The 461,373-nt window shown below is 43.2% G+C and carries 408 protein-coding genes, 8 tRNA genes, 1 pseudogene and 1 riboswitch (2 of these 418 only partly in view); of the genes and pseudogenes, 215 read left to right on the top strand and 202 right to left on the bottom strand.

What is annotated here, in order from left to right; genetic code table 11:
* The 4 genes from ACEN82_RS26905 to ACEN82_RS26890 form a co-directional block, all read right to left on the bottom strand.
* Window positions 1-1,511 carry the 5' portion of a TonB-dependent receptor domain-containing protein gene (locus ACEN82_RS26905; protein WP_413321474.1) on the bottom strand. Its footprint begins 937 nt before the window's first position, so the window shows 1,511 of its 2,448 coding nt (coding positions 1-1,511); its start codon is at window positions 1,509-1,511; the stop codon falls past the left edge of the window.
* Window positions 1,512-1,754: 243 nt separating this feature from the next.
* Window positions 1,755-2,633 carry a sulfotransferase gene (locus ACEN82_RS26900; RefSeq protein ID WP_413321475.1) on the bottom strand — a complete coding sequence of 293 codons (879 nt, stop codon included), beginning with the start codon at window positions 2,631-2,633 and terminating at the stop codon, window positions 1,755-1,757.
* Between the two features lie 7 nt (window positions 2,634-2,640).
* Window positions 2,641-3,204 (bottom strand): adenylyl-sulfate kinase, encoded by a 564-nt coding sequence (locus tag ACEN82_RS26895; protein WP_413321476.1) that lies wholly within the window; start codon window positions 3,202-3,204, stop codon window positions 2,641-2,643.
* 175 nt (window positions 3,205-3,379) lie between these two features.
* Window positions 3,380-3,994 (bottom strand): class I SAM-dependent methyltransferase, encoded by a 615-nt coding sequence (locus ACEN82_RS26890; RefSeq protein WP_090534575.1) that lies wholly within the window; start codon window positions 3,992-3,994, stop codon window positions 3,380-3,382.
* 104 nt (window positions 3,995-4,098) lie between these two features.
* On the opposite strand from ACEN82_RS26890, the gene ACEN82_RS26885 reads away from it, so the two are divergent.
* Window positions 4,099-4,425, top strand: a complete 327-nt coding sequence (locus tag ACEN82_RS26885) for an MmcQ/YjbR family DNA-binding protein (RefSeq protein WP_413321477.1) — start codon at window positions 4,099-4,101, stop codon at window positions 4,423-4,425.
* Between the two features lie 30 nt (window positions 4,426-4,455).
* Here ACEN82_RS26885 and ACEN82_RS26880 read toward each other — a convergent pair whose 3' ends face one another.
* Both ACEN82_RS26880 and tsaD read right to left on the bottom strand, forming a co-directional pair.
* A complete protein-coding gene (locus ACEN82_RS26880; protein ID WP_090534570.1) occupies window positions 4,456-4,641 on the bottom strand; it encodes a hypothetical protein in 186 nt (61 codons plus the stop codon).
* A gap of 81 nt (window positions 4,642-4,722) precedes the next feature.
* On the bottom strand, window positions 4,723-5,760 hold the full coding sequence (tsaD, locus tag ACEN82_RS26875; protein ID WP_413321478.1) for a tRNA (adenosine(37)-N6)-threonylcarbamoyltransferase complex transferase subunit TsaD: 1,038 nt from the start codon (window positions 5,758-5,760) through the stop codon (window positions 4,723-4,725).
* A 213-nt stretch (window positions 5,761-5,973) separates the two neighbouring features.
* Here tsaD and ACEN82_RS26870 point away from each other — a divergent pair, with 213 nt between their 5' ends.
* Entirely contained in the window at window positions 5,974-10,392 is a 4,419-nt protein-coding gene (locus ACEN82_RS26870; protein WP_495644051.1) for a translocation/assembly module TamB domain-containing protein, read from the top strand.
* 148 nt (window positions 10,393-10,540) lie between these two features.
* Here ACEN82_RS26870 and ACEN82_RS26865 read toward each other — a convergent pair whose 3' ends face one another.
* From ACEN82_RS26865 to ACEN82_RS26855, 3 genes are all read right to left on the bottom strand, one after another.
* Complete coding sequence (locus tag ACEN82_RS26865; protein WP_188834047.1) at window positions 10,541-11,746, bottom strand: bifunctional 3,4-dihydroxy-2-butanone-4-phosphate synthase/GTP cyclohydrolase II; 1,206 nt, start codon at window positions 11,744-11,746, stop codon at window positions 10,541-10,543.
* A 133-nt stretch (window positions 11,747-11,879) separates the two neighbouring features.
* Window positions 11,880-13,334, bottom strand: coding sequence for an LptF/LptG family permease (locus ACEN82_RS26860; protein WP_091175945.1), 1,455 nt, complete (start codon window positions 13,332-13,334; stop codon window positions 11,880-11,882).
* Window positions 13,335-13,441: 107 nt separating this feature from the next.
* Window positions 13,442-13,822: an START-like domain-containing protein gene (locus ACEN82_RS26855; RefSeq protein ID WP_090534561.1), complete on the bottom strand. Its 381-nt coding sequence runs from the start codon at window positions 13,820-13,822 to the stop codon at window positions 13,442-13,444.
* 163 nt (window positions 13,823-13,985) lie between these two features.
* Between ACEN82_RS26855 and ACEN82_RS26850 the strand changes: the two genes are divergently transcribed.
* Window positions 13,986-14,059: transfer RNA gene (locus tag ACEN82_RS26850), tRNA-Met, on the top strand.
* Window positions 14,060-14,251: 192 nt separating this feature from the next.
* Here the strand turns inward: ACEN82_RS26850 and ACEN82_RS26845 are convergent.
* The 3 genes from ACEN82_RS26845 to ACEN82_RS26835 all read right to left on the bottom strand — a co-directional run bounded on the left by ACEN82_RS26845 (window position 14,252) and on the right by ACEN82_RS26835 (window position 20,025).
* Complete coding sequence (locus ACEN82_RS26845) at window positions 14,252-15,883, bottom strand: serine hydrolase domain-containing protein (RefSeq protein WP_413321480.1); 1,632 nt, start codon at window positions 15,881-15,883, stop codon at window positions 14,252-14,254.
* A gap of 634 nt (window positions 15,884-16,517) precedes the next feature.
* Window positions 16,518-19,439 carry a hybrid sensor histidine kinase/response regulator transcription factor gene (locus ACEN82_RS26840; protein WP_413321481.1) on the bottom strand — a complete coding sequence of 974 codons (2,922 nt, stop codon included), beginning with the start codon at window positions 19,437-19,439 and terminating at the stop codon, window positions 16,518-16,520.
* A 112-nt stretch (window positions 19,440-19,551) separates the two neighbouring features.
* Entirely contained in the window at window positions 19,552-20,025 is a 474-nt protein-coding gene (locus ACEN82_RS26835) for an SgcJ/EcaC family oxidoreductase (protein WP_413321482.1), read from the bottom strand.
* A 272-nt stretch (window positions 20,026-20,297) separates the two neighbouring features.
* On the opposite strand from ACEN82_RS26835, the gene ACEN82_RS26830 reads away from it, so the two are divergent.
* Genes ACEN82_RS26830 through ACEN82_RS26815 form a run of 4 tightly spaced genes read left to right on the top strand, consistent with a single transcriptional unit; the run spans window position 20,298 to window position 22,755 of the window.
* Window positions 20,298-21,182, top strand: coding sequence for a hypothetical protein (locus tag ACEN82_RS26830; protein WP_413321483.1), 885 nt, complete (start codon window positions 20,298-20,300; stop codon window positions 21,180-21,182).
* A 26-nt stretch (window positions 21,183-21,208) separates the two neighbouring features.
* The gene (locus tag ACEN82_RS26825) at window positions 21,209-22,009 is read left to right on the top strand and encodes a hypothetical protein (protein WP_413321484.1); all 801 of its coding nucleotides are present in this window, start codon (window positions 21,209-21,211) and stop codon (window positions 22,007-22,009) included.
* Between the two features lie 16 nt (window positions 22,010-22,025).
* Complete coding sequence (locus ACEN82_RS26820; protein WP_413321485.1) at window positions 22,026-22,511, top strand: hypothetical protein; 486 nt, start codon at window positions 22,026-22,028, stop codon at window positions 22,509-22,511.
* 43 nt (window positions 22,512-22,554) lie between these two features.
* Window positions 22,555-22,755 (top strand): hypothetical protein, encoded by a 201-nt coding sequence (locus ACEN82_RS26815; protein WP_413321486.1) that lies wholly within the window; start codon window positions 22,555-22,557, stop codon window positions 22,753-22,755.
* A 134-nt stretch (window positions 22,756-22,889) separates the two neighbouring features.
* Here the strand turns inward: ACEN82_RS26815 and ACEN82_RS26810 are convergent, their stop codons facing one another.
* Window positions 22,890-24,155, bottom strand: coding sequence for an amidohydrolase family protein (locus ACEN82_RS26810; RefSeq protein WP_413321487.1), 1,266 nt, complete (start codon window positions 24,153-24,155; stop codon window positions 22,890-22,892).
* A gap of 189 nt (window positions 24,156-24,344) precedes the next feature.
* On the opposite strand from ACEN82_RS26810, the gene ACEN82_RS26805 reads away from it, so the two are divergent.
* Window positions 24,345-25,211: an NmrA family NAD(P)-binding protein gene (locus tag ACEN82_RS26805; RefSeq protein ID WP_413321488.1), complete on the top strand. Its 867-nt coding sequence runs from the start codon at window positions 24,345-24,347 to the stop codon at window positions 25,209-25,211.
* Here ACEN82_RS26805 and ACEN82_RS26800 read toward each other — a convergent pair.
* From ACEN82_RS26800 to ACEN82_RS26770, 7 genes are all read right to left on the bottom strand, one after another.
* Window positions 25,198-25,347, bottom strand: coding sequence for a hypothetical protein (locus ACEN82_RS26800; protein ID WP_090534531.1), 150 nt, complete (start codon window positions 25,345-25,347; stop codon window positions 25,198-25,200). The two genes, ACEN82_RS26805 and ACEN82_RS26800, sit on opposite strands and share 14 nt — an antisense overlap.
* A gap of 158 nt (window positions 25,348-25,505) precedes the next feature.
* Entirely contained in the window at window positions 25,506-26,654 is a 1,149-nt protein-coding gene (locus ACEN82_RS26795) for an FAD-dependent oxidoreductase (protein WP_413321489.1), read from the bottom strand.
* A 30-nt stretch (window positions 26,655-26,684) separates the two neighbouring features.
* Window positions 26,685-27,440 carry a DUF6597 domain-containing transcriptional factor gene (locus ACEN82_RS26790; RefSeq protein WP_495644050.1) on the bottom strand — a complete coding sequence of 252 codons (756 nt, stop codon included), beginning with the start codon at window positions 27,438-27,440 and terminating at the stop codon, window positions 26,685-26,687.
* Between the two features lie 70 nt (window positions 27,441-27,510).
* Window positions 27,511-31,245 carry an ATP-binding protein gene (locus tag ACEN82_RS26785; RefSeq protein ID WP_413321491.1) on the bottom strand — a complete coding sequence of 1,245 codons (3,735 nt, stop codon included), beginning with the start codon at window positions 31,243-31,245 and terminating at the stop codon, window positions 27,511-27,513.
* Between the two features lie 83 nt (window positions 31,246-31,328).
* The gene (fabD, locus tag ACEN82_RS26780; RefSeq protein ID WP_413321492.1) at window positions 31,329-32,216 is read right to left on the bottom strand and encodes an ACP S-malonyltransferase; all 888 of its coding nucleotides are present in this window, start codon (window positions 32,214-32,216) and stop codon (window positions 31,329-31,331) included.
* Between the two features lie 96 nt (window positions 32,217-32,312).
* A complete protein-coding gene (gene folE / locus ACEN82_RS26775) occupies window positions 32,313-32,954 on the bottom strand; it encodes a GTP cyclohydrolase I FolE (protein WP_090534521.1) in 642 nt (213 codons plus the stop codon).
* A gap of 9 nt (window positions 32,955-32,963) precedes the next feature.
* On the bottom strand, window positions 32,964-33,380 hold the full coding sequence (locus tag ACEN82_RS26770) for a 6-pyruvoyl trahydropterin synthase family protein (protein WP_090534603.1): 417 nt from the start codon (window positions 33,378-33,380) through the stop codon (window positions 32,964-32,966).
* A gap of 76 nt (window positions 33,381-33,456) precedes the next feature.
* On the opposite strand from ACEN82_RS26770, the gene mqnB reads away from it, so the two are divergent.
* Together mqnB and ACEN82_RS26760 are read left to right on the top strand one after the other, a co-directional pair.
* Entirely contained in the window at window positions 33,457-34,077 is a 621-nt protein-coding gene (gene mqnB, locus ACEN82_RS26765; RefSeq protein ID WP_413321493.1) for a futalosine hydrolase, read from the top strand.
* A gap of 10 nt (window positions 34,078-34,087) precedes the next feature.
* Entirely contained in the window at window positions 34,088-34,990 is a 903-nt protein-coding gene (locus tag ACEN82_RS26760; protein ID WP_413321494.1) for a menaquinone biosynthesis family protein, read from the top strand.
* A gap of 81 nt (window positions 34,991-35,071) precedes the next feature.
* Here the strand turns inward: ACEN82_RS26760 and hflX are convergent, their stop codons facing one another.
* A complete protein-coding gene (hflX, locus tag ACEN82_RS26755) occupies window positions 35,072-36,256 on the bottom strand; it encodes a GTPase HflX (RefSeq protein ID WP_413321495.1) in 1,185 nt (394 codons plus the stop codon).
* Between the two features lie 207 nt (window positions 36,257-36,463).
* On the opposite strand from hflX, the gene ACEN82_RS26750 reads away from it, so the two are divergent.
* From ACEN82_RS26750 to ruvC, 4 genes are read left to right on the top strand one after another with little or no spacing between them, the layout of a single operon-like run.
* Window positions 36,464-38,446 (top strand): DUF3857 domain-containing protein, encoded by a 1,983-nt coding sequence (locus ACEN82_RS26750; RefSeq protein WP_413321496.1) that lies wholly within the window; start codon window positions 36,464-36,466, stop codon window positions 38,444-38,446.
* An 8-nt stretch (window positions 38,447-38,454) separates the two neighbouring features.
* Window positions 38,455-40,389 (top strand): DUF3857 domain-containing transglutaminase family protein, encoded by a 1,935-nt coding sequence (locus tag ACEN82_RS26745; protein WP_413321497.1) that lies wholly within the window; start codon window positions 38,455-38,457, stop codon window positions 40,387-40,389.
* 11 nt (window positions 40,390-40,400) lie between these two features.
* Window positions 40,401-41,039 carry a leucyl/phenylalanyl-tRNA--protein transferase gene (aat, locus tag ACEN82_RS26740; RefSeq protein ID WP_413321498.1) on the top strand — a complete coding sequence of 213 codons (639 nt, stop codon included), beginning with the start codon at window positions 40,401-40,403 and terminating at the stop codon, window positions 41,037-41,039.
* Between the two features lie 19 nt (window positions 41,040-41,058).
* A complete protein-coding gene (ruvC, locus tag ACEN82_RS26735; protein ID WP_413321499.1) occupies window positions 41,059-41,649 on the top strand; it encodes a crossover junction endodeoxyribonuclease RuvC in 591 nt (196 codons plus the stop codon).
* 124 nt (window positions 41,650-41,773) lie between these two features.
* Here ruvC and ACEN82_RS26730 read toward each other — a convergent pair whose 3' ends face one another.
* From ACEN82_RS26730 to ACEN82_RS26695, 8 genes are all read right to left on the bottom strand, one after another.
* On the bottom strand, window positions 41,774-44,113 hold the full coding sequence (locus ACEN82_RS26730) for a glycoside hydrolase family 3 protein (RefSeq protein ID WP_413321500.1): 2,340 nt from the start codon (window positions 44,111-44,113) through the stop codon (window positions 41,774-41,776).
* Window positions 44,114-44,180: 67 nt separating this feature from the next.
* Window positions 44,181-46,565 carry a glycoside hydrolase family 3 C-terminal domain-containing protein gene (locus ACEN82_RS26725; RefSeq protein WP_413321501.1) on the bottom strand — a complete coding sequence of 795 codons (2,385 nt, stop codon included), beginning with the start codon at window positions 46,563-46,565 and terminating at the stop codon, window positions 44,181-44,183.
* A gap of 491 nt (window positions 46,566-47,056) precedes the next feature.
* Window positions 47,057-47,599 (bottom strand): endonuclease V, encoded by a 543-nt coding sequence (locus ACEN82_RS26720; protein WP_495644150.1) that lies wholly within the window; start codon window positions 47,597-47,599, stop codon window positions 47,057-47,059.
* A gap of 84 nt (window positions 47,600-47,683) precedes the next feature.
* Window positions 47,684-47,989, bottom strand: coding sequence for a toxin-antitoxin system YwqK family antitoxin (locus ACEN82_RS26715; protein ID WP_413321503.1), 306 nt, complete (start codon window positions 47,987-47,989; stop codon window positions 47,684-47,686).
* Window positions 47,990-48,082: 93 nt separating this feature from the next.
* The gene (locus ACEN82_RS26710) at window positions 48,083-48,388 is read right to left on the bottom strand and encodes a toxin-antitoxin system YwqK family antitoxin (RefSeq protein ID WP_413321504.1); all 306 of its coding nucleotides are present in this window, start codon (window positions 48,386-48,388) and stop codon (window positions 48,083-48,085) included.
* Complete coding sequence (locus ACEN82_RS26705) at window positions 48,366-48,884, bottom strand: hypothetical protein (RefSeq protein WP_413321505.1); 519 nt, start codon at window positions 48,882-48,884, stop codon at window positions 48,366-48,368. The genes ACEN82_RS26710 and ACEN82_RS26705 overlap by 23 nt, the downstream gene beginning before the upstream one ends.
* A gap of 351 nt (window positions 48,885-49,235) precedes the next feature.
* The gene (gene recO, locus ACEN82_RS26700) at window positions 49,236-49,961 is read right to left on the bottom strand and encodes a DNA repair protein RecO (protein ID WP_413321506.1); all 726 of its coding nucleotides are present in this window, start codon (window positions 49,959-49,961) and stop codon (window positions 49,236-49,238) included.
* Complete coding sequence (locus tag ACEN82_RS26695; RefSeq protein WP_413321507.1) at window positions 49,951-50,319, bottom strand: diacylglycerol kinase family protein; 369 nt, start codon at window positions 50,317-50,319, stop codon at window positions 49,951-49,953. Before ACEN82_RS26695 ends, recO begins: the two co-directional genes overlap by 11 nt.
* 414 nt (window positions 50,320-50,733) lie before the next feature.
* Here ACEN82_RS26695 and ACEN82_RS26690 point away from each other — a divergent pair, with 414 nt between their 5' ends.
* The 5 genes from ACEN82_RS26690 to ACEN82_RS26670 all read left to right on the top strand — a co-directional run bounded on the left by ACEN82_RS26690 (window position 50,734) and on the right by ACEN82_RS26670 (window position 57,284).
* Window positions 50,734-53,070: an efflux RND transporter permease subunit gene (locus ACEN82_RS26690; RefSeq protein ID WP_413321508.1), complete on the top strand. Its 2,337-nt coding sequence runs from the start codon at window positions 50,734-50,736 to the stop codon at window positions 53,068-53,070.
* A gap of 63 nt (window positions 53,071-53,133) precedes the next feature.
* Window positions 53,134-53,619: a hypothetical protein gene (locus ACEN82_RS26685; RefSeq protein ID WP_413321509.1), complete on the top strand. Its 486-nt coding sequence runs from the start codon at window positions 53,134-53,136 to the stop codon at window positions 53,617-53,619.
* A gap of 177 nt (window positions 53,620-53,796) precedes the next feature.
* A complete protein-coding gene (locus ACEN82_RS26680; RefSeq protein ID WP_413321510.1) occupies window positions 53,797-54,855 on the top strand; it encodes a sensor histidine kinase in 1,059 nt (352 codons plus the stop codon).
* Complete coding sequence (locus tag ACEN82_RS26675) at window positions 54,852-55,550, top strand: LytR/AlgR family response regulator transcription factor (protein WP_413321511.1); 699 nt, start codon at window positions 54,852-54,854, stop codon at window positions 55,548-55,550. Before ACEN82_RS26680 ends, ACEN82_RS26675 begins: the two co-directional genes overlap by 4 nt.
* 30 nt (window positions 55,551-55,580) lie before the next feature.
* Window positions 55,581-57,284 carry a CocE/NonD family hydrolase gene (locus ACEN82_RS26670; RefSeq protein WP_413321512.1) on the top strand — a complete coding sequence of 568 codons (1,704 nt, stop codon included), beginning with the start codon at window positions 55,581-55,583 and terminating at the stop codon, window positions 57,282-57,284.
* A gap of 155 nt (window positions 57,285-57,439) precedes the next feature.
* Here the strand turns inward: ACEN82_RS26670 and ACEN82_RS26665 are convergent, their stop codons facing one another.
* From ACEN82_RS26665 to ACEN82_RS26630, 8 genes are all read right to left on the bottom strand, one after another.
* Entirely contained in the window at window positions 57,440-58,198 is a 759-nt protein-coding gene (locus ACEN82_RS26665; RefSeq protein ID WP_413321513.1) for a 3-keto-disaccharide hydrolase, read from the bottom strand.
* 25 nt (window positions 58,199-58,223) lie between these two features.
* Window positions 58,224-59,939, bottom strand: a complete 1,716-nt coding sequence (locus ACEN82_RS26660; protein ID WP_413321514.1) for a GMC oxidoreductase — start codon at window positions 59,937-59,939, stop codon at window positions 58,224-58,226.
* A 112-nt stretch (window positions 59,940-60,051) separates the two neighbouring features.
* A complete protein-coding gene (locus ACEN82_RS26655) occupies window positions 60,052-60,780 on the bottom strand; it encodes a 6-phosphogluconolactonase (RefSeq protein ID WP_413321515.1) in 729 nt (242 codons plus the stop codon).
* A 3-nt stretch (window positions 60,781-60,783) separates the two neighbouring features.
* Window positions 60,784-61,869: a Gfo/Idh/MocA family protein gene (locus tag ACEN82_RS26650; protein WP_413321516.1), complete on the bottom strand. Its 1,086-nt coding sequence runs from the start codon at window positions 61,867-61,869 to the stop codon at window positions 60,784-60,786.
* Between the two features lie 314 nt (window positions 61,870-62,183).
* Window positions 62,184-63,167: an ISAon1 family transposase gene (locus ACEN82_RS26645; RefSeq protein WP_495644010.1), complete on the bottom strand. Its 984-nt coding sequence runs from the start codon at window positions 63,165-63,167 to the stop codon at window positions 62,184-62,186.
* Complete coding sequence (locus tag ACEN82_RS26640; RefSeq protein ID WP_090533812.1) at window positions 63,160-63,516, bottom strand: ISAon1 family transposase N-terminal region protein; 357 nt, start codon at window positions 63,514-63,516, stop codon at window positions 63,160-63,162. Before ACEN82_RS26640 ends, ACEN82_RS26645 begins: the two co-directional genes overlap by 8 nt.
* A 336-nt stretch (window positions 63,517-63,852) precedes the next feature.
* Window positions 63,853-64,098 carry a hypothetical protein gene (locus ACEN82_RS26635; protein ID WP_495644049.1) on the bottom strand — a complete coding sequence of 82 codons (246 nt, stop codon included), beginning with the start codon at window positions 64,096-64,098 and terminating at the stop codon, window positions 63,853-63,855.
* Between the two features lie 271 nt (window positions 64,099-64,369).
* Window positions 64,370-66,895 (bottom strand): OstA-like protein, encoded by a 2,526-nt coding sequence (locus ACEN82_RS26630; RefSeq protein ID WP_495644048.1) that lies wholly within the window; start codon window positions 66,893-66,895, stop codon window positions 64,370-64,372.
* A gap of 102 nt (window positions 66,896-66,997) precedes the next feature.
* Between ACEN82_RS26630 and tilS the strand changes: the two genes are divergently transcribed.
* From tilS to ACEN82_RS26610, 4 genes are all read left to right on the top strand, one after another.
* On the top strand, window positions 66,998-68,335 hold the full coding sequence (gene tilS, locus ACEN82_RS26625; protein ID WP_413323116.1) for a tRNA lysidine(34) synthetase TilS: 1,338 nt from the start codon (window positions 66,998-67,000) through the stop codon (window positions 68,333-68,335).
* The gene (locus tag ACEN82_RS26620; RefSeq protein ID WP_413323115.1) at window positions 68,332-68,814 is read left to right on the top strand and encodes a hypothetical protein; all 483 of its coding nucleotides are present in this window, start codon (window positions 68,332-68,334) and stop codon (window positions 68,812-68,814) included. The genes tilS and ACEN82_RS26620 overlap by 4 nt, the downstream gene beginning before the upstream one ends.
* A 216-nt stretch (window positions 68,815-69,030) precedes the next feature.
* Window positions 69,031-69,972, top strand: a complete 942-nt coding sequence (locus tag ACEN82_RS26615; RefSeq protein WP_413323114.1) for a hypothetical protein — start codon at window positions 69,031-69,033, stop codon at window positions 69,970-69,972.
* Window positions 69,973-69,974: 2 nt separating this feature from the next.
* Complete coding sequence (locus ACEN82_RS26610; protein WP_090534471.1) at window positions 69,975-70,412, top strand: hypothetical protein; 438 nt, start codon at window positions 69,975-69,977, stop codon at window positions 70,410-70,412.
* Between the two features lie 11 nt (window positions 70,413-70,423).
* On the opposite strand, the gene ACEN82_RS26605 is transcribed toward ACEN82_RS26610, so the two are convergent.
* Window positions 70,424-71,305: a LysR substrate-binding domain-containing protein gene (locus ACEN82_RS26605; RefSeq protein ID WP_413323113.1), complete on the bottom strand. Its 882-nt coding sequence runs from the start codon at window positions 71,303-71,305 to the stop codon at window positions 70,424-70,426.
* Between the two features lie 143 nt (window positions 71,306-71,448).
* On the opposite strand from ACEN82_RS26605, the gene ACEN82_RS26600 reads away from it, so the two are divergent.
* Together ACEN82_RS26600 and ACEN82_RS26595 are read left to right on the top strand one after the other, a co-directional pair.
* Window positions 71,449-72,687 carry an MFS transporter gene (locus ACEN82_RS26600; RefSeq protein ID WP_175490116.1) on the top strand — a complete coding sequence of 413 codons (1,239 nt, stop codon included), beginning with the start codon at window positions 71,449-71,451 and terminating at the stop codon, window positions 72,685-72,687.
* Between the two features lie 153 nt (window positions 72,688-72,840).
* The gene (locus ACEN82_RS26595; RefSeq protein ID WP_495643978.1) at window positions 72,841-74,361 is read left to right on the top strand and encodes an IS1182 family transposase; all 1,521 of its coding nucleotides are present in this window, start codon (window positions 72,841-72,843) and stop codon (window positions 74,359-74,361) included.
* A 95-nt stretch (window positions 74,362-74,456) separates the two neighbouring features.
* Here the strand turns inward: ACEN82_RS26595 and ACEN82_RS26590 are convergent, their stop codons facing one another.
* Together ACEN82_RS26590 and ACEN82_RS26585 are read right to left on the bottom strand one after the other, a co-directional pair.
* Entirely contained in the window at window positions 74,457-74,831 is a 375-nt protein-coding gene (locus tag ACEN82_RS26590) for a hypothetical protein (RefSeq protein WP_413322983.1), read from the bottom strand.
* 70 nt (window positions 74,832-74,901) lie between these two features.
* Window positions 74,902-75,864 carry an isopenicillin N synthase family dioxygenase gene (locus ACEN82_RS26585; RefSeq protein WP_090534465.1) on the bottom strand — a complete coding sequence of 321 codons (963 nt, stop codon included), beginning with the start codon at window positions 75,862-75,864 and terminating at the stop codon, window positions 74,902-74,904.
* A gap of 204 nt (window positions 75,865-76,068) precedes the next feature.
* Between ACEN82_RS26585 and ACEN82_RS26580 the strand changes: the two genes are divergently transcribed.
* Together ACEN82_RS26580 and ACEN82_RS26575 are read left to right on the top strand one after the other, a co-directional pair.
* A complete protein-coding gene (locus tag ACEN82_RS26580) occupies window positions 76,069-77,901 on the top strand; it encodes a DUF6600 domain-containing protein (RefSeq protein ID WP_495644047.1) in 1,833 nt (610 codons plus the stop codon).
* An 84-nt stretch (window positions 77,902-77,985) separates the two neighbouring features.
* Window positions 77,986-78,432, top strand: a complete 447-nt coding sequence (locus ACEN82_RS26575) for a thioredoxin family protein (RefSeq protein WP_413322985.1) — start codon at window positions 77,986-77,988, stop codon at window positions 78,430-78,432.
* A gap of 141 nt (window positions 78,433-78,573) precedes the next feature.
* Here the strand turns inward: ACEN82_RS26575 and ACEN82_RS26570 are convergent, their stop codons facing one another.
* Together ACEN82_RS26570 and ACEN82_RS26565 are read right to left on the bottom strand one after the other, a co-directional pair.
* Window positions 78,574-79,419, bottom strand: coding sequence for a ferritin-like domain-containing protein (locus ACEN82_RS26570; protein ID WP_413322986.1), 846 nt, complete (start codon window positions 79,417-79,419; stop codon window positions 78,574-78,576).
* A gap of 12 nt (window positions 79,420-79,431) precedes the next feature.
* Window positions 79,432-80,124, bottom strand: a complete 693-nt coding sequence (locus tag ACEN82_RS26565; protein WP_176626662.1) for a ferritin-like domain-containing protein — start codon at window positions 80,122-80,124, stop codon at window positions 79,432-79,434.
* Between the two features lie 1,288 nt (window positions 80,125-81,412).
* On the opposite strand from ACEN82_RS26565, the gene ACEN82_RS26560 reads away from it, so the two are divergent.
* From ACEN82_RS26560 to ACEN82_RS26550, 3 genes are all read left to right on the top strand, one after another.
* On the top strand, window positions 81,413-81,730 hold the full coding sequence (locus tag ACEN82_RS26560) for a hypothetical protein (RefSeq protein ID WP_090535036.1): 318 nt from the start codon (window positions 81,413-81,415) through the stop codon (window positions 81,728-81,730).
* A 102-nt stretch (window positions 81,731-81,832) separates the two neighbouring features.
* Window positions 81,833-81,910: transfer RNA gene (locus ACEN82_RS26555), tRNA-Val, on the top strand.
* Between the two features lie 138 nt (window positions 81,911-82,048).
* Window positions 82,049-82,123 (top strand) — tRNA-Val (locus tag ACEN82_RS26550).
* An 88-nt stretch (window positions 82,124-82,211) separates the two neighbouring features.
* Here ACEN82_RS26550 and ACEN82_RS26545 read toward each other — a convergent pair.
* The gene (locus ACEN82_RS26545) at window positions 82,212-82,985 is read right to left on the bottom strand and encodes a M17 family peptidase N-terminal domain-containing protein (RefSeq protein WP_413322987.1); all 774 of its coding nucleotides are present in this window, start codon (window positions 82,983-82,985) and stop codon (window positions 82,212-82,214) included.
* Window positions 82,986-83,186: 201 nt separating this feature from the next.
* On the opposite strand from ACEN82_RS26545, the gene ACEN82_RS26540 reads away from it, so the two are divergent.
* Window positions 83,187-84,488 (top strand): leucine-rich repeat-containing protein kinase family protein, encoded by a 1,302-nt coding sequence (locus ACEN82_RS26540; RefSeq protein WP_413322988.1) that lies wholly within the window; start codon window positions 83,187-83,189, stop codon window positions 84,486-84,488.
* Between the two features lie 522 nt (window positions 84,489-85,010).
* Here ACEN82_RS26540 and ACEN82_RS26535 read toward each other — a convergent pair.
* Window positions 85,011-85,205 carry a hypothetical protein gene (locus ACEN82_RS26535; protein WP_090533806.1) on the bottom strand — a complete coding sequence of 65 codons (195 nt, stop codon included), beginning with the start codon at window positions 85,203-85,205 and terminating at the stop codon, window positions 85,011-85,013.
* A gap of 72 nt (window positions 85,206-85,277) precedes the next feature.
* On the opposite strand from ACEN82_RS26535, the gene ileS reads away from it, so the two are divergent.
* From ileS to ACEN82_RS26520, 3 genes are read left to right on the top strand one after another with little or no spacing between them, the layout of a single operon-like run.
* A complete protein-coding gene (ileS, locus tag ACEN82_RS26530) occupies window positions 85,278-88,661 on the top strand; it encodes an isoleucine--tRNA ligase (protein ID WP_413322989.1) in 3,384 nt (1,127 codons plus the stop codon).
* Complete coding sequence (locus ACEN82_RS26525) at window positions 88,661-89,044, top strand: TraR/DksA family transcriptional regulator (protein ID WP_090533802.1); 384 nt, start codon at window positions 88,661-88,663, stop codon at window positions 89,042-89,044. Before ileS ends, ACEN82_RS26525 begins: the two co-directional genes overlap by 1 nt.
* The gene (locus ACEN82_RS26520) at window positions 89,045-89,650 is read left to right on the top strand and encodes a lipoprotein signal peptidase (RefSeq protein WP_495644046.1); all 606 of its coding nucleotides are present in this window, start codon (window positions 89,045-89,047) and stop codon (window positions 89,648-89,650) included.
* Window positions 89,651-89,829: 179 nt separating this feature from the next.
* Here the strand turns inward: ACEN82_RS26520 and ACEN82_RS26515 are convergent, their stop codons facing one another.
* Entirely contained in the window at window positions 89,830-90,861 is a 1,032-nt protein-coding gene (locus ACEN82_RS26515) for a hypothetical protein (protein ID WP_413322991.1), read from the bottom strand.
* Between the two features lie 294 nt (window positions 90,862-91,155).
* Here ACEN82_RS26515 and ACEN82_RS26510 point away from each other — a divergent pair, with 294 nt between their 5' ends.
* The 8 genes from ACEN82_RS26510 to ACEN82_RS26475 all read left to right on the top strand — a co-directional run bounded on the left by ACEN82_RS26510 (window position 91,156) and on the right by ACEN82_RS26475 (window position 99,570).
* Window positions 91,156-92,211, top strand: a complete 1,056-nt coding sequence (locus tag ACEN82_RS26510; protein ID WP_090533796.1) for an AAA family ATPase — start codon at window positions 91,156-91,158, stop codon at window positions 92,209-92,211.
* Between the two features lie 106 nt (window positions 92,212-92,317).
* Window positions 92,318-93,193 carry a DUF58 domain-containing protein gene (locus ACEN82_RS26505; protein ID WP_176626649.1) on the top strand — a complete coding sequence of 292 codons (876 nt, stop codon included), beginning with the start codon at window positions 92,318-92,320 and terminating at the stop codon, window positions 93,191-93,193.
* Window positions 93,194-93,198: 5 nt separating this feature from the next.
* On the top strand, window positions 93,199-94,167 hold the full coding sequence (locus ACEN82_RS26500; RefSeq protein ID WP_354485517.1) for a hypothetical protein: 969 nt from the start codon (window positions 93,199-93,201) through the stop codon (window positions 94,165-94,167).
* Window positions 94,164-95,168: a vWA domain-containing protein gene (locus ACEN82_RS26495; protein ID WP_217633220.1), complete on the top strand. Its 1,005-nt coding sequence runs from the start codon at window positions 94,164-94,166 to the stop codon at window positions 95,166-95,168. Before ACEN82_RS26500 ends, ACEN82_RS26495 begins: the two co-directional genes overlap by 4 nt.
* A 4-nt stretch (window positions 95,169-95,172) precedes the next feature.
* Window positions 95,173-96,213, top strand: coding sequence for a vWA domain-containing protein (locus tag ACEN82_RS26490; protein WP_413322276.1), 1,041 nt, complete (start codon window positions 95,173-95,175; stop codon window positions 96,211-96,213).
* Window positions 96,210-96,965 (top strand): tetratricopeptide repeat protein, encoded by a 756-nt coding sequence (locus ACEN82_RS26485; protein ID WP_413322278.1) that lies wholly within the window; start codon window positions 96,210-96,212, stop codon window positions 96,963-96,965. Before ACEN82_RS26490 ends, ACEN82_RS26485 begins: the two co-directional genes overlap by 4 nt.
* Window positions 96,966-96,989: 24 nt before the next feature.
* Window positions 96,990-98,807 carry a BatD family protein gene (locus ACEN82_RS26480; RefSeq protein WP_413322279.1) on the top strand — a complete coding sequence of 606 codons (1,818 nt, stop codon included), beginning with the start codon at window positions 96,990-96,992 and terminating at the stop codon, window positions 98,805-98,807.
* A 1-nt stretch (window position 98,808) separates the two neighbouring features.
* Window positions 98,809-99,570 carry a tetratricopeptide repeat protein gene (locus tag ACEN82_RS26475; RefSeq protein ID WP_495644045.1) on the top strand — a complete coding sequence of 254 codons (762 nt, stop codon included), beginning with the start codon at window positions 98,809-98,811 and terminating at the stop codon, window positions 99,568-99,570.
* A 228-nt stretch (window positions 99,571-99,798) separates the two neighbouring features.
* Here the strand turns inward: ACEN82_RS26475 and ACEN82_RS26470 are convergent, their stop codons facing one another.
* The 6 genes from ACEN82_RS26470 to ACEN82_RS26445 form a co-directional block, all read right to left on the bottom strand.
* Window positions 99,799-100,686 (bottom strand): PfkB family carbohydrate kinase, encoded by an 888-nt coding sequence (locus tag ACEN82_RS26470; RefSeq protein WP_413322281.1) that lies wholly within the window; start codon window positions 100,684-100,686, stop codon window positions 99,799-99,801.
* A gap of 115 nt (window positions 100,687-100,801) precedes the next feature.
* On the bottom strand, window positions 100,802-101,407 hold the full coding sequence (locus tag ACEN82_RS26465) for a peptidoglycan-binding domain-containing protein (protein ID WP_413322282.1): 606 nt from the start codon (window positions 101,405-101,407) through the stop codon (window positions 100,802-100,804).
* A 90-nt stretch (window positions 101,408-101,497) separates the two neighbouring features.
* Window positions 101,498-102,664, bottom strand: coding sequence for a glycosyltransferase family 4 protein (locus tag ACEN82_RS26460; RefSeq protein WP_413322283.1), 1,167 nt, complete (start codon window positions 102,662-102,664; stop codon window positions 101,498-101,500).
* Window positions 102,665-102,676: 12 nt separating this feature from the next.
* On the bottom strand, window positions 102,677-103,534 hold the full coding sequence (locus ACEN82_RS26455; RefSeq protein ID WP_413322284.1) for a phosphatidylinositol-specific phospholipase C/glycerophosphodiester phosphodiesterase family protein: 858 nt from the start codon (window positions 103,532-103,534) through the stop codon (window positions 102,677-102,679).
* Between the two features lie 199 nt (window positions 103,535-103,733).
* Window positions 103,734-104,621, bottom strand: a complete 888-nt coding sequence (locus tag ACEN82_RS26450) for a glutamate--tRNA ligase family protein (RefSeq protein WP_413322285.1) — start codon at window positions 104,619-104,621, stop codon at window positions 103,734-103,736.
* A 238-nt stretch (window positions 104,622-104,859) separates the two neighbouring features.
* A complete protein-coding gene (locus ACEN82_RS26445; protein ID WP_413322286.1) occupies window positions 104,860-105,603 on the bottom strand; it encodes an SDR family oxidoreductase in 744 nt (247 codons plus the stop codon).
* 112 nt (window positions 105,604-105,715) lie between these two features.
* Here ACEN82_RS26445 and ACEN82_RS26440 point away from each other — a divergent pair, with 112 nt between their 5' ends.
* The 3 genes from ACEN82_RS26440 (at window position 105,716) to ACEN82_RS26430 (ending at window position 109,219) form a co-directional block, all read left to right on the top strand.
* Window positions 105,716-106,414 carry an SMUG2 DNA glycosylase family protein gene (locus ACEN82_RS26440; RefSeq protein WP_413322287.1) on the top strand — a complete coding sequence of 233 codons (699 nt, stop codon included), beginning with the start codon at window positions 105,716-105,718 and terminating at the stop codon, window positions 106,412-106,414.
* Window positions 106,415-106,477: 63 nt separating this feature from the next.
* Window positions 106,478-107,497, top strand: a complete 1,020-nt coding sequence (locus tag ACEN82_RS26435; protein WP_413322288.1) for a nucleoside hydrolase — start codon at window positions 106,478-106,480, stop codon at window positions 107,495-107,497.
* A 99-nt stretch (window positions 107,498-107,596) separates the two neighbouring features.
* Window positions 107,597-109,219, top strand: a complete 1,623-nt coding sequence (locus ACEN82_RS26430; protein ID WP_413322289.1) for a GH35 family beta-galactosidase — start codon at window positions 107,597-107,599, stop codon at window positions 109,217-109,219.
* A 123-nt stretch (window positions 109,220-109,342) separates the two neighbouring features.
* Here ACEN82_RS26430 and ACEN82_RS26425 read toward each other — a convergent pair whose 3' ends face one another.
* A complete protein-coding gene (locus ACEN82_RS26425) occupies window positions 109,343-111,076 on the bottom strand; it encodes a glycoside hydrolase family 13 protein (RefSeq protein ID WP_413322290.1) in 1,734 nt (577 codons plus the stop codon).
* 239 nt (window positions 111,077-111,315) lie between these two features.
* On the opposite strand from ACEN82_RS26425, the gene ACEN82_RS26420 reads away from it, so the two are divergent.
* The gene (locus tag ACEN82_RS26420) at window positions 111,316-112,662 is read left to right on the top strand and encodes a BamA/TamA family outer membrane protein (protein ID WP_413322291.1); all 1,347 of its coding nucleotides are present in this window, start codon (window positions 111,316-111,318) and stop codon (window positions 112,660-112,662) included.
* Between the two features lie 63 nt (window positions 112,663-112,725).
* Here the strand turns inward: ACEN82_RS26420 and ACEN82_RS26415 are convergent, their stop codons facing one another.
* The gene (locus ACEN82_RS26415; protein WP_413322292.1) at window positions 112,726-113,349 is read right to left on the bottom strand and encodes a hypothetical protein; all 624 of its coding nucleotides are present in this window, start codon (window positions 113,347-113,349) and stop codon (window positions 112,726-112,728) included.
* A 259-nt stretch (window positions 113,350-113,608) separates the two neighbouring features.
* Here ACEN82_RS26415 and ACEN82_RS26410 point away from each other — a divergent pair, with 259 nt between their 5' ends.
* On the top strand, window positions 113,609-114,355 hold the full coding sequence (locus tag ACEN82_RS26410; protein ID WP_413322293.1) for a hypothetical protein: 747 nt from the start codon (window positions 113,609-113,611) through the stop codon (window positions 114,353-114,355).
* A 27-nt stretch (window positions 114,356-114,382) separates the two neighbouring features.
* Complete coding sequence (locus tag ACEN82_RS26405) at window positions 114,383-115,189, top strand: hypothetical protein (RefSeq protein ID WP_413322294.1); 807 nt, start codon at window positions 114,383-114,385, stop codon at window positions 115,187-115,189.
* 122 nt (window positions 115,190-115,311) lie between these two features.
* Here ACEN82_RS26405 and ACEN82_RS26400 read toward each other — a convergent pair whose 3' ends face one another.
* The 6 genes from ACEN82_RS26400 to ACEN82_RS26375 form a co-directional block, all read right to left on the bottom strand.
* Window positions 115,312-115,692: a hypothetical protein gene (locus tag ACEN82_RS26400; RefSeq protein ID WP_413322295.1), complete on the bottom strand. Its 381-nt coding sequence runs from the start codon at window positions 115,690-115,692 to the stop codon at window positions 115,312-115,314.
* Between the two features lie 83 nt (window positions 115,693-115,775).
* Entirely contained in the window at window positions 115,776-118,019 is a 2,244-nt protein-coding gene (locus tag ACEN82_RS26395) for an FG-GAP-like repeat-containing protein (RefSeq protein WP_413322296.1), read from the bottom strand.
* A 140-nt stretch (window positions 118,020-118,159) separates the two neighbouring features.
* Window positions 118,160-118,708 (bottom strand): hypothetical protein, encoded by a 549-nt coding sequence (locus tag ACEN82_RS26390; protein WP_413322297.1) that lies wholly within the window; start codon window positions 118,706-118,708, stop codon window positions 118,160-118,162.
* Window positions 118,709-119,239: 531 nt separating this feature from the next.
* Entirely contained in the window at window positions 119,240-120,367 is a 1,128-nt protein-coding gene (locus ACEN82_RS26385; RefSeq protein ID WP_413322298.1) for an acyltransferase family protein, read from the bottom strand.
* Between the two features lie 170 nt (window positions 120,368-120,537).
* Complete coding sequence (locus ACEN82_RS26380) at window positions 120,538-120,996, bottom strand: putative quinol monooxygenase (RefSeq protein ID WP_413322299.1); 459 nt, start codon at window positions 120,994-120,996, stop codon at window positions 120,538-120,540.
* Window positions 120,997-121,006: 10 nt separating this feature from the next.
* Window positions 121,007-122,191 carry an acetyltransferase domain-containing protein gene (locus ACEN82_RS26375; protein WP_413322300.1) on the bottom strand — a complete coding sequence of 395 codons (1,185 nt, stop codon included), beginning with the start codon at window positions 122,189-122,191 and terminating at the stop codon, window positions 121,007-121,009.
* A gap of 163 nt (window positions 122,192-122,354) precedes the next feature.
* On the opposite strand from ACEN82_RS26375, the gene ACEN82_RS26370 reads away from it, so the two are divergent.
* The 15 genes from ACEN82_RS26370 to ACEN82_RS26300 all read left to right on the top strand — a co-directional run bounded on the left by ACEN82_RS26370 (window position 122,355) and on the right by ACEN82_RS26300 (window position 135,756).
* Window positions 122,355-124,805, top strand: a complete 2,451-nt coding sequence (locus tag ACEN82_RS26370) for an outer membrane beta-barrel protein (RefSeq protein WP_413322301.1) — start codon at window positions 122,355-122,357, stop codon at window positions 124,803-124,805.
* 433 nt (window positions 124,806-125,238) lie between these two features.
* Window positions 125,239-125,814 carry a Crp/Fnr family transcriptional regulator gene (locus ACEN82_RS26365; RefSeq protein ID WP_413322302.1) on the top strand — a complete coding sequence of 192 codons (576 nt, stop codon included), beginning with the start codon at window positions 125,239-125,241 and terminating at the stop codon, window positions 125,812-125,814.
* Between the two features lie 65 nt (window positions 125,815-125,879).
* The gene (locus ACEN82_RS26360; protein WP_413322303.1) at window positions 125,880-126,284 is read left to right on the top strand and encodes a DUF4267 domain-containing protein; all 405 of its coding nucleotides are present in this window, start codon (window positions 125,880-125,882) and stop codon (window positions 126,282-126,284) included.
* 8 nt (window positions 126,285-126,292) lie between these two features.
* Window positions 126,293-126,769, top strand: a complete 477-nt coding sequence (locus ACEN82_RS26355) for a hypothetical protein (protein ID WP_413322304.1) — start codon at window positions 126,293-126,295, stop codon at window positions 126,767-126,769.
* 238 nt (window positions 126,770-127,007) lie between these two features.
* A complete protein-coding gene (locus ACEN82_RS26350; RefSeq protein WP_413322305.1) occupies window positions 127,008-128,315 on the top strand; it encodes a site-specific integrase in 1,308 nt (435 codons plus the stop codon).
* Window positions 128,316-128,330: 15 nt separating this feature from the next.
* Window positions 128,331-128,774, top strand: coding sequence for a DUF6934 family protein (locus ACEN82_RS26345; protein ID WP_413322306.1), 444 nt, complete (start codon window positions 128,331-128,333; stop codon window positions 128,772-128,774).
* Window positions 128,775-128,808: 34 nt separating this feature from the next.
* The gene (locus ACEN82_RS26340; protein WP_413322307.1) at window positions 128,809-128,970 is read left to right on the top strand and encodes a hypothetical protein; all 162 of its coding nucleotides are present in this window, start codon (window positions 128,809-128,811) and stop codon (window positions 128,968-128,970) included.
* 231 nt (window positions 128,971-129,201) lie between these two features.
* A complete protein-coding gene (locus ACEN82_RS26335; RefSeq protein ID WP_413322308.1) occupies window positions 129,202-130,275 on the top strand; it encodes a hypothetical protein in 1,074 nt (357 codons plus the stop codon).
* Between the two features lie 111 nt (window positions 130,276-130,386).
* Window positions 130,387-130,689 (top strand): helix-turn-helix transcriptional regulator, encoded by a 303-nt coding sequence (locus tag ACEN82_RS26330; protein ID WP_413322309.1) that lies wholly within the window; start codon window positions 130,387-130,389, stop codon window positions 130,687-130,689.
* A gap of 54 nt (window positions 130,690-130,743) precedes the next feature.
* Entirely contained in the window at window positions 130,744-131,682 is a 939-nt protein-coding gene (locus ACEN82_RS26325; RefSeq protein ID WP_413322310.1) for a DUF8464 domain-containing protein, read from the top strand.
* A 184-nt stretch (window positions 131,683-131,866) separates the two neighbouring features.
* Window positions 131,867-132,244 carry a plasmid mobilization protein gene (locus ACEN82_RS26320; RefSeq protein WP_413322311.1) on the top strand — a complete coding sequence of 126 codons (378 nt, stop codon included), beginning with the start codon at window positions 131,867-131,869 and terminating at the stop codon, window positions 132,242-132,244.
* A gap of 38 nt (window positions 132,245-132,282) precedes the next feature.
* Entirely contained in the window at window positions 132,283-133,305 is a 1,023-nt protein-coding gene (locus ACEN82_RS26315) for a relaxase/mobilization nuclease domain-containing protein (RefSeq protein ID WP_413322312.1), read from the top strand.
* Window positions 133,306-133,347: 42 nt separating this feature from the next.
* Window positions 133,348-133,833 carry a hypothetical protein gene (locus tag ACEN82_RS26310; protein WP_413322313.1) on the top strand — a complete coding sequence of 162 codons (486 nt, stop codon included), beginning with the start codon at window positions 133,348-133,350 and terminating at the stop codon, window positions 133,831-133,833.
* 97 nt (window positions 133,834-133,930) lie between these two features.
* Window positions 133,931-134,323 carry a hypothetical protein gene (locus ACEN82_RS26305; RefSeq protein WP_413322314.1) on the top strand — a complete coding sequence of 131 codons (393 nt, stop codon included), beginning with the start codon at window positions 133,931-133,933 and terminating at the stop codon, window positions 134,321-134,323.
* A gap of 32 nt (window positions 134,324-134,355) precedes the next feature.
* Window positions 134,356-135,756, top strand: a complete 1,401-nt coding sequence (locus ACEN82_RS26300) for a zeta toxin family protein (RefSeq protein WP_413322315.1) — start codon at window positions 134,356-134,358, stop codon at window positions 135,754-135,756.
* A gap of 386 nt (window positions 135,757-136,142) precedes the next feature.
* On the opposite strand, the gene ACEN82_RS26295 is transcribed toward ACEN82_RS26300, so the two are convergent.
* Window positions 136,143-136,736, bottom strand: coding sequence for a master DNA invertase Mpi family serine-type recombinase (locus tag ACEN82_RS26295; protein ID WP_413322316.1), 594 nt, complete (start codon window positions 136,734-136,736; stop codon window positions 136,143-136,145).
* Window positions 136,737-136,886: 150 nt separating this feature from the next.
* Here ACEN82_RS26295 and ACEN82_RS26290 point away from each other — a divergent pair, with 150 nt between their 5' ends.
* Window positions 136,887-137,708: a TaqI-like C-terminal specificity domain-containing protein gene (locus tag ACEN82_RS26290; protein ID WP_495644044.1), complete on the top strand. Its 822-nt coding sequence runs from the start codon at window positions 136,887-136,889 to the stop codon at window positions 137,706-137,708.
* Here the strand turns inward: ACEN82_RS26290 and ACEN82_RS26285 are convergent.
* From ACEN82_RS26285 to ACEN82_RS26260, 6 genes and pseudogenes are all read right to left on the bottom strand, one after another.
* Window positions 137,686-141,543: a DUF7149 domain-containing protein gene (locus ACEN82_RS26285; RefSeq protein ID WP_495644043.1), complete on the bottom strand. Its 3,858-nt coding sequence runs from the start codon at window positions 141,541-141,543 to the stop codon at window positions 137,686-137,688. The two genes, ACEN82_RS26290 and ACEN82_RS26285, sit on opposite strands and share 23 nt — an antisense overlap.
* 298 nt (window positions 141,544-141,841) lie before the next feature.
* Window positions 141,842-142,590 (bottom strand): annotated as a pseudogene (istB, locus tag ACEN82_RS26280) (IS21-like element helper ATPase IstB).
* Between the two features lie 20 nt (window positions 142,591-142,610).
* On the bottom strand, window positions 142,611-142,739 hold the full coding sequence (locus tag ACEN82_RS26275) for a hypothetical protein (RefSeq protein ID WP_495644042.1): 129 nt from the start codon (window positions 142,737-142,739) through the stop codon (window positions 142,611-142,613).
* Between the two features lie 32 nt (window positions 142,740-142,771).
* Window positions 142,772-143,149 carry a Mu transposase domain-containing protein gene (locus ACEN82_RS26270; protein WP_495644041.1) on the bottom strand — a complete coding sequence of 126 codons (378 nt, stop codon included), beginning with the start codon at window positions 143,147-143,149 and terminating at the stop codon, window positions 142,772-142,774.
* A complete protein-coding gene (istA, locus tag ACEN82_RS26265; protein WP_495644040.1) occupies window positions 143,146-144,138 on the bottom strand; it encodes an IS21 family transposase in 993 nt (330 codons plus the stop codon). The genes ACEN82_RS26270 and istA (ACEN82_RS26265) overlap by 4 nt, the downstream gene beginning before the upstream one ends.
* 768 nt (window positions 144,139-144,906) lie before the next feature.
* Window positions 144,907-144,983, bottom strand: a tRNA-Met gene (locus ACEN82_RS26260).
* A gap of 149 nt (window positions 144,984-145,132) precedes the next feature.
* On the opposite strand from ACEN82_RS26260, the gene era reads away from it, so the two are divergent.
* The 4 genes from era to ACEN82_RS26240 all read left to right on the top strand — a co-directional run bounded on the left by era (window position 145,133) and on the right by ACEN82_RS26240 (window position 149,462).
* Window positions 145,133-146,011, top strand: a complete 879-nt coding sequence (era, locus tag ACEN82_RS26255) for a GTPase Era (RefSeq protein ID WP_112656184.1) — start codon at window positions 145,133-145,135, stop codon at window positions 146,009-146,011.
* A 200-nt stretch (window positions 146,012-146,211) separates the two neighbouring features.
* A complete protein-coding gene (der, locus tag ACEN82_RS26250) occupies window positions 146,212-147,513 on the top strand; it encodes a ribosome biogenesis GTPase Der (protein WP_091173447.1) in 1,302 nt (433 codons plus the stop codon).
* Between the two features lie 230 nt (window positions 147,514-147,743).
* The gene (locus ACEN82_RS26245; protein WP_413322556.1) at window positions 147,744-148,415 is read left to right on the top strand and encodes a hypothetical protein; all 672 of its coding nucleotides are present in this window, start codon (window positions 147,744-147,746) and stop codon (window positions 148,413-148,415) included.
* A 132-nt stretch (window positions 148,416-148,547) separates the two neighbouring features.
* Entirely contained in the window at window positions 148,548-149,462 is a 915-nt protein-coding gene (locus tag ACEN82_RS26240; RefSeq protein ID WP_413322557.1) for an NAD(P)/FAD-dependent oxidoreductase, read from the top strand.
* Window positions 149,463-149,566: 104 nt separating this feature from the next.
* Here ACEN82_RS26240 and ACEN82_RS26235 read toward each other — a convergent pair whose 3' ends face one another.
* Window positions 149,567-149,803, bottom strand: coding sequence for a DUF7660 family protein (locus ACEN82_RS26235; RefSeq protein WP_188834108.1), 237 nt, complete (start codon window positions 149,801-149,803; stop codon window positions 149,567-149,569).
* A 114-nt stretch (window positions 149,804-149,917) separates the two neighbouring features.
* Complete coding sequence (locus tag ACEN82_RS26230; protein ID WP_413322558.1) at window positions 149,918-151,504, bottom strand: S41 family peptidase; 1,587 nt, start codon at window positions 151,502-151,504, stop codon at window positions 149,918-149,920.
* 108 nt (window positions 151,505-151,612) lie between these two features.
* Between ACEN82_RS26230 and murQ the strand changes: the two genes are divergently transcribed.
* The 6 genes from murQ (at window position 151,613) to ACEN82_RS26200 (ending at window position 160,163) form a co-directional block, all read left to right on the top strand.
* The gene (gene murQ, locus ACEN82_RS26225) at window positions 151,613-152,422 is read left to right on the top strand and encodes an N-acetylmuramic acid 6-phosphate etherase (RefSeq protein ID WP_413322559.1); all 810 of its coding nucleotides are present in this window, start codon (window positions 151,613-151,615) and stop codon (window positions 152,420-152,422) included.
* 102 nt (window positions 152,423-152,524) lie between these two features.
* A complete protein-coding gene (locus tag ACEN82_RS26220) occupies window positions 152,525-153,091 on the top strand; it encodes a hypothetical protein (protein ID WP_274985676.1) in 567 nt (188 codons plus the stop codon).
* Window positions 153,092-153,234: 143 nt separating this feature from the next.
* Window positions 153,235-153,966, top strand: a complete 732-nt coding sequence (locus ACEN82_RS26215) for a Bax inhibitor-1/YccA family protein (protein WP_413322560.1) — start codon at window positions 153,235-153,237, stop codon at window positions 153,964-153,966.
* A 133-nt stretch (window positions 153,967-154,099) separates the two neighbouring features.
* Window positions 154,100-154,209: riboswitch (SAM riboswitch) on the top strand.
* Window positions 154,210-154,395: 186 nt separating this feature from the next.
* Entirely contained in the window at window positions 154,396-158,100 is a 3,705-nt protein-coding gene (metH, locus tag ACEN82_RS26210; RefSeq protein WP_413322561.1) for a methionine synthase, read from the top strand.
* A 234-nt stretch (window positions 158,101-158,334) separates the two neighbouring features.
* The gene (locus ACEN82_RS26205) at window positions 158,335-159,291 is read left to right on the top strand and encodes a methylenetetrahydrofolate reductase (protein WP_413322562.1); all 957 of its coding nucleotides are present in this window, start codon (window positions 158,335-158,337) and stop codon (window positions 159,289-159,291) included.
* 314 nt (window positions 159,292-159,605) lie between these two features.
* Window positions 159,606-160,163 (top strand): hypothetical protein, encoded by a 558-nt coding sequence (locus ACEN82_RS26200; protein ID WP_413322563.1) that lies wholly within the window; start codon window positions 159,606-159,608, stop codon window positions 160,161-160,163.
* 60 nt (window positions 160,164-160,223) lie between these two features.
* On the opposite strand, the gene ACEN82_RS26195 is transcribed toward ACEN82_RS26200, so the two are convergent.
* Both ACEN82_RS26195 and ACEN82_RS26190 read right to left on the bottom strand, forming a co-directional pair.
* A complete protein-coding gene (locus tag ACEN82_RS26195) occupies window positions 160,224-162,062 on the bottom strand; it encodes a hypothetical protein (protein ID WP_413322564.1) in 1,839 nt (612 codons plus the stop codon).
* A 284-nt stretch (window positions 162,063-162,346) separates the two neighbouring features.
* On the bottom strand, window positions 162,347-163,288 hold the full coding sequence (locus ACEN82_RS26190; protein ID WP_413322565.1) for a hypothetical protein: 942 nt from the start codon (window positions 163,286-163,288) through the stop codon (window positions 162,347-162,349).
* Window positions 163,289-163,646: 358 nt separating this feature from the next.
* Here ACEN82_RS26190 and ACEN82_RS26185 point away from each other — a divergent pair, with 358 nt between their 5' ends.
* The 4 genes from ACEN82_RS26185 to ACEN82_RS26170 are packed head-to-tail and all read left to right on the top strand — an operon-like array spanning window position 163,647 to window position 166,331.
* Complete coding sequence (locus ACEN82_RS26185) at window positions 163,647-164,135, top strand: hypothetical protein (RefSeq protein WP_413322566.1); 489 nt, start codon at window positions 163,647-163,649, stop codon at window positions 164,133-164,135.
* A gap of 19 nt (window positions 164,136-164,154) precedes the next feature.
* Window positions 164,155-164,802: a hypothetical protein gene (locus ACEN82_RS26180; RefSeq protein WP_090533683.1), complete on the top strand. Its 648-nt coding sequence runs from the start codon at window positions 164,155-164,157 to the stop codon at window positions 164,800-164,802.
* Entirely contained in the window at window positions 164,778-165,623 is an 846-nt protein-coding gene (locus ACEN82_RS26175) for a sensor histidine kinase (RefSeq protein WP_413322567.1), read from the top strand. The genes ACEN82_RS26180 and ACEN82_RS26175 overlap by 25 nt, the downstream gene beginning before the upstream one ends.
* 51 nt (window positions 165,624-165,674) lie before the next feature.
* A complete protein-coding gene (locus tag ACEN82_RS26170) occupies window positions 165,675-166,331 on the top strand; it encodes a response regulator transcription factor (RefSeq protein ID WP_413322568.1) in 657 nt (218 codons plus the stop codon).
* A 62-nt stretch (window positions 166,332-166,393) separates the two neighbouring features.
* Here the strand turns inward: ACEN82_RS26170 and ACEN82_RS26165 are convergent, their stop codons facing one another.
* Complete coding sequence (locus ACEN82_RS26165) at window positions 166,394-167,287, bottom strand: AraC family transcriptional regulator (RefSeq protein WP_090533677.1); 894 nt, start codon at window positions 167,285-167,287, stop codon at window positions 166,394-166,396.
* A 124-nt stretch (window positions 167,288-167,411) separates the two neighbouring features.
* Between ACEN82_RS26165 and ACEN82_RS26160 the strand changes: the two genes are divergently transcribed.
* Complete coding sequence (locus ACEN82_RS26160; protein ID WP_413322570.1) at window positions 167,412-168,233, top strand: phytanoyl-CoA dioxygenase family protein; 822 nt, start codon at window positions 167,412-167,414, stop codon at window positions 168,231-168,233.
* A 93-nt stretch (window positions 168,234-168,326) separates the two neighbouring features.
* On the opposite strand, the gene ACEN82_RS26155 is transcribed toward ACEN82_RS26160, so the two are convergent.
* Genes ACEN82_RS26155 through ACEN82_RS26130 form a run of 6 tightly spaced genes read right to left on the bottom strand, consistent with a single transcriptional unit; the run spans window position 168,327 to window position 174,707 of the window.
* Entirely contained in the window at window positions 168,327-169,316 is a 990-nt protein-coding gene (locus ACEN82_RS26155; protein ID WP_413322571.1) for an L-histidine N(alpha)-methyltransferase, read from the bottom strand.
* A gap of 25 nt (window positions 169,317-169,341) precedes the next feature.
* On the bottom strand, window positions 169,342-170,493 hold the full coding sequence (gene egtB / locus ACEN82_RS26150) for an ergothioneine biosynthesis protein EgtB (protein WP_413322572.1): 1,152 nt from the start codon (window positions 170,491-170,493) through the stop codon (window positions 169,342-169,344).
* Between the two features lie 5 nt (window positions 170,494-170,498).
* Complete coding sequence (locus ACEN82_RS26145) at window positions 170,499-172,070, bottom strand: ABC transporter permease/substrate-binding protein (RefSeq protein ID WP_413322573.1); 1,572 nt, start codon at window positions 172,068-172,070, stop codon at window positions 170,499-170,501.
* Window positions 172,063-173,025, bottom strand: coding sequence for an ABC transporter ATP-binding protein (locus tag ACEN82_RS26140; protein WP_413322574.1), 963 nt, complete (start codon window positions 173,023-173,025; stop codon window positions 172,063-172,065). The genes ACEN82_RS26145 and ACEN82_RS26140 overlap by 8 nt, the downstream gene beginning before the upstream one ends.
* Window positions 173,026-173,035: 10 nt before the next feature.
* Window positions 173,036-174,421 (bottom strand): mercuric reductase, encoded by a 1,386-nt coding sequence (locus tag ACEN82_RS26135; RefSeq protein ID WP_413322575.1) that lies wholly within the window; start codon window positions 174,419-174,421, stop codon window positions 173,036-173,038.
* Window positions 174,422-174,425: 4 nt separating this feature from the next.
* On the bottom strand, window positions 174,426-174,707 hold the full coding sequence (locus ACEN82_RS26130; RefSeq protein ID WP_090533667.1) for a DUF427 domain-containing protein: 282 nt from the start codon (window positions 174,705-174,707) through the stop codon (window positions 174,426-174,428).
* A 195-nt stretch (window positions 174,708-174,902) separates the two neighbouring features.
* On the opposite strand from ACEN82_RS26130, the gene ACEN82_RS26125 reads away from it, so the two are divergent.
* Both ACEN82_RS26125 and ACEN82_RS26120 read left to right on the top strand, forming a co-directional pair.
* A tRNA-Glu gene (locus tag ACEN82_RS26125) sits at window positions 174,903-174,977 on the top strand.
* Window positions 174,978-175,083: 106 nt separating this feature from the next.
* Window positions 175,084-175,155: transfer RNA gene (locus ACEN82_RS26120), tRNA-Glu, on the top strand.
* Window positions 175,156-175,358: 203 nt separating this feature from the next.
* Here the strand turns inward: ACEN82_RS26120 and ACEN82_RS26115 are convergent.
* The 6 genes from ACEN82_RS26115 to ACEN82_RS26090 all read right to left on the bottom strand — a co-directional run bounded on the left by ACEN82_RS26115 (window position 175,359) and on the right by ACEN82_RS26090 (window position 180,439).
* Window positions 175,359-176,876: a Kelch repeat-containing protein gene (locus ACEN82_RS26115; protein ID WP_495644039.1), complete on the bottom strand. Its 1,518-nt coding sequence runs from the start codon at window positions 176,874-176,876 to the stop codon at window positions 175,359-175,361.
* A 224-nt stretch (window positions 176,877-177,100) separates the two neighbouring features.
* Window positions 177,101-178,093: a hypothetical protein gene (locus ACEN82_RS26110; protein WP_413322780.1), complete on the bottom strand. Its 993-nt coding sequence runs from the start codon at window positions 178,091-178,093 to the stop codon at window positions 177,101-177,103.
* 427 nt (window positions 178,094-178,520) lie between these two features.
* Window positions 178,521-178,955: a VOC family protein gene (locus tag ACEN82_RS26105; protein ID WP_274985695.1), complete on the bottom strand. Its 435-nt coding sequence runs from the start codon at window positions 178,953-178,955 to the stop codon at window positions 178,521-178,523.
* A gap of 65 nt (window positions 178,956-179,020) precedes the next feature.
* A complete protein-coding gene (locus tag ACEN82_RS26100) occupies window positions 179,021-179,521 on the bottom strand; it encodes an SRPBCC family protein (RefSeq protein WP_413322781.1) in 501 nt (166 codons plus the stop codon).
* A complete protein-coding gene (locus ACEN82_RS26095) occupies window positions 179,518-179,838 on the bottom strand; it encodes an ArsR/SmtB family transcription factor (RefSeq protein ID WP_413322782.1) in 321 nt (106 codons plus the stop codon). Before ACEN82_RS26095 ends, ACEN82_RS26100 begins: the two co-directional genes overlap by 4 nt.
* A 352-nt stretch (window positions 179,839-180,190) precedes the next feature.
* Window positions 180,191-180,439, bottom strand: a complete 249-nt coding sequence (locus ACEN82_RS26090; RefSeq protein WP_413322783.1) for a hypothetical protein — start codon at window positions 180,437-180,439, stop codon at window positions 180,191-180,193.
* Window positions 180,440-180,833: 394 nt separating this feature from the next.
* Here ACEN82_RS26090 and ACEN82_RS26085 point away from each other — a divergent pair, with 394 nt between their 5' ends.
* From ACEN82_RS26085 to ACEN82_RS26065, 5 genes are all read left to right on the top strand, one after another.
* Entirely contained in the window at window positions 180,834-181,709 is an 876-nt protein-coding gene (locus ACEN82_RS26085; RefSeq protein ID WP_413322784.1) for an alpha/beta fold hydrolase, read from the top strand.
* Between the two features lie 79 nt (window positions 181,710-181,788).
* On the top strand, window positions 181,789-182,358 hold the full coding sequence (locus tag ACEN82_RS26080; protein WP_413322785.1) for a dihydrofolate reductase family protein: 570 nt from the start codon (window positions 181,789-181,791) through the stop codon (window positions 182,356-182,358).
* A 173-nt stretch (window positions 182,359-182,531) separates the two neighbouring features.
* Entirely contained in the window at window positions 182,532-183,296 is a 765-nt protein-coding gene (gene map, locus ACEN82_RS26075) for a type I methionyl aminopeptidase (RefSeq protein ID WP_413322786.1), read from the top strand.
* A gap of 231 nt (window positions 183,297-183,527) precedes the next feature.
* Window positions 183,528-187,199, top strand: a complete 3,672-nt coding sequence (locus ACEN82_RS26070) for an ABC transporter permease (protein ID WP_413322787.1) — start codon at window positions 183,528-183,530, stop codon at window positions 187,197-187,199.
* A 40-nt stretch (window positions 187,200-187,239) separates the two neighbouring features.
* Window positions 187,240-187,641, top strand: coding sequence for a (R)-mandelonitrile lyase (locus ACEN82_RS26065; protein WP_413322788.1), 402 nt, complete (start codon window positions 187,240-187,242; stop codon window positions 187,639-187,641).
* Between the two features lie 17 nt (window positions 187,642-187,658).
* On the opposite strand, the gene ACEN82_RS26060 is transcribed toward ACEN82_RS26065, so the two are convergent.
* Both ACEN82_RS26060 and ACEN82_RS26055 read right to left on the bottom strand, forming a co-directional pair.
* Window positions 187,659-188,351, bottom strand: coding sequence for a LytR/AlgR family response regulator transcription factor (locus tag ACEN82_RS26060; RefSeq protein ID WP_090533640.1), 693 nt, complete (start codon window positions 188,349-188,351; stop codon window positions 187,659-187,661).
* Complete coding sequence (locus tag ACEN82_RS26055; protein ID WP_413322789.1) at window positions 188,348-189,496, bottom strand: sensor histidine kinase; 1,149 nt, start codon at window positions 189,494-189,496, stop codon at window positions 188,348-188,350. The genes ACEN82_RS26060 and ACEN82_RS26055 overlap by 4 nt, the downstream gene beginning before the upstream one ends.
* A gap of 232 nt (window positions 189,497-189,728) precedes the next feature.
* Here ACEN82_RS26055 and ACEN82_RS26050 point away from each other — a divergent pair, with 232 nt between their 5' ends.
* Window positions 189,729-190,655, top strand: coding sequence for a GLPGLI family protein (locus ACEN82_RS26050; RefSeq protein ID WP_413322790.1), 927 nt, complete (start codon window positions 189,729-189,731; stop codon window positions 190,653-190,655).
* Window positions 190,652-193,327 carry a TonB-dependent receptor gene (locus tag ACEN82_RS26045; protein WP_413322791.1) on the top strand — a complete coding sequence of 892 codons (2,676 nt, stop codon included), beginning with the start codon at window positions 190,652-190,654 and terminating at the stop codon, window positions 193,325-193,327. The genes ACEN82_RS26050 and ACEN82_RS26045 overlap by 4 nt, the downstream gene beginning before the upstream one ends.
* Before the next feature lie 25 nt (window positions 193,328-193,352).
* Here the strand turns inward: ACEN82_RS26045 and ACEN82_RS26040 are convergent, their stop codons facing one another.
* Window positions 193,353-194,054, bottom strand: a complete 702-nt coding sequence (locus tag ACEN82_RS26040) for a Crp/Fnr family transcriptional regulator (RefSeq protein ID WP_413322792.1) — start codon at window positions 194,052-194,054, stop codon at window positions 193,353-193,355.
* Between the two features lie 49 nt (window positions 194,055-194,103).
* The gene (locus tag ACEN82_RS26035) at window positions 194,104-194,337 is read right to left on the bottom strand and encodes a hypothetical protein (protein ID WP_090533632.1); all 234 of its coding nucleotides are present in this window, start codon (window positions 194,335-194,337) and stop codon (window positions 194,104-194,106) included.
* A 167-nt stretch (window positions 194,338-194,504) separates the two neighbouring features.
* Between ACEN82_RS26035 and ACEN82_RS26030 the strand changes: the two genes are divergently transcribed.
* Entirely contained in the window at window positions 194,505-196,361 is a 1,857-nt protein-coding gene (locus ACEN82_RS26030) for a chloride channel protein (RefSeq protein WP_413322793.1), read from the top strand.
* Window positions 196,362-196,616: 255 nt separating this feature from the next.
* The gene (locus ACEN82_RS26025) at window positions 196,617-196,898 is read left to right on the top strand and encodes a DUF4242 domain-containing protein (RefSeq protein ID WP_413322794.1); all 282 of its coding nucleotides are present in this window, start codon (window positions 196,617-196,619) and stop codon (window positions 196,896-196,898) included.
* Window positions 196,899-196,969: 71 nt separating this feature from the next.
* Here ACEN82_RS26025 and ACEN82_RS26020 read toward each other — a convergent pair whose 3' ends face one another.
* From ACEN82_RS26020 to ACEN82_RS26005, 4 genes are all read right to left on the bottom strand, one after another.
* Window positions 196,970-198,064, bottom strand: a complete 1,095-nt coding sequence (locus ACEN82_RS26020; protein ID WP_413322795.1) for a phosphatidylinositol-specific phospholipase C1-like protein — start codon at window positions 198,062-198,064, stop codon at window positions 196,970-196,972.
* A gap of 78 nt (window positions 198,065-198,142) precedes the next feature.
* Window positions 198,143-199,759 carry a RagB/SusD family nutrient uptake outer membrane protein gene (locus tag ACEN82_RS26015; protein WP_413322796.1) on the bottom strand — a complete coding sequence of 539 codons (1,617 nt, stop codon included), beginning with the start codon at window positions 199,757-199,759 and terminating at the stop codon, window positions 198,143-198,145.
* 21 nt (window positions 199,760-199,780) lie between these two features.
* Entirely contained in the window at window positions 199,781-202,774 is a 2,994-nt protein-coding gene (locus ACEN82_RS26010) for a SusC/RagA family TonB-linked outer membrane protein (RefSeq protein WP_495644038.1), read from the bottom strand.
* A gap of 332 nt (window positions 202,775-203,106) precedes the next feature.
* Entirely contained in the window at window positions 203,107-203,721 is a 615-nt protein-coding gene (locus tag ACEN82_RS26005; protein ID WP_188834135.1) for a hypothetical protein, read from the bottom strand.
* A 186-nt stretch (window positions 203,722-203,907) separates the two neighbouring features.
* Between ACEN82_RS26005 and ACEN82_RS26000 the strand changes: the two genes are divergently transcribed.
* Entirely contained in the window at window positions 203,908-205,080 is a 1,173-nt protein-coding gene (locus ACEN82_RS26000) for an MFS transporter (RefSeq protein ID WP_413322747.1), read from the top strand.
* A 64-nt stretch (window positions 205,081-205,144) separates the two neighbouring features.
* Here the strand turns inward: ACEN82_RS26000 and ACEN82_RS25995 are convergent, their stop codons facing one another.
* The 3 genes from ACEN82_RS25995 to ACEN82_RS25985 all read right to left on the bottom strand — a co-directional run bounded on the left by ACEN82_RS25995 (window position 205,145) and on the right by ACEN82_RS25985 (window position 207,190).
* Window positions 205,145-206,185, bottom strand: a complete 1,041-nt coding sequence (locus ACEN82_RS25995) for a DUF4097 family beta strand repeat-containing protein (RefSeq protein ID WP_090533615.1) — start codon at window positions 206,183-206,185, stop codon at window positions 205,145-205,147.
* Window positions 206,186-206,312: 127 nt separating this feature from the next.
* Complete coding sequence (locus tag ACEN82_RS25990; protein WP_413322748.1) at window positions 206,313-206,696, bottom strand: VOC family protein; 384 nt, start codon at window positions 206,694-206,696, stop codon at window positions 206,313-206,315.
* 8 nt (window positions 206,697-206,704) lie between these two features.
* Window positions 206,705-207,190, bottom strand: a complete 486-nt coding sequence (locus ACEN82_RS25985) for a peptide deformylase (RefSeq protein ID WP_176626513.1) — start codon at window positions 207,188-207,190, stop codon at window positions 206,705-206,707.
* A gap of 156 nt (window positions 207,191-207,346) precedes the next feature.
* Between ACEN82_RS25985 and ACEN82_RS25980 the strand changes: the two genes are divergently transcribed.
* The 7 genes from ACEN82_RS25980 to ACEN82_RS25950 all read left to right on the top strand — a co-directional run bounded on the left by ACEN82_RS25980 (window position 207,347) and on the right by ACEN82_RS25950 (window position 211,941).
* Window positions 207,347-207,919 (top strand): Crp/Fnr family transcriptional regulator, encoded by a 573-nt coding sequence (locus tag ACEN82_RS25980; protein ID WP_413322749.1) that lies wholly within the window; start codon window positions 207,347-207,349, stop codon window positions 207,917-207,919.
* Between the two features lie 109 nt (window positions 207,920-208,028).
* A complete protein-coding gene (locus ACEN82_RS25975) occupies window positions 208,029-208,562 on the top strand; it encodes a YceI family protein (protein ID WP_413322750.1) in 534 nt (177 codons plus the stop codon).
* 27 nt (window positions 208,563-208,589) lie between these two features.
* Window positions 208,590-208,808, top strand: coding sequence for a tautomerase family protein (locus ACEN82_RS25970; RefSeq protein WP_090533605.1), 219 nt, complete (start codon window positions 208,590-208,592; stop codon window positions 208,806-208,808).
* 4 nt (window positions 208,809-208,812) lie between these two features.
* A complete protein-coding gene (locus ACEN82_RS25965; RefSeq protein WP_413322751.1) occupies window positions 208,813-209,547 on the top strand; it encodes an SDR family NAD(P)-dependent oxidoreductase in 735 nt (244 codons plus the stop codon).
* 72 nt (window positions 209,548-209,619) lie between these two features.
* On the top strand, window positions 209,620-209,997 hold the full coding sequence (locus ACEN82_RS25960) for a nuclear transport factor 2 family protein (protein ID WP_218117203.1): 378 nt from the start codon (window positions 209,620-209,622) through the stop codon (window positions 209,995-209,997).
* A 121-nt stretch (window positions 209,998-210,118) separates the two neighbouring features.
* Window positions 210,119-211,195 (top strand): NAD(P)H-dependent flavin oxidoreductase, encoded by a 1,077-nt coding sequence (locus ACEN82_RS25955; RefSeq protein WP_413322752.1) that lies wholly within the window; start codon window positions 210,119-210,121, stop codon window positions 211,193-211,195.
* Window positions 211,192-211,941, top strand: a complete 750-nt coding sequence (locus ACEN82_RS25950) for an MBL fold metallo-hydrolase (RefSeq protein WP_176626498.1) — start codon at window positions 211,192-211,194, stop codon at window positions 211,939-211,941. The genes ACEN82_RS25955 and ACEN82_RS25950 overlap by 4 nt, the downstream gene beginning before the upstream one ends.
* Window positions 211,942-211,954: 13 nt before the next feature.
* Here ACEN82_RS25950 and ACEN82_RS25945 read toward each other — a convergent pair whose 3' ends face one another.
* The 8 genes from ACEN82_RS25945 to ACEN82_RS25910 all read right to left on the bottom strand — a co-directional run bounded on the left by ACEN82_RS25945 (window position 211,955) and on the right by ACEN82_RS25910 (window position 223,894).
* Complete coding sequence (locus ACEN82_RS25945; protein WP_413322753.1) at window positions 211,955-213,217, bottom strand: cation:proton antiporter; 1,263 nt, start codon at window positions 213,215-213,217, stop codon at window positions 211,955-211,957.
* A 24-nt stretch (window positions 213,218-213,241) separates the two neighbouring features.
* Window positions 213,242-214,543: a flexirubin biosynthesis putative acyl-CoA ligase FlxY gene (gene flxY, locus ACEN82_RS25940; RefSeq protein WP_413322754.1), complete on the bottom strand. Its 1,302-nt coding sequence runs from the start codon at window positions 214,541-214,543 to the stop codon at window positions 213,242-213,244.
* Window positions 214,540-214,917, bottom strand: a complete 378-nt coding sequence (gene acpS, locus ACEN82_RS25935) for a holo-ACP synthase (RefSeq protein ID WP_413322755.1) — start codon at window positions 214,915-214,917, stop codon at window positions 214,540-214,542. Before acpS ends, flxY begins: the two co-directional genes overlap by 4 nt.
* Entirely contained in the window at window positions 214,914-216,596 is a 1,683-nt protein-coding gene (locus ACEN82_RS25930) for a C45 family autoproteolytic acyltransferase/hydrolase (protein ID WP_413322756.1), read from the bottom strand. The genes acpS and ACEN82_RS25930 overlap by 4 nt, the downstream gene beginning before the upstream one ends.
* Window positions 216,589-218,103 carry a phytoene desaturase family protein gene (locus ACEN82_RS25925; RefSeq protein WP_413322757.1) on the bottom strand — a complete coding sequence of 505 codons (1,515 nt, stop codon included), beginning with the start codon at window positions 218,101-218,103 and terminating at the stop codon, window positions 216,589-216,591. Before ACEN82_RS25925 ends, ACEN82_RS25930 begins: the two co-directional genes overlap by 8 nt.
* The gene (locus ACEN82_RS25920) at window positions 218,104-221,958 is read right to left on the bottom strand and encodes a 1-acyl-sn-glycerol-3-phosphate acyltransferase (protein WP_413322758.1); all 3,855 of its coding nucleotides are present in this window, start codon (window positions 221,956-221,958) and stop codon (window positions 218,104-218,106) included. It abuts the gene before it with no gap.
* 3 nt (window positions 221,959-221,961) lie between these two features.
* Window positions 221,962-223,158: a DUF2062 domain-containing protein gene (locus ACEN82_RS25915; RefSeq protein WP_413322759.1), complete on the bottom strand. Its 1,197-nt coding sequence runs from the start codon at window positions 223,156-223,158 to the stop codon at window positions 221,962-221,964.
* A gap of 208 nt (window positions 223,159-223,366) precedes the next feature.
* The gene (locus tag ACEN82_RS25910) at window positions 223,367-223,894 is read right to left on the bottom strand and encodes a hypothetical protein (RefSeq protein ID WP_188834144.1); all 528 of its coding nucleotides are present in this window, start codon (window positions 223,892-223,894) and stop codon (window positions 223,367-223,369) included.
* 241 nt (window positions 223,895-224,135) lie between these two features.
* On the opposite strand from ACEN82_RS25910, the gene flxA reads away from it, so the two are divergent.
* From flxA to ACEN82_RS25820, 18 genes are all read left to right on the top strand, one after another.
* Window positions 224,136-225,755, top strand: a complete 1,620-nt coding sequence (gene flxA, locus ACEN82_RS25905) for a flexirubin biosynthesis tyrosine ammonia-lyase FlxA (protein WP_413322760.1) — start codon at window positions 224,136-224,138, stop codon at window positions 225,753-225,755.
* Entirely contained in the window at window positions 225,752-226,480 is a 729-nt protein-coding gene (flxB, locus tag ACEN82_RS25900) for a flexirubin biosynthesis SDR family reductase FlxB (RefSeq protein ID WP_413322761.1), read from the top strand. The genes flxA and flxB overlap by 4 nt, the downstream gene beginning before the upstream one ends.
* Before the next feature lie 307 nt (window positions 226,481-226,787).
* Window positions 226,788-228,008, top strand: coding sequence for a beta-ketoacyl-[acyl-carrier-protein] synthase family protein (locus ACEN82_RS25895; protein ID WP_413323097.1), 1,221 nt, complete (start codon window positions 226,788-226,790; stop codon window positions 228,006-228,008).
* Window positions 228,009-228,019: 11 nt separating this feature from the next.
* A complete protein-coding gene (locus tag ACEN82_RS25890) occupies window positions 228,020-228,277 on the top strand; it encodes an acyl carrier protein (RefSeq protein WP_091222634.1) in 258 nt (85 codons plus the stop codon).
* On the top strand, window positions 228,277-229,155 hold the full coding sequence (locus ACEN82_RS25885; protein WP_413323098.1) for a lysophospholipid acyltransferase family protein: 879 nt from the start codon (window positions 228,277-228,279) through the stop codon (window positions 229,153-229,155). The genes ACEN82_RS25890 and ACEN82_RS25885 overlap by 1 nt, the downstream gene beginning before the upstream one ends.
* Entirely contained in the window at window positions 229,152-229,574 is a 423-nt protein-coding gene (locus ACEN82_RS25880; RefSeq protein ID WP_413323099.1) for an ApeP family dehydratase, read from the top strand. Before ACEN82_RS25885 ends, ACEN82_RS25880 begins: the two co-directional genes overlap by 4 nt.
* Before the next feature lie 8 nt (window positions 229,575-229,582).
* Window positions 229,583-230,263 (top strand): hypothetical protein, encoded by a 681-nt coding sequence (locus tag ACEN82_RS25875; protein WP_413323100.1) that lies wholly within the window; start codon window positions 229,583-229,585, stop codon window positions 230,261-230,263.
* Between the two features lie 12 nt (window positions 230,264-230,275).
* Window positions 230,276-230,701, top strand: a complete 426-nt coding sequence (locus ACEN82_RS25870) for an acyl-CoA thioesterase (RefSeq protein ID WP_413323101.1) — start codon at window positions 230,276-230,278, stop codon at window positions 230,699-230,701.
* A 12-nt stretch (window positions 230,702-230,713) separates the two neighbouring features.
* Window positions 230,714-231,853, top strand: a complete 1,140-nt coding sequence (locus tag ACEN82_RS25865; protein ID WP_413323102.1) for a beta-ketoacyl synthase N-terminal-like domain-containing protein — start codon at window positions 230,714-230,716, stop codon at window positions 231,851-231,853.
* Window position 231,854: 1 nt separating this feature from the next.
* A complete protein-coding gene (locus ACEN82_RS25860; protein WP_413323103.1) occupies window positions 231,855-233,105 on the top strand; it encodes an NAD(P)/FAD-dependent oxidoreductase in 1,251 nt (416 codons plus the stop codon).
* Between the two features lie 187 nt (window positions 233,106-233,292).
* On the top strand, window positions 233,293-233,928 hold the full coding sequence (locus ACEN82_RS25855; protein WP_413323104.1) for a hypothetical protein: 636 nt from the start codon (window positions 233,293-233,295) through the stop codon (window positions 233,926-233,928).
* 66 nt (window positions 233,929-233,994) lie between these two features.
* On the top strand, window positions 233,995-234,258 hold the full coding sequence (locus ACEN82_RS25850) for a phosphopantetheine-binding protein (RefSeq protein WP_413323105.1): 264 nt from the start codon (window positions 233,995-233,997) through the stop codon (window positions 234,256-234,258).
* Window positions 234,259-234,261: 3 nt separating this feature from the next.
* A complete protein-coding gene (locus ACEN82_RS25845) occupies window positions 234,262-235,461 on the top strand; it encodes a beta-ketoacyl-[acyl-carrier-protein] synthase family protein (protein ID WP_495644037.1) in 1,200 nt (399 codons plus the stop codon).
* Between the two features lie 3 nt (window positions 235,462-235,464).
* Window positions 235,465-236,514 carry a beta-ketoacyl synthase chain length factor gene (locus tag ACEN82_RS25840; RefSeq protein WP_413321286.1) on the top strand — a complete coding sequence of 350 codons (1,050 nt, stop codon included), beginning with the start codon at window positions 235,465-235,467 and terminating at the stop codon, window positions 236,512-236,514.
* Window positions 236,508-237,281 carry a polysaccharide deacetylase family protein gene (locus tag ACEN82_RS25835; RefSeq protein WP_413321287.1) on the top strand — a complete coding sequence of 258 codons (774 nt, stop codon included), beginning with the start codon at window positions 236,508-236,510 and terminating at the stop codon, window positions 237,279-237,281. Before ACEN82_RS25840 ends, ACEN82_RS25835 begins: the two co-directional genes overlap by 7 nt.
* Before the next feature lie 172 nt (window positions 237,282-237,453).
* A complete protein-coding gene (gene lolA2, locus ACEN82_RS25830) occupies window positions 237,454-238,068 on the top strand; it encodes a flexirubin biosynthesis/transport protein LolA2 (protein WP_413321288.1) in 615 nt (204 codons plus the stop codon).
* Window positions 238,046-238,666 (top strand): flexirubin biosynthesis protein LolB2, encoded by a 621-nt coding sequence (gene lolB2 / locus ACEN82_RS25825; protein ID WP_413321289.1) that lies wholly within the window; start codon window positions 238,046-238,048, stop codon window positions 238,664-238,666. The genes lolA2 and lolB2 overlap by 23 nt, the downstream gene beginning before the upstream one ends.
* Window positions 238,667-239,026 (top strand): ApeI family dehydratase, encoded by a 360-nt coding sequence (locus ACEN82_RS25820; protein ID WP_090533549.1) that lies wholly within the window; start codon window positions 238,667-238,669, stop codon window positions 239,024-239,026.
* A gap of 160 nt (window positions 239,027-239,186) precedes the next feature.
* Here ACEN82_RS25820 and ACEN82_RS25815 read toward each other — a convergent pair whose 3' ends face one another.
* Entirely contained in the window at window positions 239,187-239,774 is a 588-nt protein-coding gene (locus ACEN82_RS25815; protein WP_413321290.1) for a DUF308 domain-containing protein, read from the bottom strand.
* 114 nt (window positions 239,775-239,888) lie between these two features.
* Window positions 239,889-240,485, bottom strand: coding sequence for a Crp/Fnr family transcriptional regulator (locus tag ACEN82_RS25810; RefSeq protein ID WP_090533545.1), 597 nt, complete (start codon window positions 240,483-240,485; stop codon window positions 239,889-239,891).
* Window positions 240,486-240,937: 452 nt separating this feature from the next.
* On the opposite strand from ACEN82_RS25810, the gene ACEN82_RS25805 reads away from it, so the two are divergent.
* Window positions 240,938-243,361: a TonB-dependent receptor domain-containing protein gene (locus ACEN82_RS25805; RefSeq protein ID WP_413321291.1), complete on the top strand. Its 2,424-nt coding sequence runs from the start codon at window positions 240,938-240,940 to the stop codon at window positions 243,359-243,361.
* Window positions 243,362-243,417: 56 nt separating this feature from the next.
* Here ACEN82_RS25805 and ACEN82_RS25800 read toward each other — a convergent pair whose 3' ends face one another.
* Window positions 243,418-243,756: a pentapeptide MXKDX repeat protein gene (locus ACEN82_RS25800; protein WP_188834154.1), complete on the bottom strand. Its 339-nt coding sequence runs from the start codon at window positions 243,754-243,756 to the stop codon at window positions 243,418-243,420.
* Between the two features lie 157 nt (window positions 243,757-243,913).
* On the opposite strand from ACEN82_RS25800, the gene ACEN82_RS25795 reads away from it, so the two are divergent.
* The 3 genes from ACEN82_RS25795 to ACEN82_RS25785 all read left to right on the top strand — a co-directional run bounded on the left by ACEN82_RS25795 (window position 243,914) and on the right by ACEN82_RS25785 (window position 245,816).
* Window positions 243,914-244,240 (top strand): nucleotide pyrophosphohydrolase, encoded by a 327-nt coding sequence (locus ACEN82_RS25795; protein ID WP_176626457.1) that lies wholly within the window; start codon window positions 243,914-243,916, stop codon window positions 244,238-244,240.
* A 115-nt stretch (window positions 244,241-244,355) separates the two neighbouring features.
* The gene (locus tag ACEN82_RS25790; protein ID WP_413321292.1) at window positions 244,356-245,234 is read left to right on the top strand and encodes a DUF4349 domain-containing protein; all 879 of its coding nucleotides are present in this window, start codon (window positions 244,356-244,358) and stop codon (window positions 245,232-245,234) included.
* Window positions 245,235-245,402: 168 nt separating this feature from the next.
* On the top strand, window positions 245,403-245,816 hold the full coding sequence (locus ACEN82_RS25785; protein WP_176626453.1) for a hypothetical protein: 414 nt from the start codon (window positions 245,403-245,405) through the stop codon (window positions 245,814-245,816).
* Window positions 245,817-245,947: 131 nt separating this feature from the next.
* Here ACEN82_RS25785 and dapF read toward each other — a convergent pair whose 3' ends face one another.
* The gene (gene dapF, locus ACEN82_RS25780) at window positions 245,948-246,733 is read right to left on the bottom strand and encodes a diaminopimelate epimerase (RefSeq protein ID WP_413321293.1); all 786 of its coding nucleotides are present in this window, start codon (window positions 246,731-246,733) and stop codon (window positions 245,948-245,950) included.
* Between the two features lie 191 nt (window positions 246,734-246,924).
* On the opposite strand from dapF, the gene ACEN82_RS25775 reads away from it, so the two are divergent.
* On the top strand, window positions 246,925-248,454 hold the full coding sequence (locus tag ACEN82_RS25775; RefSeq protein WP_413321294.1) for a Do family serine endopeptidase: 1,530 nt from the start codon (window positions 246,925-246,927) through the stop codon (window positions 248,452-248,454).
* Between the two features lie 391 nt (window positions 248,455-248,845).
* Here the strand turns inward: ACEN82_RS25775 and ACEN82_RS25770 are convergent, their stop codons facing one another.
* The 8 genes from ACEN82_RS25770 to ACEN82_RS25735 all read right to left on the bottom strand — a co-directional run bounded on the left by ACEN82_RS25770 (window position 248,846) and on the right by ACEN82_RS25735 (window position 257,221).
* A complete protein-coding gene (locus tag ACEN82_RS25770; protein ID WP_413321295.1) occupies window positions 248,846-250,600 on the bottom strand; it encodes a carboxypeptidase-like regulatory domain-containing protein in 1,755 nt (584 codons plus the stop codon).
* Between the two features lie 171 nt (window positions 250,601-250,771).
* The gene (locus ACEN82_RS25765) at window positions 250,772-251,764 is read right to left on the bottom strand and encodes a FecR domain-containing protein (protein WP_413321296.1); all 993 of its coding nucleotides are present in this window, start codon (window positions 251,762-251,764) and stop codon (window positions 250,772-250,774) included.
* A complete protein-coding gene (locus ACEN82_RS25760) occupies window positions 251,761-252,399 on the bottom strand; it encodes an RNA polymerase sigma-70 factor (protein ID WP_413321297.1) in 639 nt (212 codons plus the stop codon). Before ACEN82_RS25760 ends, ACEN82_RS25765 begins: the two co-directional genes overlap by 4 nt.
* A gap of 23 nt (window positions 252,400-252,422) precedes the next feature.
* Window positions 252,423-253,106, bottom strand: a complete 684-nt coding sequence (locus ACEN82_RS25755; protein ID WP_413321298.1) for a DUF6134 family protein — start codon at window positions 253,104-253,106, stop codon at window positions 252,423-252,425.
* A gap of 626 nt (window positions 253,107-253,732) precedes the next feature.
* Window positions 253,733-254,809, bottom strand: a complete 1,077-nt coding sequence (locus ACEN82_RS25750) for an RES family NAD+ phosphorylase (RefSeq protein ID WP_413321299.1) — start codon at window positions 254,807-254,809, stop codon at window positions 253,733-253,735.
* 3 nt (window positions 254,810-254,812) lie between these two features.
* Entirely contained in the window at window positions 254,813-255,745 is a 933-nt protein-coding gene (locus ACEN82_RS25745; protein WP_413321300.1) for a sce7725 family protein, read from the bottom strand.
* An 11-nt stretch (window positions 255,746-255,756) separates the two neighbouring features.
* Window positions 255,757-256,638 (bottom strand): sce7726 family protein, encoded by an 882-nt coding sequence (locus tag ACEN82_RS25740; protein WP_413321301.1) that lies wholly within the window; start codon window positions 256,636-256,638, stop codon window positions 255,757-255,759.
* A gap of 199 nt (window positions 256,639-256,837) precedes the next feature.
* Entirely contained in the window at window positions 256,838-257,221 is a 384-nt protein-coding gene (locus ACEN82_RS25735) for a (deoxy)nucleoside triphosphate pyrophosphohydrolase (protein WP_413321302.1), read from the bottom strand.
* Between the two features lie 700 nt (window positions 257,222-257,921).
* On the opposite strand from ACEN82_RS25735, the gene ACEN82_RS25730 reads away from it, so the two are divergent.
* Window positions 257,922-258,863, top strand: a complete 942-nt coding sequence (locus ACEN82_RS25730; protein WP_413321303.1) for an NADP-dependent oxidoreductase — start codon at window positions 257,922-257,924, stop codon at window positions 258,861-258,863.
* A gap of 766 nt (window positions 258,864-259,629) precedes the next feature.
* On the opposite strand, the gene ypfJ is transcribed toward ACEN82_RS25730, so the two are convergent.
* Both ypfJ and ACEN82_RS25720 read right to left on the bottom strand, forming a co-directional pair.
* A complete protein-coding gene (gene ypfJ / locus ACEN82_RS25725; protein WP_413321304.1) occupies window positions 259,630-260,484 on the bottom strand; it encodes a KPN_02809 family neutral zinc metallopeptidase in 855 nt (284 codons plus the stop codon).
* 111 nt (window positions 260,485-260,595) lie between these two features.
* Window positions 260,596-261,294, bottom strand: a complete 699-nt coding sequence (locus ACEN82_RS25720) for an SIMPL domain-containing protein (RefSeq protein WP_354485348.1) — start codon at window positions 261,292-261,294, stop codon at window positions 260,596-260,598.
* A 539-nt stretch (window positions 261,295-261,833) separates the two neighbouring features.
* Between ACEN82_RS25720 and ku the strand changes: the two genes are divergently transcribed.
* From ku to ACEN82_RS25705, 3 genes are all read left to right on the top strand, one after another.
* Complete coding sequence (gene ku, locus ACEN82_RS25715) at window positions 261,834-262,604, top strand: non-homologous end joining protein Ku (protein ID WP_112656457.1); 771 nt, start codon at window positions 261,834-261,836, stop codon at window positions 262,602-262,604.
* Window positions 262,605-262,847: 243 nt separating this feature from the next.
* On the top strand, window positions 262,848-263,393 hold the full coding sequence (locus ACEN82_RS25710; RefSeq protein WP_090533509.1) for a YciE/YciF ferroxidase family protein: 546 nt from the start codon (window positions 262,848-262,850) through the stop codon (window positions 263,391-263,393).
* Window positions 263,394-263,626: 233 nt separating this feature from the next.
* On the top strand, window positions 263,627-265,021 hold the full coding sequence (locus tag ACEN82_RS25705) for a hypothetical protein (RefSeq protein WP_413321305.1): 1,395 nt from the start codon (window positions 263,627-263,629) through the stop codon (window positions 265,019-265,021).
* Window positions 265,022-265,028: 7 nt separating this feature from the next.
* On the opposite strand, the gene ACEN82_RS25700 is transcribed toward ACEN82_RS25705, so the two are convergent.
* A complete protein-coding gene (locus ACEN82_RS25700; RefSeq protein WP_413321306.1) occupies window positions 265,029-266,195 on the bottom strand; it encodes a hypothetical protein in 1,167 nt (388 codons plus the stop codon).
* Between the two features lie 167 nt (window positions 266,196-266,362).
* On the opposite strand from ACEN82_RS25700, the gene ACEN82_RS25695 reads away from it, so the two are divergent.
* From ACEN82_RS25695 to ACEN82_RS25670, 6 genes are all read left to right on the top strand, one after another.
* On the top strand, window positions 266,363-266,518 hold the full coding sequence (locus tag ACEN82_RS25695; RefSeq protein ID WP_139160049.1) for a lmo0937 family membrane protein: 156 nt from the start codon (window positions 266,363-266,365) through the stop codon (window positions 266,516-266,518).
* Between the two features lie 207 nt (window positions 266,519-266,725).
* Entirely contained in the window at window positions 266,726-267,526 is an 801-nt protein-coding gene (locus ACEN82_RS25690; protein ID WP_413321307.1) for an N-acetylmuramoyl-L-alanine amidase, read from the top strand.
* Between the two features lie 63 nt (window positions 267,527-267,589).
* Complete coding sequence (locus ACEN82_RS25685) at window positions 267,590-267,982, top strand: hypothetical protein (RefSeq protein ID WP_090533501.1); 393 nt, start codon at window positions 267,590-267,592, stop codon at window positions 267,980-267,982.
* Between the two features lie 16 nt (window positions 267,983-267,998).
* Window positions 267,999-268,472, top strand: coding sequence for an HAD domain-containing protein (locus ACEN82_RS25680; RefSeq protein ID WP_373615659.1), 474 nt, complete (start codon window positions 267,999-268,001; stop codon window positions 268,470-268,472).
* Window positions 268,473-268,533: 61 nt separating this feature from the next.
* Window positions 268,534-269,415: an AraC family transcriptional regulator gene (locus ACEN82_RS25675; protein ID WP_413321308.1), complete on the top strand. Its 882-nt coding sequence runs from the start codon at window positions 268,534-268,536 to the stop codon at window positions 269,413-269,415.
* Between the two features lie 72 nt (window positions 269,416-269,487).
* Entirely contained in the window at window positions 269,488-270,429 is a 942-nt protein-coding gene (locus ACEN82_RS25670; RefSeq protein ID WP_413321309.1) for a nitrilase family protein, read from the top strand.
* A gap of 176 nt (window positions 270,430-270,605) precedes the next feature.
* Here ACEN82_RS25670 and serS read toward each other — a convergent pair whose 3' ends face one another.
* Window positions 270,606-271,877: a serine--tRNA ligase gene (serS, locus tag ACEN82_RS25665; protein WP_413321310.1), complete on the bottom strand. Its 1,272-nt coding sequence runs from the start codon at window positions 271,875-271,877 to the stop codon at window positions 270,606-270,608.
* A gap of 137 nt (window positions 271,878-272,014) precedes the next feature.
* Between serS and rsmI the strand changes: the two genes are divergently transcribed.
* The 3 genes from rsmI to lnt all read left to right on the top strand — a co-directional run bounded on the left by rsmI (window position 272,015) and on the right by lnt (window position 274,852).
* Window positions 272,015-272,746 (top strand): 16S rRNA (cytidine(1402)-2'-O)-methyltransferase, encoded by a 732-nt coding sequence (rsmI, locus tag ACEN82_RS25660; protein ID WP_413321311.1) that lies wholly within the window; start codon window positions 272,015-272,017, stop codon window positions 272,744-272,746.
* 31 nt (window positions 272,747-272,777) lie between these two features.
* The gene (locus ACEN82_RS25655) at window positions 272,778-272,993 is read left to right on the top strand and encodes a hypothetical protein (RefSeq protein ID WP_413321312.1); all 216 of its coding nucleotides are present in this window, start codon (window positions 272,778-272,780) and stop codon (window positions 272,991-272,993) included.
* Window positions 272,994-273,217: 224 nt separating this feature from the next.
* Complete coding sequence (lnt, locus tag ACEN82_RS25650; RefSeq protein WP_413321313.1) at window positions 273,218-274,852, top strand: apolipoprotein N-acyltransferase; 1,635 nt, start codon at window positions 273,218-273,220, stop codon at window positions 274,850-274,852.
* A 19-nt stretch (window positions 274,853-274,871) separates the two neighbouring features.
* Here the strand turns inward: lnt and ACEN82_RS25645 are convergent, their stop codons facing one another.
* From ACEN82_RS25645 to ACEN82_RS25610, 8 genes are all read right to left on the bottom strand, one after another.
* Window positions 274,872-275,453: a TetR/AcrR family transcriptional regulator gene (locus tag ACEN82_RS25645; RefSeq protein ID WP_413321314.1), complete on the bottom strand. Its 582-nt coding sequence runs from the start codon at window positions 275,451-275,453 to the stop codon at window positions 274,872-274,874.
* A 100-nt stretch (window positions 275,454-275,553) separates the two neighbouring features.
* Window positions 275,554-276,303, bottom strand: a complete 750-nt coding sequence (locus ACEN82_RS25640) for a glucose 1-dehydrogenase (RefSeq protein WP_413321315.1) — start codon at window positions 276,301-276,303, stop codon at window positions 275,554-275,556.
* 365 nt (window positions 276,304-276,668) lie between these two features.
* Window positions 276,669-277,535 (bottom strand): N-acetylglucosamine kinase, encoded by an 867-nt coding sequence (locus ACEN82_RS25635; protein ID WP_413321316.1) that lies wholly within the window; start codon window positions 277,533-277,535, stop codon window positions 276,669-276,671.
* Window positions 277,532-277,912, bottom strand: coding sequence for a response regulator (locus ACEN82_RS25630; RefSeq protein WP_091176071.1), 381 nt, complete (start codon window positions 277,910-277,912; stop codon window positions 277,532-277,534). Before ACEN82_RS25630 ends, ACEN82_RS25635 begins: the two co-directional genes overlap by 4 nt.
* A 41-nt stretch (window positions 277,913-277,953) precedes the next feature.
* Window positions 277,954-279,270: a TolC family protein gene (locus ACEN82_RS25625; RefSeq protein WP_413321317.1), complete on the bottom strand. Its 1,317-nt coding sequence runs from the start codon at window positions 279,268-279,270 to the stop codon at window positions 277,954-277,956.
* Window positions 279,271-279,279: 9 nt separating this feature from the next.
* Window positions 279,280-282,438: an efflux RND transporter permease subunit gene (locus tag ACEN82_RS25620; protein ID WP_413321318.1), complete on the bottom strand. Its 3,159-nt coding sequence runs from the start codon at window positions 282,436-282,438 to the stop codon at window positions 279,280-279,282.
* A gap of 6 nt (window positions 282,439-282,444) precedes the next feature.
* Window positions 282,445-283,527 (bottom strand): efflux RND transporter periplasmic adaptor subunit, encoded by a 1,083-nt coding sequence (locus tag ACEN82_RS25615; protein ID WP_413321319.1) that lies wholly within the window; start codon window positions 283,525-283,527, stop codon window positions 282,445-282,447.
* A 7-nt stretch (window positions 283,528-283,534) separates the two neighbouring features.
* Entirely contained in the window at window positions 283,535-284,002 is a 468-nt protein-coding gene (locus tag ACEN82_RS25610; protein ID WP_413321320.1) for a MarR family winged helix-turn-helix transcriptional regulator, read from the bottom strand.
* 183 nt (window positions 284,003-284,185) lie between these two features.
* On the opposite strand from ACEN82_RS25610, the gene ACEN82_RS25605 reads away from it, so the two are divergent.
* From ACEN82_RS25605 to ACEN82_RS25595, 3 genes are all read left to right on the top strand, one after another.
* Window positions 284,186-285,940 (top strand): M61 family metallopeptidase, encoded by a 1,755-nt coding sequence (locus tag ACEN82_RS25605; RefSeq protein ID WP_413321321.1) that lies wholly within the window; start codon window positions 284,186-284,188, stop codon window positions 285,938-285,940.
* Between the two features lie 247 nt (window positions 285,941-286,187).
* On the top strand, window positions 286,188-287,510 hold the full coding sequence (locus ACEN82_RS25600) for an APC family permease (protein ID WP_413321322.1): 1,323 nt from the start codon (window positions 286,188-286,190) through the stop codon (window positions 287,508-287,510).
* Window positions 287,511-287,631: 121 nt separating this feature from the next.
* On the top strand, window positions 287,632-289,278 hold the full coding sequence (locus ACEN82_RS25595; RefSeq protein ID WP_413321323.1) for a M28 family metallopeptidase: 1,647 nt from the start codon (window positions 287,632-287,634) through the stop codon (window positions 289,276-289,278).
* A 141-nt stretch (window positions 289,279-289,419) separates the two neighbouring features.
* On the opposite strand, the gene ACEN82_RS25590 is transcribed toward ACEN82_RS25595, so the two are convergent.
* From ACEN82_RS25590 to ACEN82_RS25580, 3 genes are all read right to left on the bottom strand, one after another.
* On the bottom strand, window positions 289,420-289,782 hold the full coding sequence (locus ACEN82_RS25590; protein ID WP_090533469.1) for a TM2 domain-containing protein: 363 nt from the start codon (window positions 289,780-289,782) through the stop codon (window positions 289,420-289,422).
* Between the two features lie 511 nt (window positions 289,783-290,293).
* A complete protein-coding gene (locus tag ACEN82_RS25585) occupies window positions 290,294-290,602 on the bottom strand; it encodes a DUF2752 domain-containing protein (protein WP_254780226.1) in 309 nt (102 codons plus the stop codon).
* Window positions 290,595-291,005, bottom strand: coding sequence for a DUF4199 domain-containing protein (locus ACEN82_RS25580; protein WP_413321324.1), 411 nt, complete (start codon window positions 291,003-291,005; stop codon window positions 290,595-290,597). The genes ACEN82_RS25585 and ACEN82_RS25580 overlap by 8 nt, the downstream gene beginning before the upstream one ends.
* Window positions 291,006-291,161: 156 nt before the next feature.
* Here ACEN82_RS25580 and mfd point away from each other — a divergent pair, with 156 nt between their 5' ends.
* The gene (gene mfd, locus ACEN82_RS25575; RefSeq protein WP_413321325.1) at window positions 291,162-294,509 is read left to right on the top strand and encodes a transcription-repair coupling factor; all 3,348 of its coding nucleotides are present in this window, start codon (window positions 291,162-291,164) and stop codon (window positions 294,507-294,509) included.
* 168 nt (window positions 294,510-294,677) lie between these two features.
* Here the strand turns inward: mfd and ACEN82_RS25570 are convergent, their stop codons facing one another.
* The 3 genes from ACEN82_RS25570 to hpt all read right to left on the bottom strand — a co-directional run bounded on the left by ACEN82_RS25570 (window position 294,678) and on the right by hpt (window position 296,558).
* Window positions 294,678-295,238, bottom strand: a complete 561-nt coding sequence (locus tag ACEN82_RS25570) for a transposase (RefSeq protein ID WP_413321326.1) — start codon at window positions 295,236-295,238, stop codon at window positions 294,678-294,680.
* A 164-nt stretch (window positions 295,239-295,402) separates the two neighbouring features.
* Window positions 295,403-295,903 carry a hypothetical protein gene (locus ACEN82_RS25565; RefSeq protein WP_090533461.1) on the bottom strand — a complete coding sequence of 167 codons (501 nt, stop codon included), beginning with the start codon at window positions 295,901-295,903 and terminating at the stop codon, window positions 295,403-295,405.
* 115 nt (window positions 295,904-296,018) lie between these two features.
* Window positions 296,019-296,558 (bottom strand): hypoxanthine phosphoribosyltransferase, encoded by a 540-nt coding sequence (gene hpt, locus ACEN82_RS25560; protein WP_129569514.1) that lies wholly within the window; start codon window positions 296,556-296,558, stop codon window positions 296,019-296,021.
* Window positions 296,559-296,708: 150 nt separating this feature from the next.
* Here hpt and ACEN82_RS25555 point away from each other — a divergent pair, with 150 nt between their 5' ends.
* From ACEN82_RS25555 to ACEN82_RS25540, 4 genes are all read left to right on the top strand, one after another.
* On the top strand, window positions 296,709-297,938 hold the full coding sequence (locus ACEN82_RS25555) for a M16 family metallopeptidase (RefSeq protein ID WP_413321337.1): 1,230 nt from the start codon (window positions 296,709-296,711) through the stop codon (window positions 297,936-297,938).
* Window positions 297,939-297,955: 17 nt separating this feature from the next.
* Window positions 297,956-298,528 (top strand): peptide deformylase, encoded by a 573-nt coding sequence (def, locus tag ACEN82_RS25550; protein ID WP_090533454.1) that lies wholly within the window; start codon window positions 297,956-297,958, stop codon window positions 298,526-298,528.
* A gap of 195 nt (window positions 298,529-298,723) precedes the next feature.
* Window positions 298,724-299,608 carry a sugar phosphate isomerase/epimerase family protein gene (locus ACEN82_RS25545; RefSeq protein ID WP_090533817.1) on the top strand — a complete coding sequence of 295 codons (885 nt, stop codon included), beginning with the start codon at window positions 298,724-298,726 and terminating at the stop codon, window positions 299,606-299,608.
* Window positions 299,609-299,716: 108 nt separating this feature from the next.
* Window positions 299,717-299,845: a hypothetical protein gene (locus ACEN82_RS25540; protein ID WP_413321327.1), complete on the top strand. Its 129-nt coding sequence runs from the start codon at window positions 299,717-299,719 to the stop codon at window positions 299,843-299,845.
* Window positions 299,846-299,865: 20 nt separating this feature from the next.
* Here ACEN82_RS25540 and ACEN82_RS25535 read toward each other — a convergent pair whose 3' ends face one another.
* The 4 genes from ACEN82_RS25535 to ACEN82_RS25520 all read right to left on the bottom strand — a co-directional run bounded on the left by ACEN82_RS25535 (window position 299,866) and on the right by ACEN82_RS25520 (window position 303,836).
* Window positions 299,866-301,233 carry an MFS transporter gene (locus ACEN82_RS25535; RefSeq protein ID WP_413321328.1) on the bottom strand — a complete coding sequence of 456 codons (1,368 nt, stop codon included), beginning with the start codon at window positions 301,231-301,233 and terminating at the stop codon, window positions 299,866-299,868.
* Window positions 301,234-301,482: 249 nt separating this feature from the next.
* A complete protein-coding gene (locus ACEN82_RS25530) occupies window positions 301,483-302,292 on the bottom strand; it encodes a molybdopterin-dependent oxidoreductase (RefSeq protein WP_413321329.1) in 810 nt (269 codons plus the stop codon).
* Window positions 302,267-302,974 carry a cytochrome b/b6 domain-containing protein gene (locus ACEN82_RS25525; RefSeq protein ID WP_413321330.1) on the bottom strand — a complete coding sequence of 236 codons (708 nt, stop codon included), beginning with the start codon at window positions 302,972-302,974 and terminating at the stop codon, window positions 302,267-302,269. The genes ACEN82_RS25530 and ACEN82_RS25525 overlap by 26 nt, the downstream gene beginning before the upstream one ends.
* 31 nt (window positions 302,975-303,005) lie before the next feature.
* Window positions 303,006-303,836 carry a DUF1223 domain-containing protein gene (locus ACEN82_RS25520; protein WP_413321331.1) on the bottom strand — a complete coding sequence of 277 codons (831 nt, stop codon included), beginning with the start codon at window positions 303,834-303,836 and terminating at the stop codon, window positions 303,006-303,008.
* Window positions 303,837-304,084: 248 nt separating this feature from the next.
* On the opposite strand from ACEN82_RS25520, the gene ACEN82_RS25515 reads away from it, so the two are divergent.
* Together ACEN82_RS25515 and ACEN82_RS25510 are read left to right on the top strand one after the other, a co-directional pair.
* Complete coding sequence (locus ACEN82_RS25515; RefSeq protein WP_413321332.1) at window positions 304,085-304,660, top strand: sigma-70 family RNA polymerase sigma factor; 576 nt, start codon at window positions 304,085-304,087, stop codon at window positions 304,658-304,660.
* A gap of 6 nt (window positions 304,661-304,666) precedes the next feature.
* Complete coding sequence (locus ACEN82_RS25510) at window positions 304,667-304,942, top strand: hypothetical protein (protein WP_413321333.1); 276 nt, start codon at window positions 304,667-304,669, stop codon at window positions 304,940-304,942.
* Between the two features lie 99 nt (window positions 304,943-305,041).
* Here ACEN82_RS25510 and ACEN82_RS25505 read toward each other — a convergent pair whose 3' ends face one another.
* A complete protein-coding gene (locus tag ACEN82_RS25505; protein ID WP_110584233.1) occupies window positions 305,042-305,413 on the bottom strand; it encodes a GxxExxY protein in 372 nt (123 codons plus the stop codon).
* Between the two features lie 134 nt (window positions 305,414-305,547).
* A complete protein-coding gene (gene dtd / locus ACEN82_RS25500; RefSeq protein WP_413321334.1) occupies window positions 305,548-306,006 on the bottom strand; it encodes a D-aminoacyl-tRNA deacylase in 459 nt (152 codons plus the stop codon).
* Between the two features lie 224 nt (window positions 306,007-306,230).
* On the opposite strand from dtd, the gene ACEN82_RS25495 reads away from it, so the two are divergent.
* Both ACEN82_RS25495 and ACEN82_RS25490 read left to right on the top strand, forming a co-directional pair.
* Window positions 306,231-307,469: a cystathionine gamma-synthase family protein gene (locus tag ACEN82_RS25495; protein WP_413321335.1), complete on the top strand. Its 1,239-nt coding sequence runs from the start codon at window positions 306,231-306,233 to the stop codon at window positions 307,467-307,469.
* A 133-nt stretch (window positions 307,470-307,602) separates the two neighbouring features.
* The gene (locus ACEN82_RS25490) at window positions 307,603-308,796 is read left to right on the top strand and encodes a serine hydrolase domain-containing protein (protein WP_413321336.1); all 1,194 of its coding nucleotides are present in this window, start codon (window positions 307,603-307,605) and stop codon (window positions 308,794-308,796) included.
* A gap of 281 nt (window positions 308,797-309,077) precedes the next feature.
* Here the strand turns inward: ACEN82_RS25490 and rsgA are convergent, their stop codons facing one another.
* Window positions 309,078-309,998 carry a ribosome small subunit-dependent GTPase A gene (gene rsgA, locus ACEN82_RS25485; protein WP_413321338.1) on the bottom strand — a complete coding sequence of 307 codons (921 nt, stop codon included), beginning with the start codon at window positions 309,996-309,998 and terminating at the stop codon, window positions 309,078-309,080.
* Between the two features lie 676 nt (window positions 309,999-310,674).
* Here rsgA and thrA point away from each other — a divergent pair.
* The 5 genes from thrA (at window position 310,675) to ACEN82_RS25460 (ending at window position 316,881) form a co-directional block, all read left to right on the top strand.
* Window positions 310,675-313,125, top strand: coding sequence for a bifunctional aspartate kinase/homoserine dehydrogenase I (gene thrA, locus ACEN82_RS25480; RefSeq protein ID WP_112656387.1), 2,451 nt, complete (start codon window positions 310,675-310,677; stop codon window positions 313,123-313,125).
* Between the two features lie 82 nt (window positions 313,126-313,207).
* Entirely contained in the window at window positions 313,208-314,203 is a 996-nt protein-coding gene (locus tag ACEN82_RS25475) for a homoserine kinase (RefSeq protein ID WP_413323089.1), read from the top strand.
* A gap of 197 nt (window positions 314,204-314,400) precedes the next feature.
* Window positions 314,401-315,711: a threonine synthase gene (gene thrC / locus ACEN82_RS25470; protein ID WP_413323088.1), complete on the top strand. Its 1,311-nt coding sequence runs from the start codon at window positions 314,401-314,403 to the stop codon at window positions 315,709-315,711.
* A 211-nt stretch (window positions 315,712-315,922) separates the two neighbouring features.
* Window positions 315,923-316,279, top strand: coding sequence for a hypothetical protein (locus tag ACEN82_RS25465; RefSeq protein WP_413323087.1), 357 nt, complete (start codon window positions 315,923-315,925; stop codon window positions 316,277-316,279).
* The gene (locus tag ACEN82_RS25460) at window positions 316,276-316,881 is read left to right on the top strand and encodes an HAD family hydrolase (RefSeq protein ID WP_413323086.1); all 606 of its coding nucleotides are present in this window, start codon (window positions 316,276-316,278) and stop codon (window positions 316,879-316,881) included. Before ACEN82_RS25465 ends, ACEN82_RS25460 begins: the two co-directional genes overlap by 4 nt.
* Window positions 316,882-317,030: 149 nt before the next feature.
* Here ACEN82_RS25460 and ACEN82_RS25455 read toward each other — a convergent pair whose 3' ends face one another.
* From ACEN82_RS25455 to epsC, 3 genes are read right to left on the bottom strand one after another with little or no spacing between them, the layout of a single operon-like run.
* Window positions 317,031-317,228, bottom strand: a complete 198-nt coding sequence (locus ACEN82_RS25455) for a DUF5808 domain-containing protein (RefSeq protein WP_413323085.1) — start codon at window positions 317,226-317,228, stop codon at window positions 317,031-317,033.
* 7 nt (window positions 317,229-317,235) lie between these two features.
* A complete protein-coding gene (cysM, locus tag ACEN82_RS25450; protein WP_090533424.1) occupies window positions 317,236-318,108 on the bottom strand; it encodes a cysteine synthase CysM in 873 nt (290 codons plus the stop codon).
* A 24-nt stretch (window positions 318,109-318,132) separates the two neighbouring features.
* Entirely contained in the window at window positions 318,133-318,963 is an 831-nt protein-coding gene (gene epsC / locus ACEN82_RS25445) for a serine O-acetyltransferase EpsC (protein ID WP_413323084.1), read from the bottom strand.
* A 125-nt stretch (window positions 318,964-319,088) separates the two neighbouring features.
* On the opposite strand from epsC, the gene ACEN82_RS25440 reads away from it, so the two are divergent.
* On the top strand, window positions 319,089-319,529 hold the full coding sequence (locus ACEN82_RS25440) for a nuclear transport factor 2 family protein (protein WP_188834194.1): 441 nt from the start codon (window positions 319,089-319,091) through the stop codon (window positions 319,527-319,529).
* Between the two features lie 62 nt (window positions 319,530-319,591).
* Here ACEN82_RS25440 and ACEN82_RS25435 read toward each other — a convergent pair whose 3' ends face one another.
* Window positions 319,592-320,473, bottom strand: coding sequence for a DMT family transporter (locus ACEN82_RS25435; protein WP_413323083.1), 882 nt, complete (start codon window positions 320,471-320,473; stop codon window positions 319,592-319,594).
* Between the two features lie 572 nt (window positions 320,474-321,045).
* Between ACEN82_RS25435 and ACEN82_RS25430 the strand changes: the two genes are divergently transcribed.
* Window positions 321,046-323,925 carry a sensor histidine kinase gene (locus tag ACEN82_RS25430; RefSeq protein WP_495644036.1) on the top strand — a complete coding sequence of 960 codons (2,880 nt, stop codon included), beginning with the start codon at window positions 321,046-321,048 and terminating at the stop codon, window positions 323,923-323,925.
* Window positions 323,926-324,322: 397 nt separating this feature from the next.
* Here ACEN82_RS25430 and ACEN82_RS25425 read toward each other — a convergent pair whose 3' ends face one another.
* From ACEN82_RS25425 to ACEN82_RS25405, 5 genes are all read right to left on the bottom strand, one after another.
* The gene (locus tag ACEN82_RS25425; RefSeq protein ID WP_091174940.1) at window positions 324,323-324,838 is read right to left on the bottom strand and encodes a glutathione peroxidase; all 516 of its coding nucleotides are present in this window, start codon (window positions 324,836-324,838) and stop codon (window positions 324,323-324,325) included.
* 42 nt (window positions 324,839-324,880) lie between these two features.
* On the bottom strand, window positions 324,881-325,306 hold the full coding sequence (gene ybeY / locus ACEN82_RS25420; protein WP_176626352.1) for an rRNA maturation RNase YbeY: 426 nt from the start codon (window positions 325,304-325,306) through the stop codon (window positions 324,881-324,883).
* Window positions 325,306-325,728: an ATP-binding protein gene (locus ACEN82_RS25415; protein ID WP_090532819.1), complete on the bottom strand. Its 423-nt coding sequence runs from the start codon at window positions 325,726-325,728 to the stop codon at window positions 325,306-325,308. The genes ybeY and ACEN82_RS25415 overlap by 1 nt, the downstream gene beginning before the upstream one ends.
* A 1-nt stretch (window position 325,729) precedes the next feature.
* Window positions 325,730-329,059, bottom strand: coding sequence for a DUF4175 family protein (locus ACEN82_RS25410; RefSeq protein ID WP_413320928.1), 3,330 nt, complete (start codon window positions 329,057-329,059; stop codon window positions 325,730-325,732).
* 201 nt (window positions 329,060-329,260) lie between these two features.
* Complete coding sequence (locus ACEN82_RS25405; protein ID WP_090532817.1) at window positions 329,261-329,698, bottom strand: hypothetical protein; 438 nt, start codon at window positions 329,696-329,698, stop codon at window positions 329,261-329,263.
* Window positions 329,699-330,186: 488 nt separating this feature from the next.
* On the opposite strand from ACEN82_RS25405, the gene ACEN82_RS25400 reads away from it, so the two are divergent.
* Window positions 330,187-330,900 carry a hypothetical protein gene (locus ACEN82_RS25400; RefSeq protein ID WP_413320929.1) on the top strand — a complete coding sequence of 238 codons (714 nt, stop codon included), beginning with the start codon at window positions 330,187-330,189 and terminating at the stop codon, window positions 330,898-330,900.
* Window positions 330,901-331,414: 514 nt separating this feature from the next.
* On the opposite strand, the gene ACEN82_RS25395 is transcribed toward ACEN82_RS25400, so the two are convergent.
* Window positions 331,415-331,786, bottom strand: a complete 372-nt coding sequence (locus ACEN82_RS25395; RefSeq protein WP_413320930.1) for a hypothetical protein — start codon at window positions 331,784-331,786, stop codon at window positions 331,415-331,417.
* A 387-nt stretch (window positions 331,787-332,173) separates the two neighbouring features.
* Here ACEN82_RS25395 and ACEN82_RS25390 point away from each other — a divergent pair, with 387 nt between their 5' ends.
* Window positions 332,174-332,443 (top strand): hypothetical protein, encoded by a 270-nt coding sequence (locus ACEN82_RS25390; RefSeq protein WP_413320932.1) that lies wholly within the window; start codon window positions 332,174-332,176, stop codon window positions 332,441-332,443.
* A 28-nt stretch (window positions 332,444-332,471) separates the two neighbouring features.
* A complete protein-coding gene (locus ACEN82_RS25385) occupies window positions 332,472-332,813 on the top strand; it encodes an EF-Tu C-terminal domain-related protein (protein WP_413320933.1) in 342 nt (113 codons plus the stop codon).
* 64 nt (window positions 332,814-332,877) lie between these two features.
* On the opposite strand, the gene istB (ACEN82_RS25380) is transcribed toward ACEN82_RS25385, so the two are convergent.
* From istB (ACEN82_RS25380) to ACEN82_RS25370, 3 genes are all read right to left on the bottom strand, one after another.
* The gene (gene istB, locus ACEN82_RS25380; protein ID WP_067191677.1) at window positions 332,878-333,624 is read right to left on the bottom strand and encodes an IS21-like element helper ATPase IstB; all 747 of its coding nucleotides are present in this window, start codon (window positions 333,622-333,624) and stop codon (window positions 332,878-332,880) included.
* A 19-nt stretch (window positions 333,625-333,643) separates the two neighbouring features.
* Complete coding sequence (istA, locus tag ACEN82_RS25375; protein ID WP_413320934.1) at window positions 333,644-335,176, bottom strand: IS21 family transposase; 1,533 nt, start codon at window positions 335,174-335,176, stop codon at window positions 333,644-333,646.
* A gap of 161 nt (window positions 335,177-335,337) precedes the next feature.
* Entirely contained in the window at window positions 335,338-336,036 is a 699-nt protein-coding gene (locus tag ACEN82_RS25370; protein ID WP_413320935.1) for a toll/interleukin-1 receptor domain-containing protein, read from the bottom strand.
* A 980-nt stretch (window positions 336,037-337,016) separates the two neighbouring features.
* On the opposite strand from ACEN82_RS25370, the gene ACEN82_RS25365 reads away from it, so the two are divergent.
* Window positions 337,017-337,090: transfer RNA gene (locus ACEN82_RS25365), tRNA-Pro, on the top strand.
* A gap of 251 nt (window positions 337,091-337,341) precedes the next feature.
* Here the strand turns inward: ACEN82_RS25365 and ACEN82_RS25360 are convergent.
* Complete coding sequence (locus ACEN82_RS25360; RefSeq protein WP_413320936.1) at window positions 337,342-338,034, bottom strand: FISUMP domain-containing protein; 693 nt, start codon at window positions 338,032-338,034, stop codon at window positions 337,342-337,344.
* Window positions 338,035-338,531: 497 nt separating this feature from the next.
* Between ACEN82_RS25360 and ACEN82_RS25355 the strand changes: the two genes are divergently transcribed.
* The 3 genes from ACEN82_RS25355 (at window position 338,532) to ACEN82_RS25345 (ending at window position 343,020) form a co-directional block, all read left to right on the top strand.
* Window positions 338,532-340,955 carry a TonB-dependent receptor domain-containing protein gene (locus tag ACEN82_RS25355; RefSeq protein WP_413320937.1) on the top strand — a complete coding sequence of 808 codons (2,424 nt, stop codon included), beginning with the start codon at window positions 338,532-338,534 and terminating at the stop codon, window positions 340,953-340,955.
* Between the two features lie 817 nt (window positions 340,956-341,772).
* Window positions 341,773-342,216 (top strand): hypothetical protein, encoded by a 444-nt coding sequence (locus ACEN82_RS25350; protein ID WP_413320938.1) that lies wholly within the window; start codon window positions 341,773-341,775, stop codon window positions 342,214-342,216.
* Window positions 342,217-342,510: 294 nt separating this feature from the next.
* Window positions 342,511-343,020, top strand: a complete 510-nt coding sequence (locus ACEN82_RS25345) for a DUF695 domain-containing protein (protein ID WP_091174909.1) — start codon at window positions 342,511-342,513, stop codon at window positions 343,018-343,020.
* A gap of 56 nt (window positions 343,021-343,076) precedes the next feature.
* Here the strand turns inward: ACEN82_RS25345 and ACEN82_RS25340 are convergent, their stop codons facing one another.
* The 5 genes from ACEN82_RS25340 to ACEN82_RS25320 form a co-directional block, all read right to left on the bottom strand.
* On the bottom strand, window positions 343,077-343,628 hold the full coding sequence (locus ACEN82_RS25340) for a DUF4256 domain-containing protein (RefSeq protein WP_413320939.1): 552 nt from the start codon (window positions 343,626-343,628) through the stop codon (window positions 343,077-343,079).
* 200 nt (window positions 343,629-343,828) lie between these two features.
* Window positions 343,829-344,410, bottom strand: a complete 582-nt coding sequence (locus ACEN82_RS25335; protein ID WP_189549080.1) for a YdeI/OmpD-associated family protein — start codon at window positions 344,408-344,410, stop codon at window positions 343,829-343,831.
* Between the two features lie 9 nt (window positions 344,411-344,419).
* Window positions 344,420-344,809, bottom strand: coding sequence for a DoxX family protein (locus ACEN82_RS25330; protein ID WP_218117198.1), 390 nt, complete (start codon window positions 344,807-344,809; stop codon window positions 344,420-344,422).
* 8 nt (window positions 344,810-344,817) lie between these two features.
* The gene (locus ACEN82_RS25325) at window positions 344,818-345,285 is read right to left on the bottom strand and encodes an SRPBCC family protein (protein ID WP_413320940.1); all 468 of its coding nucleotides are present in this window, start codon (window positions 345,283-345,285) and stop codon (window positions 344,818-344,820) included.
* Between the two features lies 1 nt (window position 345,286).
* Window positions 345,287-345,607, bottom strand: coding sequence for an ArsR/SmtB family transcription factor (locus ACEN82_RS25320; RefSeq protein ID WP_090532792.1), 321 nt, complete (start codon window positions 345,605-345,607; stop codon window positions 345,287-345,289).
* A 275-nt stretch (window positions 345,608-345,882) separates the two neighbouring features.
* Here ACEN82_RS25320 and ACEN82_RS25315 point away from each other — a divergent pair, with 275 nt between their 5' ends.
* Window positions 345,883-347,376, top strand: coding sequence for a TonB-dependent receptor (locus ACEN82_RS25315; RefSeq protein ID WP_413320941.1), 1,494 nt, complete (start codon window positions 345,883-345,885; stop codon window positions 347,374-347,376).
* 163 nt (window positions 347,377-347,539) lie between these two features.
* Here ACEN82_RS25315 and ACEN82_RS25310 read toward each other — a convergent pair whose 3' ends face one another.
* Together ACEN82_RS25310 and ACEN82_RS25305 are read right to left on the bottom strand one after the other, a co-directional pair.
* Window positions 347,540-348,016, bottom strand: coding sequence for a hypothetical protein (locus ACEN82_RS25310; RefSeq protein ID WP_413320942.1), 477 nt, complete (start codon window positions 348,014-348,016; stop codon window positions 347,540-347,542).
* A 4-nt stretch (window positions 348,017-348,020) separates the two neighbouring features.
* Entirely contained in the window at window positions 348,021-348,983 is a 963-nt protein-coding gene (locus ACEN82_RS25305; RefSeq protein ID WP_413320943.1) for a heme-binding domain-containing protein, read from the bottom strand.
* 220 nt (window positions 348,984-349,203) lie between these two features.
* On the opposite strand from ACEN82_RS25305, the gene ACEN82_RS25300 reads away from it, so the two are divergent.
* From ACEN82_RS25300 to ACEN82_RS25285, 4 genes are all read left to right on the top strand, one after another.
* Window positions 349,204-350,274, top strand: a complete 1,071-nt coding sequence (locus ACEN82_RS25300; protein WP_413320944.1) for a serine hydrolase domain-containing protein — start codon at window positions 349,204-349,206, stop codon at window positions 350,272-350,274.
* Window positions 350,275-350,287: 13 nt separating this feature from the next.
* A complete protein-coding gene (locus tag ACEN82_RS25295; RefSeq protein WP_413320945.1) occupies window positions 350,288-350,848 on the top strand; it encodes a helix-turn-helix domain-containing protein in 561 nt (186 codons plus the stop codon).
* Between the two features lie 190 nt (window positions 350,849-351,038).
* Window positions 351,039-351,773: a heavy metal translocating P-type ATPase gene (locus ACEN82_RS25290; RefSeq protein ID WP_413320946.1), complete on the top strand. Its 735-nt coding sequence runs from the start codon at window positions 351,039-351,041 to the stop codon at window positions 351,771-351,773.
* Between the two features lie 88 nt (window positions 351,774-351,861).
* On the top strand, window positions 351,862-352,146 hold the full coding sequence (locus tag ACEN82_RS25285) for a hypothetical protein (protein ID WP_413320947.1): 285 nt from the start codon (window positions 351,862-351,864) through the stop codon (window positions 352,144-352,146).
* 4 nt (window positions 352,147-352,150) lie between these two features.
* Here the strand turns inward: ACEN82_RS25285 and ACEN82_RS25280 are convergent, their stop codons facing one another.
* Both ACEN82_RS25280 and ACEN82_RS25275 read right to left on the bottom strand, forming a co-directional pair.
* Window positions 352,151-352,405: a hypothetical protein gene (locus ACEN82_RS25280; RefSeq protein WP_223266306.1), complete on the bottom strand. Its 255-nt coding sequence runs from the start codon at window positions 352,403-352,405 to the stop codon at window positions 352,151-352,153.
* 96 nt (window positions 352,406-352,501) lie between these two features.
* Window positions 352,502-352,867 (bottom strand): response regulator, encoded by a 366-nt coding sequence (locus tag ACEN82_RS25275; protein WP_413320948.1) that lies wholly within the window; start codon window positions 352,865-352,867, stop codon window positions 352,502-352,504.
* A 208-nt stretch (window positions 352,868-353,075) separates the two neighbouring features.
* On the opposite strand from ACEN82_RS25275, the gene ACEN82_RS25270 reads away from it, so the two are divergent.
* Window positions 353,076-354,086 (top strand): LacI family DNA-binding transcriptional regulator, encoded by a 1,011-nt coding sequence (locus ACEN82_RS25270; protein WP_413320949.1) that lies wholly within the window; start codon window positions 353,076-353,078, stop codon window positions 354,084-354,086.
* 129 nt (window positions 354,087-354,215) lie between these two features.
* Here the strand turns inward: ACEN82_RS25270 and ACEN82_RS25265 are convergent, their stop codons facing one another.
* Both ACEN82_RS25265 and ACEN82_RS25260 read right to left on the bottom strand, forming a co-directional pair.
* Window positions 354,216-354,845, bottom strand: a complete 630-nt coding sequence (locus ACEN82_RS25265) for an NAD(P)H-dependent oxidoreductase (RefSeq protein WP_413320950.1) — start codon at window positions 354,843-354,845, stop codon at window positions 354,216-354,218.
* A gap of 167 nt (window positions 354,846-355,012) precedes the next feature.
* Window positions 355,013-356,914 carry a 7TM diverse intracellular signaling domain-containing protein gene (locus ACEN82_RS25260; protein ID WP_413320951.1) on the bottom strand — a complete coding sequence of 634 codons (1,902 nt, stop codon included), beginning with the start codon at window positions 356,912-356,914 and terminating at the stop codon, window positions 355,013-355,015.
* Window positions 356,915-357,436: 522 nt separating this feature from the next.
* Here ACEN82_RS25260 and modA point away from each other — a divergent pair.
* Genes modA through ACEN82_RS25245 form a run of 3 tightly spaced genes read left to right on the top strand, consistent with a single transcriptional unit; the run spans window position 357,437 to window position 359,523 of the window.
* Window positions 357,437-358,213 carry a molybdate ABC transporter substrate-binding protein gene (gene modA, locus ACEN82_RS25255; protein WP_413320952.1) on the top strand — a complete coding sequence of 259 codons (777 nt, stop codon included), beginning with the start codon at window positions 357,437-357,439 and terminating at the stop codon, window positions 358,211-358,213.
* Between the two features lie 15 nt (window positions 358,214-358,228).
* Window positions 358,229-358,900 carry a molybdate ABC transporter permease subunit gene (gene modB, locus ACEN82_RS25250; RefSeq protein WP_413320953.1) on the top strand — a complete coding sequence of 224 codons (672 nt, stop codon included), beginning with the start codon at window positions 358,229-358,231 and terminating at the stop codon, window positions 358,898-358,900.
* Window positions 358,897-359,523: an ATP-binding cassette domain-containing protein gene (locus tag ACEN82_RS25245; RefSeq protein WP_413320954.1), complete on the top strand. Its 627-nt coding sequence runs from the start codon at window positions 358,897-358,899 to the stop codon at window positions 359,521-359,523. Before modB ends, ACEN82_RS25245 begins: the two co-directional genes overlap by 4 nt.
* A 200-nt stretch (window positions 359,524-359,723) precedes the next feature.
* On the opposite strand, the gene ACEN82_RS25240 is transcribed toward ACEN82_RS25245, so the two are convergent.
* The 3 genes from ACEN82_RS25240 to ACEN82_RS25230 form a co-directional block, all read right to left on the bottom strand.
* Complete coding sequence (locus ACEN82_RS25240; protein ID WP_413320955.1) at window positions 359,724-360,356, bottom strand: hypothetical protein; 633 nt, start codon at window positions 360,354-360,356, stop codon at window positions 359,724-359,726.
* A gap of 120 nt (window positions 360,357-360,476) precedes the next feature.
* Entirely contained in the window at window positions 360,477-360,755 is a 279-nt protein-coding gene (locus tag ACEN82_RS25235; RefSeq protein WP_090532767.1) for a NifU family protein, read from the bottom strand.
* A gap of 31 nt (window positions 360,756-360,786) precedes the next feature.
* On the bottom strand, window positions 360,787-361,875 hold the full coding sequence (locus tag ACEN82_RS25230) for an Mrp/NBP35 family ATP-binding protein (protein WP_090532765.1): 1,089 nt from the start codon (window positions 361,873-361,875) through the stop codon (window positions 360,787-360,789).
* A 115-nt stretch (window positions 361,876-361,990) separates the two neighbouring features.
* Between ACEN82_RS25230 and ACEN82_RS25225 the strand changes: the two genes are divergently transcribed.
* From ACEN82_RS25225 to ACEN82_RS25205, 5 genes are all read left to right on the top strand, one after another.
* Entirely contained in the window at window positions 361,991-364,243 is a 2,253-nt protein-coding gene (locus ACEN82_RS25225; protein ID WP_413320956.1) for a transglycosylase domain-containing protein, read from the top strand.
* A 627-nt stretch (window positions 364,244-364,870) separates the two neighbouring features.
* Window positions 364,871-366,748 (top strand): glycoside hydrolase family 30 beta sandwich domain-containing protein, encoded by a 1,878-nt coding sequence (locus ACEN82_RS25220; protein ID WP_413320957.1) that lies wholly within the window; start codon window positions 364,871-364,873, stop codon window positions 366,746-366,748.
* A 41-nt stretch (window positions 366,749-366,789) separates the two neighbouring features.
* Window positions 366,790-368,022 carry a family 16 glycosylhydrolase gene (locus tag ACEN82_RS25215; protein ID WP_495644035.1) on the top strand — a complete coding sequence of 411 codons (1,233 nt, stop codon included), beginning with the start codon at window positions 366,790-366,792 and terminating at the stop codon, window positions 368,020-368,022.
* A gap of 65 nt (window positions 368,023-368,087) precedes the next feature.
* A complete protein-coding gene (locus ACEN82_RS25210) occupies window positions 368,088-368,981 on the top strand; it encodes a hypothetical protein (protein ID WP_413320959.1) in 894 nt (297 codons plus the stop codon).
* A 368-nt stretch (window positions 368,982-369,349) separates the two neighbouring features.
* Window positions 369,350-370,843 (top strand): MAC/perforin domain-containing protein, encoded by a 1,494-nt coding sequence (locus ACEN82_RS25205; protein ID WP_188833763.1) that lies wholly within the window; start codon window positions 369,350-369,352, stop codon window positions 370,841-370,843.
* A gap of 107 nt (window positions 370,844-370,950) precedes the next feature.
* Here ACEN82_RS25205 and ACEN82_RS25200 read toward each other — a convergent pair whose 3' ends face one another.
* The 4 genes from ACEN82_RS25200 to ACEN82_RS25185 form a co-directional block, all read right to left on the bottom strand.
* Window positions 370,951-371,781, bottom strand: coding sequence for an MlaD family protein (locus tag ACEN82_RS25200; RefSeq protein WP_413320960.1), 831 nt, complete (start codon window positions 371,779-371,781; stop codon window positions 370,951-370,953).
* Window positions 371,778-372,569, bottom strand: a complete 792-nt coding sequence (locus ACEN82_RS25195) for an ABC transporter ATP-binding protein (protein WP_413320961.1) — start codon at window positions 372,567-372,569, stop codon at window positions 371,778-371,780. The genes ACEN82_RS25200 and ACEN82_RS25195 overlap by 4 nt, the downstream gene beginning before the upstream one ends.
* Before the next feature lies 1 nt (window position 372,570).
* Window positions 372,571-373,350, bottom strand: coding sequence for an MlaE family ABC transporter permease (locus ACEN82_RS25190; RefSeq protein ID WP_090532750.1), 780 nt, complete (start codon window positions 373,348-373,350; stop codon window positions 372,571-372,573).
* A 98-nt stretch (window positions 373,351-373,448) separates the two neighbouring features.
* On the bottom strand, window positions 373,449-374,159 hold the full coding sequence (locus ACEN82_RS25185; protein WP_413320962.1) for a pirin family protein: 711 nt from the start codon (window positions 374,157-374,159) through the stop codon (window positions 373,449-373,451).
* Window positions 374,160-374,242: 83 nt separating this feature from the next.
* On the opposite strand from ACEN82_RS25185, the gene ACEN82_RS25180 reads away from it, so the two are divergent.
* The 5 genes from ACEN82_RS25180 (at window position 374,243) to ACEN82_RS25160 (ending at window position 380,827) form a co-directional block, all read left to right on the top strand.
* Window positions 374,243-374,896, top strand: a complete 654-nt coding sequence (locus ACEN82_RS25180; RefSeq protein WP_413320963.1) for an oxidoreductase — start codon at window positions 374,243-374,245, stop codon at window positions 374,894-374,896.
* Entirely contained in the window at window positions 374,896-376,761 is a 1,866-nt protein-coding gene (locus tag ACEN82_RS25175; protein ID WP_413320964.1) for an ABC-F family ATP-binding cassette domain-containing protein, read from the top strand. Before ACEN82_RS25180 ends, ACEN82_RS25175 begins: the two co-directional genes overlap by 1 nt.
* Window positions 376,761-377,006 carry a CBU_0592 family membrane protein gene (locus tag ACEN82_RS25170; RefSeq protein ID WP_413320965.1) on the top strand — a complete coding sequence of 82 codons (246 nt, stop codon included), beginning with the start codon at window positions 376,761-376,763 and terminating at the stop codon, window positions 377,004-377,006. Before ACEN82_RS25175 ends, ACEN82_RS25170 begins: the two co-directional genes overlap by 1 nt.
* Window positions 377,007-377,208: 202 nt before the next feature.
* Window positions 377,209-379,071, top strand: a complete 1,863-nt coding sequence (gene mnmG, locus ACEN82_RS25165; RefSeq protein ID WP_413320966.1) for a tRNA uridine-5-carboxymethylaminomethyl(34) synthesis enzyme MnmG — start codon at window positions 377,209-377,211, stop codon at window positions 379,069-379,071.
* A 115-nt stretch (window positions 379,072-379,186) separates the two neighbouring features.
* Complete coding sequence (locus ACEN82_RS25160) at window positions 379,187-380,827, top strand: Ig-like domain-containing domain (protein ID WP_413320967.1); 1,641 nt, start codon at window positions 379,187-379,189, stop codon at window positions 380,825-380,827.
* On the opposite strand, the gene ACEN82_RS25155 is transcribed toward ACEN82_RS25160, so the two are convergent.
* On the bottom strand, window positions 380,817-381,329 hold the full coding sequence (locus ACEN82_RS25155; RefSeq protein WP_413320968.1) for a gamma carbonic anhydrase family protein: 513 nt from the start codon (window positions 381,327-381,329) through the stop codon (window positions 380,817-380,819). The two genes, ACEN82_RS25160 and ACEN82_RS25155, sit on opposite strands and share 11 nt — an antisense overlap.
* Before the next feature lie 84 nt (window positions 381,330-381,413).
* Here ACEN82_RS25155 and ACEN82_RS25150 point away from each other — a divergent pair.
* Window positions 381,414-381,486: transfer RNA gene (locus ACEN82_RS25150), tRNA-Gly, on the top strand.
* Window positions 381,487-381,557: 71 nt separating this feature from the next.
* On the opposite strand, the gene nadB is transcribed toward ACEN82_RS25150, so the two are convergent.
* Window positions 381,558-383,150, bottom strand: a complete 1,593-nt coding sequence (gene nadB, locus ACEN82_RS25145; RefSeq protein ID WP_413320969.1) for an L-aspartate oxidase — start codon at window positions 383,148-383,150, stop codon at window positions 381,558-381,560.
* Between the two features lie 407 nt (window positions 383,151-383,557).
* Between nadB and nadA the strand changes: the two genes are divergently transcribed.
* The 3 genes from nadA (at window position 383,558) to ACEN82_RS25130 (ending at window position 386,479) form a co-directional block, all read left to right on the top strand.
* Complete coding sequence (nadA, locus tag ACEN82_RS25140; protein ID WP_413320970.1) at window positions 383,558-384,550, top strand: quinolinate synthase NadA; 993 nt, start codon at window positions 383,558-383,560, stop codon at window positions 384,548-384,550.
* 442 nt (window positions 384,551-384,992) lie between these two features.
* The gene (gene thiL, locus ACEN82_RS25135; protein ID WP_188833756.1) at window positions 384,993-386,039 is read left to right on the top strand and encodes a thiamine-phosphate kinase; all 1,047 of its coding nucleotides are present in this window, start codon (window positions 384,993-384,995) and stop codon (window positions 386,037-386,039) included.
* Window positions 386,039-386,479, top strand: coding sequence for a hypothetical protein (locus ACEN82_RS25130; RefSeq protein ID WP_413320971.1), 441 nt, complete (start codon window positions 386,039-386,041; stop codon window positions 386,477-386,479). Before thiL ends, ACEN82_RS25130 begins: the two co-directional genes overlap by 1 nt.
* Before the next feature lie 297 nt (window positions 386,480-386,776).
* Here the strand turns inward: ACEN82_RS25130 and ACEN82_RS25125 are convergent, their stop codons facing one another.
* The 3 genes from ACEN82_RS25125 to ACEN82_RS25115 all read right to left on the bottom strand — a co-directional run bounded on the left by ACEN82_RS25125 (window position 386,777) and on the right by ACEN82_RS25115 (window position 389,990).
* Entirely contained in the window at window positions 386,777-388,147 is a 1,371-nt protein-coding gene (locus ACEN82_RS25125) for a DNA recombination protein RmuC (RefSeq protein ID WP_413320972.1), read from the bottom strand.
* A gap of 78 nt (window positions 388,148-388,225) precedes the next feature.
* Complete coding sequence (locus ACEN82_RS25120; protein ID WP_413320973.1) at window positions 388,226-389,653, bottom strand: DUF4932 domain-containing protein; 1,428 nt, start codon at window positions 389,651-389,653, stop codon at window positions 388,226-388,228.
* A gap of 103 nt (window positions 389,654-389,756) precedes the next feature.
* On the bottom strand, window positions 389,757-389,990 hold the full coding sequence (locus ACEN82_RS25115; RefSeq protein WP_413320974.1) for a hypothetical protein: 234 nt from the start codon (window positions 389,988-389,990) through the stop codon (window positions 389,757-389,759).
* 96 nt (window positions 389,991-390,086) lie between these two features.
* On the opposite strand from ACEN82_RS25115, the gene ACEN82_RS25110 reads away from it, so the two are divergent.
* Window positions 390,087-390,467: a hypothetical protein gene (locus tag ACEN82_RS25110; protein ID WP_413320975.1), complete on the top strand. Its 381-nt coding sequence runs from the start codon at window positions 390,087-390,089 to the stop codon at window positions 390,465-390,467.
* A 6-nt stretch (window positions 390,468-390,473) separates the two neighbouring features.
* On the opposite strand, the gene ACEN82_RS25105 is transcribed toward ACEN82_RS25110, so the two are convergent.
* The 3 genes from ACEN82_RS25105 to ACEN82_RS25095 are packed head-to-tail and all read right to left on the bottom strand — an operon-like array spanning window position 390,474 to window position 393,597.
* Window positions 390,474-390,956, bottom strand: coding sequence for a gliding motility lipoprotein GldH (locus tag ACEN82_RS25105; RefSeq protein ID WP_413320976.1), 483 nt, complete (start codon window positions 390,954-390,956; stop codon window positions 390,474-390,476).
* Complete coding sequence (gene ricT / locus ACEN82_RS25100; RefSeq protein WP_413320977.1) at window positions 390,953-392,449, bottom strand: regulatory iron-sulfur-containing complex subunit RicT; 1,497 nt, start codon at window positions 392,447-392,449, stop codon at window positions 390,953-390,955. The genes ACEN82_RS25105 and ricT overlap by 4 nt, the downstream gene beginning before the upstream one ends.
* 2 nt (window positions 392,450-392,451) lie before the next feature.
* Complete coding sequence (locus tag ACEN82_RS25095) at window positions 392,452-393,597, bottom strand: DNA polymerase III subunit (RefSeq protein WP_413320978.1); 1,146 nt, start codon at window positions 393,595-393,597, stop codon at window positions 392,452-392,454.
* Between the two features lie 164 nt (window positions 393,598-393,761).
* Here ACEN82_RS25095 and ruvX point away from each other — a divergent pair, with 164 nt between their 5' ends.
* On the top strand, window positions 393,762-394,175 hold the full coding sequence (gene ruvX, locus ACEN82_RS25090; RefSeq protein ID WP_413320979.1) for a Holliday junction resolvase RuvX: 414 nt from the start codon (window positions 393,762-393,764) through the stop codon (window positions 394,173-394,175).
* Between the two features lie 65 nt (window positions 394,176-394,240).
* On the opposite strand, the gene ACEN82_RS25085 is transcribed toward ruvX, so the two are convergent.
* Window positions 394,241-394,660, bottom strand: a complete 420-nt coding sequence (locus ACEN82_RS25085; RefSeq protein WP_413320980.1) for a GxxExxY protein — start codon at window positions 394,658-394,660, stop codon at window positions 394,241-394,243.
* A 210-nt stretch (window positions 394,661-394,870) separates the two neighbouring features.
* Here ACEN82_RS25085 and ACEN82_RS25080 point away from each other — a divergent pair, with 210 nt between their 5' ends.
* The 10 genes from ACEN82_RS25080 (at window position 394,871) to ACEN82_RS25035 (ending at window position 405,173) form a co-directional block, all read left to right on the top strand.
* A complete protein-coding gene (locus tag ACEN82_RS25080) occupies window positions 394,871-395,509 on the top strand; it encodes an O-methyltransferase (protein WP_091174796.1) in 639 nt (212 codons plus the stop codon).
* A 3-nt stretch (window positions 395,510-395,512) separates the two neighbouring features.
* Window positions 395,513-396,055 carry a glycoside hydrolase family 73 protein gene (locus ACEN82_RS25075; RefSeq protein ID WP_090532703.1) on the top strand — a complete coding sequence of 181 codons (543 nt, stop codon included), beginning with the start codon at window positions 395,513-395,515 and terminating at the stop codon, window positions 396,053-396,055.
* Between the two features lie 62 nt (window positions 396,056-396,117).
* A complete protein-coding gene (locus tag ACEN82_RS25070; protein ID WP_413320981.1) occupies window positions 396,118-396,954 on the top strand; it encodes a glucosaminidase domain-containing protein in 837 nt (278 codons plus the stop codon).
* Window positions 396,955-397,079: 125 nt separating this feature from the next.
* The gene (locus tag ACEN82_RS25065) at window positions 397,080-397,889 is read left to right on the top strand and encodes a peptidase associated/transthyretin-like domain-containing protein (RefSeq protein WP_413320982.1); all 810 of its coding nucleotides are present in this window, start codon (window positions 397,080-397,082) and stop codon (window positions 397,887-397,889) included.
* 145 nt (window positions 397,890-398,034) lie between these two features.
* Window positions 398,035-399,057: a DUF3078 domain-containing protein gene (locus ACEN82_RS25060; protein ID WP_413320983.1), complete on the top strand. Its 1,023-nt coding sequence runs from the start codon at window positions 398,035-398,037 to the stop codon at window positions 399,055-399,057.
* A gap of 150 nt (window positions 399,058-399,207) precedes the next feature.
* Window positions 399,208-400,536 (top strand): signal recognition particle protein, encoded by a 1,329-nt coding sequence (gene ffh, locus ACEN82_RS25055; RefSeq protein WP_090532696.1) that lies wholly within the window; start codon window positions 399,208-399,210, stop codon window positions 400,534-400,536.
* A gap of 96 nt (window positions 400,537-400,632) precedes the next feature.
* Entirely contained in the window at window positions 400,633-401,379 is a 747-nt protein-coding gene (locus ACEN82_RS25050) for a TonB family protein (RefSeq protein WP_413320984.1), read from the top strand.
* A 369-nt stretch (window positions 401,380-401,748) separates the two neighbouring features.
* On the top strand, window positions 401,749-402,492 hold the full coding sequence (locus ACEN82_RS25045; protein ID WP_413320985.1) for a hypothetical protein: 744 nt from the start codon (window positions 401,749-401,751) through the stop codon (window positions 402,490-402,492).
* Window positions 402,493-402,571: 79 nt separating this feature from the next.
* Window positions 402,572-403,495 (top strand): hypothetical protein, encoded by a 924-nt coding sequence (locus ACEN82_RS25040; protein WP_413320986.1) that lies wholly within the window; start codon window positions 402,572-402,574, stop codon window positions 403,493-403,495.
* Between the two features lie 97 nt (window positions 403,496-403,592).
* Window positions 403,593-405,173 (top strand): M1 family metallopeptidase, encoded by a 1,581-nt coding sequence (locus tag ACEN82_RS25035; RefSeq protein ID WP_413320987.1) that lies wholly within the window; start codon window positions 403,593-403,595, stop codon window positions 405,171-405,173.
* Window positions 405,174-405,403: 230 nt separating this feature from the next.
* On the opposite strand, the gene ACEN82_RS25030 is transcribed toward ACEN82_RS25035, so the two are convergent.
* Window positions 405,404-405,775 carry a response regulator gene (locus tag ACEN82_RS25030; RefSeq protein WP_090532688.1) on the bottom strand — a complete coding sequence of 124 codons (372 nt, stop codon included), beginning with the start codon at window positions 405,773-405,775 and terminating at the stop codon, window positions 405,404-405,406.
* A 275-nt stretch (window positions 405,776-406,050) separates the two neighbouring features.
* Between ACEN82_RS25030 and ACEN82_RS25025 the strand changes: the two genes are divergently transcribed.
* Both ACEN82_RS25025 and ACEN82_RS25020 read left to right on the top strand, forming a co-directional pair.
* Window positions 406,051-407,454, top strand: coding sequence for a glycoside hydrolase family 30 protein (locus ACEN82_RS25025; protein WP_413320988.1), 1,404 nt, complete (start codon window positions 406,051-406,053; stop codon window positions 407,452-407,454).
* 38 nt (window positions 407,455-407,492) lie between these two features.
* Complete coding sequence (locus ACEN82_RS25020; protein ID WP_413320989.1) at window positions 407,493-409,283, top strand: cellulase family glycosylhydrolase; 1,791 nt, start codon at window positions 407,493-407,495, stop codon at window positions 409,281-409,283.
* Window positions 409,284-409,964: 681 nt separating this feature from the next.
* On the opposite strand, the gene ACEN82_RS25015 is transcribed toward ACEN82_RS25020, so the two are convergent.
* The 5 genes from ACEN82_RS25015 to ACEN82_RS24995 all read right to left on the bottom strand — a co-directional run bounded on the left by ACEN82_RS25015 (window position 409,965) and on the right by ACEN82_RS24995 (window position 415,419).
* Window positions 409,965-411,533: an FKBP-type peptidyl-prolyl cis-trans isomerase N-terminal domain-containing protein gene (locus ACEN82_RS25015; RefSeq protein WP_413320990.1), complete on the bottom strand. Its 1,569-nt coding sequence runs from the start codon at window positions 411,531-411,533 to the stop codon at window positions 409,965-409,967.
* 142 nt (window positions 411,534-411,675) lie between these two features.
* Complete coding sequence (locus tag ACEN82_RS25010) at window positions 411,676-412,113, bottom strand: hypothetical protein (protein WP_413320991.1); 438 nt, start codon at window positions 412,111-412,113, stop codon at window positions 411,676-411,678.
* Between the two features lie 142 nt (window positions 412,114-412,255).
* Window positions 412,256-412,816, bottom strand: coding sequence for an REP-associated tyrosine transposase (locus tag ACEN82_RS25005; RefSeq protein WP_413320992.1), 561 nt, complete (start codon window positions 412,814-412,816; stop codon window positions 412,256-412,258).
* 535 nt (window positions 412,817-413,351) lie between these two features.
* A complete protein-coding gene (locus ACEN82_RS25000) occupies window positions 413,352-414,890 on the bottom strand; it encodes a YifB family Mg chelatase-like AAA ATPase (protein ID WP_413320993.1) in 1,539 nt (512 codons plus the stop codon).
* Window positions 414,891-415,011: 121 nt separating this feature from the next.
* Complete coding sequence (locus ACEN82_RS24995; RefSeq protein WP_413320994.1) at window positions 415,012-415,419, bottom strand: hypothetical protein; 408 nt, start codon at window positions 415,417-415,419, stop codon at window positions 415,012-415,014.
* A gap of 540 nt (window positions 415,420-415,959) precedes the next feature.
* Here ACEN82_RS24995 and ACEN82_RS24990 point away from each other — a divergent pair.
* Both ACEN82_RS24990 and ACEN82_RS24985 read left to right on the top strand, forming a co-directional pair.
* Window positions 415,960-418,656 carry an outer membrane beta-barrel protein gene (locus tag ACEN82_RS24990; protein WP_413320995.1) on the top strand — a complete coding sequence of 899 codons (2,697 nt, stop codon included), beginning with the start codon at window positions 415,960-415,962 and terminating at the stop codon, window positions 418,654-418,656.
* A 211-nt stretch (window positions 418,657-418,867) separates the two neighbouring features.
* Window positions 418,868-420,382 (top strand): PA14 domain-containing protein, encoded by a 1,515-nt coding sequence (locus ACEN82_RS24985; protein ID WP_413320996.1) that lies wholly within the window; start codon window positions 418,868-418,870, stop codon window positions 420,380-420,382.
* A 155-nt stretch (window positions 420,383-420,537) separates the two neighbouring features.
* Here ACEN82_RS24985 and ACEN82_RS24980 read toward each other — a convergent pair whose 3' ends face one another.
* Window positions 420,538-423,498 (bottom strand): outer membrane beta-barrel protein, encoded by a 2,961-nt coding sequence (locus ACEN82_RS24980; protein WP_495644034.1) that lies wholly within the window; start codon window positions 423,496-423,498, stop codon window positions 420,538-420,540.
* A gap of 437 nt (window positions 423,499-423,935) precedes the next feature.
* Here ACEN82_RS24980 and ACEN82_RS24975 point away from each other — a divergent pair, with 437 nt between their 5' ends.
* Window positions 423,936-424,208 carry a hypothetical protein gene (locus tag ACEN82_RS24975; protein ID WP_090532667.1) on the top strand — a complete coding sequence of 91 codons (273 nt, stop codon included), beginning with the start codon at window positions 423,936-423,938 and terminating at the stop codon, window positions 424,206-424,208.
* Between the two features lie 136 nt (window positions 424,209-424,344).
* Here ACEN82_RS24975 and ACEN82_RS24970 read toward each other — a convergent pair whose 3' ends face one another.
* Both ACEN82_RS24970 and ACEN82_RS24965 read right to left on the bottom strand, forming a co-directional pair.
* Window positions 424,345-426,987: a zinc-dependent metalloprotease gene (locus tag ACEN82_RS24970; RefSeq protein ID WP_413322973.1), complete on the bottom strand. Its 2,643-nt coding sequence runs from the start codon at window positions 426,985-426,987 to the stop codon at window positions 424,345-424,347.
* Between the two features lie 96 nt (window positions 426,988-427,083).
* Complete coding sequence (locus tag ACEN82_RS24965; RefSeq protein ID WP_413322974.1) at window positions 427,084-428,334, bottom strand: aspartyl protease family protein; 1,251 nt, start codon at window positions 428,332-428,334, stop codon at window positions 427,084-427,086.
* 59 nt (window positions 428,335-428,393) lie between these two features.
* On the opposite strand from ACEN82_RS24965, the gene ACEN82_RS24960 reads away from it, so the two are divergent.
* Window positions 428,394-429,719 carry a D-alanyl-D-alanine carboxypeptidase gene (locus ACEN82_RS24960; RefSeq protein WP_413322975.1) on the top strand — a complete coding sequence of 442 codons (1,326 nt, stop codon included), beginning with the start codon at window positions 428,394-428,396 and terminating at the stop codon, window positions 429,717-429,719.
* Window positions 429,720-429,838: 119 nt separating this feature from the next.
* Here the strand turns inward: ACEN82_RS24960 and efp are convergent, their stop codons facing one another.
* The 6 genes from efp to ACEN82_RS24930 form a co-directional block, all read right to left on the bottom strand.
* Window positions 429,839-430,402, bottom strand: coding sequence for an elongation factor P (efp, locus tag ACEN82_RS24955; protein ID WP_090532660.1), 564 nt, complete (start codon window positions 430,400-430,402; stop codon window positions 429,839-429,841).
* Window positions 430,403-430,623: 221 nt separating this feature from the next.
* A complete protein-coding gene (locus ACEN82_RS24950; protein WP_413322976.1) occupies window positions 430,624-431,244 on the bottom strand; it encodes an ABC transporter ATP-binding protein in 621 nt (206 codons plus the stop codon).
* A 173-nt stretch (window positions 431,245-431,417) separates the two neighbouring features.
* Window positions 431,418-432,203: an acyl-ACP--UDP-N-acetylglucosamine O-acyltransferase gene (gene lpxA / locus ACEN82_RS24945; RefSeq protein ID WP_090532656.1), complete on the bottom strand. Its 786-nt coding sequence runs from the start codon at window positions 432,201-432,203 to the stop codon at window positions 431,418-431,420.
* On the bottom strand, window positions 432,200-433,606 hold the full coding sequence (locus ACEN82_RS24940; RefSeq protein WP_413322977.1) for a bifunctional UDP-3-O-[3-hydroxymyristoyl] N-acetylglucosamine deacetylase/3-hydroxyacyl-ACP dehydratase: 1,407 nt from the start codon (window positions 433,604-433,606) through the stop codon (window positions 432,200-432,202). Before ACEN82_RS24940 ends, lpxA begins: the two co-directional genes overlap by 4 nt.
* Window positions 433,607-433,627: 21 nt before the next feature.
* Entirely contained in the window at window positions 433,628-434,677 is a 1,050-nt protein-coding gene (lpxD, locus tag ACEN82_RS24935; protein ID WP_413322978.1) for a UDP-3-O-(3-hydroxymyristoyl)glucosamine N-acyltransferase, read from the bottom strand.
* Window positions 434,678-435,067: 390 nt separating this feature from the next.
* A complete protein-coding gene (locus ACEN82_RS24930; RefSeq protein ID WP_413322979.1) occupies window positions 435,068-436,300 on the bottom strand; it encodes an HD domain-containing protein in 1,233 nt (410 codons plus the stop codon).
* A 297-nt stretch (window positions 436,301-436,597) separates the two neighbouring features.
* Here ACEN82_RS24930 and porX point away from each other — a divergent pair, with 297 nt between their 5' ends.
* Window positions 436,598-438,151, top strand: a complete 1,554-nt coding sequence (gene porX / locus ACEN82_RS24925) for a T9SS response regulator signal transducer PorX (protein ID WP_090532650.1) — start codon at window positions 436,598-436,600, stop codon at window positions 438,149-438,151.
* 135 nt (window positions 438,152-438,286) lie between these two features.
* Here porX and ACEN82_RS24920 read toward each other — a convergent pair whose 3' ends face one another.
* The 3 genes from ACEN82_RS24920 to ACEN82_RS24910 all read right to left on the bottom strand — a co-directional run bounded on the left by ACEN82_RS24920 (window position 438,287) and on the right by ACEN82_RS24910 (window position 440,556).
* The gene (locus ACEN82_RS24920; RefSeq protein ID WP_413322980.1) at window positions 438,287-439,054 is read right to left on the bottom strand and encodes an exodeoxyribonuclease III; all 768 of its coding nucleotides are present in this window, start codon (window positions 439,052-439,054) and stop codon (window positions 438,287-438,289) included.
* A gap of 186 nt (window positions 439,055-439,240) precedes the next feature.
* Complete coding sequence (locus ACEN82_RS24915; RefSeq protein ID WP_495644033.1) at window positions 439,241-439,951, bottom strand: peptidylprolyl isomerase; 711 nt, start codon at window positions 439,949-439,951, stop codon at window positions 439,241-439,243.
* A gap of 254 nt (window positions 439,952-440,205) precedes the next feature.
* Window positions 440,206-440,556: a hypothetical protein gene (locus ACEN82_RS24910; protein ID WP_274985886.1), complete on the bottom strand. Its 351-nt coding sequence runs from the start codon at window positions 440,554-440,556 to the stop codon at window positions 440,206-440,208.
* A 291-nt stretch (window positions 440,557-440,847) separates the two neighbouring features.
* Here ACEN82_RS24910 and ACEN82_RS24905 point away from each other — a divergent pair, with 291 nt between their 5' ends.
* From ACEN82_RS24905 to ACEN82_RS24880, 6 genes are all read left to right on the top strand, one after another.
* Window positions 440,848-441,171, top strand: a complete 324-nt coding sequence (locus ACEN82_RS24905; RefSeq protein ID WP_413321069.1) for a hypothetical protein — start codon at window positions 440,848-440,850, stop codon at window positions 441,169-441,171.
* A gap of 73 nt (window positions 441,172-441,244) precedes the next feature.
* The gene (locus ACEN82_RS24900) at window positions 441,245-443,566 is read left to right on the top strand and encodes a TonB-dependent receptor (protein ID WP_413321070.1); all 2,322 of its coding nucleotides are present in this window, start codon (window positions 441,245-441,247) and stop codon (window positions 443,564-443,566) included.
* A 474-nt stretch (window positions 443,567-444,040) separates the two neighbouring features.
* Window positions 444,041-444,457 (top strand): tRNA (adenosine(37)-N6)-threonylcarbamoyltransferase complex ATPase subunit type 1 TsaE, encoded by a 417-nt coding sequence (tsaE, locus tag ACEN82_RS24895; RefSeq protein ID WP_413321071.1) that lies wholly within the window; start codon window positions 444,041-444,043, stop codon window positions 444,455-444,457.
* A gap of 53 nt (window positions 444,458-444,510) precedes the next feature.
* Window positions 444,511-445,737 carry an alanine dehydrogenase gene (locus ACEN82_RS24890; protein WP_090532635.1) on the top strand — a complete coding sequence of 409 codons (1,227 nt, stop codon included), beginning with the start codon at window positions 444,511-444,513 and terminating at the stop codon, window positions 445,735-445,737.
* 9 nt (window positions 445,738-445,746) lie between these two features.
* On the top strand, window positions 445,747-446,430 hold the full coding sequence (locus tag ACEN82_RS24885) for a M15 family metallopeptidase (protein WP_413321072.1): 684 nt from the start codon (window positions 445,747-445,749) through the stop codon (window positions 446,428-446,430).
* Window positions 446,431-446,538: 108 nt separating this feature from the next.
* Window positions 446,539-447,537 carry a YihY/virulence factor BrkB family protein gene (locus ACEN82_RS24880; RefSeq protein ID WP_091176607.1) on the top strand — a complete coding sequence of 333 codons (999 nt, stop codon included), beginning with the start codon at window positions 446,539-446,541 and terminating at the stop codon, window positions 447,535-447,537.
* A 337-nt stretch (window positions 447,538-447,874) separates the two neighbouring features.
* Here ACEN82_RS24880 and hisS read toward each other — a convergent pair whose 3' ends face one another.
* Window positions 447,875-449,653, bottom strand: a complete 1,779-nt coding sequence (gene hisS, locus ACEN82_RS24875) for a histidine--tRNA ligase (protein WP_413321073.1) — start codon at window positions 449,651-449,653, stop codon at window positions 447,875-447,877.
* A 280-nt stretch (window positions 449,654-449,933) separates the two neighbouring features.
* Window positions 449,934-450,965, bottom strand: coding sequence for a hypothetical protein (locus tag ACEN82_RS24870; protein ID WP_413321074.1), 1,032 nt, complete (start codon window positions 450,963-450,965; stop codon window positions 449,934-449,936).
* A 1,233-nt stretch (window positions 450,966-452,198) separates the two neighbouring features.
* On the opposite strand from ACEN82_RS24870, the gene ACEN82_RS24865 reads away from it, so the two are divergent.
* The 3 genes from ACEN82_RS24865 to ACEN82_RS24855 all read left to right on the top strand — a co-directional run bounded on the left by ACEN82_RS24865 (window position 452,199) and on the right by ACEN82_RS24855 (window position 455,396).
* Complete coding sequence (locus ACEN82_RS24865; RefSeq protein ID WP_373615556.1) at window positions 452,199-452,861, top strand: 3-keto-disaccharide hydrolase; 663 nt, start codon at window positions 452,199-452,201, stop codon at window positions 452,859-452,861.
* A gap of 130 nt (window positions 452,862-452,991) precedes the next feature.
* Window positions 452,992-454,728 carry a GMC oxidoreductase gene (locus tag ACEN82_RS24860; RefSeq protein WP_090532624.1) on the top strand — a complete coding sequence of 579 codons (1,737 nt, stop codon included), beginning with the start codon at window positions 452,992-452,994 and terminating at the stop codon, window positions 454,726-454,728.
* A 20-nt stretch (window positions 454,729-454,748) separates the two neighbouring features.
* The gene (locus tag ACEN82_RS24855) at window positions 454,749-455,396 is read left to right on the top strand and encodes a gluconate 2-dehydrogenase subunit 3 family protein (protein WP_090532622.1); all 648 of its coding nucleotides are present in this window, start codon (window positions 454,749-454,751) and stop codon (window positions 455,394-455,396) included.
* Window positions 455,397-455,563: 167 nt separating this feature from the next.
* Here the strand turns inward: ACEN82_RS24855 and ACEN82_RS24850 are convergent, their stop codons facing one another.
* Window positions 455,564-457,129: an alpha-amylase family glycosyl hydrolase gene (locus ACEN82_RS24850; RefSeq protein ID WP_413321075.1), complete on the bottom strand. Its 1,566-nt coding sequence runs from the start codon at window positions 457,127-457,129 to the stop codon at window positions 455,564-455,566.
* Between the two features lie 297 nt (window positions 457,130-457,426).
* Between ACEN82_RS24850 and ACEN82_RS24845 the strand changes: the two genes are divergently transcribed.
* From ACEN82_RS24845 to rbp, 4 genes are all read left to right on the top strand, one after another.
* A complete protein-coding gene (locus tag ACEN82_RS24845; protein WP_413321076.1) occupies window positions 457,427-458,545 on the top strand; it encodes a Zn-dependent alcohol dehydrogenase in 1,119 nt (372 codons plus the stop codon).
* 8 nt (window positions 458,546-458,553) lie between these two features.
* Window positions 458,554-459,351, top strand: a complete 798-nt coding sequence (locus ACEN82_RS24840; RefSeq protein ID WP_413321077.1) for an alpha/beta hydrolase — start codon at window positions 458,554-458,556, stop codon at window positions 459,349-459,351.
* Between the two features lie 260 nt (window positions 459,352-459,611).
* Window positions 459,612-460,064 (top strand): 3-oxoacyl-ACP synthase, encoded by a 453-nt coding sequence (locus ACEN82_RS24835; protein WP_413321078.1) that lies wholly within the window; start codon window positions 459,612-459,614, stop codon window positions 460,062-460,064.
* A 309-nt stretch (window positions 460,065-460,373) separates the two neighbouring features.
* Window positions 460,374-460,751 (top strand): RNA-binding regulator, encoded by a 378-nt coding sequence (gene rbp, locus ACEN82_RS24830; protein WP_091169120.1) that lies wholly within the window; start codon window positions 460,374-460,376, stop codon window positions 460,749-460,751.
* A gap of 152 nt (window positions 460,752-460,903) precedes the next feature.
* Here rbp and ACEN82_RS24825 read toward each other — a convergent pair whose 3' ends face one another.
* Window positions 460,904-461,373: the 3' portion of a sensor histidine kinase gene (locus tag ACEN82_RS24825; protein WP_413321079.1), read on the bottom strand. 712 nt of this gene lie beyond the right edge of the window; 470 of the gene's 1,182 nt are visible here — the last part of the coding sequence; the start codon falls outside the window, past its right edge; the stop codon is at window positions 460,904-460,906.

Genomic DNA, 461,373 nt, shown 5'->3' with positions numbered 1-461,373 from the left:
GTAAAACTATTATAAGCTGCTCCCGGGTTAAGGTAATTGATTGCCGCTGTGCTTACGGTAACGTTGGTATTATTGCTTTTTTGATTATAATACTCTAAACCTGCAACAATGCGGTTACGGAACTGACCGATTTTAAAATCGCCTATAAAATTTTGCTGTACGTTGGTGATATAATAAGGATAATCTTCCTGGGTAACCTGCCGTTTTATCTGCTTGCTACTATCGACAAGGGTAAACGCGGTAACCATGCCCTTGGTAGTTGAAAAGGTTTTATTGAACATGGTTTGCGATTTCCAGTGATCCGAGATCTTGTAATTGATCAATGAATAAAGATCAATTTGCCTGCTCAGGTAATCAACGCTATTGTTACCGAAAGAACGTTTATAGTCGATGCCGAGATCTTTAACATTATAGGTCTTTCCTTTGATATCCGGGGCAAGCCTGTAGGCCGAAGTAGCGTTCGAGTTACCTATTTCGGCGTCAACATCAACCGATAAACGATCATTAACGATGTAGGTTATGCTGGGGGCTACAAAAAAACCACGATTAAAGCCCGCGTCCTGGAAACTATGCTCATTGTGCAATGCCGCGTTCACGCGGAACAGCACCGTTTTATCCTTATTTAAAGGCATGTTAACATCGGCCGTAAGGCGGTTGAGATCAAAGCTGCCTGTTTGGTAAGCAATTTCGGTACGCGGCGTTTCATTAGGTTGTTTGGTAACGCGGTTAAATAAACCACCAAACGAAGCCAGGCTGCTATTGAACAGTGTACCGGTAGGGCCTTTTATAGCTTCTATCTTTTCAATATCGGCAGGGTCGATGCTGTTAAAGTTATAACCTGCTACACTGTTACGGATAAAGTTGCCGGTAACAAAACCTCTTGATAACAAGGTAGTACGCCCGTTATTATATACTAATGGCACACCCGTACCCGGGATATTTTTAAAACCGTCTGCATAGCTGATTACGATCTGCTCTTTCATCAGTTCGCTGGTAACTACACTGTATACCTGCGGGTTTTCAAGGTTTTTCAGCGGCAGGCGGGCAACATCTTCAGTTTCTTTCTTCAGGAATTTGTTGTGCCTGGCGCTTTTAACGTACACCTCTTGCAGGTCTTTTGCCCCTTCGGTTAAAACAAAACCTACTGTGGTGGTTTCACCTGCACTAACAGTAATCTCTTTGGTTTGAGATACCAGGCCAATAAAGCTTGCAACAACGGTATATGTACCTGCGGGAACGTTTTTTATAGTAAAGTGGCCGCTTTGCCCGGCAGTAGCACCAAACTTAGTATTGGTTAAAACTATGTTGACATACTCAGCAGCCTTACCATCAGCGGTTTTCACGGTACCCTTTACAGTTCCTGTGCCGGTTTGCGCAGTTGCATTATAGTTAAAAAACAGCATCGCCAGTATAAAGCTAAAAGCTATTTTGATCACTATTTTAATAGTTGAAGATACATTTGATATGGCCGGCTTGCCGGAAGCAAGATTAGGGGTAAGTGTAAAATGCATATTTTACTTAATAATGAATTGATTGAAGGATCAGCAGTATTAATCGAGCCACAAAATTTAATAACCTGCAACCCGGATTTGGCGCAAAGTTATATTTATTTAGATTAATTACAAATAAGGTTTTAAAAAGGGAATCCTTAACTATGCAAGGTAATGGCTCTGAATTAATTGGGAATATGAGAATATTTAGAAGAGGTTTTTAAGAAGATCTCCAGCAACTACAATATCAGGCAAGCTAAAAAACTACCCCTCCCTCCCCGGAAAACTTTCACTGCCCCGCATATAGCTGCCCAAACGTTTCAGCAGGTAGGTTGCTTTTATCAGCAATGTTTTATCGGTAACAAACTCGCTGATATCATCTGCTTTGTTCATCAACTCCTGCTTGTACACATCCTTGAAATCAAAATAATTGAGTGCAAACTTCCATTTGCCGGTTAAAAACGAAAAAACTTCGCTGTCGTTTTCAAGCAATTGCGAATAGTTAATTACCAGGTAATCATCGGGCTGCAGCTTTTTAAGCATGTTCAATATTGCTTCATTGTAATTAATCCATACTTTTAAATAGCTTTCGGCATGGTCGTGGTAAAATGCTTTCAACCTGCGTGGCCGTCTGAAATGAGTCCACACTTGGCGCTGAATATAATTACGGGCCATATACTTTTGATCAACGGATACAAAATCGCGCCTGAGTAATGAACTAACCACCGATTGGTAATTACGCAAAACTACCAGGTACCTGGCGCCTGGCAACAGCTTGGCATAAGTATCCAAAAAAAGGCAGGTGCGCGGGTCTTTCCAGGCCCATTGCTCATAAAGCTGCTGTTTAATGCCAATTACCGCCTTCATCTTTTCAAGTTGATAAAGCGGCACCTCAATATCCCGGGTATCGGTTAGCCCCGATACTTCTAAACTGTTACGATCAAGGATCTCTTCATGCAGCTTCAAAAACTCCAGATCTTCAAAGTGGCCATCAACATTGCCTGTACCGCTACCGCATAAGCGTTCGCCAATTTGCAGGCCGCAGCGGCTTAACCAGTTGGTTATAAGCGATGTACCCGAACGGTGCATCCCCGCAATAATTAACGTTTGCCGGGGCGTGAATTTAACTGTTGTATTGATCATGCCTTGGTTAATAACGGCCACCCGGCTGTAGTTGCTTAATTTGCTCCTGCTGATAGTTGTCAAGAATAAAACCTGCCAACATTTCGGTTGCCTCGGTCTGCCTGGTAATATGGGTGTTGATATACAAATCAGGCGACGACGGGATTTGGAAAGGGTCATTAACACCGCTTAGGTTAGTTACCTTGTCCGGATGGCCTTCGGGCAATAACGTGCGCTTGTAAAGTCCTTTGGTATCCCTTTGCAACAGTGTTTTTAAGGGACAATCGATATGGATCAGCTTTACATCAGGATAAGTAGCCATCAGCTCGCGGCGGACCACATCATATGGGTTTATAGCGCTGATGATGGTTACAACGCCATGTCCGGATAATTTACCGGCTATAAAACCAAGCCTCCGGATATTTTCAAAACGTTCTTCCTTAGTGTAACCCAGGTTAGGAAACAGCTTTTGACGGTATACATCAGCATCAATAATTTCAACAGGGATATCGGTATCAGATAACCTCATTTTAACATGTTGAGCGAGGGTGGTTTTACCTGATCCGGATAACCCGCAAAGCAGAATAATCATAAGGTGGTGTGTTAAGCGTTAATAATAATTGTTGTGTAAACCATTATTGAAAGCTTAACGCAAATATTTCGGACGAAATTGTTGTTAACACTTACTGTGTCGATACATGGCAATATTGTATCGATGAACAGCAAAATGATGTAGACGGAGAGAAAACTTCAGCAATTAATTATGGTTACTGCTTCTGCATGCACCAGGTTGTCATACAGCGCAGGTTTTGCACGTTGGTGGTTTTTATAGGTTCATAAAGCTGTGCGCCCAGCTCGCGGGTATATTCAAGCAGGATCTCTTCATTTACCAAAAACCGTTCGGAGCCATCGGGCAGCAGGTAGCGGTAATTACCCAAAGGCTGTACCAATGTTTCAATGCCGATATCAGATGCAAGCCTTGCAAAGAAATAACCTCCTGGTTTCAGTACGCGCCATAGTGAGCGTACCATATTGTCAAAATGTTCGGCATCATTAGCAAAATGCAGCACGGCACTGCAAATTACCAGGTCAAACTGCCCGTCATCAAAAGGCAGGCCCTCAACAGGAGCAAGCTTAAAATTATCGGGCGAATGATCTGGGCACAGATCGGCAGATAGCCGTTTGGCCAGTTCAACAGCATGCTCACTTTGATCAATGCCATAAACCTTGAAGCCGTTTTGCAAAAAATAAGTTATGTTTCGCCCGTTGCCGCAGCCTGCGTCAAGTATAGTGCGGCAATCGTCAAAACGTCCTTTTAATAACTGGTCGAATAAATAGATATCGATATTGCCGTATAATTTCCGGAGGTTATTGCTGTTCATGGCCAGTCCTGTTTTACATCCGAAATTACTGTTTTATTGGATGCCATGGAGAAAACTTATTAACTTTAAGTATGGCTACCGATATGCAAATATTTCTGCAGTTTATGAAAAGCACATTGCTTCCGCTCCCGGGCGTTACCACCAAAATGCACTTTGAGCATCCTGCGTTTTATGTTAATGATAAGATCTTCGCCAACATACATGAAAAGGATGAGCAACTGGCTATTTACACCACCGAGCGCGAAAAATGGATAGCGCTTGATCCGCATACCTTTTTCATCACTCCGCATTATCAAAATTACAAATACATGCTGGTGAGCCTCGAAACTGTATCACCCGGCGATCTGAAGCACCTGTTAATAACAGCGTACCTTGCAAGGGCCACCAAAAAGCTGATCAGGGAATATGAAGAGATGATAAAGAGTGGCTAAGCCGATTATCAACAAACAGGCTTATCCTCCTTAGGGCCTTACGCCGTTCAGCGCTTCCCGGTTAAGATAAACATAAATCAAAACTCCTACTACTAAAACCGCCAGCACTACAAGCCCGATCTTCCCTTTTTTCTTGTCCTGGCGCATAAGCCAAACCATAGCAGCTATTAATGGAATAACAAAAACAATGTAAAAAATATATCCTGATGCGTTCATATGCCCCCCAGCCCCCTAAAGGGGGAGTTTTAATGTGTTATTTATTTGAAATGCCAATCTGCCTGTAATCTGTACGTTAAATTACTCCACCATAGCTCCCCCTTTAGGGGGCTGGGGGGCAAACGCCATCCTCGCCATCGGAGCAACGTCCTGTCCTACAAATTCGCCTTTAAGGAATTTATGATAGCCTGCTATGGCAATCATGGCGGCATTATCAGTACAGTATTCCATTTTAGGGATAAAGCTGTTCCACCCATTTTGTTCGGCCATGGCCTGCAGTCCTAACCTCAAGCCTGTATTGGCCGATACGCCACCCGCCAAAGCTATATCTTTAATGCCATATGCCTGTGCCGCTTTTTGCAGTTTGTTAAGCAAGATGGTAGCAATCCGTTTTTCTACAGATGCGCAAATATCGGCCATGTTCTGGCTAACAAAATCAGGGTTTTGAGCTACGTTATCGCGGATAAAATACAGAATGGAAGTTTTCAGGCCGCTAAAGCTAAAATCATATCCCGGGATCTGCGGCTCGGGGAACTTATAAGCATCAGGGTTTCCCCGGCGTGCATATTTATCAATGAGAGGTCCGCCGGGATAAGGCAAGCCTAAAATTTTACTGGTTTTATCCATGGCTTCGCCGGCGGCATCGTCAAGGGTTTGCCCTATGATCTCCATATCAAAATAATCCTTCACCAGTACAATTTGCGTATGGCCGCCAGATACGGTAAGGCAAAGGAAAGGGAACGACGGGTTTTTATCGCCTATAAAATGCGCCAGGATATGCGCTTGCATATGGTTGATATCAATAAGCGGGATGCCTTTTGCCAGTGCGAAAGCTTTGGCAAATGATACGCCCACTAAAAGAGAACCTAAAAGTCCGGGGCCGCGTGTAAAAGCTACCGCATCAATATCATTTTTGCTTACTTTTGCGTTTAATAACGCCTGCTGAACAGCCGGAACAATATTTTGCTGATGAACCCTTGAGGCTAACTCGGGGACCACGCCTCCATAGGCCTCGTGTATGGTTTGATTGGCAATAACATTGCTCATGATCACGCCATCAACACAAATCGAAGCTGAGGTTTCATCACATGATGATTCGATTCCTAAAATTACGGGCACGTGTTTATTAATTATTGATTTACTGATTTAGTGAATTAGTGATTTATTAATGAGAAGCAAACCAATCCCCCTTACTAATTGTATAGGGATAGAGGAAAATTCACCAACTCATTATTTCGCTAACTCACTAATTAAAGGTGCAAAGTTATTAAAAAAGTACTCAAAATATTCCTGGGCCTGGTATTGTTCATTTTATTGACATTGAGCATACTTTTGCTCACATTTCAGTTTAAGCCGGTACAAACCTGGGCCGCCAAAAAAGCGGCAGCCTACATTGCCGGCGAATTGAAAACCAAGGTTGGGATTAAAAGCCTTTACCTCAGGCCATTTCGCTCGGTGGTAATTGAGGGGCTTTATATTTTGGATAAGAAGCGGGACACTTTACTAAGCACACCCCGATTAGCCGTTGATATTGAGGGTTTTTATCTTTTCAGAAGTATTAAACGCCGTACCATCAACTTTTCCAATATCGAACTGGATAATGGCTCCTTCTATCTCAAAAAACAAAAAGACAGTACTACCAACCTGCAATTTGTTATAGATTATTTTAATTCGGCGGATACCACCAAAAAAACCCAAAACAAACCCTGGACGCTAAATTTTGGCACCATCGCTATTAATAACTTTCATTTCAGGTACAAGAACAGCCTGCGCGATACAGTAATAGCCGGGGTTAACTTTAACGACCTGGATGTGCAGCATTTCAGCACGCTGATAGAGGGTATGGATTTAAAGAACCACCTGTTTAAAGCTAATATAAAAAGCTTAAGCCTGCATGAAAAAAGCGGCTTTACGGTAAAACACTTCGCATCGGATGCTACGATCGATACGAATCAAATTTTACTAAGGCACCTCGCCATTCAAACACCCCGATCAGATCTGAAGGATTATTTCAGGATGAAGTTTAAATCATTTGATGATTTTGATGATTTTGAAAACAAGGTACACATGGATGCCAGCTTTAAATCGTCACGAATTTCGTCATCAGATATTTCCTACTTTACCAGTTCATTAGAAAAAGTGAGTTTTGATTTGGGTATTGACGGGCAAGCCAAAGGTTATGTGAACAACCTCAAAGCCAAAAAAGTGACCATTACCGGCGGGCAGGCCACTTTTGTTAAAGGCGATTTTAACCTGCACAACCTTACCGATTGGGATAACGCATTCCTTGAGCTAAAATTTGACCAGGTTGCCTCCAACAAAAAAGACCTTGATTACCTGATCAGCCATTTTTCGGGAACGCCTACAGAAAAGGCTCCGGCCATACTTTCCAAATTTGGCAACTTTAATTTTACCGGCAGGTTTACCGGCTCGCAGAATGATTTTGTTGCCTATGGTATTTTTAAAACTGCACTCGGTCGTTTTGATTCAGACATAAACCTTAAAATTGATAAAAATGACCGTCCAAGCTACAGCGGCAGAGTTAACGCCTATGCTTTTGACCTGGGCACCCTGCTTGATCAAAGCGATTTGGGCAGGGCCACCTTTACTTCAAACATACAGGGCAGCGGCGACGCGCTGAAAAGCCTTACTGAAAAAGTGGATGCAAAAATCGCATCCATCACTTATAATAACTACACCTATAACAGGCTTACGCTTAACGGCAGTTTTATAAACAGGCTGGCCAACGCTCATATTACCATAAACGATAGGAACATAAAGCTTGACCTTAAAGGTAAGGTTAACCTTAACCCTGCTTTGCCAACTTATGATTTAACTGCCGATATCAAAGACGCTAACCTGAACAAGCTTGGTTTTACCAAAGATACTTTAACTGTAAGCACACTGCTTAAAACCCAGTTTAAAGGTGATGACCTGGCCAATTTGCAGGGGAACATCCTGTTTTCGCCGGCAAGGGTGGTCAATCCGCGAAATAATTATGCCGTTGATTCTCTGTTTCTATCAGCCGAAGGCATGGGTAATAACCGCACCATTGCTTTAAAATCTGACTTTGCCGATGGCAGCATCAAGGGCAAATATGACCTTGCAACCCTGCCTTCGTATTTTAAAACCATCGTTAAAAAGTATATCCCTTCCATAAAAACAACTATAGTGCCGCCTAAGCCGGAGGAGTTTGATTTTAATCTCAACCTTAAAAACCTCGATCCGCTTACAGCCATCTTCCTGCCCGATCTGAAAATCCCTGAGCAAGGAACTTTTGTTGGGCAGTTTAACTCGGAAAAGAAAACAGCTACGCTATCGGGCTATATCAAAACGCTTAAATACGGCAAAACTGTTTTCCATGATTTTATTATTGACGAAAACACCACCGATAGCTTGCTGGGCCTCAACGTATCCCTGAGGCGGGTTGACCTAACCGACAGTCTTTTTATAAAGGATATCAACATTACCAACTTCCTGAAAAACGACAGCCTTAACTTTAACGTTAAGCTCTCGGATAAAAACGCTGTTAACCAGCTGGACCTTTATGGCCTGGTTGAATTTGGACGGGATACCACGGCCAAATTGAAGCTACTACCATCAGACGTGATACTGGAAAAAGAGAAATGGAAGATCCAGGAGCAGGTGCGCATCCGTTTACTGGACGGCAAAACGCAGGTATCGGGCTTTGAGCTTTCAAACGGGCCGCAAAAAGTATTTATCGATGGTTTTATATCCGATAATCCCGCCGATCAGTTAAAGCTCTCGTTCCAGAAGTTTAACATGCGTACGTTTAACCAGCTCACGCGCACTTCGGGGGTAAACTTAAAGGGCTACCTGGATGGTGATGTAAAACTAACCTCGGTGCTCAAATCCCCGGGGGTTGATTCGCATTTAACCATTGATTCACTTACCATGAACAAAACGCTGATAGGTAATGTGAAACTGGCCACCACACTTGGTAACGACCGTAAACAGGCGGATGTTAATATGAATATCATTAACCGCGGGCTGGAAACCATGAACATTGGCGGAACCTACTCGTTTGGCAAAGAGACTGATGATAACCTTGATTTTGATATCAAGATGAACCAAACCGAAGCTATTATATTTGAGCCTTTTGTTAAAGACCTTGTTTCGGATATAAAAGGCCATGTTTCAACCGACCTGAAGCTTACCGGCAAGCCCTCAAACCCGCAACTTAATGGCACCGTTACCCTTGTTAATACCGGCCTTACCGTTAATTATTTAAAAACAGCTTACACGGTTAATAATAAGCTGGATGTCAACAATAGCATTATCAGCATTAAGGATATGGTTTTGAAAGACATTCACAAAGGTACCGGAACCGCCAATGGTACCGTAAACCTCAATAACCTATCCAACCCGGATATTAATGTAAGCCTTAAAGCCGATAACCTGATGGCCCTGAATACCACGTTTAAAGATAACCACCTTTATTATGGTACGGCTTATGGCACAGGCACATTTAACTTCAACGGCCCGGTTGATAACATGAAAATTGATATTACGGCCAGCACCAATGCAGGTACTGTTTTCAATATACCGCTCAACACCTCGTCAACCGCCAACGATTATGATTTCATTAAATTTGTAAGCCATAGTGACACCGCTAAAGTTGTTGCCAAAGAGCGTGCTTTTAATGGTGTTACCCTAAACTTTGATTTAAGCGCCGATGAAAAAACTATTGTAAAAATAGCTACCGATTACGGCCAGCTGGAAGGCAGCGGCGTAGCCCGTAATTTAAAGCTGAATATCAACAGCCTGGGCGATTTTGAGATGTACGGTGACTTTTTGATATCGTCGGGTAAGTTTGAGTTTACTGCCAAAAACTTTATCAGTAAAAACTTTACGGTAAGCCAGGGTGGTACCATCCGGTGGACGGGCAACCCTTCTAACGCGGAAATAAACCTTAAAGCTTTGTATGAGGTGCGTACCAGCAAAGCGCCGCTGTATACTGCCGCGGGTTTACAAACCCCTACCTCGGGGCAACAAACGCTGGTACAAGCCGAACTGATCCTGACCAAATCTCTGTTGCAGCCTAATATTGATTTTGACTTTAACTTCCCTACCGACCCTTCGGTTAAAGATGATCTGTCAACTTACCTTGCCGATGCCAATAACCGGAGCCAGCAGGCTATCAGCATTATCGTTCGCCGTAACTTTACCTCAAACAGTAATAACTTAACCAACCAGGTGCTGGGTACAGCCGGCGAGGCGGTGAGCGAATTTGCATTTAACAAGCTTAACAGCCTGATATCGCAATCAAACATTAAAAACTTCGACTTAAATATACGCTCCTTCAATGAGGCAAGTGCTTCGCTGCGCTTTTTTGATAGCAGGCTGTCATTTAACGGAAGCTTGTTCAGCAACAACGGCTCAAATGATATTTTTAATAACAGCAACAGCAACCTGTTTAACCAACGGTTTAACAGCCTCACCAAAGACTTTGAGGCCTTATACAAGATACGCCGTGACGGCAACTTAACGGCAAGATACTCATACAGGGCGTTAAACAACGTAACACTAAGCAGCCTTACAGACGTGCTGGCACCACAGTATGTAAACGGATTAGGTTTGGTTTACCAGCGTGACTTTGATACCTTCGGCGAGTTTATCCGGAACATATTCAGACAGGGCCGCCGCAAAAATGCGCCGGTTAACCCCGCTCCTATCCCATCGTCAATTACCACACCGGCAACCAGGCCCGATGAAGATGAGGATCAGTAGAGCCGAAGGCTTAAAGCTAAAAGCCAAAAGCTTTCCTGTACAAATACATTAAAAAGTAAAAGGCTTAAAGCAGATCGCTTTAAGCCTTTTACTATAAATTATTTATTTCGCTTTGGGCTTCAGCCTTTCGCTTTTAGCTTATTAACGATCAATGATCACGCATAATGGCATGGTCCATCTTGTCGCGTTTGGTGCGAAGGTACGCTTCGTTATGAGGGTTTGAGGCTATTTCGATAGGCACATTCTCAACAACTTCCAAACCGTAGCCGATAAGGCCTGCACGTTTTTTGGGGTTGTTGCTCATTAAACGCATTTTGGTGATACCCAAACTGCGCAGGATCTGCGCACCGATACCATAATCGCGCTGATCCATCTTAAAGCCCAGCTTCAGGTTAGCGTCAACAGTATCGTAACCGTTTTCCTGCAAGTGATAAGCCCTTAATTTATTGATGAGGCCAATGCCGCGGCCTTCCTGATTCATATAAACAATAGCGCCCTTACCTTCCTTGCTGATCATCTCCATTGCTTTATGCAACTGCGGACCGCAGTCGCAACGGCATGAACCAAATATGTCGCCGGTAACGCATGAGCTATGCACGCGAACCAAAATAGGCTCACCAGGCTCCCAGGTTCCTTTTACCAGGGCGAGGTGATTTTCGCCGGTATCAACCTGCGTATAAGCTATCATATCAAAATCGCCCCATTCGGTAGGCATTTTAACAGCTACTTCACGTCTTACCATCGACTCATGCTCCAGGCGATAAGCAATGAGATCTTTGATAGATACTATTTTAAGATTAAATTCTTTGGCTATCTCCAGCAGATCAGGCAGGCGGGCCATTTCGCCGTCTTCCTTCATAATTTCGCAAATAACGCCGGCAGGTTCCATACCGGCTAAAACGGCCAGGTCAATAGCAGCCTCGGTATGCCCTGTACGGCGCAGTACACCGCCATCCTTGGCTATCAGCGGGAAAATATGCCCCGGGCGACCAAGGTCTTCGGGTTTAGTAGCCGGGTCGATAAGCGCAAGTGTGGTTTTTGACCTATCACTTGCAGAAATACCTGTAGTACAGCCATGACCAAGCAAATCGACAGAAACCGTGAAGTTAGTTTCGTGCGATGTAGTGTTATGGCTCACCATAGGCATCAAGTCAAGCTCGCGCGCCCTTTGCGCTGTAATTGGGGCACAAACCAAACCGCGGCCATGGCGTACCATAAAATTAATTGTTTCGGGAGTGGCATTGCGGGCAGCCGTCAAAAAGTCGCCCTCGTTTTCACGATCTTCGTCATCAACTACGATAATTGTTTTACCTGCTTTGATTTCTTCAATCGCTTCCTGTATGGTGTTTAACATTCTATAATTACTTGTTGGGTAGCGCCTAAACGCTTGTTAATCTAAACCAAATTTAACGCATATTACCATGACTTGGGTCGGCCTTGTGTAAAATGATAATGCTTTTATAATATGGCGTTTATTAAATATACCGTTAATGACCGTGGCGGGTTGCCTTGGGCTTAAACTTTGCTGCCACGCGATTTACAAAACGTTTATAAATCTCCATATCAAACAGGGCGGAGTCTGTAGCCGCTTTATAAGAAAGGAACAAACCGATAGGCAGCAGCGTGATAATAGAAATCCACATGCCCAGGTACTTGTTAATATCGCCGCCCTTAACCGATTTTTCGCCAATAGTGGTAATGATATAGTAGATGAGGAAAAATACCACCGAAACTACTACCGGCAAGCCCAAACCACCTTTGCGGATAATGGAGCCCAGCGGCGCACCGATTAAAAACAATACCAAACAAGCTACCGAAAGGTTATATTTTTTTTGATACTCTACAAAATACCTGCGGATACCTTCCGAATCGCCTTTATACCTGTCGCTCCGGTTTTTGATCACATCCTTTATTGACCGTATTTCGGAAGCCGCACTGTTGAGGCTCATTTGCTGTTCGGATAAGGTAAGGCCCTGAAAAACATCTTTTTTAGGATCAAACTCTTTATATTTTTTAATAACCTTTGATTGCGCAGGTATTGAATAGTATTTAATGTATGGGGTAACCAGTTTATAATTCACCATCACATTGCTATCTACTGAACGCTGCGATGAATCGAGATAATGCCTCAGCTGTTTAATGTTCATCATTTGAGATGCGGACTTAAACTCGCTTTCACTGGTACGGGTAAGCTTAAATGCCGACAGATCAAACTTGGTTTCGGTTTCCTTAAAACGCTCCCGCAGCAGGCGCTGCCTCGTATTATATGTAGCATTTTCGGAAGCGGTTTCTTCATATGTCACCCCATCCTTTAAACGTAATACCAGGTATTTATCGCCCATGGTGCGGAACATGGTGCCCTCGCGGGCCAGGATCACCGAATTGTTATTATCACCTTTCTCACTTTTTTTATAGATCATGATATCATACAACCGCTGTCCGTCCGGGTCCTTACGCTTTACACGGATTGTGTAGCCGGGAAAACTGGTACTGAACACCCCCTCGGGCAGCAAATCGGCCGATTTTTGTTTGCGGGCATCATACAGCAGCGAATAATATTTAAGGTTGGCCACCGGCAGCATATAATCAGAAAAAAAGAACGCCGCGATACTAAGTATGGAAATGATCACGATCATTGGGTACATGGCCCGGCGTAACGAAATGCCTGCCGCTTTGATGGCAACAAGCTCGTAATTTTCGCCAAGGGAGCCATAGGTCATGATGGTAGAGAGCAGGATGGATAACGGGAGGGCCATTTGAACATTGGTGGCCGAATTATACATCATGAGCTCCAGGATGGTATACCAGGCAAAGCCCTTTCCAATAAGGTCGTCAATGTATTTAAACAAAAACAACATTAGCAACACAAACATCACGATGAAAAGCGTAACCAAAAAAGGCCTTATAAATGATTTAAGGAGTAAAAGGTGGATCTTCTTCATTAGTGCTATTTGCAATTAACAGGGGCAAAACCAGTTAGCCGCACAGTTAAAACCCTTTAACGTGCAAAACCAGTTCAGCGTACAAAATTAGCTAAAATAAAGTTTTATCAGGCGCCCAATACACTTATGAGGTAATCGATAGAGTTATCCCAGATCTGCTTTCGTTCTGTAATGGCATCTTCGGTGGCAAAATCAGTAATGGCCAGGGCTACATCATTGGTAAGCTCATCCTGCATTATTTCCATTTCAAAATAATACTGGGCATCATCATCGAGCCATTTAAAACGTACGGATCTGTTTTCCTTAACTGAACAAAGTTTGGCTTTTTGCGATTCGTCATCCCATGTAAAAGTATAAACATGGTCACGAATATTAACCTCATCGGCAAACCATTGAGACAAGCCATTAGGCTCGCTTAAGAAGCTGAACAGGATACGCGGAGATGACTTAATCTCGTACTCAATGGTAAATTTTTTCTTTTCGGACATTCGGTTTACACTTAAAAAAACAGGAACAAAAGTAAATGTGAAACATTTTTTCTAAAGAAAACGAATTTCTACTATATTTGCAAACCTTTTTAGGGACGGCCACTTGTTTTAACGCAGGGCCACTCTTTTTATTAACCACAAAAAGAGCCATAAAAATAAAAACGGCGGGGTAGCTCAGATGGTTAGAGCGTAGGATTCATAACCCTAAGGTCGGCAGTTCGATCCTGCTCCCCGCTACTTGATAGAAAATGGCCTTGAAATGCGTATTTCAAGGCCTCTGTTTTTTCTACAACTTTATATTCGTCTCAAAGTCAATATAATCCGGTTCGACCCTGCTTCAGTATTTGATTCTGATTTATTCTGAAAGGATGAGTATGGTATTACCTTTTCACCGTGGTTAACCAACCTGTTAATTGAAATATTGAATCCTTAAATTTTTTTGAAAAATAACCCGGATGTTTCACCGCTGTTGAGTTCAAAGCCGGTGATTTTACTCCTGGCATCCCGTTGAATTCTTATATGGCTCAAAAAATCATAACCCGTAAAAAGATCATCGGGGCCAAGTAACCTGATTTTTACCGGATCATGGTTTTTATTACTGATCCATAGTTCATTTTCCTTTAGCTCAATCTTAAAAGAGCACTCCAGCTCATCAGAAAAGTATGCACCTGTATAATTAGTCAAAAGTGATTTGGATACCTGAACCTCCCTTACACGTGTCATTTCAATCGGTTTCGTCAAAACGGGGCTTGAGAGATGGGCTTGGGCCGTTTTAGTTTTCAAATTAAAAGTGAACTGGTATTTCACAGATGACCTGACGGCCATATGAAATAAACTGGGTGATTCGGGAGCTAATTCTGCATTGCCGTTAATATAGAGTTTTCCGGATCTGTAAGAAACTGCGACCTTGTAGCCGTTAGGTGCAACATAATTGCCGATCCATTTCTTTAATGTCAACGAATCTTTGATCACTATTACAGGAGCGTTTTCAGAGGTAATAGTTTTGTTGTTTTTTACCGAGCCATCCCGGACCAAGATTTCAGATAGCTGGTTGGCCTTGTTATACACATCTGCATCCCCATCGTTACCAAAGATCAGGAAACCTATTTTTAGTTCGGGATATACAGCAATGATGGTACGGTAGCCTGCCAGTCCGCCATTGTGAATGAAACGCAGATGTCCTCGGTCTTGCCCGGAATTAATGCCCATTGCATAGGTAATCGCTTTTCCGTCATTGAGTTTACCCGGTGTGGTCATCAAGGCGATGTCCTTAAATGTTCCGGCTTTAGGCTGGTAGAAGTTAGCGACCCATTTGGCCATATCTTCAATATTGGTGAACAGACCACCATCGCCCAGGGTATAAACATTTTGAACGGCATTGTGATAAATATCATTGTCTTTGCCATAAGACGAAGCGCGATTTTTAATAACCGTACTATAGTCATCTATAAAAGTGCTTGAACTCATGCCCAACGGTTTGAAGATAGCGGAATCGGTGTAGGCTTTAAAGCTTTTACCGCTTACATTTTTGATAATCTCTGCCAACAGAATGTAGTTAGAGTTGGAATAAGAAAATTTCTCGCCTGGTGTAAAGTTAAGGGTATGCTGCTTTTTGAGCAGGTAAACTGCCTGTTGCTGTGTGAGTATGCCGTCAGCATTCAAGCCGAAGAATTCAGCCAGCCCAATGTCATCCCGTATACCGCTGGTGTGATTTAAAAGATTCCTGACAGTGATCTTTCTTCCGCCGAAATTAGCCATCCAGGGAAGATACACATGTATATCGTTGTCGATGTTTATTTTTCCTTCACCCGCCAGCAGCGAAATTGCGTAACCTGCGAATTGCTTCGATACAGAACACATGTAAAAAATGCTCTGGGGTGTATTAGGCACGCCGTTTTCCAGGCTTGCCAAACCGAATCCTTTGGCATACACCAGTTTATCCCCCTGTACGATCCCCGCTACACATCCGGGGGCGTAATTATTGTTCCATTTTGCAAAAAGTTGATCGATTTTTACAGTTATGCTATCCGGTAAGAATTGCGCCATTACCGTTTTTTGCATAGTTAGTAATGCGATAAACAAAATTATTGAAAGTACGGGCTTAGTGTTTTTGAGGTTCATGATTATCAAAAAACAATGTCAACTTACGACTAAATCTTGGCTAAAAATTTATTTTATCTAATGAAATTAGTTGTAAATACTTTTAATAGGGGTTATATTTAAAAGACACTGCTCACTGCGAAATAGTTACAACAATTTGTGTATTGTGGTTAATTAATGGAAACATTCACGTGGTAAATAGCTCAATAATTTTGCATAACCTCCTATTTCGATTGATTTTTCAATAAAACGGTGTGGTTTTGTATCTGTATCCACCCTTTAATTTTTTAGCCCTGGCTAATTGATAGTTATTTTTTAAGAAATAGCTTTAAGGTATTCTTTGTCAGTATTAACTAAAAATCAACAACACGATATGGCTTATATTTCCGTCGTGTGTTGACTTAAATATAACTGCACCGAAAGATTTTCAAAATCATTCAAAACTTATCAATTCGGCTTAAATGTTCCAAATCTTCAACAAATTGGTTTGGAAATCTTTTAGCTTCGGCTACTTGAAGATGAAGCAACTACAGTAAAACGTAGCTGCTTTCGTTTTTTCTGGTCATACAGTGTTCATACCACTTAATAAATGGAGTTAACGCACTGAATTTACCTGCTTGGGTGAAAACCCGAAATGCCGTGAAAAACTTGCTGAAAAGCTTGCCGGACTGCTGAAGCCCACCTGGTAGGCTACTTCCGCAATGGTGGCTGTGCGGCGCGCCAGGAGATCGTGTGCATGCTGTAACCGTATTTCGCGTACCAGTTCGCCAGGGGCCCGGCCAGTTATTGCCTTTAATTTTCGATGCAGCTGAATTCTGCTCATACCAATATCCCCAGCCATTTGATCGGTCCCATAGCTGTTGTCATCCAGGTTATTTTCAACCGCGGCTTTTATCTTATTTAAAAAAGCCTGCTCTATCGTCGGCATATTGGGCAACTCTATCAGCCATCTCTTGTGCATTGCAATATGCTGTTTCAAAATATTGCGCGTCCCGATCAGGTTCCCGATCAGCGCCAGCAGTTCGCGCTTCTCAAAGGGTTTGGCAAGATAAGCATCAGCTCCTGTTTGAATACCTTTTACACGGCTATCTACGTCGGCCTTTGCTGTCAGCATGATGACCGGGATATGGCTTGTCCGTTCGTCTTTCTTCAACATCCCGCACAACTCGTAACCATCTGTATCGGGCATCATCACATCGGTAATAATGAGTGCAGGAATTTGTTCTATACCCATTGTGATTCCCGCCTTGCCGTCCGAAGCGGTAATTACCCGGTACTGCTCCGCAAGCTGGCGTTCAATAAAGTCACGGAGCTCCCGGTGATCCTCTACCAGCAAAATCAAGTCCATATCGGCCTCGGTTTTATCAGGTTTTGCTTCTTCGCTTTCGGCGGCTGCTTTCATAGCCTTAAACTCCACTATACCCTCATGAGCGCCCGCCGCTTCGTCCAAAGGCAACTGGATCACCACTTCGGTAAATGCCCCTTCCCAGCTATTTGCCGCAATACTGCCGCCCATTAGCTCAATCAGTTCTTTACAAAGCGCCAAACCGATACCGCTTCCTTCTGCAGCCTGGCTGCCCGGCGAATTGACCTGGTAAAAACGACTGAAAATATAGGGAAGCTTTGATCTGGGTATCCCTTTACCTGTATCGCGAACGCGAACTACATATTGATTCCCGGGCACCCCATCATCGTGATAGAGAAAAATCTCCACTCTGCCGACCTCCGTGAATTTTACCGCATTCCCGATAACGTTCAGCATGACCTTATCCAATTTATCCCGGTCTGCCATTACCCAAAGTTCGCGATAGTTTGACCGGAAATGCAGTGTGATGCCCTTTTGCAATGCAAGCGGCTCAAAACTTTGGACATGGCCTAATAACAATGCGTTTAAATCGAGCGGTTCGTACAACAATTCCATTAATCCCTGCTCCAGTTTACTCAGATCAAGCAACTGGTTGATGAGCCTCAGCAAGCGCTCAGCGTTATTCAGGATCATCCGGTAATCCCGCAGCAATGATGGATCGGAGGTCTTGCCGGCAAGTTCCGTAACCGGATTGAGGATGAGCGTTAACGGCGTCCGGAATTCGTGCGCGATATTGCCGAAAAACCTTGATTTAACAGCGTCCAGTTCACGCAGCTTATCCGCCTTTTCTTTTAGTTCTGCTGTGCGTTGCTGTACAATAGCTTCTAACTTCCGGGCTTCAGCCGCAACCTGTTCGGTTCTTTCAGCTTCTTTTGACAGTGCAGAAGCCGACAATGCTTCAACCTCGGCCAGTTGTGCGGCCAATTGCTGGTTTGTGCCGGCATAATCGAGCGCGAGATAAAGGGACAGGCAAACCGGTAAAACAAGTTCGCCCGCACTCATCACAAATACCCGCATTGAATTATAACCGTAAGGCCATACGCTAAACGTATCATCCCAGCAAAAAATATAAACCAGGAAAACTGCCATTACACCCGTTGTAACCAACCACGCCTTACGCCTGCCTTTACGTATAAGGTGATATACACAGATAAAGCCATCCACATTACAAACCAGGAAAACTGATGAAAAAAAATCAGGAAAATCAGTTTCCTTTAATATATAAAATTTATAAAAGTAAAAAAGTAAATAGGCCGAGCATACGCACGCCAGGGTAACCTGGCGCCAGCGATGTACCTGGCCATAATCTAACTTATACAACAAAATGAGCCCCCACCACAAAAGCAACACCTTCAGGTTATAGATCATGTAATGAGCAATATATTGCAGCTGCGGATGGGCAGTTAAATAAAAAAGGTATACACACCCGCTGGTGATGCCGGTTAGCATAACAAACAATGCGTAATAAAAATTCAGCTTCTGTTTCGGATAAAACAGAAAAAGCAAAAAGTGCAGCAGGCCAAGAATGAAGGCGGCAGCGGCACACATTGGCACAAAATTATATAGCGTCCGGGCACGCATTATACGCTTGCTATACAAATCGTAATTGGTAAGTAACACTTCAAAGCCTACAAAATTACGGTACACACCAAAAGGGTTGGCGTAATGAATAGTTACCAGATGCGGCGTATTGCCCTTTAACCAAAAGGGTATCATCTCCAATGGTGCCCGGTTGGCTTCCGTTGCTTCAACCAGGTGGCCGATTTTGCCATAGCCGCCTATTGGCTCGCCATCAATAAATATTTCTGACGCGCCGTCATGATTAATGCGCAGGCCAAATTTTTGGCCTGCCACATCCTTACCTGCTTTTACCCAAATATTAAACCAGCCAATACCTTTCCACCCGGCGGGTAGCTTGTCTGTGCCAAACGCCGTATACTGTACAGTTTCCCAGCCGCCGGAACGGACATCAGGCGGTGTATTTGCGTTATTTATTTCAGGATGAAAGAACCAGTGTTTATCACGCAGTGATATTTCATTGTAGGCGCCGAAATCTTTGTGATGCAGAATTACCGTGTCTTGCGCATTGGCCGTACCGTACAAAGCCAAAAGCAAAAGCAACAAGACGAAGGTACATTTAGCTGGATGCATGTTGAGATTAAGTTTGCGTAAAACTGCCGGGATTTTATAATCAAAGATATATTATATTTATTATAATATACAGATACTACGGGGCTTTATTCATAACAGAGCGGCCTTAATATTAGTTAATGCCTTTTTCCATCCTGGCGTTTTGACCCGCAAATATCTTCCATTCACCGTCCCGTTTTACCACGACGATCATCCGGCGAAACTCAAACGTTTGACCCGGATATCGTTCGTCGCCGGCAAGACCCGTTCGTACGTGTACAACCGCAAAGTCCTGATTCAGATAGGTAATATCTTCAACAGCCCGGGTATAGTACCGGGTGTTTTTAAAATAAGTATTATGAACCTGCTTATAGTGCCTAAAAATATCATCCCGACCTTTATAGTAGGCGCCAAACCAGTTTACCCAGGTAGCATCAGAGGTGTAGTTGGCCGCCAGTTTTTCCGGGTTATGGCTATTCCATGCATCTTCATAATTCTTGATCATCTGCCGTATCGCAGCGTTGTTCGATGCAGTGTCGGGCTGCTGGGCCAGTACACCGGTACTGCATAGCCATATCAGAAGTATCAGGCTTGTTATCTTTTTCATAGGTATTATATACAGGTGGACAAACATCCATAGCGGATACTACAAATAAAGGTGATACTTCATGATGTTACTTATGTTTATGTTACAAATCCTTTACCTTTTGTTACATACAGCTAAACCTGCCCTATTCATGAAACGATTTCGAACTGATTTGTAACACCCGCGAAACTAACTTTCCCAACAGTCTCTTTTTTTTGTAATAACAATTTTGCCTCCGGGGCATTACGGCGCTTCCTGTTGAAAGCGCTGATTACAAATAACAAAACTTACCTATGAAAAAATTATTAAAACTAACGGCGGTATGCTGCTGCCTGTGGCTGGTATTATCATGCGGCAATAAGCCAAACAATCCTGCACCAAATGATGGCAACAACAATGGCAATAATAACGGTAATACAACTACCACCTGCAGGCTCACAACCCAGTACACAAACTATAACAACAGGCCGGAGACCTTTCAATTTGAATATGATGCCAATGGTAATCCCTCAAGGCTATCTTACACCAACAATGGCACATTATCTATTATTCAAACTATACAACCTACGCAAATAAATATAAACGAAGCAGCATCAAACGCGCTTGACCGCGGGATTACGTATAACGTCAGCTATCTCGACAAGCGCCCATCATCGTATGTGGTGCATTCTGATGTATCAGCGCAATTGCTGGCCGGCGTTTTTACATATGATGGCAAAGGCCGCCTGGCAACGGTAACCGGAGGGTTTGCAGATAAAAATGGCGTACTGGAAACTGAAACAGCCACTACTGTAACGATAAATTACGATGACAATGGTAATGCAATCAAATTAACCTATCAAAATAAAGACGGTATTACGCACACCTATACCGCAACAGGATTTGATAAAAATCCAACACCTTATGCCGGCATAAAAAACAGCTCTTTTATTCAATATGATTTTTATTGGATAGGTACCGATCTTGATTATCCGCGCTATGTGTTTGATCACCTCAGTGCCCATAACGTGTTAGGCTATACTGCCACAAGCCTGGGTACCAGCTTCATATACGCCGAAAATTTCAAATACAAATATAACGACAAAGGCCAGCCAACTGAACGCAACGCTACCGGCGGCGAGTACGGCCAAACACCTACCAAGGGCTATCTTGATAGCTGGACTTATAACTGCCAATAATAGCAAAGCTTAAAATTATTTACACTATGAAAACTTCAAAATCATTGTTTGCAATAATATTTGTTGCAACGGCAGCTATATCTTGCTCAAAAGATGCCAAAACCCCACCCGCACAGGCAGCCACACCATTGGTAAAGCAAATGGTGATCACTTATCCTTATATAAGGAGCGTATATAATAACACTTACGATGACCAGAAACGATTAGCCACCGTAGGAAATGCCAATAACATCATCACTTATAATGCCGGCGGTTTTGAGATATCACAGCCTTATAACGCCGATAAATTAATTACGGATGTTACTTTAGATAACAGCGGACGTATTGGAACGGTTCTTAGTTATCCGAACACTAACGAAAGATACAACTCAATCTTTAGCTATGACACGAAAGGCCGCCTGGCCAAAATAGTCCAAACAGGTACATATTACGGAAGGGTGGTCCGTCATTTGACATTTATTTACACATGGGATGATAACGACAATTTGTTAAGCAGCAGGATCATCAGCGATAATGACGATAGTACGGTAACCTATTCAGGATTCTCGGCCGAAAACGTAAACACATTAAAAGGCAGCAATTTTGGATTCGATTATTTTGGTACCGCAGACTATCCGAGCGACTTTGTACCTAACGATAACGGCGGGAGCGGCGTAACTTTCCCATCGATATACGCAGGTAAAATTTTGCCAACACAGGTAAAAGGTCCGGGCTACACCCGCAATCTCACTTATCACAAAAATGCCCTGGGATATATCGACAGAATAGAAACGAACAACCCGGCTTCTGCTGTCGATCATACAATAACTGATATCGCTTATCAATAAAAAACAGCCCGACACCATGAAAACACTGTCAATCATTACGCTGATATATTGCTGCACGGCACTTACCGCATGCAATTTTAGCAAGGGCGCCAAAAAAGACCTCAGTACAGGATTGTCCTACAATTACAATGGCTTTAGCGTGCGGAATGTTTTGCTGATCGACGCATCAGGCACGCCATTGAGCAGCAACAAGGTATCATTAAACACGCGTGTGTCCGTCGCAGCCCTGGGCATCATCAATTACGGATTAAAGGACGGAAAAGTTTATCCGGGTATGATGCTGGCCGTTACCGATCAGCAAGGTAACCCGGTGATCAAGTCTGCCGACCTTTTTGCCGGCGGCAAAGGTTATCCGCCGGCAGGAGCAACCGAGCTACGGGGTGATATCACAATTGCACAGCCAATGGCATCCGGGCAGGCTTATCATGTCAACGTGCGCATATGGGATAAAGTAAAAGCAGGCAACGAGATCAATGCCGAAGCTGACCTTGTCGTACAGTGATTGATCGCGATGTACATTATTGATAATCTTTAAATTTCTTATTATGGTTATTTTCATGCGCAGAAAGCCTGCGCTTATTTATGGCACCATCCTCGGCGCGATATGCCTGCTGGGCGGTGTTGTGCAAAGTAAAGCCGAGACAGCTTTGGTCGGGTTCCTGATGCTTATTTACACCGTTGGCGGTCTGATTATGGACAAAAGAAAAAAAGAAGCTGCGAAAAAACAGGGTTCTAAAGCTCAATAAGGGAGCCGTATAATCCGTAAAGCCGCTTTGTAATCCATGACGAAAATGTGAGAGCTAAACGAACCTGTCTCCTTATGCTTACCCAGGGAATTGGGCCACGCCGAAGTTATATTGACAAAAAGCTATCATAGTTGTTACCTGTTGTAGATCCTGCCGCCTTTGATCACTAATTTTACTTTGGTGATGTTATCGATAGATGCCAAAGGATCAGCGTCCAATACGATCAGATCGGCATCCATCCCTGCTTTAACGAGTCCTTTTCGCCCTTGTAGCCCGATGGCTGCGGCGCTGTTTTGGGTGGCGGCTATGATGGCATCTATAGGGCTGAAACCAGCATCCGTTACGAGCAGGCGCATTTCTTCCTGAACAAATTTTTCCTGATCATCATCGGTGCCGGCGCAAATGGCTATCCCTGCGCGATAAGCCTGAGCAACGATCCGTTTACCTATCTCATAGTCCCATATAGCAGCCGAATCCTGGCTTGCCCAAACTTTGTAGGTAAGCAAAGTGGCGTCCAGAATGGTGTGATGCGCTCGCATCAGGTCAAAAAGTCCGTGCAGATCAGGCGTCACCTGATCCCAATACGCGGCGTTATGCCCGGCTTTTTTCCAGGCTTCCGGTATTTGTGCCTTTTCACGGACCAGCAACGGCACGTGCGAAATGGATATTAGTCCTGCCCGGACAAGGTCAGATGGCCCTGCGCCCTGCAGCCAGGCATGCCCCCAAACGGGCACCTGCTGTTCCTGTGCTTCCGTCATTATCCGGTTAACCTGCCCGGTGGTCAGGTTAGCATAGAGCTTGACGCCGCTCGCGCCACTGCCCCTGGCTTCGGCTATTACCAGTGTCAGGTTTGTAGAGTCGCTGATGGCCTGCATATAGGGCATTTTCCCGTTAATACCGCCTCTTGTTGACGTCGCTGTGCGCGGGTCACTGAAGAACACAGTACCGGCGAGAAGGGCAGAATAATAGATATCAGGTGAGGTAATTTCTCCGAGCCGTGCATCGCGGGCCAAACCGGCAAGTACGCGTCCGTCTCCGGCCATATCTCTCACAGAGGTCACACCACTACACAGCATACGCTTCAGCACATCAAGTGTATGCGCGCGGTTGTCCACCCCGCTCGGATCGGTTGCCATATGCACATGACTATCGACCAGGCCCGGCAAGAGTGATTTCCCTTCGAGGTTGATTACCATGGCAGAATCAGGAATGGTGTGCTCACCGGCCGTAAAGGTAAGGCTGATCTTACCATCACGGATAAACACTGTCTGACGGGGAAGCGGCACCCGGTGTTCTGCATCAATGATGGTCGCATTTGTCAGTACAAGCAATCCGGGTTTGTACTGGGCACAAACGGCGGTTGGCGCCAACAACAGGAATGAAATTATATACTTGACCATAGGCTTTGCAACTTTTTGACTGTTTGCCCAATTTAAGCAATTTCGCGGAAAGCTTCATCCGGCGATACCTTGACAATTCCTTGCGGATGCATGTAGAAATGGCCGGCGGTTGGGACGAAGGAAAAACAAAAAAATTGTTGCGGACTTCTGGCAAGTTTTTACGGCATGAATATTGAAATTAATAGTGTTATGAAATACACACACGCTATTTTAGGAGGAACCGGCCATATCGGTGCCGCGCTTTCGACCGCTTTGCTGCAAAAACAACAAAAGGTCATGATCATTGGCCACGATCCGGCTAAAGCTGCCGAATGGACTGTTAAGGGGGCAGCCTACGAGGTTGCAGACATCCGGGACACAGCCCGTTTAAAAGAACTGTTCGGACAGGCGGAGCGCCTGTTTGTGCTGAACCCGAATGCGGCTCCCGATAAAGATATCGATGCGGTGGAAAGGGAACAGATAGGCAGTATCCTAAACGCGCTTGAAGGATCGGAACTGAAAAAGATCGTCGCCGCTTCTACCTATGGCGCACAGCCCGGAGATCATATTTTTGACCTCGGCGCACTGTATGAATTAGAGCAGGGCTTAGCCAAATTCGACATCCCGCTGGCAGTGATCCGCAGCGCTTATTACATGAGCAATTTTGACCAGGCAATACCAGCCGTCCGGGAAAAGGGAGAATTGACCACTTTGTTTCCGGCGGACTTTAAGCTACCCATGGTCGCGCCGGCAGATATTGGTGCATTTGCAGCCAAATTAATGCTGGATGACCAGACCGGGCTGTTCTTCCTGGAAGGGCCTGAAACCTATTCTAATCAGGATGTGGCTGAAACATTCGGTAAGCTATTGCACAAAACGGTAAACGTGGTGACTATCCCGGAAGCTGGTTGGAAAGACTTTATGATAAAAGGCGGCTTTTCCGAAAAAGCGGCGGCATCTTTCGCTAATATGACGAGACTTACCATTAGCCAGCAATCGGAAATACCAACCGCCCAACACGGGCCTACTACCCTGTTTCACTACCTGGAAAAGCAATTGCAGGTTAATGATGCTTAAAATACTGTATCTCTTTTTCGTGTTTCATCGCGGCTTCTTTTGAATCGAAAGTGCCGAGATTTTTACGCTTGTGGGTTTCAGGATCGACTTTTTTGGAGTAGATCCTGTATTGCCCTGATTTTAATTTCCTGATCATTATTTATTAACATACCGCGAGCAGCAATGTTTACGCCAACCAACAATAGAACGTCTTCCCCGTGATGCCCCGGCAATATTGACAAATGGCCATAAGGTAAAAACCGTGACATGGCAACAGAATACCGCAGTCTTTTTATTCTAATCGACTTAATATATTCAGTGCCGTTTAAAAAATTCAGCCATTTGCGCCAAACCGGTTTTTGAAAACATTCTCTCCGAATTTTCCAGCGTGTCTTTTGTGGCTTTAGCTCCTCTTGCAACCATTTCTTTTTCAAAATGGGCAATCGCCGTTTTGATATCCGTAAATTGATTCCCGGTTAAACATTCGGCCAGTTCAAACGAATCCTGCAATGCAACGTTAGCACCTTCGCCCGCATATGGTGGCATCCGGTGCGCGGCATCCCCAATCATTGTAAGGCTCTCATCCGTTTCCCAGCTTTGATTTAATGGGAAATAATATTGCGGACGGGGAATGAAACAAACCACCTCATTTGTAAAAAACTCATGCCATTCATCGCTCCAGCTGGCAAAATCTTTCTTAAACCATTCAAAAACTTCCTCTCTGTTATTGAAATTAATGCCGCTTTGTTCCAGCCAGTTTTCGGGTGTTTTAAAATTCACCACAAACATAATTGAGCCATCGGCTTTTGTGCCATAACCTACAAATCGCCCGTCATCAAAAGCCATTACTTTTCCTCCTTTTGCAAAGGAAAAAAGTTTTGGGGTGTATTTTTCAGCGTTGTAAATATTGCCTTCAATCAGCGTGATACCTGAGTAAACCGGTTCAACATCACTTAAATAAGGCCGCACTTTTGAATTGGCTCCGTCAGCCGCAATTACCAGATCGGCATAGGCGTTCGATCCGTTTTTAAAAAACAAACGCCAGCCTTTTCTTTCTCTTTCCATTGAAATGAAATGGCTGTCCCATACCAAGGTATCGTGCTGCAAGGAGTTCAATAAAATATCCCGCAAAGGCGCACGGTCTATTTCGGGGCGGGTTTCCGCGGTAATAGTCGCGAAATTGTGGTCATCAAATGTAATATTGAGCATCCTGTCCACAAGCAGCATCTTACTTGCTACAGGACGGTGGTATTTATAAAATTCATCCAGCAAACCGCTCCGTTTCAGCGCTTCCAGTCCTGTGCCTTCGTGCAGGTCGAGCGTGGCACCCTGCACCCGTACATTTCTGTCTATATCCCGTTCATATACTTTTACATTTGCACCTTTAAGTTGTAAAAGCCTTGCTAAGGCCAACCCCGCCGGCCCACCGCCTACTATAGCAACCTGTTTATTATCTAATAACATAATTTTTCATCGTTTAATTACGATGCAAAATTATTTCTGCCTGATAGCCGATAATAGTATAAATCGGTCGTTTTTGTTTTTGGATAATTCTTTGGGTACAACGCCCGAAAACTTTTTCACTTCTTTGATAAAGTGGTTCTGGTCAAAAAAGTTCTCCTCCGGAAACAGCCGGCCGTCTGCAATATGCTCCAACGAGGCGCGGAAACGAAGAATATTGCAATAGGCTTTAAGTGAAATCCCGAATTGCTGATTAAAGTAGCGATTTATCTGCCTGCTGCTCCAAAACACTTTTTCGGAAAGCTCTTTAACCGTGATCCTCCCTTTCGTTAGATAAATCAGTTCAAACAACTTTCGTTTACGTTCATCTATTTCTTCCGGTATGAGCGATTTGATCTTTTGCGTCGCTTTTTCTACAAAGCAGTCAAAATCCAGCAGATCGTTTTCGGTAAACCCCCAATAGCCTTCCGGTAAAAATCTGCCACCGTTTACTATATCGGCAATGGCCTCTCCAAAAATATACTCAACGGCAAGCAATTTGAAGCTAACGCAGAATATTACGCTATTGGCCGAAACTTTGGCCTGTTCAAACTGGGCTAGCCCTCCAAGCTGTGCAATACTAAAAGGCTGTGCAGCGGATTTAAAAAGCAATATATCAATAAGTCCGTCGGGTAACCCTGTTGTATCTTTATCGGCGTCCGATAAGTTACGTAAAAACCAAAAACTATCAACAAAATCCGAAAGTGGTTTACCGGGCCTAACAATTCTGTATTCCAGGTTATTACTCATAGCTTTTGTTAATTTACTCTATTGCACTTCAAATCAGCTGGTTACCATTGATTTACCGGCGGTTTAATTATTAAGCAGCAGGTAAACTTAAATAAAATGTGGTTCCTGTGCCCATAGTTGTTTCAAACCAAATTTTACCGTTGGCATTTTCAATGGAGTTTTTGATGAATGCAAGGCCTAAACCCGTTCCGGAGCTTTTGGTGGTAAAGTTTGGCTCAAAGATCTTTTCACGCATCTCTTCCGGAATCCCGTTACCGTTATCTTTGATGGTAAGCAGGATATTTTTGCTGGTTACCAGGTAATTGATATCTATGATGCACTTCCTATCCTGAGGGGTGGCTTCAATAGCATTTTTCAACAGGTTATTAAAACAGCGCAATAGCTGGTCACGGTCGGCATTGATAATGAACGCATTTTCTGGTTGCAGATAGGTGATCTGCACATTATCCATCTGTTTAAAAATGGTAACTGCCTGGTTTAACATATCAAAAATATTGATCTGCTCAATGCGGGTATCCGGCATCTTGGCAAATGCCGAAAACTCCGACGCTATCGACGACAGGCTTTCGATCTGCTCCACAAATGACTTGCTGAAACGTTCAAATTTTTGATCAAACCTGGGATCTTTGTCCTTCCATGATTTATCAAGCAGTTGTAAGCCCAGTTTTAGCGGCGTTAGCGGGTTTTTAATTTCATGCGCCACCTGTTTGGCCATTTCGCGCCAGGCGCTTTCGCGTTCGGATTGTGCCAGCCGCTGGGCACTGTTTTCAAGGGCCGATATCATTTTGTTATACTCCTTAACCAATGCGCCGATCTCGTCATCGCGCGACCATTTGATGTGTTCGTTCTTTTTACCGTAGATGGTTTTGCTGAGGCTTTGTTGTATAAAGTTTAAGGGCGCGGTTATCTGCCTTGCTATAATGATGGCAAACAAGCCAATTGCTATAAAAACAATGGCGTAAACGTTTATCATCACATTAAGCAATGAGCTTATGCGCTCGCGGTAATCGGCTTCATTACTAAAATAAGGAAGTTGGATATAGGCAACCGTTTTGTTTGATGCAGTAAGGGTTACCGGGGCATAGGCCGCTTTATAGCTCAGTTCGCCAATTTTCTCGTCGTTTACGAACTCGGTTTTTTGCAATTTGCTTAAAAAGATGAATGCACGGGCGTTCATCCGTTTTGCCACGAGGCCGTTTTCATAAATTTTAGGCTGAGTGGTTAGTAAGGGAACACCGTTGGTATCAAACAAAGTAAGATCGGTTGCGTAAGTATTGGCCAATTCATTAAAATGAACCTGGCTCTCCTCATTGAGATGCTCAACATACTGGGTAAAAAGGCCGTTTTCAAATGCCGATGCTATACGGGTTATTTTATCCCTGATCATTTTTTCCTGCTGGGTATAGTACTGGTTACTGATGGATAAAAAAGTAATAAAACCAACAAGCACCAGGGTAACCACTACGGCCAGTATCATCGAGATCTGGATGCGGGTTTTATACAATACCTTATCAAAATTTATCCTGAAGTTTATCTTCAGCCCGTCTTCGGCTATGTTAAAGATCTTGATGCGGGCCCATGACCATTTTAAAGTGATGATAACCGCGCTGAATATCAGTATAACCACCAAAAAGAAGGTGAGCGAAGTAACCGCATAGTAAAGTGAGTTTTCCTCCCTGCTAACAACAATCAGGTTTCTTTCACTGGGCCTGTATATCAGGTGATTGTATGTTGTAAAGCTTTCGTACCAGGCGGTGCTGTGGTTTTGCGTGGTTTTTTCGGTGTATTTTTTCAGGTCGCCTTTAAACTCCCTGTTATCAAGCGAGTAAACATAGGTGCCGCGCTGGCTCAGCAATTTGTTATCGCTATAAAAGGCGTATGAATAATCTTTAAAGTCATTTTCCGGGCTGATGTTGCCGTCAATCAATAACTCAGGGAAAGCGCCCGATAATTGCAGCGGTTTTGATTTAAGCTCAATTACAATAGTGCCCAATTGCTTATTACTGGTATTTACAGGCAGTATGGCAAAGTAATTCTGATATCCGAATGATTCATTTTCGCGGTAAAAATAATCGGATACCTTAAATGAGCTGTATAGTACGAGGTCTTTAAATACACTCAGCGAGTAGTTTTTATCTGCCGATGTAGGTTCATCATTGGCATCAAATTCATGAACTTTAAACTCGTACTTTGACAGGTAGCCATCAAAATAAAGTTTTTGGAAACGGGTTTTTAGATAATCGCCGTTGTGCAGGCCATTGATAAAATAGCGTACTATGGCCGTATCCGTTATAATTTGATTTTCTATCCTTTTAAAAATATAATCGGCTGTGGCATCATCCGGGATCTCCAGTTTTTGTACCAGGGCCTTTCGGGTTTCGTGCTCTTTCAGATCTTCAAAATGATTAAGCTTAATGGCCGCTATCAGGGCACAAATAAACACGATACCTAAAAACGATGTGGCAAAAAGCTGCCCTTTATAGTAAATAAAACTATAGCCCCTTATCAGTACCAACAGTGCCCACAATATGTAAAACAGCGTAAATTCATGAAAATAGGCAAATACGACGGTAGCCATGATAATTCCGGACAAAAACAGGAATAACTGGTGCGTTCGGGGTACGTTAAGCTTCAGACATATGGTTAAAATGATTTCATTGAGCAGGTAAAATATCAAAAAGCTAAAACACAGCATTAATACCCCCAATATGCTGAACCCCGTTAAGCTGAGTACATTGTTTACATCAAAATTGATTTTTGAGTTGATAACCAGGCCATGAAACAAACGCAATAACGATGTTGACACCCCTATAAGCGTTAAAATAGCAACAACCACAATAACATAGCCGGCAGTTTTGCTCTGTACATTGGTTAAAAACCTGCGGCGCTGCCTGTACACAAAGGCTACAAACCAAAAAATGACCAGGATATTGATACAAAAATCGCCCAGCGAAGGATAAACCAGGCTTGAGCCATAAAATGCCGGATTGAAAATGCTAAGCTTATACGTAAAATCGGGCAGGTTATAATGCAGGTTAACAAACCTGAACAGCGCAATATATAAAGCAAGGAATATGATAGATAATACCACATACCCTTTTGATGCCACGTAATTGCAAATATTATGCATCAGTACACAAAGCGTAATGGCGGTGAGGATCCAAAATGAAAGTTCATAATAAACAAAATCATTATTGGCGTCATTATTTTTAAGCTTTACCGAAAACAGGTAATCATTATCGCTGCTATGAACTTCATAAACGTTGACATCTGTAAAATCGGCTATGTCAATGTTATCATCATCGAGCAGATCCCTGGCAAATTTGTTTTGAAGGTATTTGTTCTGGAACGCGTAATTGATCTTAACCGGAATAAAAAAGATAACGGAAAAATTTCCCTCCGTTTTCCGGAACGTTTCATAATACCCGTTGGGCTGCTTAATAAAGGAATAACCATCTTTAATGGTATTGGTACTATCGGGCAATACTTTTATGCCACTCCAAAAGCTTAATTTATTATTGGTTAAGGTTATAAACCAAATGTTGTTTTGGGTGGTAAAATTTTCAATAGCATTAATAGCGTCCTGCTCATTATTGCGCAGGTTCATCATCTTTTTAAAACGTTCGGTGCCGTTAAGTTGTTTATTTATAAACGCTTCTTTGTTATGGAGGTTATCTTCCAGTATCCGGGCAGACTGCACAAGGCTGTTTACGGGCGTATATGTTTTTTGAACAATAACGGCCGTAAGCAGCAAACTAAGCCCTAAAAGGGCAAGCAATAGACGTATTTTTCCGGAAGTAGTCAAGATGTTACTATACTATGGATTTTTTGTTTAATACAAGCCTATAACAAAAATAAAAGCCACATGTTGTATGTGGCTTTTAAAAATTATTGCGGTAACGCGGCGCTTGCAGTTTCGACGGTTTTATCAACCTTTTTAACAAGGCCCTGCAGTACGTTGCCCGGCCCTACTTCGGTAAATGAGGTGGCACCATCTTCAAGCATATGCATTACGGTTTGTGTCCACCTAACGGCACCGGTAAGCTGGGCTATCAGGTTATGTTTAATCAGTTCAGGATCGGTATAGGGCTTGGCATCTATGTTTTGATAGATGGGGCAAACCGGGGCTTTGATCTCGGTAGCCACAATCGCGGCTTCCAGTTCAACCCTCGCGGCTTCCATTAACGGCGAATGGAAAGCTCCGCCTACTTTAAGCTTTAGCGCACGTTTTGCACCGGCTTCGGTCATTTTAATACAAGCCTCGTCAATACCGGCAATGGAGCCCGATATCACCAGCTGGCCGGGGCAGTTGTAATTTGCAGGCACAACAACCTCGCTAATGCGCTGGCAAATGTCTTCTACCGTAAAATCATCCAGGCCTAAAATAGCGGCCATGGTTGATGGTTGTATTTCACAAGCTTTTTGCATAGCGTTGGCACGTGCTGCTACCAAACGCAAGCCATCTTCAAATGACAAAGCACCCGCGGCTACCAGGGCCGAAAATTCACCCAGGGAGTGGCCCGCAACCATTTCGGGCTTAAAATCATCGCCCAAAACTGTGGCCAAAATGGTTGAATGTAAGTAAATAGCAGGTTGGGTAACGCTGGTTTGCACCAGGTCATCGGCTGTGCCTTCAAACATTACATCAGTAATGCGGAAACCCAGGATTTCGTTGGCTTTTTCAAACAGCTCACGTGCTTTTTCTGATTGATTGTACAGGTCTTTGCCCATACCCGGAAACTGGGCGCCCTGGCCCGGGAAAATATATGCTTTCATTTTGCCCCCTAACCCCCTAAAGGGGGAATATTGTTTTAGTGGTTTATAAATATAATTATTAGCTCCTTACTCCCCCTTTAGGGGGCCGGGGGGCTCTTAACTCAATTTCGAACTTATCAAATTCAAAAACTCAGTCCTGGTTTTTTCTTTCAGGAACTCGCCGGTAAAGGCCGACGTGGTGGTTACCGAGTTTTGTTTTTGTACGCCGCGCATGCTCATGCACAGGTGGCGACATTCAATTACCACACCAACGCCTACAGGGTTCAGTGTTTGCTGAATACAATCGCGGATCTCGTTGGTTAAACGTTCCTGCACCTGCAAACGGCGGGCAAATACATCAACCACACGTGGAATTTTGCTCAAACCAACCACATGCCCGTTAGGGATATAAGCCACGTGCGCCTTGCCAAAAAATGGCAGCATATGGTGCTCGCACATCGAATAAACTTCAATGTCTTTTACTACAACCATCTGGCTGTAATCTTCCCTGAATTTGGCCGAGTTCAGGATCTCTTCGGCATTAAGCTCGTAACCGTGGGTTAAATAAAGCATGGCTTTGGCAACGCGCTCGGGGGTTTTTAACAAGCCCTCGCGTGCGGCATCTTCGCCTATTTGCTTTAATACGTTATGGTAGTTATCTTTCAAACTATCAATCCGGTCCTGGTTATAACGATCTATTTTAATGTATCCGCCGAAATCGTCATCGTCGGTATCCTGGCTAAATTGTGAGTCGCTCATTTTATAAAATTAACCGCCAAAATACTCGGCAGAATTATTTTCAGTTTCGTAAAGCTTAACCGAATGTAAAAACACACCCTCATAAGCTTCTATAGGTCCTTTTAACTGGTTAAAGATCTCAATGCACAGCAACTCGGTCGATGCCATTTTGCCCGCCATAAAATCAACATCCTTGTTGATGTTTTTATGGTCGAGCTTTTCAATAACATACTCGTTGATTATAATTTTAAGCTCTTTTAAATCGATAAGATAACCGGTAGCGTGCGTGACTTCGCCCTTTACAGTTACAAACAGGTTGTAATTGTGACCATGCCAGTTGGGGTTGGCGCATTTGCCAAACACCTCAAAGTTTTTTTCAGCGCTCCATTCCTCACGGTACATCCGGTGAGCGGCATTAAAATGTTCCTTGCGCGTTATATGTATCATCATAACAAAAGTGGGTGCAAATATACAAAACAAAAACAGGGTAGTTGTTTTATATTAGCCGTCAAAATAATGCAATATGCTTATACTCATTGTTGCAGCTACCAAATTTGAGATTGAACCCCTGGTAAACCAACTGGGCAATAAGGTTGATGTATTAATAACCGGTGCAGGCATGGTACCAACAGCCTTTGGCATGGCCCGGCAATTAGCCAACCATACTTACGACCTCGTGCTTAATTTGGGCATAGCAGGCAGCTTCGACCGTAATTTCCATTTAGGCGATGTACTGGAAATAACCGAAGACACCTTTGCCGAACTTGGCGCGCAGGATGACGAAGCTTTTATCCCTATCGATACCCTTGGTTTTGGAGAAAGTGTTTTTACGCCCACAACATCGCTTGAGGAGATTTATCCAAACTTTTTTCTGAAAAAGGCAAAGGCTATAACCGTTAATACGGTGCACGGCCACGAGCCATCCATCCAAAAAGTACGGCAACGGTTACACCCGCAATTGGAAAGCATGGAAGGCGCGGCTTTTTTTTACGCCTGCCAGCAAATGAACGTACCGGGCCTACAGATCAGGGCAGTGTCAAATTATGTTGAGAAACGTAATCGTGAGGCCTGGAACATTGGGCTGGCCATTAAAAATCTGAATACATTTGCCATCGACCTGGTGAGCCAGATCATTAACAGTTAATACTACCCTCATGAAACTAACGCTCGGGTTTTCGCCCTGCCCTAACGATACATTTATTTTTGATGCCCTCATCCATCATAAAATTGATACCGAGGGCCTGGAGTTTGAAGTATTTTATGATGATGTAGAAACGCTTAACCAAAAAGCTTTTCGCGGCGAATTGGACATTACCAAGTTAAGTTACCATGCTTTTGCTTATGTAACTGACAAGTATGTACTGCTTGACTCGGGCAGTGCGCTTGGTTTTGGGGGTGGGCCTATGCTTATTTTCAACCCACCGATAACGCGCTTTGTAAATGATGAGGATAAAGAAATATTTAAGGGAGAATCGGGCACAAGTGAAAAAGTTGATTTAGTGCCTATTGTTTCTAAATCCAAAATTGGGATCCCTGGAAAATATACAACTGCCAATTTCTTACTAAGCCTCGCGTTTCCGGAAGCAAATAACAAAACAGAAATTGTTTTTTCTGAAATAGAAAATTCTGTACTAAACGGAACCATTGATTTTGGATTGATCATCCACGAAAACAGGTTTACTTATCAGGACAGGGGACTGGCTAAATTAATCGACCTTGGCGATTACTGGGAAAAACGTACGGGTTGCGCCATCCCGCTTGGCGGCATTGTAGCTAACCGTAATTTACCGCTGGATGTTCAGCATAAAATTAACCGGGTGCTGCGTAAATCGGTTGAGTTTGCTTTTGCCAATCCAAAATCAGGCCTGGAGTTCATTAAACAACACGCCCAGGAAATGAGCGAAGAAGTGATGTATAAACACATCGAGCTTTATGTAAACCAATACTCAATTGAACTTGGCGAGGAAGGACGTAAAGCTATTAACCTGATGTTTGATACTGCATTGGAGAAAGGGGTTATACCGGAGGTGAAGCAGGGTATATTTTTGACTGATTAGTCTAACCGCATTGCTTCCAAAAACAAAAGAGGGACTCACCAAAATGCGTCCCTCTTTTGTTTATATCTATCCAATCAGCTATCAATACAACAAAGCATCATAAGGATACCTTTCAGTATGTATAGCCTTCACTTCCTTATAAAGTAAGGCCCTGAACTCTTCCACATTTTCCTTTTTAGTTGCCGAAATAAATATGGCTGGTGCATTGTTCTTCGCCATCCAGCTTTGTTTAAAGTCTTCCAGCGTTAATGGTTCTTCCTGTTGCGGCACCTGGTGATCTTCGGGTTTAAAGGCATCTATTTTGTTAAATACAGTAATAATGCGTTTATCAATAGCGCCGATATCTTTGAGGGTTTCATTAACCGTACGGATCTGATCTTCAAAATTTGGGTGCGAAATATCCACTACATGGATTAGGATATCGGCTTCGCGGGTTTCATCAAGGGTTGATTTAAAACATTCAACTAAATGGTGAGGTAGTTTACGGATAAACCCTACCGTATCCGACATCAGGAAAGGCAGGTTTTCAATCACAACTTTCCTCACCGTGGTATCTAAGGTAGCGAACAGCTTATTCTCGGCAAAAACTTCCGATTTGGCTATCATATTCATGATGGTTGATTTACCTACGTTGGTGTATCCCACCAGTGCGGTACGCACCAGCTGATGGCGGTTTTTGCGTTGTGTTTCGTTCTGTTTATCTATCTGCCTTAGCTTATCCTTTAGTAAAGAGATTTTATTCAGGATCAAACGACGGTCGGTTTCAATTTGCGACTCGCCCGGGCCGCGCATACCAATACCACCTTTCTGGCGCTCAAGGTGGGTCCAGAGGCGGGTAAGGCGGGGCAGCAGGTATTGCAATTGCGCCAGTTCAACCTGGGTTTTGGCCTGCGCCGTTTGGGCACGGCTTGCAAAAATATCCAGGATCAGGTTATTCCGGTCCAGGATCTTTACCTGCAGCTCGTTCTCAATATTACGCAATTGCGATGGCGAAAGGCCATCATCAAAAATAACTATATCAATTTCTTCTTCTTTAACGTAGGCTTTAATATCTTCCAGTTTACCTGAGCCAACAAAAGTTGCCCTGTCCGGGCGCTGTAGTTTTTGAGTGAAATGGCCCACCGTTAACGCTCCCGCGGTGCTGGCCAAAAACTCGAGCTCTTCCAGGTGTTCCTTCTCAATCTCATCGGTTTCATTGGGCGTTATTACACCTACAAGTACCGCTTTTTCCTGCTTCACAGCAGTATCATAAAATTTTTGTTTCATTAATTACAGTATATCAATCCAAATGCCAGTTAAATAAATGTACGTAAACGGGGCTATGAAATAAAATTTTAATGTCAAAATAACATACGCGGGAATAAATTCATGACAGGAACTTTCATTATGAAAAATTAAATTAAAATGACTAAAAAAATTTGCTTTTAAATATTCCGGTAATTGTTATTTTTGATTTGATTAAACCTCATCACGATGAACAGGCTCTTACTGCTGCTTGGAGCAGCCCTATTTGCGTTACCGGTAAACGCTCAAAAAAAAACCGAGACCCCTTCTAAAGTTTTACCCTTTGGCAAAATTGAAATTGCCGACCTTGAAATGGCCAAATGCGATTTTGAGCCCGATGCCAATGCCGAAGTTCTTTTTAACAAAGGCGATGTTTATTACGATAGTTCATTTGACATTAGCGGCGAGTACCACAAACGGATCAAGATTTTTAACGATAATGGTAAAGATGAAGCCAACATCCGTATTGAATATTACGGCGGTAACCGGCTGGAATATATTACCGATGTGCAAGCCGAAACCATTAACCTGGTTAACGGAAAGCCCGAAATAACCAAACTGGATAAAAAACTTATCTATACCCAAACCATTGATAAGGTACGCAATGCCATTGTATTTTCAATGCCCAATGTTAAAGCGGGCTCGGTAATTGAATACAAGTATAAATATCATACCGCTTCGATAAGCAATTTCCCGTCGTGGGATTTTCAGCAGAAAATACCGGTGCGGTACAGCGAGTTGGATACGTCTATTCCCGATCTGTTGTATTTCCGCACGGTGAACCACGTTTGGATGCCTTATTCAAAAGCAACCCATGATTCAGAAGCCCGCACCATGCCCGGCACAAATCCTTTATCATATAATGATGAAAAAGATTTTAGGGTTATGGAAAACATCCCTTCGCTGCATGATGAGCCTTACATGCGCTCATATACCGACAATATCATGTCGTTACAGTTTAACCTTACTTCTGTAAAATCAAGCTATGGCTTTTACAAGTCATATTCAGATACCTGGGCTAAAGTGGGCGGCATTATTGCCGATGATGAAGATTTTGGCGGCCAGTTAAAACGTAAATTAAAAGACGAAGAGCCCATTATCACCAAAGCTAAAACCTTTAAAACTGATGATGAAAAAATAGCTTACGTTTTTAACCAGGTAAAAACCCTCATGAAATGGGATGGCGTTGACCGCTGGTATACCAACGACGGTACTTACCGGGCATGGGAAAAGAAAACGGGCAATTCGGCCGAGGTAAATATTATTTTATACCACCTGCTTAAGCAATCGGGCATTAAGGAAATCTACCCAATGATTGTGAGCACCCGCGAACACGGAAAAGTGAACCGCTTCAACACCTCGCTTTCGCAGTTTAACCGTGCAGTGGTTTACATTCCTGTTGATAGCACAAAAGAGTATATACTTGATGCTACAAACAAATACAATTTATATAATGAAACACCCGATATGCTACTGAATTCATCGGGTTTGTATATTGATAAGCAGGCCAACACTTATGATATGCTTTATATTACAAAAGAAAGCCCGGCCAGGCAGGTGGTCATGATCAATGCCGACATTAAGGCGGATAGCAAAATGACCGGAACTGCAGATATCAGCAGCTTCAGCTATCACAAAATAAGCAGTGTTGAACGTTATAAAACCGATGGTGAAAAAAAATATATCGACTACATAAAGGCTAACGACAATAACCTTAAAATATCATCATTAAAAATGAAGGATATGGAGTCAGATACCCTGCCACTGGTACAAAATATAGCTTTTGACCTGGAGCTCACCGGTTCCGACGGAACATATATTTATTTTAACCCCAACCTTTTTACCCCTATACGAACCAACCCTTTCCTGAGTGAAAAGCGCGCTACTGATATTGACTTTGGGCACCGTAACAGGTATGAGATAAACGGCACCTACAAAATTCCGGCAGGTTATAAAATTGATGCGCTGCCAAAAAGCATACGCATGGTTATGCCCGATCAAAGTATAAGCCTTAAACGTTTTATTGCCGAACAAGATGGAATGATTGTAGTGCGATATGTTATATCATACGAAAAGGCTTTTTACGAAAAAGAAAATTATCCTGAGCTGAGAGAGTTTTACAAACAAATGCAGGATATGCTTACTGAGCAGATAGTACTTAAAAAAGCCTGATCGATAACATGAGCACTACATACCTTTACCGGCTGCTAACTATTGCAGGCATTGTCATTTTATCAATCAAGAGCTATGGACAGGATAAAAACCTTCCAAAAGAATTTTATATAGCATCAACCATCCCCGATTCATTAAAGGGAGAAGCAAATTCAGTTGTGCGGTATTCTTCAGACGAGGTTACCGTAAAAGCAGCTGGTAAAATGACGCTAAAGCATCACGCCATCATTACTGTTTTAAATGAAAAAGGTGATGCCGCCGCACAACTTGGCCTGGGTTACGATAAAAAATTCAGCAGTGTTGATAACGTGCAAATGCTGGTTTACAACGCTGATGGAACGATGATAAAAAAATATCACAAGAGCGATTTTTATGATTATGCCGCTACCGATGGGATCTCGATTGTAACGGACGACCGGATGCTGGCCATGAAACATCCGATATCTGCATATCCAACTACTATTGAGGTAATTTTTGAGGAGGACATGAACAGCTATCTCGATTTGGGCGAATGGGAAATTCAACGGCCCGAGCGGGCAGTCCAAAACGCGGAGTATACTGTCCTGGTCAATCCCTCGGTAGGCTTCAGGTACATGAATAAGAATACTACCATCAAGCCCGAAAAAACACCTGCCGGAGAGTTTGAAAAGTACACCTGGCATGTAAAAAATTTAAAAGCTATAAAGCCCGAAGACGATGCTGAATCATGGCAGGTTATGCCGCGGATCATGTTTGCAGCAAACTCATTCCAGTTTGGTGGTATTCCCGGCGATATCAGCACCTGGCAAAATTTTGGCAAATGGCTGCAGGCCCTCAATGCAGACGTATGCTCGCTTAGTCCGGAGCGGATAGCCGAGGTTAAAAAAATGACGGCCGACTTTAAAACAGACAAAGAGAAAGCCCGGTTTTTATACCAATACATGCAGCAAAACATGCGCTATGTAAGTATCCAGCTCGGCATTGGGGGTTTAAAGCCATTCCCGGCTACATTTGTCGACCAGAAAAAGTATGGCGATTGCAAGGCCTTATCAAACTACATGTATGCCTTATTAAAGGCAGCTGATATTCCATCGTATTATGCCATAATAAACGCAGGTTCAAACGAAGAGCCCGCTGATCCTGCATTTCCAAGCGATCCCTTTAATCACATTATTTTATGTGTCCCTTTTAAAGGCGATACTACCTGGCTTGAGTGTACCAATATGCAAAAGCCATTCGGTAAGCTTGGCCCATTTACCGAAAACAGGTATGCATTGCTGGTTACCGAAGATGGGGGCAAACTGGTTAAAACGCCACGCAGTACAGATATTGACAACCAATTTAATAGCGAGGCGCATGTGGTACTTGACGCGGATGGCGGCGCAAAGGCAACACTTAAAATTTTAAGCACAGGCGAATACCGCGATGATTACCTGGGTATAGCCGCCTTAAAAACCGACGAACAAAAACAGGTACTGATTAAGATGCTGAACATGAAGCAGCCATCAGTTTTTGAGTTCAAGCCATCAACAGATAAAGACGGCATAAAAGAACTGGACATTGAGCTGGAGTACGATAAATTTTGCGATGTATCGGCGGGCAACAAGCAGTTTTACAAACCCCGTGTTTTTGATCTGTGGAAAACAACCGTACCCATACTTGAAAAACGAAAAAGCGATTTCTTCTTTGAAATTCCCATGTTAAAAACATGCGTTACCACCATTGATTTGCCTGCCGGCTTTGAAATTGATGCTTTGCCTGCCGATCAAAGCCTTAAATTTACTTACGGCACTTATGATGTTAAGTATGTTTATGACGCAACTAAAAACCAGGTGGTAAGCACTACCAAATTCAATTTAAAAAACCATGTGATCCCTGCCGCCAAATACACCGAATTGCAGGTTTATCTGGATGCGATAGCCAAAGCCCAAAATAAAAAGCTGGTGATCCGCCGTAAAGCATAAATTTGCGCCTGATGATATTCAGGCTCGACGAACGTTTAATATTTCCGAAGCCCGATCTGGCCGAACCAGACGGGCTTTTGGCTGTTGGCGGCGATTTGAGTACCGAACGGTTATTGCTGGCCTATCAAAACGGCATTTTTCCCTGGTATAGTGATGATACGCCTATCCTGTGGTATTCGCCGCACGAGCGGTTTGTTTTATTTCCTGATGAGTTGAAAGTATCCAAATCCATGCGGCAGGTATTACGCTCCGGCAAACTGAACGTTACTGTTGACACCTGCTTTACCGACGTTATAACAGCCTGTTCAACCGCTCCGCGCGAAGGGCAGGACGGCACCTGGATTGTGCACGATATGATAGCTGCATACAATCGCCTGCATTTGGAAGGCTATGCCCACTCTGTTGAGGTATGGCAGGATGACAAGCTGGTCGGCGGCCTTTACGGTGTACACGTAGGTGATGTTTTTTGTGGTGAGAGTATGTTTAGCCGCGTCAGCAACGCTTCAAAAACAGCGCTCATCTATCTGTGCAATACAGGGCTTTACAAGCTTATCGATTGCCAGGTACACACCGGTCATCTCGAATCGCTTGGAGCAAGGATGATAAGCCGGGAGCAATATATGGATGTATTGCTAAATAATTTAGTTTGATTAGTTACCTTTGAGCCATATGCAGCAGGTGGTAAATTTAAAGGAAAGGATCATTTTAGGTATCGACCCCGGCACAGCCGTTATGGGTTACGGACTGCTAAAGGAAACCGGCCCTAAAATTGAGCTACTTGCTATGGGCGTAGTAAAAATGCCCGTTACCGACGATCATATGCTTAAGCTGCAGCGCATCTTCGAAAAAACCGTTGCCCTCATTGATAACTACCACCCCGATTGCCTGGCCATTGAAGCTCCGTTTTATGGCAAAAACATACAGGTAATGCTGAAACTCGGCCGTGCGCAGGGCATGGCCATAGCCGCTGCATTATCGCGCAATGTAGACATCACCGAATACGCTCCCCGTAAAATAAAACAATCGATAACCGGCAATGGGAACGCTACCAAAGAACAGGTAGCCGCCATGCTGCAAAGCCTGCTAAAATTTAAAGAAACCCCCGATTTTCTGGATGCTACCGATGGTTTGGCTGTAGCTGTTTGTCATTCATTTCAACGGATCCCCACAGGTTCGGGTTCCGGAAAATCGGGCTCTAAAAAATCATATTCAGGTTGGGATACTTTTGTGAAAGACAATGCCAAGCGGATTGTGAAATAAGATTATCCATCAAATGTAGAGACGCATAATTGCGTCTCCCACATGCAAATTACAATAGACCATCATACGGCATGTCCTATGGACGCAATTATGCGTCTCTACATTAACGTTATATTTTAATATCTTACGGCTTCACCACACTTTTCACATACTTATCCACACGCCCGTCTTTAATCACCCCTTTCCAGTTTAAGCCAAAACCGAAATCATATTTATTGCCCTGCTCGTCAACATAGCATTTCATATCGTGCGGCACATCCTCAAACTGGGCTTCAACGGTTTTCATATCTGCCGGCATTTGCAACGGCAGCAATGCTGATGGCTCTGCTTTACCGGTCATGATATCAAGTGAAGCCTGGCCTTGCACGCCGAAATCCACAATGATAGCATTGGCATCCTTTTCAAATTCAGCAAATACCATCGGATTGTTCATATTAACAGATACAATAACCGGCTTCCCTTTCATTTTGGCATAAGTATCGGTAACCATAGCCAAATCGGTAACATTAATAGCAGTGCTTGATTTACCCTTGTAAGTACGGTTGGTAAATTTCTCCAGCGGGTCGCCACCTGCTATACTGGTAGCGCGGGCATCGGTGGCCGTGTATGCTCCGTATTGCAGGTTAACCGGTACATATCCTGTTCCTCCGTTTTTAGCGTCGGCACTGTTATACCCCCCTCCACTATTGGGGCTGGCAATAAACACTAATGCATAATCGGCTTCATCAGGGTTATCGGTTACTTTAAAATATTTTTTAACAGTTTCCATATTTACAGGATATTCCAATTTTTCAGGTGTCTCCATTCCCAAAAAGTTCCTGCCAGCCGGAGTAAATTTTTTAGGTACATATACCGTTTTGCCGCTTTGTAAAGGCAATATATTAGCCTTGTTTTTCAACATCACTATGGATTTAAGCTGCGCCTGGTAACCTGCATCCATAAACTCGGGTTTGCCAACAGTTTGTTTGGAAACCTCAGGCTCCAGGTAAGGGTTTTCAAACAAGCCAGTCCTGAAAATATTGCGCAATAACCTCACTGCCGATTGCTCAAACCTTGCCCGCATAAACGCTTCGCCATGTTCTTTTATGCCTATCTGGTACGCTTCAACAACCGGGGCAACCTCATTATTGCCGCCAAACTGATCAACACCCGCCATCAGCACCTTGTAATGGCGCTGCGCTATAGAAAGGCCTTCTACGCCCCATGATTTGCCCGAAAGGAATGAATCAACCGTAGTTTCATCGCCGGTAACCAGCCAGTCGGTACAAACTACGCCATCGTATCTGTATTTTTTACGGAGGAGGTCGTTAATAATATAGGAGTTATAATTATTGGCGACGTTTTCGTGGTTTTTGATATCCTGGTTATAGGAGATGGTATAATAAGGCATCACGGCCGCAGCCATGCCGGTTTTACCCTGCAGCTTAAATGCGCCCTCGGTAAAAGGGATCAAATGTTGCTTAAAATTATTGCCCGGATAAACCGCATACTTGCCATAAGCATAATGCGCATCCCTGCCACCCTCTCCTGCACCGCCGCCTGGCCAGTGTTTAACCATAGCGTTTACGCTGTTATAACCCCAGCCATTTTTAATTTCCTTTTCGGCAGCCGAGGTTTGGAAGCCATCAATATAAGCACGGGCCATATCGGCAGCTAACTGCGGATCTTCGCCAAAAGTGCCGCTAACACGTGCCCAGCGTGGATCTGTAGCGATATCAACCTGCGGCGAAAGTGCTGTTGAGATACCTAAAGCCCGGTATTCCTGCGCAGCTATATGCCCAAAGTTTTTCACCACTTCAGGATCAAAGGTTGCAGCCAATCCAAGCGAGCCCGGCCACATGGAAATAGCCCCTCCTGCCCCGGCATTGTATTCGGCTGTTGCCACGGTGCCATGGCGGGGATCGGAACTGTTATTGTTGGGAATACCCAAACCCAGACCTTCTACAAAAGCCTGCGCGTTATTATTCCATTGCGCGGCTATTTCAGGACTTTGTACCGATGTTACCAGCACATGCCTTACATTATCCTTAGCTAAAAATTGTTTTTGCTGATCAGACAGGTCTGATGGCTTGGCACCGCTTTCAACAAAAATTTTATTGTTATAAGTACCGGCGAATGGCCCGCCCGCCGCCGCGGGGATGGGTTGATGACGGCTGTACAACATCAACCCGGCAATTTGCTCCACGCTCATTTTTGAGGCGAGGTCTTTAGCACGTTCATCAACAGGTAAGCGCCAGTCTTCGTACTTATCCAGCTTGCCGTTCTTGTTCAGATCTTTAAAAGCAAAGCCATCAACGGTTAATATTTTCACACCCGATGTAGTAGCGTAGCCCAGGTTTTGCCCGCCTGTATTAGTAACAAAAGCAATATCGCCCGCTTTTCTTTCTGTCCACTTAGTTTGTGCTATAGCAGCGGTTGCCGGCAGCAGGGCCAGCAGGGTTATCAGTTTAATTGGTTTGGCCATAATCATTCATGATTCAGGTTAAAGAAAAAAGCCCCTGCAAAAAATATTGCAGAGGCAGGGGTTGGTTTTACTTTAGTTTTAGTTCTTTTATGGTTTGTTCGGGCAGCAGCGCCTTGTTTACTTTTTCAACAGTGATATCTTTGGCGAGGCTGAAAGATGCCGTCTCCTCAATTTTGCGCGATGATGAACCTATTTTCACTTTATAGTCTCCTTCATCAGCTATCCAGGCCTGCCTGTTGGTATAAAACGAAGCCAAATCTGCTGCTTTGATAGTAAACGTTAGTGTTTGAGATTGGCCCGGTGCGAGCAGCTTTGTTTTACCAAAAGCCTTCAGTTCATCTTCCGGTTTGTCCAGGTCCTTTTTAGGAGCAGCGAGATATAGTTGCACCACCTCTTTGCCGGCAACATCACCGGTATTTTTAACAGTCACAGTAGCGGTGATCGCGTTTTTGAAAACCTTTGAGCTCAGTTTCAAATCGCTGAATTTAAAGTTGGTGTATGACAAGCCATAGCCAAACTCATAGGCCGGGGTAACTTTAGCGGCATCGTAGTAACGATAACCTACATAAATACCTTCCTCATAGATAACCTGGGTTGGTTTACCTTCGGGCGTACCGGGGAAATTATTGGCCGATGGCACATCTTTATAGTCGGCCGGGAAAGTGGTCGCCAGTTTGCCCGATGGGTTTACTTTACCGCTTAACACATCGGCAATGGCGTTACCGGCTTCCAGGCCTGGCTGCCAGGCTAATAAAATCCCGTCAACCTTATCGCGCCAGGCGGTAACATCAACCACACCACCAATATTAAGCACAACAATTACCTTTTTGCCTTTTGCATGAAAAGCGTTGGCAACACCGCTGATCAGCCCTTTCTCCGCATCGTTTAAATAATAATCGCTTTCCAGTTTACGGTCGGCACCTTCTCCGGCATTACGGCCTATCGTGATCAGCGCTTCATCAGCACCGTTAGCTTCCTCGCCTACGATAGCGTTCACATCCATTTCGGGTATTGGGGCTGGATGGTCAAAAAAGTTTTTAGGCTTTGGCTGTTTGGCCTTCATATCGGTAAGATATGCTTTGTAATTATTCGAAAGCGTTTCCTGTAGCTTAAAGTTAGCATTGGCCAGACCCTGCATTAACGAAATGGTATAGGCTTTGTTCACATCGCCGCTGCCGGTACCACCTGCAATAATATCATACGAGGTATTGCCAAACACTGCAATCCTTTTACCGGCACCAAATGGCAGTGCATGGTCATCATTTTTTAAAAGTACCATACCCTGCGCGGCTGCCTCGCGGGCTACAGCAGCGTGACCGGCCAGATCAGGAGCATCAGAGTATTTATATTTTTTAAACGTAGGTGATTGTATAATTACATTCAGGATACGCTCGACATTGGCATCAAGTTGCTGAGCGCTAAGTTTCCCGCTTTTTACAGCAGCCACTATGTCATCAGATTGGGTTGGGTTACCGGGCATCAACAGATCGTTGCCTGCTTTCATCTGCGCTACGGCATCTTTACCGCCAAACCAATCAGTCATGACAAAACCTTTAAAACCCCACTCCCTTTTAAGAATGGTAGTGAGCAGATCGCGCCTTTCAGACGTAAAAGTGCCGTTCAGTTTGTTATATGACGACATCACTGTCCAGGGTTGTGCTTTTTTTACCGCAATCTCAAAACCGCGCAGGTAAAGCTCGCGCATAGCACGTTCGCTTACTATGGTGTTGATGGAGTTACGGTTGGTTTCCTGGTTGTTAGCCGCATAATGTTTAATAGAAGTACCTACCCCGTTTGATTCGATACCATTGACAATGGCCGCGGTCATACTGCCGGCCACTAAAGGATCTTCAGAATAATATTCAAAATTCCGGCCGCCGAGCGGGTTGCGGTGAATGTTGAGGCCTGGTGCAAGCAAAATATCCACACCATATTCGCGCACTTCGTTACCAAAGGCAACGCCAACTTTATTTACAAGCTGTGTATCCCAGGTTGAGGCCAGCAAGGTGGCAACCGGGAACGCCGTAGCATAATAGGTTTTTGATTTATCGCCATTGCGGATAGGCTCGATCCTCAACCCTGCCGGACCATCAGATACCGTGATAGACGGGATGCCTAAACGTGGAATAGCATGCGTGCGACCGGCAGCTCCGGGTACTTTTTCGGGGATATTATAAGCATCCGGATCAGAGGGTGGTAATTTAAAACCGCCTATATCAATTGCCTCAGGTTTTTTGCCCTTTACCGGCGGCGGTACGCCCGGCATCTTAAAACCCATTCCCACAACAAGCTTCGATTTTTCTTCGAGTGTCATGGCAGCAACAATCTGCTTTACGTTTGTTGCGCTTAATTGTGGGGCAGGGCTTTTGCTTTGGGCTTGTATTGCCTGGTGGATGCCACCGGCAAATAAAACGCATGCTAAAGCAACGTGTAGTTTGTAGCTCGTTCTCATTTTTTAAAATTAAATAGGTTAAAGGGGCTAATTGGCGATAACGACAGCAATGAAAATATACTCTTTGTGTCATTATTACACAATAGTAAAAATTAAGTTTTACAATAGCAAGTTTTATCGATGAATAGATGAAGAATACGGATGGGAAGGTAGGAATTAGACGATAAAATGGGATAATGATAAATTTTAAACTACCTGTTATTCTGAACGATAACAAAGAATCTTTTCAAGATACAGAGCCGCTATACAGGGTGAAGAAGATACTTCGTTCCTACCCATGACATGTTAAAAAAGGCGTTCTTCGTCAGCAGGTAAGCTTCGGGCGAAAACGGGCGGAACATGCAGGGAATGTGCAACTGCAGGGGCATAACAAGTTTCATAGAGTGCTCGTCATATTAAGGTAACTAAATGTGCAATGTAGTAATCGGCATCAGTCATTAAGTGATACCGCATTGTTAATAGGGGTTTACGTTTTTTAAATTATAAAGCTGTTAGGCTTCCTTGGTTAGGCGGTCAACTTCCTTTAAAATTGAGGGCAGCCTATATTCTCCATGCATATTATGGATTAAGGACGCTGCTGCCGCGAGATCAATGCCGATTGACGAAACAAACAAATGCTTTTCACTCTTACCCCGTTGGATCTCAATGACCTTATCTTCGGTATTTTTAAACAATGATTTTGCGACACCTATCACAGCTACCTTATGATCGATGCTTTCCCACAATCTGCCTCCTAAGCCAAAATCGCCATTATTATTAATGAAAACATTTCCGTCAATGATAATGGCATTAAGCTTTCCTAATTCAACTTTCTCTAAAAGTTTAAGAATACAAGGCAATTCACGCTTATAAAATTCGCCAGGAACATACTCGTCAACACCATTAATGTAGGTTGTAATATATTGGACCGCCTTGGCCGCTTTAGGTTCGAAAAAAGCACCAACCACCTTTGCTAATGCACCTTTATAGTGAACATCTATGGCCAAAATCATGGGTTGAATAATTTCTGTGTTAAAGTTTCTGGTTACTATCAATAAATGGTGCAATAACCATTTGATAAAATCCGGTATCAGCTGCCTCCGCGGATAAATAAAAAAGGCCGAAAACCGTGTATCTTCTTATGGTTCTGCATCCCAGTTATGTTGATAGACAAGGTCTCCACTTGTATCCCATTCGCGTTGCATTCCGTAAAGTTTATTAAATCTTTGAAAGTATTCCCTTTCTTTCTGGCCATTTGCAAAATAGGTCCGCCTTACACCGTCTCTGTGTCCGTTTTTAAATTCCTCTTCATAAATGAGCACTGCATCGTTATTATATTCCACAATTGTCCCTGTGAAAGGGAGCCCCAGATAATACAAAATCTCTCCGCCGCCGCTATCAAAACCTTCATTTTGTAAATCGTCATATTCTACTCTTAATTCCATAGTTTTTAACTTAAAAAAATCAGCCAGGAGATTTGATCGTATTTTCGCCGACGGTTCAATAAAATACCAGTCAGAACTAAGGCTTGGATGATCTCACGGTTCCGGGCCCCAGTCATATTGATCAATTAGATTTCCGTTTATATCCCATTCCCGATAAAGACCATAAGGGTTATTAAATCGAATAAAACCTTCCAGTTGTTTCTGACCATTGGGAAAGAATGAGCGTTCGATGCCATCCCTGTGACCATTCTTGAATTCCTCTTCGTGGATCAACGTTCCATCGCTGGCGAGTTCCAGCACCATTCCAGTAAAAGCTTTTCCCTTATAGTGCAAGATTTCACCACCGCCGCTGTCAAAACCAGCTGTTTGCAAATCGTCATATGCTACTCTTAATTCCATTATCAAAAGGGTTATCGCTACTTAAAAATCTCTTTATGCGGCTGTTTATCAAAGCAGTCAATGGTGATGTAACAACATTAATCCAGTTATCTCTATTATAAAGATCTCCGTCAAGGAATGCTTCGTAAACAGTAGGATCATCTTTTCCTTCGTCCAAGTATACAAAAAGGAATTGATCACCGGCGTTGTATACATCAATTACGTAAAATGGTCTCGAAATAGTCCTATTGCGCCCGAGAAATGTCAAATATTCCCTCGAAGTTAGTTGCATTTCAGCCTGACTATCGTTTAATCCATAATCAAGAACGTAACAATATCCGCCTGCTAAAAGCAAAAGCTCACGAAGCGCTGCGGGAAACTGATTTCCTCCGTTATATAAATTTTCCAACGCGATAATTTCTTCTATCGAAATAGCACGCGCAATCTTTTTTATACCAGAATTCATTGCTGTCGCCGACCGATTATCGTTCAACAATGTCATATATTTTATTTCCATAACCTATTTAGCTTTTTACATTAACCATGGCTGTCACACCGGGAGCTCAGTAAATTTTATTGAAATCTGCTTCTCATCTTTGCTGGCAAAATCCATCAATGCGAGTAAATATCTTTGACAATTGGTACAACACTATAAAATTGCTGTTATTTAAATAGCAAATTTATCTCCGAATCTACACTATGCAACAGAGTAGGTAAATCAAATACTCTCAGACCGAAACATTCCACTCTCATTTCTGACGCGAGTATGCAGGGTAAGACTGAGTGCTTTGGGGTACTCGTGACTTTTCTAATATTAGATTCTTCGTTCCTCAATGACGCTTGTTTAATACGAAGCGAAGTCGGCATTCTACGCCAACACCTCTTCCAATACATCGGCCGATTTGATATTGCCGAAGCCTTCGATATGCATAGCGTAATATTCCAGCAGCTTTTGTACCAGGTAGCGGCGTTCATCGTTGCTTAGTTTAAGCAGGTGCATGTCTTCAAAGCCGGTTTGTAATACCAATCCAAAATTTGGGGTGTGGGGCGGCGAAAGATAGGAAATGCTCTCGGGCTTGTAACGGGTAAATTGACCATTTTTAATATCGAAATAATCAGCTTCACCCGCCATGTAGCGGTCGGGGTAAAAGCCGAGGTAACGGGTAAGCCGGGTTAAAAATACCAGGTGAAAGTTAGCAACACTTTCTGTTTGATGATCGAGCCATTCAATAGCGCTGAAAATAAAGTCGAACAGGTTCTCATCCGGCGATTGCTGCTTGATGGCTTTATATAGCACCTCGTTCAAAAATATGGCTATACAGCTCTTAATCACATCGTAAGGGATACTGAGCAATACCGGCGCATTCTTTAATTCGGAAATGCGCTGCACGCTGCCTGTATTTTTGTGATAAACCACCAGATCTAACAAATGCAGGGGTTGCAGCATGTTCCTGCCTATCTTAGCCTTGGGCTTTTTAGCACCATTAATGATGTACGATTGCAGACCAAATTTCTCGGTAAAGATCTGTACGATCACACTGCTTTCACCGTAATCGGTAGCCCTGAATATGATACCCCGGGTTTTATGCAGCATGCCTTATCAATAAAATGATCTTCGGTAAAAAAATAACTATCCCGGTTATCAACGCGAATAATGCAGCCACAACAACGGCTCCGGCAGCTATATCTTTTACATGCCCCGCTTTTTCGTTATAAGTAGGCGAAACCAGGTCGGTCAGTGTTTCGAGCGAAGTATTGAGTAATTCGGTGATAAGCACTACGGTAATGCAGGCCGTAAGCCAAAGCCACTCGGCAGTTGAGATCTGAAAAAGTAAGCCCAGGATTACTGCAATCGTTCCGGCCACCAAATGAAACCTGAAGTTAGGCTGGGTTTTAGCAGCATACCCCAAACCCTTAAACGCAAAACCAAAACTGCGTACCAACCTTTTCATGTTCAAAAATACAAAGTTTAGGCACAAATGCGGATAGCGCATTTACAGCGCTCCTGCCATAGGTAACGGCACCAATAGCAAAGGGCATAATACAAGTGTTCAACTTTTAAAAAACTGGTGTTCAACTTTTTCTTTTACCAAAACACAAAACCCTGATTATCAATATAAAATCGTTCAAATATCCAAAAACAGCCAATTCAACAAAACATAACTCACTGATTATCAAGGTCAATATTTTATAAAAAAACAACAAGTGTTCAGCCCTAAAAAAGTTGAACACTAAACGCCGCAAGTAGATCAAGCGATAACGTACAATCCTTTACCCGTTAACTCATTGTCACATTATCACTATCATTAATAGGCAGATAACGCATTTTTTGTAGTTTTGCGCCTCTCTCTTATATATTGTTAATAATGTTCTGGAAACATATAGCTTCTGCAATTCTTAAAAACAGGCTGATAATTTTTATTTGCGTTTTGGCGCTAAGCGCTTTTATGGGTTATGAAGCTTCGAAAGTAAAAATAACCTTCAATGGCGGTAAGGTACTTCCGGTTACCGATTCGGCATTTATCCGCTATGCCGAGTTTAAGAAAACCTTTGGGCAGGATGCCTCATCAATGGTTATCGGTATTAAGTCGCCCAATATTTTTGATAAAGATGTTTTTAACGACTGGTACCAGATTGGCGAACAGTTAAAGAAAATAAAAGGGATCAAGGCTGTGATCTCGGCGGCTAATATCTATAACCTGCAAAAGGACACCTTGCAACATAAGTTTGTGCTCAAGCCTTTGGTTAGCGGTCCGCTGCAAACCGGCGCAGCAGTTGACAGCATAAAACAACAACTTACATCCATGCCTTTTTATAAGGGGTTGATTGTAAGTAACGATGGCCAGAGTACCCTGATGGCCATCACTTTTGATGACAAGATCATTAATACGCCATTCCGCGTACCTATTATTAAAAAGATTGATCAACTCGGGCAGGCATTTGAAAACAAGCATAATATCAAAGTACATTATTCGGGTTTACCGCTTATCCGCACGGTGGTTGGTGACCTGGTAGCCCATGAGTTTTCGTTGTTCCTGAGCCTTTCGGTAGTTATTACCGCTCTTATCCTGCTGCTATTTTTCCGTTCGGTATTCCCGGTTATTTTCCCGGTGCTGATCGTGATATTGGGTGTAATATTCAGCCTTGGTATACTGCAAATGATGCATTATGAGATGACATTATTAACCGGTATCATCCCGCCGCTTATTGTGGTTATCGGGATCCCTAACTGTGTATTTATCCTCAATAAGTATTTTCACGAGTATGGTATCAGTGGTAATAAAATGGCTGCTTTGGAGGTTGCCGTTGAGCGAGCAGGTATCACCACCTTTATAGCCAACGTTACTACGGCTATTGGCTTTGGTGTGTTATGCTTTACCAATAGCGAATTGCTTACCCAATTTGGTTTAATAGCATCAATTGGTATCATGGGAACCTTTGCCTTGAGCCTTATTTTGGTTCCTATTATATTCAGTTTTCTGCCTGCACCAAAGGCAAGCCAAACCGGTATTAAAGACAGTAAACTGATGGACGGCTTATTAGCCACTTTAGATAAGCTGGTGCATACCAAACGTAAAACTATTTATTTAACCACCGTCCTATTGGTTGTCATCGCCATTGTTGGTATGATCAGGATCAATATCAATGGCTATGTGGTTGACGACCTGCCCCAAAGCAACAACACCCTGCACGACCTTAAATTTTTTGAATCGAATTTTAACGGGGTGCTTCCTTTAGAGGTTAGTATCGATACCAAACGCAAAAACGGGGTAATGAATCTGGCTACTATCCGCAAGGTAGAGAAACTGGAAAAACTGATCTCTTCCTACCCGGAGTTTAGCCGTTCGGTATCATTGATCCAGGTGTTGAAATTCAGCACACAGGCATTTTACGGCGGCAGTCCTGAATATTACCGCCTGCCCGACGCATTGGAGCAAAACTTTATCCTCAACTATGCCGGCAACTCAGGCAAAGGTACAAGCGGCCTGCTAAAAACCTATCTGGACAGTACTCACCGCGTTACCCGTGTTACCTTTGAAATGGTTGATGCCGGTTCAAAAAAAATGAATACCGTACTGGCCGAATTGCAACCACGCATCGATTCGATCTTTAACCCGAAGAAGTTTCATGTTGAGCTGACTGGGTCGAGTATCATATTTATAAAGGGCACCAACTACCTGTTGAAAAACCTATATGAAAGCCTGGCGTGGGCTATTGTACTTATCGCGGGCGTAATGTGGATCCTTTTCCGGGGTATAAGAATGATTGCCATATCACTGGTGCCAAACCTTATTCCTCTTGTTATCACAGCGGGCATCATGGGCTTTTTCGGTATCCCGCTTAAACCATCAACCATATTGATTTTCAGTATTGCCATGGGTATCTCGTCCGACCAGACCATTTACTTCATTACCCGTTACCGTCATGAATTACGCCACAGCAAAAAGAGCATCTCGCAAATAGTTTCAGATACCATTCGCGAAACCGGGGTGAGCATGATCTTCATTGCTACGGTACTGTTTTTTGGGTTCGGTATTTTCGCGATATCAAATTTTGGCGGCACCGTTGCCCTGGGCGTACTATTATCTATAACCTTGCTGGTGGCTATGATCAGTAACCTTACGTTGCTGCCTGCGTTTTTGTTATCACTTGAAGGTGGTGTTGATCGTAACAAGATCAAGGGGCCGGATATTGATGAATAGAATTAGAAATTAATTTTCCTGTCTGCCACCCTGGTTCAGGCGAGTTCTTTGTACATTTATATTATGCCGAAAGAAGAGGTTACCGATCTGCTTTTCTTTATGAGAACCTTCCCATCCGAAGTGCGGGAACGTGCCTTATGGCTGCGCGATTTTATATGGGATCTGTACCCTCAGGCCAACGAACTTATTTATGACAATTATAATGCTTTGGCCGTGGGCTGGTCGCCTACCGAAAAAATGAGCCATATCTTTTGCTCGTTTGCCCTGTACCGTGGGGGCAATTACAATACTCATTTCGGCTTTTACTGGGGCTCCGAACTTTCCGATCCGCAAAAAATACTTATCGGCGAAGGCAAGCAGTACCGCTATTTGCTGGTGAACGATATTGAAGCTTTTCCGCAGCAGGAAATAAAAAAACTGGTTGATGAGGCCTGGCAAAATTCGCTGGCAAAAGTTAAAGATGCCAAACAGCTAACCCAGGGTAAAACCATTGTAAAAATGGTATCTGATAATAAGAGAGAGAAGAAACTTAAAGTCCCTAAGAAGTAACCCACTTAAAGTTACAAATCTGTGAAGGCTTTACAGGTCATAACATTCCTGGCTCTTATGTCTAAAAGTCTCGATTCTCTTCCCGCGCTCATCCCCTAAATATCTGCACTCATGTACTTTATCTTTTAACTATATAATAGTTTTTGTTGCTTTGATAATAATTCGGCAGCAAGCAAATTGAAACAACAGGTAACTATATCGCTTTATTGGAAATGTCAACTCATTGGCTGGTCGGTTGCGGCGCTTTACTGGGGATATACCGGCTACAATCAGCCGGGCTTTAACTGGTGGTTAAGCATTCTTCAATTTACTACCGATGTTGCCGTTTATATTACCATAACCCACCTTTACCATCGCTTTGCCGTAAAATTGGGCTGGCAAAACCTCGGATTAAACAAATTATTACCCCGGTTGATACCCGCAGTCGTCGTATTGGGGTTGGTTTACCTGTTTGTAACTGTTTCAAAGGTTTACCTTTTCAGAGTGTGGTTTAAACCGGGCTTCTCGGAAGCGTTCGGTGATTTTTTTGATTTCTACCGGGATAGCATTTTCGTGGCCGGGGTACGGTTAATGTCCATCTGGCTACTGGCTTACCACATGTACCATTACTCAAAACGCGAGATCAGCATTGCCAGAGAAAATGCCCGGCTGGCGGTTATTACGCGCGATGCGCAGCTTAACAACCTTTCGGCACAACTTAACCCACATTTCTTATTCAACTCTTTAAATAACATTAAAGCTTTGGTTATTGATGATCCCAAATCGGCAAGACGGGCAATCGACCTGCTGGCCGATCTGCTGCGGAACTCCCTTTACAGCGGCGACAAACAAATGATCTCCATAAAAGAAGAGCTGGAACTTGTTAAAGATTACCTCGAACTGGAAAAACTCCGGCTTGAAGAGCGTTTGCAGTATCACATTGAAGCGGGCGATGAGTATCATAGTATACTTATTCCCCGCTTGTGTATTCAAACGCTTGTTGAAAATGCGATAAAGCATGGCATCAGTCAGCAAAAACAAGGTGGGCTCATTCGGGTACAACTTATTAATGATCGTGACAATTTGATAATATCCGTAAGTAATCCCGGCCGGTTAAATCCGACGCACGATAGCAGCGGGCTTGGCCTTAAAAACCTAACTGAGCGTTTGCGATTACAATACAAAGACTTTGCCCATTTTACCATCAGCGAAACAAATGATATAGTAACAGCAACCATTAAAATTCCTGTTTTATGACAAAGATAAGGGCCTTGATTGTTGATGATGAACGCGCTGCCAGAAATGAAATACGGCGACTGTTGGCCAATTACCCTGACTTTGAAATTACGGGAGAAGCCGCCAACGCCGACGATGCCCTGAAAATAATAAATGACCAAGTACCCGACCTCCTTTTCTTAGACATCCAGATGCCCGAAAAATCAGGCTTTGACTTACTGGAATCGTTAGAGAAGGTACCACCGGTGATATTTACAACGGCTTATGACCAATATGCGGTTAAAGCTTTCGAAGTAAGTGCGCTTGATTACCTTGTAAAACCTATCCGCGATGAAAGATTTGAAAAAGCCATAGTACAGGCAAGGCAGCGGTTAAGCAAAGCAGATCCTGCCGGGCAGATCTTTGTGAAAGACCGTCAACAATACCATTTTATCCAATGGAGCTCGGTACATCTTATCGAATCGATGGATAACTATGCCCGGATTTTGTTTGGCAATAAAAATGTGTTCCTGAAAAGCTCTCTTAACCAGTTGGAAGATAAATTGACCAGCAATATCTTTTTCAGGATCAATCGTGCGCAAATTGTTAACAGGCAATACATCCAAACCATAACAACGGTGGATGGCCGTTTAAAAATAACGCTTAGTACAGGTGCTCAACTGGAAGTATCCGAACGGCAATCGGCAAAATTCAGGCACTGGGCAGCAAATAAGTAGATCAACCATTACATATTACAATAATTAAAAATGATGAGAAAATTATTCTCCCTGCTATTGCTATGCTTTGTTTTTGGCAGCATGGCATTGGCACAAAGCAAAAAAGCTACGGGATCTTACCTTCAGGATAGCGTATTGCTAAAAACACGTGACGGCGCATTTGTTACCGTGATGGTGGCCCGCAAAAAAGGCGTAACCGAAAAGCTGCCAGCTATTTTCCAGTTTACCATTTATGCCCGACGAACAGATTCATTAAAAATCCAGGAAGCTGCAGACAGAGGTTATGTTGGTATATTTGCCTATGCCCGCGGCAAATGGAACAGCCCTGGCCAGCCGCTGGCTTATGAAACCGACGGCCGCGATGCATACGATGTGATCGACTGGATCAGCAAACAACCCTGGAGCGATGGCCGGGTTGGCATGTACGGCGGAAGCTATAACGGCTTTACACAATGGGCTGCTACCAAAAAGCTTCACCCTGCTCTTAAAACCATTGTGCCATCGGCCGCGGTAGCACCCGGACTTGATGTACCCATGACCAATAACGTGCAAATGAGCTTTGTTTTTTCGTGGACCTACTACACCAGCAACAATAAATTTCTGGATGAAAAAGATTACAACAGTCCGAAGTGGAACCAGTTGTACTGGAAATGGTATAATGCAGGCTTAGCTTATCATACCCTTGATAGCCTTACCGGCCGCGGAGTTAACCACATGTTCAAGCACTGGGTAGCACACCCCACTTATGATCAATACTGGCAGGATATGATCTCTTATAAAAAAGAATTTGCAGATATCAACATACCCGTGTTAACAACTACCGGCTACTACGATGGCGGGCAAATTGGCGGCATGTATTACTATCGCGAACATCTTAAATATAATCATAATGCCAACCACTATGTCATCATCGGCCCCTACGGGCATTTCGGTTCACAAGGGCATCCCGATTCGGTTTTTAATGGTTACCGCATTGATGACGTGGCGCAGATCAACATCCACGAAATTATTTACCAGTGGTTTGATTATATCTTCAAAAACAAACCCAAACCTGCTATCCTGAAGAATAAATTCAACTTTGAAGTTATGGGTAGCAACGAGTGGAAACATGTGCCATTGTTAAAGCAAATGAGTAACGATACCCTGAAGTTTTACCTGGATAACTCCCGGTTAAATCCGGTTAAACCAGTCAAAACAACTTTCGCGTCGCAACGCGTAGATTTTGCCAACCGCGATAGTATCAGCAGCTATTATTTTTTAAACCAGCTTATTTATGACACGCTGAATACGGGTAGCAGCATTGTTTTTAAAAGTGCTCCGCTCGCAAAACCTTTAATTATAAGCGGAGCTTTTTCGGGGGTTTTAAAAACCATCATCAATAAAAAAGATATGGACTACCACGTAGTGATGTTTGAAGAAATGCCCGACGGAAAATACTTTTACCTCACCTACGTTATGGGCAGGGCGAGTTATGCTACAAACCCGGAGAAAAGGCATTTGTTAAAACCGGGACAAATGGAAAGCATCCCTTTTACTAACAGCTATATCACCAGCAGGCAATTCAGCAAAGGCAGCCGTATTGTGATCCTGCTCAATATCAACAAAAGCCCTTTTGAGCAGATTAACTACGGAACAGGAAAAAATGTAAGTGACGAAACTATCAGCGATGCTAAAGAACCACTGCAAATAAAATGGTTTAATGATAGCTACATTAATGTTCCGGTATTGAAGTGAGGAAAGACACGAGATGCCCAGGAAACAAGAGGCAGGGATATGAAATATATCGTCAAGTTGTAGAATCCAGACTTACGAAGTTTCAGAAACTTCGTAAGTCTTCACACGTCAAATTTTCCAACTCACAATAATGACGATTTAGTCATGAACAAGCCTTATAACTTCTTAATCTCAATATTCCTGTACCACACATCAGCGCCATGATCCTGCAATACGATGTGGCCGGTTTTAAAGGTGCCGAAATCGGGCCATTCTTTAAACTTACTACCTGCTACCAGTTTTTTCCAGTTATCATCCCATAGCGTAGTTGACAATACATGCTCGCCATTGATAGTAAAATCAAGCTTGCTGTTATTGCAAACTATCTCCACCTGGTTCCATTCGCCGGCAGGTTTAACTACTTCTTTTGATATGGAGATCAGATCGTACAGATCACCTGCACGGTGTTTGATGAGTTTGCCGTCTTCGTTCTCCTTGTTATCAACAACCTGGCATTCGGGGCCGGTAAAGTAGCTGTATTTGTATTTAGTAGTATCTTCCTTAACATGAAACAGGATCCCGCTGTTACCGCCTTTGGAAATTTTCCACTCCAGCTTCAGGTCGAAATTTTCATATTCACCATTGCTAACCATGTCGCCGCCGTTTTTGCTTTGCCAGTCGCCTTTTTGCGATGCGTCAAGATGCAGTACGCCATCTTCTGCTTTCCAGGCCAAACCCGGTGCCGGTTTACCGTATGCATGCCAGCCGTCGGTAGTTTTACCATCAAATAATGGCTCAAATCCAGTAGTTGTGACCGCCGTTTTTTTGTTGGTATCGGCAACAACGGTGCTGTCGTTATTATAGTTTTTTGGGGTGGATGAATGGCAGCCGCTTATGGCGATGGCTGTTAATGCTATTAAAAATACCTTGTTCATTGGTGTTATGTTTAATTAGTAAGTGTTAAAGATTTCCCTTTTTAAATTCACCCACCGCATAAGTAGCAGCACGGGCCGTTAAAGCCATATACAAAATTGAAGGGCTTTGGTTTCCGGTAGTCGCCATACAAGCGCCATCGGTCACAAACACGTTTTTGCACAAGTGGAGCTGGTTCCATTGGTTAAGCAGCGATGTTTTTGGATCTTTCCCCATGCGCACCCCTCCCATTTCATGGATATCGAGGCCCGGCGCCTGTTTGTTTTCGTGCTTTTGAATATTGGTACAGCCGGCTTTCTCAAACATATCAGCAGTCTGGGTTAAAAAGTCCTGTATCATCCGTTCATCATTATCATCATACTCAACAGATGTGATCAGCAACGGAATGCCCCACTGATCTTTTTTATCCGGACTTAAGCGCACATGATTACTGGCCTTGGGTATGGTTTCGCCTTGGATGTACATATATACACTCCATCCGCCAGGTTCGGTAAGCGAATCTTTGTAAGCGCCTCCTATTTCACCCTCTGCCGTTTCTTTTGGCCCCCGGTTACGATATGCTCCCATAAAAGTAGTAAAACCGCCCTTATAGTCAGTTTCCTGTTTATGGAGGTTACGATAGTTGGCGAGGATTAGCTCGGTTGGGTTTCGACCGAAATAATAACGGTCTAAAAAACCATTCATATCTGCCGTTACCGATGCCCGGTAATTTTGAAAAGCGATGTATTTACCCAGCAGGCCATTATCATTGCCAAGCCCGTTCGGGAACCTTTCTGATTTTGAATTGAGCAGGATGAGGTTAGTATTCAATGCCGAAGCATTCATGAAAATGATCCGGGCATTATACATGAACTCCGCTTTGGTATTGGTATCGATAACTTTTACCCCAGTAGCTTTGCCAAGCTTTTCGTCATAAATAATTGAATGCACTACCGAAAAGGGACGTATAGTGAGGTTACCCGTTTTTTTGGCCCAGGGCAGCGTTGAACTCACTGAGCTAAAATAACCACCGAACGGACAACCGCGCATACACAGGTTGCGCGCCATACATTTAACCCGGCCCTGATCTATATGAATTTGCTCCGGTTTTGTAATATGCGCCCAGCGGGCATGTACCAGGTGCCTGTCGGGATAGTTTTCTTTTATCTTTTTGCTGATATGTTCCTGCACTGCGTTCATATCAAAAGGAGGCAAAAACTCCCCGTCGGGCATAGCCTCAATGCCGTCTTTATTACCGCAAACGCCTATGAATTTTTCTACATGTGAGTACCATGGCGCCACATCATCGTAACTAATAGGCCATTCAATGCCGTAACCAAAACGGGCCGGGTTTTCAAACTCAAACTTGCTCCATCGCTGGCAAGCCCTCCCCCAGGTAAGCGACTTACCACCAACCTGATAACCTCGGATCCAGTCGAACGGTTTTTCCTGTATGTAAGGATGATCTTTATCTTTTACGAAGAAATGGGCATCGTCCTCGCCATAACCGGCAGCTCTGCTGATCAGTGGGTTGTCTTTCAGAAAATCCTTCGTCATTTCGCCCCGGTGCTTAAACTCCCAGGGATCCATAGTTGCTGTTGGATAATCCTTAATATGCTGCACATCCCGGCCCCGTTCAAGTACAAGCGTTTTTAAACCTTGTTCGCAAAGCTCCTTCGCTGCCCATCCGCCGCTAATACCAGAGCCTATCACTATAGCATCATAGGTAAACTGATCTTTAGCATTTTGGGGATCTTGAGGCATAGTTACAATTGGTTATGGTTAATAAACTGTTTAATTGTCAATAGGTTTTATAAAGCTGAAAGCAGAAGACCGAAAGCTGAAAGCTTTAAATTTTTGCCTTCAGTCTTTAGCTTTAAGCCTCCAGTTGTGCGGCCGCGGCATCATCCATAAATATCTGCGCATTTTGCAGCGTTTTAAATATTGATGCCGGTACATCGTTGGTAACACATCCTTGCAATGCCTCAGCAATAATTGGTGCTTTTTTACTTCCGCTGGCTATCAGCACCGGTACAGCAGCTTCGGCTAAATGCCGTAAGCCAAGGGTAATGCCCTCGGTTAAAACTGTATCAGTAGTAAAGTATTTTTGAGCAACTTCTACAGTAATAGCTGCTAAAGGCGAATGATGTGCATAAGAATGAAAATCAGCACCAGGCTCGTTAAGGCCAATGTGACCGTTAAGCCCTACTCCAACCACCATCATATCCAATCCGCCATGGTTATCAATATGTTTATTCATGGCCTGGCATTCGGCATCCAGGTCATCAGCAACAGCGTTAAAGAACTTTACTTTTCCGGGCGAAATATTAAGCGGCGTAAAAAAGTGCTTTTCGAGGAAATAAGTGCAGCTGCCATCATTAGTACGGTCGAGGCCAACCCATTCATCCAGGCCCACAAAATTGGTTTGGCTAAAATCAACCCGGCCAAGGTTTGCATATTGAACCAGGTAGCTGAACATGCCGGTTGGCGAATCTCCGGATGGGAAGCAGATCAGTGCATCGGGCTTTTGGTTAACCAGGGTAACTACCAAATCGGCGGCAGCTTTCGACATGGTATTATAATCAGGATATATATGTAGTTTCATTTTCTATTTATTATCGAGCCAAAGATTTACAGGTTTATCAATCTTTGCCGAAAATGGCAGCTCAATTTTTTTTCCGGCTCCAGCAGATGCATAGGCAGCATAGATGAGTTCGAGCACAGCCCGGCCGTCCTCACCGGTTACCAGCGGGGTTTTATTATTTTGTACACAATCAATAAAGTGCTTTAGCTCATGCGGATAGCCCTGATTAAAAGCCTCTTCAAAAATGGTGAAACTCCAGCCCTGTGTGGTGTCTGATTTTTCCATGGCATAGCCATATCCATCCCTACTGTAGGTTACCGCCGCATTGCCCATAAATAAATCGGCATAAATAACTCCGCCAAGCCCGTGAATCTCACACCTATCATCCATGCCACCGTGTTTGGCCCAACTGTTTTCGGCAACAGCGGTTACCCCGTTTTCAAACTCAACAATAATTACCGAATTATCCTCGCCCCTGGTGCGGCCTTTATGCAATACGGTGCTCATGCTGGCGTAAACACTTTTGGGTTTAGCGTTGTCCAGCATCCACCTAAACCAGCCTAATGCATGGCAACCCATATCCATGATCGCCCCACCGCCCGAAAAATTGATATCATAAAACCAATCCGAATGTGGACCGGAATGTTTTTCGCCCTGCTTCAGCATATAGATCTCGCCAACGGCGCCCTCTTTTACCAAATGCCTTGCCCGCTCATATTTGGGTGCAAAGCACAGCTCTTCGGCGTACATCAGTTTTACATTGTTGGCCTTGCATACGGCAATCATTTCGTCGGCCTCCTCAAGCGTAACGGCAAGTGGTTTTTCGATAATAACATGCTTGCCTGCTTTCGCGGCTTTGATGGTGGCTTCGGCATGCAGATAATTTGGCAGGCAGATATCCACCACTTCGCAGCCCGATTCGGCGATGAGTTTATCAACATCATCGAACCATTGGGCTATGTGATATTTTTCGGCGAAGGCCTTGGCTTTTTCCGGGTTGCGGGCATAGCAGGCCACCACATCAGCTTCGGGAATGAAACGATGGTATGATTCCATGTGAATATCGGTGATAAAACCGGCACCCAGTATGGCTACTTTAGTTTTGTTCATAAAATGTATATATAATAAAGCGCCGATAATTGGAACAGCGCACAGGATTTACCTGGTTAAGAATACCGTTCAAGATTAACGAATAATATTTTAAAACCGAAAATTTTTAGAAGATGCTTGTTGGGGGCATGTAAGGGCTGCTACGGTATCCAAGTTACATTGGCCCGCTCAATCGCCGCGGATTGGCTTTGTGCTTTTTCTTGATAAAAAGAACCAAAACCGAGCCGAGCGAGCTCATGAGCACCTATAAAGCAAAATAACTTCGCGAATAAATCAAGTCAGGGGTCATGAGGAAAAGTTGTGGGATTAAAAGGTTAAGCATAGATTTTAGCTAATCTGAATAAGAAGAAAGTAGTATCCCTAACACCTCTTGAAGTAGCTCTGAAAGCTTTTATTTTCGCATTAAAAGATTCGGCAGAGGCATTTGTGCTCCTGTTATCAAAGAAATTCAGGATAGATTCATAATGTTGATGAACAGATCTTGCGACGGTCTTAAATGCATCAATTGCGGCATCCTCCACATGATTATACCATAGCGCTAATCTTTTAAAGGCGATTTGCTTGCTTTTGCAGATGGTGAATATATTACCCAATCCTATAGCCAGTTTATAAGCTTTGAGCAGTTCCGGGTATCGTGGAAAAAGCAGATCGGCTCTTTCTTTTTGTGCGGCAGTCCACCTGGACTGATGCTTAAACAACAGGTAGCGGCTTCTGGCAAGCAATTGTTTTAGTGTATCGCCATTGCTGAATAGCTCAGGCTGATAAGATTGCTTGTTTTGCCTGGCTTGTTCAATTGCCCTGCTTTCTGCATCCAGCGCTTCCCACCGATATTTTATACGAGCTTCCTGTAGTGCATCATATGCTAATTTTTGCACATGGAACCTGTCGATCACACGGCTCGCATTGCTAAAACACCTGCGGATAGCTTTGATCATGTTTGCCGCCATATCCATCGTCACTTCTTTTACCTTATTCCTTTTACGCAGCGGTATGCGTTCGATAACTTTTATGATCTGCTCCGTTTGTGTGCCCCTTAGCATAGCTACAATTGCCTTCTTGCCACCTTTAGCTTCCTTATTGGTGATAATGGTATAGAGTTCACCATTGCTCAATGCTGTTTCGTCTATGCTTAGCGATGGCCCTATGTTTTGTTCAAACAGCATCCATTCATCTGCATGTTCTTTTTGATCCCAGCTATGAAAATCGCTCAGAAAGTCTTTGTATTGCTGCTGTAGCTGTTTGCCATCAACTGTATAAAGCCGCCCTAACAAATGACAGCTGATCGGGTTATTATCCAAATATACCTTTTAAAAAAGTGCCGAATTCCGTTGTCATTCGCGCTCCTTTTCTAACTAAGTTCCAGTCCCTTGTGATGATCTCACCACTTGCTTTAACTTCCCATCTGCGCCTTTTAATGCAAAGAGCTACTTTGTGGCCCCGGATAGGAAAATCCTGAATAGCCGTCTCCGGTAAGAAGCCTTTTGACTCAAGTTGTTGCTTGCCATAACCTGCTGGCGGAAGATTCTTTTCCTCAAGGTAAATGTTCAATTGGCCGTTCTCTGAGGAAAGGACATCAGTAAGTTCAAAGTATTCCAAAAGCCCTTCGGGCAAGATAAGACGGACAAGGGTTTCGTATGCAGCTGACAAGTGTGGACGTTTTTATTTCTGCCTGCAAAGCAAACACTTTTTTTATTCCCCCACAATTTTTCTGCTTGATCCCAAGTCAGCAGATAGGCTTCTTTGCGCGCAAGGCCTTGCCCTGCAAACCGGGCAGAACCACGGGCTGCAATTATTTTGCCCTGACTTCACCGGCCCCGCTTCTGCAAAAACTTGCTATGCCCTTTCCTGCGCTCTTGGCCACCATTGTTCTGCCCGCTTTCGCCCGAAGCTTACCTGCTGACAGAAGCGGTTTCAAGTATGTTACGGGAATTTAACGAGAGCCTTTAAATACCATCCCCAAGTTTAAAGCAACAGTTTTATCTCCTACCTTTCCATGATGTGCTTTTTTATAAACTCAATTGTTGATTCGGGCAGGGCGTTACCGCTGGCCTGGGTAAGGCTGCCGTCGGGTTGCAATTCCAGCTCGGCATTGATGTTGTTATCAATAAAAACATGCAGCTTATTTTGCTCCTTTTCAACACGGCAGGTAAGCTCACGTTCTGAGTAGTTAATCAGGAACTCATATTTCCCGTCTTTCGCGGCCGGAGTGGTGTCTTTTTGATCGATCATGGCAGTTTGTTTATTGAGATAACATACCACGATTGATGATGTTTACTTTATTGACAAATAAAACAGCTGTTTAAACATGTTTTAAAAAGAGGCAGAAAAAAAGAGATAGCCCGCCGGCTGTCTCTTTTTTAAATTTAAGTTGACTGACCTCATTATTTATCATAAAGAACTAATTGGTTAGAACGATAATAACAATTAGTCAAATATAAGCACTATAGAATTAGTAGACTAATTTTTTTGATAAAAAATGTTACTTTTTTTTCATTTTGGGTCAGTTTTTCTTAACAGATGGCGTTTTGTTAACAATACTGTCCTTTTTCTGCCCATTTCCGGGCAGTTTTGGCGCAAAATTTCTGATTATCGTATCCTTTTTAAATTTTATCGCATTATTCTTCCCAGTATCAACTTTTAGGGTACTATCCGGGATGTTTTTTATTCCGGGGCTCTTCAGGCTATCCGTTTTGAGGCTCACTCCCGGCTTAGCAGTTCCGGGTTTAGCAGGAGCATTTTTCCCTGGAGATTTAGTCGCCGGTGCTTTTTTACTACGCTTTTTAATAATGTCTTCTTTTGATGCCGGACGCTCTTTAGGTTTCCACAAAAAACCTTTCAATATCTTATCATCCTCTTTAACTTTTTCGATAGGGATATAACGATTTTCGGGCTTGGTTAAAAAGTAAATATCTGTAGCCTGGTTCTTTTTAAAAACGGTACGGATCCGGCTGCTTAATGACCGCTGCATACCCGAAACCCTGCCGCTGTCGCGTTGGAAATAAATGGTTTCGGCATTGCCAAACGTATACATCTGGTCAAGCTTATCGTCTTTAAAATACCCCCGCATTTTTTTACCAGATACCTGGTTAAAATGCGTTGAGTCATCCTTTTCAATATTTACGATAAATGCCGAGGGGAAAAGTTCAATATTATCCAGCTTTTTATGGCGCATTTGCATATATACGGTATCGCCACTCAACTGCGAACCCTGTGTCCAGATAATCGGGTTTACATACATGCGCATGGTAGAATCGCTGTTGCTGTAAAATACCGAATCGGATTTAGCCTGCAGATCTGATTTAAAAATCTTAACGTGATGATGGCCAATAAGCATCCGCACGCGTGCCGTATCTTTCAAATTAACCGGGTATTGTTTAAAAACCGGGTCGCGTTGCATTTGTTCACGGTATATACTATCCTGTTTTGCTTTTTTAGCGGCAGCGAGTGCGTCCTTTTTCCGTTGTAATGAATCATTTACCGGTTTAGGCTTTCCAAAAAAATCGCGGTGAAAATAACTTGTATCTTTAGGCACCCTTATATAATAAGCAGTGAGGAACTTTGACGATTTTTTATCTGCTGCCAGTTTACGCTGTTTTAGTGTAGTATCACGTAAGGTCCGCTGGCGTTCCTGGTAAATTTTTTGGTTTTTATAGGTCATGATCTGCGTTTCAATGGTATCGGCAGTCATGTATATCGAATCGCGTTTGATGTGGCTGGTATCTTTTGGCGCCACAATTGTTTTTATTGGGACAAGCTTTCCTGCTACTTTAGCAACCCCAGGCTTAATAGCATCGGCCACCCCGGCCAGGGTGCCTATGTTTTTTATATTCGCTTTATCTTTATTGTTTTTTAACGCCGGGGCCGCCGCCTTCAGTGCCGAATCGATCAGCTTTTCGTTCCCTTTTTTAGCCTGCGTTGTAGCTTTAATCAAAGCATCGGCATTGGCATCTTTATTATTTTTTAAAGCACTCTGTACCAGCGTAGCCGCCATATCAACATTGGCACTATCCTTTTTGCCTATGGCAAATGGCTGCTTAATGGGCATGGTATTGGCCGGGGCCCTATGGCTGCTATCAGGCTTTATAGCATTTGCAATTTTAGTAAGATCAGTTACTTTTTTGGCCGCCGCTTTGGCATTCTTATTTGCGGCGGGTAATTGCTTAGCTGTGGTATCGGTTTTACTGGTGTCCTTTTGCTCGGAGATCAGTACCACATAGGCATTTTCGGTAACAACAGTTTTTTCTTCGGCCCTGTAATAAGTACCCAGGTCGCCTTTAATGGTTACTTTTTGTTCCTTGTCTTCGAAGGTGATGTTCTTTACCGCGCGGCCATATCCTTTTAGCTTATCGTAAAAAAGGCTGTCCCCTTTTAATGATTTGGTACCCTGTCTGTATGAGTTTTTTTTACCAAAATACGCTTGCTCAGTAACGGTATTATACAACCCGTTTTCGGTATACAGGGTATCCTTGTCCTTAGTACCGTAAATATTGGTTGGGCCGAAAAAATAGGCAATACGCGTACCCGTGTTATACTTAAGGGTATCGTTTTTTATCAAAGCATCGGGTGTGGTGAGCACAACATCGTACCTGAAATATGAGTCGCGGCTAAAAGCAAAATAGTAACCGTTTTTACTGGTAAGCACATTGTCCTTATTCACCAACTTTCCGCCGCCTGTATAAGTACCTATACGGCTGGCCGTATTATAGGTAAGATAATTAGTGGTTAGTGTGGCATCACGGTCAACCATTTTAACATTATCGGTAAGGATGGCCGTTTTGGTATTGCCGTTATAGTTCAGCTTATCCGAAAATATGTTCAGCGTATCGCCCTGGTTTATGTTTACATTACCAAAGGCGTCAAAAGCATTATCGCTGGGATAAAAGTAAGCACTATCCGACCGGAGGATAGAGTAATCCTGCTTAAACACACCTTTATATACCTTAATCAGCTGTTTACCGCTGGCCGTTTTTCCGCCGGTGCTTCGTTCAGATTGTATCAGGTTTACAATTGATTTTTTTTGAGCCATAGCTGCAGTTGCCATCGCCAAAAACAAAAAGCATAAAACGTATTTCCTCACAATGGCAAAATTAGTTTTTTGTTGGGGTTATTAAATTAATAATTTTGATGAATGCTGCCAGTTAATCAGTTTGTTAATTTTATTGAGCAAAACAGCTTATTTACGCCTGCTGCCAAAATACTGGCAGCTGTAAGCGGCGGCATCGATTCGGTTTTAATGGTACACCTGCTTAAAGCCGCGGGTTATGATTTTGGCATTGCCCATTGTAACTTTCAACTGCGTGGTAATGAAGCCCTGCGCGATCAGGCCTTTTGCCGTGACCTCGCCACAACCCTCGGCATACCTTTCCATACCATCAATTTTGATACAAAACAATACGCTGCCGAAAACAAGATCTCGATCCAAATGGCAGCCCGCGATTTACGTTATCAGTGGTTTGATACCATCGGTCAGCAATCAGGTTATGAGGTTGTTGCGCTTGCTCACCACCAAAACGATACTATCGAAACAATATTGTTAAACCTTACACGTGGCACAGGAATTGCCGGTTTGCACGGGATTTTACCTAAAAACGGCAAGTTGGTGCGCCCGTTGCTGTTCCTCAGCCGTACAGAAATACAGACCATTGTTACAACCGAAGGTTTAACTTTTGTGGAGGACAGCTCTAACGCATCAGCAAAATATGCCCGTAATAAGATCAGACTTGAAGTAGTACCTAAGCTGAAGGAACTGAACCCATCGCTGGAAAAAACATTTGAAAACAACCTGCTCCATTTCCGTGACCTGGAACTATTGCTTGAACTTAAGCTTGATGAATTAAGGCAAACGTTGCCGCAGATACATAATGACCTCACATACCTGCCCATTACCAAAGTAAAAAACCTAAACCCCAAACGGCTGCTTCTTTTTAAGCTGTTGGATGAATACGGTTTTAATGAAACTACCATCGACGATCTCATTGCCTCACTTGATAAACATCCGGGCCGGGTATTTGAGTCCGGAACACATACCTTATTGCTCGACAGGGAAAACATCATTCTCAAACAAAAAACAGCGACCCACCTAACCGAAGTTATTATCAATGCTACAGACCACGAGGCAAATTTTGGCGTTTATAAGCTTAACCTGTTGCATGATGATAGTCCGCTGATTATAAAAGATAATCCGTTGGCAGTATCCATTGATGCTGATAAGTTAGTTTATCCGTTAAAAATGCGTACCTGGCACGAGGGCGATCATTTTTTTCCTTTGGGGATGAAGGGCCAAAAAAAGCTGAGCGACTTTTTTATTAATCAAAAAGTGCCGTTGCACCAAAAGAAAGAAATCCCAATCCTTGTAAACGGCAATGGCGAAATTATGTGGGTTGGCGGCTATCGCCCCGACGAAAGGTATAAAGTGAGTGATAACACTAAAAAAGTTACTATCTTCGAACTGTTTAAACTAACATGAGCGATAAATCCGTTTTTACCGAAAAACAATACCTTGGCCGGGAATTTATACCGCTAACCATACGCCTGGTTTTAGCCATGTTTTGTTTTGCAGCCTATTTTTTTACTGACGAACGTGAACGCAACGGCGATTTACTGGTTGTTGTGGGTTTTGCCATTATCATTATTTCCATTATTATGGGGTTCCTGCTGCATTTTCGTACCCGTGTAGAAAACAAAAGCGTTATGCTCGATGGCTTATGGACAACCAAACTGGTAAAAATAGATTTGAACAGCATTGTCAAGGCTGAAAAAGGTACCTATAGCCGTTATCTTTTTAACAATCCTGTTTATAACCTGCATACCAAAGGTACCATCCGTTTTTTTACTTCAGGCAACGAAGCTATTCATCTTACAGATCGTGACGGACTGCTTTATATCATCGGCTCCAAACACCCTAATGAGTTTTTGAGGGCGGTAAGAGAAGAGATGAAAAAGTAATCAGCCACCTAACATACTGATCATCAACCACCTGATTCAGGTAAAATTACGCACTCACATTTATCATATTGAGTAAAACTACTCACGTTGTTTAAAATACCATCGTTTATATTTGGAACGTACGCTACAGGCAGCCTTTTGAATAAAGCTTTTGCCTTATATGTTACAACGGCACCGTTAGTTTCTATCAAATAGTTTAACCTTAAAGTAATTGGTATGAACCACTTTAAAAGTGCATTGCTTTGGTATTTATGTATCATGAGCGACCTGGCCTTTGCACAAATAACCAGCCACCCCAGGCCACAGTCTACCCCTCAGGTTATTATGCGCCGTATACCCACCCGTTATGCGTTTTCAACAGAACAGCAAAGGAGGTTTGATTCATTATTAAGAGCTTATAAAATAAAAGCAAACGACCTTAGACGGATGTCGCCTGTTGTATCTGAACATAGTTTAATGATATTACAGACTGAAACTCGTCAAAAAGCCAGTCAATTGCTCACTACCGATCAGAAACAAAATTTCCAGGCGTTATCGCAGGATACCCTGATAATGGCTTTTGACAAAGCAGTTGCCCCTATTAAGTCTTTCCCTTTTCCTCCGCCGATAGGTTACACTTACGCGGTACTTGACGATGCGATTTTTAGCAGCTGCCAGTTGTTAGGCGATGCAAGCAATATCATCTATAGGGCCATTACTTCATCAAATTGCAATTATGGTGACGTTGGGTACTACGCTATTCCTGATGGCTTTGTAGTAGTTACCAAAGTAGAAGAAATTAATGACGATGCTACTTCCGTTAGCGGCAGTGACCGTTTTTCTGAAGGGCGGTACCAAAGCATGAGCCTGTTAGACTTTTTTGCTCCCCGTAAAGGATATTTCAGGGTTTTCGCTTTTTTAGTAACGGATGTGCCATTTAATGCAACTAACACCCCTGTAACCGCAGGCAATGCACTGGAATGGATCCGTATGGCGGCCAATGTTTTACCTGATGCCATTAAAAAGAAACCTTTTAAGCCGGGATATAATTGCACCGTAATTGTTTATGAATTTAAATCGGAGGAGGCCAACACACATTTGTCACCTTTGTTATCACCCCGGTTCAATGCTCAAACCCATCTCCAAAAATCACACATAGCCGAAAGCTTACAACCCTGATTATGGCCTCGATCATTAAATATAAAGCCCAGAAAAAGCTAACAACAGTTTGGTTTTGTTCATCCGCATTGCTTTTGATTTACGTAATTTTATGGCAGATGACCGGTAAAGAGACCATTACAGATATTGCATCATGGTTATTACAGCATCTTGTCCCCTACCTCACTCTCATTACAACAGGTTTTATAGTGGCTTATAGTCAGGAAAACAAATACGACAATGCACAAATAGATATTTTCTTTTACAGGCTATCATTGTTGGTAAGCATTTTTTATATAGGTTTCCTGCTGGTGGTTCTGGTTATGATCCCTAAAGATCAATTTCAGCACGGTCAGCAATATGCCAAAGATTCCTTTGAACAAACCAGCAAGATATTGCCTTATTTTGAGGCGATACTGGGCGGGGTACTTGGCGTATTTTTTACCAAGAAAAGTGATTAGAGATAAAAGTTTTATTCACTCTCCATCACCCGCATCAATTCCTCAATAAATAAAATAGCCGCACGTTTGCGGTAAACGCCTTTTTGCCAAAGGATATATGATTGCCGTTTGATATCCTTTGATTCGATGGGGATGGCGGTTACTTTATTCCAGCCTATTATAGCTTTTTCATTCAGGATAGTTGCCCAATGGCCGTTCTCAACCAGGGCCAGTAATGAATGCACATCATTGAGCTCAATTTTAATATTGGGCACTATCTTTTTACGGTTAAACAAATCATTAATAAAATCGCGTGAGCTGAAGCCTTTTCCCGGCAAGATGAGATCGAGTTTGGCAAGCTCTTCCGGGCTTACTTTCTTGAGTTGGGCCAGCGGATTATTTTTAGATACCACCATTACCACGCTCGAACTAAACAATTCCTGCATTTCCAGGTCTTCGTCATCACTTTCATTGTGGAAAGCGAGGATCATATCCAGCTCGGCAAGGCGCAGTTTCTTTTCCAATTCTTCGGGGCTGCCATAAGTGATAAAGATCTTGATACCGGGATATTTAGTACTGAAGGGTGCCAATGCAGGTAACAGCAAAGAAGTAAAAGCGTACGAAACGCCAAGGTTAAGCTCGCCGATGGTAGCATTTTGCAATTCACTGATGGCCTGCTTGCTTCGCTGCACATCGTTAAGAATCTTGCGGGCATGAGTTAAAAATATATGACCAGCCTCAGTGATCCGTACATGCTTGCCTATCCTGTCGAACAAAAGCATGCCCAGCTCCTCTTCAAGCTGCTTTATTTGTTGCGATAGCGTGCTTTGTGTAATGAATACCGCAGCGGCAGCCTCGGTAAAGTTCATGGTTTCGGCAGCCTTAACAAAGTATTGCAGTTGACGCAATTCCATAATCAATCGTTTTTATCTATCAATCCTATTAAAACAATCTATTTTACAAATGTATTGATATGGGCGATATTTGCAGCATAAAACAATTCAATAGTCTTGCATTAAGTACTCCCCTGAATTTGCTTTTGTTATGAATTGAACAAATGAATGTGTTTCGCTCTTTAAAGTACCGTAATTTTAAGCTGTTTTTTTACGGTCAGTCAATATCCCTCATTGGCACATGGATGCAAAAAACAGCAGTGAGCTGGCTGGTTTATCGCCTCACCGGTTCGGCCCTTTTATTAGGGATTGTGAGTTTTGTCAGCCTGATCCCGTCATTAATATTGGCACCCTATGCGGGCAGTATTGTTGATAGGCATAACCGTTACCGCATTTTAGTTATTACCCAGGTAGTATCCATGCTTCAAGCCGGTGCTTTTGCGTTCATGATCTTTTTCAAAATCTATAATATTCCCGCTATTATTGGCCTCAGCCTGTTGCAGGGCATTGTAAACGCCTTTGACGTTACCTGCCGTCAATCACTAATGGTTGATATGGTTGATGACAAGGCCGATTTGCCTAATGCCATCGCCTTAAACTCAACCATGACCAACCTGGCACGTATTGCAGGCCCGGCAATTGCAGGTATCGTATTAAGTGCTTTTGGTGAGGATGTTTGTTTCTTCGGCAACTTTTTGAGCTATATCCCTGTGCTCACCTGTTTATTTATGATGAAGCTAAACACCATAGTGCCTGTCCGTTCAGAAAAAAGCATCTGGACAGAATTACAGGAAGGTTTCAGATACGTATCCGGTGACAGCGACCTGAGCAGCATGATCCTGATGCTTACTGCAAGCAGCCTGTTTGTGATACCATTTAATACACTGATGCCAATCTTCGCCAAAGATCTTTTTAATGGCGATGCAAAAACCTTCAGCTGGTTTGAGAGCGCAGCTGGTTTAGGCTCAGTAATTAGTGCTGTATATCTGGCTAACCTGAAGAGTAATAAAAACCTGGTAAAGATCATGTCGATAGCAAGTCTTATTTTTGGTACAAGCGTGCTGATGGTGGCCTATGCAGGCAAACTCCCTTTTGCTTTAATATTTATGGTATTTACCGGGGTTGGTATGATGGCGCAAACATCGGCCATCAACACCTATATCCAAACCCATGCTATCCCGGCTATGCGGGCAAGGGCTATCAGCTATTATGTAATGGCTTACCAGGGCATGATCCCGGTGGGAAGTTTGATGGCCGGTTGGTTAGCCAATGAGCTTGGGCCACGCAGGGCTGTTTGTATTGAGGGAATTATCGGGGTATTAGCAACCGCACTCTTTGTATTATATAAAAGAAGACAAGCTGCCGGGGAAAGTGTTGAAGGAAAAGCAGTATTTGTTAAGTAAATTTATATCATCTACCTATATAAAATGTGAAAGCCCTTTCTGTTTGTGGCCGTTGCGCAACTGAGAAAAGACTCGATCGAATAAAGTTTTGATCGGGTCTTTTTCTTTGATTAACTATTTGGTAGTCAGAGATTTATTTTGTATATTAAGGACATGCAAGGCAAAAAAGATTATCAGGAAAAGCTCTTCATCAGGTTTCAGCTTTCAGACTATGTTCCGGCTGATAACTTCTACAGGCGTTTGAAAGACATACTTGATCTCCACTTTGTTTATGATACAACGGCCAAATATTATGGTACAGAGGGTCAAAAGAGCATTGACCCGGTTGTGTTTTTCAAACTAATGCTTGTTGGTTATTTAGAGAACCTGAATAGCGATAGGCGCATTATTGCTACCTCACGTATGCGCATGGATATCCTCTATTTTATAGGATATGATCTGGATGAAGAACTTCCCTGGCATTCGACATTAAGCCGCACACGCCAGCTTTATGGAGAAGATGAGTTTACAGCTGTGTTTAAACAGGTTCTGAAAAAGTGTATTGATGCAGGTTTGGTAGCAGGTAAAAGACAGGCTATCGATAGCGCATTTGTCAAAGCCAATGCAGCTATGTCAAGTTTGGTCGAACGCGAGATCATGAATGATGCATCAACTTATGGCAAGCAATTGGACGATCATAATGATGAAGCCCCGGCTGGGGACATACCGGATGAAAACACCAAGCCTAAGCCGAGAAAGAACGCTAAAGTTGATAAGAAAGCGAACAGCAAGCGTTACAGCCCATCAGACCCTGATGCCCGGTTATCGGTGAAACCCGGAAAAACAACGCGGCTGAACTATTCGGCTCATGTAAGCGTAGATACACAAAACCACGTTATTACACACATCCAGGCCTTTCATGCAGATAGAGGAGATGCACCATGTCTGCCTGATATCCTTACCCATGTCGCCGGAAACCTTAAAGATAATGGCATGGAAATAGAAGATGTGCTTGCCGATACAGGTTATAGCGGTGAAGCGGCGCTTCTGTTTTTAGCTGATAATCATATTAAAGGCTTCATACCTAACAGGTCAGGATGTCAAAGCAGGGAAAGCCGGCAGGGCTTCAGTTATGACGGGGAGCAAGACCGGTATGTTTGTCCTGAAGGCAAATACCTTACTTTTCACAACTTCAAAAAAGCAGAGAACGATAATACCCATAAGATATATCGTACCAGTGTTAAAGATTGCAGGGACTGTCCGCTTAAAAGCACCTGCGCTAATCTGCAAGGCTTTAAAGTGTTTAAGGATTCCGTAGCTAAAGACCTTTATATAGAAATGCATGAACGCATGCAAACCCGACAAGGGAGCAAGGCCAGGAAAGTAAGACAAAGTACGGTAGAACCGGTACTGGGCACCCTGATCAATTTTACAGGCATGAAACAGGTAAACACAAAAGGGCTCGAATTGGCCAATAAATGTATGATCATGGCCGCCGTTGCCTATAACCTTAAAAAACTTGTCAATGGCGTTTCAACAAAGGTCAGAAGAAGAATAAGAAAAATACCCGGGAACCATTCTGATGCTTTTATTAATACTTTTTCGGCCTGTATCTCAATAACAGAGCACTCATTAAACGCTTTAGGGATGGCGATAAAAGCAAATGGCCGAATAACCATTTGCTCTGCAAATTAATTATTCAGCCATTTTAAGCCCTGTTGCGCAACGGCCACGTTTGGAGAGGGCTTTGTTGTTATGAAGATGCCATGCGCTTCCGTATCATGATAAAGTTATAGAATCCGCAACTCAATTTTCTTTTCATCTCTTGCAAACGTAATCCAATCCAAAGATTCTTCAGACGGAACACATTCTTTCAGATCCAATCCCCGTGCATACCAGCTAAGCGCTTTCGGGCCGAAATTTATCGTCATTTCATACTCCCCTTGCCCGTCTGCACCAATCCAAGCCTTTGTTATAATTTTGCGGATGTCATTAACGCTTTTAGCCATTAATTGCTCATCAACAAATGGCATTGCCACCCCATCGCACCAAAAACGTCTTATTTCATTATCTTCAAAATTTCTGAATGTCTTTGATAAATGATATTCAAGGTAAGTGCAAAAATCTTCGTTAAATGGATGGTGAGGTTTCTCTTCGGGTATCATTGGGAAAAATATTATAGAAAAGCCCTCTCAAAATTGAAAGGGCTTTTGTTGTTATAAACGTGTCTTTGCATTACATCTTCAAACCAATTTCCCTCAAGCGCTCATCCAGGTATTCGCCTGCGGTAATATCAGAATACAGCTTAGGATGTTGCTCATCAATGCATGAATCAAGACTTGTCAAATCCATGTTCGATTTTGGGTGCAGGAAAAACGGCACGGAAAAACGGGAGAACTTCATCAGCTCACGCGGTGGGTTTACTACGCGGTGGGTTGTTGATTTTAACTTGTTATTGGTTAAACGCTGCAGCATGTCGCCAACGTTAACTACCAGGTCTTCACCATAAGCTTTAACCGGGAACCAGGTATTATCGCGGGTTAACAGTTCAAGACCGTCAGCGCTGGCTCCTATTAACAGGGTGATCAGGTTAATATCTTCGTGGGCTCCGGCACGTACAGCATCATCGGGCACCGAATCAGGATCGGTTATAGGGAAATAATGCAGGGTGCGAAGTATTGAATTACCGTTATGAACTTTATCATCAAAATAGTTTTCGGGCAATTCGAGGTAAACGGCAATTGCGCGGAGCAAATGTTTACCTGCTGCTTCCAGTTTTTTGTAAACTTCGATGGTGGTTGGGTTAAATTCGGGCAGCTCATTAACGGTTACATTATCCGGGTACTGTGCTTTCAGCACCTCGTCATCAGTTACGGTTTGGCCAATTTGCCAAAATTCTTTCAGGTCGGGGGTTTTAAAACCTTTTGCCGTTTCCTTGCCTTTACCGGTGTACCCGCGCTGGCCTGCTAAGCCCGGGATTTCATATTGCTGTTTTACTGCATCGGGCAGGGCAAACAGCGTTTTAACCTGGTCGTAAAGCCTATCTATCAATTCTTTACTGAGACCGTGATTAGTAATGGTAACAAATCCTGTTTCGTTAAAAGCCTTGCCGATATCGTTCGAAAATTGCTCGCGTTCATCGGCATTGCCGTTTATATAGGTATTCAGATCCAGGCGTGGAATAGTTATTGTGCTCATAGTTATAGTTTATAAAACAGGAAGCAAAATTATTTAATTTTTAAGCGCGGTACACAAGATAGCAATAAAATTTTATCCCCATAATTACACTGGCTCTGTTCGCATTAACTCGTTAAAACAATTTTTGCTTTAAACGTTTTATACTTCTGCTTGTCATACATTCAGCAACACCAATGTGACAGGCCATCTTAAACATACATTATTATGAAATTTATTAATAAAATATGCGGTATTAGCTTAATAGCATTTTTAATAATGCTTGCCGCACCAAACATGAGTAAAGCCCAGGAAGGAGGCTATGTATCCGATCAGGAGTTTTACGACGAACTTGACCCTTACGGTACCTGGGTTAACGACCCGCAATACGGTAACGTTTGGATCCCGGACGCCGGCGACAATTTCAGGCCATACGCTACCCGGGGCCACTGGGTAGTAACCGACTATGGCAATACCTGGGTATCCGATTATGAATGGGGCTGGGCCCCGTTCCACTATGGGCGCTGGCGCTATGATGATTATTATGGCTGGGAATGGATCCCGGGCCATGAATGGGCACCGGCATGGGTAAGCTGGAGGCACGGCGGCGGTTATTACGGCTGGGCGCCTTTACAGCCAGGTATAAGTATCAATATCTCTTTTGGCAATAGTTACAATGTGCCCGACAATTACTGGGTTTGCGCACCACAGGCATACATCACCAGGCCAAATATCTATAATTATTATGTGCCGCAAACACGGGTAGTTAACATTATTCATCAAACAACAATTATTAACAACACCTATGTTAATAATAACCGTACCTATATAGCCGGCCCAAGAATTAACGAGATCAGGCAGGTTACCAACAACCGTAACGTACGTGTTTACAACATTAACAACGCTAACCGGCCAAACGGCGGCGGCAGGGTAGTTAATAATACAGTAAATATTTACCGTCCGGAAGTAAGAAAAGCACCCGATGCACGACCTGCAAGGGTAGTAAACGCTGCCGCTTACAGGCAGCAAAACCCTAATGATGGCATCGCCAACAGACGCGGCGGTAACGCAACTATCAACCCCAATAATGCGGCCCGTCTGCGTCAAATTGCCCGTAACGAAAGACCTGATAACAAAATAGTACAGGTTAACCATCCAGGCCCGGCAGCCCGGCCTAACCGGGAAAATGGAGCACGCCCAAATCAGCCAAATGCAAGGCCGGGAGACAATCAAGCTCAGCAACGCCTGCAACAGCAACAAGCACAAAGGCAACAACAGCTTGATCAAAGACAAAATAATCAAACCCAACGCCAGCAGCAACAACAAGCCCAGCGTCAGCAACAATTACAGCAAAGGCAGCAAGATCAACGGGTAAAAAGCGAGCAGCAGAACCGTCCGCAGTCCCAACAGCAACAGCAAGCCCAAAGGCAGCAACAAGTACAGCAGAGACAGAAGCAACAGCAGGCCCAAAGAGAGCAGCAGTTACAACAGCGCCAGCAACAACAGCAGGCCAGAGGTGAACAACAGCGCCCACAAAGCCAACCTGACCAGCAGGCACAAAGGCAGCAACAGGAACAACAACGTCAGCAAGCTCAAAGAGAGCAGCAGTTGCAGCAGCGCCAGCAACAACAGCAAGCTCAACGTCAACAACAGGAGCAACAGCGCCAGCAACAACAGCAGGCTCAACGTCAACAACAGGAGCAACAGCGCCAGCAACAAATGCAGGCCCAACGTCAGCAGCAGGAACAACAGCGCCAGCAACAAATGCAGGCCCAACGTCAGCAGCAGGAACAACAGCGCCAGCAACAAATGCAGGCTCAACGTCAGCAGCAGGAACAACAGCGCCAGCAACAAATGCAGGCTCAACGTCAGCAGCAGGAACAACAGCGCCAGCAACAAATGCAGGCTCAACGTCAGGAACAGGAACAACAGCGCCAGCAACAAATGCAGGCTCAACGTCAGCAGCAGGAGCAGCAACGCCAGCAACAACAACAGCGTCAGCAACAGCAGCAACAACAACAACAACGCCAGCAGCAGGAAAGGCGACCTGCAAACCGGTAGAATAAATTTATAACCGCTACAATAAACAGCACGTATAAAGCATTATATACGTGCTGTTTTTATTTATAATCGCTATTATTAACAATGAAGAAATTCCTGCATATTAATTATTTTATCATCGCACTTGTTATCATACTCAGTTCCACCGTCAGGGCACAGGAAAACGTAAGCAAGTCATCAACCCAAATCAACTTTATTGAAAACTCCTGGACCGAAGCTCTAAAACAGGCTGCCCGTCAAAACAAATATATTTTTGTTGATGCTTATGCCACTTGGTGTGGTCCCTGCAAAATGCTCAAGGCTACCACATTTAAAAACAACAAAGTAGCCGATTTTTACAACGATAATTTTGTAAATGTAGCTATCGACATGGAAAAAGGACAAGGCCCGGCCCTGGCTGCCGAATGGGGACTGCAGGCCTACCCTACCATGATTATATTTACCAGCAAAGGCAAACCCGTATCAGGAACCGTAGGCTATATCAGGGCAAATGACCTCATCAAATTTGGCAGGCAGGCCTTGAATAAATAGCTTTTTATATGAAAGCAGAAAGCCAAAAGCTGACAAGCTGACTTTCAATGCAAACTAAACACCTTATGTATTAATAGCCTCTATATAAAACAAAAAACGACAGCAAATTGCTATCGTTTTTTGTGTTTTATAGTAGCTTTATTAGCTATATATAAAAGTACCTACTAATAAAGCCAATACCTGGTCCATAGATAATGGCTCATCAAAAGCTGCGGTAGCCACCTCAACAGAAGTTGAAGAGCTTGATAAACCAGGTAATGTGGTAACGTTAACACCACCCTGGGTAACGTTTTGTTCGCCATCGTAATTTCCGTTAACCTGCGGCACACCGGTATCGTTGCCTAAAGTAGCGGTACTGGTGATCCACGGGGAAACGCCCAGCAACTGTCGGATAGCCGATGCGTGGCGGGCTTCAACCGCATGGATTGATAAAGCCGCGGTCAAAATATCTTTATTGCCCAGCAAGTTAGGCGCCTGGCCTTTATAAGCACGTACACCCGTATCTTCAAAAGCCAGCGCCACCTTCAAAAACAAGTTGTAATTTCCGAACAAACCTTTAAAGGGCCCGTTACCTGTGCCGCCGCCTGCTGTAAAATCAAACTTGGGCGAAGTAACCGGCGTACCGCCCGAAGCTGTAATGGCTGATTTCAGGAAGGCCACATGTTGATTTTCGTCGTCTTTTACTGTGTTTATATAAGAGGCACCCGCAGCAGGAATCAAACCCGCTGAGGCAGTACCTGTATTATAAAATGACGACTCAAGATATTCAAGCGTTAAGGCATAGTTTAAAACCTCAATCACTGTTGGAGCAGCAGCAGCCCCGTACGCCTTTTTGAGCATGGTACCCATGGCAAACGGCACAGCGGCCATAGCCACTTTTGAACCGAAGCTGGTTATATTTTTGATAGCTGCACGACGCGGATTAAGCCTGTCGTTTAGTTCGGGATCAAATTTTTCTATCTCGTCTATTATATTAAATAAATTCATGGCGATGTGGGTTTAAGCTGTGTAACTGTAATTGGATGCACTCACTTTAGTTTTGAGGTAGGTGTTTGCGATAGGCAATACCTCGGCAATGGTAGCTGATTTGTTCAAACCGTTGCTGTCTACCTGGTCATCGGCAGCAAATGACCCTGCCATCAGCATATTGCTGATCAATGCTGCGTGCCTGGCCTCAACCGATACAATTTTACCGGCAATGGTTAAATAACCGGCATCCTTAATCAGGTAACCTGCACCATCATAAGCTTTAACACCGGTATCTTCAAATGCTTTAGCAGCACCAAGTACGGCTGCTTTTTTTGTAAAATCGATAGTGCTGAAATCGGTGGTAAGAGCAGGGATTGCATTACCTCCTAAAGCAGCTTTGAAAAATTCACGGTGGAGTATCTCATGATCACGAATACTTGTTAAAAGCGCTCTTTCATCGGAGGTCATCCCCGAATATGGAGTGGTAATTACCTGGATATAAAACGCAGCTTCCAGTTGCTCAAGCGCGTAAGCGTAGTTAAGGATCGCAAGATCGCCTTTGGCACCGATATCAATGCCCCCGCCAACAATTACCTTATGGTCTTTGTGACAAGCTGCTGTAGCTAAGAGTCCGGCTGATGCCACGCCTAACCCTGCATAGCGTAAAAATGACCTCCTGGCCATATTTGCTCCGCCTATGCTTTCCTGTTCAGATGTTTTCATAGAATTCGATTTTTAATGCTATAATTAGTTATCTTGTAGATGGATATACGCCCGTTATAATCCAACAGATTTCAATTTACGATAATTAATCTACTCTTAATTGGAGTGTTCAACTGCGGGTAAAACCCATGGCTCTATTTACAGCTAAAAAAACTTCAGAAAAAATTGGGAATAATAAAAAAGGCCGAAACACTCTCGCAGTTTTTCGGCCCTACATCTACCTATGAAAACAACCCTTTGAGAAGGGTATTAATACTTATCCAAACCTGGTGCCAAATCATAAAACCGCTTTTAAACTTCTATAAATAAGCTTTTTGAAGCTAACAGTTGTCACCGTGTGGAAAGCAATCCCAAAATCGGGGAGTATAAGGTACTATCATTAAATATTCTTAATTAAAAAGCAATCAGATCAGAGAGAGATTGAAATTTCCGCTAAATAAAAAAGGCCGGACAACTCTCGCAGTTATTCCGGCCCTACATCTACCTATGAAAAACAACCCTTTGAGAAGGGTATTAAACTATATTCAAACCTGATGCCAATGTTTAAAAATGGCTTTAAATGCCTAATTGGCAGCTTTTTAAAACACAACCGCACCTCAATGTGTAGAAATGACACCCAAAACCGGGAATTAATTTCCCAATGGTTAATTTCGGCAGGCTACATTTTAATTATCAGGCAACATAACGCCGTAATAAAAAAGGCCGGACAACTCTCGCAGTTGATCCGGCCCTACATCTACCTATGAAAAACAACCCTTTTTAGTAAGGGTATTAACTTTAATTCAAACCGGGTGCCAAATGCCAAAATGCCTTTCCAACATTCAAAACGCATTTTCAAAGGCATAATAAATATAAAGTGTGAAAATACTTTCCGGGGATAGTGGTATAATTTTCCCAGAAGTTAAAACTTGACCGGCCAAACTACCTTGCCCGTCATCACATGCCTGGATGACATATCCAGTTATATAAACCTGCTTTGGAGAGGAAACCGGCACCCAATAAAAAAGGTCGAAATACTCTCGCAGTATTTCGACCCTACATCTACCTATGAAAAACAACCCTTTGAGAAGGGTAATAACATTTATTCAAACGAAATGCCAATTGATAAAAATGCACCTATATGCCTTAAAAACAGGTTTTTAATATTACTTAAATATTAAACTGTAGATTTTTTCCCCAAACGAGGGTGCAATTTCCACACCCCGGGGAAACGATTAATAAGTCAAACAATTTTTAACATAAATGCTTAATCAGTAAACCATCCCATATAAACTTTGTTAAACCGATTATGGACTATAATGTATATTTACTGGCAACCGATCCTCAAAACCCCTGCAGGGATGTGATCCACTCCAGGGATACACGCCTCAAAGTAAAAGTTTACTGCCTTGATGAAGAACAATTTAGTCCGGATGACAACGAGATTCAGCTTTACGGCTACGCCGACCAGAAGCTTTACGCTTTTGAAACGGTTAGCGTGGCTGCCGAAGACGCGCTGGATTTGGTAGGCGCCATACAATGGTATGCCCATTATATCGAATTTCCGGAAATGGAAATCCTCCCGGAAGACCCCCGCCCGCGTGCCCAGTACAGGGATGTGAAGTAAATTACTAAAATACATCTCATTAAAAATCAATATATTACAAAAAATGCAAAATATTTTTTGAAGAATAAACATCAAGCCCTATATTTGCAGTCCCAAAAGCAAGGGAGCTTAGCTCAGCTGGTTCAGAGCATCTGCCTTACAAGCAGAGGGTCACTGGTTCGAACCCAGTAGCTCCCACCAAAAGCCTGACAGTAATGTTGGGCTTTTTTATACTTGCGCTCTTCGCTAAATACTTCACGAAAGTATTTGCATTATATGGCAAAGTGATTTAACTTCGCCGCTCGGTTTTGCCAAAACGATGGTAAAATTAAAAACAAAGGGAGCTTAGCTCAGCTGGTTCAGAGCATCTGCCTTACAAGCAGAGGGTCACTGGTTCGAACCCAGTAGTTCCCACAAAAAGGCCTTGCAATTGCAGGGCCTTTTTATTTAAAATCAGCCTTTAAAGTCTTTCAAACTCATTTTTATCGCAATACGTTTTGAGTTAATCCCCCTTGAAACTATCCACAAAAGCTTTAACCGCATCTGCCGTGGTTTGAAAGAACGCCGGCCCTGCAAGTAATGTTATTTGAGTTACAGGCTTAGCGGAACTCAGCGAATGATTTTTCAAAAAAGCCTCGGTTTCATAGGCGTTTATAGCGCCTTTAATAACATTGACAGCAACAACGCCCGTAGGTGAATCAATACCAGCATCCTTTAAATCGCTGGCATGCGAGTAACTGCTTACCCCCAACCTTAAAGCTTCGCGCATTTCCACACGGCCAACGCTGATCATTAGTTCGGGATTAAAGGACTTTCGGTCGCCAAGCCCTATGATCATTAACTTTCCGGCTGGCAAGCTGCCAGCTGACGGTGTAATGAGCATTGTTTCCAGGGCCCGGCCTTCAAATCTGCCGCTTTTACGCAATTCGGTGAGTATCCCTTTTAAGGCCTCATCTACATGTACAAGGCCGTTAAGATTACGTGGCAATGCGGGCGGCGAATTAAAAATATCGCCCTCTGTGTATTCAAAAACACAAATTACCTGAAGTGGTGTTTGCTGATTAGAGGGTGATTGAACGGCAGTTGATATTGTTATACCGTCTATTTGGCCAATTGTTGCCGATGTACCGGGAGCGGGTAAAGTTGACGCTTGTGTTTGTGCCCAACCTTTTGTAAAACTTACTAAGCTGATGATTGCCATTGCAAACATGAGCTTTAACGAGCCCGTATGCGATTTTATAGCTACTTTCTTGATTATTGTAATATTGCGTTCCATGGATGGCGATGTTTAAATTGATATTATTTATCTCTCTTACTAATACATCAAAAGTGGAGGAAATTGAAAAACAAAAAGATGACGTAGATTAAGAAATAAAAAATCATCTTAAAAGCTAAATAAATCTAAACGCGATTCCACCATATCATATATGAGGCACAACCAAAATGTTAAGCATTTTTTGTTCTTTTGCTTTAGCCTATGCAAACGTTACAACAGTTACAAAACGGAGAATTAAAAGGAGCAGTATCGCTTAAACTATCAGAAAATCTTTCCCACTTTCCTATTGAAATTTTTGAACTGGCAGATACGCTGGAATATCTTGATCTTTCATTCAATAAACTGAACGCATTACCGTCAGATTTTGGTCGCCTCCAAAAGCTGAAAACCTTTTTCTGTTCAGAAAACCAATTCACTGTTTTGCCGGAGGCATTGTCCGATTGCCTATTTTTGGACATCGCAGGGTTTAAATCAAACCGAATAGAAAAGGTGCCGCCAGCATCACTTAATCCTAATCTTCGCTGGCTCATCCTTACCAACAACAGGATTACCGAGCTACCTGCTCATATAGGCAACTGCAGCAGGATGCAGAAACTAATGCTTGCGGGTAACAGACTAACAAAACTACCGGCTACACTTGCAGGCTGTCGTAACCTGGAGTTGCTCCGGATTTCCGCCAATCAGCTAAATGAATTTCCCGAATGGCTCTTATCTATGCCCAAACTATCATGGCTGGCGTTTTCGGGCAATCCTTTCAGCTATAAACCAACCGTACATTCACTTACAGCGATTGATAGCAGCGAATTGGAAATTAACCAATTGCTTGGCGAAGGCGCATCCGGTGTTATCTCCAAAGCTACCTGGCGGCACGCCGGTGAAACCACTGAGGTTGCGGTTAAAATATTCAAAGGAGCAATTACCAGCGATGGCCTTCCCGAAGATGAGATGAACGCCTGTATTACCGCCGGCAACCATGAGGGATTGGTAAAATTAATAGGCCAAATCGCCAATCATCCCGAAAATAAAAAAGGACTGGTGATGAAACTCATACCAGGGAGTTTTTACAATCTCGGCCTGCCTCCCAGCCTTGTTAGCTGCACGCGTGATGTTTTTAAGCCTGACCTGACTCTGACACCCGAACAGGTACTAAAAATTGCAGGTACCATTGCATCCGTGGCGGAGCACCTGCACTACAAGGGGATTATGCACAGCGACCTGTATGCACACAATATTTTGATTGATGATGAAGCCAACACACTGTTCAGCGATTTTGGGGCAGCCTGCTTTTATGATAAAGCCAATACAACAATAGCCAACAAACTTGAACGGCTTGAAGTAAGGGCTTTTGGTTATTTATTAGACGACCTGGCAAGGCTATGCAATGATACAGAACATCCTGATCTTAAAAAGTTATTAGTTTTGAAAGAAAGCTGCCTTAGCGAACAATTAACGAACAGACCCACATTTCAATATTTAAACGCAAAATTTTTCGGATTAAAATAGCCAGCCAAACATGCCCCTATTCATCCGAAACGCTACAGCGAATTTCATTTCCCTGACGACCTGTTTTATTTTGGAAAAACAAGCTACACACTCGCAATATTTTTAATTTTTTAGAAATATTTAAACGGGAAACGGCAGTTTTTAATAATCCGTCGATTCATTTAATCTATTCGTCGGTTTTTTTTTGATTTTAGCAATCCATGTATTAGATTTGTAGCTATTTCAATACAAGGTTACCACCTTGATTTGTGATAAGGTTTAGGTTTAAAGCCTCCAAGCAGCGAGTGCAAGGAGGCTTTTATTGTTTAGTCTTATCCATAACGTATCAACTAAAGTTTTAGTATATGAAAAAGTCTAAGTCGAAAGTATTTAGTAAGAAGTAATATTATTGACTTTTAACTTCGAGATCAGTGATTTATGATTTAAAATACTGTGGTGGCTCCGGCTGAGCAATGTTGCAATACCTATCCGGGTTTGAACTTACGACTAACAACTTGAGACTAACAACTCAGGACTTAAGGCTTACTTATTTTCCTTCACCACATCAATGAGCCAGGTCACCAGACCAATAAAGCCGGCAATAAATAACCCTGCTCCTGCACCGCGTGCGTAGTCGTCCCATTTTTCGCCGGGGCCGCTGGGAATGGCCATCCCTGCCGAAAACAGGATAATACCTATTAACAAAAGATAAACAGAGCGTTTTGCTTTATTTTTCATCGGCGTAAATTAAAAAAATCATTTTTAAATTCTGTATTTTTGCAACCTCTTAAAAACGAGGTGAAATAATAGATGTACAAGGAATATAAGCAGTTAAACTTATCGCAAACCGGCAAAGAGATACTGGACTTCTGGAAACAGAAAAATATTTTCGAGAAAAGCATTATCAGCCGTCCGGCAGGTAACCCTTATACTTTTTATGAAGGGCCGCCGAGCGCTAACGGTATGCCCGGTATTCACCACGTAATGGCGCGCTCAATTAAAGATATTTTTTGTCGCTACAAAACCCTTAAAGGCTACCAGGTAAAACGTAAAGGTGGCTGGGATACCCACGGTTTACCTATTGAGCTTGCCGTTGAAAAAGCTTTGGGCATCACTAAAGATGATATCGGCAAAAAAATTAGCGTTAAAGATTATAACGATGCCTGCCGCAAGGAAGTTATGCGTTATACCGATGTTTGGAACGACCTGACCGAGAAAATGGGCTACTGGGTTGACCTGAACGATCCGTACATCACTTACAAAAACGAATACATTGAAAGCCTTTGGTGGATCCTTAAACAGCTGCACAATAAAGATCTGCTGTATAAAGGTTACACCGTACAGCCATACTCTCCAAAATCAGGTACCGGCCTTAGCTCACATGAGCTTAACCAGCCGGGCACCTACAAAATGGTAAAGGATACCACCATCACCGCCCAGTTTAAAGTTAAACGCGACGGCGATTCGGAGTTTTTGTTTAACGGCATAGATACCGAGGTATTTATTCTGGCCTGGACAACTACACCGTGGACATTGCCTTCAAACTGTGCACTTGCTGTTGGCGAAGAAATCACTTATGCTAAGATCAGCACCTTCAACCCGTACACTTACCTGCCGGTTTGTGTAGTTTTGGCGAAAGACCTGATTAAGAAATACTTTAAAGCCGAAGGCGAGAATGCTTCGTTCGCTGATTACAAAGGTGGTGATAAGATCATCCCATGGAAAATTGAGGCAGAAGTAAAAGGCAGTCAACTGGTGGGCATCCACTACGAGCAGTTGATGCCTTATGTAACCAACGAGGATCTGGAGAAAAATGCGTTCCGCGTTATTCCTGCCGACTTTGTTACCACGGAAGACGGTACCGGTATAGTACATACCGCATCTGTTTTTGGTGCTGATGACTTCAGGGCATGTAAGGAAAACAATGTACCATCGGTAATGGTGAAAGACGAAACCGGCAAAGATGTTCCGTTGGTGAACAAACAAGGCCGTTTTGTTGATGAGGTTACCGATTACGCGGGCCGTTACGTTAAAGAAGAATATTACACCGATGCCGAGCGTGCCGAAGAAGGTTTTAAACCAATCGACGTACTCATCTCTATCAAATTAAAAACAGAGAACCGCGCGTTCGACGTTAAGAAATACGAGCACAGCTACCCGCACTCATGGCGCAGCGACGAGCCAATATTATATTATCCACTCGATAGCTGGTTTATCCGTACCACTGCTGTGAAGGATAAAATGGTGGAGCTGAACAAAACCATCAACTGGAAACCGGAATCAACCGGTACAGGCCGTTTTGGTAACTGGCTGGAAAACCTGGTTGACTGGAACCTTTCACGTTCACGCTACTGGGGCACCCCGCTGCCTATCTGGCGCGAGGAAAACGGTACAGAAGAGATCTGCATTGGTTCAATTGCTGAACTGAATGGAGAGATCGCAAAATCAATCAAAGCAGGTTTCATGCCTGAGGGTTTTAAGTTGGAAGACATGCACCGTCCTTATGTTGATGATGTTGTTTTAGTATCATCAACCGGCAATAAAATGCTGCGCGAGCCCGACCTGATCGACGTTTGGTTTGATTCGGGTGCTATGCCTTATGCGCAATGGCACTTTCCGTTTGAAGGCCAGGACGAATTTAAGAATGCTTACCCGGCAGATTTCATTGCCGAGGGCGTTGACCAAACCCGCGGCTGGTTCTTCACCCTGCATGCCATAGCTGTAATGCTAAGCGAAGCAAGTGATGAGGTGAAAGCTATCAATGAACAGGTTGGCAATAAAGGTATCGCGTTCAAAAACGTAGTATCAAACGGCCTGGTGCTTGATAAAAACGGCAATAAAATGTCTAAACGATTAGGCAATGCCGTTGATCCGTTCGAGACCATCGAAAAATATGGCGCTGATGCTGCCCGCTGGTACATGATCAGCAATGCATCACCATGGGATAACCTTAAATTTAACGAAGAGGGTATAGATGAAGTTAGGCGTAAGTTTTTCGGTACGCTGTACAACACCTATTCATTCTTCACCCTGTACGCTAACATTGATAAGTTCACTTACAGCGAAGCCGAAATTGAAATCAGCAAACGCCCTGAAATTGACCGCTGGATCATATCACTGTTAAACACCCTGAGCAAAGAGGTTGACGATTACTATGCCGATTTTGAGCCAACCAAGGCGGCCCGTGCTATCCAGGAATTTGTTGATGTGCATTTCAGCAACTGGTTTATCCGTTTAAGCCGCCGCCGTTTCTGGAAATCTGATAACACAGAAGATAAACTTTCGGCTTATCAAACTTTATATACCTGTTTAATTGCTATCAGCAAACTAATGTCGCCAATTGCACCATTCTTTGCCGATAGGTTATATTGTGACCTGAATGCTGTTACCCGCAAGGAAGAGTTTGAATCGGTACACCTTGCTTACTTCCCCGAGTATAACAGCGCACTGGTTGATGCCGAGCTTGAAGAGCGCATGCAGCTTGCGCAGGATGTTTCGTCATTAACCTTGTCACTTCGTAAAAAGGTGAATATCAACGTGCGCCAGCCATTGAGCAAAATTTTATTGCCAATACTGGATAAAAGCTTTAAATTACACGTTGAGCAGGTTAAAGACCTGATTTTGTCTGAAACCAATATTAAGGATATCGAGTATATTACCGATACCGCAGGTTTCATTAAAAAGAAAATAAAGCCAAACTTCAAGGCCTTAGGCCAAAAAGTGGGTAAGGATATGAAAGTTGTAGCCGAAGCCATCACAAATTTCTCCCAGGATGATATAGCCGCTTTAGAAGCCAATGGCAACATCCCGGTTCTTGATGGCAAATACGAAGTATTGGCTACCGACGTTGAGATCATAGCCGAAGATGTTCCCGGATGGCAGGTGGCAAATTTGGGAAAACTAACCGTGGCTTTAGATGTTACCATAACCAACGAATTAAAACAGGAAGGTATCTCGCGCGAGTTTATCAACCGTGTGCAGAATATACGTAAGACCAAAGGATTTGAAGTAACTGACAGGATAAACGTGCAGGTAAGCAGCACCCCGGCGATCAGAGAGGCCGTGGAAAACAATCTATCCTACATTTGCGCCGAAATTTTGGCCGACAGCATTACGTTTGTGGATAACCTTACCGGGGGCGAACCTGTTACAATTGACGAACAAGAAATATTGATTGCTATTAGTAAAGTATAATGAAACAAGAACAAGAAAAAACCAGATATTCTGAAGCTGACCTGCAGGAATTTAAAGGGATTATCCTGGATAAAATGCGCATAGCCCGCGAGGAATTAAACTCATTGGCTACCTCATTGAGTTCGCCTAATGCCAACGGCACCGATGATACCGCCGGTACTTACAAAACATTAGAAGATGGTTCGGCCACGCTTGAAAAAGAGCAGATAAACCAGTTGGCAGCCCGTCAGAAAAAATTTATTGAGCAGCTTGAAGCCGCGCTTGTACGTATTGAAAATAAAACTTACGGTGTTTGCCGCGAAACAGGCAAGCTGATCCCGAAAGAGCGTTTACGTGCCGTTCCGCACACAACCCTCTCTATGGAAGCTAAATTAAAGCAATAAATGAAGGCTGCTTATACCAAACCTTTTTTAACTGCTGCCTTCATCATCCTTGCCGACCAGATCATCAAGACCTGGGTACGTGCACACATGCAGCTCCAGGACGAAATTCGTTTCCTGGGAAGCAGGGGGATGCTGCACTATACCGAAAATAACGGTATGGCATTTGGTATGGAATGGGGCGGCGATGCGGGCAAACTGGCGTTAACGCTGTTTCGCATAGTTGCGGTTTGCGGTATAATTTACACCCTTATTTATTTAATTAAACACAAATACCACCGCGGGCTCATCATGAACGTAGCGCTCATTTTAGCCGGTGCCATGGGCAATATTATCGACTCAACCTTTTATGGTGTAATGTATAAATATGCCCCTTTATTTCATGGCCGTGTGGTTGATATGTTTTACTTTCCGCTATTGCGTGGCACCTATCCGTCTTGGTTCCCGTTTTGGGCAGGCGAGTCGTTCGAGTTTTTCAGGCCGGTTTTTAACCTGGCCGATGCCTCTATCTGTGTAGGCGTAATTATGATTCTCCTGTACCAGAAGCGCTATTTTAAACACGAAAAACCAGAAGTAGCCAGCCCCAACAGCGAAATGGTTGAAGAATAAAATTATTAAATACTTAATATATTAAAGCCGCGATAAGCGGCTTTTTTGCTTTAACCCCATAATCAGAAGTCATGCTGGACTTGTTTCAGCACCCCACTCGCTAAGCACCAGCATGCTTAACGTCGACTAATTACATGGGGTCCCGAAACAAGTTCGGGATGACGGTAGGTGTTCGTTCCTCAAAAATCCACATAAACCAGCCTGCAAACCTGCTTACTACTCCTGTTGGCATCGGTAACAATCAATGCCCCCTTTTTAAACAGGGCTATGCCTTCCCAGTTATTTTTTACACCATCAAATGAGCGCACATATCTCCACTGCTTACTTTTACGGGTATCAAGCATCACAATTGATGCGTAAGGGTTATTATGCAAGTAGTTAGGATCAGTACTCAGTTTATTCCCAAGTTCAGGAATCAGTTTACCCATAGCTGCCTCGGGCTTCTTAACCCAACTGTTATTTAAATAGGCATCATAATCACCATTCCAAAAATAGTTGATACCATAGATCTTCCCATCATTGGCTGCTGCTATGTCCGTGATCCTGAAATACAGGAATGGTGTTGTAATTTGCTGAGGCGCCTTACTAAACGAAGTATCTATTAAATAGCCGCAGCCGCCTTTAGGCATGGCATTAAACTCATAATAAGCCAGCAATTTGTTTTCTTTAGGAAGATAAGTAACACTTTCAAACCCGGCATTGCTGATGGATGGATATCTTCGCAGGGAAATAAAATGCTCCGCATCAACTATCACTTCTCCTTTAACGGTATCTAATTTGCCCTTCAGCACAAAACAGTACGGGTATTTATCGTCCGTTTCGATAGAAAGGAATACCGTATGATTAGCGATGCTGATAGCTTCAAAGCCTTCATAGTTTGCTTTTACAGAATCAGGCAGCAAATTCAGCCCTTTTACGCTGACGGTTTTATAGGCTGATAATGCTGTGTCCTGCCCGTCAATAACCCTGTTAATACTATCTGCAAGGATACTATACAGGTTAAATGTACCATCCAATTTTGTTTCTTTATGATCGCCGTATTGCGGTTCGAGGTAAAGACGGCCGCCATAAATGGTCATACCCGAAAATTCTTCGTTCACACTGTTAATGGCTTTTGGCAGAGGGATGTTTTTATACACATGTTGTGCCCTTGCAGCCATTGCCGAAAGGACGGTTATAACCAGCATAAATAACAATCTTCTCTTTTTCATATCGCCCGGATAATGTTGATTAAAAATAGATAATAAAGTCCGGAAAACTTTAACCTATGCCAATTCAATAAAACCCGTTTTAACACGTTATATATCACCACAAGCAACTAAATAGTGTATATTGGGACTTAACACGGCCGGATTTAACAATTATTACCAAACATTGTGAGTGTTAAACAGATATATCCGCCGCGATATATAACGATTTAACACTTTTTAACATTTATGCATGGATTTTAGTTGGCGAAAAATTGAGCGGGTGTTTAAGTTTGCCTACCGAAACAAAAAAAATTAATGGAAGAACAAAATAGTTACACAGGAAATGTTTCATCAGCAGCTCCGGCAGCTCCAACATCGTATTCAACCGATATCAGGGCACTGAATGAAATGATACAAAGGGAAAGCGCGTTTATCGACCTGCTGCTTATGGAGATGGATAAAGTGATCGTAGGTCAGCGCTATATGGTTGAGCGCTTGCTCATCGGTTTACTGGCTAATGGGCACATTCTATTGGAAGGTGTACCGGGACTGGCAAAAACCCTGGCCATCAATACCCTGTCAAGAGCTATTCAGGCCGATTTCAGCAGAATCCAGTTTACACCTGATCTACTCCCTGCCGACGTATTGGGTACCATGATTTACAACCAAAAGAAAGAAGAGTTCATTGTGCGCAAAGGCCCAATCTTCTCCAACTTTGTTTTGGCCGATGAGATCAACCGTGCACCAGCCAAAGTGCAAAGCGCGTTGCTTGAAGCCATGCAGGAGCGCCAGGTAACTATTGGCGATACTACCTATAAACTGCCCGACCCGTTCCTGGTATTGGCAACACAAAACCCTATTGAGCAGGAAGGTACCTATCCCCTGCCCGAGGCACAGGTTGACCGTTTTATGCTAAAAGTAGTGATCAAATATCCTAACAAAGAGGATGAGAAAAAGATCATGCGCGCCAATATCTCGCCTTCAGGCATGAATAAGCCAAACGCCATCATTAAGCCAGATGAAATCATCAAGGCCCGCAAAATTGTGCGCGAGGTTTATATGGACGAAAAGATAGAGCAATACATCATCGATATTGTTTTCGCTACCCGTTTCCCCGATCAGTTTAAGCTTGCCAAATACAAAACACTGATCACCTTTGGTGCATCGCCAAGGGCAAGTATCAGTTTGGCGCTGGCAGCAAAAGCATATGCCTTTATTAAACGTCGCGGTTATGTGATCCCCGAGGATGTACGCGCAGTTTGTCATGATGTGTTAAGGCACCGTGTTGGCTTAAGCTACGAGGCCGAGGCCGAAAACATCACCAGTGAGGATATCATTACCGGCATCCTGAACGTGGTTGAGGTACCGTAACCCCACCCAAACCCTCCCCGGAAGGGAGGGCTTTAGAAACAAGGTATTATTAATTAACTAAAACATTCAAAAGTCTCCCCTACCGGGGGAGATTTAGAGGGGGCCTATGGAAACCAAGGATCTGCTAAAAAAGGTAAGGAAGATAGAGATCAAGACCCGTGGCTTAAGTAACCACTTATTTTCGGGCGAGTATCACTCGGCTTTTAAGGGGCGTGGTATGGCCTTTAGCGAGGTGCGCGAATACCAGATCGGCGACGAGATCCGTACTATCGACTGGAACGTAACCGCCCGCTTCAATGCGCCATACGTAAAAGTATTTGAAGAGGAGCGCGAGCTTACCGTGATGTTATTGATGGATGTGAGCGGTTCTGAAAACTTCGGCACACAAAACCAGCAAAAGCAGGACCTGGCAACTGAACTCTGCGCGGTACTGGCATTTTCGGCCATACAGAACAATGATAAGGTGGGCGTGATATTTTTCAGCGATAAGATCGAGAAGTTTATCCCACCCAAAAAAGGCCGCAGCCATATCCTGATGATCATCCGTGAGCTGATAGCTTTTCAGCCCGAAAATAAAGGTACCAATGTAGCCGAGGCTTTAAAATACTTCACAAGCGTTATCAAAAAGAAATGTACTGCTTTCGTGATATCTGATTTTATTACGCCCGAATTTGAAAGTGAGCTCAAGATCGCCAATAAAAAACACGATATCATCGCTTTAAAACTGTACGATAAACACGAGGAAGAGTTCCCGAACCTGGGACTGATCCCGGTTAAGGACGAAGAAAGCGGCCATATCATGTGGGTAAACACCGGCGACAAAGCTGTTCGCGACGCTTTTAAATGGGATGCAGTGAAACGCAACGCCGCCCTGCAGGATGCTTTTCGTCGCTCGGGGGTTGATTACACTACCATTGGCACACATGAATCATACGTTAAACCATTAATGACATTATTTAAAAAGAGGGAAGGCCGGCGGTAAAATATATGAACAGGTACATTAAATACACCCTGGCTATGTTGGTATTGCTTGCAGGCTTTTATCAAACAGGCAGGGCGCAAAACTTTGGGGCTAAAGCTACACTGGATAAAAAATCTATCCTGATAGGCGAGCAAACACAGCTCAACTTAAGCATCCGTTTTCACGCTAAAGACAGCATCGGCTTTCCTAAACTGGCCGACAGTATAGGCAAAATCCAGGTGGTAAAATTTAAAGCTGATACTGCTTTTGACCCGGGCGATAAATCCATCAAAACTGTAACCCGGCATTATACTATTACTGCTTTTGACAGCGGTACTTATGTTATACCGTCATACGTGTTCAAATCGCCGGTAGGTGATTTACCAACGGATACATTAAACCTTGATGTTAAAACAGTTGCGGTTGATACAACTAAAGCATTTTATGATATTAAACAGCCGCTTATCATTAAATATACTTTTTGGGATTGGCTGCGTGATAACTGGAAGCTGATTGCAGGTATACTGGCAGGTTTGATTGTTGGCGGAGGTTCGATATTTTATCTGCTCAAAAAGCCTAAAAAAGAAGTTGTTGTTGAAGAGGTTAAACCCGACATTCCGCTGCATATCCAGGCACTTCAAAAGCTTGAGGAGATCAAAAGCAAGCAGCTCTGGCAGCACGATCAGGTTAAGCAATATTATATTGAACTGAGCGACGTGGTGCGCGAGTACCTCGAAAAAAGGTACACGATACAGGCCCTCGAGCAAACATCCGAAGAAATTTTTGCCAGCTTAAGGCATATGGACATCGCCAGCGAAGACAGGAACCTGCTAAGGCAATTGCTTGTGCTATCGGACATGGTGAAATTTGCCAAAGAGAAACCTGCGGCCCATGAAAATGAAAAGAGCATGGAAAACGCTGTCACCTTTATTAAGGACACACAGCCCCATGCCCGGCCAACCGATGTAAATGTGAAGGGAGATGAGGCAAAATGATTTGGTTTAAAGGAATAGAATTCGCTCATCCAAGCTTTTTCTGGCTGTTCATCAGCATTCCGCTTATGGTGGGCTGGTACATCTGGAAACAAAAGCAGCTGCAGGGTAACCTGGCTATGCCAACTATCAGGGGCTTTGCCATGATCACCAAAAGCATGCTGCCCCGTTTCAGGCATTTGAGCATCATATTACGTTCGCTGGCTATGGCGGCGCTTATTGTTGCGCTGGCAAGGCCGCAATCGTCGTTAAGCTGGCAGGATACTACGACCGAAGGTATTGATATCGTTATTGCATCAGATATCTCGGGCAGTATGCTTGCCGAAGATTTTAAGCCCAACAGGCTTGAGGCCGGCAAAAACATCGCCATCGATTTTATCCAGAACCGCCCTAATGACAGGATCGGCCTGGTAGTTTTCAGTGGTGAAAGCTTTACGCAATGTCCGCTCACCATCGATCACTCGGTATTGGTAAATCTTTATGCCGACATCAAAAACGGGATGATTGAAGATGGAACCGCCATTGGCATGGGTTTGGCAACAGCTGTAAACCGTTTAAAGGATAGCGAAGCCAAAAGTAAAGTAGTGATCCTGCTTACGGATGGTTCAAACAATTCGGGCTCTATCCCTCCGGTTACCGCAGCCGAAATTGCCAAACAGTTTGGTGTAAGGGTTTATACAGTTGGTATAGGTACCAACGGCTATGCCCCCTACCCGGTCCAAACTCCAATGGGTGTACAATATCAGCGTATGAAGGTTGATATTGACGAAGGTACGCTGAACAAAATTGCTACCATTACCGGCGGCAAATACTTCAGGGCTACCAACAACAGCGCCTTGAAGGATATTTACGAACAGATTGACAAACTGGAAAAAGCCAAGATTGATGTTACCCAGTACCGCAAAAAAACAGAGCGCTTTTTACCGTTCGCAATTATCGCGCTGGCGCTTTTATCGTTGGAATTTTTAACAAGACACACCCTGCTTAAGGGAGCTATAACATAACAGCATGCTACGTTTTGCAAATACAGAATTTTTATGGGGATTGCTTGCTATTCCGCTGCTGCTCTTTATTTTTTTGAGGGTAAACTGGTGGAAACGTAAAGCAATTGCCTCATTGGGTAACAAGGAAGTGGTGATGCAGCTGATGCCACAGGTATCCTTTTCACGCCCCTGGATCAAGTTCATCTTTTTTATTTTAGCCTATGCGCTTGTTGTTATCGGCATAGCTGACCCTCAGCTTGGTTCAAAAACCGAAGAGGTAAAACGTAAAGGCGCTGACCTGATGATCCTGCTCGACGTTTCAAACAGTATGCTGGCGCAGGATTTGGCCCCTAACCGGCTGGAAAATGCCAAACGTGCGCTATCTCAACTGATTGATAAACTGCACGACGACCGTATCGGCATCGTTGTATTTGCGGGCCAGGCCTATGTACAACTCCCGGTAACTACCGATTACGCAGCGGCCAAACTGTTCCTCAATACCATTAACACCGAAATGGTGCCAACGCAGGGTACTGCCATTGGTGCGGCAATTAACCTGGGGATGCAGTCGTTTGATTTTAAGAACGGTACCGGCAAATCCATGATTATTATTACTGATGGCGAAAACCACGAGGACGATGCCGTATCAGCAGCCAAATCCGCTTTGGCCAGGAATGTTACTGTGAATGTGGTTGGAGTAGGTTCTGAAGAAGGTGCTCCGGTTCCAATTTACCAGGGCGGCAAGCAAGTTGGGTTTCACAATGACAGCACCGGACACCCTGTAGTTAGTAAACTTGATGAGGCTATGGGCAAGGAGATTGCCGAAGCCGGTAACGGCGTTTATGTACGCGCCAACAATGCCAACAGCGGGCTTAACATTGTGATGGACCAGATAGCCAAAGTGCAGCGCAAGATGACGGATACCAAACAGTTTAAAGATTTTGAAGATAGGTTCCAGTTTTTCCTGGGCATTGCCTTTGTGCTGTTACTGGTTGAGTTCTTCATCTCCATTCGCAAAAACATGCGCTTGAGCAAGATCAAATTATTTGAAGTAAAAAACACATGAAGCAATATATCATAGCCATTTTATTAGTGCTGCAGGCTTCATTTCTTTTTGCCCAGCAGGAAAGAAAATACCTGAGGCAGGGTGACCAACTCTATCAGCAAAAAAAGTATAAAGAAGCCGAAGCCGCGTACCGTCAGGCCATGAGCAAAAAGGCCAAAACCCTGGAGGGTAATTTTAACCTTGGCGACGCCATGTTTAAGCAAAAAAAATATGATGATGCCGCCGCACAGTTCAATAAACTGGCAACTGCATCTATTGATAAAAATGTAAAAGCAGGCGCCTATCACAACATTGGCAACTCCTTTTTAACACAAAAAAAATACCAGGAAAGTATCGACGCCTATAAAAAAGCGCTGGTTAATAACCCTAAAGATGAGGAAACCCGGTATAACCTTGCCTATGCCCAAAAAATGCTGAAAAACCAGCAGAATAAAAATAAAGGCGGCGGGGGCAACAATAATAATAAGGACAAGGACAAAAACAAGGATAAGAATAAAGATAACAAAGACAATAAGGACAAGGATAAAGACAAAAAAGACCAGGATAAAAATAAGCAGCACCAGGACAAGAAAGATCAGGATAAGCAAAACCAGGATCAGAAAGATCAACAGGGACAGCAACCTAACCAGTTGTCAAAAGATGACGCCCAGCGAATGCTTGATGCCCTTAACAATGATGAAAAGCAAACCCAGGATAAGCTGAAGAATAAAAAATTAAAAGGCGCTAAGGTGCCTATTTCAAAAGATTGGTAAATCTTTGTTGTTTTGTAGATACTAATGAAAATTAAACTTTCCATATTAACGCTGCTGCTGTGTTGCTCAAGCCTGGTTTTTGCACAGGTAAAATTCACTGCGTCGGTAAATAAAACCACTATAGGCACAGGCGAGGTCCTCGAGGTCACCTTCTCCATCAACGCCAATGGCGAGCGTTTTGCGCCGCCTGCTTTTGGCGGCTTCCAGGTAGTTGGCGGCCCCAATGTATCCAACAGTATATCCATGATCAATGGGGTTACTTCGGCAAGCATAGCATATGGGTATGATCTTGTACCAACAAAAGAAGGTGAAATAACCATTGGCCCCGCTACTATTGTAGCAGGCGGAAGGCCTTACAGCACTGCCCCGATTAAAATTAAAGTAGTAAAAGGCCAGGGCGGGCAGGCCAATCAGCAAGCCCAGCAGCAAAGCAGCAACGGGCCCGATAGCCGCAACATTCAAAAAGGGCGTGTAAGCGATATATCCAAATCATTGTTTTTACGTGCCGAGGTTGATAAAACAACCGCCTACATGGGTCAGCAGATCATGATGAACCTGCGCCTATACACCCGGGTTAACATCGCCAACGGCGAACCGGAAAAAATCCCCGATCTTAATGGTTTTTACAGCCAGGAGATCAAAAACACCAATCCTAACGCCCAATGGCGCACCGAAATTTTAAATGGTGTACGGTACAACGTAACCGATATTAAACAAACCGTTCTGTTTCCCGAGCATGAGGGCAATATCACTATTGAGCCTTCTGTCATGAACTTTATAGTACGGCAGCAGGCCGCTTCATCATCAGGCGACCCCTTCGATGCATTCTTTGGCGGATATGAGGATGTGAAGTACAAGATTAAAAGTGCGCCCGTTGTCATTCACGTGAAACCACTGCCATTAGCAGGCAAGCCTGCCGAATTTACAGGCGCTGTGGGCAAGTTTAATATTGAGGCTTCGCTTGATAAAAATGATGTTAAAGCTAATGATGCCATTAATTACACCATAAAGGTAAGCGGCGCAGGCAACCTGAAGTTGTTGAAACCGATAACGCCAACTTTCCCAGCCGACTTTGAGAAGTATGAGCCCAAGATCACCGATACTATTACCATAAATGCCAGCGGGGCATCAGGTAGCAGAAAATACACTTATCTGCTGATCCCGAGGCACCAGGGCGATTTTACTATCGACCCGGTTAAGTTTGCATACTTTAACCCGGCTACAGGCAGGTACGTTTCATTAAGCACCCCGGCATTTCATGTAAAGGTTGCCAAAGGCAGCAGCGATGGCAGTAACGTTACCGCCTTTTCAAACGCGGGCAAACAGGATGTTAAGGTGCTGAGCAATGATATCCGTTACATAAAAACCGGCAGCGAGCTAAATGAAGTAGGCAGCGATTTTTATGGCTCTGGATTATATTATTTCCTGCTGATCTTGGGTCCGGCAGGTTTCTTAGGCGCTTTAGTTTACGGTAAATGGCGAGATAAAAATAATGCCGACGTGGTTGGTTTAAAAAGTCGCAAAGCAGGTAAAGTGGCAGCCAAACACCTGGCCAGCGCCAAACAGCAACTAAACGATAAAAAGGCTTTTTATGAAAACCTCTTCCGCGGTTTATATGGCTATTTGAGTGATAAACTTAATATTCCTTACGCAGATCTTAACCGTGAAAAGATTGCATCAGAGTTAAAAGCCCGTTCGCTTGATGAAAGCCTCATTAACGAGATGCTTGACACGCTCGACCTTTGCGAAATGGCGCGCTATGCCCCGGTATCGGGCATCACCGAGCAGCAGGTGTTTGATAAGGCTCAGAACATGATCAATAACATTGAAAATAAAATATAACATGATGAAGCGCATTATATACTTACTGCTTATCATCGTTATGCCTGTGTACGCATTAGCTAACGATGATGCCAACATCCTGTTAAAAAAAGGAAACGACCAATACGCCAAAGGCCAGTATAAGGAAGCCATAACCACCTACCAGAAAATTGTAGACGACGGGCACCAGTCGGCATTGGTTTATTATAATTTGGGCAATGCTTACTTTAAAAATGAAGATGTGCCTTCTGCTCTGTTGTACTATGAAAAAGCGCATAAGCTTTCGCCGGGCGATGAGGATATCAACTTCAACATCCAGTTTGCCAATCAAAAAACAACAGATAAGGTAGAGGCAGGGACTGAATTTTTCATTACCAAATGGTGGCACTCGTTTATTCTCCGCTTTTCATTAACAACTTTGGCGGTGATGACAATCCTGTTCATTATTGCAGGATGCGCATTGCTGACAGTGTACAGGTTCACTAATTCGGTAAGCATTAAAAAATGGTCGTTTTATTCGGCTTTAGTGATCCTGCTTTTCGGTTTTGCAAGCATGTTTGTTGCAAGTCGCCAGGATCAGTATTTTGATGCCCATCACGGCGCTATCATCTTCAGCACATCTGTCAATGTAAAAAGCGCGCCAACGCCCAGCGCTAAAAATCTTTTCCTGATCCATGACGGCACCAAGGTTGAGATACTGGAAAATAATAACGACTGGATGAAGATCAGACTGGCCAGCGGCAACGAAGGCTGGATCAATGCTTCGGACGCTAAGGAAATATAGCTTTTTTGGGGAGGTGAAAGGATAAAGGTTAAAGGCGAAAGGTTGCTTTTTAATTCCTTTCTTTTCACTGGACGAAGTTTAGCGATTGTGTAACTTCGTTCTAAAACCGTGGAAGCATTCTGCTTCCGGTGATCTCTATTGTTGCTGTATGGTTAAGCTGAAAGCTTAAATTATTTTAGGTCTAAGTTACGCTATCGCTAAACTTGAACCAGTATTTGTGTATTTGCCTTAAGCTTTCGGCTTTATGCTGTGTTTCGCTAACAGCTCCAGTACATCTTCTTCGGTACCGGTAAAAGGGCCTGATGATTCTATTTTAAAACTGGCCATAGCAGCAGCAAACTCGCCGGCCTCCTGGAAACCCTTCCCTTTGGCGCGTTGGTATAAATAGCCTGCCATGTAAGTATCACCGCAACCTGTGGCATCAACTACTTCAACCGGTTTATACGCCGGGATCTGATAATAAACACCGTCTGTATAAATAACCGAGCCCATACTGCCTAATGTAACCACTACCTCTTTAACGCCCCAGTCATTCAAAACTTTGGCACCTTCATGAATGTCAGTTATACCAGTAAGTACTTCCATTTCATGTTCGTTCACTTTCAGGATGTGGATGTGCTGCAGGGCTTCACGCTTTTCGGGCCAGTCGATGGCTATTACGTTTTTATCTTCTACCTTACGCAGGTAGCCCTGTGCGTCAAGAGAAAGTTTGCCGCGTTGTGCCAAGTTCTTTATAAATTCTACGGAGATATCATCGGCCAGTAAAGGGCCTAAATGATAAACGTCGGCCTGGATCTCGTCAAGCTGTTCAATAGTGAAGGGATCCGCTTTTTGTAACACGCGCTGGGTACGGTGATCCTGGTTAACAGAGTAAATATTTTCAAAGTAAACGGTTTCGCCGCCTGTAGTGGCATGCACTTCGATCCCCTTATTGCGAAGTTTGTCAACCACCGGCATTTCGCTTAAAGCAAGCGAGGTAACCAGGGTATAATTCACATCCATGTTACAGATGGCGTTTGAAAAGTAAAAAGAAGTACCGCCAGCCATGTGTTTAACCGCTTGCGGTGTTACCACTTTATCTAATGTAATATGCCCTACACAACAAATATCGTACATGAAATTTCCCTATTATGATTTGATACTCAACCCCTATTATTAAAACAAACGGCAAATGTAAGAAATAGGAAAGGGAGTACAAGAATTGTAGCATATTATAACATCCCCGTTATAATCATTTACTCGCTGTTGAAAGTTGTTGAAGTGTTTTAGCACCCAGCATACCATCCGGAATAAGCTTACAATGTGCCTGAAAAGCCATCACCGCTTTTCTGAATATATCAGATTCTTGCCCGTCTATCGGTCCGGCATAATATCCAAGTGATTTTAACTGCTTTTGCGTTTCGGTTAATAAATCAATCTTTCGATCAGCAGACAGATCGCCCAGCGAGGGTACTTCTCCCGGGTGTTTAATTATTTTGGAAAGCTTAACTCTTAAGCTATCATCATTAACGAGGCCGGTTTGCACTAAAAAGTTCAGGTTTTGCGCAGCTGCCTGTTGATCGCCGTTGGTTTCTATCATTTTTAAAACCAGGTCTGCTTCAAATTTTTGTTTTTCCAGGTTTCGATTTGCAACACCCTGTATCCATGCGCCTATTCCGGTACCGAGTAAGGCAAATATCGCTGAGAGTATTATCGGTGCATACTGTGATTTGAGCCACTTATTTTCACTCCTTTTCGACTGCTCTTCCTGGTAGTACTTAAAAACTTCAAAGTCAAGCTCTGTTTTTATCTGTGATTTAAACTTGTTAAAACTTTCATCCGGTTGTGTGTCGGCCATAGGTTATTTATTAGCTGTATGATTATAAAATTAGATAATAAAATCTATTCTTTAAACAATCAACTCAGTCGCGAATATAATAACAAGCTTTTATACTACCCTGCTAAACACATCTACACCTGCCATTTCGGCCAGGTCATCAAAATATACCGATGCGAGATGCTCCCAGCTTAAGCGGCTGCTGTATTGGAGGGCCCCTTCAATAAACTGTTCCCGCAGGCTTTTATTCTTCAGCAATAATTCAATCCGCTCAACATAGCAGCCGGCATTGTATGGCTCACATTTAAAACCATTAATGCCTTGCTCAATAAAATCTTTTGAGCCGCCGCCGTCGGCAATAACGCACGGTACGCCCGATGCCATAGCCTCAAGTACTACGTTACCATAAGCTTCAGATACCGATGGAAACAGGAACAGGGTTGATGACGCGTATAAAACCGAGAGCGTTTTATGATCTACCTTACCGGTAAATACGGCCTTGGGCATCTTCGCTTCACAGGCTTTGCGCGCAATGCCATCGCCTGCAATGATGAAGTTAACTTCAGGATGGCGGTCCTGCATTATGGTATAGATCTCAAACAGGGTCTCCAGGTTTTTCTCCCAAACCAGGCGGCTCGCAAATAAAATAGTAGGATTATCATTTCCTGTTATCGAGTGCAAACTTTTTTTATGCCTTGGCGAAAACAGCCGGGTATCTATTCCCCTTTGCCATAGTTTCATGCGATAGGTATCAACTCCCATATCAATCAACTCATCTTTCATAGTAATTGAAGGCACATATACCTGGTCGCATTGATTATAGAAAACCTTATGACTCTCGGCCATCATTTGCTTAACCTTATTGATGAGGAAAGGGGTATGTTTCAGGTAATAATCGATGTAGGAAATAAAATGAGTATGGTATATGCTCATAACAGGCAAGCCTTGCTGGGTAGCATATTTTAACGCAAAATTGCCCAAAAGCGATGGCGTGGCGATGTGTACAACATCTGGCGAAAAGTTATCTATCTCTTCTTTTAGCTCGCTCATCACCAGGGCAGGTATTGCCATGGTGTAACCGGTGTTAATTGGTAATGTTAAAGCCGGAACTTTTAATGATTCAAATCCGGCTATACTGTCGGGACCGGCACCATAAACAAACAAAAATTCAAAAATATTACGGTCAATCCGTTTAATGAGCTGATACATGGTGCGTACTGCACCGTCAAAATCTTCAATAAGTATCTCGGCAAAAAATGCTACTCTAATCTTTTTCATCTTATTGACTGATTAGCGGTTATTACTTTGTGTCACCTTCGCATATCTTACAGGTTCCGGCCCCATCATCAGGAACTCTCTTAATTCGGCTAATTTATCGGTGTTGATCAGGTCAACCTCACACTCAAGCAAGGCTTTCCATACTTCCTTGTTTTCCGGGGAAGCCCACAGGCGTACCCGTTTTTTATGGTGATGCGCGGCGGCTACGTAATCACGAAGTAATTGTTTCTGATCTTCGGGCATCGGGCCTTTACCTGTCCAGCTGATTAGGCGCGAATATTTGCAGCTGGCAGTTTTATAAACAGCGTTTGAAAGGGTATCGGTATGCACCTGCATCAGGTCTTCATCAATAAAAGCATAGCGCTGCTTCTGCGCCTGAAGCATTTTATAAGGCTTATTGCCGGTTATAACAATGGTTACGCTACCTTCTGTTATCTCGCCGTTATTATAGCTCGACAGCATTGGCGCGTAGCGCTTTAATACTTCCGACAGCTTTGCATAGGTTTTTTCAGCGTCGGATTTGATATCTATCATCAGGGTAACAGGAGAAATCGGATACACCACCTCCCTGTTTTTCCCTTCATAACAGTTAAACAATGGCTTTAAATAAAGCTGCTCCAGGGTGCGTTTTTTTTGAAAAGCGGGCAACATATGTGCAACCAGCAATTCGTCATCACGCAGGTAAATATCAGCTTCTATGTTTTGAAAACCGTTATCCAGGGCATCGTACAGGGGCCGGTTGTGCCAGTAATCATTATGGGCGAAACCTTTGGAGAGGGGGCTGTTTTGAGCCTGGCAGGTAATGGCTCTGAAAGTAAGGATAACAAAAAACAGAAATTTCAGGTGCTTGTGGCAAAATGCTGCTTGCATCGTAATTTGTATTTGTTGCTACAAATTTATCCTTCAGATATGTACAGGCAGTTATGTCATGGTAAAGTAAAAGCACCAAATGCTTTAATTTATTGTAAATGACTTAACATTTTCATCACATTAAAATATACAAATTGACACCGTTAGATTAAGCTGGAGTCACATTAAACAGATATTTTATAAAGAAGTGTTGATAAACCTATGAAAGCTTGCGAAGAATTGATGCCGAAAGCTGGTGCCAGTTATTTGCTTTTTCGGGAAGTGAACAAAGATCTGAGATAAGCATAAATATATCTTCCGCACTTTTGTCTTCCTGCCTTAGATATCTAATCGACGTTGAGCCGGCCGATTTGGATAGCTTTTTACCGTCTTTTTCAAGCAACAGCGGATGATGATAAAATACGATATCATTAAAATCCTGCTTATCCAACACAGCCGCCAACTGGGTCTGAGCCAATGTTGACGCCCACAGATCTTCACCCCTCACAATCAGGTCAACGCCATAAAACAGATCGTCAATAACTGAGGTAAGCTGATAAGCCGGGAAACCGTCTTTTTTCCTGACCACAAAATTTTCCATTTCGGCAGGTAGTTGAGTTCGGATAATTTTATCGTTATAACTTTTCACCTGCAATGTAGTGGCGTTATCTGTACGTAAGCGCCAACTCGCTTCGGGGGTATTTAAAGGGATCTGCTTATCTGAGCAGGTACAGCTTCCAATTTCACTCATTTGTTTGCGCGAGCAGGTACAGGCAAATACAAAACCACTTGCGGCTAATTGCTCGAGGGCTTCGTTATACAGATGCATCCGGTGAATTTGTGAAAACCTAGCTTCAAAATCGTCGGCATCCTGCGGCCCTTCATCCCAGGGGATCTCCAAAAATCGTAGCGTATCGAAAATATCAGTCAGGTATTCCCGATTAACCCTTGCCCGGTCGAGGTCATCAATCCTCAATAAAACTTTAGCGCCATGCTTACGCGCCAATGTCGCGGTGATAGAAAAAGACAGCACATTGCCCACATGCAAGAACCCGCTTGGTGTTGGAGCAATGCGGGTTTTATTAAAATGTATCGGGGCACTTGTCAATAGCTTTTAGGATTGATGAATGCTAAGATACAAAAGCTGAAGATTACAGCGATAGTGTGATGAAGATACTTTTTGAGCGACGGCCTGTCCGATTCCCTCCCTTGGAAGAGTGTAGGGAGGGGTTTCGTCGACATGCTTATACGCTTTAATGACGAACAAACCCCTCCCTGCCACTACGCACTCCAACTACCCCCCTCCCAGGGGAGGGAATTGAAAATGGAGCTCCTCCTATAACCCGTTACGCCAGTAACGTGCCTCCATCAACCACTAAATTCAATCCGGTTCCAAAACTCTGTTTCATAAGATAAACAAAGGCAAGGGCAACATCCTCTGCATGCCCAACACGACCAAGCAATAACGTATCTTTTGCCCAATTGTAAAGGCCTTCTTTGTCTTCGGCAGGCATACTATCCCAGAGGTTAGTGTCAATTACGCCCGGCACCACGGCGTTTACACGTATTGGAGCAAGTTCAACGGCAAGCGCCCTTACCAAACCTTCCATGGCACCGCAAATACTGCTTGCTATCGACCAACCGGCTGCCGGTCTTGCCCCGGCCGTGCCGCCGGTTAAATTTACCGAGCCGCCTTTGTTAATGAACGGCACGCCATATTTAACAGCAGCATAAGCTCCCCAGTAACGCAGATTAAAAAACTTACGCGCAGCCTCGATCTCTGTTTGGTCGATATTATTCAAATTAAGATTTTCGGCAGCGGTATAAACCAGGTGATCGAACTTACCGGCCTGCTCAAAAAATGATTTTATATTTTCCTCGTGCGATAGATCCACGGCGTAGCCTTCGGCATCTTCAGGCAACTGACTTAGTGCGTTATTGATCTTGCTTTGATTACCCGAAACTATAACAACTTTAGCACCTTCTTCAGCGGCAGCTTTTGCTGTCGCGAAGCCTATACCAGTACTACCTCCCAATATAATTACCCTTTTGCCATTCAATGACAATCTGCTTTTAATTTGACTATTCATGATGTTTATTCTTTTTTGGACACCACAAAGTTCCCCCCTAAAAAACCGATTCCACTTACCATTTGGTAAAAAGCGATTAGCCTTAAGAATTTATAAATACTACATTTGAGTTATGACATTTGCAGACAGGGTTATCCAATTCAATGAGCAGCTAACCTATACCGGCGATCCTTTACCCCAAGGCATACGTATCATGAACCCGTTTAAGGAGCATCCGCAAACTATGCGTATTGTTGATGAGTTTTATCATAAATATTACAACGATAATCAGCAGCGCCACATCATTTTGGGCATCAATCCCGGCAGGTTTGGCGGCGGCTTAACAGGCATCCCTTTTACGGATCCTAAGCGGTTGATAGCTGAATGCCATATCAACTACGAAGGCAAAATGTCGCACGAGCCATCATCTGTATTTGTTTACGAGGCGATCAACGCCTTTGGCGGCCCGGAAGCTTTTTATAAGCAGATCTATATCAATTCTCCCTGTCCGCTTGGCTTTACGAGTATCGATACCAACGGCAAGGAAAAGAACTACAATTACTACGACAGCAAGGAGTTAACCAAAGCCGTTTATCAGTTCATGATCGAAAATATCCGCAAGCAGATTGATCTGGGCATAAATACCGAAAAATGCTTTTGTTTTGGCACAGGCAAGAATGAGACATTCCTGCGCAAGTTGAACGATGAATACCATTTCTTTGGCGAAATCATTGCACTGGAACATCCGCGTTTCATCATGCAGTATAAAACGGCAAGCAAGCAATTTTATATTGATAAATACCTTGCTGCTTTTGAAAGTATTGCGGGGTAAACGGATACTTATTTCATGGTAAAACACTTATATTGTGTGCACCAATCAATTAGCCTGTAAGCCATGACCCAAAGCAAGTTTTTATCATTCCTGCTCCTGTTGTTTATTTTCCCGATCATTTCAAAAGGACAATCAACGGCTGCCAATAAACTCATTTCGCCCCGCATCAGGGTAATTATGGATAACGATTTTGGCGGTGATCCGGATGGTTTATTTGCGCTTACCCATCTGGTGCTATCCCCATCGGTAGAAATAAGGGGTATTATAGGCTCGCACCTGAATGCCAATGATGGGTTCGACAGATCTAAAACCCAGGCAGAGAATGCAGCAAAAAAAGCTGCCGATCTGTTAGCTGTTTTAAAGATTAAAGATCAATTCCCGGTAATAGCAGGCTCTAACACCGCGATGGTAAACGACAGTACCCCGGTAAAAAGTAAAGCTGTCGATCTGATCATTAAAGAAGCATCCCGTACAGACACCTCCTTACCTCTTTACATCCTTTGTGGCGCCGGACTTACCGAAATTGCATCAGCTGTATTAACCGATCCAAAAATTGCCGACAAACTCACACTGGTGTGGATTGGCGGCCCGGAGTACAGCGATCTTGCACTACCCCCACCCAATTACAGCAGCCCCGAGTATAACCTCAATATCGATATCAATGCAGCAAGGGCAGTGTTTAACCACTCGCAATTAAAGCTTTGGCAAATCCCCCGGGATGGGTACCGCCAGGCCATATTGCCCTACTCTGAATTACAACTCAAAATAAAACCACAAGGCGAAACAGGGAAATACCTGGCCGGCGCACTTGAAAACGTCATGAAGCTCATCCAGCAATATCATCTTAATTTGGGTGAAACCTATATCATAGGTGATAGTCCGCTGGTGTTGCTTACCGCGCTGCAATCATCCTTTGAAGCCGATCCATCATCAAGTGAATATGTGTTAAAACCCTGCCCGCTTATTAACGCGCAGGGCGGATATGATTACAATGCCCATGGCCGCAATATCCGTGTTTATCGCAGGTTAGATATCAACCTCATGTTCAATGATTTTTTTGCCAAGCTGGAGTTGGCTAAATAAATGCTGCATTTGGCATATTTTTAACCATAAACGGTTTATTTAGTATTACCAAAAGTGCTGTTTTGTAATTATTTTGCGTGGTCATAAACCTTTGTTATCATGCTTAAAATAATTGGCAAAAAAACTCAAAATGCGCTTCTGCTTACATCACTGTTATTTGCAGGGGGTAAAACCCTTGCTCAAACCAATGATACATCGTTACCTAAGCTTATCGAAAAAAATGGCAGGTACGCGTTTTTAGTTGACGGCAAACCATTTTTAATGCTGGGCGGACAGGCGCACAACTCAAGTGCATGGCCCGCTTTAATGCCAGGCGTATGGAAATCGGCCGGGGCAATGCACCTTAACACGCTCGAAGTACCTATTTACTGGGAGCAGGTAGAGCCACAGCCTGGGAGGTTTAACTTTTCATTAGTGGATACCCTGCTTACCCAAGCCCGGCAGCATAACGTGCATTTGGTATTATTATGGTTTGGCACCTGGAAAAACGGCAGCAACCATTACATGCCCGAATGGATGAAACGAGATGCGGAGAAATATCCAAACATTACTGGTAAAACAGGCAAGCCCATTGACTCACCTTCACCTCATTCAAAAGCCACTTTAGATGCTGATATCAAGGCGTTTTCGGCAGTTATGCGTTACTTAAAGCAGGCAGATCAGCAGCATACAGTTATCATGGTACAGGTTGAAAACGAACCCGGCTCATGGGATACCGTCCGCGACTATTCAGCTAAGGCGCAAAAACTGTTTGAAGGCGATGTCCCCGCCCAACTGTTAAAACCAGCTGTACTAAAAGCTCTGAATGTACCGGAAAACTCAAAAGGCTCATGGACCAAAATTTTTGGCGACAGGGCTGACGAATATTTCCAGGCCTGGTCAATAGCCCGGTTTATTGAACAGGTGGCCGCAGCCGGCAAAGCTGAGTATCAGCTGCCATTGTATGTAAACGTAGCGCTTCGTGATCCGCTTACTAATCCACCGGCAACCCATTACGAAAGCGGGGGCGCGACAGATAACGTAATCCCAATCTGGAAAGTAGCCGCACCATCAATTAACCTGCTTGCTCCTGATATTTACCTGTCGGGCAGCGAAAGGGTGTTGAAAGTAATTGACCTGTATACCCGCGCCGATAATCCCCTGTTTGTACCCGAAGCTGGTTTAGTGGCTGATAATGCCAAATATTTTTATGATGTGCTGGCCCACGGTGGTATTGGTTTTTCGCCTTTTGGAATAGATAATAATGGCGAAAGCTCAAACGATGAACACCTCGCCGAACTCCTTGCCCATTTTGCGGATGAATATGCCATGGCAGCTCCTATGATGAGGGAGATGGCGCAATGGGCATTTGACGACAAGATAAAAGCAGTTGTTGAACATGAAGATGGCGCAGAGCAAAGCATTAAACTTGGAGCATGGGAAGCCGTTATAAAATTTGGCAGCGGCCGGGGAGGCGAACTTAAGCCCAATAAAGATCATAACGGCAAAGCCATGATTGTTAGCCTTGATGAAAATAAATTCATCGTGACCGGAACAAATTGTCGCCTCACCTTCCATCCGTTGGGCAGCAAGGCATGGCAATACCTTAAGGTTGAGGAAGGCTGGTATGAAAACGGTGTATTTAAATCGCTCCGGATCTTAAATGGCGATGAAACAGACTGGGGAGGCCCGGCAATTGGTGATAAGCCGAGGGTATTGCAGATCTCGTTGGTGGTGAGGTAAAATTAATTAATGTAGAGACGCATAATTGCGTCTCTCGCAGGCAGGTCACGCATGCAATTTTCAATTAAATGAGGCTCTGTACATTAGAGACGCAATTATGCGTCTCTACACGTTAAACCGCTCCTATTTCACCTCATAAACCACCGCCTCATACGGCATAAGTGTACCGCTTTTTGATGGCTTTTGATAATTGCCGATTAAAACTGTGGCATTACCCAAATCCATACCCGTTTGAGCCGGAGCCGTTTTATTTGTAAAATTCAGAAGCACCAACAGCGTCCTGCCGTTCAACTCCCTGGTGTAGGCATAAGTATCGGGGTTTTGTGCATCGAGCAATGTATATTTTCCGTATACCAGTACCGGATTATCCTTCCTTAATTTTACTATCCGTCTGAAATAATTCAAAGTACTATTGGCATCTTTTTCCTGAACAGCAGCATTGATGCTTTTATAATTGGAATTTACCTTTATCCAGGGGGTACCGGTTGTAAAACCGGCATTGGCCGCGCTGTTCCATTGAAATGGGGTACGTCCGTTATCACGGCTTTCAAAGGCTATTCGTTTTAAATATGCAGGTAAATCGGCTCCTATATTTTTCTGCCGCTGATATTCATTTAGCGTTTGCACGTCACGATAGTCATCAATTGTGCTAAAGCCAGCATTGGTCATGCCCAGTTCGTCGCCATTATAATAGTATGGCGTACCGCGCATAGTCATCAAAAATGTAGTGAGCATTTTTGATGATACAGCCCTGAACTCCGGACTATCATTGCCGAACCTGCTTACCAGCCGGGCCTGGTCATGATTGGCTAAGAATATTGATAACCACCCCTTTGATGCAAAGGCACTATCCCATTTGGTAAATACCTGTTTTAAGTGAACTACGCTATAGCCTTCGGGTTTGGCAATATCCACACCTTCAAATGCGTAAGCCATGTTCAATTCATTTCTGTCGGCATCAACTAAATTATGGCCGTCTTCAAAAGTATTGCCTGCACCTTCGGCCACACTCATTACGTTATATTTACTGAGCACTTCTCTGTTCATTTCCTGCAGGTATCCGTGCAAATTGCCCTGTACGCCGTAATATTGGGTAAAGTTTTTTTCAAACCCTTTTGGGAACGCCGGGAAGGTAGTGTCCTTTGCAGCAAACTGGAAAGCATCCAGCCTGAAGCCGTCAATCCCCTTATCAGCCCAAAACTTCATTATGCCGTATACTTCATTCCTCAGTTTTGGATTTTCCCAGTTAAGGTCGGGCTGCTTGCGCGAAAAATAATGCAGGTAATAGGCATTGGTAAGCGAATCATAGCGCCAGGCATCGTGGTTTACGTCAAATAAACTGTAGCGATAAGCGGGTTTGCCCTTTTCGGCGTTCCACCAGTGATAATACTCCCGGTATGGATTGTTACGAGAGCTCCGGCTTTGTTTAAACCATTCGTGCTCATCGCTGCTGTGATTTACAACCAGGTCCATCACCAGTTTTATCCCGCGCGAATGCATGCCTTTCAGCAAAACATCAAAATCATCCATGGTTCCAAAATCCTTCATGATGTTGCGGTAATCGCTTACATCATAGCCATTATCGTCATTAGGCGAGCTGTAAATTGGGTTAAGCCAAACAACATCAACACCGAGGCTTTTGATATAATCAAGTTTGGAGATAATGCCTTTCAGGTCACCAATACCATCTCCATCGTTGTCCTTAAAGCTTCGGGGATAAACCTGGTAAACTACGGCTTCCTTCCACCATTTGCGATCAATAGTGTCTGCTCTGCCTTGATTGCTTTGCGCGGCCCCTGAAAAGGCGACAAGCATAAAAACAATGAAGGCCACAAAACGAATGTAAGGTACGTTCATGATTATAATTGGTTAAGTTTTAGCAGGACGAAACAGACTTTCTGTGGTTTATAACAAGAGAACATTAAGGTAGCAATATTTAAGCGAAACAAAAAATAATGCAACTAAATCCGTCGGCTTAGCGCCCGTATAAATTTGAAGTTCAAACATTATGCACATTTCGGGGTTTAGAAATGAGCTAACACCAATCACAATTAAACAGGCAGTAAATTGAATTTTTAATATTTATATCCGTTAGCGTGCATCACAAACCACCACATAAAATTTCATCCCTGTTTTTAAAGACGTTTTTATTTATACTATTTACGGGTATCGCAGCACACTCCTTTGGCCAGGTACTGGTACCTGCCGATTCGGTAAAGGCCGATTCATTGCGCATTAAAGAAAGAATAGTACAACCAGCCAAACCGACCGATACTTTATACAAACAATATGACTTTGGCGATCTGGTGCGTAACATACTTCATCCCGGCCGACCGGCTGCACCTCCTAATAAAAAGTCATCGGGAATTACCATCATACCTAATGTGGCATCTAATCCAACCATCGGGTCGCAAATTGGTATCAAGGCTGTAGCGGGTAAAAAATTAGGAAACGATCCTAATACCCTGTTATCGGTTGCTGCCACATCTGCTTCTATTACCACCAAGGGTATCATCTATTTTTATATCAACCATAACATATACACACCGGGTAATAAATGGAATTTTCAGGGCAGTTTGGTTGCAGCCAAAACGGTATCGCCCGATTATGGTTTGGGAATTGGCCAGGCATCAAGCGGCAGCGAAGCCGACCAGGTGTTGGCCAATCCCGGGCGTAAAGGCAGAGCGCTGCATTCGCAATTTTATAATATCCGCGAGAAGGTATACAAAGAGATAGATAAGGGATTATTTTTAGGTGCGGGCGCTTCTTTTGATATCAGGCGAAAAATTGAGGATACCAAGTCAACAACCGACCTCACCCCATACAATATCTATAGCGACCGTCATGGGTTTGCCCGCGACCATTATGCTGCTAACGGCTTGCTTTTTAACTTACAATACACTACCCGAGACAATCAAAACCGGGCCTACAGAGGGATTTACGTTGATGCCGGCTTCCGCGTTAATCAAAGCTGGATGGGAAGCTCCAAAAACGCGGTGCAGTTCACTACAGATTTCAGGAAGTACTTCAGCCTGTCAGAAACTAACCCCGAACATGTTGTTGCCTTCTGGAACTGGGGATCTTACCTGATCAGCGGTGACATCCCCTACCTTGAGCTGCCCGGCACCGGCAAAGATCCGGGCTTCCGGAGCGGCAGGGGGTATGTGGTACAATATTTTAAGGGTACGCAATACAACTACTCAGAAGTGGAATACCGATTCCCGATACTGCGGAATAAATTTTTAAGCGGCGTGGTATTTGCCAACCTGCAAACAACCAATGATGAATCGGGCACCAAAATATTCCAGGTATGGCAACCGGGTTATGGCGGCGGTTTGCGGGTACTATTTAATAAAGCAACCCGTACCAATCTTTGTCTTGACTATGCCTTTGGCCGGTATGGTTCAAAGGGGTTCTTTTTGGGCTTGAATGAAGCATTTTAAAACGGCCTCTATGTTAATCACGAAGGCCGTTTCGTTAAATCGACTACGATAGTTCTATATAGCTTACTTAGTATAAACAGCGAACTTTGTATTTTTAGCATTGAGCGGTGTCATCCATTTAATATCTTTTCTTTTGATCGTGCCGTTTAGTTGATCTGCAATTACCAATTGTTTTTTATTTATCAATATCGAGTCCTTATCGGAGGATATCGCGATCCATCCTGTTTCATCCACCATATAAAACTTATCATCAACCTTAACCAACACATCCTGATTGCCAGCTTTTGCTGCAGATAGTTTGTTATCAAACGTCCGGGCGATTTTTACCTCATCAAAATGTTCCAGCGTATTATGATAATCCAGATCGCCAATCGCCTTGTTTACCAGTTTTGAAAAAGAGTTTGACCCTGATCCTTTATCTAACCCAAAATACATTAGCGCTTTTGTATTGCCCGGCAAACTGCCCCAATGCTCGCTTTGCATAATGTTATTATAGCCTTTTTTAATGATCTTTAACTTAAACCTCATCTCCCCATCGGCCATAAAACTAAGTGAGATCTTAAAATAGCCCCGCACATCCGTTTTTCCAAGCAGTTTTTCATCAGCCCCGAAAATACCAGCCCCTTCAATTGGCAATAAGGTTTTTGAATCAACAACGAGACCGGCGATGTCTATATTTCTTGTCATTCTGTTATGTGTGTTGGCCAATAGCACAGTCGGGGTGAAAAACAGAAGTATCGCAACAAAAGACAACTTTGTTATTAAAAATTTATTCATGACAGTATTTAAGTTTAGGTGAAGATAGGAGTTTAACTAAAGAAAAAAAATACAACATAAAATATCTGTGCTGTTAATTATTATTCTTAATTTTATACTGCAAGCACCTGTAAAACAATCATGTAATACAACTACATGATATTCCTAACCATATCAATAACCGGGAAGCATGGCCAAAAAGAAAGCAGCCGATAAAGACAGCATATGGAAAAGCCTGCAATTGAAGCTGGGCGTAATTACTGTTATTTTAGGTTTAATAACTACCGGGTATAATCTAATTAAGAAAGATCTACCACCGCCGGTTAACCCTGATCTGAAGGCCAGCCTGGAAATTTCGTATATTAGCATGGTCAATGATATTTATGCCCTGGCAGGGGGTGACAGTGTCGTCCGGAAAAAGGACGCCTTTTATCTTGATTATCCCATACTCACTAATGAAATTTCAGATAAAAACCTTCAGAAAACCGACCAGCTTTTTAACGACACCACGGCTGTTGATTATGACCTGTTTATCACCTGCCTCATGATCCAGAACAAAGGCAAAGGCGATGCATCAGACATTGAGCTTGACGTGAGCAAGCTCAATATTAGCCAGCCGCTTACTGTAACTGAAGACCCTCAAAGCAAAAATGACTATGACAGCCAGATCAGGGCTAAGGGTACCGCTGTGAAACAAATTATAAAACTACCTTCAAGGCTTTCAACCGGGCAGGGAATTTTAATCCCCTTATTCGTGACTTATGATAAACCAAACCCTGTTAATAAAAACAGACAATGGAAAATTGAATCGAAAACAATTTTTCTGCCGGATAATATCCGCTATACGGAACCGGCGGATACCACTCGCAAGTCATTAATAATACGAAAAATGCTGAGCCCGGTGAGGCTGGCCGAAGGTGTACAGGGGCGCGGATAGTTCGACAATGATCAGATATTCATAAGAATGGAAAATAACGAAAACCCAGTACCGGCCAAACAACCTAAAAACAGCCTCGCCCCTATCCTGATAGTGGCTGGCTGTATTTTGATCATTGGCAACCTGTATTTTTATGTTGCCCGGCAAAAGCGAAATACTATAAAAAGACAACAATTGGACAGCCTTACTAAACAGTTGGACACCGCTAATGCGAAATTTGAAATTGGTTATGGCGAAATGAGCATAGCCTCATACAATAAGATGAAAATAGCTGCCGGCCAAAAAGATCACAGCCCTTTGGTTTACCCGGTAATGAAGAACGAAATAGATGATCTCATTACTGCAGGAAGCTATCACCCCGACTATGGAATTTCTTCCACCTACCTGGAGGAGTTTACAACTTTATACAGGCAAAAAAAGCTGAAGCCAATGGGTACGGCAGTAGCCTGCTTAATTATTAAACAAGTTGGAAAAGGCAAAGCAGAATCTGTAAAGCTCGACATCAACCGTTTAAAGCTTGATGAAGTAAGTGAAATGTTTGACCCTACCGATATCAATAAATTTACAGATCCGGAACGTACAGCTAAATCTTTCCATTCTAATTCCCTGCAAATAGATTTTGGCGCAATGGATACCGGAGACGCATGGCTTATGCCCCTTTACATCAGCAACGGTTTTTTAAGACTAACAGAAGGCGGCGATCCGCCGGGATGGTCGGTTACCGCCGGGCCAATACTTCTCCCGGTTAGTTTAAATTATATCAAAAAAGATAAGCGTATTCAAAAGATCACGCTGCAAGAAGTACTTAACCGGCCGATAGAGATCCTGGATTAAGAAACAGTTGAAGTACGATATGAACTATATGCCGTGGCACTGTATGCCGGTTAAACAAATTTTATAAATAAACAGGCCGCTCTAATCACAAGAAAAGCGGCCTGTTATTTTGTTACTACTGGTTATTGTCCGCTTGTGGCGCTCCAGCCATCACCCCAGCCACTGCCGCCTGCTGCTTTGCTGCCTTTCAAAAGCTTATCATATTTTACTGTTTGTTCTTTAGTTAAAACAGCTTTGATCTTTGAGATGGTAGCTTCCCGTAATGGCTTAATATCAACCATCATTTTCGTGTTATCACCTTTATCAGCAGCTTTGATCTTTTCAAACTTATCGGATGATTCCTGGTATATCACCGCAATTTTTTCGGTTTGTTTATCAGTGAGCTTTAATTGCTTTTGCAGGTCTTTTGATTTTTCAACAGGTTTGGCACCTGGCTTGGTCTGCGCGTTGCCTGCTGCAGCCAATCCAATGAACATGCAGCATAGTAATAAGAACTTTCTCATGGTTTAAGATTAAATTTTAATTGATATAAATGTAACCATTTTGATATAAATGAAGCCAATATTTTCTATTACAAATACTTAAGTTAATTTGTTTTAGCCGCCATCTGCATAGGCATACAAACGGGCATACTTTTACCCCTGAAAATCAGTTTTGTTAACTGGGTAGTTTTGTATTGTGCATTACCCTCGGTGATATTTAAGAACTGGTTAGGCGCCACATTTTTAAAGTATTGCACAGCCCCGCTGCCTGCCCATTTTATCTCAATTTCATCAATTATCTTTGCCTGGCCAATTCCTATCTCCTGCCGCAAAGGCGAAGATCCAAAACTCCCGCCCGAATTAACGTCCTTATAAACAGAACGTTTAACCCCATTTTCGGTAAAAGTGAGTTTAATATGGCTCCCGATGGCTGCATTATTGGCTTTTGTGCCATTCAATTTCAGACTGATCCAATTGTTATTGCTTATACCGGGGTTCATGTATAATGAACTGGTATACGAGTCGCCAATGTAAGCCCCTCCCATTTCGGCAAAAATATCCTGATGGCCGTTATTCCTCAAATCGGCAAATGCGATGCCGTGCCCCTTTTGCAAATTACCCGTACGCGATGAAGAAGTGATATCAGCAAAACGTTTACCCCCTATATTTCTGAAAAATTTGTTAGGCACAAGCGATTTAAAATCGGGGTTACCTGTACCAAAATACATATCAGGATAGCCATCGTTATCAATATCGCCAAAATTGGCCCCCATACTGTAAACTACTTTATCCAGTCCCGCCTCTTTGGTAACATTGGTAAATGTACCATTATGGTTGTTTTTATACAGGTAGATATTACCTGCTTCCGGAACGGTTTTGCCCAGGGCAGCAGCGGCACTGTAATACCCCAAAGTACGCTCAAAATGGTAATTGGCCACCATCAAATCGGGCCAGCCATCGTTATTATAATCATAAAACCAGGTAGTAAAGGTTCGTTGTTTGATCTGGTCAAGGCCCGATTGTACGGTCACATCTTCAAAATCAACCCCGGCCTGGGTTTTGCCTTTATTTCTAAGCAGGTATTTGCGCCCGTCCATGGTTGAAATAAATATGTCGGCAAAGCCGTCGTTATCATAATCGGCAGACGTTACCCCTTTTACAAAAGCTTTGATGCCGCAATGGGCAGCTGTGGTTATGTTGCTGAATGTGCCATTACGGTTATTCATATATAACTGGCAGGTTGATTCATCGGCGTAGTACATCGACTCCGAATTTTCGTTACCAACAAACACGTCCAGCCAGCCATCGTTATTAAAATCGGCCCAGGTTGCGGTTTGAGTAGGGTGAAGCATAAACAAACCACTTATGGCGGTTACATCAGTAAAAGTCCCATCGCCATTGTTGCGCAATAAGGAACTTGGTTGGTTGCCGAAGCCCTTGGTGAGCCATGCGCCACGCAAAACAAAAACATCCAGTTTACCATCATTGTTATAATCCGTTTGCTGGATATTAAGCCCCCCGGTAATCCCTTTTAAACCGGCGGCTTCGGTTCGGTCACTAAACGTGCCGTCCTGGTTATTTTGAAAGTAATGCATCGGATCGCTCAGGTCCCAGCCCGATGTCATGATATCAAGATAGCCGTCGTTATTAAAATCATCAACAATGACCCCGCCTGCCCGGCCGTTGATGTTAAGGCCAAGGCTACCGGCCACATCAACAAAGGGTTTAACCTGTGCTGCTGTATCCGGATCGGCATTAAGGCCGGGGATTAAGGCATTCTTAGGCACTTTTTGCGGATACTCGCCAAGCGTCATATAGGCTATGTTGATCAACCAGCGCGACTCATAATCATCGGGACGAAGCTTTAACAATGCTTTATACACTTCAATTGCTTTTCTTGAGCCGGTTTGGATCTTGTGTACCCCATCATCTTTAATTGGGAAGATGCACGACGAGCCGGTATGGTTAAGCATACAATTGCTCCGTTCACCCAAACGCATGTAAGCTATGGCCTGTTCAGGCAACGTTTCATCAGTCGACATGAAATCGATGTTATCCATCAGGTACTTATAAATATCAACTGATTGCTGCTCTTGTCCTGCTTTTAATAGCAGTGAGGCCTTTGAAAATAACACCTCGGGGCTTTTGCCAAGCTTTTTGGTTTTAAGCAGCGAATCGCAATAAGCCAGCTTCATTTCGGGGTTAAACGGGTTTGAAATGGTGTTATTCTTTTTATTTATCTGCTTCAGCACCTGGGCCATCTCCTCATTAGATGAGTTTTGGCATGATGCTATTATGGTAAAGCCGCACAGCAGCACAAGCGCGGCGGTAATTTTTTTCTTTATCATAGGATTTTTATATACCCTCGCGGATAAAATGCCAGGGCTTTTACCCGCGAAATGTGATATTAATTTGTTAATAGAAATTTCGGACAACACGACCAGGGGCATTACAAATGCCGGTCGGTAAATGAGCTAAATGAAGAAAATCAGCAGGTTGCCTTGGGTGGTTGTTCAGGAATATCCTGATGAGAACTTACTAACGATTGCACAGGCTGTACAACGTTTTTCGGCAAAGGCATCACCGGGCAATTAAATTCAAATTGCACAAATGAAAGGTTTACATTATCCTTTAAAACCATTTTGCCAAAGGGCACATGTTCTTTGGGAGAAACAGGAGCACCCTTTATTCCTTTTGCATCAAGCACATTGCTATCGGCAAAGCGGGTAGTTTTATAATTAGGAATGCACATCAGGTGAAGGGCATTCCTCGTCAATCGCATTTTTACGTAATTGTAGGTGGCGTTTCCAAATGTAATATGCCCCGATATATTTTCAAAAGTTCGCCAATCATGAATAGCAGGTAAGTTAACCGGGATAGAGACTTCGGTAAGGTCATTTACATTATACAAGCCTTTCCCAACCTGTTCATTAAAAAACCGGTCCGATTTATAAACCAGGTATTGATGCAAGGCCAGCTGCCCGCCAATGTTAAGCAGGTAAATATTGAGCAATATTAAAGCGATGGTCTTTTTCAAAGGTTTACAATTATCTAAAGATGAGATTTATAAACGATATTTTCAAGCTTTATCTATATTATTATGCACTTAGATATTATTTAACGGGATTTAAAACATATAATACCAGGCGCATAATTGACTCCCCTGGTCTGCGCTCAACCGGCCCCTCCTCTATGACTTCGCTGCATAGCGAGTAGGGAAAATAAAAAAACAGACATGGGCTGTATCATAAATCATGATCAGCTTTTCTTTAATTTATTCAGATACTTAAGCGATATATAGTTTGGGATTGGATTGCCCCGATTAACAAAAAGAGGGGTTAACAGGGTTAACACAATTCAGGGTTAACATTCTCTTAAATAATTAACAATCAACCAATTGAATATTATTTTTCAAAAATATGTTAACCCCCTTTTGTATAAATATTATCGGCTAAATTTCAACTCACAGGTAACACCACACCAGGGGTGGTCAATTTGATTTATGATACAACCCTACCAGCACAGCGATGTTCGGATGGGTCGATGCGTTTAATGTATACAATCAATATTATGCCTTTTTCAGCAGGAAACGTTTCTTTAACCAATCTCTGACAGGCTCATCATACAATTTGAGGCAGCCGTAGGCAATAGCTATACTGACTATAAAAATCCCCAGCCCGACAAGCAGGCCCTGCGCCATGGGGATCTTATTATTTGTTACCCAGGCTACATGGAAATATATTAAAGGATAATGCGTAATGTAAAGCGGGTACGAAATATCCCCCATAAATTTGCAAATCCTGACCGAGCTTTTACTTTTTAAACTCCCGCCAGCGCCGATAGCTACAATCAGCGGGAAAAGAATGATAATGCAGAACGATTCGTACAAACCGTTCATCCATAAATGCTCGCTGCCCCCTATCCTCGGCACACACAATATAGCGATGATCAGGAGGCTGCATACAGCAAATGCGCCTTTAATATGGATGAGCTTACCCATGCGGCAAAGCAGCATCCCGGCAAAAAATGGATAAAGCAACCGTGTGAAGCCAATATAGAGTTGTGTTTTATCAACCGACCAGCCGCCGATGACATCGCCCTGCGGGCCCATTACTGTATAATGGATCAGTAAACAGGCCGATAAAAATACCAATATAGCAAGCAAAGTTTTGGAGAATTTACGGATCACCAGCGCATACAGGATATTTGCGACATATTCAAAAAACAGCGACCAGGCCGGCCCATTTAAGGGGTGCATTTCCTGCCAGCCGCGGATATCCATAGAAGGCAGTATGGGTATCAGCGTACAACCAACCAACATTACCAATAGCATTTTCCAAACCGGCGTATCATGAATAAGCGGAAAGGCTGTGCCGCTTTGCGAATAGAAGAACAGCGCACCAATAATTGATCCGACAATAACCATTGGCTGCAGACGAATAAGACGGCGTTTATAAAAATCCCATTGGGTCATTTTACCCCAGCGATCGTCATAGGCGTAGGCAACTACGAAACCCGAGAGCACAAAAAAGAAATCGACTGCCAGGTATCCGTGATTTATTATTTGATTAAAACGATTGCCGGAATAGGTTTCAAAAACATGAAAAGCCACTACAAAAAGGGATGCCACACCGCGCAATCCGTCAAGAATTTGATAATGGCCTTTTGATTCCAGGTACGTAGGGTTTTTACTCATCAGCAGGAAAAAACAAGTATGATAAATTGGTTAACTCAGCTTCAATAATGCGCGATGCGAACCGGGCGCAATACAATGGCTAAATATGCTTTAATTTATCGGCAAGTCAAAACCCGAAGCTGGGAAAAAAGAAAAGCACCCCGGCAGCTGAAGGTTTAGGGTGTACGGTGCTATAAGCGCGGTTTAGCGGCAAGCACTATGGGAACAGTTTCCACAAGCTCAAGCGATTTAACCATATCTTTTGTGGTGCTTTTGTATTTTTTAAAATGAGTTGTTTGCAAATGGGCCTGGTAAGCGGCGGCATCGGCATAGATTTCAAAAACTGTTATGTGGGTGGGGTTATTCTTTTCGGCTACTGCGTATAGGGTTAAAACGCCGGGTTCAACGCGCACAGCGGTTCCGGCATGCTCTTTAAGCGCAGCCATATAATTCTGCAATTGAGCAGAATCAATTACAAGTTTGGCTATGCGTACCACATTGTTTTTATCCTGGGCGGCGGCACTATGTGGCGAAGATATCGATAACATAAAAATTATTAAAACTGATAACAACCCGCTGCCAAAAGCTGGTATCCATGCTGTGCGGGTGTATTTTCCTGGGGTTCCTGAAATTACGTTCATAGCTTCCATTTTTTAAATTTTATAAATAACTCAACCACCATTTTCCTTTGTTGGCCTGTTTGTAATCATCATAGCGCTTGCATAAAGGATATAAGGCCATTACTATTCCAATCCAAACAAGATACGCAACCGGCAATGAAAACCCGTAGCCCTTCAGGTTTGTTGTAAACCAGATAGGTTGTTTCAGGAACCAGATCGTCCAGTCCTGCCCGGGCGTAAGCGCTGATGCGATAATTGCTATCAGGTGGATTATATAAATATGAATAAGGTAATAAAACATGGGCACCCTACCATATACCGAAACTACTTTTACAACAGCTCCTTTTGATTTTTCGGTGAATGACAGGAACAGAAAGGCCGCACCCAGCGTCAACAGGAGGTACAACAACGATGGCGGATATTTATTTACCTTAATAAATGACAGGATGGTAAATAATGTATTTTTCTGTACGCTCCATTTCACCGGATCTCCATATAGATTGGTATAACGTAATACAATAAACAAAGCAATACAAGTGGCACCGGCTATCCATAAGTTTCGTTGCCTTTTGCCAACCTCATAGCCCGCCGTATACCATCCGCCTAAACAATAACCTAATGACATAACCGCCATAAGGGGTACAATGGGATACCCTATCAATAAAATTTCCTTATGCCAGGTAAAAAACTGCTGGTCATGAAGCAGCGACCAGCCAAAAGCCGGCAAGGTGCTGCCCGGCATATGAATGCCGTCTAAAAGATTATGCCCCAATATGATTATAACGCTAATGCCCAGGATCAATTTTTTAGGCAGATGGATCAATGCCGCCAGTATGATCATGCTTAAGCCCAGCGCCCATATAGTAATAAAGAAAAACATGGGAAACGTGATATTGAAGTTCCAGCCGAAGTTAACCACAAACATTTCGAGAAATATGAGCCACAATCCCCGTTTTACCAGGAATATGGATAACTCTTTTTTAGTTTTCTTTTGCCCGATGAGGTATGCCGATGTTCCGGCAAGCAGCATAAATATCGGGGCGCAAAAATGAGTTATCCACCTGGTGAAAAATAATATGCCGCTTGTTTTTGTAAGGTCAAGCGGATCATAAAAAAATGATCCGGAGTATAAATAGTCCCTCACATGATCAAGTGCCATAATAATCATGATAGTACCCCGGAGAAAGTCAATAGAGGTTATCCGGTTTTTTATAATTGCGCTCATTCAGGTTTTTTATGATGAAGTTACTATTTATATAGATAGATTTTAACGAATGCGTATTTCTTGACATTGACATTAAGAGCACAATCCATTTTCCGATGCATGATGCATCTTTCCAGTTACCATTTTTATGTAACTATTTTAACTAAAATGATGTCTTGTAGTTATGAAACTACTCCAGGCGTTCTTTTTGACCTTATTCACATTGTTGCTACCCGCCGTTTCCGATGCGCAAACCGGAGGTGGTAAAATTTCGGGGTTAGTTTTAGATGATGCTAAAAAACCGCTCGATGGTGCAACCGTAACCTTGCTTATCGCAAAAGATTCTACGGTTGTAAGTACGCTGCTTACCCATCCGGACGGCAGTTTTGCCTTTCAAAATTTAAAAGATGATACTTATCTGGTTAAGGCAACCTATATGGGCTATAAAAATTACCGAAGCGCCCCTGTAGTTCTCAACCAGCAACAACCGGTTAATTTACCGGCATTCATTTTACCCTTAGCGGGCAAAACGTTGAATGAAGTAGCTATAACCGGTAAAAAATCTTATGTTCAGCAAAAAATCGACCGCACAATAGTTAATGTAGGCGCATTGATATCCAATACCGGCGCCAATGCTTTGGAAGTGTTGTCAAAAACGCCCGGCGTGCAAATAGATGCCGATGGCAATATTACCTTTAAGGGGAAAAGCGGGGTGCTGGTAATGATTGATGATAAACCAACTTATCTTTCGGCTGCAAACCTGGCCACGTACCTGCGTTCTTTACCATCTTCATCTTTGGACCAGATAGAGCTGATGGATAATCCGCCGGCTAAGTATGATGCGGCAGGTAACGCGGGCGTAATCAATATCAAAACTAAGAAAAACACCACCAGGGGATTTAATGCGGTAGTGTCTGCCGATTACGCGTTGGGTTTTTATTACCGCAATAATGAAAGCATCAACCTTAATTACCGTTTCGACAAAGTTAACCTGTTTGCTAACCTTGCTTATAATAAACAAAGAACCTACCGAAGGCTTGAAATTGACCGCGATTATTTTGATATGAACGGAGACCAAACCTCCTCGCTAAAAGATATTTCCTATTTCAGACCGACAAGCAACAATACCAATATTAAAACCGGGATGGATTACTATGCATCGCCGAAAACAACCTGGGGGGTGGTATTTACCGGCACCTTATCGCACGACCATGACAGCAGCCCTGTAAACAGTTTATTATATGGCAAAAACGGCCAATTGGATTCAACCATTAATACCCTCAATACTTCCAAAAACAGCTTTAAAAGCGGAGGCATCAACCTAAATTACACCCATAAATTTGATAGTGCCGGCAGGGCGCTCACATTCGACCTGGATTATATCCGAGATGTATCGGGCAGTAACCAGTTGTTTGTAAATAATACCTTTTTGCCCGATGGCACTTTAACAAACTCAACCACGCTGAGCGATAATCTACCTGCTACTATCAATATCTACTCTGCAAAAGCCGATTATTCCCATCCACTCAAAGGCAAGGCAAAGCTGGAGGCCGGCGTTAAGAGCAGCTATGTAAATACGGATAATGCCGCCAATTACTTTAATGTAATTAATAACGTAAGCACTATTGATTATAACAACACTAACCGTTTTTTATATAAAGAGAATATAAATGCCGCCTATGTTAATTTCAATAAAAAATTAGGCCGCTTCGCATTACAAACCGGCTTGCGGTTAGAGAACACCAATGGCAAGGGGCATCAATTAGGTAATGTTCAAAGGGCCGACTCGTCTTTTGCTAATCATTATACAAACCTGTTTCCAACCGCGTATTTTTCCTACAACCTCGATACAGCAGGGCATAAAGTATTAGTTATTTCTTACGGTCGCCGGATAGGCCGGCCGAATTATGGGAGTTTAAACCCCTTTACCTTTTTTGTAGACAAGTTTACCTACTTTTCAGGCAACCCTTTCCTGAAACCACAGTTTACCGATAATTATAAGCTGGCCTATAGTTTCAAAAGCCTGTTTACCGTTGCGGTTGCATACAATTATACCACCGATGTTCAAAATGAAACCATTCACAAAAATAGCAACGTATTCATCAGCACCACCGGTAACATAGGGCAACGGAAAACACTGGATTTTTCTGTCAATACCAATCTTCAGCCAACCAAATGGTGGTCGGTTAATTTATATGCCGAGGTATATAATAACACCTACCAGGGCATGTTTTACTCTGGCTACCTCCATCAATCTCAAAGCACATTTAGCGGCAATGGCAATAACCAATTCACCTTATCAAAAACCTGGAGTGCCGAATTAAGCGGCTTTTATGATAGCGGCGGCACTTACGGCCAGTTTGTTACGATACCCAAAGGCATGCTCAATGCCGCTATTCAGAAAAAAATATTGAATAACAAAGGTTCAATCAAATTAAATGCACGGGATATTTTTCACTCGTTTCGCCCAAGCGGTACCATTACCAATATTGAAGGAGCACATGCAACCTTCCATAATTTTTTAGATACCCGGGTGGTAACCCTTGCCTTTAACTATAGCTTCGGCAAATTAACAAACGTCCCTAAAAAGCGTGATACCGGCGGTGCGGATAGTGAACAAAACAGGGCGCATTAGTTTCAATATTGCCCGGAAATTAACAAGCGCAGCATATTCTGATCCCCTTAAAAATCACGCTTGTTTGCAGAGCGTTTTATTTTACCAAAGAGATAATAAAGAATTAAAGCAAGCATGGTCCAGTAGAATGCGAACCCGATAAGAAAAAACGGGGGCGGCGTATCCGGCTCTTGCCTTAAAAAGTTAATAAAAGGTATCAGGGGCCCTATCAAAATAACTTTAACAGGTAATAAAATTGTGGAAACCACATTCCTCCAGCCTGTTTCTGATCCTGTTCCCAGGAAAGACTCGCCATTCCCGGGAAAGAGCCTCACTTCCGATAAAGCAAGAGCATTAGTGATAAATTGAAAGGCAAACGCAGAAACGAGGAAGAGAATAACAAACTTTGTTCTTGAAGTTTGAGTTTAACGATACTGTAATTTAATTTAGCTCAATGGAGTTGTTAATAGAAAAAATTAAAAGTTATGTCCCGCTCTCTTTCGATGACGAAGGTATAGCGCGCACTTTATTTCACAAGAAAACTCTTAAAAAGGGCGAGCATCTGCTTAAAGCAGGCGATATTTGCCGCTACGTTGTTTTTATCGAAACCGGGCTTGTGAGATATTATATTAACAATGATGGAGTAGAACAAACCAATTACTTTAATAAAGAAAATGAGTTTGTGTGCGACTATATAAGTTTCCTGCCCCAAACTCCCTCGTACGTTAATATACAGGCACTGGAGGATACCACTATCTGGGTGATTAGTTACGTTGGTATGCAGCAATTTTATAAAGAAGTAACAACAGGCGAAAGATTTGGCCGCCTGGCAATAGAACAGGTATTTGTAAGTGTAATCAGCCAGATAGGTTCTTTATATACCGATTCGCCCGAAACCAGGTACGCGAAGTTCTTAAGTGATTATGCCGATATTGCACAGCGTATTCCTCAATACTATATAGCCTCCTATGTAGGTATTAAACCACAATCGTTAAGCCGTATCCGTAAACGGATCTGGGATAAGCATTAATTAACCTGGGTGAATGGATGGAAGATTTCCATTGCCCAGCTTTGTACTGTTAAAAATAACAGTACATGAAAACAATAAACAAAACACAACAATGGGGCATCCGGTCAGTATCCTTTTGGATGACCCTGTTCATCGCAGTAGGCATCATTTTCGTCGGTGCCCGCTTCATAATAAGCCCTGGAACAGGCGCTACAGGCTATGGTATTCCCATCATTAGTAAAGAGGATTTACCATTTGGAAGAATAAAAGGCATCCGCGACATTTTTTCGGGAGTGGTCCTGCTACCCCTTTTATTGTTGCGTATGCGCAGGGCAACAGCCTGGGTATTTACATCAGCAATAACTGTTCCGGCAGCCGACTTCCTCATCGTGCTTTCAACCAACGGACCGTTGGATATCTCTCATTTAATGATCCATGGGTTAACCGCAGCCTATATGGCTATCACCAGTTTTTTGTTATTTAAATCCTAATTAATTTTATGAATTCCTACACGCTTTTACAAATATGCCTCTTTATGCACCTTACCGGTCTCACGCTAATGGCGGGAACCGATATTGTTGAGTTTGTTGCGTTCAGAAGCATTTTAAAAACCTATCAAACTAATAAAGATGCCGCAGTACACCAAATTGGTATACTATCCAGATTTTCCGTTTTACTACTTATCGGCGGTATATTATTAGTACTTTCAGGAATAGGTTTCCTGATTATTACGCATAATGCCTTCGGCAATCAGCTATGGTTTAAAATTAAGATGATATTTGTACTTGGGCTTGTGCTTAACGGCATGCTAATGGGGCAAAAGAGCGGGAACCGGCTTAAACAAAGTTTGACAATAGGCAACAATGTAAAAGCCCAGCAGGTTGAAGATGCCATCCGCACTATGATCAGGTTTCATTTTATACAGCTTTGCATCTTCTTTATTGTGGTGCTAATGGCCGTTTTTAAGTTTAATTAAGTTGGAAAGTTGCGCTTTCATGCAAAACAAAAGCCTCAAATCTTTCGACTTGAGGCTTTTGACTTTCTTCTGGTAGCGGGAGCAGGACTATATTTTGCTTTTTAGTAAAATATGTTTATGTTTGTTTTTGATTATAAAATGCTGATAATCAAAAGATAATGAGAAAAATTTCTTTCTGCTAATTTCCCATATATGAACTTAAAAGAAAGAAATTGCACCGCACATTGCACCGCACTTTATGGGAGTTAAAAGAAAATACGGACGTTTTTATCTGGACACAAAACCTGATGTTCAGGGTTGCCTTCCCCTCATTTTTGAGTTTACTTATAGGGGGCTAAGAGATACTGAGGGCAAATATAAAAGAAATAGGTTACGCCACTATACAGGCATGCGCGTTCCCGGCAAAAAGTTGGCCAGCAAAAAAGTTTTAAACTATGCCTGTTGGGACACCCGGCAACAAACCGCAAGGGGCTACAGGGGCGCGGATGATGTCAATGCCTACATTACCACGATTGTAGATAAAGTTTCCAAATATATACGCAATAAGAACGAGCAGTTTCAACCGCTTGACATTGCAGAACTGAAGAAATTAATCACGGTAAATCACATCACCAGCCACGAAACTATTGTGTCTTTCTGCGAAAGTTACCTTTTGAGGTACAACAAGCCAGGCCAGGAAAGCACCAAAAAGAATATCAGTACAATGGTATCTTCGCTGAAGGAGTTTACGGACAAGCAGCCCCCGTTGCTGGCCAATATCAACAAGGACTTTATGGACGGCTTTGTCAGTTATCTGACCAACGTAAAGAAAAACAACAATACCACCGTAGAGAAAAAAATATCCATGCTGCAACAAATACTTCGCGAGGCACAGGAACATGGTCTTTTGACTACGGCCACGGCATTAGAAGAGATGAAAATAAAACGCAGTGCTACGGACATCATTTTCTTGAAACAAAGGGAATTGGCAACTTTGGAAAAGTTCAGCCCTCATACTGACAGATTGGTAAAATTAAAGGATGCTTTTTTATTTGGATGTTATACAGGCTTGCGGTATAGCGACTTGCAACAAATACACCAGGCACACTACCATAAAAAAACCGACAAGGGAGAGCAATATCATGTTTTACGGTTTGTGATTAAAAAGACCAGGAAAACCCACGAGATTGCGTTGCCCCCTAAAGCTGTCGCCATTATAGAACGATATTGGGACAAACAGAAGTTTAAAAAGTTACTGCCGGTTCCAACCAACCAAAAGTTTAATGATTACCTTAAAGAGCTTTGCGAAAATGCCAAACTCAATACTGAGATAGAGATTACCGCCCAATTTGGCAGTGAGGTAAAGACCGAGATCAAGAAGAAGTTTGAAGTTATTTCCTGCCACTCGGCCCGGCATACGTATGCCATCTTAAGTTTGGAAAATGGCATGCGTCCTGAAGTATTACAACGTAACTTAGGCCACTCTAAATTATCGCAGACGATGGAGTATGTAACTATCCTCGATAATGTAAGACACTTTGAAACCTTAAAAGCTTTTGCCAGTTAATGCTATCTTGTAAAAATGAATTTTAAAGGCTATAACTACTATGCTGCGAGTGACTATAAAGATTATTTCTTTTACAGCGATGGGCCCAATGGTCGTATAAAAAAATTAGTCGTTTATGAAAAAATTAACGATGAACCGCTGGTCTATAACCTGGCTTTTGGTGACGAAGATCCGGAAACTGGCCTTTTACTTGACAGGGTGAAAAGCAGTAACGATGATCGCGATGCCATCCTTGCTACCGTTGCGCACACAATCGGGGATTTTAGTGATCATTATGGTAAACCAATGATACATGTCATCGGCAGCAACATAGTCAGGACGCGGTTATATCAAATGAGCATTTCTAAAATCTACGATGAGATTTGCTCGATTTATACCGTACAGGGCTATCGGGAAGGTGTTTGGGAGTTTTTTCAGAAGAATGTCAACTATGAGGCATTTGTTGTTCAGAAGAATTAAAATAACTATATTTGGTAATATAATTAATAGGATTATGTCAACAATAAAAAGAGCAGCCGAGATCAAATCAGCACCGTTAGGCGGCGCCATTGTCCGCAACTCAGTTAAAAGCCACGCCAGCGATCCTGTTGTTGTTAAAAAAGCAGAAGAAGCAAAGGCTTTTTTTAAGAAAGCAGGTTTCCCGAAAGGTAAATAAAACGAGATATAGTTATCTATTGATCTAAAGACATAAAGATATAGCGATCTATTGATCTAAAGAGATAGAGTTACAAAAGCCGGAATTATCCGGCTTTTTCCGTTTTATTTAAGTAGAATAGGGCCAAAACCAAGTGAATTAACCACATCCCGTATTAACCTGCCGTCCATTATTTGTTTTTTATATAATTTTGGTTAAAACATTTTAACCAATATATAATACCATAATCTAATGTCAAAGGGGAAATATAACGTACGCGATTTCTTTGATGTACATTTAAAAAACAAAATTTCTTCCGTACACCGGTACATCCACCGGGTGGCCTATGACGATCAAAAGCCGGTAAAGACACGTCTATTTACTTATGTAGAAGATATATTAGCCCATGCCCTGCACGATCACTATTGTATAACCCTGATCGAATGCCCGTTTAAATTTAATTTTGAGTCCTTACTTAATCAATTTGGCTGGTTTTGCCAATTCATGTATTTTAATTTTTCTGAAACTAAAATCCAGTTTGATATTTTAAATAAGCTCAGAGAAAAAGATTTAAGTGTGCAGGAAATCAATATGTTGCTTGAAATCCTGGCCAACGACAAGGAGCCTTATCAGTTTCCGCTTAATAAATACCAGGGAAAGGCAAAATTCGCCCTTATGAAGCGTCAAAACATGGATGAGAAAGGAACCGTTACATATTTCATAGAGCGCGATCAACATTTCAGACTTGTATTTGCTGAAGCGCTGGAAAGCCTTCGGGAACAAAAACATGACGAGGAGTTTGCGGTAGATATGGTTGTTGATGGTCACCCGTTAGACTTGACAGTTAATGACGAAGGCCGAGTGCCTGATGAGCAGGACATTAGCGGCCCTAAAAAATATGAACCCTCATTATATGGGTATTTGCGATTAAACGACTATTTAAATACGGAGCAACAGCAAATAGTCATCAATTTTTTGTACGACCTGCTGAAAGATTTCTTTTATAAAGAGATTTCATTTAAAAACTTTGAAGCTATATTTTATCAGGAACAAAGTATTGCTGTTTCGCTAAATGTTTCCAAGCCCTCTCTCAATCATCTTGACGCTCAAAAAATACATTGGCTGTTACGCTGTTTAAAAGCCAAAATTATATCTGCCAGTTGGGATGTAGTTGCCAACAAAATTGTGGTTTACAATAAAAAAGGAAAGATCATAAAATCCGTTTACGGTATCAGTGAGGACAAAATTCCACCCAATAAAAGAAAGTATATAGAGAATCTACTCAAACCATTGCTTAGTCAACTCCCCGAGTACCTTTCGATTTAGACAAGCAGGCGAATATAAACGCAAAAGTTTTTTCCATTTTTTCTGCCAGTTTCCATTAATCGACCAATTAGTGGAACGGGTTCGCCATTTCTTTGCTCAAAAAATAGTGATATGGAGCAACAAGTGCAATTTATTGGATTTACTTATCAGGAAGCTGAACGCTTTGTAAGAAACATTGTCAATAGGTGTATAGACGAGCATGATTTAAGGCAGAAAGGCAAAGAGGCCGAACCGCCTATTACACCACAGCAGGCTTGTGCAGCCCTGAACGTTTCTTTACCTACCCTGCGTAGGTATGTGCGGATTGGTTTGATCCGCAGGCATGACCTGGGGCCACGCCGCAAGGTATTTTATCTGTCGGAATTAGAGGAAGATATTAAGCGGGTAGAAGCATCCGTCTATGCCAACAGATAACAAAAAATTTATTTGTACGGTGTCAAGCCGCCTTAACTTTTTAATCAATTTATCATGAGGAAACTTAATTGTGAAGAAGCCAAAAAATTATCTATTGTAAATTACCTGGAAAAATGTGGATTTAGCCCCCAATATATTAGGGGGAACAATCATTGGTATTTGTCTCCACTGCGGGACGAAAAGCACGCCTCGTTTAAAGTGGACAGCCAAAAAAATCTCTGGTTTGACCACGGAACAGGCGAAGGCGGTAATTTCGTCGATTTGGGCATTCGGCTGCATCGCTGCTCGGTGGATCAGTTGCTGGCGCGGCTGTCGGCGGCCGACAATAGCCTTCCTTTTCAACCGCCTTTAACTGGCAGCGCGAATGCAGCAGCGGCGGAACCCGACATGCAGCGCATCAAAATACTTGACGTGTCGCCAGTGAATGATAGCGACCTGACCGCATACATTACCGGCAGGGGTATCGACCTTACGACCGCCCGGTGGTATTGCCGGGAGATCACATTTAGCATGAACGACAAGACCTACACCGCTGTGGGTTTTGAGAACCGATCCGGCGGTTATGAGCTACGCAACTCCTGGTTTAAAGGCTCATCGTCACCAAAGGATATTACATTGCTCAGCAGCCACGACAATGCCCGGGCCGTGTGCGTGATCGAAGGATTTGTGGATTTCCTTTCCTTGCAAGCGCTGCGGCAAATGCCCGATGAGCCTGTTGATATCATCGTCCTAAATTCGGTTTCCCTCATCGGGAGAAGCATCGAATTGCTGAGCAATTACGGACAGGTTTACCAATACCTGAACCACGATAAGGCGGGCTACGCCGCCGCCGAAAAGTTGAAAGAGGCGGGCATAAAAACGGTCGATGCCTCCGGTTTTTACCAGGGCTATAATGACATTAATGCTTACCTAATGGCGGTAAAACGCCACAGCTTAAACCAGGAAATAAAACCAAAATCAGATGAACGGCAAAGGCACGGTTTACGCCGGTAAGTACATTCCTATATGCAGCTATCGGGATAGCTGCATATATCCGCTTTTTGCGGAGCCAGCTATGTTTCGGCCCTGCCGAAACTCGCTGGCCCCCCTTCATGCTATCGCATTTGGGGGGGGGGGATTTTAGGAGTTTTTGATACCAGATTTATGCTGTATCAGCAATGAATTTTAAAGTAAGGATATGGTAAAAGTCAAGCAGAGAATTAACGTCAATAAGGGAGGCCGTCCAAAGGTGGATATTAAAAGAGATCAGCAATTAACAGTGATGTGCAACATCGTTGAAAAGAAGATCATCCAGGCTAACGCCAAGCGAGCCAGAACCAATGTGTCCGTATTCCTGCGGCAATTGGGTTTGACCGGGCGCATAGTGGTTAAGACGCTGCCAAAGGAAGTTTTGCAATTTACCGGCACATTAAACCACATGGCAGCAAACCTCAACCAGATTGCGAAGAAGCGCAATAAGGGTGATGATTTAAATACGCTCGACCGGGCCTTATTGAACCAGGAAGTTAGGGGCTTGCAAAGTATTGTAAAGGCAGTCAAGAACTATTTAACATGATCGGGAAAATCACTACGGGCAAAAGTTTTCGTGGCTGTATGAGTTATTTACACGAAGGCCGGTTGCAGGAAACGGAAGAATTACAAAAGCTGGAGATGGAGAAGAAACAGGCTGAAGTGATTTGCTTTAATCAATGCTTTGGTAACAAAAAAGAACTGATCCGGCAATTTGTGGAAGTGGCACAACTGAATCCCAACGTCAGTAAACCCGTGTTTCATGCCAGTATCAGTTTTGACCTTGCCGACAGTGGAAAACTGAGCACCCAGGACAAGATTGACATTGCGCAAGAACTGGCTAAAGAATTTGACTTTGCCAATAAGCAGTACGTAGTGATCACCCATGTAGATACCGACCATGAACACATGCATATTGTGGCCAACCGGATCGGTCTGGAGGGACCAACCGCCAACGACAGTAACAGTTACAGGCGTGTGGCTGAGTATTGCAGGCGCATGGAGCAAGCTTACAAATTGACAAAAGTTTTGAGTCCCAATAAGTTCTTAAAACCGGAACAGCGGTTAGCGCAAAGCCAGCGGGTTGATCAGCGGAAGGAGCGTCTAAAAGAGCATTTGTTCAAGGCGGTCAAACAGTGCAAGAATGTCAAGGAGGTTAAACACTTCATGGAGCAGAAAGGCTATAAAGTGGAGCTTGGCCGGGGCATCGCCTTTATCGATCAGCAGCACGTCAGGTTTAAGGGTAGCCAGGTGGGGTTTAGTCTGGCTAATATTGAAAAGAAAATCAGGCAGGAACAGACACAGCGACAGGTACAGCACATGCAGGCCCGAAGCCAGGCACGTGATCAGCGGCAAGCACCCGGTCAGGAGCAATCCAAAAGTTTGGCCGACCAGTTACGGGAAGTGATTGCCGAAAACGAGCAGAAGGAACAAAAAACTTACCTGAAGCGTGAACCGGAAACGCACTATCTGCAGGCAGCGCTTAAAATCGGGGGTGGATTGCTGGCTGAACTACTTCAGCAGATGCCGGAAGAAAAACCGGAAACGCCAAGCAGAAAGAAGAAGAAAAAATTAGGCCAGGGTCAGAGCTACCACATGAGCAGATAGTAAGAATTGATTTGAATTATGAACCAATTAACAAATAACCATATGAAAAATGAAGAAACAGCTATCGATCAAACAACCATGACGGATATGTTGAAAGACATTTTCGAGCATGAGGAAAATATGCAGAAATACATGGAAACACAGGCAGCAGCCATCAAGGAAAAAGATGCCCAGATAGAACGATTGATCAGCGAAAGCAAGAAACAACGGGAGGATTTTACGGCTAAAATTGGCAATATTAAAGTAACGTCAACTGCGCCGGATCTGTCCGAGGTGCTGGAAGCGATTGCAGTTGGTTTGGTAGATATTCGTAAGGGTATGGCAGCAGATTTTGTAGGAATAAGGGAGACAATTAATAGAGGTCCTAAACCAATTGAACGAAAGTTTCAACTATTCTCTGATGCAAAAACACCAGAGCAATATAAAACAGTGCTGATATGGATAGTCAGGGGATTATTAGGGCTGGTGGGAATAGTCGGAATGTTCCTGCTCATTTGGCATTATCTGAATTTAACCCACAAGGCTTAATTCACGAGCATCATTAAACAATAGTTTGGGCAGCGATCTAAAACGCTGCCCTACCAAACAACCAAAAAAATTAGTAAATTTGATTAACGTTAAAAGCATGGAAACACAAATTTTGACAGATGAGCGCGGTGAACCTACAAGGGTAGTGATGGATTATCAGCAATACGTGGAAATGTACCGCCAATTAAACCTGCCGTTACCACCTGCTAAGACCGTACAGGCGCGTAACCCGCTGGATTGGTATTCAAGGACAGAAAGCGCTAATTCGATCTTAAACGGACTGGTGGCACTGGCATCGCGGGAAAGTATGAAAGAGTCTGAAAAGACAAACCCGGACCAACAGCGCATCGACGAACTACAGACCCTGCGCAAAGAAGCTATTGAGGCTGTAAATAATAACGAGAATTTTTCAAGCCTGGAGCGTATGGATCAGGTCATTGAAAAATACGGGCCGATTTTGTTAGCTGAGAAAAAAAAAATCCCGATTTAACTACAGAATACGGTGTAGATCGAACCGGTTCCTTGCAGCGCCTATATGAGCTTTCAGAACAGCGGTTTGAAAAAATCCAACAGGTCATTATTGATGACAATACCTTTTTTGCTAAACCATCGGATAGCCCGGTAGTCATTATTTTAGGTGCGCAACCAGGCGCAGGCAAAACAGAGATTGAAAGGATCGCCAGGGCCGAGTTAGGCGGTAATATCATTAACTGTAATGCAGATCTATTCAGGGACTATCACCCTGACGCGCACGAGATCAAATCCCGGTTTGAAAATCACTACCCTTCCCTTACCGCCAAGTATGCCCAGGATTGGAATAATGGGTTACGTGCTTATTGCGAAGCTAACAGGCTGAATTATATCCTGGAAACGACATTTTCGTCCGGCCCCGCAATGAACAAGACCATCGATGAGCTTCAGCAAAAGGGTTATCGGGTCGAAATTAAGTTACTGGCCGTTCACCCCCGGTTGAGCTTGCTTGGCACACACGTTCGTTTTGAGGAAATGAAGGCCCAAGAGAATAGCGGCCGGATGGTTGGCAAGGACGTGCATGACCAAAAATATCAAATGGTCGCCCCAACACTATACAGTGTGCAATCTGCCGCGCTTTACAATAAAATCCAGATTTATGGCCGCAGCGTTGAACCCGTAGAAGGTTCCTTTAAGTTAGGGGTTTACCTGGTCGCTACCAACCCGCCAAATCCCCTGCAATTGTTCCAGGAAGAAATTGACAGGAAATGGTCGGCAGACTTGACATCAAGTTTTGAACAGGGCATACAAAAGGTAGTTCAATTGATGAAGGCCAGGGATGCCGGGGATAAGGCCATAGCTACCTTCCTGCAAGATATACAAGCCGAATATCCTACTCAAAGGGAATTGCAATTGCAAACGGAGCAGCAAATCAAGGAGCTGGCAATTTCCGAGCAAATCGATAAACGAATGGCAGGCCAATTGCCTTCAATCGATATTAACGGCACAAACTTTACCATTGACTTGCGCTTGGGCGAACTTCGGGAAACGCATAAGCCAGCCAATAGAATATATCTGCACGAGATGCAGGCGGGCCGTAAAAATGAGGCTTATTTATTCTTCTATCATACGCAGAAACATAAGGTTTACGATCCGCCCGCAAATATTAAATCGTTACCCAAAAACGTGGTTGTAGTTGAAATACCAGTTGAGGCCAAACTTGATCCCGTAGGTGCCGCGCAAATCCTCGGCACAGACATTAAGGAATTTGTAAAGGCTAACCCGATTCAAATTGAGCATACCGCTATTGTAAAACCGTTATCTCAATCCATGCTACCCGAACTTGTTCGTCAGAATTTAGACAAGAAAGAGAGGTTGCAACAGCAAAAGGGGCAAAATCACATTAACGAAGATTTAGATCAAGGCTACTCAGGTCCGCGAATGGGTCGGTAAAAAGTATTGTTGGTAAAAAAAGAACCATTTCGCATTTGGTAAAAGTCGGTGTGATATAAATTACTTTAATAGTTTTAGACTAATTCGAAGTATGTAATGTATTGCAGTTGGAATAATATTATGGGAGTATTAGCGCATTATCAAGCCGGACAATTTGCTAATGAAGAAAAACCACCCATGTTCACCAAATTCGCAAATATAGCCCACGCCGGATAAAACGTCAAGGCTATACAAGCGGGCGGGAGTTGTTCGCTTTCAGCGGCCCCGCCCGGCCTTGACTTTTTACCCGGCTAAGCGCTCTTGGTTGCTTACATGGTGAAATGGGTAGGAGTGCGCACAACATTGCATAAGTAGAGTGCGGAATATATCACTGCCAATACGGAAATTTATATTTTTTCTTTCACAAATGAAGATACGGTTAAACGGTGAACACCTAAAATGCGACTAATTGCACTATAAGAAACTTTTTTATCCAAAAGCTCTTTCACACGCTTCTCTTGTCCGCTTAATTTAGTTTTTGCTGACTTGCTTCCTTTAGGTCGCCCAAGAATTACTCCTTCAGAACGTTTTCGAGCAAGTGCTTCTTTTGTACGTTGTGAGATTAAATTGCGCTCTATTTCTGCGGAAAGCCCGAAAGCAAAAGCCAAAACCTTGGAGTTTATATCACTCCCCAACCTATAATTATCTTTAATTGTCCATACTTCAATATCTCTATTCATACATTCGTTTAGTATGCCCATGATCATAAGTAAATTTCTGCCTAATCTTGAAAGTTCCGAGCAAATGAGCACATCTCCCTTTTTCATTCTTTTTAATAATTTACCCAGCTTTCTATCCTGAACACTTTTTGCACCTGATATAGTCTCTTCTATCCATTTATCGATAACCAGTACATTTTTATCACAAAAATGATTGATTTCAAATCGTTGATTTTCTACTGTTTGTTTATCTGTGCTAACTCGAATATATCCGTAAGTCATAATTAAATTGATGGTTTTAAGTAAAATAAACTGTATAATTTAATCCAAAAGTGCATAAAATAAACCTATGCAATTTTTATAGCACGTTAAAAGAGCCTTTTTATTAGTCAAAGTGGTTCTCATTTTAGATTTTTATCAACAGATAGCTGGGTGATTTCGACCTCGATAGAGAGACGGATTAAGGAAAAAATAGAGAATATCGGTACCCCTCTAAGAGATTGGGAAATCAATATATATCGTGGAATACTTACCGGATACAATGAAGCCTTTATAATCGACGGAACAAAGAAAAATGAGTTAATAGCTGCTGATCCTAAATCAGCCGAAATTATACGACCTATTTTACGTGGCAGAGATATAAAACGATACGGTTCAGAGTTTGCTGATTTATGGATAATTAATATACATAACGGGCTGAGAGATAAAGGGATAAAAGCCTTAAACATAGAGGATTACCCTGCAATTAAGAGTCATCTGGATAAGTATTTTTATCAGCTTCAAAAACGTGCGGACAAAGGAGATACACCATATAATTTAAGAAATTGCGCTTATACGGAGGATTTTTTTAAACAAAAAATCGTTTGGGGTAACCTGAATCTTCAAGCAAGCTATTGTATCGCCGAACCAGGCATGTTTATCAATGCTCCTTGCAGTATGATTGTGGATGCAAGCAACTACCTTTTGGCTGTTTTAAATTCAAAAGTAGCCGATTATTATATAAGATCGCTCGGGGTAACCCGTAATGGCGGTTATTTTGAATATAAGCCGATGTTTATCGAAAAATTACCAGTTCCCATGATTACGGAACTAAAAAAGCTGCCATTTGAAGAATTGGTGAATGAGATAACAAAAACGAAACTTCGTAAAGAAAGCACCATCGCTTTAGAAAAGAGGATTGATAGTTTAATTTTTGACCTATATGGCCTTGACGATGAGGAAATAAACTTTATCACAAACTTTGAGTATAAATAAAGTTGATTTCTTCTTCAGAAAATTGATATAATTCAAATAAAATTCTGTCTACTTCGTTTTCTAGCCCTTCGGTCACCTGATTTGCTTTCAGAATTTGATTTGTAATTGAACTAATTTCTGATTCAAAGTCAGGTACTGGGATGTTTTCAAGATATATCTTTTGCATTAGGTAGCCGCCATCATCTAATATTGAAACATATTTTGAGCATAAATACCTGCCAATTAGGGAATTGAAAAAGATCATTAGATACTCTATCTTTTCTCCAGTGGCAAAAAAGCACGTCTTGTCAGTAAAATACTTTCCTTCTTTATCATATCCAAATCTGGGAAACCTATCTACCGAATTTTTATGAATGCGCATAGTCTCCGCCCAAACGATTTTTTGTTTAAAAAAATCCTCCCAATAATTTGCTCCCCATCGCTGCATAGCATACCATTCATAACGTATTCCGGTCTCAGCTTTATTACGGTTAGAGAGATTTTCCTTATAGCAGAGTAAATGATTATAAATCGCTGGATATGAATGCATAAATTCATCTTCTGCTGTTGCCGATGCACCCGATATAGTGGTGTCATTATGCCGAGGAAAATGCCACGGAATGTATATCAACCAAAGGTCTGCATATTCATGCCCATACCGCTTAATATCACGCCCCCTCAATATAGGTCGTATAACTTCTTCACTTTTGGCATCTGCTAAAATCAATTCGGTGCGTTTATTACCATCAATGATAAACGCTTCGTTAAGCCCTGTTTTTAAGCCATAATTTATCCTGATATCCCAATCTTTTAAAGGGGTTCCCACCCCCTCAATTCTTTGTTTTATTCGCTTCTCAAGTTGCGTTAGTATAGTCCAACTCTCAGTGGTAGTAAATTTATTCCAGGTGGTGGCTTGACTAATAAAAAGGCTCATTTTTTCTAAGCTGCCCAAACTCTTATCTATTAAGCATGTTTTTGTATCACAATTATAAGGGGCTTTCTGCGAGATTAAGATATTAGTATCTACCGTTGCTGAATCAAAAACTTGAAACCCTCCGAAGTCTATCAAAAGTAAAGGGTTGGTATTTTCCAAGAAAAATTTCCGCGTGCTTACTCCATAATTGGCCCTCATCCACTTATTGGATGTGATATAGCCAAAATAATAGTTGGGCTTCAGTAAGCGGATTGCTTGTTCATAAAACAGGCAGTATATGTCACCTGTACGCTCATATGTTGTAAAATCACCCTTTTGTAAGGCATCGGCGTCCGCCCCCAATTTTTGCAATTGTATGTAAGGTGGATTTCCAATAATCACTTCAAAACCTTCAAAGTCGCCTCTTTCATTTAGTACTTCCGGAAATTCAAAACGCCACTCAAAAGCATTTTTATAAATTACATTATTTTCAATTTCGTTAATTTCGCCTTCTACTTTTTCGATATTGTGCTCTATACGTCTAAGCTCTATTTCCATTTCTGTTTCACTTCGCTTTTGACCGAATAAATCATAGTTATTTTGAGCTAGTGCCAATTGGCCCCGCAATTCCGAAAGGCGTTTACGCCTAGGATCTCTGCGACTTACTGTTTCATGAAACTGCTCTTTAATTGTTTTTATAAAACTCTGAAGCTCCGCTTTAGCATCTTTATTTGGTGCATCTTTATATTTTTCAACAGCAGAGCGATAGTCCCGAACACCAAATTTTTGCTTTTTAAAGACATCTGACAAATCTTCGTTTAGAGAATATTTGTTTAATAAAGAATTGCCCTGTTTGATGTTGATATCGATATTAGGCAGCGTTTCCAGTTGGGTAAAATTTTCATCTCGCCGATAATATGCATGTTTTAATAACTCAATCCATAATCTAAGCTGGCAAATCTTTACCGAATTGGGATTAATATCCACACCAAATAGGCTACCTTCTATTAATTTTCGCTTTTCATGAAACAATGTTTGCTGAATGCGTTGCACTTCTGGGGCAATAACAAAACTACCAGATGTGGTGTTATGAACTGTATATTCAAAAAAAGCAGGACTGTGGTTATAATTTATAACCAGTTCATCATTTGCAATACTAACTTCAATTGTGGCTAATCGGTTTCCTTCTTCGTCAGCTAATATTCCTAAATCTGCTTTTATCGAGATTAATTCATTAAGGCTGGATACTAAAAAATGCCCCGAACCGACAGCAGGATCGGCAATTCTTACAGATTCAATAATCTTGTTAAACTCTAAAATGTCTTTTTGATTTCGCCTGTCAGCAATATAATTTTTAAGATCGCCTAATGTTTCACAATTCCAATTATAGGTGTCGTTAAATTTACGAACGACTGCCTTGCGAATTGTTTCACGGCATAAATACATGGTAATAACACCGGGAGTATATATTGATCCATCTCGATAACCGTTGATTTTCTCAAAAACAAGTCCTAATACCGCGGCATTGATTATGGTTTTGTTTTCTTCTTGCACTTCTTCTTTACCAATCGATGCAAAATCGTAGGCATCAAGAAAATCAAAAAAATAATGCAATGTATTCATTCTTGATACATCCCGATTCCTTTTTGATTTCCGCGTAATTATAGAATTGGTATATAATTCAATATCTAAATTGTCATCGAGCCCATTAATTTTTATGGTTACGTCTTCTAAGGCAGAAAATTCGAATAAAGAGCTGTTTAAATATGGAATATGGCTATATTTTTGTTGGATAAGTGAGGTGCGTTCATTGGGCTGTCGAGCCAGTACCTGAAAGAAAAGCTTGTATAATTCATCGTAATCATTGATGGTTTGGACGTTTAAAAATTTAAATTTGGGATTCCCGTTATGGTATTTCAAAAGCTGGGCTTCGAGCAACTTAAGAAATAGTATTCGATTTACCCAAGTTATACAAAGTTCCAGGCCTAAATTAAATAACTGCTCATCGACGTTTCTGCCAGTCAAAAGTTTGTTAGGAACCTTTCGTAGTGTATTTTCAACATCAAGGATATTAATGGCATTTTCTAATAAAGAGCCAGGGTGTCTCTTTACAGCAGGTAGGCGTTGTATAACTTTCCTTCCACTTTCTTTTATCTCTTCTAAACCTATAATATGTAATAATTCTTTAAAAAAACCACTGTCTAATGAATTACTATCGTTAATGAACGGCAGTTTAAGCAAATTTACAGGAGAAAAAAATTTATATAGCGGGATCAGTTTATTGTCATTCTTTTCCTTGTCAACTTTTAGGTACTTTAAATATTCTCTTATGTCAACATGCGTAAAAATCAATTCTTCCTGTAGTTCATTTAAAAACGGTTTTGCAATTTCGTTATAAAACAAGTCGGTTTTCACGCTCACCTTTTGCCCCGCATCCCATTCTTTATAGGCTTTTTGAAGTTGCGTGTTTTTAGCAAATACTCGTTCAAATAAGTAGGCGTCGAACACAAACCATTCGTAAATGTTAGTGATGACTAAATGTGTAAGTGAGATATTTTTATGATTTACTCGTTCCCGCAAGAAGTAAAGGATTAATTCATGCATAGCTTTTGCATTTAAATTATCCGTTGTGACCATGTCATGTTTATTTGAAGGTTTTTTAACTTCAAATAATACACCAACATCTGATTTGGCTTCCTTTTCAAGGTGAATAACTAAATCTGCACGGCCTTTTGTAGCTATTAAATGATTGGGATCGTAGTACGTCGATTTCAAAAAATCCGCTAAATGTCCCTTAACATTTTCTTCACTTTCTTTTTCGTCGATGTGACCAAGCAACTTGCTGAAATTTGCTTTAAAGATATCCAAATCTTCGCGGCGCGGTTTAATTAAGCGGTAGGCCTTGTTTATACTTTCGAAAAGTGAGATAAAAGAGATAGTCATATTAATTGATCAAGGATTAGAACATAAACTTAAGAAAATGACAGATAATGAATATATATTTTTAATCTTGTAATTGATTAACGGCATGATTTTGCATCAAAACGCCTCAAAGATGCTTCTCGTTCTCATTATTTAAGGGTTAAATTTACCGCAAAATTGCCTTTTTTAGGTGGTGTAAGTTATGGAGATGTTGACCACCCTGTTCCGGGCCAAATTGACCACTGGGTTAGCTGACTTTTGAGTTGCAGCAAACGCTGTAAAAGCGTGTACAAAAATAGTTATTTAAAAGGCAATTTCATTAGAGGCTGTTTACCGGTTCGATACTGCGTTTTTTTCTCATAGATTCCCCTTTTAACTCGATGCGGTGTGCATCATGAACGATCCGGTCAAGTATAGCATCAGCAATCGTTTTTTCACCGATCACCTCGAACCATTTACTGACCGGCAACTGTGAGGTAATGATCAGAGAAGTCTTGCCATGCCGGTCCTCTATGATCTCCATTAATGCGGCTCTGCTCTGTGCATCAAAAGGCTGTATCCCAAAGTCATCCAGTATAAGCACTTGTGTTCTTTCCAGCTTAGCCAGCTCCTTGATATAGGAACCGTCCGCCTTTGCCATCTTCAGTTTAGCGAATAGCTTGGGCGTGCTGGTATATAGTACCCGGTAGCCCAATATGCAGGCCTGGTGGCCGATAGCAGAAGCCACATAGCTTTTACCGATACCGGTACTGCCGGTTATCAGTAGGTTCTCAAAGCGATCAATAAACGTACAGTCTGCCAAACGCATGATCTGATTACGGTCGATTGTCCGATCTGCATGGTAATGAACATCCTCTATAGCAGCTTTATAGCGGAACTTGGCATACTGGATGGTACGATCAATACGCCTGTTCTGACGGTCGTCCCACTCGGCTTCTACTATAGGTGTGCCAGCAGTTCGTCTGCTGTGTAATCATTTGTTTTACCGGTTTCCATGCTGCTTTTAAAGGCATGGAACATGCCGAAGAACTTCATCTTCCGCAGTTTGTCTAAGGTGCTTGTGTTCATGTTATTGTTGTTTTAAATAGTTATTTGTAATAGTCTTCTCCCCGGATATTGCCATGATCTGGCATCGGCAGCTCATCGGCAAATAAGCTTTCCTCGTAGTTGTCCATCTTGTTTTCCAGTATGGTTTGTATCGTTTTATAGTTATACACACCGTAGCTCAATGCTCGCTGGCAGGCAATGGTCAGCCTTTCGTTCCCGGCTTTTTGCAAAGCCAAGCACCCCATGAGCAAGACTTATAAGCCTGTTCCGGGTGCTGCTTGCGCTCCAGTATTTGAAGGATATACAGCCTTACATCCTCGTGGATGGAGGCTGCCCAATCCAGGAACATATCCGGCGTCCAGTCGCTTTTAAAGCGGTGAGTACTGGCCATGTGCTCCTTATCCGTAGTATAGCCATAGGGGTTTTTATTGCGCTTATGCAGGGCGATGCGCTCATAGTTATAGTACACTTCTACCGTCGTGCGGGAGTATAATAACTTGACCCGCTTGCCAATAAAGCGGTAAGGCACACTGTAATAATGCTTGTCAGGGCCGAGGTTAACATGGCCGTTCTTGATCACCTACTATCGAATTGCTTCTTGAACTGGTAACGCAGGGCGGGTAATGGAGCAAGCGCACTGCGTTCGATCTCCTCAAACTGTAACCTGCGGCTGTAGTTACGGCCTTTGAGCATCTGGGTGTTATGAACTTCAAGGGTCTGCCAGATTGCTGCATTAAGCTCCGTTAAAGAATGATACACCTGTTTGTTTAATGGTGCGTATATCTTGGTATAAATAATCTTTACCGCACCTTCTACCAATGCTTTATCACGAGGGCGGTATGCCCGAGCTGGTAATACAGTCGTTCCGTAATGATCTGCAAAGTCCTCAAATGTTTCGTTCAGGGTGGGTTCGTAGCGGCTGCTTTTGGTTACGGCGGCCTTCAGGTTATCTGGTACAATGGCGGCAGGGACGCCGCCGATAAAGTGCAGGGTGTTCTCGCAGGCCGCAATAAAGTCTTCCTTCTGCTGGCTCATTACAGCCTCAACATAGGTTAACTGGCTTGCGCCCAAAATAGCTACAAAAACCTCTACAGGTGTGATCTCCCCGGTATCCTTATCGGTGATACTCATCTTTTCACCCGCAAAATCGACGTATAGCTTATCCCCAGCCTTATGATCCATGTGCATAGTCGGGTTAACCCTGGCCTTCCACTGGTTATAATAAAAGCAAAACTGGCTGTACAGATAGCCATCAGGAAACTCTTTGTAATAAGCCTCCCATAGTATTTGCCGGTTCATGCCGGTCTTTTTCAGCTCTTTATCCACGTGAGGAAAGCAGCGTAGCATGGACTGCATACGCGCGTTAGGCGGGTGTTCTTTGGACTTTCCGAACAAATCTTCCAGTTCCTGGTCATTCAACGCGTTAACCTCATCAAAGGTAAAGCCGGTTGCTTTAAAGGCTGCTACATACTTTTTTACCGTGTTTCTCGATGCATCGGCCTGGGCAGCGATGGTCATTAATGGCCGCTGCTGGCTGTACATCCTTAGTATCTTTCTGATCTTACTCATGCTGATTGTTAAGTTGGCCATGCTTAGGAAGGTGTCTTTGCCCTCAAAAGATGGTCTCTTTTACAGCATTTGCTACGTGTTTGCGGTGGTCAATTTGCCCCGGAATCAGGTGGTCAGTTTCGCCCGGAATGGGTGGTCAGCTTGCGCCGGATTGGAGTGGTCACGTTCATCAGAATCTCCACACCAAAAAGCGGGGTAAAAAATGAGGCAAGATATAGAAAAATTGCATCGGAATGAAGATTACAAAATATACAGAAAACACTATCCGAAAGTTCAAATCGTAAATTTCTGTAATACCCAAAAACAAAACTTTGTAAAGTTTGCTATCTTGCGGGCAGCAAATTATATTGCAAATATAATAAATAAACTCAATAAACAACACCATATATTGTTGATATGGTAATTTTACTGTCAGTTTTATGCAATATTACTCTTGTTTAAAATAAATACAAATAACTTGATTTAAGAAGTATAAACTTGGCGATCTGCAAAACAACGAACATCGACTTTTTGACAGGATTGATGTATTCAACTTTATTGAAGACGTCAACGACCGCATCGTCGCTTTCTTTTTTATTAACTTTATTTGCGATTTCTAACGCCTTGCCATATAGCGTCAACGTTATAAAAATGAATATAGATTCCTAATCTACTGGCAAAATGCAAAAGCCACTTGTGAAAATTGATTGAAAATTGCACCGCATATTGCACCGTGGTAAAATAAAAAATCCTTGTAAATTCCTGATATTCAGTTCATTACAAGGATTATGGGTAGCGGGAGCAGGACTCGAACCTACGACCTTCGGGTTATGAGCCCGACGAGCTACCAACTGCTCCATCCCGCACTGTATTTGTGCTATATATTTGAGATCCGGCCATAACCCCGGAAAGGTGCTTCCAATTATCAAAATGCAAATTTGCACTCCGTTTTAATTGGACTGCAAAGATATAATTCGTTTCTTTGCAGTCCAAATATATTTTTAATTATTTTTTTATGGCTCATCAGGCAGGTTTTGTAAGTATAATAGGTAAACCCAACGCAGGGAAATCAACCCTTATGAACGCGCTGGTGGGCGAAAAAATGTCCATCATCACCCCCAAAGCGCAGACTACACGCCACCGAATTTTGGGTATTGTGAATGATGAAAACTACCAGATCGTGTTTTCGGATACCCCCGGTGTGATCAAACCGCACTACGCCCTGCATGAAAGCATGATGCACCAGGTTGACGGCTCTATTGTTGATGCCGACCTTATTTTACTGGTTACCGACATTTATGAGGAATATGATGAAGCAGACGTTCTTAAAAAACTGGAGCGTTCATCAGCGCCCCTTGCCGTACTCATCAACAAAATTGACCAAAGCGATGAAGAAACCGTAAAAAAGAAGGTCGAGTTTTGGCAGGAAAAATTAAACCCGAAAGCCATCTTCGCTATATCGGCATTGCATGGCCACAACATTAAGGCCATTATGGATTTCGTGATCGAAAACCTGCCGGAGCATGCCGCTTATTACGAAAAAGATGCGCTAACTGACCGTAATGACCGCTTCTTCGCCTCGGAGATGATCCGCGAGCAGGTGTTTAAACAGTACAAAAAAGAAATTCCGTACAGCACCGAGGTTATTGTAACCGCCTTTATAGAGGGCGAAAAGCTTTACCGTATCAGCGCAGAAATTATTGTTGAGCGCGAATCGCAAAAGAACATCATCATAGGCAAAGGCGGCGAAATGTTAAAAATTACCGGCACCTATGCCCGCCGCGCCATGGAAGACTTTTTTCAGCAAAAAGTTTTCCTGGAAATGTTTGTAAAAGTGATCCCCGACTGGCGTACCAAAAAGAATTACCTCAAACAATTCGGGTACGAGGGCTAAGATATGAGAATTGAGATGTGAGATTTGAGAAATGTACGCTCTCTATTTTTAAAACTTTAATTTAAGATATTGAAATTAGGAGGGGAGATTTAAGATAAAATCTTTCGCTCTGTTTATAAAGCATTAATTTTGATGTTGATTTTGGATGAATATGAAACCCGGTCTCATATCTCAAATCTCACATCTCAAATCCAAACAAAATGAGTAACATAGTAGCCATTGTGGGCAGGCCCAACGTAGGCAAATCAACATTATATAACCGTTTAACCGAAAGCCGCAAGGCCATTGTTGATGACTTTAGCGGTGTCACGCGCGACAGGCATTACGGCGTTGCCGAGTGGCTTAACCACAATTTTACCGTTATTGATACAGGCGGCTATGTAGCCAATTCCGACGATGTTTTTGAAACCGCCATTCGCGAGCAGGTTGATATTGCCATTGAAGAAGCTTCAGTGATCCTTTTTGTTGTTGATGTTACAACTGGTATTACTGATCTGGACGATGAGATTGCCAACCGCCTGCGCAAAAGCAATAAACCTGTTTTTGTGGTAGTAAACAAGCTGGACAATAACAACCAGGTTGCCGATGCTATGGTGTTTTATAGCTTCGGCCTTGGCGAAATCTACAGCATTTCATCAATGACCGGCTCAGGTACCGGCGAACTGCTCGACGAAGTGGTAAAACACTTTGAAGACGAAGTACTGGAAGAAAACACCCGCCCTAAATATGCGATTGTTGGTCGCCCTAACGTGGGTAAATCATCTATCATTAACGCACTTATCGGTAAAGACCGTAACATAGTTACCCCTATTGCCGGTACCACCCGCGACTCTATTCATATCCATTATAACCAGTATGGTCATGATTTTATGCTGATAGATACTGCCGGGATGCGTAAAAAAACCAAGGTTAAGGAAAACATTGAGTTTTACTCGGTAATGCGCACCATCAAAGCTTTGGAAGAAGCCGATGTAATTATCCTAATGATTGATGCGGTTGAAGGCTTTGAATCGCAGGACATCAATATCTTTCACCTGGCCGAAAAGAACAAAAAAGGCGTAGTAATTGTGGTGAATAAATGGGATTTGATTGAGAAGAATAGCAAAACCATCAAGGTTTTTGAAGAGCAGATCCGCGATAAGATAGCCCCTTTTACCGATGTGCCTATTGTATTTACCTCAGTTACCGAAAAGCAAAGGGTATTAAAGGTGATTGATGTAGCCAACCAGGTTTACCAAAATCGCGCCCGTAAGATCCCTACTTCAAAACTAAACGAGGTAATGCTGCCAATTATCGAAAACTACCCGCCACCATCAATTAAAGGTAAATACGTTAAAATAAAATACATTACCCAAATTGCCGGCACTTCGCCAATGTTTGCCTTTTTCTGCAATTTGCCGCAATATGTAAAGGAGCCTTACTATCGGTTTATCGAAAATAAACTCCGCGAAAATTTTGATTTTTCGGGCGCCCCGGTGCAGGTATGGTTCAGGCAGAAATAAGGACCTTGATTTTTAGGATTTGAGGATTACCTTGAATTTGATCTATCAAATACAGACTTACAAAGTTTCACCACCGCGTCATTGCGAGGCACGAAGCAATCTCCTATTTGAAGGTACGCCCTGCTTAGTCCGCGATTGCTTCGTTCCTCGCAATGACGTTTTTCCCCCCTGGTTGTTACGTTTCCATCTCCCTCTCCGTAATACCACTAAACCTCAATGCTTTACACTTCATGAAAAAGTTTTACTGTTTAGTACTAATAGTACTGGCTGCTTTTACGGCATGCAAAAAAGGTGAGCTATCATCTACCGGCGGAGAAGATAATGGCTGCATCAGTCGTGTTAAACGTGATTATAGCGACAGCAATAAAGTTGAGCTGGCAGCGGCTATTAAGCTCCTGCAAAAAAATAATATCCCGGTTAACGGCCTGGTGATATATAGAGTTATTTTAAACGATAGCATAAGCAATAATGGGCCGCTTAATATCTACCAGCATGTTATAGCTTATGAAGAAAGCAAAGGTTTGCCCATTTTTAATTCGGGAATAGGCTATCATTTCAGGAACGAGGTTTTTTCAACTACCATTGGCCGGCGCTATGGCACACTTAGCCTGAATACTACAGCAACGGCTCCGCTGCCCCAAATACGTAAAATTTTTATTAATGCTTTTAAAAAAGATGGCTATACCATTGATAACCGCGTTAATGAATCATCATGCCTTAATGCGGAGTTCGGGTATTACAACCTAACGCCGGATACGCCTGACCAGCCTCATTTTGCCAAAGTTTGGAAGGTTACTTTTATGAATTACGATTATCCGGTGGCCTACATTCAGGATGATAACCGAAAACTATTATCCTATTTCAACGGATTATTAACACTGAACAAAACCAATAAAAAATAAAATACCGGCGCAATTGGCATTTCTTTAGCCAGCCGGCCATTCTACTTTGTCAGTTTAAAAACACAAAATGCAACATGGTTGCATTTTGTGTTTTTGTCATTTACCTTTATCCATAATTAACCGCAATATCATATGAAGGATTTTGATGTGATCATTATCGGCGGCAGCAGCGCCGGTTTATCTGCAGGCATGGCTTTGGGCCGTGCCATGCGTAAAGTATTAATTATTGATAGTGGCATGCCCTGCAACCGCCAAACGCCACACTCACACAATTTTTTTACCCGCGATGGTCAAACCCCGCACGAGATTTTGACTATTGCCCGTGAACAAACTTTAAAATACCCAACTATCACGCTGCTCCATAGTGAGGCCACTCAATGTACACCAATAACTAAGGGCTTTGAGGTTAGTACAATATCCGGTGAAACATTCAGCGCAAAGAAAATTATCCTTGCTGCCGGTATTAAAGACCAAATGCCCGATATTCCCGGGTTCGCCGAATGCTGGGGAATATCGATTATTCATTGCCCCTATTGCCATGGTTATGAATACGGTTATCAGCCTACAGGCATATTTGCTAACGGCGAAATGGCTTTTGAGCTGACCAAACTTATTTCAAACTGGACAAAAGATCTCATTCTGTTCACTAACGGAAAATCAACTTTGACAGGAGATCAGCAATCCATTATCAGTCATAATAATATACAAATTATTGAGGGGGAAATAGCAGCGTTTGATCATCATGACGGCCAGATAACTACCATCCATTTGCAAAACGGCTCCGAAATAAAACTTAAAGCATTATATGCGAGGCTCCCATTTGTGCAACACAGTGATATTGCATTACAATTAGGCTGCTCATTTACCGATCAGGGCCATATCCAGGTTGATGCACAGCAAAAAACAACGGTACCCGGCGTTTATGCCGCGGGCGACAGCGCTTCGGGCGTTCGCTCCATAGCCAATGCAGTTAATAGCGGCACAATGGCAGGTGTTATAGCAAATTTGGAATTGATTAATGAGGTATTTCTGGTGGGAAAAGAATAAAATTAAAAGCGATTGTCATTCCCATGAATAAGCAAAGCGCTGTATATTGGTTGCAACAAAAAATTTCCAGCACCAGTTTCAGGGCACTTCAACCCAATAAATACTTATTCGTAAACTCTCGCGGCAGTGAGGATGTCGGCAAAAACGCCCCAATTTACATTTTCGGGAACTGGGAGGTTGTTATTCAGATAATAGCCTTCCATGTCATCGGTCCAACTTTGGATTCCCTCAAGGTAATCTAACAAAGACTTGTTTTCCCATTTATCAGGGTTATCTTTCAAGTCATTGATCAATGAAGACATGAATTGTACAAAATCATCTTTCGAGTTTAAATTTTTCATAAATCAAGCCTTGAAGATAGTTGGTTTCTTTGCAAGGTATGGACGATTTCTTTTTATCCTCACCCTACTTATTCCCTACCCTATTGAAATGTTTTTTATTTGAGCTTAAATCATCTACTGCTCCAACCCTTTTTTAAAGGTTACATCATCGGTGTTGATCACTTTAAAGTAGGCGTTATCACCCCATTTAAAGCGGGCCGCTTGGGCTTTCAGGATTGTTTTTATCGGCTCCCTGGAGATCTGTACTTCGTGCGAATCCATTTCTTTAATGGTTTGCGAGGCATACAGTATAAATTTATCTACCTCGTCATTACTAACGGCATATTGAGTTAAAAACTCAGCTTCAGTCGGGTATTTTTTAAGCAATTGCTGCTGGCGGTCAACAACGTAAGCGGTAAATAATTGCTGCTGGCTCAGGTCCTGGATAAGCGGGGTGAATTTGCTGGTATCCGCCGGTACAAAAACATCGGGCATAATGCCTCCGCCGCTAAAAACTTTGCGGCCGCTTGAAGTATGAAATGATGGGCTACCTTTAAAAACACTATCATTAAGGTTGGTTTGTTCTGAAAAAAGTTCGCCTTTTTGCATGCGCTGGGCAAGTTCATTGCGGTAACTGTCAACCCCGTTTTTGTATGATTTCTGGATAGAGCGGCCCGAAGGAGTATAGTACCTGGCCACTGTTAGATTCACTGCCGAACCATCGTCAAAAGCAAACTGCTGCTGTACCAGGCCTTTACCAAATGATCGTCGACCAACAATAGTAGCCCTGTCAAGGTCCTGCAGGGCCCCAGCTAAAATCTCACTGGCCGAGGCCGAATATTCATCAATAAGCACGGTAAGTTTCCCTTTCTGAAACATGCCCGAATCGGTGGCAAAGTAATCAGTGCGGGGCTCGTGAATACCTTTGGTATAAACTATCAGCTTTCCATCAGTTAAAAACTCATCGGCTAATGAAGTAGCAGCATTAAGGTACCCACCGCCATTGCCTCTCAGGTCGAGCAGCAATTTATTCATACCGTCAACTTTTAGCGCCGTTAAAGCCTTTCTGAAATCGAGGTCGGTAGTGGCCGAAAATTTACTGATCTTGATATAGCCGGTGTTAGCATCGGCCATATAGGCGGCATCAACGCTGCTCAGGTCAACGTGTCCCCGTTTAACCGTAAGTGTTTTTAAATCTTTGCTCAGCGGAGGCACAACACTCAGTTTTATTTCAGCATCTTTTTCGCCCCTGAAAACGCTATTTATACGGGTGGCTGTTAGCTTGCTGCCCGAAAACTTTTTATCGTCAACATTGATCACCTTACTGCCCACCAGTAAGCCCGCTTTTTCGGCCGGACCGCCGGCATAAACCTGCGTAATGATCAGTGTATCACGAAGTAACTGGTATTCGATACCGATACCGTTAAAACCACCGTCTAACCGTTCATTAATGGATTGCGCCTGCTGCTGCGGTAAATAAAGCGAATGCGGATCAAGGTTTTGAAGCAGGTTATTTACCGATACACCTTCAATACTATCGATATTAACGCTGTCAACATAGTTGCGGTCAACCAGTTGCAGCACCTTTGCTATTTTACTATTACTCACAAAGGAGAAGCCAAGGTTACGCGCGGCAAAATCCTTGTTAAGCACCTGGCCTATCATCACCCCTACCAGCAGCAGGATTATTGTCCGGAAAATTACACCCGCGGTCCTCTTCATAACTTATTACACACAAAGTTAATAATTGCAGGGTCAATAATTTTTACCCGCACCCTTGCATTTGATGATTTTTACCGAATTTTGTTATAAATTATTTGAAAATAGGCTATGGAAACCACCACCGAAAGAGAATCGCACTATAAAAACCTCGAAAAACAGACCGTAAGGGAAATTTTAGAAAACATTAATAACGAGGATAAAACGGTTCCGCTGGCTGTGGAAAAGGCATTGCCACAGATAGAAGCCCTGGCAACTATCACCGCAGAAAGGATGAAAAACGGCGGACGTTTATTTTACATAGGCGCCGGCACCAGTGGCCGTTTAGGTGTGGTTGATGCATCGGAATGCCCACCCACATTCGGCGTTCCGTTTGATATGGTGGTGGGCTTGATAGCAGGCGGCGATGGCGCGATCCGCAAAGCGGTAGAATTTGCTGAAGACGATGCTGTACAGGCCTGGAAGGATTTAGAGGCTTTTGACATTAATGATAAAGACGTGGTTGTTGGCATCGCCGCTTCGGGCACTACGCCATATGTGATCGGTGGCTTGAAAACGGCTAATGAGCACAATATAGTTACCGGCTGCATTGTTTGTAACAGCGGCAGTCCGGTAGCGGCTGTGGCACAGTACCCGGTTGAAGTAGTAACAGGCCCTGAGTTTTTAACAGGGTCAACCCGCATGAAAGCAGGCACGGCGCAAAAATTAGTTTTAAATATGCTAAGCACAACCGTAATGATCCAGCTTGGCCGCGTAAAAGGGAACAGGATGGTTGATATGCAATTGAGCAACCACAAATTGGTGAACAGGGGCACCCGCATGGTAATGGACGAAACCGGGCTGAACGAAGAAGAAGCAGCCGGGTTACTGAAACAATACGGCAGCGTACGAAGCGCTGTTGATCATTATTTAAAAAAATAAACTGAATTTGAAGATGTGTTGATTTGGAAATTTGAAGATGCTTGTATTCGATAAATTCTCAAATTCAAAAAATTCGGGTTCAGACAATTTGAAATCAAAAACATGCACGATATTGAACCATATTACCGCTGGAGAGACGATTACGTGGCATCAGAAGATGAGTTTTCGCCTTTCTATGCGACAGAATACAGCGAGTTTGAATTTGACAAGCAGGTATACAATTACCTGCTGCACCCGCAATGGGACTCATTCGGCTCCAATACACTTTATTTAAAAGTGCTTTTTGCCGATTATGATAAAGGCTACACTATTATTGAGCTGATAGGTGAATGGAATGACGCCATTAATAACGACATCATGCTGCTGAAGCGTGAGCTGCTCGACCTGATGATAGATAATGGCATCACTCATTTTATCCTGATCGGCGAAAACGTACTCAACTTTCATTCAAGCGATGATTGCTATTACGAAGAGTGGTTTCAGGACGTGGAAGACGGCTGGATAGCAGGCATCAACTTCCGCGAACACGTGATAGACGAATTTAAACACAGCAATATCGACTATTACATCAATTTTGGCGGCGAACTCGATAGCCTTGGCTGGCGCACCCTGAAACCCATACAGGTTTTCAAAAAGGTGGAAGAGCAGCTGATGAGGAGATTGAATTGAGGGCTACAGAGTCAAGAGGTCAAGATTCGAGAACCAGGAAGGCATGCACTAAAAAAATCTCGCATCTTGGTTCTAACAGTCTCGCTTCTTCACAAAGCATTCACCTTTTATTTATATATTCGTACTATAATTTTTAACACAAAATGGAATTTAAAGAATCTAAATACAACTACGATAATGTAATCGAAGTTAGGGATCAATCAGAAGTTGCTTCACGCAGGTTTATGGCCGGTGTTTTCAGCTGGATGTTCGTTGCGCTTGGCGTATCAGCAATAACAGTTTATCTATTTTTAAATATGGGCCTGATCAGCCTGATCGTTGCACCAACCGGCGGTCTTACAGGTTTTGGTTACTTTGCCCTGTTTTCGCCACTGGCGTTTTCGTTGGTAATGCAATTTGGCTATAACCGTATCTCTTATCCGGTATTGGTGCTGCTTTTCGTAGCTTATGCAACGCTTATTGGCATCAGCTTAAGTTTGATATTTCTGATCTACACATCTGCATCAATATTAGGTGTTTTCATTACCGCATCAGTAACTTTCGGTATTATGGGCATTGCCGGTTATACTACTCAGATGGATTTAACCAAGTTTGGTTCAATCATGTACATCCTGTTCATTGGGATTTTTGTAGCTTCATTAGCTAACTTCTTTATGCACAGCGAACAAATGAGTTACATCATCAGCTACATAGGCATAGCTGTATTTACTGGTTTAACTGCCTACTATATGCAAATGTTAAAACGCATTGGAGCAGGTATTGAATACGGTGATGCAAGCTCGAAAAAACTGGCCCTGATGGGTGCGCTAACATTGTACATCACACTGATCAACCTGTTTTTTATGCTCCTCCGTTTATTCGGTAGAAGAAGATAATCTCATTAAGAAATTCAATCATAAAGCTGCCTCCGCAAAAGGCGGCTTTTTTTGTTTAACAATGTGGCTTAGGTATGATATTTAGCGTACGTTATACACTTGCAAATGATAACTTTATTGCGCAACTTTGCACTGCTTATGGAGAAAGACGGAGGGATTAGACCCTGCGATGTCTTAGCAACCTGTGCTTCACAAGGTGCTACATTCTACCAGGCAGCAATTACGCGCCCGGACAGATAAGCGAAAGTCATAACAACACCCGACTTTTCGAGATAAGCTTTTATTTATTTGTGATTACAAAGATTGTATTGATTGCACTGATTTGATTCGTCCTGACAGGCTACTTGCTCAAGAGTCGATAGATCAAACCATTCTTCAAAATCAAACTAATCGGTGAAATCATCAAATAAAAATCGGTGAAATCAAACAATGGACATTAGAAAAGAATTACAGAAACGCATCCTGGTGATTGACGGAGCAATGGGTACCATGATTCAAAGGTACCAGCTTACCGAGAAGGATTTTCGTGGCGAGCGTTTTCGCGATCATCATAGCGACCTGCAGGGTAATAACGACCTGCTCAATATCACGCGCCCCGATATTATCAAAGCTATCCATGCCGAATATCTTGATGCCGGTGCGGATATCATTGAAACTAACACTTTCAGCACACAGGTAATTTCCCTTGCCGATTATCACCTGGAAGAACTGGCTTATGAACTAAGCTACGAAGGTGCACGCATTGCCCGCGAGGTAGCCGACGAATATACCCGGCGCAACCCCGCAAAGCCGCGTTTTGTTGCCGGTGCCATCGGCCCAACCAACCGTACTGCTTCCTTATCGCCTGATGTTAACGACCCCGGATATCGCGCGGTTACCTTTGATGACCTGGCCGAGGCTTACTATGACCAGGTACGGGGTTTGGTTGACGGAGGATCGCACCTGTTGTTGGTTGAAACTATATTTGACACCCTTAATGCCAAAGCTGCTTTGTTCGCTATAAAACGTTATGAGCAGGAATGTAAAGCAGCCGGTAAAGATTTCCCTGCTTTCAGGGATTCGGGCGGCATCATGATCTCGGGCACTATTACCGATGCTTCAGGCCGTACCCTTTCAGGACAAACGGTTGAAGCTTTCTGGAACTCGATAAGCCATGCCAACCTGCTATCGGTAGGCCTAAACTGCGCTTTGGGTGCCCGGGAAATGCGCCCGCACCTTGCCGAGCTTTCTGAAAAAGCAGGTGTATTTATTTCGGCCTATCCAAACGCCGGCTTACCCAACGAGTTTGGCCAGTACGACGAAACTCCGCATGAAACCGCTCACCAGGTTGACGATTTTATCAAAGCCGGCCTGGTTAATATAGTTGGTGGGTGCTGCGGTACCACGCCCGAGCATATTAAATGTATTGCCGATAAGGCTGCCAAATATCCGCCCCGCCCCATTCCGGAAATTGAGCCGGACATGCGCCTGAGCGGTTTGGAATCCGTTACCATAAAATCCGAAAGCATTTTTGTTAATGTGGGCGAACGCACCAACATTACCGGTTCCCCTAAGTTTTCCAAATTGATCCTTGCCGAAGATTATGAGGCAGCTCTAAGTGTTGCCCTGCAACAGGTAGAAGGCGGCGCGCAGGTCATCGATATTAACATGGATGAGGGCATGATTGATTCGGAGGCTGTGATGGTAAAATTCCTGAACCTGGTTGCTTCTGAACCTGATATTGCCAAACTGCCTATCATGATTGACTCATCCAAATGGACGGTGATTGAAGCTGGTTTAAAATGCGTACAGGGTAAAGGTATCGTGAACTCCATCTCCCTGAAAGAGGGTGAAGAAAAGTTTAAAGAGCATGCCCGCAAAATCTTAAGCTATGGTGCTGCCACCGTGGTAATGGCCTTTGACGAAACCGGTCAGGCCGATTCACTGGAGCGCCGGATCGAGATCTGTAAACGGTCATACGATATCCTGGTGAACGAAGTAGGTTTTCCGCCGCAGGATATCATTTTCGATCCGAACATCCTAACAGTTGCTACCGGCCTGGAAGAACATAATAACTACGCGGTAGATTTTATTGAGGCCACCCGCTGGATCAAGCAAAACCTGCCGCACGCTAAAGTGAGCGGCGGTGTAAGTAACATTTCGTTCTCGTTCAGGGGTAATAATACCGTGCGCGAGGCCATGCACTCGGCATTCCTGTACCATGCCATTAAAGCCGGTATGGATATGGGGATTGTAAACGCCGGCATGCTGGAGGTTTACGAGGAGATTCCGAAAAACCTTTTAGAACTGGTAGAAGATGTACTCCTTAACCGCCGCCCGGATGCTACCGAGCGCCTGGTGGAATTTGCCGACACCATCAAAAGCAAAGGAAAAGAAGTTGTACGCGACGAAGAATGGCGCAAAGGCACCGTTCAGGAGCGCCTCTCCCACTCGCTGGTAAAAGGCATTGTTGAATACCTTGACGACGATGTGGAGGAAGCCCGCCAGGCCTACAGCAAACCCCTTGAGGTTATTGAAGGTCCGTTGATGGACGGAATGAATATCGTAGGCGACTTGTTTGGTGCCGGTAAAATGTTTTTACCGCAGGTAGTAAAATCGGCCCGTGTAATGAAAAAGGCTGTGGCTTACCTGCTGCCTTTTATCGAAGAAGAAAAAAAGAACAACGTAAATGCCGATCAGCGCGCCAACGCCGGTAAGGTGTTAATGGCCACCGTAAAAGGCGATGTACATGATATCGGCAAAAATATAGTTGGCGTGGTGCTGGCTTGTAACAACTTTGAGGTGATTGACCTTGGGGTGATGGTGCCCGCGCAACGCATTATTGAAGAGGCTAAAAAGCAAAACGTTGATATCATTGGGTTAAGTGGTTTAATCACCCCATCGCTTGATGAAATGGTGCATTTTGCCAAGGAAATGGAACGCGAAGGTTTTACCATTCCGCTAATCATTGGTGGTGCTACAACGTCGCGCATTCACGCTGCCGTAAAAGTGGCGCCGCAATACTCCGGGGCTGCCATTCACGTTTTGGATGCTTCGCGCAGCGTTACCGTTTGCAGCAATCTAATGAGCAAGGACAACCGGGATGCCTATATCCAGGGCATTAAGGATGAATATGCCAAAGCCCGCGAGGCACATGCCAACAAAAAATCGGACAAGCGTTTTGTAACTATCGAAGAAGCCCGTGCCGGTAAATTCCAGATTAGCCTGGATGGCGATGTGGCGCCGAAACCCGCATTTACAGGTACCAAAGTATTTGAGAATTTTTCGCTGGAAGAGTTGCTGCCTTATATCGACTGGACGCCATTTTTCCACACCTGGGAACTTCGCGGCAGCTATCCGAAGATCTTTGACGATAAGTTTGTAGGCGTTGAAGCCAAAAAACTATTTGATGATGCGCAGGTATTGATGAAACGTATTGTTGACCAGAAACTGTTCACCGCGAAAGGTGTAATTGGCTTCTGGCCGGCCAATGCCGTAGGTGATGATATTGAATTATATACCGATGAAAGTCGCACAACAGTTTTAAATCGCATCCATACCTTACGCCAGCAGGCCGAAAAGGTGAAGAATGATCCGTATTATGCCTTGTCGGATTTTATCGCACCAAAAGAAAGCGGTGTGCCTGATTATTTCGGCGGCTTTGCGGTAACAACCGGTTTGGGTTGTGATGAATTAGTCGCCGAGTTTGAGGCCGATCATGACGACTATAACAGCATTATGGCCAAAGCCCTTGCCGACCGCCTTGCCGAAGCTTTTGCCGAAAAAATGCACGAGTTGGTACGTAAGGAATACTGGGGCTATGCCAAAGGCGAACAGCTAAGCAATGCCGACCTTATTAAGGAAGAATACCAGGGCATCCGTCCGGCACCGGGTTATCCGGCCTGCCCGGACCATACCGAAAAAACCACCTTGTTTGAATTACTAAAAGCAGAAGACAACGCAAACATGCACCTAACCGAAAGCCTGGCCATGCTGCCGGCCGCATCGGTAAGCGGTTTCTACTTCGCACATCCGCAGGCAAGATATTTTGGCTTAGGAAAAATCAGTAAGGATCAGGTGGAGGATTACGCGGTAAGGAAGAATATGCCGCTGGAAGATGTAGAAAGATGGTTGGGGCCGAATATTAATTATTAGACGCCCCCCAGCCCCCTGAAGGGGGAGTAAAAGCGACGAATTAAAAAAACGCGGGAACGTGCGGTTCCCCTCTTGAGAGGGGTGGGGGGGGTGTTAACAAAGCGAAAAATAAACGCCGCATAACACACCCCTGCCAACACACAAATCCACCGCGCCCCCTCTCAAGAGGGGAACTTGAATTGTAATTATAAAACTTAAATAAAAAAATTCCCCCTTTAGGGGGTTAGGGGTCAAATGAAAATACCTGAACATATAGCAAACGCCAACGGCAAAACACTTTTTTCTTTTGAACTGATCCCGCCTTTAAAGGGGCAGAGCATCCAGGGCATTTATAATGCTATTGATCCGCTGATGGAGTTTAAACCTCCGTTTATTGATGTTACCACCCTGCGCGAGGACTTTATTTACAAGCAGCACCCAAGCGGTTTGCTTGAGAAATTATCGTACCGCAAACGCCCGGGCACTATTGCCATCTGCGCGGCTATCATGAACAGGTATAAGGTTGATACCGTGCCCCACCTGCTTTGTGGCGGCTTTACCAAAGACGAAACCGAGAACGCCCTTATCGAGCTGGAATTTTTAGGCATCGAAAACGTACTGGTGTTGCGCGGCGACGCCCGCATTGGCGATTCATCATTTGTACCTACGCCTAACGGCCATTGTTATGCTACCGAGTTACTGCAACAGGTAGTAAACCTTAACAACGGTATTTATTTGCATGAGGATCATGGCAATACTGCCAAAACTAACTTTTGTATTGGCGTGGCCGGTTATCCCGAAAAGCATTTTGAGGCCCCGAACCTTAAAACCGACTTTAAATACCTGAAGCAAAAGGTAGAAATGGGTGCACAGTTCATTGTAACCCAGATGTTTTTTGATATTGGTAAATACAAGGAGTTTGTAAATGGTTGCCGGGCCAACGGTATCAATGTGCCTATTATTCCGGGCTTGAAGCCGATCACATCATCAAAACAATTGGTTACGCTGTCAAAAACATTCCATATTGATATTCCGGAAGACCTGAGTGATGCTATCCACGCCTGCGCTACCGAAAAGGATGTAAAAGAGGTAGGTATAGAATGGATGATCAACCAGTGTAAAGAATTGATTGCTTTTGGCGCACCGGTACTGCATTTTTATACCATGAGCAACGCGGGGCCAACCAAACGTATTGCCGAGGCAATATTTTAGGCAATACACAGCCCCATCGTCACGCCGAATTTATTTCGGCACCCCACAGGACAGATAGCCGCTTTGCTTAGCATGGCTGCTTTGCGAGTGAGGTGCTGAAACAAGTTCAGCATGACCTTAATTTTATTATGCAATAGGAAATTCAGTAGTTGTACAGAGCCGCCCTGTATAGTTTGTGATTGCCGCGTCGCTTTCCTACACATGGCCACGCTCGCCCCTCGCAGCAATGACCTGCTTTTAATACCTAAACCGTTGGCCCATTGTGAATGATAAATTAAAATATTTACTTTTAATTATCAATCCAACGCTCGCCTATGGATACCTTTAGTCACATCAAGGCTGTTATCAGCATAACACTGGGACTTAGCATTACCCACCTGCTTAAAGGAGCGGCCAAGCAAATTCAGCATCCCGGCCGGGATAAACCTTATTGGGTGCATAACCTGTGGGCGCTTTACGTGTTTATATTGCTGCTGCACTTTTGGTGGTGGGAGATTAGCCTGCACGAAATAAAGCACTGGCTTTTTGCCGAGTACTTTTTCATCATTATCTACATTGTTACTTATTACAGCGTCTGTGCGTTGCTCTATCCTGATGATTTAAAAGACTATCAGGACTACAAAGACTACTTTTACTCACGCCGGAAATGGATCTTCAGCATTTTGGGGGCCAGTTACCTACTTGATATTGTTGATACCGAAATAAAGGGGTCAACTTATGTACATCATTACAATATCGAATACCCGATCCGCAATATCAGTCATTTTATATTATGTATGATAGCCATTAAAGTAGAGAACCGCAACTTTCACGCGGCATTGGTGATCGTGTTCCTTTTGTACGAGGCTTCGTACATCCTGAGATTATTTTAACGGTTAAAATGAGAGGGCGCCGACATGCAACGGCACCCTCTTCCCCCGTTCACATGCAGGTTACTTGCAAAAGATAACCTGGTTCGTTTTTCCCCAGTCGTTACTTTCGCCGGTGGTTAATTTGCGATAGGTTGTCAGGGTTAGGCTATAGGCGCATGAGGGCCATGCGCTAAAAGGAGGAGTTAAAACAAATGGTGACGGCGAGGCCATGTCAAATTTCTTAGCGTCTCCGCGCGGGGTTGTGCCGCTGGGCAGACCGCTGACCGTGCCCGTAGCGTTTGACCATACCCCCAGCGACCAGCTGGCAATCAGTTCATGATCAACTGTGTAATCGGCATGGGCGGTTCCGCTTACCGGAGTGCAGCCGCTGCCTCCGCCGGCAAAAAGTTCTTCCAGTTTTAGCAGGCTTACTTCGTTCCAGTTATTCACATAGATCTTACCGATAAGCGATTGGGTATTCAGGTTTGGCGAAGCGGGATTAGCCGGATCATCAGTAGTTTGAAATTGAATATATAACATTCTGCCGTTTTTCTGATCTGCCACAGGCACAGCTAAACCTGGCGTTAACCCGGCGCTGGCATCGCCGCCGCCGATGATGGTAGTTGTGTTTAAGTAAAACAACGAGCCATAAAAGCCATTATCAAGCGCGGGTTGGTCAACCCGTACCCAGCCGTTAACATCCGGGTGCAGCACATGATCCGGGATCGGGTTAGGATAATTATCTGCCGGAACGCTATCGGGCACAGAAGCAGGTTGATTGATATCGATCACTACATCCTGAAAGGCAGTTGTACCATTCCAGGTAATTTGCCGGGTGGCAACTTTTAAGGCTGTAGTTTCCATCTGGGCTGAAGTTACCGGGCTGAAGTTCACATTATCGGTAGAAAACAAAAAGCGGTAATAAAGCGGGCTGGCCGGCGCGGTGGGCACTTTCTTGGTGGCGTAGCCCCCCAGCTTAACCGAACCAAAGAAACCGTAACCCGTGCCACCCGCTCCAAATTTGCTGATGAGGGTTTTACCGCTGCCGTCGATATCAGATGTAATGCTGAAATTCCCTACCGAAGTAAACCATGGCGTATCGCTGGTAATAATGCCGCCGCCTTTAATACACAGCTTTACGCAGAAACAGTTATTGGCGTTGTGCCTGTCGTTTTGGCGGCCGCGGGTTCGGTCTTCCGCTAACAATACAGTACCAGATGAGCTTTCAACCCTGAAATAATAATCAGGTCCGGCAGGCCATTCTACCTTAAGCCATGGCGATAAGGTTTTCCTAAAATTGTCGCCAGGATATACTATGGTGAATTTGCCTGTGTTGTCGGTATAGGCGTTACCCAAATAGTCGTCTTGCAGCAGGTCTACATCATAAGCAAAAACCTTAACACCGGGGATTGGCTTTTGGGTTTCACAATCGTTTACATAACCGCAAACTACCCAAATGTCCAATAAGGTAAGGATGCGGCAAAACCATTTGGAATCTATTTTATAATCAAATCTTGCATATTGAGCATTTTCCTGGCTGCTTTTATACAGGGGCTGCAGCGTAGTGATATGAAACTGTAATACCGGGTCTTTTTTAGGTAACGGAATTTTGAAAGGTACGTTGCCGCAATACCAGTCCACATCAATACTGCCGCCTTCATAGCTGGATTTGCCGCCATCGATTTCAATAGTAAAATCACCATTTTCCTGCACATCGGCCTGGGTGATGAACATCCGTTCCTTGGCTTTCAGCTCTTCGCCGGTTACCTGGTGAAAGGTTTGTTTGGGATCGGCCACAGCAAGCCGGGTTTCATTTTGCTGATCGGAAGGGCGATAAACTTTTACCGATGTGCCTGCAACGGGCAGTTCGCAGTCTGAACATAATAAACCGCGAAGGTTCCCTTTAATAATGTAGTTCATAAGTTTTTGATTAGTATTTGTACCGGCTTACTCTTTAAACTGGATTTTCAGCATACTCCACCGCAAACAAGTTGAGTGCGGCTCATTTGCTGAGTCAAAGTTTGGGCAAAACGGCTGCGCAATCAACGTTGCCAGTACGCTATTATAGCTTGTGCTTGTACGTGATATAAAAGCGTATCATCAACATGAACCAAACGTAGAATTACGTTTTAAGGGAAATTCGGTATAAAAAAGAAAGCGCCTTTCCGGGCAGGAAAGACGCTTTGCAATCACATTTTAGGTTGTTATTGATACAGATACGTTTCGGTAAGGTGCTGCATAGCTTCCTGGAACAGGACGAAAGCAGTTTCCTCATCATTTTGGTTTATCGCGTTAAGCGATGTAGCAATATATTTATCGTACAGGCCTTTAAATATCGCCTCTTGGTTTGGTGTTTTGTCAATAGCTTCCAGCAGCGATGCAGAAATGGTGTAATATTTCTCAACTTCCACACCACTAAACTTATCGGTTAGTATTTTATCGCGGAACGCGCGCAGTGTATTTAACTGGCCTTCGGCTTCTGTGCCTAACATGGTAGTTGTAATACGGGTAAGGGCGCATGGGTCATTTGATGTGGTCACTGCCGGACAACCGGATGTACCTGGACATGGCATAGCCTGCTCTGTGTACATTTTGACACCGTTGGCTGGTTGTATAACAGGCTTATACAGCAAATTCTCTTCTATAAGATAGCCAAAGTGATATATAAATTGATCACAATCAACAGCATCAAGCGTTTCAATCAGACGTACCCGGCCAAAAAACGATCCGCGATTAATCTGGGTATAAGCCATGACAGGATCAAGTTTCTTAAAATTTAATACATGATTAAATAATACCTGCCATGTTCTTTCTAATGAAATAACTTCACCTGTGTTAGTCATAAAACCGTGTTGATTAATGATGGAGTTAGGTAAACTGGCAGTTACTGTGTAATTACAAGGGATCAGCACCAGCATTCTTGATGACGGATCGTTGGCATCTTCAAGGCCGTTCATAAACTTGATACCGGATATGTTTTCAGCGTTCAAAACAGTTTCAACAGCTGTGCGGCTAAGCATTACCGATTTAACTTCTGTGGGAAATTTTTGCTGAAAATTCTCGGTTAACTCTTGATAAAAGCTCTCGCTGATGAACTCGCCTACCTGATCAGGGCTGATCTGTGTAATTAGCATTTCTTGTTTCATAAAATTTGGTTTTAGGTTTTTGTAATATTATTATCAAAAGCAATTTAATAAACAATATCCATATTTAGATACTATATTAAAAACTTTTTTTGCATCCTGAAAAACAGGATTATTTAAGCACAAAAGACCTATATAACCAGCAATTTCATGCCACGTAAGATTACAGTTTCTGATACGTAAAAATACGTATAATACAAGCGTGATAAAACGGATTAAATTCACAATCAATTAATAATCAAACAGATAAAAACGAACCGCCAATATATTGTAAGATATATGGCTGGGGCATCTCATTGAAAGAGATACTTATTAGTATTAGTTTTATACAAAACTAAATCCCTACACGCTATTATTTTTTATGGAAACACAAGAAAGAAGACCATCATCACCTATTACCGGAAAAGAAGGCGCACCGATTGATATCAACCTGGCGGCCGAATGGACAAAGAATCACAGGCACCGTAATCCAAAAGATATCATATCACAATTTTTCGGACAGGAAATATTAAACACCATATTAAAGCAGGATGGCTGTATGGGCATCCGTATTTATTATGCCAACGATCAAAAGCTTAATAACTGGCAAAAGTTTTGGGTTTCTGTAAGCAATTTCCTTTTATCTGTTATCGCCGATGTTAGCGGGCAGCAGCATTTTATAATCACTGGGGTAACGGCTGATGGAGAGGATCAACTTCCAGGCAATAAATCAGCAGCGGCTAAAGAGTCTGCCAAAGGTGTTCAAACCTTCGCACTTATGACAGCCGAAAATGACAATATTGTTGGTGAACAGGCCGTGCCATGTCCTGGTACTGCTGGCTGTCCGCAAAATATTTTGACTGAAGACTAATATTAATTATTCTAATCACATGCTTGTAAGCGTTTTATTAATGAATATATCGGTCATGTCCGGTCTATTCCCGTTGCTGGCAGCGGCGCATAACTACAAGCATCTTGACAGCTTAATGAAATTGTTAGCTTTGTTTTTATTGATATCAGCCTTATTTGACTGGTCGATGTGGTTGTCATATCAATTCAAGCCACATACCGGACACCCCTTAAACACTAATCCATTACTCCACGTATATGTTATCCTAACAATAGGATTCTTTGGCTTGATGTATTATAAACTGCTTTCAAAGTCTTTTCTAAAGAAGATAGTTATATTACTCGCAGCTATAACAGTGGCAGTAGTATTATATAACGCCAAAAATTTGTTTGATTATCCATCGGTTTCAAATACAGCATCAAGTCTTTTACTAATAGTATTATCGCTTATATACTTCTATCAACTTTTAAATCCACAAACCTTTATTCATATTGAAAAACAAGGTTTATTTTGGTTTAATTCAGGCGTGCTATTTTACTCAGCAGTCAATATCTTTTTATTTATGCTTTTTAGCAAGATACCTGATAAGGATAAAGCAGATTATTATGTTATCTTTAGCATAACTAATATTATTACGAATCTAATATACTCTGTTGCATTACTTTGCAAGCCACAAAAAAAGGCATAGCAGGTTTGCATATTATGATCATGTATAACAGCCCTATTTTAGAGATAACCCAAAATGGCTTAATCCCGGTACTCATCATCGGGACACTCGTGGTTGTTATATTGATCGGCTTTTTATTCTTCTTCGTGATTATTTACCAGCGGAGGATGCTAAAAAACCAGGCAGAGTTACGCGCCATGCATGATGCACGGCAAACCGACCTCATGAACGCCGTCTTTGAAACCCAGGAAAGTGAACGCAGACGCCTGGCCGAAGACCTGCACGACAGCGTAGGCCAGGTGCTTTCGGCAATCAAGCTTAACCTGCACCGGCTGGACAAAAATTGCGTGAGCGAGGTAAGCCAACCCCTGCTGATAGATACCCGCAAACTGGCCGATGAGTGCATCCAGGAGATCAGGAACATTATACAGAATGTGTTGCCTCCTATACTTACCGACTATGGACTGCTGATTGCTGTCGAGGCGCTGTGCACCAAAGTGGAAAACAACACCCATATCAAAGTTAATTTCACTAAAAATTTTGCCGATAAACGCTTCTCTAATGAAATTGAACTGGCACTGTACCGCATAGCCCAGGAGTTGTTTGGTAATGCTATCAAACACTCGGAAGCTACGGTCATAAACCTTAATATGGCCTTACAAGCCGGTTACCTCATTATGGAGTTTAAGGATAATGGCAAAGGCTTTAATATGGGCGATGTTAAGCAGGGTTTCGGTCTTAAAAATTTACAAAGCCGCGTGCAACTCATTAATGGCGAAATAAATACGTACAGCAAACCGCTTAGCGGCGCAATCACTATCATTAAATTAAAAGTAGCATAGTTAAAATCAATAGTTTATATTTATTGATAATTTGAATCTTGTTAACAACCTATGGGCCCAATTAAATTAGGTATAGTAGACGACCATAAAATTTTCAGAAATGGTTTAAAAGCTACCCTTGAAGATTGCGGAGGTTTTGAGCTGGTACTCGAGGCTTCGAACGGCAAAGAGCTGATAGGCTTATTGACCGACAAAACCCCCGATGTTATATTGATGGATATTAAAATGCCCGAAATGGACGGCATCCAAACCGCCACCTATGTCCATCAGCATTTTAAGGATATTAAGATCCTTGCGCTATCTATGTTTAACGAAGACAAATATATTGTTGACATGATGAAGGCCGGCGCATCGGGCTACCTGCTTAAAAATGCCGAACCGGAAGAGATCATTGAGGCTGTGTCAACCGTTTATAACAAAGGTTTTTATTTTAATGAACATCTCTCTATAACGCTCATCAAACAGCTGGTAGGCAACGATCACGCCGATAATATCCCCAATAGCAAAACCGACCTTAACGAGCGCGAAATTGAAGTGCTTAAACTGGTTTGCCAGGAGTGCTCCAACCAGGAGATAGCAGATAAAATTTTCCTGAGTGTGCGCACTGTTGAAGGTTACCGCGCAAGGCTGTTTGAAAAAACCGGATCGAAAAATTTAGTAGGATTGGTTATTTACGCTATTAAGCGTGGTATTATTAACGTCACGTAACCATTAGTACTAAGCTATAGAAAAGGGAACTTTCGGACTTCCGGCGTTGGACTTAGTAACAACTACGCCGATAACTTTTTATCGCCGGCCAGGTTACGCATAAACCTTTTGCGGTAGTTAAGCGGGCTCAGGTTCATTTTGGCTTTAAACATTTTATAAAAGTGCGATACATCGCCAAAGCCGCTCTCATAGGAGATCTCTGAAATAGGCTTATCTGTTTGCACCAGTTGCTGTATGGCATAATTAAGGCGATACTCAATTATAGTTTCCATGAATGTTTTGCGGGTAACTTTTTTAAAGTATTTGCAAAAAGCATTCGGGGTCATATTGGCAATACCGGCCGCTTTATCTAATGATACATGTTTTCTGAAATTTTCAACCAGGTAAGCAAATACCGGGTTAATACGTTCACGCTCGGTATTTGAGCGCTCGCCAATAATGCGGTTCTGATCGAGCAGCACGTACTCTTCTGATGAAGCCATACGGTGCAGGATCTCGAGCAAACCTATCAGCATCCTGAAATTACTTTTCTCTTCAACCAGGCTAAGCAGCAGTTTGTTAACCTCGGCACGCGTTTCGCCATAAAAAGACACTCCGCAACCGCTTTGCTGAAAAAGTTTTTTGATGAGCTGAAGCTCAAATTTGTTAAAAAACTCCTCGCCCAAAAAAGCATCATTAAACTGGATCACCACCGCGCTTGCCTCGCGAAGCACTGTTTCATTGGGTTCAAGTTTCCAACAATGCGGCAGGTTAGAACCAAGCAACACCAGATCGCCGGACGCAAAATCTTCCATGTGGCTGCCAACATAGCGTTTGCCGGTGCCGCTGATGATACACGTTAATTCATATTCTTCATGAAAATGATAAGGGGCATCAAATGCCAGCTTATCAAATTTCCGTACCAGAAATGACTGCGTATTTGTAGGTTGAAGAACTTCGTACGACGCTTTTATCATTGCATATTTTAACGTAAATAAAATTCTAATTCAAATTACGGATAAAATCATCCATAAATGTACCATTCATTTCATTTTTTTTCAACTAAAGTTAACCTTACTTTGAAATATAAACCTAAAAACTATGGATACACAGATCGCTCATTTACCGTCACTTGATAATTTTATAAAACTATCCAACCACAATATTAATGAATTTCGTGAAAAAGGCCATACCCTTGTACACGAAGTGCTTACAAAAGATGAAATTGCTGCCTATCGCCCCGTAATTGTTGGCGCGGCCGACAGGTACAACACCGAAAAGCGCAAACTGGAAGAGCGCGACACTTATGGTAAAGCCTTTTTGCAGATCATGAACCTTTGGCAGGTTGATGAAGATGTTAAAACCTTTGTAATGGCCAAACGCCTGGCCAAAATTGCCGCCGACCTGATGGGGGTTGAAAATGTACGTATCTATCACGACCAGGCACTCTTTAAAGAACCCGGCGGCGGCCCTACCCCATGGCACCAGGACCAATATTACTGGCCCATCGATACCAACAATACGGTGACCCTCTGGATGCCCCTGGTTGATATTGATGTAAACATGGGTATGCTGACCTTTGCCTCGGGTTCATACGTTAATGGCGCTGTATTTAACCATGAAATTTCTGACGAATCGGAATCAGCGTTTGACGAATATGTGAAAGAGAAAGGATTTGAAATAACCCGCGCCCAAACCATGAAGGCCGGCGATGCAACCTGGCATCGGGGCTTCACCATTCACAATGCTCCCGGCAACAACTCAGACAAAATGCGCGAGATCATGACCATCATTTATGTAGCCGATGGTGCCCGCGTTACCCCTTACAAAAACGAATGGCAAAAAAATGATCACCATAAATGGCTGATGGGTAAGCCTATCGGCGGGCTGATTGATTCGGAGTTGAACCCGAAAGTGCTCTGAACCGTTGATGTGTTTTGATTACACTGATTACGTTGATTTTTCTGAGCATATTAATATATCAGCGAAATCAACGCAATCATTCTCAATCAACGGTCACGCCGCTACCCAAACCGCATCGATAAACCATTTTTTGGTATCAAAAAACTGACCTATCGGTTGAAAGCCTGTGTTTATGGCTATCTGATCGGTTTGCATAAGGGTGAACTTTTGGGAGATCTCCATGTAGATGTATTCATCCTTCTTGAAATCTATTTTTTCGTTGCCGATGCTTACCTGCTGATCTTGCAAACTGATGAGGTAGCTTTTGCACGCCCCGGTTTCGGGATCGTAGGTTGGATAATGTTCAAACTTGCTTATATCAAAATTAGCATGCAGCTCGCGGTTAATGCGGCGAAGCAGGTTGAGGTTAAACTCACGGGTAATACCATCTTTGTCATTATAAGCAGCAAGGATAACTCGCGGGTCCTTCTTCAGGTCCATGCCAATCAATACCATATCCCCTTCCGACAAGTTATTCCTTAGCTCACGGCAAAACTCTATGGCCCCATCAAGTGGCATATTGCCAATGTTTGAACCTAAAAACAGCACCACTTTACGCCTTGGTGAAATAGCGGCGGCCTTTTTCAGCATCTCAAAATATTCGCCATTTAGTCCGGTGATCTTTAAGCCGGGCAAAGTTACGGGCAGGGTTATATTGAGATATGATATTACATTATCTGAGATATCAATAGGCAAATAAGTAAAATCAGCTTTTTTATCCAGCAGATATTTAAGCAGGTAAGAGGATTTTGTGGCATCACCAGCACCAAGTTCTATCAGGTCAAAAGCATCTCCATTGGCAATTAGCGCATCGCAGATTTCAGCGGTTTTTTCTGAAAAGATCTCCAGTTCGCAGTTAGTCGGATAGTATTCAGGGCAGTTCATGAGCTCCTGGAACAGCTTATCGCCATTTGCATCATAAAAATACTTTGAATTGAGGTGCTTTGGCTCCGCCTGCAGCCCTGCTACAACGTCGGCATAAAACTGCCTATTTTCGGCGCTTATGTCACAATTTACTGCTGTGGGTGTAAAGGCTTGGTTCATAGATGTGGTGGTGTTTTGTGTCAATTTACCTCGCAAGTCTTATGCCAGTAAATTGCCATCGTAAATTTGTCTGAAAAAAATTGCGATAAGTTGCACGACTATGACCCGGAGGTGTAACTTCTGACGCGCCGCGCAAAACTTTCTGGTTAACCATAAATTTGCCATTGTATTCGCCTATGGCACCCGGCGCTTTGGCAAAGCCCGGATATGGCAGGTATGAACTTTCTGTCCACTCCCAGCGGCGCCCCCAGTTAAATTTCGAGGATGCCGCTTCCCATTCAAATTCGGTTGGCAATCTCAAGCCCTTCCACGAAGCGTAAGCATAGGCTTCAAAATAGCTGATATGGGTAACCGGATCTTTCAAATGAAGTGGCTCTAAACCGTGATAGGTATAGTTGTGCCATTCATTATCTATCAAATGCCAATATAAAGGCGCTTCTGCTTTATTGGTTTTCACCCAATCCCAGCCTTCGGCATGCCAGTGTCGGAAATCGTGGTAACCGCCGCTGTTAATAAATTCCAGGTATTCGGCATTGGTTACCAGTTTGGGACTTATTTCATAAGCATTGAGGTATACTTTATGCCAGTTTAGTTCATTATCAAAGCAAAAGCCATCGCCATTGAAACCTATTTCATAAATGCCTTCATCCATGCTGATAAAAGCATCATCCTCCCCTTCATCAATACGAGGGGCAGTGTAATTTTTATTATAGGCTGGAAACAGCGGATTATGACCCAGTATGAATTTAATATCGGTCATTAAAAGCTCCTGGTGCTGCTCTTCGTGGTTAAAACCGAGAATAAGGAGTTCTTTAACATCGTCGCTTACTTCGCCGCATAAAAAGCCCTCCATGGCCTCATCTACGTATTTGCGATATCCATAGATTTCAATAACTGTAGGGCGGCTTAAGTTACCACGATCTGTACGGATCACGCGCGTGCCAACAGTTTCGTAGTAACTGTTAAAAACGTAGTTATAATCAGGATTATATTCCTTGTAACCCATGAAGTAGGGCTTAAGGATAAACGTTTCAAAAAACCAGGTAACGTGCCCGATATGCCATTTAGGCGGACTAACGTCCACAACAGGCTGTACCACATAGTCTTCGGTTTGCAAATACGAGCAAATTTTTTCTGTACGTTGGCGTACCTCTTTGTACCGGGCTATTAAATCCATCGATGTTATTTCTTATCCAAAAACTGTTTTAAGTTTGAAATTGTTTTAATCCCCAATTGCCTGGCCTGCTGTCGCCTCATCATTAAAGCGTAAGCATTGTTAAAACCTATTGGCTTAAGCCATTTTATCTGATATTTACTTTCAAACTGTCGCTGTACGTAATTATATGTGCTATCCTTGTTTACTGTTACCTCATTAACCGTTTTTGGCGACGCCTGTAAAATAGCCAGCAAACCCGTCCCCGTGTATTCTGGGTAAAAATCTATCTGGTTATTGGTTAGCGCGTCAAAGCAAATTTTGGTGCCGCCAAGGCCTGTTTTGGTTGATACCTCATGATCTGTATAACCCTTTATCAGCATGCTGTACATATTAGCCAGGATGTATTGTTCACCAAATATCTTTGAACCTATCCGCACTATACCATCGTTCCCGCCCCGTTCCGGTCGCCATAATTTATTGGCAACCAAAAAATCCTTTGCAACGCGCTCGGGGCTTTGGTGAAGATAGTCGGTACGGTAATTTAAAACCGTCATGACTGAATCATTTATTTTGCCCGAAAGCAGATTTAATGTCTGTTCAAGGTCAGGAAATTTTTTCAGGACATCGTCGCGCACAATTGGCGCCGCATAGTATGGCGGAAAAATGTGCTTATCATCATCCAGCACAACCAAATCGTAAGCTTTTAGCCTGCCATCAGTTGAGTATCCGCTGATCACGTCGAGATGCTTCTCAAACGCAGCTTTATACATTATAGCATCACTGATTACGATAGTATGGATCTTTAAGCCATATTTGCTCCTAAGGCCGAGGTCGCCGTCCTGCCTGCCCATAAACTCTGGCGTAAAACCCGCGGTAAGCTTTCCTTCTGATTTTGCCGGGATGATATAGAACAGGCAGAATACTACCAGCAATACCGGAAAAGCATATACCACCCGTTTAAGCTTTTTAAAGCTGACCTTCTGCACCATCGACAGTAATAAATCAAAAATAACAGCAAGCAAGGCCGATGGGATTGCTCCTGCCAGGATCATGTTGGTATTATTAAGTGAGATCCCACCGAAAATAAACTCGCCCAAACCACCGGCTGCAATGAGCGAGGCCAGTGTTGCCACGCCAACGTTGATCACCGTAGCGGTACGGATGCCGGCAAATATTACCGGCATAGCGAGGGGCAATTCTACCTTAAACAGTATTTGCCATTTGCTCATCCCCATAGCAACAGCAGCTTCTTTAACCGACGCATCAACCCCTAAAATGCCCGTGTAGGTGTTGCGGATAATGGGTAGAAGTGCGTATAGCAATAATGCAACAATGGCCGGCTTAGGACCAATCCCTAAAAGCGGGATCATGAAACCAAGCAACGCTATACTGGGAATTGTTTGCAATACACCTGCAATACCTAAAACTACACCGGCGAATTGTTTTTTACGAACAATAAGAATGCCCAGCGGCAAGCCAACCAATACAGCTATACACAACGAAATAAAAGTAAGCCCGATATGCTGCAGTGTTTGTTCCTGCAACTTGCCGGCCTGCTGCTGCATAAACTGCCATAAAGTTTGCTGTTGCTCATTCATGGGCCTGATGGTTTTTATATTGATAAAAGGCCGTCATCAGCTGTTCAAAGCTTACAGTTTTAATCTGGTTTTGATCTTTGCTGATATTAATGGTTTCGCCGTTATTAAATTTAAAACTCTCCAGGGCTTCCCACAGGTTAATACCGGCATCAAAAGATGAGGCTTTCGCTTCTTTATTTAATTCAGGCAATAATTCCCAAAGATCGATCAGCTTAATGGCCTTAAATTCCAGTTGCAGGCGCTGATGTTTCAGAAAATCCTTTACAAAATCATTGACAGGATTAAAAAGCAATTGAGCAGGTGTGCCCGACTGTACAATTTTACCTTTATCCATCAGGCAGATCCTGTCGCCCAGTTCAAAAGCTTCCTGTACATCGTGTGTAACCATGATGATGGTTTTGCGCTTCAGCTCATCGAGGGCTTTAAATTCGGCGTGGATCTTCGAGCGGGTAACATTATCCAGCGCACCGAAAGGCTCGTCCATCAGCAACACCGGCGGATCCGACACCAATGCTCTTGCCAAGCCAATGCGCTGCTGCTGGCCACCGCTCAGTTCGTTAGGGTAAATATTCAGATACGAAGCATCGAGGTGGAGTTTTTCCATTAGCTCGGCCGTGCGCTTTTCAGTTTTCTGTTGATCCCATTTCAACAGGGTAGGAACAACCGCTATATTTTGAGCAACCGTATAATGCGGGAACAAGCCGTTATTTTGCAATACGTAGCCAATTCCGCGGCGCAAGGTTTCTGGCTGCTGCTCCATGATGTTTTTGCCATCAATGTAAATACTGCCTTTGGTTGGCTCAATAAGCCGGTTGATCATTTTTAGCGTGGTGGTTTTACCGCAGCCGCTGGTGCCCAACAAAATGAGGTTCTCCTGCTCCCCTACCTCGAAAGATACCCCATCAACTGCTTTAACCCCACCAAAATATTTGCTTACCTTATCAACCTTGATCATGCGCGCTGGTTTAATCCCCAAGGGTCATGAAAAGGTTATTCAGCGATTCGGAATACAGTGGATGCGCAAAAACACAATAACGGATCCTGTCGTAAGTAATACCGCCTTCCATGGCCATTTGCAATACGGTCATGATTTCGCCACCTTCGGGGCCAAGTACCGTAGCACCTAAGATCTTTTTTGTATCCGGATCAACAATGGCTTTCATAAAACCACGTGTATCGCCGGTTTCAATAGCACGCGCCACATGGGCCATGGGCAGCTTTGCTACTTTATATTTAATCCCCAGCTTTTTTGCCCCCGTTTCATCCAAGCCGATCCTGCCCAATTGCGGATCGGTAAACATGCAATAAGGCACCGGACGGTCCTGGATGTTATAATCCGTTTTTTCAAAAAGGTTACGGTAAACAATGGTATAATCGTTATAGGAGATATGCGTAAATGCCGGGCCGCCCTTTGCATCGCCAAGTGCATAAACACCAGCGGCTGAGGTTTCCAGCTTATCGTTCACCCTGATATTACCATGCTCATCCGTTTCAATCCCTGCGATGGGCAAATTCAAAGCCTCCGTTTGCGGTTTGCGGCCGATGGCCACCAATACATGGGTGCATTTAATTTTTCGCTCCTCTCCTTTTTGAGCTATCGTCGCTGTTATTTTGCCGCCGGCTTTTTGTTTAAACTTAACAGCCTGAGCATTATTGAGGATCTCGATTTTCTCCAGTTCGAGGATCTTTTGCATCTCTTCCGAAATATCCAGATCCTCATGCGATACTATCCGCTCCGACTTTTCTAAAATAGTAACCTTGCTGCCAAACCGCCGAAACATTTGCCCAAATTCCAGTCCGATGTAATTTCCGCCAAGCACAAGCAGATGCCCCGGTACTTCTTCCAAATCAAGTATGGTGGTTGAGTTGAGATATTTTATCTCATTCAATCCCTCAATTTGGGGAATCAAAGGCAGCGCACCCGGGTTTAAAAAGATAAGATCCGCAGTAATCGTTTGCTTTTTACCGCTGTTAAGCTTAACCTCAACCGTTTTTTCGCCGGTAAAAGTCGCCTCGCCCAACACCACATCGAGGTTTTGTGTTTTTTCGGCAGCTTTTAGTCCGCCATTACGCGAGCGTAATACGATATCATCCTTACGTTTTTTTATGGCGGCAAGATCAACCGAAAACTTTTTTACCGGCACGCCCAATTCATAACTTTTACCGGCCATGTAAGCCGCCTTTGCCGAAGCAACCATGGTTTTAGTAGGCGTACAGCCATCGTTAACGCAAGTACCGCCATAAAATCGTTTCTCAATTATAACGGTCTTTTTCCCGGCATTAGCCAATTTTTTGGCTAACGGGGCGCCGGCCTGACCGGCGCCTATAACAATGGCATCGTATGTTTTCATAGCTTTATTCGGTAATTTTCACGCCCTTCCAAAACGCCACATAGTTGGTAATGTTTTTTGCAGCATCTTTTGGTTCGGGATAAAACCAGGCGGCATCCTGGTTTTCTTTGCCGTCAACTTCGAGGGAATAATATGATGCCAGCCCCTTCCACGGGCATGTTGTATGCACATCGGACGGTTTAAGGTACTCGGCCTTAACACTTTCTTTAGGGAAATAATGATTATTTTCAACAACAATAGTGTCATTGCTTTCGGCAATGACCTGGTTATTCCAGATAGCTTTCATAAAAAGATGATTGATTTATGGAATAAAGATAGCTTTAACCCGGCAAGGTTTGCAAGCCCCATCTTAATTTTTTATTTTATTTAATTGATATACAACAACTTTCATCAACAATTTGGATTTTTTTTATTCTTTATTTTAATTTTATTATTTAAACTCTATCTTTGCAATCCCAAATCAAGGGAAACAATAAAAAAAGGCCCGTTCGTCTAGGGGTTAGGACAGGAGATTTTCATTCTTCAAACAGGGGTTCGATTCCCCTACGGGCTACCACAAGACACGAAACCTCAAATCGAAAGATCTGGGGTTTTTTAATAAATTACCAATCCAGCGTTTTTCCGGGGTTGCGTAATTCAAATCAAGGGAAACAAAATAAAATGGCCCGTTCGTCTAGGGGTTAGGACAGGAGATTTTCATTCTTCAAACAGGGGTTCGATTCCCCTACGGGCTACGAAGCCGCTTTGCATTTGCAGTGCGGCTTTTTTGTTGGAGGCAAATTTATTTTGGAACATGCTGCATGCCTGCACCAGCCGAGGCGGACGTGCTATCGCGAATATTCTTAGTATCAAAATGCTAAGGTCAATATCTAAATCATGCGATTTCCAACCGTATCCGGCAGAATCTTACTTTCAATATAGATTTGGTTCGGATAGATTATGGTTTAAACTGGAAAAAACTCTGAGATCCCGCAAAATACCAATTGAAATACCCTTCTCCGGTAATTATATAACCTGTACCATTAACGCTCGCAAAGGCCGAATAAATATTGATTGAACCAAAAACCTTTTCCTTCAGGGCCCAGGTATCAGTAATAGGGTCGTATTCATAAACGTATGGCAAGCTTCCTCCATCTGTAGTTGTACCGCCGCCTACATACCCTTTGTTTTGCGCGGAGAAAGCGAAACCCTGGCTACGGGCAACATTCTGTGGCGGCTCCGATAATTGCTTCCACGTTTCAGTCCCGAAATCAAATGACCATGCATCCGCTACATATGGATTCGAACCGCCGGTTTGGGCTGCCCCTCCAATTACATAACCCTTGTTATTCAAAGTAAATCCCATAGCCTCATCACGTGGCAACCCCGGAAAGCTCGTTGTCTGCTTCCATTTATCGGTAACCGGGTCATAACGCCATACATCGTTTGTCCTGGTGATTGCACCGGATGTAGCCAGACTACCTCCTATAATATAACCGTATTTATCTGAACTCAGGCATAACGGAAACATCGTGTAGGTACCAGGAAAAGAAGCTATTGACTTCCAGGTATCTGAGGAAGTATCATAACACCAAAAATTATTATCATATAAGGTTCCTGTTCCCATCCCTACATAAGCTTTTGTACCGATACTAAAGGAATTCACAATATATGATGCCATCGGGCAACTGGCAAGCTGTGTCCATTTGTCGGCACCCGGTTCGTATTTCCACCAGTCAGCTAAGGGATTATTTGTTGATTTCGATTTCCCTAATCCGAAGTAAATATTTCCGTTAATGGTTACAGCAGTCGCTCCGAACCGCGCCGCGCCTGGAAAATCATTCTTAGGTGCTAAATATTTATAAACTATATAATCGCCTTGCGCTATCGTTGAAAGATCATTCCCCGTTTTGATAATCAAACTTCCCTTGTTTGACATCGGTATATTATCTCCCTTTATAACTAATTGAGTGGGCGTAGCCGAAACCACGCTAAGGGCAATAGTATCCAGCAATACCCGATTATTTGCCAGTACAGGATTAAAATATTGCCCCGAAATAGTGATTGTGCTGCCGGGTATTAAAATAGTACTACTCAAAACGGACACAGCTGGCGACTTAAGCTCTAAATACCCGTCATTGCTTTTCAACCCATTGATGGTAACATTAAAAAGATTAGATCTATTCAACAGCGCGTTAGGCACCTTGAAAAAAACGCTTGTGGTATCAATACGTGTTGGGTGAAGTGTTATGTTTGAACCGAAGTCTATAGTTATATCGCTGGTATTGAGGACTGTGAGAGAATCTATAGTTAGCTTAACCTGGTCGCCCCAGGTATATGATGTTGATAAAGGCTCTATTTTTACCCTGCTCATTACAGGTGACGGCTTTGGATCTATTTGTTGTTTTGCAATTTCTTTTTTGCAGGCCGATAAAATAGTAAAGAGCGCAAATAATAAGGTTAGTAACTTTTTCATCCTGTAATAAGTGGCGGCTAAATATAAAAATAATTTAGGGGGACACAATTATAAATTGCGTTTCGGCTATCATCATAGCCGAAGGCCGCGGCTATGACGGCCTGATACAAAATCACAGATTGTCTGATATCATTTATAAAGAGGAAGTGATCGTCATTTATAGCTACCGCAACCGCTGAGCCATTTTTAAAAAGACGCTACTATTGCAGCTGCGTTTTTAAAAACTATTTCCGCCGAAACAACTTAAAAAGGTAGGTATTGAAAAACCCTTTCTTATCATTGGAAGACTCCCCGGCATTTGCCTCCTGACTTGAACCCGTTTGCTGTGAATTATCTTCCCTGGGAGGAAATTGAAAAGGTCTTTCGTTGAAGGCCTTAGATCTGTAACTCTTTTGAGCAACTTCAAAGCCAAATTCGATTGGTAATGTTCCAATCTTTTTTTGAAGTGAACCATCAAACAAATCAAATTGTACTTGATATTCAAGCCCGGATAAATTTTCTGACATTGTGTTTTCCATATCAGCTAAATTTTCTGCAGAATCATCAAATATGGTACCTAAAACCTTCAGCCATTCATCGTCAATTTTCATGAAATAGAATTCAAAAAAATTTGTCTTTTCAACTAATAGCTCATTTTTTGTGATTGCAATATGATACGATGGATTATTGCCAAACTCAATGTTAAAAGACATCCAAATTGCGGGTAAAGTGAAGTTGACGATATCACCCACTATGCCGCCCTTGACCCCGGCATTGCGGGAGTAAAAGTTTCTGGTGAACGGATGGAAATGCCATCCTGAGTAGTCTGCCGATATCTGTTTTAAGATATCCATGTGAGCAGAGTGATGACCATCATTTTCGTATATTTTCTGCCCGTTTTTAACAACAAACCCATTTGACGAACATTTACCGCCAAAACAATCAACGTTTATAAATGCAATTTCCGTACCTGCAAAAATTTTCGAAAGTTCGATACTGTAGTCTCTTAACTGATTCTCAACTTTATAAATCTTTTCTGTTTCGTTGTTAAACTCCCCCTCTTTAAACCGGGTATATGGAATTTCTCTCAGATTATCATTTGTCTGACAAACAACCCCATGAAATGGAGTGAAAAATTCATGTACATATTGATATTTTAAATTCTTCGTAAGGTTGTCTATTAAGGCCTCTCGATTATTTTCGACTTTAGCAATTATGTTATATGTGATATAGCTCATAAAATGGTTTCTCCTGACAAGATTTAGCCTGGGTAAGTTACATTATTTGGCAGATTATTCTCACGCATTTCTATAAATATCAATCCTCTCAGTACCGTAAGCGCTCCGCATGGTGTAAGCAAACTCCCCTTTTGCAATATTAAAATCGTTACTGCCCGGCCATACTGAAAGCCGCACAAATTGAACAGCCAAACAAAAGCAGCATCAATTCGCTCACGTATTTGCGGTTCATCGCTATAATGGAAATTCCATTCCCTACTTTAAAGGCAAAGTGGAGCAGAAATAACAACGAGGAATAACAATGCGAAGTTTAGCACACATAACTTTAAAACAACTCAACTACATCCAACGAAAAGGCCGATTAAAACGTTCGTTAATCGGCCTTTTGCTTGAGTTCGGAACGCGCGCACTTTCCTTTCCCTTAAACTTACCCCTTATAACTCGGATCAAACTCCACAATCCATTCTATACCATATTTATCTCTGAACATACCGGCGTATGTACCCCAGGGACTGTCGCCAATCGGCCCTTCAACTTCTCCTCCTGCAGATAGGCCGTTAAATATTTTGTCGGCTTCTTCACGGCTTTCAGCGCCCGCGTATATTTTAGACCTGTTTTCGTTTTCACTTACCTTCCCTATAAAATCGGGAACATCATTGGCTATCAATACATTGTTTTTACCGAGGGGTAAACCGATGTACATTATTTTGTTTTCTTCACTTTCCGCCACCTGGAATTCAGGGCCAGCTAAGTCTTTGAAGCGAATGATCCTGGTGAACTCTCCGCCAAAAACTGATTTGTAAAAATTGAATGCTTCCTGGGCATTGCCATTGAAGTTGATCCAGGGATTAATTGCTCTCATAATTTTTAGTTTTTAAATTGTTATGTTTTTTGTTTAACTCTTCGGTTATTAATATTCATTTCACCTTATGATTTTTGCGATAAGGTTGAAAACAGATCGTCCAGGTTTTTCAACATCAGCATCATTCCTTTAGTGAAACCATCGGTTAAGCGTTCCATTCGTTCCAGCGATTCATTATAAATGGAAATATTCACCGTTGTTATACCATCCTGTTCGCTGAAATTGTAATCCCATTCGGAACCCGGCAATTCGGGATTTTCGTCTTTGTCGGCAAAAGAATTATATAATTGAAAATTGGTTTTGGGCGTAATAGAAGTATATTTCTGCAGCAGCCAGCGTTCTTGCCCGTCGGGGCTTACCATGGCGTAAAATCTCCGTCCCCCAACTTCAAAATTCATGTATTTGGTTTTAGAGCGCATTGGTGCGGGTGCAGCCCATTGGTCAAGTATTTCCTGTTTGGTAAAAGCATCCCATACCAGGTCAAGCCCGGCATCAAACTCGCGGGTTATAAATACCTTCTGCGCTGCTTTATCAACGGTAAAATCAAATAGCAAATCGTTGTTCATATTGTCTGGTTTTTAATTGTTGATAATACTTTGTCGAGCTGATTAAACTGTGTCTCCCAGCTTTGCCTGAATTGGGCCAACCAATTATCAAACTCCTGCATTTTCCTTGCATTAAAGTGATAATAAATTTCCCTGCCCGAGTGCTCAGGTTTAATCAGTTCGCACTCATGCAATACTTTAATATGTTTCGATACTGCCTGCCGGGTCATATCAAATTTTTCGGCCATTGCATTAGGTGTCAACGCCTTAATAGCAATTAAGGTTAAAATCGCCCTGCGTGTCGGATCGGCTATGGCCTGGAATAGATCTTGTTTCATGTTAAAACGCGCAACTTTTAAGTTGCGTAAATATATATGCAACTTTTGAGTTGCGCAAATTTATTCGCGATTATCTTTTGGGTGGGGACGAAAGCTTAAAGGTTTGGATATTAGTTAAGGCAAGAAGGTTTCATCACTGAAACAAGGGGATTGATTTTACCGGGGATCGCCGATTGTTGAACAACAGTCTAATATTCAAGATATTATAAATAGCTTAAAGTTCCTTCTCCTCGCTGGCATGAGGATGCGACACAAAAGCCAGTGAGTGGGCGTACCCGTGACTTATCAAAACTAAGAAGCCACGGGCACTCTACGCTGCATCCCAGCGATGCACACTCAGGCCGGATAGGATCTATTTCAAGCCCCTCTCGATCACCAATCTCTCTATTTCCTTATTCCTGACCCTATTCCTCGCCGCAATCGGAATATAAATCAATGGAAGAAAGGTCAACAATCCAAACCCATTTCTGACAACGCTATAAACGGACACTCCAATTAAAAAACCAAAGATCACGGCATCCATAAGCTTACCAGACTTGATCTTCCTTGCTTCCTGTAATAATTCGTCGTTTGTTAATTCGGCTAATTCTTTTTGTTTCATTGATGTGATATCTGTTAACAGTTAAATTTTAGTAGTTGAAATTGCAGGCTACTATTTCAATTACAAGTTACTAAATAAAGGAAACTACCTGAGAAGTCACGAGTATTTTACTTCGCATCCCTGCGCCGCATACTCACTGCCGCACAATAGGTTCGGGATAGTTCCCTACAACCAGGAAAAGACTTTACGAAAGTGAAAAGTAAAGCGGTTTTAATTGGATCTTTTAGCGTCGCGGAATTCGGTCGATATCGGCTTAAACATAAAGAAAATTCACCGGCAATATCTTTATGTCGCGATCCACCCCGCAATTTGTCGTTTTCACACAGTACACAAGCCTAAAATACTTGCCATCTTTGTATTGTCAATCAAATCGAAACAATTAAACTAACATTCCATGAAAAGAGTATTTAAGGGATCTAACGTCATCCAACCGGCATTAATAATAGCTATGCTTCTTTTTACAATATTCCAATCTAAAGGGCAACAGCTTAAGCCTGCCGCCAGCGGCTATGCACCGGTTAATGGCATCAAAGTTTATTACGAAGTTTATGGCGAGGGTAAGCCTATCGTTTTGCTGCATGGCGCTTTTTATACCATTGAGTTAAACTGGGCGCAGTTAATCCCCGAACTGTCAAAAACAAGAAAGGTAATTGCCCTTGAAATGCAGGGGCACGGACATACGCCATATTCAGACAGAAAATTAGACATTGCTACCCTGGCAAATGATGTGGAAGGAGTAATGAATTACCTAAAAATTGATAGTGCCGATGTTGCAGGATATAGCATGGGAGGTTCTATAGCTTACCAGTTTGCAGTAAAAAGCCCTAAAAGGGTAAGAAAATTAGTGATCATTTCATCAACCTACAAAACTAATGGCTGGCTGCCTGTGGTAAATGGTGGTTTTAAAGGCTTTAAGCCTGAATTTTTTGACAATACTCCGTTAAAAACCGCATATGATGCAGTAGCGCCCGACAAAACAAAATGGAGAAAGTTTATAGAACAAATGATTGTTTTTGCCGGGGTACCCTTTGACGTGGGTGATGCCAATATTGCTAAAATCACGTCGCCGGTATTGCTTATCTCGGGCGACAATGATGGCCTGGACAAAGTAGAATTGGCAAAAACATACCAATTACTGGGCGGTGGCGTAGCTGCAGATTTAGCCCCCATGCCAAAATCGCATTTAGCCATTGTACCGGCGCAGAGCCATGTGGGCTTAATGCAGCAGACTAAAACTATCCTGGATCTTCTGAATGGCTTTTTACAATAAAAAGCCCGCTATAATGCAATCTGAAAATACCACCGCAGGAAAAAGAAATTTTATTTACCTATAAACTACTTATAAACAAATGAGAAAAATCAGAATTTTTGAACATATCTCGCTGGATGGCGTGATAGAACATGACGGAGGATATACCTATGGCGCATGGACAACACCCTATCGCAGTCCTGCCGGGGCGGCAACCCTGCTGGAGGCATACGGACCAAACTTCGACCTGCTGCTTGCCCGCCACACTTACGATATATTTAGCGGCTTTTGGCCTACTGCCGGAGATTTCCCAATGGCAAATGCTATAAATGCTGCCACAAAATACATAGCAACCCACAGGCCCGACAGCCTGGAATGGGGACCGGTAAAGGGTTTGGGCGAGGATATTATAGCGTCTATTCGCGATCTCAAATCAACCGATGGCCCCGACCTGATCGTCGTTGGAAGTTCAACGCTAACTTCTGTGTTGCTTGACCAGGGGCTGGCTGACGAGGTTGTGCTCATCACCTACCCGGTGTTGCTTGGCCGGGGTAAACGCTTATTATCAGAAACAATTGACGCCCGGGAACTTGCTTTTGTCGACTCGAAGAGTACGCCCACAGGTTTGCTCATCAACACGTACCGGCACGTCGGCCCATTGAAAAAATAACTTTTCGCCCCGGAGGGAAGAATTTCCCAAACACACTACAAAGCCAATTTACAAAAGTAGAGCGGCTTTTTTAATTACTTCCGGGAACACAACACCTACCCTCACAAACTGACATTTGGTAAACCCTGCCAACCGCATTAATTGTTAATTTTGCAACAGATAAAAGTTTAAGAATGTCTATAACTACCGAAGACGAAAAAATTGGAATGCAGCAGGCCAGTGATGCTGTAGCCATTACGCTCAGGAGGATGCGGGAGTACGCCAAACCGGGTATCTCTACAAAAGAACTTGACGAATACGGCGGCGAATTGCTGGCACAGCTGGGAGCAAGATCTGCGCCTTTGTTAACCTACAATTTCCCGGGACATACTTGTATAAGCGTGAATGAGGAAGCAGCGCACGGTATACCTTCGGCCGATAAGATCCTTAAGGAAGGCGACCTGGTAAATATTGATGTATCGGCAGAGCTAAATGGTTACTGGGCCGATAACGGCGGCTCCTTCGTTTTAGGGAAAGATATCCATGGCTATGGCAAACTGGTGGAAGCATCGAAAGAGATCTTAAAAAAAGCGATCAAAAACATTAAAGGCGGTGTCAGGATTTCGGAGATCGGCAGGTTAATTGAAACTGAAGCCAAAAAAGCCGGCTACACGGTAATAAAAAACCTGACCGGGCATGGTGTTGGCCGCAGCTTGCACGAAGAGCCGCATGAAGTTGCCAACTTCTGCGATCGGTATAATACTGCGCGCTTTAAAAAGAATTCGGTGGTGGCGATAGAGACATTCATTTCAACACGGTCGACAATTGCCGATACTCAAGCCGACGGCTGGACATTAATTGGTAATAAAGGCGGTTTTGTTGCACAACACGAGCACACCATTATGGTAACCGGCGGTGAGGCCGTGATATTCACAGCGCAGAACGGTATTTGGGATTAATTCTTTTTGGAACAGATCAGGCAATACCCTGAAGTATTTATATTAGATAGCTACTAAGCCGCTTTACCAAACCGAGCGGCTTTTTTTGTGCGTATGCTATGACAAGCCGAGGGTATACATCCATTTAAAAAACGCTGCAAATCAGATCCGTGTATTTTGGATTTAATTTATCCGTTAACCTATTATCCATTAGTATTTTATTAATTTGGAGTAGTTATAAACCTCATTTAGTTGAAGCCGTATACATTCCATATCACCCTTTATGATGCTGCGTTTTTTGGGATGCTGTTTATCGGCCTCACTTTTATCCTGCTTTTATGGTTCACCAGGAAAACAAACCAGTCGGCAAACCGGTTTTTGGCGATGGCATTGGCTATTGCCGCCTTGTGGATAGTCCGGATCCTGGGCACCGATATCGGGCTGTCAACCTATATTCCCAACTGGGGCCGGCTGCCACTGCAGTTTTCGCTGGCATTTGGCCCGCTCATTTTCTTTTATGTACTTAAAATAACCCGGCCGGAGTATAAATTCACCCGCAGGGACCTGCTGCATTTCAGCCCCTTGTTAGTCGAACTAAGCGTCTGGTCCTTAGAAGTGCTGGAAAGTATAAAAACAGGCCGGGCAACTTATGATACGCTGATATTTCAACGAATAAACCCTGTATTACTACTATTAGCATTTATCTCGGTCATTATTTATCTATACCGGTGCCGCAAGCTGATCGAAAACTTTTACCAGGAGCTAAAATTTACCGGAGGCGACCGGTACCGGCACGAGTTAAAATGGATAAATAACCTACTGACAGGCTTCGGGCTGTTATGGCTGTTGTGGATCCCTTTTATAGCTGCCGACTATTTTTATTATGATTACCAATTAGGCATACAGGCCTATTATCCTTTGTATCTCCTGCTAATGTCCATGCTTATCTGGATGGCGGCAAGAGCATTTTTAAGACCGGAAATTACCGCACAGACAGATAATTTACCGGTTTTAAAACCATTACTACCAGCGGAACTGAAGCAAAAAGGCGCCTGGTTAAAGCGGGTTGTTAAAGAAAATAATTACTACCAGGATCCTGAATTGAGTTTAAGCTCCCTCGCCGAAAAGCTCGGTATGCATACCCATGAGTTATCACGGATCATCAATACTGTGCTCAAAAAAAGCTTCAATGATTTTATTAACGAATACCGGGTACAGGCAGCTGCGCGGAAAATGCAGGATCCCGCTAATGATCATATCACCCTTTTAGGGATAGCGTTTGAATCGGGATTTAACTCCCAAAGTACCTTTAGCCGCATTTTCAAGCAGGTGACCGGGAAAAGCCCGCAGGAATATAAAAATAACTTAAAAAAAGAGTACCCAACTTATAAGTTGAGAAGCGATACCCAATTTGCGCCGGTAGTTTTGAATCATGAAACCGCTCCTAAATGGTCTCGTGATAAAACAAACCGCAACTTTATGTTTAAAAATTATTTCAAAATCGCCTGGCGTAATTTAACGCGCAATAAAAGCTACGCCGCTATTAACATTACCGGCCTGGCGGTAGGTATTGCTGTTTGTATGGTGATCTTTATCATTATACAGTTTCAAACAAGCTTTGATAGTTTTCACCCAAAGAAAGATCGTGCCTATCGTGTGCTAACCGAATACCATCACGCAGAAACCGGTGATATTACCTATGGTAAAGACATCCCCTTTCCGCTGCCTTTAGGATTAAAAACGGCTTTCCCCCAAATAGAACAGGTTGCCCCAATTTTTGCAAGCCAAAATGACCAGTTGATTATTCCTGACGAAAACGGGGTCACGATAAAAATGTTTAAGGAACAACGGGGCCTGTTTTACACCAATCCATCGTTCTTTAAAATTTTCAACTTCCCGTTGCTTGCCGGCTCGTACGCTTCATTAAAAGACCCTGACAACGTACTGCTTACCAAAGAGGTTGCTGAAAAGTATTTTGGCGACTGGAAATCGGCAATGGGTAAAACCATTAAATTGCAAATGGGCGGCTTTATGTTTGAGCATGGCACGGACGTACTAAGAGTGTCGGGGATCCTGGCTACCATTCCCCCAAATTCTGACTTTCAGCTCAAACTTGTTGTTAGCTTTGGGACAGGGTTTACCGGGGACTATTTAGCAAAATCTACAGATTGGAACAGAACCGTAACTGATTTTGGCTGCTATATTTTGTTACCTCAGAACCTTACTGCCGACAATTTTAATCAACAGCTGAGAGCTTATTCACAAAAGGTACAATCTTCTGATAACAAGGACAGTCATATTATTCAAGCATTAAATGCCGTTCATTATGATTCCCAAACAGGCAACTACAGTAATCAAACAGCCAGCCATCAGTTGCTCAATGTATTGTGGTTAATTGCCGCGTTCATCCTGCTCATTGCTTGTGTAAACTTTATCAACCTTTCTACCGCGCAGGCTGTTAACCGGGCAAAAGAGGTTGGTGTCAGAAAGGTTTTGGGGAGCAATAAATCGCAATTGCAACTCCAGTTCATTGTCGAAACATTTTTGATCGTGGCAAGTGCTGTATTACTTGCAGTTGCTATTACCATGCTTGCATTACCTTATATAAGCCGGCTTTTAGAGTTGTCGCTTTCATTCAACATATTCAGCAATCCTTCAATTATTTTATTCCTTCTGGCTGTGGCAGTTGTTGTAACCGCCTTGGCGGGTTTTTATCCTTCTATTGTTTTATCGCGTTTCAATCCTGTTAATGCTTTAAAAAGTAAACTCACGACAGATCCTGCAAAGGGAATTTCATTAAGAAGGGGCCTGGTGGTGTTTCAATTCATTATTGCGCAGGCACTGATCATCGGAACGCTCGTTATTGTAAAGCAAATGGACTATTTTATGGATCAGCCTTTAGGCTTCGATAAAGAAACAATTGTTAATATTCCGTTCCGGGTAGATAGTCTTCGAATGAGCAGGCTGAGTTATTTGAGGGACCAGCTATTATCTATAAACGGAGTACAAGCGGTATGCTACAGTTCGAACACCCCGATTGAAAACGGTAATGATACATGGAGCGCAGTCAGGTTTGACCATTCAACAAAAGAAACAGGTTTCAAGGCGATTACCAAATTTGCCGACGAAGGGTATGTACCAACCTACAAATTAAAGTTGATAGCCGGACGAAACCTTCAGCCATCCCCCTTTACCAGGGAGTTTTTGGTAAACGAATCGCTTGTAAAAAGCTTAGGGATTAAAAACCCCGGGGATATATTGAACAAGGAAATCAGCATATGGGATGGTGTAATAAAATGCCCGGTTGTTGGCGTGTTAAAAGATTTTAATGACAGGTCTTTCCGGCACGGCCTTGCACCATTACTTATCGCCACAAACATCACCATGTATAATCAGGCCGGCATAAAGCTTAAAACCACGAATGTTTTTTCGACAATGCAATCTGTTAAACAAGTATTTGAAAAAACATTTCCCAACTTTGTGTATGAATACCGGTTTTTAGATGATAAGATTGCAAGTTTTTACAAACAGGAAAATCAGTTAGCCCAGTTGTATAAAATTTTTGCAGCTATCGCGATACTTCTAAGCTGCCTGGGTTTGTATGGCTTAGCCTCGTTCATGGCTGTACAACGGATAAAAGAAGTCGGCATCCGCAAAGTACTTGGCGCTACGTCAGGCAGCATCGTTTATTTGTTTTCGAAAGAGTTTATTATACTCATTGCTATCGCCTTTGCCATCGCCACCCCCATTGCATGGTATTACATGCACCAGTGGCTACAAGCTTATGTTTATCGCATCAATATCAGTTGGTGGCTATTTGCAGCGGGCGGAATGGCAGCAATTGTTATTGCACTTGCAACCATAAGTTTCCAGGCGGTAAAAGCGGCAAAAGCTAATCCGGTAAAGAGTTTGAGAAGTGAATAGAAATTAACCGATCTTTACAACCCAGGAAAAATAAAAAAGAATGGAAATTACAAGATTAGGTACTAAACCTTCGACCAAAGGCCCGGCCGACTGGTTCACCGGCGCAGTACGAATTGACCCGCTATTTGATGCCAATGAGGCGCGCCGGGGCGTATCTGCTACCGTAACCTTTGAGCCGGGCGCAAGAACAGCCTGGCATACGCATCCACTGGGACAAACACTTATTATTACTTCAGGTATTGGCTGGGTACAGCGTGAAGGCGGCCTTGCTCAGGAAGTACGCCCGGGAGATGTGGTTTGGTTTGAACCTAACGAAAAACATTGGCATGGCGCCTCGGCTACCAATGGCATGAGCCACATAGCTATACAGGAAAATCTTAATGGCAAAGTGGTGGATTGGCTGGAACATGTAACCGATGAACAATATAACCAGGCGCAATAATCATCAATTTGATGTTATTATTTCAACCCCAGTCTGCTGCGCAGAAGATCCCGGTAAGTGCTGCCTATCGGGATTTTTTCGCCGTTAATAATAAGTTGATGTACTTCGATCATGGTAATATGTTTGATGGCCACCACGTATGATTTATGCACCCGTAAAAAATCCGCTGCTGGCACGAGGTCAAAAATATCGCCCATATTTTCACGCACCAGGATATTTCTGTCTTTAAGGTGAATGGTGATATAATTACCGTCTTTTTCCAGGTACAAGATCTCATCTACCTTAACCTGGTAAGTTTGCGGACCGCTTTTGATAAAAACGGTGGGCTCATCCTCTTTGCTTACCCCATTTCTTGAAGATAGTGCCGCTGCGGCTTTATTTATAGCTGCAAGAAAGCGCTCAAAAGTGATAGGTTTCAACAGGTAATCGAGGGCGTTCAGGTCGTAGCTTTCTACCGCATAGTGACTATAAGCGGTAGTAAAAATGATCATTGGCCTGGGCGACAAGGTTTGCACCAACTGCATTCCGCTGATATCAGGCATATTAATATCGAGAAAGATGAGGTCCACCTTTTCACGGTTCAGGAATTCAATCGCCTTCACCGGTTCGCGAAAGGTAGCTTTCAAATCAACCAGGCTGGTTTTAAGGCAATAGCGTTCTATCACTTCAAGCGCCTTCGGCTCATCATCAATGGCAATGCAGGTTATCATTCCAGGTCAATTTCGAGTTTAACAATATATTTCCCCTGCTCTTCATTGATCTGCAGGTTATGTTTGCCGGGATACAACAGATCGAGCCGTCGCTTTACATTTTCGAGCCCGATGCCGCTTTTTTCATCCTCCATTTTTTTGATAGCGCTATATTTGGTATTGACACAGGTAAAGATCAGCTTATGGTCTGCAAGCACAATGGCAATATCTATCCCGGATGTTTGCCCAATAGAAACGCCGTGCTTAAAGGCATTTTCAACAAAAGGGATAAATAGCATCGGAGCAACCATGACAGTTCCAGTCTGCACAGGGTGATCAAATATCACTTTTACCTCATCATCTGCATAACGCAGTTTATTCAGGGTAATGCAGTCTTCCAGGTATGCTATTTCTTTGTTTAGCGGCACGCCGCCGGCATTGCTGTCATAGATCATATAGCGCATCATGCCCGAAAGTTTGGAAATCCCGTCGGCAAGCTCATCATTCCCCTTTTCCTGGGCCATCGAAAACAGGTTATTGAGTGTATTAAACAGGAAATGCGGATTGATCTGCGATTTAAGGAATTTGATCTCGGTACTCAGTTGATAAGCCTCCAGCTGATTGCGTACCAGTTCAGTTCGGGCCCATTCTTTCAAAAAGAAATAGGCTATTGAAAGCCCGGCTGCAGTTAAAAAAATAAGCAGCATGGTGAGCTGCATGTGCACCCAGTTCCCTATTGCAAAAAATGCGTTATGATTTGATACCAGGTGATTAAGGCCATCCTTGCCTGCTGCAAAACCAGGGGGCGGAGGCCCCATGGGCAGGCTATTGTTCAATTTAGAGCCAATCAAAATATAATTAGCGAGAAAGACCAATATAAACCAGCCGGCGGCTATAGCGATGCCTGCAAATAAGCTTTTATACCGAAGCGCTTTTTTAAAGATCCAAAATATATTGCCATAAAACAGCAGGGCCAGAAAAGCGAGTGTAAAGCGGGAATACGGAAAAATGGTGTCTACCTCACTCCTTTCCATGATTTTTCCGTTGTGGTTTACCCGGATCTTGACCGTTGAGCTGGTCAGCGAATTCAGGGTGTAATACACCCCTATCCAGAACGCCAAGTGGATCAGTATCTCGATGATATGTTTAACCTTGATACGGTGCATTCTTCAAAAGTATATTAAGCCCGGCTTATTCATAAATTATTGATGTTAATATAGCGAATTGCCGGCTAAACGGGCAATTTTTGAAATCCGGGCTTAAGGCCACCGGCAATTTGTTTTCGGCAGAAGCTCAAATAACAAATATCCATTCTATGCAGAAATGAAGACGCTGTTCATACCAAAGTTTTTGGTGGCTTTAAAGGGTAAGGTACTATTGTTTAAAAATATCCAAATTATGAAAAAGCGATTTCTATTGTGCACAGTCTTTTTATCATGCACCATTATGGCCCGGGCACAAAAACCGGATACCGCACAAGTGCTGGTACACTACAAGTTTTCCCACATCAGGGATACCACCAACCATGAGCACCCCTACACCGAGAACATGGTTTTGATTGTAGGAAAAAATGCCGGGGTTTACAAAAGTTATGACAAGCAGCTGCAGGATGCGCTATTCAAAAAACAGGTGCAGGAACAGATAACCAACTCACCCGACGGACACGTAAATATCCAACGAAGGTCATCAGGCTCGGGTACAGACTATTACCAGTTCCCGAACGGTAAAAAACTGGCAAGGAAAGAACCGCTGCTGTTCAATAGCTATCTCATAACAGATGCCCTGCCCGCCATCGAGTGGAAAATAAGCGGAGATACAGCAACGTTTGGAGGCTTGCATTGCCAAAAAGCAACAGGCCATTTCAAGGGAAGGGATTATACGGCTTGGTTCAGTCCTGATCTGCCGCTGCATATAGGCCCCTGGAAACTCAATGGACTACCGGGGGTGATTGTAGAGGCTTATGATACCAAAAAAGAAGTCTATTTTAAGTTTGACGGGATTGAAAAAGCGGTCATCTCTCCGCAAAAAAGTGATCAGCCGGCCAGCCCGGCTCCTGATAACCAGGGACGGATGGCCGTGATGATAGGCATGGACGATCAGGTTGGCGATCCAAATATCATTCAGCTCCCCACCAATGCCATTAAAACTACCGAAAAGGAGTTTTCTAAATTGCAGGAGGCCATGCGAAAAGACCCGAATGCCTTTGCCCAGTCAATGGTGGCTGCACAGGCGGCAAGCCAGGGAAGGCCAGCCCCAAAAATCGATATCAGGATCGGACCGCAGCCGGTGATCAATAACCCGATAGAATTGCCTGAAAAGAAATGAGCCGGATTATAAAGTCAGCATGGTTGCTGGTTATAGGGTTACTATTTTCGGCTCACGGCTTTGGTCAAAGTATTAGGGGGACAGTAAAAGACAGCACCGGGAAACCGGTGCCTTATGCCACCATTAACCTCAAAAACGCGGCCACTAATAACATTATAAACTATACCATTACCGATACCAAAGGCGCTTACATTTTGCCGGTCCCGGCAGATACACCCGTGAGCGGCCTGCTGATCGAGGTGCGTTGTATAGGCTATAAAAATCAGAGCAGGGGGATTACGGATTTGCAGGCGCCCGTTGATTTTACTTTATCTGTTTCCATCAACCAGTTACAGGCCGTAGTGATTAAAAGCAGCCGGCCAGTGTTGCGGACGAACGGTGATACCCTAAGCTATAAAGTATCTGATTTCAGCAGTGTGCAGGACAGGGTTATTGGCGATGTGATTAAAAAACTGCCGGGTATAACGGTTACCGCTGACGGCAGGATCAGCTATAACAATAAACCGATCTCCAACTTGTACATCGGCGGTGATAACCTGCTGGACGATAAATATAATATTGCTACCACTACCATTCCCCAAGGGGTGGTAGACCAGGTGCAGGTGATCCAGAACCACCAGCCCGTTAAAGTGCTCCAAAATAAAGTAGTGAGCGATGATGTGGCGCTAAACCTCAGCTTCAAAAAAGGCGCTAAATTGCAGATGGTGGGGCAAGAGAGCATCGGCGCGGGCTTACCTGGCAATTATGATGTGGATTTGAATGCCATGATGTTTAAGGATAAGTACAAGGCCATTAATTACCTTAAAGGCAATAATACAGGTAACGACCTGCAGCAGGACCTGGTATCGCACAATTTTGCCGATTATATGCAGCGGATCGATAACGATGTGCCGGCCACCATGTTATCGCTTGGTTCGGTGAATGACCCGGCTTTATCACGTAACCGGTATTTATTCAATCGCTCGGGGATCCTCAATCTCAATAACCTGGTCAATTTTAAAAAGAATGTGCAGATGAAGATCAATGCTTACTATTTGCGCGATACCCGGCGTCAGGACTACAGCCAGCACACCACCATCTTTTTACCCGGCGATACGGTACGCTATAATGAAACTCAACGTAACCGCTTCCGCCCCGACATATTGCATACTCAGTTTACGCTGAACATTAACCAGGATAAATATTACCTGAACGATGTGTTGCTGATGGATAACAACCGGTCCACCAATTACTCAGACCTGAATACAAACGGCGGCATGGTAAACCAGGTATTTAAAGATAACGCGCTGAATTTTTCTAATGAATTTAACCTGATCAAATCCTTAAGATCAAACAACATTATCCAGGCTTACTCCTATATCAGTCATTCGACTGAGCCCGAGAGCAGGACAATTGGGCCGGACTATAACAATTCAATATTTAACAATAATGTCCCTTATGCGCAGCTGGTGCAAAATGTAAATGTACCTGCGTGGTATACCAATAACTATATCTCTTTCAAAATACCGTCGAACCTTATCACGCAAAGTTTCAGAACAGGGTTCAGCGTTCAATTACAAAAGTTAAACTCCGATCTAAAAGTTGTACAGGCAGATAACACGGTTAACCTTGAATCAGACAGTTCCATCAACCATTTAAACTGGGCCAGGAAAAAACTGTATGCCGAAGCGGCTTACGATCTGCCGGGCAGTATCCTCAAAGTGAACCTCACCTTGCCGTTAAGCCTACAGCAGATCAATTATTCGGATAGCCTGTATGCCCTGCGCAAGGGTTTAACCAGGTTATATTTCAATCCGCAGCTAAAAGTAAAATATCAAACCGGGATGGAGAACTACCTGAATTTGCTTTACAGCTACCGCAATGAGGCGGGTACCATAGAAGACATGTACCAGGGCTATATCCTGAAGGATTACCGGACACTTTATGCCAATAATGCCGGCCTTACCGAACGGCAGAACCAGTTGGCCGCCCTTGGATTTAACTACCGCAAAGCGCTAACCCTTTTGTTCGCCAGCCTGAACATTGTTTATAACCATATCGCTTCCAATAATATCGCTTCAGAAGTAATTACCAACACCCTGCGGCAGCGTGTAATACTGCCATATTCTAACAGTACCGATTCGTGGACGGTGAACGGCACTGTCAGCAAATATTCCTTTGCATTAAAAACCACTTTCAGCGGAGGGATGCAATGGCAAAGTAATAAGTCGGTGCAGATCCAGAATAACGTGCTGCTGCCTTTCAATACCATCGCCAGAACCATCAATGCCGGCGCGGATACCAAAGTGAATGAGCAGGTAAACTTTAGCTATAAAGTTATATTTACCCAAATCCAAAGTCATTCTGCAGCGGAGGCATCGGCTTATCATATTAACCAGTTGCTTCAGCAAGCAGCGGTAAACTATAACCCTGTAACCTATTTGCAGTTCAAATTATCGGGCGAGCATTACTTTACCCGCCAGCAGGGCAATCCTGATCTCAAATACTTTTTTGCAGATGCTTCGGCAAAATTCAGGGTCGAAAAATGGAAGACCGACCTGGAGCTGAGCGCTGCTAATTTTCTGAATGTAAAAACTTATAACACGCTTTATTTATCGGCCAATACATTAACCGCCAGTTCGTACACCTTGCCGGGACGGATTATATTGCTCAAAATAATGTTCCATATTTGAGTGGTGTCAGGTTTTTTCAGGCAACCTATCCGGCCTGCTGCTCCTCTTCCGTCAGTTTCAGCAATGTGGTTTCATTTTTTATGCGGATGCTTTTGCCCGATATTTCGATGATCTCCTCATCGATAAAATCATTAATGGTGCGAAACAGTGATTCATAGGCCGCGCCTGTAAATGAGGCCAGGTCCTGCCGGGTAAGTTCAATATTGATAAAACCATCTTCGTTAAGTCCGAATTTGTTTTTGAGCGAAATGAAAGCCTGTGCCACGCGGCCTTTAACCGGCATGTGTGCCAGGTTGCGCATCCGTTTTTCGGATTCCTGCAATTCGTTGGCAAAGAAGCGCATCAGCTTAATAACAAAGTTATTGTTAACTTGCAGGGTACTTTCAAAAAAGGGCATTTCGATATAGCAAATTATACCTGCCTCAATGGCTGTGGCCGAAACCGGGTAAAACTCAGTACTGCCTAAACCAAGATGCCCGACAATATCACCTTCGCGGGCAAACCGGAGAATAAGCTCTTTTTCCTTATCCCACTTTTTATGAACCTTTACCGTGCCCGAATAAACAAAGTAAATGCCGGTGACGGGATCACCTTCTTTAAAGATCTGCTGCCCCTTTTTTACAACGATATTTTTCCTGGCGGCGCTGATTGCCGGGATCCAGTCGGGCAGGCAGTGTGTACATAAAAAGCAAGTCCCCAAATCGCATTTATCTTTGTTTTTCGCCATTTATTGATGTGTATTTAAGCCGGTGCTGTTATAAAAACATGCTAATTTATTAAAAGCGGCGGCCTTTTGGCTGTTCCCAGGTAGCCATGTTAAAAATAACTCCCAAACTTAACAATACCGCACCGCCAAAAACAGGCCATGGGAATGAGCGGATGCCATTAATGTTAATGCTCCACGGATGGGAATCGAAAGGATTAACGGTATTCAGGTTCCTGAATAGCAACAATCCGGCAATGATGCTTGCGGCACCTAAAACAGAAAGAATAATACTGGTAATTTTCATAACTATTGTTTGTGCAATGATTTTTATTAAAAATTAAGCAAATGTTAAATAAAAACATTGCATATGCAATATAAAATTGAAAATAAAATTTATTCATGCTACTTTAAGTATTACCTTTGCAAGAAAAATAGCACAGTCCCCTAAAACGGAACGGGACTAATCAAAACATGGAAACAAAACAGAACGCCATCCCGGTTTCACCTTCATTAAATGATCTTTACAATTTTAAATCCGGCTTAAAAGGCACCAGGCAAATGAAAACAAGGCTGATCTTTATATCGGCACTTTGTATTCTTATTGCCGGCCTTATCAGCGTAATAGCCAAAGGCCTTATCTATCTTATTAATATCGTTATCAATATCTCATTTTACGGAACGCTGGATGCCGGCTTTCACAGCCCGGCCAATAACCATTTGGGTTTATGGGTAATTGTTATACCGGCTATAGGCGGCATTATAGTAGGCATTATGGCCCTGTATGGCTCCAAGGCGATCAGGGGGCATGGCATACCAGAAGCAATGGAGCAGATCCTGGTAAATAAAAGCAAAATAAAACCGATTATAACTTTTCTGAAACCCGTATCATCGGCCATAGCCATAGGTACCGGCGGACCATTTGGCGCCGAGGGGCCTATTATTGCAACTGGCGGGGCACTTGGTTCAACCTTTGGCCAGTTATTCAAAATATCGCCCAACGAGCGTAAAATTATTTTGGCAGCAGGAGCAACAGCGGGCATGTCGGCCATATTTGGCACACCCATAGCAGCGGTGTTTTTAGCTATTGAGCTGTTGCTGTTCGAGTTTTCGCCCCGGGCCATATTACCGGTGGCATTAGCTTGTATCACCGGAGCAGCCGGGCACCATCTTTTATTTGAAGCCGGGCCTGTATTCCCGATGCCTGATGTAGATACACCTTCAAATACCGCCCTGGCTATTTATAGCATCATTGGCCTGGTCATTGGCTTTATATCATTGGGGCTTACCAAAATAGTTTATTTTATTGAAGATAGCTTTGAAAAACTGCCCATCCACTGGATGTGGTGGCCTGCAATTGGTGGCCTGGCGGTAGGCCTGATAGGTTATTTTGCACCGCACACCCTCGGCGTAGGATATGATAATATTATTACTATTCTTTCGGGCACATTATCATTGATGCTAATTGTGCGTTTGTGTTTATTCAAATTTCTTTCATGGGCTATAGCCCTGGGCAGCGGCACGTCGGGTGGTACGCTTGCTCCCTTGTTAACCATTGGCGGCGCGGCTGGTGCGGCTTTTGGCGCATTGGTACACCTGGTATTTCCTGATGCGGGCATAAGTGTTCCAATAGCTGCGCTTATTGGTATGGCCGCTATGTTTGCAGGCGCTTCAAGGGCTTATTTAACCAGTATCACCTTCGCGCTGGAGGCTACCATGCAATCGCATGCATTACTGCCTTTGCTTGGTGCCTGCACAGCATCGTACCTGGTTTCATTCTTCCTGATGGAAAATACCATCATGACCGAAAAAATTGCCCGCCGCGGTGTATATACACCTGATTCATACGAACCTGATCTATTACAGGTACTGACTGTTGCCGACGTTAACAATGAAGTTGGCGAAACCTTAAAAAGCAATAGTACCATAGCCGAAACAAGGGCCTGGCTTACAGGAAATAATATTACCCAAAGTTTTTTTATAGTGATTAAAAATGATGGCAGCTATGCAGGCATGGTTAGCCTGACCGACATTTATAACCATAGTATTTCTGCCGAACTCACCATAAGTAATATAACCAAGGCAAGTAAACAGGCCGTGAGGAGTAATGATCCGCTGAAACGTGTTGTGGAGATCATGGCTGAAGAATCGGCAGAGGTGCTTCCCGTTATTGCCGCCGGAAATACCATAGCCGGGCAAATCTCCTATAAAGAGATCTTAAACACCTACTATCAGTATGTTGCCGAAAACCGGAAGCAAAACACACAGATCTCCCTTAAACGGCGTAGGCTTAAAATTGCTGCCCGTGGCCGCAGCAGGGCTAAATCTTAAAAATAAAAGGCGTTTGAATTAAAAAAGAAACCCTGCGTGACGTAAGATCAGGCGGGATTTCTTTTTTTCTGAACGTTCCTGTCTCGTAAAAAATTAAATACGCCGAAACTGGGTTATTGCTTATTTATTCTATAGCTTTGATTTATAAAATGTCGCCGCTTGTTTAGTAGCATTTTATCTTCCATTTCCGCCAATTACACCTGTTTGATTTAACGTTGCTGTTGAAAGTAATATTTAACCATTAAATCATATTTTATGAAAAAATTTGTAATTGAAAGGGAGCTGCCTGGCGCCGGTAACCTGTCGCCCGAAGAGTTACAGGCTATTTCACAGGCGTCGTGTTCGGTTGTAAATGAATTAGGAAAGCCATACCATTGGATTCAGTCGTTTGTTACTACCGATAAGATCTATTGCATCCATATTGCCGAAAGTGAAGATGTTATTCGCGAACATGCCATGAAAGGCGGCTTCCCGGTAACCAGCATTGCCGAAGTTAAGGCCATCATTGACCCAACAACAAGCACCGCGACAGCTTAATATGATTGTTGTTAAAAGAAGAAAAGCCCATAATTTTATTACAGGCCTTTCTTCTTTTTAATTTGGATTGGTTAATTCCCGACCGAACCTTGTGAGCCGGTTTTAAACAGCGGATCTTCTTTAAAATAAGCACCACCGTTAAAACTAATCACATAATCAGATTTGAAATGCGTACTTTTTTTATAATAATCGGTACTGATGATCTGTGCACCTGATTTTTGCGCTGCTATAAACGAGCTCATATCATTTGCGCGGGCTTCTTCTGTATCCGAGTCGGCACGGGTACGGATAATGTAACCTTTCTTAACCAGTTTTTGAATGGCTGCCAGGTCCTTTTTAGCATCATTCATAATGTGAATGGCGGCTTCAGGTGTGCCCGGCAATGCATCGGCAAACAATACACGGCCTTTTAACGATGGGTGACCGGCGATATAGGCAGCTCTTTTTTCGCCTTTTTCATCAAGAATAAAAATGAACTTCCCTTTGGCCGCTTTCAACGTTGGCCAGTTGTTATGCAATACGGCAGCTTCAAGGGTTTTGTATGTGCCGCGCACATCATCCGGGGTAATTAAATATTGTTTGCCCAGGTTGTTTAAAATTTCTTTATCCAGATTGTCAAAGGTTTTAGCTGTAAATTTTTCCGGAACAGTGAACCCTGGTTTATCTGAAGCTTCGTCCTTGGCGTTCATGGTAATGTAAATGGGGTTATGATCCGGGTGCTCATCGCTCCATTTCTTCAATTCCTGCAGGCAAAGCTTAAAAGTTGCGCAATTGCTGCGGAAGTCAATATCCTCAATGTGGAATACTTTAAAACCCGGCTCCTTCATTACGCCCCGGGTATCAAAAGCAGGCTGGCCCGGTACCCAATCCAACCCTTTAGGGTGGGCATATTTGCCACCTTTGGTATCAGCATAAACGTCAATTTCCAAAGCGTTTAATCCTAAATTAAGCTGGTCGGTAAGACTGATGTGCTCATAATCTATCTTACTCATACCAACCGAATCGCGCTTTTGCAAAAAACGAAATAGTTTGGGATCAATTGCCTGCTTATAGCTGTTGTGCGATCCTATTACCTGGAAATGGTTCATTTTCTGGTCGCCTGGATTGCTCAATAGCGCAGATGCTGAAAGAATAATGCCCCCAATTAATCCGCCTGTAAGTTTCATTTTGGTAAATATATTATTGGTTTAACAAAACAAGCGCAAAAGGCCTGCCTTTTGCGCTTGTATAAAAAATGTTACTAATTAATAACCCGGGTTCTGTTTCAGGTTAGGGTTGGTTTTTAATTCGGTTGATGGAATTGGATATAACCTGCGGGTTGGATCGGTGTTCATTTTCAGGTCGTCCGTTTTGCCGCCCATAACCGGTAGTGGATATTCTTTCTCGAATAAACCATAGCGGATCAGGTCATTACGGCGCCATGCTTCCCATGAAAGCTCACGTGCGCGCTCATCCAGCAAACCATCCAGGTCAATTGATGTAGCAAGCTCCGCGTGGGCACGGCTGCGTAGTTTGTTTACCAAAGTAAGCGGAGTTTGTGCGTCACCGTTTATGGTAGTTGGAGCAGCACCACGTAATATAGCTTCTGCTTTCATTAGGTAAATATCGGCTAAACGGAATACCGGCACGTCGTTACTGTTTAAACGGGTAGCCTGGATGATGTTAACATCAGGATAGTATTTAATTGAACGTACACCTTCCGATTGTGAGGTTGTCACATCATTACCCAAATCCATTGGTTTTAAGCCGGTAAGGGTTAGTGTTGGGATAATGTTAATTTGTTTGGTTGCATTCGGAGCCGGGTAATAAACCGGTTGATTGGTGAAACCGCCGTTGCCATCAGGATAATATTGCGGTCCCGCAAGCCATGTTTTGCTACGGTCATCGCCGGGAATGTTAAAGCGGTTATAAAACTCAGGTGTGGTGCTCATGGCAATACTTAAGCCTACGTTGAAGCCATATGCCTGGGCCAGGTAATAAAAGAAACCGAAACGGGTAAACTGGTTGCCCGGAATTTGCTGGTCGTAAGGAACGGCAAAAATAGTTTCATTAATCTGCGGACCGTTGGTTGGCAAAAATATGTCGCGGTATTTTGCATCCAGGAAATAATTGGTGTTGGCCTGTACGCTATCACACATGGTAACGGTTTCCTGGTAACGGGTGGTGCCTGTATATACACCAGAGTTCAGGTACATTTTTGCAAGCAGGGCGAACACCATACCCTTTGTTGGACGGCCATATTGTGCTACGTTTGTTGGGCCGTTGTTGCTTTTAGCCGGCAATAGAGGTAAAACGGATTTTAATTCGCTTTCAATAAACTCATACACTTTAGCGCGTGGCTGATTGGTCGGTTGCGTAGTCACCGGGAAGTCGGTGATGATAGGAACATTGCCATACAGGTCCATCATGAAGTAAAGATATAAGGCGCGCATTGCTTTAACCTCGGCAATTGATGACGCTTTTTTTGTTGCTGACGATGAAGAGGCATTGATAACAGTGATAATACGGTTACAGGTGTTGATGCCGCCGAAACCCCACTGCCATACGCCGATAACGTTAGGATGGTCAAAGGTCCAGGTGTGGTAGTGTAACTGGCGGTACTGGCCCCCATCGTCAAAGTTACCGTCGCGGGCAGGTAAAATAGCTTCATCGGTCGACATATCCTGCATGCGCCAGTAAGGTACCGCATAGCTTGATGACAGGTTAGAGTATATGGTACCAAGCAATGCGGTATAATCGGCATCGGTGGTTGGGAAGTTTGATTTTACGTATTGTGATTCAACAGGTACATCTAATTTTGTACATGAATATGTGCTCATGATCACAGCAATAGCGGCACATATAAAAAATATCTTTTTCATCTTTTGTCTTTCTGAGGTTTTTTAGAATGATGCGGTTATACCTAAGCTGAACGTGCGTGTTTTAGGATAGAAATCGCGATTATCGATACCCGGGGTTAAACCGCCGATATTAACTTCGGGATCAACACCCCGGTATTTGGTGATAATGAAAATGTTGTTGCCCGAAGCATAAAAACGCAGGCTTTTTATGGCCTGGATGTGTGGTTTAACGGTATAACCCAAAGTAGCATTATCCAAACGCAGGTATGAGCCGCTTTCAAGGAAACGGTCAGAGATCAGGTAGGCATTGACATCCTTAAATGATTCGCCTAAAGTAAACCTTGGGATGTTCTGCAGTTTTGAATCGGCAGGGTTATTCAATGAAGCAAGGGTGGCGTTAAGGATCTTGTTACCATAAACACCACGCACCAGGAAGTTTAAGTCGAAGCCTTTATAGAAAAAACTGTTGCTCCAGCCGTAAACCAGTTTAGGCTGCGCATCATATTTAATAAACTGATCAGAAGTTAAAGGCTGGGTTGCTATTACCGATCCGTCGGCTTTTTGATAGGTACTTACACCGTTGGCGTTTTTACCCATATAGTGCCACAGGTCAAATGTGCCAATTGCATAGCCGGGCTGAATGATCTGGCTGTAATTGCCCGACTGGCCTTTACCGCCTAACTGCGCGGTTTGTATAAAGTTAAGACCAAACTGGCTGTTTGATAAGCTTTGTACAACGTTTTTATTATGCGAAACGTTGAATGAAGTACGCCAGGTAAACGCTTGTGATTTTACAGGTACCGCGTTTAAAACAACCTCGATACCGCTGTTTTTGATTTTACCTACGTTGGCAGTGTAAAACGGATAGAAGTAAAGTGTGGTTGATACCGGGTAGGTATAGATCAGGTCGGATGTTTTCTTGATATAGTAATCTACCGAACCGGTTAAGCGGTTGTTAAACAAACCAAAGTCCAAACCGATGTTGGTGGTAGCAGTACTTTCCCATTTCAAATCAGGGTTATCATTACGTACCGGGCCAATAGGATTAACAATGTTACCATTGCTCAAAAATTTACCGCCGCCCGGTGGCACACCGTAAATTAACCTTGCAGTAAAGGCATCAAAACCTAAGCTGTTGCCAGATACACCGTAACCAGCCCTTAATTTCAAATCGCTGATAACAGGAACCGATTTCATGAACTCTTCGTTAATGATTTTCCAACCCGCAGAAGCCGCCGGGAAGTAACCATGGCGCTGGTTAATACCAAATGCCGATGAACCATCTTCCCTTAATGAAGCCTGTAACAGGTATTTATCCGAAAACTCATACTGGCCACGGGCATAGAACGATACAAACCTCAACGTAGATATATAGTTAGGGTTGAACACAATTTGCGAAAGCTGCGTTGGGTTTGACAGTGCCAGGTAGTTGTATGTTAAAGCATCATTTGAAAAGTTTTGTGTTTGCACACCAAAGCCATCGTTATTACGATCCTGCTGATAAGAGTAACCACCTAACAATTTCAATGAATGCTTACCGAATACGCGATCGTAGTTAAAATAAGCCTCAACTACGTTGCTGGTATTGGTGTAAGCACTGCGTACGGCTACTCCATTTTGATTAACATAAATACCAGATTGGCTGGTAGAATAGGTGTTAACGTTATTCTGTTCTTTTTGGGTTGATCCCGATACGGTAAATTTTAAACCTTTCAGGATGTCAACAGAGGCAAAACCATTGATTAATGTTTTGTTGTTCTCTGTTCTGGTAAAGTTGTTATTTATTAATGATAACGGGTTCAAAGGGCCGCTACCTGTACGGGTATAGTTTTCTTTATAGGTACCATCCGGGTTAAAAGGACTAACCGTTGGCAGGTAGAATAAAATACCCGATAACACCTGGCTTTGGAAGATATCGTTGTTTTTGGTAGCACTGTTGGTAAGCGTGATACCCAATTTTAAACGATCATTAAAAAACCGTTGGTTAATGTAACCTTTATAAATAGTACGTTCCAGGCTGGTATTTCTTAATATACCATTGTTTTTCATGTAGTTTACACTTGCACCATACTCCGAATTGGTACCGGCTCCGCCGTATGAAAGATTATGGTTTTGTGAATAACCGGTCCTCTCGGCCAGTTTTTGCCAATTGGTATTTGAACCATCGTCATCAGCAGCGCTTAATTTAGGCACACCGTTGTCTGTTAAATATTTACGCAGCTCGTCGCCGGTAAGTACATCAATGTTTTTTGACACGTTCTCAACGGCGCCATAAGCACTGTAAGTTAACCTTGTTTGACCGGCTTTGGCCCTGCGGGTAGTAACAATGATTACACCGTTGGCAGCACGTGAACCGTAAATAGCGGTTGAAGAGGCGTCTTTCAGCACGTCGATGCTTTCGATATCGGCGGGGGCCAAAAGATCGATAGAAGCACCCGGTACCCCATCAATTACATAAAAAGGTTGCTGAGCTGCACCTTCACGTAAGGTTGAGGGTCCCCTTAAAATTGTGGCAGGCTGTTTGTTAGGGTCGCCGCTTTTGGTAATATTTAAACCGGCTACCTTACCCTGCAATAGTTCGGCAGGAGTGGTTAATACACCAGCATTAAAATCTTCGGCTTTAACCGAAGTGATAGCGCCTGTTACGTCCTTGCGGCTCGCGGTACCATAACCGATAACTACAACATCTTTAAGTTGTTTGGTATCGGTAACCATCGTAACATTCACCGTGTTCTTTTCGCCAACAGTAACCTCCTTTGGTACCGAGCCTAAAAAGGTAAATTTAAGTACATCGCCTGCGCCGCTTGTTTTTACAGTATAGGCACCGTTAGCGTTGGTTGAGGTTGATCGTCCCGAACTTTTTACGGTTACCACTACGCCGGGTAAAGGAAGATTACTTTCATCGGTAACGGTACCTTTTATGGTGCCGTCCTGTGCAAAAACCGCTGACGAGGCTATAAACATCAGCAGGAAAAGACAAATCGTTTTACTTTTTTCAAAAAAGAGCCTTAAAATAAATCTGTAGTTTTTTTTCATAGTTTTAATTAATGACAAACCCTGTTTTAATAGATGCCCGAGTTGAGATAGTAGGGCGATAATTGGTGCAAAGCAACGGTTGTTTTATTATCAGGAAATAAATATAGGGTTAACTTATCTATTAATTAAAATCAATATTGCTTTTCTTATTTGTGTTGCTTTCAGCTGGTTTTCAGCTTTTTGCTATTGATAAACAAGGAGGCTTTGTTAACCCGGGATTAACAATGTTTAAATTTTGGCGTTTTGTAAAAAGGGTGTTATGAAGCGCCGGCTAAAAAATTTGACTTTTTTACGATCGATGGAAAAGATACGTTTAGAAGCATTGGCCTAATTTACCGGTTTGCCAGCGAAATCATTGTGTAGGCTCCATTGGTTTGAATGGTAAACATAAATTCGCTGTTTTGGTAAATCTTGCTTCCGGGTTTTCCATAAATTATGTCTCTGAAGTCATGACTTTCAAGATAGTCCTGGAATGAATGATCGTGCAACACAGGACACATGTACAGAAGTTGTTCCATCCTGATGGCAAGGGCTGTTTTTCGTTTCTTATTTTCCCATCTGTCTTTATCCTGGTCAAAAACCCATCCGCTGTTGATTTTATTGAGTTCGGTAGTATAAACGCCCGGCCCTGCTTTCATAAGCCGGATCATATCGGCTGGGGTTATTTCTCTTTCGGCTGTCTTTGATTTGCTCCATGGATGAAAAACAAGTAGTAATATCAATAACGTAGCCGTTAGAAGGCCGATCCAAAGATAATTTCGGCTTTGGGGAGGTTCGGGGATTATCGGATATTCGTGCGGGAACAGTTCATTTTTAATTACCGAGAGTGTATATTTTGCTTCGGCCCGGGCAAGGCCTTCTGCAACCAACAGGGCCTCAATCTCATGATCTGAATTGCCGTCGGCAATCATCCACTTTATCTGTTCGGTAATTTGTTGTTTATCCATTGGTAATGATGACAGGGTTAGGTTTAGTTTTGAAACTCAAGATACATATTTTTATAAAGGCAACATAACGGGAATTAAAAATGCAGGTGGCGTTTCCTGAACGGGATACGCAAGGTAAAAGCGGTACTATTTTTTTAGCGTACAGTTTATAATTATTATTGCACCGCTATAGTTCTTCAAAACCAAATGAAACGTATCCTCCCGGTAATCGTACTCTCCCAGTTTTTTTGCACTTCACTGTGGTTTGCAGGCAACGCGGTTATGGGCGATATAGCCAAACAATTACAGCTTGAACCATCTTATCTGGCTTACTTAACAAGCGCGGTTCAGCTTGGCTTTATTACCGGCACCCTTGTTTTTGCTATCCTTGGTATTGCCGACAGGTTTTCGCCAGTAAGGGTGTTTTTTACCTGTGCGCTTATTGCCGCAGCTGTCAATGCGTTGGCATGTTTACCCGGAACAGATGCTGCGATAATATTAATGCTAAGGTTTACCATAGGTTTTTTCCTGGCAGGGATTTACCCGGTGGGCATGAAGATAGCCTCAGACCATTATCCGCAGGGATTGGGAAAAGCTCTCGGTTTTTTGGTTGGAGCATTGGTTTTGGGCACAGCGTTGCCGCACCTGCTTAAAAACCTGATGGCCACGTTGCCATGGCGGTACGTTATCTTGTCGACATCGATATTAGCCGCTTTGGGCGGATGTACGATGATATTATTGGTACCCGACGGTCCGGAAAGGAAGCAGGGAGTGGCGCTTAATCCGGCTGCGTTTTTACAAAGTTTTCGAAACAGGCAATTCAGGGCAGCAGCCTTTGGTTATTTTGGCCACATGTGGGAGCTTTATGCTTTTTGGGCTTTTGTCCCCATGATGCTAACCGCCTACAATAATCGGTTCTCAAATGCAGTTTTGAATGTCCCCTTATTGTCTTTTCTCATTATTGGGATGGGCGCTTTGGCCTGTGCAGCCAGCGGTATCATATCGAAATATCTGGGTGTGAAAAAAGTAGCTACCATCGCGTTGACAATTTCTTGCACCTGTTGCCTGGTATCGCCGCTATTTTTATTTACCGGCTCGACATGGATATTGATTTCATTTTTATTGATATGGGCTATTGCAGTCATTGCCGATTCGCCGTTGTTTTCAACATTGGTTGCGCAAAATGCCTATCAGCAATCAAGAGGAACCGCGCTAACCATTGTCAATTGCTTCGGTTTTGCTGTTACCATTGTAAGTATTCAACTGATCGCGGCTTTACGAACGGCCGAAAACGCGCGATATATTTACATGCTACTGGCCATAGGGCCGGTTTGGGGATTAATGGCACTGATAACAGGGCGAAACACTCACCAAGGATAGAAAAGAGAAAAGCTCCGGATCATAAACCCGGAGCTTTTCCCTTTATTGCTTAACTATTAAATACTTACCTGAATTTTATATTAACACTGCCGCCGGATGCTTCTGCTTTAACCGGGATGCCGCCGCCATTGTATTTACCGTTAACCCGTTCCTTTTCCCATTGTCCGTTAAATTTAGCAACAGATGATGGCGACACGCCTTCACCTCGCAGGTCGAGGTCGTAGCCCTGGTTTTGCGGAAGTTCGATATCAACGTTACCGGCGCTTGATTCCAGTTTAAGATATTTGCCAACTTTTAGCATTTGAGCGTACAGACCACCGCCGCTGGTTTGCGCGCTAATACTCCCTGCCATGCGTTTAAGATCAATGCTGCCTCCTGATGTGCTGGTGATGAGCTCACCACTGATATTATTGCCGTTAACACCGCCACCACTGGTTTCGGCGTTAATATTACCCTTTAAATTTTCTAAAGTTATACCGCCGCCACTGGTTTCAAGCCTGATCCTGCCGTTACAGTTTTTAGCCTCAATACCGCCTCCGCTGGTTTCAAGCGAAATATCATCGCCCGAATTGGAAACATGAATGCCGCCGCCCGAGGTGTTACCGCGGATGGTACCGTAAAGCCTGTCGATAGTTAAACCACCGCCGCTGGTGCTAAATTTTTCGTTGCCTTTTAAGTTATCAAGACCAATACCGCCGCCACTGGTTTCCAGGTCGGTTGCGCATTGCTGCGGTACATAAATGCGGAATGAGATGCTCAATGAGCTTCTCCAGTTAAAAAAGTTTTGACGCTTGCTTTTGGCGATGGCCCTAACTTCATGCCCGCTAACCGATATGTCGAGTGTATAATCCTTGTCAAGGCGTTTTTTGATCTCTTCCTTTGAAAGATCATTGCCGTTGTTGCCTTTAATATAAACTTCCACCCGCGGAGCTTGCCCGGCCTGCCCGCTAACTACAATACCTCCGGCCGATGTACGTACCACGGCGCTGGTAATGGCATCGTTAGCCAATGATTTGGTAAGATATAACGAACGGCTGTCGCCATCTTGCGCTGCTGCCACCGCGGTTTGCCCGGCAAGCAGAAGAAGTAAAATATAGTTTTTCATAAATGGGGTTTTAATGGTAATACAGCTATGACCACACTTTACCCCTATACGTTACAGGCGTTTTTAATTTCTTATTTAACAGCCGTATATAAGAAGCTTTGGTGACCGGATTTTGGCAGCTTTGGGCTCAACCAAGCAAATCCCATAAATTACCAAAGGGATCTTTAAAAACGGCAACCGTGCCGTATGGTTCCGCCTGGGGTTCACGAACGAAGATGATGTTTTTGTCCTGCATCGCACGGTAATCGCACCAAAAATCATCGGTCCTTAAAAAAAGGAATACACGGCCACCCGTTTGCTGTCCTATCCGACTTTTTTGTTCATCACCTACGGCCTTTGCTAACAGCAGGCTACACTCAAATGCTCCCCTGGGTCTTACCAACACCCATCTTTTATTTTCGTTGATCAGGGTATCTTCAATTAAGTCGAAATTCAATTTCTCCGTGTAAAATTGAATTGCTTCATCGTAGTTATCTACAACTACAGTAATATGTGCTATAAATTGTTTCATGAATCAGATTATAACCGCCATTTAAACGCCATGCTGTCGATAGCCCGCATCGTACATAAAATCCCGTTCAAATGATCATGCTCATGCTGCATCAGTTCAGATAGGGCATCCGTCATTACCCACTGCTGTTGCTGCCAGTTTTCGTCAAGGTAATTTACGGTGATGGTTTTATGCCTTTTAACTTTCACCAGCAGGTTAGGAAAGCTCATGCAATCGTCCCAAAGTTCAAAAAGTTCATCGCTGGCGTCCTGTATTTCGGGGTTAATGAAAACTACAGGCTTGTCAATATTCATGTAAACGAGGCGTTTCATAATGCCCAGTTGGGGAGCAGCGATAGCCCGGCCAAAGTTGTATTTTTGCCTGATCTCCTGCATTACATGGTGCATATCTTCAACCCAACCGCTTACCAGCGGCAATTCGTTTCGTAATACCGGCGGGCAAACCTGGTAAAGACGCTCATCGCCAAGCAGCAAAATATCGTTCAATTTTTTCATTCCATAGTAAAACGTAAATTTATCACTTACGGAATCACATTAATCCCTCATGAATTGCTTTAACTTTATATCAAGACCCAAATAAGCGGAAATGCCGGAAAGTTAAACATTGACTTTCTTATCCAAATAAAGTTTTTTTGTAGTTATTTTTATCACATGCAGCCAAAAGAAATTTTAAAAGAGCACGTAAGCAAAACCGCCTCACTGACCGATGAGCAGTTCGATTATTTCTTTTCGCATTTCACCTACAAAACATTTAAAAAAGGGCAAACTATAATCGGGGAAGGTGATAAAGTAGACTGTGAGTATTTCGTACTTTCGGGCTATCTGAAGTCGTTTTTTATTAACGACGACATGAAAATGTTCATCCTGCAGTTTGCTATGCCTACCTGGTGGGCTTCAGATTATAACGCACTTTACAGCGGCGAGCGCGCTACAATTAGCCTGGATTGTATTACGGATGCCGAAGTACTTTGCCTCACTGGTCGCGACCGCGAAAAGCTTTGCAATGAAATTCACGCAAGCGAGCACTTTTTTCGCTGGCGTACCAACAGGGGCTATGTAGCTACTCAAAAAAGGCTGCTATCATTTATGAATAACAACGCCAGGCATCGTTATGAAGAGCTCCTGGCGCAGTACCCTACGTTGTACAATGTGGTTCCCAAACAATTAATAGCCTCATACTTAGGCGTTTCAAGGGAAACATTGAGCCGTTTATACCATTCTTAAAATGTGACGTACATCACATAAATAAAGCGGTGTTTCAATTGTGATGTAGGTCACACAGTTTCCAGGCCATTAGTCCCCAACTTTGTATTGTCATTAAAGACATAACAAAATGGAAACTCAAAAATTTGAAATCATCAGCGCAAAAAGTAACATCGACTGGATTGGTCGTAAAGTTACAGGCGCACACAATGGTACCATCGCTATAAAAGATGGCTCTTTAACTTTTGCAGATGGACAATTAACCGGCGGTAAATTCGATATCGACACCACCTCTATTAAAATCCTTGACATAACTGACCCGGCTACCAACGCTCAGTTTGCAGGCCACCTTGCTTCCGACGACTTCTTTAATTCAGAAAATTATCCCGAAGCTCAATTTGTGGTTACTGCGATCAACAAAGGCAGCAACGGCACTTATCGGATCACCGGCGACCTGACCATAAAAGGCATCACTCATTCCGTAAGTTTTGACGCGCAGGTTGCTACCGCAGCCGATACCGTAAACGCAACCGGTAAAGTTGTGGTCGACCGTACCAAATACGGCATGAGGTTTCGTTCCGGAAACTTTTTTAAAGACCTGGGCGATACACTTATCTACAACGATTTTGACCTGAATGTAAACATAACCGCAAAAGCTGTTTAAAACAGCTTTTGCTTAAAAACTAAAGCCATGCCATACGTAAAAATTGAACTGACCCGCGAAGGTGTTACCCGCGAGCAGAAACAAATCCTGATAAAGGGTGTAACCGATTTGATTACCGATACCCTGAACAAAGACCCGCATTTAACCCATGTAGTGATCAGCGAAATTGAGCTGGATGATTGGGGATATGCCGGCGAACAGACATCAGTATTAAGAGAAAGAGGCATCACTGCCGACAAGAAGTAAAACAATGAAAAAACAAACAATAATCGTTACCGGAGCATCATCCGGTATCGGTAAAGAAATAGCCCGTTATTTTTTAGAAAAGGGCGATAACGTAGTCATTAACTCAACAACTGCCGATAAACTGGAAGCTGTTTACCAGGAGTTGGGTGCTGGCGATAACCTGGCCATGGTTGCCGGAAACGTAAGCGATAAAGCCACAGGCGAAAAGCTGACCCAAACAGCCCTTGATAAATTTGGAAGCGTAGATGTGCTGATCAACAACGCCGGTATTTTTGAAACCAGGCCGTTTCTTGAAGTTGATGAAGCCTACCTCGACCGTTTTTTAAACACCAACCTTAAAGGTACTTACTTCACCACCCAGGCTGCGATTCCACAAATGCTTAAACAGCATGATGGTGTGGTGATCAATATAGGTACACCATTGGTTAACCATGCTCTTGGCGGAGTTCCCATTACAGCACAAATGGCATCAAAAGGTGCAATACACGCGCTTACTATACAACTGGCCGGCGAGTTTGGTAAAGATAATATCCGGGTAAATACCATTGCGCCCGGTACTATCCGTACCCCAATGCACGGTGATGATGCCGACCAAAGCGCAGGATTACACCTGCTGAACCGGGTGGGCGAAGTTGAGGAGGTAGCCCAAATGGTGTACGCCGTTGCCAAAAACAATTTCATCAGCGGGGCCATTATCAATGTTGATGGAGGCATGGCGGCAGGCCATAATTTAAATTGAGTGTAAAATTCTTTTAGCAATTGCATTATGCCTTGCTTAGCGGCAGGCATAATGTTTAATTTATCAATAAAAATGGAAACTAACGATCAAAGCAAAGCTGCCATTGAACAGGCGCTTGAAAATTACTACTTCAAAGGGATTTATGAAGGTAATTTAGATTTGTTAAACCAGGTAATGAATACCGGCACCCTGCTTTTTGGCGATGTAAAAGGACAGCCTTATGCCAAAACATTGGATGTTTATTTGGATGGGGTAAAAAACAGGGTAAGCCCTAAGGATTCGGGCAAACCATTTAACGGGAAAATCATTTCTGTTAAAGCAGTAAATTCAATTGCAGTTGCCGAAGTACAGGTAAAAATGTACGATTATAACTATCATGAGTTTTTATCGTTCCATAAACTCGACGGCAAGTGGCTCATTGTAAATAAAATGATCAGCGATACGAATTAATTTCGTTTCAGTGATAAATTGACCTATAGTCTTTAGTCTAAAGTCATAAGTTCTAAGTGGAGAAAAGAGAAAATCAGACTTGCGACTTCAGACTTTGTACTATCGATTTAATACTAAAACCATGTGGTATAACACAAAAGCAACGGAACTATTAGGTATTGATTACCCTATTTTGCAGGGGCCTTTTGGCGGTAATTTATCGTCGGTTGAATTGGTAGCCGCGGTATCAAATGCCGGCGGGCTGGGTGGCTACGGGGCTTACACCCTGAGCGCGCCCGAAATTGCAGCGGTAGATAAACAGATCAAAGCAGCAACCAATAAACCGTACAACATTAACATATGGGTTTCGGAAACCGATGCACCGGACGGAGCTGCTACCGATGCGCAGTACGAACACGCGAAACAATTGTTTAAACCTTATTTTGATGAAGCCGGGATCCCCCTGCCGCCCAAGCCCGATCCTTTTAAATTACGGTTCGAAAACCAGTTGCAGGTGATCCTTGATCTACGCCCAAAAGTATTCAGCTTTATGTTTGGCACGTTGCCTGCCGATGTGATGGAGCAGTGCCGTAAGTTAGACATTGTTACCGTAGGTGCAGCTACCACATTGGATGAAGCTATAGCTTTAGAAGCCACCGGGGTAGATATGATAATTGCGTCGGGCTTTGAGGCGGGCGGCCACAGACCATCATTTCTCGCCCCTGCCGAATCATCAACCACCGGTACTTTTGTGTTACTTCAATTAATTAAGGAGAAAGTAAAAGTGCCCGTTATTGCCGCCGGGGGCATTGCTAATGGCCGGGGGGTAGCCGGAGCCTTAACATTAGGTGCCGATGCTGTACAGATAGGTACGGCGTTTTTGGCATGTGAGGAATCGGGTGCGCTTCCTATCCACAGGCAAATGCTTTTTTCGGATGCGGCAAAATATACTACATTATCCCGCGCGTTTACCGGCAGGCTTGGCCGGGGTATTACCAGCAAGGTTGCTAAAGACCTGGCCGGAAAGGAAGCCGGATTTTTACCCTTCCCCCTCCAAACAACTTTTATGTCGCCGTTAAGAAAAGCCGCGCTTGAGCAGCAAAAATGGGATATGATTTTGTTTTGGGGCGGGCAGATAGCGCCAATATTAAAACACACCAAAGCAGCCGTGCTGATGCAATCAATAATTGAAGACACTACTAAAATTATGAACCCATGAAAAGCGAAGTTAATGTAACCTACCTGGGCGGACCAACCATCATTTTGGAGATCGGCGGCTTAAGGCTCATGACCGATCCTACGCTTGACCCCGCGGGTGAGCAGTTCATGATCAACGATAAGCCTGCCTACCATAAAACCGAAGGCCCGGCTACTACCGACATCGGTAAAATAGATGTGGTTTTACTTAGCCATGACCAGCACGGCGATAATCTTGACCATGCTGGCCGGGAGTTGCTTAAACAGGTTGATAAAACATTAACCACCAAAATAGGAGCCGAAAGATTAGGCGGCAATGCCTTTGGCCTGGCCCCATGGGAAAGCATCGCGCTTAACGATGAAGTAGTTATAACCGGCACACCGGCAAGGCATGGCCCTGCAGGCAGCGAAAAACTTACCGGCGATGTAACAGGTTTTATTGTAACTATTGCCGGGCTCCAGATCTATATCACCGGGGATACCGTATTTTACGATGGCGTAAAGGAGGTTGCAGAAAAATTTAAACCTCAATATGTTTTCATATTTGCCGGGGCAGCCAAGCCCCGCGGCCCGTTCAATGTAACAATGGGCACTAATGATGCTATTGATACCGCCTTCGCCTTTCCCGATGCTACAATTATTCCGGTGCATTTTGAGGGCTGGTCGCATTATACAGAAACGGGCGAGATGCTGCAGCAATCATTTAACGCGCTGGGTATTGGCGGTCAGCTCAGGATTTTACAGCCGGGCGTACAAACAAGTTTATAAGCAATTACTGGTATCATTCCCGCTCGTGGCCGGTAATTTGGGGTTCTGATAAAATTTCGGGTTCTTCAATTGGTGCAACCACCTTTTTAGCGGCGCGCTCTGTAGCAAATGATGCTACCACGCAGGTAACCAGTATCAATATAATGGTGCCGTTCAGGATGTTGTCGTCAATAATCTGCGCCTTGTATCCCACTAAAATAATGGCAAGGGTAGCCGCGGCATGTGCACTGCTTAAACCGAAAATGAGGTTACGCTGTATGCCCGAATATTTGAATATTTTTTGGGTAGATAATGCCGCCAGCCATTTACCCAGCAAGGCTCCAAGCGTTAAGCTTACTGCCACAATGGTAGCCTGCGGTCCGCGGCCCAGCACACGCAAATCAACCAGCATACCTACACTGATCAGGAAGAATGGAATAAATATGGCATTACCCACAAAATCGATCCTGCTCATTAGGGTTGATGACTGCTGTACTGCTTTATTTAAAGCAAGCCCCGCCACAAAGGCCCCTATAATGGGTTCAACCCCTGCCAGCTGGGATAAAAAGGCCGACACAAACACAATAAAAAGCACAAACACATATGGCAGTGTTTTACTATCGCGATAGCGGTTAAAAAACCAGTTTGCCAACGGCGGGATCAGCACAAACATGATGAACGCGAATATCGAAAGCGAAATCATCAGCTGCAGCCAGAAGCCGAACCCCAGCCCCCCATCCTTAGCGCCCATAATTACAGGCAGCAAAATCAGTACGGCGGTATCGGTCAATATGGTGCCGCCTACACTTATGGCGACGGCCTCATTTTTTGCGATGCCATATTTGCTCACTATGGGATAGGCCACCAGTGTATGTGTGGCAAACATACTGGCCGTTAAGGCCGAAGTTATTAATGAATAATCCAGCACATAATGACAAACAGGAAAACCGATGAGTATGGGAATACAGAAAGTAAAGAAGCCAAACACAAAACTTTTATGTTTCTTCTGCTTAAACTCGTTCAGATCAAGCTCGATGCCGGCAATGAACATAATATAGAGCAGCCCGATGGTAGAGAACAGCTCAACCGCCGAATTTTTGGTAAGCAGGTTTAACCCATGCGGACCAACCGCTATGCCAGCCATAATAAAACCCACAATACCCGGAATTTTGAACTTGCCCATGATGATTGGAGCAAGTAAGATGATCAACAATATCAGCGAAAAAACAAGTACCGGGTTACTAAATGGCAGCTCAAGCTGTTGTGTTAACCGGCCCAGGATATCGGCATTATGCATGCCGCAAATTTAACACATAATCGCTTATTTTCTTCGGTCGATAAATTTAACCGGCTTGCGTACCGCTTCAGGGAATTGTAGTTTCTGCATTTCGTCGGCTTTAAGATAAGTGATATGCGGGCTTACCCTTAAGCGGGCCTGCAAATTAGCGCGGATCTTGCGATCGCATTCATCGGTATAATTAATGGGCAGCAAGTGCAGCAGCACTTCATCCATGCCTATCTCATTGGGATACACTTCGGCTACAAAATCTTTGATCTCTTCCATGCCATTCAGCAGATCAAATAAAGCCGGCGGGTAAAGCGTGGTGCCTTTAAACTTGATCATTTGCTTTTTACGGCCTACTATGGATGACAGCCTGATACTTGTACGCCCGCAGGCACATGGCTCATCAAAATAATGGCAGATATCACCTGTTTTATATCGTAACAACGGCATACCCGCAACACCAAGTGTGGTAATGGTCACCTCGCCCGATTCACCGGGGGCGACGGGGTTGTTCTGTTCATCCAATACTTCAACTATCAATAGCTCCGGTTGGTGATGTCCACCCCTGCCTTCGCCGCATTCGGTAAAAGCGGTCTGCATTTCGGTAGAGGCATAGGTTGAATACAGCTTGATATCCCAGGCTTCGGTGATCTTTTGACCTAAAATATTCAGGCTGAAATCAGTATTGCGGATGTTCTCGCCAATGCAAACAGCTTTTTTTACCGATGATGTATTGATATCGATATCATGCTCCTGCGCAAAATGGATCAGCTTTAAAATAAAAGAAGGTACCGCTACAATGGCCGTAGGTTTTAACCTCAAAATAGTTTCCCATTGCAGGGATGGCACACCAGGACCAAGCCTGATAATCCCCGCCCCTATTTTGCGGATGCCCGAATAATAGGCCATTCCGGCCATAAATTGCCTGTCGAGCGTAAGCATGAGTTGGTACAGGTCGGCCGCCGAGCCTTCGGCACAGGTAAAGGAATTATACTCGTTATAAGCAAGCCGTTCCAAATCATTTTCAGTAAGGGCAATAGTTACCGGGCTGCCTAAAGTGCCGGAGGTGGAACTGTACTCAATGATCCTGCCCCTATCCACACATAAAAAATCATCATTACGTTTTTGCAGGTCTTCTTTAGTGGTGGTCGGGATCAAGCGCAGGTCATCAAGCGTTTTGACCTCGTTGATATCGATCTGATGTGCTGCGAAAAGGTTTTTATAAAAAGGCGAGTTTTGGCTGAGGTAAGCGAGCAACTCCTGCAGCTTTCGCTCCTGGTATTTTACAACCTCATGTTTGGGTTGGAGTGCTAATGGTTCAGGGTGTTGTGTTATCACTGTTCAATAATTACCACGGCCGATGCCATTGTTTTTAAATGGGTTAATGATACGGAAATTTTTAACGGCCCGTTACGGTTAATCACTCCCGCGCTTTCGCCGATAGGTTCTAAAATGGGCTTGCCGTTTTCATCATTGCTGATCTCAATTTCGTTAAAGGCGGTATCTTTTAGCCAGCCCGTGCCCAGTGCTTTAAAAAAAGCCTCTTTGGCGGCAAAGCGGGCGGCATAATGCTGATACTTATTGGTCTTGCTCTCACAATAGGCTATCTCCTTTGCCGAAAAAACCAATTCACGGAAGCCCTGCTCTTTGGCGATGTTGCTTTGCACACGCTCCACCTCTATCATATCAATACCTACACCTAAAACTGTCATGAGCTTAACTTTTTAGTACATTTTTCAACCTGCTTCTTGATATAGTTTTCCTCGTTTACGGTGGCAATTACTTTGGTTAAAGCCGTTTTGTAATACCCGAGGGCTTTTTTATACTCGTTATGTTTAAACGAGTAATCACCGGCAATCACATACGCGTGGTAAAACTGAGGGTTACTGGCTACCACACTATCCGGATTGATAACGCCGCCGTCATAAGCTTTTTGCTTTAGGGTACGGAAAGTTATAAAATCATGATAAGCCTTGGTATTCAAAAATGGATCTGGTTTAATGGAGAGCGAGCTATCAATAATTTCATGATCAGTTTGCATGCCCTTCATCGCAAATATCTTTTTCAAATCGTAAGCCACAAACTGCCCCAATTGCCATGGCGAGGTTGATACCCAAACCAGCAGCTTTTGTGGCTCAAACACTACCGAGTGGTGCGCTATCAATTGGTTCAGCGCTTTCTCGTTGCCCATACCAATATCTTCACCGTGCAGGCCCTGGCGGTTGCGCAAAATATCAACTGTTTTTTGCACGGTGTTCTTGCCTTCGGCATTCAGCAGTTCCATTAAACGCTGGTAACGATAGGGCGAAGCGCTATTGCTTAGTTGTACCAGGTTTTCTTTAGAGTGTGCCAGTCCTTTGCTTTGAAAATGATTGGCGCAAACAATATAGTTTTGGCGAGGATCATACACATCCAGCGTATCGGGTGTTTTCTCGATCACTACGGCCTTGTTATCTTCGGCCGAAGCTACCAGGAAAGATTCGGACACAAACATTTTGCGTTTTTTGGCTATCGCGATGGCCTCTTTAATGTTTTGGGCGTATTGCAAGATCTCACGGGCCACTAAAGATACTGGTGTAGCTGAGCCTGATGGGATATTGGTTTTATCAGCGTTGATGGTAACGCTCAGGCCTTTTTCGTTCATGCCGGATACCGCGCCTACGAAGCCGCCCCAGGTTATGGTCATGAATTTATGCCCTTCGAATGGATTGAAGAATGCCACTATTTTATCATGCGCAAAATTATCGCCTACATAAAAATCAAAGTTCCGACCTACGATCATGGTACCATCGGCCGAGCGATCATTCCAGGTACCGAACGAGGTGCAGCCCACCAGCGCCATGCTCTGCAAAGCGTGACCGATATCATGTGCAGCATGGTAATTCAGGATGCGCTGGTAATTGGAGCCGATAAACTGGTATTTATCCGATGCCGATTTAGAAATGCCGTAGATTTCCTCCTTATATTCTTCGCTTACGTTCTTAGCCAAATCGCGGTTAAACCAGGCTATAAAATACTTCAGGAACGACAGGTAGGACTTTGAGGGGATGATCTTATTGATCTGATCGGTAAAATAAACCTCCTGATTTACCACCAGCTCTTTGCTCAGTTTGCCATTAATTACCCCGCGCTCAAAAGGCTTACCCTCTACATACATTTCAAACAAACCACTCTTACTTTTCCGGAACCAGTTGTTATTAATGGTATAAAACCCCGGCGAAGTTTCTTTTCGTTGTAATTGCAGGCTACTCAAGTCGACAGGTTTGGGCGGGTAATCGATAGCTACGCAGTACAGGTAAATAAAACCGATCAGCAGCAAGCCCACAAACACAAGGCCTGTATACAACAACCTTTTCCCAAACCGCTTCCAGCTAAATTTCCTGTTACGCATTTCTTATTTTATCTATCAGATCATCATTGCCCAACAAAGCGCAACAGGTTACAATCCCGCTCATGGCGGCGCCTAAAATTCCATGTAAATTAAGGTTTTGCCCAGTGAAGTACAAATTAGGCAGTTTGGTACGCGGCGAAATGAACGTTTTCAGCGGGTGTTTATAATCCTTGGCAATGCCATAAAGCGAACCATCATCATTACCAATATAATCACGATATGAGAGCGGCGTGGCGGTGTAGTATGAATGCACCTTATCCCTTAAACCCGGAAATTTCAGTTCTACATCATCCAGCAAAACGTCGGCTTTCCGCTTTTTAAATTGTTCATAGGTTTCCCCGCGGTAAGCCTCGTCAGATACCGTATTGAAAGTATCTTCCCAGGGCTTTACTTCTTCATAACGCATATAGGCCAGTATGGTCATGCCATCAGCGTATTCTTTATTTTTTGAGGATGGAGTCATGAACACGGCATAACCCAGCGGCCAGTTTTGCTGCGTATAATCGGCCATGTGCCATACCTGTCCGTCCTTAAAACTATAAACGTTGTGGCTAAAGTATTTGAAAGTATCTTTCTTAAATACGATGTTAATGGTAAACGACGATACGGAGTTTTCCAGGCTTTTCAACCGGTTACGGTACACGTTCTTGATTATCTGCGAGTCCGTCATCTCCAATGTTTTTACCGGGTGAATGTTGGATATAAAATGACCGGCAAACAGCTTTTCGCCATGCTGCAGTTCAACATGCGTTATTTTACCATCCTGCTCCACCAGTTTTTTTACGGCTTTATTCCGGATGATAACGCCGCCCCTGTCGCGGATATTGCGGGCAATCAGTTTAGCAATCTGCGAACCGCCGTCAACACATTTCCATGAGCTTTCAATGTAGCTGTTGAGGATGAGCGCATGAACGTACAGCGGCGTTTTATCAGCCTGCCCGGCGTACAAGGAGTTATTCCCGGCCAGTACCTGCTGCAGTTTTTTATTATTGGTGATAGATGCCAGGAAAGCTTCAGTATCTACTTCCAGCACATCGGCCTTTTCATAAAAATCATCCGATGAGCGCAGGTTATACAACGGGAATTTATCACAAACCTCTTTCAGTTTATCGCAATAGGCTCGTAAAGCAGGTTCTTCATCCGGGAAATAAACCAACAGCTGTTTGATGAAATTATCATAGCCCTGAGCCTGGGGATATTCAACCGGATCGTTATCGATCACGATCTTATCAAAGGCATCGAGGCTTTGCTTTTCCAACTTCAGGTCATCAATAATATCGATATACTTAAAGATCTGGTACAGGTTCTGCCCTTTATCAAGCCCACCAAGATAATGAACACCTGAGTCAAAGATCACCCTATCGCGCACATAGGTTTGCAGCGAGCCGCCAAGCTGCTTGTTTTTTTCAACAACACAAACCCGGTAACCTTCACGACCGAGCATATCGGCGCAAATCAGGCCGCCCATGCCGCTGCCAACGATCAGTACATCAAACTTATCCTCCATTTAAACCGGCTGTCCTTCCTTTTTGATCACAAAAATAATATTTGAGGTGTACTTTGTGTTGTCGATCTCGGCGACTGAAAGATTATGCGCTGCCGCTATGTCCCGCAGCATTTTCCCCGAAAGGAACGAAAGACCATTTGCTCCCGTTTTATTAAAGCCAAGCAATTTGGTCGAAAAAGTTTCGGTGAGCTCCGTTCCCTTATGCCTTTCCTCCATATCCTTATTGCCATCCCTGATGATGAGCATGCCACCAGGATTTAAATTGGCAATGCATTTTTCAATCAATTGTTTTTGCTCCTCGGGCGGCAAATAGTGCAGCATATCAGCCATGATAATGACATCGTATCGCTGCATTTCAAATTGCAGGGCATCGGCATAAACAAAATTGATATTCTCCGTTTTTCCAAAGCAATTGGCTGCCACCTCTATCTTTTCCTCATCATAATCAACCCCAGTAAACTTGCGCCCCGGCGCTGCAAAATGCAGCATGTAGGGCATAAAGCCATAACCGCAACCCAAATCAAGCATTTTGCCCTGGTTAGGCAGCAGGTCATGAAATACCTGGTAATTTTTTTCCAAACGTACTTTAATGCGCATATACCATTCCAGCACCGGGCCTTTGTACAGGTAGTTATAAAACAGTTGCTCTTTAAAATAAGCTGGTTGCTCAATTTCGGTGCTTAGCTTTTGATATTCTTCTTTAAAATAACGGCTGATATTTTTGGTACGCTCCGCATAGCCTGTACCGAATGAAGCATCACCGGCAGCAATACGAGGCAGGTATTTTATGGTTATTGTGCCATTCTTCAGCAGGAAATCACCTTTGGTCATGTTGTAGCCTGTTCCGTGCAGTATAATGGGCAATATGTCCATACCCAGTTGCTCGGCCAAAAAGAAAGCCCCTTTATGAAAACGCTTCATTTTACCATCGGGCGAGCGGCTGCCTTCAGGAAAAATCACCATCGAATAGCCCTGCTTCACTTTTTCAGCCAGCTCATCAATATTCTGCTCCACTCCCTCGGCTACCGGAAAATAACCGGCCATCCGCACCACTGCGCCAAATACCGGCGAATTCCATACCCAATGATTGGTAAACAAGATCAGCTTAGGGTGCTGCATGATCAGCACCAAAATATCTAAAAACGATTGGTGATTACTGATCACCACGGCAGGCTTCTCAAACTTGTCCTTATCCACCACACGCTTACGCAGGTTAGGCATAATGTACATCATCGACCAGCAAAACTTAGACAGGATAGCATGATATACGAATTTGCTCCTTTCGCCTTTAAAAGGATTAAGCTTGATCAAAACCAAACCGATCAGGCTCGACAACAAACATCCGCTTACGAAGTAAGTAAAGGCAAAAACGGAGATCACGAAACCGTTCAAAGTCCAGGGAAATTGTTTTTTTCGCACCCGGTTCCTTATAAGCAGGTTAAATAAAAACGGGATCAGAATCTGGGCCATCACCACCACGCAAACTATGCCGATGATGGAGATCAACGCGATAGAACGCAAGGCCGGGTGTTTGGCAAAGATCAGCACCCCCAAACCCACAACCGTAGTAATGGCTGATAGAAAGATGGACGACTTGTATGACGATAAATTCTTTTTGCCCGTTTTATATTCCTGCAGCAACCCATCCATAATAAACAGACTGTAATCATCGCCCAAACCAAATATCAGTGCCGATATAATGATGTTCACGATATTGAACTGGATGCCCAACAAACCCATCAACCCTAAAATCCAGATCCAGGAAATAAACATCGGAATAAAAGAAACCAACGTAAGTTCGATACGCCCGTAAGTAAGCAGCAGCACCGTAAACACCAGCAATGACGACATGATGGCGATGCTGGTGAAATCATTATTAATGATACCAACAAAACGGTTTGTTAAGTATTGCTTATCAACAACAGTAACATTTGGCGAATTTTCGAACAGGCTGTACAGCCTGGCTTTATCCTGTTCGGCTATTTTAACCAGTGTAATCACCCCTGCCCGGCCCGGCCGCTCGGTTATGTAATCATCCAACAAACTTTTCCGGATGCCGGCCATTTCATCCTGGCCAACTGGTTTAAAGTTTTTATTGATGAGTTCGTAAAAATGATCAAAAGCAGATAGTTTAAAACCTAAGGCAGCGCCTTCATTAACCAATACAGCCATTAACTGCTGTTTTTTTGCAGGTGTCCAGTAGTTATTCCAACGGGCAATTCGGGCTTTTTGCAGCGAATCGGAAATAATGAGTGATGATACACCGGAGTATTTTTTGACGATGTTCTTTTCTTTCAGTAATTCTATCTGTGCCGAGAGCTTTTCGTTAGTCCGGAGCGCATCATCTAATGTTTTGCCTTCAGCCAGGAAATAAACCGATTGCAGGGCGTATTTATTAATAGCGTTCAGTTTGGCTTCGGACGCTTTGAGTTTATCGGTCATGAAATTCATGCGGTTCATATCCGTTTCAAAGCTTACGTTCCGGGCAGTATAGCTAAATACTACGGTAAGAATGACAATAGTTGAAATAATAAACTTATTGTACTCGGGGTTATAGGCCGATAATCTGTCTATCCACGAAAGCTGCGCTGTATGCTGATCTTGTTCTTTTTTGGAGGCGATAAAATGCGGCAGGAATACCAGCGAGCAAAACGAAGCGCCGATTAAGCTAAAGGCCGCAAACAGACCGAGATCTTTCAGCATTTCCGACTTTACAAATTCCAGGCACAAGAAACCGCCGATGGTTGTAAAACTCCCCACGGTAAGCGGCATAGCCAAATCGCGGATCACCTGCTCAATACTGCGGGTATGCCTGTAATGGTTAAACACATGCAGCGAGTAATTAACCGCAATCCCCAACACCACCGAACCAGTACCTAAAGCTATTACCGAAATACTGCCTTTTACAAAATACACCACCGCCAGCGAAAACAGCGCGCCGAAAAGCACTGGCACCAGTATCACTACCGGGGCCCGCTTTTTCCTGAAATAAAATCCCAGGAATACAATCAGGAAAACCACTGTAATGCCCTGCGTAAACATGGAGTCCCTGCGCAATTGCAAGGCGTTGCCTACCGATACAGCCGTAGTACCGAAGTAGCTACAGTTAACCGTTTTAAAGTTTTTAGTTTGTAAACTATCGATAACCTGGTCGATGCCTTTAAGCATTATCGCGTTCTCGCCGGTGTTATTGGGCGAATATTGGGGCGTGATGAACAGCAACAGGTTTTTGTGATCTTTGGTCATCACGTAGCTATCGTACAGTTCAAAATTTTCGTCGTATTGCAGCTGCTGTAATTTTTTGAGGCCAAGGTACGAGATGCCAACAGGGTCGGCGCTGATCATGCTTTTTAGTGCCAGTCCCGCGGGCGAAGTTAGCGTACGCAAATCGCGGGCAAGAGTTTCTTTTACCTGATCGGGGCGGATAAGTGTGTCAATATTTAAATAGTCACGCTCGGTAAGATAAATAGGAAGGTTTTTATTAATAGTGCCGAAAAGCGCCAGCACCAACCCGTCATCAACCTTTGCATTGATCTTACTTACATACCGTGGAAGTTTTTGCTGAACGATTTCGGTAAAATTATCGGCAAAGGCTATAAGGCTATCGGGCTGCTGTTGTGTGGAATCTTTTAACGATACCATCACTACCAGCTTATCAACAAACTTGGAGTTTTGAAAAATATAGTTGAGTTTCTCTATCTTTTTATCCTTCGGCAGTATTTTGGAAATATCTTCCTCAAACCTTATCCGCGAAGCAAAAAAACCGATAAGCACAAAACTTAACGCAAACACTGTATAAAACAACGGCTTGCGGGCATTGAAATAATTATAGATACCTACCAGGATTTTTTCCATGAATTACAGGGCGGGGACTGGCCTCCGCTTAAACAGCTTCAATAACGCAAAAGTGAGCAATCCTGCTATAATACCCGCAAAAATTGCCAGCGAAATGCTGCCGTAAAGATATTGTTCCAAATGTTCGCCGATCGATTTAAGCGAAATTTTATCCAATGGGATATCCACATCCTTGCCGCCCATCCATAGGCTACCGGTTTTATAACTCAGAAAAATAATAACCGGGATCATGGGCGCAACGCTGATGTGGGCTGCCGTAACCACGATGGCTTTATTGAGCCTGAACAAAAAGGCCAGCGAAATAGCCACCAATAACTGGAAACCCCAGATAGGCACAATCCCCATAAAAACGCCAAAAGCTACAGATTTAGCTTTTAACTGATGCGAGTGTTCAGGGTTAAAAAACAGGTTTTTGAGCATTAGCTTAGCTTTTTTTTTATCAAAAAGCGTCCTGAAAAAATCGCGGGGTTTGATGTATGCGAAAGTTATAATAACCAATATAGTATTAAGCACACTGATCCTTGAAAAATCCTGAAAGGGGCGAAAATGCGATACCCGTATTTCTTTCGGGGCATAATAAACCTTTACCGGAACCCAATCTATCTTGATACCTTTCCAGGCGGCACGAACTATTACCTCTATTTCAAACTCGTATTTACGGGTGATGAATTTGCTGTTTTTTAGCAGGTGAATCGGGTACAAACGATAACCCGATTGCGTATCCGGACATTTAATGCCTGTCTCCACCCAAAACCAAAAGTTAGAAAACTTATGCCCGAAACTGCTTTTACCCGGCACCGACGATTGCTCCATATTACGCGAACCTATGATCAGCGAATCCGGTTCCTGTTCCAGTTTTTCTATAAAAGCAGGCAGGTCTGCAGCAAAGTGCTGCCCGTCCGAATCAATGGTGATAGCGTGTTGGTAACCCTGCTCGGCAGCAAATTCAAAAGCTTTGCGCAGGGCCCAGCCTTTTCCCACATTTTGGGTATAACTAACTAATTGTATTTGCGGGAACGACTGGATAATGGCAGGAGTACTATCAGTAGAGCCATCATTTACCACAATAACCTGATCGGTATAAGCTAACACATCGGTAATAACAGCGGGCAGCGTACCCTGGTTATTATAGGTGGGTACAATAACGCATACCTGTAATTGTTTAAACTTTGCCTGTATAAGTTCTAAATTATCCATCATATATCATTCAATCGCACGTACCGGCTTCAGTCCAGGTTTTTATCAATGAGTTTTGTGGGTTTACGTTTAATACTTTACAAAAGTATTGTTTCAGGTTAAATTAAACGTTAAATTTTTGTTGGGAGTATACTAAAAATCATATCGTTACCTTAACTCCCGCTTAAGGCAACTTTGCAGTGTATTCAACAGCGAAAATACGGTCTATTAATTAGAACAAAAAAAGCATTGTAAGTCCTAACCATGTTCCTATATAAATTAACATGATAAGATAGTCAGCGCCGCTTACTCTCTTATTTTCAATCAAATCGGGACCACCACCTTTTGCAGGTACAACAAATTCTCGTCTCTGAGCTTTCATACTCAAATATCTCAGAAATTGAAAGAGCAACAGCAAAGGAATCGTATTGATAAGTAATCTGGAAGGATATCCTCGTACCATTTGCAATTCGGCATCCCCTTTAAGATATAGATACAGTATAAAATGTATTACGCCAAACAATAGCCAGATTAGATACACTTGGAAATTTCTTAGTGATACATACAGAAAAATATATGAAAATAGCTGTGTTAACATGGCGTAGAAAATTATTGCTACTTGCCTGCCTTCTGTGCTTAAAATGAATCGGGACAACGCAATACCCAAAGTTATTGCCGCGTAAATTATTATTAAAACTATTTCCCAAGGCTTTAGTGGTTCATAATGAATGAATGTTTTTTGCACTTTGGCTTTTCTCATTTTGTAATAAGGTAAGAGATCAAAGTTATTAATTTTCTCCTCTTATTCACACCACGTATATCATTGCCAGGAGGAACGACGAAACGATCGCATGCGATACACGGCGGCCCTGCTTCTGTGCGATTGCTGCGCTATCAATGATATGATTTTGGTATATCGTTCCACACAATACCTCCCTTCCCTAAACCGTTTAATAACCGTTCCTAAATCCGAACATTTACCTTATTTTCGCCCTGATTTTGTGGAAACGATTAATCAAACCTTATTAAATAAAACTACTGTGCCCATACTACAGGTTGGAGGAAAAACCCTTACACTGGATGATTTTTACCAGGTAATTTTCAATAACGCCATGATTGCTCCTGACGAACAGGCGCTGTTAAACGTAGAAGCCAGCTTTGATTTTCTTGGCAATTTTTCATCTAACAAGCTTATTTACGGCATCAATACAGGCTTCGGCCCGATGGCGCAATACAAGGTGAGCGATGAAAACCGCCTGCAATTGCAGTACAATCTCATCCGCAGCCATGCTTCGGGCGGCGGCGGTTTGATGCAACCCCAACTGGTGAAAGCCTTGATGCTTGCCCGGCTTAACAGCTTTATGCAGGCGCACTCCGGTGTGCACCCCGAACTCGTAAACCTGCTTGCCGAACTCATCAATAAAAACGTCACCCCGTGCATATTGGAACACGGCGGCGTAGGTGCCAGCGGCGACCTGGTACAGTTAGCCCACCTTGCACTGGTTTTAATTGGCGAAGGCGAGGTGATTTATAATGGAGAGGTACAACCAACTGCTTCCGTTTTTGAACAGCTAAACATTAAACCACTGCAAATCCACATCCGCGAGGGCCTGGCCATTATCAACGGTACATCAGCTATGACGGGGATTGGTTTGCTGAATATTATCCGTGCTAAAAAACTGCTGGGCTGGTCGGTGATGTTATCGGCCATGATCAACGAGGTGGTGGGTGCTTTTGATGACCATTATTCGCACGAGCTAAACAGGGTTAAACATCATACAGGTCAAAATGCTATTGCCGCGCAATTGAGGGAAATCCTGAAGGATAGCCAAATGACCCGCAGCCGCTCAGAGCATTTATACAATCCCGAAAATATTGATCAGGAAGTTTTTGAGGATAAGGTGCAGGAATACTACTCGCTTCGTTGTGTTACGCAAATTCTCGGTCCGGTGTATGATACAATTGCTCAGGCAGAAAGCGTGGTTGTAGATGAACTGAATTCCGTAAACGACAACCCAGTTATCGATCACGAAAACCATAACATCTTCCACGGTGGTAATTTCCATGGGGATTATGTTTCGCTGGAGATGGATAAACTTAAAATTGCCGTTACAAGGCTTTCTATGCTGTCCGAAAGGCAGCTGAATTATCTGCTAAACGATAAGCTGAACCAGAAATTCCCACCATTTTTAAATTTAGGGGTACTGGGTTTCAACTTCGGGATGCAGGGAATGCAGTTCACGGCTACCTCAACCGTTGCCGAAAACCAAACCCTTTCGTACCCCATGTACGTACACAGTATCCCAAACAATAATGATAACCAGGATATTGTAAGCATGGGTTGTAATGCGGCATTGTTAACAAAAAAAGTGATCGATAACAGTTTCGAGGTACTGGCTATCCAGGCTATGACGCTGCTGCAGGCTGTCGATTACCTTGATTGCGCAAACAAGCTATCTACCCAAACCAACAAAGTTTATACCGGCTTGAGGGCTATATTCCCTACATTTATTGAGGACAAACCCAAATACCAGGATCTGCAGCAAGTAAAAGCTTATTTTGAAACGGCCGAAATATTTCCTGAATTTATTAAACCTTTTAACACCAAAAATATCATATGAAATGTGCATTAGTAACCGGCGGCTCAAGAGGAATTGGCAGGGCCATTTGCTACAAAATGGCCGCTATGGGTTATTATGTACTGGTTAACTATAAAGGCAACATCGACGAAGCCAACAATACCCTCGCCCAGATCAGGAAGAATGGCGGCGATGGCGAGCTGTTGCAATTTAATGTTGCCGATAAGAACGATATCCAACAAAAATTAGGCAACTGGATAGAAACCAATACCGAAAAGTACATTGAAGTTTTAATAAACAACGCCGGCGTTAAAGACGATGGCCTGATGATGTGGATGACGGACCAGCAATGGGATGGGGTAATAAATACGAGCCTAAGCGGCTTCTTTTACGTTACGCGTTTAGTCCTTAACGGAATGCTGGTTAAAAAATACGGCCGGATTTTGAACGTGGTTTCGCTTTCAGGGTTAAAAGGCTTGCCGGGACAGGTGAATTATTCGGCAGCCAAAGCAGGTGTTATCGGTGCAACTAAGGCATTGGCGCAGGAGGTTGGTCGCAGGGGGATTACGGTAAATGCTGTAGCACCGGGGTTCATTGCTACCGATATGACTGCCGGGCTTGATGAAAAGGAACTTAAAGCGATGGTGCCATTAAAAAGATTTGGCACACCGGAAGAGGTTGCCCATGCGGTAGGATTTCTGGCTTCGCCGGAAGCTGCTTATATTACAGCTGAGGTGCTTTCGATAAATGGAGGACTGTATTCGTAACAAACGGAAAAAAACCACCTAATCTTGCGCTCGTTTGCAACGAGCGCTTAACATGGTTTGGCGATTGCATCGCCAGTATCGCGTTACAAACGCTATCCCTGTTCTTGCTTTTATTTGCGGGTAACAAACACAAGAGTAATTAACTCTTAATATAAACTTAATTATAAGCTATTAAGATACAGGTATTTTAATAGCCGAAATTTGGAACATTAAACGAGCGCTATACATACAAAAACCAGATTAAGTTCTATTTTTTTGTATTTTTATCACATTTTGTTGACTATGTACTATCAGTTTTTGCTCAAATATGAATAGGGTTGTGATAACAGGGATGGGTATCTATTCGTGTATTGGGAAAAATCTTGATGAAGTTAAGGAATCCCTTTATACCGGCAGGTCGGGCATTGTATATGATGCTATCCGTAAAGATTTTGGCTACCGCTCGGGCCTTACCGGCGCGGTTGAAAAGCCCAACCTTAAAGGTACGCTTGATCGCCGGGCGCGTATCATGTTGCCCGAGCAAGGCGAATATGCATATATAGCCACCACCGAAGCATTACAGCAGGCAGGTATCGATGCCGATTACATCGCCCAAACCGATGTAGGCATTTTATACGGTAACGACAGTACTGCCAAAGCTGTTATCGAAACCACAGATATCATCCGCGAGAAAAAAGACACCATGCTCATTGGTTCTGGTGCGGTTTTTCAAACCATGAACTCTACTGTTACCATGAACCTGGCTACCATATTCAAGCTGCGCGGTGTCAATTTTACCATCAGCGCGGCTTGCGCCAGTGGTTCGCATTCTATAGGTATGGGTTACCATCTTATCAAAAGCGGTATGCAGGACTGCATTATTTGCGGCGGCGCACAGGAACTCAGTCATTATTCAATGGGCAGTTTTGATGCGCTTTCGGCATTTTCTGTACACGAGGCCGACCCTGCTAAAGCCTCCCGCCCGTTCGATCGTGACCGCGACGGATTGGTTCCAAGCGGCGGAGCAGCTACCGTGATTTTGGAAAGCCTGGAATCGGCCCTAAAACGAGGCGCTACTATTTTTGGCGAGATTGTTGGTTATGGTTTTTCATCAAATGGGGGGCATATTTCAAACCCAACGGTTGAAGGGCCGGTACGCTCGTTGAATATGGCATTAAAAGATGCCGGCATACCGGCTTCAGAAATTGACTATATCAATGCTCATGCCACCTCTACCCCTGCCGGTGATGCCAGCGAGGCTAAAGCCATTGATGAGGTTTTTGGCGATTATAAGCCCCTGGTAAGTTCAACCAAATCCATGACCGGTCATGAGTGCTGGATGGCGGGTGCAAGTGAGATCGTTTATTCGATGCTGATGATGCAAAACTCGTTCGTGGCGCCTAACATTAACTTTGAAAACCCCGACGAGGATTCGGCGAAACTTAACATCGCTACTGAAACCGTCGAGAAAAATATAGATACATTCCTGTCAAACTCATTTGGGTTTGGCGGCACAAATTCGTCCCTGATTATTAAAAAATATATTTAAACTAAGCCATTATGCAAATTGAAGAGATCATAGAAAAAATCAACAGCTTCCTTGCCGAAGAATTTGAGGTTGATGCAGATAAAATGGTGCCCACAGCAAATCTGAAAGAAACCCTCGACCTTGACAGTCTTGATTATATCGACCTTGTTGTAGTAATTGAAAGCAATTTTGGGTTCAAAGTAAAACCCGAAGATTTTACGGGCATTGTTACCTTCCAGGATTTTTACGATTACGTACTATCGCGCGTACAACCTAAGGAGCTTGCATAATGCCCGCCTGGCAGGGAAAATCAAAAGGCAATACCCTTGGCTACCGCATTTTTGTAAGCGTTTTAAAAACAGCCGGTGTAATGCCGGCCTATTTTATGCTGAGGTTTGTGGCGCTTTATTACTTCCTGTTTTCGTGGCAAACATCAAAAGGAACATATTACTATTTCCACAAGCGGCTCGGTTTCGGCAAAGTAAAATCAATATTCAAGCTTTACCGCAACTATTACCTGTTTGGGCAAAGCATTATTGACAAAGTGGTGATCATGTCGGGTATTCCCAACAAATTCACTTTCAACTTTGACGGGATCGACAACCTACGGCAGATTGCCGCCATGAACAAGGGCGGATTACTGCTTAGCTCGCACATTGGCAGCTGGGAAATAGCAGGCGAACTGCTTGATCATATAAACACCCGCATTAACATTGTAATGTTTGATGGCGAAGACAGGCAGATCAAGCAATACATGGATTCGGTAACCGGCGAGCGGAAAATAAACATCATTGTCATCAAAAACGACCTGTCGCACATATTTAAAATAAACGCGGCATTTCAGAACAATGAGCTGGTTTGCATGCATGCCGACAGGTATATTGAGGGCAATAAAACCATAACAAGGGAGTTTTTAGGTGAGGATGCCAAATTTCCGGCAGGGCCGTTTGTAATGGCCGAAAAATTTAAAGCGCCGGTAACGTTTGTTTACGCACTAAAAGAAAGCGCATTGCATTACCACTTTTTCGCCAGTCCGGTAAAGGATTATTCGGATTTGGGCAGAGGCAAAAGCATGGAACAACTGGCAAATGATTTTATAACCAGCTTTGAAAACAAGGTAAAAACGTACCCTGAGCAGTGGTACAACTATTATAATTTTTGGCAATGACCTTACCAACACAGGATATTTTAACATTGATACCACAGCGCCCTCCATTTGTAATGGTTGATGAACTGGTATCGTCAACTGATGATACTACAGTAACCACGCTGTTGGTATTGCCTGATAACACTTTGGTAAGCGATGGCGAATTAAGCGAAGCCGGACTGACCGAAAACATAGCCCAAACCGCCGCCGCTGGTGCCGGGTATGCCGCTCAGCAATTAGGCAAACCTGTACAGCCGGGCTTTATCGGTGCGGTAAAAAACCTGGAAGTATTTGCTTTACCAAAAGTTGGCGATACCATAGAAACCGAAGTAAAAATTGAAAACCAGGTTTTCGATGTTACCATCATCAAAGGAAAAATTACTTGCAAAGACATAACGATAGCCCAATGCGAAATGAAAATATTTATTCAACCACAATAATATCAACCATGAAAAAAAACGCAATTAAACTGAGTTTACTGATACTTTTATTAACCGCGTTCTTAAAACCGGCATCTGCCCAAACCAAAGCAGAGGTATTCGATAAAAAAACCCCGATAACCAAAGCAGAGGTATTCGATAAAAAAACCCCGATAACCTGGTTAGGTATGGATTTTTCACAAATGAAATTCATTGGTTCGGAAGAAGCTTACAGACGGGAGGTGATCAATGCCGAATTTGTTGGCAAATACATCCCCCTATGGGAAAATTTCTTTCTAAAAGAACCTAAAAAATATAACCCAGCCAGGGCGGTTCACCGCGATACCGTTCATTTTGCAATGAATGTTACCGAAAAAGTTAACAACGCACTTACCAAAAACTTCTTTGATACTGATCCCGGTCATTTCAAAACGCTGACCGAAAAAGATATTGATGCATTGATTAAAAACTATGATTTTTTAGGTAATAAAGGCATCGGTATGTTGCTGATTGTTGAAGGCATGGATAAAGGGCGGGCGCAAGGAGGCGCCTGGGTAACTTTTGTTGATATGGATAAGAAAACGGTTTTATATACCGTTTTCCGCACCGGCAACAGCCGTGGATTTGGTTTTAGAAATTACTGGGCACACCCATGGCCGGTAATCCTGGACGATTTTGGCGCTGATTTCGATCTTTTCAAAAAATACTAAGCCCCTAAGGTTTTGCAGCAATCGCTAATAAATACTATTGAGATTGAAGTCAAATTCAGTGACGTGGATATGCTGGGCGTGGTTTGGCATGGCAACTATATTCGATATTTTGAGGATGGCCGCGAGGCGTTTGGCAAGCAATATAGCCTGGGTTATATGGATGTATATAACGCGGGCTACGTTGTGCCTATAGTTAACGTAAATTGTGATTATAAGCGCTTTTTGCGGTACGAGGATAAGGTGATCATCGAAACCACCTACACCCCTACCGAGTCGGCGAAGATCAATTTTACTTACAGGTTACTCAACGCCCAAACCGGCGAACTTATCGTTAAAGGATCGACAACACAGGTTTTTGTTCGCCGTGATAATTTTGAACTGCAACTCACCAACCCGGATTTTTTTCTGGATTGGAAACAACAACAAGGTTTGATATAACAGAACGCCGTGATGAAGAAGGTTTACCTTGTTGCCGATAATGTTTACTCGCCGTTAGGGGCTACCACCACTCAAAACTTTGAGCACCTGGTTAACGGCGTTTCAGGCGTGAGGCAACACGACGACAAAGCCCTGTCTGACGATCCTTTTTTCGCATCGCTATTTGAAAAAGTATATTTTCAAACCGATGAATACTGCACCAAATTCGAGCACCTTCTCATCGCTTCGTTAACCGAAACCTTACATGGAGTCGATAAAAATATATCCGATAAAAAAACTGTTCTGATTATTTCCAGTACCAAAGGCAACATCAGTCTGCTGGAAACGGAGCAAGCGGGCCCTGAACTGGATGAGCGCATTGCCCTGCATTCATCAGCAAAAAAAATAGCCCGACATTTTGGTTTTGTAAACGAGCCAATAATAGTTTCACATGCCTGTATTTCCGGTTTGGTAGCTATGATAACCGGGATGCGGCTGATCCAATCCGGGCAGTACGACCATGCAGTTATAGCCGGGGCAGATGTGATTTCCAAATTTGTGCTTTCGGGCTTCCAATCTTTTCAGGCCGTTAGTCCGGGATTATGCAAGCCATTTGATGCAGATCGTGACGGTATCAATTTGGGCGAGGGCGCGGCTACGGTTATTCTATCTACAGACAAACCAACCGGAGAAGCTATTGAATTAGTTTCGGGTGCAATAAGCAATGATGCCAATCATATTTCAGGCCCATCACGCACCGGCGAAGAATTATATTATGCCATCAATAAAGCGATGGATGCTGCCGGTTTAAAGCCTCAGGATATTGATTTTATATCTGCCCATGGTACCGCGACCGTTTATAACGACGAAATGGAAGCAAAGGCTGTAACGCTGGCCGGTTTGCAGCATGTTCCACTCAATAGCCTGAAAGGTTTTTACGGGCATACTTTGGGCGCTTCGGGATTGATAGAGGCCATCGTTTCCGCTCAATCATTAAAGCAAAATACCATCATTCCTACCAAAGGCTTTAGCAAACAGGGCGATGCTAACCCGGTAAATGTTTGCAGCCAACTGATATCAACGCCACTTAACAGTTGCCTCAAAATAGCCTCTGGCTTTGGGGGATGTAATGCGGCCATAATTTTAACCAAATCACAACAGGATATTTTATAACATGAACACAGAACAGGTAGATGTATTGGTAATAGGTGCTGGTCCGGCGGGGACGGTGGCCGCATCCATTGTACACCAAGCAGGCTTTAAGGTAAAAATTGTAGAGAAACAGCTTTTCCCCCGCTTTGTGATAGGTGAGAGCTTGCTTCCTCGTTGCATGGAAGCGTTAACCGAAGCCGGCTTTGTAGATGTCATAAGCGAAAAAGGCTTTCAGCAAAAAGCGGGCGCAAAGTTTGTGAAAGACGGTAAGATCTGCGACTACCAGTTTGCCGACCAATTCACTCCCGGCTGGAACTGGACCTGGCAGGTGTCCCGTGCCGATTTCGACAAAACCTTAGCCGATACTGTTGAAAAAATGGGCGTTCCTGTTCATTACGAAACTACCGTTACTAATATTGTTTTCAACGGCCCAAACTCGGTAACTACTATAGAGGATAAAGAGGGTAACCAAACCGAAGTTTCGGCCCGTTTTATTATCGACGGCAGTGGTTATGGCAGGGTGATCCCCAAGTTGTTTAATCTCGACAGGCCATCAACCCAGGTTCCGCGTAAAGCCTTGTTTGTGCATATCGTTGATAAAAAACGCTCTATGGCCGATGAGCCGAACCGCATTACTATCGTTGTGCATCAGCCCGGCGTTTGGATCTGGATCATTCCTTTCGCCAACGGCATTACCTCCTTAGGTTTTGTGGGCAATCCTGAGTTTTTTAAGCAACATGAAGGCTCCGACGAAGAGATTTTACGTGGCTTGATTGCTTCACAGCCTTATTTTGCAGAGCGTTTTGAGGATGTAGAGTTTGCATTTGCGCCAAGGGTGCTTGAATCATGGTCGGCCACTACAGATAGGTTTTATGGCGATGGCTTTGTGCTCACCGGCAACGTTACAGAGTTCCTTGATCCGATATTTTCATCGGGCGTAACGCTCGCTACAGTATCGAGCCAAACGGCTGCCAAACTGGTTATCCGCAAGCTTAACGGCGAAGCCGTAGATTGGGACAAAGAATACATGCAGCACATGATGCAGGGTGTAAATACCTTCCGCTCCTACGTTACCGCATGGTATGAGGGCGTGCTCGACACGATATTTTTTGCCGATAACCAGGACCCGCTTGTTAAAAGTCAGATCTGCTCGGTACTGGCCGGTTATGTTTGGGACCTCGATAATCCGTATGTTAAAAATCACGAAACAGCTTTGCATAAACTGGCACGTACTATTACCCTAAGAGATTTAGTAGCAACCGATAAAAGCTAAAGACAGGATCATTTAACCATGTACGAATTGAAAAACAATAAATGAAAATTTTTCACACTAATTTTTACGTATTAATCGAATTACACGAATTGAATCAATTTAAGATTCGTGTAATTCGATTAATTGTGGAGCGCTTGCAAAGCATTTGTGTAGAAATTTTTCAGTATGAGATTAGTAAAACTATAAATTGAAGAACCAATATTACATATCAGCTCACTGCAGTATCAGCGATAACATTGTTCATTATAATAACGAGGTGGTGTTTGAGGGTATGGAGACTGATATTCCCGGTTTTTTGCTGTCTGTTTACCAGCATCTTGGGGTAAAATATCCTAAGTTTTATAAGATGGATAACCTCGCAAAGCTGGGTTGGCTTGCTGCGGAAATTTTGCTGAAAGATTTCGACAAGGAAAAATATCAACCTACCGACATTGGCGTAGTGCTAACCAATGCAAGCTCCAGTCTTGATGCTGATAAGCGGTATTATGATTCGATGCAGGAGATAGCAAGCCCGGCTTTGTTTGTGTATACGCTGCCCAATATTGTTATTGGCGAGATCTGCATCCGTCATCATTTTAAAGGCGAAAACGCTTTTTATGTTTTTGACCGGTTTAATGCTGATTTCATTAGTCGCTACGTTTCTGTTTTATTGGAAACCGAGCAACTACAGGCCTGCATTTGCGGCTGGGTAGAAATGACGGCGACAGACTATAAAGCAGTTTTGTTTTTGATAGAAAAGGACGGTGTAATGCCCTTCAAAACAGAAAATATTAATAAAATTTACAACCCCACCCAAACCCTCTCCGAAAAGGAGGGCTTTTAAAAATGTGTTTTTTTAAGTCTCCCCTACCGGGGGAGATTTAGAGGGGGTAATTATAAAACTTACCATATGGATAAATTAATGGCCGATCTGAAAGAGCAGATCATTGAGCAGTTGAACTTACAGGATGTGAAGCCGGAAGAGATCGGTGATGACCAGCCGCTTTTTGGTGATGGCCTTGGTCTGGATTCGATAGACGCGCTGGAACTGATTGTGCTGCTACAGCAAAAATATAAAGTAAAGCTTTCCAACGCAGAGGACGGCCCGAAGATCTTCCGCTCAGTACGCACCATTGCCGAATTTATTGAAAGCACCAGGATTCCGAACGCCTAAGCAATGGATCAACCTGTTTTTATAGCCGGCCTTGGGGTAATTTCGGCCATAGGTAATACTGTGGCCCAAAACCAGCTGTCGCTTGAACAGGAAAAAACGGGCATTGCCCCTATCCAATACCTGGATACTGAACACCGGGATGAGTTTCCGGTTGGTGAGGTTAAACTAAGCAATCAAGAGCTCGCCGAATTATCGGGATTCAAACCGGGCATCAGTCGCACGGCTATGCTGAGTTTAATTGCGGCTCGGGAGGCTTTAACAGATACCGGTATTGCCAGCCTTGCGGGACTAAGAACAGGTTTTGTCTCAGCCAATACCGTCGGCGGCATGGATAAAACAGAAGATTTCTTTCGGGATTTCTTAGCCGATAACACCAAAGGGCGTTTACGCGATGTGGTAAATCACGAGTGCGGCGCGGTTACCAATTTAGTTGCCGATCAGCTGGGCATAAGGCATTATGTAAGCACTATTAGCACGGCTTGTTCTTCATCAGCCAATGCCATTATGTATGGGGCAAGGCTTATTAAAAACAACATACTGGATGTGGTTATTGCTGGCGGTGCCGATGCACTTACCCGCTTTACTCTCAACGGTTTTAACACCCTCATGATATTGGATAAACAGCCCTGCCAGCCTTTTGATACCAACCGCCGGGGCCTTAATCTTGGTGAGGGTGCAGGGTATGTGGTGCTGGTATCTGCGCGAATAGCGTCATCGCTTAAAAAAGAGATGTATTGCACCCTCAGCGGCTATCATAACGCCAATGATGCCTATCATCAAACGGCTTCATCGCCCGAAGGAACTGGATCATTATTGGCCATGAAAGGCGCGCTTAAAAAAAGTGGCTTACAGCCTGCCGATATCGGTTATATTAACCTGCATGGTACAGGCACACAAAATAATGATAGTTCAGAAGGCACAGCCATCAGCAAGCTATTTGCAGGACATTCTCCAAAAATGAGCTCTACTAAAGCATTCACGGGGCACACGCTCGGAGCAAGCGGCGGCATTGAAGCCGTGTTTTCAGCATTGGCGGTGCGGCGCGGTTTGATATACCCTAATCTGAGGTTTGAAAAGCAAATGGACGGCTTTCCTTTTGCACCGGAGACCCATTTTTCAACGCAGCCGGATGTCAAACAGGTATTATCTAACTCGTTCGGTTTTGGCGGAAATTGTTCATCATTAATATTTTCAAAACTATAGGCGATGTACATCAGGGCAGCAAGCAATATATCGCCACAAAATACCTTCGGTAATCAGCGGTTCCTTTCAGAACTGGCAGAATATACCGGCGACAGGCTCACTTGTATCGAACCGGATTATAAAGCCCTGATCGATCCAAAACTCATCCGCCGCATGAGTCGCATCATTAAAATGGGTGTTGCTGCCGGGATGGATTGCCTGCAACAAGCCGGAGTCAACGCGCCGGATGCTATCATCACCGGAACGGCTTACGGCTGCCTGGAAGATACCAATACCTTCCTTACTAAAATGGTGCAGCAAAACGAGGAAGCGCTATCCCCTACCGCGTTTATCCAATCCACCCATAATACCATCAGCGCGCAGATAGCCTTACTGCTGCAATGTCATCAATACAACAACACCTTTGTAAATGGCGGCGCTTCGTTTGAAAACGCCCTGCTTGATGCTATGATGCTTTTGTATGAGGGCGAAGCGGCCAATGTACTGGTTGGCGGTATCGATGAAATCACCACTAATAGTCATGCTATTTTAAAGCGCATGGGCTTATATCGCCGGGAACCGGTATCAAACTTTGATCTGCTTAATACTCCCGGTAAGGGAACAATGGCCGGTGAAGGCTCAGCGTTTTTCATGCTCAGCCGGGAAGCCTCGGGTAATGACTGGGCTAAAATTGATTCTGTATCCAGCTTTTATAAACCACGCAATACGGCCGAAATAAAACAACAGATCAGCATTTTTTTGCAAAGTCAGAACACCAATATCCATGAGATTGACCTGGTGATAACCGGTAACAATGGTGATTCAAAAAATGATGCCATCTATGAGCAATTGCTGCAATATGATTTTGCAGGCGTGCCTGCCATCAATTACAAAGCCCTCTGTGGCGAATACCCAACTTCCTCTGCATTTGCAACGTGGCTGGCGGCCCATCAAATCAAAAACGGTGTTTGCTCATTTGTATCAGAAATCGACCAAACCCCGTTAAGAAAAGTATTGATCTACAATCATTACCAAAATATCCACCACTCGTTAATCCTGCTTTCGGCATGTTAAATTTTAGGAACACCAATATCCTTTTTGCCGGGCTGCTTGGGCTAATTATCTGGCAGCATATTACAGAAGGGGTATCCTGGTGGAGTTACATAGTATTGATATTTATTTATTCGCTGATCTTATTTTACGGGTGCTATTACATCGGCTCTAACTTTTTTATGCGGGTGATGTGCTCGCTCAAAACCAATAAAAAGATCATCGCCATTACATTCGATGATGGACCTGATGCTACCGCCACACCACAGATTTTAAGTATCCTAAAACAACAAAATACTCCTGCCGCTTTTTTTTGCGTTGGCAGCAGGATACCCGGCAATGAAGTTATCCTGAAACAAATTCACGAGCAGGGCCACATCATCGGTAATCATAGTTTTTCGCACCATTTCTGGTTCGATCTGTTTTCCTCAGCCAAAATGCTCGATGATATGCTTCGGGCCAGTCAGTTGGCAAGGCAGACGATTAACTTAAGTCCGCTATTGTTTAGGCCTCCTTATGGAGTGATCAATCCCAATCTAAAAAAAGCCATTTTAAAAAGCAGGATGGTGCCCATAGGCTGGAGTGTTCGCTCAATGGATACTGTAATTAACGATCCTGAAAAACTATTAAATAAGATAACGCGCCGCCTAAACCCCGGCGCTATTTTCCTGTTTCATGATACAGGAGTCGCAACAATTTCAGTATTGCCTCGGTTTATTGAACAAGCCAAAGCACAGGGATACGAAATAGTACGACTGGATAAAATGCTAAATTTGCAGGCTTATGCGTAGATTGATTGAAAATAAAATATTAAAAGCTGAAGCAGGGGCTGTGCGATTCCCTCCCTCGGGAGGGTTTAGGGAGGGGTTTCATCAGCGTTTAACCACAACCTCCTTCTTCCCCAAGGAAGGCATTGCGCGGGCCGCCACACTTTTATCATGTACTAAGTCCCTATTGATTCTTTTGATAATCACGTGTTCGGCCATCTCTGCCCAAGCTCAACACGCAGGTTATACCCAACTATCTGATCTTACCAAATTCAAACAGCAGTTTGCCGAAGTTGCTGCAAAAACAAACAGCATTAAAAGCAATTTTACCCAGGATAAAAATCTGAGCATGCTTTCAGAAAAGATCACATCGAAAGGCAAATTCTGGTACCGCAAGCCCAATATGCTGCGGATGGAGTATACCCAGCCATTCAGCTATCTCATGATCCTGAACAAGGACAATGTGTACATTAAAGATGGACAAAAAGAAAACAAGGTATCCACCCGCTCCAACAAAGTATTTAAGCAGATCAACAAAATCGTTGTCGATTGTATACAGGGAACGGCACTCAATAGCGGCGATTTTAAATCGGCGGTATACGAAAACAAGGGCACCTATTTAGTTTCTCTATCTCCTGTCAATAAACAACTGAGTGACTTTTTCAAAACCATCGAGATCACTGTTGATAAAAAAGATTATTCGGTAAACACCATCGAAATGCTGGAAGGTACGGGCGATAGTACTACCCTGCATTTCACCAATAAAGAGATCAATGCCAATATCCCGGATGCGTTTTTTGCTATTAAGTAGCTGCCTGCTAATTCTGGCCAGCTGCTCATCGGTTTACAAAAACCTGAAGCCGGCCGAAGGCAATGTACGCGGGATCAAAAAATTCGCGCCGGATTTTACCAACGTGCTTTATAAAACCGAAGTAGACGTAATTGGCGGTCACCATTTAAGCGGCTTATTGCTTATTAAAACCCTTCCCGATAAAAGCGTGCGTATGGTGTTCAGTAATGAAATGGGGTTTAAATTTTTCGATTTTGAGTTTAAGCCAGATGGCGGCTTCAAGGTGTATTACATCATTAAGCAAATGGATAAGCGCCCGGTGATCATCACCCTGCAAAAAGATTTTGAGCTGGTGATGATGCGTAAGCAAAACTCCGAAACAGGTTATATGCGCAAAGATGATAACTATCTGTATTATGTTTTCCCGCAGGAAAAAGGCGCCAACTATTACATCACCAGTAAAACCGGAACAGAGCTGATCCGCATGGAACGCTCATCCGACAGGAAACCCGTGGTAAAGGCCATTATGCATGGCTTTCACAACGGCATTCCTGATACCATTGGCATCAGCCATAAAAACTTTAAATTTAATATCGGTCTTAAACGTTTGGAAAGATAGATGCTCAACAATACTTTTTTCAGTTTTACCACTCCCACAACTGATGGCGACTTGCTCAAAACAACCATCAGCCTTAACCCTGCGCATGATATTTTTAAAGGGCATTTCCCAGGCAATCCCATTGTGCCGGGGGTGTGCATGATGCAGATGGTCAAAGAGATTCTGGAAAATCAGCTCGGCAAAAAGTTAAGACTTGTTAAGGCTGATAGTATCAAGTTTCTGTCGTTCATCAACCCTAATGAATACCCCCAGGTTGGGTTGGAGATAAAGATGAGTACCGTTGATGAGCAGGTTAAGGCAGATGCGCAACTGGTAAATGAGGGGATTGTGTTTTTGAAGTTTAAGGGAGTATTCTCTTAAAAATAAAATTGTCATTTCGAAACGAGGAACGAGTGAGAAATCTTATACGCCTTGTTTAGCGAATGACCAGTCCGGCCATGCATGGTGTACAAGATTTCTCTTTCGCCCCGGCGCACCATCCCCACAGCTCTATCGAAATGACATTTTTTTAGATTTTATATCAATTCTGCGCAACAGTCTTCGCGCTTTTCCCTAACCTTATTGCAGCTAATAAATAATAAAAAGCACCAAAAGCCGAATATCCTGCCAAATTCGCAATCCCCATATTAGGCGAGTGCGCCATTGCTATAAATGATACACCAGCAAGCATAGATTGCCCCCCACTTAATATCATTGGCCATTGGCCGCCAAACTCTTTACGTCTTTTTAAGCCCAATACCAATTGGATCAATCCTGTTAACAAAGCCCATCCACCAAATACAATTAACGCGGCAGGCACTCCTTTGGTTATAGCAAAAGCAACCGATAAAGTTGTAACAATACTAATAGCTGCATTTACATATTGAGGTGTTGCCGATGTTCCGTTACCTTGATTAGCACGGATATCAAGGAATGTACCTACAACATCCCATAACGGATAGATCACAAGCAGTATGGTAGCTGCGGTAAATGAAGTTTTAGCCAATAACGATACCAATATTACCCAGGTAACTGAAAATGCTACCCTTGTAAAATAAAGCTTACGCAACTCGCGGGCTGTATTAGCCGCGGCTGAAGTTTCTATGATCAATGTTTTATTTGCTGACATGACTTTCAATTTTTATTTCGTTTTGTTTGATAAAGCAAAGTTGGAGACAAAACGTGGTGGCAATTTTCACTTAGGTGAAAATCGGGAGGGGCATTTGTCAGCAGAGTTTCGTTTTTAAGGCTTTTGCTGTGATAGTCGCTTCTTGATGCGGGTAAGAGATGGGTTTTTAATGCCCAAATAAGATGAAATATGATATGCTGGAATGCGGCTTACGATATTGGGATGCTGCGTTATCATTTTCAAATAACGCTCTTCGGCTGTATTAAATAAAAACTCTTCGGTACGGGCTTGCGATTGGTTAAAGAATAATTCGGCAACCAGGCGACCGAAGCGTTGCCAGCCGGTTGGCGTGGAGTAAAGATATTGAAGATCATTATAGTTGATGGAGATGATCTCGGCATCTTCCATCGCCTGGATATAATATGCGCAAGGGTATTGATTGATAAAACTGCGGAATGATACCAGGAACTGCCTTTCCGAAAAAAAGTAAATGTTCTTTTCTTCCTGTGTTTCGGGGTGTACGTAGTAGATCCGGAACAAACCTTTGTTAATAAGCGCAAGATCGGTACATACAATGTTCTGCATGTTAAAAAAATCACCTTTCTCAATTTTACGCGTACGCCAATACGGCAAGCTAACCGCTACGTCATTTTCAGACATACCGGCAAAATTGCCAAGAAGTTCGTTTAATACCTGTTGCTTATCAGCCATAATTAACAAAGTGCAATAAGGTTAAATATCGGCACAAAAAATCATACTAATTTTCACCTGGGTTAAAAACAACTGATTTTATTTTCTTATTTTACAATCAAACTAAATTGAATAAAAAACAATCACTAAATCAATCAACACAATGAAGCATATAAATACATCTCCCCATGTTAGTGAGTTTGATAGAGATCACCCTGTTCCTGACGGTTATTATATTGGCCGTTTCAGGTCCCCGGAAAAGAAAAAAGAAAGACAATAACATCAACACGGATGCCCTTCTGCGTTCCGAATACCACATTACCGAAAACGGGAAATTGGAACATGTAAGAAGTGATACATAACATCAACCCTCTTCACGGGATACCACTTTAAATAAAACAGAACCGCCGCTAAACAATTTGCGGCGGTTTTTTATTTAATTTACGGAATTATAAACCTCATCCCGTCCCGGCTTGAAACATATCTGCAGCTTTTTATTTTTTAATTTAATTTATAGCAGCCTGTTTGCGCAGATAAAAGTTAGCGGTAAAATTGTCGACAATTCTAAAGTTCCTGTGGCCTTTGCTGTGGTTAACCTGCAACAGCAAAATTCAGAGCAAACAAGAGTAGTGCAAACCGATTCCATCGGGTTATTTAGTTTTACTGACGTTGATAAAGGCACCTATCATTTAACTATCACCTTCACCGGCTATCAAAAAACCAAACTTAAATTAAACTTGCAACAAGATACCTCGGTATCTATTACCCTCGCTGATAATACCACACAGTTGAACGAAGTAACCGTAACAGCAGGCAAAGCCTCTGTTGAAAACAAGGGCGATAAGCTGGTTTACAATGTATCCACCAGTGCCACATCGGCAGGAGCTGATGTACTTACGGTTATTGGTCGCGTGCCGGGTATAAAAGTTGGTGATAATGACCTGAGCATTGTTGGCAAAGGCAGCGTTAAAGTTATGGTGAACGAAAGATTGGTTCAACTGGCTGGAACCGACCTGCTCCGTTACCTGCGCTCATTATCTGCAAGCCAGGTAGGCAGTATTGAGGTAATTAAAAATCCGGGAGCTGCTTATGATGCTGAGGGCAACGCCGGATTGATCAACATCACGCTCAAACATAGCAAAAAACATGGCTATACCGGCAGCGTACAAATTAATGATAAGCAATGGATGCATAGCCCGGCCTCGGTTTATGGTACCAGCAATTACTGGTGGTTAAATGCCAGCGGCGATATTAACTACAATTCGGCCAAACTCTCCGCATATGCCAGTGTTAATGTTGACCATGACCACGAACTGGAGGGCTTTGAAACCGATATTTACTATCCTAAGCAAACCTGGCTGCAAACAGATACCGGCAACTATCGTTACCACAATTTAAACTTCATTGCCGGGGCCGATTATAGGTTTAGTTCAAAAGTAACTGCCGGGGTAAATTACCAGGGAGGTAAGAATACCTATGACGGATCCGACCATGTGAATAACCCCATCATTAACAACACTACCGGTGCTATCGATTCAACATTAAGAACCTATGCCACCTATCACCCGGTGGCTATCAGTAATGCGGTTAACCTGCATAGCACCATCAGCCTGGATACATCAGGTGCTAAATTGGTACTTAATGCCGACTATTTTAACTATTACCGCACCGACAGATCGGACTTTGAGAGCAACACTTACCTCGCTGACGGATCATTGAATGCAGCCAGTCGTAATCGCTACCATGATACCAATAAGCAGGACATCAACATTTATACATTCAAGGCCGATGCGCTTTTGCCAACCAAATATGCCCGCTTTGCTTTTGGCGGCAAACTGAGCTTTATCAATAATTACAGCAACGCTTTTTATTATAAAAAGGCAACCAACGATTCGCTAAAGTATGACCCGAACTTAAGCAATGAATTTACCTATACCGAAAATACCCAATCTGTTTACGGCAGCATAAACCGCGAGGATGGTAAATGGAAGTACCAGGCCGGCTTGCGGGCAGAGCACACCGAAACCAAAGGCTACTCGCACACGCTTAACCAAACTACCATTAATAATTACACAAGGTTGTTTCCATTAGCAACGGTGAGTTACCAGGCAGCTGTTAATCACAGCCTATCACTAAACTTTGGCAGGCGGGTTAACCGGCCAACTTTCTGGAACCTTAACCCATTCAAGAGCTTGTTTACAGCTTATAGCTATGGCGAAGGCAACCCCTATCTTCAACCAGAATATAATACCAATTTTGAGCTTTCGCACACCTATAAAAACAGGCTTACTTCGGCTATATTTTTAAACGTTACCAACAATGGTTTTAACAACGTAACCATTGCCCGGCCAGATACTAATTTGATTTATACCACGCCCCTTAATTTTATTAAAACTTACCGGGTAGGTATTTCCGAAAATTATTCGATGCAATTGCTTAGCTGGCTTGATAATAATAACCAGTTCACTTTTTATCATACCGATGCAAAATCTGCATTGGCTGCAGTAAATGGGATCAATGGCTTCGGGGCGTATATTGCGACCAACAACAACATCTATTTTAATGCCGATAAATCATTTTCAGGTGCAGTTAATTTTTGGTACCAGTTCCCGGAGGTAGATCATATAGGCAGAAGTGATGCTTACTACAAACTCGATCTTGGCATTAAAGCTTCGGTTTTAAAAAAGAAGGTTGATGTTTCATTTGTGATGAATGATATTTTCAGGAGCAGCGCGTCAGCTGTTACCACAACCGTTAACGGGGTAAGGCAAAAGTATACCAACTTCCAGATTAACAGGTATGCTTTGCTTGGCATCAGTTACCGTTTCGGCAACAGCCAAAATAAAACCGAAAAACAGGATACTGGTAACCAGGAAGAGAAAGGCCGGATCCATTAAAAGCAAAAGGGAGCTCATGCGGACTCCCTTTAAACAATCACGAAACAAGAGCAGGGTTACATTTTGCCTGAGCTGTCTTTGCCCATTTTACCTTTACCCATTTTACTTTTTGACATTTTATCGTGGCTCATTTTATCCGAACCCATTTTGTCTGATGCCATTTTATCATGGCTCATTTTGTCCTTGCTCATTTTATCAGTACTCATTTTGCCTGAAGCCATTTTATCGTGGCTCATTTTGTCTTTGCTCATCTTGTCCTTTTTCATTTTACCGGTGTCGCTTAGCATAACGGTATTATGCGCAGGATTTAATGTTTTAGCTTGTACATTCGCTGTAATGCCGGCAATAGCAAGGGTGGCGATAAGGGCGCCCGAAATAATTGATGTGATTTTCATGTTTGATTTTTTAGTTGGTATTTGCCGCTTAGTCGGGTTGATAAATGAAACCTTACAAAATATTTTCATTTTATTTAGAAAGCCATCCGATAGGCTATCAATCAAAAAAATTCGTGAAATTCGTGCACACTCAATTCGACCACATTAAAGCTACTTTATGGAGATCAGCCAGGCACAGCAACTTGTAGATAACTGGATAAAAACAACCGGCATCAGGTATTTTAACGAACTTACCAATACCGCTATTTTAATGGAAGAGGTTGGCGAAGTAGCCCGCATTATGGCGAGGCAATACGGCGAGCAATCATTCAAAAAATCAGATACGGAAGTTAACCTGGCCGATGAAATGGCCGATGTGCTTTTTGTACTTATTTGCCTGGCCAATCAAACCGGCATCGACCTAACCGACGCCCTGGAAAAGAACATGGAAAAGAAAAGCATCCGGGATGCCGAACGGCATAAAAACAATGAAAAACTGAAATAGTTGAAATTAAATTCTACAATATTCAAATAAACAAAATTAAATTTCGTTTATTTTCTATTTAATATAATTTAATAAGGCAATCATCGTTTAATTTAAACAATTAAACAACCTTATTATGAAAACCTATTTTATACTGTCGGTAAGTTTTTTACTGGTACTGACATCCTGTGAACGTCAAAAAGAACAAAAAGCAACAATTGCCGAAGTGGCGTTAGCACCCGTTCCTCCTGCAGAAAAATCTGATATGGAAGTATTTAAAACGCCGGCAGGTGTTGACGATAAACACGTTTCTGCCAATACAACAATTACCGATACCGCCAAAAAGATCATCAAGGAAGGAGACATCCGTTTTGAAACCGGCAATCCGAAAGCAGCTAGGCAAAACATTGTTTCGTCGCTCAAAAAGTTAGGCGGTTACCTTGCCGAAGAAAATGAGACCAACAGCGGCGAAACCAATCAAAAGGAATACAGTCTCAAGATCAGGGTTCCCTCTAAAAACTTTGATGCTTTTTTAAATAGCTTAACTTCCAATGCAGATCATATCGACTCCAAAAACATTCACATCAGGGATGTGACAACGCAATTCATCGACGTTAAGGCACAAATCAACAATAACAAGCAGTTAGAGCAGCGTTATTTGCAGTTGGCTGCTAAAGCTATCAAAATGACCGACCTGCTGGCTATTGAAGATAAGCTTGCCGCTATCCGTACCGAAATTGACTCGGCACAAGGGCAGTTGAACTATTTAAGCAGCCAGGTGAGTTACAGTTCGCTGGATATCAGCTTTTACACCAGGCAGGCCAACCTGGTTAACAATGGCAATGGTTTTGGCTATAAGTTTAAAAACTCACTGAGCACCGGCTGGGATACCATGCAAAACATGTTCTTTTCAATAGTATCCCTGTGGCCTTTAATATTTGTTGCGTTAATTATTTACCTGTTAATCATCCGCTGGAAAAAACGAAGGAGAGCAAATGTGTTAACAGAGGCATAAAAAATATCGTTAAAGTTAACTTAATGTTTAAATTATAAAAAGGCTAATGCAAAAAGGTATTAGTTGATGAAGATTTAATTAAAAGGGTAGAAACTTTACTAAATTATTTAATAAATGCTTGATAAGTAGAAATTTAACCCCTAATTTTAAGCACCTAATTAATTGATTATGATCCGTGTACGGTCTAAAGTTGTACTGTTGGTTGCCCCCCATGTAGTTGGCCTTGAGGTATTGCCTAATAACAAGGTTTTTAAACATATTTCAGCCATTCCGGCTATTTTTCCATCCATACACGATATCAAACCCAACCTGCTCATACTTGATTACGACTATCTTGTTCAGGACATCGAAAAGATCCTTCGCCGTTTAAGCGCAAACATTGCATACAAAAACATCAGGATTTGCTGCTATAAAAATAAATGGCACTCCAAGGTTGATCCTTTCCTGAAAACATTAGGCGTTGACCATATTTTTTATGCTGAAGATATGCAGGACGAAGTCACCAGGAAAAGCGCATTTGACGCCATTGGTAACGTTATAATGGACGGGACGTTTTTTAATTTATTAAAGCCGGTGCATTGAGCGCCCGTTTCTCTCAAATATCATTGCGGGCGCGGGGTGGCAATGATCTGTTTTTATTCTTATATCAGGGCTCTTGTCATCGTACCTCCTGATCTCTTGTTTCCTGATTCTTGACCCGTCTTGTCTCACCCTTAAACAACCACATCTCCCTCAAAAACCCTAACAGCCGGCCCTTCTAAAAAGATCTCCGTAAAAGCGCTGCCGTCATAATCAAAACGGATATTGAGGTTGCCCCCCAATACTTTTATAGGAGTGGTAATATGCCCGGTTTGTTGTTTGTGCTGCGCCATGGCCAGCGCAACGGCAGTTACGCCCGTTCCGCAGGCAAAAGTTTCATCCTCTACCCCACGCTCAAACGTGCGTACAAAGTAGCCCTCCTTCATTGGTTCAACAAAATTTACATTAATGCCGTTTTTGCGATAAGTGGCATTATTGCGGATAGCATGGCCTTCCTGGTAAACATTGCGCTGTTCAAGCCCCTCAACCAGCTTTACGTAATGTGGCGAGCCGGTGTTTAGCACATAAGCATCGGCATCGGTATTAACTTCGTTTACATCAATCATTTGCAGGCTCACCCAATCGCCTTCGTCTGAAATTTTGGCATAATGCGGGCCATCTACCGCCAAAAATTCAGTTTCCGATTCAATAACGCCTAAAAATTTGGCAAAGGCCACAATGCAGCGCCCGCCGTTGCCGCACATGCTGCTTGGCTGGCCGTCGGCATTATAATAAATCATCTCAAAATCGTACCCTTCTTTGTTTTGCAACAGCATCAAGCCATCGCCTCCGATACCGAAACGACGATCGCACAGGCCCGAAATCAGCTGAGGATTATGATGATCAACGCTGTTATCGCGGTTATCAATCAAAATAAAATCGTTGCCTGCGCCCTGGTATTTATAAAAATGTATCTTCACAATTATCCTGTTAATATCAGCCCCTTTAGTCTTCAACAAAACCCGTGCTAACAATTAAAATAGCCGATGTTTATCTATTTAACAAATTTTAACAAAAAACGGGATAACTAATCATTGATTATCTCGTCTATATGGTATTAAATTTGATCTGTAAAATAAGTAAACTTAATAATAAGAAAGGCAAATAATAAATGAAAAAGATTGGTTTAACACTATTAACCGCTTTTGTTGGAGGTGCGATGGCCTTAGGAGTATATAAGGTTATCGAAAACAAGTACTCCGACAACCTGAGCTTTGAAGACAAGCAAAAGGTATATTTTACAAGCAACCCGTCCACCCCGGTTTCATCAACCGGCGACCTTGATTTTACCCAGGCAGCGGCTGCAGCAACCCCGGCGGTGGTTTACATCCGCACAACCTATACTAACAAAGGCAGCGGCGGACAGGACCAGCTGGAGCAAATGTTTGGCGATATGTTTGGTCAGCGGGTGCGTCCGCAAGGCCCACAGATGGCATCAGGCTCTGGTGTTATCATTTCGCCCGATGGCTACATTGTAACCAACAACCACGTGGTTGAAAAGGCCGATAAAATTACCGTTTACTCCAATGATCACCGTACTTTCAGCGCCAAAGTTATCGGCACCGACCCAAGTACAGATCTTGCCCTCATTAAAGTTAGCGCTAATAATCTGCCAATTGTAAAATTAGGCAACAGCGATGACGCTAAAGTTGGCGAATGGGTTTTAGCTGTGGGTAACCCCTTTAATTTAACATCAACCGTTACAGCCGGTATCATCAGCGCCAAAGGCCGTAATATTGGTATCATCGGCAGCGAAAACAGTGATGACGACAACCCGTTTGGCCGTACCCGCAACCCGTCGACTCCTAAGCTGAACAAAGCTATAGAGTCGTTCATCCAAACCGATGCGGCTATTAACCCTGGCAACAGCGGCGGTGCCCTGGTGAACACCCGTGGCGAACTGATTGGTATCAACGCCGCTATCGCTTCGCACACCGGTTCATACGAAGGCTATGGCTTTGCTATCCCGGTTAACCTGGCTAAAAAAGTACTGAACGATATCAAGAAATTCGGTACAGTAAAACGCGGTTTTGTGGGTGTAACTTTCACCGAACTTAACCCGGACGTAGCCCAAAAACTCGACGTAACAACCACCAACGGTTTATACGTAAACGACCTTGTACCGGGCGGCGGTGCCGAGCAGGCAGGTTTACGCAAAGGCGATATCATTGTTAAGGTTGAGGGTCAGCCGGTTTATGAATCATCTGATCTGCAGGAACGTGTAGGCCGTTTACAACCCGGCGATAAGATCAACGTTACTGTGCTGCGCGATGGTAAGGACAAAGATTTCGCGGTAACGCTTAAAGGAGATGCCGTAGCACCATCAAACCGTATCGCGGCGTCTAAATCGGCCGAAGAGCTATTTAACAAACTGGGCGCAAGCTTCCACGCTTTAACTCCTGCCGAAAAGAACAGGCTGCATGTTAACGCTGGTGTACTGGTTACCCAGGTACGTGAAGGTGGTTTATTTGACGCCGCCGAAATACCCGAAGGCGTTGTGATCACCAGCATTAACAAACTGCCGATTAGCAGTATCGAAGATATTGACAAGGCAATTGTAAAACCTATCCAGGGCAATATCATTATTGCCGGGATCTACCCCGATGGTTCGCACTTCAGCAGCGCGTTCCCAGCTCAATAAGCTTTTTTAAGTGATTTTGCATACGGAAGCTCCAGTCTCTTTTGAGATTGGAGCTTTCTTTTTATGCGGGGTTTTAGGGATCAAATGGGCCTTTTGTGGTAATTAACTTACATCGTCCGCTTTTGGCCGGGCGGAGGACTTTACTTTACCTTAGATGCAAAGTAACCAAACATCAAGACAAAAAAATGCTTCCTCCCGCGGGCCAGCGCACCTTTGTTTTGGAGATTATAATAACTTTTTTCCTTATAAACCCAGCGCCTTTGTCTTGTTTCTTGACTCTTACTGTCTTGCTTCTTTCCCCTTACTGTCTTACTTCTACCCCTTCCCATCGGCGATTGAGCGGGCCAATGTTGGTCAAATACAACTGAGGCCTGTTACCAGCCAACACACCTTAAAACAAATTAACCCCAAAACTCCATCCAACCCAACCGCTCCAGTTCCTGTTATCACGGATAAAAGAATGATGCAGGTCCCGCGCATAGGCGTAACCATCTACCGGGGTGCGCTGATCTGAATATAGGAAATTTAACGATGGGCCTGCAAAAATTGAAAACTTCCGACTTACCTTATAAGTGAAATCAAGGTTGAACTTGTTAAGCTGATTGGTTTTTGACCATGTGCCCTGGTACAGGTAACTTGAACCAATTTCAGTGTTGATAGCCAGGTGCTGCCCCAATCCAAACTCCCGCCCGAAACCCAAACCAAATGAATATAATTTACTGTTGTCATCAACCCGCATACCACCCTGCCAAATGGTGTACAGTTTGCTGTTGCCGTTTTTAAAGGCGAGGTTGATATTTTGAGTTTCGTTAGTGGAGATAGCGAGCTTATGGTAACCGCTGTTGATAATATTCAACAGCCCGATACTAAATCCCGAAGAAGTATCGGCTATGTTTACCAGCGCCAGTTGAACACCGGTGAGATGTTTGGCATAGTTAAACAATCCCGCCACCTGCAAGCCGCCAAACTTTTGCTGTGCTATATTACCAATCCCACCCAGTTGTAACGCGTCGGAATTTTTGCCTGCAATATTGCCTATCGCCCCTAACTGAATGCCCCTGACTGATCCGCGGGTATGGTTGTAAAGGGCTGACAGCTGCAAACCATTCATGTTTTGTTTTACGCTGTTATGGAGCAGGGCCAGCTGAATGCCCCGCACGTTACCCAGCACGTTATTGTACAAGCCGCCAAGCTGAATGCCATTTACTGAGCCGCCCACCACATTAAAGATCCCAGCTATTTGTACCGCGCCAACGTCGCCTTTATCTAAATTGAAAATAATGCCCATTTCAAAGCCATCAACCCCGGCATTATAGCCGCCCACGGCGTTGAGAGAAACCACATTTACTACCTGTCCGCTGAAGTTGCCGTGAGTGCTTACGCCCGGTATGGCCGAAGCCTGGAAGGGGGCCTGTGCAATCAGCCCGCCGAGATTGGCCGCCTGGATTTGCTGTTTGGTGGAAAGAAACAGTCTGCCCAGCGAAGTATTTTCGACCCCAGAATAATCGTCACTAAGGATATACCCCAGGAGGCTGCGTTTTTTCTTCAGGGTGGTGTCGGTGCTCCTTACGTTAACATCTGCTAAAAAAGTAACCGTTGTATCCTTATAAAATTCCCGGCTGATGGTGAGGGTGATCGGCTGGCCTTCGTTATGCAGGCTAATATCAAAATGACCTTCCTTATCGGTCAGTACCGATTGCAATTGCTCGTGCGAGTATACACTGGCATTGGGCAGGCTATGACCGGTTTGCTCGTCGGTTACGGTACCGCTGATGTTGTAATTGTCGCCCTCGGTAGCGGCCTTGTCGGTAACTATAGTGAGTTGGCGGGGCGCATATCTCAGGATAATAAAATTCTTCGATTCGCGGTACTCAAAGCGATAGCGAAGCATGTGGTCAAGCACTTCTTTAATCGTCCAGTTATCCGCATTGATGGTAACCAGGCTGTCGGTTTTTACAATGTTGCTGTTGTATGAAAAGTAGAAGTTGCCTTTTTGTTCGATGGTTTTAAGCACCGTGCCCAGGCGCATTTCGGTTACGTGAACGGATATGTTTTTGGAAAGGATGGAATCGGCACGAGCGGTTAAAGCCGTAAGAAGCAGCAGGCAGATGGTATGGTTTAGGTAACGATGTAATTTATACAACATAAAAGTATTATTCAGCCAATATTAATAAACCAGCAATTTTTCCACTACGTCATTGCGAGGCACGAAGCAATCGCGAGCTATACAGGGCAGATTTGCACGGCCGATCTGCTTATTGGCGATTGCTTCGTGCCTCGCAATGACGTCTTTTTTAATACTGCGTTTCTTTCCTTTCTACCTCAACACAATCCCCTTTTTCCCGCGCTCTACTTTGATCTTGAACGTTTCGGAGATCACCAGCAGCACCTGATCTAACGACTGATCTTTAAACACCGTAGTGATAGGCAGGTTGGCAATGGCTTTATTGCCTATAACAATGTGCGCCCCGTACACTTCGTTTAATGACCCTACCAACTCATTTAGCGGGGTTTCATCGCAAACCAGTTCATGGGTTGCATAATAGTTATATAAACGCCCTTTGATGCTTTCTTTAGCCTGCAGGCCATCCTTCCCGGTAACCAACACCTTTTCGCCGGGATTGAGGTTTACGTTTTTTTTCTTTTCGCTTACGTTAACTATGCCCGTTTCAACAATAACCTGCGTTTTGCCATTGCGGCTCTTTATATTGAATGACGTGCCAACCACCCTAACCGTTACAGCGTTCACCCTAATTATAAAAGGTTTGGTTTTATCGGGCGTAACTTTAAAAAACGCCTCGCCCAGCATAGTCACCGGGCGGATCTTGCCGGTAAATTTTCCGGGGTAAATAAGCGTGCTGTGACTGTTCAGCGTAACAACCGAACCATCGGGCAGGGTTTGCGCGCGGGTTTTAGATTTGCTGTCTATCTTAACAAAAGCAATAGCCTTGTTATCATAATAATGACTTAGGGTTAGCCAGGCCACCGTGCAAACCAGCAACAGCGATGCCGCTATGCCTATCCACCAGCTTGTTTTCATTTTGCGGAGCTTTGCCGGTTGGGTTGGCGTTGTGACTGTATTGCTGATCCTCTTTTGCAGCCGGAGATAGGCCGCATCCTCATCTAAATTTTTGGTAGAGGCAATTTGCCGGCTCTCATCCCAGATCAGTTTAAAATTATCATACTCCAGCCTGTTAGCAGGCGAAGCGGCAATCCAGTTCTGTATAGCCTCCACCTCGGCGGGCGTAGCTTCGCCAACCAGGTATTTCACCAGCAAATCATCATCTATGGGCATACCGGTATAGCTCATACAAACCAATTAATTAGTAACAATAAAACAATGGGTAAAAACTCGGCCAGTTTTTGGCGCATTACCCGCAGCGCCTTGCCCATCTGGTTTTCGACGGTTTTGATCGATAAACCCATATGATCGGCAATTTGCTGGTATTTCAACTGCTCAAACCTGCTCAGCTGAAAAATGATACGGCATTGCTCGGGCAGTTCGCTCAGGGCTTTTTCAATGTGCTTCTGCAGCTCGGCCGTGAGCAGTTTTTTTGAGGCCAGTTCATCGCTGCCAACCTGTTCCATTTCATCGGCATAATAAACGCCGAAATTGGCGCGTACCTTCTGATGTTTCAAATAATTCAGGCTTTCGTTATGTACAGAGCGGTACAGGTAGGCCTTGATACTGCCCTCGGTTTTTAGCTGATCGCGTTTTTCCCAAATGCGGCAAAATACGTTTTGTACTACCTCTTCGGCCATTTCATCATCCTTTAAAAAAGTGTAGGCATAGGCGTGCAGACTTTTAAAGTGATCTTTAAAAAGCCGCTCAAAAGCTTTCTGGCTTCCTTGTTTAATTAAACCAATGGCCGTGCTATCGCTGTATTCCACTTTTAAGGTGTAGATGTTAGCGCTAAAGATAGCTTGTTTGGCCGTTAAATTCATAGCTCCCAAATGTTAAAAATAAATCAGGCCAGTTGGATCTGGATGGTGTATAACGAATGATGGATATCCACTTTGCTGCACACCCCATTGGTATAGCTGTAAAAATTGTAATTACCATCGGGCAGATCGATGCGGTACACATGCGGGCTCACCTGTTTAACCTGCAAAAACTGCTGAAAGTTATCGGAGTACACCTGCGACTGGTCGGCCGGTTCATGGCAGTACAGCAGCATGAGGTTGGCGGCTATTTGTTTTTGATCAACCGTTTTGCCGCATTTGCCTTCGGCGATGGTTTGGTAGCCTGAGGCAACAGCTTTGGTTTGGCGGTTGCATTTTTCTGAACCATTGACATTTCTGCACACCTGCGAACTCATGAGCTTGCCATTATTAAAAGTGCTCTCCTCCTGGATCTCCACCTTAATGCTAAAAATGAAGCGCATTTTTACTTCGGAGATCATTTTGAGGTACAGCTCATCACCCTGGCGCTTTTGATACAGGTTCATGTGGCCAACCACCTTGCCGCTGTGCAGCACATTGTATTTAACCGTTTGTTCCTGTGCCAGGGCGCCCACAGCGAGGCACAGCAAGGCCACCACCATAGCCGCCCATTTTAGCGGACCGAAGATATTGAAGGTTGGGAAAGTTTTATTTTGGAGGGCAGGCCGGATATATTTTTTAAATAACCAAATTATTAAAGCGGGTATCATGGGTTGTCATATTAAAGTGATTGAATAAAGCTTTTAACGCGTTTACTTTATTACAACACTCTAAACTTTTACCCCTATGCCTTTGCATTATTTTGTTCGATTAATTAAATTACTACTATGCCTATATGTATTATATAATTTCAAATATAAGTAAAAAAATGGGTGTCCCAATTTTTTGATTCCCCACGAAAAAATGAAAAAAGCACACCGCCCGTTTTTGCGAAAATAAGCGTGTTCCATTTTTTGAGTGTGAAAACGCGGAACATCTTTTTTATGAAACATACTGATAGTCAAATAATTAACATTTCGACTGAAACAATGGTAAAATATTGACAGTCAATTACTAAAACTTTTAAGAGTAAAATATAGCCTTAGTTGAGGCAGCGCCGGCAGAAGGATTTTTTTGGTGTTTTTTGATGTTTTTTAACGAGAATGGCTTTAGGTGGTGTCGACTGATTGGGATGCTGACAATATAGTGCCACCAATTTTGTGAGGTTTTAGCGCTATTTTTATAATCATTTTCGTGAAATCACGAAAATGATTAAAGGTTGCCGAGATATAATAGGTTAGGCTATGTAGGTTCAGCTTTTCTCCATAGTGTTTTGTTTATTTATGGATATTGATATTTACAGTTCATCCCAATTATAAAGCAAGCTATTAACTTTATAAAATTTGGATTCAACACACTCAACTTTACGGTCGTCAAATAGTGCTAAATTGGAACCTTCTGGGTTCATAGCACTTTTATATTCTACTGCGTCAAACCCCATTGATTTAAAAAACTCACAAAGGAACTGGGTTGGTAAATAATCTAAATGCACATCTTGCTTTCTAACAGGTTTCGATAACTCAGACTCTAACTTCTGTAAATAAGGTCTATATTCGATAAATTCATCTATAGAAAATTGCTTCTCCATAATTTCGAAGGGCCCCAAAGAGTCAATGTTCTTCAATGAAATTAAGTTTATCGTTTCTGTAGAAATGAATTTCCCAACCGTTAGTGTTTCATGTAGTGAAATACGTGTTTCATATAATGTTGTTCTCAAGTCATTTGACAAATAGAGATATGGTATCCCAACTGGATTTGCGCGCCCTGCTGTAGTAGAATGAAAGGGTGGTTTACCCATAAATTCTGGCGAAAGATGCACTTCCGAGATCCGCGCTCTGAAAAATTCACTTCCTGCTGTAAATGAAGACCTAAGTCGTTCGAAAATAGATTGTAATAAATCTGTATCTAATTTCTGATTAAGAAAAAAACGATTATGATATTTGATGTCATCTGCAAAAGAATCCCACTTCAATTCAAGGTTATCTGTATCATCTTGAAGATCATTCACGATATAACTAAATTCTACAGGTTGTTCAAAAAGCTCTTCTAAATAGATCTCCCCACCTCTTCCTATATTATCTACCAGAAATTTAATTAGTTTATCGTCCAGTAAGTCCTTGTTAAATAATCGTTTCCAATACGTCTTCATGTGCTGATGAAGAAGAAAAGGTTCTTTTATTTTCAGGGAGCCTTCAGCGCTTGGGTGTGAAGTATATAATTCAAACAAGGGTTCAAAATATACACTTAACGTCTCACATGCAATAAGCTCAATTTTAGTTGATCCGCAAAAGTCACAAGTGCCACGCTTCGTTGAAAGAGAGCTAATTATTCCTTGCAATCTTGAATCAAGAAAACATAAAGTACAGCAGTTCATAATTTATATTAAAGAATGGACTAGTTCTATATGGTGCATTACAGATAGCTTTTTTATAGTACCAAGCCCGGGATAAGCTCCTCGCTCATAAAGATCTCTAAATGCGTTTGTGGCAATTGTGCTTATTTTTCTATCGTCTATAAAATCAATTAGCTTACTTAAGGCTTCTGCAAACTTTCCCGCCGTATCGGCATCATCATCATTTGAGTCAGAAACAAAATGTTTTATTCGAATATTAGATTCTTCGTCTAAATATGTTAAGTGTATAACAACAGCCCAAGGCAATCTACCTCCATCTATAAAGGCAGAACCAATTGTCAAGTAATCCCCAAATCCTACAAACCCCTCATCTTCGTAATAAAGATGATCTGTAGAGAAATTCTCGTCGTTAATATGAACGTAATCTGCATTTTTCGTCTGTCGATTAAATGGATCTGATAGATAAACAAGCGTCTGTTTCGGAAAATTTCGTCTTAATGCAAATATGTGCTCAACTTGAATAATATTATATTTGCAGTTAGTAGATGATACTATAGTTTTTAACTCCTCAATGCCTGCAATTTGATTAAGATGTAAAAGGGAATAACCACTACTATCAAATCCGAACTGTGTCAAAAAGGTTTTGAGTAAACCTAAATCCCTATTTGTTGAAATAATAAATGCGGGTATGATATTTTGATAACCGAAATTATGTAGAGCCTTAACTAACTCTGCAATTACCTTACTACCGCTTTTGATTTCGCCGTATTGTGGATTAATTATCAGGTGGAGTTTAATATCTCTTGAAATCGTTTTCACCATCGTAAGAATTGATCTCGTGTCAGTCTTTAATGGTTCGATTACGGGAGAGATTTTAGCAGATTCTAAAGGTAGAGCAGCCAATTCCCGAAGCGCTAACAATTCAAATTGCTTCCCGCGTAAATAAGGAAAATACATGATTCAGGTTATTAAACCAAGCAAGACAACCTCGCTGGTAAAGCAAGGTACTGCTTTTCGGTAAAATTCACCAAATAACAAAAGAATTTAAGATAATCAGGAACATCGTTGTTCAATACTAACTTATGTTCCGATCGTATACGGCCTTTAACTGATGTTAGAAAATATTTTTGCAAAACAGATGCATCAATATCGTTAACTATATTTAAGCATTCCTTATAGAGCTTAACTTGAGTAGTTACAGGAAGTTGTCCGTTGATTTTTTTTACTATATCCAAGAACTCCCCTTTTCGTAAAGATTTCATCATTACTAAATTATCTAGTCTTGTTTGATCTATAATAGCATCTCTTGAAGTATAAAGAGAGTAATCGCCATTAAATTCAATTAATCCAACACGTTCGTCCACAATACTTTTATATTTAGCAGCAAGAGTATGGTGAGTAACTATATAAACTTCTGAAAAGGCCTTATAGTAATCATTTAATTGAGTCTTAAGTCTTTCTGGGCTATCAAGCTCCGTTTTGATTTCAAAGACTTTATTAGTTCCGTTTACCAGAACCATATCAGCAACAGACTTGCCAATCCTAAATTCGTTTAAGATGATTGTATCATCAAGTGAGTATTTTTTTAAAATAAAATCGCTGAGCAATTTTGTCTTGTAAATATATTCGTGACGATAACCCTCTTGCAAATGATCATAAGATAAGTTTATCAATTGTGATAAAGTGAAATCTACAGGTAACGATATCCCTCCACTCTCAATTACCTTTCTCAACTGACGGGAATATGTCTTTACTCCTGACGGTGAAATCATTTTTTGAAAGCCGGCATTAGAAATTAACCGAGCTAAAAGCCTAGAATTAATTTGCAAATTCGGGGTAACTGGATGCATAATGCAAAGATATTAACAATTAAATATAAAGATAACACTTGGATGGTTATAATGATTTGTGGTTCTTTTTACCATCGACTTTTATATACGTTTGTAAGTAGTGCTCAATTAATTTAGTTTTGTAGTAAGAAATGTATTGCCGACGAGTTTTGCAGGCGACCTTTTAATTCATGATTCAGAGCAGACAAAGTTTATCTGCCTAGCTCTCCATATACCACCTAACAATAGGCACATCCGCCTCCGCCCAATCCAAAGCTAATAATTCACCTTTAGGCAGCCATTTAAAATCAAGATGCTCTTTTAACACAATCTGCCCCGAAGTAATCCTACAAACAAAAGGGATCAGCTGTATGGTAACGTTAGGATATTGGTGTGTATTGGCCGGCAAAGAGGCTACTATTTCAACATCCACATGAAGCTCTTCCTTAATCTCGCGGATAAGGCACGCTTCGGCGGTTTCGCCGGGCTCAATTTTACCGCCGGGGAACTCCCATTTTAACGGTAGACTCATGGTTGCGCTCCGCTGGGCGGCAAATACAAGTCCGTCGGCATTAACAATGATAGCGCATGTTACTTTGATCACGTTTCTAAGATAAGAGTTTGGGGAAAGAAACAAGACGACAATGTGAAGAAGCAAGACAGTAGAAGGAAAGAAGCAAGACGGTAGAAGGAAAGAAGCAAGACGGTAAGAGTCAAGAAGTAAGATAAGAACCATGACATATTGTTATCAAGCCCAAAACAAAAGCGCGTTGGGCCGACAAAAAAGCGGGCCTGGGAGTATAGCCTTGCGGGTGGAAGCATTTTTTTGTCTTGATGTTTGGTTAATTGCATCTAAGGTAAAGTAAAGTACTCCGTCCGGCCAACATAGCCGTTAACTTAACGAAAAACTCTTCAAAAGCAGGGAATGTGCGACTCCCCTCTTGAGAGGGGTGGAGGGGTGTGTTATTCTACGTGCAGCTTATCGCTTGTATAACACACCCCTGCTCCCGCTCTTTCCCACTACGCCCCCTCTCAAGAGGGGATTTTAAAGCGCATGTGCTAAATTAATCTCTTAGGTTAACGGCCCTCGCCCAGCCAGGAGGTCGACGATGTTTGTTAGTTACAACAAGGTTTAAACATAATGATGTATACCAATTTACCACGTCCTTTTCCACCCCACAAAACCAGAACTAAAATATGGAGCTTAGGATGTATGCCCCAAAACACTAAATTATATTCCCCGTTTATACCATATATTTTATTTACCATGGTATAACTTTGGTATCAAATGAATACATCGAAATATGAAAGCAATAATTTTAAAAGACTTTGGCGGGGTTGAAAACCTGGTGCCTGCCGAAATACCTGTACCAACCATAGCTGCCGATGAAGTACTGGTAAAACTGAAAGCCATCAGCATAAACCCTGTGGATGTTAAAACCCGCTCGGGGAAAGGCGTTGCCGGGCTTATTAAGGACGAATCTCCGATTATATTGGGCTGGGATATTTCGGGCGAGATCACCGAAGTGGGCGCGGATGTTACCGGTTTTAAACCCGGCGACGAGGTTTTTGCCATGATAGATTTTCCTAAAACCGGTAAAGCCTATGCCGAATATGTTAAGGTTAAAGCCGATGAACTTGCACTGAAACCTGCCGGCGTCAGTCATGAGGAAGCTGCGGCAGCTACACTTGCCGCGCTTACTGCCTGGCAGGCTTTCCACAGCAATGCACCTGTTAAACCCGGCGACCGAGTACTGATCCACGCCGCATCAGGCGGGGTTGGTCATTATGCCGTGCAGATAGCCAAACATTTGGGCGCCTATGTTATCGCCACTTCTTCGGCTGCCAACCGCGATTTTGTGTTGGGCCTGGGTGCCGATGAGCATATCGACTATAAGGCACAGCCCTTTGAAACCGCTACCGGCGATATCGATTTTGTGCTTGACACCATTGGCGGCGAATACATTGACCGCTCGCTGAAGGTGATGAAAAAAGGCGGCACTATTATAAGCATCGTCTCCGGCATGAACGAAACTGTTACGCCCAAAGCCAATGCATTGGGCATTAATGGCCACAACACCCGAGTAAAACCCAATGCCGAAAACATGAGCACCATTGCCGGTTTGCTGCAAAAAGGGATTATTAAATCGCACGTATCCAAAGTATTTCCGTTTGAGCAAATGGCCGATGCGCATTTGCAACTGGAAAGCGGGAGGACGGTTGGTAAGGTGGTGCTGACGTTTTAATCCCTCTTCATTCCCCTCTTGAGAGGGGGCGCGATGGAAATGTGTGATGGCAGGGGTGTGTTTATGCGATTGGCTTATCAAAGCAGATCGCCCCCGCAGTTCCTCTCAAGAGAAAAATCGCAGATGGTTCGCGCTATCGCTTAATAATATTTAGTTGTATTTAACTAACATTGGCCCGCTCAATTGCCGCGGGTGGCTGTTACTTTTGTCTTGACACAAAAGTAACCAAAAAGTCAAGTCGGCAGGGAGGCTTCTTCGCCGCACGGCCTTCGCCCGCTTGCCTTTCCCTGCCTTTACCCCGCAAAGCGAGCAGAACCACGGGCTGCAATTATTTTGCCCTGCTTCGCCCGCTCATGGCCCTCGCTTCTGCAAAAACTTGCTATGCCCCTGCAGCCGCACCACCCACCATTGTTCTGCCCGCTTTCGCCCGAAGCTTACCTGCTGACAGTTTGGGAAAAGAAGCAAGACTGTTAGAAGTCAAGAAGCAAGACGGTAAGAGTCAAGGAGTAAGATAAGAACCGTGACATATTGTTATCAAACCCAAAACAAAAGTGTGCTGGCCCGACAAAAAAGCGGGCCTGGGAGTATGGCCTTGAGGGGGGAAGCATTTTTTTTGTCTTGATGTTTGGTTACTTTGCATCTAAGGTAAAGTAACTGGCCTCCGCGGCCAAGAGCGGACGATGTAAGTTATAAAACCACAAAGCTCGTCCCTGCCCCAATGCACATCCCACCAATGAACAAACGAACTACTGAACCAATAAACTAATCAATCCAAATCCCCATTGCCAAAAGTATCTCCCTGGTTAATATCCCCGGTGTCGAAACCTTTTTTAAACCAGTACATCCGCTGGGCACTGGTGCCATGGGTAAAACTATCGGGCTCTACATGGCCCTGTGCTTGTTTCTGTAGCCGATCATCACCTATAGCGTTGGCCGCGTTCAGGGCTTCTTCAATGTCACCTTTATCAAGCACGTTTTTCATGGTTTTTTCGTAATGCGCCCAAACGCCGGCATAAAAGTCGGCCTGCAGCTCCAGCTTTACCGAAAGTTTGTTATATGCGCGTTCGCTCAATCGTGAGCGGGCCTCGTCCATTTTTTGTGAGATCCCCAACAGGTTTTGCACATGATGGCCTACCTCATGCGCTATTACATAGGCCTGCGCAAAATCGCCGGCGGCACCGAAACGGTTCTTCAACTCATCGTAAAAAGAAAGATCAATATATACCCGCGAATCGCCGGGGCAATAAAACGGGCCGCTTGCCGAGCTGGCATTACCGCAAGCCGACTGTACATAATCGCTAAATAGGGTTAAACGCGGCTTTTCATAAGTACGGCCCATGTCGTTAAACAGTTTTGTCCAGATATCTTCGGTATCGGCCAAAACCACGCGCACAAATTTCTTGCCTTCATCTTCGGGGCCGTTATTAACGGTTTGCTCCTGCCGGGCCGGCTGGTTGGTTGCTACCTGGTTAAACAGCGCCGAAGGATCGACCCCTGTAAAAAAATAAATAGCGGCCGCTATAATACCAAGTACGCCACCGCCAATGGCTAACCTGCCGCCGCCACCACCACCGCGTTCATCATCTACGTTATCGCTTTCGCGTCTGCCAAACCATTGCATATGCCCCCCGGCCCCCTAAAGGGGGAGCCCCTAAGCACAATAATAAAAAAAGGCCTCGTTTGTTTGAACGAGACCTAAAGTTTTTTCAACCCCCTTGAGGGTACGAGCCGATTATTTTACAATCTCAAATACGGCCTGGATCTGGAAACTTAGTTTGATGTTTTTGAAACTGATATCCGAATCGCCAACATTGCTATCTGCCGAAGCTTTGAATGTCATCATATTGGCGGCATACATGCGCGGCTGCGGGAAGCTGCTGTTATCGCTTTCGGTAATATTGATGGCGCCACCCAGCTTTTCACCAAGGGCAGCCAACAGGTAAGTCGCTTTATCGCGGGCGGCCAACAGGGCTTTGATTTTAAGGTCGCGCTTTAAATCGGCCATTTTTGAATAGTCGTAACTTTCAATATTGGTTGATTGGATACCTTTAGGGTCAATTTTCGACATGATCTGGTTAAACTTATTCAGGTCGCGCACACGCAGGCCGTATTGTTTGCTGGCCAAAAAGTCGGGTGCTTTTTTCTTTTGATAGGTATTGTTCCAGGCAGATACATTGTTCACCGTAAAATCTGACGATGGAATGCCGGCATCTTTAACGGCTTTTTCCAGCTGGTCTTCCAGGTCGTTAATGGCAATGTGCTTTTTGCCATCCATGTATTCCTGTAGTGATATGGTTACGTTTATAATATCAGGAGTAACCTCCTGCTCGGCAATGCCGGTAACTTCAATTTTACGCCTAAGGTCAACGTTTTGGGCAAATGCGCCAATGGTAGTTGCTAATAGTGCGGCAAGGATAAATAGCTTTTTCATGTGTATATTATTTGATGTTATGACTAAGGTAACGTATGTTTAGTTTAATGTGTAACAGTAAGGCTACAATTAATTGCTAAGCCACTGGTATGCTTGTAAATAAACCGGCGGGTGGTTTTGTTTGGGAAGAAATAAATGAAAGTCTTTCCTGAGCAGAGGAAGGAGCCATTGCACAGGTGTGTCATCAAGTTAAGGAAATCCCCCAGAGGGGGTACCGGGTTGTAGCAATATAATTATACCAAAACAACCGTGCCAGAGGTACGGAACACCGGAATTGTGTACCCCTGGCACACTAAAATTTTTATTATTTATTTATTTCTACAAACCTTTTGCACCTCTGGTGCAACTTGTCTATCTCTTAACTTAATGACATTGGGTTGCAGAGGTATGTGTTTCACCCACATCTAACCTTCTTTTACTGCCCCCCGCCACTCCTCGCAAGAAGGAATCGCGCAGCCCCCACTTTTGATATATCGCCCCTCCCTTCAAACCCTTTACCTTTTTAATAGTTATACTACAACGCACTAATTTATTTGGTTATGAGATCGATATGGAAAGGTTCGATAGGTTTTGGGCTGGTGAGCATCCCCGTTAAATTGTATTCGGCAGTACAAACCAGCTCGCTTGATTTTGATATGCTGGACAGCCGTGATCATGCACGCATCCGTTTTCAGCGGGTAAACGAAAATACCCACAAGGAAGTCCCTTACGATAAAATTGTAAAAGGCTATAAGCTTGATGAAGATTACGTGATCATGGACGAGCAGGACTTTGAAGATGCAGCGCCCGAAAAAAGCAAGGTAATTGAAATTGAAAGCTTTGTAGATATTGCTGATGTAAACCCCATGTTTTACGAAACATCATACTATACCGAGCCCGACACCAAAAACAACAAAGCCTATGCCCTGCTTATCCAGGCACTTACGCAATCAAAAAAAGCAGGGCTGGCCCGTTTTGTACTGCGCAGCACCGAAAGCCTTTGTATCGTTCACCCGCTTAAAAATGTACTGGTGGTAACCCGCATCCGTTTTGGACAGGAAATTCGTGACACGGAAGATCTTAACCTGCCCGATAAGATTGAGGTAAGTAAAAAGGAACTGGATATGGGCCTCACCCTGATCAACCAGTACGCCGAAGATTTTGATGTGTCTAAATTTAAAGACGAGTATAATGATGAGTTGCTCAGGATCATCGAGGCCAAATCAAAAGGCAAACGCGCCAAAGTTAAAAAGCTTAAGCCCCGTAAAACAGGTAGCGATGATTTGTACGACCAGCTGATGGCCAGTTTAAAAAGCAAGAAAGGGGCTTAATGAAGCCGGAAGTACGGAGTTGAAAGTTTTAAGTCTGTAATTGAATTATTCCTCAAAAAGAGTCAACATGTGTTGTTTTCAGAACTCATGATTGGAAATGTTTGGAAAGCTATTTTTTTAAGAAGATAAAATCCTTCTGACAACACGAATAAATTATCCTAATAATTAATTTTATTTTTAAAAGAATAAATTTTGGCTTTGTGTTTGTAGTGCTTATTTCACAAAAACATTAAAACATCTATCATGGCAACTACTAAAGTAAAAACACCCGAACAAACTAATGATGTGCAGGAATCGGCACTGAATGAATTATTTATTGATGAATTAAAAGACATTTACTGGGCCGAAAAACATCTTACAAAAGCACTGCCTAAAATGGCTAAAGCGGCAACATCCGATGAATTACGCTCGGCTATCGAAAACCACCTGGCCGAAACCGAGCGGCAGGTGATTCGTTTGGAAGATGCCTTTGCTTCTATTGGCCAAAAAGCCGTGGCTGTAAAATGTGAAGCGATGGCTGGCCTCATCAAGGAAGGTGAAGAAATTATATCAGAAACCGAAAAAGGCAGTATTACCCGTGATGCCGGTATTATTTCGGCGGCTCAAAAAATTGAGCACTACGAAATAGCGTCATACGGTACCCTCCGCACGCTGGCCGGCGTGCTGGGCTATGACCATGCGGCCGAACTGCTTGATTCAACCCTGCAGGAAGAAAAAACCTGCGACAGCCTGCTCACTCAAATTGCCGAAGCCGGTATCAACCAGGCATCAAAAGCCGAAAAAGCTTAACGTTTATTAGTTTTTTAAGAGCGGTCGTGGGGGAATTATTCCTTGCGGCCGTTTTTTATTTGAGCGTGTTGTTGCTAATCGATGAACTTAGCGCATAAGATTTTTCCTCGTTCGTCGTCGAAATAACATTTCACTTTATATTAAACAGCACCAACGTTAATTACATATTAATTAAAGCATTGCCACAAACAATAAGCGGCAAACACGGTTTACCAACAAAAAACCGACGCCCTATGAAACAATTCCTCCTGGTACTATTCGCCTTTTTATTTTGCCTTTACGATAATGTTTTTGCCCAGGATAAATTAGATGGCGTTTATGCCGGATGCGAGTTTTCGCCAAGTCCGATATTTGGCGGAGGCATGAACAGAACTGACGTTGCTATATTATTCAGACCTGATGGTACTTTCAATTCTTCGCTTAACCGTGCCGACTGGCAAACCAACGTGAGCGGACATTACACCATAAGCAAAGGCGAGGTAACACTTAAATATACCAAAAGCTCGTCTGTTTATGGCATAACCAAATATGGAAGCCTTTCCAATTATGCACATGAGCTGTTTAAACTTCAGGGGAACATTATACCTCCGGGCTATTACTCGTTCATCAGCGCTATGGGCGGTGGCGGCGCGGCCTATGGCACAACTTATGTAGGCGCTTTAAGCACACAGGGATTGAATTTCGACGGCAAGGGGCATTTTAGCAATTCGCGCTATTCGGGCTCAGTTGTGGCCGGCGAAAATGTTGGCGGTGGCAGCTCAAGCAGCCGGGACGGCAGCGGCACTTATAAAATAAACAAGGGGGTACTTACACTTACCTATACCGATGGCCATACCGAGCTACACAGCTTTTTTTGTGATATGGGCGGTAAAACCCGCATGGCTGTAGTTGACGGGCGGGTATTTTTTGTAGACAATGATGATAATATCACCGCTAACAATACCCAATCATCAACCGCTGCTAAAAAAACTTCCGAAAACTCCGCCGCAAATACAAGCAATGCCGCCGTGCCAAATGGGAAAACCCTGCTTTTGAAAGCCAATGCCGCACACGGAGGCGACAAACTGAATGCATTGAAAACCGCCCGGTTAACAGGTTCCGTTTCGGGGTTAAAAGTTGTTGAGCTGATTGATATTCCCAATAACAAGGTGCGCGTTGAAATATGGAAAAACGGCAAACCGGTTTCGGTGCAACAAACTGAAGGCAGTAACGGATGGCAATGGAGCAGCGGCAACAAGTCCGATCTTCCGGCCAATAACGTTGCCGAGATAAAAACCGCCTTATACACCGGGGTTATTGGGTTACGCAGATCATCGCTTGATCAATTGCAGATCATCAATACACAAAAAATCCCCGATAATGATATGTATACGGTTCAATGCAGGTTAAATGGCAACGAATACGTGTTTGCTATAAATAATCAGAACCAACTAATGGCTTACGGCTATAAGGTAGGCGACAAAACCCTGTTCGCTATGCTATCAGATCTTCGGCCGGTACAGGGTATTACCATTCCGTATCGTGAGGCCACAACAAGCGGCCAGCAAAAGCTCAATATTCAATACGACAACATGGATGTAAACCCTGTTTTAGACGGGCAAAGCTGGGCAGTGCCGGCTGGAAACTAAATTCCATTCAGGTAGATAATTTATTTGGCTTCAGGTACAGATAATCATTCTTAAAATCGAGGATCATATTGAATCGTTTTAAAAGACCGTTCCCCAAATAGTTAATCTCAAAACCCATCGGGTTTTTATTGCTCAGCATAATGGCCGGCACATTACTAACAGGGAATCCATTGAGCCTGAACAATGGTGTTTCTACAATCTTCATTTCATATTTTACCCCGCGCGGATCGCTGATGGTGGATGACTTGATGAGTTTAAGATCCCTGGGGAAATTATTTTTACCAGCCCATTCACTATCGAGTATCAATGACTGTTCGGATCCCGTATCCATAGAAAAATTGCCGGTATATTTTTTGCCGCCTATTTCAAACGTACCGGTAACATATGGGAACGAATGGATAAAACCAATCTTCGAGCGTTCATAACCGTTTAAGTTTTTAGGCATTTTATTACGGATGATGATACGGTTGTTATCATAATCAACCTCTACCTGTTTACCCTCAAACAGGTTCCAGCCAAAACGGCCGTCCATTCCAGTCGAGGTTATGTTTGTGGGCAACATTTCCAGGTTATGCCAAACTGATGTGCCGATTTGCAACTTCAAGGCTTTGCTCATTTCATTAAAATTCGGCTTTGCTTTACCGGCCAAAACATCAGCCTGGTTAGGCAGCAGTTTCGTTTTATTTAATATGGCATCCCTTGTTAAATGAAAGTCAAATGAGCTTAGATCAAAGTGAAGAGATAAAGTGTCGGTATCATTCATCACTGCCTTTACTGCAATGGCATTATAGGCTGTAAGTTTAAAGGGAATAGTATCGTTTTTGCTGATTCGGGCTTCATGTTCATCCGCCGGCGGTATAGCGCTTGCTATTTGCGTATAACATGAATCCTTACCGTTAAGCAGGATAACGAAGTTATACCTTGTGCCGGGCTTAACCTTTATCCTTATCGAATCGATATCTGTATAAAATGTAACCCATTTAGTTTCCCGGGTCCTATCGGCAGTATAAACGTCCGGTCGTGTTTTTGGCGAAAGCGACCATGCATTTTTATCCAAAAATCCGCCGTCATTAATCGCTACTTTTTTGGAAGTGGCTTTGATTACCGGCAGTTTCGACTGGCCAAACACAAGCCCGGCGGGCAGCAGGCAGATAAGCAGCAGAAAATATTTCATCGTTTTTATGAGGTAAGGTGCCTAAAGATACACCGGGAATAAATCTTTACAAAACACAACGTTAAATGAACTGCATCTCCCCCTAAAAAACACAAAATTTAAAACTTTTCAGTGGTCACAGTTATTATACTAATATCTATGAAAATCATTAATTAAAACAAAGTATTATGAACTCACTCCTGTATATCATTGCAGTCATCCTTATAATAGGATGGGCAATCGGCGTATTTTTTACAACGGTAGGCGGCCTGATCCATATTTTGCTGGTGATAGCTATTATCGCGCTTCTGTTAGGCGTAATCAGGCGGTCGACAGCTATATAAGGCTGCTAAAAATATAAAAACAGACAGGCTATCTCGAAGAGATAAGCTACCTTAACCTTGATTCGCTTGATTTGCGGAGTACCTGATAAAATCAGAAAGTCTTTAAATCAAATGGATCAAGGTTTTTTGTATACTTGTTTAAATCATCAGGGAGAAATCTTTAATCAGGAGAATCAAGGTTTGAAAAATATATACATTTTATTATTTATGGCAGTTGTAGCCACCATCAGCGCATGTTCGCCTAAAGTACAACCCTTCGCTGCCACTAATAAAGTATACCACAACCAAACCGATTCATTGGTAGAGGTAATTAGCCGCGAGCAGCCGGCCATGCTGGTTGACAGTGCGGGAGGCGCCATCCCTTCGGAGTGGGTTGGCACCGTGAATTTCAACCTGCGCAAGCCCAACTATGTCATTATACATTACACTGCCCAGGATTCGGTTAAACAAACCCTCAATACTTTTACCGTGGTAAAGCCGCAGGTAAGCGCGCACTATGTGGTAAGTAAAGACGGCAAGGTTTACCACATGCTGAATGATTACCTGCGGGCCTGGCATGCCGGCATTAGCAAATGGGGTAGCATTACCGATATGAACAGCTGTTCCATTGGCATCGAAATTGACAATAACGGGCACGAGCCTTTTAATGATATACAGGTAAAAAGCCTGCTGGCTTTGTTGGCTCAATTAAAGAAAACCTACAACATTCCGCAGGCCAATTTTATAGGGCACCAGGATATAGCGCCACTACGCAAACCCGATCCGGGGCCATTATTTCCGTGGAAATTGTTAGCACAAAAAGGTTTTGGGTTTTGGAGAGAAGAGTTGCTGGAGCTTCCGCCGGATAATTTCGATTATGCTACCGCGCTTAAGCTGATTGGCTATGATATCAGCAATCTCCCGGTAGCGATTGTTGCCTTTAAGCGTCACTTTGTACAAACGGATGAAACACCTGTTATGACCCAGCTGGATTTGAATATTCTTTATAATGTTTACAGGAAGTATTAGCCCGCAGGCTCTAAGGAGGAAGTGGAAATTGCTTTAAAAGCAACCTAACTTTTATCACATAAAATGAAAAAAATCACACCGCAGTTTATTGTGGAATTTATTGCAACTAATAATATTCCTTTTATTCCAACGCAATCCAGATTATCTATACCCATAATCTCAAGAATGTGTAGCAAGATGGAACATCATGTAAAATTTGGCGAGATAAAAATATGCGGCAAATTGATTATAGATGGGCATCACAGATACTTAAGTTCTTTGATCATGAATTTTGAGCTGGGACAAGTGGCGACTAACTTAACGTCGGCAACCAAAGAAACCCCATGGAACCAAATTGAGTTTGATGAAAATGATTGGGATTCTGCTGCAGGAATTGAACACCTAAATAGATTAGACGCGGAGTACAATAAATTAGAATTGGAATTTTTAAGACGAATAACATCTAATGACGAATAAGTAGTAATTTTGTATTATGTTGATTTTATTAGATATAGATGGAGTATTAGTCCCAGCAAACTCGTGGAAGAAACCTGAGTTTATGCCCGACGGCTTTCCCGTATTTAATTCAAGGGCGGTAAAGGCGCTTCAACATATTATAGCGGAAACTAATGCCTCTGTAATATTAACTACTTCACATAAATCGAAGTATAAAGTCGCCGAATGGAAAGATCTATTAAAGACGAGAGGGATTAGCCCTAAAAAGGTTCACCGACTGACGACAAATAGTTTAAAAAAGACACGTACTGAAGAAATATTGGAATGGTATAAAAAGAAACATCAACCGAGTCAAGAGTTTGTGATTATCGACGATGATAAAATGCTAAATGGATTACCTGAAAATATAAAACATAACCTTGTTTTAACCAGCCCATCGGTAGGGCTCACGGAAGATCTTGCAGAAGATGCCATTTCTATTTTAAGGAACAGGAATTTTACTTTTTCTTAATTAAACAATAATATAAAGCCTCGGCGCAATGCACCAGGGCTTTATTATGATCTTTTTTAACATGTCATGGGTGAAAGCTATCGCCTACGGTTCCACATTTTTATTTATTTTTAGGATCTGGCTCAACATCACCATGCAAATAGCACCACATCCTTTGCTTTCGGGTATCGTTAAGCACTATTTAATTATAGCGCATAATCAGCGGGTTGCTATGAATTACCGCCTGTTTTCGGACGGTAATCCGGGGATGGTGTTTCATTTAAAAGATCCTTTACTCCAATATAACCAACAACATACCCTTGCCAGCAAGCAACCTGGCAGCTTTGTTTACGGACAAATAACTCATTATAATAATATTACTTCGGTTAGCGAACTGGCTATGCTGATTGTGGTTTTGCAACCTAATGCTTTGTTGCCTTTACTTGGTGTGGCGGCCCATGAGTTAACTAACAATACAGCACCATTAAAAGATCTTTTCGGGCAGGAAGCCCTTGATCTTGAAGACCGTATCGCAAATGCTGCTGACCTCCCGGCGGCGGCGGCATTTGCCGAACAATTCTTATTAAAAAAAACAGCTTCGAAAGCTAAACACGCAGGTATTACAGATCGGGCCATAAACATCATTCACGCAAACAAGGGTATTATTAACGTTAAAAATTTACCTGATGTGATACCTGTAACCGAACGGCAACTTGAGCGCAAATTCAATGAGGAAGTAGGTCTTTCTCCTAAAAAATTTATTGATGCCGTTAAGTTTCAAACCTATCTCAAACAACTTCAAAAACTCACCTCAATAAAAGAGCTAAACTCATTGAGTTATGCCTGCGGATATTACGATCAGGCGCATCTTAATCACTTTTTCCGGAAACACACAGGCGTTACTCCCCTGCAATACAAAGCCAATCACAATCTTTTGGCAATAAACTTTATGCCGTTGGTTTAAAATTGCGTTTGTCGGTTTTTTACAATGCTTTTCGGTATAGCTCTGGTAGTTTTGAAAAAAGATGATCAGCGTATGGAAAACCTAACAATCGCCACTGCTCAATTTGAAAACAGAAGCGGTGATAAAGCCTATAATTTATCAGTTATTGAAAAAATGACAGCGGATGCCGCGGCACAAGGTGCCCAAACAATAGCTTTTCATGAATGCTCGATAACAGGCTATACCTTTGCCCGCAAATTTAATAAAACACAAATGCTTGACCTGGCCGAAGAAATCCCCGGTGGACCGAGCATCGCTGAATTAACCGAGTACGCCCGGCGATATGACATCGCTATACTGGCCGGTTTGTTTGAAAAGGACAAAGAGGACAACCTGTTTAAAGCTTATGTATGCGTTGATAAAACCGGGATCATTGCCAAACATCGTAAGCTACACCCTTTTATCAACCCACATCTTTTACCCGGCACAGCATATACCGTATTTGATTTGTATGGATGGAAATGCGGCATATTGATTTGTTATGATAATAATATAATTGAAAATGTACGTGCAACTACCCTCCTCGGTGCACAGGTTATTTTTATGCCGCACGTCACCATGTGCACACCATCAACCCGACCGGGCGCCGGTTTTGTTGACCCAGAATTATGGGAAGACAAAGAAGCAAATACAGTGTTACTTCGCCAGGAATTTGATGGTCTTAAAGGCAGGCAATGGTTAATGAAATGGTTACCTGCCCGGGCATACGATAACGCAATTTATGCAGTATTCGCCAATCCGATAGGCATGGATGATGACCAGCTGAAAAATGGCTGCTCCATGATCCTCGATCCTTACGGCGATATTATAGCCGAATGCCGATCATTAGACAATGAGCTTGTTTTGGCTGAACTAACCGCCGATAAACTAACCAAAGCGGGAGGCTATCGTTACATCCAGGCCAGGAAGCCCGAACTATACCGGAATATTATCGGCCGTGAACATGAAAGCTTTCAAAAAGTGGTTTGGCTTTAGGCCTTAACAACTTGCGCTCATTTGTAATGAGCGCTTAATCTGGTTTGGCTATTGCATCGCCAGTCGCGTTATAAACGCTAACCCATGTTTAAACCATCGCAAGAAAAAAAATGCCCCGGCACAACAAATGTACCGGGGCGCTATGCTTTTGACCTCCTCCTTTAGGAGGCCGGGGGCTAATCAATCCATTCAAACTTCGTATAAGGCACAAGCACCTCAGGCACTTTAATACCTTTTTCAGTCTGGTTGTTCTCTAACAAAGTAGCAACAATTCGCGGCAGGGCCAGCGCGCTGCCGTTTAGCGTATGTGCTAACTGCGTTTTACCATCGGCATTGCGGAACCGCAGTTTAAGCCTGTTGCTTTGGAAGGTTTCAAAGTTTGATACTGATGAAACTTCCAGCCAGCGTTGTTGTGCCGCGCTCCAGGTTTCCATATCATAAGTTAAGGCAGAACCAAAACCCATATCACCGCCGCAAAGGCGTAATACACGGTATGGTAAACCTAACTTTTGTAACAGTCCTTGTACATGGCTGCTCATCAGCTCCAATATTTCGTATGATTTATCGGGATGGGCAATGGTTACTATCTCTACCTTATCAAACTGATGCAAGCGGTTCAGTCCGCGAACGTGTGCGCCATATGAACCGGCCTCACGACGGAAACATGGCGTATGCCCGCAGTTACGCACCGGTAACTGATCTTCTTTCAATATCACTTCACGGTACAGGTTAGTAATAGGCACCTCGGCGGTAGGGATCAGGTACAGGTTATCTACACCTACATGGTACATCTGTCCCTCTTTATCCGGCAATTGTGATGTGCCAAAGCCGGATGCTTCATTCACCATTAATGGTACACTTACCTCACTATAGCCTGCTTTTTCGGCCTCGTCAATAAAATAATTGATCAATGCGCGTTGCAGCTTAGCGCCTTTGTTTTTATATACAGGGAAACCAGCGCCGGTTATTTTAACGCCCAGTTCAAAATCAATCAGGTTGTATTTTGCCGCGAGCTCCCAATGTGGTAAAGCATCGGCAGGTAATTCGGGCCTGCTACCGTTTTCCAATACCACCTCATTGTCTTCTGGAGTTAAGCCTTTGGGTACAGAACTATGTGGCAGGTTGGGCAGCAATACCAGTTTCTGGTAAAGTTCCTCTTCGGTAATGGTAAGCAGGTCGCCGAGCTTTTTGATCTCTTCTTTCCAGGCACCGGTTTTGCCCTTAAGGCCTTCCGCTTCTTCTTTTTTACCGGCACGCATCAGCTCGCCTATTTGTTTTGCAGCTGCATTGGCCTCGGCCGAAACATTATCCATACTGGTTTGAGTGGAGCGGCGTTTATCATCCAGTTCAATTATTTCATCAACCAGTTGGGGCTGTTTAAAATTTTTTACAGCCAAACGTTCCAAAACCTGTTCCCGGTTATCACGGATATAACTAACTTGCAGCATTATTTTATTTTTTAGGCAAAGATATAAATAAGTCGATAGTCCATAGTCGATAGTCCATAGTAATTTACGTTAGCGGTGTAAGCCCGGAACGATGAAGAGCCATGGACCATCGACTATCGACTATCGACTCAAACAACATGAACAATCCCATAGGCAAACTATATTTAGTCCCCACCCCGATAGGTAATTTGGAAGATATGACCTTCAGGGCTATCCGCGTGTTGAAAGAGGTTGATCTGATACTGGCAGAGGATACCCGTACCTCCGCCCCGATGTTGAAACACTTCGATATCCATCAAAAAGTATTCGCGCATCATCAACATAATGAGCATCAATCAAGCAACGAGATCATTAAGTTTTTGCTGCAGGGGAAAAATATCGCGCTCATTTCGGATGCCGGTACACCGGCTATATCCGATCCGGGCTTTTTCCTGGTACGCGAGGCTTTGAAGTTTAATATCGCTGTGGAATGTCTGCCAGGCGCCACCGCCTTTGTGCCAGCCCTGGTTAACTCAGGATTCCCTACCGATAAGTTTTGTTTTGAGGGATTTTTACCGCTAAAAAAAGGCCGCCAAACCCGGTACAAGTTTTTGGCCGAAGAAGAGCGTACCATCATACTATATGAGTCGCCCCACCGTTTGTTAAAAACACTGGATGAAATGGCCACCTATTTGGGGGCCGACAGGCAGATCTCGGTATCCCGCGAGCTTACCAAAATGTTTGAAGAAACCGTGCGTGGCACTGTAGTTGAAGTAAAACAATACTTTGAAACGCACCCCATGAAAGGCGAGTTTGTGATGTGCGTGGCCGGGGCAACGGCTAAACCGGCAAAAGGGAAATATGAAAGGGATGAAGGGGACGAAGAGTAGTTTACTCCATTTTCAAAACATTACTTAGTATATGAAATTGATCATCGACCTTGATAAAATTAACAATCATGAAAAGGAAATGCGGTTGTTGAAAAGCCTGAAGCTTATGGAAATTAAGTTTCAATTGAATGAAGAACCGCAATCCATAATAGCATATAATGAAGATTTGGAGGCAGGGAACGATGATATTGAACAAATGAGGTTTATAAGCGCGGAAGACTTAAAAATGGAAGCGCAGAAGTGGTAATCTCTAAAAGGGTTGTAGTATCGTTATCATAAAGTTCGAACCAAAAGAAGAGGGCAGTGCGATTCCCTCCCCTGGGAGGGTGTAGGGAGGGGTTTCATTAGTAGGCAGCAGTTGTACAAACGTATAACCCCTCCCTGCCATCGCTCATTCCAAACGCACCCCTCCCTGGGGAGGGAATAAAAACTAATTCGTTATCAAAACAGCGAATAAGAATAATATTCTACATGAAAAAAAATCTACCATTAGCCATACTATCTGGCTTGCTTTTATGGATAGCCTGGCCACCTACCCCTTATACTACGTTTTTACTTTTCATTGGCTTTGTGCCTATGCTGCTGGCCATTGAAAACATTATTAACGATGATAAACCTAAAAAAGGCAGGCGGGTATTTAATGTAACTTTCATCGGCTTTTTTATCTGGAACTCATTATCTGTTTATTGGGTTTATAATGCGTTAAAAATAGTGGGCGAGGTTGTGGCCATACCCATTACCCTTATCCCCTATTCGCTTGGGCCGTTGTTGATGGCGACGGCTTTCTGGCTGTATTACCGGTTTAGACTGGTTGCCCCTCGCTGGGTTGCACTAATTGGCTTAGTTTGCTTCTGGATCGGGTATGAATACCTGCATCAAAGCTGGGATCTCTACTTTCCGTGGATGACGCTTGGCAACGGTTTTGCCGTATCGCATCAATGGGTTCAATGGTATGAATATACCGGCGTATACGGCGGCACTTTATGGATCTGGGTTGTAAATATCCTGGCTTTTTTAATTTATACAAACCTTCGCGAAGCTCAAACCAAACGCCACAGAATGGCATTGATCATGGCGATTGTAATTGTTGTAACAGCGCCTCTTGGCTATTCATTATCGGTTTATCATAACTATGTTGAAGAAGTAAACCCATCAAACATCGTTATTGCCCAGCCCAATATAGATCCGTACGAGAAAGATGGTACCATTCCCCCTGCTTCACAACTTGATATCCTGATCCAGCTTTCAAGACAGGTGGCCCAACCCAATACCGAGTTTTTTATATGGCCCGAAACAGCTATCCCCGCACCTGTTTATATTAACGAGGAACAGATAGGCCAAAATGATTTTATTAAGCAGGCCCAGCTTTTTTTACGGAAATATCCTAATGGCAACCTGGTTACCGGCGCCGAAACATACAGGCTATATAACAACAGGTCAACACCAACGGCGGTTCCCTCACCATGGGGCGGCGACCAGTTCGCAGACTTTTACAGCACAGCCCTCAATATTGAAAATGGCGACAGGATTCAAACTTACCATAAATCACGGTTAGTACCCGGGGCCGAATCACTGCCTTTTGGCGATGCACTTTCATTCCTGAAACCCGTATTTGAACATTTAGGCGGTGCCACCGGAGCCTATGCTCCAGAAAAGGATGCAAAAGTGCTTTACTCGCAAAGCGGCATTGGCGTTGATCCGGTGATCTGCTACGAATCAATATGGGGAGGTTACATTGCCCGCTCAGTTAAAAAAGGGGCCCAGTTCATCGCCATTATTACTAACGATGGCTGGTGGGAAAATACCTCGGGCAAGGACCAGCATTTAGATTATGCCAAACTTCGGGCTATCGAAACACGCCGCTGGGTTTGCCAATCGGCTAATACCGGCATCTCGGGATTCATAAACCAACGTGGCGATGTGGTTAAACATACCGAATGGTGGACTAAAACCTCTATCAAGCAAGATATCAACCTTAACAGCGAACTCACGTTTTATGTTAAACACGGCGATTATATCCCGCAAGCCGGCAGTATATTTGCAGGCATTGGCATTGTGTTTTTACTGGGGATAAGATTGAGGAAGAAGCAAACCTTAACGGTTTGAAAACTCAACCCATAAATGGCTAATCAAGTACTGACAGCGTGGTTTTGATAATATCATCAAAAAAAGCCTTGTCGGCTATGGCTTTAGCTGACACCTGCATGCCCCTTACCGCATTCATGATGAACCGGGCCAGCGCAAGGGAATCCTGGGAGTTACGAATCTCACCGCTTGCCTGTCCTTTTTTTATGGCACTAAGAATCGCGTTTTCAAACTGCTGCTCATTCCGGCAAATCAGGTCCTTAACTTCAGTGTCAAGCGAGGCCAGTTCAATTTCAGCATTTACCATGAAACAGCCTTTACGTTGCTCATCCTTTAGCAAATCGCGCATGGTAAGCTCCAAAAGCTTTTGTATAGCCTCTTTGGCCGACGCTGAATTATTGATAATATCACACATCTGGTTTCCACCTGCCTTTTGATAGCTATCTAAAGCTTTAATATATAAAGCGTGTTTATCACCAAAAGTATCATACAGGCTCGAACGGCTTATACCCAAACCGTCAACCAAGTCCTGCATAGAGGTGCCATTATAGCCCTTATGCCAAAAAATGCAAACGGCCTTGCTCAGTACCTCGGCTTCATCAAAATCTTTACTTCGTGCCATAACAGAAAAGCTTTACCCGTTTTGCAGGCAAAGCTATTCATTTTTAATTAATTGTTTAATCTTATACCCCGTTTGTGCTTAACGGGCTTTACCGGCATAATTATCTTACCCCACCACTGGCCAGGATAATTTCGCCGGTTAACCAGCGTGAATCATCAGATGCCAGGAATACAGCAACAGGTGCAATATCACCCGGCTGACCGATACGGCCAAGCGGTGTAGTTTTTTCAAGCTCAGTCTGGAAATCGCTACCTATAAAACCCGCTGTGTGTGTACCTTCGGTTTCAACCATGCCCGGGTTAATAGCATTTACACGGATCTTTTTAGGGCCAAGCTCTTTTGATAAAACCTGTGTAATAGAATCGACCGCACCTTTAGTACCCGTATAAATAGCACTTTGCGGAGGAGTAATACGGGTTACCGTTGAGCTTATGTTAATTATACTGCCGCCTTTATCGCCAAAACTATTTACCGCTCCCTGGGTAGCAAGTAATAAGCCGAGTACATTGATATCAAACTGGCGGTGAAATTCTTCTTCGGTTACAATTTCTATCGGTGTAAACTGGTATACACCTGCATTGTTCACCAAAACATCAACACCACCAAAAGCTTCTTTGGTTTCGGCAAAAAGACGGTCAACATCGGCCTTCTTTGCCACGCTGCCTTGTACGGCGATAGCTTTGCCGCCTTCGGCGGTAATTTCGGCAACCACTTTATCAGCACCGTTTTTATCTGATGCATAATTTACTACTACTGCAGCACCTGCCGAAGCCAGGCTTTTAGCTATACCTGCGCCAATACCTTTTGAAGCTCCTGTTACTACTGCAACCTTGTTTTCTAATTTTTTCATTTTCTGGAAGATTAATTTAATTTTGGATCAATCGTTCCGCAAATATAAACTCATTTTGGAACATTCATTCCTGAATTAATTTTTATTAGGCTGGGATGACAAATGAAGGGGGGACACACTGGCGAACGTAATACAGATTTGTCAATCCAACAATACAATTGTCCATCATAGCTAAAAATTGGTGTCATCCCGAACTTGTTTCGGGAACCCACTGGACAAGCCACATGAAGTATGCTTAGCAAGTGAGGTGCTGAAACAAGTTCAGCATGACGGATGGTGGAGACGTCATTTTACCTTCAGAGTTCGCCGGATTTAATTACTCAGAATGACAGGTGCTTTTTAATCTTGTATGGGTATAATTCAAATTACTCTTCCGTTGCCATTTCATTCCTTTTCAGGATAAAGGCCATTAGGTCATTGATTGGTTGCTTAATGATCTTCCCTGTTTTTACGCCGTGCAGGTGGCACAGAGACACAAGCTCCTCAGAAAACGAATAAGCTATGGAGCCCACAAAGTGGCATTTATACTTGTGGTATTCGGGGTACGATTTAATATTGGTTTCAATAAATTCAACCAAACCGTCAACCAACATGGAATGTCCGTATTCGGTGGCCTTTATTTCGCTTACAAACTTACTGAATGATGCCAGGTAAGTATTGGCATTAGGCTTTTGGTACACATTTTTGATCACGATCTCCTTGTTCAGGTGGTAGGCCTTATCAAATTGCTGGCTGATATCATACGGCATATTACCATATAAAAAATCAGTGATCAGCTTTTTGCCAAACCAGGTGCCCGAGCCTTCATCGCCCAAAACAAAACCAAGGCCATGCTGTCCGTCGTAAATGTCTTCACCATCAAAAAAAGAGATGTTACTGCCGGTTCCCAGCACACAACAAATGCCTTTTTCATGACCACAGGTTGCATAAGCGCATCCAAGCAAATCGCTGTCAACACTGATATAGGCTTTATTAAAATGCGTGCTCAGGGCATTTGATACAATTTCGTGCCGGTCGGGGCTGCTGCACCCGGCACCAAAAAAATATATCTCAGAGATCTCTGCGGCAAGCGCAACCATATCCGGAGCCTGTTCAAGGATGATACGGGCAATCTCTTTTTCAGTTAAAAAATACGGGTTTAGCCCGGCAGTAAGGAACGAACGGGTTTCCTGGTCTGAAACGGTCAGCAGCCAATCAGTTTTTGATGATCCGCTATCTGCTACTAAGATCATTGACAAATTTCTTCGAGCGCTTTAACAGTAAGTGGCTTATGAATAAACTGTGTAATATGCTTATTATCTTCCGAGTCCCTGATATCGGTAGGATCAAGCGATGACGATAACATATATATTTTTATTCCTTTTTTAGCGATATCCAAACCGGCAAATTCGTGCAGAAACTCAAAACCCGTCATTATTGGCATCCTGATATCTAAAAAAATAACGTCGGGGTTTACCGATCCGCTTTTTAACGACTCAATGGCCTCCATTGGCGATTGACGCACAATAATATTTTCGGCAAAGTTGCTGCTTTCCAAAACCCGGCGCGTTATAAAGCTATCAATGTAGTTATCATCAATAAGCATACAGGTTTTGAAAGGCGCGGTCATGATTCAAAAATAAGTTTTTAAACTTACTATTAAAATATTTTTTATCTGATGTTAATACTGTTTGTTATCTGTTTTAACATGATCTCGGCCTGTTTACTTTGGTATTGCGCGGCAAAGAATTTTGATTGCGCGTCAAGATAGTTACGCTGTGCTTCCCTTACCTCAAGCGGGGTAATGTTACCTAACTTATATTTATCAAGCGTAATATCCAGGTTCCTTTTATTAAGGTTTACATTGGCTTCTTCCAGTTTTACCAGGTCAAGGCCGGAAAGGTATGCTACAAACAAGCTGTTAATCTGGCTTTCAATATTCAGTTTGGTTTGCTTGGCGGCAATACCTGCGTTATCAATCTGGATCTTCGCATTTTTTTCGCGGCGGTTTTGGTTAAAGCCATCAAAAATATTGATAGATGCGGTGAGCCCATAATTAAACCCGTGCACGTTTTGCGATACTGTAAAACCGGCAGGTGTTTTGCTATTGGTAAACACATAGCCCGATGTTAACCCAACCTGTGGGTAACGTGTTGAGCGTACCTGCTTAAGGTTGATCTCGGCCAGGCGTTGATTAATTTGCGCTGATAAAATCCCGGGATTCTGTAGCTGCGCATTGTTAAGCACATCGGCCAGGATCAGCTTTTCGTCAACCACAATGGTATCTGCTACCGAAAAATCTGTTTGCAAATCTCGTATCAGCAACTGGTTAAGCTGTATTTTGGTTGATTTGAATAACTGATACTGGATAACAAGGTTACCCGTATCGGTATTCAGGTTTACCTGCGCATTTAACACGTCAAGCCTTGAGGCCCGACCTACGTTAAACTTATCTGTAGCAATACGCAGTTGCGTATGGGAGATCCCTATAGCGCCTTTTAGCGCCTTGATCTGTTCATTTTGACTAATTAAGTCATAATAGGTATTAACTACGTTAGCCACCGTGCGTTGAATAGTATCCTGCAAACGTAAAACGCCAAGTTTATCAAGCTGCTTCAGCTGGTCATAAGTAGCAAACATATTGAAACCATCAAAAATTGTCCAGTTAAGATTTACACCATAGCTATTGTTTGAGTTATGCGCATTAATATTATTATCCTTACCGGTGCTAAGCGTTTGCTTGGTAGACTGCCGGCTATTATTATCCGAAAAGTTTCCGGTTAACTGCGGTAACACGCCTGCGTTACCAAGTGTAACATTATTTGATGCTATGGTTGAATTGTTTTGCGACAACTTGATATTGTAGTTGTTTTTCAGAGCTATTTCAACAGCATCTTTTAAAGTAAGTAAGGGTGCATCCTGCTGGGCTAAGGCCATGGTTGATATCATAGCGAAACAACAAACCAGGCAGGCTATTTTCTTGATCATCATATTACGTTACAAGTTTTCGATCAGTTTAGGTTCTTGATGGTGCGGGTGGCGTGCAGCTTCGGCCATTTCTGCTTCGGCGGCCATATCCTCAGGATCGTGGTCATGGTCTTTACGGCTTTTAGCAGCCAGCAGCAAATACATCATCGGGATAATATAAAGCGTTAACACCAATGAAAACAGCATCCCGCCCATGATAACTATCCCTAACGACACACGGCTTTTTGCACCGGCACCCAATGCAAACGCAATAGGCACGGCACCAAGCACCACGGCCAGGCTGGTCATTAATATTGGGCGTAAACGCGCCGTTGCCGCTTCAATAACTGCCTCGTATTTGGCTACGCCCTGTTCCATCCGTTGGTTTGCAAACTCCACGATTAAGATCCCGTTTTTAGTTACCAGTCCTACAAGGGTGATGATCCCGATCTCGCTGAAAATATTAAGGGTTTGATTAAACAGCCACAGCGACAAAAACGCGCCCGAAATAGCCAGCGGCACAGTGAGCATCACGATAAGCGGGTCCATAAAGCTTTCAAACTGAGCTGCCAGTACCAGGTAGATCAGCAACAAGGCAAAGCCAAAAGCAAAAAGAATGTTCGATGAACCTTCGGCATAGTCACGTGAGGGGCCGCTTAGCGCGGTACTAAAAGTATCGTCAAGTAAGCTTTTTGAGATCCTGTCCATCTCCTTGATACCATCGCCTACGGTATAACCCGGAGCAAGACCGGCCGAAAGTGTCGCCGATTTATAACGATTAAAATGGTAGATGGCCGGAGGCGTGGCGCCCTCGGAGGTTTTAACTACGTTATCCAGTTGAACCAAAGTTCCTTTTGAGCTGCGCACATAAATTGATTTCAGATCAAGCGGCTGATCGCGGTTAGCGCGGTCAACCTGTGCTATTACCTGGTATTGCTTACCGTTTATCAGGAAGTAGTCGAGCCGGCCGGCGCTATAATATAGTTGCAGCGTTTGGGCAATATCATCAACCGAAACACCTAAGTCACGGGCACGCTCACGGTCGGTAACCACGCGCAACTCGGGTTTAGTAAATTTCAGGTTAACATCCGTTCCCTGGAAAACCGGGCTTTTGGATACCTCGGCAAAAAACGTTGGCAGCACTTTACGGATCTTTTCAAAATCCTGGTTTTGGATAACATACTGCACCGGCAACGATGTTTTTGACCCCGAACCACCACCACTGATAGTTTGCTCCTGCACCACAATGGCACGGGCATCGGGCATTTTGCGTAGTTTACCATTCAGCCAGTCGGCAAGTTCCTGCTGTGTCCGCTTGCGTTCATCCGGGGCAACCAACCCAACCCTACCAAAGCCGGTATTTGAAGCACCGCCACCACCAAATGATGGCGAAACAATTTCAAGGTTAACATTAGCCTCCGGAATTGAATCTGCAACCAGGTTAGACACCTTATCCATATACCGGGTCATGTACTCATAGGTTGCGCCTTCCGAACCGGTAACGCTGTAACGGAGCAAACTACGATCATCAAGCGGGGCAAGTTCGGATGGGATAACTTTTACCAGGACGCCGATAATAACCAAAGATGCCGCAAGAATGGCAAATGATACCCATTTACGCTTCATGAACTTAATGAGCGATTCGGTATATGAAGTGGTCATATTAATGAAGAACGGCTCCGTTCTTTCGTAAAACTTCGATTTCTTTTGGTTTTTGCGAATCAGCTTTACGTTAAGCATCGGTGTTAATGACAGGGACACGAATGCCGATATCAATACCGCTCCGGCCACTACTACCGCAAACTCGCGGAACAAACGCCCGGTAAAGCCCTGTAAAAACACAATAGGTAAAAACACAGCTGCCAGTGTAACCGATGTGGATACTACCGCGAAAAAGATCTCGGCTGAACCTTCAAAAGCCGCTTTACGGATAGCCATGCCCGCCTCTACTTTTTTATAGATATTTTCCGTTACTACGATACCGTCATCCACCACCAGGCCCGTCGCCAGTACTATCCCCAAAAGGGTTAAGATATTGATAGAGAACCCGAAGATGTACATGATAAAGAACGCACCGATCAATGATACCGGGATATCTATCAGCGGGCGGAAAGCGATCAGCCAATCGCGGAAGAAAAGGTAGATGATAATTACCACCAGTACAAAGGCCACGATCAGTGTTTCCTGCACCTCAGATATCGACTGGTTAATGAACCTCGTATTATCCAAAGCCACTTTTACCGAAATATCGGGCGGAAGGTCTTTTTTAATCTGTTCTAAACGGGTATAAAAATCCTTGGCTATCTGTACATAATTAGCTCCCGGCTGCGGCACCAGGGCCAAAGCAACCATCGGCACCCCCGACTCTTTAAATATGGTTTCTTCGTTTGCCGAGCCCAGCACAGCATAACCAATATCGCTCAGCCTGATCACCCTGTTGCTGTCGGCACGGATAATTAGGTTATTAAAATCTTTTTCAGTTGCCAGTTTGCCCAAAGCCCTGATGGTAACTTCGGTATTATTACCCTCAATTTTACCTGCAGGCAACTCTACGTTTTCTTTAGCTAAAGCCGCACCAATGTCGGTAGCAGTAACGCCAAGTGCCGATAGCTTGGTAGGGTCTATCCATAGGCGCATAGCATACTGGCGCTGTCCCTGTACGTTAATGGTACTTACACCTGGGATGGTTTGCAGTCCTTCCAGCAGCACATTTTCCGCATAATCATCCAGCTGGTTGATGTTACGGGTGTCACTGCTCACGGTAAGCGTAATGATCTGGTCGGCGCTGGCATCGGCCTTGGTTACTACCGGCGGGGCGTTAATATCCTGCGGCAGCTGGCGCTGGGCCTGCCCCACTTTATCGCGCACGTCGTTTGCAGCGGTTTCCAGGTCGGCATCAAGGTCAAACTCAACCGTAATGTTACTTTGCCCAACCGAACTGGTTGATGAAATGTTGCGGATGCCCGGAACACCGTTGATAGATTTTTCAAGCGGCTCTGTGATCTGCGATTCAATTACATCGGCGTTGGCACCGGAGTAACTGGTTGACACCGAAATAATGGGTGGGTCGACCGAAGGAAAATCCCTCACGCCCAAAAACTTATAGCCGATAATACCAAATACAACAATAACCACAGACATTACTGTTGCCAATACCGGCCGCTTAATACTTACTGAGGATAAACTCATATTGGTTTATTTAATAACTTTTAAAATTTTCAAAGGCACTTTTGGCCGCATTTGGATCAGTCCCGATACTACCACACTGTCGCCAGGCTTTAGGCCTTCAATAACCTGGATCTTAGTATCGGTACGCAGATCTGTTTTTACCGGTTTTGACATGGCTTTACCATTGTGATAGATCCAAACCAGGCTGCTTTTCAAATCGGGAATAACCGCCTCTGTTGGCAGCAAAATGGTTTTAGGAATTTGATCAAGCGTTAAATTGATCTTGGCAAAGCTGCCCGCGGTAAGGATCCCTTTAGGGTTGGGTGCCTTAGCGCGCACAGTAATAGTACGTGAACTGGCATCAATTGAAGGGTCAATGGCATACACTGTACCCACAAAACTCTCCATCGAGCTTTCTGTCTTGAACCTGATCTTACTGCCAGGGCCAAGTATAGAAAGGTACCTTTCGGGTACGGCAAAAGTTACTTTTGCCGGATCGATATTAACCAGATCGGCAATAGGCGATGATGGCGAGAGGTAACTGCCCGGGCTGACATTCCTTAAACCGATAGTCCCCGAAAAAGGCGCACGGATCTCGGTACGGCTTATTTGTGCCTTAATTACATTTGCGGCAGCTTTTAACGAGTTTAATGATGTTAATGAAGTATCATATTCTTCCTGGCTTATGGCTTCTTTTTGAAGCAACTGGCGGTTACGGCTTTCCTGTTGTTTTGCCAATGCCACCTGGTACTGGTTTTGCTGCAATGATGCTTCTAAATCCTGGTTGTACACTTTGACCAGCAACTGGCCCTTTGTTACTTTAGTACCCTCATTAAAATAGATCCCGGTAATATTCCCTGCTGTTTGGCTTATCAGGCTTACCTTTTCATTGGCATCAATGGTACCGGTAATATCAATAATGTTGTTTACGGCGGTATCTTTAACTATCATTACTTTAACCCCTACCGCGCCGCCGCCTTTTTTCTTATCGCCCTTGCCCGAAGCCATAGCCGCGGCCGATTTCTTTGCCCCTTCGCTAAAAAATTTATTGTAAATTAAGTAGGCAACCAGCAGGGCCAGCGCCGTGTAAATAATATATTTCGTTTTCATACTTTGTTTAATCCGTGTGTGATTTAGCTTGTAGGGTTGTTTCGGGTGATATCAATGGTTTTAAATTTTTATGCATGCGGGTAAGTACGCTTTCAAATACCTGCATATCGGCTTCGGATATGCCTTCGGTAATATCTGCGTTGATGGCTTCAAACGTTTCAATGATCTGCGGAACGGCCAGTTTTGCCTTATCGGTAACGCGAAGCAATTGCTGCCGCCTGTCGTTCGGGTTGTTTTCGCGGTAAACAAAGCCTTTTGCGGTAAGCAGGTTAATGATGCTTACCATGGCCGATTTATCCTTGCCCAGCAGGTTTGCCAGCGCGTTTTGGGTAAGTTGCCCGTCATGAAAGTAAATGAGCGAAAGTATATAATGGTACCGGGTAACATCCAGGTGAATAGTATGCTTTACCAGTACATTAAGGTACAGTTTACCTAAGCGTATCAGCTTGCGCGAAATAGGTTCAATCAGTTCCATTTACTTAAAAATCGATGTAAAACTAATAGCATAATATCAACAATAGTTGCATGTATCAACCATTTTACAACGGTGTTTAGGGCGCTGTAACGCCACATACATAACTGATTATATAATATTTTATAAATTGCGGCCATGAAACTGACCAACCTACGCACGTTATTTTTTCTAACGATTTTTATTATGAGTACTACTATCAGCAAAGCCGCCGCCAGCGCTCAGATTACCTACAATGTTTCGTTTCCTGAAGCCCAGGCCCATTATGCTGATATTGAAATGCATATTACCGGCCTTCAGCAAAACACCCTTGAGCTCAAAATGCCGGTATGGACACCGGGCTCATACCTGGTGCGCGAGTTCGCAAAAAACATCGAATCATTAACTGCGGAAGCTAACGGCAAACCCGTTGCAGCACCCAAAATCAATAAGAATACCTGGCAAATTGTTACAAAAGGAATTTCGTCGGTAACGGTAAAATACAGGGTTTATGCCTTTGAGCTCTCCGTACGTACCAGCTTTATAGATGCCTCGCATGCCTTTCTTTCAACCACCGGCATCTTTATTTACCCGGCCAGCATGCTGCATTCGCCCGCTATCATCCACATCAAACCATATAGAAACTGGGATAAAGTTTCAACCAGTTTGGAAATGGTAAATAATGATCCGTTTACCCGTTTATCACCAAGCTTCGATATCCTGTTCGATTCGCCAATTGAAGTAGGCAACCAGGATGTTTTTGGCTTTGATGCATCAGGCGTTCATTATGAAATTTGCATGTACGGCGGCGGCAATTATGATAAGGAAAAATTAAAAGCCGATATCCACAAAATTGTTGATCAGGAAGCGGCCGTTTTTGGCGAAAACCCCAATAAACACTATGTATTTATTGTACATAACCGCCAACGTAATGGTGGTGGCTTGGAGCACCTGAGCTCGACAGTTTTAGGAGCATCTCGCGACAACTACACCAACGATAAAGGATATCAAAGCTTTTTAGGCCTTGTTGCCCACGAGCATTTTCACCTATGGAACGTGAAACGCCTGCGCCCGATTGTGTTAGGCCCTTTTGATTATGACAATGAAAACTATACTACCAATTTGTGGATAGCCGAAGGTTTTACCGAGTACTACCAGGGTATCATTGTACGCCGTACGCAACTGTTCCCGGTCCAGAATTATTTTGATGTTTTGGAAGGCGAGTTCAATGTTCTGGAAAACCTGCCCGGAAAGAATGTACAAACCGTTGCCGAATCAAGCTTTGATGCCTGGATCAAAGCTTACCGCCCTAACGAAAACTCTAACAATACTACTATTTCATACTACAACAAAGGTGCAATTATTGGTATGATGCTTGATCTGGAGATCATCAACGACAGCAAAGGCAAATACTCGTTAGATGATGCCATGAAGTACATGTACACCCAATATTATAAAATCAAAAAGCGCGGTTATACCGATGCTGAGTTTAAAGCAGCCTTTGAAAAATTTGCAGGTAAAAAACTGGATGATTTTTATGCCAGATACATCAATGGTCTAACCCCTATCGATTATAATAAATATTTAGGTTATGCCGGTTATAAGATAGAGGATGAACTGGCCGATAAAAACGATGCGGCTTTAGGTATCACTACTACAACAACCGCAGCTAAAAAAATTATTGTTACGAGCGTGCAGCGTGGTACTGCCGCTTATATTGATGGCATTAACGTAAACGACGAGATCACTGCTATTGACGGCACGCCGGTTACTGATGCTGCAACCCTGATCAATGGTAAAAATCCCGGCGATAAAATTGAAGTTACAGTAACCCGCGACGGGCAAGCTATGACCTTACCGGTTACCCTGCTGAAAAGCAACCGCGTTAAATACAATATTGTTACTGTTGAGAGCCCAACCGAACAACAAATGGTTGTTAGGAAGAAATGGTTAAGCATATAACATTGCTTTTTTATAAAGAAGGCCGGCTGAGAAGCTGGCCTTTCTTGTTTAACGCCCGTCTCCAATCGTCATCCCGAACTTGTTTCGGGAACCCACAGGACAAGCCGCCGATTGCCTGGCAAACGTGCTACTTAGCGTGTGGGGTGCTGAAACAAGTTCAGCATGACGGTGAAAGGTTAGCATTTTAGAATGTCCCCGTCAACAAAAAAATTAAAATATTAAAGCATAAGTTATATTTTTATAGCTTATGCCCGCTGCAACCTCATTAAAAAAAATACGCCCGATACAGCTTGTCGCTGTTATTTTTTTTACTGTATCCGGTGGCCCTTACGGCCTTGAGCCGCTATTAAGTTATGCAGGCGATCATGGCGCGTTAATCATCCTGCTCATAACCCCGTTAATGTGGGATGTGCCGGCAATATTTACCGTGCTTGAGCTTAACAGCATGATGCCTGTTACCGGCGGCTATTACAAATGGGTAAAATATGTCCTCGGTACCCACTGGGGGTTTGTTGAGGGCTGGTGGACCTGGCTCTATACTTTTGTCGACCTTGCCATTTACCCTGTGCTGTTTGTACAATACGCCGGTTTCTTTTTCCCGGAATTATTGAATTTTCAGATTCAGGTTTGTTTGGTGATCATCTGGGCGTCAGCCGGGTTAAATATTTTAGGCATTATGCCGGTGGGCAAGGTATCTGTATTTTTGAGTGCGGCCGTTCTCGCCCCGATCATATTAATGATAGCCTTAGGTATTTATCACCACAGCGGGCCAATGCACATCCCTCCCACTTCGTTAAAAGGGCTCAGCTTTCCATCGTTTGGTATGGCTTTGTACACGGTAATGTGGAACTGCCTGGGCTGGGATAATGTAACCACCTATGCCGAAGAAGTTGAAAAACCCGTACGCTCCTACCTTATTTCTATTTTTACAGCTTTCGCGTTGGTAATGGTGGTGTACTTTTTTGCCATCTGGGTTGCCCAGCAATCGGGCATTAACCATGATACCTTAACCGAAAATGGGTTTCCTGCATTAGGCGAATTGATTGGCGGGCATTGGCTGGGTATAGTAGTTGCAGCAGGCGGTATGGCCAGTACCCTCGGGATCTATACCGCTGTATTGTTATCGGTATCACGTGTGCCGCAGGTAATGTCTGAAGACAATTTACTTCCAAAAGGAGTTAACAAACTACACTCTCGTTTTAAAACACCTTTTGTTTCCATCATCATCTGCTCCGTAGTAGTGAGCTTTATGGTACTGTGGACCTTTGCCGATTTGCTTATCATTGATGTAACTGTTTACGGCGCGGGGCTTTCTTTAGAATACATCGCCCTCGTAAAACTCCGCGTCAAGGAGCCGATGAAAGAGCGGCCTTTCCGCATCCCGCTTGGTGTTACCGGCCTGTGCCTGGTTTTGCTGCTGCCATTTATTGTTTACAGCGTAGCACTTGGCGGGGCATTAAGCTCGACACCAAAAGCGCTTTCGGCGGCTATATTTGCCTTGGTAGCGTTATCAAGCGCGGAAGTTGCCTGGCAGATTATCCGGCTAAGCAGACCGGAGTTGAAACAATAATTATACACAAATTACTACCCCTCCCATAAAATTCGTGGCGATAATTTCTTCAACGTTTCAATGATTGGATAATTGACCGGGATTTGCGTAAATTCGATCCTTTCCCGAAAACTCATATCATATGAAAATCAAACACCGATACCTGATGCTTATTGGTGGCCTTGCTATTTTTGCAGGCTGCCAGAATAATAAAAGCGTGCCGGCCGAAAAAGCTATTACCGCCGCCGAAATAAAGAAATACATTTCGGCTTTAGCCAATGATTCCATGATGGGCCGCAAACCTTTTACCGCCGGCGAAGACAAGGCGATTAAATACATTTCGGAGCAGTTTAAACTGGCCGGGCTCGAACCGGGTAACAATGGCAGCTATTTCCAGGATGTGCCCATGGTGGAGATCACCAGTACCCCATCCCCTGTCATGGAAATAACGGGCGGTAAAACGCCGCTCAGCCTGCATGCCACTACAGATTTCGTAACATTTAGCCGCCGCGAGGTTGATTCGGTAACGCTTAAAAACTCCCCGCTGGTTTTTGCAGGGTACGGTGTTGTTGCTCCCGAATATCACTGGAATGATTATGCCGGACTTGATGTTAAAGGCAAAACAGTTGTGGTACTGGTGAACGATCCGGGATTTAAAAACGGCGATCCTACATTTTTCAAAGGCGATACCATGACCTACTACGGCCGGTGGACTTACAAATACGAGGAAGCCGCGCGCCAGGGTGCTGCAGGGGTGCTTATCATCCACCAAAAAGAACCTGCAAGTTATGGATGGGAGGTGGTATCCAACAGTAACACAGGCGCCAAACTTTACCTGCAGCAAAAAGACAAGCATATGAACCGCTGCAAGGTTGAAGGCTGGATCACCGAAGACATGGGTAAAAAACTTTTAGCTGAAGTGGGCATAACCGGCGATTTCCGCGCCCTGGCCCGTAAAAAAGATTTTAAAGCCATTCCGCTTAAGCAATCAGTTACTTTAACCATTAACAACCAGTTAAAGTATTCCACATCGCACAATGTGATCGGCACACTTAAAGGCAGTTCACAGCCGGGCGAATATGTACTGTACACCGCCCATTGGGACCACCTGGGCGTAGGTAAGCCTAACGCCAAAGGCGATAGCATTTACAATGGCGCGGTTGATAATGCCGATGGTGTGGCTGCTATTATCAGTGTGGCCAAAGCATTTAACAAGGCCAAAGAAAAACCCAAACGCTCCATTGTATTTTTAGCCGTTACAGCCGAAGAACAGGGTTTACTGGGTTCGGAATATTATGCCACCCATCCCATTTACCCGGTTAACAAAACAGTTGCCGATCTCAACATGGATGCCCTTGGCGATTACGGTGAAACCAAAGATATAGCTGTAACCGGCAAAGGGCAAAACGATTTGGAAGATTATGTTGACGAAATAGTAAAAGCACAAGGGCTTAGCACTGTTGGCGACAGGCACCCCGGCTCTGGCAGCTACTACCGGTCGGACCATTTTAACTTTGCCAAGGTTGGTGTACCGGCCCTTGATATTAACAATGGCAGCATCAGCGCAGTACACGACGGCAGCTACGGCGAAGCTAAACAAAAAGATTATGGCGACAACCGCTATCACCAACAGGCCGATAATTATACCGATACTATGGATGCCACAGGCATGGCACAGATAGCTAATATCCTTTATGAAGTTGGCACTAAGCTGGGTAACGAAACAACCTTCCCCGGCTGGAAAAATGGCTCGGAGTTTAAGGCGATAAGGGAGAAATCGATGAAGTAAAGTCTCTTAGGGGAGACTTGAAAATGGCCTTCTTAAGCCCTCCCCCTTGGAGAGGGTTTGGGTGAGGTTAAAAAAAATCCACCCCGTAACAGAAGGTGGATTTTTTTTTGATATATAGTGAAACTATACCCTTAAAGGGATTTAGTTGCTCATTTTAGCTATGTTGAAGCTTTCGTAAGCCATTTGCCTGTTGTAATCGTTGGCGATGGTTTTGTAGTTGATCAGGTCGACAATGGTACCGATGAAACAAAAACCAGCTGTGAAAAAATAAAGGATCCCCATACCGATCTGATCGGTCATGAAACGCTGTACACCTGATACACCAAGGAAACCTGCAAGCGTTGCGAACATGATATCCTGCGGATTGCGCCTTTTGCTGGCATAAAATGACATAAAAGTGCGAGCCTGGTTTTCTGTTAATGAGGCAGTAGCCTGTTGCAGAAATGTATATTCTTCGGGAGTGATACCGTCGAAAGACATATATGGATTTTGATAAGCGTTCATTTCAGTAAGTTTTAAAGTTTGCGATTGTTTTATGATATAAAGGTACAGTGGTGCTCATAAAACGCCTAAGGGAGATAGGTTAGCGGAGATAAGTAGTCGGTGAAATGACAGGTTTTAACGGTGAAAAGTAGCGTGGAAATTTTACCGAGGATAGGAGTAGCAATAAAATGTCATTGCTGTAAGAAACGACCTGAGAAATCCCCAAAAAAAACCGTGATGGCGTATAAAGTATATTTTGGTGATAGTGCGTTGGGGCCGCGTTAGTGATAGGAGCGGATACCGGCCTGTGGCTAATGCCCGCGCAGTATGAGCGGATAGCACGGGCCGCAGGCAACGCCCCAATTTATAATATCGATCAAAAACGCACCTAATACTCAAAAACTTACAATCACATCATTATACAGAAAGAAGCAATTGCACGGAAACATGGCCACTCTGTATAGCATGCGATTGCCACGTCGCGCCCTGCTCATACCCCTCCCGCTCCTCGCAATGATATGATTTATAAAATTTAGGTAAGGCTCTTAAACTGATTCCTTTCCAGGAGCCTTGTTTTGGTAAGCACATAAATCCGGTTAAAGATCACTGCTACAGCAGGGATGCCAAGCCAGTGGGCGCGGAACGAATTGCTGATATCGCCGTGGAAAAGATAAATAATACTATGCCCCAGGCCGCAGCCCGGGCACCAGCCTATACCCATCAGCTTAAGAGGGCACAGAGTAAAGTGCGATGCTTCGGTTGGCGAGGTCATCGCCAATGAAAGCATCGCCGCTATCCAGAACAAGAGTTCAAAATATTTTGAAAAATAACGTTTAATCAAGTTTGTTTGCTTTGTTGGTTAATAATAATGATACCGCGAAGGCGAGCAGTACCCCAACTATTAACGCACCAAAAATCCGTTCAGAAAAATCCTTTATGTTAGCACCGGATGACGATACGTAGCTGATATAAAGTATTGAGCCGAAAACGGCGATGATGCCGCCTACAATTAATATTTTAAAACTTTGAAAAAGAGCTTCCAAAAAGCCCATCTGCCCATTACACTCGTTTTTTCGATAACTCATGATGCCGAAAAAAAGCCCGATAGCCGGTATAATAAATGAAAAGTATTCGACTGGGGCCACAACGTCTTTTTGCGGCATAACGCCAAGCCGTGGCATAGCAAAGATCCAGATGATACTTAATACGCCGATGATACCCCCTGATAACACTGCATTCTTCATAATTATATAATTAAGATTGATTTATAAATCGGTATGCGCGTTTACATACATAAATTTATCATTAAAAAGTAAATAAGCCCTCATATTGTTTGCATTAATTTTTAGCCCAACGCTTTTTTATTTTGGCTTTCCTTTTTTGTTTATCTTTGCCGCGGTTTGAACATCCGTGATATATTAGACAGATATAAGGCTGATGACCGGATAAAAACGTTGGCTACCGCGCTTAACGCATCAAAAAATCCAAGGGTACAGCTACGTGGTTTGGTGGGATCAAGTGATTCGGCCATGGCGGTAGCATTGTATTTTTTGCAGCATAAACATATGGTGTTTATACTGCCCGACCGCGAAGAAGCAGGTTATTTCCAGGCCGACCTGGAAAACCTTACCGGCAAAGAAGCCCTGCTGTTCCCTTCATCATACCGCAAGCCTTTTGAATTTACCCAGCCCGACAGCAGTAATGTACTGGCCCGTGCCGAGGTATTGAATGAGCTTAACCACAGCTCAGAATATGGCCAGCTCATTGTAACTTATCCCGAGGCTTTGGCCGAAAAGGTGATCGATCGTTCATCGCTTGAAAAAAACACCCTCGAAATAGCCGTTAGCAACAAGCTCAGTATTGATTTCATCAACGAGTTTTTGATAGAGTATGATTTTGAACGGGTTGATTTTGTATATGAGCCGGGGCAATTTTCTATCCGTGGCGGTATTGTTGATATCTTCTCTTTTTCGCATATACTCCCCTACCGGGTTGAGTTTTTTGGTGATTTCATTGAGTCGATCCGTACGTTTGAAATCGAGAGCCAACTGTCGGTTGAGCATGTTAAAAGCATTACCATTGTTCCCAACGTACAATCTAAATTTCTAACGGAGAATAATATCTCCCTGCTTGAATATGTTGAAGCAGGTACCCAGGTATGGATCAAGGATGTTCAGTTTACGCTGGACATTATTCAAACCGGGTACAAAAAAGCCGTGAACCTTTGGAAGGCCCTCTCTGCAGATGAAAAAGCGCAAAACCCTGATTGGATAGACCCCAAATTTGGTTTTACCGACGAAAAGCTAATAGGCGATCAATTGCATGATTTCCCTGTGGTAGAGTTTGGAAAGCAGTTCTTTTACCATGACGCTACCACTATCAATTTTGATATGCGCCCGCAGCCATCGTTTAATAAGGACTTTACGCTGCTCATTCATAATTTCAAAAACAATGAGGCTGACAAGATAGAGAACTTCATCTTTACCGATTCGGCCAAACAGGTTGAGCGTTTATACGCCATTTTGGACGACCTGGACAAAACGGTAAAATTTACGCCGGTAAGCATCTCCATACGCGAAGGCTTCATTGATCACGAACAAAAGATAGCCTGCTATACCGATCACCAGATCTTTGACCGTTACTATAAATACAAAACCCGCAAGGGCTATCAGCGTTCCCAAGCCATTACGCTTAAAGAGCTCCGTGACCTTAAACCGGGCGATTATGTTACGCATATTGACCACGGCATAGGCAAATATGCGGGTTTGGAAAAGGTTGACGTGAATGGCAAACAACAGGAAATGATCCGCGTGATTTATGCTGATAACGACCTGCTGTATGTGAACATTAACTCACTTAACCGCATTTCCAAATTCAGCGGCAAAGAAGGCTCCGTTCCCAAAATGAACAAGCTGGGTACCGACACCTGGGAACGTTTGAAGAAAACAACAAAAAAAAAAGTTAAGGACATAGCCCGCGACCTGATCAAGCTTTACGCCCTTCGTAAAGCCCAGCATGGCAATGCCTTTTCGCCCGATAGCTACCTGCAAACTGAGCTGGAGGCATCATTCCTGTACGAAGACACTCCCGACCAGGAAAAAGCCACTGCCGATTTCAAAAAAGATATGGAGTCGCCCCACCCTATGGACCGCCTCATTTGCGGTGACGTAGGCTTTGGCAAAACCGAAGTGGCTGTTCGCGCAGCATTTAAAGCTGTTGCCGATAGTAAGCAGGTGGCCATATTGGTACCAACAACTATTTTAGCCGCACAGCACTACAAAACTTTTACCGACAGGCTCAAAGGTTTTCCCGCCAATATTGATTATGTTAACCGCTTTAAATCAACCCGGCAGATCAAGGATACCCTGGAGAAACTGAAAGAAGGTAAAGTAGATATTATCATAGGCACACATCGTTTGGTAAGCAAGGATGTGAAATTTAAAGACCTTGGCCTGATGATCATTGACGAGGAGCAGAAGTTTGGCGTATCGACCAAAGAGAAATTGAAACAGATGCGCGCCAATGTGGATACGCTTACCTTAACAGCAACGCCCATTCCGCGAACGCTTCATTTTTCGTTAATGGGTGCACGTGACCTTTCTATCATATCAACTCCCCCGCCAAACCGCCAGCCGGTTGTTACCGAGCTGCACGTGTTTAATGATAAACTCATTAAAGAAGCAGTTGAATTTGAGATTGACCGCGGCGGGCAGGTGTTCTTTATTCACAATCGCGTGGCCGATCTGCCGCAATTGGGCGGCATGATCCGTAAGCTGGTTCCTAAGGCACGTATCGGCATAGCCCACGGCCAATTGGAAGGTGACGACCTGGAAGATGTAATGCTTAAATTTGTGAACCACGAGTATGATGTGCTGGTGGCTACAACCATCATTGAGGCCGGCCTGGACATTCCGAATGCCAATACCATTATCATCAACTACGCCCACATGTTTGGCTTGAGCGACCTGCACCAGATGCGCGGCCGTGTGGGCAGGAGTAATAAAAAGGCGTATTGTTATTTGCTGAGTCCGCCTTTGTCAACGTTAACCAGCGAGGCCCGCAAACGCCTGAGTGCCATTGAAGAGTTCAGCGACCTGGGCAGCGGCTTCAACGTGGCTATGAGGGATTTGGACATCCGCGGCAGCGGTAACCTGCTTGGTGCCGAACAAAGCGGCTTCATTGCCGAAATAGGTTTTGAAATGTATCATAAGATCCTCGACGAGGCTATACAGGAACTTAAAGACGATGAGTTTAAAGGCGTATTCCCCGAGGATAAGCCCCGCCCCTATATTTCTTTTACCCAAATTGATACCGACCTGGAGATCCTCATCCCCGATGAGTATGTAACAAATCTCTCCGAGCGATACAACCTGTATACCGAGCTTTCCAAACTGGAAAACGAGGTGGAACTGCAGGCATTTCAACAAAAATTGCACGACCGTTTTGGCCCGGTACCGGCCCAGGTTGACGGTTTACTCAATACCCTACGCCTGCAATGGCTGGGCAAGGCCATCGGTTTTGAAAAAATCTCGCTCAAGAAAAACGTTTTGCGTGGTTATTTTATCACTAACCAGCAATCAAGTTACTTTGAAACCGAGGCCTTCCGTAATGTGCTCGACTTTGTGAAAAATAATCCAAGGCGCACTAATTTGAAAGAAGTTAAAAACACGCTCCGATTGGGCATTGAGGGAATTGATAGCGTTGACGAGGCGGTGAGAATGCTGAGCGAAGTGGCGGGGATAATATAATCATCTCCTGTTGTCGTATCCCCACGACAGCATAATGTCTTTCTATGCATTGGGATTCCAATAATGGTGAAAAGGTTGTCGTGAGGACAAGACAACCGGGGAGAGGAAAAGGCATGGAAGGTTCTACCCCGTTGCTGTGTCCCCACGGCAACAGGAATGCAAAGCAACTTACATCACATCCATATAATGTGTTAACCAATCAAACTTTTTATCCTCCTGCTCGTAAAACGAACATGATGAAAAGTAATAGTTATTTGGATCATCGGTTAAATTCCAATGTGCCTGTAATGGGTTGAGGTGAATGTAATCCAGTTTTTGTTCTAACATTTTCCGATCAAACACCCTTATGGGCAACGAGTTGGTTTGCCAAAACAGGTAGTTTCTGTTTTTTAAATCCGTCTTAAACTTTACCAGTAAAGGGTTATCTGTCGCTCGCAACGCATCCAAAAACTGATGCCCCGTAAACTTCATAAAGCTGGCAAATGGCTTTTCTTTGCCATTCATTTGCGATCCGGACCAAATCAAGTGGATGTGATTTGGCATGATTACAAAGCCATAAATTTCTATTTTCTTTCGCTTAACGAGATGAATCAGGCTATTTAACACAATGTGTTTAAATTTATCGGATTGAAGCAGCGGGATCCACTTGTTGATTGTCGCGGTATAAAAATAGATCTCGTCAAATTCCATTAACTTATAAGAATTAAGGAATAATTGTATTTCAGGCATGTTGTGGTAAAGACACGACAGCTATTATAAGCAGTAAAACACCGAAAACAATAAATATTCTTTTCATCGAAATACACGCTGCTTAAATATTAAAGAACAACCTATAACAATAAAGCTACCGATTTTCACCGGTAGCTTTACTATAAAATAAGCCTTTCTGTAAATTAATAAACCGCTAAGCTGTAATTAAGCGTTTGTCCTTCTTGCAAAAACAAATTCGGCGCTTTTGCTTTATCCGAATCGTTGATAACGCCATCGTTATTAGTATCTTTAAATTTCACTGAGCCAATTATCGCTGCAGGTGTTTGTTTAGGGCTGCTGTCAATATCGGCCTGGGTTTTAAAAATACCTATCGGAATCAGTCCATTGTAATAGCTTTTTTGGGTTCCTTTTTCAGCAACAATGTAATACTCTCCTATATAGGCAACTACTGCAGTCGCTTTTCCTGACGCATCCGTAGTAAGTGTGTATGAGGGCGCTTCCCCGGTATTGGGTTTATTTACATCATCATACAATTTTACTGTTGCACCTGCCGATGCAGCGCCGGTCTGGCCATCAGTTATGGTAATAGCAACAGTTGAAGTAGCCGGCCCTTTTTTATCACATGAAGAAAACAAAAACGATGCTGCTATGCAGCCTGATAAAAGTAAAGATGTATATTTCATAAACCCTAAAACGAAACAAGGGAGCTATTGTTTTAATCAGTTGTTAAAAAAATTACCCGTAATGTACTATCCCTCAATAGCAACCGCTACATTTTCTGTTAAGATCTGTTTATTCTTATCCTACTTTTTTATAAATATCTTTTAAATTACGCCCCATTTCCTTGTAATCAAGGCCATAACCTACTACAAATTCGTTTTCTATTTCAAAGCCTACATACTTAAGCTCCTCTATTTTTTTTTGAAGAGCGGCCGGCTTTAATAATAATGAGCATAACCTTAATGAGGCGGGCTCTCTTTCCTTCAGTTTCTGGATTAGATAGTGAGCTGTATTGCCCGTATCAACAATATCTTCAATAATAACTACATCGCGTCCCTTAATATCAACCGTTAAATCAATATCTTCCCGTATTTTTAGCTTACTGGAGGTGCCACCATAGTATGATGCTAATTTGGTGAAGTTAATTTCGCATGGAATGCTCACTTGTTTGATCAGGTCGGCTGTAAAAAGAAAGCTGCCGCTGAGTACCCCTATAAAAACGGGTATGCTATTATTATAATCTTCATTTAATTGTATGCCAATGGCTTTAACACGTTCTTCAATCTTATCGGCAGTTAGTAGTATCTCAAATTCCAGATCGGCTATTTGTTTTGTCATTGGGTTTAGTTTGTTTTTTAAAGGCAGTATAGTTCCGCCGTTTACATTAATCCCGGCGAAATTTGATTTTAAGCGCCTAAAATACTATTAATCACTTACAATAGCGTGAAAAATAATTGTGACATATAAGCTTATCTTTGCAGCCGAATGATTGACTATCAACTTTATACTTTGCCTAATGGTATCCGCATACTGTATAAGCACTGGCCATCGGCAATTACACATTGCTGCTTTATTGTAAACGCGGGATCGCGCGATGAAGCTCCGGGACAGGAAGGCCTTGCCCATTTTATTGAGCACCTGCTGTTTAAAGAAACCGAACGCCGTAACACCAGCCAGATCCTCAACAGGCTTGAGCTTGTTGGTGCCGATCTTAATGCTTATACCACTAAAGAATATACCTGCATCCACGCATCGTTGCTTAACCAGCACCTTGACCGCACTATGGATCTTTTTGAGGATATATTATTTCATTCCACGTTCCCGGATGATGAACAGGAGAAAGAGCGCGGTGTCATTTTAGATGAAATAGCTTCCTATCTTGACCAGCCGGAAGAAGCCATACAGGATGATTTTGAAGAGCTGCTGTTTAAGGAGCACCCCATGGGGCAAAACATTTTAGGGACGCCCGAAACTGTTGGCAGGCTTAACGGGGACGACATCCGGGGGTTTATAGCGGCAAACTATAATACAACCGAAATGATCTTTGCTGTACACGGCAATTATGAGTTCAGGAAACTGGTGGCCATGTCTGAAAAGTATTTCGGCCATGTGCCTTTAAATGAGCTTCAAAAAAATCGGGTAATGCCCGTACAAAGTACGGGTAGTATCCATATCGTTAACAAACCTATCTCACAAACGCACTGTATTATAGGCACACAGGCTTATTCATCGTCGCATGAGCATAAATGGGGCTTATTATTGCTTAACAACCTGCTGGGCGGGGTGGGCATGAGCAGCCGGCTCAACCTTGAAATCAGGGAAAAACATGGTATAGCCTATACTGTCGAATCAAATTACACCCCCTTAACCGATACCGGCATCTTTTCTATTTACTTTGGTACCGATACCGAAAAAGCGAACAAAGCTTCAAAACTGATTCATAAGGAGCTGAAAAAACTGCGTGAACAAAAGCTGGGCAGTTTGCAATTGCACCAGGCCCGGCAAAAGTTTATCGGGCAAATAGCATTAGCAGAAGAAAACCGCATGAGCCTCATTATTGCCATGGCCAAAAGCATGATTGATTTTAACCGTGTTGACACTCTCGAAGAGATCTTTGCAAAAATTAACCTGGTAAGTGCCGAGCAATTGCTGACCATCAGCAATGAAATTTTTGATAATAACCGCCTGATCACTTTGCTATTTGAGCCTAAGCAATAATCCTTTATTTTTGCAAGATGAAGTATCCTATCATTGCCTACGGTGATCCTGTTTTAAGAAAGAAAGCAACAGCTATTGAGCCCGATGAGTATCCGCATATAAAAGAACTGGTTGAAAATATGTTTGAAACCATGTACGCGGCCCGTGGTGTTGGCCTGGCAGCGCCGCAGGTAGGCATGTCAATGCGTTTATTTGTGGTGGATGCCACCCCTTTTGATGATGACGAACCGGAATTGAAGGATTTCAAAAAAGCGTTCATCAATGCTACCATACTGGAAGAAACCGGTGAGGAATGGGGTTTTAACGAAGGCTGCCTGAGCATTCCGGATATTCGTGAGGATGTATACCGCAAGCCGGTTGTACGCATGTCATACTATGACGAGAACTGGAAACACCATGAAGAAACTTTTAAGGGCATGGCCGCACGTGTTATCCAGCATGAATATGACCATATTGAAGGCAAACTGTTTACTGATAAGCTAAGTCCGCTGCGTAAACGGCTTATCGAAAAAAAGCTTAACGATATTTCAAAAGGAATGGTTGATGTGGATTATAAAATGAAGTTTCCCAACGTTAAAAAAGGAAGATAATACCTTACCCAAAGCATATGAAAAGCCGCCATACAGCGGCTTTTTCTTTTTATATATTTTTATAAATATTTAACCACGCCTGTAAAAATTACAACACTATACCATTGCATTAAACCAATCGGCGTAATTTCGGTCTTTGTTTTGGCATTTTTAATGCGTTATATTTACACAACCAATCATAAAAATCATAAACCAATGACTACCAGACGATCTTTCCTAAAAACTTCGGCGCTACTTTCAGCAGGCCTGTTGGCAGCTCCTAATTTGTTTGCATATGATAAAAAATATATAGGCTTACAATTATATACTGTGCGTGATGCAATGGCTGCCGACCCTGTTGCTGCATTGGCAAAGGTTGCCAAAACAGGTTTCACATCTGTTGAAGGTGCAACTTATACCGGTACCGAATTGTTTTATGGCATGCGCCCCGGCGATTTTGCAAATGTTTTAAAACAAAACGGCCTCATTATGCCGAGCGCGCATTATCGCTTAGGCGAGGAGCTGGTTAACGGCGAACAACAAAAAGGAACCATCATGAACGACTGGAAAAAAGCCGTTGATGACGCCGCCGAAGCCGGTGTGCAATACATGGTTTGCGCATATCTTTCACAATCTGAGCGCGGCAATCTTGACCATTATAAAAACGTGGCCAACATGCTTGATATAGCCGGCGAAACCTGTAAAGGCGCGGGTATCCAGCTTTGTTATCACAACCACGACTTTGAATTTATACAGGAAAACGGTAAATACCCATATGAGATCCTTTTGGAGAACACCGATAAAGACCTGGTAAAAATGGAAATGGACCTGTATTGGGTTAATAAAGCAAACCAGGACCCAATCGCCCTTATTGATAAACACCCGGGCCGTTTCCCGCTGTGGCACGTTAAGGATATGGACAAAACCCCTGAAAAGAAATTTACTGAAGTTGGCAACGGGGTTATCGACTTTAAAAAGATTTTTACCCAGGCTAAAAAATCGGGTCTCAAATATTTCTTTGTTGAGCAGGATGTTTGCCCGGGCGATCCGTTTGTGAGCATTGCACAAAGTATCAGCTATATTAAAAAGAACCTGGTGTAATATTGCTTTTACACTGATATCCTGAAGGCCTGCATTTAAAACAAATGGCAGGCCTTTTTTATTCTACAAGGGCAAATTGTTTTATAACACATTTAACGGCAAAGGAAAATGAGCGCAACTATAATCAAATACCTCATAGTCATTTTGATGGCTTCGCTTCTTTTTGCCTGTGTTGCTGAAGCGCAAGCCGATAAACAGCCGATTCAGGCCGCACAGCAACATGTTACCTGCCTTTAAGGTCTGGCGGGATTTAAAGCTCAATGATGAGCGGTTCTTTTTTTGCCCCTGTTCCTGCGCTCCCTGAACCGGTTAAAGAAAACAAAAGCCAGCAAACAAAGCACACAACCACAAATGCCATTCAGGCGCAGGCCATAATCGTTATCCGGGTCTTTTCCGTAAATGGTTAAAAACGCAAACAATGCAATACCCAGTGTTTGGCCCAGTTTTACAAACAGGTATTTAACCGCAAAGAACATCCCTTCGCGGTTCTCACCGGTACGTTTAGCCTCGTTCTGTGCTATTTCGGCAAGTATTGCATTGGGCAAAATACCCAGCGAGGCCAGCGGAAACGATGCGCTGATAACCAGCGTATAGATTTGCACCTGCGGTGTAAATGGAAGTTTGCCCAGGAAAAATATCGCCACAAAAATTAAACTCAGTAGTCCGAACGAAAAAAGCACGATAGGTTTTTTGCCGATCTTTTGCGACAGGTAATTAACCAGCGGATAAAACAGCAGTGATACCAATACCATAGTAGCCATAAGCTCTCCGCCCATAGATTCGGGCAGATTTAACAACGATTTTAAAAAAAACAGTAAGCCGCTTGATATGATGCTTAATGCCATATAGTACGAAAAATCGGATATCAGGTAGTACTTGAAATTTCGGTTTTCAAAGGTTTTTTGAATAGCTGGCAAGAGTGATAAATGCGAGGGGTGACCGTTTGAATACCGTTTTTCGTCAATGGCGAATACAGGTACGAGCATTACCAGCCCGGCAAATATGGCCAGCCCCCAAATGGTGTACTGTACGGCGGTATCACGATTGGGGATATCGGCAAGGCGTTGTACCCAGTCGGCAAAGTTATTGACCATGGCCGATAGGATAATCCCTATTACAAAACCCACCTGTTGTAATGATGATAGTTTAACCCTTTCGCTGCCTGTGCGGGTAAGCTCGGGCAGCAGGGCGTTGTACGGGATAATATAGGCCGTAGCGCCCATAAAAAAACAAATGAGCGAAAAGGTAAGCCAGTAAGCGTTATGGATACTTTCGCCCTTTACCATGGGGTAAAAGGTTAATCCGCAAAATAAGGCGGCAGGTAAAACAGCCCATTGCATAAAAGGAATGCGCCGCCCACGGCGGTTTTCGCTTTTATCACTTAGCGAGGCAATAAAAGGATCAAAAAAAGCATCCACCAACCGCCCGGAAGCTGTAATCACAGACATGATATTGAACAGGCCAAAAAGCAACAATTGAGGTACCAGCGTAGTAAGCCCGGCATTGTTTGGCGGCAGGTAAAAGTATGGCAGCATCACAATGATAATATTGGTCATGATGCTCCATCCTATCATTCCGCAGGCATAAGCAAGCTGTTTGGAAAGTGGTAGTTTATTGGCCGGCATTTAATGCAATATGCAAATATTACATCAATATATAATAGCGGTTTACCATGCGGATTGAAAAACAATAAATAAAAAATTTTCACACTAATTTTTACGTATTAATCGAATTACACGAATTGAATCAATTTAAGATTTGTGTAATTCGATTAATTGTGGAGCGCTTGCAAAGCATTTGTGTAGAAATTTTTTCAGTATAAGATTAGTAAAACAGATGGAGTTATTTTAAACGCGACTTCCCTGACCTGTTCTTTACAACCCTGCGTAATAGTCATACCCCTGCTCGGCCCAGTAATCGCGGGGGCGGCTATTGCTGAAAGTTATGCTGCCTATCCGTTTCAGGTTTTTGATGCCATATTTTACAGGAATAATGAGCCTTAGCGGTGCGCCATGCTTTGGAGGCAAGGGTTTTTCGTTAACCTCATAGGCCAGCAGGGTTTGAGGGTGCATAGCGCTTGGCATGTCAACGCCCACGTAATACTCCTTGTCGGGCGTTTCCATGCCTACATACTCAAACCGGGTTTCGGCATCAAGCTTAAAGTGAGCAATAAAATCACTGAACTTTACGCCTCCCCAATGCGAGATCTGATCCCAGCCTTCTACGCACTTAAAATCATAAATAATCTCCGTTTTAGGGAGCTTTCTTATTTCGTCGATACCGATATTCAAAACCTCACCGTTCTGCTTTTTGACCGACAGTTTCCATCTGTCTACATCAATTAACCCCTCCGAGCCTATATCACTATTATGACGCACTACCGTGGCGGCCATTTCTTTAGGATAGGTTTTTACCAGGTTTTTATTACTGTATAATTGGCGCACCACCTTTTCATTGGCATTAAGCACAGCGCGCAGTGGCTTATGGGCCTCTCCGGTGATACCCGGCGCCTCATTGGGCGAAGTATACAACCAGCGCCAGCCCCCATAGGCGGCACCGCCCAATACCAGGAAGCTGCCGAAGGAGATAAAATTGCGACGGCTGATCTTTTGTTCAACGGTAAGCTCCTTTCTGGGGCCTTTATTTTTGCTGAAAACCTTATTCAGTTTTTTCGTTAGTTTCATCGTTTTGAATTTGAATAACAGGCTGTGGTTTTTCATCTATTACCTCAAAACCCGAAATAACCGATCTGAAGTTGTTCCAGCCGGCAAGTACTACCTGAACAACATGCACCAGGAAAAACAATACATAACCAATGGTGAGCACAAAATGCCAGATGCGGGCCAAATGGTACCCTCCGCAAATCCAGGCCAGGTAATTAAATTGCACCGGCTTATAAATAGCCAGTCCTGTTATCAGCGAGCCAACGCCCATGACAATAATTGCTGTGTAGGCAATGCGCTGGGCTGCGTTGTATTTATTTTGAGGGGGAGCCATTTTGCGGATATGCAGGTCGTGCAAAACCACCAGCCAGGCTTCTTTAAATGAATGCCGGTTAGGCACAAGCTCACGCCACTGGCCCGATATTATGGTATATGACACATACAACAAGCCGTTAAGCGCAAAAAACCACATAAACAAAAAGTGGAAAGCCATACCCTCGGCCAGCCGCCGGGGAATGTGCAGCGCATCATAAAAGCCCTGCGGAAAAAAGCGAATAAAAGTAACACCGAAGAGCGTGAAAGTGTAAGTATCATTGGCCCAGTAAATGAGCAGCCCGCTCCAAATCATGATGGTAAGGATGGGAAAGTTTACCCAATGCGTCCAGCGCATTAACAGCGGGTGTTTCTCTTTAATTATCTTCATCTAAATGCTCTAATGCCATTCAGCACAACTATTATAAGTTTTTATCTTGTTGCCCAACATCTGCTGTTATTTTGAACAGGCTTTTCGATGCTGCCAAAACAGCGCCGTTGCTTGTATTTTGCACAAAACCTATTACTTCCCATCCCCGGGCCTCAACCCCGGCAGGTAAAGCAATAGTTGCGCTGCCTTTGTTTTTGTTTAAAGGCATGGTTTGCAGGTTTCGGACAATTTGAGCGTGGGCCAATGTTCGGCCGCCGTTTTCACCACGCTCAACTTTTACAATAGCCTGTTTTTGAACCAATGCCAATGATATCACATTAGGTGCGCTCCCGGTATTGCCTTCAACTTTATATTGCACCGAAGCTGTATTATTTGCACTAAGTGTAACACTTAAGTTTAATTGAACAGTGCCGCTCCCCTGCAAGCCGCTTTTAATAGTGCTGCGTAAACGCTCCTCCTGCGAACCTACAAACTCCGTTTTACCATTAACCACAATTTGCGGCGTGTAAACCTGCGATAGGTTTAACCAACGCGCATATTCATTTTGACGTTTGGAATAATCGGCACTGCTAAAAACGTCTTTCCAGCCAAGGCGGTTCCAGTAATCAACATGGTAGGCTAAAATATAAACAGGCTTATCGCCCACTTCTTTTTGAACTTTGGCAACCAGTTCGTCGGCCGGCGGGCAGCTTGAACAGCCTTCGGAAGTAAACAGTTCAACAAGGGCAAAACCTTTACCATCAAACTTTAAATTATCGCTGTGGCTGGTTTTAGCCCCGCTTTTGCAATTTATAAATGCGACAGAAACGATTACTGCACCTATAACAAACGGCACAAACGCAAGTATTCTGATCTTTCTCATTTCACTTAGATTAAATGATATACGTTTTTTACTGCTTTGTCGGGTTTATGGGGATAACCTTACAATAATTTTTTACTTTTTTTACTGATATAAATATCGGCATAATAAGCTCAAATCAAGGCATGTAGCGTAACTTAGTAATCATCAGGAATGTCTTGGATTAAAATAAAATAAATTTAAACTTATTTTGTAAGGATTAAGCCCAGCGCCCGACTAACCCTGTAATTGTATTAGCATTACCGCATTTCATGTTAACCGAAACTAATGTATTAAACCCACATAAATGGGTTGCCACCTATGCCGATTACCTGTATATGTACGCCATTGTGCGCATCAACGATGAGGACACGGCCAAAGACCTTGTACAGGAAACTTTTTTGGCAGCCCTTGAAAAAGTGGACCGGTTTGAGGGCAAAAGCACCGAACGAACGTGGCTTACCGCTATCCTTAAAAATAAAATTATTGATGTATACCGCAAAAAATCATCAGGTTTGGCTATAGCTTCGGCTAATAAAGCAGCTCAGGAGCAGGATGATTTTTTTGAGGAAGACAATGGGCACTGGAAAGCTGAATATGCTCCACGGCCTATCGCGGCAATGGACGATCAGGACCCTTTGTTAAAAAAAGAACTGAACGGCATCCTGCAAAAATGCCTTCAAAAATTACCTGCCCTGTGGAACGTAGTATTTACCATGAAACACATAGACGATGCGGCTACCGAAAATATTTGTACCGAACTGCATGTTAGCCAGGCCAACTTCTGGGTTATCATTCACCGGGCAAAAGTTAACCTGAGGGCATGCCTCCAAAAAAACTGGAATTAAATTAAAATGAGCTACTTAAATAAGATAATATATAACTGCAAACAGGCGACCTTCCTGATCGAAAAAAAGCAGATCAGGAGATTAAGCTTCCGCGAGGAAATTGAGCTGAGGATTCACCTGGCCGGTTGCGGCATGTGCGTATTATACAATAAACAAAGCCGCGTTATTAATGATATGGTACAGCAGCTATTTCAGGATTCATTGAAGAATGATTTGAAATTGGATGATGCTTTTAAAGCAGATTTGCAAGCGAGGATTGAAGAGGGGTTGGGTAATAAATAGATTTTATCACGAATGAGAAGAGCGAATTAAAAATTTCTACACGAATTATTTGCACATTATACACAATTATTCGAATTACACTAATTCAGGTTGTATCGCTTAAATAATTACTCTTTGCGATTCGAAAGATGGTTTACCAAAGTTTAGAACGATGCCAAGTTTAAGACCGGAAGCTTTCAGGTAGTTTAGTGTTTGTTTAAGATGCGGATCAATAATATTACCGCTGGTTTTTACTTCGAGTATGATGTTATCATAAACTACAAAATCGGCAAAAAAATAGTGCTTTAACTCCTGTTCTTTATAGATTATTGTATAAGGTTTTTCACGCGTAAATGGAATACCAAGCCTGGTAAATTCTATTTCAAGGGCATCCTTATAAACAGCTTCAATGAATCCGTGTCCCAAAACTTTATGAACTTCATAACAAGCGCCAATTATTTTAAACGATTCCTCTTTAAATAAGATAGCCATACGTTGATAAGGTTTATTATATTTCGTTTAATCGAATGTATTGATTCTGATTTAACAATTCGTGTAATTAGTTAATTCGAATAAATTCGTGTAGAAATTTCTTTTCTATGTTATCAACAACTCTGAACCCATCCTTAATGATTATCCCTGTCCTTCGTATCCATTATAATAGTAACCGGACCATCATTTAACAGGCTGATCTTCATATCTGCTCCGAAAATCCCCGTAGCTATCTTTTTGCCTGTCAATGTCTCAAGTGTTTGAACCATTTGTTCGTACATTGGGATCGCTTTATCCGGCTTGGCAGCCCGCAGAAACGACGGGCGGTTTCCTTTTTTAGTTTGAGCGAAAAGGGTAAACTGGGAAATCAAAAGTATATCCCCGTTAACATCGGCAAGTGCTTTATTCATAAGTCCGTTCTCATCGCCAAAAACACGCATGCTTGTAATTTTATTAGCAAGCCACTGCATATCTTCTGGGGTATCGGCATCTTCAATCCCTAATAATACCAAAAATCCGGCGGCTATTTCGCCTGTAACATTTCCATCTACTGTGCAGCTTGCCTGGGTAACGCGTTGTAGTACAGCCCTCATAATTTTTACACGAATTAATTTATGTTGGTCACAATTTAGGCGAATTTCATTAATCTTATTCGCTATAGATAAGTAATTCGTGTATCAAATTGCAAACGCCTTATAAGTATTTGTGTCAATTAGATATCATTCGTACAATTAGTGTCAATTCCATTCGTGTAATTAGTGCGTAATTAATTAAGTTCGCAACCGCTATTATGTATATCTAATTAATAGGATTTAAAATGAGTACAAAAAAAGGCTTCACTACCACCATATTACATGCCGACCGGCTTGGTAAACCCGAGCATGGTTCATTACATAAACCCATCCACACTTCTGTAACCTACGGGCACGAGGATGTGCAGGACCTGGTTGATATTTTCCAGAATAAAAAAAGTGGTTACGCTTATTCGCGCCAGGGTAACCCTACTATTACCGCCCTGGAGCAAAAGGTAACCCAAATGGAACACGGGGTATCAAGTATCGCTTTCTCAACTGGTATGGCGGCAATTTCGGCAACGATAATGGCCCTTATTAAAGGTACTGACCATATTGTAGCCAGCTCATTCCTGTTTGGGAACAGCCGCAGTATTTTCCAAACCTTTATTGATATGGGTATCAGCATTGATTTTGTTGACGCCACCAATGTTGATAACGTGCGCGCGGCAGTAAAAACAAATACCCGCATGGTGTTTGTTGAAACCATTGCCAATCCGGCGACTCAAATTGCCGACCTTAAAAATATTGGCGATCTGTGCGAAGAAAAAGGCATCCTGTACGTGGTTGATAACACCATGACCTCACCATACCTGTTTAACCCGGTTAATGTTAAAGCCAGTTTGGTGATCAACTCGCTTACCAAATACATTGGCGGTCATGGTAACGCCCTCGGTGGCGCAGTTACGAATACCGGCTTGTTTGATTGGGCAAACTACCCAAATATTTTCCCCGGATTTAAAGCAGCTGTAAAGCCGGAAAACCTGGGCATGACCCAGATCCGTAAGAAAGGGTTACGTGACGCCGGCGGCACTTTATCACCCGAAGCTGCACATACAATATCTGTTGGTGCCGAAACCCTGGCCCTGCGCCTTGACCGTGCCTGCAGCAATGCCCTGGCCCTGGCTAAATATTTCGATAATCACCCAAAAGTTAAAAAAGTATTTTACCCAGGCGTTGAATCGCACCCGCAACATGAATTGGCCGGTGAATTATTTACACGCTATGGCGGCCTGATGAGCATCGAGCTTGATGAAAGTATCGACTGCCTGGCATTTTTAAATAAACTGAAACTGGTTGTAAAATCAAGCAATCTTGGTGATACACGTACCCTGGCCATACCGGTTGCACAAACCATTTTCTTTGAACTTGGTGCCGAGCGCCGCGCAGAAATGGGCATTCCTGAAAGCATGATCCGCCTCTCGGTAGGTATTGAAGACCTCGACGATTTGCTCGAAGATTTCAAAACCGCTTTAGGCGAATAAATATTGGGCCTTGTGTTATTCACAAGGCCTTTTTTGTTGAATACCATACCTGTTCGCGACTATCATAGCAGAACATAAAATAATTTTCATTGATCGATAGGGGTTTATATGCTGTTTGTTGTAATATAGACGCATGAAAACCTATAAAACCTTGAAAACACTTCTTCGTGTGCTAACCCTTGCACTTATAACCAGCGGCATCCAGGCGCAAACCCAACCAGACTCTTTAACCATCAAATTACAACAGGCTTTTACGCATGAAAGTCTGCCCGGCATGTATGTGATCATGACCGATGGTAATAAAGTTAGCTACTCCCATAGTTTTGGCTATGCAGATGTGGCTAACCAAATCCCCTATTCGGCTAATACAATTCAAAACATTGGCTCGGTTAGTAAAACTGTTATTGCTGTTGCTTTGATGAAAGCTATCGAGTTAAAGTATTTTACGCTGGAGACCGATATTAATGATGTACTACCTTTTAAGGTAACTAACCCTAACGACCCAAACGGAAAAATAACCATCAGGCAGTTAACCAACCATACTTCGGGGATTGTTGACAACCCTGAGATATACCATTACTGCTATCATTTTTATCCTAAACTAAGGACTTATGACAGTATCTCCGTAAGCACCCTTAACCAAATGGGTTTTGGTGATAAATTAAAGGATACAACTTTAGCCCAGTTCTTTTACAATTATTTATCGCCGCAAGGCCAATACTATAGTAAGGCCAATTTTGGTGAAGGCCCGGCAGGAGGCGTTTCCTCATATTCTAACATCGGCTCGGCACTGGCGGCATATCTCATTGAACTTAAATCAGGTCTTTCTTATGCTGAGTTTACAAAGAAATATATCCTGAAACCGTTAAAGATGGATCATTCCGGCTGGCATGTGCCGGATATAGATTTAAAAAATCACGCCATATTATATCTCGATCAAAAGAACCGGTTCCCGTTATATGACCTGGTTACCTACCCTGATGGTGGTTTAAAAACCTCGCCCGAAGATTTGAGCAAATATTTAATGGCCATCGCCAGGCACGATAAAAAACTGCTTACTGAGGCATCTTACCAAACCATGTTCACCGCGCAGTTCAACAAGGAGCATCCGCCTAAAAATATCAACTTAACCTACCGCAACAAAGGCATATTCTGGAATTTATATACCACCGGCACCATAGGCCATGACGGTGATGATCCCGGTGTTGGTACTTATTTGTTCTTTAATTCCTCGACTGGTAAAGGAGGCTTGTTTTTGACCAATAAATATTTGCCGAATAAGCAGGCAATTGTTGATGTGCTGGTGAAGGAAGCGGCGGGGAGGTAAGGGTGATAAATTCGGCCACAAGCTAATACATACACTTTACCCCTAAGCAATAAAAAAACCATGTCATTGCGAGCGCAGCGCGGCAATCGCACGGAAGCACAGCCGCCCTGTATAGCATGCGATTGCCACGTCGCGCCCACGCACTTTTGCCCCTGCCGCTTCTCGCAATGACATCTTTTATAAAAGGCTTAAATTTTATGCTTGTTTTTTCCTGCTTCCTGATTCTAAGAGTCCCGACTCTTTTCTCCTGACTCTTGACTCTAAAAGTCTTGATTCTCTCCCTAAGCTCTTGTGTCATTACCATGATAAATACTCAGGTAACTCTCGTAGCGCGATAGGGTTATCTCTCCTTCTTCCAAAGCTTCAAGTACGGCGCAGCCGGGTTCATTGATGTGGCGGCAATTGTTAAAACGGCATTGGTTCATCCGTTCGCGCATTTCGGGGAAGAAATGGCCAAGCTCCTGTTTTTCTATGTCGATAACACCCAGTTCGCGGATGCCGGGGGTATCAATAATAAAACCACCCTGCGGCAGCTTAAACATTTCGGCAAAGGTGGTGGTGTGCATCCCCTTATCGCTCCAGTCGGATACCATGTGTGTGCGCAGGTCCAACTCGGGTAGCAACGCGTTGATCAGGCTTGATTTACCCACGCCCGAGTGGCCGGAAAACAAGGTGACCTTATCCTTCAACAGATCCTGCACCTGGCTGATATTAGTACCCTCAATGGCCGAAACTTCAAAACAGGGATAGCCGATGTCTTCATAAATGGCTTTATAATCGGCCAAAACTTCCAGGCCTTCATCGCTAAACAGATCAAGTTTATTGAACACCAGTCTTGCAGGGATATCGTAAGCTTCGGCAGTTACCAAAAAGCGATCGATGAAACCCAGAGAGGTTCGCGGTGAGGCCAGCGTAACCACCAAAATAGCCTGGTCAAGATTGGCAGCAATGATCTGCGCCTGTTTGCTCAGGTTAATAGCCTTGCGGATGATGTAGTTTTTTCGTTGATGCAGGTTGGTGATCACGCCATCTTCCCTGTCGGGCTCCATTTCAAAATCAACCACATCGCCAACGGCAATAGGGTTGGTTGTGGTAATACCTTTTATACGGAACTTACCTTTGATGCGGCAATCTATCTTTTGCCCATCGGGGGTTTGTACCTGGTACCAGCTTCCGGTTGATTTTGTAATTAATCCCTGCATGTTATCGAGCTCCAAAAGTAGCAAATTAATTTTGACACTAATTTTTTCGAATTTGAGCGAATTACACGAATTGCCATTCTACGTCATAATTTGTGTAATTCGGTTAATTGTGAATGGCATGCTGAGCATTCGTGGTAAAAATCTCTCCACGAATTTATTCGAATTAGCGAATTACACAAACTGCCTTTCCGAGCCGTAATTAGGGTCATTCGATCGAATCATACCCCTTGCTCAGCATTAGGTTGAAATAATTCGCGTAATTCGCATAAATTATTGACGCACTGCAAGCATTCGTGCTAAATAATCAAAATATTTAACTGCATATAGGATCCGCAGTCGTTTCCCTGTACGCTTACAATAATCCGCAATGACAGATAAAACCTTTTACCTATCCCCCTCATTATCAAATCCATCAATCCCCCCCTCAATCGCCTTACAATTATTACGAAAATCATAATTTGTTAAATAATCCTTGCAAATCAGAAAATAATCTACTTACTTTACAGACATTATATATGACAATTAACAACACCATTTCTACAATTATTATTACCACCGGTATAAACCTCGGAGGAAGATAATCGTATGGTGTAAAACATAAAATGAAAGCCAAAAGAAAAACCTTCCTCCGCAAAGAGGAAGGTTTTTTTGTTACAGAACGATTACTAACCCATAAATGAAAGTTTTAAAATTCGGAGGTACTTCCGTTGGATCTGTAAGCAGCATCCAAACCCTGTTAAGCATCCTGAAGGATGAAGTAAAAAATGAAGAAAAGCCGGTGGTGGTATTATCTGCCATGGGCGGTGTAACCAACCTGCTTTCGGCCATGGCCGAAGATGCGGCAAACGGCAAAGAGTTTACCGCAGGCTTAGCCGAATTGGAGAAACGTCACTTTGATACGGTTAAAGCCCTTTTGGATGTACAAAACCAAAACCCGGCGCTTACCCGTTTAAAAATTCACTTCAACCAGCTGGAAGAACTTTTACAGGGCGTGCTTACCCTTCGCGAACTTACCCCGAAAACCCGCGACCAGGTACTGGCCTTCGGCGAACGTTGCTCAACCCTGATGGTGAGTAAAGTTGCAGCCCAGCATTTTGGCGATGTACTTTTTGTTGATGCTGCTGATGTAATTAAAACCGACAGCGCCTTCGGCAATGCCAAGGTAAACACCGAACTTACCGAAAGGCTGGTACAAGGCCTGTATACCGAAAACAAAGGCAAAACGCTGATCGTAACCGGTTTCATCGCCTCAAACGATGCAGGGCAGACGACAACATTAGGTCGCGGTGGATCTGATTATACAGCAGCCATATTCGGCGCAGCGTTAAATGCTCAGGAGGTTCAGATCTGGACGGATGTTAACGGCATGATGACTGCCGATCCCCGCATGGTGAAAAAAGCGTTCTCCTTAACCGAGCTTACTTATACCGAAGCTATGGAGCTTTCCTACTTCGGCGCCAAGGTCATCTATCCGCCAACCATGATCCCGGCATTTTTAAAGAAGATACCTATCGTAATTAAAAACACCTTTGAGCCCGAGTTTGAAGGTACCGTGATCCGTCATGATTGCAAGGCCTCTACCCTGCCAATCAAAGGGATCTCATCTATCAACAATATCAGTATCCTAAATTTAGAGGGCAGCGGTATGGTGGGCAAATCCGGCTTTAGCGGCCGTTTGTTCTCCTTGCTTGCCCGTGAGCAGATCAACGTGATCCTAATCACCCAATCATCATCTGAACATAGCATCACCTTTGCGGTGCAACCGCAAGATACAGACAGGGCAAAACAGGTTATCGAACAGGAGTTTGAACTGGAGCTTGCCGCCAAAAAATTGGAGCATCTGGTTATCGAAAAGAATCTGGCCATCCTGGCCATTGTTGGCGAAAACATGAAACAAACTCCGGGCATGTCGGGCAAGTTGTTCCATGCGCTGGGCCGTAACGGTGTTAATGTAAGGGCTATAGCACAAGGCTCATCAGAATATAACATCTCGGTGATCATCTCGGCAAATGATCTGTCAAAAGCATTGAACGCCGTGCACGACGCATTCTTTGTACAGTTGACCAAAACCCTGCATGCGTTTTGCCTGGGTACCGGCAACATTGGCAAAACATTGTTTAATCAATTGAACGCCCATAGCGAATACCTGAAAGATAACAACGGTATCCAGGTTAAAATAGCCGGTATCAGCAATACCCGCAAAATGACGTTCAATAGTGATGGCATCTCTTTAGATACCTGGCAAAATGACCTGCAATCGTCGCCTTATGAAGCCGATCTGCAATCGTTCATCAACCGGATGAAAGAAATGAACTTGCCAAACTGTGTGTTCATTGATAATACAGCCAGTCCCGTTCCTATTGGTTTTTACGAGGAGATCTTTAAAGCCAATATCTCGGTGATCACCTGCAATAAAATAGGCAACTCGGGCAGCTATAAGCAGTACCGCACGTTTAAAGATACCGCACGCGCTCATGGCGTTGATTTCTTCTACGAAACCAACGTTGGTGCCGGCTTGCCTATCATCAATACCCTTAAAAACCTGATGAACAGCGGCGACAGGGTTCAGCGTATCGAAGCAATACTTTCGGGCACTATATCGTTCATCTTTAATAACTTTAAGGGCGATGCCAATTTCCACGATGTGGTAAAAGAAGCCCAGGACAAAGGCTATACCGAACCAGATCCGCGTGATGACCTGAGCGGCAAGGATTTCATGCGCAAAATGCTCATCCTCGCCCGCGATGCCGGATATGCGATGGAAGAAGCCGATGTTGAAATAGAAAGCGTATTGCCAAAAGCAAGCCTTGAGGCTAAAACCGTTGAGGATTTTTATGCTACCCTTAAAACCGAAGACGCACATTTTGCCAAACTAAAAGATGCAGCCGAAAAAGACGGCAAAGTATTGCGTTATATTGGCAAGTTAGAGGACGGCAAAGTAACTATCACCCTGCAAATGGTTGATGAAAACCATCCGTTCTACATGCTGTCGGGCAGTGATAATATCATATCCTTTACTACCGACAGGTACCGTGAGCGCCCGCTGGTTGTAAAAGGCCCAGGCGCAGGTGCCGAAGTAACCGCCGCCGGCGTATTTGCTGATTTAATAAATGTGGGCGCTAATTAATTGCCCCCTAACCCCCTAAAGGGGGAACTATAGTTTACCCCCCGCCCCCCTAAAGGGGGAGGAACAGTTTGATAATTTTAATATGGAAAATAATTTAGAAGAAGTTAAAGTCGCCCCACAGGTAGCACCCCCTTCAGGGGGCGGGGGGGGTAGCATCCGCGTTTTCGCCCCGGCTACAGTTGCCAATGTGGTTTGCGGTTTTGATGTGTTGGGCTTTGCGGTTGATGAGCCCGGTGATGAGGTGATCATGCGCGTCACAGGCAAACCTGGCATCACCCTCAGCAAGATTACCGGTGATGACGGCAGACTGCCGCTCGATCCGGCGAAGAATACCGTCAGCGTGAGCGTTCAGCATTATTTGCAAAGTGTTGGCCGTACCGATATTGGTTTAGATATCGAGCTGCACAAAAAAATGCCTATCGGCAGTGGTTTAGGCTCAAGCTCGGCCAGCACAGTTGCAGGTTTGTTTGCTATTAAAACATTATTAGGCGATGATTCCGACCCGATAAAACTACTTCCGTTTGCCATGAAAGGCGAGGAAATGGCCTGCGGTCATGGCCATGCTGATAACGTAGCCCCAGCCCTGTTTGGTGGTTTTGTGCTGATCCGTAGTTATGAGCCGCTTGATGTGGTAAGATTACCTCATCCTAAAAACCTGTGGTGTGCCATCGTGTTCCCTGATGTGGATGTACCTACAAGAGAGGCCCGCCAAATCATCCGTAAAAACATCCAGATGAAGGATGCCGTAACCCAGTGGGGCAATATTGCGGGCTTAGTAAGCGGTTTATTCATGCAGGATATCGACCTCATTGGCCGCAGCATGAAAGATGTTTTGGTTGAACCGGTACGCTCCATGCTGATCCCTGATTTCTATAAAATGCGCGAAATGGCTATGGAACTTGGTGCTGTAAGCTTTGGCATCTCAGGATCAGGTCCTTCAGTATTTGCCTTTACCAAAGACGAAGCCACCGCACGAGCCATCACCCAAAAGCTGCAACAGCACTTAACCGGCCTAAAGATCGGTTCAAACAGTTATGTATCAACTATAAATGACGCGGGGCCGAAGGTTTTGGGATAGTCCCAAGTCTGAAGTTCTAAGTCGCAAGTATTAAGTCAACATCATAAAAAGCCTCGTCATTGCGAGGCACGAAGCAATCCCCGATTAGCAGAGCCGCTTTGTATAGTTCGCGATTGCTTCGTACCTCGCAATGACGGGATGGAGAAGTTCGTAAAGAATTAAATCCGAAATCGAACATCCGAATTCCGAAATCAAAAATGAAACTCTACAGTACCAATAATACCCTATCTGAAGTATCGTTCAAAGACGCGGTTTTTAACAGCATGCCGCAGGATAAAGGCTTATACATGCCTTATAGAATCCCCCGTTTGGATGACGATTTTATCAACAACCTTGATAAATATTCCTTGCCCGAAATTGCTTTCAAAGTAGCCCAAAACCTGCTTGGCGACTCTATTCCGGAGGCCGATTTGAAAGCCCTGATCGATGATGCCATTAACTTCCCCGCTCCTATTGTTAAGTTAGAAGACAATGTTTACGTCCTCGAGCTTTTCCACGGGCCATCGCTGGCATTTAAAGATTTTGGTGCCCGCTTTATGAGCCGCGTAATGAGCTATTTCCTTGAACCCGGCGAAAAACAACTGGACGTATTGGTCGCTACCAGTGGCGATACCGGCGGTGCTGTGGCCCTTGGCTTTTTAGGTGTACCCAACACCCGTGTTACTATTCTTTACCCTAAAGGCAAAGTAAGCGGCGTGCAGGAGCAGCAGCTCACCACCAACGGCCAAAACATCCGCGCATTGGAAGTCGACGGCACTTTCGACGATTGCCAGGCCCTGGTGAAACAGGCATTTGTTGATGATGAGCTGAACGAAAAATTCCGCCTTACATCCGCCAATTCCATCAATATTGCACGTTTGGTTCCGCAAACTTTTTACTACTTCAATGCATATGCACAGCTATTAAGGCAAGGCATTAAAAAAGTAGTTTTCTCTGTGCCAAGCGGCAACTTCGGCAATATAGGCGCAGGTTTGTTAGCCTGGAAAATGGGCTTGCCTGTCGAAAAATTTATCGCGGCCACCAATGTTAATGACACCGTACCTGCATTTTTAAAAACCGGTGTTTATCAGCCCAAGCCATCAGTAGCTACGCTTTCAAACGCCATGGATGTAGGTAACCCAAGCAATTGGGTACGCATTGCCGATCTGTTTAAAAACGATACCGAGGCGCTTAAAGAACTGGTTGTTGGCTTTAAGTACGACGACGAGGAAACTGTAAAAGCCATCAACTGGGTATTTGATAACTATAATTATGTGGTTTGCCCACACACCGCTATCGCATGGCAGGCTTTAACCGATTATAAGCAGGACCATGCCGCTGTTGACACCGCCGGTGTATTCCTTTCAACCGCACATCCTTGTAAATTCCCTGACGTATTTAGCGACGAGGTTGCTGCCAAAATTGAAGTGCCCGAGCAGGTAAAAGAGCTGGAATCAAAAACCAAACTGGCGGTAGCCATCAGTAAAGATTTTGCTGATTTTAAAGGCTATCTTTTAGGGGTTAATTAATTTCAGTATTTTTAGCTGCTGGAAAACCAACAACTATCCGTTATTGCAGAAAGCTGGGTAGGCCTGTCAGTCTGAGCCTGTCGAAGACTCGTGCGGAGAGGCCTGCCCACCATACTTCGACAGGCTCAGCATGACACCCTTTTTTGGTCGTGGGAAAGCTACGCAATAACAGGCAGTTGAAATATGGCCGACTTCAATACCGAAACATAAAATGCTTAGCAAAACCTTGATATTTATCTGCCTCCTGGCAGTTTGCCTAACCGCCTGCAGCCGTAAACAAAAGTTCGACCGTGATAAATGGGATGATGGAGATGGCCTTACGTTCGCTTATCGCCCGGGTATGGTTAATGACCTGATTGAAAGTAAACAGCTTAATAATCTTAAATATCAACAGGTGATCCATTTGCTCCACCGTCCTCAAGTAAGCAGTAAAGACAGCATGGTATACGACCTTGACAGAGAATACAGCAAGGGCAAATTAATTTATACCCAAACGCTTGTTGTTTTTTTGAAAGATTCGGTAGTTACAAAGGCCGAGGTTCATGAAACCCACGCAAATAAAAAATGATCAACACCATAATATTCGATCTGGGTGCCGTTTTAATTGACTGGAACCCGCATTATATGTACCGCACCCTGTTTACCAACGAGCAGGAAATGATAGATTTTTTGGCTAATATCTGCACTTCCGACTGGAATGAGGAACAGGATGCCGGCCGGTCCTTACAAGAAGGTACAGATTTACTTGTAGCTCAGTTTCCGGAACACGAAGCTAATATCCGTGCTTTTTATTCCCGCTGGATAGAGATGCTTGGCGAGCCTTTTCACGATACGGTAGAGATATTCAAACAATTAAAAGAAAGCGACAAATACAAAATCTACGCGTTGACCAACTGGTCGGCCGAAACTTTTCCGATGGCCCAGGAGCGTTTCGATTTTTTAGGATGGTTTGATGGCATTGTGGTATCCGGCGCCGAAAAAATGCGTAAACCCACCCCAGCCTTTTATCAAACCCTGCTTGATCGTTACCATGTAAATGCAGGTGAGGCTTTATTTATTGACGATAATTACCGTAATATTTTAGCGGCAGAAAAGATGGGCATCAAATGCATCCACTTTACATCGGCCGAAGCTTTAGAGATAAAGCTGAAGGAGTTAGAGGTGTTGTAAAATCTTGCAAACCGGCCGCGAGAACATCTGTGATGAAGTGCTTAACACGGGCTTACATTTCTAACGAAAGCTCCGGTAATGGCGTTACAAACGCCATACCATATTAAGCACCCCTTACAAACGGGCGCAAGTTTATGAACAATACATATTTATTTCTGCGGGGCAACTATCCATGCTACAATTACCACAGCCAGTATCCCGGCAATAATCAAATAACTTAACGGGTGGGCAAAATTCACTGTCCAGCCCATGTACTTAATTCTTTTGGGCACAATGATCCGGCTATCATCTTTATTGTAATAAAATACGCCGTATTTATAATTATTACTATCCTCTGTAGGTTCCATTCGGTATTTATCCAAATAACTCGCTGCTCAAATACCTGTCGCCCCGGTCACAGCAAATAAAAACGATTAGCCCCTCTTCCAGTTCCTGCGCAAGTCTTACAGCAGCAGATAGTGCGCCGCCGCTGCTCATGCCTGCAAATACGCCTTCTACTTTGGCCATCTGACGCGCCATCTGGGTGGCTTCTTCCTGTGAGATATCCATCACCCTGTCAACGCGTTTAGCATCAAAGATCTTGGGCAGGTATTCCTCCGGCCACCTGCGGATTCCCGGGATAGACGAGCCTTCAACCGGTTGGCAACCTACTATCTGTACGTTGGCGTTTTGCTCTTTCAAATATCTTGAACAGCCCATGATGGTGCCGGTAGTACCCATCGCACTTACAAAATGGGTGATCTTGCCTTCGGTATCCCGCCAGATTTCGGGACCGGTAGTTTTTACGTGGGCCATATAGTTATCCGGGTTGGCAAACTGGTTCAACAGGAAATATTCGCCCGTAGCGGCCTTTTCTTCAGCATAATCGCGACAAAGCTCTATCCCTTCAAGCAACGTAACTTTAGCACCAAAGGCCTCCATGGTAAGCGTACGTTCGCGGGTGGAGTTGGATGGCATCACCAGCTCTATCTCCAGATCAAACAACCTTGCAATCATAGCCAATGCTATCCCTGTATTTCCGCTGGTAGCTTCAATCAACTTTGTGCCGGGCTTAATATCGCCGCGCTCGATAGCACTCCTGATCATGTTGAGCGACGCACGGTCTTTTACGCTGCCGCCCGGATTATTGCCTTCCAGTTTGGCGAAGATCCGCACTTTTGGATTTGGGTTCAGCTTTTTAATTTCTACCATAGGCGTGTTGCCTATCAGGTCTATCAATGAAGCCATTATATATTTTTTATGGTAAATGTTCTATTTCTTGTGGCCGAACAATTTAATGCTCAATCTTTTCAGTACCCTGTGGTTAGGTGTGTGGTATACCCTTGAATTTGGCGGCAAACTCTTGGTGAGCCAAACGTTTCCTCCTACCACACTGTTGTGCCCGATGATGGTTTCGCCGCCTAAAATGGTGGCCCCCGAGTAAATCACCACATTATCCTCCACCGTCGGGTGCCGCTTGGTATTGGCCATACTTTTATCCACACTTAAAGCACCTAAAGTAACGCCCTGGTACAGCTTTACATGCTTACCTATTTTACAGCTTTCGCCAATAACAATACCGGTACCATGATCTATATAGAAATACTCGTCTATTTGGGCAGCAGGATGAATATCTATCCCTGTTTTAGAATGCGCATATTCTGTGAGGATCCTTGGCAACAGAGGAATATCATCGATATAAAGGCTGTGCGCCACCCTGTAAAGCGAAATGGCATAAAAGCCCGGATAAGTACGGATCACTTCAAATTCGCTGCGAGCGGCCGGATCGCCGTTAAAAATAGCCTGGATATCGGTATTCAGAATGCGGAATAGCTCGGGAAGGCCCTCAAAAAACTTTTTGGCCAGCTTTGAGGTATCACAGTTACTGCAGGCTTTGGTGGCATGCATAATGTCACAAAGTTCATTCTCAAGCCTTAAAAACTCATCCTTCAGCTCCTCAACCGAAGCATACTGTTGCCCGGTTTGTTCGGGGTACAGCAAATGGATCACTTTTAGTGCCCAGGCAGTAATCTCCCTGTTTGAAGGCACAGCCTCCAGCCTTTGCTGTTTAGCAAAAATATGTTGATAAAAATCCTGACTCATGTTTTATGGTGGGGCTGTTTTGGGAAAACAACCAATAACAGTACAAGTTTATATAAAAGATTGTTGTTAATATGTAAAATGAGCTGGATAATTGATATTTGAGTGAATTTAACCTACGCAAAACCATGAAAGAGCAGATAATTGAAACGGTAATAAGGCTGTTTGCCGGAGCTGACGAGCGCGACTGGGGCAAAGTTAAAAATACATTTGCCGAAAATGTCGAGCTTGACTATAGTTCGATGACCGGCAATCCGGCAAGTGTTGTACCATCCGAAGGTATTATTACGGCGTGGCGCGGCTTTTTGCCCGGCTTCGACAAAACCCATCACCAACTGGCCGATTTTTATGTCATGCAAAACGGATCGGCAGCGCTTGTTCATTATTATGGCAAAGCCGATCATTTTATTGGTGACGACCTATGGATTGTTGAAGGCACTTATGATACCGAGCTTATTGAAACTCATGGCAAATGGGTCATCACCAAACATAAGCTTAACCTAATTAAGCAGGATGGTAATATGGACTTACCGGTACAGGCAGCCGCCCGGGTATCTGAACGGGGTTAATAAAAGACCTTGAAGATTTACGAAGTTTTGAAAACTTCGTAAATCTGGGATTATGTAACTCATTACAAATCTGCCCCTGCCCTTTTTCTCCGGCTTAGTCCCGCCTGTAAGATTACGGATATGATGATGATCAACAAGCCTGCATAAAAGGATAAACTGAGCTGCCGGGATTCATTGAATAAAATCATTGCCAGTAAAATACTGTAAACAGGCTCCAGGTTAAAGGTTAAGTTAACCGTAAAGGCAGACATTTTCCTCAAAACCTCGGCCACCATAACATAAAGGCCAACCGTGCAAAAAAGCGATAAAAGCAGCAAATAAATGATATCCAATGTGCCTGGTATTATCGTTTTTGAAGGGAAGAAATAAAGATATAGCGGCGAGGCCAGTATTAGCGCGACAGATCCGACCAGCATCTGATACAAGTTCATAACGGTTGAATCATACTTTTTAACCAGACGCTCGTTCAATATGGTATAAAGGGATGCCAGGAAAGATGATATTACACCGAGTATGATCCCCGTTCTGAATGAGGTATCAAAATGAAATATCAAACCGATACCGGCAAGGGTAAGCATGCTTAGCAGCAGTTCAGTAATATTGAAAGGTTTTTTGTTGATAAGCGGAGATAGAAATGCAGTAAAAAAACTGGTGAGGCAATAGCAAACTACGCCTACAGAAACGTTGGAATATTTGATGCTGGCATAAAAGAACACCCAGTGAAAGGCAATTAGTAATCCAGCCTTACCCATTTCCGTTATGTTATTCCATGAGTACTTAAATTGTGGCTTTTTGATCCATACCATAATCATCAGGAATAAAAAAGAGAACAGGGTACGGTAACAGGTAAGCAGGTATTCATTTAAAGAAATAAGTTTACCAAACACCCCGGTAAAGCCGGCAAGTATTACGGCTATGTGCAACAGAACAAATGTTTTTTTCATTTTTTGCTAAATTAAGAATCGGTTGGGCAAAGCATAACAATACCTGCAATTGCCCGCATTGAATAATTTGTTTTGAAAATAGTGTTGAAAAAACTCAGATCCGATAGAGATTATCGATATCCGTTAGCAAAAAAGAGCTGGTGGTGAATCATTGAAAAATGGCTCCGACGCAAGGATATTGCGAGTAAGGGATTTTGATGTCCCAACTGTGCCATATTTAATGTTTGCTGTTATCATTTATTGACGAGCTAAAGATAGGAAAAGTTTTGTTTTAACTAAAGATTTGTGATTGTCTTGTCACTTTGGCTATTACCATTAAATTGAAGGCCATTTTGTTCACAGAGATAACTTGTACCGAAGATAACTTGAGCAGAGACCGGTGCGTCCCCACAAGCCGAACGGCCGGGACACTTATATAATAAATATTTACAGGCGAGCTGCCTATATTTAGATGGATATAACTATGTATCATTTCTTTTTAAATTTATCGGTGATACAACAAAACAAAGCGATACACCGTATCATTGCATATTGATAAAAAGCAGCGATGTTAAATTGATACAAATTATAGAATGCCGCTAAAAAGCCCCTTTTTTAAACTTTTAATATTAACACTGTTTCTGTTCCCGGGCCGGATATATGCCGACATTCCATATCAGTTAGTTTACCTGAAAAATTATAGCGCCCCTGATGGACTGCCCAGTTCAAGGGTTAACTATTTAATGCAGGACAGCAGGGGTTTTATCTGGCTGGCCACCGATAAAGGCGTAAGCAGGTTTGACGGCCAGCACTTTAAAAACTTCACATCGGCCGATGGGCTGGAAAACAATGAGTGTTTCCGAATTGCCGAGGATAATTATCACCGGATCTTTTTTTACTGTAATAACTACCGGGTTTGTTACTATGAAAACGGGCTTATACATAAGCTTAATTCGCCTCAAAAAGTAACCGTATTACCTTTTGCCAATTTCTTTTTTAACCGTTATAATGAGCTCTGTGTAAATTACAGGCTTAGTACCAAAGTTTACCATTTTGAGGAATTGAAATCGGAAAGACATGCTATCCGGCATTTGAACGGGTATATTTACGGTTCTGACGGAGAAGAGATCATCCTATCTGAAAACGACCTTGATATCCTCGAAGAAGAGCTTAAGGCCGGCCAGTTAAGTTTTCAAACCGCCAATACCAATATCAAACCTTACCGGTTGGCTTTACAGCAAAATTATTTGTTATTGATAACTAAAGACTGGGTACGTGTTTATCGGTATCAAAAAACCGGGATCATCCCGCTCAGTAAAATCTTTTTTACCGGGAATGTAACTTCAGTATACCTTACCGGCAAAAATACGTTTGCCGTTACAACGGTAAAACAGGGCACCTACATTATTAACTATCTTTCCGGCGAACGGAAAAATTACCTTAATAATAACATCACTACAGCCACGGTTATTGACCGGGAAAATAATTTATGGTTTGGCAGTTATGACAAAGGCTTCTTTTTAAGTACTAACCCCGAAGTAAAAATCATTAACAAAGAAAGCGGGCTGGCCAATGAAGATGTTTTAAAACTGGCCATTGCAGGAGGCTACCTTTTTACCGGGCATGTTTTAAGCACACTGAGTTATATGAAACTTGGCGCAAATCAAACGCCTCCGATTGGTACTATAACTATAAATCAAGACAGGTCTGACTTTAACCGGATAACCAATCTGCTTACAATTCCGGGCAACAGGCTCATGATTGGTACCGATAATGGCATATTCAGATTAGATATTTCGAACAAGAACCCGGCGTTATGGCATCCCGAAAGTTATTTTGAAGGCCCTGTAAAATTTGATGGCCCTATAAAAGGAATCACTCATCAACATGATACAGTGTATTTTATTTCACAAAATGCCGTTGTTGTAATATCAAATCAGTTCAAACGTCTAAAAGGTTATAGATTCAAGCCTATACGCATGACATCTCTTACCTGCTATAAAAACAAGCTGCTGATAGGTTCACTTTATGGGTTATACCAGTTAATGCCCACTACTAATGATATTACCTATGTGCGTATCCTGGCCAATAAAGGAATAAATGTTGTTAAGAGCCTGGCATCAAATAATGATGTATGTGCGATAGGCACCGAAGCCCAGGGGGTGTTTTTGTGGACTGGGGAAAAAATTGTTCAATTTAGATCTCCTGCTATTTTTTCAGGCGATATCCGTAAACTGGTATGGACAGATGCCCATACACTATGGGTCTGTACCGCAAACGGTGTAAGCATTATCAGCTTCTATAATCATTATCAAAATTACCGCATAAGTTTACTCAATACCAGTAACGGGCTCCCCTCGGACAACATTGCCGATGTGGTGCAGAACGGCCATGATTACTATATAGCCACAGATCAGGGCATAGCCGTCACTCAAAATTTAGGGAATACCGCCCTGCCTAAACCGGTGTTGATTAATGATGGGATACCCGGAACTCAAAACAGCTTTACTTACGGCCGGCCTGTTGTATTTAACTGCGTTGCCCTATCCTACAAAAGCATGGGCAAAATACAATACCGCTTCAGGCTTAAGGGGGTTGATAAAAATTGGAGCGTCGCGCCTTCCGGCGAAAAACGGTTCGACCTGCTGCCCCCCGGAAACTATGAGTTAGAAGCCCTGGCTGCCGACCGTTTTAACCAGTTAAGCCAGCCGCTCATTTTTAAATTTGACGTTATGCCTTTATGGTACCAACAGCTATGGCTGCAGGTGGTGGCTGTATTAAGTGCCATAATCATCGCTTTCCTGTTGGTACGGAAATATTATCAATCCATCATCGGCTTACAAAAAAAGGACTATGAAAATGCCCTTGCCCTTCAGCGCGAACGACAGCGCATCAGCAGTGAGGTGCATGATGATTTAGGGGCAAGCATCTCCGGTATTAAGCTCAGGACCGAATTACTCAGCCGCAAAACGGCCGATCAGCCGGCTTTTAAGGAGATTGACGCTATTCATGAAGCCATTACCGATATATCTACCCAGGTAAGGTTAATTATCTGGAGCCTTGATGCCGAAAACGACGAAGTAAGCAACCTGGCCGGCTTTATTCATAAACAAGCCATTAAAATATTTGAATACAGCAATATTGACCTCCATGTAAATGCCTCCGTCAGTGAAACTCCGGTTACCATCAGCGGCGAAAAAAGGCGCCAGGTATACCTCCTTGTTAAGGAAGTATTAAACAATATTGTCAAACATTCGGAGGCACAAAACGCGTTTCTGGAAATCAATCTTTACAAAAACCGGCTGCAGATCAGCATCCGTGATGACGGGCGCGGATTTGACCCTGATGTGCGCAAGCACGAAACCATGGGCATCCGGAATATTCACACGCGGGCAAAAAGATTGAACGCCGAACTGAAAATTGATACCGCCCACGGTAAAGGCACATCCATCGGCCTTAAACTGAACCTTTAGCGTATACCCCATAATAGGTATAAAGAAAGCCGGGATAATTTAGGAAATTAGCATTTTATATTTACCGAAAAGCATGCTCCAGATAGTTTTGTTAGAGGATAATTTACATTACCGGCGCGGGCTGGAACAGAAGAAACTAAAAGGCCTTGTTAAAATTAACTTCCCTGTTAGTGATCTTTAAAGCCTAAACCTTATCATTACCATAATTCATTGCCGCCCGGCTTCGCGAGTACTTGTTATTCACCTTTGCACAATTATAATCACCAGCCTAAAGGATCAATCCCGCTTTAACAGTAAAGGGACAATAACCAATTGGTCATTTGCCCCTTTATTTTGTTCAAACCTATCCTGCGCAACCGGAACTATCGCCGGCAGCCTGTGCCTTAAAGGCAAAGTCTTAGTTCAGATATTTGGTGATATCTTCAGATAGTGGAGTGGTTTGCGACCTGAAACGGTGGATCAGTTTGCCGTTTTCGTCTATCAGAAATTTTTCGAAATTCCATTTGATGTCGCCGGTAAAATCAGGGTTTGGAGCAGTTGTTAAGTATTGGAACAACGGATCGATATCCAGGCCCAAAACGCTAACCTTACCGCTCATAGGGAATTTTACGTTAAAGTTTTCTTTGCAAAAGGTTTTTATATCCTGGTTGGTACCCGGCTCCTGGCCGCCAAAGTTATTGGCCGGGAAACCTACTACAACCAGCTTGCCTTTGTATTGCTCAGATAATTTTTCCAGGTCGGCGTATTGCTTGGTGAAGCCGCATTTTGAAGCTGTATTTACGATCAATACTTTTTTGCCTTTGTATTTAGCCAGGCTAAAATCTTTGCCATCAATAGTTTTCAGTTTAAAATCATATACTGAAGAAGGCGCGGTGGCAAATAATAAGGCGATGATGAGTGCCAGTGTTTTCATGGTTTTTACAATTGATTTTTATAATCCACTATAAAAGTAAGGCTAAAAATTTCTTTTAGCTAAGTACTCATCTTCTTTTTGTGTCATTTTTTGTTTTGTAACAACACTTTTATCCGTATAGCCCAACAAGTGCAGCGCGCCGTGAATAATAACACGGTGCAACTCATTGGTTTCGCCTGTTTTAAATTTGGCGCCATTTTCACGGATGCGGTCTATCGAAATAAAGATATCGCCAACTATCTCCCCCTCCACTTCCGAATTATCAAAAGTAACGATATCGGTATAGGTATCATGATCAAGGTATTGCTGGTTTATTTGCAGCAGGTAGGCGTCTGAGCAAAAAATGTAATTAAGCTCCCTCAGCTTAAAGCCCTCGGCAATTACCGTCTCTTTTATCCACTGCCTTAATTGTGCTTTTTGTTTCGGTTTAAAAGTAGTGTCTTCTTCAAAAAAATTAATCGCGGGCATCAGATCTTAAAGTGAAGTTCAATTTCATTCCCCGAGGCGTTAAAGATACATTGATCGGCGAGGTGCTTAATGATAAACACACCGCGACCGGTCAGGTTCTCGAGATTTTCGGGAGCTGTGGGATCGGCAAGGTTATTATAATCAAAGCCAGGGCCTTCATCGGTAACAGTCCAGATAATACGCTTGGATTCAACCTCGGCATTAACAATCACCTTTTTAGTCTCGTCCTGCTTGTTCCCATGCATAATGGCGTTAATAACCGCTTCGTTAAGACAAGTCATCATGTTGGCAAAAGTATCTTCCTCAACATGATATTTATCAGCAATTTCTTCTATCAGCTGCTCAAGCAACGTTATGCTCTCCGGTTTTGACGGCAGCTGCAACGTATATAGCTCGCTGGTTTGAACATTTGCCTCTTCCATATTATTTGGCATTAAGTTGATCAAAGTAAGATTTTATTTTTTGTTTATAATACAAATTAAGTGCCGGAGATACCGTTCTGATCTGCTCCGTCTGCTTTGCTTTTTGTTGTTGGTACCCCTGCAGTGCCTTTATGTATCCCGGTGGCAAATCCTTACCCGCATTGCTTTCCCTTTGCTGATCCTGATCTCTTTGCTGCTCGGCCTTTTCGGCCTCTAATAACCGGGTTTGTATTTGCTGCTGCCTTTTTAGCGCGTCATCTGTAATCTTCCTGTTTACGAGATCACGTTCGGTTTGTTCCATTTCTTTCGAAATTTTATCCAAATTGCCCAATCCCCCTGTTCCATCTTTATTTTCATCCCTGTCAATTTGTTGCAAAGCCTGCCGTATCATCTGCTGTTGACGTGCCATTTTAGCAAACTGCTCGCTCATATTACCGCTATTGCCCTGTTGCCCTTTACCCTGATTGCCTTGTTGCTGCATCTGTTCGCGGGCCTTTTGCATATTTTGATTAAGCTGCTGCTGCATTTTTGCCAGTTGCGATATGGACTGCTGTTTGCCCTTGCCTCCTTTACCACCCTTGTTCATCATTTTCTGCATTTGCTCAAGCGCTTCACTTAGCATCAGGGCAAGGTTGTTCATGGATGTCATGGCGTATTGCTGATTACGATTGGCTTCAAGTGTACGCCTGTCGCCCAAAAATTCGAGCGCCTGATCAATATGATCGTTAATACTGGCAATCTCCTTATTCACTGTCGACTGGATCTGCGGCACCCTCCTGCTGATAGCATATAGGCTGTCTTCGGCCGTTTTCAAGTTGTCTTTTATATCCTTTTGATTTTGCGATAAAGTAACATATGACGGATCTGTAGGATTGGTGTTTTTAAGCGTTTGCATCAGCTTTTCCTGGTTAAACGAGCTGTTAACTAAGCTCTTTAACAACTCTCTCAGCTGCTGTGCGTCAACGGCATTCTCTTTTGATTCGCCTTCGTCGCTATCCTTTTGCATTTTGGCAGCGAGATCTTTCATCTGCTTTGCTGCCTGCTGCTGCGATTTTGAAGCCTTTGCATTATCTTTTTTTTGCAGATCGCCGGCGCTTTGATCCATCTGCTGTTCAATATCTTTGGTTTCCTTCTCTGGATTTTGATAATCTGATTTACGTTCGGCCTGCCCATTGACCTTCTGCAACTCATCGAAGCCTTTCTTCACATCCTGAAAATCCTGCTTCAGTTTATCCTGTTGCTGTTGCAGGTTCTTCTGATCGGCACCGGGCTGTTTGGTTTGATCAGATAGTTTTTGCTGCTCGTCGGCCAGCTTATTCAACTGATCGAGGTTTTGGTTAAGCTTTTGTTCAAATTCCAGCTTTTTATAAAGTTCCAGCACCCGGTCAAGTTCTTTTTTCAATGATTTATTATCCATCTGCATTTTGGATAGTTCATCGCGGGTAGCATCTTTTTGCTGCTCATTTAGCATTTGCTGCAGGTTTTGAAGGAGCTCCTTTGTTTTTTGATCAAGTACATTGTTAAACAAATCTTCAATTTGCTTTTGCTTAGCCCGTATCTCTTCGGTTTGCTGCTGGTTTTCCTGCCGGTTGTATAAATTCTTTTTATTGTCGGCCTGGATATCTTTCACCATGTCTTCCAGGTCTTTCCTTTTTTGCATCAGGTCTTCCACCTGCTTTTTCTCATCGAAAGAGAGCGTGTTTTTGTTCAGCAGGTTTTGATTTAGCTTTTGCGCGTCGCGCTCAACCTGTCCGGCCAGTTTAATAGCCGATTGCATTTTTTCTTTTATGGCCTTTGATCCGGCATTTAACTGCTGGTTAATCTCCTTGCTGTCAGGGACATTTAGTGTATGTTTTGCTGTACGGGCTGTTTTATGCCCGGCGACGCCATCGTTATCGGCAACCTCAAAAAAGTAACTTACATGATCGCCGGGAGTAATGCCCATGTCCTTGAGGTTCCAGTAGTAAAAAAAGTCGGCCTGTGTTTGGGACAGATCTGCATTAACCTTTTTGGTAAATTCCCTTTCCTTGCTGTTGCCTGTAGCCTCGATGGTATAATGAAACGTGAGCGATGAAAAACCATGATCGTCCTGGATTTTACCGTTAAAGTAAAATGCTTTCATACTTACCGAATCCGGCTTTTCATCAATAGCAATGGATGGCGCTTCGTCAGTAACAACGTTGATGCGATATGTAGCCGAATCACTTTGGTTCACCTGGGCATTAACCGGTAAAAGCTTATAGACCGAATTTTTCAATACCCGTTCACGATGTTCAAACAAATCGGCGCTGCTTTGCACTGCCGGACGGCTTTGTCCGTTCATATCAAACATGAGCGCACTGGCATATTGGGTATGCAATTGCCAATTCACAGTTGTACCGGCAGGAATAATCAAATCGCCGGCATTGAGCAGCCTTTCATTTTTTTTATGGAGGTAGGCCGGATAATTTAGGTCAACGTCAAAGTGTAACAGTGCCGGCTTTTGATTTACCTTGATTTCGTAAACAGCCGAACTAAAGCCATTACCCGAAAACTTAAAGCGGGTATTTTGCTGCAGGTTGCTGAACTGGTAATGAAAACGGCTGATGTTATCCTTATCCAGTTTAAATGTATTTTCTCCGGTTTCAACATAAACATCTGCGGGCAGCTTATCGCCTTCCAGTTTAAGATCGAGCTTTAAATCACCCCCCTGCACAACTGAAAGTGTTTTGTTCAATACAATAAACCTGAACGGAGCAGCAGGAACAAAATATTCGTTATGCCTGATCAATCTTTTAGTACTTTCGGTTAATACAGAAGGCGCAGCTAAAGCAATAATGATAATTACCCCCAGCGGACCAAGCGCCCATTTTAAATATTTGGTATTTTCTTTAAGGTTGATAGCAGATGGAAAGCTTACCGGTTTAAGCGCCTCTATCTTTTGGTCGATACTGGCCTCGATGAGTGCACGGTGGCTTTCATCTTCGGCAGCGAGCTTTTTTAACTGCAGGGTATTGAGCAGTTTATCATGCACATCGTTAAAATGCCTGCCAATAATTTCGGCAGCTTCATCATGCGTTAAAGTTTTACCCAGCTTAAGCCAGGCCAGCAATGATGGCAAAACCAGCCAGCAAACAAGCACTGTATTAAGCAGGATAAAAAAGTAAAAAAGAATGGTACGCAGCAGGATACTGAAATTGCCGAAATATTCGCTTAAGGTAATTACTACGTAAGCTGAGAAAAGGCCGGCACCTAAAAATATTAATCCGCGCAAAAAATTATTGAAATAATACTTCCGGGTAAAAGTATTGATTTTGCCAAGCAAAAGTTCATAATTTTCTGTCGAGGCCATACTACATGTGGAAAACGTTAAATAAACACGCCTTATTAAACGCAAAAGCCATGTATTATATATAACACGTGTTGGTTTAAGTTAAAAATTAAAGCAATAATAATAAAATGTTAATTGTTTATGACAATTAAAATTGAATCCCCCTCTTTATTGGGAAATACATGGTTTTAAACAATGATAATAGGCAAAATTGGGAAAATCTTATTCCTGCTCCTCAACTGTTTCTTCCTCAAAATCTGGAGATTCCAGCTTATGCAGCCAAATACCGGCTATCCCCGTAATTGAATATGGAAATATAATTACAGCTATGGAAGATACAGCCGAAACCTTTTTCTCAAAAAGTAATTCAAAAAACGGGAGCATAGTAATTATCAATATAGCTATGGTTAAAACCTGTTTTACATAAAACGGCTCTCTCTTTTTTGATAAAGAGTATACTGCCACCCAAAATACAAAGGCGAAAGGAATAGTAAGCAGCAGAACCATATCTGCAAAAATGATATAGTCTTTTTGGATCTCTGCAATAAGGCTTATTTCAGGGTTCTCGATAATAAACCATGACAGCACAAGGTGGAGCAATGGCGCTATGATCACCATCAGCAACCAAACTTTTAAACTATATATAAATGACCTGTTCATAATTTATTAAGCGCGCAAACAAGATACATAGCAGTCAATAAAATAACAAGGCTACCCGGGTTAGTAAACGGTATCCGATTATTATTTAACACAGCAATTATAATCGTGATAACCCGGAAAATGCTTTTTTACATACGGCCGTTGCGCTGCCATAATTGCAGATTTAAAAACAACGCTGATTTAAGGGCCACGCCATTTAATTTAAAAGGTTTACATTAAAATATAGAACTGTTTTTTTATCCAAAAATTATATCTGCAACAGCAGAAAACCCTCTCCTAAAATAGTGGAGCAAAAATTTCGGCTTTCGGGGAGAAAACGTAGGATTTGGACCACAAATAACAAGTACGATTATTTATTTTAAATTTCTACATTAAATTAACCCCGGGTTAATTGCCGCAATATAAATTACCATAAAAAAGGGTGTTTTCACGGATTGTTAAGCGTATAGTTAATTATTACCTTGCATTAATTTAGCCACAGCCCTATCATGACCATTCCTATCCAACTCGATAAATCCATATTGGACTACTTTAGTGTAGGTGGCGTTTGGCAAAATATTTTATTTTACGCCACTATACTTTGCCTTTTATATATTAACATTTTGTTAACCCGTCGAAAGAAAAGTTATAAGCTGCAGCCAGTTGGGGACTTACCTGACGAAAAAGACGAGTCTGCGCTGACGACGGCAGATAGCGCCGGGCTCAAAACAAACGCCGCTTTAAATAAAGAAATAGCTACACTAAGAAACGAGCTTTTGGCTCTGGGCGAAAAATTGGAGCTTTCGTACATGAAATCGGAAAGACTTAATGGCCAGTTATCAGAAATATTGGATAGTGTTGAATTAACAATGGTCTACGATCATACCCTTTGGGAGTGGTCGCTGGATTTCAGCAGCAAAGAGATTACGCTTTCCGAATATGGCTTAAAGCTTTTCGGCTTTCCGGAAAATACAAAGCCCGTTTTAAATGAGGCCATCCATATTGTTGATCCCCGGCACCAGGACGCACTAATGGATGCTGTTGAAAAATCATTTAACACCGGTGCCGACTTTTCAATAACCTGTCTTGTTCATCCATTAAACGGCAGCCAGTCGAAAGAAATAAAGGCAGCAGGCTGGGTTTATTATAACGAGTACGGAACACCCCTAAAACTATCCGGGAAATTTTCAATTACCCATACCGAGCCACTGATGAAGAGGTGATTGGGCTTTACAGGTTCCGTTCACTCGCGGATCTGCAAGTGTTCAATTTTTAAAAGTGTGAACGCCCGCCTTCTTTCCATAAAAAAACATTGCTGACTGTCAGACACTTGCGTTTTCGCTAAAATGCTTTAAAAGCCGACTTGAACAACCACTCCCTGATAATCAACAAGTTACAAATTTTCATTTCCAAACATTGAACACCCGGTTTTTAAAAATTGAACACTGACAAGATCCTGTCAGTTTATTTGGAGAGATTAGCCCGTTAAGTAACCGGTTTAATCAGCCTGGCACTTGCACTGCAATCTGTTTAAAGCGCTAAGCCTTTTGAATGTTGTTCGGCGCCTTATTAATTCTTTTAACCGCTGTAGTTATAATTTGCAGCTTCATGTCATTATCACTAAAACATCATTATTTATTTCTGCGTTTTTTATCCGGCGTTGGTGTTACATTTTCAAAATCTACACTGGCCTCTCTTTTTCGCGGAGTTAACAATCTTGTTTTGTGCACAATGTACTCATTGTTCTTCCCTTTCTCTATTATAGAATACATATAGCGTTTGAGCGGTGAGATCTGTTGTTTTTTTCGCAAAATCGATCAACGTGGGAAGACTGACCATCCTGATCTTTGATAGTGAAGCATTACTAACACTCTGGCCAGAATCCTTTAAATTATATACAAAAGTTGGTTCGCTATTGTATTTGAGACATGGGCATTTTACAGTGAAGTATTTGTACTGTGATTCTATCCCGACATCCCACATCCTATCTTTCGGCGTTGTATTGGTGGTATCCAGCAAATAATAAACCGTGTCGATATTGTTGGCTACCTTTTGAGCCGAAGCGCTATAAATGTTAAGCCAAAGTATTACGATCAAAAAGTATTTCATAAACCAATTAGTTGCAATTTCCGGGTAATTTATCATTTGAGTTCAAAGAACTGTTATAAAAACTATTTAACTGCGCATCTGTTAGCGAGTATTTTGTTTTAATAGCATTATACGCCTGTTGTAAAGTAGCTGTTTCCGTCGCCGTTGCTGATGAAGCCATATAACATTGCGCTGGCATATCTTGGCAGTTGATAGTCCGTAGTTGATATAAGCATGTATGTTTCATAATAATTGTTGCAGCGATCAATAACCTCGAACTGTTTTGAAGCATCTATGAAACATTCTGTAAAATCGCTCAATCAAGCTTCTTTTGAAAGACAACGTGCTCTGTTCGCAGGCGGTTCGCAGAACTCAAATAAGTTGCTACCTTAGTAAAAAGCTCCATTTATGGAAAACAAACACGCCATTGAATTTCATTTACGTAAAGATGATGAACCGCTTAACATACAGCTGGAACCCGAATGTTTAATTTATAAAGTATCTCCCGGGAACGAAATAAAGTTTATTGCTGTTAACTATGATGCTGACTTTCATTGGAGTTTAAGAGTTGCTAATAAGGAAAGATGGGTACAGCTGTTTCCAGAAAGCAAAGGTAATTACGATATAGAAATTCATGAAAACGGGAGCTTGTTAGAGGATTGGTTTAAGTATATGTAAAGCCGTTGTAAGCTGTTAACTTAGTATTATGATTCCTAAACCTGATTTCATAGCAGAACTACATTACTACACTACAGAACAAGGGGGAAGAAGTACGCCTGCCTTTACTGGTTATCGGCCACAAGTGAAGTTCCCATTTAGTGAAATGCAAACATCTGGTTACCAAAAGTTCCTCGACAAGGATAAGGTAAATCCGGGAGAAACTGTAACCGCCGAGATAACAATAATATCAATTGATTACTTCAAACATCACATTTATCCAGGAATTGAATTTGAATTTAGAGAAGGCTCCAAAGTAGTAGGCAGAGGTGTATATTATGGAGATGTTGACCACCCTGTTTCGGGCCAAATTGACCCAGGGGTTAGCTGACTTTTGGGTTGCAGCAGATGCTATAAAAGCATGTACAAAAATAGTTATTTAAAAGGTAATTTCATTAATGGCTGTTTTCCGGTTCAACATTACGTTTTCTTCTCATAGATTCTCCCTTTAGCTCGATACGGTGTGCATCATGAACGATCCGGTCAAGGATCGCATCAGCAACCGTTTTTTCACCGATCACTTCAAACCATTTGCTCACCGGCAACTGCGAAGTGATGATCAGCGAGGTCTTACCGTGCCTGTCTTCAATGATCTCCATTAGTGCAGCCCTGCTTTGTGCATCAAAAGGCTGGATACCAAAGTCGTCGAGTATGAGCAATTGCTGCCTTTCGATCTTAGCCAGCTCTTTCATGTAGGAGCCGTCCGCCTTGGCCATCTTCAGTTTAGCGAACAGTTTGGGCGTACTGGTGTACAATACCCGGTAGCCCAATACACAGGCCTGGTAACCCACAGCAGAAGCAATATAGCTTTTACCGATGCCTGTACTCCCGGTAATCAGCAGGTTCTCGAAGCGGTCAACAAACGTACAGTCCGCCAGGCGCATGATCTGGTTGCGGTCGATACTTCGGTCGGCATGGTAGTGAACGTCCTCTATAGCGGCTTTATAGCGGAATCTGGCATAAAGGATCGTGCGTTCGATACGCCTGTTCTGCCGGTCGTCCCATTCTGCATCTACCAGGTGGGCCAGCAGTTCATCTGCCGTGTAATCGTTTGTTTTACCGGTTTCCATGCTGCTTTTAAAGGCATGAAACATGCCGAAGAACTTCATCTTCCGCAGTTTGTCTAAGGTGCTTGTGTTCATGTTATTGTTGTTTTAATGGTTATTTGTAATAGTCTTTTCCCCGGATATTACCATGATCAGGCATAGGTAGCTCATCGGCAAATATGCTTTCCTCATAGTTGTCCATCTTGTTTTCCAATATGGTTTGTATCGTTTTATAGCTATAAAGGCCGTAACTAAGCCCCCGCTGACAGGCCATTATTAACCTATCGTCTCCTGCTTTTTTTGCAAAGCCAAGTATCCCAAGGCAGGATTTGTAAGCCTGTTCGGGGTGTTGTTTACGCTCCAGTATCTGATGAATATATAGCCTGACATCTTCGTGAATAGAAGCCGCCCAATTGAGGAACATGTCTGGCGTCCAGTCACTTTTAAAGCGGTGAGCGCTGGCCATGTGTTCTTTGTCGGTAGTATAACCGTAGGGGTTCTTTTCGCGCGGGTGTAAAGCGATGCGCTCATAATTGTAGTAGATCTCTACAATGGTGCGGGAGTATAACAGCTTGACCTTTTTGCCGATGAAACGGTAAGGCACGCTGTAGTAGTGTTTATCAGGGCCGAGATTGACATGTCCATTCTTGATCACTCTGGCATAAAAGTGTTTTTTGAACTGGTAACGTAGGACAGGCAGCGGTGACAAGGTCCCACGCTCTATCTCTTCAAACTGTAGTATCCTGCTGTAATTGCGACCTTTAAGCAACTGGCTATTATGGACTTCCAGGGCCTGCCAGATTGCCGTATTGAGTTCTGATAAAGAATGGTAAATATGCTTGTTTAAAGGGGCGTATACCTTGGTATAAATGATCTTAACCGCACCCTCTACCAATGCCTTGTCGCGAGGGCGATACGCCCGAGCTGGTAGTATGGTTGTGCCATAATGGTCGGCAAAGTCTTCAAACGTTTCATTGAGCGTGGGTTCGTAGCGGCTGCTTTTGGTTACCGCAGCCTTCAGGTTATCAGGTACAATGGCGGCAGGAACGCCACCTATAAAGTGCAGGGTATTCTCACAGGCCGCGATAAAGTCCTCCTTTTGCTGGCTCATGACAGCCTCTACATAGGTGAGCTGGCTGGCCCCCAAGATTGCTACAAAGACTTCTACTTCAATGACTTCACCGGTTTCCTTGTCCGTATAGCTCATCTTTTCACCAGCAAAATCGACGTACAGTTTGTCCCCGGCCTTGTGATCCATGTGCATGGTCGGATTAACCTTGGTCTTCCACTGGTTGTAATACGTGCAAAACTGGGTGTACTTATAACCCTCGGGGAACTCCTTGATATAGGCTTCCCACAAGATCTGCCGGTTCATACCAGTCTTTTTAAGCTCTTTATCGACGTGGGGGAAACAGCGCAGCATGGATTGCATACGGCTGCTTGGCTGGTTGTTTTCCCTGGTCTTGCCGAAAAGGTCTTCCAGTTCCTTATCATTGAGGTTATTAACTTCTTCAAAGGTAAAGCCGCTCTTCTTAAGGACGGCCAGGTACTTTCTTACGGTATTCCGGGACGAATCAATCTGGGCAGCTATAAATCGCGTGCTGCGGCCCTGGCTGTTCATCCTTAAAATCTTTCTAATCTTACTCATGCTGATTGTCAAATTGGCCATCTTAGAACGGGTCTTTTGCCCTCAAAAGATGGTTGCTTCTACAGCATTTGCTACGCGTTTTGGTGGGTCAGTTTGCCCCGAAATACCATGGTCAGTTTGCCCCGAAACAATGGGTCAGCTTGCGCCGAAATAGTGTGGTCTCATTCATCATAATCTCCAAACTTAGCAGCCACTTCTTTCATTGTTTCCTCAGCTGTACTGAGACCGCTTCGTGAGGCAAGTAAGGGGCTGACGTCGCGTAAAGCCTCATAAGTCGTTTCATGCACAACCGGAATAAGTCGATCTCCCGCGAGTAGTGCGGAAAGTTCTTTATCAGCGATACCTTCCTTCGGAAGGCGACGCAGTAACGCAGGAGTTACTAGCACAATTCCTACTTTAGAGTTTGCCAAGCCCTTGTCTATGGCGCGGAGTAATGGAACGCCAAGACCGACATCTTTCTCACTAAACCAAACACGAACACCATTTGACTCTAATAAATCATGAAGCTCTTTAGCGGCACCCTGCCGATCATCCCATGCATGGCATAGGAATATGTCACGCAGATCAGGTTGATTTGATCGCTTCTCTACATTTTCTCGTATTGGTGTTAAAGAACGAACTTCGGACTCGGTGTAAAGAATGGAAGAACCAGGTCGTGACCAACGAGGCTTCCTACTTCTTCCCGAACTGCCGCCGCTACTTTGACGAACTGAAGAGCTTCCTGACGAGGAGTAAGATGGGTATGAATCATAAGACTGGTACGAACGGTAACTACTACTATAACGACTACCGCATGCGGGACATGCGGCTGCTCCACTCGCAGTGCGGTGTCCATATGTTGGCGCTGTACATCTTGCCATATTCTTTAAATTTTATTTAACCTCTTAGGTTTATTAGAACTAATTCAACAGCAAATATGTAATTTGCTGTTGAAAACTTTGATGAAGTTCTTCACATTACAGGAGCTTATGTTAATAACAGACGGCTCTTCAACTGAAGAAATACAGTACAATATAAGAAGTCAAAATACAAAAGCTATTCAAGGCTCTATAAACAATCGCTCTCCAAGCCATTTGCTTATGTTACCTTTTAAAGCGAACTGATCGAACCGTCAACCCCAACCTCCAGGATTGACTTTTCAATTTGAGCATCAATCAATCCAACAATTTAACTTCCCCTTATAAAGGGAATATTGCTATTTCTTTGGATTGGCAAAACTCAATTCTCGATCTATCAATCCAAACTTTGAAGTACCCCTATAAAGGTTAATTCTCTCTATTTGATGGATTGATTAATTCAATTTCCAATCCAGAATTTTACATTCCCCTATACAGTAATAAATTGTTAGATGGTTGGATTTATAAATTGATGTTTGATTGAAAGGGGATGCCAATACAACCGCTTATATTAAAAGTTAGAGATGTAGATTAGAGTGATAATGAATTATTAAGCAAAGTTACGCTTATAGCTGCTGAAGCGTTGCAAGGAACTACGGCATAAACACATGCCAACGCACCACCTTTCATTTATTCCGTTCCTCCTTGCACTTGATTGCTATAAGCGTGTTGAGGCATCATAATTCATTTATTCAATTAATACCAAATAGCATGAAAAGTAAGCCAACTTAACAACAATTTATCTGTGTACTACTTTGTGTACTACCAAACCTTATAAGAGCATTAACAATCAATTATAATTCAGCATCAATCCAGTAGATAACATATAGTCCAATAGAATACTCACAAGAGAAAAAACACATCATACAAGCCTTTTAAAGTACATTTACATTTTGAAATATCCCTGCAACAATTATATTTGCAGCCCGGCCATACATTTATTTCGGGATGTAGCGTAGCCCGGTATCGCGCCAGCATGGGGTGCTGGAGGTCGTGGGTTCGAATCCCGCCATCCCGACTTGAACACAAACGTTAAAGAGCATGTCTCAAAGGTAGTTTTACTGATGAGGTATGCTCTTTTGATTTCTTATTGCCTGGGCTTCGTCCTTACTGCTGTCCTCAATGTTAGCTTTACGGGTTATAAAAAATCCGGATAATGATTTCATTCACAATTTCCAATAGTCAATACTTTGCATGCGCGCCACAAGGCACAGCCTTGCGGCAGCGGGGGGCCTTTGATTATGCGTTTGGCTAAAGACATAGAGGCAATTATTTAGCCTGATTATCCCTTACAAACCTCACCGATTTTGGAGAGTCGGTATTATGTTCGCCGTCCACAAAGCAACCAAAACATTGCGTGTGATCATCACTGGAAGTGGTTCCATACAGCCTGCTTAAAATAAACGAATAATAAGTGGCATGAAAATTAACTTTTGCAGCCGGCAACGGAGCGGAGGTTAAAAACAGCGCAAGGTTTCCTGGGGTTTCGTTATATGGGCTGGCATAATATCCCGCCGGATAAGCATTAAACCCAGAAGTATTAGTTCCCTGTTTATCAGATGCCCCACGCACCTCCCATCCCGACGTAGATTTAAGCGCGAGCGACTCATTGTAATCCATTACAGAATTGCCCTCAGTATCTTTCTTGCTGGTAAAATTGCTCATTAGTTTATTAAAATCGGCAACAGTCGGTATACGCCAGCCAGAAGGCAGTTTTAAGTTCGCTAAATCGGCTTGAGTATAAAATTTCTTATAATTGGTATTGGGCACATAAAAAGTACCCTCTATACCTCCCTGTCCGTCATAGTTGACTGCCGTCCATTCTTGTTGCCCAATTTTAACAGTTGGATACACAGTGCTTGATATGATCACTCCTGAAGCATCCTCTTTTGTTGTGCTATCTTTTTTACAGGCGGCAAATAGCATTAAAAAAGATAAAAACAAAAGCAGAAGGAGTTTCATTGGTAAGGTTTTATCCAAAACTAAACAAAAACTTAGATATTCAAAACGACACATTTTTGGGTTCGAATCCCGCCATCCCGACTTAACCACAACGTTAAAGAGCATATTTGAGCAGTTTTTTACTGATTGAATATGCTTTTTGATTTTGTTTACGATCGTGTTTACAGGGGCGTTTACGGTTTACCTCTCAACAGTAAATATCAACAATTGGTGATCTCTTACCGCGGAGGTAACTGGATACGGGCGAAAAATTATAGAGCAGTTCAAATAGATTGTGACCGATCATGGCGCTCAGCTAATCGTGAACTTATATTCCGTAATTTTTTTAACTCCGAATTAATTTGAATAATCTGCAAACCCCATAGAAAACATTTCAATCAAGCATATTTTATTAAATAGAAATAAAAAAAGATCTTTTTTATAGCTTAGCGTTATATTTTTAAAAACACAACGAAGGATCGGAAACAAACCGACATGTCAAAAAACACGATCATTCTATGAAAAAAGCTTTCCTTACCTTTCTCCTTTTCTTAATGCTTACCCATGCTTTTTCCCAATCAACCGGCAATATTAAAGGTAGCATCACCGACAATTCAAAAGCCCCGTTGGAGCTGGTGAATATTATCCTTTACAAAACAAATTTCAGCGCCACCACAAATAATAAAGGCCAATACAGCATCAATAATATTCCTGCCGGAAATTACCAGGTCATTATTTCGCACATCGGCTATAAATCTGTTAAACAACATATACTCGTAAAAAACAATGACACTACTGAATTTTCCTATACGCTTCAGGCCGGCGTTATTAAGATATCTGCTGTTGAAGTACAAGGCGAAAGAGGCGTAGGAAGCATCAAAGCGTTACCCGAGATCGGCGGAACAAATATTTATTCGGGCAAAAAAAATGAAGTTGTTTTAGTTGACAGCGTCAATGCAGATATCGCACAAAATAAAGCCCGCGATGTGTTTGCAAAAGTACCGGGTATCACGTCGTGGGAGTTGGATGGTTCGGGCACTCAAACCAGTGTAGCGGCAAGAGGATTAAGTCCGCACAGATCATGGGAGTTCAATGTGAACCAGAATGGCTACAATGTTAATAACGATCTGTATGGTTATCCTGAGGCCATGTATAACCCGCCATTGGAAGCCGTACAGCAAATTGAGATCATCAGGGGATCAGCCGCTCTTCAATATGGCCCTCAGTTTGGAGGAATGCTCAATTATGTAATTAAACAACCCGATACCACGAAGTCATTAAGCATTGAAACCGAACAAACGTATGGCTCGTTCAATACCTCAAATTCCTTTGCTTCGGTAGGTGGAAAAAAAGGCAAGTTCACTTATTATGCTTTCTTTAATTACCGTAGCAGCGATGGATGGCGTCTTAACTCCAACTATAATTTCCTGAATGCTTATGCAAGTTTGCACTATAAGCCAACAGCAAAAATGGATATTGGTCTTGAATACTCAAGAGAAAACTATATGCAGAAATTTGCTGGCGGGCTTACCGACGCGATGTTTGCTGCCGATCCGCGCCAGTCAACCAGGAGCAGAAATTATTTTAACCCGATACTTAACCTCCCCGCTTTACTTTTTAATTACGCCATCAATAATAAAACACTATTGAATGTAAAAGCCTATACTTTTTTTGGGCAAAGAAACATGGTTATTGCCAGCCCAGGCTTAGCCACCAATGCAGATACCATCAGCAAAGCTACAGGCTCCTACGCGCCAAGAGAGATAAACAGGGACTTTTACAACAGCTATACTGTTGATGCAAGAATGATAAAAAAATACGATCTGTTCGGCCATGAGAGTGCCCTATCGGGCGGCTTAAAATATTCCAACGCTGCTACAAACAGAAAACAAAACGGAGAGGGAACTACAGGAACTAATTTTGACCTTACCCAAACCGGCAATTACGGTATTGCCCTGCTCTTTAAAACAATAAACTACGGGGCGTTTCTTGAAAACCTTTTCCGCATCACCGATAGGCTATCCGTTACCCCCGGCATCAGGTATGATAACCTCAAATCAACTTTAAACGGAACGGAATATAAAGTATATAAAAATTTTAACCCCGTATCGCTTTCAACCTCCAGGAACATCGTGCTGGGTGGAATCGGTGCGCAGTATAAGATCACTGAAAGCATTAATATTTATGGCAATTACTCGCAGGCATACAGGCCTATTCTTTATGCAAATCTTATCATCGGGTCGAGCACAGCGGTGATCGACCCGAATTTGAAAGACGCGAGCGGCCATAATGCAGATATTGGCATTAGGGGAAAGGTTAAAAAGATACTGAACTTTGATCTAAGCGCATTTGAACTGAAGTATAACAACAGGATAGGAAATATAACGCTGACTGATGGCAACGGAAAACCGTACACCTACACCACCAATGCAGGCAATGCGCTCACCGGGGGAGTGGAAGCTTTTGTTGAGGTTCACCTGCTTAATTTCAATACCGAGGACACTAACAATGATCTTTCCATATTTTCTTCTTACGCTTATAATCACGCCAGGTATTTGAATGGCAAAGCAGGCGTGGTTGATCTGACTGGAAAAACGTTGGAAGACGTTCCTCAATTTGTTAGCCGCTCGGGCATAAATGGCTCTTTACATAACCTCTCCGCTACCTTTTATTATTCATATGTTGGCGGATCATGGTCGGATGCGAATAATACAGCTGCTACCAAAACAAGTCCCAATATAGGCTATGTCCCACGATATCACGTGGCCGATTTTGCCCTGGGCTATAAGTTTTCCGACAAGTACAACATCAGGATCGGTATCAATAACCTGACAGATAATAAATACTTTACCCGCCGAACAGAAACGCTCGTTTACCTTGGCAATGGTATATTACCCGGCGACGGAAGATCATGTTATGTTACATTAGGTGCTAAATTTTGACAGCAGGATATCAACCCTGTTTTTGAACAATCGATGTCCAACCTATCTCCGCCGACCAATAGTTCGTATGCCTGCTTGCAAGATTGCTAAAATGCGAACCACATAGTTTAGACCGGCAGGGCGCCATTGTTCTTTTCCTATTCACCAATTTAGCGAGTTTAGCCCACCGCCGGGATAAAAAGTAAAGGCTATACAAGCGGGCGGATTTGTTCGTCTTTAGAGGAGCCATAACTACAAGATCTTTTATTTGTAACAGACATTCATTATGTTTTATAACAAGTTCATTGATTATCAACTATAGCATAAATAAGTATCAAAGGCCATCAAACCGAAGCGCAATATATGTGCCCTATACGGCGCCCGTCCTGAATATCATAGATATAAATGCCGGGGTAATCGTCTCCTCATCCCGACTTGAAAACAACAAAAAAGCATATCTGCACAGTAGTTTTACTGATTGGATATGCTTTTTTTATTTAAACAAATGCTTATATGCCGTAATTGATAATTAGAAATTTACGGAATCATCTACTGGTTGTAATTTTAAACGTTTCCGGTCTTTCCAGCCTTTTATCCAATCTTTTGCTGGAATTTCAATGAAAAAATAACAGGCAATAGAAATACAAATAAGCGCAACCAAAAAGGTATAAAATTGCAGTTCGGGGTTTACAACCCGTATTTTTTTGAAGAAAAAGCTAAGGAAAGATTTTATTGGATGTTGAAGGATGTACGCTGGCAATGCTCTTGTAAACAGCATGGTATTGATTGTACTCATCAAAACTGTTATATTAGGATTAAACTATTAACATCTAACTAAATGCTCAATTCTTCCATCATAACCATTGAAACAGAAACAGGAGAACGAGAAATTTATATAAGTCCTTTTTTATTGCAATCCAAAGAGCCGCCCAATCTTAAGTCTGGAACTATTGAGAAACTTTATTTTTATAACGATTTAAATGATGATGCTTATAAAGCAACTTTGGCTCTTGAGCCGATGAGGCATCAGTTTAAAACAGATGATTATATACTTAATTTAGGTCAGAATTTTGAAAACTATTATTTGGGTAGCTTTCATATTGATTTTAAAAACCGGCGTTGCTGGCAATGGGAGGGCAAACCCAATATGCTTACAGAACACGACGTAAAAAACCTGGGCGAAAACCTTTTTAATCCAAATGTTAAATCACGACAATTTACTTTATTTACACCTACCCGCCCTTCTGACTTTAACACCGGAAGATTAAGATATAAGATATAGATCAGGCCAATCATTTAGATCCCGCCGGCATCCATTATGGCTAATGCGCTCAAACCCTCAAAGACCCCTACTGGTCGAAGTTTAGCGCCAGCGTAACTTCGTCCCCCAATAAAGTAAGCATCCTGCTTGAAATCTGAAGCATTACCCGGAGATTCCGCCAGATAAAAATAAAGCCTCACTATACCATAAATTCAACCAGTGAACTTAAACCATATAATGCGTCGGGAACTCAATACCACTTGTTTTAGCCACATTGAATATCTATTTTAGCATCGCACAATACTAACCTTATCCATGCTACGTTACTTTCGCCTTATCATAGTTATTTTACTACAATTACTAATATTGGGTTGTAAGGCCCAGAACAAGCATACCATTTTTCCTCCCGAAAGTTTTTCAGTTATTGAAGCAAAATTACCAGACGGGAGGCCTGTTGTTGGATCTGTTAACACCGCCTATAAAAATTACGGCGAAAAGAAAAGCTATCCGTGGTGCCTGCAAATTCACGTTGCGCTTAAGCATGATAGTGTTATGAAAAATGGGCTACCGCTTGAGTCAGAAATAGACGTTGCTAATACGCTTGAGGACGAATTAATCAATGAAACGGGTAAAGTAGTAACCCTGCATTACATTGGCCATGTCTATAACGATTCCTTCTTAGATGTTTATGCTTATATTGATCATCCCGAGAAAGCAAACGAATATCTTCAGAAAAAAACAAAAGCGCCCGATGTAAAGCGAGAGTTTTCATTTGAAATAAAACAGGATAAAGAATGGGTAGAGGTTAAACCGTTTTTAGAGTAAGTACATGACCTCTTATATTTGAGTTCCCAACTCAAGCGACAGTGCAAAAGAAAAACTCAAACCCTCAACGCCCCTCTAAACCCCCGGGCAGCATAATATGACTCCGCCCCATTATGGTAAATAAATATGGCACCATAACGGTAATCAGCGAAGATGGCCCCGCCGAGCTTCCTGATATTGGCAGGGGTTTTGATCCAGCTTGAGGTTTTGGTATCAAACTTTCCAAGCTTTTGCAATTCGCGGTATTGTTCTTCGTTTAAAAGTTCAATGCCCATATCCTTCGCCATTTCAACAGCGCTGTTTCCGGGCTTGTGTTCTTTTCTGGCTTCCAGCGCTTCATGATCGTAGCAAACACTCCTGCGGCCTTTGGGGCTTTCTGCAGCACAGTCAAAAAAAATATATTCGCCCGTATTTTTATCGTAAGCAACAACATCGGGTTCTCCGCCGGTTAATTCCATTTCATTAAGTGACGATAGTTTTTCGGTATCGGCTTCCAGCTTGGCCTCTACCCCGGCCCATTCTATGCCGGTGTGGCGGTTCATGTTTTTCTCAAAACGGGTTTTTAGTATGCCGATAAGTTCTTTCTGTTGTTCTGGTGATAGCTTCATATTTATTGCAGGTTATGATTTATTGGTATACCTCGAAATGTTTAGGTTTTTTTATTCCCTCCCGAGGGAGGGGTGCGATGAGAATGCGCGGTGGCAGGGAGGGGTTTCATCGACACGACAAACGAATAAGCTTGTTTGCGCCTCCCTTCACCCTCCCCGTGGAGGGAATCGCACAATTCCCCGCTTTTTTGTTTTCTGTACTACAAATCATTCAACCCTTTACCGTTAAGGATTTGCGGCATCCATTTTTCAACTCTCGCCTCGCGGGTTGAGGCTTGTTTGGGTTGGGAAAAATGAAGGAGATACGCTTTTTGCCGTCCGGGTGTTAATGCTTCAAATGCGGTTTTAAGGGCGGGTATGGTATTTAATTTTTGTTGAAACTCCTGAGCGACGGCAAAATCTTCCGTCTGCTTTAAATTTACTTTTAGTCCTGCCTTTTCCACCTCAATTGCTTCATAAATATACGCTTTCAGGATACTCCTTTGCCCGGCTATTTCACCGGCATTGGTAAACCTGATTTGCCGCGCAGCTTGTACGTTTTCGGTTTGCTGAATAAGGATGTTATGGGTATCACTTAATAAAGCTCCCTTGAAAAATAAAAGCGCGCAATATTCTTTAAATACATGGATCAAAACGATGTTGCTTTCCCGAAAGGTATAACAGGGACAGCCCCATTTTAATTCTTCGGTCAATCCGCAATCAAGAACAATTGATCTCAATTGCTCTACTTCTTCCTGCCACTTCCCGGCTTTATTAAAATAAAAATCAACTTTGGGGTTCATATCGTTCATTTATTGGTTTCCCGAAATTACTTTTCTTTCGGCGGGTCTGAAATACCATGATATTACGGTAAGTACCAGTAATAGCAGCGCGGGAAATATCTCAGCTATAGCATTCCCCGCTGCAATATGCGAAAAAATCGCGCCCGACATAGCAAAGAAAAAACCCGCGTACGCCCATTCCTTTACCACCGGAAATTTAGGAATCAATACTGCTATAACGCCCAAAACTTTCCAGATGCCCAATATAGTCAAAACATAACCCGGATAGCCTAAATGCGTCAAACTGTCGGCCCCTCCTGCCCCGGCCTTCGCTTTTAATAACTGTACCATTCCTGTTGATATCATCCCTAAAGCAAGCCAGATGGTCGCTATCCAATAGATAATTTTATTCCGTTTCATGATATGTGTTATTTCAATTTGTTTACCACTTCCTGCAGGCGGTTATGGGCCATATTTATACCATGGGCAAAAGGCAGCTTAAGCATCTGGTCCCTCAGTTCGGGCGTTCGGTAAACCACATGCATATTGAGCTTGCTGGTATCGTCGGTAAGTTTTTCAAACTCCAGGAACTCGAGTTGCACATCAAAAGGCGCGTTATCCATTTCAAAAGTGCGGGTGATCTTTTGCCCGGGAATAAACTCATGAATTGTTCCATTGGCTTTGAACACTACATTCCCGTGCGGATCTTTCGTTTCAAATTGCCAGCTGCCGTGTTTTTTATTTTCAAGCTTCAGCACTTTTGTTCCCATCCATTGCTCAACAATTTCGGGCTCCATGTAGGCTTTAAAAAGCAGTTCCACCGGTAAGTCAAACACTCTTGTAATGGTTAAATCCTGTTTGCCGTTTTCAGCATCTATTTTTGTTTTTTGTTCCATGTTATTTGCCTTTATAATTTTTCATAATAGTTTCTAATTTGTTGAACCTGTCTTCCCACATTGCGCGGAACGGTTCGATAAAATCGGCCACATCTTTCATTTTTTCTGCATTGATATGGTAATAAATCTCCCTGCCGTTTTGCTCCTGTTTAAGCAGCTCGCACTCGGTAAGTATTTGCAGGTGTTTGGAAACGGTGGGCCTGGCCGTATCGAAATTTGAAGCTATTACCCCCGCCGTCATTGCTTGTGTGGCAACCAGTAAAAGGATGGCCCTTCGGGTTGGGTCGGCTATGGCTTGAAATACATCTCGTCTTAAATTCATCGTGTAGCTATTTGACTACAAATATAAATGTAGCCATTTAACTACGCAAGCTTTTTGTTTGTTTTTTTTACTGGAACCTTTACCTGATGGCCCTCAGTATCAAGCCAGAATATCTGTCAAAAACACATTAATTTATTTTCTGAACGCAATAAAACGAGCCGATTGCTTATTTTGTAATACATTCTTAACACGCCTTCGCTTAAAAAAGTGTAATTTTAGACCTTCTTAGCAAGGTTATACTACTGGTAACAGTAAACTATAATAATTTAATGGGTATGAATGCCATTCACAATAAAGATATTGGGACCAAACAAAAAGCGCTGGCCATTAATCTTAACCCCGAAATTTATGGCTCATTTGCCGAAATAGGTGCCGGACAGGACGTAGCAGCAAACTTTTTTAAAGCCGGGGCATCATCCGGTACCATAGCCAAAACCATGTCGGCCTATGACATGCTTTTTTCAGATGCCATTTATGGGGTACAACAAACCCGCCGTTATGTAAGCGAACCGCGGCTGATGGCCATGCTTGGTCATGAATATGGCCTGATCATTGAGCGCCTTGGTACGCAGCGTGGTGACACTTCAACTTTTTTTGCTTTCGCGGATACCATATCGGCCCTCAATTACAACAAAACAAATGAAGGCCACGGTTGGATGGGCGTACGCTTTCAGCTGGAGCCGAACGGGCAGTACAATGATGTGGTGATCCACGTTAAGCTGCTGGATAATGATAATAACCTGCAGCAGCAGGCTGTGGGGATATTGGGTGTAAACCTGATGTATGCCTGCTTTTATTATAATGAGATTCCACCGGTATTCCTGCTTTCGCTGATGGATAACCTCTCGCGCGACAGGATCCAGATAGACATGATCCGTTTTGAAGGACCAAACTTTACCAAAGTTGATAACCGGCTCATGAGCCTTCACCTGGTAAAATACGGCTTTTCGGATGCGGCACTGTTTGGGCCCGATGGTAAAAACCTGCAACCATCCGAAGTTTTATACAAAAAGCACATCGTAATGGTGCGCGGCCGTTTCCGCCCGGTTATCAACGTGCATATGGATATGTTGAACACCGGTGTTAAACAGTTTTTACAGGAATCGGATGTTGATAAGGACAACGTTGTTGTTGTTACCGAGCTTACCCTCCAGGCCCTGAAAGAACGTAACGCCGATATCAATGCCGATATAGACGAGAAGGACTTTCTCGACCGTGTAGATATCCTCGGTTCGTTAGGCCAAACGGTGATGATCTCTAATTTTCACGAGTATTATAAGCTGGTGGCCTATCTTTCAAAGATCACCAAACTTAAAATGGGTGTGGTACTTGGTTTCCCTAACCTGGAGTACATTTTCTCGGAAGAACATTATAAAGATTTGCCGGGCGGCATCTTGGAATCGTTCGCTACGTTGTTCAGTCGTAAGGTAAAATTGTTTATATACCCTACCCTTCGCGATGGTGTGATCTGGAATTGCCTGCGTTTTTACCTGCCGCCACACCTGATTGATCTGTACCGCTACCTGATAGCCAACAATAAGATAGAAGACATCAGGCATTATAACGAAAATAACCTTAACGTTGAAACCGACAATGTGCTTGAGCTGATAAAACTGGGCGCCGATGGCTGGGAAGAGTTTGTGCCGCCCGAAGTTGCTACCATAATCAAAGAGCGTCGCCTGTTTGGATATGCCTCCGGTTTGGAACCGGTAAAAACACTTGAGGCCCCTCCACAAGATGGTGATCGGACTGAAATTGATATAGCTTAAAGCGTAAGGCTTTTTAAATCCCCTCTTGAGATGGGGCGCCGAGGGGATGAGCGGTAGCAGGGGCGTGTCTTTGCGATAGACTTATCAAAACAGAAACACACCCTCCACCCCTCTCAAGAGGGGAATCGCACGGCCCCAAAACTATAAAAAGCTCATTCTATTGCTACGGCAAAACAGAAGGCTTTTGGCCAAGAATATATTTAATCCTTTCAGACTGGCCCGAAGTATCTGCTTTCAAGTCGAGAGACTTTCCATTAAGTTGTTGATAATTAACAGCGACGCTATTACCAAACGAAGCGGTTTTAATCACTTCAACCGATTCAACATCCGAAGGGATCTTTGCGCCAAACCAATGGTCGTCATCCTGTTGCTTCCAGGTTACTAATGTAAATACTTCATTAGCGCCAACTGTTTTGTTTCCATCAATTGCCGATTTCAAAGCCAGGTCATTCCCGTAAAGTGTTGAGGCTGTACCTTTGGCCTTATTAACAAATGAGGTAATTACCTTGAGCCCATCCAGGTTATATTTCGGGGATGATGGCAGCGCGGCTTTGGTATTGTATAATTCAACCGGTTTGTTATCGGAGCAGGCCGCAAACATTAAGCTGCATACAGCAAATAAACTATATAATGCTTTCATGGGGTTAGTGTTTAATTGGTTGGGTAAATACAAAATCTTCGGCAGCCATCGGCTTGTGGCAATTCATACATTCTGTGGTAAACATGACATTTGAACCGCCGTACGGCACCATCTTCGGGGTCTTAAACCTCGCCCAGCCCCAGCCATAGGTAGACGCATATTTTTTATCGTCTTTTATCATGTACTCCACCTGCTTAAACTCGCCGGTATGGGTGGTCCCGTCCTTGTCCTGTAGTTGCGCCCAGGCCACTTTAGCAAATATGGCGCCGTTTGGCCAGGGGTGGATCTTGTTTTCTTTGATCGCTTTCACGGCAATATCATTACCGAAGATTACGCGAAGGGTGTTATTATCAAATCGTTCAGTAGTACTGATAGGCTGCCAGTTTTTATAATCGGGAATGTAGGAGACCCCGTTTGCGGCTGTCGGCAATTTGGTAATGGCAGTTTCGTTTTTTTGCCAATGTTGGTATTGCCTGTCAGCGGCATTTATAACCGCCGTATCGGCAGGGTTGCTGTGCACCATTGAAGCAAGATAGTTCTTCAAAACAGCAAGATCGGCTGCGGATACTTTTGCGCCGGTATGAACAGCGGTATAACCCGGCAAAGGCATTGCTCCGGCTATAATCTGATTTACCGACTCCCAGAGTTTGCCTTTCTGATCGGCCGGCGCGAGCTTATTCCATTCGGAAAAATTAAGGTCGGCTCTGCCCTGTTTAATATGGGATGCCACCCCCCAGTAAATGGGAACTATTTTATCGTACCAGCGTAAATTGGTGTTGTTTGAATGGCAATCATAACAGGCACGTTGAATAATAGCCTTAACATCTGCCGGGGCTTCCAGGTCGCCCGTTACCGGCGGATTAGGAACATCCGGACGCACAAACTGGATGCACAAAAAGCCTGCAAATAAAATCAGGATGATAAGGAACGCTTTTCGTCGATACATGGGTTTTCTGTTGGTTTTCATAGCCATTCGGTTTGCAATGCAAAGAAAACTACTATCCTTTATAATAAATGTAACAATTAGTTGGGCGGGTGCAAATAACCGTTGAATAAGGAAAAAAGGAAGTTGAGACTACAAAACACGCTGCTTTTGCGCGCGCCGGCATCAATATAAATCAGCATGTATGAATAAACTTTAAATTAGCGTAGCAGTCAAACGAACGCATCAATCATCCTCGAAAAAAATGAAAGCAAGATCTATCTTACTACTAATGCTTATTTCCGTTAGCGCTATTAAAGCAAACGGGCAATACAATTTTACCAAAGTTGATAACTGGCTAAATGGCCACGCATCCGAAATGGGTGGCCGGGTGGTGCTTGTTGTTTATAAAGATGGCAGGGTGGTTTACAACCACGCAGTTAATGATATGAATATGAGGCAAAAATTTGTTGGCCGTATGATAGCCCGCAAACAAGGTAAAAAAGCTGATCTGGATGATTATACGTCTACCTCAAAGGTAGCTATTGCCAGCTGCAGCAAATGGCTTAGTGCCGCTTTGGTGATGACCTTTGTTGATGAGGGAAAGCTAAAATTGACCGATACAGTTGGCAAATACTTGCCAGTACTATCGCAACATGGCAAGGGGGGCATCACCATTGGTCAATGCCTGTCGCACCAAACCGGGATCAAGACGCCGCCATTAAAAGAAAGTTTAGAAGATATGCGCCAGGACAACTCGATGGATGATGCAATAGCCGATATAGCAGCCTTACCGATGGAAGGTACACCCGGCAAGGTTTTTCACTACAGCAATGCCGGCTTGCAAATTGCCGGGGCTATCATCGAAAAAATCAGCGGCAAAAATTTTGAAACCTTATTTGTCGAACGTATTGCCCGGCCGCTTAATATGCAGCATACTGATTTTGGAAATGCCAAAGTAGCCCTGCCCGCGGGCGGGGCCTACAGTACTTCCGAGGATTACCTGAGCTTTTTAACCATGATCATGAACCGGGGCGTTTTTAACGGAAAGCGCATCCTGAGCGAAAATAGTATAGCCCGGATGCAAGAAAACAGGATCACCGCTGATGTTAAGATCGCCTATTCACCTGCCGAGGCAGGAGGTTTAGGTTACGGTTATGGCGAGTGGGTGTTTGATGCCCATACCGTAAGCAGTCCGGGATTGTTCGGGAGCTTTCCGTGGATAGACAAGGATAAAAAGTACGCCGCCTTTATGATGACTTTTTATATTAAAAACGATGGCAGGCAACAGCGATATCGCGAACTGAAACAACTGGTGGATGAAGCAGTAAAATAGTAGTTTTGCAGCCATGAAGCTGTACATAAAAAACATGGTTTGCAGCCGCTGCAAAATAATGGTGAAAACCGAGCTGGAAAAAGCCGGGCTACAGCCTGTTTCCGTTGATCTTGGTGAGGTAGAGATTAAAGAAGCTCCTACCCCGGCTCAGCTTAAACAATTGGAGACATCGTTAAATGCACTTGGGTTTGAACTCATCGACGATCAAAAGAGCCGTATTATTGAACAGATCAAAACCCTCATCATTGAGCATGTACACTATGCCGAAACACAATCGCCCTTGAAACTTTCGGCGCTGCTTACTTCAAAACTTAATTATGATTATGGGTACCTGAGCAACCTGTTTTCGGCTGTAGAAGGCTCAACCATCGAAAAATACTACATAGCCCAGCGAATTGAAAAAGTGAAGGAACTCCTGGTTTATAATGAACTTAGTCTTTCCGAAATCGCATTTCAATTAAGCTATAGCAGCGTTGCCTACCTATCCAGCCAGTTTAAACAGATAACCGGGATGACACCATCTGCCTTTAAAGCCCTTCAGGGTAGCAAACGCACAAACCTGGAAGATATTTAAAGCACGAATTTTTCGAATTGAAACGAATTACACGAATTTATTCCGCAATAGTTCGTGTAATTCGATCAAATTGTGGCCGGCTTGCTGAGCATTTCGTGTGGAACTGTAAATCTTATAAATCATACCCATAATACCGTAATGCCTCCCTTGCCGGCTCATGGTAATTTTGTATCAGCAAATACAAATTATCATGACACATACATATAATATCACCGGCATGACCTGTACCGGCTGCCTGGCTAAAGTGCAGGGCCTGTTACAGCAGGTTCCCAACATCGAAAAAGTTGAGATCTCATTAGCCGAAGGCACTGCCGACATCACTATGAAAAAGCACGTATCAACAGGCGACCTTCAACAAGCTCTTGCTGCTTATCCTAAATACCAGCTTAGCGAAGCAGAGGTACACCATCACCATATGAGCACGACAGATGCTGCTGAAAACCGCACCTGGCTGCAAACCTACAAGCCGATCCTGCTCATTTTTGGTTATATTTTAGCAGCAGCAATAATTGCCGGAAGCCATACAGGCGGATTTAACGCCATCACGGCTATGCGCATTTTCATGAGCGGCTTTTTCCTGGTATTCTCCTTTTTTAAACTGCTGGATCTCGCGGGCTTTGCCGATAGCTATGCCATGTATGATGTGGTGGCCAAACGCTGGCGCGGATGGGGCTACGTGTATGTTTTTGTTGAACTGGGTTTAGGCCTTGCCTTTGCGCTTAATATTGCACCGGTAACGGTTAACGCCGTTATGGTTGCAGTAATGAGCATAAGCCTGATTGGTGTGCTGCAAAGTGTTTTCAGCAAAAGGCAGATCCGTTGTGCATGCCTTGGCGCGGTGTTTAATTTGCCCATGAGCACAGTAACCATTATTGAAGATGGACTGATGATTGTAATGGGTTTAGTGATGCTGGGAATGATGTAAGGCAGCCAGCAAATGTCATTTCAAGGTAGCGGAAGCGGGTTTCCTCATCCTGTTCGTTGAAATGACATTTTTTTTGTACTTTAATCTCATGCAAAACACCGCACAATTCCTTCTACAGGATTGGTTTAATATTACTGGTCGCGGATTAGTTATCGCCGGACAGATTATTCGGGGAACAATTGCAGCCGGTGATTTCGTTTGCTTAAATGACGAGGTCGTCAAAATAAAAAGCGTAGAAATCGGCGACCAAAGTTCCGGCCAATTTTTTATTGGTTTGATCCTGGAAATAGAAAACCAAACCCCAATATTATCCTTACTCAAAAAATTAAAGGGAGAAAATTTCTTGATATTAACAGCGACAGCCGTCAATTAACCGCTTACATCCTAAACCGCAAGGCAACCGAGCGTCCCAAAGCTTGCGCAAATTCGGGGTCAATTACCGGGCCTTCGCCTTTTTGTACCCATACACGGCGGGCGTCTTTTTGAAGGATTATTTTCTCGCCATTTAACAGGATCTCAAGTTCGCTGGTGGTTGGGGTAATTGGCGAGGTATTAATTTGATACACGTGGTCGGTATCGTTAAAAGTTATTCTTAGTGGCAATCCCATCTTTATCTTCTCTACGGTAAACATACGTATCCCATGTTACAAAAGCAACAACAGGCGGCGGGCAATAACAATTTTCTACATTAACAGACTAATTTACAGATCATTATTTTGCACATTTAATCAGGCCGCCAGCTGTAACTGAACCTTATGGATCAGGCTGTTCATGCCAAATGGCTTGTGCAAAACATCATCCGGCGCCCCTTTTTGCGGTTCCTGTGCTTCGGTTTCTTCGTTTTCTGAACAAACAATTACACGAAGATTTTCAGTGGCCCGGTTCAATTTAATGAGCCGGCACAGCTCGCGGCCATCCATGCTTTTATTAACAATATCCAGGATCACCAGGTCGGGGTGGCATGCTTTTATAGTCCTGAAAATTTCATGGACATGGGTTGACGAGGCTACTTCGTAACCTTTGCCGAGCAAGATGTAGGTCATCACCTCTATCATCAGCTCGTTATCATCAATTATCAAAATTCGTTTTGCCATACACCCAGCCCTGCTTTCTATATCAATATTATGCAAACCGCATGCCACTGATTAACTTACAGTTAACTACTTGCCGTCCAGTCCGGGGGCGATTCCTGCCATAGCTATCTTTTGTAATGATATTTTGACAATTATAGCCTTAATGTTTAAACACAATTGATCTGTTTTATTACATTTGGCCTATAGGAAATAGATTTAGCGAGCGAAAATGGACAATATCAATATCAAAAAACTGGCAAAGGAACTCAATATCTCCACATCAACCATCTCGAGGGCCTTTAATGGAAACACTGATATTAATAAAGACACCAAAGAGCGGATTTTAGCATACGCCAAACAACATAACTATTTGCCCAACCATTATGCCAGTAACCTCCGCGATAAAAAGACCAAAACCCTGGCTGTTATCGTTCCCGAAATAGCTAACGACTTTTTTTCGCAGGCTATCAATGGCATTGAAGAGGTTGCCCGCAAAAAAGGGTTCTACATTTTACTTTACCGCACCGACGACGTTTTTGAAAAGGAAGTATCGTTTGTAAATTACCTTAACAATGGTAAGGCAGATGGCATTATCATGTCGGTATCCGGCGAGGCAAGCGATCACAACTATCTGCGCCAGCTGGAAAAAAAGCATGTGCCTGTTGTGTTTTTCGACCGCGTTTATGAGGATATTGAGGCCGCCAAAGTAACTACTAACGACTATGACGCCAGTTTTGCAGCAACCGAACATCTTATTAAAACCGGGTGCAAAAAGGTAGCTTACCTGGTGGTTAACAAAAGTATTTCGATAGGTAAAGTGCGGATGCAAGGGTATATGGATGCGCTGGCTAAGCACAAGATCGTGTTTGATGATACCCTTGTTATTGATTGCAGCAACGATGAAAAGGAAAATTATAAAATTTTGAAAAAAGCCTTACAAGTGATCAAGCCTGATGGTATTTTCAGTTCGGTTGAACGTTTGGCCTTTGCCACCTACTACGTTTGTAATGACCTTGGCATTTCGATACCTAACGATCTGAAAGTGATTAGCTTTTCAAGCCTCAGGGTAGCCCCGCTCCTTTCTCCCCCTCTTTCAACCATAACGCAACCCGCTTACGAAATGGGCGTAAAGGCTGCAACTTTACTGTTCGATGTGCTGGAAAACAACGGCTCGGCTCCTAAAAAGCAACATGTGCTAAAATCAAAACTGTTTATCAGGAAGTCGTCGTCGGGTTCATAGATCATAGTTCATAGTTCATGGTTGATGGTTTATAGCATGTAAGAAACAAGCCATAGAAATAAAGTCTATACCTTGTTTCTTGCATGCTGGCCATGAACTATGAACCATCATCTATGAGCCAATAAAACCTTACGCTTCAATAAAAAGCTCGCTTTGCGGCCTGCGTACTTTTAGCATTTTGCTGTAAGCGTCGTCTTCGGCACGGAAACCTACTGCGGCAATTACCGTGGTAGTTAAGCCTTTTTCTTTCAAGCCCAGGATCTCGTCGAATTTCGCAGCGTCAAAACCTTCCATTGGACCCGCGTCTACCCCAATTTCTGCAGCTTCAGCCAATAAAACCCCTAAAGCGATATAAGCCTGTTTGTGTGACCATTCAACTTTTTGCTCATCGGTACGGCTGGCCAGGGTGCCTAATACCATTTGCTCATAACCGGCAAGGCTTTCACGGGCAATGCTGCGGGTTGAAGCAACAAGGTCAATGAATTTTTTACCAAAATCCTCATCAAGGTTAGTTAATGAAGCAAACACAAACAGAGCCGATGAATCGGTAATCTGCGATTGGTCGTACCCAACGGCACGTAATTTCTTTCTTGTCTCTGCATCCTGCACAACAATCACCTTATATGATTGCAGGCCTAATGACGATGGTGCTAACTGAATGGCTGTTTTTAAAGCCTCTAACTGTTCTGCGCTTATTTTTTTGTTGGGATCGAATTTCTTAACGGCCGATCTCCATTGTAATTTTTCTACTAATGACATGATTATTTTCAAATGTTGAAACAAATATAGATGTTTAAACATATATATTTAGCCACGCAATTGTAAACAGATAATTATCCCCCTATTAAGTGGAAATAGATGTCATGCCTTTAGTGCGTCCTCACATACAGCTTTGGGGGTGAATTTCGCCTGACTTTACCCTGCTGTTAAGCATTCGTGTCGATCACCAATTTACTCCACCCCTTATTCCCCGCGTTTTTGATCTCTTTTTTACGCTGCTCCATTACTTTTTTGATGCGCGAACTGTAAGCCCAACAGGTGCTTTGGCGGATGGATAGAATTTCGGAAAGTTTATGTGACGAGATCTTACCCTTGGTTGAATACATCAGGAAGATCATATAAAAAGCTTTATTGATAGGGATCCGGGTGTTTTGCAGTATGGTGTAAGCTATTACCGACTCCTCATAACCACATTTTGAACACCGGCGGCTGTAAGGGAGGTGCCCGCTGCCGTAATGTGTATTGCTGCACTTGCGGCAGGCATAACCATGCTCCCATTTCAGGTCGGACAGGAATTTAAAACAGGTTTCCCTGTCGGGATAAATACGGCTAAACTCTTCAAAGTCAACTTCGGTGAGCATCACCCTATCGTGGGTTACTTTTTCAATGTCATTATGCAGGATAATGTTATCCTTTTCGAGGAGCACATTCATGCGCGAGATCTCTTCGGCCTGTTGCTGCAGCAGCTCATTAACTGATTTTAGCTCCTCATTTTGTTCCGCTATCATTGATGACTTTTCAACCAGCTCGCGGGTGCGTTCCTGCACCTGGGCTTCAAGGCTGCGGTTCAGTGTATCTTTCAGCTCTTCGTTTTGCTTCATCTGGGCTATAATATCCTGCTGGGCAATGTCCTTTTCTTTTTTAAGGATCCGCACTTTATCCCCTATAGCAAAAGAGATGAACAGCATCTCCATAATAAAACAAATACTAAGACTGTAGTAATCAAACTCGGTAACAGGCAGCCACCAGATATTTAGTGCTATACAGCTTTTAATCACAAAGCCGGTAAGTAAAAAAGTGTACCCAATAACAAAGAACCGCGCCGGTTTATACCCTTTTACCAGCACATAACAACCCGCATAAAAAGAAATGCACAGCGGCAAAAACTCGATGATCTTGTAGTTAAACCAGGCCATATTAATAGTAATGCAGGCCAGGAAATAAATGCACCTGAAAATGATCACCCACTTGATCACTTTATTTAAACGCGGGGCATTAACTTTTAAATTGAGCAGGCTTTGAGCAAAAAGGATGGCAAAAATACTGGCCGAGAACAGGGCGATACCATACGCGTAATTATTCCAGCCGGGATAGTTTGGCCAGATGTACTGGTAAGCTATGCCATCGGCACACATTTCATAAAGGCCAATACTTAAGTTATAAATGATGTAATACAGGTATTGCACCTGGCGCATGGCTATGAACATCATGAAATTGTACAGGCCAAAAACCAGGATCATACCGTAAAAAACACCAAAGAAAAAATATTCGTCGAGCGCGTAGCCAATAAAGCGGCTTACCGTACGCAATACCATGATCACATTAACCGAATGCCCCGAGCGGATGCGGATATAATAAACATCATCGGGCCCCTGGTTGCTGTTGATATTAAAGCTAAAGTTTTTGTGTTTGTAAAAGCGCGCGGCAAAAGGGCGGCTACTGCCAAGCGACGTTGCCCGGTAATTATTTTTAACGGGCGAATAAACGGTAATACTGTCGATAGTTTGATCAAAAAACTCCAGGATCCAGTTGTTGCTGGTGGCATTGGCCTTGCCAATTTTTATGCGGTACCAGTAAGCCGAATTGTTGTGATGGGTAACGGGGGTTGGTTCATGGTTAACTACGAATTTGCCTGCTAAGTAAGCGCCGCGAATATCATCGAGGCTGAGTTTTCCGGTTGTATCCTCAAAATATACTATCTGCTTATATTCAAAAATGTGCTGGTTTACTTTGTCGTTTATTTGAACCGTGGTTTGAGCTATGCCTGTTGAAAAGCATAAGCAAAACATTATAATACCGATAAAAAATCTCAGTAAAAGTTTAAACATAGGCTTGGGAAATGGATGTATTCCGCACCTGTAATGGTGGTTTCACTACAGGCGCGAAAAAAATGGTTGTTTGGTTAGCGTCAGGCCGGATACAATTATAATATTTTTATTTTTCTATTCCTATTAAAAGTACATTAAACAGTTATTTAAAATGTTAATTTTTAGCCATTTGTTGTTAATATCCGGGAATTACCATACATAAATAGTTATAGGCCTATTTACTAAAGTGTTCGAAGCGGCTTTTCCATCTATTTTATATTAAAGGACTACGGCCCAAAAACAACAATGGGATTTTTCATCAGGCGTATTTTTAAAGCCGGCGTACGCGGCGCCTGAGCGTTTTATCATTGTTAAATTTTGATTTATCAGATAACTTAACATGACTAATATATGAACCGCTATTGGTTATAACAAGCGTATATTTGTAGTGTTAGGGCATCAAAACATCGCTTTTCGAAAATCACGATGTGCTTCATTACCAAAACGAAAACTGTTGCCTGCAAGCTAAAAACTATAAAACCGATGCAAAGCGAACATTACAATACCGGGCTAAAAAAAAGCGTTCTTTTTTTATTCGCCCTGCTATTTACAGCAAGCTTAACCGTAAACGCCCAAAATATCCGGGTTGCGGCAGCTGCTAACCTGCAGCCGGTAATGGAGGTTTTACAAAAAGATTTTAAGCAAAAAACAGGAATTACTATTGATGTCGTTATCGGTTCATCGGGTAAGCTGGTGGCGCAGATCAGTAACGGCGCACCGTTTGATGTGTTTTTATCGGCAGATATGACCTTTCCCGAAACACTGTTTAAAAATGGTTTTGCAAAAGAAAAACCGGTAGTGTACGCCTCGGGCAGCCTGATCATTTGCAGTACGCAAAACATTGGTTTTGAAAACTGGGAACGCCTGCTGCTTTCGGCAAGGATAAAAAAAATCGCCATAGCAAATCCGGCTATAGCGCCTTATGGTAGAGCCGCCGAGCAATCGCTCAGGGATAAGGGGATTTTGGATGATGCCAAATCGAAGGCCGTTTATGGAGAAAGCATATCGCAGGTAAATACTTACATTACCACAGGCGTGGCCGATATCGGCTTCACTACCCAATCGCTGGTAAAGGAACTGGGAAATAAATCGCCACTGTTTTATATGGTCGTCGATCCCAAAACTTACGACCCAATACTGCAGGGTATCGTGATCCTGAAACACGGAGCGACTAACCCCGCGGCTGGAAAATTTTACCGATACATTTTAAGCCCGGCGGCTAAAAGTATTTTTAAAGCGTATGGTTATAGGGTACAATAATTTGTATTTTTATCGATGGACCTATCGCCCATATGGCTCACATTAAAATTAGCAGGCATCACCACACTTTTGCTACTGCTTATCGGGTTGCCATTTGCCTGGTGGCTTTCAAGGGGAAAATCGTTTATCAAGATCATTTTCGAAGCAATTATTACTATGCCTTTGGTGTTGCCGCCATCGGTACTGGGCTTTTATCTGCTGCTGGTTTTTAGTCCGCAGCATGGTTTAGGGAAATGGCTGCATGACACTTTTGATGTACAACTGGTTTTTTCCTTTCCGGGGCTGATCCTGGCTTCGGTAATTTATAGTATGCCTTTTATGGTGGGGCCGGTAAAATCTGCTCTGCAGCAATTGCCGGTTTCATTAGCCGAAGCGTCATACACATTGGGTAAAACCGAATGGCAAACGTTTAGATACATTCTACTGCCCAATATTAAACCGTCATTATTAACAGCCGCGGTTTTAACCTTTGCCCATACGCTGGGTGAGTTTGGTGTTGTGTTGATGATTGGCGGCAATATCCCCGGTGTTACCCGTGTAGCTTCTATTGCGGTATATGATTCGGTAGAGAAGATGGACTATGCCTCGGCCAATAATTATTCGCTTATTCTATTCTCCATTACGTTTATTTTGGTGATAACTGTTTTTATATTCAATAAACACCAGGCGAAAGGCCCCATAGCATGATCAGCGTAGATATTGAAATAAAACTGAAAGCCTATCATGGCGGGCAATTGCTGAAGATAAAACGGCAGTTTGTTTCTGGGAGCGTTACCAAAATTTTGGGGCCTTCGGGTTCAGGAAAAACTACATTGCTTAAAATGATAGCCGGTCTGTCATCGCCCCGAAAAGGGAAGATCATAGCGGACGGAATTACCTGGTTTGATGATGAACAACCGATCAATTTATCGCCGCAAAAAAGGCATATCGGCTTCGTATTTCAAAACTACGCCCTGTTCCCAAACATGACGGTGCAGCAACACCTGGAGTATGCCAGCAATGATACCGGCTGGATAAAGCGCCTGCTGCAATTGGGGCAACTGGATAACTTTACCACTCACAAGCCCGATCACTTATCCGGAGGGCAACAACAGCGGCTGGCGATTTTGAGGGCATTGGCTACCAAACCAAAGCTGCTTTTAATGGATGAGCCGTTTTCGGCATTGGATAGTAAAATGAAAACTACACTGATTGCTGAACTTAAGCTTTTACTTAAGCAATTAGGGGTTACTACTATTGTAGTAAGTCATAATTTGCAGGAGTTGGAAATATTTGATGGTGAGGTGATGGATTTTGAGGGTGTGATTTGAGATATCAGATTAAATTGTTCTGATCATCCAGGTATTGCTTGTGCTGATTTTTTCGACTTGCGCTCGTTTTTAACGAGTGTTTAATGTGGTTTGGCGTTTGCAACGCCATTTCCGGCGCTTACGTTACAAACGTAAGCCCATTTTAAGCACTCATCACAGATGAGCGCAAGTTGTAGGATTAACAACCAAAATCTTAATGATTATCTACTACTGCTCTTATCTCCGTCAGATATCGACTTAATGAGGCTACCCCATGCCAGCGGGTTTAACAGCGGATTAGGAGTAAGCGAATGCGAATTCAGGATGCTGGTGTGCATAGCCTGTGCATTGGCCGATTGTATTTCCTGGGCATCGCGGGGCAAGGTGTTATACAAGGCCGATAGGGTTGCCTTGCTGATGTTTTTGCGGGCAATCTCCAAATCGTCATCAGCAAGTTTTATAGCCAGGAAATCTTTTTTAAACTCATCGGTAGTTGCCCATGGAAACACGTGAAATGTAGGCAGGTTGATGATCTGCGCTTTCAGGGATACCTGGGTAGTATAACTTTCGTTTGGCAGATTGGACGGGATAACCACAGTAACCGGGGCATAACCAACGCAGGTAAATCGGAGGGTATCGCGCTCATGTACTACAAATGAAAAGTATCCCTTATAGTTAGATACGTTAATGATATTATGTGCCGAAGTATTGGTAATGGTTACATAAGGGATAGTGATCTTTACGCTATCGGCATTATGCGTAATACCGGTAAATTGCACAACAGGGCGGTCTTTGCTTTGTGCAAAAGCGCCTATTGAAACAAATAACAGCAGTAAACCAAATAAATATTTCATAAAACCATTAACTACTTAGCTCAACATATATTACGCTGCGAGCGCTAAAATAGTTTTTAAACTTCATCAAAAATAAGTCATATCCCCCAATTGGGCCGGGGATTTAACAAATCTTAACAACTACCTTAAATTTTCGGGAAGCACGGCATTGGGGTCATCAATGTCCGTTAGGTTTATGGCCTCAATGGCGGTAATTTCGGGCACAGCTTTTTTAATAGCCTGCTCAATACCTGCTTTAAGGGTCATGATACTCATTGGGCATGATCCGCATGAACCCAACAGCTTTAATTTAACAACATTTTCAGGAGTTATCTCCTCAACAGAAACATTCCCCCCATCAGCCTCCAAATACGGACGGATAGTATCTAAAGCTGCTTCAACCTGATTTAATAAACTCATTTTTATTAATTTATAACGTTATGTAAAGTTATTAATTATTTACAATATTTTCTGCACTCAATGCTTTGGCATTTGATATGGCCACCTGCTGGGCAACACGCTCGGCCATTTTCACAAAAGCAGCGGTCATCGGGCCATCTTCTTCAAGCACTGTCGGCTTGCCTGCATCACCCGAATCACTGATGCCTTTAATCAGCGGGATCTCACCCAGGAACGGAACATCAAGCTGTGCAGCCAGTTTTTGTCCACCGCCTTTACCAAATATGTAATACTTGTTTTCGGGCAGTTCGGCAGGTGTAAAGTACGACATGTTTTCAACCACCCCCAGTATAGGCACATTAATAGCCGGCATCATAAACATACCAATACCTTTCTTCGCATCGGCCAGGGCTACATTTTGCGGCGTGGTAACAATTACAGCGCCCGTTACCGGGAAGCTTTGCGTTACCGTGATGTGAATATCGCCTGTACCCGGAGGCAGGTCGATCACCAGGTAATCAAGTTCACCCCAGTCGGCATCATTGAACAGTTGTTTTACAGCGGTTGATACCATCGGCCCGCGCCATGGCACCGGCTGATTAGGATCAGTAAAGAAACCGATAGACAGCAATTTAATGCCATATTTTTCAATCGGTTCAATTCGGGTTTTGCCATCAACCTGACTGGCCATTGGGCGGGCACCCTCCAGGCCAAACATAATGGGTACCGATGGGCCGTAAATATCGGCATCGATCATCCCCACCTTTGCTCCCGATTTTGCCAGACCTAAAGCAAGGTTTGCCGCAACCGTTGATTTACCAACCCCGCCCTTGCCCGAAGCTACGGCAATGATATTTTTTACACCCGGAACCCCGGTGTTTTTTTGAGTAGTTACACGCGAGGTCATGTTGATATTGATAACGGCCTCTTTGCTTACAAAATGCAGGATAGCATTACGGCAGGCATTCTCAATCATGGCTTTAAGCGGGCAGGCCGGCGTAGTCAGGATCACCGAGAAGCTAACGTTGTTGCCATCAATATGAATATCCTGAATCATGTTAAGCGTTACCAGGTCTTTTTTCAGATCCGGCTCTTCAACGTTGCCCAGTGCCTGTAAAACTTGTTCTTTAGTAATTGTCATAATATGAGGCAAATTTATGAAAACAGGTGGTTGATTAAGTTTATCAGGAAACAATTTGCAAAAACAACCGTTTGCAGGGGATAAGATTTAGTTTAGTTTTGGATAAAATTAACAAATGAAGCGCCTTAATCCTAAATATATACGCATAGCCGCATACATTCTCGTTCCCTTAATTCTTATTCTGCTAATCGGCGGATATGTTGCCTACTCAAAACGTGGAGCCCTGCTCGAAAAAGCCATTGACAAAGCTAAATTAAAAGCAAAGAGGGATTATAATTTAGATGTAAAAATAGGATCGGCTAAGTTTACGGGCCTCAGCACCGTTTCATTCTCGGATATCAGTATCGTACCGGATGGCCGCGATAGCTTATTGAACATCAAAAACTTTGTGGTAAGTGTACGGATAATGCCGCTGGTGCTTGGTGAGGTAAAACTATCAGATGTGGTATTGCAGGATGGCTTCATTAGCCTTGTTAATAAAAACGGCGTTAAGAATTTCGATTTCCTTTTCAAAAAGAAAAAGGACTCAACAGCTACAGACACCAAAGCCGATTTGAGCCATCTTGCCGATAACCTGATCAACCAGCTGCTTTATAAGATCCCGGATAACTTATCGCTCCATAATTTCAGGATCAGTTTTAAGAGCGACAGCGATCAACTTAAACTTTTAGCGCAAACAGCACTGATCAAAGACGGGCAACTGAGCTCAACCATAAAGGTTAATGACGGGGAAGCCACCTGGCATTTCGCCGGCAAAATGCATCCGTCCGATAAGGATATCGACGTAATGCTTTATGCCGATGGCAAAAAAGTAGAGCTGCCTATCATCGAAAAGAAATTTAACCTGAAGCTTAATTTTGATACGCTGCAAACCAAACTTACAGAGGAGGATCACAGTAGCGGGGAAACCAGGATCTCGGGTTCATGGTCGGTTAAAAACCTGCTTATTCGCCATCCGGGCATTTCGTCTACTGATATTGTATTACCCGCGGCTGCTATTGATGCCGATGTTAAAGTAGGCACTAATTATATATCTATTGATAGTACTTCGCTTATCCATATTAAAAAATTAACGGCGCACCCATACGTTAAGTACACACTTAACCCGGTAAAAATTTATGAGCTGAAGCTCAATACCGGCTGGCTTAATGCGGCTGATATTTTCGATTCGTTTCCTACGGGGATGTTTGATGCCCTTGACGGGATCCAGGTTGCCGGCAAGCTGAATTACCACATGAATTTTTACATGGATTCTTCAAAGCCCGACGATTTGATATTTGACTCGGGCATGGATAAAGATAACTTCCGGATCCTGAAATTTGGACGCACCGATTTAACCAAGCTTAACAGCCCCTTTGTATATACACCATATGAAAAGGGCAAACCAATGGCCCCGCACCTGATAGGCCCCGAAAACCCGGAGTTTACGCCGCTGCAGCAGATCTCACCCAATTTGAGAAACGCGGTAATGACAGCTGAAGATCCATCTTTTTACACCAATCATGGCTTTGTAATGGAGGCCATCCGTAAATCAATAGCTACCGATTTTAAAACAAAGAAATATAAACGCGGCGGCAGTGGTATATCACAGCAGCTGGTTAAAAACGCCTACCTGAGCCGGGAGAAAACCCTGTCGCGCAAAATAGAAGAGATCCTGATTGTATGGCTTATTGAAAATAACCGCATCATGACCAAAGACAGGATGCTGGAGGTTTACTTTAACATTATTGAATGGGGCCGTAACATTTACGGTATTGGCGAGGCTTCGCATTATTACTTTGGTAAATCGCCGTCTGAACTTAGTTTGGGAGAAAGTATTTACCTGGCCAGCATTGTCCCCTACCCTAAAGGCGGTTTATACGCCTTTCAGCCTGATGGCACCTTACGACCGGGACTGCATGGCTACTTTAACCTGATTGGTAAACTGATGGCTATGAAGGGTTATACCGCCCGGGATACCAATGCTTACGGATTTTACGAAGTGCGGTTAAGGGAAGGCCTGCGCCGCCAGATTGCCCCTGTTGATACTGCTACAGCCGATAGCCTTATGAAACAAGGCGGAGCAGATGACGATGGTATTTTACCAGTTGTTGAAGAGCCTGTAAAAAGGCCTAACTTTTTCCAGCGCCTTTTTGGTAAAAAAGATACCACCGAGGAAAAGGCCGAGGAAAAATTGAAACAAAAAGAACAAACGATAAAGGAGCAGATCAAAGCCCAGATAGAAGCACTTAAAGCCGAATATAAACTCAAGATTGACGCTGTTGATACCACCGGCGGCCGGACACGAAAAGAAGTACGGCAGGAAAAACGGCGGCTGAAGGATGAAGAACGGGAAAAGGAAAAAGAACTGAAAGATAAGATGCCGTAACTGAGCGTAAACGAGACGCGAAAATGGACATTCTGCTTGGCAGAATGTCCATTTTCGCGTCTTCCCCTTTTTGAAGCAAGTCTTGTGCGGCTGGCATGAGGGACGATGACTTGCGCTTTCTGGAAAAAGTTAAATTAATACGATACCTCAACCTCCAATTGTATCGTCCTAAAAAAGTTTACAAATCTATTCGCGTCTAAATATATCTGCGCATATATAGCCTATAGTTATACACCCTTCTTTTTTCCTTAAAATTAATTGCGAAGTAAGCGTATCACAAAAAAAATTTCATCGCAACAGAAACGTTGCACAGGCCATTTAAACTAATTTTTGTCCTTTTTAACACTGCGATGCAAGCGTATTAAATAATTCATAATACACTATAAATCAATTAATTATGAACATTTTTCTTGATTGATCCGTTTAAATTACTGTAGATTTGTAATGCCAATTTTAAGCTACACATAGACCTTCTTCATGGAAAACAGTATCGGTCGGGCGTATTTGCCCTGAGCAATACTTTGATATACTTAAGCAACAGTTAAATATTGTTACAAATATTGAATTGTTGCATAGGGGTTTATGTGATATTTTTTTGAATATCAAATCAACTAAATAAACAACTCAATGAAAATCAATTGCCAATTAAAGCGGTTTGCAGTCCTCGCCCTGTTCTCCGCCGCTGCTTTTTGCTCCTGTAAAAAGAATGTGAACAACAACGACGCACCCAATCAAAAAACAAGCGGCACTATAGCGCGGGCCGCTAACGAAGTAGTGAATGCCTGGGTTACTACTGCCGATCAATCAAAGCTTTTACAGGCACAAGCCAGCTTTAATTTTAGTGCCGATGCCGGTACTAATGCAACAACTATTACAGTAGACGAAAACCAAACCTACCAGGGAATAGACGGTTTCGGCTTTACTTTAACCGGGGGCAGTGCCGGACTACTTAACGGCCTTGGCGCCAACCAAACCAATGTGCTTAACGAGCTTTTCGGCACAGCTAACGGCCAGATCGGGATCAGCTATATCCGGATCAGCATCGGTGCCTCCGATCTTAGCTCAAGCGATTTCACCTACAACCAAACCGCCGGCGATTTTAACATGAACAACTTCAGTATCAGCGCCGAAAACCAGGACCTGCTACCGATCCTGAAAAAGATCATCGCCATAAACCCATCTATCAAAATTATAGCTACCCCATGGACAGCCCCTACCTGGATGAAGGTAAACACCACCGGCAATAACGGCTATACCGGCGGCAGCCTCAATACAGCAGCAGGTTATTATGACGCCTATGCCCGCTATTTTGTAAAATACCTGCAGGCCATGCAGGCCCAGGGAATTACCATTGATGCCATTACCCCTCAAAATGAACCGCTTAACCCATACAACAACCCAAGTATGGTAATGCAGCCGGATGAGCAGGCCAATTTTATTAAAAACAACCTCGGCCCGCAAATCAGGGCGGCAGGCTTTCAAACCAAGATCATTGCCTACGACCACAACACCGACAGGATTGATTATCCCGAAACCGTGTTAGCTGATGGCGGTGCCAATCCCTATGTTGACGGATCAGCGTTTCACCTGTATGCGGGCAATATCAGCTCACTAACTGATGTACACAACGCCTATCCCAACAAAAACGTTTATTTCACCGAGCAATGGGTTGGCGCACCAAGCAATTTTGGCGGCGATCTGTCATGGCATGTTAACACGCTCATTATTGGTGCTACCCGCAACTGGAGCCGCAATGTTTTGGAATGGAACCTGGCCTCCGACCCAAACAACAATCCGCATACACCGGGCGGCTGCAGTACCTGTTTGGGAGGTATCACTGTTAGCGGTACTTCTATTACCCGAAATGTTGGTTATTACATTATCGGTCATGCATCGCGGTTTGTACGCCCGGGCGCTGTGCGGATTTCTTCCAATTTATCGGGCAGTATCCAAAACGTGGCCTTCAAAAATTCTGACGGCAGCAAAGTACTCATCGCCCTTAATAATGGCTCATCAAGCGTAAGCTTTAAAGTTAAATGGGGCGCGGAATCTTTTACTTACACGTTAGCCGCCGGCGCTGTAGCAACCTTTAAATGGACCGGCACCCAAAGTTCAGCATCAGGCCCGCCCATAGGTTCAGTCATCACCCTTAAAGGCTTTAATAACCTGTACGTAAGCAGCGAAAACGGCACGCAGGCCATGAATTGCAACCGGTCTACCGCCTCAGCATGGGAACAATTTACCGTGGTTGATGCCGGTGGAGGCAAAATAGCCTTGATGGCCATGAATAAATACGTATCCTCAGAAAACGGGACACAGGCCATAACCTGCAACCGCACAACTTTTGGCGACTGGGAAAAATTTGACTGGATCCCCACAACCGATGGCAAGGTTACCCTCCGCGGCAATAACGGCAAATTTATATCCAGCGAGAACGGTACACAACCCATGACCTGCACCCGTGCAACGGCGTCAGGCTGGGAGGCTTTTGGTGTAAACCAGTAATTACCTGCAAAACCAATTAATTATTCACCAATACTATCATTATGAAACAACTTTTAAATTTTGCGAAGAGTGCCGCTACTGCATCGGCATTAATGCTTTTAATTTCGTCCTGCAGCAAGGACTTGAACAGACCATCACCTTCCATTAAAACAAACGATGAAAAAACAGGCAGTTCAAGCACCACACCAAGAGCAGGCACATTGCTTTGGAGCGACGAATTTAACGGCACCAGCGTTAACACCGCCAACTGGAACATTGATAACGGCAACCCCGGCGTTAATAACGAAAAGGAATATTACCAGTCGGCAAACGCCACGGTATCAGGCGGTTTCCTTACCATTACTGCCCGCAAGCAATCCGTTGGAGGCCAGCCTTATACATCGGCCAAACTGACTACAGCAGGTAAATTCCAGCCTACCTATGGTCGTATTGAGGCAAGCATTAAGCTGCCGGCAGTACAAGGTACATGGCCCGCCTTCTGGATGCTGGGCGCAAACATCGGTACTGTAAACTGGCCGCAATGCGGCGAAATTGACATTATGGAGCAGGTAAACACCTCCAATACCATCTTGGGCACTATGCATTGGTACAACAACGGCGGCCACGTACAATATGGCGGCAGTACCACCACAACGCCAACAGGTTTCCATACCTACGCGGTTGAGTGGGATACCAATTCTATTCGCTGGTATGTGGACAATACGCTGTATGTAACCGGTAATATTGCCAATAATATCAACAATACCGGCGCATTTCATAATCCGTTCTTTATTATCCTTAACCTCGCCATCGGCGGAGATTTGCCGGGTAACACCATCAATGATAGTGCATTGCCTTGCAACATGGTGGTTGATTATGTACGGGTTTATGACCTGTCGGGCACCAGTACAAACCCTCCTATTGGTCAAACTATCACTTTAAAAGGTTTTAATAACCAATATGTTAGCAGCGAAAATGGCACACAAGCCATGAATTGTAACCGTGCTACTGCATCAGCATGGGAGCAATTTACTGTAGTTGATGCCGGGGGCGGTAAAGTTGCTCTTCAGGCAATGGGTAAATACGTATCAAGCGAAAACGGTACACAAGCCATTACCTGTAACCGTACTACTATAGGCGACTGGGAAAAATTTGACTGGGTGCCTACCACCGATGGTAAGGTTACCTTCAGGGGCAACAACGGCAAATTTATTTCCAGCGAAAACGGTACACAACCCATGACGTGTAACCGTGCAACAGCATCGGGCTGGGAGGCTTTTGGCGTAAACCAATAATTTAAAATGATATATTTAGCCTGCTCTTTTTAAAAGGGCAGGCTTACTTGCTATATAAACCTGCCATGAAAAAATTTACCGGCTTTTGCTTTCTGTGGTTAATAATAGGCCTGCGTACATTATATGCCCAATCGGGCAGAAACAAATTGGAGTTTAATCTTACCGATGGCTATCAGCGCGAGAATTTTCACTGGTCGATAGCTGGCAATAGCAATGGTCAAAGCCCCAATGTTTTTTCGGAGCTGAAATGGACAAAGCTGAGCGGGCAAAGTGTTGAAGCCTCATTACAATATAATGTATATCAACGATTTAACATTTATGCAGATTACGCCTGGCAGTTTATCACCTCGGGCTCGGTAAATGATTCGGACTATAGCACCGATAACCGTACCGGTAATACCTATAATGAAACATTTGATGCTGGCAAGGGGAGCACACAGGGTTGGGCGCTTGGTGCAGGTTACAAATTAGTTGATAATGAACAATTTAGCTTTATACCTTATGCAGGATACAGCGATAACCGGCAGTCCCTTTATTTATATGGTAGTGGTAACCGCTTTCCGAACTTGAACAGCAGCTACCAAACTAAATGGAAAGGCGTATTCATTAAAGCCATTGCATCTTTAAAACTTACTGAAAAACTGAAGTTTAATGCCGCTATCACCTATAACCAGGTCGGTTATAATGCCCTGGGCAACTGGAACCTCATTACCTCTTTTCAACACCCGGTTAGCTACCGGCACCATGCCAACGGATATGGGTTAAATATGAACGGCGCATTAGCTTATTCAATCACAAATCATATAGCCATTCAGGCTGGTGGCGGATACCTGCACTGGCAAACAGGTAATGGTACCGATGAGCTTTATCTCAATAGCGGCGAGGTGGATAAAACACAGATGAACGGGGCGTACAGAAATGGCTTTAGGGTGTTTGGGGGAATAACATTCAATTTATAAGTGTTCCACGTGGCACATTGAAGCGATGACCAATTGGGATAGTCATTTAATTTGAACAGCCTATATCCCGTCCTTAAGTGAGGCACTTACAAGGGAGTAATTTTCGAAGATGATATCAACGCCAACCGGATTAGCATTAAATTATAAAATATTTTCCAAAAAAGTTTTCTTTCAATCGAGCATAAACCATAAGAAATTATAAATATAAAATATTTACAGTCAAATATTTATGAATAAAAACCCGCAATTCTATTCTTAAAAAGAGGCATATTCATCAATAATTAATCAAGGATTAAATATATTATTAACTATTGTGAAATATGAATTTTATAATATAAGTTTGCGCCAACTTAAACATTATAATAAATATGAAAAAAAACCTAAATCTCAAGCTGTTAATTACCTGCTCTGCGATTGCGATCACTTCAACCTTCACCAGCTGCAAGAAAAACGATTTTAGCCTTAATCAATCCACTAAACCTAAAAAACTAACAACTCAATCAGCAGGTGATCCCCTATATGATTTGTTGGGTTTTGGCTACGATGTGACCGGTGAATATGCAAGTTCAAACTCAACCACCTATCAGGTTGTAGATATTGCAAAAATTGCACAGGCAGAATCAAACAGGGTCGTGACCGACTTAAATGTTACACAATACTCAGAATCTCATTCGGGTTCAACTGCAGAAGATTATTCACAAAACCTTTCGTATTCTACTGGTGCATCCTTAACAGTGGGCGCATTTAGTGGTACAGTTAGTGAAAAGTTTCATGAATTCAGTTCCTTATCTTCGAAGTATTCATATGCAGACGCCTCATTAATAATCAGACAAAAACGGCTAAGATTTGATGCTCCATTAAGCCTGATAAAGTCAACTTATTTAACTCCTGTATTTAAATCTGATGTGAATAGCATGACTCCTCAGCAGCTTGTTACTAAGTATGGTACACACGTTTTAACAGATATTATTTTAGGTGCTAAATTGAGTTTATATTATCGTTCTCAAACCACCATTAAAGACAGAGCCTTGTCTGTAAAAGCAGGTGCAGAAGCTAAAGGTTTATTTGGAATTTTTGGAGCATCTACTAATATATCTTACCAAGATTCGCTGATAAATTCAAATTTTGATCAAACAATATATTATGAAACAGTCGGAGGCGATGGTACTAAGGGGCTATTCGGCGAAATTGTGCTGGATAATTCAGCTCCAAAAATCAGCATAGCAAACTGGCAAAGTAGCTGTACTCGAGAAAATGCTGCTTTTATTCAATTGGGTAACAGTGCAACAAACATAATTCTGTTATCCGATCTTATTGATGATCCTGCTAAAAGTACTGCGGTTAAAAACTATATTGACCAATATTTAGCAAACAAACATGTTCATTTATCAAATACGCTGGCAACCGTTAAGTCGAACGCATTTTACAATGTGTATTTAAGATTAAATGGTACAAATTACGTTTCGAGCACCTCTGGTAGCGGTACTGTCAATTGTCAGTTCACTGCCGCACCTTTTGAAAAAATGTTGTTTGCAAAACAAAGTGACGGAACTTACACTATTGAATCAAATGCATTTGCTGGCTTGTTCTTAAGAATGGATGGCTCAGGTGTACCAACCGGCCCTCAGGGTGGAGGCATTGTAAATCTTCAAAATTCAGTTGGTCCGTATGAAAAATTCAATGTAATAAAACAGAGTGATGGTACATATGTTATCCAATCAGTGGCCTTTCCTGGCACTTACTTAAGAATGGACGGTACAGGCGTTACTTCCGTTTTGGCAAACGGTGGCGGAAAAATTAATTGCACGAAACAAGCCCCTGGTCCGTGGGAAAAGTTTGTTATAAAACCAGATTTATACTAATTCTCTATTTGGAAACTACTTAAAATTCAATTCCTAATAAAAAGGCGGCATTAGAGAAATCTTTAATGACGCCTTTTTTATTAAAACTTAACTGCCTTTCTATATCATCAATTACCATCCTTCTGCTTATCAGCAGCTTCCTTAGCTGCTTTTTCCTTTTGCTTTTGGGCTTCTTTCGCTGCTTTTTCCTTATCCTCTTTAATCTTCTCCTGGGCTTTTTTAATGCTGTCCTGCCTTTGTTGTTCACGCTTCTTCTTCTTGTTAAAGAAACCTCTTAACAAAAAGTTATGCTGGGCCGCGGTAAGGTCCTCATTAAGCGTATTGGTTGTAGTATGGACTGTTTTGATAGTAGTACGGGCCTGTTTAACAGTGCCTTCCAGGTCGCGCGCCATTTTGTCGCTGTTCAACAGGCGGCCAATACTGCCCTGCCCATTATTAATCTTGGCGACTATGCCGGTTAAATTTTCGGTTAATGATTCGGCGTTATCGGCCACGCGGGTAAGTTTATTAATGATCTTGTCTACGTCGACCGGGTTTATCGAACTTAAACGGCCGCCATCTTCAATCTCCTCGTGGCTAACAATACCGCCGGGTGCAATTACCACCAGCTTATCCCCCATCAAACCATCACTGCCTATGCTCAGCTTCGAATCTTTTTTTATAAACTTTTTAACTCTTTTATTCAGTGTAAGGTCCACCCGTACCGAGCTATCGGTCACGATATTAATAGATTGTACCACTCCCACATTAATACCCGCAAAGCGTACATTATTACCTACCTGCAGGCCGCTCACATTTTTAAACCGTCCATAAACATGAAAGGTAGAATTGAACAGGCTTTTTTGGTTACCTATTAAAAAAATAGCTACCAACAGCACTGCCAATCCTAAAAAGGTGAACAGGCCTATTTTTATTTTTTGAGATGATGTGGTTTTCATGCTGATACGTTAAAAAATGATCTGACCATTTCGTTGTCTGATTTTTCGAGCTCTTTGTACGAGCCCTCGGCTATATATTTACCATCATCCATTACCAGGATCCGGTCGGCCGTAATGCGGGCACATTCCATGTCGTGGGTAATGATGACAGATGATATTTCATACTTCCGTTGCAGCCGGTTAATCAGTTCACTGATCTCGCGGGATGTTATGGGATCAAGCCCGGTAGTGGGCTCGTCATACAACATAATTTCGGGGTTAACGATCAGTGTACGGGCCAGTCCTACCCTTTTCCGCATCCCGCCCGACAGATCTGACGGCATTTTATCTATGGCATCGAGCAAACCAACTGCATCCAGTACACCTTCAACCTTTTTATTAATTTCTTTCTGGTCTTTGAGCTTCAATACCCTGGTAAGCGGAAACTCCAGGTTATCCCTTACCGTCATGGAATCATACAAGGCACCGCCCTGAAAAAGGAAGCCTATCTTTATCCTAAGCTGTTTAAGCTCATCATCGTCCATCGTGGTAATATCTTCACCAAATACTTCCAGGCTGCCGCCATCGGGCTGTAACATACCTACAACGCACTGAATAGTAACCGATTTTCCCTGCCCTGATTTCCCCAGTACAACGATATTTTCACCCTTTTTTAAGTCAAAACTGATATCCTTAAGCACCTGCTTTTTACCAAAGGATTTTTTGATCCCCTTAGCGCGGATCACCACTTCTTTTTTTTGAGCTGATAGTTCCTTTTCGGCTTCAGTATGTTGGTTTGCTTCTTTCATCTCATTTATAAAATAACAAACTGGTGATCTGAACGGCTATCGCATCAATAATAAAAATCCACAAGGAGGCAGTTACCACGGCCGAGTTTGCAGCTATGCCTACACTTTCAGTGCCTTTATCAGAGTGATAACCTTTATAACATCCCACAAAACCAACCGCAAACCCAAAAAGCACCGTTTTGGCAACTGCAGGCAGCAGATCCGAAAAATCGAGCGAGGCTATACATTTATTGAAATAGAGGGAAAAACTAATGCTATCGGTGAAGTTGAGCGCCAGGAAACCACCAAAAAGCCCAATAGCATCGCCAATAACGGTTAATAGCGGAATCATAAAGCTGGTTGCCAGTATGCGCGTTACCACCAGGTATTGGACGGGGTTTGCACCTGATACTTCCATGGCATCAATCTGTTCGGTAACTTTCATACTGCCCAGCTCGGCACCAATACTCGATGCTATTTTGCCGGCACAGATAATAGCCGTAATAACAGGCCCAATTTCGCGCACAAGGGCTACCGACAATGTTTTGGGCAACATGCTTTCGGCGCCGAGATCTACCAGCGAAGGCCTGAGCTGCAAAATAAGCACCAGGCCCATAATAAAGGAGGTAATGCCCACCAGCATCATAGACCGGTAGCCTATTTCATAGCATTGCCTTACAAACTCCGACCATTCAAAGCCGCCGGTAAATATATTGCGGAAAAAACGTGAGAAGAACACCACATAGTCGCCTATGCCTTCCAGCCATTTCCTCCATCCGCTTAGTTCCTGCTGTGCTTCCATCAGTGAATCTTAAATAATTGTAAACAACAACAAAGCAATGCTCAATTGTTTTCGAACTTTCAATAATATTCACTTTATGGATTCAGGCTAAATACTGATTATGACATCGGTACGTCAATGATCAGGAAACGGGAGGGCTCTTCGGTTATAATTGTAAGTGAACTTGTATCATAAACGCCCAGCGCATCTTTTTTGTTTAAAACCTGGCTGTTTATTTTAGCCGCTCCATCCAACACAAACACGTAAGCGCCATTGCCTTTTGTTTTAATATCATAATTTATTGTTTGCCCCGCCTCAAACTCACCCATCGAAAATGTGGCATCCTGGTTTACCCAAAGGGTGTTTTCGCTTTTTTGCGGCGAGATCAATGTGGTTAGCTCGTTCAATTTAAAACGGTCTTTAAAACTCATCTGATCGTAACGGGGCTGGATATTTCTTTCTTTCGGAAAAAGCCAGATCTGCAGGGTATTTGCTTCCTCTGTATGCGAGGCATTATACTCTGAGTGGTATACACCGGTACCTGCCGACATTACCTGTACCTCACCCGCATTAACTACCCCGACATTGCCCATACTATCTTTATGCTGTAACCCTCCTTTTAAAGGAATGGTGATAATTTCCATATTATCATGCGGATGGCTTCCAAAACCGCGGCCCGCAGCAATAATATCATCATTCAAAACGCGCAGCGCTCCGAAATTCATTTTTTTGGGATTATAATAAGATGCAAAACTGAAGGAAAAATTGGCCTTTAGCCAGCCTATATCGTTATGTCCCCGTTCTGATTCGGGATAAAATATTGTTTTCATGTTATTATATAACTATATGTTTAAACACACAATATTTATTCCACAATTTAATTATGCGTATTTTTGCGAAAAATCAATAAGTAATGGCAAAAAAAGCTGTTATTGCAGGCTCAAGCGGACTTATTGGCAGTCATCTCCTGCAAATTTTATTGGAACAAGCCTATTACGATGAAGTGTTGATCCTGGTAAGAAAAAAATTACCCCTTCAACATCATAAATTAAAGCAGCTTGTTATTGACTTTGAACACCTCGAAACATACAAAAACGAGCTGAATGGGTACGCTTTGTTCTGCTGTTTAGGATCAACTAAAAAGAAAACGCCTGATTTGGCTGTATATCGCAAGATAGATCATGATTATCCGTTATTACTGGCGCAATTAGCCATGCAAAACGGGCTTGAACAATATCATTTGGTATCCTCCATTGGAGCCGATATAAATGGTGTTAATTTTTATACGAAAACTAAAGGAGAAACTGAAGCTGATATCACAGCTACGGGTATCCCCGCTATTCATATTTACAGGCCATCTTTTTTAGCCGGCGACAGGCAGGAAAGCCGACCAATGGAAAAATTTTTAAACGGCTTAATGAAAGTTATAAATCCATTGCTTTTTGGAAGCTGGAAAAAATACCGAAGCATTGATGCCTCAACCGTTGCCATGGCCATGTATCTACAATCAACAAAACAAACGACTGGTGTATTTATATACGAGTCGGATAAAATAAAACAACTATAGTGAGTACTTATCTTTCTGCCGAGAACCTTGGCCATCAATTTCATGACAACTGGTTATTTAAAAATGTAACCATAGGTATTAACCGCGGCCGTAAGGTTGCGCTTGTAGGCGTTAATGGTGCCGGCAAATCTACCCTTCTAAAAATATTGGGCGGTACTATAAAACCTACCGAGGGTAAAGTGGTGCAAGCCCGCGACCTTAACATGGGTTACCTTGAGCAGGACCCAAACTTTAAAAACGCGGTTACCATCAGCGATTATATTTTTCATGCCGATGATGTGCAGCAGCAGCTCATCCGCAGGTATGAGGAACTGATGGAGAACGACCCTGAAAATACTAAGGCCATTGAAAAGGTAATGGAAGAGATGAGCGAGGTTGATGCCTGGGAGTATGAGTACAAAATCAAAACTATTTTAGGCCGGTTAGATATCCACCACCTCAATCAGCATATCACTACCCTATCGGGCGGGCAAAAGAAACGTTTAGCTTTAGCTAAGCTGCTTATTGAAGACCCGGAAGTTTATATACTGGATGAGCCTACCAACCACCTGGATATTGATACGATAGAATGGCTGGAAAAATTATTAACGGAAGGCAACAAAACCATATTGATGGTTACGCACGACAGGTATTTCCTGGATAATGTATGTAACGAGATCCTGGAGATCGATCGTGGCAAGATCCAGCCTTACAATGGCAGCTACGGTTATTACCTTGAAAAGAAAGCAGAACGTGAAGCAGCGGATGAAGCAGCATTTCAAAAAAACTCCAACCTGCTAAGGAAAGAGTTGGAATGGATGCGCCGCCAGCCCCAGGCCCGTGGTACCAAATCAAAAGCCCGCATTGATGCTTATTACGAGTTGGAAGAAAAAACCAAAAATGGTGGTATCCGCGATAAGGTTGAACTAAGTGTTAAAACATCGCGCCAGGGTAATAAGATCATGGAAATGGATCACCTGTACAAATCATTCAACGGTAACACTTATATCAATAATTTCAGTTATATATTTAAAAAAGGCGATCGGATTGGTTTGGCCGGTAAAAATGGCAGCGGTAAATCGACCTTATTAAATATCATCACAGGCGCTTTACAACCCGATCAAGGAACTGTAGTTAAAGGAGAAACCACGGTAATAGGGTATTTCCACCAGGCAGGTATTACTTTTAAGGAAGATGAGCGTGTAATTGATATCGTAAAAAACGTTGCGGAGTTTATCACCATGGCCGATGGTAAAACCATTTCAGCCTCTGCTTTGCTTACCTTGTTTCTCTTCCCTCCTGCCAAGCAATACGGGTTTATATCCAAACTAAGCGGTGGTGAAAAGAAACGCTTGCAGCTAATGAGCATCCTGATGAAGAACCCGAACTTCCTGATACTGGATGAGCCCACCAACGATTTGGACATAGACACCTTAAATGTATTGGAAGAGTTTTTAACCAACTACGGCGGCGTATTGATGATGGTATCGCACGATAGGTATTTGTTGGATAAACTAACCGACCAGCTTTTCATTATGGAGGAGAAAGGCCATGTACGCATCTTTAATGGAAACTACTCATCGTACAGGCTTGAATTGGAAGAGGCAAAACAACAAGCTAAAAAACCTGCTCCTGCAGTGCAAACACAAGCACCTGCAGCTAAAAAGAGCAAACTAAGCTTTAAAGAAGCTAAAGAACTTGAAAGCATAGAAGGTGAGATCAATACTATCGAAGCAAGCATTAAGGATAAGAGTGATCAACTGAACGCTTCGGGCATCGACCCTAAAAAGCTTGATGATTTATTAAAGCAAATAGATATTTTAAATAAACAACTGGACGATAAAAGCGCCCGTTGGATGGAATTAATTGAATTAAACGAGGGATAATGAAAACATCGGATATAATAGCAACAACGGGTGTTATCATCCTTTTGATAGCTTTTTTATTGAATTTGGCGGGTAAACTATCGGCTCAAAACAAGATTTATAGCCTAATGAACTTTATTGGAGCGGGCACATGTGGTTATGCTTCGTATATGATCAACTTCTACCCTTTTGTGGTATTAGAAAGTATTTGGGCATTTGTAGCTTTAATATCATTATTCAGGGTTCCACGTGGAACATCTGTTTAATTGAGATAATTTTGCAGTTTATTCTGAAGCATAATTTGCAAGTCTAAAGCTTCAATAATAATATAATAACAAAGACGTTCCGTGGGGAATGCCTTTGAAAGTCAAAAGTTCCAAACTTTAAGTCAAATTACTATTTAACTTAAGAATTAGAACTCCGACTCAAGACTTTAAAGAAAAGTTCCACGTGGAACAAGGAGGATACATGTTTAAGAAATATAATGTAATAGTAGTAGGTGCCGGGCATGCAGGTTGTGAAGCTACCGCTGCTGCTGCTAACTTAGGTTCGTCAGTTTTACTGATAACTATGAATATGGGTACCATTGCACAGATGAGTTGTAACCCCGCAATGGGCGGAGTTGCCAAGGGACAAATAGTGCGGGAGATAGATGCTTTGGGTGGATATTCGGGCATTATAACTGATAAAACATCTATCCAGTTCAGGATGCTTAACCAATCAAAAGGCCCCGCAATGTGGAGCCCGCGTGCTCAAAGCGACCGTATGCGGTTTGCTGAAGAGTGGCGTTTATCATTAGAACGCACCCCTAACGTTGACTTCTGGCAGGACACGGTCACCTCTCTCCTGGTAAAAAACAATACTGTTACAGGTGTACGCACCTCTATCGGTATCGAAATTGAAGCGGACGCTGTTGTATTAACTAATGGAACCTTCCTGAATGGTGTGATCCATATAGGCGAAAAAAGATTTGGTGGTGGACGTACAGGTGAAAAAGCAGCTACAGGTTTAACCGAGCAATTGGTTGAATTAGGCTTTGAAGCAGGTAGAATGAAGACCGGTACCCCACCCCGTGTTGACGGTCGCAGTTTAAACTATAGCTTGATGGAAGAGCAATGGGGCGATCCCGTAAGAGGCAAATTTTCCTTTACCGACGTACCATTTATAGAAGAACAACGTTGCTGCTGGATCACCTATACCAATACCGATGTACACGAAACATTGAAAGAAGGCTTTGAAAGATCACCCATGTTTACCGGTCGGATCAAAGGTTTAGGTCCCCGTTATTGCCCTTCAATTGAAGATAAAATTAACAGGTTTGCCGAGCGCGATCGCCACCAGATTTTTGTTGAACCGGAAGGTTTAAATACTGTTGAGATCTACGTAAATGGTTTCTCCACCTCCTTACCTGAGGATGTACAATACAAAGCACTCACCAAGATTCCGGGTTTTGAGAACGCTAAAATGTTCAGGCCGGGTTATGCCATTGAGTACGATTTCTTCCCTCCTACACAATTAGGTTTAACCTTAGAAACTAAACAGATCAGCAACCTATACTTCGCCGGCCAGATCAATGGCACGACTGGTTATGAAGAGGCAGCCTCACAAGGCTTCATTGCGGGCATCAATGCGCATCAAAAAATTAATGATAAACATGAATTGATCCTGAAAAGAGCAGAATCATACATTGGTGTTTTGATAGACGATTTGGTAACCAAAGGTACCGAGGAGCCATACAGAATGTTTACCTCAAGAGCCGAACACCGGTTGTTATTGCGCCAGGATAATGCAGACATCAGGCTCTCGCCAATGGGGCATGAATTGGGATTGATTAGTGATGAGCGCTTGGAAAAAGTAAATCAAAAGATTAAAAACTCTGATGATATTGTGGCTTATACCAAAAACAAGTCCATCGATCCATCAACAATTAACACCCTGATGGAGGAGTTGGGTACGAGTCCGCTTGCACAAAGCACCAAACTATTCAATTTGTTGAGCCGCCCACAGGTAACCTTTAATGATCTTAAAACTGCCGACGCTCCTTTAGCCGAGTTACTTTCGGCCTATGATAAAGAAACTATTGAGCAGGCTGAAATAAAAATCAAATATGAGAGTTATTTCATCAAGGAAATGGAGATAGTTGACCGGATGAAAAAAATGGAAGACCGCGAGATCAATCCAAATTTTGATTATCACACTTTGGTATCGCTCTCCAAAGAAGCACGCGAAAAATTGATGAGGATAAAACCACGCACTTTAGGCCAGGCTTCAAGAATTTCGGGCGTTTCACCCTCGGATATTTCAGTTTTGATGGTTCATGTATCTAGATAAAACGTAAATATCTGATAATTAATTAATTATAAAAAGTCCTTTAAAATCAATTATTTTTAATTTTTAATAGTACTTCTCATAAAAACATAAAAATCGCTTATATCGCCTAAAAACTATGTTAAACACAAAAACGGCTATTTTTTACAAAAATTCAATACTGATTTTTATTGTTTTATTCATTTTTGGATGCGCAGCCCAACAACCACCGCAAGGAGGGCCGCGCGACCAGACCCCGCCCAAATTGGTGAAGGCAATTCCCGGAAATAAAACCAGGAATTTTGCCGCCAAACAAATCGACCTGGAATTTGACGAATTCATCAAACTCACTAATGCTTACCAGGAGATCAGCATGAGCCCGGCCATGGAGAAGCCACCCGAGTATTCATCAAACAAAAGAAAACTAAAAATTGAGTTTAAGGACAGCCTTCAAAAAAATACTACCTACGTTATCAATTTTGGAAAGTCAATACAAGATGTGAATGAAAGTAACATCCTTAAAAATTTCACATATGTTTTTTCTACCGGTAGCCACATCGATTCATTGAGCATCAGCGGTACGGTAACCAATACCCTCACCCAGGAAAAAGAGAAAGATGTATTGGTATTCATTTTCCCGGTGAAGCAGGACACACTCTTCGGAAAAAAGAAGCCGTCTATTTTTGCCCTCACCGATTCGTCAGGAAATTTCGCTTTGAATAATTTGAGGGAAGATGACTATCGCATCTATGCACTAAAAGAAGCAAGTCCGGATAAAATTTTTAACCGCGACGAAGAGCTGATCGCCTTCCTGAAAAAACCTATTCATCTCCGGGCGGATACTTCAAACGTCCAATTAAACTTATTCAAACAAGATCCTGAAAAATTCAGGGTATCCGAAAAACGCTTTGATACTGATGGTAAGCTATTATTGGTATTTAATAAAGGGCTAACACAGCCGGCTATCAAAGTAATTTATCCTGCCAATGTGGATGATAGAAAACAGGTATCGTTTTCACGTACAAAAGATACAGCATCTGTTTATCTGCGTAATATGAACTTCGACTCCCTGCGTGTGGCCATATTTGACAAGGGCAAGCCTATAGATACCATCTATCAGCTTAAACGTAAAAATGAAAGCTTTACACGTGTTGTAACAACAAGCTATAACATGGGTAATGACAGTAAATTAAAACCCGGCGGCAATTTGGTGATCACGGCAAGCATCCCTATCGAAAACTTCGAGCAATCGCAAATTACCTTAAACGAAGATTCTGTAGCTACAAGCGATTACACCATTCAAAAAGATACAGGCAACTATAAACTGCTCAATTTAAAATACCGGTGGCGGGAAAGCAGTAAATATGAACTGATACTTAATGAAGGTGCATTGACGGATATTTATGGCGATAAAAACAAACGCCTGTCTAAAAAATTCCAGATCAATAAGCTGGATAATTATAGCCAGCTCACAGTGAAGTTAACTGTACCTGATACCTCCAAGGCCTATGTGGTTGAGTTATTAAGTGAAGACAAAAAATTAATTCAAAGCGACCCTATTACCAAAAACACTTCATTGGTATATAAAGGGATCTTGGCCGCTAAATATTATGTTAGGATTATTTACGACGAGAATAAAAATGGCAAATGGGATAGCGGTAACGTACGATTAAAACGACAGCCCGAAAATATCTGGTTAAATGAAAAACTCATCACGTTGAGGCCAAACTGGGAAGCAGAAGAGCCGGTTACTATTCCGAAGGAAAAAGTTACTCCTTAAACCAGCCCGAATACATGATATAATTTTGAGGCAGCTGCTTCAATATAGCCCTTTGCTCATCAGTAAGGGGCTTTATTTTTTTTGCAGGGATGCCGGCATATAGATATCCAGATTCGCATATGGTGTTTTCCAGCACTACAGCGCCTGCAGCAATGATCACAAACTCATTTACAACCGCGTGATCCATCACAATTGCACCCATGCCCACCAATGTATGATCATGTAAAGTACAGCCGTGTACAAGCGCATTATGTCCTATAGAAACACTGCTACCAATGTTAGTTGGCGCTTTTAAGTAAGTAGCGTGGATCACAGCGCCATCCTGGATATTGGTATTATTGCCAATTTTGATGTAATGCACATCCCCCCTGATAACCGCATTAAACCAAACCGAGCAATTATCACCCATTACCACATCCCCTACTATAGTACAGTTTTCGGCAATAAAACAATCCTTACCCCAAACAGGGCTTTTATCTTTTACAGGAAGAACTAATGGCATAAGTTAATCGTTAAATTATAGTTTAAAAATCCGAAATCTAAATTCCGAATTCCGAAATTTTCTTTATGTTTGAATACAAAACAAGCGAAAATAGCTCAGTCGGTAGAGCGTCAGTTTCCCAAACTGAAGGCCGCGGGTTCGAATCCCGTTTTTCGCTCAACCCCTCCCAAACCCTCCCCGGTTGGGAGGGCTTTAAAAGTCTCCCCTACCGGGGGAGATTTAGAGGGGCTAAAACACCGTATCCTGCACCTGGTCAGCATGCTCAGGATAATCAGTAGTATAATGTAATCCCCTGCTTTCTTTACGCAACATAGCCGATTTTACGACAATAAATGATACCTGGATCAGGTTACGCAGCTCGCAAAGTTTAACCGATAGCTTAGTTTTCTTATAGAAATCTTCAGTTTCCTCGTATAATAATTTTAACCTCCGCAGAGCCCTGTCCAGCCTGAAATCGGAACGAACGATACCAACGTAGTCATTCATCAGCTTCTGCATTTCGCGTACGTTGTGGGTAACCAGGATATCTTCGTTTGACAGCTGCACGCCCTTCTCATCCCAATCCGGGATATTATCGGGTATTACATTATTTTCGAAATTCTTAATTGCGTCTTCGTAGATCCTGTGTGCAAAAACCAACGCCTCTAATAAAGAATTTGAAGCCAGGCGATTAGCGCCATGCAGGCCTGTTGATGAGCATTCGCCGCAGGCATACAACCTTAATATAGACGACTGCCCAACATGATCAACCATTATACCGCCGCACATATAATGACAAGCCGGTGCAACGGGAATCATATCTTTGGTCATATCGATACCAATCTCCAGGCATTTAGCATAAATATTAGGAAAATGGTTCAGGATATCTTTTTTACTGCGATGCCTTACATCTAAATAAACAAAATCTTCACCCGATTTTTTGATCTCGGCATCAATAGCCCTTGCCGTTATATCACGGGGTGCTAAGGATTTACGCTCATCATACTCGTGCATAAACTCCTCGCCATTAGTGCGCTTTAACACGCCGCCAAAACCGCGTACAGCTTCGGATATGAGAAAAGAAGGATACTCGCCGGGATTATACAAAGCTGTTGGATGGAATTGCATGAACTCCATATTACGTACTTTACCTTTAGCACGATAAACCATGGCAATACCATCACCGGTAGCGATGGTTGGATTTGTAGTAACCGCGTAAATATGCCCGGCACCACCAGCAGCCATTACCGTAACTTTAGATAAGATCTTCTCTACAATCTTAGTTTCGGTATTAAACGCATAAATCCCGAAACAGGTAATATCAGTACTTGATTTACCTACCAGCTCGCCCAAATGGTGCTGCGTAATTAAATCAACCGCAAAATAATGTGTAAGTATCTCAATATTAGGGTTTTTATGAATTTCCTCTAAAAGTGAACGCTCTATCTCCCAGCCAGTTACATCTTTGTAATGTAACACACGAAACTCGGAGTGCCCCCCCTCTTTAGCCAGGTCATAAACACCCTCGTTTGTCTTATCGAAATTAGTTCCGTAATCAATAATTTCATTGATGCGCTCGGGCCCTTCTTTAACAACTGCTTCAACAACTTCGCGGTCGCAAAGCCCGTCCCCACTTATTAAGGTATCCTGGATATGCTTTTCAAAAGAATCTTCTTTTTTATCCACAACCACCGCAACACCCCCCTGGGCATATTTGGTGTTGGATTCGTCTTCGTTAGATTTTGTAACTATCAGTACCTTACCATGCTTCGCGGCTTTGAGCGCAAAACTTAATCCGGCTATCCCTGAACCCACTACAAGGAAATCAACATTTCGGGTCATATTTTAGATGAATGTGTGTAAAAGTAGTACTAATGTTAATAACAGCTGTATAACCTGTTAAGTTTATGTAAACAAAAAGTGAAAAATAGTTTACAGTGTGTATAACTCCCTTTCTCAGGTCGAATATCAATATTTTTTGAGCGACTTTTACGACGCTTTAGTCATAAAGCTAACATTTTGTCAACCCTGAAAATATTAACATAAAACTTTTTTAAATAAAAATTGATTGTCATACCTATCTAAAAATCAGCGCTATTTTTAGTGTAAAAATGTGTATAAGTGTTAATAAATTGTGAAAACTAACTTTTAAAACAAAAATTACTCCGACTTTTGCACATTACCAACACCCTAATAAACAATAGTTCTTTTTAATTTAAAAATTAGTTGTTATTAATTGAATTGTGGAAATGAATACCTTCGAAGAAATAAATCTGAAAGGATACGTGGATGAAGAAATTGATCCGACGCTTGATCTTTTCGCGGAAATTGAAAAATTAAAAAAGCAAAAAAATGCGGTGATCCTGGCGCACTATTACCAGGACGGCGATATCCAGGATATTGCCGATTACATTGGCGATAGTTTGGGATTATCTCAACAAGCCGCCAAAACGGATGCCGATATCATTGTTTTTGCAGGCGTACATTTCATGGCCGAAACTGCGAAGATCCTGTCGCCAACCAAGAAGGTTTTACTGCCGGATATGAAGGCAGGTTGTTCATTAGCAGATAGTTGTCCGCCACACTTGTTTAAAAAGTTTAAGGAAAACTATCCCGATCACCTGGTGATCACTTATGTAAACTGTACGGCTGAATTGAAAGCTTTAACCGACATTGTTTGTACATCAAGCAACGCTGTGCAAATTGTGGAGAGCTTACCGAAGGATCAGAAGATCATTTTCGGACCTGATAAAAACCTTGGCGCGTATGTAGCCAAAAAAACCGGCCGCGACCTGGTATTGTGGAATGGGGCCTGTATGGTTCATGAGATATTTTCGAGAGAAAAGATCACCAAACTGAAAGAACGTCACCCGGGTGCTAAGCTGTTGGCGCATCCTGAATGTGAGGATATTATACTGGAAATGGCCGATTATGTTGGTTCAACAACCGGAATTTTAAAATATGCCGGCAGCCACCAGGACAAGGAATTTATCGTAGCAACAGAATCGGGTATTTTACACCAGATGCAAAAGGAAAACCCGGATAAAATATTTATTCCGGCACCACCAAATAATAACTGCGCATGCAACGATTGCCCGCACATGAAGCGTAATACCCTGGAAAAGTTATACCTGTGTTTGAAAAATGAAACGCCTGAGGTAACTGTACCACAGCATATCATTGAAAAAGCAGTAAAACCGATTGAGCGCATGCTTGAGATTTCGGCACAGCTGGGATTGTAGTTCTTTGGGATTACACCGATGACCTTTGATTTCACCGATTTTTTGATCGGTTGGATGGCCTTGATCGGGAAGTTATAAACCGGGGAATTGTGGAAAACCGGGAGCTATAAAATTGAAGGTATTTTTAGTGTAAAAGAGCCTTCTTGCTTGTAAAAAGGCTAAAAATCGTAAACAATTTTTCCGCCAAAGGCGGATATAAGGTATAAAGGTTGCGGCCCGAGAAATTGGGTTATCCACATTATTGTTAAGAAGTATAAAAGCTAAAGGGAAATTCGAGTATATATATTTGTCGTCCGTTTTTGGAGGTGAGAAATTTTTGGTGTGTATAGGCCCTAAAATTGTAAAAAAATTTTCCCGCCTTCGGCGGAAGATGTGAAACCGGGTTGCGGCCCGAAAAATAAAATCGGTGAAATAAAAGGTCATCGGTGAAATCGCAAAAACTATGTTTGAAAATCAGGATAGAACCAATTTAGAGGAGCTTGGCGAATTTGGCCTTATCGGTCACCTTACAAAAAATATTAAGCTTACTAACGAAAGCTCAAAAAAAGGAGTCGGCGATGACGCGGCCGTACTTGATTTCGCCGGTAAAAAAGTGCTGGTGAGTACCGATATGCTGTTGGAAGGGATCCATTTTGATTTGGCGTACACGCCGCTTAAGCATTTGGGCTATAAAGCGATACAGGTAAACCTGAGCGACATTTACGCGATGAATGGAATAGCGTCGCAGGTTACTGTGTCTATCGGCATGTCGAGCAAATTTCCGCTCGAAGCCATTGAGGAGCTTTACCAGGGGATTTATATCGCCTGTGAAAAATATAACGTGGATTTGATCGGCGGAGATACAACATCGTCAAAACAGGGACTGGTGATCAGCGTAACTTCTATTGGCTACGCCGATGAAGCTGACATTGTGTACCGTAACGGTGCCGAAGAAGGCGACCTGATTTGTGTATCCGGAGATTTGGGAGGTGCTTATACCGGCCTGCAACTGCTGGAGCGCGAAAAGCTGATCTACCTGGAAAATCCTAATATCCAGCCGGACCTTGAAGGAAAAGATTACATTGTTGAGCGTCAGTTGAAGCCCGAAGCCCGCCGGGATGTGGTGGAATTGCTGAAAAGCATTGAGGTAAAACCAACCGCTATGATCGATGTATCCGACGGTTTGGCTTCCGAATTATTACACATCTGCAAGCAAAGCAACAAAGGTTGTAACTTGTACGAAGAGAAGATCCCGCTCGACCCGATGACGTTTGAAACAGCCCGTGAATTTAACCTCGATCCTACTATTTGTGCGCTCAGCGGTGGTGAAGATTATGAATTGTTGTTCACCGTGAAGCAGGCCGATTATGACAAGATCAAATTTAAAATGGATATCAGTATTATTGGCTATATCACCGAGGCTTCGGCCGGCTGTAACCTGATCACCAAAAGCGGTACTGTACACGAATTGAAAGCCCAGGGCTGGAACGCGTTTAAAAAAGCCGAGTAATGCTGCAAAATATTTTCGATAAATTTTACCTTAACAATCATCCCGATGGGAAACCGCCCGGGGCTTTTGTGAAGGGAATTTTATTGCTTTACCTGGGCTTGCTGATCCAAACGTTAAATAATTACCTGGACGGTTTCAATTTTTCGGCTATCCTGTTTGTATTTTTTGCCGTAGGCTTTCTGATTTTTGTAACGGGCGAAGGAAAAAAATGGGCAAGGATCATCCTTTCAGTTTTGATATTGCTGAATGTGTTTTTCCTGGGATCATCATTGTTATACAGTTTTGGAATTTTGCATGATAGTTCGGCTCCCAAAAAAGCTATAGAAATGCCGGTTTATCTCATCATTTTAACCATTGCCGAGGTTGTTGTTGAACTATGGGGATGGGCGCTGATGTTTACCAAAGAGGCCGATTGGTGGTTTGAAAGGAAGAATAGTTAAAAAATAGTAGCCACCGCTCGGCTCCAGCCGGGTGGTAACTATCAAACGGCCTCTGGCCGCCGTAAATAAGCATGGCGAAAACAGGCCAGAGGCCTGGGAATAGCGGTCACTCGGCTGGAGCCGAGCGGCGGCGGCGGAAAGACATAATTAAGAAATGTCATTGCGAGCGATAGCGTGGCAATCTCGTAGCTGTGCTGTCCAGAATGCAAATCCGTCCTGTATGGCGACGAGATTGCCGCGTCGCTCCTCAACTAAAACCCTTTGCTGCTCCTCGCAATGACATGATTTTTTAACTACTTACTCTTCCCCAATATATTTTTGATCTATTTGCTTATCCGCTTTAGCGCCCAATTTTTTGATCTTTTCGGCGGTAGTAGTCAGGTTGCCCCTACCCTCTGATAATTTATTGATAGCATTATTATAAGCCGATTGCGTTTGGTTGATATTTTTGCCAATGCTATCCATATCACTCAGAAAACCAACAAACTTATCATACATATCGCCGCTTAAACGGGCTATTTCCAATACGTTACGGTTTTGGCGTTCCTGTTTCCACATGCTGGCGATGGTACGCAGGGTAGCCAGCAAAGTCGACGGACTAACAATCACCACTTTCCTGTCCCAGGCATAATTAAACAGTTCGCCATCCAGTTGTACGGCAATGCTGAAAGACGATTCTATCGGCACAAAAAGCAGCACAAAATCGGGCGAATTGATCTTATACAAATCGTGATACTTTTTGGCTGAGAGACCGGCAACATGCCCGCGGATAGATTCCACATGGGCTTTGGCAAATAGCTTGCGGTCATCCTCGGTATCGGCATTAACCAGTTTTTCGTACGCAATCAATGAAACTTTAGAATCGATAATCAGGTGCTTTTCATCGGGCAGATCGATGATTACGTCGGGTTGATATCTTGTACCGTCGGTGGCCTGCATGGCAGTCTGGATGCGGTATTCCTGGTCTCTGACGAGGCCTGAGCGTTCCAGTACCCGCTCCAAAATTACCTCGCCCCAGTTGCCTTGTTTTTTGTTATCCCCTTTAAGCGCTTTGGTTAGGTTTTGAGCTTCATCACTGATCTGTTTATTCAAGTCCATCAGCTGGGTGATCACGCCTTTTAGCGTATTCCGCTCGGCCGCTTCCATGTTGTAAACTTTCTCTACTTTATCTTCAAAAGCCTTCAGGTTTTCCTTTAATGGGTTAAGGATAACATCTAAATTGCTGCGGTTGATATCGGTAAATTCCTTCGATTTTTCTTTAAGCAGTTTTTCGGCCACATTTTCAAATTCCCGCTGAAATTGGGTGCGGATCTGCTCTATTTCGGCCTTTTGCTCCTGCAGTTTCTCCTGCTGTGATTTATAGTAGGCCCGGGTACTTTCTAACGATTGATTGGCTTGGGCCAGCTGGGTGCGCTCGTATAAAAGCTCGTCAATAAGACGGTTCTTTTCTTCTTTTAAAAAGCTGGTAATGCTTTCTTTTTCAGCAGCTAAGCCGTTAGATTTTTCTTCGGCTTTGGCTAATAAAATTTTAAGCTGATCATGCTCATACCGGAGTTTGCTCAACTCATCAGCGGAGATCAGCTCAACTGCTTTTGGTTTTTTAAGGAATAAAAAAACGGCAATCAGCAGGATGATCAGGGATACAATTACTAATATAATACCAGTCATTTATTGATAAAAATATTAGTAAAGTAAAGCATAAATTTTTATAAATACTAATAAAGTTAATCAGGAGAGGCAAGTGAATTAAGGGATGGGATTATTTTCTGTTTTAAAATTCAGGATATAGTTTTGTACAGCATAGCCATCGCTTGCCCGCATCATACCGCCGGCAATATTTATCTGGTATTCGGTATTGGGCTTCAGGCTAACTTTCATAATAATGCTTTTGTTATCATTAGCAAAGGTAAATTTTGCCGACTTAGGATAATGATCTATACCCTTGGCTCCCAGGCCAAAAAAGTACTTTATGCCATCCAATTTTTTATCAAAATCAAATATAATTTCAGTTGTGTTGGCTCTTATCGTAGTATCGCCGTTTTTGAAAGGCCTTACTGCTATTACCCGGGCACAATGTTGCTGATAGTCGCCATCGTAAAAACTGATATTTGGCGCCAATTTATTGTAAAAGAAGACAATAGCAGGCATAAAGCTTTCAAGTGTAGGATAAGTTTTTCTGTTTGATTGATATTTACCAAGTAAATTAACCAATGGCCGCATCCAAACAAAACCTCTGGCCAATTGCTGCTTAAGCTCTTGTTCGGCCACCAATGTATCGGTATTATGGGTTTTCAGGTAACTGACTACTGATCCTCTTACTAAAGCTTCGTTCATCATTGTTTTCCACTCGCCATAAGCTTGTTTTCGCATTTTTGTGCGCTCCTTTTCGTAAATAAGCGCACCAGCATCTCTCAATTGGTTTTCATAATTATCGGTAAGATAATTGATAAAAGAGTGGTTAAGCTCGTGGATCAATGTAGGCAGATAAGATGCCGCGTCATAAGTAGGTGAGCCTTGCTCATCAAAAGTACCAGAACCAATAATTGCGTATACTTTTTTGGTATGATCGTTTAAATAAACATGTGGTCCATAGTTTCCTCCGCCATTTCCAAATCCTATGATGATATTGAAATTTTCGGCCGGCGCTTTACCATAAAATTTATAATACCAGGATACATCCAGCTTTTCAAACAGGACATTAAAACGGCTTTCGGCTATAGCATAATCAGCTAAATGGGCATGGAAAAACCCATCGAAGTCAGTGTCTTTATAAAATTGCTTTAATAGGGCAGTGAATTTTACAGCGCTTTCCAGGGTCCACCTTTTGTCTGGTAAAGAGATTGAAAAAGGTACTAATGGTTCGAATGCCGGTGGTTCATTTAAGTGAACGGCCATTGACATAACAGCATCGTAGCTAACGCCGCTGCTGTCCCTCAGTTCCCGGGCGTATTTAATGAGCGGATGGTCAATAAATTTATCAAAATGCTTATGAATATCCGCAACGTATTTAACATTGTCAGGTGTATTGTATTCTTCGTTACCCGCTAAACGGAAAACAATGCTCAGCAATTCTACACGTTTATCAATTCGGGGCGTTGCTATAGTATTATTAGTTTGGGCTGATAACACTAAGGGAAAAAAGATGATAAGAAAAGATAGGTTTAGGTATTTCATTTAATAAAAAAGTTAAAGGCAACAAAAAGCAAACTCCTGAAGGTAGACTGATCAGCGAATTCTTAGTTTAATCATGAACAAAAGAAATAGTGATCAGCCGGTATTAATGCACCGGATGCACAGCCGAATCAGTATCGGCACCAAGTGTAGTGGTGTCTGCTGAATTAGTTGTAGTGTCGGTGTTTCGGGCTGTTGAAGTTTTTGTTGAATCGGCAGGGCCGCTGTGGCCTTGGGTCGCGCTGGTATCGTTTTGGCGGTTCGGGCTTTTATCCGAGCTGTGGCATGAAGTAAAGGCTATTCCGGCGGTTATAAAAAGTAGAAAGATGATTTTTTTCATGGTTGATGTTTACGGCCTAATGGTAATAATATGATCGGTTTAGTATTGTAATTTTGTTCGGTGGTATAAATTAAGCATATTCACAAATAAAAAACAATGATGAAGCAACTGATTTATGGGATATTGATAAGCTTGCTGTTTGCCTCGTGCTCAAAAAAGAGCACAGATCAACCACCGCAGCCCCACACTATAAAAGTTACGGTAAGCGGAGCAGATGCCTTTAATGTTTCATTATCCGAATATAAAACAACGGATAGCAGCCCTAAAATAGTTGATGCGAAAGCTGTTGCAAAAGGATCATCATACAACTATACTGCTACATTGAATCAAAACGACCAGGTAACCCTGGTTGTTGCATCAGACGTTAGCAATACCGTAACTTACAGAATTTACGACAATGATAAAATAGTTGTACAGGATACCGACAGGGAAGTGTTGACGCATGGCTCGGTTACTGTTACGTATGATATCCCGTAGTATAAATTATTGGGCCTTCTCCACCCTTAAACCCACATCACTGATCTCATGAAGCGGGTTATCGCGCATGTTTTGTTCTATCTGAAAACGGTAAACGCCTTTTGTGGGGAAATGATAATCTTTACGCAAAAGCACCTGGTAGCTGTAAAGGTTACCTGACCCCTTGCCCAGCCATTCGCCATCAGGATTGGCCAACTTTACTTCGAAACGCGTGGTATGCATTTTTTTATCGGGCGAGATTTGATTAACCAATACAAATATGTTGGAGTATTTATAGTTGCCCGTAACCCGTAAATTAAGGTATTGGTTATAGGCAACTTTTTCATCATCAATTTTAACATCAAAGTTTACGCGGTTAACGTACGACCAGTTATGATCGGCAATTTCGGTGTTGGTATCAATGATCCTGTTAGGATCGGTACAGGAACCGGCAAACAGGGTTACCAATAACAATACTGCCGGGTAAATGATATTTAAAGCCCGTTTCATTCAGGTTTTGCCTGTTGATTATTGTTGTTATTATTATTCCGGTTTGGGCGGTTTGGCCTGCGGCGCCTGTTGTTATTACCGCTTCCTTCACCCTGTGGCTTTCCTTCGCCTTGTGGCCTCGGTTCACCCTGTGGTCTCGGTTCTCTTTGAAGTTTGGCTTCGCCCTGAGGCCGGCCCTCTCCCTGCGGTCTGTTTTGCTGCGGAGGCCTGTTACCCTGGGGCCTGTTATTGTTTTGCGGCTGGCGGTTTCCTTCAGGACGTGGCTGCTGTGCCGGTTTTTCCTGCTGATTACCCGATCCCTGCTGAGGTTGCTGATTGGCCAGTTTGCCCTCGGCTTGCGCCTGGCCCCCGGGTTTCTGGTTTTTATTGCGGTTTTTGTTCTTCTTTTTATTGTTGTTGCGTCGTTCGTCGAGGCGGGTAAGACTATCCTGGCCAACCACGTTTTCGTAATCGAGCGCTTTTGCCGCAGGTGTTTCAACTTCAACAATTTCGCCAAGGTCTTCAGGGATCACACCATCTTTATTCTGCTGCTGAATCTCTTTAACCTTTTTTATTGGCAACGGAACCCATGATTCTTCTCCCGGGTAGCTAAACCACATTATTTTTTTAAAGATGTCGGTTTTTTGCAGGCGGGCATCCCCTTTTTGGGTTTTAAGGGTGTTTACATTATCAGGGATGTATTTTAAGGCATCCATGTAAGTATCCAGCTCGTAGTTAAGGCAGCATTTCAGCTTACCGCACTGGCCGGCCAGTTTCAGCGTATTTAACGAAAGGTTTTGATAGCGGGCTGCCGAAGTAGATACGGTTTTAAAATCGGTAAGCCATGTTGAGCAGCAAAGCTCGCGGCCGCATGAACCTATGCCGCCTAAGCGGCTTGCTTCCTGCCTCATGCCAATCTGCCTCATCTCAATACGGATGCGGAAAGTTTCGGCCATTTTTTTGATCAGTTCCCTGAAATCAACGCGGCCTTCGGCCGTATAATAAAATGTAGCCTTGGTTTTATCGCCCTGGTAATCCACATCGCTCAGCTTCATGCTCAGGTTAAGGTCAAGCGCCAGCTTGCGCGATTTGTGCATGGTTTCCCATTCCATATCCTTGGCAGCTTTCCATTTGTCAACATCGGCAACGGTAGCTTTTCGGTAGATCTTTTTTACAACATCAGCTTCCTTTACATGGCGTTTTACCATTTGCATGCGCACCAGTTCGCCGGTAAGCGAAACATGGCCAATATCGTAGCCACCAGTGGTTGCTTCAACAGCCACCAGTTCGCCGGCTTCGAGGTAAATATTATCGTTGTTTAAATAAAACTCCTTGCGCGAGCCTTTAAACTTAACTTCAATAACCTGGAACGGCTTATAGTTAGTAGGCATGTCCATGTGGGCAAGCCAATCGTAAACATCTAATTTGCTGCAACCATTAGTAAGGCAACTGCCGTTACTTTTGCAGCCCGCAGGTGAACATCCGCCACCTGTTGAGCAACTTCCACATCCCATAATTAACTTGGCATATATTGATTCCCCGCAGGGACATTTTTATTTATTAGTATTTTAATAATTTGTAAAGATACATCTAAAAATAAGATTTTGGGATTAGCGTTGCGCTCCACATGATAATGTGCTTTTTCCAGCTCATCAATAATCATTTGCGATTTGCCTATACTCAATACACCGCTCATTTTTTGAGCCGTATCCAGTTCCTTTGCCGGTAAATGTACCAGGCTACCCGCCCCGGCAATGAGTAAACAGCACTCGCGGATAAAGCTGGTACCGTAACGCAAAAAGTTTTTTTGGTTTTCGCGCCCCATTTTGGCAAACTGCTCCACAAAAGCCATCACCTCTATGCCTTTATTGCCAAAGCAATAGCGCAGCCATTGTACAAACAGCTCATGGTAGCTTTTGCTATCCTGTTGCAGCATGGCCAGTGCTTCGGTCATGTTGCCATTGCTCAGGTAGGCAATTTCGGCAGCCGCTTCCTCGGTTTGGTGATGGGTATTTATTAAATGTGCCTTAATTTCATCGTACTCCAAAGCTGGTATTTTAACCAGCTGCGTACGGGATAATATGGTGTTCAGGATTTGATCCTGGTTTTGGGCAACTAATAAAAACAGTGTATTAGGCTGCGGTTCTTCAATAATTTTAAGCAGGGCGTTGCCTTCTTTGTCGAGGTATTCGGGCAGCCAGAGGATCAGGATCTTATATTCCGATTCAAAAGGCTTAAAGCTTAGTTTTTTAATGATCTGGTGACATTCGGCAATATTGATATTGGCCTGTTTGTTTTCGGCATCCAGGTATCCGCGCCATATGTCCAGGCTTAAATATGGGTTAGCCGTTAAAGCGCCGCGCCATTGCTCAATAAAAGTAAGCGCTGTATCATCTTTATGTTTTGCAAAGAAAGGGTAAGAAAAATGAAGATCGGGATGCATCAGTTTCTGGTACTTCCGGCAGGAGGAACATACACCGCATGAGTCACCGGGCTGCTTGTCTTCGCAGGAAAGGTACTGGGCATAGGCAACAGCAAGCGCCAGGCTGCCCGATCCTTCGGGGCCTAAAAATAATTGCGCATGGCTTACCCGGTTCTCGCTCACCGTGTTAAGTAAACGTTGCTTAGTTGCTTCCTGTCCTACTATTTCTTTAAACTGCATTTGGTGCAAAATAGTAATTTGATTTTAGATGTGAGATATGAGATGTGAGATTTGAGACAGGAATGGCATAGCAGAGCGTCCTTACTTGATGGAAAGTAAAGAGTGACTATCGTCATATTCAAAAAATCTCACATCTCATATCTCACATCTCATATCTTTACCAAATGAGAGTAATGGCATTCGACTACGGAACCAAGCGCATCGGCATTGCGGTTACCGACCCTTTGCAGATCATCGCAACCGGGCTTGATAACATCCACCCCAATAATATCATCGAGTTTTTAAAAAAATATCTGCAAGCAGAACAAGTGGAGCGGTTCATCGTAGGCGAACCAAAGCAGATGGACAACACCCCCTCGCAATCGGCCATTCATGTAAAAGGGTTTGTAAACCTGTTAAAGAAAACTTTCCCCGAAATCCCTATCGAAATGGTTGATGAACGCTTTACCTCAAAAATGGCATCAGCAACTATCGCCCAAAGCGGCATGAACAAGAAGAACCGTCAGAATAAGGAGTTGGTGGATACGATATCGGCGGTGATTTTACTGCAGAGTTGGATGGACCGTAGATTATTTTGATGGCGTTGATTTCGCTGATTTGTCTACCTCTTAGTTAATGATTTTTTTTGATTGCTCGTGACTTTTTATGATTTGTTTTGCTGTCGTGCAAGTTTATATTCGTTGGTAATGCGTTTAAACTCTAAGCTTTTGGATCCGAAATTAATAAGAAGTCCGGTTTCGAGTTTGTAAGCTTCGAGATAGTTTAATACCTGAGCGAGATGAATATCTTCAAGTTTGGATACAGCTTTGAGTTCTACCATAACTTTTTGATCTATTAAAAAATCAACGCGCCTTCTGCCTACCTCTATTTCATCATAAAAGATAACCATTTCAAGCTCCCGGGAAAACAGCAACCCTTGTTTGTGCAGTTCGATCTCCAAACTTCGCTGGTAAATAGCTTCCTGAAAACCGTTACCTAAGGTTGAATGAACTTTCATTGCACAACCAATAATTTTACCGGTAAGCTCAGAGTGTTTATAGGCATTATTAATTAGATCTTTCATTTGATAAGGTTATGCTATAAAACTATTAAAATCAGAGAAAAATCAGGCAAAAAAATTATTCTTCAAGCGAAAGGCAAATCAGCGAAATCAACATAATCAATAAGAATCAACGATTCTGGTAGTAATAAATCATTCTAAAAATCAATAACTTACAAAATAAATCAACGAAATCAGCGTAATCATTCCCATCAACGGTGTATCTTTGCCCCCATGGATATTCTCCCTAATGCCTTATTGGCTTACTTAGATGACCATTGCGACCCGGAGCCGGAGGTGCTTAAAAAGCTCAACCGCGAAACGCATATCAAGGTGTTAAAACCTAACATGCTATCGGGGCATTACCAGGGCAGGCTGCTTAGTTTTTTAAGCAAAATGGTGCAGCCTAAACGCATCCTGGAGATAGGTACCTATACAGGCTACTCGGCTATTTGCCTGGCCGAGGGTTTGGCCGACGACGGCATCCTCCATACCATCGAAGTTAACCGCGAAATGGAGGAGATCATCACTTCACATCTTAAACTAACAAATGTTGAAAACAAAATAAAGCTGCATTTTGGGCAGGCAGAGGCCGTTATTGCTGATTTACAGGAGGATGTTTTTGATTTGGTGTTTATAGATGCCGATAAAAAGAATAATTATACTTACTTTCAATTAGTTTTTGACAAAGTCAGATCCGGAGGATTAATAATAATTGATAACGTTTTGTGGAAAGGAAAGGTGTACGGCACCGAAAAAGATGCCGATACTGAAGGAATCCGCAAACTAAATGACCAGATAGCTGTTGATAGCAGGATAGAAAAATTGATCCTGCCGGTACGCGACGGGCTGCTGGTTATCAGAAAAAAATAAATTATGAAGAAAATCTTACTGATTACAACACTGTTGATTTCAACATTAGCTGCTTCAGCACAGAAAAATACCTCACAATCTTACATTGAAAAGTTCAAAGATGATGCCATTAAGATCATGCACGAAACCGGGATCCCGGCAAGCATCGTTTTAGGTGTAGCCATGCATGAATCGGGTTGCGGCAACAGCACCATAGCACAAAACCTTAATAACCAGTTTGGAGTAAAAGGTTACAATACCGTAGTTTATACCAAACACAACAAAAAAGTTCGTACCTCTTATAAAAGATACGATTCGGTTTTTGATTCGTTTCAGGACTTTGCACGTATCATGACCGAGCGCAAGCAGTTTAGCCACCTGGCCGACGCGCTTACCCATTATGATTATAAAGGATGGGCAAAAGGTATTCAGCGTGCCGGTTATGCCGGTAGCCGCAAATGGGCATCGCAGGTTTTGGGTATCATTAACAGGTATAACCTCAATGACCTGGATGAAAATCCGGCAAACCAAACGCAATTGGCCGACGCAACAACTAAACAGCAATAATTACGTTTATAAAATCTTAATTTGGCCCCTGGTTATATGCCACATAATAAGATTTAAGCCTCATGCGAAAAACCATATACCTGTTCATTGCTGTAGTTTGCCTCAATTCATGCTCTGCCCGCAAAAAAACCACTACAGTATCAAACCGCGATGCGAAACGCAATAACAGCAATATCCAAAAGGCCAATAAGGATGCTATTGCCAATTACCGGTCGTACAATTCGTTAGAATATATTGACCGTTTTAAGGCCATTGCCATCCAGGAAATGAACCAGTATGGTATCCCGGCCAGTATCACCCTGGCGCAGGGCTTGTTTGAATCGGGCGCGGGCAATAGTGACCTGGCCAAATATGCCAACAATCACTTCGGCATAAAATGCACCAGCGACTGGACCGGCAAAAGCTATTATAAGGATGACGATAACGTGAATGATTGCTTCCGCGTTTATGATAATCCGGAGGATTCCTTTCGTGACCACTCGGCGTTTTTAAAACGTAAAAATTACGCTAAACTTTTTGAGCTGAATAAGAACGATTATGAAGGCTGGGCTTATGGGTTGAAAAAGGCAGGTTATGCCACTAATCCTAAATATCCGCAGTTGCTGATCAATATTATTGTAAAATATAACCTCGATCAGTATGACCGCCCCGAAGGCGAGATTGCTAAAATTAAACGGGAAGACCGTGTATTATCGCAGATCAACGATAGCATTGGTAAACCCGTTCAGGATACCCTTTCTAAAACCCCGCCCGACGATAAGATCTACACCGTAAAACAGGGCGATACACTATACAACATATCCAAACGTTTTGGAATAACTGTTGATGACCTGAAAGCGTTAAACAGTATGAGCGACAATGGCATTAAAATTGGCCAGAAGCTTGTGGTTGTTAAGTGAGAAACAGAGGCAAGACAGCAAGAGTCAGGAGCCAGGACAGAAAGAAATGACCTCTAAATCTATCTTGATTCTTGACTCCTGATATCTTGGCTCCCTCCCCCAAAGGTTAATTGTTGTTAAATTGTATGATCGCCCGCTGTACAACACGTATTTTTGCCCCCGCAATGAAATTGTGGATGCTCCTGATATGTTTTGCCCTGCCCGCGGCAACGGCTTTTGCCCAGCAAAAGACCGTGGATGGGGTTGTGTTTGATAAAGACAGCAAAGACCGCATTGCCAAAGTTAATGTACAGAACATCACCACCGGCAAATCTATTTACAATACTTTTAAAGGTGAATTCAAGATAGAAGCCCAGCCGGGCGATGTGCTTGTTTTTACAAAATCAGATCATCATCCTGATACTTTGAAAGTGCAAGGCGGCGAATCACTTGCCGTTTATATGAAGCGCACAGCCATACAGCTTAAAGAAGTTATCGTGCGTGATACCCTGCTTAACCCGCAAAAACGGCTGGCTGCAACCAAAAACGATTATACCAAAATCTTCGGCCCGCTTAATAATAAGGACCTGCTGAGCTTTGGTCCTGGTGGCGCTGGTTTAAGTATTGATGCTATTTACAATGCGTTAAGCCGCAGCGGCCGCAATGCTGCCCACCTGCGCGAAACTATTGAGAAAGACTATCAGCAAAGTGTTATTGACTATCGTTTTAACCGAACTTATGTTGGCGCCATAACCAATTTAAAAGATCAGCAGCTTACCGACTTCATGCTGCGGTACCGCCCCGGTTATTACCTGGTAAAAACCGCCAGCGACTATGAGTTTATAGCCTCCATCAAAACCAACCTCAATCGTTTTTTAAAGTATAAAAAACGCCCTTATTCCCTTACCCCGCTTGTTACACCCGAAGATAGCAAGAAGGATCTTGGCCGTGAATAAGGCAGATAAACCTTAATACAAGTTCATTTTAATATCCGGAAATTCCAATATTTTTGCCCAAAAGTCGTTTGCCAGACTAAACCCTGAAGCAACATTTTTGTTTATTGTAGGTAAAAAAGGAGATTTTTGCTTTAATTTGTTTACTATGTTAAAAACGAAACCGGGATTACTAATACTCGCATTATCAGTCACGTGCGTTTTATCAGCAAAAGCACAAACAGATACTCTGAAAAAAGATAGTGTTAAAATAGACACTGCGGTACTTAATAAATACCGGATAAATTCCCGCAAAAACGCCATCCCCACACGGGTTCGCCCCATACAGATCCAGCGCGAAATGGTACCTGTTACCATGCTCGATTATAAAGTAAACTACTGGAAAAAAGTAATCACATTCGGCCTGAACTTTAGCCAGTCGGCATTTAGCAGCAATTATGCGGCGGGTGGCGTAAGCGCGGTGGCATTGGGTTCAAATTTTATTTATCATACCGAATATAACAAAGCGCCTTTCAGTTATGTGTCCGAGCTTAACCTTACTTACGGCGTATCAAAAAATAAAGGACAGGGCAAACGTAAAACGCAGGACCGTATTTATTTTGATAATAAAGTAGCTTCGCAATTATCAAAAAGCTGGTACTTTTTCGGCGCATTAACCTTCGAGTCGCAGTTTGATAAAGGGTTTAATTATGTCGATCAAGGCAATGGCAAGTTCGATCAGCAGTATATTTCAAACTTTATGTCGCCGGGTTATCTTACCGAATCGGTCGGTTTTGAGTATAAGCCAAAGAGTTGGTTCGATTTGCGTTTGGGTACCGGTACCGCACGACAAACTTTTGTACTTGATCACACCATCCATAAATATCAAAAAGATAACTACGGCGTGGATACATTAAAAACAGTGAAGAATGATTTGGCGTTCCAGGTTGTGGCGTTGCTGGATAAAGATATAGCCAAAAACATTCACTTAAATACCCGTTACGCGTTATTTATCCCTTATGCCCAATCGCCAAAATTTATTACCCACCGTGTTGATTTGACGCTAACAGCCAAGGTGAACAGGTTAATTAGTGCAACGGTAAACGGAACGCTGTTGTATGATAAACATACATCCGATAGCGCCCAGGGCTATGAAGGCATTGGGTTGGGAATGCTGTACCGGTTCCCGTAGTACAGTCTTGAACAAATAATACAATTGAACCGGCCTTATTAAAAACAGGGCCGGCTTTATTTTGGAATAAACAATGGGATGAGACAAGTTAATATAGTTCAAAATCATACCTTTGTATCCTTATAAAAAAGATTAAAGTTTTTTAATATAATGTTTGAAAATCTTTCGGATAAACTCGACAGGGCGTTCAAGGTCCTGAAGGGTCAGGGAACTATTACTGAAATAAACGTGGCCGAAACCATGAAGGAGATCCGCAAGGCCCTTCTTGATGCCGACGTTAACTATAAAACCGCCAAAGCATTTACCGATGATGTGAGGCAAAAAGCGCTTGGTAATAATGTATTAACATCCATTTCGCCGGGTCAGTTGCTTACCAAGCTCATGAACGATGAGCTTACCGCGTTGATGGGCGGTACCACAGCCGATCTGAATTTTCCGGCTACGCCTACCATCATCCTTATTGCCGGCTTGAACGGTGCTGGTAAAACAACCTTCACCGGTAAGCTTGCCAATTACTTAAAAACACAACGCAATAAAAAACCATTACTGGTTGCTGATGATATTTACCGTCCGGCGGCTATTGATCAGCTGGAGGTTTTAGGCCAGCAGATAGGTATCCCTGTTTATGCCAATCGCGACTCGAAAGACCCAGTTGCTATTGCCCGCGAAGGGATAGCCCAGGCTAAGCAGAACGGTAATAACGTGGTGATTATTGACACCGCCGGCCGTTTAGCTATTGACGAGGCCATGATGGTGGAGATTGAGCAGGTAAAAGATGCCGTAAAACCGCACGAGATCCTGTTTGTGGTTGACTCCATGACCGGCCAGGATGCTGTGAATACCGCCAAAGTGTTTAACGACCGCTTGGACTTTACCGGTGTGGTATTAACCAAGCTGGATGGTGACACCCGCGGTGGTGCGGCCCTTTCGATCAAATCGGTTGTTAATAAGCCTATCAAGTTTATTGGTACCGGCGAAAAGATGGAAGCGCTTGACGTTTTCCACCCCGATCGTATGGCATCAAGGATCCTGGGCATGGGCGACGTGGTGTCGTTGGTTGAACGCGCTCAGCAGCAGTTTGACGAGAAAGAGGCAGCCGAGCTACAGAAGAAGATCCGCAAAAACAAGTTCGACTTTAACGACTTTTACGGCCAGATCCAGCAGATCAAGAAAATGGGTAACATGAAAGATCTGATGGGCATGATACCCGGCGTGGGCAAAATGATGAAGGATGTTGAGGTTGATGATAATGCGTTTAAAGCTATTGAAGCTATTATCCAATCGATGACCCCGTTTGAAAAAGCTAACCCTGAAACCATTAATCAAAGCCGCCGTAACCGCATAGCCAAAGGTTCGGGCACCGATTTACAGGAAGTTAACCGCCTCATGAAGCAGTTTGATGATATGAAGAAAGTGATGAAGCAAATGAGCAATCCCGCTGCTATGGCCAACATGATGCGCAGGATGCCTAAAATGTAATTATTTTCCTTTGCTGATAAAAAGAGGCAAAGCTATTGGCTTTAGGTTAATGGCGTTGCCTCTTTTTGTTTAATATCAAAAAGCTATATTTATGCTATGAAAAAACCGACCTTATTACTGATCTCGCTGTTGTCAATCTCCCGGATCTTTGCGCAAACCACCAAACAAACCCATACCAACGAAGAACTGGGCATTTGGGAAAAATACGAAGTATTAAAAGCCGATAAGCAGCGCAAAGAAGGTAAATATACAGCAAGTGACCTTCATGGAAACGATGTAATTTGTGAAGGCTTCTATAAAAATAATTTAAGGGACAGCTTATGGACCTATTATGGTTTTAGGGGGCAAATAGCCGAAAAAGGGCGGTATAAGGATGGTAAGAAGACGGGGGTTTGGACAGCGTTTAATCATCAGGGTGAACTACAAATCAAATACGACTATACAAATAATAAGTTTGAATTTTTTAAACCCATCCCACAAGATGTTAATAAGGCGTTTAATATTATAAGCGGCAATAGTACCATAAAAACGGTGCTTGATCGCCCGCCGGTTTATCTGGATGGAGAGGCTCGGTTTTCAAGGCCCTTAATTAGTATCAGGTACCCCTCCCAGGCAAGAGAAGCCTCCATACCTATACAAGGAACTGTAATTATTACTTTCACTGTGAGCGATAAGGGAGAAATATCAAATTACCGGGTAAAAAATTCAATAGGCTCCGGTTGTGATGAAGAAGCGATGAGGGCCGTTAAATGTATTGATGGCGATTGGCTGCCGGGGCTATTAAATGGTAAACCGGTAACCGTGGAATATGATGTGCCTATCACCTTTTCGGTGGGAAATTAAAGAGATCAGCAGGTTGTTTCATTATAACAAGATGTGGCATAAAGCGCTAACAGACACATAATAATATTAAGGACAAGTGACTCCGGCCATGGCCAACATGATGCGCCGGGTACCTCATGTTGTAATGCTTGGTATACCAGGCAAAAATAACGTCTCTTGCTAAAAGCAAGGGGCGTTATTTTTTGCCCCTTTGCTGACGAACAAAATAAACATGTGTATAATTTATTATACACAATTTCACACTTTTTGGAGGCGGAAGTCATTAAAATGTCATTTACTGTGCAATGGCACTTACTTTGATTTACTACAGCGAACAGATGAGGGCTTAAGTTTACCCCCCTCACATATTAATGAACTAAAAAACTAATCATGAAAAATCTAATTAAACCCGTTTTATTGACCGCTGCATTATTTGCTTTTAAAGTTGGCTCGGCCCAGGTTAATCTTGGAGCAACTACCGCTACTAAAATAGCTACGCGGGTAGCTACGCCAACTGTGAATGCTGCATCAATAGCGCAAAAAGCGGTTAACACAACCTCAACCGTAACCAACCAGGCTGCAACACAGGCTCAAAATGTAGCAGCGCGGACAGCCGCTCAAACTCAGGCTGCCACCAACCAGGCCACAACAGGCGTTGCCGCCAGTGAGGCCGCCAATGTTAACAGCAACGTTGCCTCAACCGTAAATGCTACCGCAGGTACAACAGCTGCACAGGCCGGTGTTAGCAGCAATACCTCAGCCGCAGGTACTGTGAACGCAACCGGAGTAACAGCAACAGGCGAAAAAGCATTAACCACGACCGAAGGTGTTGCCGCTAACACTACCGAAAAAGTAAGCAGCAATGCTGCCGCTTTAAGGGCTGGCGCTACAACAACAACAGGTAAAACTGCAGTGGCCGCGGGTAATAGCGCCGATGCTGTTAGCAAAAATGTGAGTGTTACCTCGTCTGGCAACCTGAACAGCACAGGTAACGTGGCAGCGGGCTCTAAAAAGCTAAATGCCGGGTTCTCAAATAGCAGCGCTTCCAGTACTGCTGTAAAGGCGGGAAAGAAAAGCGTTATTGTTAAAACTTCGGGTAAGGGTTCAGCCAAACTGAGCGCTGCCAAACAGTAATAGTATTTACATATATTAAATCAAAAAGGCCGGTACCGGCCTTTTTGATTATCCGCACTTTTTTTATTCAACATTAACCATGAAAAAACTTAAACTTATCCTGCTGCTGGCTTTGGCCGGCCCTGCGGTTTATGCCCAGAAAAAACCTGATACCGCGGCAAAAACAAAAGAATTGTTTGTAAATGCGGGTTTGCAATATCTTTCAAACCTTACCTATGCCGGCCGGCGCGATGAAAGCAGTGTTCCGGTGCTTCTTCCCTCGGTTACATTAGTTAGCAAGCAGGGTTTTTTTGTAAGCGCTATCGGCTATTTTGATCTTAATGGCTCCAAATCAGGCACCGAAGGACTTAGCGTTACACCGGGCTATGTTTTCGCGTTTGATGCAAAACGGTATTACGGAGGCAATGTATCGGCCACCAAATATTTTATCACCAAAAGCAGTCCCATTATACTTTCTTCATTTAATGCCACGCTCGACGGGCAGTTGTATGTCAATCCGGATGATATTGTAAAATTTACCGCGGGCATCAGCTACAGGTTTAATAAAAATAACAGCAACGACGTTGTGAATACGGCCGAATTATCAAAAGAAATTTTTGCCCTGAAAACAGGCGCGGATAAAAAAGGCGGGCTAAAAGTTACTCCTACCGCCACGCTTTATGCCGGTACACAATCTTTCTACCAAACTTATTATACCGAATCGCAGGTTACCCGCTCGATAGAGCAGCCCCAGCAGCAAACACCTATTAATATCCTGTTTCCCAGCCAGCCAAAGCAAACTATTATAACGCAAACGGTAACGAAGCAAAACCAGCGCGAGGTAAGGCAATATAAGCTGCTTGCTTTCAGCGGATCGTTGCCTTTAACCTATGCTATTAACAAGTGGCAAATCCTCTTTACGCCGTACCTCATCAAGCCATTTAACCAGGTTGATTATGTAAAAAACACCAAAATGAACGGACTTTACTTTTTGTTCACCACAGGGGTTAATGTAACGTTTTAGCAATGTAAAAATGTGATAAACCATATGGCCGGGAAAGGCGGATAACAGCTTGTTTTTATTAGCTTTGTTGCAGTACAAAACAAACTGAACCAAGGCTATGCGCAGGATATTTTTTGTTCTTTTATTGTTACCGGCCCTGTTTACGATGCCGGCATTTGCCCAGGTTCCAGGGGCGCAGATTGATGTTAAACATTATACGTTTGATATTAAACTTAATGACGCCGATAATAATATAGAGGGAAAGGCCACGGTTTCGGTAAGGTTTTTGAACGGCGCGGAAGGGTTTAACCTGGACCTGGTGAAAAAGAATGCTGAGGGTAAAGGCATGCTGGTATCGGCAGTAACCGAAAACGGGAAGCCGGTAAAGTTTACCCAGGATGGCGAACAGCTAAAGATCAATACCCGGGCCTATAAAGGTAACACCCGCGATTATACGATAAGTTATAGCGGCATCCCGGCTGATGGGTTGATCATCTCGACCAACGCATTCGGGCACCGCACGTTTTTTGGTGATAACTGGCCTAACCGGGCCCATAACTGGCTGCCCTGCGTTGATAATATTGCCGACAAAGCCACGATTGATTTTATTGTAACCGCGCCCGATCATTACCAGGTGGTATCAAACGGCCTGCAAACCGAAGAAAAGCAACTCGACGGAAAGCTTAAATTAACCCATTGGGTTGAAGCCGTTGCGCTGCCTACCAAAGTAATGGTTATAGGCGTAGCTGAGTTTGCAGTTGACCGCCCCGGTGATGTTAACGGAATCCCAGTTTTTACCTATGTTTTTCCGGAAAGTAAAGAGGTTGGGTTTAAAAGCTATGCTGTAGCTAAAAATATTCTCCCCTACTTTATAAAAAATGTTGGCCCTTACAGCTACGAAAAATTGGCCAATGTGCAATCGAAAACCATTTTTGGCGGCATGGAAAATGCCAGTGCCATATTCTACTTTGAAGAATCGGTTAAAAGCCCGGACATAGAAGAACTAATGGCGCATGAAATTGCCCACCAGTGGTTTGGCGATGGCGCCAGCGAGAAAAGCTTTGGCCACCTTTGGTTAAGTGAAGGCTTTGCTACTTATATGACCAATCTTTATCTCGAAAATAAATACGGGGCCGATACCTTAAAAACACGCCTTATCGGCCAGCGTAAAAAAGTGCTGGATTTTGAAAAAGAGCGTTTAACGCCCGTGGTTGATACCGCTGTTAAAACAAAATTTATGCAGCTGCTTAATGCCAATAGTTACGAAAAAGGCGGTTGGGTGCTGCACATGCTGCGGCGCAAACTGGGCGATGATGTTTTTTGGAAAGGAGTAAGAAACTATTATTCAAAATACCAGGGCAGCAATGCCAATACCGATGATTTGAGGCGGGTAATGGAACAAACCAGCGGCAAGGACCTGAAACAGTTTTTTACGCAATGGCTGCGCAACGCCGGGCACCCAAATTTGGCGGTTAGCTGGAAGTATAATGAAAAGGATGGTTACGTTACCATAAATGTAACCCAAAACCAGGCCTATGTTTACAATTTGCCGCTGGAGGTGTCGGTTGACGGGCAGCTGTTAACTGTGCCGGTAAAAGAGAAATCGACAACCGCCCGTTTCCGGGTAAAAGCCAAGCCTGCAGATGTTAAGGTGGACCCGAATATAAACCTGCTGGCATCGTTTGAGGAAAAAAGATAGAAGCGTTTTAAAGGGGGCTGTCATTGTTTTTGTTCCTCTTTTTTTGTTATAGATACTTATAAATTAAATACAATTTTTGATCGGTATGGTAAATATGGGCGTTGCCTGCGGCCCGTGTTATACGCTCATACTGCACTGGCATTAGTCACAAGGCCGGTATCCGCTCCTATCACTAACGCAGCCCCCTGCACTATCCGCAAGATAAATTTATGGTATAGTAGCTATCCCTCCTACGCCGCTATCACCCTGTTGATCACCTTTTCCAGGTCTTCAAGGTCAAATGGTTTGGCTAAATAGCTTTGGGCGCCGGCATGATTGGCCAGGATCTGGATATCGCTGTTTGCCGAAAAATAAATTACCGGTATTTCTTTAAGCCCTTCGGTTTTTTTGAGGGTTTGCGTGGCAATGATCCCGCCCGAATCGGGGATCCAGTTATCCATCATGATCACATCTGGCAAAATGCCCGAAACCTTTTCAACAATGTTATTGCAGTCGCTAAATGTGTGCACTTCCCACCCTTGTTCCTCCAAAATATAACTGCAAATAGAAAGGATGTCCTCGTCGTCATCAAATATGACAATTTTTTTAGATGGAGTATTCATTGGATAGTTGTACGTGAATTTATAGAAATCATTTCATAAAAACAAATGTTTTAAATTGCAAATTAAATTTGCGCAGTTAAACAAGACTTTATATCGCCCTGCTTTAAATTAACCCCAGGGATAAACTACTTCTTAACCACTACAAAATCTACTTATTGACTTTGTAACCGATTAATTACTACATTTTATTAAAAACAGTAATATTTTTACTTATCCAATTTTAACAGCCGTATTAATTCCTGCTATCCAATAAATAAACCTGTAAATCCTGTTTCATGAATACGCAAATCAAATCGATTTTATTGGGCGCCATGCTGCTTGGCCCGGTCGCTGCAATAAACGCGCAAACAAAGGCAAGCTTATGGCTTACCCGGGCCGACAGATCGGCACTTTTTGAGCAGCAAAAAGAGCCGCTTATTTTTAAAACCGGGGAGGCCGGCGGCACCACTATTACTGTTAATGATAAGCAACATTACCAGCCGATAGACGGGTTTGGATTTGCATTAACCGGAGGCAGCGCTATGCACATCATCCGCATGAGTACCGAAAGCCGGGCCGCGCTGCTTAAAAATCTTTTTGCGGTTACAGGAAATGATATTGGTATCAGTTATTTAAGGCTGAGTATTGGCGCATCCGATCTGAACGAGAAAGTATTCTCCTATGATGATATGCCCAAAGGCCAGACAGATCCAACGTTAAAACATTTTAACCTTGGCCCGGATAAAACCGATGTGATCCCGGTAATGAAACAGATCCTGGCAATTAACCCGGCAATCAAGGTATTGGGTTCGCCATGGTCGCCGCCGGCCTGGATGAAAACCAATAATGATACCCGCGGCGGCAGGTTAAAACCCGATTGTTACCCGGTGTATGCAAAATACCTGGTTAAATATATCCAGGCGATGAAGGCCAATGGAATTAATATTGATGCCATCACCATTCAAAATGAGCCTTTACACCCGGGTAATAACCCCAGCTTGCTGATGGTTGCGCCCGACGAAGCCGACTTTATCAAAAACAACCTTGGTCCGGCGTTTAAGGCGGCAGGTATCAAAACAAAGATCATTGTTTACGATCATAATGCCGACAGGCCCGACTACCCTATTTCGATATTGAATGACCCGGCTGCCCGTAAATATGTGGACGGTTCGGGCTTTCACCTGTATGGCGGCGATATCTCGGCCCTTACCGATGTGCACAACGCCCATCCTGATAAAAACATTTACTTTACCGAGCAGATGACCGTTGAGCCCGAAAATCAAAGTACCATCAACATTGCCTGGCCGGTAAAAAGCCTGATTGTTGGCGCAACCCGCAACTGGAGCCGCAATGTACTGGAGTGGAACCTTGCCGCCGACCCTGAATATAAGCCCTATACCGACAGGGGCGGCTGCCCAATGTGCCAGGGCGCCGTTACCATTGATAAAAACCAAGTAAAGAAGAACGTAGCTTATTATTCAATTGCCCACGCTTCCAAATTTGTACGTCCGGGTTCAGTACGAATTGCATCAAACAATATGGATACTTTACCTAATGTAGCTTTCAAAACCCCCGATGGAAAAAAAGTACTTATCGTAGCCAACACCGGCGATGGCGCGCAGGATTTTAACATCCAGTACCAGGGAAAAGTATTAGCTGTTAAACTTGATAAAGGTTCGGTTGGAACGTATATCTGGTAATATAAACCGGTTCAGGAAAAATTTAAATGCACAACAACATGTTAACATCGTTAATAAAAAACATAAAGGTAAGGTCTGGGATTAAAGCTCTGCTTGCCGCGGCTCCTGCATTATTTGTCTCGTTACAAGGCAATGCGCAAACAGGCTTTTTAAAAGCCGAAGGCAAAAAAATAGTTGATGAAAAGGGGCAGAATGTATTGATGCGGGGTATGGGTTTAGGGGGATGGATGCTGCAGGAAGGCTATATGCTGCACATTAACAAAGACAGCCGGCAGTACCGCATTCGCGAAAGGCTGGAAGAGCTAATGGGCCCGGCCGAAACTAAGGAGTTTTATGATACCTGGCTGGCCAATAACACCCGCAAAATTGATGTGGATTCGATGAAGCGCTGGGGATTTAATTCTATTCGCCTGCCAATGCACTACAACCTTTACACCTTGCCGGTTGATAAGGAGCCCGTTGCCGGTAAAAACACCTGGCTGGATAAAGGGTTTAAAATGACCGATGACTTACTGGCCTGGTGTAAAGCAAACCACATGTACCTGATCCTTGACCTGCATGCCGCGCCCGGCGGACAAGGCAACGACCTGAACATCTCCGACCGCGACCCGGACAAACCATCGCTTTGGGACAGCGAGGCTAATAAACAAAAAACCATAGCCCTTTGGCGTAAACTGGCCGAGCGCTATAAAAACGAACCTTACATAAGCGCTTATGATATCATCAACGAGCCAAACTGGGGTTTTGACGATCCTCAAAATGATAAAAACGGACTGAAGGAAAAAACAAACGGTCCGCTAAGAAAACTGATGGTTGATATTACTGCAGCCATTCGCGAGGTAGATAAAAAACACATCATTATTATTGAAGGCAACGGTTGGGGCAATAACTATAACGGCATTTTACCCCAATGGGATAAAAACATGGTGCTGAGCTTTCATAAATACTGGAATTTTAACAATCAGAAGTCTGTTGAGCATATCGTAAAAACACGCGAGCAGTATAATATCCCCGTATGGCTGGGCGAAACCGGCGAAAACTCAAATACCTGGCTTACCGAAGCTATCGGCTTATTAGAAAAAAATAACATTGGCTGGTCATTATGGCCATTAAAAAAGCTGGGCAATAATAACCCGATGGAGATCCGTTCAAATCTGAACTATGATGATGTGGCGAGGTACCTGAACACCGGCAGGAATAAACCTAACGAGAGCAATACTTATAGCGGCACCCTTGAGCTGGCTACGTATGCTAAATTAGAAAATACCATTATCCATCATGATGTCATCGATGCTATTTTCAGGCAGCCGCATACAAGCGTTACCAAGCCCTTTAAAGCCAACAGGATTGACAACGGCACCGTGATCAATGCTGTTGATTATGACCTGGGCCGCAACGGTTATGCTTATTTTGACACCGATACCGCCGACTATCATACTTCAGGCAAACCCGGTGTAGGCAACAAAGGCCATGTTTACCGGAATGACGGCGTTGATATCAGCAAAGATTCTACGAAGTATGACAGTTACTATGTAGATCATATTGAAACCAATGAATGGACACAGTACACAATACAGGTTAAAACACCGGGCAGATACTCCCTATGCCTCAAAGTGGCATCCGCTACCGATGATGCCAAACTATCTGTTTTAGTTAATAATATAACCCAGGCAAAAGAAGTGGCAGTACCCAACACAGGCGGGCTAAAAAAATGGCAGGTTATTGCTGTAAAAAACATTGTTTTAAAAGCCGGGAGCAACAAAATAAAGGTATTAGCTAACAACGGAGGGTACAACCTGCATTACCTGCAGTTTTGGAAAGGGAAATAAATACAGGTACGCTATATTATTTAAACAGCCGGAGTATATATTATTTGCTCCGGCTGTTTATTTATCTAAGATGCCACTAATGATTTTTTTCCTTTGCTGGCGCAAATATGCAGGGTTTGCCTGCGGGCAAAAGCTACTTGCACCTTCGGGTTTAACCCGTAATTTTTTAATATTATTTTCTGATAGAAAGGTATTGTAAATAACTGTTTTTATAGTTAAATTTATTATATCAATTATCAATGTCACCTAACATAGGGAGAAGTCGTTATGAAAAAACAAGCTACGATAGTTTGTCAGCCTGATAAGACTGAAACTACCCAACCACTACAGGTAAATTGCCCGCCATCTCATCAAAAAATGTATCGCGATCATACACATTGCGATCATGTGCATGGCAGGGTTAACAAATTTCCAATTGGCAGCAACCGCGGGCCATGCTTCTTTTAAGTTAACCGGCTATTTAATATAATAGTACAGTTGGCTGTATGGCTTAAAGTTTTGCAGGTAAACTGCTAAGCTGCATAACCCAATTTGCCCGCGCCGGGTATCAGCCCCGGCTTCGCCGGCAATTGAATGGGTTTGTAGCGCCGTTATTAAGCCTTAAAACCCAACTTTACCCCCTTTCGCGCGCCAACGCAGGAGCCGCTAATAAGCGCCTGAATTTTTCAGGGATATGATAGGTCATTTTAGTATCTCCAGCAATTCTATCTCCCAAATAAATGTAACAGATGCTGCAGGATACTCAGGTGTAGGTTTATAGAATCCGAGTCTCGCTGGGAAAAACAACCGGTATTTGCTGCCCACGTTCATCAACTGTATCCCCTCCCACAGGCCAGGAAGTAAGTCGTCTACTACTTTGTTGAGTGGCGAGTGGCTAACGGCGGTTTCTTTAAATTTTCCACCTATTATAATCGTCCTTCGGAAATCAAATTTCACCTTGTCTGATGCTAATGGTTTTGATCCTGTGCCCAGCTTTATTATTTCATACTGCAAGCCACTGATTGTAGTAATAACGCCTGGTTTCTTTTTGTTGTCGGCTAAAAATTTCCTGGCATCCTCTTCAAGAGTTGAGGCTACGGGTGCAGGAGGTGGTTGAGCAATAATAGGTTGTGTTTCTTTAACAGCGGGCGTAGATTTTACGCTCTTAACTAAATTATCCCCTTGCCTTGCAACAGCAATATCGTTTATATTAAAATTAGTAAACGTTCCTGCCAATTGACCATTCTTCCAGTATCGTATCCCGCTACTACCATCCTGTTCTCCCCATCCGGCCACATATACATCATCGCCATCTGCGGCTATTTTATACGGCTGCGGATAATCCGTCAATTTGGTAAGTACTGTAGGTACGCCGTTTTTCCAATATTTGGCAAACCCGTTTTCCCAGCCGGCCACATAAACGTTCGAGCCGGAAACAGCAATAGCCGTGCTCCGGGCTTCATTCTGGTTTCTGTCGGTAAGAAATACGGTACCTTTAGCACCGCACCAGTAAGCGACGCGGTAATATACTGAGCTGCTATTTCCTGCAGGCTCATAATATATTCCGGGAATGTAAAAATCATTATTCGCTATACGGATAGATGCCGGCACTACGGGCAAGGGATCGTTAATTATTTTTACAGGCGCTCCATTCTTCCAATACTTGGTATAGGCATCGTCTTTACCGGCAACGTAAACATCTCCTGTTTTGTAATCAACAGCAACGGATGTAGCATATGATCGCTCAATAGCAGTAAGCAGTACCTGCTTCCCATTTTTCCAGCACCTGGCCCAGTCCCTGAATGGGCTATACATGTCGTCCCTGTCAAAGATGCGCTCATAGCCAACTACATAAACATCGCCGTTTCTGCTGTCTACAGCGATGTCGTAAGCCCTACCAAAAATACGCTTACCGCTGATGTTGGAAAGCTGTGTTTCTGTGCCGTTTTTCCAATATACCGCCTGGCCATTGTGCGTGCCCGCGGCATAAATATCATTGCCAACTACAACCAGCGATGCTATTTCTGACTGGCTTTGCGTATTGGCCAGTAAAACGGCCGTGCCGTTTTTAAGATAAGTCGCAACCGGCGTTTTGCCGTCAGGCATTGAATACCCGGCGAGGTATATATCCGCTTGCTTCTGCTGTGTTCCGGTTGTGTTAACAGGTTTCTTATTACTTCGGTTGTGCTGCGCATTTGCGCTAAAAGATAGAAAGCTAATCAGGCCAGCAAACAGGATCCAACCATTTGAAGTGAGTAATGGTTTCTTCATAATTGTTTAAGGTTTCGCGTACAGGTTATAATACGAACAGGATTATTATAAAGTTAGCAAACGAAATCTTAATTAAATACGAAAATCAATAATGGCTACCTGTGTCATTTTTAGCATGTCTTGGACGTGAAATATTCTTGTTCTAATTAACGTACCGGTATTTTTTTCGCCCATCCTGTACTTCAATTGTCTTGATCGTGTTTACCGGTATTGCTTTTTTCAGTGAAAGAATCTTTGACTGAACACCGATAACAGAATCCTGGATAACCCAGGTGCGGTCGAAGTAAAAGGTTGATCGCCTGCCATTGATATCTGTAAAACGTATTTCAATAGATGGCCCGTTCTTTAACTTATAAGGAGTTCCGTCTTTATCGAAACATTTAATCGAATCAATAGGATAAACACTATAGGTATGCTTATGCCCAAGTGGGTCCTGGGCGGTAACCTGTCTTAAATTCACCGTTTCCAGGGTTGGCACCTGCTCCAGGAAAGTACCAACAGGCATATAATAGGTTTTGCAGGAGCTTGAAAAGATTGTTAGTGCTGCGATAGTGATAAGGAGTAAAGGTTTGGTTGTCATATAGTTTATATAAAATAAAAGCTTCTTAAGGCCATAGTTTTTCAGCGCTGTTTTAAGCAGTTTCAATTGTCTGTTACTGGCGCAAGTATGAAGGGCAGGCAAAGAGAGGGCGGCTACTTGTGCCTTCTTAGTTTTCTATAATTTAAGCCAGTAACGGATCGACTAATAAAATATCAACCAAGCCGGGTAAATCATAGTAATCCCGTGCGCTGCTGTATAAGTAATCTTCAGGTTTTTCTACAAATCCAGCCTCTACCGGGTTGTTATGAATGTAATCTAATTTTTGATGCAATACTTTATGGTTAAACAGCATAATGGGATGATTGTCCTGTTGCCATAATTGAAACTTTTCGTTATTGCTATTTTTCGCTCCGGCGCGTTTCATCATCCATAAAAGCCATTCCTTTCGGCTTTCAATAGGATTGTTTTCAATTGTACTTCGTAATATGGCTGCGGTGTGTTTTTTCATATCACGCAATATATCCTCCAGTTTATTGCCGCTGGTTCCAATAATCATATGAACGTGGCTGGTCATGATACACCATCCATATATTTCAAGCCCCTTATGCTTTTGACAATGCCTCCAACTGTCAAGCAATACCTGTTTGTATTCATTTCTTATGAAAAGGTCTATCCAATACACAACAGAAAAGCTTACAAAGTATAATTTATCCTGATCGTGAAATTTGTATTTGGTACTCATATTTTCGAATATTTGGCACAAGTAGCCTTTTCACACATTGCCACCCCTTCATACTTGCGCCAGAGGGGGGGAGTTTCCGTTAAACAAATACCGACTTCCATCAATAAACTCCAATTTCATTCTGTTTATCAGGAGCCAAGAGGTTGTTAAACGCATGCGTTGATTTACATCTTTTGCTACGTCTTTCCCGAAAATGCTCTGAATAATTATAGAATTTTCTTTTAAAACTATAGTCTTTGAAATGTATGAGATTGCTGTAAAAAGTATCACAAATCCCAAAAGGCACCAAATCAATTCAATATAATCCCTGCAAAAAAATCCGATAATGATCACGCAGGACACGGATATCCAATAAGCCATGCAATTATCGCTCTTATTTGTTACACTTGAAATGGATTTGTTGCTAATCATTTATTTTTGCCTTTATACTTGTACTTATTCTCGGAACAAGAATAAAACTAAAGGACGCTACCCTTGCTGTCCGAAGTTTCCGGCTTCGGATTGCTCTTTCCCGAGACATTGTCTCGTTGTACCTTTACCCAGCCCAGCCCTCTCTATCCAAACTCCTGAAATGTATAGCCTCGGCTAAATGCTCCAGTTTAATTTCCTCACTCCCGGAAAGATCGGCGATAGTGCGGGATACTTTCAGTATGCGGTCATAAGCCCTTGCCGAGAGGCCGAGTTTTTCCATGGCTTTTTTGAGCAGGGTTTGGCCGGCCGCGTTGATCTTGCACAGATCGCGAACCATTTGAGGGCTCATTTGTGCGTTGGCATGCAGATCGGGACGATTGCCGAAACGCTCTGCCTGGATTTCCCTTGCCCTGATCACCCGCTCGCGGATGAACTCGCTTTTTTCGGCAGCACGGTCGGATGATAGTTCGCTGAAGTTAACCGGCGTTACTTCCACATGCAGGTCTATCCTGTCCAGCAGCGGGCCGGAAATTTTGCTCAGGTATTTTTGCACCATACCCGGCGGGCAAATACATTCTTTTTCGGGATGGTTATAGTAACCGCATGGACATGGGTTCATACTTGCCACCAACATAAAGCTGCTTGGGTAATCAACTGTGAATTTGGCGCGTGATATGGTAACACGGCGTTCTTCCAGCGGTTGGCGCATAACCTCGAGGGCGCTGCGTTTAAACTCGGGCAGTTCATCTAAAAATAAAACACCGTTATGGGCCAAAGAAATTTCGCCGGGGGCAGGGTTGCTTCCCCCTCCTACCAAAGCTACATCGCTAATGGTATGGTGAGGGCTCCTGAACGGACGAATGGTTACCAGCGCATCGGCAGCGGCAAGTTTGCCTGCCACCGAATGGATCTTGGTGGTTTCTAACGATTCATATAAACTCAATGGCGGCAAAATAGAGGGCAGCCTCCGGGCCAGCATGGTTTTACCTGCTCCGGGCGGACCGATCAGGATTACATTATGGCCGCCGGCCGCGGCAATCTCTAAGGCGCGCTTAATATTTTCCTGGCCTTTTACTTCGCTGAAATCGCTGTCGTAATTGCAGAGGCTGTCATAAAACTCTTCACGGGTGTTTACTATTTCGGGCTTAAGTTCGGATGTGCCGTTAAAAAAGCCAACGACGTCTTTAATGCTTTCAACACCGTAAACTTCAAGGTCGTTTACAATGGCTGCTTCACGGGCGTTTTGTTTAGGGAGAATAAAACCTTTAAAGCCATCTTTACGGGCTTGTATGGCTATGGGCAAAGCGCCTTTTATGGGCTGCAGGCTTCCATCGAGTGAAAGCTCGCCCATGATGATAAATTTATCAAGGGTTTCGGGTTCTATCTGGCCGGATGCGGCTAATACGCCAGTGGCGATAGTAAGATCATAGGACGAACCCTCCTTTTTGATATCGGCCGGGGCCATATTAACCACCACCTGCTGGCGGGGCATCCTGAAACCGCAGTTTTTTAGCGCCGATTCGATCCTGAAATAGCTTTCTTTTACAGCTACATCGGGCAGGCCCACAATGAAATATTTTGTGCCCGATGCAATATTCACCTCAACTGTTATGGTAATAGCTTGTATCCCATAAACCGCGCTTCCAAAAGTTTTAACCAACACTGTGATAAAAGTTTAATTGAAGCGAAAGATATAGAATTTTGATGAAGTGATAAAGCGGGACTATATAAAACAAAAAACCCGCCGGTACCGGCGGGCCTTCTTATAATCACATTGTTTAATCTCATCTTAAAAATGTTCCGGCCTGGCAAACAACCAGGAGCATAGTGCAGGAAACAATCACACAAACCATCAGCATTATTGACCATGTATTGGGATTGTGTTTGCTGATGCGTGCAAACGCGGCATTCACCTTTTTAAAATAGCGGCTGTTCAGCAATACAAAATAATTGAGCACAAACGCGCCTGTGGCGCCCAGTAATATCATTAAGCCGGATACCGGACTTAACTTAAACCAGCCGGCGGTTAAAAATAATTGTGCAACACTTACTAAAATGGCAAGCAAAATGATCATCAAAAAGCTTGCTCCAAAAAGGGCGTTAGCTTTTGGCAATCCGCCGTGACCAAAGTTTTTAACATTCCACCTGTAAAACGTTACATAAATGGACTTGTAGGTTTCCGCTGCTTTCATAATGTTATGGTTTTAGGTAATTAATTCGGTACAAAATAATATTACTTGCACAATATTAGTTTAAAAACGGAATTTGCGAAATTTTATTGCGAACATGCTTGATTTTTATCGCATTTATATTCCTTTATTTGGTTTGATGTTTATATCGCAAAAAAACAATGCGGAGAAAGAAATAATTTTATTCTGCATGGCTCCGGGAAAAAGGACACTTTAGTAAAATCAATGTTACAATACCCAATATCCCCCTTTTTTGTAGCATATCAGGCAATATTAATGCTGCTTTCATGTTATTAGAGCACATTTATAGCATATAATGCTGCCTACGGGGTTATGGATGTAGTGGTTAAGCTGGGTGAGCTGTTTTTATGCTTTAAAAGTTTAAGCTTGATATTTGTCGAATACGCGTCTATCAAAAAATTAACCAACATGCTAACATCTAAACCCTATAACTACCTCATGATTTAAGTTTCCTAATTACCACGGCCCTACATCACCCATAACACAATTTAATTAACCTTACCTGTCTGCACCTAAACCTTGATGAAAACCATCCTTCTTTCATTAATACTGTTATGCCTGTTTTCCGGGGCCTTTGCCCAAAAAGCCACAATAAAAGGGAAGGTCACCGATTCCCTGAATAAGCAAGCTCTTGAGTTGAGTACTGTTGCCGTTGTCGACCTGAAAGATACCTCGCTTATAGCTTATACCCTCAGTAAAAAGAACGGGGATTTTGAATTACAGCGCCTACCGGTTGATAAACAGGTACGCCTGGTTATTTCCTATGCCGGGTATCAAAACTATATCCATAATTTTAATTTTAAAAAAGGCGATATAATTGATTTGGGCAACGTTACCCTCAGCAGTAAGATGCTTAAGGAAGTGGTGGTACGTGCAGAGCGGGTGCCAGTCAAAGTAAAAAAAGACACCATTGAATTTGATGCTGCCGCTTTCAAAACCCGCCCCAATGCCGCCGTTGAAGAATTGCTTAAAAAACTTCCCGGCGTACAAATAGATGGTGACGGAACCATTACCGTTAACGGGAAACAGGTAAGCAAACTGCTGATTGATGGTAAGCAGTTTTTTGGCTCGGACCCTAAGATCGCTACCAAAAATTTGGACGCGGCCATTGTTGCACAGGTTCAGGTTTATGACGACCGGGAAAACGACCCCGATCATTTGGTAAGTGAAACCCAGGTACAGAAGATTATTAACATCAAACTTAAAAAGGCCATTAAAAAAAGCGTTTTCGGCAAGGTATTCGGAGGTGTGGGTTCGCGCGACAGGTATGAAGCCGGGGGGCTGTTCAATATGTTCCGTGATACACTGCAGGTAAGCCTCATCGGGTTAAGCAATAACCTTAACCATACCGCTTTCTCTCGCGATGAGCTTAATGCCGAGGGTGGTTTTGACCGAAGCGGAGGTAACACATCCTTTAATGGCGGCCGAAACTGGGGAGGCGGGATTGAAAAGATCACCTCGGGCGGCTTTAATGTTAACCAAAACTATGGCGAAAAGCTAAAGCTTAACCTGCAGTACTTTTATACCCAACGTAATAATGTAAATGAATCGGCTAATTTCCAACAGCAGTTTCTGAAGGATACCACACTGTTAACCCGATCTACGAACAGCAGGATTGCTAACAGTTATGTCCATACTTTAAGCGGTCTTGTGGAGTGGAATCCTGATACTATCCGCAACCTGCGTTACAATCCATCGCTAAGTTATAATTCAAATAGCAACACCTCGGCATCAGGTGGCAGCACATCAAACAATTTTGATATGCCGGTGAACCAGTCGGTATCAAATTCATGGGGAGATGGGCATTCAACACAATTTAACCAAAGCTTTTATTTTCATAAACGCTCCAAAAAGAGCAGTAAAGAATCGTTCACCATATCGCATAACCTCAACATTAGCCCTAATCATAACAACAATTTCACTAATAATGATGTGGTTAATTACCAACGCCCGGAATTATCAGATAGCCTGCATAGGTTATCTACCCGTACATCAAACAATGCTTCGGGCAATCTCGATTTTAGTTACCGATACCCGCTAACCAAAAAGCTTATTGTTGATGTTATCACATCGGGCATATATAATAAAACCAGCGACCAGGTTTTTACCTTCGACCGTAAAACAGGCGGTTTTGATTCGCTGCTCACTAATCAAAGCTCCGACCTTAAACGGGATCTATGGACCGAGAATATTAAACCGGGGATCACTTATCAGCTCAATAAAAACACACAAATCATCGCCGGGCTTAACACCCAGTGGCAGCAGATCAATAACAATTTCGCGACCAGCAGGCTTGTTCAAAATTATTTTTTCCTGTTGCCAACAATCCGTATCGAAGCTTATGGAATATTCTTGAGTTATGAGCGCCGTGTTAACCAGCCGGGGGTATCAAACCTGCAGCCTATTACTATTGTTTATAGTCCGTTGTACAGCTACACCGGTAATCCAAATTTGAGGCCCGGCATAAGCAATACCTATTACTTTAATTTTTTCAAATACTTTAATAACAGTCAGCTGGGTATTTACTCGTACGGCAACATTTCTTCGCAAAAAAACATGGCAGTTTCACAGCAAACCATTCGCTCAGACGGGGTGCAAAATAGTACTACCGTTAACCGCGATGGCAGGCCAAGCTATAATTTTTCAGTTGGTGTCTCTAAAGGGTTCAAAAAGATAAAAGACTGGCAGCTCGGCACATCAGCTAATTTTTACGGCAACTATTACCAAAACCTTAATTTGCTGAATAATGTGGAAGGCTGGCAAAATACTGTTGCATACGGATTGCGCGAAAATATTAATGTTAACTGGAAAGATGTGATTGACCTGAATACCAGCGTTGGTTTTAACCAATCGAACTCCAAATATCATTATGACGATTTCAGGAGTATCAGGGTAGCTACCTACAATATAAGCAACAGCCTGGTGGTAAGGTTTCCTAAAAAAATCATCTGGGAAACCAGGCAGGATTTTAATTATAACAGCCAGGTTGCGGCAGGTTTTAAAAAAGGGGTTAACGTAGTGAGCTCGTCCCTGGCCCTGCAAATGCTTAAAAAAGACCGGGGAGAACTTAAACTTTCCGTTTATGATCTCTTTAATCAAAACGTGAGCGTGTACCGTTACATTAACACCAATTCGGTTAACGATGTGCAAAACAATACACTGAAGCGATATTTCCTGGTTACTTACAGTGTCAAGTTCAATAAGCTAAGCACTAAATAAATGTCGGAAAAAAATAAAGGAACTGTATTAAGCTATATAGCGTCTAATAATTCAAGTAATTAAACAGTGTTAATAATCAGCGAATTAAGATTTAGGCTTTGTGCATTCTGCTTTTAGCTATGTAAAAAGAGCCAACCGCTGTTTTTTGCCTGCTTTGTGTAACTATCCTTACTAAGGTATAGTCTTACCAGTAATCAAAGCCTCCCCCATTATGAAAACCAGGACCTACCTTTTTCTATCCATTACTATTGCAGTAATAGTTAGCTTGTCAGGACGCGCTGAGGCGCAGGACCTGCCCGGTAAACGCGATTCCATCAATTCGGTTATATTAAATGAGAAACGCGTTATCCAGGTAATATTGCCCGATGGTTATAAAGCCGGTTCGGCAACCAAATATGATGTATTGTACATCATTGATGATTGGAATATAAAATTAGGGCGCGATATCCAGCATTTTATTTTTGATGAGCACACCATGCCGCCAATGATAATTGTCGGGCTACTGAATGTTGACCGTGATAGAGATTTTTTGCCTACCCATAATAATGGAAATAAAACATCGGGCGGGGCTGACAAATTTCTAAAGTTTTTTAAAGAGGAGCTGATCCCTTATATTGATAAAACCTATCCTTCTGATGGTGATAATACCCTTTTCGGCCACTCTTTCGGCGGCGTGTTTGTTACTTATGCTTTACTGAACGAGCCGCAGCTCTTCAGCAATTATATTGCCGGCGACCCAAGTTATTGGTGGGATAATGGCGTGATGCTTAAGCAGGTTAAAGAGAAGCTGCCTGCGCTTGCAGGTAAGGGTAAGGCGCTTTATATCGGCGGGCGTGAAGGACAGGGCATGAAGGAGATGAAGATTAATGCCATGGACAGCCTGCTGAAAAAAGATGCCCCGAAGGGTTTTGAGTGGGTGGTTAAAGCGTATCCAAAGGAATCGCACGGGACCGTGAGGTTGAAAAATATGTATGATGGTTTAAGGTTTGCTTATAATGACTATGGCGGTAAGCCGCTGGAGTTTCACCCATCCCGCGGGATTGTACTTAAGGATAAGCCAATAAAGATCTGGTACTTTGACGATACCACAAAAGTGCACTATACATTCGATGGCTCGCAGCCGTCAGTGACGTCGCCGCTTGCAAGGCCCGAAATAGAGTTATCAGGCGCCGCAAGTGTTACCCTGCGGAAGATAGCCGACCGGGCGAAATTTGACAAGAGCACCAGCGGCGATTTCAGGGCGGGCACTTATCTGCCCGCAACACGGCTCCGGAAAAACTACAAACAGGGCGGCCTTCATTACGCTTATTACGAAGGCCAATGGGATAAGCTACCCGACTTTAAGACTTTAAAACCAGTTAAAGAGGGCGTAGCCGATAGTACTTTCAGTATCAATAAACTCCCCCGCCAAAATAATTTCGGTATAGTGATGGATGGGCAATTTGAAGTTAAACAGGATGGCTATTACATTTTTGGGTTAGGGAGCGACGATGGTTGCAAAGTGTACCTGAATGATAAGCCGATCATTGACCTTGATGGTTTGCATGACGGCGATATAGAACGTTCGTACATCGTTCCTTTGAAAAAAGGCTTTTATCCGTTGCGGATAGAGTACTTTCAGAAAGAAGGTGGCCGTAAGCTTGATTTGGTGTACGTAACCCCGGATAATATTGCCAAAAAGAAGATCTCGCCAATTCCCTACGCATTGCAGTATGGGCCCAGATAGGTTGCTTACCGTAGAGGCCATTTAAAAATGACAGTTTTTGAATGTAGAGACGCATAATTGCGTCTCCCGCCTGCAATTTACGGTAGCTAAGACGCTTTTGAAATCGCTTGTCCTGCGGAAGACGCAATTATGCGTCTCTACAAAAATATTATCCCTTAGAAAGAACCAGGACCGCCCGGGCCACCTCCTCCTGGACCACCGCCCGGTCCACCAAGTCCACCGCCATCGCGATTAAACCTGCGCTGGCCGGGTTGCTGATCCGGGGCCTTGCCTGCAAACTTTTGTAAACGAAGTGTGAATGTTAGCAAGTAGTAACGCCCAAGCCTGTTTACGGTAGATTGCGTAGTTATATTGCCATTTACAACCGATGTATAACCTGTGTTTTGGTTGAAAAGATCATATGCTGCCAAGCGGATAGTTGCGCGGTGATCTTTCAAAAAGCGGCGTTCAACGTAAGTATTCAGAATGTTAGGGTTTTTAATACCAAGACTAGGGTCATATCCGTAATTTACAGTACGGGTAAAGTCATAGCTCAGGGTCCAGTCCTTCCAGAAATAATTTTTGCCCGCCAGCCCTAAATTTAAGGTGCGGAAGTTTGAGCTGCCATCAATAAGCGTACTATGGATAGAGTTGGTTGTTTTATTGATGCCATAGCTGCTGCTTGCCTCTGCATCAATAACATCAACAATATTTACCCTGAATTTTAAACCGGGGGTAAAGTTGAGGTTTTTGGCTATGTTTTTTAATGGAGCAGATGATGCGGCAACGTTATTGCTATCGATGCTGTTTGAGAATGCCACTCCATTGGTGTAAGTTAAGGCGCTATTAAATTGCAGGGTAAATTTACGCTGGGCCCACGGCTTGGCGTATACCACATTGGCAGTGCCCGAATAGTAACCATCCGCATTTAAATAGTTGGTAAGATTAGTGCCCTCAAAGCTTTTTAACGATGGATCTGCTGCTAACACCGCCTTACTAAATTTGCGGGGATAAGAAATAGTGTTTTGTACTATTTTATTTTGTGTTGCGGTAAAGTTGAAATTGGTAAAGAAAATATTGCCGGTTTGGAAACTGAAATTATTATATCTCAATGAAAAGTTATTGGCAAGTTCCGGCTTTAGGTTAGGGTTACCCTGTACCGGGTAAAGCGCGTTTGTGAAATCAATAACGGGCTGCAACTGGCTAAATGTAGGCTGGTTGCTTGATCCGTTATACAGGAAGTTTAAAGCTTTTCCTCTCGAAAAATTATAGCTGAAACGAGCGGTTGGGATCACGTTAAACGTGGTTACGTGCGTAGCCGAATCGTTTTTAAGGTTTAGCCCGTTTAATGCGGCCGGTTGTACGCCAATACCTACAGTAACGTTGTATTTCTTTTCGATAAAGCGGTAGTTCAGGCCAACGCGGTTGGTGGTAAAATTGTATTTATAGTTATTGCTCAACCTGTCGTAATGGTCATATGTATTGGCGGTACTGAGCGTATCGGTTTCCCTGTCGCTGGTGGTGTTTGAGCGGTTAAAGGCATAATTTAACTCCAGGTATCCCCGCTTGCTTAAAGGCTCAATGTAGGAGATGTTTGTACCAAAGCTGGTTACGCGGCTATCGGTATAGGTTTGCTGATTGGCTGGCGCCTGGCGGGGGGCGCCATCGGCATAATCATAAGTTGGATTATCGAACTGCGATGTTTTTGATGTATTAGCGCTGATGTTAATGCTTAAGTTGCGGCCATGCCCGTTGAAGCGGTGGTTATACAAGGCGTTAATACCATAGCTTGGTGTTGTGCCGTCGGTATGAGATAGCGAGGTATATGAGGGATGTGTTATACCATCAATAGTTGTTGATAAGGATTCGTTAGCATCTGTATTAGTGCTCGAATAGGTGAAGTTTGGTACAACTTTTAAGTAATTAATGGTATCAGGTTTCCACTCAAGGTTAAAGTTAAAGCGATGGTTAATGGGATTATCTGTTTGATCGCTTTTTTGCGTACTTATACTTGGCGACTGAACGTTGTTGGTTTGGATAGATGAGCTAATGGTGTTGGTAGTATTATCAGTATAGCTGTAACTTCCGTAAACAGAGAGTGTTTTACCCCACTGATCGCGGAAGTTGGCACCAATGGCGTGCGCGTTGGTGATACCGTTTGCGCTGGTTGTGGAGCTGCTTGAGCCACGCAATGCATTCCCCCGGCCGCCACCCCCGCCGCCAAAACCACCACCACCTCCGCCACCCGATGATGGGCTACCGTAAGTAAATGTATTTACGTTGGTATTGTTAATGGTACCCAATACGGCTATTTGTTGTTCATTATTGAAGTTGAAAAATTTCAGATCGCCTATATAACGGTTGGCATTGGTGACGCCTGGGTCTTTAGGTAAAAAATCCTCGCCGTCGCCGGCTGTGGCTTGTCCAAAATAGCCATGGTTCTTGTCCTTGCGGATGGTGATGTTCAGGATCTTATCCGGTTCGCCGGTTTTGATGCCGGTAAGGTTGGCCTGATCGCCGTAGTCATCAATTACCTGGATGCTTTCAACCACATCGGCAGGCAGGTTCTTGGTTGCTGTTTTAACATCACCCCCAAAAAAATCCTTTCCGTTAACCCTTACTTTGGTCACCGATTTGCCCTGTGCGGTTACATTACCGTCTTTATCCACATCAACGCCGGGCAGTTTCTTTAACACGTCTTCAACAGGAGCATTTTCGCGTACAGGATATGCGCTTACTTTATATTCGGTTGTATCCTCTTTTAATATCACCGGGTTAACACCTACAATGGTAACCTGGTTAAGCATATTGGTTTCGGTTTTTAAAACTATCGGGCCGAGGTCAACCGGTTGGGTGCCGGCGTCAAGCGAGTAATGTTTTTTAATTGCGGTGAAACCGATTGACGAAATGGTAAGGGTCAGTTTGTTGCCCTTTACCACCGGGAACGAAAACTTACCGGCTGCATCGGCAATAGCTATGGTGCTGTCGCCGCCGTTTGAAACCAGTTTAACACTGCTGCCGGGTAATGAAAGCTTAGTGGAATCAACGACAGTTCCCTTTACCTCCCGCCCTGTTTGAGCGTAGGAACCAAAGGCAAATAAAAGGGTAAAACTTAAAATAAGAAATAGGGGTTTCATAAACGTTTTTTCGGCGTACAATTATTGTTTTTGTGTGTATATAGACGTAATTGAACTGCAAATGTTCAACTTAAAATTTGCTAAAAGCCCAATCAATATATTATTGTTACACATTAGGCCTGTAATTGCTTATCAATCATATTATTGTTACACATTATTATGCAAAAAAGGCCGGGGTCTCCGGCCTTGTGGTTGTTATAAAGATCAGTCAGTCAATTATAAGCGGCGGGGAGTGCTCAATGAGCCACGTTTGGAGGTTTTAAGGTTTATTACGAATATGTGAATAATTAGTTTCAATATTTGTTGCAGCAAATACCAAATAATGCTATTGATGCGTTAATAATCCACACAAGAAATAAACTATTGTTTAAAATGAATTTATATGATAGTAACATTGTGGCATGAAATTTCGTAATACTTAAACCAAACATTAACCTATGAACAATATTAGAAACTCGCTGCATTCAAAAGTGCACAAATGGATTGATACGATCGGTTTTAGGCTGAATACATCACAAACAAACAGCAAAAGTCAGGTTACAACCAATCATTATTTTTTTGAAACCTTTAATTTTTTCGAAAAATCGAAGAAAAACAGGCCCGAGTTAACAAAATTTTTATGCTTTGATGCTTACGGCGAAAAAATAAACGTTAAGTCGCTGCTTGATTTGCAGATTGCTTTTTTTGAAAATATAAGCCAGCTTAAATAGGCAAAGGGCTTTTTACACCCTGCCGCATAATTGTTTTAAGTCATCAGCGTTTTGTTAAAGTAAAGTCCATAAAAGAAAAATCCCACCCTACAAATAGGGCAGGATTTTAAGAACGATTTTTAAGAGATGTGCCAGATTAGTTTTCAACATTGGTACGTGGCCAGCAGTTCATACTTCCTGTTTTTTCATTCAGTATATCCTGGTTGGCGGTGTTTATACCCCTAACCATTCCCCCTTCAATATTTACAACCGGCCTTGTCGGATTAAGGGCTTCCTTTATCCTAAGGTGAAGGTCGGCATAATGAGCTGCTGTTATTGCATCGCCGCCCTTGGGCAGGCCGGTATCAATTTTCTTTAATTCGGCACGTACCATGGGCCTGATATCAGACAATGCGATGTTGATTGGAGTAAAGCCCCAGCTTGCCAGTTGCGCGCTTGATATACCCGGGAACGCAAAGCTTGCATCTGTATTTAACAGGTTCTTCAGGTTTTCAATATAGCCCCTTTGCAGGTTACGCTGGTAGCCGTCGGGTTTGGTTGTGCCGAATATGCCCGTATGCAAATCGGTTAATAACTGCGCAACGGTATAGGCATTAGCGCCATTTTTGGCCTCGTTATCATACATCCGCGCCAGCCTTGAGGGGTTTAACTCATTGCCCAGCAATGAAACCTGCATGGCCTTAATACGGTTTATCATAACACCGTTATCAAACTTGGCCAATTCGGCTTTGTTAATTAGCCATAACGGGGTTGTGTATAATTGCTGGTTTAAAAATAAAGCGGCTTCGCGCTGGCGTTCTTTGCTCACAAAATCATAAACGGCGCCTTTTTGATCATATGTTTTAAAGTTTTCGTTCATGCCGCCAATGTTGGTGGTAACATGCCCCATGTAACGGTAATACTGACCTAAAACTTCATTATATAATTCATTAAGATCGGCATAGCCTTCATCTTTTTTGTACGACCATTTTTCGAGGTTTGGCAAAATCCGTTTCAGGTTGGCAATACCATAAGCGCTGGCCTTCATGGCATTATCGCCCAAATCTTCATTTTGCAGGCGGGGATCGATAGTAGTGCCCTGGCGACCGAAATAATAAACCGGGTTGCCTGCGTTTTTGTTGGTCCACACGGCTAATGTTTCTTTTTCCTGCTCCGGCGTTTTATTGCCCGGGAACCAGGTATACCCCCATTTTATTGCCCAGTTATCGTACTCGCCAATTTGCGGATACAGGTGCGTAACGCCATCGCCGGGTTGGGCTATGTAGTTAAAGCGGGCATAATCCATAATGGAAGGTGCTGTACCATGTTTATCGGTAAAGGTTTTTGAGCGTAGTGAATCAACAGGGTAAGCGTAGCTTGAGCCAAAGTTGTGTGGCAAGCCTAAAGTATGACCAACTTCATGCGATGATACAAAACGGATCAGCTCGCCCATTTGATCGTCAGCAAATTGTGCGTGGCGGGCTTTGGGGTTTACCGCTGCTGTTTGGATCAGGTACCAATCGCGCAATAGCTGCATCACGTTGTGGTACCAGCCAACATGGCTTTCCAGGATCTCGCCGCTGCGTGGGTCGGCCACGTGGGGGCCATAAGCGTTTTCTACATCCGATGCAAAATACCTGATCACGCTGTAGCGGGCATCTTCGGTGCTAAACTGTGGGTCCTGTTTTGCCGTTGGGGCTTCTTTACCGGTTATAGCATTTTTAAAACCGGCAGCTTCAAACGCTTTCTGCCAGTCGTTTACGCCCTGAATTAAATAAGGCACCCACTTTTTAGGTGTAGCCGGGTCAATATAAAACACAATTTGTTTTTTAGGTTCAACCAGCTCGCCTTTGGCATAAGCAATGGGGTCTTTAGGCTCTAACCTCCAGCGGTGAATATAGGCGGTAACCAGGGCTTTTTGAGCATTGGTGCCGTAATCTGTTTGGCGCTGGCCAAAAAAGCCCACGCGCGGGTCCATGATCCGGGCTTTCATCGGGACTTTGGGCAGTAAAAGCATGGAGGTGTTCAACTCAAATGTAATGGCTGCATTACTGTTATCAGTTGGCGACTCGCCGGCGCGGTAGGTTTTTAGTGTGCGCGCCTCAATATTTATCGGGAAGCTTTTAATAGTGTCGATATACGAGCGTGAGTTATCAACCCCCATGGTTTTATAAGCCTTTTTGATATCATCAGACAAACCAATAGCGGCAATATCGCCATTGTAAAAATCGGTAACATCAATTAAAACGCCGGTAGTGTCTTTGTTAAAGGCTTTTACCTCAAAGGAGGCCAGTATAGCATCAAGGTTTGAGTTTTTAACCGATTGGTACATATCACTGGTGCTATCGGCACGCAACGAATAGCTGGGTACCCGGATAAATACCTGCTTATCGTGCTTTTCCCATTTCCAAACCTGGTTATTAATTTCTTCGCCGCCATATTGCTGGCCAAATGTTTTGAGGCCGCCCGGTGTTTTTACAAAACGGGTAACCACCAGCATTTCCCGGTTAATTAATGAATCGGGTATTTCGTAGTAATATTTGCCATCAACTTTATAAGTATTAAAAAGGCCGCTATCAGCTTTTGTTTTAGCGGGAATAAGGTCGCTAAACTTTTTAATCCCTTCCTTTTTTGGGGTTCCGGTTGTTGCTGTCGCAACGGTTCCGCCGGGTGTGGTAGTGGTTTTTAGGGTAAGGCTTTGGTTTGCAGCTTGCTTCCTGGCAGCGCAAGAGCCCGCCAAAACCGCAAGTGCCAATACTGAGCCGCGTAAATAAATACCCGGCAACGGATGTTTTTTCATTTATTAAAAATAGTTTAAACCGTAAACTTATATAAAAAACAGGTTTTTTTTAGCTGCAAAGTGTTTTATCAATAATAATTTTACAGGTATTACTAATTATATCCTGCGTTTCAATGTCAGTACAACTTTATCAACCCGTTTGTCATGGTACACCTCAAGCAGCAGGCTTCTATCATCCTTTGATTTGAATATTTCATCAATATCCTGGAGGTTCATTTTTGAAACGGGTTTAAAATTTACGGATATGATCTCGTCGTCGCGCTCAAGACCAATTTCATCGGCTGCCGAACCGGGCTCTACGCGGCTGATAACGATCCTGTCGAGGTGGTCGCCTGCGGCATAATACTCAAGGCCGCTCATGTCATGCTCAAACGGATCGTTATAGGTTGGGCCGGGTTTTAAATACATGGCGCTATCCGGATAATCAAGAATAACGGTAAATCGCTTTAAGATCCCAACGCCGAGGTTTCCATCGCGCTTCACCGACAGATTGATCTGGTTGTTGCTATCATCAGGAAATGAAGCTATTACCCTTTTCATCCTGAATTTTCCTAAACTAAATTCGTCCATCCGGCTTATAAAGCCGTTTATTGGTCCGTTTAAGCCGATGCCGAGGTTGGCCGAAGCAATAAATTTTTGCGGAAGGCCATAGGTTTTGATATAACGCTCAATTGATACCGGGTGCCCGGCGCCAAGATCAACAACCAGCTTTGTATTAATAGGTGCTACGCCCGGCATTATAACCCGCGCACCCACATAGGCTTTCCTGTCTTCGACAGACATGGGGATCTTATTCGCTTTTCTGAAGGGTTTGAGGTCTTTGGGCCGGCAAACGGTAACTACACTGTCCTGGAAACTGATCTTTACGGCCAGGTTATTAAAAAACTCGTAGCCCAGCAAACCATGAATGGGCATGCCTGCATAACCCGAAAGGTTAAAGAGATCTTTTTTTAATATAGCAGCGGCAACATCATAGCTAACCAGCCCCGGTATGGCAATATCTAAAGTTGAGGTTACATAAGCTTCAGAATCCTCCCCTTCGCCAAGTCCCGGGATTTTTAATGTACGTTTATTAGGAATACTGATAGAATCGGCTAATTTAGGATCGGTTATGATCATGAGACCAACGCCGGTATCCAATATAAAGTTAAAGGGCCCTTTTTGGTTGATCTTAAGTTGAATGATCATCAGGTTTCGTTCCAGTTTAAACGGGATATTCACCTTTTTTTTATGCACATCAAGATCAAAGTACTGGGCCCGGGCTGTGGTTATAAAGCAAAATGTTAACACAAATGCCAGCCACAATGCTCCCGGATGGCGTAATTTATAATATAACTTGTGTAACAAAGTGGTTATAGTTGGTATATTAAATTTACGAGATTTATTTGTTAAAAAATTATTTTATTATGCGAAAGTCAACAATTTCATTTCTGTTAATTGTTTGTGTTTTATCCCTTTGTCGTGATATTGTTTATGCCCGTTCCATAAAAAAACGAAAGGTTAAAAAGCTGTTTAAGCATTCGCAGATTGTTAATGATCATTTTACCGGTTTCGCCCTTTATGATTTGGACGAGCATAAAATGATATATGAATTAAACGCCGATAAATACTTTACACCGGCATCCAATACCAAGCTTTTTACTTTTTATACCTGTTTGAAAATGCTTGGCGATTCTATCCCGGCGTTGCGTTATCAAACCCGCGGCGATTCGGTGATATTTTGGGGTACCGGCGACCCTTCTTTTCTGCACAGTGATTTGAAAGGGGTAAACGGGCTTAACTTTTTGAAGAGCAGCAGTAAGCACCTTTTTTATTCGCCCGGTAACTATACCGGTGAGTTTTTTGGTGGAGGATGGGGCTGGGACGATTACAATGATTATTACCAGGCCGAAATAACCGCCATGCCTATTGAAGATAACGTTGCCAAGCTTTACGCAGATAATGACGGTAACATGCAGGTAAAGCCGCAATATCTAAAACGGTTTTTAAATGCCGATATTAATTATCGCCCGGCACAGTTTAAAGTTAAGCGCGATTTTATCAGCAATAACTTTGTGTACCCTGCCGGGGAGATCCCCAAAAACTATAAACAGGAAATCCCATGGAAAACAAGCCTGCAATTGACCATGGCCCTGCTGCAGGATACACTCAAAAAGCAGGTATCCTTATTGCAGGAACCAATGGCTGCCGATGCGCGGGTTATTTATAATACCAATGCCGATTCCGTTTACCGGCGGATGCTGCAGCCGAGCGATAATTTTATTGCCGAACAATTGCTGCTGGTGTGCTCGTCGGTAAAGTTTAATACCCTCAGTACCGATTCGGTGATCAATTACTCCAAAGCACATTTTTTGAATGACTTGCCCGATGTGCCGCAATGGGTTGATGGCTCGGGATTGTCGCGGTATAATTTGTTTACCCCCAGAGACCTTGTAGCCCTGCTGCTCAAAATTCAGGACGAGGTGAAAGATGAAAACCTGTTACATAGCATGATGCCGGTAGGCGGCGTAGCAGGTACAATTAAAAGCGCCTATAAAACCGATAACGGGCAGCCTTTTGTTTGGGCAAAAACCGGGTCGTTAAGCAATAACCATAACCAAAGCGGGTACATAGTTACCCGTAAAGGCAAACGCCTGGCTTTTGCATTCATGAACAATAATTTTACCCGGTCAACCCGTGAAATAAGAGATGAGATGGTGAGGATCATGACGTATATACATGATAAGTTTTAGTACCCCAAGACGCCTTGAAACAAGTTAGAGATAAGAGGGGCTAAAACCAGGAAGAGGTTTCGTTTTCACGAAACCTCTTCCTGGTTTATATCTGTTCCTACCCTTTAAGGGCCGGTGGATTAACCTTTTACACGCTCAACGTAAGCGCCGGTAGCGGTATCCACTTTAACTTTATCGCCAATGTTGATGAACAACGGTACACGGATCTCTGCGCCGGTTTCAACGGTGGCATTTTTCAAAGCACCGCTTGAGGTATCACCTTTAACCGCTGGCTCAGTGTAAGTGATTTCCAGCTCTGCAGAGCCTGGGATAGAACCCATGATGGGCTCGTCGCTTTCGAAGGCAACAATTACGTTCATGCCTTCTTTCAAAAATTTAACCGCCGGGCCAAATAATGCCTTTGGTACGTTATGCTGATCATATGTGGTGTTGTCCATTACTACTAATGAATCACCTTCATCATACAGGTATTGATAATCATTGGTTTCAACGCGGGCTATGTCAACCTCTTCATCGGTACGGAAACGGTATTCAACCAGTTTACCTGATTTAACGTTGCGCATACGGGCCTGGTAAAACGCGCGTAAGTTGCCCGGGGTACGGTGTAAAAACTCCTCAACCTGAACTAATTCGCCGTTGAAGCGAAGTACATTTCCATTTTTAACATCTGATGCCTTAGCCATAAAATAATATTGAGGCGCAAACTTAGGAATTTGATTTGAGATTTGAGATGTTAGATTTGAGATTTTCTACTCTGCAGCCACATTTAAAGGGTTATGTATAAAATAGATATGAGATGTTAGATATAAGATTTGAGACTAAGCGAGTCGGATATCCGCTGTGTAGATTATCCAAACAACCTAACGAATTGGAAATCTCAAATCTTATATCTAACGTCTCAAATCTACACTTTGTAATCCACAATACTCAACCTGTGCGTACAGAAGCCGTACTCGTGCTCCTGGTTGGAGCATACTATAGTAAGGCGACCGGCGGCAAATTGCTGCACAAGGTTTAAATACCAGTCAACACCCTGGGTATCCAGGTTGGAAGTTGGCTCATCCAACATAAGCATGGGGGTATCGGCACAAAAAGCAAGAGCAAGCTTAAGGCGCTGTTTCATTCCCGACGAAAAGTATTTAATAAGCTTGTTGGCACTTTTAGGCAGGTTAAGCAGCGCGATAACCGTTTCTTTATCTATACCCGGTTTAAAGCTTTTGAATTTGAAATGAAAATCGATCATCTCGCTCATGGTAAACTCTTCTATCAGCTCAAGATAGGGAGCAGCCAGGCTTAAATGAGTAAAAACGGTATCTATTTCAACCGGCTTACCTTCGTTAGCAAATTCAATTTTACCTGTAGATGGCGAAAGGCTCCCGTTCAAAACCTGCAGTAAGGTTGATTTCCCGGAACCGTTGGGGCCAAGGATAGCGTATGATTCGCCGGAAGTAAAGGTATAATCCACTCCCCTGAAAATCCAGTCGCGGTTAAAGCGGCGGCCGATGTTTTGGAGGGTGATGGTCATAGAGAGCTTATAGTTTATGGTTCATAGTTCATAGCCGAAGAACCTGATTTGTAGCTTATGGTTGATGGTTCATAGTTCATTGCCGGAGAACCTGATTTGTAGCTTATGGTTGATGCAATACAGAATCAGACAAGCGTGCGGCTATGAACCATGAACTATAACCCATCAACCATTTAAGTATTCCCAAACCCTTTCATGATACCGCGTTGCGAGTTTTGGAGGAAGTTGATGATCTCATCGCGTTCTACACTAGGGGTAAACTCGGCCTCGATGATATCAAGCGCTTTGGTTACATTATATTTTTTGAGGAATATGATCCGGTAGATCTCCTGGATTTCGGCTATTGTAGCAGCCGAAAAACCCCTGCGGCGCAAGCCTACAGAGTTGATACCTACATATGACAGCGGTTCGCGACCAGCCTTGGTAAACGGGGGAACGTCTTTACGTACCAATGAGCCGCCCGAGATCATGCTATGCGCGCCAATTTCAACAAACTGGTGCACGGCAGATGAGCCGCCGATGAAAGCGTAATCATAAACCGTAATGTGGCCTGCCAATTGCACGGCGTTGGCAACAATTACGTTATCGCCGATAACACAATCATGCGCTACGTGTACATAAGCCATCAGCAGGCAGTTGCTGCCAATGGTAGTGGTGTTTTTATCAAGGGCGGTACCACGGTTAAGGGTAACACACTCACGAATGGTTGTGTTATCACCTATGGTTACGGTGCTTTGCTCCCCTTTATATTTTAAATCCTGTGGTGGGGCGGATACTACCGCGCCGGGGAAGATCCGGCAATTTTTACCTATGCGGGCGCCATCCATAATTACGGAGTTGGAGCCGATCCAGGTACCCTCGCCAATTTCAACATCCTTATGGATGGTAACGAATGGTTCAATTACCACGTTATCGGCAATTTTGGCCTGTGGATGTATGTATGCTAATGGCTGGATCATGCTTCAGATTCTTTTACTTTTACAATTTGAGCCATCAGTTCGGCCTCAACAACAACACGGTCGCCCACCATGCCTATACCCTTCATGGTAGCTATGCCGCGGCGGATGGGGGCAATCAGGTCGCAAATATAAATAATGGTATCGCCGGGAACTACTTTGCTTTTAAAGCGGGCGTTCTCGATTTTCAGGAACAGGGTAAGGTAGTTTTGCGGATCGGGAACCGTGTTTAACACCAGGATGCCGCCTGTTTGCACCATACCCTCAATTTGTAATACACCGGGGAAGATTGGCGCGCCGGGGAAATGGCCTTTAAAAAACTCCTCGTTAATGGTTACGTTTTTGCACCCTACAACGTGGCTTTTAGTAAGCTCCAGGATCTTGTCGATCATCAGGAAAGGCTGGCGGTGGGGCAGCATGCCCATAATTTCCACCGTATCAAAAACCGGTTTGGCGTTAAGGTCGTAAGTTTTTACCTGCTTACGGCTTTTTTCCTTTTTGATGAGCGCTTTGATCTTTTTAGCAAAGGCAACGTTAGCCGCATGGCCTGGTCTTGCGGCCATGATGTGCCCTTTAAGCGGTACGCCAACCAGCGCCAAATCGCCTATCATATCCAACAGCTTGTGGCGTGCCGGCTCATTTTGATGGCGAAGTTCAATATTATTTAAAATGCCCTGCGGGGCAACATTGATATCCTTGCGGTTAAACAGCTTGGCCAGGTGATCAAGTTCTTCCTGGTCAACATCTTTATCAACAACCACGATGGCATTGTTCAGATCGCCGCCTTTAATCAGGTCATGCTTTAGCAACATTTCCAGCTCGTGCAAAAAGCAGAAGGTACGGCATGAAGCAATTTCTTTTTTAAACTCGCCAATAGTTGAGATACTGGCATGCTGGCTGCCCAGCACCTGCGAGTTATAATCGACCATACAGGTAAAACGGTAATCATCCAAAGGCATGGCAACCATTTCAACCTTACGCTCAGGTTCAGAGTAGTGAATGTTATAGGGAATATGATAGTATTCGCGGTCGGCATCCTGTTCAACCAGCCCAACTTCGGTTATTACGTCAACAAACTGTATTGAGCTGCCATCCATAATGGGAGTTTCGGGGCCATCAAGATCAATCAGCAGGTTATCAACTTCAAGTCCAACCAAAGCGGCCAGCACGTGCTCAACAGTATTTACTGTAGCACCGTTCTGGCTTATAGATGTTCCGCGTGAGGTATCACTTACGTTATCAACATCGGCATCAATAATTGGCGCACCGGGAATATCAACCCTCCTGAATTTATAACCGTGGTTTTCAGGGGCGGGATTAAAGGTCATTGTAACGCTTTGTCCGGTGTGCAAGCCTGTTCCTGATACCGAAACCGGCGCTTTAATAGTTCTTTGTTTAACGTTCATATTTAAATTTACCGGCTAAGGCTATTCGCTTGCCTTGCCTTTACGTAGTTCTTCAATCAATTTTTCAAGCTCGTACACCTTGCGGTCAAGCTCCGGCAGCTTTCGCAGCTTGGCGTGGGCACGAAGGTAATCTTTATATGGCATATATGGTGTGCCGCCCCATACCTTACCTTCTTCGGTAATAGAGCCATTTATACCTGTCTGGGCCGAAAACTGCGATCCGTTAGCGATATTGAGATGACCGGCAAAACCAACCTGGCCGCCAATTACAACCCTTTCGCCAATTTTGGTACTGCCCGAAATGCCCGACTGTGCTGCAATTACAGTATGCGCACCAATTTCCACATTGTGGGCTATCTGGATCAGGTTGTCAATTTTCGCACCTTTGCGCACTATGGTCGAACCCATGGTTGCCCTGTCGATAGTAGTATTTGAACCCACTTCAACCTCGTCTTCCAATATTACGTTACCAATCTGTGCAATTTTGGTGTAAGTACCATCGGGGTTAGGGGCAAAGCCAAAGCCATCGCTGCCTATTACCGCTCCTGAATGCACTATCACATTGTTGCCGATAACGCAATCAAAGTAAACCGTAGCCCCTGCAAACAGCGTTACATTATTGCCAAGGGTTACATTATCGCCAATATTAACGTTGGGATAGATCTTGCAATTATCGCCGATGCTCACATTTTGGCCGATATAAGCAAACGCGCCGATATAAACGCCCGCCCCTACCTGTGCTGTGGGATGGATAAAGCTTGGCTGTTCAATTCCTTTTTTATCAAGCCTGAAAGTGTTGTACTTATCAAGCAGGACAGTGAACGCGCTGTAAGCGTTTTCAACCCTGATCAGTGTAGCTTTTACGGGCTCCGTTAACTGCTGATCATTATTAACAATAACAATGGAGGCGTTGGTAGTATACAGAAAATGCTCATACTTAGGGTTGGCCAAAAAAGAAAGGCTGCCGGCCCCGGCTTCCTCTATCTTGGCAAGCTGGCTAACAGTTGCTGAAGGATCGCCTTCTACAGTTCCGTTGAGCAGTAAACTTATGTCATGAGCGGTAAATTGCATCGGGCAAATTTAAATGTTAAAATTGAAGCAACAAATTATTAATGAGTTATGAACTCGCGTTAAAAAGTTTTGACTGTCAACGCGTTTTATTTTTCATCATTTCTTCATTTGTTGCAAGTGTATATCAGTTTCGTTTTGCTATTTGTTAAAATCCAAAGTACGACGCCATTGTTTTATCGCTCTCTTAAATAGGGGCGTTGCCTGCGGCCGGGCTTTCCACTACAATTCCTAACGCGGCCAGTGCACATTTCCGGCATTTATCCATAATGCCTTTTTATGCAGAGACGCATAATTGCGTATCCTTTAGGACAGATCGCTTTGCCAATCCCGAACTGCCGTAACCTGCATGCGGGAGACGCAATTATGCGTCTCTACAGCGAAAACCGCCTGTTAATTCAACAACTCCTTATTATAACAAAGGATATACTTTTTCACAGTTTTAGCCAAAGCCACCAGGTTTGAGTTATCGCTGGCTTCAGCGATATCTTTTACATCCCCATTCTTCATCAGTATCCCGATGTTGCCATCGTTTTGGTTATAAGCATTATTGCGGATAGATGTGGTAAACACAAAGTAGGCTGCAGCATCTTCATAACTAACGCCATACTTTTCCATCGCCTTTTGGCGGAGGCTTTCAACAAAAGCTTCATCGGGGCATTCGTTGGTAATATCAACCCTGAAAAGGTTACGCTGCACCAGGTTTTTGCAGAGATGGGAAAGTACCTGGTCGGGATGATATGCCCACACTTTTACCGATGCCATAATATCGGTATCATCCAAACAGGCAAAAGTTTCCAGGTGATGGTCCTCGTTCATGAAAGCATCACGGCTAATGCGGTTCTTTAAAAAATGCAGCAGGGCTGGGGTGGCAAACAATTCCTTACCCTGCGAAATCAGTTCGCGGCCGCGCCTAAAGATCTTGGTTAACACCTCCTCGCCCGCTATTACTGTTTTATGCAGATAAACCTGCCAGTACATGAGGCGGCGGGCAATTAAAAATTTTTCTATCGAGTAAATGCCCTTTTCATCAACAACTACGTGGTCATCTTTAACATTGAGCATCTTAATGATCCGTTCTGAACTGATCACCCCTTCGGATACACCGGTGAAGAAACTGTCGCGGTTAAGGTAATCCAGCCTGTCCATATCCAGTTGGCTGGATACCAACAGGTGCAGGAACTTACGCGGGTAGGTATCATTAAAAATATTGATAGCCATGGTAAGCTTGCCCTCAAACCGGGCATTAAGCTTACTCATCAGCATTGATGAAATATCCTCGTGTGCGATCCCGTCGATAATGGTGTTTTCCAAAGCGTGTGAAAAAGGCCCGTGACCAATATCATGCAATAATATGGCAATGGTAACCGCCTCCTCCTCTTCGGCAGAAATTTGATGGCCCTTGTTTCGGAGGGTTTCAAGCGCTGTATCCATCAGGTACATGGCGCCCAAAGCGTGATGAAAACGGGTGTGCAATGCTCCGGGGTATACCAGGTGGGTCATGCCCAGCTGTTTAATATAACGCAGCCGCTGAAAGTATGGATGGGATATAAGGTCAAAGATCAGTTCGGTAGGGATACTGATAAAGCCATAAACCGGGTCGTTAATTATTTTCTTTTTATTCAATGCCGCTTTAATAATTGCAAAAATGTAAAACAAAGGTAAAATAAGCGCGACAGGTTTGTTAAATTTTGTTAATACCTTTACTGTGTAACAACAAAAGCATCCATTTGGGGTTTACTGTCTGAATCAGAATTGTCTGAACCAAACTGTCAGAATCAGAATTCACAGAATTTTAGGATTTGCAGAATGCAAGGACTTAGATTACGATATTTGAATTAGTGTTTGACCTTGTACTGAATCATTCTGCTAATTTTCAAATTCTGAAAATTCTGATTCAGACGACTATTTAATATACATACTATGCAAGACACCACCATTTTATGGGCCGATGACGAAATTGACCTGTTAAGACCACATATACTTTTCCTGGGCGAAAAGGGCTACAAAGTAACCACGGTTACCAATGGCTACGACGCCGTCGACTCTTTTAAGAACAATTATTTCGACCTGGTTTTCCTTGACGAAAATATGCCCGGCCTTACCGGCCTGGAAACGCTTCAGCAGATCAAGAACATCAACAATGATGTGCCCATTGTGCTGATCACAAAAAATGAAGAAGAGTACCTGATGGAAGATGCCATCGGCTCAAAGATAGACGACTACCTGATTAAGCCGGTACACCCTAAGCAAATCCTGCTTACTATAAAAAAACTGACCGAAAATAAACGCCTCGTTACCGAAAAAACCACCATGGCCTACCAGATGGATTTCCGTACACTCGGCATGACGCTTAACGAAAACCTGAGCCATCAGGAATGGGTTGATGTTTACAAGAAGCTGATCTACTGGGAGCTTGAGCTGGAAAAGCTGGAAGATGCAGGCATGCACGAGATCCTGACACTGCAAAAAGCCGAAGCAAACATGCAGTTTTGCAAGTTTGTGGAGCGCAACTACCTTAACTGGATCAAAAACCCGGATTTGGCACCAACTTCATCGCCCCAGTTATTTAAAAAGAAGGTATTCCCAAAGCTGGATGGCAAAGGCCCCTTGTTTTTTATTTTGATAGATAATCTGCGTTACGATCAGTTTAAGATCATTAACCCTATTATTTCCGAATATTTCAGGCTGGAGGAAGAGGATACTTATTATAGTATCCTGCCAACAGCTACACAATATGCCCGTAATTCCATTTTTTCGGGGCTGATGCCTTTGGATATGGAGCGCCGCTATCCATCTATGTGGCAAAACGACGAGGATGAAGGCGGCAAGAACTTGTACGAAGCAGACTTTTTAGCCGATCACCTGAAGCGCGTGTTGCGAAAAGACTGTAAACACTCTTACCACAAGATCCTGAATATTGACGAAGGCCGGGCGCTGAACGAGTCGGTGAATAACCTCATGAATAACGAGCTTAATGTAGTGGTATACAACTTTGTGGATATGCTTTCGCACGCCCGTACAGATATGCAGATGATCCGCGAGCTGGCAAGTGACGATGCCGCTTACCGTTCATTAACCTTATCGTGGTTTGAACACTCGCCGTTGTTTGACCTGTTAAAATTTTTAGCTCAAAAACAGGTACGTGTAGTGATCACTACCGATCACGGTACCATCCGCGTAAAAAACCCAAGCAAAATTGTGGGCGACAGGAATACCAACACCAACCTGCGTTATAAACAAGGCAAAAACCTGAACTATAATGCCAAAGAGGTTTTTCATATCCGTAACCCGCATGATGCCATGCTGCCAAGGCTGCACATCAGCTCAAGCTTTGTGTTTGCCAAGGAAGACAGCTATTTCGTGTACCCGAACAACTATAACCACTTTGTGAATTTTTATAACGAAACCTTCCAGCACGGAGGGATCTCGTTAGAAGAAATGATAGTGCCGGTGGTTACTTACGGGCCAAAGTAAGCCCATTAATGTCATTGCGAGCGTAGCGCGGCAATCGCACGGAAGCATATGCGCCCTGTATAGCTACGCGATTGCCGCGCTACGCTCGCAATGACAATTTCTTAAAGTCTCCCCTTCAGGGGAGATTTAGAGGGGTTAAAACTCCAATTCCAGCAACACCGGGCAATGGTCAGAGTGCTTTGCCTCGGGCAATATAGCCGCGCGGCGGATCTTATCTTCAAGCGGGGTACTGGCCATGGCATAATCAATACGCCAGCCTAAGTTTTTACCGCGTGATCCGGCACGGAAACTCCACCAGGTGTAGTTATGCGGTTCTTTGTTCAGGTGGCGGAAGGTATCTATAAACCCTCCCTCAATAAAGTTCTCCATCCATTCACGTTCCTCCGGTAAAAAGCCCGATGAGTTGGCGTTTGATTTTGGATTGTGAATATCAATAGGGCGGTGACAAATGTTATAGTCGCCGCAAACCACCAGGTTAGGGTGCTCTACTTTAAGCAGGGTAAGGTACTTGCCAAACTCATCCAGAAAACGGTATTTAAAAATCTGCCGGTCATCACCGCTTGAGCCCGATGGGAAATAAACGCTCATCACCGAAACCTCATCAAAGTCAACCCGGATGCAGCGCCCCTCACGGTCAAAATCAGGAATGCCGCAGCCGTATTCAATATGGTTGGGCAAAATTTTTGTGAAAATAGCCGTGCCGCTATAGCCCTTCTTTTCTGCCGGGAACCAGTAATGCTGATAACCCATCTGGTCAACCAAACCAAGGTCGGTGAGCACATCGGGCGTTGCTTTAATTTCCTGCAAACAAACTACATCTGCATCAGTAGCCTGCAGCCAGGCAAGCCAACCCTTGTTTATTGCCGAACGGATACCATTAACGTTATATGTAATTATTTTCATTTGGGATTTCGGATGTTCGATTTCGGATTTGATTACTAAACTATAACAAAATTGTCGTTCCTTCTGCCGCGGGGTTTCACCCCGTGGTGTACCATGGTTTCAGCTTTCAGCTGAATTTGTGTAAGCTGAAAGCTTACATTGTGCCAACCACGGGTTACGCTATCGCTAAACCCGCGGCAGTTTGGTTTATTTCTTCTCCGGAAAAAGAATGGCATCCAGCTGCTTACATTCTTTTTTGCTTAGCAACTCAACGGTCATAGGCACATCGACATTGGGGCGATCATTACCATCCTTTTTTACGGCAGCAATCCTGTCTACCATATCAATCCCCGAAACAACTTCGCCAAAAACGGTATAATTTTGATCAAGGTGTGGCGAACCGCCGACTGATTTATACCATTCCCGCTGCCATGCCGGGATCTTGCGGCCTTTAAGCCGGGTATTTTCCAGTGTATCCAGTTTGCCGTCGGTAAAGCGTTTGCCTTCCACAATATAAAACTGGCAGCCGCTTGATTCTTTTTTAGGGTTATCATCCCGCGCGGCAGCAAGTACACCGCGTTTATGAAACAGGCTATCGCGAAATTCGGCGGGGATGGTATAGCCCACTTCGCCGTTACCCAGCTCGGCGCCTGGTTTGGCTTTTACCGGGTCTTTTGAATCCGGGTCGCCCCCCTGGATCATGAAATTCTGGATCACGCGGTGAAACAGCGTACCATTATAAAATCCCTTTTTGGTTAGTTTGATAAAGTTATCGCGGTGCAATGGCGTTTCATTATACAGGCGAAGGATACAATCGCCATAAACCGTATGGATCCGCACATACTGATTTTTAGGTGGCCCGGCAAACGCGGCTGTAAGGGTTAATAAAAGAATGCTTAAGGTAAAAAATTTCTTCATAGACCGTTGATTTTTTTTATTGATGAAGATAGATTAATTGTTCCGAATGTTCTAATTCCCTCCCTGGGGAGGGGTGCGGCCGGCAAGTGTGATGGCAGGGAGGGGTTTATACGCGATGCCAATTAACAAGAATGAGAAACCCCTCCCTGCCCCCTCCCAGGGGAGGGAATCGCGCAATCCCTTGCTTAAAAGCCATTTACAAACACATTAACCCGTCACCAACCACTCACCTAATCAACCCAATAAACCACTCGCTACTCAGTCCCCTCCATCTCCTCAAAGTAATTTACAATGAGCGATTTCATCATCATTTCCTGTTCAAGCAGGGTATAGTTCGGGATTACTTTTACGCGTTTCCAATGCGGCCAGCCATCCTGGTCAAGGCCTTCCAGCTCGTAAAAGCCCATCATGCTCATTAAGCGACAGGTGGCAATATGCATCAGCTCTTCCTTTTGGCGCTTGCTGAACTTACGCGGCCCCTGGCCCAGCTCCTGTACCCCGATCAAAAAAAGCATCACCTTTATATCGGGCTTTTCGTTATCAAAATCCTCAGCTATCCGCTGCTGAAGCGCATCCCATTTTTTATTGATCTCGGCAGGTGTCATATTTGGCAAAGATAGATTAGTTCATGGTTCATAGTTGATGGTTCATAGTAAAAATCTGGCAAATGGCTTTTTCCTAACAAACGGCAAAGCCATGACCTATCATTTTATGTTTGTTCATGGTTCATAGATGATAGTTCATAGTAAAATGTGCAATGTGGCCTTTTTCTATCAAACACTAAACCATGAACCATCATCTATGAACTATAAACACCACATTATTGTTACAATGTTGCATTAATATTCTCGTTTTAATACTTATTTTTGCCGTATTCCGTTAAAGGGATGTTGACTGTGAAAAAAAAACGCTTACATATTGTATTTGCGTGGCTGCTGCTTGTTTGCTTTGCGGCCGGGCAATATATGGTTTATTCGCACCAGCACGCCCTGATCAAGGGAATTACCAAACACAGCCATATGGCCGTTGGTCAGCAAACTGTTAAAGAAAAATGTTTGCTGTGCGATGCCATGCACCATACCGATGCTGTGGCCGTTAGCAACAGTTCATTTTTTATCCCTCTTGTAACTTCTGATCATTTTTTTAAACCCGGCGATTACAATTTTGTAAGCCTTGCGCTTATCCTTGCCGCCGGCCGCGCCCCTCCGGTTATTGCTTAAGGTTACCTTACGCTTTCTTCAAAACATAGCCGTTGATTATAACGGTATTTATTGATTTTCTTAATCTTTTATCATGAAATTAAAGCTTATAAGCTTCATTATATTGCTGTTGGTGCAGGTTTCTGCATTTGCAGATGTTATTATTGTTAAAGGCCGTGTGGTCGACGCGCAATCAAAACAAACCTTACCGGGTGCTGTGATCACTATACCCGAATTAAAAATATCCGCCATCACCGATCCTAATGGCGAGTTTTCCTTTAAATCATTACCCAACAGGGGCAGGTTCCTGTTCTCGATAGAATATGTGGGGTATAAATCCCTTACCAAAATAGTTGATCTTTCGGCCGGCACTCCGCTGGTTTTTGAATTGCAGTCGAGCATTATCGAAACCCACGAAGTGGTTATTACCGGTACGGCTATCAGCGCTAATAATAAACAGAACAGCACATCAGTATCAGCTGTGGGGCGCGATGGCTTGTTAAGGCAGTCAACCAACCTCATCGATGCGCTTGCACACCAGGTGCCGGGCATGTCGCAGATCACTACCGGTCCTTCTATTTCCAAACCAGTTATCCGCGGCTTAAGCTATAATCGTGTAGTTACTTTGAGCGACGGGGTTAAACAACAAGGCCAGCAATGGGGCGATGAGCACGGCATTGAGGTTGATCAATACAGCTCGGACAGAGTAGAGGTGCTTCGCGGGGCTGCTTCACTGCTATACGGATCGGACGCGCTGGGCGGTGTTATTAACCTGCTTGAGCCACTTACCCCGCCCGACGGGCAGATCAAAGGTGAGTTTTTAACCAACTACTCCACCAACAACGGCTTAACCGGAACTTCACTGATGCTTACCGGTAACGAAAACGGACTGGTATGGCGTGCCCGCGGCAGCTACAAAAATGCCTACTCCTTTAAAACGCCAGACTACTATTTCCCTAACTCCGGTTTTAATGAAACCGATCTGAGCGGTATGATCGGTCTTAACAAATCATGGGGTTACTCGCACATCAACCTTAGCTACTTTAAAAACAATATCGGTTTTTACGATCCGGAGCCTGCTAATGGCCTCAACTTTTTGCATGACGATGGCACACCATTTACGCAGGATGAATATAAAAGCCGTACGCTTGAATACCCTAAACAGGATATCCGCCATTATAAAATAAACTGGGATAACAACTTCATTACCGAAGGGGGCAACCTGAAAGTGAACCTCGGCTACCAGAAAAACCAGCGCCGCGAGCTCGACGGACCGGATCCTTCCCTGTTCTTTGATCTGAATACGTACTCGGGCGATGTAAAATATTATGTTACCGAAACAAATGGATGGCAGCCTGTTTTTGGCGCGAGTTCGGACATCGGCCATAGTTTAAACAAAGGCTCGGAGTTTTTGATACCTGCTTATGATACTTATGGCGTGGGCGCTTTCGCATACATCAAAAAAACCTGGGATAAAAACACCTTTAATGCCGGTATCAGGTATGATTATCGTAAAAACAAGGGCAAAGGCCTGGTTGAGGATGGCGAAACCAAGTTTACCCCTTTTACCAACAAATTTTCTAACATAAGCGGAGCGTTGGGTTATACCCATGAGTTTAATGACAATTTGAATTTCAAGGCCAACGCCGGCTCGGCTTTTCGTGCGCCAAACCCTGCCGAATTAGGATCAAACGGCGTACATGAAGGTACTTTTCGCTATGAAATAGGCAATCCTAACCTGGCACCCGAAAGAAGTTACCAGGTTGACGCTACCCTGCAATACGACGACAAAATTGTAAGTGCCAGTTTGGGGATCTATGAAAACTACATCCACAACTATATTTATGCATCGCACAAACAGGGGGATGTGGCGGAAGCTCCGAATGAAAGCGGAAGCCTAAGCCAGTTTGATGTATACCGTTACAACCAGGTTAATGCTAACCTGTATGGTGTTGAAGGTAACTTTACCCTGCACCCGGTAAGCTTCATCCATTTTGAAAATACCTTTGGTTATACTTATGCCCGAAACAACACGCTCGACAGGCCGCTGGCGTTCATCCCTGCCGGTACGCTGAAAAACACGCTGCGTTTTGAGCCAACTATTAAAGGGTTGAAACAATCATACATTTCGGTAGGTATTGATAATTTCTTTAACCAGTACCGTTATGATTCCGCTTTTGAAACCGGCACCAAAGGCTACACGCTATTAAATGCCGGCCTGGGCACAACGGTTAACTTTGGCAAACAGCCAGTTAAACTATATGTATCGGGAAATAACCTGGCCAACATCAAGTACTACGACGCGCTTAGCCGTCTCAAGCCCGGTCGTATAAGCTCGGAAGATCCGGAATTTGGTATTTATAACATGGGGCGCAATATTACCTTCGGTATTTATTTGCCATTATCCATCAATTAATCATTAATGATGTTTTCGTATAAAAAAGTCCTGCCATCCGGCGGGACTTTTTATTTTCCTGTAAGAGCGATAAGGTGCAAGGGGTTTTTTAAAGCATTGACAGCTAATTTATAATTTAGGGATTTTGAGTATTTTTGGGCAAATAAAAGGATGTCATGGTGAGTAATCACCGGGGGAGTCCCTGAAAAACCGTGATGGCGTATAAGATAGGCTTTAGCGATGATGTGCGTGGGCCGCGTTAGTGATAGTAGCGGATACCGGCCTTGCGGCTAATGCCTGTGCAGTATGAGCGGATAGCACGGGCCGCAGGCAACGCCCACATTACTATCGATCAAAAAAATATATTTAATAATCAATAATTTACGATCACGTCATTATATACAACAATCACACGCAGGCACAGCTGCTCTCTATAGTATGCGGTTGCCACGCTGCGCTCGCAAAATGACATGGTATAGAACAAAATTATAACACGTGCAACTATCTGTAAATTCAACATCTCAATTACCGCAGGCTGCCGAAGCCATCCTGGCCAACTCGGCAGGGAATAAAATTTTTCTTTTTTATGGCGAAATGGGGGCGGGCAAAACAACGCTCATCAAAGCTTTATGTGAAGAGCTTGGCGTAACAGAACAGCCAACCAGTCCGACGTTTTCAATTGTAAACGAATACACCGGGCGCGACAGCAGGATCTTTCATTTTGACTTCTATCGCCTTAAAAATCAAACAGAAGCATTGGATATGGGCTATGAGGAATATTTTTACAGCGATGCCTACTGCTTTATTGAGTGGCCCGAAAAAATTCCCGACCTGCTCCCGAGCCGTTACACCAACATCCGGATCCGGGTTTTGGATAGCGCCTCGCGCAGCATCAGCATGGAAAATATTTAGTTTTATCATACATCGTTTTTTCTTATCTTCAACAGCCTTAAAAAAAACACATCATGAGTTCAGGGATATATAGCGGGTTTTCGGATATTGCCAAGCAAGCAATGTTGCAGCCCCAGGAGTCGTTGCTGGAGGTAAAAAGCAAAAAAAACAAGCTATACATCGGCATTCCCAAAGAGGTTTCCTTCCAGGAAAACCGCGTGCCGTTGACCCCGCTGTCGGTAGCGCTGCTGGTTAATAACGGCCACGAGGTGATGCTGGAGAGTAATGCCGGGCAGGCCGCCAATTTTTCGGATAAGGATTACAGTGAGCAAGGCGCCCAGATAGTATATGATACCAAAAAGGTTTACGAGGCCGATATCATTATCAAAATAGCCCCTCCTACCACTCATGAAATTGAGCTGATGAAGCCCGGGCAGCTCCTGATCTCTACCCTGCAAATCGCTACGCTCAAGGCCGAAAGCATTCAGGCGCTGATGGCCAAAAAGATCACCGCGCTAAGTTTTGAGCATTTGCGTGATGAGGGCAATACCCTTACGGTGGTAAGGGCAATGAGCGAAATTGTGGGCGCTACTTCCATACTTATAGCAGCCGAATATTTAAGCAATGTTTTTGAGGGCAAAGGCCTGATGCTGGGCGGCATAACCGGCGTTCCGCCAACTGAAATTGTGATTCTTGGTGCCGGAACTGTGGGCGAATACGCGGCACGCACCGCCATATCATTGGGTGCCGAGGTTAAGGTATTCGATCCGTCGATATACAAACTCCGCCGCCTGCAAAACAATATTGGCAACCGCGTTTTTACATCGGTGGTGCAACCTATTGTATTGGAAAAAGCCATCACCACCTGCGATGTGGCCATAGGTGCGCTCCGTGCCGAAGATGGCCGCAGCCCTTGCATTATCTCTGAAGCTACTGTTAGCCGCATGAAACGCGACTCGGTGATCATTGATGTAAGTATTGACCAAGGCGGCTGTTTTGAAACATCCGAAGTTACCAATCATACCCACCCCGTTTTTCGCAAATATGATGTAATTCATTATTGTGTGCCTAACATCGCATCGCGTGTGGCCCGTACCGCTACCTATGCGCTCACCAATATTTTTGCACCAATACTGCTTGATATTGGCGATATGGGCGGCATCAAAAACCTCATCTGGCAAAAATCGGGGGTGCGTAACGCGGTTTATATCTACCAGGGCCAGCTTACCAATAAACACATTGGCGAGCGTTTCTCGATCCCCTGCAAAGACCTCGATTTGCTGATCGTATCGCACAGGTAAACAGCTAATATGAATCACCGGTATTTGATCTTGCTGATATTTGTAGCGTGTACTTTGCGCGTTAATGCGCAGCACTATAAATATATCGACAGTGCAAAAATTTATGGTATTGCCCGCTATAAACTACAGGTTAAAGCAAACCCGAATAAACAGCTGGTTGAAATAAAGAAATATATTCCAGAGATCATCTTAGATCTGCGCTATGCTACAACCAACAATTTCATGCATCGCCGCATGTATACAAGGGCCAAAGCTTATGCAAGGCTCCCGGTTGTAAAAGCGCTTCAGCAGGTTGAAGCCGAATTAAAAATGCAGGGACTCGGTATTAAAATTTATGATGCCTACCGGCCCTATTCGGTTACCGTTAATTTTTATGAAATGGCCCCCGATACCAACTTTGTAGCCGATCCGCGCAAAGGCTCAAAGCATAACCGTGGCTGCGCTATTGACCTTTCTCTTATCAACATTAAAACCGGCAAAGAACTGGATATGCCAACCGGCTTTGATAGCTTTAGCCGTAAGGCCGGGGCAAACTATATGGATTTACCGCCGCAGCAAATTACAAACCGCGAATTATTAAAAACGATAATGGCCAAATACGGCTTCAGGGTGATCTCAACCGAATGGTGGCATTATGACTTTATGGGCTGGGAAAAATATGAGCTGCTGGATATTCCGGTACAGGCCCTTTAAATATTTTAAGCCCATCCAAAACTCACAACTTTTATTTAAATAGCCCTACAAAAGGCATCAATATTGCTTAACCATTCACGAATAAGCATTAATCTACAAAACACAGGCATGAAATTTTTAAGCAAAGCATACTTTAAACAACTATGGAAGGTGCTGCTGGCATCGTTCACGGGCTTTTCAAAAGATAATGGCTTGAAATTGAGCGCCTCGCTGGCTTATTACACCGTTTTTTCAATTGCCCCTTTATTAATTATTGTAATATCTGTAGCCGGCCTGGTTTTTGGACAGGATGCCGCAACCGAGCGGTTGTACCCTGAAATTGTCCGTTATGTTGGCAAAACACCGGCAGCACAAATTCAGGATGCGTTAAAGCACCTTGCGCTATCCGGGAAATCGGGCATAGCAGTTGTTATTGGCGTGGTTACGCTATTATTGGGCGCAAGCAGTATTTTTATCGAGATCCAGGATTCGCTTAATATGATCTGGAGGGTTAAAGCCAAGCCTAAAAGCGGCTGGATGCAATTGCTAAAAAACCGGTTTGTGTCCTTTTCGCTCATCATCAGCCTGGGCTTCCTGTTGCTGGCATCGCTTATTATCAACCTGGTCATAAGCGCCCTGAAGGATCAGATTCAGCATTTTTTTCCCGGTATCGATTCTTTTACTAAAGTATTTGTCCAGGCGCTAAACCTGGGCATTACCCTGGTGGTGATCACTACCTTGTTTGGCATCATATTTAAGTTTTTGCCCGATGTTAAAATCAAATGGCGCGATGTGCGCAGCGGCGCGGTATTTACAGCTATCCTGTTTATGATAGGTCAATACCTCATCAGCCTTTATATCCAATATACAGCGCAAGGGTCGGCCTATGGTGCTGCGGGTTCTATTATTGTGATATTGGTTTGGATCTATTATACATCGGCCATATTGTACATTGGTGCCGAGTTTACCCAGGTATTTGCCGAGGCCAGCGGGAGCCATATTGAACCCGCAGATTATGCCGTTCATGTTCAGCAAACCGAGGTTGAACACCGCGTAAAAACCCTTCCACCTCAAAACCCGCAGCTTGAAGGGCATTTGAAAAAGAATGAGGGAGAGAAAAAGGGATAGGAAACATTACATATACCTGCCGTCATGCCGAATTTATTTCGGCACCCCATAGGACAGGTGGCCGTTTTGCTTAGCATGGCCGCTTAGCGAGTGGGATGCTGAAACAAGTTCAGCATGACCTTGATTTTTATTATGTCATGGGTAGCCTGTCGAGGCATGGTAGGCTGGCCTTTGCGCGCGATCCTTCAATTGGTGCCATGATATGTTGTAGAATCCAGACTTACGAAGTTTTCAAAACTTCGTAAGTCTTCCCCGGATTTGTCATTTGCACTAAACTATAAAGGGAAATGAAAATAAGACGCGTACAAATCAAATCCCGCCAATCCAAAAAATCCGTTTAATCCCGGTTTAGTTTTGCTGCGATCTCATCCGCCGTCAATTTTTCCTGGACCCCGCTTGCCATGTCTTTAAATGTCAATAGCCCGGTTTGCATTTCATCGCCGCCGATAACCACCACATAAGGGATGTGCTTATTGTTAGCATACTCCATCTGCTTTTTAATTTTCGCGCCTGCCGGGTACAATTCCGTGTTAACATTGCTACGGCGGAGTCGCTGTAATAGAGGTAAGCTATAAAGTTCGCCTTCTTTATCGAAATTGCATATAAGTACCTGCGTGGTTTGATTGCTGCCGGCGGGGAAAAGGTTTAGTTCTTCCAGTACGTCATAGATCCTGTCGGCCCCAAAGGAGATCCCTGCGCCGGTAAGGCCTTTTAAGCCAAACATACCGGTAAGGTCGTCGTAGCGGCCACCCCCACCGATGCTGCCCATGTTTACCTCATTGGTTTTCACTTCGAAGATTGCGCCGGTATAATAGTTTAAACCGCGCGCAAGGGTAATGTCCAACTCAAGCTTTGCGGTTTGAAGCGGACAGCGTTCTATATAGCCAAAAACGGTTTCTATTTCGTCGCAGCCTTTTAAACCAATCTCTGATTGGGCTAAAGCCCCGCGAAGGCTCGCCAGTTTTTCGGTGTTGTTGCCTTCAAGCAGGATAACAGGTTTTAGTTTGTCGATATCGGCATCGGTAAAACCTTTTTCGAGCAGCTCTTTAATCACGCCATCAAGGCCGATTTTGTCCAGCTTATCAATAGCTACAGTTAAATCAATGATGTTATCGGATTTGTCTATAACTTGTGCAATGCCTGATAGTATTTTTCTATTATTGATTTTGATGCTGAAATCTTTAAGGCCAAGCTTGGTTAAAGCTTCATCATAGATCATGATAAACTCGGCTTCGTTCAGTAGTGAATCAGAACCAACTACATCGGCATCGCATTGGTAAAACTCGCGGTAGCGGCCGCGCTGCGGTCTGTCGGCGCGCCAAACCGGCTGCACCTGGAAACGCTTGAACGGAAATGTGATCTCGTTTTGGTGTTGAACTACGTAACGGGCAAAAGGCACGGTAAGGTCGTAGCGCAGGGCTTTTTTAGATATTGTTCGAGATAGCTTAGAAGGCACTAAGCTTTTTTTTATTAAGGTTTCAAAATTGATTAGCCGTTCTAATGTAGAGTTTGTTTTAATCAAATATTTGAATCCTTTTAAAATCTCATTAGACCTTTCGTTTATATTTCTGATTGATAGGTAATATCTAAACCGATTTTTAAAAGGCTTAAATTTGTCAGCATCGCCTTTATCAAATAAATATTTTACAAAAGCGTGCTTAATGGAATAAAAGTATTGAGGGGGGCTGCTTATTTCGGACAAAAAGCTATTTGATTTCAATAACCAATGCAGGTCTTCTTTGATTTCGGAATCTTTTTTACTTGTGGTAATATCATCGAGATTTGCAACTTGTATTGAAAACTCTTCGGCGAGTTTAATGAAAACTTCTTTTACTTCGTTTTCAATAGATGTATTTTGATACTGTCCTATTAATTCCTCTGCAATTCCTGATGAAAACTCGCCAGACTCTAAAACTTTAAATATTAATCTGTCTCCTTCTTCACCATATTTACCCATCAAAGTGTCAGAGTTTTCCATGGTCGGTGTTTCTATCTGCTGATAGCCGTATTTGCGGAAAACTGATTTAATGGTATCGAAAATATAATTGCGTTTCACCATTTCGGCGGGTGAAAAATCGCGTGTGCCTTTGGGGACGGATGGTTTAATGGATGCCATGCGGCAAATGTACAAAAAAGAGGGTTATGCCGGGTTGTGCGTTTGCTTTGCATGTCTGTTACTAAGCATGCGGGCCACAAGCCGGGAGGCTTGCGGCAGCGATTAAAAAAGAAAAGCGGTTTCGCAGGCGAAACCGCTTTTCTTTTCCCCTTTTGCTAACGCCCGGCTCCTGCCGGGTGTTGACTATCAAACGGCCTCCGGCCGCCGAAGCCATGTTACGCAGGCCAGAAGCCAGGGAATAGTTGCCACCCGGCAGGAGCCGGGCAGCGGCGTAGTTTTTTTACTTATGCGTATGAAAACTCAAGCTTGTTGCAAAGCCAATAGTGACATAACCATAGCTATCTTCAAAAAACTGGTTGTAATCATCCTGTCCGCGGTAGCCTCCGCCAACCATAAGGGCGGCATCAGGCATAAACGGAAACTGGTAATAGTATTTCAGGCTTACATTTAAACGTTTCTTGAAATCAAAGGTTGAGTAATTATCGTACTTGTCGGCGATGTAAGTGAAGTCGAAGCGGATACGCTGCCAGTTTTGGTATACTTTTTTGTTCTTATCAATAGGGTCGGTATAGGCTTTGGCGAAGTTGTACATACGGCTGCCATTAATGCGGATAAAGCCGTAATGATCTTTCAAGCCTTCGGATAAACCGAGGTTGAATAAACCGGCATGAACTTCTAAGCCCAGGTTATCATAGCGGTTGATGATGAGGTCTTTTTTATCAAAGCGTTTGCCGCTGTAATAAGTTAAAGTATAAAAGTTGGTGGTGAACTTGCCGCTATCGCGGTTAAAGCTGCCGTCGGGATTAAGTGATGGTCCGCGTACGCCGTTGGAATGATGCGAGTAACCAAACGAAAAGAATTTTGGATTGTAGGTATCCTCATTCACCCTGAAATACACTGTACCGCCCGGCATAAAGCTTGGCGATTTTACCGGCGCCCCGTGCGAGGCCAGCAGGCGGATCTTCACCCTTGGGGTAAACACAAAAAAGAAACGCGACTTTGGCGTGCTGAATAAAACAAAGTTCGGCGCCAGGTCGGCAGTGAGCTGCGTTTTTATTTTGTTAAAGTAATCGTTCCCGCCTTCGGATACACGCAGGTTTTGCTCGTAAATGTGACCAAATGCCTGGTTGATTAGCCGCTTTTTCATCAGTGCGCTGTCGGCCAGCGTATCGGCCGGGGTAACAGTGCGGGTATTCGCGGCCGCTGTTAAATTGTCAACAGTAATAAAAATAAAAAGTATGCAAATTGCTTTTAATGCAAACGTTAAACCAGATTTCTTGAAACCAGGTTTTATAAAATAAAAATTGATCAATGTAGTAAGTGTTAATTACCGATAATGCTTGGGTTATAGTTATTTTTGGATAATCTTATGCGTTAAGATAAGGTTAACCACAACGGCGCAATATTACCTATTATAAGTTTTTTTGCAATTGGGCATATGTCAGCATTAAGTAAATGTATCGGCAATCGGCATCTTGTGACATTAGCCGGAAATTACGAGTGCTTGCCGGCTGTTTTGTGGTAGATTTATCAAATCGGCACGGGTGTGCCACAGAAAAATTGCATTAAAAATATATGCTATCAGGAGGCGAACGAATAAGAAATTTTTACACTAATTTTTTCAAATTAATCGAATTACACGAATTTTTCACTTGTATAAATTTGAAATTCGTGTAATTCGATTAATTGTGGTAAGTGAGAAAAATAATTCGTGTGAAAATTTCTAACCGCGTTTTTTTTTCGCGAACCGGCACAAGTACATGGCGCTGGCTTGCAGGCCGGGCACCCGTGACTTCTTGATCAACGAAGATTATCAATCGTGTTTTGCTAAACGCAGGCTTATTTTGCCCTTTGGGCAAAATAACGCATTTCAATCCCAAATTATAGTGGCGATATTTTGTCAGTACTTAGTACTATTCATTCCGGTATTTAAAAAAGCCTTGAAAAGTCCATAAAAAACAGCTAAAATAAATACGGTTTCTCTGGCCGGCGTGTGAGACGCTTTTTGACTCCTTCTTTAAGTTTATTTGTTGATAACCAGTTATTTAATAGTGTTTCATGTTGCGCCTTAGGCGCTTGATTATCAATGTGTTTCATAAAAAAGGCGTTTCGCTGTTTCACTCTCAAAAAATGGAACATTATTGTTTTTTAAAAAAATAGCGGCCGGCGGTTTTTCACTTTTTTGTGGGGAATCAAAAAATTGGGACACCTCATTTGTTACAATCAGGCGCCCGCTCTATGTTACCCATCTGCCATAAATTGTCTATTGTAACCAAGCTTTTACCTCAGTTTTCGCAGGCTTATACTTTATTTTTGCGATAATCGTTTTAGCATTAAAAAAAGCCGATATATTTAACCCAACCTAAAAAAATGTTCAGTTAATTTGCAATTAAAACGTTTTATCAAAATACGCCCTTAAACAGTTTTATACTTTTTAAGTCAGATACCTTGTACAAAGCAAAACAATGAAACCAACAGGAGCCGCCTCAACCAACCAACGCTATTTTAATGGCGGTTCTGATACTATAAAAACAACTATAATTTTATGAAAAAAATCATGCTTGGCCTGATGGCCATCCCGGCTTTTTGCCTGTCGGTATCGGCACAAACCAAACTGTTCGATGGGAAAACCACCAATGGCTGGCACACCTACTTAAAAAAGGAAGTTGTGGGCTGGAAAGTTGTTGACGGTGCTTTGCAACTCGATCCGCAGGCAGCAGAAGGTCATGGCGATCTGGTTACCGATGGCGAGTACGAAAATTACGAACTTACCTTAGAGTGGAACATCAGCAAAGAGGGTAACAGCGGTATCATTTTCGGAGTGCATGAAGACCCTCAATTTGGCGCAACTTACTTAACTGGCATGGAAATGCAGGTGCTTGATAATAAAGATGCGAGCGACAACAAAAAAGCCAACCACCTTGCGGGCTCATTATATGATATGATTGCCCCTTCAAAAGATGTATGCAAACCGGCCGGCGAATGGAACAAAGTAAAATTGCGCAAAAAAGATGGTCAGCTTACTTTCTGGCTTAATGGTACCCAAATTGTTGATGTAAAAATGGGCAGCGACGAATGGAACAAAGTATTAGCTGATAGCAAGTTTAAAAACTGGAAAGGTTTTGCCCAATATCCTAAAGGCCACATTGCTTTGCAGGATCACGGTCACCTGGTTAGCTACCGTAACATTAAACTGAAAGAGCTTTAATATTTTTTATGAACAGGGTACGGATATAGTGCCCTGTTCATATCTTTATACCATAACTTAAATTGTGTTAACATGCTCCAGGCATGTATAATTTCTCTTCGTATAAGAAAGAAGGATACTTTGATATAATATGAGCGATCTGCAAATTAAAAAATCATCAGCCACCTATGATGTGGTGATTGTTGGTTCGGGTGCCGGCGGGGGTATGGCCGGTTACGTATTGGCCAACGCCGGCATAAAAGTTTTAATGCTTGAAGCCGGTGCTTACTTTGACCCTGCTAAAGATTCACAACAATTAAAATGGCCCTGGGAGTCGCCACGTCGTGGTGCCGGTACAACCCGTCCTTTTGGCGATTTTGATGCTGCTTATGGCGGCTGGGAAATTGACGGCGAACCTTACACAACAAAAGATAAAACAGAGTTTTTCTGGTTCCGCTCGCGGATGCTGGGTGGCCGTACCAATCACTGGGGAAGGATCTCCTTAAGGATGGGCCCGCGTGATTTCCAGGCTAAAGACGGCCTTACCGACGATTGGCCAATCACTTACGATGATGTAAAGCCTTACTATGATAAGGTTGACCGTATGATAGGTGTTTACGGGACCAAAGAAGGTTTGGAGAACGAACCGGATGGCATTTTCCTTCCTCCGCCCAAACCGAGGCTTAATGAGCTTTATATAGTAAAAGGTGCTCAAAAAGCTGGCGTTAAAATTATTCCGGGCCGTGGTTCGGTATTAACAGAAGCTTTGCCTGGCAATAAAGACCGTGGCGCTTGTTTCTTCTGCGGGCAGTGCGGTCGCAGCTGTAAAGTTTACGGCGACTTCTCGGCATCATCATGTTTGGTGATCCCTGCTATCAAAACAGGTAATTTAAAAGTGATCACCAACGCCATGGTGCGCGAGGTAATAACTAATGCCGAAGGCCTGGCTGTCGGTGTATCATACGTTAATAAAGAAGATTTGCAGGAATACCAGGTAAACGCTAAAACAGTTATCCTTGGTGCAAGCGCAGGCGAATCGGCCAGGATCCTGCTTAACTCAAAATCGGCCCAGCATCCGGGCGGTTTGGCTAACAGCAGCGGTGTTGTAGGACATTATCTGCATGACTCAACCGGCTCAAGCGCCGGTGGTTTCCTTCCACAGTTGATGGACCGCAAGCGTTACAATGAAGACGGCGTTGGCAGTGTGCACATCTACTCGCCATGGTGGTTAGATAATAAAAAGCTGGATTTCCCGCGTGGTTATCACATCGAATACGGCGGTGGCTTACACATGCCGTCATATGGTTTTAGCGGTGGCATCCAAAACATGAATGGTGTAGTTCCGGGCCGCGATGGTAAAATGAAAGAGGCAGGTGGTTATGGTGCTTCGTTGAAAGACGACTATCGTCGTTTTTATGGTACCCAATTTGGCATGGCCGGTCGTGGTACTGCTATTGCCCGTTATGATAACTATTGCGAAATTGATCCTAACGTAGTTGATAAATACGGGATCCCGGTATTGCGTTTCCACTATAAATGGGCCCCTGATGAAATTAAACAGGCCAAACACATGCAGGAAACCTTCCAGGAAATTATGCACAATATGGGCGGTGCAATATACGGTCCGCCGCAAGGCCCTGAAACCAACTACGGTTTGGAAGCTCCGGGTAAGATCATTCACGAAGTAGGTACTATCCGTATGGGTAACGATCCTAAAAAATCGGCCTTAAATAAATGGTGCCAGGCGCATGATTGTAAAAACCTGTTTGTGGTTGACGCTGCTCCATTTGTGCAGCAGGGCGATAAAAACGCCACATGGACAATCCTTGCGTTATCGATGCGTACTGCAGAATATATTATTCAGGAAAGAAAAAAATTAAACGTTTAACAAGCTAACATAACAATTTTATGAACAGACGTGACTCCCTTAAAGCCCTGGGCTTAGGAACACTTTCGGCAGGATTATTACTGGAGGCCTGTAAAACCGATACAAAAAAAGGTGCAGAAGAAACAACTACCGCAGCTGCCGGTGACGAAGTTGGTCGCCAGCCGTTTGAGGTTGAGCGGGATAAAAAACTGCATGCTGATAAATTTTTTACCGCTGCCGAAATGGCTACCATTACTGTACTGGCCGATATCATTATCCCAAAAGATGAAAAATCGGGCAGCGCATCTGATGCCAAGGTGCCGGATTTTATTGAGTTTATCGTAAAAGATATGCCCGATCACCAAACCCCGATGCGTGGTGGTTTGCGTTGGCTGGACTTGCAGTGCCTTAACCGTTTCGGCAAGCCATTTACCGACTGCACTAAAGATCAGCAGATCCAGCTAATTGATATGATCGCTTACCCTAAAAAAGCCAAACCAGAAATGGCCCAGGGTGTAGCTTTCTTCAACCGCATGCGCGATCTTACTGCTTCAGGCTTTTTCACCAGCGAAATCGGCGTGAAAGATATTGGCTACGCAGGTAACCAACCCGGCAAGTGGACAGGTGTACCTGAAGATATCCTGAAGCATTACGGTATGGAAAATGTGAAGGCTTCCGCTTCGATGTAAGCAGCCCCACCCAAACCTTCCCCGCATGGGGAGGGCTTAAAAAAACTATTCTTGCTATTCTTGCGCTCGTTTGCAACGAGTGCTTAACTTGGGTTTGCGTTTATAACGCAACAGGCGATACAATCGCCAAACCATATTAAGCGCTCGTTGCAAACGAGCGCAAGTTTTTACCTCAACTCCCAAGCCCCCACCCCAAACGCCGGCAAATTAACCGCCAGCTTTCCTCCCTTTGCTACTGGTTTTGCATCCCCAATAATATTAAGCGTATTTCCGTCGGCATCAATGCTTGTCTCTGTTTCTTTATCCGATAGGTTTATAGCCACCAGTATGGTTTGTCCGGCATCTTTCCTCATAAATGTAAAAACATGATCGTTATCATTATTGACGGTTTTATAACTGCCATCAACAAATGCCGGATTGGCTTTGCGGATGGCGATCATCTTTTTATAGTAATTCCATAATGAGTTTGGGTCCTGTTTTTCTTCTTCGAGGGAGATACCATCATTAGGCTTATCGTTATTAAACTGATCTTTCCAGGGGCCGGTTTGTTTATACCACAGGGCCATACCTTTGCCGGCATCGCTTTTGTACCATTCAAAAGCTTCCCTGTCGGGAATTTCATTGGCATCGGTAGCACCAAAATTTGTCGTAGTGCCGGTCATGCCCAACTCCTGCCCGTAGTAAATGGACGGGATGCTGCCCATCAGCAGGTTAAAAGCGCAGCCAACTTTCATTTTTGCCAAATTACCCTTTACTGCATAGCTAAAGCGGGGCACATCATGATTTTCAATAAAAACCACCTGTTGTTTACCGGGCGGCAGCATGGCCAGTGTTGAATCGGCATTGGCCAACAGCAGTTTTTTGTCAAACGACCGGATTGCAAAACACAGCCTTAAGCCAAATACCCGGTCAACGCCGCCGTGCTCCAGGTATTCAGTGCCAAGGCTAAACCAATTGGCTTGTTCAGCTACAATCTTAATTTGAGGGTTGATGGCCCTTAGCTTGGTTAATAATGGGTTCCAGAAAGTATCGAATAAATGTGGAAGACGGCCTTTATTATCCAGGTCGTCCATCATATGGTCAAGCCTGAAACCGTCTACCCCATCATCAAATTTGCCATCGCCGTTGGGGTCTATCCAGTAGCTGAACAATTTTAGATTATAAGCCTTAGAAGCCTCGCTGTTAAGGTTTGCGGTAGTTATTTTGCGGGATACGCTGTCGTAGCCTGTCAGCCCGGTAAGGTTATATACTATGGTTGATGGCTTTTTGTTGTCCTTGTCGTCCCATAAAATATAATCGCTGTACGGTGATTTTGGATTTCCGAAAGCCTCCTTCCACCAGCGGGAATCTTCGGTAACATACTGGGTTTCCATGTCCATATAAAACTTCATGCCCCGGCGGTGCAATTCGTTAATCAGCTTAAGATAATCGGCAAGGGAGCCGTATTTAGGGTCGATCTTTTCAAAATCAACGGCAAAGTAATTATGATAAAAAGCAGATTCGTAAAGCGGTGTAAGCAGTATGGATGTTACACCAATTTCCTGCAAATAATCAAGTTTTTGGTGGATGCCATTCAGGTCGCCGTGATAATCGCCATCGCTATCGTAAAAACTTCGCTGGAATATATGGTAAATAATTTCGTTGTTGCCCGGCGCACCCGTTTTGGCTTTAACACCGGAGGGAATTAAGCCGAACAATAAACAGCCCAGGATAATAAGCTTATTTAGTTTCATGGTTGTTATAATTGGAGTTTAAAGTAACCTAAAGGGTTGATTATTAACAATAACTACAGGTGTGAAAAACTGGTGTATTTTATCCGGGGATCCTTTAAAAATATTGTCAAATGCTATAAAAAGCGCCTGCGCGGATAATATAGGCTACTTTTTGGACAATTTGCTAAAGTTTTAGAATCATAGCTTAACCTATTTTTGTTGCATTCAGCACTGTTAATATGGCAAGCTATAGTGATTGCTATTATTTGCTCAACTGGTTTAACGGCGTATGAAAAGCGTTTAACATATCCCCCAATTATGGCTATAATATGCAAGGCGGCTATTGCCAATGGAAAGGGTGGTTTTTCGATACAGGATATTGTGGTGAACGAACCGAAAGATGATGAAGTGCTGGTTAAAATAAGAGCGGCGGGACTTTGCCATACCGATCATGACTCGTTAAGCTGGGGAAAGCAGCTCATTATAGGGCATGAAGGTGCAGGTATTGTAGTTTCGGTTGGGAAAAGTATTAGCAGTGTACTACCTGGCGATAAGGTGATCTTAAACTGGGCCATGCATTGCGGCAAATGCTTTCAATGCCTGGAGGGTAACCTGCATTTGTGTGAAGTAGCCTCGCCGGTTGCAGCCGGCGGCAATGGCTACACTCCGGGCCATGCCGGTCTCGACGGAACAACGCTTAATGGCGATCCCATTTTAAGGTCGTTTAATATTGGTACTATAGCCGGATATACTTTGGTAAAAGAGTCGGCGGTGGTAAAAAACACATCGGAAACCATGTCATTCCCTGCTGCAAGTATCATCAGCTGCGGGGTGATGACAGGCTACGGCTCAGTTGTAAATGCAGCCAGGCTAAAAGCAGGTTCATCGGCAGTGGTGCTGGGTACCGGCGGTGTTGGCCTTAATGCGATACAAGGTGCAAAAATTGCCGGCGCAGAAAAGATTATCGCCATTGATATTAATCCCCATCGCCTTGAAATGGCTGTTAAGTTTGGTGCAACCCACACCATTCTGGCTGCCAAAGATGATGCCGGCTTGCTTAAAGCCGCCGAAGAAGTAAAAAAACTTACGAGTGGGCGCGGGGCAGATTACGCTTTTGAATGCACCGCCATTCCCGAATTAGGAGCAGCCCCCTTAGCAATGGTGCGCAATGCCGGTACGGCCGTACAGGTAAGCGGAATTGAACAGGAAATCACCATTGATATGCGCCTTTTTGAATGGGATAAGATTTACATTAACCCGCTTTATGGTAAGTGCCGCCCGCAAATTGATTTTCCGGATATAGTACAACATTATACCAGCGGGCACTTATTACTTGAAGAAATGATTACACGTACATATTCTATAAACGAACTTGATAAAGCTTTTGACGACATGCTGAAAGGCAGGAATGCCAAAGGAGTTATCGTGTTCGACTAAAAAAGCTCATGCCATTTAAAACAACAGAAATTTCCAATCCGCAATATGAAAGTAATCAGCTACGGTTTATAACTGTAAAAACGCCCAATTTAAAGGGCCGGGGTGATATTTGCGTATACGTTCCGCCCGGAGCCAATAAAAACGAGGTTTTACCTATTGTAATATTACTGCACGGGGTATATGGCAGCGCCTGGAGCTGGGCCATGAGCGGGGGCGTTCATTTAAAAGCCAATGAGCTGATTGAAAAAGGCGAATTGCCAAGAATGATATTAGCCATGCCGTCAGACGGGCTTTGGGGCGATGGCTCAGGTTATTTGCCGCATAGCGGCTTTAATTTTGAACAGTGGATAGCGGAGGATGTGCCTACGGCTGTAATGGAAAATATTCCGGGTGCAAAAGAAAATTCACAGCTGTTTATAGCTGGCCTCTCTATGGGAGGATTTGGCGCTTTGAGGATCGGCGCAAAATATGGGCATAAATTTAAGGCCATTGCCGGCCTGTCGTCTATAACAAGCCTGCCGCAGATTAAACTTTTTGCCGGTGAGCCTTTAAAAACCTATGCTCAGGATATTGTGGCCGATGAAGATGTGTTTGCAACATTTAAAAAATACAGGGCCCAGCTGCCGCCAGTTCGGTTTGATTGCGGTATAAATGATTTGCTGATTAACTATAATCGTGACCTGCATAAAAAGCTGGATAAGGAAAAGATCCCTCATATTTATGAAGAAAACCAGGGTGGACACGAGTGGTCATACTGGGCAAAACATATTGTTTCAACTCTTAAATTTTTTGCCGGTAAGCTGTAGATAAGGCAGTTAATATAAGCGAACGACCGGCTTGTAATGTGCGAATATCATTATTTTGTCAGTTTTAATTAGGCATACATACCATTATTGCTCTTAGTAACGTTTATCTACTTTGTAGGTTAACGCCTGCAAATAGTGATAAGGTTTAGGTTTAAAGCCCCCAAGCAGCGAGTGCAAGGGGGCTTTTATTTTACCGGCAGATTTCCCGCGCAACAAAATTTGATCTTTTCACCTATTTTAGTCTTTTGTTTGATATCATAATGAGCGATCTGAAGAAAGAATTACATCAGCTATGCATTAATTACGCGCGTAAAATTATGGAGGCCACAGAGCTTGCCATAGCCGATGCGCAAAAGGCATCAACCGATGATACCAAAAGCAGCGCGGGCGATAAATATGAAACCGGCCGCGAAATGATGCAGCAGGAAACCAACCGCAATATGGCGCAGTTAAATGAAGCCAACAAGCTATTGGTGGCCTTAAACCGCATCAATACCACCGGGGTGTCGATGCATGCCGAATCCGGCAGTGTGATATTTACCAATAATGGCAATTTTTACCTGGCCATAAGCGCGGGCGCTTTAATGCTTGATGGCAAAACTTATTTCGCGGTGTCGCCGGCATCCCCTATAGGGAACCTGCTTAGCGGCAAAAAAGCGGGAGAAGAGTTTACGCTGAATGGCAAACGCTATAAAATTGAATCGGTAGTGTAAGTTTTTACTGCTGATTTATCTCCGGAATAAATTTTTGTTAGGTTAATATTAAAAAAATACATACAGCGCTTTCTTTACATATTTATTTTACAGAAACATCATGCTTTTAAAACAAAAGCAATTAACCTTTGTATTAATAGGTTGGCTTTTTTGATTTATCTTCCCAAAACGATCAAAAAAAATATTTTTTTTAAAATAAAAGCATTCATTCACATAAACATGCAGTAATCATCAAATATCTATTACTATATTTGATGTTAACAAAACGTGGGTAATTAACAAAGCATGCCCATTAAAAACTAAATATTAATGAACATATTCGTAGGAAGTCTTCCTTTTTCTTTAGGGGAAGCCGATTTAAAGCAGCTTTTCGAAGCTTATGGTGAAGTTAACTCCGTAAAAATTATTATTGACAGGGAATCAGGAAGAAGCAAAGGGTTCGGATTCATTGAAATGGCAGATGATGAGGCAGCACAACAAGCTATAAGCGGCCTAAACGGTTCTGAAGTTAAAGGAAGATCAATTGCAGTAAGCCAGGCAGAAGAGAAAAAACCAGGCGGCGACCGCAGGAGCAGTGGCGGTGGCTACGGTGGCGGTAACCGTGGCGGCGGTGGTTACGGTGGTGGCAACCGCGGTGGCGGTGGCGGCTATTCAAGAGATAACCGTGGCGGCGGCAAAAGCTGGTAAAAATATAACCTAAAGTAAAGTACCGGGCTTTTAGGTCGGTATTTTACTTTAAGTATTGCATCTATAATCTACCTTCAGGAAAACAACTTATTTAGGGATTTTTTTGCCTACGCAAACCTCTATGCCCTATTATTACTCCGGACAGGTTCTTTTTATGGTTGCATTTTTTGCGGCAGCCTTACCTCAAATACAGTCCCCTGGCCAGGTTTTGAGTAGATATTGATTGACCCTTTAAGGGTTTCAATCAGATGTTTTACTAATGCCAGCCCAAAGCCAAACCCTGCTTCGCCGGTTGTTCCTGTTGTTGAAGCTGCATTGCCTTTCAGTATTTTTTCGATTGCTTTTTCATCTATACCGACACCGCTGTCTTTCACCTGTATTTGCAGTATATGGGTATGGTCGTTCAGTTCGAGGCTCAGGTCTGCACTAACATAACCGCCAGCCGGAGTAAATTTTATAGCATTTGAGATGAGGTTCCCCGTTATTTGTAACAGTTTATTCCGGGCAAAGGGAATCCGCTCCGATTCGGATGAGGTTGTAACCGTAAGCAAAATGTTTTTATTGCGGGCTTGCGGAATAAAAAGCCGTTCAATTTTATCTTTAAATACCAGCAGGTTAAATT

Source organism: Mucilaginibacter sp. Mucisp73 (genome assembly GCF_059491465.1).
The sequence above is the reverse complement of the archived record's forward strand: the minus strand, read 5'-3'. Positions and strand labels throughout refer to the sequence as shown.

Coding starts and splice junctions, on each gene's coding strand:
- ACEN82_RS25915 (WP_413322759.1), bottom strand. CDS start 223,158: ATGATGGATAATTTAGAACTTATACAGGCAAAGTTTAAACAATTACAG.
- ACEN82_RS25570 (WP_413321326.1), bottom strand. CDS start 295,238: ATGCCTGAAATACAATTATTCCTTAATTCTTATAAGTTAATGGAATTT.
- ACEN82_RS25305 (WP_413320943.1), bottom strand. CDS start 348,983: ATGAAAACCAACAGAAAACCCATGTATCGACGAAAAGCGTTCCTTATC.
- ku (WP_112656457.1), top strand. CDS start 261,834: ATGAGATCGATATGGAAAGGTTCGATAGGTTTTGGGCTGGTGAGCATC.
- aat (WP_413321498.1), top strand. CDS start 40,401: ATGATATTCAGGCTCGACGAACGTTTAATATTTCCGAAGCCCGATCTG.
- ACEN82_RS26205 (WP_413322562.1), top strand. CDS start 158,335: ATGAAAATACCTGAACATATAGCAAACGCCAACGGCAAAACACTTTTT.
- ACEN82_RS26835 (WP_413321482.1), bottom strand. CDS start 20,025: ATGAAAAAGATAACAAGCCTGATACTTCTGATATGGCTATGCAGTACC.
- ACEN82_RS26540 (WP_413322988.1), top strand. CDS start 83,187: ATGCAAACGTTACAACAGTTACAAAACGGAGAATTAAAAGGAGCAGTA.
- epsC (WP_413323084.1), bottom strand. CDS start 318,963: ATGAGTCAGGATTTTTATCAACATATTTTTGCTAAACAGCAAAGGCTG.
- ACEN82_RS24890 (WP_090532635.1), top strand. CDS start 444,511: ATGAGTTCAGGGATATATAGCGGGTTTTCGGATATTGCCAAGCAAGCA.
- ACEN82_RS26820 (WP_413321485.1), top strand. CDS start 22,026: ATGAAAACACTGTCAATCATTACGCTGATATATTGCTGCACGGCACTT.
- ACEN82_RS25860 (WP_413323103.1), top strand. CDS start 231,855: ATGAACACAGAACAGGTAGATGTATTGGTAATAGGTGCTGGTCCGGCG.
- ACEN82_RS26440 (WP_413322287.1), top strand. CDS start 105,716: ATGACATTTGCAGACAGGGTTATCCAATTCAATGAGCAGCTAACCTAT.
- ACEN82_RS26095 (WP_413322782.1), bottom strand. CDS start 179,838: ATGAAACAAGATCTATTCCAGGCCATAGCCGATCCGACACGCAGGGCG.
- lpxD (WP_413322978.1), bottom strand. CDS start 434,677: ATGCAATTTACCGCTCATGACATAAGTTTACTGCTCAACGGAACTGTA.
- ACEN82_RS25385 (WP_413320933.1), top strand. CDS start 332,472: ATGATTCCTAAACCTGATTTCATAGCAGAACTACATTACTACACTACA.
- cysM (WP_090533424.1), bottom strand. CDS start 318,108: ATGGCTTCATTGATAGACCTGATAGGCAACACGCCTATGGTAGAAATT.
- ACEN82_RS25200 (WP_413320960.1), bottom strand. CDS start 371,781: ATGAAAACCACATCATCTCAAAAAATAAAAATAGGCCTGTTCACCTTT.
- ACEN82_RS25750 (WP_413321299.1), bottom strand. CDS start 254,809: ATGAACTGCTGTACTTTATGTTTTCTTGATTCAAGATTGCAAGGAATA.
- ACEN82_RS25510 (WP_413321333.1), top strand. CDS start 304,667: ATGAGCTACTTAAATAAGATAATATATAACTGCAAACAGGCGACCTTC.
- ACEN82_RS25490 (WP_413321336.1), top strand. CDS start 307,603: ATGAAAACCTATAAAACCTTGAAAACACTTCTTCGTGTGCTAACCCTT.
- ACEN82_RS25820 (WP_090533549.1), top strand. CDS start 238,667: ATGCTCAACAATACTTTTTTCAGTTTTACCACTCCCACAACTGATGGC.
- mnmG (WP_413320966.1), top strand. CDS start 377,209: ATGTTTAAGAAATATAATGTAATAGTAGTAGGTGCCGGGCATGCAGGT.
- ACEN82_RS25355 (WP_413320937.1), top strand. CDS start 338,532: ATGAAAAAAGCTTTCCTTACCTTTCTCCTTTTCTTAATGCTTACCCAT.
- ACEN82_RS25260 (WP_413320951.1), bottom strand. CDS start 356,914: ATGTTTAAACTTTTACTGAGATTTTTTATCGGTATTATAATGTTTTGC.
- ACEN82_RS26335 (WP_413322308.1), top strand. CDS start 129,202: ATGTCAAAGGGGAAATATAACGTACGCGATTTCTTTGATGTACATTTA.
- ACEN82_RS25810 (WP_090533545.1), bottom strand. CDS start 240,485: ATGGCTGATAAGCAACAGGTATTAAACGAACTTCTTGGCAATTTTGCC.
- ACEN82_RS25710 (WP_090533509.1), top strand. CDS start 262,848: ATGGCAACTACTAAAGTAAAAACACCCGAACAAACTAATGATGTGCAG.
- ACEN82_RS25610 (WP_413321320.1), bottom strand. CDS start 284,002: ATGGAACTGATTGAACCTATTTCGCGCAAGCTGATACGCTTAGGTAAA.
- ACEN82_RS25290 (WP_413320946.1), top strand. CDS start 351,039: ATGACACATACATATAATATCACCGGCATGACCTGTACCGGCTGCCTG.
- lolB2 (WP_413321289.1), top strand. CDS start 238,046: ATGCGTTTTTTGCTATTAAGTAGCTGCCTGCTAATTCTGGCCAGCTGC.
- ACEN82_RS25990 (WP_413322748.1), bottom strand. CDS start 206,696: ATGAAACAATTTATAGCACATATTACTGTAGTTGTAGATAACTACGAT.
- ACEN82_RS25515 (WP_413321332.1), top strand. CDS start 304,085: ATGTTAACCGAAACTAATGTATTAAACCCACATAAATGGGTTGCCACC.
- ACEN82_RS24920 (WP_413322980.1), bottom strand. CDS start 439,054: ATGAAAATAATTACATATAACGTTAATGGTATCCGTTCGGCAATAAAC.
- ACEN82_RS25435 (WP_413323083.1), bottom strand. CDS start 320,473: ATGAAAAAAACATTTGTTCTGTTGCACATAGCCGTAATACTTGCCGGC.
- ACEN82_RS25315 (WP_413320941.1), top strand. CDS start 345,883: ATGAATGCCATTCACAATAAAGATATTGGGACCAAACAAAAAGCGCTG.
- ACEN82_RS26500 (WP_354485517.1), top strand. CDS start 93,199: ATGAACAGGTACATTAAATACACCCTGGCTATGTTGGTATTGCTTGCA.
- modA (WP_413320952.1), top strand. CDS start 357,437: ATGCAAAGCGAACATTACAATACCGGGCTAAAAAAAAGCGTTCTTTTT.
- ACEN82_RS26285 (WP_495644043.1), bottom strand. CDS start 141,543: ATGACTATCTCTTTTATCTCACTTTTCGAAAGTATAAACAAGGCCTAC.
- ACEN82_RS25840 (WP_413321286.1), top strand. CDS start 235,465: ATGTACATCAGGGCAGCAAGCAATATATCGCCACAAAATACCTTCGGT.
- ACEN82_RS25590 (WP_090533469.1), bottom strand. CDS start 289,782: ATGAACGCTTATCAAAATCCATATATGTCTTTCGACGGTATCACTCCC.
- ACEN82_RS26470 (WP_413322281.1), bottom strand. CDS start 100,686: ATGTACGATATTTGTTGTGTAGGGCATATTACATTAGATAAAGTGGTA.
- ACEN82_RS26180 (WP_090533683.1), top strand. CDS start 164,155: ATGCTTGTAAGCGTTTTATTAATGAATATATCGGTCATGTCCGGTCTA.
- ACEN82_RS26455 (WP_413322284.1), bottom strand. CDS start 103,534: ATGCAAGCAGCATTTTGCCACAAGCACCTGAAATTTCTGTTTTTTGTT.
- ACEN82_RS26115 (WP_495644039.1), bottom strand. CDS start 176,876: ATGAAAAAGTTACTAACCTTATTATTTGCGCTCTTTACTATTTTATCG.
- ACEN82_RS25185 (WP_413320962.1), bottom strand. CDS start 374,159: ATGAAAACAATATTTTATCCCGAATCAGAACGGGGACATAACGATATA.
- ACEN82_RS25405 (WP_090532817.1), bottom strand. CDS start 329,698: ATGAACAGGTCATTTATATATAGTTTAAAAGTTTGGTTGCTGATGGTG.
- ACEN82_RS26580 (WP_495644047.1), top strand. CDS start 76,069: ATGAAATTTATTAATAAAATATGCGGTATTAGCTTAATAGCATTTTTA.
- ACEN82_RS25180 (WP_413320963.1), top strand. CDS start 374,243: ATGGCAAAAAAAGCTGTTATTGCAGGCTCAAGCGGACTTATTGGCAGT.
- ACEN82_RS24845 (WP_413321076.1), top strand. CDS start 457,427: ATGGCTATAATATGCAAGGCGGCTATTGCCAATGGAAAGGGTGGTTTT.
- ACEN82_RS25120 (WP_413320973.1), bottom strand. CDS start 389,653: ATGAAATACCTAAACCTATCTTTTCTTATCATCTTTTTTCCCTTAGTG.
- ACEN82_RS26485 (WP_413322278.1), top strand. CDS start 96,210: ATGAAGCAATATATCATAGCCATTTTATTAGTGCTGCAGGCTTCATTT.
- ACEN82_RS26415 (WP_413322292.1), bottom strand. CDS start 113,349: ATGACAAGAAATATAGACATCGCCGGTCTCGTTGTTGATTCAAAAACC.
- ACEN82_RS25740 (WP_413321301.1), bottom strand. CDS start 256,638: ATGCATCCAGTTACCCCGAATTTGCAAATTAATTCTAGGCTTTTAGCT.
- ACEN82_RS26510 (WP_090533796.1), top strand. CDS start 91,156: ATGGAAGAACAAAATAGTTACACAGGAAATGTTTCATCAGCAGCTCCG.
- ACEN82_RS26015 (WP_413322796.1), bottom strand. CDS start 199,759: ATGAAAAAGATATTTTTTATATGTGCCGCTATTGCTGTGATCATGAGC.
- ACEN82_RS25635 (WP_413321316.1), bottom strand. CDS start 277,535: ATGATCTTAGTAGCAGATAGCGGATCATCAAAAACTGATTGGCTGCTG.
- ACEN82_RS25655 (WP_413321312.1), top strand. CDS start 272,778: ATGAAATTGATCATCGACCTTGATAAAATTAACAATCATGAAAAGGAA.
- ACEN82_RS25815 (WP_413321290.1), bottom strand. CDS start 239,774: ATGTCAGCAAATAAAACATTGATCATAGAAACTTCAGCCGCGGCTAAT.
- ACEN82_RS24960 (WP_413322975.1), top strand. CDS start 428,394: ATGCGAAAGTCAACAATTTCATTTCTGTTAATTGTTTGTGTTTTATCC.
- ACEN82_RS26010 (WP_495644038.1), bottom strand. CDS start 202,774: ATGAAAAAAAACTACAGATTTATTTTAAGGCTCTTTTTTGAAAAAAGT.
- ACEN82_RS24940 (WP_413322977.1), bottom strand. CDS start 433,606: ATGAACGTTAAACAAAGAACTATTAAAGCGCCGGTTTCGGTATCAGGA.
- ACEN82_RS25865 (WP_413323102.1), top strand. CDS start 230,714: ATGAAGAAGGTTTACCTTGTTGCCGATAATGTTTACTCGCCGTTAGGG.
- ACEN82_RS26760 (WP_413321494.1), top strand. CDS start 34,088: ATGAAACTAACGCTCGGGTTTTCGCCCTGCCCTAACGATACATTTATT.
- ACEN82_RS26880 (WP_090534570.1), bottom strand. CDS start 4,641: ATGAACGCATCAGGATATATTTTTTACATTGTTTTTGTTATTCCATTA.
- ACEN82_RS25630 (WP_091176071.1), bottom strand. CDS start 277,912: ATGACCGCGCCTTTCAAAACCTGTATGCTTATTGATGATAACTACATT.
- ACEN82_RS26595 (WP_495643978.1), top strand. CDS start 72,841: ATGCAAGGCAAAAAAGATTATCAGGAAAAGCTCTTCATCAGGTTTCAG.
- lpxA (WP_090532656.1), bottom strand. CDS start 432,203: ATGATCCAGCCATTAGCATACATACATCCACAGGCCAAAATTGCCGAT.
- ACEN82_RS26495 (WP_217633220.1), top strand. CDS start 94,164: ATGATTTGGTTTAAAGGAATAGAATTCGCTCATCCAAGCTTTTTCTGG.
- ACEN82_RS26005 (WP_188834135.1), bottom strand. CDS start 203,721: ATGGATAAACAACAAATTACCGAACAGATAAAGTGGATGATTGCCGAC.
- ACEN82_RS25890 (WP_091222634.1), top strand. CDS start 228,020: ATGCAAATTGAAGAGATCATAGAAAAAATCAACAGCTTCCTTGCCGAA.
- ACEN82_RS26725 (WP_413321501.1), bottom strand. CDS start 46,565: ATGAGAACGAGCTACAAACTACACGTTGCTTTAGCATGCGTTTTATTT.
- ACEN82_RS25775 (WP_413321294.1), top strand. CDS start 246,925: ATGAAAAAGATTGGTTTAACACTATTAACCGCTTTTGTTGGAGGTGCG.
- ACEN82_RS26515 (WP_413322991.1), bottom strand. CDS start 90,861: ATGAAAAAGAGAAGATTGTTATTTATGCTGGTTATAACCGTCCTTTCG.
- ACEN82_RS26890 (WP_090534575.1), bottom strand. CDS start 3,994: ATGAACAGCAATAACCTCCGGAAATTATACGGCAATATCGATATCTAT.
- murQ (WP_413322559.1), top strand. CDS start 151,613: ATGGAAACCACCACCGAAAGAGAATCGCACTATAAAAACCTCGAAAAA.
- acpS (WP_413322755.1), bottom strand. CDS start 214,917: ATGACAGTTTTAGGTGTAGGTATTGATATGATAGAGGTGGAGCGTGTG.
- map (WP_413322786.1), top strand. CDS start 182,532: ATGTCTATAACTACCGAAGACGAAAAAATTGGAATGCAGCAGGCCAGT.
- ACEN82_RS26865 (WP_188834047.1), bottom strand. CDS start 11,746: ATGTTAAACACCATACAGGAAGCGATTGAAGAAATCAAAGCAGGTAAA.
- ACEN82_RS26840 (WP_413321481.1), bottom strand. CDS start 19,439: ATGCATCCAGCTAAATGTACCTTCGTCTTGTTGCTTTTGCTTTTGGCT.
- ACEN82_RS26355 (WP_413322304.1), top strand. CDS start 126,293: ATGAATTCCTACACGCTTTTACAAATATGCCTCTTTATGCACCTTACC.
- ACEN82_RS24990 (WP_413320995.1), top strand. CDS start 415,960: ATGAAAACCATCCTTCTTTCATTAATACTGTTATGCCTGTTTTCCGGG.
- ACEN82_RS25110 (WP_413320975.1), top strand. CDS start 390,087: ATGATGAAGCAACTGATTTATGGGATATTGATAAGCTTGCTGTTTGCC.
- ACEN82_RS26845 (WP_413321480.1), bottom strand. CDS start 15,883: ATGCAAAAAACGGTAATGGCGCAATTCTTACCGGATAGCATAACTGTA.
- ACEN82_RS25995 (WP_090533615.1), bottom strand. CDS start 206,185: ATGAAAAACTATATTTTACTTCTTCTGCTTGCCGGGCAAACCGCGGTG.
- ACEN82_RS25790 (WP_413321292.1), top strand. CDS start 244,356: ATGAAAACCTATTTTATACTGTCGGTAAGTTTTTTACTGGTACTGACA.
- ACEN82_RS26750 (WP_413321496.1), top strand. CDS start 36,464: ATGAACAGGCTCTTACTGCTGCTTGGAGCAGCCCTATTTGCGTTACCG.
- thiL (WP_188833756.1), top strand. CDS start 384,993: ATGTTTGAAAATCAGGATAGAACCAATTTAGAGGAGCTTGGCGAATTT.
- ACEN82_RS25465 (WP_413323087.1), top strand. CDS start 315,923: ATGCTTAGCAAAACCTTGATATTTATCTGCCTCCTGGCAGTTTGCCTA.
- era (WP_112656184.1), top strand. CDS start 145,133: ATGGCTCATCAGGCAGGTTTTGTAAGTATAATAGGTAAACCCAACGCA.
- ACEN82_RS26630 (WP_495644048.1), bottom strand. CDS start 66,895: ATGGCTCAAAAAAAATCAATTGTAAACCTGATACAATCTGAACGAAGC.
- ACEN82_RS26585 (WP_090534465.1), bottom strand. CDS start 75,864: ATGAGCACAATAACTATTCCACGCCTGGATCTGAATACCTATATAAAC.
- ACEN82_RS25680 (WP_373615659.1), top strand. CDS start 267,999: ATGTTGATTTTATTAGATATAGATGGAGTATTAGTCCCAGCAAACTCG.
- thrA (WP_112656387.1), top strand. CDS start 310,675: ATGAAAGTTTTAAAATTCGGAGGTACTTCCGTTGGATCTGTAAGCAGC.
- ACEN82_RS25955 (WP_413322752.1), top strand. CDS start 210,119: ATGTGGTATAACACAAAAGCAACGGAACTATTAGGTATTGATTACCCT.
- ACEN82_RS25095 (WP_413320978.1), bottom strand. CDS start 393,597: ATGCAGTTTAAAGAAATAGTAGGACAGGAAGCAACTAAGCAACGTTTA.
- ACEN82_RS26190 (WP_413322565.1), bottom strand. CDS start 163,288: ATGAAACAAGAAATGCTAATTACACAGATCAGCCCTGATCAGGTAGGC.
- recO (WP_413321506.1), bottom strand. CDS start 49,961: ATGCTGCATAAAACCCGGGGTATCATATTCAGGGCTACCGATTACGGT.
- ACEN82_RS25340 (WP_413320939.1), bottom strand. CDS start 343,628: ATGAAGCTATCACCAGAACAACAGAAAGAACTTATCGGCATACTAAAA.
- ACEN82_RS26570 (WP_413322986.1), bottom strand. CDS start 79,419: ATGAATTTATTTAATATAATAGACGAGATAGAAAAATTTGATCCCGAA.
- ACEN82_RS26230 (WP_413322558.1), bottom strand. CDS start 151,504: ATGAAGAGGACCGCGGGTGTAATTTTCCGGACAATAATCCTGCTGCTG.
- ACEN82_RS24915 (WP_495644033.1), bottom strand. CDS start 439,951: ATGAAGAAATTTTTTACCTTAAGCATTCTTTTATTAACCCTTACAGCC.
- ACEN82_RS26020 (WP_413322795.1), bottom strand. CDS start 198,064: ATGAAACTTACAGGCGGATTAATTGGGGGCATTATTCTTTCAGCATCT.
- ACEN82_RS26810 (WP_413321487.1), bottom strand. CDS start 24,155: ATGGTCAAGTATATAATTTCATTCCTGTTGTTGGCGCCAACCGCCGTT.
- ACEN82_RS25410 (WP_413320928.1), bottom strand. CDS start 329,059: ATGGCCTCGACAGAAAATTATGAACTTTTGCTTGGCAAAATCAATACT.
- ACEN82_RS25620 (WP_413321318.1), bottom strand. CDS start 282,438: ATGAGTTTATCCTCAGTAAGTATTAAGCGGCCGGTATTGGCAACAGTA.
- ACEN82_RS25105 (WP_413320976.1), bottom strand. CDS start 390,956: ATGAAACGGGCTTTAAATATCATTTACCCGGCAGTATTGTTATTGGTA.
- ACEN82_RS26035 (WP_090533632.1), bottom strand. CDS start 194,337: ATGAAAATTACCAGTATTATTCTTTCTGTTTTAGGTGCCGCAAGCATC.
- rbp (WP_091169120.1), top strand. CDS start 460,374: ATGAACATATTCGTAGGAAGTCTTCCTTTTTCTTTAGGGGAAGCCGAT.
- ACEN82_RS25475 (WP_413323089.1), top strand. CDS start 313,208: ATGGAAAATAATTTAGAAGAAGTTAAAGTCGCCCCACAGGTAGCACCC.
- ACEN82_RS25625 (WP_413321317.1), bottom strand. CDS start 279,270: ATGATCAAGAAAATAGCCTGCCTGGTTTGTTGTTTCGCTATGATATCA.
- ACEN82_RS26490 (WP_413322276.1), top strand. CDS start 95,173: ATGCTACGTTTTGCAAATACAGAATTTTTATGGGGATTGCTTGCTATT.
- ACEN82_RS26245 (WP_413322556.1), top strand. CDS start 147,744: ATGAAAAAGTTTTACTGTTTAGTACTAATAGTACTGGCTGCTTTTACG.
- ACEN82_RS25300 (WP_413320944.1), top strand. CDS start 349,204: ATGAAAGCAAGATCTATCTTACTACTAATGCTTATTTCCGTTAGCGCT.
- ACEN82_RS26215 (WP_413322560.1), top strand. CDS start 153,235: ATGGAATTTAAAGAATCTAAATACAACTACGATAATGTAATCGAAGTT.
- ACEN82_RS25930 (WP_413322756.1), bottom strand. CDS start 216,596: ATGCGTAACAGGAAATTTAGCTGGAAGCGGTTTGGGAAAAGGTTGTTG.
- ACEN82_RS26360 (WP_413322303.1), top strand. CDS start 125,880: ATGAAAACAATAAACAAAACACAACAATGGGGCATCCGGTCAGTATCC.
- ACEN82_RS26320 (WP_413322311.1), top strand. CDS start 131,867: ATGGTAAAAGTCAAGCAGAGAATTAACGTCAATAAGGGAGGCCGTCCA.
- ACEN82_RS25275 (WP_413320948.1), bottom strand. CDS start 352,867: ATGGCAAAACGAATTTTGATAATTGATGATAACGAGCTGATGATAGAG.
- ACEN82_RS26345 (WP_413322306.1), top strand. CDS start 128,331: ATGAATTTTAAAGGCTATAACTACTATGCTGCGAGTGACTATAAAGAT.
- ACEN82_RS26800 (WP_090534531.1), bottom strand. CDS start 25,347: ATGATCAGGAAATTAAAATCAGGGCAATACAGGATCTACTCCAAAAAA.
- ACEN82_RS26065 (WP_413322788.1), top strand. CDS start 187,240: ATGGAAATTACAAGATTAGGTACTAAACCTTCGACCAAAGGCCCGGCC.
- ACEN82_RS26140 (WP_413322574.1), bottom strand. CDS start 173,025: ATGATCAAGGTTGATAAGGTAAGCAAATATTTTGGTGGGGTTAAAGCA.
- ACEN82_RS25785 (WP_176626453.1), top strand. CDS start 245,403: ATGATCCGTGTACGGTCTAAAGTTGTACTGTTGGTTGCCCCCCATGTA.
- modB (WP_413320953.1), top strand. CDS start 358,229: ATGGACCTATCGCCCATATGGCTCACATTAAAATTAGCAGGCATCACC.
- ACEN82_RS26160 (WP_413322570.1), top strand. CDS start 167,412: ATGGATACACAGATCGCTCATTTACCGTCACTTGATAATTTTATAAAA.
- ACEN82_RS26350 (WP_413322305.1), top strand. CDS start 127,008: ATGGGAGTTAAAAGAAAATACGGACGTTTTTATCTGGACACAAAACCT.
- ACEN82_RS25070 (WP_413320981.1), top strand. CDS start 396,118: ATGCGAAAAACCATATACCTGTTCATTGCTGTAGTTTGCCTCAATTCA.
- ACEN82_RS26560 (WP_090535036.1), top strand. CDS start 81,413: ATGGACTATAATGTATATTTACTGGCAACCGATCCTCAAAACCCCTGC.
- ACEN82_RS26520 (WP_495644046.1), top strand. CDS start 89,045: ATGAAGGCTGCTTATACCAAACCTTTTTTAACTGCTGCCTTCATCATC.
- ACEN82_RS25685 (WP_090533501.1), top strand. CDS start 267,590: ATGAAAAAAATCACACCGCAGTTTATTGTGGAATTTATTGCAACTAAT.
- ACEN82_RS26715 (WP_413321503.1), bottom strand. CDS start 47,989: ATGGAATTAAGAGTAGAATATGACGATTTACAAAATGAAGGTTTTGAT.
- ACEN82_RS25295 (WP_413320945.1), top strand. CDS start 350,288: ATGAAGCTGTACATAAAAAACATGGTTTGCAGCCGCTGCAAAATAATG.
- serS (WP_413321310.1), bottom strand. CDS start 271,877: ATGCTGCAAGTTAGTTATATCCGTGATAACCGGGAACAGGTTTTGGAA.
- ACEN82_RS25745 (WP_413321300.1), bottom strand. CDS start 255,745: ATGTATTTTCCTTATTTACGCGGGAAGCAATTTGAATTGTTAGCGCTT.
- ACEN82_RS26370 (WP_413322301.1), top strand. CDS start 122,355: ATGAAACTACTCCAGGCGTTCTTTTTGACCTTATTCACATTGTTGCTA.
- ACEN82_RS26885 (WP_413321477.1), top strand. CDS start 4,099: ATGAAAAGCACATTGCTTCCGCTCCCGGGCGTTACCACCAAAATGCAC.
- ACEN82_RS25945 (WP_413322753.1), bottom strand. CDS start 213,217: ATGCATAATGCCGATATCCTGGGCCGGTTAACACAACAGCTTGAGCTG.
- ACEN82_RS25505 (WP_110584233.1), bottom strand. CDS start 305,413: ATGGCTATCTTATTTAAAGAGGAATCGTTTAAAATAATTGGCGCTTGT.
- ACEN82_RS26670 (WP_413321512.1), top strand. CDS start 55,581: ATGATGAGAAAATTATTCTCCCTGCTATTGCTATGCTTTGTTTTTGGC.
- ACEN82_RS26635 (WP_495644049.1), bottom strand. CDS start 64,098: ATGATCGATCAAAAAGACACCACTCCGGCCGCGAAAGACGGGAAATAT.
- ACEN82_RS25335 (WP_189549080.1), bottom strand. CDS start 344,410: ATGAACCCCAAAGTTGATTTTTATTTTAATAAAGCCGGGAAGTGGCAG.
- ACEN82_RS25370 (WP_413320935.1), bottom strand. CDS start 336,036: ATGGCAAGATGTACAGCGCCAACATATGGACACCGCACTGCGAGTGGA.
- ACEN82_RS26610 (WP_090534471.1), top strand. CDS start 69,975: ATGGCCTCGATCATTAAATATAAAGCCCAGAAAAAGCTAACAACAGTT.
- ACEN82_RS26895 (WP_413321476.1), bottom strand. CDS start 3,204: ATGATTATTCTGCTTTGCGGGTTATCCGGATCAGGTAAAACCACCCTC.
- ACEN82_RS26705 (WP_413321505.1), bottom strand. CDS start 48,884: ATGGAAATAAAATATATGACATTGTTGAACGATAATCGGTCGGCGACA.
- ACEN82_RS25390 (WP_413320932.1), top strand. CDS start 332,174: ATGGAAAACAAACACGCCATTGAATTTCATTTACGTAAAGATGATGAA.
- lnt (WP_413321313.1), top strand. CDS start 273,218: ATGAAAAAAAATCTACCATTAGCCATACTATCTGGCTTGCTTTTATGG.
- rsmI (WP_413321311.1), top strand. CDS start 272,015: ATGAACAATCCCATAGGCAAACTATATTTAGTCCCCACCCCGATAGGT.
- ACEN82_RS25455 (WP_413323085.1), bottom strand. CDS start 317,228: ATGGAACCTACAGAGGATAGTAATAATTATAAATACGGCGTATTTTAT.
- ruvX (WP_413320979.1), top strand. CDS start 393,762: ATGAGAGTAATGGCATTCGACTACGGAACCAAGCGCATCGGCATTGCG.
- ACEN82_RS26445 (WP_413322286.1), bottom strand. CDS start 105,603: ATGAATAGTCAAATTAAAAGCAGATTGTCATTGAATGGCAAAAGGGTA.
- ACEN82_RS25675 (WP_413321308.1), top strand. CDS start 268,534: ATGTCATGGGTGAAAGCTATCGCCTACGGTTCCACATTTTTATTTATT.
- ACEN82_RS26565 (WP_176626662.1), bottom strand. CDS start 80,124: ATGAAAACATCTGAACAGGAAAGCATAGGCGGAGCAAATATGGCCAGG.
- ACEN82_RS24950 (WP_413322976.1), bottom strand. CDS start 431,244: ATGACCATCACCCTCCAAAACATCGGCCGCCGCTTTAACCGCGACTGG.
- istA (WP_495644040.1), bottom strand. CDS start 144,138: ATGAGTAAGATCAGAAAGATACTAAGGATGTACAGCCAGCAGCGGCCA.
- ACEN82_RS25580 (WP_413321324.1), bottom strand. CDS start 291,005: ATGAAGAATGCAGTGTTATCAGGGGGTATCATCGGCGTATTAAGTATC.
- ACEN82_RS25415 (WP_090532819.1), bottom strand. CDS start 325,728: ATGGAAGAGGCAAATGTTCAAACCAGCGAGCTATATACGTTGCAGCTG.
- nadA (WP_413320970.1), top strand. CDS start 383,558: ATGAATACCTTCGAAGAAATAAATCTGAAAGGATACGTGGATGAAGAA.
- metH (WP_413322561.1), top strand. CDS start 154,396: ATGGACATTAGAAAAGAATTACAGAAACGCATCCTGGTGATTGACGGA.
- efp (WP_090532660.1), bottom strand. CDS start 430,402: ATGGCTAAGGCATCAGATGTTAAAAATGGAAATGTACTTCGCTTCAAC.
- ACEN82_RS25460 (WP_413323086.1), top strand. CDS start 316,276: ATGATCAACACCATAATATTCGATCTGGGTGCCGTTTTAATTGACTGG.
- ACEN82_RS26055 (WP_413322789.1), bottom strand. CDS start 189,496: ATGCACCGTATCAAGGTTAAACATATCATCGAGATACTGATCCACTTG.
- ACEN82_RS25350 (WP_413320938.1), top strand. CDS start 341,773: ATGCTCAATTCTTCCATCATAACCATTGAAACAGAAACAGGAGAACGA.
- ACEN82_RS26770 (WP_090534603.1), bottom strand. CDS start 33,380: ATGATACATATAACGCGCAAGGAACATTTTAATGCCGCTCACCGGATG.
- ACEN82_RS26085 (WP_413322784.1), top strand. CDS start 180,834: ATGAAAAGAGTATTTAAGGGATCTAACGTCATCCAACCGGCATTAATA.
- ACEN82_RS26185 (WP_413322566.1), top strand. CDS start 163,647: ATGGAAACACAAGAAAGAAGACCATCATCACCTATTACCGGAAAAGAA.
- hisS (WP_413321073.1), bottom strand. CDS start 449,653: ATGGCATCCATTAAACCATCCGTCCCCAAAGGCACACGCGATTTTTCA.
- ACEN82_RS25765 (WP_413321296.1), bottom strand. CDS start 251,764: ATGAGCTATACCGGTATGCCCATAGATGATGATTTGCTGGTGAAATAC.
- ACEN82_RS25005 (WP_413320992.1), bottom strand. CDS start 412,816: ATGAGTACCAAATACAAATTTCACGATCAGGATAAATTATACTTTGTA.
- ACEN82_RS25600 (WP_413321322.1), top strand. CDS start 286,188: ATGCCCGCTGCAACCTCATTAAAAAAAATACGCCCGATACAGCTTGTC.
- ACEN82_RS25970 (WP_090533605.1), top strand. CDS start 208,590: ATGCCATACGTAAAAATTGAACTGACCCGCGAAGGTGTTACCCGCGAG.
- ACEN82_RS26860 (WP_091175945.1), bottom strand. CDS start 13,334: ATGAAGAAGATCCACCTTTTACTCCTTAAATCATTTATAAGGCCTTTT.
- ACEN82_RS25025 (WP_413320988.1), top strand. CDS start 406,051: ATGAATACGCAAATCAAATCGATTTTATTGGGCGCCATGCTGCTTGGC.
- rsgA (WP_413321338.1), bottom strand. CDS start 309,998: ATGCAGGGATTAATTACAAAATCAACCGGAAGCTGGTACCAGGTACAA.
- ACEN82_RS26340 (WP_413322307.1), top strand. CDS start 128,809: ATGTCAACAATAAAAAGAGCAGCCGAGATCAAATCAGCACCGTTAGGC.
- ACEN82_RS25280 (WP_223266306.1), bottom strand. CDS start 352,405: ATGTTTACCGTAGAGAAGATAAAGATGGGATTGCCACTAAGAATAACT.
- ACEN82_RS25520 (WP_413321331.1), bottom strand. CDS start 303,836: ATGAGAAAGATCAGAATACTTGCGTTTGTGCCGTTTGTTATAGGTGCA.
- ACEN82_RS26155 (WP_413322571.1), bottom strand. CDS start 169,316: ATGAACCAAGCCTTTACACCCACAGCAGTAAATTGTGACATAAGCGCC.
- ACEN82_RS24885 (WP_413321072.1), top strand. CDS start 445,747: ATGAATCACCGGTATTTGATCTTGCTGATATTTGTAGCGTGTACTTTG.
- ACEN82_RS25950 (WP_176626498.1), top strand. CDS start 211,192: ATGAAAAGCGAAGTTAATGTAACCTACCTGGGCGGACCAACCATCATT.
- ACEN82_RS26410 (WP_413322293.1), top strand. CDS start 113,609: ATGGCCAAAAAGAAAGCAGCCGATAAAGACAGCATATGGAAAAGCCTG.
- ACEN82_RS26430 (WP_413322289.1), top strand. CDS start 107,597: ATGCTTAAAATAATTGGCAAAAAAACTCAAAATGCGCTTCTGCTTACA.
- ACEN82_RS26025 (WP_413322794.1), top strand. CDS start 196,617: ATGAAAAAATTTGTAATTGAAAGGGAGCTGCCTGGCGCCGGTAACCTG.
- ACEN82_RS26135 (WP_413322575.1), bottom strand. CDS start 174,421: ATGAAAACATACGATGCCATTGTTATAGGCGCCGGTCAGGCCGGCGCC.
- ACEN82_RS26710 (WP_413321504.1), bottom strand. CDS start 48,388: ATGGAATTAAGAGTAGCATATGACGATTTGCAAACAGCTGGTTTTGAC.
- ACEN82_RS25800 (WP_188834154.1), bottom strand. CDS start 243,756: ATGAAAATCACATCAATTATTTCGGGCGCCCTTATCGCCACCCTTGCT.
- ACEN82_RS25920 (WP_413322758.1), bottom strand. CDS start 221,958: ATGGAAAAAATCCTGGTAGGTATCTATAATTATTTCAATGCCCGCAAG.
- ACEN82_RS24835 (WP_413321078.1), top strand. CDS start 459,612: ATGAGCGATCTGAAGAAAGAATTACATCAGCTATGCATTAATTACGCG.
- ACEN82_RS25030 (WP_090532688.1), bottom strand. CDS start 405,775: ATGAATACTCCATCTAAAAAAATTGTCATATTTGATGACGACGAGGAC.
- ACEN82_RS25195 (WP_413320961.1), bottom strand. CDS start 372,569: ATGAAAGAAGCAAACCAACATACTGAAGCCGAAAAGGAACTATCAGCT.
- thrC (WP_413323088.1), top strand. CDS start 314,401: ATGAAACTCTACAGTACCAATAATACCCTATCTGAAGTATCGTTCAAA.
- ACEN82_RS25205 (WP_188833763.1), top strand. CDS start 369,350: ATGAAAAAAAACCTAAATCTCAAGCTGTTAATTACCTGCTCTGCGATT.
- ACEN82_RS25430 (WP_495644036.1), top strand. CDS start 321,046: ATGCCGCTAAAAAGCCCCTTTTTTAAACTTTTAATATTAACACTGTTT.
- ACEN82_RS24970 (WP_413322973.1), bottom strand. CDS start 426,987: ATGAAAAAACATCCGTTGCCGGGTATTTATTTACGCGGCTCAGTATTG.
- ACEN82_RS26130 (WP_090533667.1), bottom strand. CDS start 174,707: ATGAAAGCTATCTGGAATAACCAGGTCATTGCCGAAAGCAATGACACT.
- ACEN82_RS26655 (WP_413321515.1), bottom strand. CDS start 60,780: ATGAAACTACATATATATCCTGATTATAATACCATGTCGAAAGCTGCC.
- ffh (WP_090532696.1), top strand. CDS start 399,208: ATGTTTGAAAATCTTTCGGATAAACTCGACAGGGCGTTCAAGGTCCTG.
- ACEN82_RS25170 (WP_413320965.1), top strand. CDS start 376,761: ATGAAAACATCGGATATAATAGCAACAACGGGTGTTATCATCCTTTTG.
- ACEN82_RS26830 (WP_413321483.1), top strand. CDS start 20,298: ATGAAAAAATTATTAAAACTAACGGCGGTATGCTGCTGCCTGTGGCTG.
- ACEN82_RS25400 (WP_413320929.1), top strand. CDS start 330,187: ATGACCATTCCTATCCAACTCGATAAATCCATATTGGACTACTTTAGT.
- ACEN82_RS24850 (WP_413321075.1), bottom strand. CDS start 457,129: ATGAAACTAAATAAGCTTATTATCCTGGGCTGTTTATTGTTCGGCTTA.
- ACEN82_RS25325 (WP_413320940.1), bottom strand. CDS start 345,285: ATGGAACAAAAAACAAAAATAGATGCTGAAAACGGCAAACAGGATTTA.
- ACEN82_RS25160 (WP_413320967.1), top strand. CDS start 379,187: ATGTTAAACACAAAAACGGCTATTTTTTACAAAAATTCAATACTGATT.
- ACEN82_RS26385 (WP_413322298.1), bottom strand. CDS start 120,367: ATGAGTAAAAACCCTACGTACCTGGAATCAAAAGGCCATTATCAAATT.
- ACEN82_RS24975 (WP_090532667.1), top strand. CDS start 423,936: ATGAACAATATTAGAAACTCGCTGCATTCAAAAGTGCACAAATGGATT.
- ACEN82_RS26050 (WP_413322790.1), top strand. CDS start 189,729: ATGAAAAAGCGATTTCTATTGTGCACAGTCTTTTTATCATGCACCATT.
- ACEN82_RS26675 (WP_413321511.1), top strand. CDS start 54,852: ATGACAAAGATAAGGGCCTTGATTGTTGATGATGAACGCGCTGCCAGA.
- ACEN82_RS26545 (WP_413322987.1), bottom strand. CDS start 82,985: ATGGAACGCAATATTACAATAATCAAGAAAGTAGCTATAAAATCGCAT.
- ACEN82_RS26165 (WP_090533677.1), bottom strand. CDS start 167,287: ATGATAAAAGCGTCGTACGAAGTTCTTCAACCTACAAATACGCAGTCA.
- ACEN82_RS25080 (WP_091174796.1), top strand. CDS start 394,871: ATGGATATTCTCCCTAATGCCTTATTGGCTTACTTAGATGACCATTGC.
- ACEN82_RS26380 (WP_413322299.1), bottom strand. CDS start 120,996: ATGGAAGCTATGAACGTAATTTCAGGAACCCCAGGAAAATACACCCGC.
- ACEN82_RS25320 (WP_090532792.1), bottom strand. CDS start 345,607: ATGAATTTAAGACGAGATGTATTTCAAGCCATAGCCGACCCAACCCGA.
- ACEN82_RS26690 (WP_413321508.1), top strand. CDS start 50,734: ATGTTCTGGAAACATATAGCTTCTGCAATTCTTAAAAACAGGCTGATA.
- ACEN82_RS26405 (WP_413322294.1), top strand. CDS start 114,383: ATGGAAAATAACGAAAACCCAGTACCGGCCAAACAACCTAAAAACAGC.
- ACEN82_RS25060 (WP_413320983.1), top strand. CDS start 398,035: ATGTTAAAAACGAAACCGGGATTACTAATACTCGCATTATCAGTCACG.
- ACEN82_RS26110 (WP_413322780.1), bottom strand. CDS start 178,093: ATGAGCTATATCACATATAACATAATTGCTAAAGTCGAAAATAATCGA.
- ACEN82_RS25720 (WP_354485348.1), bottom strand. CDS start 261,294: ATGAAAAAGCTATTTATCCTTGCCGCACTATTAGCAACTACCATTGGC.
- ybeY (WP_176626352.1), bottom strand. CDS start 325,306: ATGCCCGCGATTAATTTTTTTGAAGAAGACACTACTTTTAAACCGAAA.
- ACEN82_RS26305 (WP_413322314.1), top strand. CDS start 133,931: ATGGAAACACAAATTTTGACAGATGAGCGCGGTGAACCTACAAGGGTA.
- ACEN82_RS25045 (WP_413320985.1), top strand. CDS start 401,749: ATGAAAAATCTAATTAAACCCGTTTTATTGACCGCTGCATTATTTGCT.
- ACEN82_RS25565 (WP_090533461.1), bottom strand. CDS start 295,903: ATGAAATATACATCTTTACTTTTATCAGGCTGCATAGCAGCATCGTTT.
- ACEN82_RS26730 (WP_413321500.1), bottom strand. CDS start 44,113: ATGGCCAAACCAATTAAACTGATAACCCTGCTGGCCCTGCTGCCGGCA.
- ACEN82_RS25010 (WP_413320991.1), bottom strand. CDS start 412,113: ATGACAACCAAACCTTTACTCCTTATCACTATCGCAGCACTAACAATC.
- ACEN82_RS25975 (WP_413322750.1), top strand. CDS start 208,029: ATGGAAACTCAAAAATTTGAAATCATCAGCGCAAAAAGTAACATCGAC.
- ACEN82_RS26790 (WP_495644050.1), bottom strand. CDS start 27,440: ATGAGTAATAACCTGGAATACAGAATTGTTAGGCCCGGTAAACCACTT.
- ACEN82_RS26365 (WP_413322302.1), top strand. CDS start 125,239: ATGGAGTTGTTAATAGAAAAAATTAAAAGTTATGTCCCGCTCTCTTTC.
- ACEN82_RS26460 (WP_413322283.1), bottom strand. CDS start 102,664: ATGAAAAAGATTAGAGTAGCATTTTTTGCCGAGATACTTATTGAAGAT.
- nadB (WP_413320969.1), bottom strand. CDS start 383,150: ATGACCCGAAATGTTGATTTCCTTGTAGTGGGTTCAGGGATAGCCGGA.
- ACEN82_RS25360 (WP_413320936.1), bottom strand. CDS start 338,034: ATGAAACTCCTTCTGCTTTTGTTTTTATCTTTTTTAATGCTATTTGCC.
- folE (WP_090534521.1), bottom strand. CDS start 32,954: ATGAGCGACTCACAATTTAGCCAGGATACCGACGATGACGATTTCGGC.
- flxB (WP_413322761.1), top strand. CDS start 225,752: ATGAAATGTGCATTAGTAACCGGCGGCTCAAGAGGAATTGGCAGGGCC.
- ileS (WP_413322989.1), top strand. CDS start 85,278: ATGTACAAGGAATATAAGCAGTTAAACTTATCGCAAACCGGCAAAGAG.
- ACEN82_RS25215 (WP_495644035.1), top strand. CDS start 366,790: ATGAAACAACTTTTAAATTTTGCGAAGAGTGCCGCTACTGCATCGGCA.
- ACEN82_RS26170 (WP_413322568.1), top strand. CDS start 165,675: ATGGGCCCAATTAAATTAGGTATAGTAGACGACCATAAAATTTTCAGA.
- ACEN82_RS25345 (WP_091174909.1), top strand. CDS start 342,511: ATGCTACGTTACTTTCGCCTTATCATAGTTATTTTACTACAATTACTA.
- ACEN82_RS26600 (WP_175490116.1), top strand. CDS start 71,449: ATGAATGTGTTTCGCTCTTTAAAGTACCGTAATTTTAAGCTGTTTTTT.
- istB (WP_067191677.1), bottom strand. CDS start 333,624: ATGAACACAAGCACCTTAGACAAACTGCGGAAGATGAAGTTCTTCGGC.
- def (WP_090533454.1), top strand. CDS start 297,956: ATGAAGTATCCTATCATTGCCTACGGTGATCCTGTTTTAAGAAAGAAA.
- ACEN82_RS26855 (WP_090534561.1), bottom strand. CDS start 13,822: ATGTCCGAAAAGAAAAAATTTACCATTGAGTACGAGATTAAGTCATCT.
- ACEN82_RS25770 (WP_413321295.1), bottom strand. CDS start 250,600: ATGTTGTATAAATTACATCGTTACCTAAACCATACCATCTGCCTGCTG.
- ACEN82_RS25695 (WP_139160049.1), top strand. CDS start 266,363: ATGAACTCACTCCTGTATATCATTGCAGTCATCCTTATAATAGGATGG.
- istA (WP_413320934.1), bottom strand. CDS start 335,176: ATGAGTAAGATTAGAAAGATTTTAAGGATGAACAGCCAGGGCCGCAGC.
- ACEN82_RS25700 (WP_413321306.1), bottom strand. CDS start 266,195: ATGAAATATTTTCTGCTGCTTATCTGCCTGCTGCCCGCCGGGCTTGTG.
- ACEN82_RS24880 (WP_091176607.1), top strand. CDS start 446,539: ATGAAATTTTTAAGCAAAGCATACTTTAAACAACTATGGAAGGTGCTG.
- ACEN82_RS26465 (WP_413322282.1), bottom strand. CDS start 101,407: ATGGCCGACACACAACCGGATGAAAGTTTTAACAAGTTTAAATCACAG.
- ACEN82_RS25835 (WP_413321287.1), top strand. CDS start 236,508: ATGTTAAATTTTAGGAACACCAATATCCTTTTTGCCGGGCTGCTTGGG.
- ypfJ (WP_413321304.1), bottom strand. CDS start 260,484: ATGCAATGGTTTGGCAGACGCGAAAGCGATAACGTAGATGATGAACGC.
- ACEN82_RS25965 (WP_413322751.1), top strand. CDS start 208,813: ATGAAAAAACAAACAATAATCGTTACCGGAGCATCATCCGGTATCGGT.
- ACEN82_RS25645 (WP_413321314.1), bottom strand. CDS start 275,453: ATGGCACGAAGTAAAGATTTTGATGAAGCCGAGGTACTGAGCAAGGCC.
- ACEN82_RS25130 (WP_413320971.1), top strand. CDS start 386,039: ATGCTGCAAAATATTTTCGATAAATTTTACCTTAACAATCATCCCGAT.
- ACEN82_RS26325 (WP_413322310.1), top strand. CDS start 130,744: ATGAGGAAACTTAATTGTGAAGAAGCCAAAAAATTATCTATTGTAAAT.
- ACEN82_RS25985 (WP_176626513.1), bottom strand. CDS start 207,190: ATGAAAAAATTGAACGATATTTTGCTGCTTGGCGATGAGCGTCTTTAC.
- ACEN82_RS25310 (WP_413320942.1), bottom strand. CDS start 348,016: ATGAAAGCATTATATAGTTTATTTGCTGTATGCAGCTTAATGTTTGCG.
- ACEN82_RS26090 (WP_413322783.1), bottom strand. CDS start 180,439: ATGAAACAAAAAGAATTAGCCGAATTAACAAACGACGAATTATTACAG.
- ACEN82_RS26435 (WP_413322288.1), top strand. CDS start 106,478: ATGACCCAAAGCAAGTTTTTATCATTCCTGCTCCTGTTGTTTATTTTC.
- ACEN82_RS26310 (WP_413322313.1), top strand. CDS start 133,348: ATGAAAAATGAAGAAACAGCTATCGATCAAACAACCATGACGGATATG.
- ACEN82_RS24985 (WP_413320996.1), top strand. CDS start 418,868: ATGAAAACCAGGACCTACCTTTTTCTATCCATTACTATTGCAGTAATA.
- porX (WP_090532650.1), top strand. CDS start 436,598: ATGCAAGACACCACCATTTTATGGGCCGATGACGAAATTGACCTGTTA.
- ACEN82_RS25035 (WP_413320987.1), top strand. CDS start 403,593: ATGCGCAGGATATTTTTTGTTCTTTTATTGTTACCGGCCCTGTTTACG.
- ACEN82_RS25910 (WP_188834144.1), bottom strand. CDS start 223,894: ATGAGAAAAGCCAAAGTGCAAAAAACATTCATTCATTATGAACCACTA.
- ACEN82_RS25980 (WP_413322749.1), top strand. CDS start 207,347: ATGCAGCCAAAAGAAATTTTAAAAGAGCACGTAAGCAAAACCGCCTCA.
- ACEN82_RS25040 (WP_413320986.1), top strand. CDS start 402,572: ATGAAAAAACTTAAACTTATCCTGCTGCTGGCTTTGGCCGGCCCTGCG.
- ACEN82_RS25605 (WP_413321321.1), top strand. CDS start 284,186: ATGAGTACTACTATCAGCAAAGCCGCCGCCAGCGCTCAGATTACCTAC.
- ACEN82_RS24860 (WP_090532624.1), top strand. CDS start 452,992: ATGAGCGATCTGCAAATTAAAAAATCATCAGCCACCTATGATGTGGTG.
- ACEN82_RS25330 (WP_218117198.1), bottom strand. CDS start 344,809: ATGAAACGGAATAAAATTATCTATTGGATAGCGACCATCTGGCTTGCT.
- ACEN82_RS26000 (WP_413322747.1), top strand. CDS start 203,908: ATGAAACGTATCCTCCCGGTAATCGTACTCTCCCAGTTTTTTTGCACT.
- ACEN82_RS26900 (WP_413321475.1), bottom strand. CDS start 2,633: ATGATCAATACAACAGTTAAATTCACGCCCCGGCAAACGTTAATTATT.
- ACEN82_RS26505 (WP_176626649.1), top strand. CDS start 92,318: ATGGAAACCAAGGATCTGCTAAAAAAGGTAAGGAAGATAGAGATCAAG.
- ACEN82_RS25265 (WP_413320950.1), bottom strand. CDS start 354,845: ATGTCATTAGTAGAAAAATTACAATGGAGATCGGCCGTTAAGAAATTC.
- ACEN82_RS26330 (WP_413322309.1), top strand. CDS start 130,387: ATGGAGCAACAAGTGCAATTTATTGGATTTACTTATCAGGAAGCTGAA.
- ACEN82_RS26650 (WP_413321516.1), bottom strand. CDS start 61,869: ATGAACAAAACTAAAGTAGCCATACTGGGTGCCGGTTTTATCACCGAT.
- ACEN82_RS26040 (WP_413322792.1), bottom strand. CDS start 194,054: ATGGCGAAAAACAAAGATAAATGCGATTTGGGGACTTGCTTTTTATGT.
- ACEN82_RS25230 (WP_090532765.1), bottom strand. CDS start 361,875: ATGACAATTACTAAAGAACAAGTTTTACAGGCACTGGGCAACGTTGAA.
- ACEN82_RS26395 (WP_413322296.1), bottom strand. CDS start 118,019: ATGATAAAGAAAAAAATTACCGCCGCGCTTGTGCTGCTGTGCGGCTTT.
- ACEN82_RS26235 (WP_188834108.1), bottom strand. CDS start 149,803: ATGAAAAATTTAAACTCGAAAGATGATTTTGTACAATTCATGTCTTCA.
- ACEN82_RS25495 (WP_413321335.1), top strand. CDS start 306,231: ATGAGTACAAAAAAAGGCTTCACTACCACCATATTACATGCCGACCGG.
- ACEN82_RS25020 (WP_413320989.1), top strand. CDS start 407,493: ATGTTAACATCGTTAATAAAAAACATAAAGGTAAGGTCTGGGATTAAA.
- ACEN82_RS25285 (WP_413320947.1), top strand. CDS start 351,862: ATGCAAAACACCGCACAATTCCTTCTACAGGATTGGTTTAATATTACT.
- ACEN82_RS26030 (WP_413322793.1), top strand. CDS start 194,505: ATGGAAACAAAACAGAACGCCATCCCGGTTTCACCTTCATTAAATGAT.
- ACEN82_RS25065 (WP_413320982.1), top strand. CDS start 397,080: ATGATCGCCCGCTGTACAACACGTATTTTTGCCCCCGCAATGAAATTG.
- ACEN82_RS26475 (WP_495644045.1), top strand. CDS start 98,809: ATGATGAAGCGCATTATATACTTACTGCTTATCATCGTTATGCCTGTG.
- ACEN82_RS26240 (WP_413322557.1), top strand. CDS start 148,548: ATGAAGGATTTTGATGTGATCATTATCGGCGGCAGCAGCGCCGGTTTA.
- ACEN82_RS26575 (WP_413322985.1), top strand. CDS start 77,986: ATGAAGAAATTCCTGCATATTAATTATTTTATCATCGCACTTGTTATC.
- ACEN82_RS25270 (WP_413320949.1), top strand. CDS start 353,076: ATGGACAATATCAATATCAAAAAACTGGCAAAGGAACTCAATATCTCC.
- ACEN82_RS26535 (WP_090533806.1), bottom strand. CDS start 85,205: ATGAAAAATAAAGCAAAACGCTCTGTTTATCTTTTGTTAATAGGTATT.
- ACEN82_RS24855 (WP_090532622.1), top strand. CDS start 454,749: ATGAACAGACGTGACTCCCTTAAAGCCCTGGGCTTAGGAACACTTTCG.
- ACEN82_RS25690 (WP_413321307.1), top strand. CDS start 266,726: ATGGCAGTTGTAGCCACCATCAGCGCATGTTCGCCTAAAGTACAACCC.
- ACEN82_RS26200 (WP_413322563.1), top strand. CDS start 159,606: ATGGATACCTTTAGTCACATCAAGGCTGTTATCAGCATAACACTGGGA.
- ACEN82_RS25155 (WP_413320968.1), bottom strand. CDS start 381,329: ATGCCATTAGTTCTTCCTGTAAAAGATAAAAGCCCTGTTTGGGGTAAG.
- ricT (WP_413320977.1), bottom strand. CDS start 392,449: ATGGGATGTGGAAGTTGCTCAACAGGTGGCGGATGTTCACCTGCGGGC.
- ACEN82_RS24995 (WP_413320994.1), bottom strand. CDS start 415,419: ATGAAAGCAGCGGAAACCTACAAGTCCATTTATGTAACGTTTTACAGG.
- ACEN82_RS26295 (WP_413322316.1), bottom strand. CDS start 136,736: ATGACTTACGGATATATTCGAGTTAGCACAGATAAACAAACAGTAGAA.
- ACEN82_RS25530 (WP_413321329.1), bottom strand. CDS start 302,292: ATGAAACTAACGAAAAAACTGAATAAGGTTTTCAGCAAAAATAAAGGC.
- ACEN82_RS26400 (WP_413322295.1), bottom strand. CDS start 115,692: ATGAGAAAGTTCTTATTACTATGCTGCATGTTCATTGGATTGGCTGCA.
- ACEN82_RS26665 (WP_413321513.1), bottom strand. CDS start 58,198: ATGAACAAGGTATTTTTAATAGCATTAACAGCCATCGCCATAAGCGGC.
- ACEN82_RS26605 (WP_413323113.1), bottom strand. CDS start 71,305: ATGGAATTGCGTCAACTGCAATACTTTGTTAAGGCTGCCGAAACCATG.
- ACEN82_RS24865 (WP_373615556.1), top strand. CDS start 452,199: ATGAAAAAAATCATGCTTGGCCTGATGGCCATCCCGGCTTTTTGCCTG.
- ACEN82_RS25125 (WP_413320972.1), bottom strand. CDS start 388,147: ATGACTGGTATTATATTAGTAATTGTATCCCTGATCATCCTGCTGATT.
- ACEN82_RS24980 (WP_495644034.1), bottom strand. CDS start 423,498: ATGAAACCCCTATTTCTTATTTTAAGTTTTACCCTTTTATTTGCCTTT.
- ACEN82_RS26220 (WP_274985676.1), top strand. CDS start 152,525: ATGCACGATATTGAACCATATTACCGCTGGAGAGACGATTACGTGGCA.
- ACEN82_RS26145 (WP_413322573.1), bottom strand. CDS start 172,070: ATGAATGAGCAACAGCAAACTTTATGGCAGTTTATGCAGCAGCAGGCC.
- ACEN82_RS25880 (WP_413323099.1), top strand. CDS start 229,152: ATGACCTTACCAACACAGGATATTTTAACATTGATACCACAGCGCCCT.
- ACEN82_RS26100 (WP_413322781.1), bottom strand. CDS start 179,521: ATGAACAACGATTTGCTATTTGATTTTACCGTTGATAAAGCAGCGCAG.
- hflX (WP_413321495.1), bottom strand. CDS start 36,256: ATGAAACAAAAATTTTATGATACTGCTGTGAAGCAGGAAAAAGCGGTA.
- ACEN82_RS25795 (WP_176626457.1), top strand. CDS start 243,914: ATGGAGATCAGCCAGGCACAGCAACTTGTAGATAACTGGATAAAAACA.
- fabD (WP_413321492.1), bottom strand. CDS start 32,216: ATGAAAGCATATATTTTCCCGGGCCAGGGCGCCCAGTTTCCGGGTATG.
- ACEN82_RS26425 (WP_413322290.1), bottom strand. CDS start 111,076: ATGAACGTACCTTACATTCGTTTTGTGGCCTTCATTGTTTTTATGCTT.
- ACEN82_RS25845 (WP_495644037.1), top strand. CDS start 234,262: ATGGATCAACCTGTTTTTATAGCCGGCCTTGGGGTAATTTCGGCCATA.
- hpt (WP_129569514.1), bottom strand. CDS start 296,558: ATGACAAAACAAATAGCCGATCTGGAATTTGAGATACTACTAACTGCC.
- ACEN82_RS26815 (WP_413321486.1), top strand. CDS start 22,555: ATGGTTATTTTCATGCGCAGAAAGCCTGCGCTTATTTATGGCACCATC.
- ACEN82_RS26805 (WP_413321488.1), top strand. CDS start 24,345: ATGAAATACACACACGCTATTTTAGGAGGAACCGGCCATATCGGTGCC.
- ACEN82_RS25395 (WP_413320930.1), bottom strand. CDS start 331,786: ATGAAATACTTTTTGATCGTAATACTTTGGCTTAACATTTATAGCGCT.
- egtB (WP_413322572.1), bottom strand. CDS start 170,493: ATGGATTTAATAGCCCGGTACAAAGAGGTACGCCAACGTACAGAAAAA.
- ACEN82_RS26695 (WP_413321507.1), bottom strand. CDS start 50,319: ATGAAAAGGTTGGTACGCAGTTTTGGTTTTGCGTTTAAGGGTTTGGGG.
- tilS (WP_413323116.1), top strand. CDS start 66,998: ATGCTGCCAGTTAATCAGTTTGTTAATTTTATTGAGCAAAACAGCTTA.
- ACEN82_RS26375 (WP_413322300.1), bottom strand. CDS start 122,191: ATGAGCGCAATTATAAAAAACCGGATAACCTCTATTGACTTTCTCCGG.
- ACEN82_RS26590 (WP_413322983.1), bottom strand. CDS start 74,831: ATGATACCCGAAGAGAAACCTCACCATCCATTTAACGAAGATTTTTGC.
- dtd (WP_413321334.1), bottom strand. CDS start 306,006: ATGAGGGCTGTACTACAACGCGTTACCCAGGCAAGCTGCACAGTAGAT.
- ACEN82_RS25015 (WP_413320990.1), bottom strand. CDS start 411,533: ATGAAGAAACCATTACTCACTTCAAATGGTTGGATCCTGTTTGCTGGC.
- ACEN82_RS25755 (WP_413321298.1), bottom strand. CDS start 253,106: ATGATACCCGCTTTAATAATTTGGTTATTTAAAAAATATATCCGGCCT.
- ACEN82_RS25240 (WP_413320955.1), bottom strand. CDS start 360,356: ATGAAATATTTATTTGGTTTACTGCTGTTATTTGTTTCAATAGGCGCT.
- ACEN82_RS25210 (WP_413320959.1), top strand. CDS start 368,088: ATGAAAAAATTTACCGGCTTTTGCTTTCTGTGGTTAATAATAGGCCTG.
- der (WP_091173447.1), top strand. CDS start 146,212: ATGAGTAACATAGTAGCCATTGTGGGCAGGCCCAACGTAGGCAAATCA.
- ACEN82_RS26315 (WP_413322312.1), top strand. CDS start 132,283: ATGAGTTATTTACACGAAGGCCGGTTGCAGGAAACGGAAGAATTACAA.
- ACEN82_RS25075 (WP_090532703.1), top strand. CDS start 395,513: ATGAAGAAAATCTTACTGATTACAACACTGTTGATTTCAACATTAGCT.
- mqnB (WP_413321493.1), top strand. CDS start 33,457: ATGCTTATACTCATTGTTGCAGCTACCAAATTTGAGATTGAACCCCTG.
- ACEN82_RS26660 (WP_413321514.1), bottom strand. CDS start 59,939: ATGCCTCAAGATCCCCAAAATGCTAAAGATCAGTTTACCTATGATGCT.
- ACEN82_RS25875 (WP_413323100.1), top strand. CDS start 229,583: ATGAAAAAAAACGCAATTAAACTGAGTTTACTGATACTTTTATTAACC.
- ACEN82_RS24840 (WP_413321077.1), top strand. CDS start 458,554: ATGCCATTTAAAACAACAGAAATTTCCAATCCGCAATATGAAAGTAAT.
- ACEN82_RS25885 (WP_413323098.1), top strand. CDS start 228,277: ATGCCCGCCTGGCAGGGAAAATCAAAAGGCAATACCCTTGGCTACCGC.
- ACEN82_RS25235 (WP_090532767.1), bottom strand. CDS start 360,755: ATGAGTTTATTAAATCAGGTTGAAGCAGCTTTAGATACTATCCGTCCG.
- ACEN82_RS25225 (WP_413320956.1), top strand. CDS start 361,991: ATGAAGCGCCTTAATCCTAAATATATACGCATAGCCGCATACATTCTC.
- ACEN82_RS26480 (WP_413322279.1), top strand. CDS start 96,990: ATGAAAATTAAACTTTCCATATTAACGCTGCTGCTGTGTTGCTCAAGC.
- ACEN82_RS25705 (WP_413321305.1), top strand. CDS start 263,627: ATGAAACAATTCCTCCTGGTACTATTCGCCTTTTTATTTTGCCTTTAC.
- ACEN82_RS26045 (WP_413322791.1), top strand. CDS start 190,652: ATGAGCCGGATTATAAAGTCAGCATGGTTGCTGGTTATAGGGTTACTA.
- ACEN82_RS24910 (WP_274985886.1), bottom strand. CDS start 440,556: ATGACACCTGCCGAGATCAATAAAAAATGGGATGCGCTTCAGCAGCGG.
- ACEN82_RS25730 (WP_413321303.1), top strand. CDS start 257,922: ATGAAAGCAATAATTTTAAAAGACTTTGGCGGGGTTGAAAACCTGGTG.
- ACEN82_RS26620 (WP_413323115.1), top strand. CDS start 68,332: ATGAGCGATAAATCCGTTTTTACCGAAAAACAATACCTTGGCCGGGAA.
- ACEN82_RS25760 (WP_413321297.1), bottom strand. CDS start 252,399: ATGAATTTAACGGCCAAACAAGCTATCTTTAGCGCTAACATCTACACC.
- ACEN82_RS25115 (WP_413320974.1), bottom strand. CDS start 389,990: ATGAAAAAAATCATCTTTCTACTTTTTATAACCGCCGGAATAGCCTTT.
- ACEN82_RS25640 (WP_413321315.1), bottom strand. CDS start 276,303: ATGAAAAAATTAGAAAACAAGGTTGCAGTAGTAACAGGAGCTTCAAAA.
- ACEN82_RS25085 (WP_413320980.1), bottom strand. CDS start 394,660: ATGAAAGATCTAATTAATAATGCCTATAAACACTCTGAGCTTACCGGT.
- ACEN82_RS25190 (WP_090532750.1), bottom strand. CDS start 373,350: ATGGAAGCACAGCAGGAACTAAGCGGATGGAGGAAATGGCTGGAAGGC.
- ACEN82_RS26795 (WP_413321489.1), bottom strand. CDS start 26,654: ATGTTATTAGATAATAAACAGGTTGCTATAGTAGGCGGTGGGCCGGCG.
- ACEN82_RS26060 (WP_090533640.1), bottom strand. CDS start 188,351: ATGATAACCTGCATTGCCATTGATGATGAGCCGAAGGCGCTTGAAGTG.
- ACEN82_RS25895 (WP_413323097.1), top strand. CDS start 226,788: ATGAATAGGGTTGTGATAACAGGGATGGGTATCTATTCGTGTATTGGG.
- ACEN82_RS26685 (WP_413321509.1), top strand. CDS start 53,134: ATGCCGAAAGAAGAGGTTACCGATCTGCTTTTCTTTATGAGAACCTTC.
- ACEN82_RS25615 (WP_413321319.1), bottom strand. CDS start 283,527: ATGAAAACGAAATATATTATTTACACGGCGCTGGCCCTGCTGGTTGCC.
- ACEN82_RS25220 (WP_413320957.1), top strand. CDS start 364,871: ATGAAAATCAATTGCCAATTAAAGCGGTTTGCAGTCCTCGCCCTGTTC.
- ACEN82_RS25595 (WP_413321323.1), top strand. CDS start 287,632: ATGAAAATCAAACACCGATACCTGATGCTTATTGGTGGCCTTGCTATT.
- ACEN82_RS25850 (WP_413323105.1), top strand. CDS start 233,995: ATGGATAAATTAATGGCCGATCTGAAAGAGCAGATCATTGAGCAGTTG.
- ACEN82_RS25670 (WP_413321309.1), top strand. CDS start 269,488: ATGGAAAACCTAACAATCGCCACTGCTCAATTTGAAAACAGAAGCGGT.
- ACEN82_RS25535 (WP_413321328.1), bottom strand. CDS start 301,233: ATGCCGGCCAATAAACTACCACTTTCCAAACAGCTTGCTTATGCCTGC.
- ACEN82_RS26195 (WP_413322564.1), bottom strand. CDS start 162,062: ATGAACTACATTATTAAAGGGAACCTTCGCGGTTTATTATGTTCAGAC.
- ACEN82_RS26080 (WP_413322785.1), top strand. CDS start 181,789: ATGAGAAAAATCAGAATTTTTGAACATATCTCGCTGGATGGCGTGATA.
- ACEN82_RS25050 (WP_413320984.1), top strand. CDS start 400,633: ATGAAAAAACCGACCTTATTACTGATCTCGCTGTTGTCAATCTCCCGG.
- ACEN82_RS25525 (WP_413321330.1), bottom strand. CDS start 302,974: ATGAAGATAATTAAAGAGAAACACCCGCTGTTAATGCGCTGGACGCAT.
- ACEN82_RS25925 (WP_413322757.1), bottom strand. CDS start 218,103: ATGGAGGATAAGTTTGATGTACTGATCGTTGGCAGCGGCATGGGCGGC.
- ACEN82_RS25440 (WP_188834194.1), top strand. CDS start 319,089: ATGAAAGAGCAGATAATTGAAACGGTAATAAGGCTGTTTGCCGGAGCT.
- ACEN82_RS25540 (WP_413321327.1), top strand. CDS start 299,717: ATGAGCGCAACTATAATCAAATACCTCATAGTCATTTTGATGGCTTCG.
- ruvC (WP_413321499.1), top strand. CDS start 41,059: ATGCAGCAGGTGGTAAATTTAAAGGAAAGGATCATTTTAGGTATCGAC.
- ACEN82_RS26615 (WP_413323114.1), top strand. CDS start 69,031: ATGAACCACTTTAAAAGTGCATTGCTTTGGTATTTATGTATCATGAGC.
- ACEN82_RS26825 (WP_413321484.1), top strand. CDS start 21,209: ATGAAAACTTCAAAATCATTGTTTGCAATAATATTTGTTGCAACGGCA.
- ACEN82_RS25960 (WP_218117203.1), top strand. CDS start 209,620: ATGGAAACTAACGATCAAAGCAAAGCTGCCATTGAACAGGCGCTTGAA.
- ACEN82_RS26745 (WP_413321497.1), top strand. CDS start 38,455: ATGAGCACTACATACCTTTACCGGCTGCTAACTATTGCAGGCATTGTC.
- ACEN82_RS26105 (WP_274985695.1), bottom strand. CDS start 178,955: ATGAGAGCAATTAATCCCTGGATCAACTTCAATGGCAATGCCCAGGAA.
- ACEN82_RS24900 (WP_413321070.1), top strand. CDS start 441,245: ATGAAATTAAAGCTTATAAGCTTCATTATATTGCTGTTGGTGCAGGTT.
- ACEN82_RS25545 (WP_090533817.1), top strand. CDS start 298,724: ATGACTACCAGACGATCTTTCCTAAAAACTTCGGCGCTACTTTCAGCA.
- ACEN82_RS25245 (WP_413320954.1), top strand. CDS start 358,897: ATGATCAGCGTAGATATTGAAATAAAACTGAAAGCCTATCATGGCGGG.
- ACEN82_RS25425 (WP_091174940.1), bottom strand. CDS start 324,838: ATGAAAACACTGGCACTCATCATCGCCTTATTATTTGCCACCGCGCCT.
- ACEN82_RS26525 (WP_090533802.1), top strand. CDS start 88,661: ATGAAACAAGAACAAGAAAAAACCAGATATTCTGAAGCTGACCTGCAG.